The 461373-nt window shown below is 65.6% G+C and carries 393 protein-coding genes and 7 pseudogenes (2 of these 400 running past the window's edge); 168 read left to right on the top strand and 232 right to left on the bottom strand.

What is annotated here, in order from left to right; all coding sequences use genetic code 11:
* On the bottom strand, positions 1 to 369 hold the beginning of the coding sequence (locus tag HFK18_RS15550) for an amino acid permease (RefSeq protein WP_180166946.1). It extends 1107 nt beyond the left edge of the window; 369 of the gene's 1476 nt are visible here — the first part of the coding sequence; it begins with the start codon at positions 367 to 369; its stop codon lies beyond the left edge, outside the window.
* 176 nt (positions 370 to 545) lie between these two features.
* Here HFK18_RS15550 and HFK18_RS15555 point away from each other — a divergent pair, with 176 nt between their 5' ends.
* Positions 546 to 1115, top strand: a complete 570-nt coding sequence (locus tag HFK18_RS15555) for an NUDIX hydrolase (protein WP_180166947.1) — start codon at positions 546 to 548, stop codon at positions 1113 to 1115.
* 154 nt (positions 1116 to 1269) lie between these two features.
* Here HFK18_RS15555 and serA read toward each other — a convergent pair whose 3' ends face one another.
* Positions 1270 to 2511, bottom strand: a complete 1242-nt coding sequence (serA, locus tag HFK18_RS15560) for a phosphoglycerate dehydrogenase (protein WP_089240876.1) — start codon at positions 2509 to 2511, stop codon at positions 1270 to 1272.
* Positions 2512 to 2680: 169 nt separating this feature from the next.
* Here serA and HFK18_RS15565 point away from each other — a divergent pair, with 169 nt between their 5' ends.
* The 3 genes from HFK18_RS15565 (at position 2681) to HFK18_RS15575 (ending at position 6298) form a co-directional block, all read left to right on the top strand.
* Complete coding sequence (locus HFK18_RS15565) at positions 2681 to 4069, top strand: FAD-binding oxidoreductase (protein ID WP_100465227.1); 1389 nt, start codon at positions 2681 to 2683, stop codon at positions 4067 to 4069.
* Positions 4070 to 4131: 62 nt separating this feature from the next.
* Positions 4132 to 4431: a DUF2388 domain-containing protein gene (locus HFK18_RS15570; protein ID WP_180166948.1), complete on the top strand. Its 300-nt coding sequence runs from the start codon at positions 4132 to 4134 to the stop codon at positions 4429 to 4431.
* A gap of 100 nt (positions 4432 to 4531) precedes the next feature.
* Positions 4532 to 6298, top strand: coding sequence for a DUF4105 domain-containing protein (locus HFK18_RS15575; protein WP_343202968.1), 1767 nt, complete (start codon positions 4532 to 4534; stop codon positions 6296 to 6298).
* Here the strand turns inward: HFK18_RS15575 and HFK18_RS15580 are convergent.
* The gene (locus tag HFK18_RS15580) at positions 6276 to 7343 is read right to left on the bottom strand and encodes an ATP-binding protein (protein ID WP_100465229.1); all 1068 of its coding nucleotides are present in this window, start codon (positions 7341 to 7343) and stop codon (positions 6276 to 6278) included. The genes HFK18_RS15575 and HFK18_RS15580 overlap by 23 nt on opposite strands.
* Complete coding sequence (locus HFK18_RS15585) at positions 7343 to 8059, bottom strand: response regulator (protein ID WP_089240884.1); 717 nt, start codon at positions 8057 to 8059, stop codon at positions 7343 to 7345. Before HFK18_RS15585 ends, HFK18_RS15580 begins: the two co-directional genes overlap by 1 nt.
* Before the next feature lie 130 nt (positions 8060 to 8189).
* Between HFK18_RS15585 and HFK18_RS15590 the strand changes: the two genes are divergently transcribed.
* The 4 genes from HFK18_RS15590 to HFK18_RS15605 all read left to right on the top strand — a co-directional run bounded on the left by HFK18_RS15590 (position 8190) and on the right by HFK18_RS15605 (position 13679).
* Positions 8190 to 9338 (top strand): efflux RND transporter periplasmic adaptor subunit, encoded by a 1149-nt coding sequence (locus HFK18_RS15590; protein WP_180166950.1) that lies wholly within the window; start codon positions 8190 to 8192, stop codon positions 9336 to 9338.
* 21 nt (positions 9339 to 9359) lie between these two features.
* Complete coding sequence (locus HFK18_RS15595; protein ID WP_180166951.1) at positions 9360 to 12524, top strand: multidrug efflux RND transporter permease subunit; 3165 nt, start codon at positions 9360 to 9362, stop codon at positions 12522 to 12524.
* Positions 12505 to 12897, top strand: coding sequence for a nuclear transport factor 2 family protein (locus tag HFK18_RS15600; protein WP_180166952.1), 393 nt, complete (start codon positions 12505 to 12507; stop codon positions 12895 to 12897). The genes HFK18_RS15595 and HFK18_RS15600 overlap by 20 nt, the downstream gene beginning before the upstream one ends.
* Positions 12898 to 12980: 83 nt before the next feature.
* Positions 12981 to 13679, top strand: a complete 699-nt coding sequence (locus HFK18_RS15605; RefSeq protein WP_180166953.1) for an MliC family protein — start codon at positions 12981 to 12983, stop codon at positions 13677 to 13679.
* A gap of 50 nt (positions 13680 to 13729) precedes the next feature.
* Here HFK18_RS15605 and HFK18_RS15610 read toward each other — a convergent pair whose 3' ends face one another.
* The 7 genes from HFK18_RS15610 to HFK18_RS15640 all read right to left on the bottom strand — a co-directional run bounded on the left by HFK18_RS15610 (position 13730) and on the right by HFK18_RS15640 (position 20543).
* Positions 13730 to 14278 (bottom strand): hypothetical protein, encoded by a 549-nt coding sequence (locus HFK18_RS15610; protein ID WP_180166954.1) that lies wholly within the window; start codon positions 14276 to 14278, stop codon positions 13730 to 13732.
* A complete protein-coding gene (yeiP, locus tag HFK18_RS15615) occupies positions 14268 to 14834 on the bottom strand; it encodes an elongation factor P-like protein YeiP (protein ID WP_099818338.1) in 567 nt (188 codons plus the stop codon). The genes HFK18_RS15610 and yeiP overlap by 11 nt, the downstream gene beginning before the upstream one ends.
* A gap of 49 nt (positions 14835 to 14883) precedes the next feature.
* Complete coding sequence (locus HFK18_RS15620; protein WP_180166955.1) at positions 14884 to 15654, bottom strand: SDR family NAD(P)-dependent oxidoreductase; 771 nt, start codon at positions 15652 to 15654, stop codon at positions 14884 to 14886.
* Between the two features lie 79 nt (positions 15655 to 15733).
* Positions 15734 to 18307 carry an EAL domain-containing protein gene (locus HFK18_RS15625; protein ID WP_180166956.1) on the bottom strand — a complete coding sequence of 858 codons (2574 nt, stop codon included), beginning with the start codon at positions 18305 to 18307 and terminating at the stop codon, positions 15734 to 15736.
* Positions 18304 to 19197: a hydroxymethylglutaryl-CoA lyase gene (locus tag HFK18_RS15630; RefSeq protein ID WP_100552431.1), complete on the bottom strand. Its 894-nt coding sequence runs from the start codon at positions 19195 to 19197 to the stop codon at positions 18304 to 18306. Before HFK18_RS15630 ends, HFK18_RS15625 begins: the two co-directional genes overlap by 4 nt.
* Before the next feature lie 169 nt (positions 19198 to 19366).
* Entirely contained in the window at positions 19367 to 19753 is a 387-nt protein-coding gene (locus HFK18_RS15635; RefSeq protein WP_099818342.1) for a VOC family protein, read from the bottom strand.
* Position 19754: 1 nt separating this feature from the next.
* The gene (locus tag HFK18_RS15640; RefSeq protein WP_180166957.1) at positions 19755 to 20543 is read right to left on the bottom strand and encodes an enoyl-CoA hydratase-related protein; all 789 of its coding nucleotides are present in this window, start codon (positions 20541 to 20543) and stop codon (positions 19755 to 19757) included.
* Positions 20544 to 20662: 119 nt separating this feature from the next.
* Between HFK18_RS15640 and HFK18_RS15645 the strand changes: the two genes are divergently transcribed.
* From HFK18_RS15645 to HFK18_RS15655, 3 genes are read left to right on the top strand one after another with little or no spacing between them, the layout of a single operon-like run.
* On the top strand, positions 20663 to 20917 hold the full coding sequence (locus HFK18_RS15645) for a FeoA family protein (protein ID WP_089240906.1): 255 nt from the start codon (positions 20663 to 20665) through the stop codon (positions 20915 to 20917).
* Entirely contained in the window at positions 20914 to 22776 is a 1863-nt protein-coding gene (gene feoB, locus HFK18_RS15650; protein ID WP_180166958.1) for a ferrous iron transport protein B, read from the top strand. The genes HFK18_RS15645 and feoB overlap by 4 nt, the downstream gene beginning before the upstream one ends.
* Complete coding sequence (locus HFK18_RS15655) at positions 22776 to 23030, top strand: DUF6587 family protein (protein WP_180166959.1); 255 nt, start codon at positions 22776 to 22778, stop codon at positions 23028 to 23030. The genes feoB and HFK18_RS15655 overlap by 1 nt, the downstream gene beginning before the upstream one ends.
* A gap of 150 nt (positions 23031 to 23180) precedes the next feature.
* Here the strand turns inward: HFK18_RS15655 and HFK18_RS15660 are convergent, their stop codons facing one another.
* From HFK18_RS15660 to HFK18_RS15670, 3 genes are read right to left on the bottom strand one after another with little or no spacing between them, the layout of a single operon-like run.
* Positions 23181 to 23762, bottom strand: a complete 582-nt coding sequence (locus HFK18_RS15660; RefSeq protein WP_180166960.1) for an NAD(P)H-dependent oxidoreductase — start codon at positions 23760 to 23762, stop codon at positions 23181 to 23183.
* Between the two features lie 54 nt (positions 23763 to 23816).
* Positions 23817 to 24212, bottom strand: a complete 396-nt coding sequence (locus tag HFK18_RS15665) for a MerR family transcriptional regulator (protein WP_180166961.1) — start codon at positions 24210 to 24212, stop codon at positions 23817 to 23819.
* 4 nt (positions 24213 to 24216) lie between these two features.
* Entirely contained in the window at positions 24217 to 24996 is a 780-nt protein-coding gene (locus HFK18_RS15670) for a 3-oxoacyl-ACP reductase (RefSeq protein WP_180166962.1), read from the bottom strand.
* 70 nt (positions 24997 to 25066) lie between these two features.
* Between HFK18_RS15670 and dapB the strand changes: the two genes are divergently transcribed.
* The 5 genes from dapB (at position 25067) to HFK18_RS15695 (ending at position 32049) form a co-directional block, all read left to right on the top strand.
* Complete coding sequence (gene dapB / locus HFK18_RS15675) at positions 25067 to 25795, top strand: 4-hydroxy-tetrahydrodipicolinate reductase (RefSeq protein WP_180166963.1); 729 nt, start codon at positions 25067 to 25069, stop codon at positions 25793 to 25795.
* A gap of 334 nt (positions 25796 to 26129) precedes the next feature.
* Positions 26130 to 27260 carry a glutamine-hydrolyzing carbamoyl-phosphate synthase small subunit gene (gene carA / locus HFK18_RS15680; protein ID WP_180166964.1) on the top strand — a complete coding sequence of 377 codons (1131 nt, stop codon included), beginning with the start codon at positions 26130 to 26132 and terminating at the stop codon, positions 27258 to 27260.
* A gap of 149 nt (positions 27261 to 27409) precedes the next feature.
* A complete protein-coding gene (gene carB, locus HFK18_RS15685; RefSeq protein ID WP_180166965.1) occupies positions 27410 to 30652 on the top strand; it encodes a carbamoyl-phosphate synthase large subunit in 3243 nt (1080 codons plus the stop codon).
* Positions 30653 to 30660: 8 nt separating this feature from the next.
* Positions 30661 to 31125 (top strand): transcription elongation factor GreA, encoded by a 465-nt coding sequence (gene greA, locus HFK18_RS15690; RefSeq protein ID WP_176022519.1) that lies wholly within the window; start codon positions 30661 to 30663, stop codon positions 31123 to 31125.
* A 3-nt stretch (positions 31126 to 31128) separates the two neighbouring features.
* On the top strand, positions 31129 to 32049 hold the full coding sequence (locus HFK18_RS15695; RefSeq protein ID WP_180166966.1) for a phosphoglycerate mutase: 921 nt from the start codon (positions 31129 to 31131) through the stop codon (positions 32047 to 32049).
* A 38-nt stretch (positions 32050 to 32087) separates the two neighbouring features.
* On the opposite strand, the gene HFK18_RS15700 is transcribed toward HFK18_RS15695, so the two are convergent.
* Together HFK18_RS15700 and HFK18_RS15705 are read right to left on the bottom strand one after the other, a co-directional pair.
* A complete protein-coding gene (locus tag HFK18_RS15700; protein WP_180166967.1) occupies positions 32088 to 33143 on the bottom strand; it encodes a DUF1176 domain-containing protein in 1056 nt (351 codons plus the stop codon).
* Positions 33144 to 34187, bottom strand: coding sequence for a DUF1176 domain-containing protein (locus tag HFK18_RS15705; RefSeq protein ID WP_180166968.1), 1044 nt, complete (start codon positions 34185 to 34187; stop codon positions 33144 to 33146).
* Between the two features lie 122 nt (positions 34188 to 34309).
* On the opposite strand from HFK18_RS15705, the gene recJ reads away from it, so the two are divergent.
* Positions 34310 to 36067 carry a single-stranded-DNA-specific exonuclease RecJ gene (recJ, locus tag HFK18_RS15710; RefSeq protein WP_180166969.1) on the top strand — a complete coding sequence of 586 codons (1758 nt, stop codon included), beginning with the start codon at positions 34310 to 34312 and terminating at the stop codon, positions 36065 to 36067.
* A 13-nt stretch (positions 36068 to 36080) separates the two neighbouring features.
* On the opposite strand, the gene HFK18_RS15715 is transcribed toward recJ, so the two are convergent.
* Positions 36081 to 37130, bottom strand: a complete 1050-nt coding sequence (locus HFK18_RS15715) for a DUF1176 domain-containing protein (protein ID WP_180166970.1) — start codon at positions 37128 to 37130, stop codon at positions 36081 to 36083.
* Positions 37131 to 37263: 133 nt separating this feature from the next.
* On the opposite strand from HFK18_RS15715, the gene HFK18_RS15720 reads away from it, so the two are divergent.
* A complete protein-coding gene (locus tag HFK18_RS15720; protein ID WP_180166971.1) occupies positions 37264 to 40143 on the top strand; it encodes a VIT domain-containing protein in 2880 nt (959 codons plus the stop codon).
* 102 nt (positions 40144 to 40245) lie between these two features.
* Here the strand turns inward: HFK18_RS15720 and HFK18_RS15725 are convergent, their stop codons facing one another.
* Positions 40246 to 41457, bottom strand: a complete 1212-nt coding sequence (locus HFK18_RS15725; protein ID WP_180166972.1) for an acyltransferase family protein — start codon at positions 41455 to 41457, stop codon at positions 40246 to 40248.
* A 197-nt stretch (positions 41458 to 41654) separates the two neighbouring features.
* Between HFK18_RS15725 and HFK18_RS15730 the strand changes: the two genes are divergently transcribed.
* From HFK18_RS15730 to HFK18_RS15765, 8 genes are all read left to right on the top strand, one after another.
* Entirely contained in the window at positions 41655 to 42497 is an 843-nt protein-coding gene (locus HFK18_RS15730) for a LytTR family DNA-binding domain-containing protein (RefSeq protein WP_180167443.1), read from the top strand.
* A gap of 90 nt (positions 42498 to 42587) precedes the next feature.
* A protein-coding gene (prfB, locus tag HFK18_RS15735) for a peptide chain release factor 2 (protein ID WP_099818762.1) occupies positions 42588 to 43713 on the top strand; the annotation gives its coding sequence in 2 pieces (ribosomal slippage) (positions 42588 to 42662 and positions 42664 to 43713; 1125 coding nt in all).
* A 99-nt stretch (positions 43714 to 43812) separates the two neighbouring features.
* A complete protein-coding gene (locus HFK18_RS15740) occupies positions 43813 to 44595 on the top strand; it encodes a helix-turn-helix transcriptional regulator (RefSeq protein ID WP_100465254.1) in 783 nt (260 codons plus the stop codon).
* Between the two features lie 663 nt (positions 44596 to 45258).
* Positions 45259 to 46650, top strand: coding sequence for an NAD-dependent succinate-semialdehyde dehydrogenase (locus HFK18_RS15745; RefSeq protein ID WP_180166973.1), 1392 nt, complete (start codon positions 45259 to 45261; stop codon positions 46648 to 46650).
* A 75-nt stretch (positions 46651 to 46725) separates the two neighbouring features.
* Positions 46726 to 48366 carry an acetolactate synthase large subunit gene (locus HFK18_RS15750; RefSeq protein ID WP_180166974.1) on the top strand — a complete coding sequence of 547 codons (1641 nt, stop codon included), beginning with the start codon at positions 46726 to 46728 and terminating at the stop codon, positions 48364 to 48366.
* Between the two features lie 277 nt (positions 48367 to 48643).
* Positions 48644 to 50155 carry a lysine--tRNA ligase gene (lysS, locus tag HFK18_RS15755; protein ID WP_180166975.1) on the top strand — a complete coding sequence of 504 codons (1512 nt, stop codon included), beginning with the start codon at positions 48644 to 48646 and terminating at the stop codon, positions 50153 to 50155.
* Between the two features lie 203 nt (positions 50156 to 50358).
* A complete protein-coding gene (locus HFK18_RS15760) occupies positions 50359 to 51504 on the top strand; it encodes a two-component system response regulator (RefSeq protein WP_089240946.1) in 1146 nt (381 codons plus the stop codon).
* Positions 51501 to 53672: a response regulator gene (locus HFK18_RS15765; RefSeq protein ID WP_180166976.1), complete on the top strand. Its 2172-nt coding sequence runs from the start codon at positions 51501 to 51503 to the stop codon at positions 53670 to 53672. Before HFK18_RS15760 ends, HFK18_RS15765 begins: the two co-directional genes overlap by 4 nt.
* 105 nt (positions 53673 to 53777) lie before the next feature.
* Here the strand turns inward: HFK18_RS15765 and HFK18_RS15770 are convergent, their stop codons facing one another.
* The 5 genes from HFK18_RS15770 to betI all read right to left on the bottom strand — a co-directional run bounded on the left by HFK18_RS15770 (position 53778) and on the right by betI (position 60586).
* Positions 53778 to 54650 (bottom strand): crotonase/enoyl-CoA hydratase family protein, encoded by an 873-nt coding sequence (locus HFK18_RS15770; protein WP_180166977.1) that lies wholly within the window; start codon positions 54648 to 54650, stop codon positions 53778 to 53780.
* 161 nt (positions 54651 to 54811) lie between these two features.
* Positions 54812 to 56488: a long-chain fatty acid--CoA ligase gene (locus HFK18_RS15775; RefSeq protein ID WP_089240952.1), complete on the bottom strand. Its 1677-nt coding sequence runs from the start codon at positions 56486 to 56488 to the stop codon at positions 54812 to 54814.
* 209 nt (positions 56489 to 56697) lie between these two features.
* Positions 56698 to 58380 carry a choline dehydrogenase gene (gene betA / locus HFK18_RS15780; RefSeq protein ID WP_180166978.1) on the bottom strand — a complete coding sequence of 561 codons (1683 nt, stop codon included), beginning with the start codon at positions 58378 to 58380 and terminating at the stop codon, positions 56698 to 56700.
* A gap of 101 nt (positions 58381 to 58481) precedes the next feature.
* Positions 58482 to 59954 (bottom strand): betaine-aldehyde dehydrogenase, encoded by a 1473-nt coding sequence (betB, locus tag HFK18_RS15785; protein WP_180166979.1) that lies wholly within the window; start codon positions 59952 to 59954, stop codon positions 58482 to 58484.
* Positions 59955 to 59995: 41 nt separating this feature from the next.
* On the bottom strand, positions 59996 to 60586 hold the full coding sequence (gene betI, locus HFK18_RS15790; protein ID WP_100465265.1) for a transcriptional regulator BetI: 591 nt from the start codon (positions 60584 to 60586) through the stop codon (positions 59996 to 59998).
* Between the two features lie 170 nt (positions 60587 to 60756).
* Here betI and HFK18_RS15795 point away from each other — a divergent pair, with 170 nt between their 5' ends.
* Positions 60757 to 62307: a BCCT family transporter gene (locus HFK18_RS15795; protein ID WP_180166980.1), complete on the top strand. Its 1551-nt coding sequence runs from the start codon at positions 60757 to 60759 to the stop codon at positions 62305 to 62307.
* Between the two features lie 124 nt (positions 62308 to 62431).
* Here the strand turns inward: HFK18_RS15795 and acnA are convergent, their stop codons facing one another.
* Together acnA and bamE are read right to left on the bottom strand one after the other, a co-directional pair.
* Complete coding sequence (gene acnA / locus HFK18_RS15800; protein WP_180166981.1) at positions 62432 to 65185, bottom strand: aconitate hydratase AcnA; 2754 nt, start codon at positions 65183 to 65185, stop codon at positions 62432 to 62434.
* A 257-nt stretch (positions 65186 to 65442) separates the two neighbouring features.
* A complete protein-coding gene (gene bamE, locus HFK18_RS15805) occupies positions 65443 to 65823 on the bottom strand; it encodes an outer membrane protein assembly factor BamE (protein ID WP_089240964.1) in 381 nt (126 codons plus the stop codon).
* Between the two features lie 191 nt (positions 65824 to 66014).
* On the opposite strand from bamE, the gene HFK18_RS15810 reads away from it, so the two are divergent.
* From HFK18_RS15810 to HFK18_RS15825, 4 genes are all read left to right on the top strand, one after another.
* Positions 66015 to 66239, top strand: coding sequence for an AbrB/MazE/SpoVT family DNA-binding domain-containing protein (locus HFK18_RS15810; protein ID WP_025878955.1), 225 nt, complete (start codon positions 66015 to 66017; stop codon positions 66237 to 66239).
* 6 nt (positions 66240 to 66245) lie between these two features.
* Positions 66246 to 66647 (top strand): type II toxin-antitoxin system VapC family toxin, encoded by a 402-nt coding sequence (locus tag HFK18_RS15815; RefSeq protein ID WP_089240966.1) that lies wholly within the window; start codon positions 66246 to 66248, stop codon positions 66645 to 66647.
* 41 nt (positions 66648 to 66688) lie between these two features.
* The gene (gene acnB / locus HFK18_RS15820; protein ID WP_100465271.1) at positions 66689 to 69280 is read left to right on the top strand and encodes a bifunctional aconitate hydratase 2/2-methylisocitrate dehydratase; all 2592 of its coding nucleotides are present in this window, start codon (positions 66689 to 66691) and stop codon (positions 69278 to 69280) included.
* Between the two features lie 121 nt (positions 69281 to 69401).
* A complete protein-coding gene (locus HFK18_RS15825; RefSeq protein ID WP_180166982.1) occupies positions 69402 to 69893 on the top strand; it encodes an energy transducer TonB in 492 nt (163 codons plus the stop codon).
* 86 nt (positions 69894 to 69979) lie between these two features.
* Here HFK18_RS15825 and HFK18_RS15830 read toward each other — a convergent pair whose 3' ends face one another.
* The 51 genes from HFK18_RS15830 to HFK18_RS16080 all read right to left on the bottom strand — a co-directional run bounded on the left by HFK18_RS15830 (position 69980) and on the right by HFK18_RS16080 (position 125278).
* Positions 69980 to 70351, bottom strand: coding sequence for a hypothetical protein (locus HFK18_RS15830; RefSeq protein ID WP_180166983.1), 372 nt, complete (start codon positions 70349 to 70351; stop codon positions 69980 to 69982).
* 186 nt (positions 70352 to 70537) lie between these two features.
* Positions 70538 to 71611 (bottom strand): chemotaxis response regulator protein-glutamate methylesterase, encoded by a 1074-nt coding sequence (locus HFK18_RS15835; protein ID WP_180166984.1) that lies wholly within the window; start codon positions 71609 to 71611, stop codon positions 70538 to 70540.
* Positions 71608 to 72204: a chemoreceptor glutamine deamidase CheD gene (cheD, locus tag HFK18_RS15840; RefSeq protein WP_025878962.1), complete on the bottom strand. Its 597-nt coding sequence runs from the start codon at positions 72202 to 72204 to the stop codon at positions 71608 to 71610. The genes HFK18_RS15835 and cheD overlap by 4 nt, the downstream gene beginning before the upstream one ends.
* Positions 72201 to 73070 (bottom strand): CheR family methyltransferase, encoded by an 870-nt coding sequence (locus HFK18_RS15845; protein ID WP_180166985.1) that lies wholly within the window; start codon positions 73068 to 73070, stop codon positions 72201 to 72203. The genes cheD and HFK18_RS15845 overlap by 4 nt, the downstream gene beginning before the upstream one ends.
* Before the next feature lie 32 nt (positions 73071 to 73102).
* Positions 73103 to 75367, bottom strand: coding sequence for a methyl-accepting chemotaxis protein (locus tag HFK18_RS15850; protein WP_180166986.1), 2265 nt, complete (start codon positions 75365 to 75367; stop codon positions 73103 to 73105).
* Positions 75368 to 76201: 834 nt separating this feature from the next.
* Positions 76202 to 78571, bottom strand: a complete 2370-nt coding sequence (locus HFK18_RS15855) for a methyl-accepting chemotaxis protein (RefSeq protein WP_180166987.1) — start codon at positions 78569 to 78571, stop codon at positions 76202 to 76204.
* A 98-nt stretch (positions 78572 to 78669) separates the two neighbouring features.
* Positions 78670 to 79053 carry a hypothetical protein gene (locus HFK18_RS15860; RefSeq protein ID WP_025878966.1) on the bottom strand — a complete coding sequence of 128 codons (384 nt, stop codon included), beginning with the start codon at positions 79051 to 79053 and terminating at the stop codon, positions 78670 to 78672.
* A gap of 137 nt (positions 79054 to 79190) precedes the next feature.
* Positions 79191 to 79682, bottom strand: a complete 492-nt coding sequence (locus HFK18_RS15865; RefSeq protein WP_180166988.1) for a chemotaxis protein CheW — start codon at positions 79680 to 79682, stop codon at positions 79191 to 79193.
* Positions 79683 to 79896: 214 nt separating this feature from the next.
* Positions 79897 to 80670, bottom strand: coding sequence for a flagellar brake protein (locus HFK18_RS15870; protein WP_180166989.1), 774 nt, complete (start codon positions 80668 to 80670; stop codon positions 79897 to 79899).
* A 213-nt stretch (positions 80671 to 80883) separates the two neighbouring features.
* Positions 80884 to 83130: a methyl-accepting chemotaxis protein gene (locus HFK18_RS15875; RefSeq protein ID WP_180166990.1), complete on the bottom strand. Its 2247-nt coding sequence runs from the start codon at positions 83128 to 83130 to the stop codon at positions 80884 to 80886.
* A gap of 386 nt (positions 83131 to 83516) precedes the next feature.
* Positions 83517 to 85496 (bottom strand): chemotaxis protein CheA, encoded by a 1980-nt coding sequence (locus tag HFK18_RS15880; RefSeq protein WP_180166991.1) that lies wholly within the window; start codon positions 85494 to 85496, stop codon positions 83517 to 83519.
* Positions 85497 to 85541: 45 nt separating this feature from the next.
* Positions 85542 to 85907: a response regulator gene (locus tag HFK18_RS15885; RefSeq protein WP_025878971.1), complete on the bottom strand. Its 366-nt coding sequence runs from the start codon at positions 85905 to 85907 to the stop codon at positions 85542 to 85544.
* A complete protein-coding gene (locus tag HFK18_RS15890; protein ID WP_100465280.1) occupies positions 85904 to 86212 on the bottom strand; it encodes an STAS domain-containing protein in 309 nt (102 codons plus the stop codon). The genes HFK18_RS15885 and HFK18_RS15890 overlap by 4 nt, the downstream gene beginning before the upstream one ends.
* An 84-nt stretch (positions 86213 to 86296) precedes the next feature.
* Positions 86297 to 87526, bottom strand: a complete 1230-nt coding sequence (locus HFK18_RS15895) for a chemotaxis protein CheW (RefSeq protein WP_180166992.1) — start codon at positions 87524 to 87526, stop codon at positions 86297 to 86299.
* Positions 87523 to 88305 carry a ParA family protein gene (locus tag HFK18_RS15900; RefSeq protein WP_180166993.1) on the bottom strand — a complete coding sequence of 261 codons (783 nt, stop codon included), beginning with the start codon at positions 88303 to 88305 and terminating at the stop codon, positions 87523 to 87525. The genes HFK18_RS15895 and HFK18_RS15900 overlap by 4 nt, the downstream gene beginning before the upstream one ends.
* 4 nt (positions 88306 to 88309) lie before the next feature.
* A complete protein-coding gene (gene motD, locus HFK18_RS15905) occupies positions 88310 to 89323 on the bottom strand; it encodes a flagellar motor protein MotD (RefSeq protein ID WP_180166994.1) in 1014 nt (337 codons plus the stop codon).
* Position 89324: 1 nt separating this feature from the next.
* Positions 89325 to 90065 carry a flagellar motor protein gene (locus tag HFK18_RS15910; RefSeq protein ID WP_180166995.1) on the bottom strand — a complete coding sequence of 247 codons (741 nt, stop codon included), beginning with the start codon at positions 90063 to 90065 and terminating at the stop codon, positions 89325 to 89327.
* Between the two features lie 125 nt (positions 90066 to 90190).
* On the bottom strand, positions 90191 to 92035 hold the full coding sequence (locus tag HFK18_RS15915) for a chemotaxis protein CheA (protein WP_180166996.1): 1845 nt from the start codon (positions 92033 to 92035) through the stop codon (positions 90191 to 90193).
* Between the two features lie 2 nt (positions 92036 to 92037).
* Positions 92038 to 92643 (bottom strand): protein phosphatase CheZ, encoded by a 606-nt coding sequence (locus HFK18_RS15920; RefSeq protein WP_025878978.1) that lies wholly within the window; start codon positions 92641 to 92643, stop codon positions 92038 to 92040.
* Entirely contained in the window at positions 92643 to 93035 is a 393-nt protein-coding gene (cheY, locus tag HFK18_RS15925) for a chemotaxis response regulator CheY (RefSeq protein WP_006365466.1), read from the bottom strand. Before cheY ends, HFK18_RS15920 begins: the two co-directional genes overlap by 1 nt.
* A 19-nt stretch (positions 93036 to 93054) precedes the next feature.
* Positions 93055 to 93798 carry an RNA polymerase sigma factor FliA gene (locus tag HFK18_RS15930; protein ID WP_025878979.1) on the bottom strand — a complete coding sequence of 248 codons (744 nt, stop codon included), beginning with the start codon at positions 93796 to 93798 and terminating at the stop codon, positions 93055 to 93057.
* On the bottom strand, positions 93795 to 94682 hold the full coding sequence (locus HFK18_RS15935; protein WP_025878980.1) for a P-loop NTPase: 888 nt from the start codon (positions 94680 to 94682) through the stop codon (positions 93795 to 93797). Before HFK18_RS15935 ends, HFK18_RS15930 begins: the two co-directional genes overlap by 4 nt.
* On the bottom strand, positions 94669 to 96288 hold the full coding sequence (gene flhF, locus HFK18_RS15940) for a flagellar biosynthesis protein FlhF (RefSeq protein ID WP_180166997.1): 1620 nt from the start codon (positions 96286 to 96288) through the stop codon (positions 94669 to 94671). The genes HFK18_RS15935 and flhF overlap by 14 nt, the downstream gene beginning before the upstream one ends.
* A 145-nt stretch (positions 96289 to 96433) precedes the next feature.
* Positions 96434 to 98536, bottom strand: a complete 2103-nt coding sequence (flhA, locus tag HFK18_RS15945) for a flagellar biosynthesis protein FlhA (protein WP_100465286.1) — start codon at positions 98534 to 98536, stop codon at positions 96434 to 96436.
* A complete protein-coding gene (gene flhB, locus HFK18_RS15950; protein ID WP_033831035.1) occupies positions 98533 to 99663 on the bottom strand; it encodes a flagellar biosynthesis protein FlhB in 1131 nt (376 codons plus the stop codon). The genes flhA and flhB overlap by 4 nt, the downstream gene beginning before the upstream one ends.
* Before the next feature lie 85 nt (positions 99664 to 99748).
* The gene (locus HFK18_RS15955; RefSeq protein WP_180166998.1) at positions 99749 to 101875 is read right to left on the bottom strand and encodes a bifunctional diguanylate cyclase/phosphodiesterase; all 2127 of its coding nucleotides are present in this window, start codon (positions 101873 to 101875) and stop codon (positions 99749 to 99751) included.
* Positions 101876 to 102037: 162 nt separating this feature from the next.
* Positions 102038 to 102829 (bottom strand): flagellar biosynthetic protein FliR, encoded by a 792-nt coding sequence (gene fliR / locus HFK18_RS15960; protein WP_089241001.1) that lies wholly within the window; start codon positions 102827 to 102829, stop codon positions 102038 to 102040.
* Between the two features lie 16 nt (positions 102830 to 102845).
* Complete coding sequence (locus HFK18_RS15965) at positions 102846 to 103115, bottom strand: flagellar biosynthetic protein FliQ (protein WP_005413254.1); 270 nt, start codon at positions 103113 to 103115, stop codon at positions 102846 to 102848.
* Positions 103116 to 103192: 77 nt separating this feature from the next.
* On the bottom strand, positions 103193 to 103972 hold the full coding sequence (fliP, locus tag HFK18_RS15970) for a flagellar type III secretion system pore protein FliP (RefSeq protein ID WP_180166999.1): 780 nt from the start codon (positions 103970 to 103972) through the stop codon (positions 103193 to 103195).
* A gap of 1 nt (position 103973) precedes the next feature.
* Positions 103974 to 104381, bottom strand: coding sequence for a flagellar biosynthetic protein FliO (gene fliO, locus HFK18_RS15975; RefSeq protein ID WP_180167000.1), 408 nt, complete (start codon positions 104379 to 104381; stop codon positions 103974 to 103976).
* Positions 104378 to 104713 carry a flagellar motor switch protein FliN gene (fliN, locus tag HFK18_RS15980; RefSeq protein WP_089241007.1) on the bottom strand — a complete coding sequence of 112 codons (336 nt, stop codon included), beginning with the start codon at positions 104711 to 104713 and terminating at the stop codon, positions 104378 to 104380. The genes fliO and fliN overlap by 4 nt, the downstream gene beginning before the upstream one ends.
* Positions 104710 to 105714 (bottom strand): flagellar motor switch protein FliM, encoded by a 1005-nt coding sequence (gene fliM, locus HFK18_RS15985; RefSeq protein WP_025878989.1) that lies wholly within the window; start codon positions 105712 to 105714, stop codon positions 104710 to 104712. The genes fliN and fliM overlap by 4 nt, the downstream gene beginning before the upstream one ends.
* A gap of 10 nt (positions 105715 to 105724) precedes the next feature.
* Complete coding sequence (locus tag HFK18_RS15990; RefSeq protein ID WP_180167001.1) at positions 105725 to 106240, bottom strand: flagellar basal body-associated FliL family protein; 516 nt, start codon at positions 106238 to 106240, stop codon at positions 105725 to 105727.
* Positions 106241 to 106462: 222 nt separating this feature from the next.
* Positions 106463 to 107596: a flagellar hook-length control protein FliK gene (locus tag HFK18_RS15995; protein WP_180167002.1), complete on the bottom strand. Its 1134-nt coding sequence runs from the start codon at positions 107594 to 107596 to the stop codon at positions 106463 to 106465.
* Positions 107596 to 108078, bottom strand: a complete 483-nt coding sequence (gene fliJ / locus HFK18_RS16000; protein WP_089241011.1) for a flagellar export protein FliJ — start codon at positions 108076 to 108078, stop codon at positions 107596 to 107598. The genes HFK18_RS15995 and fliJ overlap by 1 nt, the downstream gene beginning before the upstream one ends.
* The gene (locus HFK18_RS16005; RefSeq protein ID WP_089241013.1) at positions 108075 to 109475 is read right to left on the bottom strand and encodes a FliI/YscN family ATPase; all 1401 of its coding nucleotides are present in this window, start codon (positions 109473 to 109475) and stop codon (positions 108075 to 108077) included. The genes fliJ and HFK18_RS16005 overlap by 4 nt, the downstream gene beginning before the upstream one ends.
* A complete protein-coding gene (locus HFK18_RS16010; RefSeq protein WP_180167444.1) occupies positions 109472 to 110080 on the bottom strand; it encodes a FliH/SctL family protein in 609 nt (202 codons plus the stop codon). The genes HFK18_RS16005 and HFK18_RS16010 overlap by 4 nt, the downstream gene beginning before the upstream one ends.
* A gap of 29 nt (positions 110081 to 110109) precedes the next feature.
* Positions 110110 to 111096, bottom strand: coding sequence for a flagellar motor switch protein FliG (gene fliG, locus HFK18_RS16015; RefSeq protein ID WP_089241304.1), 987 nt, complete (start codon positions 111094 to 111096; stop codon positions 110110 to 110112).
* Between the two features lie 10 nt (positions 111097 to 111106).
* Positions 111107 to 112753: a flagellar basal-body MS-ring/collar protein FliF gene (gene fliF / locus HFK18_RS16020; protein WP_180167003.1), complete on the bottom strand. Its 1647-nt coding sequence runs from the start codon at positions 112751 to 112753 to the stop codon at positions 111107 to 111109.
* Between the two features lie 12 nt (positions 112754 to 112765).
* Positions 112766 to 113131 (bottom strand): flagellar hook-basal body complex protein FliE, encoded by a 366-nt coding sequence (gene fliE, locus HFK18_RS16025; protein WP_025878997.1) that lies wholly within the window; start codon positions 113129 to 113131, stop codon positions 112766 to 112768.
* 800 nt (positions 113132 to 113931) lie between these two features.
* On the bottom strand, positions 113932 to 115437 hold the full coding sequence (locus tag HFK18_RS16030) for a sigma-54 dependent transcriptional regulator (RefSeq protein WP_180167004.1): 1506 nt from the start codon (positions 115435 to 115437) through the stop codon (positions 113932 to 113934).
* Positions 115434 to 115811, bottom strand: coding sequence for a response regulator transcription factor (locus HFK18_RS16035; protein ID WP_049460600.1), 378 nt, complete (start codon positions 115809 to 115811; stop codon positions 115434 to 115436). Before HFK18_RS16035 ends, HFK18_RS16030 begins: the two co-directional genes overlap by 4 nt.
* 14 nt (positions 115812 to 115825) lie before the next feature.
* Complete coding sequence (gene rpoN, locus HFK18_RS16040) at positions 115826 to 117235, bottom strand: RNA polymerase factor sigma-54 (protein ID WP_180167005.1); 1410 nt, start codon at positions 117233 to 117235, stop codon at positions 115826 to 115828.
* Between the two features lie 300 nt (positions 117236 to 117535).
* Entirely contained in the window at positions 117536 to 118168 is a 633-nt protein-coding gene (locus HFK18_RS16045; RefSeq protein WP_025879002.1) for a response regulator transcription factor, read from the bottom strand.
* A gap of 91 nt (positions 118169 to 118259) precedes the next feature.
* Positions 118260 to 118838 (bottom strand): PilZ domain-containing protein, encoded by a 579-nt coding sequence (locus tag HFK18_RS16050; protein ID WP_180167006.1) that lies wholly within the window; start codon positions 118836 to 118838, stop codon positions 118260 to 118262.
* Complete coding sequence (locus HFK18_RS16055; protein ID WP_099818402.1) at positions 118835 to 119128, bottom strand: hypothetical protein; 294 nt, start codon at positions 119126 to 119128, stop codon at positions 118835 to 118837. The genes HFK18_RS16050 and HFK18_RS16055 overlap by 4 nt, the downstream gene beginning before the upstream one ends.
* Positions 119125 to 119541 carry a flagellar export chaperone FliS gene (gene fliS / locus HFK18_RS16060; RefSeq protein WP_089241027.1) on the bottom strand — a complete coding sequence of 139 codons (417 nt, stop codon included), beginning with the start codon at positions 119539 to 119541 and terminating at the stop codon, positions 119125 to 119127. Before fliS ends, HFK18_RS16055 begins: the two co-directional genes overlap by 4 nt.
* A gap of 129 nt (positions 119542 to 119670) precedes the next feature.
* Entirely contained in the window at positions 119671 to 121089 is a 1419-nt protein-coding gene (gene fliD, locus HFK18_RS16065; RefSeq protein WP_180167007.1) for a flagellar filament capping protein FliD, read from the bottom strand.
* A gap of 443 nt (positions 121090 to 121532) precedes the next feature.
* Positions 121533 to 122711 (bottom strand): flagellin, encoded by a 1179-nt coding sequence (locus HFK18_RS16070; RefSeq protein ID WP_100552480.1) that lies wholly within the window; start codon positions 122709 to 122711, stop codon positions 121533 to 121535.
* 86 nt (positions 122712 to 122797) lie between these two features.
* Positions 122798 to 123988 (bottom strand): flagellin, encoded by a 1191-nt coding sequence (locus tag HFK18_RS16075; RefSeq protein WP_100552481.1) that lies wholly within the window; start codon positions 123986 to 123988, stop codon positions 122798 to 122800.
* 72 nt (positions 123989 to 124060) lie between these two features.
* Complete coding sequence (locus HFK18_RS16080) at positions 124061 to 125278, bottom strand: flagellin (RefSeq protein WP_100552482.1); 1218 nt, start codon at positions 125276 to 125278, stop codon at positions 124061 to 124063.
* A gap of 31 nt (positions 125279 to 125309) precedes the next feature.
* On the opposite strand from HFK18_RS16080, the gene HFK18_RS16085 reads away from it, so the two are divergent.
* Positions 125310 to 125483 (top strand): hypothetical protein, encoded by a 174-nt coding sequence (locus tag HFK18_RS16085; protein ID WP_180167008.1) that lies wholly within the window; start codon positions 125310 to 125312, stop codon positions 125481 to 125483.
* A gap of 194 nt (positions 125484 to 125677) precedes the next feature.
* Here HFK18_RS16085 and flgL read toward each other — a convergent pair whose 3' ends face one another.
* The 12 genes from flgL to HFK18_RS16145 all read right to left on the bottom strand — a co-directional run bounded on the left by flgL (position 125678) and on the right by HFK18_RS16145 (position 137353).
* Positions 125678 to 126880, bottom strand: a complete 1203-nt coding sequence (gene flgL, locus HFK18_RS16090; RefSeq protein WP_180167009.1) for a flagellar hook-associated protein FlgL — start codon at positions 126878 to 126880, stop codon at positions 125678 to 125680.
* Positions 126877 to 128757 carry a flagellar hook-associated protein FlgK gene (gene flgK, locus HFK18_RS16095; protein WP_180167010.1) on the bottom strand — a complete coding sequence of 627 codons (1881 nt, stop codon included), beginning with the start codon at positions 128755 to 128757 and terminating at the stop codon, positions 126877 to 126879. Before flgK ends, flgL begins: the two co-directional genes overlap by 4 nt.
* A gap of 8 nt (positions 128758 to 128765) precedes the next feature.
* Positions 128766 to 129959: a flagellar assembly peptidoglycan hydrolase FlgJ gene (gene flgJ, locus HFK18_RS16100; protein ID WP_100552485.1), complete on the bottom strand. Its 1194-nt coding sequence runs from the start codon at positions 129957 to 129959 to the stop codon at positions 128766 to 128768.
* 1 nt (position 129960) lies between these two features.
* Positions 129961 to 131103 carry a flagellar basal body P-ring protein FlgI gene (locus tag HFK18_RS16105; RefSeq protein WP_180167011.1) on the bottom strand — a complete coding sequence of 381 codons (1143 nt, stop codon included), beginning with the start codon at positions 131101 to 131103 and terminating at the stop codon, positions 129961 to 129963.
* Positions 131104 to 131105: 2 nt separating this feature from the next.
* Positions 131106 to 131798 carry a flagellar basal body L-ring protein FlgH gene (flgH, locus tag HFK18_RS16110; protein ID WP_025879104.1) on the bottom strand — a complete coding sequence of 231 codons (693 nt, stop codon included), beginning with the start codon at positions 131796 to 131798 and terminating at the stop codon, positions 131106 to 131108.
* 22 nt (positions 131799 to 131820) lie between these two features.
* A complete protein-coding gene (gene flgG, locus HFK18_RS16115; RefSeq protein WP_025879105.1) occupies positions 131821 to 132606 on the bottom strand; it encodes a flagellar basal-body rod protein FlgG in 786 nt (261 codons plus the stop codon).
* Between the two features lie 103 nt (positions 132607 to 132709).
* Positions 132710 to 133459 (bottom strand): flagellar basal body rod protein FlgF, encoded by a 750-nt coding sequence (locus tag HFK18_RS16120; RefSeq protein ID WP_099818408.1) that lies wholly within the window; start codon positions 133457 to 133459, stop codon positions 132710 to 132712.
* Positions 133460 to 133491: 32 nt separating this feature from the next.
* The gene (gene flgE, locus HFK18_RS16125; RefSeq protein WP_025879107.1) at positions 133492 to 134715 is read right to left on the bottom strand and encodes a flagellar hook protein FlgE; all 1224 of its coding nucleotides are present in this window, start codon (positions 134713 to 134715) and stop codon (positions 133492 to 133494) included.
* Positions 134716 to 134747: 32 nt separating this feature from the next.
* Positions 134748 to 135431 carry a flagellar hook capping FlgD N-terminal domain-containing protein gene (locus tag HFK18_RS16130; RefSeq protein ID WP_180167012.1) on the bottom strand — a complete coding sequence of 228 codons (684 nt, stop codon included), beginning with the start codon at positions 135429 to 135431 and terminating at the stop codon, positions 134748 to 134750.
* Positions 135432 to 135454: 23 nt separating this feature from the next.
* A complete protein-coding gene (flgC, locus tag HFK18_RS16135; protein ID WP_025879109.1) occupies positions 135455 to 135862 on the bottom strand; it encodes a flagellar basal body rod protein FlgC in 408 nt (135 codons plus the stop codon).
* A gap of 3 nt (positions 135863 to 135865) precedes the next feature.
* Positions 135866 to 136261, bottom strand: coding sequence for a flagellar basal body rod protein FlgB (gene flgB / locus HFK18_RS16140; RefSeq protein ID WP_025879110.1), 396 nt, complete (start codon positions 136259 to 136261; stop codon positions 135866 to 135868).
* A 147-nt stretch (positions 136262 to 136408) separates the two neighbouring features.
* Positions 136409 to 137353 (bottom strand): chemotaxis protein, encoded by a 945-nt coding sequence (locus HFK18_RS16145; RefSeq protein WP_089241055.1) that lies wholly within the window; start codon positions 137351 to 137353, stop codon positions 136409 to 136411.
* Positions 137354 to 137484: 131 nt separating this feature from the next.
* Here HFK18_RS16145 and flgA point away from each other — a divergent pair, with 131 nt between their 5' ends.
* The 4 genes from flgA to HFK18_RS16165 all read left to right on the top strand — a co-directional run bounded on the left by flgA (position 137485) and on the right by HFK18_RS16165 (position 140166).
* Positions 137485 to 138141 carry a flagellar basal body P-ring formation chaperone FlgA gene (gene flgA / locus HFK18_RS16150; protein ID WP_099818409.1) on the top strand — a complete coding sequence of 219 codons (657 nt, stop codon included), beginning with the start codon at positions 137485 to 137487 and terminating at the stop codon, positions 138139 to 138141.
* Between the two features lie 75 nt (positions 138142 to 138216).
* Entirely contained in the window at positions 138217 to 138522 is a 306-nt protein-coding gene (gene flgM / locus HFK18_RS16155; protein WP_025879113.1) for a flagellar biosynthesis anti-sigma factor FlgM, read from the top strand.
* The gene (locus HFK18_RS16160; protein ID WP_025879114.1) at positions 138519 to 138857 is read left to right on the top strand and encodes a flagella protein; all 339 of its coding nucleotides are present in this window, start codon (positions 138519 to 138521) and stop codon (positions 138855 to 138857) included. The genes flgM and HFK18_RS16160 overlap by 4 nt, the downstream gene beginning before the upstream one ends.
* A 91-nt stretch (positions 138858 to 138948) precedes the next feature.
* Positions 138949 to 140166, top strand: coding sequence for an ATP-binding protein (locus tag HFK18_RS16165; protein ID WP_099818410.1), 1218 nt, complete (start codon positions 138949 to 138951; stop codon positions 140164 to 140166).
* 95 nt (positions 140167 to 140261) lie between these two features.
* Here the strand turns inward: HFK18_RS16165 and HFK18_RS16170 are convergent, their stop codons facing one another.
* Positions 140262 to 142037 (bottom strand): EAL domain-containing protein, encoded by a 1776-nt coding sequence (locus HFK18_RS16170; RefSeq protein WP_099818411.1) that lies wholly within the window; start codon positions 142035 to 142037, stop codon positions 140262 to 140264.
* Positions 142038 to 142041: 4 nt separating this feature from the next.
* Positions 142042 to 144144, bottom strand: coding sequence for a PAS domain-containing sensor histidine kinase (locus HFK18_RS16175; protein ID WP_180167013.1), 2103 nt, complete (start codon positions 144142 to 144144; stop codon positions 142042 to 142044).
* A gap of 143 nt (positions 144145 to 144287) precedes the next feature.
* Between HFK18_RS16175 and HFK18_RS16180 the strand changes: the two genes are divergently transcribed.
* Positions 144288 to 147047, top strand: coding sequence for an EAL domain-containing protein (locus HFK18_RS16180; RefSeq protein WP_180167014.1), 2760 nt, complete (start codon positions 144288 to 144290; stop codon positions 147045 to 147047).
* Positions 147048 to 147207: 160 nt separating this feature from the next.
* Here HFK18_RS16180 and HFK18_RS16185 read toward each other — a convergent pair whose 3' ends face one another.
* The 7 genes from HFK18_RS16185 to HFK18_RS16215 form a co-directional block, all read right to left on the bottom strand.
* Positions 147208 to 147735: a hypothetical protein gene (locus HFK18_RS16185; protein ID WP_180167015.1), complete on the bottom strand. Its 528-nt coding sequence runs from the start codon at positions 147733 to 147735 to the stop codon at positions 147208 to 147210.
* A gap of 66 nt (positions 147736 to 147801) precedes the next feature.
* Entirely contained in the window at positions 147802 to 148017 is a 216-nt protein-coding gene (locus HFK18_RS16190; RefSeq protein ID WP_180167016.1) for a hypothetical protein, read from the bottom strand.
* A gap of 98 nt (positions 148018 to 148115) precedes the next feature.
* Positions 148116 to 149306 carry a methyl-accepting chemotaxis protein gene (locus HFK18_RS16195; RefSeq protein ID WP_100552494.1) on the bottom strand — a complete coding sequence of 397 codons (1191 nt, stop codon included), beginning with the start codon at positions 149304 to 149306 and terminating at the stop codon, positions 148116 to 148118.
* 163 nt (positions 149307 to 149469) lie between these two features.
* On the bottom strand, positions 149470 to 150084 hold the full coding sequence (gene hflD / locus HFK18_RS16200) for a high frequency lysogenization protein HflD (RefSeq protein WP_100552495.1): 615 nt from the start codon (positions 150082 to 150084) through the stop codon (positions 149470 to 149472).
* Positions 150081 to 151223, bottom strand: a complete 1143-nt coding sequence (mnmA, locus tag HFK18_RS16205; RefSeq protein ID WP_180167017.1) for a tRNA 2-thiouridine(34) synthase MnmA — start codon at positions 151221 to 151223, stop codon at positions 150081 to 150083. The genes hflD and mnmA overlap by 4 nt, the downstream gene beginning before the upstream one ends.
* Positions 151220 to 151681 carry an NUDIX hydrolase gene (locus HFK18_RS16210; RefSeq protein ID WP_180167018.1) on the bottom strand — a complete coding sequence of 154 codons (462 nt, stop codon included), beginning with the start codon at positions 151679 to 151681 and terminating at the stop codon, positions 151220 to 151222. Before HFK18_RS16210 ends, mnmA begins: the two co-directional genes overlap by 4 nt.
* A gap of 1 nt (position 151682) precedes the next feature.
* Entirely contained in the window at positions 151683 to 152171 is a 489-nt protein-coding gene (locus HFK18_RS16215; RefSeq protein WP_180167019.1) for a hypothetical protein, read from the bottom strand.
* A gap of 113 nt (positions 152172 to 152284) precedes the next feature.
* Between HFK18_RS16215 and clpS the strand changes: the two genes are divergently transcribed.
* The gene (gene clpS / locus HFK18_RS16220) at positions 152285 to 152611 is read left to right on the top strand and encodes an ATP-dependent Clp protease adapter ClpS (RefSeq protein ID WP_025879127.1); all 327 of its coding nucleotides are present in this window, start codon (positions 152285 to 152287) and stop codon (positions 152609 to 152611) included.
* Between the two features lie 113 nt (positions 152612 to 152724).
* Here clpS and HFK18_RS16225 read toward each other — a convergent pair whose 3' ends face one another.
* Positions 152725 to 153537 carry an APH(6) family putative aminoglycoside O-phosphotransferase gene (locus HFK18_RS16225; protein WP_180167020.1) on the bottom strand — a complete coding sequence of 271 codons (813 nt, stop codon included), beginning with the start codon at positions 153535 to 153537 and terminating at the stop codon, positions 152725 to 152727.
* 138 nt (positions 153538 to 153675) lie between these two features.
* On the opposite strand from HFK18_RS16225, the gene clpA reads away from it, so the two are divergent.
* Complete coding sequence (gene clpA, locus HFK18_RS16230; protein ID WP_049467362.1) at positions 153676 to 155958, top strand: ATP-dependent Clp protease ATP-binding subunit ClpA; 2283 nt, start codon at positions 153676 to 153678, stop codon at positions 155956 to 155958.
* A gap of 72 nt (positions 155959 to 156030) precedes the next feature.
* On the opposite strand, the gene HFK18_RS16235 is transcribed toward clpA, so the two are convergent.
* The 3 genes from HFK18_RS16235 to aat all read right to left on the bottom strand — a co-directional run bounded on the left by HFK18_RS16235 (position 156031) and on the right by aat (position 157675).
* Positions 156031 to 156420 (bottom strand): hypothetical protein, encoded by a 390-nt coding sequence (locus HFK18_RS16235; RefSeq protein ID WP_306669842.1) that lies wholly within the window; start codon positions 156418 to 156420, stop codon positions 156031 to 156033.
* Between the two features lie 209 nt (positions 156421 to 156629).
* Positions 156630 to 156848 (bottom strand): translation initiation factor IF-1, encoded by a 219-nt coding sequence (gene infA / locus HFK18_RS16240; protein WP_005409596.1) that lies wholly within the window; start codon positions 156846 to 156848, stop codon positions 156630 to 156632.
* 86 nt (positions 156849 to 156934) lie between these two features.
* Positions 156935 to 157675, bottom strand: a complete 741-nt coding sequence (gene aat / locus HFK18_RS16245) for a leucyl/phenylalanyl-tRNA--protein transferase (RefSeq protein ID WP_100465323.1) — start codon at positions 157673 to 157675, stop codon at positions 156935 to 156937.
* Between the two features lie 71 nt (positions 157676 to 157746).
* Between aat and HFK18_RS16250 the strand changes: the two genes are divergently transcribed.
* The gene (locus tag HFK18_RS16250) at positions 157747 to 159015 is read left to right on the top strand and encodes a hypothetical protein (protein ID WP_180167022.1); all 1269 of its coding nucleotides are present in this window, start codon (positions 157747 to 157749) and stop codon (positions 159013 to 159015) included.
* A 59-nt stretch (positions 159016 to 159074) separates the two neighbouring features.
* Here the strand turns inward: HFK18_RS16250 and HFK18_RS16255 are convergent, their stop codons facing one another.
* Positions 159075 to 160199, bottom strand: coding sequence for a GNAT family N-acetyltransferase (locus HFK18_RS16255; RefSeq protein ID WP_180167023.1), 1125 nt, complete (start codon positions 160197 to 160199; stop codon positions 159075 to 159077).
* A 322-nt stretch (positions 160200 to 160521) separates the two neighbouring features.
* Between HFK18_RS16255 and HFK18_RS16260 the strand changes: the two genes are divergently transcribed.
* Both HFK18_RS16260 and HFK18_RS21920 read left to right on the top strand, forming a co-directional pair.
* Positions 160522 to 161895, top strand: a complete 1374-nt coding sequence (locus HFK18_RS16260) for an N-acetylmuramoyl-L-alanine amidase (protein WP_180167024.1) — start codon at positions 160522 to 160524, stop codon at positions 161893 to 161895.
* Positions 161896 to 162510: 615 nt separating this feature from the next.
* Positions 162511 to 163128, top strand: a pseudogene (locus HFK18_RS21920) (N-acetylmuramoyl-L-alanine amidase); the annotation flags it as partial.
* A gap of 288 nt (positions 163129 to 163416) precedes the next feature.
* Here the strand turns inward: HFK18_RS21920 and HFK18_RS16270 are convergent.
* Positions 163417 to 163755: pseudogene (locus tag HFK18_RS16270) on the bottom strand (peptidogalycan biosysnthesis protein); the annotation flags it as partial.
* Positions 163756 to 163924: 169 nt separating this feature from the next.
* Here HFK18_RS16270 and HFK18_RS16275 point away from each other — a divergent pair.
* Complete coding sequence (locus HFK18_RS16275; RefSeq protein ID WP_180167025.1) at positions 163925 to 165490, top strand: N-acetylmuramoyl-L-alanine amidase; 1566 nt, start codon at positions 163925 to 163927, stop codon at positions 165488 to 165490.
* Between the two features lie 72 nt (positions 165491 to 165562).
* On the opposite strand, the gene trxB is transcribed toward HFK18_RS16275, so the two are convergent.
* Positions 165563 to 166534: a thioredoxin-disulfide reductase gene (gene trxB / locus HFK18_RS16280; RefSeq protein WP_025877237.1), complete on the bottom strand. Its 972-nt coding sequence runs from the start codon at positions 166532 to 166534 to the stop codon at positions 165563 to 165565.
* Between the two features lie 232 nt (positions 166535 to 166766).
* Between trxB and HFK18_RS16285 the strand changes: the two genes are divergently transcribed.
* The 5 genes from HFK18_RS16285 to HFK18_RS16305 all read left to right on the top strand — a co-directional run bounded on the left by HFK18_RS16285 (position 166767) and on the right by HFK18_RS16305 (position 173912).
* The gene (locus tag HFK18_RS16285) at positions 166767 to 169130 is read left to right on the top strand and encodes a DNA translocase FtsK (protein ID WP_180167026.1); all 2364 of its coding nucleotides are present in this window, start codon (positions 166767 to 166769) and stop codon (positions 169128 to 169130) included.
* 35 nt (positions 169131 to 169165) lie between these two features.
* Complete coding sequence (locus HFK18_RS16290; protein ID WP_180167027.1) at positions 169166 to 171106, top strand: DUF3857 domain-containing protein; 1941 nt, start codon at positions 169166 to 169168, stop codon at positions 171104 to 171106.
* Positions 171107 to 171216: 110 nt separating this feature from the next.
* Positions 171217 to 171855 carry an outer membrane lipoprotein chaperone LolA gene (gene lolA, locus HFK18_RS16295; protein ID WP_100552505.1) on the top strand — a complete coding sequence of 213 codons (639 nt, stop codon included), beginning with the start codon at positions 171217 to 171219 and terminating at the stop codon, positions 171853 to 171855.
* Positions 171856 to 172124: 269 nt separating this feature from the next.
* Complete coding sequence (locus HFK18_RS16300) at positions 172125 to 173423, top strand: replication-associated recombination protein A (RefSeq protein WP_223880159.1); 1299 nt, start codon at positions 172125 to 172127, stop codon at positions 173421 to 173423.
* An 87-nt stretch (positions 173424 to 173510) separates the two neighbouring features.
* Complete coding sequence (locus tag HFK18_RS16305) at positions 173511 to 173912, top strand: DUF805 domain-containing protein (protein WP_180167028.1); 402 nt, start codon at positions 173511 to 173513, stop codon at positions 173910 to 173912.
* 84 nt (positions 173913 to 173996) lie between these two features.
* On the opposite strand, the gene HFK18_RS16310 is transcribed toward HFK18_RS16305, so the two are convergent.
* The gene (locus HFK18_RS16310; protein WP_180167029.1) at positions 173997 to 174371 is read right to left on the bottom strand and encodes a hypothetical protein; all 375 of its coding nucleotides are present in this window, start codon (positions 174369 to 174371) and stop codon (positions 173997 to 173999) included.
* A gap of 254 nt (positions 174372 to 174625) precedes the next feature.
* Between HFK18_RS16310 and HFK18_RS16315 the strand changes: the two genes are divergently transcribed.
* The 9 genes from HFK18_RS16315 to HFK18_RS16355 all read left to right on the top strand — a co-directional run bounded on the left by HFK18_RS16315 (position 174626) and on the right by HFK18_RS16355 (position 184671).
* On the top strand, positions 174626 to 175654 hold the full coding sequence (locus HFK18_RS16315) for an alpha/beta hydrolase-fold protein (RefSeq protein ID WP_180167030.1): 1029 nt from the start codon (positions 174626 to 174628) through the stop codon (positions 175652 to 175654).
* 121 nt (positions 175655 to 175775) lie between these two features.
* Entirely contained in the window at positions 175776 to 177155 is a 1380-nt protein-coding gene (locus HFK18_RS16320; protein ID WP_180167031.1) for an ATP-binding protein, read from the top strand.
* Between the two features lie 50 nt (positions 177156 to 177205).
* On the top strand, positions 177206 to 178252 hold the full coding sequence (locus tag HFK18_RS16325) for an ABC transporter substrate-binding protein (RefSeq protein WP_180167032.1): 1047 nt from the start codon (positions 177206 to 177208) through the stop codon (positions 178250 to 178252).
* Positions 178249 to 179292, top strand: a complete 1044-nt coding sequence (locus tag HFK18_RS16330; RefSeq protein WP_180167033.1) for an iron ABC transporter permease — start codon at positions 178249 to 178251, stop codon at positions 179290 to 179292. The genes HFK18_RS16325 and HFK18_RS16330 overlap by 4 nt, the downstream gene beginning before the upstream one ends.
* A complete protein-coding gene (locus HFK18_RS16335; RefSeq protein WP_180167034.1) occupies positions 179289 to 180050 on the top strand; it encodes a heme ABC transporter ATP-binding protein in 762 nt (253 codons plus the stop codon). Before HFK18_RS16330 ends, HFK18_RS16335 begins: the two co-directional genes overlap by 4 nt.
* A gap of 69 nt (positions 180051 to 180119) precedes the next feature.
* Positions 180120 to 180869: a hypothetical protein gene (locus tag HFK18_RS16340; protein ID WP_257216271.1), complete on the top strand. Its 750-nt coding sequence runs from the start codon at positions 180120 to 180122 to the stop codon at positions 180867 to 180869.
* A 382-nt stretch (positions 180870 to 181251) separates the two neighbouring features.
* Positions 181252 to 183294: an elongation factor G gene (gene fusA / locus HFK18_RS16345; protein ID WP_180167036.1), complete on the top strand. Its 2043-nt coding sequence runs from the start codon at positions 181252 to 181254 to the stop codon at positions 183292 to 183294.
* 237 nt (positions 183295 to 183531) lie between these two features.
* Positions 183532 to 183804, top strand: a complete 273-nt coding sequence (locus HFK18_RS16350) for a hypothetical protein (RefSeq protein WP_025877210.1) — start codon at positions 183532 to 183534, stop codon at positions 183802 to 183804.
* 111 nt (positions 183805 to 183915) lie between these two features.
* Entirely contained in the window at positions 183916 to 184671 is a 756-nt protein-coding gene (locus HFK18_RS16355) for a SapC family protein (RefSeq protein WP_100554115.1), read from the top strand.
* 2 nt (positions 184672 to 184673) lie between these two features.
* Here the strand turns inward: HFK18_RS16355 and HFK18_RS16360 are convergent, their stop codons facing one another.
* The 3 genes from HFK18_RS16360 to HFK18_RS16370 all read right to left on the bottom strand — a co-directional run bounded on the left by HFK18_RS16360 (position 184674) and on the right by HFK18_RS16370 (position 191364).
* Positions 184674 to 187001 carry an ATP-binding protein gene (locus tag HFK18_RS16360; RefSeq protein ID WP_343202969.1) on the bottom strand — a complete coding sequence of 776 codons (2328 nt, stop codon included), beginning with the start codon at positions 186999 to 187001 and terminating at the stop codon, positions 184674 to 184676.
* Positions 186998 to 187690, bottom strand: coding sequence for a response regulator transcription factor (locus HFK18_RS16365; protein ID WP_306669843.1), 693 nt, complete (start codon positions 187688 to 187690; stop codon positions 186998 to 187000). Before HFK18_RS16365 ends, HFK18_RS16360 begins: the two co-directional genes overlap by 4 nt.
* 299 nt (positions 187691 to 187989) lie before the next feature.
* A complete protein-coding gene (locus tag HFK18_RS16370; protein WP_180167037.1) occupies positions 187990 to 191364 on the bottom strand; it encodes an autotransporter serine protease in 3375 nt (1124 codons plus the stop codon).
* 1148 nt (positions 191365 to 192512) lie between these two features.
* On the opposite strand from HFK18_RS16370, the gene HFK18_RS16375 reads away from it, so the two are divergent.
* A complete protein-coding gene (locus HFK18_RS16375; protein ID WP_257216316.1) occupies positions 192513 to 193043 on the top strand; it encodes a WYL domain-containing protein in 531 nt (176 codons plus the stop codon).
* A 566-nt stretch (positions 193044 to 193609) separates the two neighbouring features.
* On the opposite strand, the gene HFK18_RS16380 is transcribed toward HFK18_RS16375, so the two are convergent.
* Complete coding sequence (locus tag HFK18_RS16380) at positions 193610 to 195886, bottom strand: FdhF/YdeP family oxidoreductase (RefSeq protein ID WP_180167039.1); 2277 nt, start codon at positions 195884 to 195886, stop codon at positions 193610 to 193612.
* A 377-nt stretch (positions 195887 to 196263) separates the two neighbouring features.
* Here HFK18_RS16380 and clpB point away from each other — a divergent pair, with 377 nt between their 5' ends.
* Both clpB and dnaK read left to right on the top strand, forming a co-directional pair.
* Positions 196264 to 198849, top strand: coding sequence for an ATP-dependent chaperone ClpB (clpB, locus tag HFK18_RS16385; RefSeq protein WP_180167040.1), 2586 nt, complete (start codon positions 196264 to 196266; stop codon positions 198847 to 198849).
* Positions 198850 to 198932: 83 nt separating this feature from the next.
* The gene (dnaK, locus tag HFK18_RS16390) at positions 198933 to 200849 is read left to right on the top strand and encodes a molecular chaperone DnaK (RefSeq protein WP_180167041.1); all 1917 of its coding nucleotides are present in this window, start codon (positions 198933 to 198935) and stop codon (positions 200847 to 200849) included.
* A 118-nt stretch (positions 200850 to 200967) separates the two neighbouring features.
* Here dnaK and cydB read toward each other — a convergent pair whose 3' ends face one another.
* The 3 genes from cydB to fdhD (HFK18_RS16405) form a co-directional block, all read right to left on the bottom strand.
* Positions 200968 to 201981 carry a cytochrome d ubiquinol oxidase subunit II gene (cydB, locus tag HFK18_RS16395; RefSeq protein ID WP_100465344.1) on the bottom strand — a complete coding sequence of 338 codons (1014 nt, stop codon included), beginning with the start codon at positions 201979 to 201981 and terminating at the stop codon, positions 200968 to 200970.
* 11 nt (positions 201982 to 201992) lie between these two features.
* Entirely contained in the window at positions 201993 to 203381 is a 1389-nt protein-coding gene (locus HFK18_RS16400; protein ID WP_180167042.1) for a cytochrome ubiquinol oxidase subunit I, read from the bottom strand.
* A 444-nt stretch (positions 203382 to 203825) separates the two neighbouring features.
* Entirely contained in the window at positions 203826 to 204590 is a 765-nt protein-coding gene (gene fdhD, locus HFK18_RS16405) for a formate dehydrogenase accessory sulfurtransferase FdhD (protein WP_218946835.1), read from the bottom strand.
* Positions 204591 to 205167: 577 nt separating this feature from the next.
* Here fdhD (HFK18_RS16405) and HFK18_RS16410 point away from each other — a divergent pair.
* From HFK18_RS16410 to HFK18_RS16500, 19 genes and pseudogenes are all read left to right on the top strand, one after another.
* A complete protein-coding gene (locus HFK18_RS16410; protein WP_180167043.1) occupies positions 205168 to 207441 on the top strand; it encodes an FdhF/YdeP family oxidoreductase in 2274 nt (757 codons plus the stop codon).
* Between the two features lie 31 nt (positions 207442 to 207472).
* Positions 207473 to 208513, top strand: coding sequence for a GTP 3',8-cyclase MoaA (gene moaA, locus HFK18_RS16415; RefSeq protein WP_218946787.1), 1041 nt, complete (start codon positions 207473 to 207475; stop codon positions 208511 to 208513).
* Between the two features lie 8 nt (positions 208514 to 208521).
* Positions 208522 to 209562 carry a bifunctional molybdenum cofactor biosynthesis protein MoaC/MoaB gene (gene moaCB, locus HFK18_RS16420; protein WP_180167044.1) on the top strand — a complete coding sequence of 347 codons (1041 nt, stop codon included), beginning with the start codon at positions 208522 to 208524 and terminating at the stop codon, positions 209560 to 209562.
* The gene (glp, locus tag HFK18_RS16425; RefSeq protein WP_180167045.1) at positions 209559 to 210812 is read left to right on the top strand and encodes a gephyrin-like molybdotransferase Glp; all 1254 of its coding nucleotides are present in this window, start codon (positions 209559 to 209561) and stop codon (positions 210810 to 210812) included. Before moaCB ends, glp begins: the two co-directional genes overlap by 4 nt.
* Entirely contained in the window at positions 210812 to 211072 is a 261-nt protein-coding gene (locus HFK18_RS16430; protein ID WP_100465351.1) for a MoaD/ThiS family protein, read from the top strand. The genes glp and HFK18_RS16430 overlap by 1 nt, the downstream gene beginning before the upstream one ends.
* Before the next feature lie 3 nt (positions 211073 to 211075).
* Positions 211076 to 211576, top strand: coding sequence for a molybdenum cofactor biosynthesis protein MoaE (locus HFK18_RS16435; protein WP_180167046.1), 501 nt, complete (start codon positions 211076 to 211078; stop codon positions 211574 to 211576).
* Positions 211542 to 212108 (top strand): molybdenum cofactor guanylyltransferase, encoded by a 567-nt coding sequence (locus tag HFK18_RS16440; protein ID WP_180167047.1) that lies wholly within the window; start codon positions 211542 to 211544, stop codon positions 212106 to 212108. The genes HFK18_RS16435 and HFK18_RS16440 overlap by 35 nt, the downstream gene beginning before the upstream one ends.
* On the top strand, positions 212105 to 212467 hold the full coding sequence (locus HFK18_RS16445; protein ID WP_180167048.1) for a hypothetical protein: 363 nt from the start codon (positions 212105 to 212107) through the stop codon (positions 212465 to 212467). Before HFK18_RS16440 ends, HFK18_RS16445 begins: the two co-directional genes overlap by 4 nt.
* A gap of 87 nt (positions 212468 to 212554) precedes the next feature.
* Entirely contained in the window at positions 212555 to 213298 is a 744-nt protein-coding gene (gene modA, locus HFK18_RS16450; protein ID WP_180167049.1) for a molybdate ABC transporter substrate-binding protein, read from the top strand.
* Positions 213299 to 213301: 3 nt separating this feature from the next.
* Entirely contained in the window at positions 213302 to 213985 is a 684-nt protein-coding gene (modB, locus tag HFK18_RS16455; RefSeq protein WP_100465355.1) for a molybdate ABC transporter permease subunit, read from the top strand.
* Positions 213975 to 214634 (top strand): annotated as a pseudogene (locus HFK18_RS16460) (ATP-binding cassette domain-containing protein); the annotation flags it as partial. The gene modB and the pseudogene HFK18_RS16460, both read left to right, overlap by 11 nt.
* A gap of 334 nt (positions 214635 to 214968) precedes the next feature.
* Positions 214969 to 215991, top strand: coding sequence for a bestrophin family protein (locus HFK18_RS16465; protein ID WP_236512186.1), 1023 nt, complete (start codon positions 214969 to 214971; stop codon positions 215989 to 215991).
* A gap of 85 nt (positions 215992 to 216076) precedes the next feature.
* Positions 216077 to 217474, top strand: coding sequence for a sigma-54 dependent transcriptional regulator (locus HFK18_RS16470; protein WP_180167051.1), 1398 nt, complete (start codon positions 216077 to 216079; stop codon positions 217472 to 217474).
* 9 nt (positions 217475 to 217483) lie between these two features.
* The gene (locus HFK18_RS16475; protein WP_180167052.1) at positions 217484 to 219538 is read left to right on the top strand and encodes a HAMP domain-containing sensor histidine kinase; all 2055 of its coding nucleotides are present in this window, start codon (positions 217484 to 217486) and stop codon (positions 219536 to 219538) included.
* Complete coding sequence (locus tag HFK18_RS16480) at positions 219535 to 220440, top strand: DnaJ C-terminal domain-containing protein (RefSeq protein WP_180167053.1); 906 nt, start codon at positions 219535 to 219537, stop codon at positions 220438 to 220440. Before HFK18_RS16475 ends, HFK18_RS16480 begins: the two co-directional genes overlap by 4 nt.
* Positions 220437 to 220715: a chaperone modulator CbpM gene (locus tag HFK18_RS16485; RefSeq protein WP_180167054.1), complete on the top strand. Its 279-nt coding sequence runs from the start codon at positions 220437 to 220439 to the stop codon at positions 220713 to 220715. The genes HFK18_RS16480 and HFK18_RS16485 overlap by 4 nt, the downstream gene beginning before the upstream one ends.
* A gap of 19 nt (positions 220716 to 220734) precedes the next feature.
* The gene (locus HFK18_RS16490) at positions 220735 to 221685 is read left to right on the top strand and encodes a Dyp-type peroxidase (RefSeq protein ID WP_180167055.1); all 951 of its coding nucleotides are present in this window, start codon (positions 220735 to 220737) and stop codon (positions 221683 to 221685) included.
* A gap of 1 nt (position 221686) precedes the next feature.
* The gene (locus HFK18_RS16495; protein ID WP_180167056.1) at positions 221687 to 222232 is read left to right on the top strand and encodes a mechanosensitive ion channel domain-containing protein; all 546 of its coding nucleotides are present in this window, start codon (positions 221687 to 221689) and stop codon (positions 222230 to 222232) included.
* Positions 222233 to 222351: 119 nt separating this feature from the next.
* Positions 222352 to 223002, top strand: a complete 651-nt coding sequence (locus tag HFK18_RS16500) for a DUF1345 domain-containing protein (RefSeq protein WP_180167057.1) — start codon at positions 222352 to 222354, stop codon at positions 223000 to 223002.
* An 18-nt stretch (positions 223003 to 223020) separates the two neighbouring features.
* Here HFK18_RS16500 and cls read toward each other — a convergent pair whose 3' ends face one another.
* From cls to HFK18_RS16520, 4 genes are all read right to left on the bottom strand, one after another.
* Entirely contained in the window at positions 223021 to 224508 is a 1488-nt protein-coding gene (gene cls, locus HFK18_RS16505) for a cardiolipin synthase (protein WP_180167058.1), read from the bottom strand.
* A 423-nt stretch (positions 224509 to 224931) separates the two neighbouring features.
* Positions 224932 to 225468, bottom strand: a complete 537-nt coding sequence (locus tag HFK18_RS16510; protein ID WP_180167059.1) for a thioredoxin domain-containing protein — start codon at positions 225466 to 225468, stop codon at positions 224932 to 224934.
* Positions 225469 to 225496: 28 nt separating this feature from the next.
* A complete protein-coding gene (locus tag HFK18_RS16515; RefSeq protein ID WP_180167060.1) occupies positions 225497 to 225988 on the bottom strand; it encodes a redoxin domain-containing protein in 492 nt (163 codons plus the stop codon).
* Positions 225989 to 226023: 35 nt separating this feature from the next.
* Positions 226024 to 226416, bottom strand: a complete 393-nt coding sequence (locus tag HFK18_RS16520; protein ID WP_180167061.1) for a DoxX family protein — start codon at positions 226414 to 226416, stop codon at positions 226024 to 226026.
* A 287-nt stretch (positions 226417 to 226703) separates the two neighbouring features.
* On the opposite strand from HFK18_RS16520, the gene HFK18_RS16525 reads away from it, so the two are divergent.
* Positions 226704 to 227198, top strand: coding sequence for a hypothetical protein (locus HFK18_RS16525; RefSeq protein WP_180167062.1), 495 nt, complete (start codon positions 226704 to 226706; stop codon positions 227196 to 227198).
* A gap of 1029 nt (positions 227199 to 228227) precedes the next feature.
* Here the strand turns inward: HFK18_RS16525 and HFK18_RS16530 are convergent.
* The gene (locus tag HFK18_RS16530) at positions 228228 to 229364 is read right to left on the bottom strand and encodes a site-specific integrase (protein WP_180167063.1); all 1137 of its coding nucleotides are present in this window, start codon (positions 229362 to 229364) and stop codon (positions 228228 to 228230) included.
* Between the two features lie 191 nt (positions 229365 to 229555).
* On the opposite strand from HFK18_RS16530, the gene HFK18_RS16535 reads away from it, so the two are divergent.
* Positions 229556 to 229837 (top strand): hypothetical protein, encoded by a 282-nt coding sequence (locus HFK18_RS16535; RefSeq protein WP_180167064.1) that lies wholly within the window; start codon positions 229556 to 229558, stop codon positions 229835 to 229837.
* 444 nt (positions 229838 to 230281) lie between these two features.
* Entirely contained in the window at positions 230282 to 230650 is a 369-nt protein-coding gene (locus HFK18_RS16540; protein WP_343202979.1) for a DUF3653 domain-containing protein, read from the top strand.
* A gap of 41 nt (positions 230651 to 230691) precedes the next feature.
* Here HFK18_RS16540 and HFK18_RS16545 read toward each other — a convergent pair whose 3' ends face one another.
* The 3 genes and pseudogenes from HFK18_RS16545 to HFK18_RS21925 all read right to left on the bottom strand — a co-directional run bounded on the left by HFK18_RS16545 (position 230692) and on the right by HFK18_RS21925 (position 232522).
* Entirely contained in the window at positions 230692 to 231486 is a 795-nt protein-coding gene (locus HFK18_RS16545) for a hypothetical protein (protein ID WP_180167066.1), read from the bottom strand.
* Positions 231487 to 231549: 63 nt separating this feature from the next.
* Positions 231550 to 232181: pseudogene (locus HFK18_RS16550) on the bottom strand (TraX family protein).
* Complete coding sequence (locus HFK18_RS21925; protein ID WP_257216273.1) at positions 232181 to 232522, bottom strand: hypothetical protein; 342 nt, start codon at positions 232520 to 232522, stop codon at positions 232181 to 232183. The pseudogene HFK18_RS16550 and the gene HFK18_RS21925 overlap by 1 nt, the downstream one beginning before the upstream one ends.
* 567 nt (positions 232523 to 233089) lie before the next feature.
* Here HFK18_RS21925 and HFK18_RS16565 point away from each other — a divergent pair.
* Positions 233090 to 233653 (top strand): hypothetical protein, encoded by a 564-nt coding sequence (locus HFK18_RS16565; protein ID WP_180167069.1) that lies wholly within the window; start codon positions 233090 to 233092, stop codon positions 233651 to 233653.
* 243 nt (positions 233654 to 233896) lie between these two features.
* Here HFK18_RS16565 and HFK18_RS16570 read toward each other — a convergent pair whose 3' ends face one another.
* Positions 233897 to 234607 carry a hypothetical protein gene (locus HFK18_RS16570; RefSeq protein ID WP_180167070.1) on the bottom strand — a complete coding sequence of 237 codons (711 nt, stop codon included), beginning with the start codon at positions 234605 to 234607 and terminating at the stop codon, positions 233897 to 233899.
* A gap of 576 nt (positions 234608 to 235183) precedes the next feature.
* On the opposite strand from HFK18_RS16570, the gene HFK18_RS16575 reads away from it, so the two are divergent.
* Both HFK18_RS16575 and HFK18_RS21930 read left to right on the top strand, forming a co-directional pair.
* On the top strand, positions 235184 to 235540 hold the full coding sequence (locus tag HFK18_RS16575; protein WP_180167071.1) for a hypothetical protein: 357 nt from the start codon (positions 235184 to 235186) through the stop codon (positions 235538 to 235540).
* Positions 235541 to 235570: 30 nt separating this feature from the next.
* Complete coding sequence (locus HFK18_RS21930; protein WP_257216274.1) at positions 235571 to 236056, top strand: hypothetical protein; 486 nt, start codon at positions 235571 to 235573, stop codon at positions 236054 to 236056.
* Between the two features lie 90 nt (positions 236057 to 236146).
* On the opposite strand, the gene HFK18_RS16585 is transcribed toward HFK18_RS21930, so the two are convergent.
* From HFK18_RS16585 to HFK18_RS16600, 4 genes are all read right to left on the bottom strand, one after another.
* A complete protein-coding gene (locus HFK18_RS16585; RefSeq protein WP_343202970.1) occupies positions 236147 to 243412 on the bottom strand; it encodes a calcium-binding protein in 7266 nt (2421 codons plus the stop codon).
* Between the two features lie 153 nt (positions 243413 to 243565).
* A complete protein-coding gene (locus tag HFK18_RS16590) occupies positions 243566 to 244090 on the bottom strand; it encodes a transporter (protein WP_180167072.1) in 525 nt (174 codons plus the stop codon).
* Between the two features lie 77 nt (positions 244091 to 244167).
* A complete protein-coding gene (locus HFK18_RS16595) occupies positions 244168 to 245589 on the bottom strand; it encodes an HlyD family type I secretion periplasmic adaptor subunit (protein WP_180167073.1) in 1422 nt (473 codons plus the stop codon).
* On the bottom strand, positions 245586 to 247748 hold the full coding sequence (locus HFK18_RS16600; RefSeq protein ID WP_180167074.1) for a type I secretion system permease/ATPase: 2163 nt from the start codon (positions 247746 to 247748) through the stop codon (positions 245586 to 245588). Before HFK18_RS16600 ends, HFK18_RS16595 begins: the two co-directional genes overlap by 4 nt.
* Before the next feature lie 281 nt (positions 247749 to 248029).
* Between HFK18_RS16600 and HFK18_RS21935 the strand changes: the two genes are divergently transcribed.
* The gene (locus tag HFK18_RS21935) at positions 248030 to 248230 is read left to right on the top strand and encodes a hypothetical protein (protein WP_257216275.1); all 201 of its coding nucleotides are present in this window, start codon (positions 248030 to 248032) and stop codon (positions 248228 to 248230) included.
* A gap of 382 nt (positions 248231 to 248612) precedes the next feature.
* Positions 248613 to 249860 carry an arsenic transporter gene (locus HFK18_RS16610; RefSeq protein WP_180167075.1) on the top strand — a complete coding sequence of 416 codons (1248 nt, stop codon included), beginning with the start codon at positions 248613 to 248615 and terminating at the stop codon, positions 249858 to 249860.
* A gap of 24 nt (positions 249861 to 249884) precedes the next feature.
* Here the strand turns inward: HFK18_RS16610 and HFK18_RS16615 are convergent, their stop codons facing one another.
* From HFK18_RS16615 to HFK18_RS16635, 5 genes are all read right to left on the bottom strand, one after another.
* The gene (locus tag HFK18_RS16615) at positions 249885 to 251324 is read right to left on the bottom strand and encodes a porin (RefSeq protein WP_180167076.1); all 1440 of its coding nucleotides are present in this window, start codon (positions 251322 to 251324) and stop codon (positions 249885 to 249887) included.
* A 135-nt stretch (positions 251325 to 251459) separates the two neighbouring features.
* Positions 251460 to 252236: an ABC transporter permease gene (locus HFK18_RS16620; RefSeq protein WP_089235668.1), complete on the bottom strand. Its 777-nt coding sequence runs from the start codon at positions 252234 to 252236 to the stop codon at positions 251460 to 251462.
* Positions 252220 to 253053 (bottom strand): ABC transporter ATP-binding protein, encoded by an 834-nt coding sequence (locus tag HFK18_RS16625; protein WP_099818456.1) that lies wholly within the window; start codon positions 253051 to 253053, stop codon positions 252220 to 252222. The genes HFK18_RS16620 and HFK18_RS16625 overlap by 17 nt, the downstream gene beginning before the upstream one ends.
* Before the next feature lie 14 nt (positions 253054 to 253067).
* Positions 253068 to 254129 (bottom strand): ABC transporter substrate-binding protein, encoded by a 1062-nt coding sequence (locus tag HFK18_RS16630; protein ID WP_180167077.1) that lies wholly within the window; start codon positions 254127 to 254129, stop codon positions 253068 to 253070.
* Positions 254130 to 254204: 75 nt separating this feature from the next.
* The gene (locus HFK18_RS16635; protein ID WP_180167078.1) at positions 254205 to 255326 is read right to left on the bottom strand and encodes a 4-oxalomesaconate tautomerase; all 1122 of its coding nucleotides are present in this window, start codon (positions 255324 to 255326) and stop codon (positions 254205 to 254207) included.
* A gap of 109 nt (positions 255327 to 255435) precedes the next feature.
* On the opposite strand from HFK18_RS16635, the gene HFK18_RS16640 reads away from it, so the two are divergent.
* Positions 255436 to 256338 (top strand): LysR family transcriptional regulator, encoded by a 903-nt coding sequence (locus tag HFK18_RS16640; protein WP_099818458.1) that lies wholly within the window; start codon positions 255436 to 255438, stop codon positions 256336 to 256338.
* A 7-nt stretch (positions 256339 to 256345) separates the two neighbouring features.
* On the opposite strand, the gene HFK18_RS16645 is transcribed toward HFK18_RS16640, so the two are convergent.
* The 9 genes and pseudogenes from HFK18_RS16645 to HFK18_RS16680 all read right to left on the bottom strand — a co-directional run bounded on the left by HFK18_RS16645 (position 256346) and on the right by HFK18_RS16680 (position 270718).
* The gene (locus HFK18_RS16645; protein WP_180167079.1) at positions 256346 to 257695 is read right to left on the bottom strand and encodes a chloride channel protein; all 1350 of its coding nucleotides are present in this window, start codon (positions 257693 to 257695) and stop codon (positions 256346 to 256348) included.
* Between the two features lie 117 nt (positions 257696 to 257812).
* Positions 257813 to 258865 (bottom strand): sensor domain-containing diguanylate cyclase, encoded by a 1053-nt coding sequence (locus HFK18_RS16650; protein WP_180167080.1) that lies wholly within the window; start codon positions 258863 to 258865, stop codon positions 257813 to 257815.
* Between the two features lie 73 nt (positions 258866 to 258938).
* Positions 258939 to 259805: an aldose epimerase gene (locus HFK18_RS16655; RefSeq protein ID WP_180167081.1), complete on the bottom strand. Its 867-nt coding sequence runs from the start codon at positions 259803 to 259805 to the stop codon at positions 258939 to 258941.
* Positions 259795 to 260811 carry a glycoside hydrolase family 43 protein gene (locus HFK18_RS21940; protein ID WP_306669845.1) on the bottom strand — a complete coding sequence of 339 codons (1017 nt, stop codon included), beginning with the start codon at positions 260809 to 260811 and terminating at the stop codon, positions 259795 to 259797. Before HFK18_RS21940 ends, HFK18_RS16655 begins: the two co-directional genes overlap by 11 nt.
* Positions 260788 to 262257 (bottom strand): annotated as a pseudogene (locus HFK18_RS21945) (MFS transporter); the annotation flags it as partial. The pseudogene HFK18_RS21945 and the gene HFK18_RS21940, both read right to left, overlap by 24 nt.
* Positions 262258 to 262267: 10 nt before the next feature.
* Positions 262268 to 264937, bottom strand: a complete 2670-nt coding sequence (locus HFK18_RS16665; RefSeq protein WP_343202971.1) for a glycoside hydrolase family 3 C-terminal domain-containing protein — start codon at positions 264935 to 264937, stop codon at positions 262268 to 262270.
* Positions 264937 to 266628 carry a glycoside hydrolase family 43 protein gene (locus HFK18_RS16670; protein ID WP_180167084.1) on the bottom strand — a complete coding sequence of 564 codons (1692 nt, stop codon included), beginning with the start codon at positions 266626 to 266628 and terminating at the stop codon, positions 264937 to 264939. Before HFK18_RS16670 ends, HFK18_RS16665 begins: the two co-directional genes overlap by 1 nt.
* Positions 266628 to 268607 carry a sialate O-acetylesterase gene (locus tag HFK18_RS16675; protein ID WP_180167085.1) on the bottom strand — a complete coding sequence of 660 codons (1980 nt, stop codon included), beginning with the start codon at positions 268605 to 268607 and terminating at the stop codon, positions 266628 to 266630. The genes HFK18_RS16670 and HFK18_RS16675 overlap by 1 nt, the downstream gene beginning before the upstream one ends.
* Positions 268604 to 270718 (bottom strand): alpha-glucuronidase family glycosyl hydrolase, encoded by a 2115-nt coding sequence (locus tag HFK18_RS16680; protein WP_180167451.1) that lies wholly within the window; start codon positions 270716 to 270718, stop codon positions 268604 to 268606. The genes HFK18_RS16675 and HFK18_RS16680 overlap by 4 nt, the downstream gene beginning before the upstream one ends.
* A 111-nt stretch (positions 270719 to 270829) precedes the next feature.
* On the opposite strand from HFK18_RS16680, the gene HFK18_RS16685 reads away from it, so the two are divergent.
* Complete coding sequence (locus tag HFK18_RS16685) at positions 270830 to 271888, top strand: LacI family DNA-binding transcriptional regulator (RefSeq protein ID WP_180167452.1); 1059 nt, start codon at positions 270830 to 270832, stop codon at positions 271886 to 271888.
* Between the two features lie 20 nt (positions 271889 to 271908).
* Here the strand turns inward: HFK18_RS16685 and HFK18_RS16690 are convergent, their stop codons facing one another.
* The 8 genes from HFK18_RS16690 to HFK18_RS16725 all read right to left on the bottom strand — a co-directional run bounded on the left by HFK18_RS16690 (position 271909) and on the right by HFK18_RS16725 (position 285388).
* Positions 271909 to 274473 (bottom strand): exo 1,3/1,4-beta-D-glucan glucohydrolase, encoded by a 2565-nt coding sequence (locus HFK18_RS16690; RefSeq protein WP_180167086.1) that lies wholly within the window; start codon positions 274471 to 274473, stop codon positions 271909 to 271911.
* Positions 274470 to 275879, bottom strand: a complete 1410-nt coding sequence (locus HFK18_RS16695; RefSeq protein WP_257216276.1) for a sugar porter family MFS transporter — start codon at positions 275877 to 275879, stop codon at positions 274470 to 274472. Before HFK18_RS16695 ends, HFK18_RS16690 begins: the two co-directional genes overlap by 4 nt.
* Positions 275880 to 275925: 46 nt before the next feature.
* Positions 275926 to 277260 (bottom strand): xylose isomerase, encoded by a 1335-nt coding sequence (gene xylA / locus HFK18_RS16700; protein WP_180167088.1) that lies wholly within the window; start codon positions 277258 to 277260, stop codon positions 275926 to 275928.
* Between the two features lie 44 nt (positions 277261 to 277304).
* Positions 277305 to 278798 (bottom strand): xylulokinase, encoded by a 1494-nt coding sequence (xylB, locus tag HFK18_RS16705; protein WP_180167089.1) that lies wholly within the window; start codon positions 278796 to 278798, stop codon positions 277305 to 277307.
* 64 nt (positions 278799 to 278862) lie between these two features.
* Complete coding sequence (locus tag HFK18_RS16710) at positions 278863 to 280407, bottom strand: tryptophan halogenase family protein (protein WP_180167090.1); 1545 nt, start codon at positions 280405 to 280407, stop codon at positions 278863 to 278865.
* Positions 280407 to 281426: a cupin-like domain-containing protein gene (locus tag HFK18_RS16715; RefSeq protein ID WP_180167091.1), complete on the bottom strand. Its 1020-nt coding sequence runs from the start codon at positions 281424 to 281426 to the stop codon at positions 280407 to 280409. Before HFK18_RS16715 ends, HFK18_RS16710 begins: the two co-directional genes overlap by 1 nt.
* A 3-nt stretch (positions 281427 to 281429) precedes the next feature.
* A complete protein-coding gene (locus tag HFK18_RS16720; RefSeq protein WP_180167092.1) occupies positions 281430 to 282188 on the bottom strand; it encodes a SapC family protein in 759 nt (252 codons plus the stop codon).
* A gap of 68 nt (positions 282189 to 282256) precedes the next feature.
* A complete protein-coding gene (locus HFK18_RS16725) occupies positions 282257 to 285388 on the bottom strand; it encodes a TonB-dependent receptor (protein WP_180167093.1) in 3132 nt (1043 codons plus the stop codon).
* A 408-nt stretch (positions 285389 to 285796) separates the two neighbouring features.
* Between HFK18_RS16725 and HFK18_RS16730 the strand changes: the two genes are divergently transcribed.
* Positions 285797 to 286834 carry a LacI family DNA-binding transcriptional regulator gene (locus HFK18_RS16730; RefSeq protein WP_257216279.1) on the top strand — a complete coding sequence of 346 codons (1038 nt, stop codon included), beginning with the start codon at positions 285797 to 285799 and terminating at the stop codon, positions 286832 to 286834.
* A gap of 24 nt (positions 286835 to 286858) precedes the next feature.
* Here the strand turns inward: HFK18_RS16730 and arsN2 are convergent, their stop codons facing one another.
* The 3 genes from arsN2 to HFK18_RS16745 are packed head-to-tail and all read right to left on the bottom strand — an operon-like array spanning position 286859 to position 288449.
* Positions 286859 to 287329, bottom strand: a complete 471-nt coding sequence (gene arsN2 / locus HFK18_RS16735) for an arsenic resistance N-acetyltransferase ArsN2 (protein ID WP_180167095.1) — start codon at positions 287327 to 287329, stop codon at positions 286859 to 286861.
* Positions 287330 to 287333: 4 nt separating this feature from the next.
* Entirely contained in the window at positions 287334 to 287798 is a 465-nt protein-coding gene (locus HFK18_RS16740; protein ID WP_180167096.1) for a Rap1a/Tai family immunity protein, read from the bottom strand.
* The gene (locus tag HFK18_RS16745; RefSeq protein WP_180167097.1) at positions 287799 to 288449 is read right to left on the bottom strand and encodes a hypothetical protein; all 651 of its coding nucleotides are present in this window, start codon (positions 288447 to 288449) and stop codon (positions 287799 to 287801) included. It lies immediately after the preceding gene.
* Between the two features lie 141 nt (positions 288450 to 288590).
* Here HFK18_RS16745 and HFK18_RS16750 point away from each other — a divergent pair, with 141 nt between their 5' ends.
* Positions 288591 to 288869, top strand: a complete 279-nt coding sequence (locus HFK18_RS16750) for a hypothetical protein (RefSeq protein ID WP_180167098.1) — start codon at positions 288591 to 288593, stop codon at positions 288867 to 288869.
* Between the two features lie 78 nt (positions 288870 to 288947).
* Here HFK18_RS16750 and HFK18_RS16755 read toward each other — a convergent pair whose 3' ends face one another.
* Complete coding sequence (locus tag HFK18_RS16755) at positions 288948 to 289295, bottom strand: RcnB family protein (protein WP_025877128.1); 348 nt, start codon at positions 289293 to 289295, stop codon at positions 288948 to 288950.
* 141 nt (positions 289296 to 289436) lie between these two features.
* Entirely contained in the window at positions 289437 to 289976 is a 540-nt protein-coding gene (locus HFK18_RS16760; RefSeq protein WP_180167099.1) for an NADPH-dependent FMN reductase, read from the bottom strand.
* Between the two features lie 123 nt (positions 289977 to 290099).
* Here HFK18_RS16760 and HFK18_RS16765 point away from each other — a divergent pair, with 123 nt between their 5' ends.
* The 4 genes from HFK18_RS16765 (at position 290100) to HFK18_RS16780 (ending at position 294228) form a co-directional block, all read left to right on the top strand.
* Complete coding sequence (locus HFK18_RS16765) at positions 290100 to 290795, top strand: response regulator transcription factor (RefSeq protein ID WP_180167100.1); 696 nt, start codon at positions 290100 to 290102, stop codon at positions 290793 to 290795.
* Between the two features lie 9 nt (positions 290796 to 290804).
* Positions 290805 to 292040, top strand: a complete 1236-nt coding sequence (locus HFK18_RS16770) for a HAMP domain-containing sensor histidine kinase (RefSeq protein ID WP_180167101.1) — start codon at positions 290805 to 290807, stop codon at positions 292038 to 292040.
* An 81-nt stretch (positions 292041 to 292121) separates the two neighbouring features.
* Positions 292122 to 292514, top strand: coding sequence for a diacylglycerol kinase (locus HFK18_RS16775; RefSeq protein ID WP_180167102.1), 393 nt, complete (start codon positions 292122 to 292124; stop codon positions 292512 to 292514).
* Between the two features lie 118 nt (positions 292515 to 292632).
* On the top strand, positions 292633 to 294228 hold the full coding sequence (locus tag HFK18_RS16780; protein ID WP_343202980.1) for a phosphoethanolamine--lipid A transferase: 1596 nt from the start codon (positions 292633 to 292635) through the stop codon (positions 294226 to 294228).
* 12 nt (positions 294229 to 294240) lie between these two features.
* On the opposite strand, the gene HFK18_RS16785 is transcribed toward HFK18_RS16780, so the two are convergent.
* The 6 genes from HFK18_RS16785 to HFK18_RS16810 all read right to left on the bottom strand — a co-directional run bounded on the left by HFK18_RS16785 (position 294241) and on the right by HFK18_RS16810 (position 302337).
* Complete coding sequence (locus HFK18_RS16785) at positions 294241 to 295443, bottom strand: serine hydrolase domain-containing protein (RefSeq protein ID WP_343202972.1); 1203 nt, start codon at positions 295441 to 295443, stop codon at positions 294241 to 294243.
* A 71-nt stretch (positions 295444 to 295514) separates the two neighbouring features.
* The gene (locus tag HFK18_RS16790; protein ID WP_218946789.1) at positions 295515 to 296090 is read right to left on the bottom strand and encodes a TetR/AcrR family transcriptional regulator; all 576 of its coding nucleotides are present in this window, start codon (positions 296088 to 296090) and stop codon (positions 295515 to 295517) included.
* Between the two features lie 62 nt (positions 296091 to 296152).
* Complete coding sequence (gene fabF, locus HFK18_RS16795) at positions 296153 to 297430, bottom strand: beta-ketoacyl-ACP synthase II (protein ID WP_180167104.1); 1278 nt, start codon at positions 297428 to 297430, stop codon at positions 296153 to 296155.
* 40 nt (positions 297431 to 297470) lie between these two features.
* Positions 297471 to 300536: an efflux RND transporter permease subunit gene (locus HFK18_RS16800; protein ID WP_180167105.1), complete on the bottom strand. Its 3066-nt coding sequence runs from the start codon at positions 300534 to 300536 to the stop codon at positions 297471 to 297473.
* On the bottom strand, positions 300533 to 301645 hold the full coding sequence (locus tag HFK18_RS16805) for an efflux RND transporter periplasmic adaptor subunit (protein WP_180167106.1): 1113 nt from the start codon (positions 301643 to 301645) through the stop codon (positions 300533 to 300535). The genes HFK18_RS16800 and HFK18_RS16805 overlap by 4 nt, the downstream gene beginning before the upstream one ends.
* A 65-nt stretch (positions 301646 to 301710) precedes the next feature.
* A complete protein-coding gene (locus tag HFK18_RS16810; protein ID WP_180167107.1) occupies positions 301711 to 302337 on the bottom strand; it encodes a TetR/AcrR family transcriptional regulator in 627 nt (208 codons plus the stop codon).
* Positions 302338 to 302598: 261 nt separating this feature from the next.
* On the opposite strand from HFK18_RS16810, the gene HFK18_RS16815 reads away from it, so the two are divergent.
* Positions 302599 to 303918, top strand: coding sequence for an outer membrane protein transport protein (locus tag HFK18_RS16815; RefSeq protein WP_180167108.1), 1320 nt, complete (start codon positions 302599 to 302601; stop codon positions 303916 to 303918).
* 141 nt (positions 303919 to 304059) lie between these two features.
* On the opposite strand, the gene HFK18_RS16820 is transcribed toward HFK18_RS16815, so the two are convergent.
* The 3 genes from HFK18_RS16820 to HFK18_RS16830 form a co-directional block, all read right to left on the bottom strand.
* Positions 304060 to 304407, bottom strand: coding sequence for a cyclophilin-like fold protein (locus HFK18_RS16820; RefSeq protein WP_180167109.1), 348 nt, complete (start codon positions 304405 to 304407; stop codon positions 304060 to 304062).
* Between the two features lie 137 nt (positions 304408 to 304544).
* Complete coding sequence (locus tag HFK18_RS16825; protein WP_180167110.1) at positions 304545 to 305753, bottom strand: MFS transporter; 1209 nt, start codon at positions 305751 to 305753, stop codon at positions 304545 to 304547.
* Positions 305750 to 306808 (bottom strand): alpha/beta hydrolase, encoded by a 1059-nt coding sequence (locus HFK18_RS16830; RefSeq protein WP_180167111.1) that lies wholly within the window; start codon positions 306806 to 306808, stop codon positions 305750 to 305752. Before HFK18_RS16830 ends, HFK18_RS16825 begins: the two co-directional genes overlap by 4 nt.
* Before the next feature lie 109 nt (positions 306809 to 306917).
* On the opposite strand from HFK18_RS16830, the gene HFK18_RS16835 reads away from it, so the two are divergent.
* Positions 306918 to 307811, top strand: a complete 894-nt coding sequence (locus HFK18_RS16835; protein ID WP_180167112.1) for a LysR family transcriptional regulator — start codon at positions 306918 to 306920, stop codon at positions 307809 to 307811.
* A gap of 90 nt (positions 307812 to 307901) precedes the next feature.
* Here the strand turns inward: HFK18_RS16835 and HFK18_RS16840 are convergent, their stop codons facing one another.
* Positions 307902 to 308483 (bottom strand): TetR family transcriptional regulator, encoded by a 582-nt coding sequence (locus tag HFK18_RS16840; protein ID WP_180167113.1) that lies wholly within the window; start codon positions 308481 to 308483, stop codon positions 307902 to 307904.
* A gap of 134 nt (positions 308484 to 308617) precedes the next feature.
* Between HFK18_RS16840 and HFK18_RS16845 the strand changes: the two genes are divergently transcribed.
* The 3 genes from HFK18_RS16845 (at position 308618) to HFK18_RS16855 (ending at position 311590) form a co-directional block, all read left to right on the top strand.
* Complete coding sequence (locus HFK18_RS16845; RefSeq protein ID WP_180167114.1) at positions 308618 to 309715, top strand: alkene reductase; 1098 nt, start codon at positions 308618 to 308620, stop codon at positions 309713 to 309715.
* A 61-nt stretch (positions 309716 to 309776) separates the two neighbouring features.
* Positions 309777 to 310559 carry an SDR family oxidoreductase gene (locus HFK18_RS16850; protein WP_180167115.1) on the top strand — a complete coding sequence of 261 codons (783 nt, stop codon included), beginning with the start codon at positions 309777 to 309779 and terminating at the stop codon, positions 310557 to 310559.
* Positions 310556 to 311590, top strand: a complete 1035-nt coding sequence (locus HFK18_RS16855; protein WP_180167116.1) for an NADP-dependent oxidoreductase — start codon at positions 310556 to 310558, stop codon at positions 311588 to 311590. Before HFK18_RS16850 ends, HFK18_RS16855 begins: the two co-directional genes overlap by 4 nt.
* Before the next feature lie 13 nt (positions 311591 to 311603).
* On the opposite strand, the gene HFK18_RS16860 is transcribed toward HFK18_RS16855, so the two are convergent.
* From HFK18_RS16860 to HFK18_RS16875, 4 genes are all read right to left on the bottom strand, one after another.
* Positions 311604 to 311990 carry a cupin domain-containing protein gene (locus HFK18_RS16860; RefSeq protein WP_180167117.1) on the bottom strand — a complete coding sequence of 129 codons (387 nt, stop codon included), beginning with the start codon at positions 311988 to 311990 and terminating at the stop codon, positions 311604 to 311606.
* Positions 311991 to 312077: 87 nt separating this feature from the next.
* Positions 312078 to 312893 (bottom strand): AraC family transcriptional regulator, encoded by an 816-nt coding sequence (locus HFK18_RS16865; protein WP_180167118.1) that lies wholly within the window; start codon positions 312891 to 312893, stop codon positions 312078 to 312080.
* A gap of 191 nt (positions 312894 to 313084) precedes the next feature.
* Positions 313085 to 314596, bottom strand: a complete 1512-nt coding sequence (locus tag HFK18_RS16870) for a serine hydrolase domain-containing protein (protein ID WP_257216281.1) — start codon at positions 314594 to 314596, stop codon at positions 313085 to 313087.
* A gap of 90 nt (positions 314597 to 314686) precedes the next feature.
* Positions 314687 to 315622: a LysR family transcriptional regulator gene (locus HFK18_RS16875; protein ID WP_180167119.1), complete on the bottom strand. Its 936-nt coding sequence runs from the start codon at positions 315620 to 315622 to the stop codon at positions 314687 to 314689.
* A gap of 100 nt (positions 315623 to 315722) precedes the next feature.
* On the opposite strand from HFK18_RS16875, the gene HFK18_RS16880 reads away from it, so the two are divergent.
* The 3 genes from HFK18_RS16880 to HFK18_RS16890 all read left to right on the top strand — a co-directional run bounded on the left by HFK18_RS16880 (position 315723) and on the right by HFK18_RS16890 (position 317774).
* Entirely contained in the window at positions 315723 to 316052 is a 330-nt protein-coding gene (locus HFK18_RS16880; RefSeq protein ID WP_180167120.1) for a nuclear transport factor 2 family protein, read from the top strand.
* On the top strand, positions 316049 to 316831 hold the full coding sequence (locus HFK18_RS16885; RefSeq protein ID WP_180167121.1) for an SDR family oxidoreductase: 783 nt from the start codon (positions 316049 to 316051) through the stop codon (positions 316829 to 316831). The genes HFK18_RS16880 and HFK18_RS16885 overlap by 4 nt, the downstream gene beginning before the upstream one ends.
* Before the next feature lie 94 nt (positions 316832 to 316925).
* The gene (locus tag HFK18_RS16890; protein ID WP_257216282.1) at positions 316926 to 317774 is read left to right on the top strand and encodes an alpha/beta hydrolase; all 849 of its coding nucleotides are present in this window, start codon (positions 316926 to 316928) and stop codon (positions 317772 to 317774) included.
* Between the two features lie 75 nt (positions 317775 to 317849).
* On the opposite strand, the gene HFK18_RS16895 is transcribed toward HFK18_RS16890, so the two are convergent.
* Positions 317850 to 320501, bottom strand: coding sequence for an excinuclease ABC subunit UvrA (locus HFK18_RS16895; protein WP_180167122.1), 2652 nt, complete (start codon positions 320499 to 320501; stop codon positions 317850 to 317852).
* Positions 320502 to 320701: 200 nt separating this feature from the next.
* On the opposite strand from HFK18_RS16895, the gene HFK18_RS16900 reads away from it, so the two are divergent.
* The 3 genes from HFK18_RS16900 (at position 320702) to HFK18_RS16910 (ending at position 330266) form a co-directional block, all read left to right on the top strand.
* Positions 320702 to 329413, top strand: a complete 8712-nt coding sequence (locus tag HFK18_RS16900) for a glycoside hydrolase family 94 protein (protein ID WP_257216283.1) — start codon at positions 320702 to 320704, stop codon at positions 329411 to 329413.
* Positions 329410 to 329670 carry a hypothetical protein gene (locus HFK18_RS16905; RefSeq protein WP_180167123.1) on the top strand — a complete coding sequence of 87 codons (261 nt, stop codon included), beginning with the start codon at positions 329410 to 329412 and terminating at the stop codon, positions 329668 to 329670. Before HFK18_RS16900 ends, HFK18_RS16905 begins: the two co-directional genes overlap by 4 nt.
* A gap of 110 nt (positions 329671 to 329780) precedes the next feature.
* Positions 329781 to 330266, top strand: a complete 486-nt coding sequence (locus tag HFK18_RS16910) for a hypothetical protein (protein WP_257216284.1) — start codon at positions 329781 to 329783, stop codon at positions 330264 to 330266.
* Between the two features lie 45 nt (positions 330267 to 330311).
* On the opposite strand, the gene HFK18_RS16915 is transcribed toward HFK18_RS16910, so the two are convergent.
* The 7 genes from HFK18_RS16915 to HFK18_RS16940 form a co-directional block, all read right to left on the bottom strand.
* The gene (locus HFK18_RS16915) at positions 330312 to 331133 is read right to left on the bottom strand and encodes a trypsin-like serine protease (protein ID WP_180167124.1); all 822 of its coding nucleotides are present in this window, start codon (positions 331131 to 331133) and stop codon (positions 330312 to 330314) included.
* A 150-nt stretch (positions 331134 to 331283) separates the two neighbouring features.
* Positions 331284 to 332789, bottom strand: a complete 1506-nt coding sequence (locus tag HFK18_RS16920) for a serine hydrolase domain-containing protein (RefSeq protein WP_180167125.1) — start codon at positions 332787 to 332789, stop codon at positions 331284 to 331286.
* Between the two features lie 96 nt (positions 332790 to 332885).
* Positions 332886 to 333467 (bottom strand): hypothetical protein, encoded by a 582-nt coding sequence (locus HFK18_RS16925; RefSeq protein ID WP_180167126.1) that lies wholly within the window; start codon positions 333465 to 333467, stop codon positions 332886 to 332888.
* A gap of 72 nt (positions 333468 to 333539) precedes the next feature.
* Complete coding sequence (locus tag HFK18_RS16930) at positions 333540 to 334673, bottom strand: serine hydrolase domain-containing protein (RefSeq protein WP_343202973.1); 1134 nt, start codon at positions 334671 to 334673, stop codon at positions 333540 to 333542.
* A 153-nt stretch (positions 334674 to 334826) separates the two neighbouring features.
* Positions 334827 to 335579, bottom strand: coding sequence for an FtsX-like permease family protein (locus HFK18_RS22080; protein ID WP_343202974.1), 753 nt, complete (start codon positions 335577 to 335579; stop codon positions 334827 to 334829).
* Positions 335474 to 336772: an ATP-binding cassette domain-containing protein gene (locus HFK18_RS16935; RefSeq protein WP_257216285.1), complete on the bottom strand. Its 1299-nt coding sequence runs from the start codon at positions 336770 to 336772 to the stop codon at positions 335474 to 335476. The genes HFK18_RS22080 and HFK18_RS16935 overlap by 106 nt, the downstream gene beginning before the upstream one ends.
* 2 nt (positions 336773 to 336774) lie before the next feature.
* Positions 336775 to 337956, bottom strand: a complete 1182-nt coding sequence (locus tag HFK18_RS16940; RefSeq protein WP_180167128.1) for an efflux RND transporter periplasmic adaptor subunit — start codon at positions 337954 to 337956, stop codon at positions 336775 to 336777.
* A gap of 236 nt (positions 337957 to 338192) precedes the next feature.
* Here HFK18_RS16940 and HFK18_RS16945 point away from each other — a divergent pair, with 236 nt between their 5' ends.
* The 3 genes from HFK18_RS16945 to HFK18_RS16955 all read left to right on the top strand — a co-directional run bounded on the left by HFK18_RS16945 (position 338193) and on the right by HFK18_RS16955 (position 341050).
* Positions 338193 to 338909, top strand: a complete 717-nt coding sequence (locus HFK18_RS16945) for a response regulator (RefSeq protein ID WP_180167129.1) — start codon at positions 338193 to 338195, stop codon at positions 338907 to 338909.
* Between the two features lie 3 nt (positions 338910 to 338912).
* Positions 338913 to 339989, top strand: coding sequence for an ATP-binding protein (locus HFK18_RS16950; protein WP_180167130.1), 1077 nt, complete (start codon positions 338913 to 338915; stop codon positions 339987 to 339989).
* Between the two features lie 128 nt (positions 339990 to 340117).
* Positions 340118 to 341050 carry an ABC transporter six-transmembrane domain-containing protein gene (locus HFK18_RS16955; RefSeq protein ID WP_180167131.1) on the top strand — a complete coding sequence of 311 codons (933 nt, stop codon included), beginning with the start codon at positions 340118 to 340120 and terminating at the stop codon, positions 341048 to 341050.
* A gap of 15 nt (positions 341051 to 341065) precedes the next feature.
* Here the strand turns inward: HFK18_RS16955 and HFK18_RS16960 are convergent, their stop codons facing one another.
* The 4 genes from HFK18_RS16960 to HFK18_RS16975 are packed head-to-tail and all read right to left on the bottom strand — an operon-like array spanning position 341066 to position 343938.
* Positions 341066 to 341449: a nuclear transport factor 2 family protein gene (locus HFK18_RS16960; protein ID WP_180167132.1), complete on the bottom strand. Its 384-nt coding sequence runs from the start codon at positions 341447 to 341449 to the stop codon at positions 341066 to 341068.
* 41 nt (positions 341450 to 341490) lie between these two features.
* Entirely contained in the window at positions 341491 to 342177 is a 687-nt protein-coding gene (locus HFK18_RS16965) for a hypothetical protein (RefSeq protein ID WP_180167133.1), read from the bottom strand.
* Between the two features lie 43 nt (positions 342178 to 342220).
* The gene (locus tag HFK18_RS16970; RefSeq protein WP_180167134.1) at positions 342221 to 343087 is read right to left on the bottom strand and encodes an MBL fold metallo-hydrolase; all 867 of its coding nucleotides are present in this window, start codon (positions 343085 to 343087) and stop codon (positions 342221 to 342223) included.
* Entirely contained in the window at positions 343084 to 343938 is an 855-nt protein-coding gene (locus tag HFK18_RS16975) for an MBL fold metallo-hydrolase (RefSeq protein ID WP_180167135.1), read from the bottom strand. The genes HFK18_RS16970 and HFK18_RS16975 overlap by 4 nt, the downstream gene beginning before the upstream one ends.
* A gap of 99 nt (positions 343939 to 344037) precedes the next feature.
* Here HFK18_RS16975 and gcvA point away from each other — a divergent pair, with 99 nt between their 5' ends.
* Complete coding sequence (gcvA, locus tag HFK18_RS16980) at positions 344038 to 344934, top strand: transcriptional regulator GcvA (RefSeq protein ID WP_180167136.1); 897 nt, start codon at positions 344038 to 344040, stop codon at positions 344932 to 344934.
* 33 nt (positions 344935 to 344967) lie between these two features.
* On the opposite strand, the gene HFK18_RS21960 is transcribed toward gcvA, so the two are convergent.
* The 3 genes and pseudogenes from HFK18_RS21960 to HFK18_RS16990 all read right to left on the bottom strand — a co-directional run bounded on the left by HFK18_RS21960 (position 344968) and on the right by HFK18_RS16990 (position 347066).
* A complete protein-coding gene (locus tag HFK18_RS21960; RefSeq protein WP_306669847.1) occupies positions 344968 to 345294 on the bottom strand; it encodes a CPCC family cysteine-rich protein in 327 nt (108 codons plus the stop codon).
* Positions 345271 to 346152 (bottom strand): annotated as a pseudogene (locus HFK18_RS16985) (methylenetetrahydrofolate reductase); the annotation flags it as partial. The pseudogene HFK18_RS16985 and the gene HFK18_RS21960, both read right to left, overlap by 24 nt.
* Positions 346152 to 347066: a LysR family transcriptional regulator gene (locus tag HFK18_RS16990; protein WP_180167138.1), complete on the bottom strand. Its 915-nt coding sequence runs from the start codon at positions 347064 to 347066 to the stop codon at positions 346152 to 346154. The pseudogene HFK18_RS16985 and the gene HFK18_RS16990, both read right to left, overlap by 1 nt.
* 175 nt (positions 347067 to 347241) lie before the next feature.
* Here HFK18_RS16990 and msuE point away from each other — a divergent pair, with 175 nt between their 5' ends.
* The 3 genes from msuE to HFK18_RS17005 are packed head-to-tail and all read left to right on the top strand — an operon-like array spanning position 347242 to position 349939.
* On the top strand, positions 347242 to 347823 hold the full coding sequence (gene msuE, locus HFK18_RS16995; RefSeq protein ID WP_180167139.1) for an FMN reductase: 582 nt from the start codon (positions 347242 to 347244) through the stop codon (positions 347821 to 347823).
* Positions 347824 to 347880: 57 nt separating this feature from the next.
* Positions 347881 to 348858, top strand: coding sequence for a DUF1852 domain-containing protein (locus HFK18_RS17000; protein ID WP_180167140.1), 978 nt, complete (start codon positions 347881 to 347883; stop codon positions 348856 to 348858).
* 40 nt (positions 348859 to 348898) lie between these two features.
* The gene (locus tag HFK18_RS17005; RefSeq protein ID WP_180167141.1) at positions 348899 to 349939 is read left to right on the top strand and encodes a methionine synthase; all 1041 of its coding nucleotides are present in this window, start codon (positions 348899 to 348901) and stop codon (positions 349937 to 349939) included.
* A gap of 116 nt (positions 349940 to 350055) precedes the next feature.
* On the opposite strand, the gene HFK18_RS17010 is transcribed toward HFK18_RS17005, so the two are convergent.
* Positions 350056 to 351054: a PHB depolymerase family esterase gene (locus HFK18_RS17010; protein ID WP_180167142.1), complete on the bottom strand. Its 999-nt coding sequence runs from the start codon at positions 351052 to 351054 to the stop codon at positions 350056 to 350058.
* Between the two features lie 87 nt (positions 351055 to 351141).
* A complete protein-coding gene (locus HFK18_RS17015; RefSeq protein ID WP_180167143.1) occupies positions 351142 to 352545 on the bottom strand; it encodes a GntP family permease in 1404 nt (467 codons plus the stop codon).
* 170 nt (positions 352546 to 352715) lie between these two features.
* Here HFK18_RS17015 and HFK18_RS17020 point away from each other — a divergent pair, with 170 nt between their 5' ends.
* From HFK18_RS17020 to HFK18_RS17035, 4 genes are read left to right on the top strand one after another with little or no spacing between them, the layout of a single operon-like run.
* Complete coding sequence (locus HFK18_RS17020; RefSeq protein ID WP_180167459.1) at positions 352716 to 354890, top strand: TonB-dependent receptor; 2175 nt, start codon at positions 352716 to 352718, stop codon at positions 354888 to 354890.
* Between the two features lie 11 nt (positions 354891 to 354901).
* Positions 354902 to 355780 carry an alpha/beta hydrolase gene (locus HFK18_RS17025; protein WP_180167144.1) on the top strand — a complete coding sequence of 293 codons (879 nt, stop codon included), beginning with the start codon at positions 354902 to 354904 and terminating at the stop codon, positions 355778 to 355780.
* A complete protein-coding gene (locus HFK18_RS17030; RefSeq protein WP_180167145.1) occupies positions 355777 to 356262 on the top strand; it encodes a MaoC family dehydratase in 486 nt (161 codons plus the stop codon). The genes HFK18_RS17025 and HFK18_RS17030 overlap by 4 nt, the downstream gene beginning before the upstream one ends.
* Before the next feature lie 46 nt (positions 356263 to 356308).
* Positions 356309 to 359641: a PAS-domain containing protein gene (locus HFK18_RS17035; RefSeq protein ID WP_180167146.1), complete on the top strand. Its 3333-nt coding sequence runs from the start codon at positions 356309 to 356311 to the stop codon at positions 359639 to 359641.
* Positions 359642 to 359648: 7 nt separating this feature from the next.
* On the opposite strand, the gene HFK18_RS17040 is transcribed toward HFK18_RS17035, so the two are convergent.
* A complete protein-coding gene (locus tag HFK18_RS17040) occupies positions 359649 to 360323 on the bottom strand; it encodes a response regulator transcription factor (protein WP_180167147.1) in 675 nt (224 codons plus the stop codon).
* Positions 360324 to 360411: 88 nt separating this feature from the next.
* Here HFK18_RS17040 and HFK18_RS17045 point away from each other — a divergent pair, with 88 nt between their 5' ends.
* Positions 360412 to 362265, top strand: coding sequence for a 3-hydroxybutyrate oligomer hydrolase family protein (locus tag HFK18_RS17045; protein WP_180167148.1), 1854 nt, complete (start codon positions 360412 to 360414; stop codon positions 362263 to 362265).
* Between the two features lie 25 nt (positions 362266 to 362290).
* The gene (locus HFK18_RS17050) at positions 362291 to 364015 is read left to right on the top strand and encodes a fatty acid--CoA ligase (RefSeq protein WP_180167149.1); all 1725 of its coding nucleotides are present in this window, start codon (positions 362291 to 362293) and stop codon (positions 364013 to 364015) included.
* Between the two features lie 19 nt (positions 364016 to 364034).
* On the opposite strand, the pseudogene HFK18_RS21965 reads toward HFK18_RS17050, so the two are convergent.
* The 3 genes and pseudogenes from HFK18_RS21965 to HFK18_RS17060 all read right to left on the bottom strand — a co-directional run.
* Positions 364035 to 364370 (bottom strand): annotated as a pseudogene (locus HFK18_RS21965) (GFA family protein); the annotation flags it as partial.
* 82 nt (positions 364371 to 364452) lie between these two features.
* Entirely contained in the window at positions 364453 to 365499 is a 1047-nt protein-coding gene (locus tag HFK18_RS17055) for a retropepsin-like aspartic protease (protein WP_180167150.1), read from the bottom strand.
* Positions 365468 to 365626 carry a hypothetical protein gene (locus tag HFK18_RS17060; RefSeq protein ID WP_165787226.1) on the bottom strand — a complete coding sequence of 53 codons (159 nt, stop codon included), beginning with the start codon at positions 365624 to 365626 and terminating at the stop codon, positions 365468 to 365470. Before HFK18_RS17060 ends, HFK18_RS17055 begins: the two co-directional genes overlap by 32 nt.
* A 196-nt stretch (positions 365627 to 365822) precedes the next feature.
* Between HFK18_RS17060 and HFK18_RS17065 the strand changes: the two genes are divergently transcribed.
* Positions 365823 to 366227 carry a hypothetical protein gene (locus tag HFK18_RS17065; protein ID WP_180167151.1) on the top strand — a complete coding sequence of 135 codons (405 nt, stop codon included), beginning with the start codon at positions 365823 to 365825 and terminating at the stop codon, positions 366225 to 366227.
* Between the two features lie 73 nt (positions 366228 to 366300).
* On the opposite strand, the gene HFK18_RS17070 is transcribed toward HFK18_RS17065, so the two are convergent.
* From HFK18_RS17070 to HFK18_RS17090, 5 genes are all read right to left on the bottom strand, one after another.
* Positions 366301 to 367875, bottom strand: a complete 1575-nt coding sequence (locus tag HFK18_RS17070) for a CocE/NonD family hydrolase (protein WP_180167152.1) — start codon at positions 367873 to 367875, stop codon at positions 366301 to 366303.
* Between the two features lie 125 nt (positions 367876 to 368000).
* Positions 368001 to 369272, bottom strand: coding sequence for a carbohydrate porin (locus HFK18_RS17075; protein ID WP_180167153.1), 1272 nt, complete (start codon positions 369270 to 369272; stop codon positions 368001 to 368003).
* Positions 369269 to 370669 (bottom strand): cytochrome c, encoded by a 1401-nt coding sequence (locus HFK18_RS17080; protein WP_180167154.1) that lies wholly within the window; start codon positions 370667 to 370669, stop codon positions 369269 to 369271. Before HFK18_RS17080 ends, HFK18_RS17075 begins: the two co-directional genes overlap by 4 nt.
* On the bottom strand, positions 370666 to 372306 hold the full coding sequence (locus HFK18_RS17085; protein WP_100552570.1) for a GMC family oxidoreductase: 1641 nt from the start codon (positions 372304 to 372306) through the stop codon (positions 370666 to 370668). Before HFK18_RS17085 ends, HFK18_RS17080 begins: the two co-directional genes overlap by 4 nt.
* A 45-nt stretch (positions 372307 to 372351) precedes the next feature.
* Positions 372352 to 372885 (bottom strand): sugar dehydrogenase complex small subunit, encoded by a 534-nt coding sequence (locus HFK18_RS17090; RefSeq protein WP_180167155.1) that lies wholly within the window; start codon positions 372883 to 372885, stop codon positions 372352 to 372354.
* A gap of 246 nt (positions 372886 to 373131) precedes the next feature.
* On the opposite strand from HFK18_RS17090, the gene HFK18_RS17095 reads away from it, so the two are divergent.
* The 3 genes from HFK18_RS17095 to HFK18_RS17105 all read left to right on the top strand — a co-directional run bounded on the left by HFK18_RS17095 (position 373132) and on the right by HFK18_RS17105 (position 374497).
* A complete protein-coding gene (locus tag HFK18_RS17095) occupies positions 373132 to 373371 on the top strand; it encodes a hypothetical protein (RefSeq protein WP_180167156.1) in 240 nt (79 codons plus the stop codon).
* 182 nt (positions 373372 to 373553) lie between these two features.
* Entirely contained in the window at positions 373554 to 373853 is a 300-nt protein-coding gene (locus HFK18_RS17100) for a hypothetical protein (RefSeq protein ID WP_180167157.1), read from the top strand.
* A 146-nt stretch (positions 373854 to 373999) separates the two neighbouring features.
* Positions 374000 to 374497 (top strand): ferritin-like domain-containing protein, encoded by a 498-nt coding sequence (locus tag HFK18_RS17105; RefSeq protein ID WP_180167158.1) that lies wholly within the window; start codon positions 374000 to 374002, stop codon positions 374495 to 374497.
* 210 nt (positions 374498 to 374707) lie between these two features.
* On the opposite strand, the gene HFK18_RS17110 is transcribed toward HFK18_RS17105, so the two are convergent.
* From HFK18_RS17110 to HFK18_RS17120, 3 genes are all read right to left on the bottom strand, one after another.
* Complete coding sequence (locus HFK18_RS17110; RefSeq protein WP_180167159.1) at positions 374708 to 375520, bottom strand: DNA-formamidopyrimidine glycosylase family protein; 813 nt, start codon at positions 375518 to 375520, stop codon at positions 374708 to 374710.
* On the bottom strand, positions 375513 to 376277 hold the full coding sequence (locus HFK18_RS17115) for a DUF72 domain-containing protein (RefSeq protein ID WP_180167160.1): 765 nt from the start codon (positions 376275 to 376277) through the stop codon (positions 375513 to 375515). Before HFK18_RS17115 ends, HFK18_RS17110 begins: the two co-directional genes overlap by 8 nt.
* A 122-nt stretch (positions 376278 to 376399) precedes the next feature.
* Positions 376400 to 376747, bottom strand: coding sequence for a hypothetical protein (locus HFK18_RS17120; protein WP_180167161.1), 348 nt, complete (start codon positions 376745 to 376747; stop codon positions 376400 to 376402).
* A gap of 457 nt (positions 376748 to 377204) precedes the next feature.
* Here HFK18_RS17120 and HFK18_RS17125 point away from each other — a divergent pair, with 457 nt between their 5' ends.
* Positions 377205 to 377945, top strand: coding sequence for a DNA/RNA non-specific endonuclease (locus tag HFK18_RS17125; protein ID WP_180167162.1), 741 nt, complete (start codon positions 377205 to 377207; stop codon positions 377943 to 377945).
* An 83-nt stretch (positions 377946 to 378028) separates the two neighbouring features.
* Here the strand turns inward: HFK18_RS17125 and HFK18_RS17130 are convergent, their stop codons facing one another.
* The 4 genes from HFK18_RS17130 to HFK18_RS17145 are packed head-to-tail and all read right to left on the bottom strand — an operon-like array spanning position 378029 to position 380086.
* The gene (locus HFK18_RS17130) at positions 378029 to 378259 is read right to left on the bottom strand and encodes a hypothetical protein (protein WP_180167163.1); all 231 of its coding nucleotides are present in this window, start codon (positions 378257 to 378259) and stop codon (positions 378029 to 378031) included.
* On the bottom strand, positions 378256 to 378687 hold the full coding sequence (locus HFK18_RS17135) for a VOC family protein (RefSeq protein ID WP_180167164.1): 432 nt from the start codon (positions 378685 to 378687) through the stop codon (positions 378256 to 378258). The genes HFK18_RS17130 and HFK18_RS17135 overlap by 4 nt, the downstream gene beginning before the upstream one ends.
* Positions 378688 to 378698: 11 nt before the next feature.
* Positions 378699 to 379160: a helix-turn-helix transcriptional regulator gene (locus tag HFK18_RS17140; protein ID WP_180167165.1), complete on the bottom strand. Its 462-nt coding sequence runs from the start codon at positions 379158 to 379160 to the stop codon at positions 378699 to 378701.
* A complete protein-coding gene (locus HFK18_RS17145) occupies positions 379157 to 380086 on the bottom strand; it encodes a LysR substrate-binding domain-containing protein (RefSeq protein WP_180167166.1) in 930 nt (309 codons plus the stop codon). Before HFK18_RS17145 ends, HFK18_RS17140 begins: the two co-directional genes overlap by 4 nt.
* 89 nt (positions 380087 to 380175) lie before the next feature.
* Here HFK18_RS17145 and HFK18_RS17150 point away from each other — a divergent pair, with 89 nt between their 5' ends.
* From HFK18_RS17150 to HFK18_RS17165, 4 genes are all read left to right on the top strand, one after another.
* Positions 380176 to 381240, top strand: coding sequence for a hypothetical protein (locus tag HFK18_RS17150; RefSeq protein WP_180167167.1), 1065 nt, complete (start codon positions 380176 to 380178; stop codon positions 381238 to 381240).
* Complete coding sequence (locus HFK18_RS17155; protein ID WP_180167168.1) at positions 381237 to 382151, top strand: PD40 domain-containing protein; 915 nt, start codon at positions 381237 to 381239, stop codon at positions 382149 to 382151. The genes HFK18_RS17150 and HFK18_RS17155 overlap by 4 nt, the downstream gene beginning before the upstream one ends.
* 79 nt (positions 382152 to 382230) lie before the next feature.
* A complete protein-coding gene (locus HFK18_RS17160; RefSeq protein ID WP_343202981.1) occupies positions 382231 to 382716 on the top strand; it encodes a hypothetical protein in 486 nt (161 codons plus the stop codon).
* On the top strand, positions 382709 to 383701 hold the full coding sequence (locus HFK18_RS17165) for an alpha/beta hydrolase (RefSeq protein ID WP_180167169.1): 993 nt from the start codon (positions 382709 to 382711) through the stop codon (positions 383699 to 383701). Before HFK18_RS17160 ends, HFK18_RS17165 begins: the two co-directional genes overlap by 8 nt.
* Before the next feature lie 35 nt (positions 383702 to 383736).
* Here HFK18_RS17165 and HFK18_RS17170 read toward each other — a convergent pair whose 3' ends face one another.
* Positions 383737 to 385590 carry an XVIPCD domain-containing protein gene (locus tag HFK18_RS17170; RefSeq protein WP_180167170.1) on the bottom strand — a complete coding sequence of 618 codons (1854 nt, stop codon included), beginning with the start codon at positions 385588 to 385590 and terminating at the stop codon, positions 383737 to 383739.
* A gap of 120 nt (positions 385591 to 385710) precedes the next feature.
* Here HFK18_RS17170 and HFK18_RS17175 point away from each other — a divergent pair, with 120 nt between their 5' ends.
* Together HFK18_RS17175 and HFK18_RS17180 are read left to right on the top strand one after the other, a co-directional pair.
* On the top strand, positions 385711 to 387906 hold the full coding sequence (locus HFK18_RS17175; protein WP_257216287.1) for a hypothetical protein: 2196 nt from the start codon (positions 385711 to 385713) through the stop codon (positions 387904 to 387906).
* An 80-nt stretch (positions 387907 to 387986) separates the two neighbouring features.
* On the top strand, positions 387987 to 388472 hold the full coding sequence (locus tag HFK18_RS17180) for a TspO/MBR family protein (protein ID WP_180167171.1): 486 nt from the start codon (positions 387987 to 387989) through the stop codon (positions 388470 to 388472).
* Positions 388473 to 388483: 11 nt separating this feature from the next.
* Here HFK18_RS17180 and HFK18_RS17185 read toward each other — a convergent pair whose 3' ends face one another.
* The 4 genes from HFK18_RS17185 to HFK18_RS17200 form a co-directional block, all read right to left on the bottom strand.
* Entirely contained in the window at positions 388484 to 388780 is a 297-nt protein-coding gene (locus HFK18_RS17185; RefSeq protein WP_089235735.1) for a hypothetical protein, read from the bottom strand.
* Between the two features lie 71 nt (positions 388781 to 388851).
* Positions 388852 to 389535, bottom strand: a complete 684-nt coding sequence (locus HFK18_RS17190) for an NAD(P)H-binding protein (protein ID WP_180167172.1) — start codon at positions 389533 to 389535, stop codon at positions 388852 to 388854.
* Positions 389536 to 389554: 19 nt separating this feature from the next.
* A complete protein-coding gene (locus tag HFK18_RS17195) occupies positions 389555 to 390229 on the bottom strand; it encodes a ChrR family anti-sigma-E factor (RefSeq protein WP_180167173.1) in 675 nt (224 codons plus the stop codon).
* Positions 390226 to 390849 carry a sigma-70 family RNA polymerase sigma factor gene (locus tag HFK18_RS17200; protein WP_180167174.1) on the bottom strand — a complete coding sequence of 208 codons (624 nt, stop codon included), beginning with the start codon at positions 390847 to 390849 and terminating at the stop codon, positions 390226 to 390228. The genes HFK18_RS17195 and HFK18_RS17200 overlap by 4 nt, the downstream gene beginning before the upstream one ends.
* A 144-nt stretch (positions 390850 to 390993) precedes the next feature.
* Here HFK18_RS17200 and HFK18_RS17205 point away from each other — a divergent pair, with 144 nt between their 5' ends.
* From HFK18_RS17205 to HFK18_RS17290, 18 genes are all read left to right on the top strand, one after another.
* Positions 390994 to 391761: a hypothetical protein gene (locus HFK18_RS17205; protein WP_180167175.1), complete on the top strand. Its 768-nt coding sequence runs from the start codon at positions 390994 to 390996 to the stop codon at positions 391759 to 391761.
* Between the two features lie 84 nt (positions 391762 to 391845).
* A complete protein-coding gene (locus HFK18_RS17210) occupies positions 391846 to 392802 on the top strand; it encodes an acyl-CoA desaturase (protein WP_180167176.1) in 957 nt (318 codons plus the stop codon).
* A gap of 1 nt (position 392803) precedes the next feature.
* The gene (locus HFK18_RS17215) at positions 392804 to 394081 is read left to right on the top strand and encodes an FAD-dependent oxidoreductase (protein ID WP_180167177.1); all 1278 of its coding nucleotides are present in this window, start codon (positions 392804 to 392806) and stop codon (positions 394079 to 394081) included.
* Positions 394078 to 394845 carry a DUF1365 domain-containing protein gene (locus tag HFK18_RS17220; RefSeq protein ID WP_180167178.1) on the top strand — a complete coding sequence of 256 codons (768 nt, stop codon included), beginning with the start codon at positions 394078 to 394080 and terminating at the stop codon, positions 394843 to 394845. Before HFK18_RS17215 ends, HFK18_RS17220 begins: the two co-directional genes overlap by 4 nt.
* The gene (locus HFK18_RS17225; RefSeq protein WP_180167179.1) at positions 394842 to 396107 is read left to right on the top strand and encodes a cyclopropane-fatty-acyl-phospholipid synthase family protein; all 1266 of its coding nucleotides are present in this window, start codon (positions 394842 to 394844) and stop codon (positions 396105 to 396107) included. The genes HFK18_RS17220 and HFK18_RS17225 overlap by 4 nt, the downstream gene beginning before the upstream one ends.
* Position 396108: 1 nt before the next feature.
* Positions 396109 to 396651: a DUF2878 domain-containing protein gene (locus HFK18_RS17230; RefSeq protein ID WP_180167180.1), complete on the top strand. Its 543-nt coding sequence runs from the start codon at positions 396109 to 396111 to the stop codon at positions 396649 to 396651.
* The gene (locus HFK18_RS17235) at positions 396651 to 397427 is read left to right on the top strand and encodes a DUF1295 domain-containing protein (RefSeq protein ID WP_180167181.1); all 777 of its coding nucleotides are present in this window, start codon (positions 396651 to 396653) and stop codon (positions 397425 to 397427) included. Before HFK18_RS17230 ends, HFK18_RS17235 begins: the two co-directional genes overlap by 1 nt.
* A 5-nt stretch (positions 397428 to 397432) precedes the next feature.
* Entirely contained in the window at positions 397433 to 398509 is a 1077-nt protein-coding gene (locus HFK18_RS17240; protein WP_180167182.1) for a class I SAM-dependent methyltransferase, read from the top strand.
* A gap of 14 nt (positions 398510 to 398523) precedes the next feature.
* Complete coding sequence (locus tag HFK18_RS17245; protein WP_108265214.1) at positions 398524 to 399057, top strand: lipocalin family protein; 534 nt, start codon at positions 398524 to 398526, stop codon at positions 399055 to 399057.
* Between the two features lie 269 nt (positions 399058 to 399326).
* Positions 399327 to 401765 carry an aminotransferase class V-fold PLP-dependent enzyme gene (locus HFK18_RS17250; RefSeq protein WP_180167183.1) on the top strand — a complete coding sequence of 813 codons (2439 nt, stop codon included), beginning with the start codon at positions 399327 to 399329 and terminating at the stop codon, positions 401763 to 401765.
* A 305-nt stretch (positions 401766 to 402070) separates the two neighbouring features.
* Complete coding sequence (locus HFK18_RS17255) at positions 402071 to 403219, top strand: SPFH domain-containing protein (protein ID WP_180167184.1); 1149 nt, start codon at positions 402071 to 402073, stop codon at positions 403217 to 403219.
* 24 nt (positions 403220 to 403243) lie between these two features.
* On the top strand, positions 403244 to 404593 hold the full coding sequence (locus HFK18_RS17260; protein WP_180167185.1) for a TFIIB-type zinc ribbon-containing protein: 1350 nt from the start codon (positions 403244 to 403246) through the stop codon (positions 404591 to 404593).
* On the top strand, positions 404590 to 404850 hold the full coding sequence (locus HFK18_RS17265; RefSeq protein ID WP_099818559.1) for a hypothetical protein: 261 nt from the start codon (positions 404590 to 404592) through the stop codon (positions 404848 to 404850). Before HFK18_RS17260 ends, HFK18_RS17265 begins: the two co-directional genes overlap by 4 nt.
* Positions 404851 to 405070: 220 nt before the next feature.
* Positions 405071 to 406729, top strand: coding sequence for a tyrosinase family protein (locus tag HFK18_RS17270; protein ID WP_180167186.1), 1659 nt, complete (start codon positions 405071 to 405073; stop codon positions 406727 to 406729).
* A gap of 180 nt (positions 406730 to 406909) precedes the next feature.
* The gene (locus tag HFK18_RS17275) at positions 406910 to 408142 is read left to right on the top strand and encodes a hypothetical protein (protein ID WP_180167187.1); all 1233 of its coding nucleotides are present in this window, start codon (positions 406910 to 406912) and stop codon (positions 408140 to 408142) included.
* A 96-nt stretch (positions 408143 to 408238) separates the two neighbouring features.
* On the top strand, positions 408239 to 409198 hold the full coding sequence (locus HFK18_RS17280) for a cation diffusion facilitator family transporter (protein ID WP_180167188.1): 960 nt from the start codon (positions 408239 to 408241) through the stop codon (positions 409196 to 409198).
* 46 nt (positions 409199 to 409244) lie between these two features.
* Positions 409245 to 409907: a DNA-3-methyladenine glycosylase gene (locus HFK18_RS17285; protein ID WP_180167189.1), complete on the top strand. Its 663-nt coding sequence runs from the start codon at positions 409245 to 409247 to the stop codon at positions 409905 to 409907.
* A gap of 119 nt (positions 409908 to 410026) precedes the next feature.
* Positions 410027 to 411733 (top strand): PAS domain S-box protein, encoded by a 1707-nt coding sequence (locus HFK18_RS17290; RefSeq protein WP_180167190.1) that lies wholly within the window; start codon positions 410027 to 410029, stop codon positions 411731 to 411733.
* A 33-nt stretch (positions 411734 to 411766) separates the two neighbouring features.
* Here HFK18_RS17290 and HFK18_RS17295 read toward each other — a convergent pair whose 3' ends face one another.
* Together HFK18_RS17295 and HFK18_RS17300 are read right to left on the bottom strand one after the other, a co-directional pair.
* On the bottom strand, positions 411767 to 412861 hold the full coding sequence (locus HFK18_RS17295; RefSeq protein WP_180167191.1) for a crosslink repair DNA glycosylase YcaQ family protein: 1095 nt from the start codon (positions 412859 to 412861) through the stop codon (positions 411767 to 411769).
* Positions 412862 to 412961: 100 nt separating this feature from the next.
* Complete coding sequence (locus HFK18_RS17300; RefSeq protein WP_180167192.1) at positions 412962 to 413642, bottom strand: TraX family protein; 681 nt, start codon at positions 413640 to 413642, stop codon at positions 412962 to 412964.
* A 140-nt stretch (positions 413643 to 413782) separates the two neighbouring features.
* On the opposite strand from HFK18_RS17300, the gene pip reads away from it, so the two are divergent.
* The 7 genes from pip (at position 413783) to HFK18_RS17335 (ending at position 420976) form a co-directional block, all read left to right on the top strand.
* Positions 413783 to 414730: a prolyl aminopeptidase gene (gene pip / locus HFK18_RS17305; protein WP_180167193.1), complete on the top strand. Its 948-nt coding sequence runs from the start codon at positions 413783 to 413785 to the stop codon at positions 414728 to 414730.
* A 265-nt stretch (positions 414731 to 414995) separates the two neighbouring features.
* On the top strand, positions 414996 to 415295 hold the full coding sequence (locus HFK18_RS17310) for a hypothetical protein (protein ID WP_025874438.1): 300 nt from the start codon (positions 414996 to 414998) through the stop codon (positions 415293 to 415295).
* Between the two features lie 62 nt (positions 415296 to 415357).
* Positions 415358 to 418117 carry a magnesium-translocating P-type ATPase gene (gene mgtA, locus HFK18_RS17315; RefSeq protein ID WP_180167194.1) on the top strand — a complete coding sequence of 920 codons (2760 nt, stop codon included), beginning with the start codon at positions 415358 to 415360 and terminating at the stop codon, positions 418115 to 418117.
* Between the two features lie 25 nt (positions 418118 to 418142).
* Complete coding sequence (locus tag HFK18_RS17320) at positions 418143 to 418880, top strand: MgtC/SapB family protein (RefSeq protein WP_100552611.1); 738 nt, start codon at positions 418143 to 418145, stop codon at positions 418878 to 418880.
* Between the two features lie 214 nt (positions 418881 to 419094).
* Positions 419095 to 420153: an ATP-binding protein gene (locus tag HFK18_RS17325; RefSeq protein WP_180167195.1), complete on the top strand. Its 1059-nt coding sequence runs from the start codon at positions 419095 to 419097 to the stop codon at positions 420151 to 420153.
* A complete protein-coding gene (locus HFK18_RS17330; protein WP_180167196.1) occupies positions 420146 to 420787 on the top strand; it encodes a response regulator transcription factor in 642 nt (213 codons plus the stop codon). Before HFK18_RS17325 ends, HFK18_RS17330 begins: the two co-directional genes overlap by 8 nt.
* A 33-nt stretch (positions 420788 to 420820) precedes the next feature.
* The gene (locus tag HFK18_RS17335) at positions 420821 to 420976 is read left to right on the top strand and encodes a hypothetical protein (RefSeq protein ID WP_157804907.1); all 156 of its coding nucleotides are present in this window, start codon (positions 420821 to 420823) and stop codon (positions 420974 to 420976) included.
* A 23-nt stretch (positions 420977 to 420999) separates the two neighbouring features.
* Here HFK18_RS17335 and HFK18_RS17340 read toward each other — a convergent pair whose 3' ends face one another.
* Positions 421000 to 422178 carry a low temperature requirement protein A gene (locus HFK18_RS17340; RefSeq protein ID WP_180167197.1) on the bottom strand — a complete coding sequence of 393 codons (1179 nt, stop codon included), beginning with the start codon at positions 422176 to 422178 and terminating at the stop codon, positions 421000 to 421002.
* Positions 422179 to 422192: 14 nt separating this feature from the next.
* Positions 422193 to 422459, bottom strand: a complete 267-nt coding sequence (locus HFK18_RS17345) for a hypothetical protein (protein ID WP_180167198.1) — start codon at positions 422457 to 422459, stop codon at positions 422193 to 422195.
* Positions 422460 to 422667: 208 nt separating this feature from the next.
* On the opposite strand from HFK18_RS17345, the gene HFK18_RS17350 reads away from it, so the two are divergent.
* The 4 genes from HFK18_RS17350 (at position 422668) to blaL1 (ending at position 427519) form a co-directional block, all read left to right on the top strand.
* The gene (locus HFK18_RS17350) at positions 422668 to 423201 is read left to right on the top strand and encodes an RNA polymerase sigma factor (RefSeq protein ID WP_180167199.1); all 534 of its coding nucleotides are present in this window, start codon (positions 422668 to 422670) and stop codon (positions 423199 to 423201) included.
* On the top strand, positions 423198 to 424058 hold the full coding sequence (locus tag HFK18_RS17355; protein ID WP_343202975.1) for a FecR domain-containing protein: 861 nt from the start codon (positions 423198 to 423200) through the stop codon (positions 424056 to 424058). Before HFK18_RS17350 ends, HFK18_RS17355 begins: the two co-directional genes overlap by 4 nt.
* Positions 424059 to 424128: 70 nt before the next feature.
* A complete protein-coding gene (locus tag HFK18_RS17360) occupies positions 424129 to 426555 on the top strand; it encodes a TonB-dependent receptor (RefSeq protein ID WP_180167201.1) in 2427 nt (808 codons plus the stop codon).
* Between the two features lie 94 nt (positions 426556 to 426649).
* On the top strand, positions 426650 to 427519 hold the full coding sequence (gene blaL1, locus HFK18_RS17365; RefSeq protein WP_180167202.1) for a L1 family subclass B3 metallo-beta-lactamase: 870 nt from the start codon (positions 426650 to 426652) through the stop codon (positions 427517 to 427519).
* 117 nt (positions 427520 to 427636) lie between these two features.
* Here blaL1 and HFK18_RS17370 read toward each other — a convergent pair whose 3' ends face one another.
* The gene (locus HFK18_RS17370) at positions 427637 to 428179 is read right to left on the bottom strand and encodes a DUF411 domain-containing protein (protein WP_180167203.1); all 543 of its coding nucleotides are present in this window, start codon (positions 428177 to 428179) and stop codon (positions 427637 to 427639) included.
* A 121-nt stretch (positions 428180 to 428300) separates the two neighbouring features.
* A complete protein-coding gene (locus HFK18_RS17375) occupies positions 428301 to 428693 on the bottom strand; it encodes a CopL family metal-binding regulatory protein (RefSeq protein WP_180167204.1) in 393 nt (130 codons plus the stop codon).
* A 41-nt stretch (positions 428694 to 428734) separates the two neighbouring features.
* On the opposite strand from HFK18_RS17375, the gene HFK18_RS17380 reads away from it, so the two are divergent.
* Positions 428735 to 429169 (top strand): hypothetical protein, encoded by a 435-nt coding sequence (locus tag HFK18_RS17380; RefSeq protein ID WP_180167205.1) that lies wholly within the window; start codon positions 428735 to 428737, stop codon positions 429167 to 429169.
* Between the two features lie 143 nt (positions 429170 to 429312).
* Positions 429313 to 430317: a DUF4034 domain-containing protein gene (locus HFK18_RS17385; protein ID WP_257216289.1), complete on the top strand. Its 1005-nt coding sequence runs from the start codon at positions 429313 to 429315 to the stop codon at positions 430315 to 430317.
* Between the two features lie 54 nt (positions 430318 to 430371).
* Here the strand turns inward: HFK18_RS17385 and HFK18_RS17390 are convergent, their stop codons facing one another.
* Entirely contained in the window at positions 430372 to 432657 is a 2286-nt protein-coding gene (locus HFK18_RS17390) for an FdhF/YdeP family oxidoreductase (RefSeq protein WP_180167207.1), read from the bottom strand.
* Between the two features lie 212 nt (positions 432658 to 432869).
* Between HFK18_RS17390 and fdhD (HFK18_RS17395) the strand changes: the two genes are divergently transcribed.
* Positions 432870 to 433727 carry a formate dehydrogenase accessory sulfurtransferase FdhD gene (fdhD, locus tag HFK18_RS17395; protein ID WP_180167208.1) on the top strand — a complete coding sequence of 286 codons (858 nt, stop codon included), beginning with the start codon at positions 432870 to 432872 and terminating at the stop codon, positions 433725 to 433727.
* A gap of 10 nt (positions 433728 to 433737) precedes the next feature.
* Here fdhD (HFK18_RS17395) and HFK18_RS17400 read toward each other — a convergent pair whose 3' ends face one another.
* Positions 433738 to 434274 (bottom strand): peroxidase-related enzyme, encoded by a 537-nt coding sequence (locus tag HFK18_RS17400; RefSeq protein ID WP_180167209.1) that lies wholly within the window; start codon positions 434272 to 434274, stop codon positions 433738 to 433740.
* A gap of 105 nt (positions 434275 to 434379) precedes the next feature.
* On the opposite strand from HFK18_RS17400, the gene HFK18_RS17405 reads away from it, so the two are divergent.
* Entirely contained in the window at positions 434380 to 435261 is an 882-nt protein-coding gene (locus tag HFK18_RS17405) for an AraC family transcriptional regulator (protein WP_180167210.1), read from the top strand.
* Positions 435262 to 435268: 7 nt separating this feature from the next.
* Here HFK18_RS17405 and HFK18_RS17410 read toward each other — a convergent pair whose 3' ends face one another.
* The 8 genes from HFK18_RS17410 to HFK18_RS17445 all read right to left on the bottom strand — a co-directional run bounded on the left by HFK18_RS17410 (position 435269) and on the right by HFK18_RS17445 (position 441898).
* On the bottom strand, positions 435269 to 435829 hold the full coding sequence (locus HFK18_RS17410) for a TetR/AcrR family transcriptional regulator (RefSeq protein ID WP_180167211.1): 561 nt from the start codon (positions 435827 to 435829) through the stop codon (positions 435269 to 435271).
* 5 nt (positions 435830 to 435834) lie between these two features.
* Positions 435835 to 437367 (bottom strand): MFS transporter, encoded by a 1533-nt coding sequence (locus HFK18_RS17415; protein WP_180167212.1) that lies wholly within the window; start codon positions 437365 to 437367, stop codon positions 435835 to 435837.
* Between the two features lie 123 nt (positions 437368 to 437490).
* The gene (locus tag HFK18_RS17420; protein WP_180167462.1) at positions 437491 to 438213 is read right to left on the bottom strand and encodes a hypothetical protein; all 723 of its coding nucleotides are present in this window, start codon (positions 438211 to 438213) and stop codon (positions 437491 to 437493) included.
* 46 nt (positions 438214 to 438259) lie between these two features.
* Positions 438260 to 438886, bottom strand: a complete 627-nt coding sequence (locus HFK18_RS17425) for a DUF3299 domain-containing protein (RefSeq protein WP_180167213.1) — start codon at positions 438884 to 438886, stop codon at positions 438260 to 438262.
* A complete protein-coding gene (locus tag HFK18_RS17430; protein ID WP_180167214.1) occupies positions 438876 to 439430 on the bottom strand; it encodes a DUF3299 domain-containing protein in 555 nt (184 codons plus the stop codon). The genes HFK18_RS17425 and HFK18_RS17430 overlap by 11 nt, the downstream gene beginning before the upstream one ends.
* Positions 439427 to 440680 (bottom strand): ABC transporter permease, encoded by a 1254-nt coding sequence (locus HFK18_RS17435; protein ID WP_180167215.1) that lies wholly within the window; start codon positions 440678 to 440680, stop codon positions 439427 to 439429. Before HFK18_RS17435 ends, HFK18_RS17430 begins: the two co-directional genes overlap by 4 nt.
* Positions 440673 to 441368 (bottom strand): ATP-binding cassette domain-containing protein, encoded by a 696-nt coding sequence (locus HFK18_RS17440; protein ID WP_180167216.1) that lies wholly within the window; start codon positions 441366 to 441368, stop codon positions 440673 to 440675. Before HFK18_RS17440 ends, HFK18_RS17435 begins: the two co-directional genes overlap by 8 nt.
* The gene (locus HFK18_RS17445; protein WP_100552636.1) at positions 441365 to 441898 is read right to left on the bottom strand and encodes a DUF2796 domain-containing protein; all 534 of its coding nucleotides are present in this window, start codon (positions 441896 to 441898) and stop codon (positions 441365 to 441367) included. Before HFK18_RS17445 ends, HFK18_RS17440 begins: the two co-directional genes overlap by 4 nt.
* A 32-nt stretch (positions 441899 to 441930) precedes the next feature.
* Between HFK18_RS17445 and HFK18_RS17450 the strand changes: the two genes are divergently transcribed.
* Complete coding sequence (locus tag HFK18_RS17450) at positions 441931 to 442407, top strand: MerC domain-containing protein (protein WP_180167217.1); 477 nt, start codon at positions 441931 to 441933, stop codon at positions 442405 to 442407.
* Between the two features lie 7 nt (positions 442408 to 442414).
* Here the strand turns inward: HFK18_RS17450 and HFK18_RS17455 are convergent, their stop codons facing one another.
* Positions 442415 to 444604: a TonB-dependent receptor gene (locus HFK18_RS17455; protein ID WP_180167218.1), complete on the bottom strand. Its 2190-nt coding sequence runs from the start codon at positions 444602 to 444604 to the stop codon at positions 442415 to 442417.
* A gap of 123 nt (positions 444605 to 444727) precedes the next feature.
* Here HFK18_RS17455 and HFK18_RS17460 point away from each other — a divergent pair, with 123 nt between their 5' ends.
* Positions 444728 to 445570 (top strand): AraC family transcriptional regulator, encoded by an 843-nt coding sequence (locus HFK18_RS17460; RefSeq protein ID WP_180167219.1) that lies wholly within the window; start codon positions 444728 to 444730, stop codon positions 445568 to 445570.
* On the opposite strand, the gene HFK18_RS17465 is transcribed toward HFK18_RS17460, so the two are convergent.
* Positions 445559 to 446494 carry a LysR family transcriptional regulator gene (locus tag HFK18_RS17465; protein WP_180167220.1) on the bottom strand — a complete coding sequence of 312 codons (936 nt, stop codon included), beginning with the start codon at positions 446492 to 446494 and terminating at the stop codon, positions 445559 to 445561. The genes HFK18_RS17460 and HFK18_RS17465 overlap by 12 nt on opposite strands.
* A 106-nt stretch (positions 446495 to 446600) precedes the next feature.
* Here HFK18_RS17465 and HFK18_RS17470 point away from each other — a divergent pair, with 106 nt between their 5' ends.
* Complete coding sequence (locus HFK18_RS17470; RefSeq protein WP_180167221.1) at positions 446601 to 447344, top strand: SDR family oxidoreductase; 744 nt, start codon at positions 446601 to 446603, stop codon at positions 447342 to 447344.
* A gap of 74 nt (positions 447345 to 447418) precedes the next feature.
* Here the strand turns inward: HFK18_RS17470 and HFK18_RS17475 are convergent, their stop codons facing one another.
* Positions 447419 to 449770, bottom strand: a complete 2352-nt coding sequence (locus HFK18_RS17475) for a GH92 family glycosyl hydrolase (RefSeq protein ID WP_180167222.1) — start codon at positions 449768 to 449770, stop codon at positions 447419 to 447421.
* 463 nt (positions 449771 to 450233) lie between these two features.
* Between HFK18_RS17475 and HFK18_RS17480 the strand changes: the two genes are divergently transcribed.
* Entirely contained in the window at positions 450234 to 450482 is a 249-nt protein-coding gene (locus HFK18_RS17480; protein WP_089235796.1) for a hypothetical protein, read from the top strand.
* Positions 450483 to 450580: 98 nt separating this feature from the next.
* Here HFK18_RS17480 and HFK18_RS17485 read toward each other — a convergent pair whose 3' ends face one another.
* The gene (locus tag HFK18_RS17485) at positions 450581 to 450904 is read right to left on the bottom strand and encodes a thioredoxin family protein (RefSeq protein WP_180167223.1); all 324 of its coding nucleotides are present in this window, start codon (positions 450902 to 450904) and stop codon (positions 450581 to 450583) included.
* A 4-nt stretch (positions 450905 to 450908) separates the two neighbouring features.
* Positions 450909 to 451325, bottom strand: a complete 417-nt coding sequence (locus tag HFK18_RS17490; protein WP_089235798.1) for a host attachment family protein — start codon at positions 451323 to 451325, stop codon at positions 450909 to 450911.
* Positions 451326 to 451909: 584 nt separating this feature from the next.
* On the opposite strand from HFK18_RS17490, the gene proP reads away from it, so the two are divergent.
* Positions 451910 to 453397 (top strand): glycine betaine/L-proline transporter ProP, encoded by a 1488-nt coding sequence (gene proP, locus HFK18_RS17495; RefSeq protein WP_180167224.1) that lies wholly within the window; start codon positions 451910 to 451912, stop codon positions 453395 to 453397.
* 48 nt (positions 453398 to 453445) lie between these two features.
* Here proP and HFK18_RS17500 read toward each other — a convergent pair whose 3' ends face one another.
* From HFK18_RS17500 to HFK18_RS17530, 7 genes are all read right to left on the bottom strand, one after another.
* The gene (locus HFK18_RS17500; protein ID WP_180167225.1) at positions 453446 to 454081 is read right to left on the bottom strand and encodes a hypothetical protein; all 636 of its coding nucleotides are present in this window, start codon (positions 454079 to 454081) and stop codon (positions 453446 to 453448) included.
* 35 nt (positions 454082 to 454116) lie between these two features.
* Positions 454117 to 454770: a hypothetical protein gene (locus HFK18_RS17505; RefSeq protein ID WP_100552649.1), complete on the bottom strand. Its 654-nt coding sequence runs from the start codon at positions 454768 to 454770 to the stop codon at positions 454117 to 454119.
* A 3-nt stretch (positions 454771 to 454773) separates the two neighbouring features.
* Positions 454774 to 455115 (bottom strand): type II toxin-antitoxin system prevent-host-death family antitoxin, encoded by a 342-nt coding sequence (locus tag HFK18_RS17510; protein WP_180167226.1) that lies wholly within the window; start codon positions 455113 to 455115, stop codon positions 454774 to 454776.
* 96 nt (positions 455116 to 455211) lie between these two features.
* On the bottom strand, positions 455212 to 456672 hold the full coding sequence (locus HFK18_RS17515) for a porin family protein (RefSeq protein WP_180167227.1): 1461 nt from the start codon (positions 456670 to 456672) through the stop codon (positions 455212 to 455214).
* A 90-nt stretch (positions 456673 to 456762) separates the two neighbouring features.
* Complete coding sequence (locus HFK18_RS17520; protein WP_180167228.1) at positions 456763 to 457527, bottom strand: Slam-dependent surface lipoprotein; 765 nt, start codon at positions 457525 to 457527, stop codon at positions 456763 to 456765.
* 55 nt (positions 457528 to 457582) lie between these two features.
* Positions 457583 to 460693, bottom strand: coding sequence for a TonB-dependent receptor (locus HFK18_RS17525; RefSeq protein WP_180167229.1), 3111 nt, complete (start codon positions 460691 to 460693; stop codon positions 457583 to 457585).
* A 274-nt stretch (positions 460694 to 460967) separates the two neighbouring features.
* Positions 460968 to 461373: the end of a FecR domain-containing protein gene (locus HFK18_RS17530; protein WP_180167230.1), read on the bottom strand. Its footprint extends 548 nt past the window's final position; only the last 406 of its 954 coding nucleotides appear in the window; its start codon lies beyond the right edge, outside the window; its stop codon occupies positions 460968 to 460970.

The raw sequence follows: 461373 nt of genomic DNA on the forward strand, positions 1-461373 counted from the left end.
CACCAGGCACCAGCCGATGAACCAGGCCATGCCCTCGCCGAGGGTGGCGTAGGAGTAGGAGTAGGCGCTGCCGGAGACCGGCATCATCGCGGCGAACTCGGCGTAGCACAGGCCCGCCAGCGCGCAGGCAATGCCGGCGAACACGAACGACAGCATCACCGCCGGACCGGCGTGGTTGGCCGCGGCCTGGCCGGTGAGCACGAAAATACCTGCGCCGATCACCGCACCAATGCCAAGCATGATGAGGTGTTTCGCCGTGAGGGTCCGTTTCAACGTGGCTTCGCCGTCCAGGCTGCCTTCGATGGGTTCGCCGGCATCGACGTGCCCGGCCGGTTCGACCGGCTTGACCCTCAACAGAGCTTTCAGCATGCAGTACTTCCTGATGATCGGATTGGGAGGGCTGCCGGTACATTGCCGGCGGCCCGAATGGTGAAGGCCGCGCAAACGGCCCGCTGTACCTTAGCCAATGCTGAAGGCACCGCACAAGCGCAAACGCAACAATGAGCGGCGATAATGGCCGGTATTTTTCCGGGCACCCCGCATTCATGAGCGAAACCACCGAATCCCTTGCCGTGCTTGACGATCGCCTGCGCCGCCTGCTGCATGACTATGCGCGCAAAGAACCCGCCCACGACGCCTTGGCTGCCGAATTCGGCACATTGATCGACGATGCTGAGGATGCCTTCCGCCGCGAGCGGCTGGCAGGCCATTTCACCGCCAGCTGCTGGCTGGTCAGCGCCGATGGCCAGCGCCTGCTGCTGACCCACCATCGCAAGCTGCAGCGCTGGCTGCAGCTGGGCGGCCACGCCGACGGCGACCGCGACCTGGCCCGGGTGGCGCTGAAGGAGGCCGAAGAGGAGTCTGGCCTGACCGGGCTGGTGCTGGACGATCCGGCGATCTTCGACCTGGACAAGCATTGGATTCCGGAACGCAAAGACGTGCCGGGGCACTGGCACTACGACGTGCGTTTCGTGATCCGTGCGCTGGGCGGCGAGGATTTCGTGCTCAGCGAAGAGTCGCTGGAGCTGGCCTGGCGGCCGGTGGCCGAGGTCGCCCGCGATCCGCAGTCGGACGAATCAATGCAGCGCATGGCGCGCCGGTGGCTGGCACGCTGAAAAAATACATCCACGCATGGCGTGGATCTACTGGCATTGCGACCATCTGGATACGGCGTGGATCTACTGGGCGCTCGATCTCTTGGTAGATCCACGCCATGCGTGGATGGCGTGGTGCCGGATGCATTCCGCCGGGCATGGCCCGGCGCTACCATCAATACAGAATGCGCGTGCGCAACGTGCCCGGAATCGCCGCCAGTTCGTCACGCACCGCGCTGGCCTGTTCCTCGCTGGCGGTGATGTCGATCACCACGTAACCCACCTTCGGGTCGGTGCGCAGGAACTGGCCGTCGATGTTGACGTTGTGTCGCGAGAAGATCTCGTTGACCTTGGACAGCACGCCCGGCACGTTCTGGTGGATGTGCAGCAGGCGCAGGCTGTCGGCGTGCTCGGGCAGGGTCACTTCCGGGAAGTTGACCGCCGACAGGGTGCTGCCGTTGTCGCTGTAGCGCACCAGCTTGGCGGCCACTTCGATGCCGATGTTGTCCTGCGCTTCCAGCGTGCTGCCGCCGACGTGCGGGGTCAGGATTACGTTGTCGTGGCGGGTCAACGGCGATTCGAAGATATCGCCGTTGCCCTTCGGCTCGACCGGGAACACGTCCAGCGCCGCGCCACCGATGTGGCCGCTGGCCAGCGCAGCATCCAGCGCATCGATGTCGACCACGGTGCCGCGGGCAGCGTTGATCAGATGCGCGCCACGGCGCATCTTCGCCAGCTCGGTGCTGCCGATCATCCACTGCGTGGACGGCGTCTCCGGCACGTGCAGGGTGACGATGTCGGCGCGCGCCAGCAGGTCATCCAGGCTGGCCGCGGCACGGGCATTGCCCAGCGACAGCTTGGTTTCCACGTCGTGGAAGATCACCTGCATGCCCAGCGATTCGGCCAGTACGCCCACCTGGGTGCCGATATGCCCGTAGCCGATGATGCCCAGCACCTTGCCGCGCACCTCGTGGCTGCCGCTGGCCGACTTCGACCAGCCGCCGCGATGGCACTCGGCGTTCTTCTGCGGGATGCCACGGGTCAACATGATCGCTTCGGCGATCACCAGCTCGGCGACGCTGCGGGTGTTGGAGTAGGGCGCGTTGAATACCGGTATGCCGGCCAGCTCGGCCGCATCCAGGTCGACCTGGTTGGTGCCGATGCAGAAGCAGCCGACCGCGATCAGGCGCTTGGCCTCGGCCAGCACCTCGGCGCTGAGCTGGGTGCGCGAACGGATGCCGACGATGTGCGCCTCGGCAATGCGCGCCTTCAGCTCGTCCTCGGGCAGTGCCTTGGTGTGCGCTTCGATCTGGCTGTAGCCGGCGGCGCTGAACACCTCTACGGCGGTCTGGCTGACCCCCTCCAACAACAGTACGCGGATATCCTGCTTCGGGAACGAGGTCTTCTTCGGCGACATGGGGCGGCACGGCCAGTGGGACAGGGGCTGACCACTATGCCAGATCGCAACGCCCATGGTGCAGTGCGCAATTGGTTGCAACTGCAGCTATTGAAGGCGCTGCGGGGCTGGACGCTGGCCCCCGCCGCTGGCACGCTTGCCCGTTCTTCACGCCCCGCGCTGGACCGTCATGACCGATTCCCGCATCGCCTCGTTGCAGCAGGCCTGTCCCGGCCTGAAGCTGAAGACCGACCCTGCCGACCTTGAGCATTACGGGCGCGACTGGACCCGGCGCTGGACGCCGGCGCCGCTGGCGATCGCATTGCCGGCCACGGTGGAAGAAGTGCAGGCGGTGATGCGCTGGAGCGCGGCCGAAGGCGTGGCGGTGGTTCCGTCCGGTGGTCGCACCGGCCTGTCCGGCGGCGCGGTGGCGGCCCATGGCGAGCTGGTGCTGAGCCTGGAGCGGATGAACAAGGCGCTGGACTACGACGCCGTCGACCGCACCCTGGTGGTGCAGGCCGGCATGCCGCTGGAGGCGCTGCACAACGCCGCGCTGGAGCACGGCCTGATCTACCCGGTGGATTTCGCCGCGCGCGGTTCCTGTTCGATCGGCGGCAACATCGCCACCAATGCCGGTGGCATCCGGGTGATCCGTTACGGCAATACCCGCGAATGGATCGCCGGACTGAAGGTGGTCACTGCCACGGGCGAGCTGCTCGAGCTCAACAAGGGCCTGATCAAGAACTCCAGCGGCTACGACTTCCGCCAGCTGCTGATCGGCTCGGAAGGCACGCTGGGCGTGATCGTCGAGGCCACGGTGAAACTCACCGACCCGCCGCCGGCCAGCAACGTGATGCTGCTGGCGCTGCCCAGCTTCGACGTGCTGATGCAGGTGTTCGCCGCCTTCCGCGCGCGACTGCAGCTGCAGGCCTTCGAATTCTTCACCGACCGTGCGCTGGAGCACGTGCTGTCCCACGGCGCGCAGGCACCGTTCGATGAAGTACATCCCTATTACGTGGTGACCGAATTCGCTGCCGGTGATGAAGCGCAGGAAGCTGCGGCAATGGCCGCCTTCGAAGACTGCATGGGCAATGGCTGGGTCAGCGACGGGGTGATCAGTGCCAGCGATGCCCAGGCAGCGCAGCTGTGGCGCCTGCGCGAGGGCATCACCGAGGCGCTGGCGCGTTACAAGCCCTACAAGAACGATGTCTCGGTGCGGATCTCGTCGATGCCCGCGTTCCTGGCCGAGACCCAGGCGCTGATCGGCGACGCCTACCCGCATTTCGACGTGGTCTGGTTCGGCCATATCGGTGACGGCAACCTGCACATCAACGTGCTCAAGCCGGATGACACCAGCGATGCCGACTTCGTGACCCAGTGCGAGCACGTGACCAAGCTGCTGGCGCAGGTGCTGGCGCGCTTCAATGGCAGCATTTCGGCCGAGCACGGTATCGGCCTGGTCAAGAAGGGCTACCTGGACAGCACCCGTGGCCCGGCCGAGATCGGGCTGATGAAGGCGGTCAAGCGCGCGTTCGATCCCGAAGGGCGGCTGAATCCTGGCAAATTGTTCGACCTTTGACACGGGCAAAGACTTCACCCAGCCGTTACGCTCCACCCACCCAATCAACGAACTCCCTGACCATGATCCGTCCGCTTCTGCTGCTTGCCCTGTTGTCCCTGCCGCTGGCCGGCTTCGCTTCGAGCTTTGCCGGCACCTCGGCCGGGTCGGCGACGGGCGCCTCTTCGGGTTCCTCGGGCAGCAGCTCGGGCGATGACAAGGTGGTGCTGGCCGCACGCGATGATGCGGCGGCTTTTGTCGCCAGCGATGGCCAGATCCGTGGTGCACGCCTGCAGGCGGCACTGGTGCACCTGCGCGAGCACGATGCAGCTGCACAGCAACAGAGCGACCTGCAGCTGGCGCGCGCGCTTCTGGCGCGTTGATCCAGGCGGCATGACCTCCGCGTCATCGCTTTTCGTAGAGCCGAGCCATGCGCGGCTGAATCCCAAGCGCAGACGGGCGATCACAGCAGCCACGCAAGGCGTGGCTCTACTGCTGGCCGCTCACGTCGCGCATGCGGCTGAGCGCCTGCAGCTGGACCCGACCGGGCTGAGCCCGGCGCAGCAGCAGATGGCGACGCAGACACTGCGTGATGTGCAGTCGCTGCTGCCCGACGGCCTGTTGCGTGCATTGCCCGCGCAGGTGCAGGTCGGCTGGCGTGACGATCTGCCCGCGAACGTGCATGGCCGTGCCTTCGCCGGGCGCATCGCGCTGCGCCGCGACCTGCTGGATGACGATGTGGCCGGTGCCCGTCGTGCCCGCCGCAGCGCGCTGGTGCACGAACTGACCCATGTTGCTGACCGCAACAGTGCGCACTGGTCGCGCAGCGCCCGCTGGCGTGACCTTGCAGGTTGGCAGCGCAAACCCTGGCACCTGGGCCGTGGCGACAACGCATTCCGTGACCGCAGCCCGGATGCCTATGAACTGACCGACCCGGCCGAGTACCTGGCGGTGAACGCCGAACACTTCGTGCTCGATGCAGAGTTCGCGTGTCGGCGCCCGGCGCTGGCGCAATGGTATCGCGCACACTTGGGTACGCCGCCATCGTTGCCTGCGCCGCACTGCGCGGGCACCGTTCCGTTGCTGCAGGCCGACGCGGAAGAGGGCGCCGCTTCGCTGCTGGCACTGGACCCGGCCCGCGTCTACGCCGTGGACTATCTGTTCGCCGAAGGCAGTGCGCAGCCGATGAGTCGCTGGGGCCACAGCATGCTGCGGCTGGTGATCTGCCGTCCCGGCCGCGCGCCGGGACCGGACTGCAGGCTAGACCTGGAGCATCACCGGGTGTTGTCCTTCCGCGCCTTCGTCGGCGACGTGCAGATTTCCAACTGGCGCGGCCTGACCGGTGGCTATCCTTCGCGCCTGTTCGTGCTGCCGCTGCAGCAGGTGGTGGACGAATACACCAAGGTCGAACTGCGCGGACTGGCCTCGCTGCCGCTGCAGCTGGACCGCAGCGAGATCGCCAGCCTGCTCGAGCGTACTGCACAGGTGCACTGGAGCTATGACGGCCGCTATTACTTCGTCAGCAACAACTGCGCGGTGGAGACGGCGAAGCTGCTGCAGGCAGGCGTTCCGCGTCTGGGCGAAGCCGGCCTGGCCCAGCTGAGCCCGCGCGGGTTGCGGCGCCGGCTGGCACGGCTGCATGCCCTGGACGAGCAGGTGCTGGCCGATCCCGCGCAGGCCCAGGCGCAGGGTTACTACTTTGCGTCTGCGCGCGATCACTACCAGCAATTGTTCTCGGTTGCCGCAGCGCAGATGGCGTTGCCGGCGCGCGATGTGCGCGCATGGCTGGCGCTGCCGGCGCAACAGCGGGCGCCGTGGTTGCTGCGCGGTGATGTGCGTGCCAGCGCCGGCCTGCTGTTGTTGGAACAGGCGGCGCAGCGGCGCGCGGAACTACGGTCACGCGATGCACTGAAGCGACGGTTGCTGGCTGACCCGGACAGCAGCGCCACCCGTTCACTGCGCACTTTGCTGGAACAGAGCGGGCAGTGGTTGCGCCCGGGCCAGTTGCTGGCCGACGCCGGCTACGGCCTGCCGCAGGCGGAAGAACAGGCAGAGGTGGCACGCGCAGTGGCCGTCGCCAGCGCACAGGCCGTACCCGCCTGGCAGGCACTGCGCGTGCAGCTGCGCGCGCAGTTGCCGCCATCGCAGCGACATGAGCTGGATGACATCGACAACAATCTCGCTGCGTTGGGCGCGCGCGTGCGTGAACAGGCCGCCGAAGTTCCGCCTACTGGCGCGGCAGCTCGATGACGAAACGACTGCCGCCGGCCGTGCCGGGAGTGCAGTAGACCTGGCCGCCGTGCGCATCGGCGATGGCCTTGACCACAGCGAGGCCGAGGCCACTGCCACCGCCCAGGCGCGATCGTGAGCCGTCGCCGCGCATGAACGGATTGAAGATGTCCGCGTGCAGGGCCGGGTCGATACCCGGGCCTTCGTCCTCGATCGCCACCTGCACGTGGGCCACGGTGTCATGCACGGCGATGCGTACTTTGCCCGGGTTGGCATAGCGGCGCGCGTTCTCCAGCAAGGCCAGCAGCGCCTGCCGCAACCGCGTCGGGTCGCAATGGGCGGGGTGCTCTTCGCGGCTGGTTTCCAGCTCCAGCACGAAGCCGGCACTGCGGAAAGCGGGATCGACCAGGGTCATCACCGAATGCACTTCGGCCACCACATCGGTGCGGGCGCGGCGCACATCAAGGCGGGCATTGTCGGCCAGGCTCAGCACCCGCAGGTCCTCGATCAGCCGTGACAGGCCCTCGACCTGCGCCAGCAGGCTGCGGAACTGCGACTCATCGGGCTGGAACACGCCTTCGGCCAGGCCCTGCAGGCGGCCGCGCAGGATCGTCACCGGCGTGCGCAGTTCGTGGGCGATGGCCGCGTGCCACATCACCCGTTCGCTTTCCATGTGCTGCAGGCGGCGCGCCATCGCGTTGAAGTCGTCCACCAGCGCTGCGACCTCGCCGGGGGAGTTGGCCTCGGCCGTGGCGCGCGCGCCGAGATCGCCGCCCGCCAGCGCACGTACGCTGTCCACCAGTGAATTGAGCGGCGACAGGATGCGATGGGCCAGGCGGAACGAGGCGGCGATCGCCAGCGCCAGTCCGGTCAGGATCACCCCGACCATCCACGCCAGCTCGGGTCCAGTCGGCAGCCAGCCTTCCGGCTCTTCGGCGCTGGCCGGGAAGAACTCGATCAGTACCGCATACAGCAGCCACGAAGAGAGGATCACCATCACGATGACGCCGACGACCATCAGCGACATAGACACGATGATGTGCCGGCTGAGCCCGGAGCGGCGCATCAGCGGTCGGCCATCAGTCGGTAGCCGACACCGCGCACGCTGGCCGGAATCTGGGTGAGGCCCACTTCGTCCAGTTTGCGCCGCAGTTTGCTGACATGGCTGTCCACGGTGCGTTCCAGCGCTTCGCTTTCCGGCAGGCATTCGTGCATCAGCTCGCTGCGACTGAAGATCCGTGACGGCGCCAATGCCATGCAATGCAGCAGCTTGAACTCGGTCAGGGTCAGCAGCAGCTCGTGACTGTAGCCGTCGCCTTCGACATGCACCGCGTGGGTGGCGGTGTCTATCAGTAACGGGCCGACGCGCAGGGCACTGGGCGCATCCGCCCGCGAACTGCGCAGCGTACGCCGCAGTACTGCGCGAACGCGCGCCGCCACCTCGGCGGGATTGAACGGTTTGACCACATAGTCATCGGCGCCCATCCGCAGTGCGGTCAGCTTGTCCAGATCCTGGTCCAGCGCGGTCAGCATGATGACCGGCGTTTCGCCGCGCTGGCGCAGCTGGGTGAGCACGCTCCAGCCATCCAGCCGCGGCAGCTGCACGTCCAGCAGTACAAGGTCCGGGCGCATGCTGCGATGCATGTCCAGGGCAATCTGGCCATCGGCCGCACGCAGGGTACGCAGGCCCTCGCGTTCAAGGTAGGCGGCAAGGATGTCGGCGATCTCGGCTTCGTCCTCGACGATCAGGACCAGCGCCGCGAGGGCAGGGGAGGCATGCATGGCAAGGCGAGGCCGGAAGGTGCTTGCCCTCCATCGTATCTCCACAGTTCCTCCATCGAAACCCCATCATCGCCACGCACACTGCGCGCTTCATGATTCGTCAGCCGCGTCTGCGGCACTGTGCACAGCAATGAGAACCTTCAGGACTCCGGTCGCGCTGGTCGCGGCCTTCGCCTTGGCCATGACGGCCTGCTCCCGCCCCGAACCCACCGTCGAAGCGGTGCCGCGTGTCAGCGTCGTTACCGTCGGCCCGCAGGTGGTGCAGCGCGATGATGAACTGCCCGGTCGGGTGGCGGCGGTGCGCACCGCGCAGATCCGTGCGCAGGTCGGCGGCATCGTGCAGCGCCGGATGTTCGAGCAGGGTGCGGAGGTGCATGCCGGGCAGCCGCTGTTCCAGATCGACCCGGCGGCATTCCGCGCCGACGTCGATTCGGCGCTGGCGGCCCTGCAGCGCAGCGAGGCCGCCCTCGGCCGCAGCCGTGTGCAGTCACAGCGGCTGCAGGCGCTGGCCGCCGCGCAGGCGGTCAGCCAGCAGCATCGCGATGATGCCAGCGCCGAGCACGAGCAGGCCCGCGCAGCGGTCAACGAGGCACGCGCGATCCTGGCGCGACGCCAGCTCGACCTGCGCTACGCGACGGTCAGTGCACCGATCGATGGCCGCATCGACCAGGCATTGGTGACCGAAGGCGCGCTGGTCGGCGTCGCCGATGCCGAGCCGATGGCGGTGGTGCAGCAGATCGATCAGGTCTACGTGGACGTGCGCCAGCCGGCATCGCAACTGCAGTCCCTGCGGCGTGGCGCGGTGGACGGCGAGCTGCCGGTGACGATCATCGGCGCGGCGGGTTCGCCGCTGCCCGAGCGCGGCCGGTTGTTGTTCTCCGGTGTCAACGTCGATGCACGCACCGGCGATGTGATCCTGCGCATCCTGGTCGACAACCCTGAGCGGCAGCTGTTGCCGGGCATGTACGTGCGTGCCCGGGTGCCACGCGGTGCGCCGGCCAGCGCGCTGCTGCTGCCACAGCAGGCGGTGCTGCGCAGCGCCGGTGGCCAGGCCTATGCCTGGGTCATCGCCGCCGATGGCAAAGCAGTGATCCGCACGCTGGAGGTGGACGGCAGCGTCAACCGGCAATGGCTGGTGCGGCATGGCCTGAAGGCGGGCGAGAAGGTCGTGGTGGAAGGCCAGGAGCGCTTGCAGGAAGGCGTGCTGGTCGATCCGCGCGACTGGCAGGTGCCGGTCGCCAGCGCAAGCGCAACGCCGACATCCGCAAGCCAGGGCTGAGCCCTTCCAGGAACCTACGACATGGCTCGTTTCTTCATCGATCGCCCGGTATTTGCCTGGGTGCTGGCGATCTTCGTCATCCTGGCCGGCGTGCTGGCCATTCCGCGGCTGGCGGTCGAGCGCTATCCGGCGGTCGCGCCGCCCAGCGTCAGCATCTATGCCAGCTATCCCGGCGCCAGCCCGCAGACGTTGAATGACGCGGTGGTCGGCCTGATCGAGCGTGAGCTGTCCAGCGTCAAGCATCTGCTGTACTTCGAATCGTCGGTGGACACCTCCGGCGAAGCGTCGATCACCGCCACCTTCAAGCCCGGCACCGATCCCGAGCTGGCACAGGTGGACGTGCAGAACCGGATCAAGGCGATCGAGCCACGCCTGCCACGCAGCGTGCGCCAGAACGGACTGTTCGTGGAGGCTGCCGACTCGGGGTTCCTGATGCTGGTGGGCCTGCGCTCACCCGATGGCAGTGTCAGCGAAGCGGCGCTGGGCGATTTCATGGCGCGCAACATCATCGAGGAGCTGCGGCGCATCGACGGCGTCGGCCGCGTGCAGTTGTTCGGTGCCGAACAGGCGATGCGGATCTGGCTGGACCCGACCCGCCTGACCGGCTACGGCCTGACCATGGGCGATGTGGCCAGCGCGATCGAGCAGCAGAACCTGGAAATCTCGCCGGGCCGCATCGGCGATTCGCCCGGTGTTCCCGGCCAGCGCATCACCGTGCCCTTGAGTGCCGAAGGCCAGCTGTCCACGCCCGAGCAGTTTGCAGCGATCGTGCTGCGCGCCGGTGCCGATGGTTCGCGGGTGCTGCTGGGTGACGTCGCCCGGGTCGAACTGGGTGCGCAGAGCTATGCCTGGGGCACGCGCGAAGATGGCTACCCGGCGACGGCGGCCGGTGTGCAGCTGCGCCCCGGTGCGAATGCGGTGCGTACCGCCACGGCTGTGCGCGAGCGCATGGCCGACCTGCAGCCGCTGCTGCCGCAGGGCGTTGAATCCAGCATTCCGTTCGATACCGCGCCCTTCGTCAAGGTATCGATCCAGAAGGTGCTGCAGACCCTGGTCGAGGCGATGCTGTTGGTTTTCGCAGTGATGTACCTGTTCCTGCAGAACTGGCGCTACACGCTGATCCCCGCCCTGGTCGCGCCGATCGCGCTGCTGGGCACCTTCGCGGTGATGCTGGCGCTGGGTTTCTCGATCAACGTATTGACCATGTTCGGCATGGTGCTGGCGATCGGCATCATTGTTGACGACGCGATCGTGGTGGTCGAGGGCGTGGAGCGGATCATGGCCGAAGAGGGCCTGCCGCCGCGCGAGGCCACGATCAAGGCGATGCGTGAGCTGACCGGTGCGGTGATCGGCATCACCCTGGTGCTGACGGCGGTGTTCATCCCGATGGCGTTGGCCAGTGGCTCGGTGGGTGCGATCTACCGCCAGTTCAGCGTGGCGATGTCGGTGTCCATCCTGTTCTCGGCACTGCTGGCGCTTAGCCTGACCCCGGCGCTCTGCGCGACGCTGCTGCGCCAGGGCACGCGTGGCCACCATGGCCGCGGCGGCGTGTTCGGTGCGTTCAACCGTGGCTTCGAGCGGATGACCGGGCGTTACCAGCAGGGCGTGGCGGCGGTCCTTCGGCGCAGTGGCCGGGTGATGGGCCTGTTCGCTGCCTTGCTGGTGGCACTGCTGATCGGCCTGCATTGGTTGCCGGGCGCGTTCCTGCCGGAAGAGGACCAGGGCTATTTCATGACCTCCATCCAGCTGCCGGCCGAAGCAACCGCCGAACGCACGCTGGCGGTGGTCGAGGCCTACGAACTGCATGTCGCCTCGCGGCCGGCGATCGCGTCCAACCAGGCCATCCTCGGCTACAGTTTCTCCGGCTCGGGCCCGAGCGCGGCGCTGACCTACACCATGTTGAAGGACTGGGGTGAGCGCGGCGGCAGCACCGCAGCGGATGAGGTGAGGGCGGCGCAGCAGGCCGTGGCGACGGTGCCGGAAGGCGAGGTGATGAGCGTGATGCCGCCGGCCATCGACAGCCTTGGTCGTTCATCCGGCTTCTCGTTGGCACTGCAGGCGCGTACCGGCCAGGGCCAGGCCGAGCTGCGCGCCGCCCTGCAGCAGCTGCTGAAACTGGCGGAAGCCAGTCCGTTGCTGGCGGAGGTGCATGCCGATGGACTGCCTGCGGGCAGCAACGTGCGGCTGGACATCGATCGCGCCAAGGCCGAAGCGATGGGCGTTGCATTCACCGATATCAGTGCAACGCTGTCGGCGGCGATGGGCTCGCAGTACGTCAACGATTTTCCCAATCGCGGGCGCATGCAGCAGGTCATCGTTCAGGCCGATGCCCCACACCGGATGGAGCTGGAGGACGTGCTGAAGCTGTATGTCCGCAACAGCGAAGGCGGCATGGTGGCGTTGTCCGAGCTGGTCACCGCGCATTGGACCGAGGCGCCGCTGCAGCTGCAGCGTTACCTGGGGTTCCCGGCATTGAACCTGTCCGGCGCACCCGCCAGCGGGGTGTCCACCGGCCAGGCCATGATCGAGATGGAGCGCCTTGCACAGCAGCTGCCCGCGGGCTTTGCCCTGCAGTGGACCAGCCAGTCGCTGCAGGAGCGCGAGTCCGGCGCGCAGGCGCCGTGGTTGCTGCTGCTGTCGATGCTGGTGGTGTTCCTGGTGCTGGCGGCGCTGTACGAGAGCTGGTCGATTCCACTGGCGGTGATGCTGGTGGTGCCGTTGGGCCTGCTCGGCGCCGTTGCTGCAGTGCTGCTGCGCGGGATGCCCAATGATGTGTTCTTCAAGGTCGGCATGATCACGGTGATCGGGCTTTCGGCGAAGAATGCGATCCTGATCGTCGAGTTCGCCCGCCAGCTGCAACAGCAGGGACGCGGCCTGGTCGAGGCGACCATCGAAGCGGCACGCCTGCGGCTGCGGCCGATCGTCATGACCTCGCTGGCGTTCGCGCTGGGCGTGGTGCCGCTGATGCTGGCGCAGGGTGCTTCAAAGGAAACGCAACAGGCCATCGGTACCGGCGTGTTCGGCGGCATGGTCAGTGCGACCGTGCTGGCCGTGTTCTTCGTGCCGGTGTTCTATGTGGTGGTGCAGGGCGCGCAGCATTGGCTTGCGCAGCGCCTGCGCCGACGCCGGCCGACGCCGGGAGGAAGCGTGGATGGAAAGCAGGTGGATGGAAAGCAGGAGCCCTGAGGGCCTGTACGAGGCGCAGCTGCGCGTGTTGGAGCAGCAGCTGCGGGATGCGCTGCTGGACGGCGACCATGGCGCAGCCACTGCGCTGCTGTCACCGGTGCTGTTCATGATGGACGGACAGGGCGGTCGGATGCTCGACCTGCCCTGGCTGCGGGACTGGCGGCAAGGACGCCTGCAGATTCTTGCGCTGCAGGTGCATGCAGTTGAAACGTTGCTGTGTGGACGCCTGGCGTTGTTGTCCGGCGATGTTCAGCTGCATGTGCACTGGCTGGGACGCGAACACGTGCAGCGCTTTCGCCTGTTGCGCGTCTGGACAAGCGCTTCCAGTGCCAGCGGCGCGCAGCTGCTGTCGATGGCGGTGCTGACAGGCTGAACACGGTCATGCAGCTTTCAGGCCCCGTTTGCGCGCAGATGGTAGGGTCCAAGGTCTCTGTAGTTTCGACAAGGAGTCGAGCCATGCGTGTAATTCCCAGTCTGTTGGCGGCTTCCCTCGGCCTTGCGCTGAGCGCCTGCCAGCCGGCGCAGACGCCGGCCGCCGGTGGCGCAGCCGATGCGGTCGCAACGCCGGCACCGGCACCTGTGGCTGCCGCTGTTGATGGCGGCGGCAACGAAACCCTCTATCGCTGCGGCGACCTCGACGTGCGCGCGACCTTCGACGGCGAAGACGCAGCGACGGTTGTGATCGGCGAGCGCAGGTTCGCGATGTCCTCCGAACGCGCGGCCTCCGGCGCGAAGTATGCCGACGGCAAGGGCAACAGCTTCTGGACCCGCGGCAGCGATGAAGCGCTGCTCAGCCTGAAGGGCGAAGCGGATCGTGAGTGTGCAGCGGTGGAAGCGACCGAGGGCGATGGCAGTGCCGGCAACGCGGCGTTCCGTGCCACTGGCAACGAGCCGGGTTGGCTGGCCGTCGTCGATGGTGATGCACCGGGCCTGCAGGTGGACGTCGACTACGGCGAGCGCCGCTTCACCGTCGCAAAGCCGACCGAGGGCGCAGATGGCTGGGTCGGCAAGGCGGCAGATGGCACCGACATCAAGCTGAGCTTCCAGCGCACCACCTGCCAGGACGACATGAGCGGTGAGGCGTTCGAAGCCAAGGCCATGCTGACTGTAGGCCCGCGTCAGTACCACGGCTGCGGCAACTTCGGCGGCAAGTAACGCGTGGTTCCGCGGATCGGTGGCGCCGGGCCATGCCCGGCGTTGATCGGTCAGACCTCACAGGGCTTCAAGTCCAGCTCGAACACCAGGTCGTAGCGGCTGTTGATCCCGATCAGCGCCGTGCGGATCGCACAGTCACCGCGATGGCGCGCGACCAGATCGGTGAAGATCTTCTCGCGACCCTCGCAGTACGTCGCGCTGGCCTCTTCGAGTTCCCGACGGCGCTCGTCGTCGTAGGGTTCTTCGCCGGCGAAATGCTGGCAGGTGTTTTCGCGCGCGATAAACGCCTGCACGTCGTCGGGCATCTGACAGTAGATGCGTATGTCTTCGATGTCGTACACGTCGTTGGACACCGCGCAGCCAGCGGCAGCACGGGCCTGTTCCAGTTCCTCGTAACTCGAGGGCAGGCTGGCAGCGGAGGGCTCCTCGGCGGGTTCCTGCAGGGCCGCGGGCGACGCCGCTGCCGGTGCGGTGGCAGCCACCGGATCGACCGCTACGGCCTCTGGCGTGGCACCACCTGCGCCGTTGTCCGCTGCCTGCGGCGAGCACGCCGCAAGCAGGGGCAGGCAGGCGATCAGTGCCGCGCGGTTAATCGGCACGGCCGGCAAATTCGCCGGTGGCGGTGCTCACCAGCACGCGCTCGCCGTTGACGATGTACTCCGGCACCATGATCTCGATGCCGGTGTTGAGCTTGGCCGGCTTCGGGCGCTTGGTGGCGGTGCCGCCCTTCAATTCCGGCGGCGTCTCGATCACTTCCAGCACCACCGAGGCCGGCAGCTGGATGGCCACCGGCTGCTCGTCGATCACCTGCACGTAGATGCCGGTCAGGCCGTCGGTGATGTAGCCGGCGTCATCGCCGATCACGTCCGCGTCCAGGGTGTAGGGGGTGTAGTCCTCGTCATCGAGGAACACGAACGCATCGCCGTCCTTGTACGAATAGGTGGACTGGCGGCGCAGCAGTTCGACTTCGACCAGGTTGTCGTCGGCATCGAAGCTGGCATCGAGCTTGTTGCCGCCCGGCACGCTGTACATGATGAAACGGAAGCGGACGTTGCCGCCGCGACCCTGCGGCGAGCTGCGCTCGATGTCGCGGATCTGGTAGACGCCGTTGTTGAACTCGACGACGTTGCCCTTCTTGATGTCGTTGGCTTTCATGATGATGTTGGTCGTTGGGGGAGGGCGCCGTCCCGGCGCCCGGGGGGAATCACTTCGGAGCGAGCCGGGTGGCGCCGTCCAGGCGGATGGTCTCGCCGTTGATATAGGTGTTGCCGAGGATGTGGCCGACCAGGCTGGCGAAGTCTTCCGGCTTGCCCAGGCGCGACGGGAACGGAATCGATGCGGCCAGCGACTCCTGCACGGCTTCGGGCATGCCATCGACCATCGGCGTCCAGAACACGCCCGGCGCAATGGTGTTGACGCGGATGCCGAAGCGCGACAGCTCGCGGGCCATCGGCAGGGTCATTGCCACCACGCCACCTTTGGAAGCGGAGTAGGCGGCCTGGCCGATCTGGCCTTCGTAGGCGGCAACGCTGGCGGTGTTGATGATGACGCCGCGCTCGCCGTCCACCCCGACCTCGTTGTGCTGCATGCGATTGGCGGCGGCCTTGGCGACGTTGAAGCTGCCGACCAGATTGACCATCACCGTGCCCTGGAACCCGGCCAGCGGCATCGGGCCTTCCTTGCCCAGCACGCGGCCAGCGCCGAGGATGCCGGCGCAGTTCATGGCGACATTCAGGCCGCCGAGGAAATCGAAGGCCTGGTCGATGGCCGCCGACACGGACGCTTCATCACTGACGTTGACATTGAAATAGCGGGCGTTGTCCTGCCCCAGCCCGGCAACAGCGGCCGCGCCCTTGGCGTCGTTGAGGTCGAACAGGGCGACCTTGCCGCCCTGGGCAACCAGGTGCTGGGCCACGGCCAGGCCGAGGCCGGAGACGCCGCCAGTGATCACGGCACGTACGGAAGACAGCTGCATTGCACGGTCCTGCAGGTTCAAGAACCGCCGATTCTAACGGAAGCGACGGCAGCCGCCGTTGTGCACTGCGCCGCCGGCCTCAGCCCAGTTCGCGGGCGCGGCGCAGGCGACGCTCGAAGTCGGCGGCGGGCAGTCCGTGGGCGAACAGGAAGCCCTGGCCGACGGTCACCCCCAGGTCGAGCAGGCATTGCCGTTGCGGCTCGGTTTCCACACCTTCGGCGACCACGCCCAGGCCGAGGCTGCGGGCAATCGCGCACACTGCCTCGCAGACCGCCACATCCGAGCGGTTGCGGGGGATGCCCTCGACGAACAGCTGGCTCAGCTTCAGCCCATGGATGGGCAGCCGGCGCAGGTAGTTCAGCGCGCTGTAGCCTTCGCCGAAGTCGTCGATGGTCAGCATCACCCCCATCTCGCGCAGGCGGGCGAAAGTGCGCAGGGTGTCCGGCGCATCTTCGATCAGCACCCGCTCGGTGAACTCCAGCTCCAGCACGCTGCCGGGCAGGCCGAACTCGTCCAGCACCTGCCGCACCCAGCGGGCGAGATCCTCACCGACGAACTGCCGCCAGGAAACGTTGACCGCCACCCGCACCAGCCCGAGCCCGTCGTCCTGCCATTGCCGGACCTGCCGGCAGGCTTCGCGCAGCGCCCATTGACCGATGCGCACGATGTCGCCGGTGTGCTCGGCGTGGCGGATGAACAGGTCCGGCCGCATCTGCCCCAGCTGCGTGTTGTGCCAGCGCATCAACGCCTCGCAGGCGATGGTGGCGCCGCTGCGCAGGTTGACCTGTGGCTGGTAGACCAGGTGGAACTCGTCGCCATCCAGGGCCTTGTGCAGCCGGCTCTCGATCTGCAGGCGGTCATGCTGGCGCTGTGCCAGTTCCGGGGAGAACACCTGCCAGCCGTTGCGGGTGCGTCGCTTGCACTCGTACATCGCGGTGTCGGCGTTCTGGATCAGCTGCTGCGGCCGGTTACCATCGCGCGGTGCACGGGCGATGCCGATGCTGGCGGTGACCGGGAACTCGTCGCTGCCCAGCTGGAACGGCGCCGAAAAGGCCGCAGTGATGCGCTCGGCCAGCTGTTCGGCCTGGTCCGGCTGGTCGCGCAGGTCACAGATCACCAGGAACTCGTCGCCGCCAAAGCGTGCAAGCAGGCCTTCGGTGCCGATCGCGGTGGCGATGCGCCGGGTCGCTTCGATCAACAGTTCATCCCCGGCGTTGTGGCCAAGCAGGTCGTTGACCACCTTGAAGCGGTCCAGGTCGATATACAGCACCGCCACGCGGTCGTGGCCGGGGCTGTGCATGCGCACGCCGAGGTCGCTCAGCACCGCATCGCGGTTCATGATTCCGGTCAACGGGTCGGTGCGGGCCTGCACGCGCAGGGTTTCCTCGGCCTGCTTGCGCTCGGTGATGTCCTGCACGGTGCCGGTGATGCGCGCGGCATCGACATCACCGGCCGAGACCTCGCCGATCATCCGGATCCAGAACGAGTGGCCATCGCGACGCTGGCCCTGCAGCTCCAGGCCGAAGCTGCTGCGGTGCTCGATGGTGTCGGCCAGCGCCTGTTGCAGGGCGGCGCGGTCGTCGCTGCGCAGGCAGTCCAGCAGGTCCGGCATGTCCTCAAGATCGGCCGGCTGGCCGACGATGCGCCGCGCCTCATCGGTCAGGTACAGGCGCTGCAGGCCACGATCCCACTCCCAGCCGCCGATGTGGGCCAGTGACTGCGCGCGCGCGAACAGGGTGTTGTTGCGCTTCAGTTCGGTGATGTCACTGAACATCGCATAGACATGGTCGGCCTGGTCGCAGCCGTTGCCGAACACCGGCACGTTGGTGGTGGACAACCACAGCATGCGTCCGCGTGGGCGGTGGTACAGGCCGATGATGGTGCTGCGGATCATCCGCCCGGCCTGGAAGCAGCGGCTGGTCGGCCACTGTGACTGGGTCAGCGGATGGCCGTGTTCGTCGACGATGATCCAGGCTTCGGGATCGAGCATCGAATTCAAGCCCACGCCACCACCGGTGAGGCCGAGGATGCGGTGCGCTGCGGGATTGGCGGACAGAACGCGCAGATCACGGTCGAACAGGATCACGCCCTTGTCGATCGATTCCATCAACAGGCGATAGCGCGACTCGGCGCGCCAGCGCCCGCTCAGGTCGCGGGCGACGGCGACGATGCAGGGTTGGCCGCGGTCCTGGAAGCCGGCCGAGTGCACCTCCACCGGAAAGCGGCTGCCATCACCGCGCATGTTGGTCACTTCGATGACGTAGGTGTCGCCGCGGTTCAGCGCTTCCCACACCGGTTGCAGATGGTCGCTGGGCAGGTCGGGATTGAGCAGTTCAATCGGCTGGCCGACGATGTCCTCGCGCGGGCGGTCGTAGGCGACGATGCCGGCGCGGTTGACGTCCAGCACCACGCCTTCGGCGCTGAGGATGCTGACCGGGTCGGGCACGGCGTCGAACAACGCGGCATAGCGTGCCTGGGTATCCAGTTCGCGCTGCTGCGCATCGGCCAGCGCCTGCCGTGCCTGGCGCAGCAGCCTGGCCTGGGCCGGCGGCGGCGAAGCAGCCAGCGCCGCGTCCAGAGCGGCCAGCGCGACGTCGGTTGCGGCGGGTGTATCGCCGATGGCCGGACGGTCGCGCGGGCCGCTGTCGTTCATGTCGCCGCCAGCGCCTGCCCGACGCGGCTGGCGGTCGCGCGGCCGAGCAGCCCGGCCAGCCAACGGCCGGTCTCGGCCAGCGAAGGCAGGTCCACGCCGCATTCCAGGCCCAGGCCCTGCAGCAGGTACACCACGTCCTCGCTGGCCACGTTGCCGCTGGCGCCCTTGGCGTACGGGCAGCCGCCGGCACCGGACACGGCGCTGTCGACCACGCGCACGCCTTCTTCCAGGCAGGCCGCGATGTTGGCGATGGCCTGGCCGTAGGTATCGTGGAAGTGCACGGCCAATGCGCTCATCGGGATCTCGGCAGCCACCGCCTGCAGCATCGCGCGGGCCTTGCGCGGCGTACCGACGCCGATGGTGTCGCCCAGCGAGATTTCGTAACACCCCATTTGATGCAGGGCACGGGCCACACGCACAACGTCGGCCAGCGGCACCTCGCCCTGGTACGGGCAGCCGAGCACAGTGGAGACGTAGCCACGCACGCGCACACCATCAGCCGCCGCACGGCGCAGGATCGGCTCGAAACGGGCCAGCGATTCATCGATGCCGGCGTTGGTGTTGGTGCGGTTGAAGGCTTCCGATGCAGCGGTGAACACCGCGACTTCCTGCACGCCGACGGCGCGCGCACGGTCGTAGCCCTGTTCGTTCGGCACCAGTACCGGATAGGCGATGCCCGGGCGGCGCTGGATGCCGGCATAGACCTCGGCCGCGTCGGCCAGCTGCGGGACCCAGCGCGGGCTGACGAAGCTGGTCGCCTCGATGGTGCGCAGGCCGGTGGCCGACAGGCGATCGATCAGGGCGATCTTGTCGGCGGTGGCCACGGCCTGCTTTTCGTTCTGCAGCCCATCGCGGGGGCCGACTTCGACGATGCGGACGAAATCGCTCATCGCAGCACCCCTACGGCAGGCGAGGCGGGACGGGCAGGGCGGATGGGATCGACTGGGGTCACGGCGGTTCCTGGGAAACGGAGGCGGCCCGGTCTTCGCCAGGCTGCCAGATGAGATACGCAGGCGGGTCGCACGAGCGGCCACGCCTGCGCCTGTTTTGACGGAGGGCCTACCCGGGCAGGTGGCAGACCGCCTCGATGTTGTTGCCGTCCGGATCGATCACGAAGGCGGCGTAATAGTCCGGGTGGTACCACGGGCGCAGGCCGGGCGCCCCGTTGTCGCGGCCCCCTGCGGCCAGGGCGGCGGCGTGGAACGCATCAACCTGGGCCCGTTCGCCGCAGACGAAGGCCACGTGCACGCCCTGGCTGAGGGGCGCCGCATTGCCCAGCCAGAAGAACGGTTTGCCGTGTTTGCCGAAACCCACGTGGTCGTGGGCGCCGGTCTGTTCGGCACTGACCTCCATCACCAGGCCGATCTGCAGCGGCGCCAGCGCCTGCAGGAAGAAGACCTTGCTGCGCGGCAGATCGCCGGTGTTCACACCAATATGGTCCAACATGTCAGGCCTCCGTGACCCAGTGCGGTGCGCGCTTGTCGAGGAAGGCGCCCAGGCCTTCCTGGCCCTCGGCAGACACCCGCAGGCGGGCGATCAGGGCGGCATTGTCACGGTCCAGGCTGTCGCGATCATCGGCGTCGCGCACCTGCCGGACCAGCAGTTTGGCCGAGGCCGAGGCGATCGGCCCGGCCTTGTCGAGCAGGGCCAGCTGCCGCTGCACCGCTTCGTCCAGGCGCTCGGGCTCCACCAGATGGTGGATCAGGCCGATACGCAGGGCGGTGTCGGCGTCGAAGTGCTCGCCGGTCGCGAACCAGCGACGGGCCTGGCGGCTGCCGATGGCCTCGATCACATAGGGCGAGATCACTGCCGGCAACAGGCCCAGACGGCTTTCGGTCAGGCCGAAGCGGGCAGCGCTGGTGGCAATGGCGATATCGCAGCAGGCCACCAGGCCGACACCCCCACCGAAGGCGGCGCCGTGGACACGGGCCAGGGTCGGCTTGGGCAGCTCGTCCAGGGTGCGCATCAGCCGCGCCAACGCCAGGGCGTCCTCGCGGTTGTCCGCCTCGCTGGCCGTGGCCATGCCGCGCATCCACTGCATGTCGGCACCGGCGGAGAAGGAGTCGCCGTGGCCTGCCACCACCACCGTGCGCACCGTGTCATCGCGGCCGGCTGCTTCCAGGGCGGCGGTCAGCCGGGCGATCAGGCCGGCATCGAAGGCGTTGTGCAGCTCCGGCCGGTTCAGCCAGAGGGTCAGGACAGCGCCATTGCGCTCGATCTGCAAAGCATCGTTCATGGGATTCCGGGGTTGCTCCATACCTGTATGGATCATAGCGGGCCATTGGTCATGGGCCATGACGCGACGCGGGAATGTTAGAATCGAGAACCATTTACATCCAGCAGAGAACACGCTAGATGACGCTGTCCGAACTGCCCCTGCACACCTCGGCCGTGGTCGATTCCGTGCAGGACCTGCATGCCAACGATGCCATCGCCCGGCGCCTGCGCGAGCTGGGCTTCGTCAAGGGTGAGGAAGTGCGCCTGGTGGCGCGGGGTCCGGTCGGCGGCGAGCCGCTGCTGGTGCAGGTCGGGTTCACCCGTTTCGCGCTGCGTATCAGTGAGGCCCGGCGCGTGGTCATCGACCCGGCAAGCCAGGAGCGACGCGCATGAGTGCCACCGCAACCGCTGCACCGCTGCGCATCGCGCTGGTCGGCAACCCCAACAGTGGCAAGACCGCGCTGTTCAACCAGCTGACCGGCAGCCGGCAGAAGGTCGCCAACTACACCGGCGTCACCGTCGAGCGCAAGGAGGGCCGCCTGCGTGCGCCGTCCGGCCGCGAGTTCGCCGTGCTCGACCTGCCGGGCGCCTACAGCCTGCATCCGGCCAGCCTGGACGAGGCGATCACCCGCGACCTGTGCCGGGGCTTCTACCCGGGTGAGGCCGCGCCGGACGTCCTGTTGTGCGTGATCGACGCCACCAACCTGCGCCTGCACCTGCGTTTCGCCCTGGAGCTGCGCGAGCTGGGCAAGCCGATGATCATCGCCCTGAACATGGTCGACGCGGCGCAGCGCCGCGGCATCCAGATCGACGTTGCCGCGCTGGAGCGCGAGATCGGCGTGCCGGTGGTGGAAACCGTGGCGGTGCGCAAGCAGGGCGCGCGTGCGCTGGTGGAACGCCTGGACACGATGGTGCCGCATCTGGACGCGCCGTTGGCCGGTGTTGAGAGTGGCGCGGACTACCACGCGCAGGTGCGCGCGATCCTGGCCGCCGCCGTGCGCATGCCGGCGCGGACCGCGAAGATCGACGACACGCTCGACCGCTGGCTGCTGCATCCGGTGTTCGGCCTGATCACCCTGGTCGTGGTGATGTTCCTGATCTTCCAGGCGGTGTTCGCCTGGGCGACGCCGCTGATGGATGGCATCGAGGCCGGCTTCGCCTGGCTGGGTGAACTGGCCGCCAGCGTGCTGCCAGCTGGGCCGCTGACCAGTCTGTTGACCGACGGCATCATCGCCGGCCTGGGTGGCGTGGTGGTGTTCCTGCCGCAGATCCTGATCCTGTTCGCCTTCATCCTGGCACTGGAGGAGTCCGGTTACCTGCCGCGCGCCGCGTTCCTGCTGGATCGCATGATGGCGGCGGCGGGCTTGTCCGGTCGTTCGTTCATCCCGCTGCTGTCCAGCTTCGCCTGTGCCGTGCCGGGCATCATGGCCACCCGCAGCATCCAGGACCCGCGTGACCGCCTGGCCACGATCCTGGTGGCACCGCTGATGACCTGCTCGGCGCGCCTGCCGGTGTATGCGCTGCTGATCGGCGCGTTCATTCCGGCCGGCAGGATCGGCATCTTCAACCAGCAGGGCCTGGTGCTGTTCGGCCTGTACGTAGCCGGCATCCTCAGCGCGCTGGTGATGTCATGGGTGATGAAGAAGTGGCGCCGCGACAAGAGCGAGCACCCGCTGATGCTCGAGTTGCCGTCGTACCGCATTCCGCATCCGCGCGACCTCGCCGTCGGCCTGTACGAGCGCGGCATGATCTTCCTCAGGCGCGTCGGCGGCATCATCCTGGCGCTGACCATCCTGCTGTGGTTCCTGCTGTCGTTCCCGGGCGCGCCCGCCGATGCGACGATGCCGGCCATCGACTACAGCTATGCCGGTCAGATCGGCCATGCGATGACCGCGATCTTCGCGCCGCTGGGCTTCAACTGGCAGATCTGCATCGCGCTGATTCCGGGCCTTGCCGCGCGCGAAGTGGCGGTGTCCTCGCTGGCGACGGTATACGCGCTGTCGGCCGCCGATGACGATGCGGCGATCTCCGCGCTGTCGCCGGTGGTGGCTGATGGCTGGTCGCTGGCCACCGGTCTGGCCCTGCTGGTGTGGTTCATCTACGCGCCGATGTGCATCTCGACGCTGGCCACCATCAAGCGCGAGACCAACTCGTGGAAGCAGATGGGCTTTGCGGCGTTCTACCTGTTCGCCGCGGCGTACGTGGCTGCCCTGATCACCTACCAGGTGACCGTGGCGCTGGGGGGCGGCTGATGGACGCCGGCCTGCTGATCCAGTACCTGATCATCACGGTGGCCGTGCTGGTCAGCGCCTGGGTGGTGCTGAAGAAGCAGGCGCCCGGCACCGTGCGCAAGCTGCGTGGCGCGCTGGCACTGGCGCTGCTGAAGCCGGGCCGCGCGGCCTGGTTGCAGGCGCTGGGCCGGAAGATCGCGCCGCCGGCCACTGGCGGTGGCGGCGCGTGTGGGGGTTGTGACAGCTGCGGGCCGACGCCGCCGAAGCAGCACTGAGCCTGCCTTTTCCGCTTTGCTGGGTGCGAAGCTTGGTGTTTTGGTGGGTGCGAACCTTGGTTCGCACACCCTTGATCTTCCTCCACGCACGGCGTGGATCTACGTTGCGGGCCGGACGAGGCGGGCCGTTCGCCGCGACGCGTCAACGCGTCAACGCGCCTGCGCACCCAGCTCGGCTGCTTGAGCCAGCCAGCGTTCGCGCTGTTGCGGCGTGCTGCTGCGCACGGCACCCAGGCGGCTGACCTGCACCGGGCGGATGCCGCAGAATTCCAGGATGGTGCTGCGGATCTGGGTGATGCCCGGGTCGCGGTAGATCCACCGGTAGTACCAGGGCGGCGTGTCCAGGGTGGTGATGACCCGCGCGCTGCGTCCAGCCAGCAGCCGGTCCCACCACACCGAATCGCGCCGGTAGCGGAAGGCGAAGCCTGGCAGCAGCACGCGGTCGAAGAAGCCTTTCAACAGGGCAGGCATCGCGCCCCACCAGGTCGGGTAGACCAGTACAAGATGATCGCAGGCCTGGATCGCGTCGGCGGCATCCTGCAGGTCGGCTTCCAACGGCTGGATCTGGCGATAGCCGTGGCGAAGTACCGGGTCGAACTGAAGGTCGCCCAGGGCGATCAAGCGCACGCGGTGGCCGGCGTTGCCGGCGGCGGTTGCGTATCGCTGGGCGAGGGCGCCGCACAGGCTGTCGCGGTCGGGATGGCCAAGCAGGATCAGGATGGAGCGGGGCACGGCAGTCTCGGAAGCTGGAAAACCGCGACCGTGCGCTATGCCCCAGGGGCAGAGTCAAACCCCGGCGGGGCAGCCAGCGGCAGCCAGAACGCAAAGACCATCGCCCTGCTGAAGCCATTGCCGCAGCTCGTCCGCCACCTGCTGTAGTTCGACCTCGATGCGGGCAAGCCGCTCGCGCTCGGAAGCAATCGCAGCGCGCTGGCGCTCCAGCAGGACCAGCACTGCCGGCCAGTCGAGCTGGCCGTCGCTGCGCTGCAGGCGGGTGATGGCGGCCAATCCGATGCCCAGCCCCAGCGCCTGCCGGATCAGCTGCACCCACGCCACATCCTGTTCGCTGTAGTCGCGGTAGCGGTTCAGGCGCGGCACTGGCGGCAGCAGTCCGCGTGCCTCGTACAGGCGGATCGCCTTGGCGCTGGCGCCGGTGCGGCGCGCGACCTCGGAAATGCGCATGCGCTCAGTCCCGCACCAGTCCGCCATCCACCACCAGATTCTGGCCGGTGACCGCGCGCGCCCACGGGCTGGCGAAGAACAGCACGGCATCGGCGAACTCGGCCGGCGTGGTGACGCTGCGCAGCGGCGTGTTGGCGGCGATGTAGTCGAATACGGCTTCCGGCGTGGCGGCGCTGGCGTCGGTCGTGCGCAACAGGCCGCCGGAGAGCATGTTGACGGTGATGCCGTGCGGGCCGAGATCACCGGCCAGGGTGCGGGTGAGCGACAGCAGCGCGGCCTTGGCGGCGGTGTAGTCGTGGTACGGCACCACCGGGTTCTGGAACAGGTTGGTGCCGATGTTGATGACCCGGCCGAATCGCCGCGCCTGCATGCCGGGCAGGGCGGCCTGCACGGTGTTGAGGGCGCCGCGCACGCTGCCTTCGAACTGCGCCTGGAAGGCCGGCCAGGCGATGTCGGCGGCGCTGTCGCGGGCATCGCCATTGAACGAGAACGAAGCCAGTGCGTTGTTGACCACGGTGGTCACGCCCTGGCCGAAGTGCGCCAGTGCGTGCTGCAGCAGGTTGTCGACCTGGGCGCGGTCGGTGACGTCGGCCTGCAGAGCGATGGCCTGGCCGCCCAGCTCGCTGGCCAGTGTACGTGCCGCTGCTTCGCTGCGGTGATAGTTGATGACAACCCGCGCGCCCTGCGCGGCGAAGGCGCGGGCGATGTGCTGGCCGAGGCCGCGACCGGCGCCGGTGACCAGTACCAGCTGTTCGCTGATCTGCATGATGGCCAGGCAATCCATGGCAAAAGGGCAGGCAGCGTAGCAGCGACAGTGCTTGCCGGACCATGCGTGCTGCCGCTAGCCTGCGTGCATGAACCAGACTCCCCTGCGATTGCTTATTCACGGCGCCTCCGGGCGCATGGGCCAGGCCCTGTTGCGGCTGGCCGCCGAACATCCTGATTCCCTGCAGATCGTCGCTGCGGTCACCGGCCGCGCGCCGGCCCAGCGGGTGATCGATGGTGTGCCGTTCTTCGCCGCCAGCGAGTTGCCGGGGGCGCCGGTGTTCGACGTGGCGATCGATTTCAGCCTGCCGGAGGGCTTCGATGCACTGCTGGCACTGTGCGTGGAGCGCGGCGCAGGCCTGGTGTCGGGCACCACCGGCATTTCCACTGCGCAGCGACAGGCGCTGGAGTCGGCGTCGGTGAAGATCCCGCTGGTGTGGGCGTCGAACTTCAGCCTGGGCGTGGCGGTACTGGACGAGCTGGTGGAGCGCGCTGCGCAGGCGCTGGCGGGCTGGAACTGCGACATCGTCGAGTCGCACCATACGCAGAAGAAGGACGCTCCCTCGGGCACGGCGCTGACCCTGGGCGCGGCGGCACAGCGCGGTGGGGCTGAGCCGCAGTACGCCAGCCTGCGCGCCGGTGACATCGTCGGCGAGCATCTGGTGCAGTTCACCGGCCTGGGCGAGCGCATCGAGCTGGTGCACCGGGCCACCAACCGCGACATCTTCGCCCGCGGAGCGCTGTTTGCCGCTCGCCAGCTGCAGGGCCGGGCGGCGGGCAGCTACCGGGTACGCGACCTGCTGGACGGGCCCGGGTAACGGGCCCGGGTCGATGGTAGATGCCAACCTTGGTTGGCAGCCGTTGCTGAACGCGCCAACCAGGGTTGGCGCCTACCGGAGCCGGGCAGGTGGGATGGCAGCGGCCCGGTCATCGGCCTGCATACGCCCCCGGATTGAAATGAATGCGCAATCGCCTGTTCATGAATGGCGATAACCGCTGGCGCGCGCGCCCCGGCACCGCTACAATTCGCACTCGCCGAATCACGAAAGCCGGACCGGTCCCAGACCGTACGTCCGCGCTTTTTTGCAACCGGATTTCCGTGAAGCGCAGGCGTGACTTCGGCACCCCCTCGGTAGCCAAAGTGAGAATTCCGTGACCCAAGCCGCAATCCTCGTCCTCGAAGACGGCACCGTATTCGAGGGCGAATCCGTAGGCGCGCCCGGCCTGTCCGTCGGTGAGGTGGTGTTCAACACCGCCATGACCGGCTACCAGGAAGTGTTGACCGACCCGTCCTACGCCCGGCAGATGGTCACGCTGACCTATCCGCACATTGGCAACACCGGCATGACCGACCAGGACAATGAAGCGTCCAAGGTGTGGTCGGCTGGCCTGATCGTGCGCGACGTGCCGCGCCGCCCCAGCAACTGGCGCAGCCAGGTGTCGCTGCAGGACTGGCTGATCCAGCGTGGCGTGGTCGCCATAGCCGGCATCGACACCCGCAAGCTGACCCGCATCCTGCGCGAGAAGGGCGCCCAGAACGGCGCGCTGATGGCCGGCGACGGCATCGATGTGGAAAAGGCACTGGAAGCGGCCCGCAAGTTCCCCGGCCTGAAGGGCATGGATCTGGCCAAGGTCGTCACCACCGACAAGACCTACGTCTGGACCGAGGGCCAGCTGGACCTGGATGCCAATGCCTTCGTCAGCGTGCCGGCCAAGTACAAGGTCGTGGCGTACGACTTCGGCGTGAAGACCAACATCCTGCGCATGCTGGCCGAGCGCGGCTGCGAGGTCACCGTGGTGCCGGCGCAGACCCCGGCTGCTGAAGTGCTGGCGCTGAAGCCGGACGGCGTGTTCCTGTCCAACGGCCCGGGCGACCCGGAGCCGTGCGACTACGCGATCACCGCGATCAAGACCTTCATCGACGTGAAGATCCCGACCTTCGGCATCTGCCTGGGCCATCAGCTGCTGGGCCTGGCCTCGGGCGCGAAGACGATCAAGATGGGCCATGGCCACCATGGTGCTAACCATCCGGTGCAGGACCTGGACAGCGGCCGGGTGATGATCACTTCGCAGAACCACGGTTTCGCAGTGGATGAAGCGACCCTGCCGGCCACCCTGCGGGTGACCCACCGTTCGCTGTTCGACGGCACCAACCAGGGCATCGCCCGCACCGACGTGCCGGCCTTCTCGTTCCAGGGCCACCCGGAAGCGTCGCCGGGCCCGACCGACGTCGGTCCGTTGTTCGACCGTTTCGTGGCGCTGATGGACCAGGCCAAGGCGTGATCAGTACGCCGCCGGTTCGCCGGTGGCGTCGCGATGGACCGTAAGCCTCCGCATCGCGGCTGCCTCTGGCGCGGCGCTGCGGATCAAGATTCCTGATCGACAGCGTGCGATCACCCCCCTTGTCACGCTGTACTGACTTAGAGAAGAAAATGCCCAAGCGCACTGACCTCAAGACCATCCTCATCATCGGTGCCGGCCCGATCGTCATCGGCCAGGCCTGCGAGTTCGATTACTCCGGCGCCCAGGCCTGCAAGGCCCTGCGTGACGAGGGCTACCGCGTGGTGCTGGTCAACAGCAACCCGGCCACGATCATGACCGACCCGGAGATGGCCGACGCCGTCTACATCGAGCCGATCAACTGGCAGACGGTCGAGAAGATCATCGCCAAGGAAAAGCCTGACGCGCTGCTGCCGACCATGGGTGGCCAGACCGCGCTGAACTGCGCGCTGGACCTGGCCGACAACGGCGTGCTGGAGAAGTACAACGTCGAGCTGATCGGCGCCAAGCGCGAAGCCATCATGATGGCCGAGGACCGCGAGCTGTTCCGCGTGGCGATGAGCGAGATCGGCCTGGAGTGCCCGACCGCTGCCGTTGCGCACACCCTGGACGAAGCGCTGGAGATCCAGACCCGCGTCGGCTATCCGACCATCATCCGCCCCAGCTTCACCCTCGGCGGCAGTGGCGGCGGCATCGCCTACAACCGCGAAGAGCTGATCGAAATCGTCAACCGCGGCCTGGAACTGTCGCCGACCACCGAAGTGCTGGTCGAAGAATCGGTGCTGGGCTGGAAGGAGTTCGAGATGGAAGTGGTCCGCGATACCGCGGACAACTGCATCATCGTCTGCTCGATCGAGAACCTGGACCCGATGGGCGTGCACACCGGTGACTCGATCACCGTGGCCCCGGCGCAGACCCTGACCGACAAGGAATACCAGCGCCTGCGCGATGCCTCCATCGCCGTGCTGCGCAAGATCGGCGTGGATACCGGTGGTTCGAACGTGCAGTTCGGCATCAACCCGGACACCGGCCGCGTGGTGGTGATCGAGATGAACCCGCGCGTGTCGCGATCCTCGGCGCTGGCCTCCAAGGCCACCGGCTTCCCGATCGCCAAGGTCGCCGCCAAGCTGGCCGTGGGCTACACCCTGGACGAACTGAAGAACGAGATCACCGGCGGCCTGACCCCGGCCTCGTTCGAGCCGTCCATCGACTACGTCGTCACCAAGATTCCGCGCTTCGCATTCGAGAAGTTCCCGGCCGCCGATGCACGCCTGACCACCCAGATGAAGTCGGTGGGCGAGGTGATGGCGATGGGCCGCACCTTCCAGGAGTCGATGCAGAAGGCCCTGCGTGGCCTGGAAACCGGCAAGGTCGGCTTCGACCCGACCGGCCTGGACCTGACCAGTGAAGACGATCTGCAGACCCTGCGCCGCGAGCTGAAGGCGCCGGGTCCGGAGCGCCTGTTCTTCGTGGGCGATGCGTTCCGCGCCGGCATGAGCGTGGAGGACATCTTCAAGCTGTCCTACATCGATCCGTGGTTCCTGGACCAGATCGAAGAAATCATCGCCGCCGAGACCCAGGTCGCGGCCGATGGCATCGACGCACTGGATGCGGCGCGCCTGCGCAAGCTCAAGCGCGCCGGCTTCTCCGACGCCCGCCTGGCCCAGCTGACCGGCACCAACGAAGCGGCCGTGCGTGCGCTGCGTCGCGCGCACAAGGTGCGCCCGGTGTACAAGCGCGTGGACTCCTGCGCCGCCGAGTTCTCCACCGGCACCGCCTACCTGTACTCGACCTACGAGGACGAGTGCGAAGCCGCGCCGAGCAACCGCGACAAGATCATGATCCTCGGCGGTGGCCCGAACCGCATCGGCCAGGGCATCGAGTTCGACTACTGCTGCGTGCACGCGGCACTGGCGCTGCGCGAGGATGGCTATGAAACCATCATGGTCAACTGCAACCCGGAAACCGTGTCGACCGACTACGACACCTCCGACCGCCTGTACTTCGAACCGCTGACCCTGGAAGACGTGCTGGAAATCGTCGAGCTGGAGCAGCCCAAGGGCGTGATCGTGCAGTACGGCGGCCAGACCCCGCTGAAGCTGGCACGCGCGCTGGAAGCCAATGGCGTGCCGGTGATCGGCACCAGCCCTGACTCGATCGACCTGGCCGAAGACCGCGAGCGCTTCCAGCAGCTGGTGGAAAAGCTGGGCCTGAAGCAGCCGCCGAATCGCATCGCCCGCAACGACCAGGAAGCCCTGCTGCTGGCGCGCGAGATCGGCTACCCGCTGGTGGTGCGCCCGAGCTACGTGCTGGGTGGCCGCGCGATGGAAATCGTCTACGGCGAATCCGACCTGGCCCGCTACGTGCGTGACGCGGTGAAGGTGTCCAACGATTCGCCGGTGCTGCTGGACCGCTTCCTCGACAACGCCGTCGAGTGCGACGTGGACATCATCGCCGACGCCCAGGGCAACGTCCTGATCGGTGGCGTGATGGAGCACATCGAAGAGGCCGGCGTGCACTCGGGCGATTCCTCCTGCTCGCTGCCGCCGTACTCGCTGTCGGCTGAAACCCAGGCAGAGCTGCGTCGCCAGGTGGTCGAGCTGGCCAAGGCCCTGAACGTGGTGGGCCTGATGAACACCCAGTTCGCGATCCAGACCGACGAGGAAGGCAACGACACCATCTTCCTGCTGGAAGTGAACCCGCGTGCCTCGCGCACCGTGCCGTTCGTGTCCAAGGCCACCGGCATGCCGCTGGCCAAGATCGCGGCCCGCTGCATGGCGGGCAAGACCCTGGAAGAGCAGGGCGCCACCAAGGAAATCGTGCCGGACTACTACTCGGTGAAGGAAGCGATCTTCCCGTTCGCCAAGTTCCAGGGCGTCGACCCGATCCTTGGGCCGGAGATGCGCTCCACCGGTGAGGTGATGGGCGTGGGTCGCAGCTTCAACGCCGCCTTCGCGCGTGCGCAGGAAGCCGGTGGCATCAAGGCGCCGCCGGTCGGCAAGGCCTTCGTGTCGGTGCGAGACCCGGACAAGAAGCGCGTGTTGCCGGTGGCCAAGGCCCTGCTGGCACGTGGCTACAGCCTGGTCGCCACCCGCGGCACCGCAGCGTGGCTGCAGCAGCACGGCATGGATTGCGAGATCATCAACAAGGTGGTCGAGGGTCGCCCGCACATCGTCGATTCGATCAAGAACGGCGAGATCGTCTATATCGTCAACACGACCGAAGGCCGTGCCGCGATCAACGACTCGTTCTCGATCCGCCGCGAGGCGCTGCAGCACCGCGTCACCTATTCGACCACCATTGCCGGTGCCAAGGCGCTGGTGGATTCACTGGAATTCCGCGGTACCGGCCCGGTCTGGTCGCTGCAGGAACTGCACAAGGAGTTGAACGCATGAGAGCACCCATCACGATGAAGGGCGCGCAGCGACTGCGCGATGAACTGGATCACCTGAAGTCGGTCAAGCGCCCGAAGGTGATCGCCGCGATCGCCGAAGCGCGCGAGCATGGCGACCTGAAGGAGAATGCCGAGTACCACGCCGCGCGCGAGGAACAGGGCTTCATCGAAGGCCGCATCAAGCAGCTGGAAGGCGAGCTGTCGCACGCCGAGATCATCGACGTGAGCAAGCTCAATGCAGGCTCCAAGGTGGTGTTCGGCGCCAGCGTGACCCTGGCCGACGTGGAATCGGACGAAGAGAAGAAGTACCAGATCGTTGGCGATCTGGAAGCGGACATCAAACTGGGCCTGATCGCCATTTCCTCGCCGGTTGCCCGCGCGATGATCGGCAAGCTGGAAGGTGACTCGATCGTGATCGATGCGCCGGCCGGCCAGCGCGAGTACGAGATCGTCAGCGTCAGCTACCAGGACTGATCCGTGGCAACGGCGACCCTGCTGTTGCCGGCACGCAGCCGCTTTGCGGTGGCTGCATTGCCGGATGATGTGGCGCGTGCCCTGGGCCGCGCCACCACCTCGCAGGGCGACGCCGGTGAACGGGCGCAGCTGCTGCGTCACTTCACGGTCGCCGCGCCGCACTGGCCGGTGGCCGCGTTGACCCGCCAGCGTGACGTCGGCGATGCCGCCGGCGCCTGCTGGCTGCGTGCCGATCCGGCCTGCATGGTGCCGGACATGCATGGCGCGCGCATGATGGGCCACGGCGAAACGCTGCGGCCCAGCCTGGCCGATACGTTGGCCCTGTTGCCTGTGTTGCAGCCGCTGTTTGCGGATGCAGGCTTCGTGCTGGATGCCCCCGACCCTTCGCGCTGGTACCTGCGGCTGCCCATCGGTACCGAACTGCCGGAGTTCGACAGTCCGGACGAGGTGCTGGGTGATGATCTGTTCTCGCACCTGCCACTGGGCGAGGCGGGCCGCCGCTGGCGCGCATTGATGACGGAAGCGCAGGTGCTGCTGCATACCCATTCGTGGAACCAGCAGCGCGCTGCACAGGGGCAGCAGCCGATCAATTCGCTGTGGTTCTGGGGCGGTGGCGTGATGCCGGTATCGGTGGCCACGCCACATGCGCAGGTGCGCAGCCGCGATGCGCTGCTGCAGGGCCTGGCGCAGGCCGCAGGCGTCGCGGTGGATGGCGAGCAATCGGTCGATGCACTGGTCGACCTGCGCCAGCTGCGCTCGTTGCAGCAGCTGGGCAACGATGCGATCCGGCCGCTGCTGGCCGCGCTCAAGCGTGGTGAACTGCAACGGCTGGTGCTGGATTTCGAGGATGGCCTGCAGTTCCAGCTGGACAAAGGCCAGCGCTGGCAGTTCTGGAAGAAGCCCCGCCAGCTGCACGACGGTTGAAAGAATGCGGTAGCGCCGGGCCATGCCCGGCGGATGCGCTATCGAACATCGGTGACGTAGGTCGGCAACTGCCAGTGCCTGCGGCTCGGGCCGGTGCAGTAGTGACCGACGTACTCCGCACTGAGGATCAGTCGACTTCCGTCCCACGCCCAGTGCCGGTTCGTCCCGCACGCATCCTGGTCTGTCGCAAGGCCTTCTTCAAGAAACACGGCGTGCGGGTAGAGCGGAAACAGCGGGGTCGACGAGAGCAGCTTGGGTGCGAATGGTGCACGGTCGCGGATCAGCCAGGTACCCGCTGGCACGATGTGGCGGTCGGTCGCACAGCTCAACATGGCAAGGACATGGGTGGCATCCACCCGTTCGATGCGTAGCTGGCGCGACGACATCCGTTCGCAGGCGTTCCGCGCGGCGGCCACCGGCTGCAGTTGCTGCAGCAGATCTGTCCGCTCAGCCAGCTGACCATCGTCGTCATGTGCTTCGACCAGCAGGGGCGGTGCCTTCAGCGGTGGCGCGGCTACTGCAGCCGGCACCTTCGATTCCGGCTGTGCGCCCTTGCGCACCAGTGCGCCTGGGGTGTCCAGCCGACCTTGTGCCTCGTCCATCTTCAGCAGCAACGTGCGGATGCCGCGATCCGACAGTGGCCACGCGTGGCCGGAGGCGTCGCTCATCTCGATGCGCCTGTCCTCCAGCAGTGCATCGATTACTGCTGTCACGTAGTGCGCGGACAGCTGCAGGCCAATATCGAGCGCTTCGCTGTGGCCGATGGCACCGAGGTCCCTTCCGTCCACGCGCAGTCGCAACGTCCCTTCGGGTGCCACCGCCACAGGGGTACGTGGCGCGTCCTCGGCGCCCTCGGCCATTGACAGCCGTGCGGTGACCGCGGTCTGCGGCCCGCCGGCACGTTCGAGCAGCACGCTCAGCATCAGCGGTGCCAGTGGACCGTAGACTGCTAGCCGGCAGGTGCGGGTGTTGTCGCAGGCCATCACGCCGTCACCCTCGACGAACGATGTGCCAAGCGGTTCAGCGGCCGAGGCAACCGAGGCCAGAGTGAGGGAGGCCAGCAGCGGCGTGCGTAACAGTGAGGATGCACGCATTCAACGAACCTCGCTGACCAGGGTCGGCAGGTTCCAATGCCCGCCCGGCATGCCACGACACAGACCGGTACTGAACGCACTGCTTGGCTGGAATCTGCGGCCATCCCAGGTCCAGTCAGAGCCGGAAACGCAGTCGCCGATGCCGCGGCCCTTGTAGCGTGCGTACAGCGTGCGCTCGACGCGCGAGAAGCCCTCTGCCTCCAGCGTGACCACCTCCGCTGCGTACGGTGGCTGATCGTGCGCGATCCAGAAACCATTGCTGTAGTTGTACGCACCCATCTGGCACAGCGCCTGCACCAGCACATGGCTGTCGTCCAGCCGCTCGATCACCATTTCCGGGGTTCCCTTGTACTCGATCAGGCGCGGGCAGTCGTCGCTGTCGCCGAGCGTGGCAATCAACGCGTCGCGCAGCGCTTCGCTGCTGCCCAATGCGCTGTCGCCGGGGCGAGCGGCCGCCAGCACGCCGCGCACGATCACCGGTCTGGCTTGCGCAGCCGGCACGCTCGCTTCGGCACGCGTGCCACGCCGTATCAGGGCGCCGGGCGTACCCACGCGCGCTTGTGCCTCGTCCATTTTCAACAGCACCGCGGCGGCACCACGATCGGAAATCGGCCAGCGCGTGCCCCTGCTGTCGATCACCTCGATGCGGGCCTGGCCGGGCAGGGCGGCGAGCAGGGCTGCAACCTGCGTCGGTCGCAGCGTCACCGCTTCGTCGGCCCCGGTGTCCTGCACGCGACCCAGATCACGTCCGTTCACCTGCAGGCGCATCGATCCTTCAGGCATTGTGCTTTCGCCATCCTCACCGACCCGCAGCCGCGCCTTCACTGCCGTGCCGGGGCCGCCGGCACGTTCCAGCATCAGGCCCAGCAGGCTGCCTGCGTTCTCCGGGCCATAGCCGGCGGCGCGGCAGGTGCCGGTGTTGTCGCAGGCCAGGAACCAGTCGTGGCGCACGAACTCGATGCCGGGTTCCAGCGGCGTGTTTCCGGCGTGGCTGGCCAGCGGCAGCAAAAGGCTGGCAATCAGTGCGGACAGCGTGCGATGCATGGCAAATTCCGTTTCAGAAGCGAACAAGCATGGGCGATCACCCCGCCTGCGCCAAGCCCGCGCAGAGCCAGACACGCCGAGCGGGGTATCATGCGCGGGTCTTCCGTAAACCGGCGATGCCGATGTCCCTTGCCGCCGATGCTGCGCCGCTGTCCTCTGATTCGCCGATGATCCGCCGCCGCGATGCGGTTGCGCCCGGTAGCTGGCCGGACGGCACGCTGCCACTGTTGGCGCGCCTGTACGCCGCACGTGGTGCGCACACCCCGGAACTGGCGCTGCCCAAGCTGGGCAACCTGCACGCGCCGGAGCTGCTGACCGGCATCGATGCGGCCGTGGACCTGTTGGTCCAGGCCATTGCAGCGGACAAGCGGATCCTGGTGGTCGGTGATTTCGACTGCGACGGCGCCACCGCCTGCGCGGTCGGTGTACGTGGCCTGCGCATGCTCGGCGCGCAGCATGTCTTCCACGCGGTGCCCAACCGCATGGTGCACGGCTACGGCCTGTCACCGTCGCTGGTGGACGAGCTGGCTGCGCTGCAGCCGGATCTTCTGGTCACCGTCGATCACGGAATCGCCTGCCATGACGGCGTGACCGCAGCCAAAGCGCGGGGCTGGCAGGTGCTGGTGACCGATCATCATCTGCCCGGTCCGCAGCTGCCGCCGGCCGATGTCATCGTCGACCCCAATCTGGACGGCGACGCCTTCCCCAGCAAGTCGCTGGCCGGTGTCGGCGTGATCTTCTACGTGCTGATGGCGCTGCGCCGGCAGATGCGCGAAGCGGGTGTATTTGCCGATGGGAAAGGTCCGGACCTGACCACCCTGCTGGATCTGGTGGCCGTGGGTACCGTGGCCGACCTGGTGGTGCTGGATGCCAACAACCGCGCCCTGGTCAGTGCTGGTCTGCGTCGGCTGCGCAACGGCCAGGGCTGCGTTGGCCTGAAGGCGCTGATCGAAGCCAGTGGCCGCGACGCCGCGCGACTGACCGCCACCGACATCGGCTTCGGGCTCGGCCCGCGCTTGAATGCGGCCGGTCGGCTGGAAGACATGGCGCTGGGAATCGCGCTGCTGCTCACCGAAGATCCGCGGCAGGCCCGTGACATCGCGCAGACGCTGGAGCAGATCAACGCTGAGCGGCGTGCGGTGCAGCAGTCGATGACCGATGACGCCGAACAGGCGCTGTCGCGGGTGGTGCTCGATACCGCCGGGCAGCGTCCGGTGGCGGCCTGCCTGTTTGATGCGGATTGGCACCCCGGTGTGGTCGGCCTGGTCGCTTCGAAGATGAAAGATCGCCTGCATCGTCCGGTGATCGCGTTCGCGCCGGCCGAGCCGGGTGCCGACACCCTGCGCGGTTCAGCGCGTTCGATTGCCGGCCTGCATATCCGTGATGCGCTGGCCCTGGTTGATGCGCGCCATCCCGGCTTGATCGAGCGCTTCGGCGGTCACGCAATGGCTGCCGGCTTGAGCATGCGACTGGATCATCTGGCCGACTTCGAAGCCGCGTTCGTCGCTACCGTGCTGGAAATGCTCGACCCGGCGGCACTGCAGCAGCAGGTGCTCAGTGATGGCGAACTGGCAGCGGACGAACTCGATCATCGCCACGCCGATGCGCTGCGCCTGGCCGGACCGTGGGGACAAGGTTTCCCCGAGCCGCTGTTCGATGGCCACTTCGAAGTGGCCAACTGGCGCGTATTGAAGGAACGGCATCTGAAGCTGGAACTGCGCCTGCCCGGCGTACCGGGCACGATCAACGCGATCCACTTCGGTGGCTGGCACGGCAACGCACCAGGCAAGCATGTCCACCTGGCCTATCGCCTGGCCTGCGATGACTATCGCGGTGGCGCCGCGATCCAGCTGATCGTCGAGCACTGCCTGCCCGCATGAAAAAAGGGGGGCGTCAGCGAACCTCGCTTACCCGTGTCGGCAGCTCCCAGGTTCCACCAGGAACGCCGCGGCACAGACCGCCGCTGATTGCCGAGGTCGCGACGAAGCGCGTGCCATCCCAGGTCCACGTTTCATCCGACACGCAGTCGGCCAGGCCGCGGCCCTTGTGCGAGGCGACGATCTGCCCGTCGCCGTAGTCGATCGCATCACTGGTCACCCACTGCGGCTGGTAAGGCGCTTTCTCACCGATGACCCAGTAACCATCGCCGGTGTTGTAGGCCGCGCGCCAGCAGGGAACGTTGACCAGCAGATGCTTGGCGTCCAGACGCTGTATCTGCAGTGGCGAATTGCTGATCGGAAGATCCGGGTCGGCCTCTAGCAGGCCTTCGCAGCTGGGCTCTTTCAGGGTGGCGCGCAGCGCTGCACGCAGCGCCGGTGACGCGGCCAGCTTGGCGAATGCCGGGTCGTCCGGCGGCGTCGACAAGGTCGCTGCCTTGCGCACCACGGGTTTGGCAACGGCGGCAGGTACGCTGCTTTCGGCGGCAGTACCCTTGCGCATCACCGCGCCCGGCGTCCCCACGCGGCCCTGGAACTCGTCGGCCTTCAGCAACACAGCCGCTGCACCCTTGTCCGACAGCGGCCACGCATGGCCGGTGGCATCGACAACCGTGATGCCGCCATCGCGCACCAGCGCCGACAGCACTGCGGTGGTCTGCGTCGGGCTCAGCGCATAGGTGCCTGTGTCCTTGGCCGGCGCCAGCACACCGAGGTCACGCTGCTGGACGCGCAGGTGCAGTGCGCCCTTCGGCTGCGGCTGTTCGTCGATCGGCTGCAACGACACCCGGCCGTTGATGGCTTGATCGGGGCCGCCCTTCCGCGTCAGCAGCACGCTCAGGGTGCTGTCGTCGTCGCTGGCATAGCCGGCCGCGCGGCAGGTGCGGGTGTTGTCGCAGGCCACGACCCAGTCGTGATGCTGGAAATACAGCCCTGCAGGCGCATCGACGGCGCCGGCGGCCAGCGGCCAGGACAGCGCCAGCAGGGTGGGAAGCAGGGGGTAACGCATGAGCATCCTTGCGCGGGATCGGGAAGTCGCACATGGTGCGCCCAGGGGCGGCGAAGAGCCAGCATCGAATTGCGTTAACCCCATCCACCCGTTTGGTGCGTTCAAGCAATCACGATCCCACTGGAGTCCTGTCATGGTCTTCGCCCGCTGCTGCACCGTACTGCTGTTGGCCATGGCAACCTGGCCGGCAATGCCCCAGGCGTCGCGTCGTCCGGTACCGCCGATCGCCTCCACCCCGCTGCTGATCGCACCCGCGGCAGAACAGCCCGTGCAGCTGCGACAGGCGCGCATCGAAGGCGAGGTGCAGGCCGGCATCGCCCAGACCCGGATCACCCTGGAGTTCCACAACCCCAACCAGCGCGTGCTGGAGGGTGAGCTGCAGTTCCCGCTGGGCGAGGGCCAGCAGATCACCGGCTTCGCCCTGGACATCAATGGCGAGTTGCGCGAGGCCGTACCGGTGCCCAAGGACCGCGGTCGCCAGGTGTTCGAGGAGATCGCCCGTCGTGGCGTCGATCCGGGCCTGCTGGAGCAGACCGCCGGCAACCAGTTCCGGCTGCGCGTTTATCCGTTGCCGGCCGGCGGCAGCCGCCGTGTGCAGCTGGTCGTACGCGAGCCGCTGGCATACGCCGGGCAGGGCTGGCGTTGGACGCTGCCGCTGCAGTTCGTCGCCGGTGCCGCTGCCGTTGAACTGGACGTGCAGGCACCGAAGGGTGCTGATACTGGCAGTGCGCCGTTCCGCATTGATGAGGGCCGTCTGCACTGGCAAGGGCGCGGCGCACAGTTGCCGGCCCAGCTGCAATGGACGCTGCCGGCCGAGCGCAAGGCGCAGGTGCAGGTTGCCCGCTGGCAGGGCGGTCACTACCTGCTGGCCCAGCTGCCGGTGCCTACGTCGGCCGCGCCGCGCCGTGTGCCATCGGAAGTGGGGCTGCTGTGGGATGGTTCCGGCTCTGCTGGCCAGCGTGATCGCACCCGCGAGTTCGGGCTGCTTGATCGCTACTTCGCTGCGATGGGCGAAGGCAACGTCGCACTGACGGTGCTGCGTGATCGTGCCGAGCAGGTGCGTCGTTTCCGTATCCGCGGGGGCGACTGGAGTGAATTGCGCCGGGCGTTGATGTCGGTGCAGCCCGATGGTGCCAGTGCGCTGGCGCAGTGGCAGCCGCAGCCGGAGGTGAAGGAATACCTGATGGTCAGCGATGGTCTGCTGACCTACGGGCCGGAAGCACTGCCGGCGCTGGCCGCCGACCAGCGCCTGTTTGCGATCAGCAGTGCTGGTGCACGCACCGATGCCACCCGCCTGCGCGGTTGGAGCGAGGCGCATGCGGGCACTTTCGTGGCACTCGGCAGCGATATAGATGCCGCCGCTCGGGAACTGCTGTCGGTACCGCTGGATGTCCAGATCGATGCCGGCCGTGGCGTGCAGGATGTGGTGATCGACCGCCGCAGCCAGGCCCAGGGCTGGCTGTGGTTGCATGCGCGGTTGGCGGCCGAAGGTGTGCCGATGCGGGTACGCGTGGCTGGCGGCGAGTGGCAGGCACTGCCCGCGACGCAGAAGAACGAAGACGGTGATCTGCTGGCCGGCCTGTGGGCACAGGCGCGCCTGCAGCAGTTGTCGAGCGATCGACGCAGCAACCGTGAGGCGATGCAGCGGCTGTCGCAGCAGTTCAGCTTGGTGGGCCCGGATACCTCGCTGATCGTGCTGGAAACCCTGGACGACTACCTGCGCTATGCGATCCGTCCGTCGGGCAAGCTGCGCGCCGAGTACGACCAGCGCTTCGCACGCCAGGTTGCAGACCGCGAAGCGGCCGACCGCCAGCGTCTGGACAAGGTGGTGACGCAGTGGCAGCAGCGCCAACAGTGGTGGAATCGCAGTTGGCCGAAGGGCACACCGCCGCAGGCGGATTCGAAGGCGCTGGAGGTGGCGGCCGGCGCCCCGCCGGCACCGGTAGCGATGCTGGTTGCTCCAGCTCCCGCCGCAGCGGAGATGCAGTCGAATGCAGCCACTGCGCGCCAGCGTTCGGTCGCACGCCCGGCACCGGCGCCCGCGCCGATGATGGAAGCGGCCGCCGATGCGATGGTCGCTGGGCCTGCCGCTGCCAATGACGGTCAGCTGGGAATCAAGCTGGCTGCGTGGCAGCCGGATTCGCCGGTTGCCCGCCGCCTGCGCCAAGGGCCGGCGTCGCAACTGTATGACCGCTATCTGGCCGAGCGCGCGGCGAACGCCGACAGCAGCGCATTCTTCCTCGACGTGGCCGACCTGTTGATCGAACAGGGGCAGCGCGATCTTGCCCTGCGCGTGCTCTCCAACCTGGCCGAGATGGATCTGGACAACCGCCATCTGCTGCGCGTGCTCGGTTATCGGTTGCTGCAGGCCGACGCTCCGGCGCTGGCGGTGCCGGTGTTCGAGCAGGTGCTGGCGATGGGCCAGGAAGAACCGCAGAGCTTCCGCGACCTGGGCCTGGCGCTGGCCGCAGCGGGCAAGCCACAGCAGGCGCTGGCGCCGTTGTACCAGGTGGTCGTACGGCCCTGGGATGCTCGTTTCGACGGCATTGCGCTGATCGCCCTGGACGAGTTGACCAACCTGGTGGCCGCCAGCAAGCCGCGGCTGGACACCAAGAGCATCGACCCGCGCCTGCTGCAGGCGATGCCGCTGGACCTGCGCGTGGTACTGGCCTGGGATGCCGACAACAGCGACATGGACCTGTGGGTGACCGACCCGAACGGTGAGCGCGCGTACTACGGCAACCGCCTGACCTATCAGGGCGGGCAGATGTCGCAGGACTTCACCGGTGGCTATGGCCCGGAACAGTTCTCGCTGCGCAATGCCAAGCCCGGCAAGTACAAGGTGGAGGCGAACTACTTCGGCAGCCGCCAGCAGCTGGTGACTGGCGCGACGACGCTGATGCTGCGCCTGACCACCCATTGGGGTACGCCGAAGCAGAAGGACCAGATGGTGACGATGCGGCTGAAGGACCGTGCCGAGACCGTGCTGGTGGGGGAGTTCGAGGTGCGTTGATCACTGGGACGCCCGTGTAGGGTCGAGCTGGCTCGACTGCTTCGCTGTAGAGCCGAGCCTGTGCTCGGCTCATGGCACAAGCAGCCGAGCGTGGGCTCGGCTCTACAACCGTGCTGTTGCGGCGCGTGTGATCGGTGACTCTGGTGGATCGGCACGCAGCCCGAACAGCGGCCGCAGCCAGCGCACTCGGCGCACCAGCAGTTCGTGGATCACCAGGCAGCCGATGACGGTGCCGATGATCACCAGCACCGGCTCCAGCCAAGCGCCCAGCTGCAGCGGCCGCAGCCAGTACAGCAGTACGATCAGCACGGTCTGGTGCAGGATGTACCAGCTGAAGACCGCCTCGCGGCAGTAGCCCAGGCCACGCCATGGCCGCGCAAGCAGGACCTGCGCCCAGCCGAAGATGGCCAGCAGGGCGCACCAGGTGTACATCGCGCGGCCGACGCGCTCGGTCTGCGCCCATGGCAGCGACAGTACCCATTCCGGCAGATCGCCAACATCGGGCATCCGGGCAAGTGCGCGGATCCCCAGTTCGACAGTCAGCCCGATCACGGCCAATACCAGGGTCAACCGCCGGCCACGCACCAGCAGGTCCCATCCACGCTGCCAGCGCGCTGCAAGGAAGCCGCCGAGGAACAGGGGCAGCGATTCGGCGTGGACATACAGGTCATCGACCAGCGCATGGGTTGGCGGATGCGTGGGCAGGATGACCAGCAGTGCCCACGCCAGCCACAGCACCGGCAGCAGCAGGCCCAGCGTGACGATCCAACGGTCGCGAAGATACAGGCCCGGCAGGCGGTGGCGTAGCGGCCGCACTACGCTGGCCAACAGGATCGTCAGCAGCGTGTAGGGGGTCAGATAGGCCAGGTACCACAGGTGGTTCCAGGTGAAGCCATAGGCTGCACCGCTGAAGCTGGCTCCCGGCCACGGCCGGAATTGCCAGTAGCGCCACAGGAAGGCGCCGAGCCCCGGCGTGACGTCGCCCTTGTCCACCGCCTCGCAGTAGGCCTGCAGCGAGACGACCGCGACGATGCCGAACAGCAGCGGCAACAACAGGCGCCAGCTGCGCCGCAACGCAAACTGCCAACGGCCGTGCGCGGGTAGGCACAGGCCCAGTGCGATGCCGGAGATGGCGAACAGCAGCGGCATGCGCCAGCGATTCAGCGCGATCATCGGCCACTGCAGCCACCCGGCCGTGTGAGCGCTCTTGAGGTGGAAGTCCCATCCGGCCACGTACGCCATGGCCACGTGGTAGAGGATCAGCAGCCCGAAGGCGCCGATGCGCAGGGTGTCGAGGTCGTGGCGGCGGGTCATGGCGCTATCCGTGTTGGTGTCGTTGCAGGGTGGAAGACCTGCCGCGGTGTCACCATCAGGAGGGGGTAGCTGGATGTCCCGCAGGGCCCAATGGCGGGGCTGGGGGACGAATGGCGTACGTCACCGGGGCCGTGGTTGGCGATAATCCAGTGATGGACGAGCACAACCAGCAGGACCCGCAAGTGCGTGGCGAACCAATGGGCAGCAGCAGGCAAGGACGGCAGGTAGCCGTGTTCTGGGTCGTACTCTTCCTGGGGACGGCGGCGGCCAACGTGCTGGCCAAGGTGATGATGGCGGCGCGTGATGAACTGCCGCCGCATTGGATGGCGGTGACGATCGATGAATTCAGCAGCGCGCTGGTGTCGCTGCTGCTGCTGGTGTTGTTGATCCGTGCCGCTTCACGCTGGCCGCTGCATGCCGATACCTGGCGGCAGCGACTGATGCCGTACCTGCTGGGCGCCGTAGCGTGGTGGCTGCTGCACGTGAGCACGATGGTCGTGCTGCGCAAAGCGATGCACGCCCTGCTGGGCAGCCACTACACCTTCGGGGACTGGCCGACGCAATGGTTCTATGAGTTCTTCAAGGACATCCAGACTTACGCGCTGCTGGTCTCGGCGGTACATGCCGTGGCCTGGTTCGGTCGTCGCCGACAGGGCGAAGCGACCCTGCTCGCCGCCCCCGATGAGGGCCCGCCGGTCGAGCCGGTCGATCGTCCCGACCATTTCCTGGTGCGCAAGCTGGGCAAGGAGTTCCTGGTGGCCACGGCCGATGTCGAGTACGCCCAGGCCGCCGGCAACTACGTGAACCTGCGGGTGCGCGGCCATGACTACCCGCTGCGGATCACCATGGCGGTGCTGGAAGCGCGGCTGGACCCGGTCCTGTTCCTGCGCAGCCACCGCAGCTGGCTGGTCAATCGTGACCAGCTGCGCTCGATTGAGCCGCTGGATGGCGGCGAGGCCTTGCTGCACATGGCTGACGGGGCCCGGGTGCCGTGCAGCCGGCGCCAGCTGCCGCTGCTGCGGCAGGCCTTGGGCGGGTAGGGGCGTGGCAGGGCGGGACCGGCTTCTGCGCCGGTTCACCCCGGCCTGCGGTATCATTTGCAGTCATCTTTTGAATGTATGACCGCCGACATGATCGAACTGAATCCTGTCCGCCAGCGCATCGCCGATCTGACCGATCGCGTGTTGTCGCTCCGGGGGTATCTTTGACTACGACGCCAAGAAAGAGCGTCTTGAAGAAGTAACGCGGGAGCTGGAAAGCCCCGACGTCTGGAACAACGCCGAGTACGCCCAGAACCTGGGGCGAGAGCGCTCGACCCTGGAAAAGACCGTGGGCGGCATCGCCGCGGTGCTGGAAGGCCTGAGCGACGCCACCGAGCTGCTGGAGCTGGCCGAGTCCGAGCAGGACGAGGACACCGCGCTGGCCGTGGTGGCCGACCTGGACAAGCACCAGGCGCACGTGGAGAAGCTGGAGTTCCAGCGCATGTTCTCCGGCCAGATGGACACCGCCCCGGCGTTCGTCGACATCCAGGCCGGCGCCGGTGGCACCGAAGCCCAGGACTGGGCCGAGATCCTGCTGCGCATGTACCTGCGCTGGTGTGAATCGCGTGGCTGGAAGACCGAGCTGATGGAAGTGTCTGGTGGCGACGTCGCGGGCATCAAGTCGGCCACGCTGCGCGTGGAAGGTGATTACGCCTATGGCTGGCTGAAGACCGAGACCGGCGTGCACCGCCTGGTGCGCAAGTCGCCGTTCGACTCGGACAACCGCCGCCATACCAGCTTCACCTCGGTGTTCGTGTCGCCGGAAGTGGACAACAACATCGAAATCGACATCAACCCGGCCGATCTGCGTACCGACGTGTACCGCTCCTCCGGTGCGGGTGGTCAGCACGTCAACAAGACCGAGTCGGCGGTGCGTATCACCCACATCCCGACCAACACGGTCGTGGCCTGCCAGACCGGCCGCAGCCAGCACCAGAACCGCGACAACGCGATGAAGATGCTGGCCGCCAAGCTGTACGAGCTGGAAATCCAGAAGCGCAATGCCGAGCGTGATGCGGTGGAAGCCACCAAGTCCGACATCGGCTGGGGCAGCCAGATCCGCAACTACGTGCTCGACCAGAGCCGTATCAAGGACCTGCGCACCGGCATCGAGCGTTCGGATACGCAGAAGGTGCTCGATGGTGACCTGGACGAATTCGTCGAGGCCAGCCTGAAGGCCGGCCTGGCGGTTGGCTCCAAGCGCATCGATGCCTGATGCGTGCCCGGCGACAGCGGTACCGTCCGCTGCCCGGGCCCTGCGTTGCGGGACGTCTTGGGCGTCCCGCAATGCTGTTGAAACCTGCAGGGCAGGGCGATGATGCGCAGTGAAGCCGAACGCAAGGAACTGGGTGGCTTTCTCAAGGCCTGCCGCGCGCGGGTCGAGCCAGCAACACTGGGGCTGCCCGCGGGGCGCAGGCGCACGCCGGGCCTGAAGCGCGAGGAAGTCGCGCTGGCGATCGGGGTCAGCGTCAGCTGGTACACCTGGATCGAGCAGGGCCGCGAAGTGCGGGCCTCGCCCGAGGTGCTGGAGCGCCTGGCGCAGGTGCTGCGGATGAGCGATGACGAGCGCGCCTACGCGTTCGCGCTGTCCGGCTACGGGGTGCCGCTGGAGTCCCCCGACGAAACGGTGACCGACGGCCTGCGGCAACTGGTGGAGGCGATGCAGCCGATCCCCGCTTACGTGCGCAACACCCGCTTCGACATCCTGGCCTGGAACCCGGCCATCGCCGATCTGTTTGTCGACTATGGTCAATTGGCGCCGCATGAGCGCAACACGCTGCGGCTGATGTTCCTGTATCCGCCGTACCGCACGTTGATCCTCAACTGGGAAGAAATGACCCGCGGCCTGCTGGCCAGCTTCCGCGCGGCGATGGCGCAGGCGCCGGACAAGGCGCCGTTCCTGGCGCTGGCCGAGGACATCGGCACGCACAGCGAACAGTTCCGTGAGTGGTGGCCGGAGCACGATGTCCGTCGTTTCGACGAAGGTGCCAAGAAGCTGAACCATCCCACGCGCGGGCTGCTGGACCTGCAGTACGTGGCGCTGGTGCCGGAGAGCCGGCATGACCTGTCACTGGTGACCTACCTGCCGCGCAGGTAAGGGGTTGTTCGGCAGGGCTTGCAGCCCTGCACCTGCAGACGCCAGAGCCGAAGCAATAGCAACAGCAACAGCGGGCTTTCCGTGGGTTGGCGGGTCGGTGTCGGATTGCGGGGACGCCGTGAACCCATCCATGGGGGCTTGGCCGCGGCATCCATGCCGCGGACACCCCGCAATCCGACACCGCCCCACCTCTGACAGATCCCCGCGATCGGGTAGATCCACGCCATGCGTGGATGGATCTCCATCGAAATCGAATATTTCGACAATTGAACGAAGAGCATCTACGCATGGCGTGGATCTACTGTGTCGACCAAGGTCGACACCTACCAACAGCAGCGGGAAATTGTCGAAGGCGGGGTGGGTCCGGTTGCGGGAGTGTCCGCGGCATGGATGCCGCGGCCAAGCCCCCATGGATGGGTTTACGGCGTCTCCCGCCACCGGGCCCACCCCGCCATCGCACGGGGTGCCGCTGTTGCTGTTGCTTCTGCCGTTGCTGTTGCCTCTGCGGGTGCAGGGCGCAGCCCTGCCGATAACCCCACCCTATTCAGGCAGGTAAGTGCAGGTCACAGGATAAACAGACGCCTTGTTGCCTTTGCCGATCGGGTCCACATTCCTTGTCAGGAAACGGGCAGCCGCCCGTTGTCGAGACAACAGGAGACCTGCATGTCCGCTTCCCCCGCAGCCCCCGCTGCCATTTCCCGTGATCCGGCCACCGGCCAGCAGATCGCCAGCCACCCCTTCGCCACTGCCGCCGAACTGGAAGCGATCCTTGATCGCGGACAGGCCGGCTTTGCTGCCTGGAGTGCGCAGTCACTCGAGCAACGCGCGAGCGTGCTGCGTTCGATGGCAGCCGTGCTGCGTCGCGACCGCGAGCCCCTGGCCGCGCTGGCCACCGCCGAGATGGGCAAGGTCCGCGCCGAGTCGCTGGCCGAGATCGAGAAGTGCGCGGTGCTGTGTGACTGGTACGCCGACAACGGCGCGGCGTTCCTGCGCGACGAACCGACGTCAGTGGCCGACAACAAGGCCTATGTCTCCTACCTGCCGCTGGGCGTGGTGCTCGGCATCATGCCGTGGAACTTCCCGTACTGGCAGGTGATGCGCGCGGCCGTGCCGATCCTGATGGGCGGCAATGGCTTCCTGCTGAAGCCGGCCGAGAACATCGTCGGCACCGCCGCGCTGCTCGCCGCTGCGTGGCGCGATGCGGGCCTGCCGGAGGGAACCTTCATCGCCGCCAACATCAGCCGCGAGGGCACCAGTGCCGCCATCGCCGATGACCGCATCGCGGCAGTGACCCTGACCGGCAGCGTCGCCGCCGGGCGCAGCATCGCCGCGCAGGCCGGGCAGGCGCTGAAGAAGGTGGTGCTTGAACTGGGTGGCTCGGATCCGTTCATCGTGTTGGCCGACGCCGACCTGGAGGCCGCGGTCGATGCCGCCGTGGCCTCACGGTTCCAGAACACCGGGCAGGTGTGCATTGCCGGCAAGCGCATCATCGTCGAAGAAGCCGTGTATGAGCGTTTCGTGGCGCTGTTCTGCGAGCGTGTGCAGGCGCTGACCGTCGGCGATGGCCGCGAAGCCGGCAACCGGATCGGCCCGATGGCCCGGCAGGATCTGCTTGAACAGCTTGATGCGCAGGTACGCGCCTCCGTCGAGGCCGGTGCGCAGCTGCTGGTGGGCGGCAAGCAGCTTGATCGCCCCGGCAACTTCTATGCCCCCACCGTGTTGGCCGGCGTCGAGCCGGGAATGCAGGCGTTCGATACCGAGACCTTCGGGCCGGTGGCGTCGATCAGCCGTGCGCGCGATGCCGACCATGCGGTGGAGCTGGCCAACCAGAGCGAGTTCGGGCTCAGCGGCAATCTGTGGACGGGCGACCACGCCCGTGCGATGCAGCTGGCACGCCGTCTGCAGACCGGTGGCGTGTTCGTCAACGGCTTCTCGGCCTCCGATCCGCGCGTGCCGATCGGCGGCGTGAAGAAAAGTGGCTTCGGCCGCGAGCTGTCGCACTTCGGTATCCGTGAATTCGTCAACGCGCAGACGGTGTGGTTCGACCGCCGTTGACGCGGGCCATCCACGCTTGCTGTCAGCATCCCTGCAACGTTCCATCATCACGCATTGCGAGAAGGACGTCATTCCATGTCCAAGGGTTCCGATCTGCTCGTCGCCGCACTCGAAAACGAGGGCGTCGAGCGCATTTTTGGCATTCCCGGTGAAGAGAACCTCGATGTCGTCGAGTCGCTTCGCCACTCCAGCATCGAGCTGGTCATCACCCGCCACGAACAGGCTGCCGTGTTCATGGCCGCCACCTACGGCCGCCTGACCGGCAAGCCGGGCGTCTGCCTGGCCACGCTCGGCCCGGGCGCTTTGAACTTCACCACCGGTGCGGCCTATGCACTGCTCGGTGCGTGGCCGGTGATCATGATCACCGGGCAGAAGGGAATCGTTGCCAGCAAGCAGGCGCGCTTCCAGATCGTGGACATCGTAAGCACGATGAAGCCGCTGACCAAGTCCGCACGGCAGATCGTCTCGGCGCGCACCATCCCGACCATCGTCCGCGAGGCGTTCCGCACCGCCCTGGAAGAGCGCCCCGGCCCGGTGCTGCTGGAACTGCCCGAGGACATCGCGGCAATGGAGGTCGAGGACGTCGCAATGATCCCGCCACACCCGGTGGATCGGCCGATTGCCAGCCCCGAGGCATTGGATCGTGCGGCGCAGATCATCCGCGACGCCAAGCGGCCGTTGCTGGTGATCGCGTCGGCGGCCTCGCGGCCGCAGTCCAGCGAGGCGCTGTCGGCGTTCGTGCTGCGCGCCGGCATTCCGTTCGTCACCACGCAGATGGGCAAAGGCGCGGTGGCCGGCGGCTCGGGCCTGTACATGGGCACGGCGGCGCTGAGCGAGCGCGACTACGTGCACATGGCCATCGACCAGGCCGATGTGATCGTGACCATTGGCCACGAGGTGACGGAGAAGCCGCCGTTCGTGATGCGCCCGGGTGGCCGCACGGTCATCCACATCGGGTATTCGCAGGCCGCGGTAGAGCAGGTGTACTTCCCGCAGGTGGAGGTGATCGGCGATATCGGCCGCTCGCTGACCCTGCTGGCCGACCGTATCGAAGGCAAGGTCGACAACGCCGCTGCGCTGCTGCCGTTGCGCGCGACGATCCTGGAGCACATCGCCGATCGTGCCGAAGAGGCCGGCTTCACGCCGCAGCGGCTGGTGCATGACGTGCGCCAGGTGATGCCGCCGGACGGCATCGTGGCGCTGGACAACGGCATGTACAAGATCTGGTTTGCGCGCAATTACCGTACCCAGGTGGCGAACACGCTGCTGCTGGACAACGCATTGGCGACGATGGGTGCGGGCCTGCCGTCGGCGATCATGGCCTCGATCCTGTACCCGCAGCGCCGCGTGCTGGCGGTATGTGGCGATGGCGGTTTCATGATGAACAGCCAGGAGCTGGAGACGGCGCGCCGGCTGGGCCTGAACCTGGTGGTGCTGATCCTCAACGACGGTGCCTACGGGATGATCCGCTGGAAGCAGGCGGTGGACGGCTTCGCCGATTACGGCATGACCTTCGGCAATCCGGACTTCGTCAAATACGCCGAAGCCTATGGCTGCCAGGGACACGAGGTGACCGCGATCGAGCAGTTCATTCCGACGCTGGAAGCGGCGTTCACGGCGGGTGGCGTGCATCTGGTGTCGGTGCCGATTGATTATTCGGAGAACCAGCGGGTGCTGGTGGAGGAGCTGCGGCAGGCGTTCCCCGGGAACGGGTGAATCCGGGGCATGGCCCGTTAGGTGTGGACCTTGGTCGACACGGGGGCGCCAACCAAGGTTGGCGGCTACCAGGGCGTCGGTGCCGCGATATCCGGTAGGTGTCGACCTTGGTCGACACACGATGAATCGCCAACCAGGGTTGGCGGCTACCGGAGCAGGGGCGGCCCAAGGCCGGGGAGGGGCCATCCGGAGGCCGGGGCAGGGCGCTTTTGGTATGCTGGGCAACCGGCTGTGCCGGGCGCAAGACTCCCCCTCACTACACGATTCCCGCAGATCCATGAGCGAAGCTACCGATACCCCCCCCGTCGACGAAAACAAGTTGATCGCCGAGCGCCGTGAGAAACTCAAAGCGCTGCGTGGGCAGGGCATCGCGTACCCGAACGACTTCCGCCGCGAGGACTTCGCCGGCAGCCTGCAGGAAGAATTCGCCGATGCGGAACAGTGGACCGCCGAAACCCTGGAAGGCAACGGCCGCCAGGTGAAGATGGCCGGTCGCCTGATGGCCAAGCGGGTCATGGGCAAGGCCAGCTTCGCCCAGATCCAGGACGAGTCCGGTCGCATCCAGCTGTTCCTGCAGGGTAGCGTGCTGGGCGATGCCTACACCGCCTTCAAGGGCTGGGACGTGGGCGACATCATTGCGGTCGAAGGTGGACTGACCCGTACCAAGACCGGCGAGCTGTCGGTCAAGGCCGAGTCTATCCGCCTGCTGACCAAGTCGCTGCGCCCGCTGCCGGACAAGTGGCACGGCCTGGCCGACGTCGAGCAGCGCTACCGCCAGCGCTATGTCGACCTGATCGTGACGCCGGAGTCGCGCGCGGTGTTCATCAAGCGCTCGAAGATCATCCGTGCGATGCGTGCATGGCTGGACAACCGCGACTTCCTCGAAGTCGAGACGCCGATGATGCATTACATCCCCGGCGGCGCGGCGGCCAAGCCGTTCACCACCCACCACAACGCGCTGGACCTGGACCTGTACCTGCGCGTGGCGCCGGAGCTGTACCTCAAGCGCCTGACCGTCGGTGGCCTGGAGCGCGTCTACGAAATCAACCGCAACTTCCGCAACGAAGGCGTCAGCACCCGCCACAACCCGGAATTCACCATGATGGAACTGTACGAGGCGTATGCCACGTACAACGAGATCATGGACCTGACCGAAGGCGTGATCCGTGACGTGGCGCAGGCGGTCAACGGCTCCACCACGGTGGAGTGGGATGGCGCCAACATCGACCTGGGCCCGGCGTTCCGCCGCTGGCGCATGGACGAGGCGGTACGCCACCACAACCCGGAAATCTCCGCTGCCGACTGCACCGACCGTGATGCGCTGCTGCGCCATTGCGAGCGCTTGAAGATCCGCGTCAAGCCGTCCTACGGCTGGGGCAAGCTGCTGCTTGAGATCTTCGAAGCCACCGTCGAACACACCCTGATCCAGCCGACCTTCATCACCGATCACCCGGTGGAGGTCTCGCCGCTGGCCCGCGCCAACGACAACGATCCGGGCTACACCGACCGTTTCGAACTGTTCGTCAACGGCAAGGAACTGGCCAACGGCTTCTCCGAGCTGAACGACCCGGAAGATCAGGCCCAGCGTTTCCAGGCGCAGGTGGCGGCGAAGGAAGGCGGCGACGACGAGGCCATGCACTACGACGCCGACTATATCCGTGCGCTGGAGTACGGCATGGCGCCGACCGGCGGCCTCGGCATCGGCGTCGATCGCCTGGTGATGCTGCTGACCGGCAGCAGCTCGATCCGCGACGTGCTGCTGTTCCCGTACATGCGTCCGGAGCAGTAACCGGCTTTTTCGGCGTCCGTTTGTGCGCGCCGTCTCGGTTTGAGACGGCGCGATTGACGCGTCCCGCACTCGGCGTATCGTTATTGCACAACCTTGACACCGGCTATGGCTTCATGGAGTCAGGGGAGGCCGCAATGTGGAGAATCCGCTTCACATTGTGACGACGATCATGAATCGGGGAGCTTGTGACGGGAGTCGAGCCGATGCAGGGTGCCAGCGTGCACAGCGGCGGGGTATCCTCGCCCGCTGACCTTTCAGCATGGTCGAGAAAGCAGGCAGAGAACGCCTTGAACATCGTCATCGTCGATGACCAGACTTCCGCACGGACGATGCTTCGTCACGTCATCGAAGACATCGCGCCGGAACTGAGCGTGCATGACTTCGGCGATCCGTTGACCGCGTTGGCATGGTGCGAATCGTATCCGGTCGACCTGCTGCTTCTCGATTACCGCATGCCGGAGATGGACGGGCTGGAATTCGCCCGCCGCTTCCGCCGGCTGCCCAAGCATCGCGATATCCCGGTAATCCTGATCACCGTGGTCGGCGACGAGCCGATCCGGCAGGCGGCGCTCGAAGCCGGCGTGATCGATTTCCTGGTCAAGCCGATCCGCCCGCGCGAGCTGCGCGCACGCTGCTACAACCTGTTGCAGTTGCGCCAGCAGACCGAGAACGTGAAGCAGCGCGCCCTGTCACTGGAGCAGCGGCTGCTGGCCAGCATGCATGAGGTGGAGGAGCGCGAGCGCGAGACGCTTTCGCGGCTGGCACGTGCGATCGAGTTCCGTGATGCCGGCACCAGTGCCTACCTTGAACGGATGGCGCGCGTGGCGGGCCTGATTGCCGAGCAGCTGGGCCTGCCGGAAGACGACGTCAAGCTGATCGAAATGGCTGCGCCGCTGCATGACATGGGCAAGATCGCCATTCCCGATGCGGTACTGCTCAAGCAGGGCAAGCTCAATGATGAGGAGCTGGCGATCATGCGTCGGCATCCGCGCATTGGCCATGAGCTGCTCAGTGGCAGCCAGAACCGCTTCATCCAGGTCGGTGCATTGATCGCGCTGCGTCACCACGAGCGCTACGACGGCAGCGGTTATCCCGATGGCCTGGTCGGCGACGCGATCCCGCTGGAGGCGCGTATCGTCGCGGTGGCGGACGTATTCGATGCGCTGATCTCGCCACGCCCCTACAAGGAAGCGTGGACGATGGAAGCCACCATGGCCTACCTGTACGCCCAGCGTGGGCGTCTGTTCGATCCGCGTTGCGTGGATGCATTGCTGCGCGGCCGCGAGCAGCTGGAACAGATCTGCGCCGAGCACTCCATCGCCTCTGCACGGCCGGGACTGGGCGCGTGAAACGCCTGCTGTCGCGATTGCGGCTGCGCCTGTCCCAGCGACAGGACAGCGAGCACGGACAGCAGATCGTCCGCATCATCCTGATCAGCCTGATCCTGGCGTACGTGCTGCTGCCTTCGGCACGGCATGAACTGCCGCACAGCCAGTATGTCGGTGTGCTGGCGATCGTGCTGACCGGCCTGAGCCTGTCGCTGCTGTTGTTCGGCTGGCTGCTGTGGCGACCGCAGCGCTCCGATCCCCGGCGCGTGCTGGGCATGCTGGCCGACTACGGGCTGATCGCCGCCGGCATGATCCAGATGGGTGAGCCGCTGTCGTGGGTCTACATCGTGGTGATGTGGGTGACGGTGGGCAACGGCATGCGCTTCGGCAACCACTACCTGTATGTGGCCGTGGCGATGGCGATGGTCAGCTTCGGCAGCACCGCACTGTCCACCCCGTACTGGCAGCAGAACGCACGCCTGGCCATCGGCCTGTGGCTTGGCCTGGCGGCGGTTCCCCTGTATTTTTCCACGCTGCTGCGGCAGTTGACCGAAGCGATGGCCGAGGCGCGGCGCGCCAGCGAAGCCAAGAGTCGATTCCTGGCCAACATGAGCCACGAGTTTCGTACCCCACTCAATGGATTGAATGGCATGACAGAAGTATTGGCGACCACGCGCCTGGACGACGAACAGCGTGAGTGCGTGAGTACCATCCAGGCGTCATCGCGCAGCCTGCTGGCGCTGGTCGAGGAAGTGCTGGACATCTCGGCGATCGAGGCCGGCAAACTGCGCGTCGTTGCCGAGGATTTCGTTCTTTCCGAAGTGATCCAGGCCATTGGCCTAATCCTGTTGCCGCAGGCCAAGGCCAAGCGCCTGGACTATCGGGTGAAGGTGGCCGAGACCGTGCCGCCGACGTTGCGCGGCGATGTCGGGCATCTGCGGCAGATCCTGCTCAACCTGGCCGGCAACGCGGTCAAGTTCACCGATCATGGCCGGGTCGAGATCCGCGTCTGCGTTGTCCATGCAGACACGCAGGGTGGGGTGCGGCTGCGCTTCGACATTCTCGATACCGGCATCGGCGTCGCACCGGCGATGCGCCCGCGTCTGTTCGAGGCCTTCGAGCAGGCCGACGTCAGCATGGCCCGTCGTCATGAAGGTACCGGCCTGGGCACGACCATCGCCAAGGGGCTGGTCGAAGCGATGGATGGCGAGATCGGGTATCTGGACAACCCGCCGCAGGGCAGCCACTTCTGGGTGGAACTGCCGTTCGCGCCGCCGCAGCCGGTGGTCCCAGGTGCGGTGCCGACCCTTGCTGCGGGCGACGAAGCCGATGCTGGCGGAAACGTCATTGCGTTCGCCGACCCGTTCCTGCGCCATCGCGCGCGGGTGCGCAGCATGCAGATCCTGGTCGCCGACGACCACGAGGCCAACCGCATGGTGCTGCAGCGGCTTCTGCAGAAGGCCGGGCACAAGGTGCTGTGCGTCGATGGTGGCGAGGCAGTGCTCGACGCACTGGCCGAAAGCGAGTTCGATGCGGCCATCGCCGATCTGCACATGCCGGGCATGAGTGGCCTGGACATGCTGAAGGAGCTGCGGGTGATGCAGGCCGGTGGCGGCCCGCGCACGCCGGTGCTGGTGCTCAGTGCCGACGTTACTCCCGAAGCGATCCAGCGCTGTACCCAGGCCGGTGCACACGCGTTCCTGGCCAAGCCTGTGGTGGCCGTGCGCCTGCTGGACACCCTGGCCGAGATCGCCAACAACGCCCAGCTCAAGTCCAGTGCGCCGCCGATCGTGCGCACCGTCACCAACCTCGATGGCGTGCTTGATACCGGCGTGCTGGATGAACTGGCGTCGCTGGGAATGGGCGAGGGTTTCGAACGCGAGTTCATCCGCCAGTGCCTGGATGATGCCGAATCGTGCCTGCGCAAGGCCGAAGGCGATGGCGAAGCGGCACGCTGGGACGCTTTCCGCGAGCAGTCGCATGCGATCAAGGGTGTGGCCAGCAACCTCGGCCTGATACGCGCGTCCAACCGCGCCGGTGAATTGATGCGGATGGCCGATTGGCAGCTGAAAGCCGAATGGCGGCAGCGTCTTGCGGTGCTGCAGGGGGCGATCAAGGAAGGCCGGCATGCGCTCGATGCGCGCGCCGAACGCAAGGCACGTGGCGTGGCCGACGATGGCGAACGCTAGCGCCGGGCCTGCCCGACCTGTGCGGCGGGTTACCCATGCTCGCGCGCCCCATAAAAAAAGCCCGGTGGCCAGCCGGGCTTGAACCCTGCGGGGGAGGGGAACGTATCAGGCCACATCCAGATTGGCGCGTCGGGTCTGCGCCTTGATCAAACGGTCCATGGTGCGCAGCGAACGATCGCCCAGGGCCAGTGCCGAATCGACCCAGACCTTGGTGATTTCCAGCAGTTCGTCATAGCTGACCGCCTGCGCCAGGTTGCGTGCGGCATTCATTGCCAGGTACGACTGCGGCAGGCGCTGCTGCTGGCGGATCATCTCTTCGACTGCGCTGCGACCTTCACCTTTCCTGACCAGCACGTCGACCACGCCCATCGCGTGCATCTCCTCGGCGCTGTAGACACGGCCGTCGAGGATGATCTTCTCGGCCAGCTGCGGTGACACCCGGCGGCACAGGAACGAATAGGCGCCCATGCCCGGGAACAGGCCGAACAGCACTTCGGGCAGGCCCATGCCGCAGCCTTCCTCGGCCACGATGGTGTGGCAGGCCAGTGCCATTTCCAGGCCGCCACCCAATGCGTCGCCCTGGATCAGGGCGATCGAGCGGACGTCGCCGCCGAAGCCAGTGTGCAGGTGGTGCACGCCTTCCACGCAGCGTTGGGCGTAGGTCAGCAGCAGGTCGCGGTTGCCTTCCCGGATCAGCCGGGTGAACAGGTCCAAGTCGCCGCCCAGGTTGTAGGCGGCGGCGTCGGAGGCCAGCACGAAATGGCGCAGCTGGCCGCTGTGGCGCTGCGCCGGGCCGCGGGTGATGGCGCTCATGTAGCTCCACATCTCGTCCAGCATGTCCTTGCGGCAGCAGGGACGCACGCCGGTGGAGGCGTCGGCGTGCATGAACAGCCAGTGGGCGGCGCCGTCGGCGCTGTCCTGGGTGCGGATGGTGGCATAGGGCGAGCCGCTGCTGGGCAGCTTTTCGATGGTACTCATGGAAGGGTCCTCGGCGGTGCGGCCCGCAGATCAAGGTGGTGGCCGGCGGGCCGAACGGTCCACTCACGCGGCGATGCTACACCGGCCCCGGGCCCACGCACGCGAAAAGGCCCGGGTCGTTGCCGACCCGGGCCTGAGCGCGTTCAACTTTCCGCAAACCCTTACGGGGCGGGCGTATCGCGGAGTTCGCGACGCAGGATCTTGCCGACGTTGGTCTTCGGCAGCTCTTTTCGGAATTCAACGATTCTGGGGTGCTTGTAGCCGGTCAGGTTGGCCCGGGCGTGTTCCTTGACCATCTCGGCGGTCAGGTTCGGGTCCTTCTTGACGATGACCACCTTGACCACCTCGCCGGACTTCTCGTCCGGTACGCCCACTGCGGCCACTTCCAGCACGCCCGGCATCATCGCGATCACGTCTTCGACTTCATTGGGGTACACGTTGAAGCCGGACACCAGGATCATGTCCTTCTTGCGGTCGACGATGTAGAAGAAGCCGTGCTCGTCCATCTTCGCCATGTCACCGGTGTGCAGCCAGTCGTCGGCGTCGATGGCCTTGGCGGTTTCCTCCGGGCGCTGCCAGTAGCCCTTCATCACCTGCGGGCCGCGGATGCACAGTTCGCCCACTTCACCCAGCGCCAGGATGTTGCCGTTGTCGTCCTTGATGCAGGCATCGGTGGACGGAATCGGCAGGCCGATCGAGCCGTTGTACTCGGCCAGGGTAAGCGGGTTGATGCAGGCCGCCGGCGAGGTCTCGGTCAGGCCGTAGGCCTCGACCAGGGTGACGCCGGTGGTCTTCTTCCAGCGCTCGGCAACCGCACGCTGCACGGCCATGCCGCCGCCCAGGGTCACCTTCAGCGAGGAGAAATCGACGGTGTCGAAGCCGGGGGTGTTGAGCAGGCCGTTGAACAGCGTGTTGACGCCGGTGATGGCGGTGAAGCGCACCGACTTGAGCTCCTTGACGAAGCCCTTCATGTCACGCGGGTTGGTGATGAGGTGGTTGCAGCCACCGAACTTCATGAAGACCAGGCCGTTCGCCGTCAACGCGAAGATGTGGTAAAGCGGCAGGGCGGTGATGATCCATTCCTTGCCCATCTCGATGCCCGATGCGCTGATCCAGGCCGAGGCCTGCTGCATGTTGGCGATCAGGTTGCGGTTGGTCAGCATCGCGCCCTTGGCCACACCGGTGGTGCCGCCGGTGTACTGCAGGAACGCCACGTCGTCGTGGTCGATCTCGACCTTCGGCAGCGTGTGGCGGCTGCCCAGCTTGAGCGCCTGCTTGAAGCGCACCGCGCCCTTCAGATGGTAGTTGGGCACCATCTTCTTGATGTACTTGAGCACGAAGTTGACGATCACGCCCTTGGTGCCGAGCAGGTCGCCCAGGCCGGTGGTGACCACATGCTTGACCGGCGTATCGGCGATGACCTGTTCGACGGTGTCGCCGAAGTTGTCCACCACCACGATCGCGGCCACCCCGGCGTCGACCAGCTGATGCTTCAGCTCGCGCGCGGTGTACAGCGGGTTGACGTTGACCACGGTCAGGCCGGCACGCAGCACGCCGAAGGTCGCCACCGGGTACTGCAGGCAGTTGGGCATCATCAGGGCGACGCGGTCGCCCTTCTTGAGCTTCAGCTCGCCCAGCAGGTAAGCGGCGAACTGCTCGACCAGGGCATCGGTCTCACCGTAGGTGAGGGTCTTGCCGAAACTGGAGTAGGCCGGTCGGTCGCGGTACTTCGCGACGGAGGCGTCGAAGACCGAAACTACCGAATGGAACTCGTTGACGTCGATCTCGGCGGGAACGCCTTTCGGATAGCTCTGCAGCCAGGGACGATCCAGACTCATATTCCCCCTCCAGGAAACGTAATGATGGGTGCGGCGCGGACAGTATCCGCCAGAACCGCTCTCCGCAGCATACCGTCCCGTAGGGAAAACGCGAAGAGGCCTGCCGCGTGGCGGCTGGATGCGGCAAAAGACGCCGGGCATGGCCCGGCGCTACCGATTGGGGGAAGAGGTGCCGGTAGCGCCGGGCCATGCCCGGCGGAGTAGCCGCGTCAGCCGTGGCTGCGTACCGGCGCGCCGTTGGCCTTGTAGTACGCCGCAGTGCTGCGCGGCAGCGGGGTGCGGCCACGGATCACATCCGCCAGCTTCTCGGCGATCATGATGGTCGGCGCGTTGAGGTTGCCGGTGACCACCTGCGGCATGATCGAGGCATCGACGATGCGCAGGCCTTCCAGGCCATGCACGCGACCCTGGCCGTCGACCACCGCCATCGGATCATCGGCGTGGCCCATCTTGTTCGAGCAGGACGGGTGGTAGGCGGTCTCGGCATGCTCGCGCACGAACGCATCGATCTGCGCATCGGTCTGCAGCGCGCTGCCCGGCGAGATCTCGCGACCGCTGTACGGTGCCAGCGCCGGCTGCGCGAAGATCTCGCGGGTGATCCGGATCGCCGAACGGAACTCGCGCCAGTCCTGGTCGTGCGACATGTAGTTGAACAGGATGCTGGGATCTTCGCGCGGGTCCTTCGAGCGCACGTGGATGCGGCCACGGCTCGGCGAGCGCATCGAACCGACATGCATCTGGAAGCTGTGCGCCTTGATCGGGTTGGAGCCGTTGTAATTGATCGCCACCGGCAGGAAGTGGTACTGCAGGTTGGGCCAGTCGAACTCGGCATCGCTGCGGATGAAACCACCCGCCTCGAACTGGTTGCTGGCGCCGATGCCGGTGCCCAGGAACAGCCATTCGGCGCCGATCGCCGGCTGGTTGTACAGCTTCAGTGCCGGGGCCAGCGAGACCGGCTTCTTGCACTCGTACTGCAGGTACATTTCCAGATGATCCTGCAGGTTGGCGCCGACGCCGGGCAGGTGGTGCACCAGGTCGATGTCCAGGCTGCGCAGCAGGTCGGCCGGGCCGACGCCGGAGCGCTGCAGGATCTGCGGCGAGGCGATGGCGCCGCCGCACAGCAACACTTCGCGGCGCGCGGTGGCGCGCTGCGGCTGGTCGTTGTGCAGCCACTGCACGCCCACGGCGCGCTTGCCCGAGAACAGGATGCGGTCGGTCAGCGCGTGGGTGACGATGGTCAGGTTCGGGCGCGGCTTGGCCAGGTCAAGGTAGCCACGCGCGGTGCTGGAGCGACGGCCCTTCGGCGTGACCGTGCGGTCCATCGGACCGAAGCCTTCCTGCTGGTAGCCGTTGAGATCGTCGGTGCGCGGGTAACCGGCCTGCACGCCGGCCTCGACCATCGCCGCGAACAGTTCGTTGTTGCCGGCCTTGGGCGTGGTAACGCGCAGCGGGCCGTCGCCGCCGTGGTAGTCGTTGGGGCCGATGTCGCGGGTTTCGGCCTTGCGGAAGTACGGCAGGCAGTCCAGGTAGGTCCAGTCTTCCAGGCCCGGCATGCCGGCCCAGTTGTCGTAGTCCATCGCGTTGCCGCGGATGTAGCACATGCCGTTGATCAGCGACGAACCGCCCAGGCCCTTGCCACGACCGCAATCCATCCGGCGGTTGTTCATGAAGGGCTCGGGATCGGTCTTGTACGCCCAGTTGTAGCGCTTGCCCTGCAGGGGGAAGGCCAGTGCGGCGGGCATCTGGGTACGGAAGTCGAGCCGGTAGTCCGGGCCACCGGCTTCCAGCAGCAGCACGCTGACATCGGCATCTTCGGTGAGGCGGGTGGCCAGCACGTTGCCGGCCGAACCGGCGCCGATGATGATGTAGTCGTACTCGTTATGGGTGCTCATGGTTGCTCTCCTGCAGGCCGGGCGCGCTGCATGCAGGCGTCCCGGCGGAATGTCGGATCGGCGCGGTGGCCGGACGATGGGCGGTGCTCAGGGCGCGCCGGTCAGAACACGCTGGCGTAGTCGCCCAGTTCGACCTGCACCGACTTGATGCGGGTGTAGTGGCCGAGGGTGGAGATGCCGTTCTCGCGGCCGACGCCGGACTGCTTGTAACCACCCACCGGCATTTCGGCCGGCGACTCGCCCCAGGTGTTGATCCAGCAGATGCCGGCTTCCAGGCGATGGATGATGCGATGTGCGCGGCTGATGTCCTTGCTGACCACGCCTGCGGCCAGGCCGAAGGTGGTGTCGTTGGCGCGACGCACCACTTCGCCCTCGTCGTCGTAGGCGAGGATGCTCATCACCGGCCCGAAGATTTCTTCGCGGACAATGGTCATGTCGTCGCGGCAGTCGGAGAACACCGTCGGCAGCACATAGGCGCCCTCGGCCAGGGCGCCGTCGGTGGCGCGACCGCCGCCGGTCAGCAGGCGCGCGCCTTCGCTCTTGCCGCTTTCGATGAAGCGCAGCACGTTTTCCATGTGCGGGAAGCTGGTCAGCGGGCCGAAGTTGGTCTCGGCGGCCATCGGGTCGCCGATGCGGATGCGCTTGACGCGCTCGACCACGGCGGCCTCGAACGCGGCCAGCATGCTGCGCGGCACGAACACGCGGGTGCCGTTGGTACAGACCTGGCCGGAGCTGAAGAAGTTGGCCATCACCGCGATGTCGGCGGCGCGGTCCAGGTCGGCGTCGTCACAGATCACCAGCGGCGACTTGCCGCCCAGTTCCATCGTCACTTCCTTCAACGAAGACGACGCTGCGCTGGCCATGACCTTCTTGCCGGTGGCGACGCCGCCGGTGAAGGAGATCTTCTCGATCACCGGGTGCTCGGTCAGCCAGTTGCCGATCTCGCGGCCAGGGCCCTGCACGACGTTGAACACGCCGTCCGGCACGCCGGCTTCGGTGTAGATCTCGGCGAGCTTGATCGCGGTCAGCGGGGTCACTTCGGAGGGCTTGAACACCATCGCGTTGCCGGCGGCCAGGGCCGGGGCCGACTTCCACATGGCGATCTGGATCGGATAGTTCCAGGCGCCGATGCCGGCGACCACGCCCAGCGGCTCGCGGCGGGTATAGAAGAAGCTCGATTCGCGCAGCGGCAGCTGGATGCCTTCGATGGCCGTGGCCAAGCCGGCGTAGTACTCCAGTACGTCGGCGCCGGTGACGATGTCCACCGTGGTGGTTTCGGCCAGCGCCTTGCCGGTATCCAGCGTTTCCAGGTGGGCCAGCTCGTCATTGCGCTCGCGCAGGATCTCGACGGCGCGGCGCAGGATGCGCGAGCGCTCCATCGCGGTCATCGCTGCCCACACCTTCTGGCCTTCACTGGCGCTTTCAACCGCGCGCTCGACATCGGCCTGGCTGGCGACCTGCACGTCGGCCAGCACCTGGCCAGTGGCCGGGTTGATGGTCTGGAAGGTCTTGCCACTGGTGGCATCGACGCGGCGGCCGTGGATGTAGAGCTGTTGCACGGGCAGGGTGGTCATCGGCTTGCTCCTGGAAGGGGTGGGGCGGGTTGCTGGCGCGCTCAGGGCGCGTTGGCCTGCAATTGGAAATCGATGTAGCCGTAGGCGATGCGGCGTGCCTTGTCGGCGTTGAAGTCACCGCCGACCAGGCTGCCGCGCAGCCACAGGCCGTCGATCATCGCGGCCAGTCCGCGTGCGGACAGGCGTGCCTGCGCATGCGGCAGCTGGCGGTTGAACTGGTGGCAGAGGTTGGAGAACAGTCGCTGGTCGTTGGCACGCTGCAGCCGGGTCAGTTCCGGCTGGTGCATGCTCGCGGCCCAGAACGTCAGCCATACACGCATGGCGGTCCCGTTGGTCTGGCTGTCGTCGAAGTTGCCATCGACGATGGCGCGAAGCTGTGAACGTGCGTCATCCGGCGCGGCGTCGCGATAGCGGGCGACGGCGGCCTTCAGCTCGCGCAGGATCTGCCGCATCGCGGCATTGAGCAGGCCGTCCTTGTCGCCGAAGTAGTGGGCGACGATGCCGCTGGACAGGCCGGCTTTCTTTGCGATGGTGGCGACGGTGGCATCGGCCATGCCGATCTCGTCGATGGTCTGGAAAGTGGCCCGGATCAGCTGCTCGCGGCGGACCGGCTCCACGCCTTTCTTCGGCATTGTCTCTCCACGGATTGCGACCCGGGATGCCGGGCTGGTGGAGATCATACTTTTTATTGATTGAACGTTCAATCAATAAACCCTACGATGCCGGTCGCGCCCCCACGCCATGGGCCCGGTTTCCGGTCCGGCCCCGCCCATGTGCCCCCCTGGACTGATGAGACGACCCCATGTCTTCCCTGGCTCATCCCAAGCGCTCGCCCCTGCGCTTGAACCGTTTCGTGTTCTTCAGTTCGTCGGTCTCCATCGGCATCCTCGGTGCGTTGACCGTGTTCTTCCCGCAGGCCAGCGAGCACTGGCTGCAATGGGCGCAGGCCGAGGTCTCGGCGGCGTTCGGCTGGTGGTACATGCTGCTGATCGTGGCCTGCCTGGGCTTCGTGCTGTGGCTGGCGTTCTCGCCGTATGGCCGCATCCGCCTGGGCCATAACGAGGAATCGCCCGCCTTCGGCTACGTGGCCTGGGTGTCGATGCTGTTCTCGGCTGGCATCGGCATCGCGCTGCTGTACTACGGCGCCTACGAGCCGCTGGACCATTTCCTCAACCCGCCCGGGCAGCCCGGCGGAACCGTTGCGGCCGGCCGCGAAGCGATGGTGCTGACCTTCCTGCACTGGGGCCTGCACGGTTGGGCGCTGTACGCGCTGGTCGGCGTGGCGCTGGGCTACTTTGCCTATCGACGCAACCTGCCGCTGGCGCTGCGTTCGGCGCTGTACCCGATCTTCGGCGAACGCATCCATGGCCGCATCGGTGACATGGTCGATGGCTTTGGCATCCTGGCGACGCTGATCTCGATGGTCACCAACCTCGGCATCGGTGCGCTGGTGGTGCAGTCCGGCCTGGTCTACCTGTTCCACATCCCGGATACGCCGCAGGTGCTGGTGGCGATCGTGCTGGTGATGATGGTCGTGGCCACCATCGGCGTCGTTGCCGGTGTGGAGAAGGGCATCGCCTGGTTGTCCAACCTCAACGTGCGCCTGCTGTGCCTGCTGCTGCTGTTCGTGCTGGTGACCGGGCCGACCCTGCATCTGTTCGACGGCCTGGTGCAGAACACCGGCGACTATCTGGGCGCGTTCGTGCGCAAGAGCTTCGACATGTACCTCAATGACCCGAAGGGGCGTGAGTGGATGGGCTCGTGGACGCTGTTCTACTGGGCGTGGTGGATTGCCTGGGCGCCGTTCGTGGGCCTGTTCGTGGCGCGCATCTCGCGTGGCCGCACCATTCGTGAAGTGATCATGGGCGTGCTGCTGATCCCGCTCGGCTTCACCCTGGCGTGGCTGTCGATCTTCGGCAACACCGCCATCGACCTGGTGCTGAACCACGGCCAGGCGGTGCTGGGCGACGTGGCCCAGCATGATGCGGCGATGACCCTGTTCAAGCTGCTGGAGTATCTGCCCGCAGCGCCGTACATCGCCGGTGCGGCGGTGGTGATTGGTTTCGTGTTGTTCCTGACCCCGGTTGATTCGGGAACGCTGATGATCGCCAACCTGTGCACCCGGCGTGTCGATGATGGCGTGGAGGACGGGCATGACGCGCCGATCTGGCTGCGCGTGTTCTGGGCGGCGGGCATCACCGTGGCCAGCGTCGGCCTGCTGCTGGCCGGCAACTTCAGCGCGATGCAGACGGCGGTGGTGCTGTGCGGCCTGCCGTTCTCGTTCATCCTGGCGTTCTACATGTGGGGCCTGTTGAAGGCGCTGCGTACCGACCCGGATGCGCCGCGCCGGTAGGTAGCGCCGGGCAATGCCCGGCGAGCGCCAAGGAAAAGGGCCGGATCTGCGAGGATCCGGCCCTTTTGTCTTTGCGCTGACAGCAGCCAGGCATGGCCTGGCTCTACCTATGCAGTGCGATCGATCAACGTGCAGCCAACTGGCGCAGCACGTACTGCAGCAGGCCACCATGACGGAAGTACTCCACTTCCTTCGGGGTCAGCAGCATCACCGAGACTTCGAAGGTCTTCTTCGTGCCATCGGCCTTGGTCGCGGTGACCGTGGCGCGCTTGCTGGCACCATCCTGCAGGCCGGTGACATCGATCACTTCCGAACCGTCCAGGCCCAGCGACTGTGCGTTTTCACCGTTGCGGAACTGCAGCGGCAGTACGCCCATGCCGACCAGGTTGGAGCGGTGGATGCGTTCGAAGCTTTCGGCGATGACCGCCTTCACACCCAACAGCAGGGTGCCCTTGGCGGCCCAGTCGCGCGAGGAACCGGTGCCGTATTCCTTGCCGGCCAGCACCACCAGCGGCACCTTGTCGGCCTTGTACTTCATGGCGGCATCGTAGATCGCCAGCTTTTCCGGCTGGCCGCCGTTGGCCGGGTAGTACAGGGTGTTGCCGCCTTCTTCGCCACCGAACATCAGGTTCTTGATGCGGATGTTGGCGAAGGTGCCGCGGACCATCACGTCATCGTTGCCACGGCGGCTGCCGTAGCTGTTGAAGTCGGCCGGCTGCACGCCGCGTTCCTGCAGGAAGCGGCCCGCCGGCGAATCCTTCTTGATGTTGCCGGCGGGGGAGATGTGGTCGGTGGTGATCGAATCGCCGAACAGGCCCATCACCCGCGCGCCGTGCACGTCATCGATGGTGCCGACCTGCATGGTCATGCCGTCGAAGTACGGCGGGTTCTTGATGTAGGTGGAGGCGTCGCTCCATTCGTACAGATCACCGTCCGGCGAGGCGATGGTGTTCCAGCGGGTATCGCCCTTGAACACGTCGGCGTAGTTCTGCTTGAACATTTCCGGGCCGACGGTGGCGGCGATGACGTCGCCGATTTCCTTGTTGCTCGGCCAGATGTCGCGCAGGTATACCGGCTGGCCATCGCTGCCGGTGCCCAGCGGTTCGCTGGTCAGGTCGATGTCGGTGGTGCCGGCGATGGCGTAGGCCACCACCAGCGGCGGGCTGGCCAGGTAGTTCATCTTTACTTCGGGGTGCACGCGGCCCTCGAAGTTGCGGTTGCCCGACAGCACCGAGGTCACCACCAGGTCGCCACTGGCGATGCCGGCGCTGACTTCGGTCGGCAGCGGGCCGGAATTGCCGATGCAGGTGGTGCAGCCATAGCCGACCACATAGAAGCCGATCTTCTCCAGCTCGGTGAGAACGCCGGCCTTTTCCAGATAGTCGGTGACCACACGCGAGCCTGGGCCGAGCGAGGTCTTGACCCACGGCTTGCGGTCCAGGCCCTTGGCGGCCGCGTTGCGGGCCAGCAGGCCGGCGCCGATCATCACCGCCGGGTTGGAGGTGTTGGTGCACGAGGTGATGGCGGCGATGACCACCGCGCCATCCTTCAGCCGCACCTTCCTGCCGTCCATCTCGATGTCGGCGTAGCCCTTGGCCAACTGCTCGTTGCCCACTGCGGCGCCGCCGCCTTCATTGACGAAGGTGGAGACATCCTCGCTGCGCTTGTCACGGTTGGCGGTCATGCCGACCAGGGCGTCGCGGTAGTTCTTCTGCACGTCTTCCAGAAGCACGCGGTCCTGCGGGCGCTTGGGGCCGGCCAGCGAGGGCTTGACCGTGCCCATGTCCAGTTCCAGCGTGGTGCTGTACTGCGCATGCGGGCTGTTGGCGTCGTGCCACAGGCCCTGCGCCTTGGCATAGGCTTCAACCAGGGCGATCTGCTCTTCGCTGCGGCCGGACAGGCGCAGGTAGGTCAGCGATTCGTTGTCGATCGGGAAGATGCCGCAGGTGGCGCCGTATTCCGGGGCCATGTTGCCGATGGTCGCGCGATCGGCCAGTGGCAGGTGCTGCAGGCCGTCACCATAGAACTCGACGAACTTGCCGACCACGCCGAGCTTGCGCAGCATCTGGGTGACGGTCAGCACCAGGTCGGTGGCGGTGGCGCCTTCGGGCAGCTTGCCGGTCAGCTTGAAGCCGACCACCTGCGGAATCAGCATCGACGAGGGCTGGCCGAGCATGGCTGCTTCTGCCTCGATGCCGCCCACGCCCCAGCCGAGCACGCCGATGCCGTTGATCATCGTGGTATGGCTGTCGGTGCCGAACACGGTATCGGGATAGGCGATGGCCTTGCCGTCCTTGTCCGCGGTCATCACCACGCGGGCCAGGTTTTCCAGGTTGACTTGGTGGACGATGCCGGTGTTGGGCGGCACCACCTTGAAGTTGTCGAAGGCCTTCTGACCCCAGCGCAGGAAGCCGTAGCGTTCCTGGTTGCGCTGGAATTCGATCTTGCCGTTGAGGTCCAGTGCGTCGGGCTTGCCGAACACATCCACCTGCACCGAATGGTCGATGACCAGTTCGGAGGGGATCAGCGGATTGATCTGTTCGGGGCGACCGCCCAGCTTGACCACGGCATCGCGCATCGCGGCCAGGTCGACCACGCAGGGCACGCCGGTGAAGTCCTGCAGCACCACGCGTGCGGGCATGAAGGCGATTTCGGTGTCGGGCTCTGCGCTGGGCTGCCAGCGGGCGACGGCCTCGATGTGATCCTTGCCGACGGTGACGCCGCCATCCTCGTGCCGGAGCAGATTCTCCAGCAGGATCTTCATCGAGTAGGGCAGGTGGGAGATGTCGAAGCGCTGGCCCAGCTTGGGCAGGCTGAAGTAGTCGTAGGTCTTGCCGCCGACGTCCAGCTGGCTGCGGGTGGAGAACGAATCGCTCATGCGGGATGACTCCTCTTGCGGATGGCTTGCAGTGGCCCGCATGGGCGGGCCTGCTTGCGTTTGCCGGTGGCACTCCGGCCCCGGATCCTGCCCAGTATCGGCGATCCGGCGCCCGGCAATGACCCGGCAGGCTTGGAACGCAAGGTTACAGCGATGTGTGTAGCCTTCGTGTCAGCGTACCCATCGTTTTTGCGCCGGCCCGCACGCAGACGGGGCGCTCATGGGCGCCCCGTCCAGGAATGCATCGGCTGCAGCAGTTACTTGCCGTTGGCGGCATCGAGCAGCGGGTTGCCGGTCTTGGCGCCACCGGTGCCGTTGCTCTTGGACTTGGCGGTCAGCACGCCGGCCTTGTTGAATTCGAAGACGGTCGATTCATTGATGTTCTTGCCGAAGCTCTTGATCTTGGTGAAGTCGTAGTACCAGACCTGGGTGTCGCCCAGCTGCTCGCGGCGATTGGGTGCTCCAAAGGCCTCGCTGACCTGCTTCTGGGTGGTCTTGCCGATCTCCGCCGCGTCCATCTGCGCCGGAGTGATCTCGGTGCCGGTGACGTAGGCACCGAACGGGTTGAAGGCGTGGGCCGCCGGGACCGACAGGGTCAACGGGGCAGCCAGCATCAGGGCAAGAGTGAGAGCGCGCATGAAACTTCCTTATTTATGGGGCGGATAGGTGCGGTAGGAACGCCGGGGCGTCCAGCCGGGGCGCAGCTGGGCTGCCGAAGGAGTCTAACCCCGGGATGCGACGGACGCGGGATGAAGGTCACATATCGCCTGGGTTTGTCCCGGGTGCGACGGGTATGTATAATTCATGCATACTTTTTGAGGCGTACCCCATGGAAGCCACCGTTGCTGAACGCGGACAGATCACCCTGCCCAAGGCGGTGCGTGATGCGCTGGGCCTGACCAAGGGCACCTTGTTGAAGGTAGAGCTGGAAGGCAGCCGGATCATCCTGCGCAAGAGCGTGGACGATGCGATCTCCCGCGCCCGCGGCAAGTTCTCGCTGGACGGCTTCGAATCGGCCGACGCGGCCGTGCGCGACCTGCGCGACGAGGAGTAAGCGGTGATGATCGCCGTCGATTCACCGGTGCTGGTCGAACTGCTCAGCAACGGCCCGCAGGCCGATGCGGTGGAAGCCTGCCTGCGGCAGAGCCTGGTCGGCGGCCGCGTGGTGGTCTGCGGCGCCACCCTGGCCGAGATCTGCGCTGCCCTGCGCGGCGGTGCCGAGGTACTGGAAGCGCTGGAGGAAATGGGCGTGCACTTCAACGCGCTGGAGGCCAAATCGGCCCTGCGCGCCGGTGAAATGCATCGCCGCCATCGCCAGCGCGGCAGCGGTCAGCGCCGTGGCCTGGACGAATTCATGATCGGTGCGCACGCGCTGCTGCAGTGCGATGGCCTGATCACCTGGAACGACACGTTTTATCGCGACTACTTCAAGGGCCTGAAGCTGATCGTGCCGCAAGCCTGAGCCCACTTTTTATTCACCTCACGCATTACCCGGGAGTTGTCATGTTGGAAGCCTACCGCCACCACGTCGCCGAGCGCGCTGCGCTTGGCATCCCGCCCCTGCCGCTGACCGCGCAGCAGACGGCCGATGTCATCGAACTGCTGAAGAACCCGCCGCAGGGCGAGGCCGAGTTCCTGCTCGACCTGCTGACCCACCGCGTGCCGGCCGGCGTCGATGACGCTGCCAAGGTCAAGGCCTCGTACCTGGCCGCGATCGCACTGGGCAGCGAGCAGAACCCGCTGATCAGCCGCGAGCGCGCCACCGAACTGCTGGGCACCATGCTGGGCGGCTACAACGTCGCGCCGCTGGTGCAGCTGCTGGACGACGCCAGCGTCGGCGCCATCGCTGCCGACGCGCTGAAGAAGACCCTGCTGGTGTTCGACGCCTTCCACGACGTGCAGGAAAAGGCCAAGGCCGGCAACGCCAACGCCCAGTCCGTGCTGCAGAGCTGGGCCGATGCCGAGTGGTTCACCAGCAACCCGGAAGTGCCGCAGAGCCTGACCGTCACTGTGTTCAAGGTGCCGGGCGAAACCAATACCGACGACCTGTCGCCGGCACCGGACGCGACCACTCGCCCGGACATTCCGATGCACGCCCTGGCGATGCTGAAGAACAAGCGCGACGATGCGCCGTTCACCCCGGAAGAAGACGGCAAGCGCGGCCCGATCCAGCAGATCCTCGACCTGAAGGACAAGGGCCACCTGGTCGCCTATGTCGGCGACGTGGTCGGCACCGGTTCCTCGCGCAAGTCGGCCACCAACAGCGTGCTGTGGTGGACCGGCGATGACATTCCGTACATCCCGAACAAGCGCGCCGGTGGCGTCTGCCTGGGTTCGAAGATCGCCCCGATCTTCTACAACACCATGGAAGATGCCGGCGCGCTGCCGATCGAGCTGGACGTGTCGAAGATGGAGCACGGCGATGTGGTCGAGCTGCGTCCGTACGAAGGCAAGGCGCTGAAGAACGGCGAAGTGATCGCCGAGTTCCAGGTCAAGTCCGACGTGCTGTTCGACGAAGTGCGTGCCGGTGGCCGCATTCCGCTGATCATCGGCCGTGGCCTGACCGGCAAGGCGCGCGAAGCGCTGGGCCTGGCCCCGACCGACCTGTTCCGCCTGCCGGTGCAGCCGGCCGACACCGGCAAGGGCTTCTCGCTGGCACAGAAGATGGTCGGCCGCGCCTGTGGCCTGGCCGAAGGGCAGGGCATGCGCCCGGGTACCTACTGCGAACCGAAGATGACCTCGGTGGGCTCGCAGGACACCACCGGCCCGATGACCCGTGACGAGCTGAAGGACCTGGCCTGCCTGGGCTTCTCGGCCGACCTGGTGATGCAGTCGTTCTGCCACACCGCGGCCTACCCGAAGCCGGTGGACGTCAAGACCCACCACACCCTGCCGGAATTCATCTCCACCCGTGGCGGCATCTCGCTGCGTCCGGGTGACGGCGTGATCCACAGCTGGCTCAACCGCATGCTGCTGCCGGACACCGTCGGCACCGGTGGTGACTCGCACACCCGTTTCCCGGTGGGTATTTCGTTCCCGGCCGGTTCGGGCCTGGTCGCCTTCGCCGCTGCCACCGGCGTCATGCCGCTGGACATGCCGGAGTCGGTGCTGGTGCGTTTCAAGGGCAAGATGCAGCCGGGCGTGACCCTGCGTGACCTGGTCAACGCGATTCCGCTGTACGCGATCAAGTCGGGCCTGCTGACCGTGGCCAAGGCTGGCAAGAAGAACATCTTCTCCGGTCGCATCCTCGAAATCGAAGGCCTGCCGGAACTGAAGGTCGAACAGGCATTCGAACTGTCCGATGCCTCGGCCGAGCGTTCGGCTGCCGGCTGCTCGGTGCGCCTGAACAAGGAACCGATCATCGAGTACCTGACCAGCAACATCACCCTGTTGAAGTGGATGATTGCCGAGGGTTACCAGGATCCGCGTTCGCTGCAGCGTCGCATCGAGAAGATGGAAGCGTGGCTGGCCAACCCGGAGCTGCTGGAGCCGGATGCCGACGCCGAGTACGCCGCCGTCATCGAGATCGACCTGGCCGACATCCACGAGCCGATCGTGGCCTGCCCGAACGACCCGGACGACGTGAAGACCCTGTCCGAAGTCGCGGGTGCGAAGATCGATGAAGTGTTCATCGGTTCGTGCATGACCAACATCGGTCACTTCCGTGCGGCTGCGAAGCTGCTGGAAGGCAAGCGCGATCTGCCGACCCGCCTGTGGGTGGCCCCGCCGACGAAGATGGATGCTTCGGAGCTGACCAAGGAAGGCGTGTACGGCACCTTCGGCGCCACCGGCGCACGCATGGAAATGCCGGGCTGCTCGCTGTGCATGGGCAACCAGGCGCAGATCCGCGAAGGCTCCACCGCGATGTCGACCTCGACCCGCAACTTCCCGAACCGCCTGGGCCGCAACACCAACGTGTACCTGGGTTCGGCGGAACTGGCCGCGATCTGCTCGCGTCTGGGCCGCATCCCGACCAAGGAAGAGTACATGGCCGATGTGGGCGTGATCGCCGCCAGCGGCGCGGAGATCTACCGCTACATGAACTTCGACCAGATCGAGGAATACCAGGACGTGGCCAACACGGTCGCTGCCTGATCCTGCTGATCGGTTGATGGTGTAAACGAAGAACCCCCGGTGAAAGCCGGGGGTTTTTTTGTGGGCGCCAGCGGCGCCGGCTGCGCGTTAGACTTCGACCTGCTTTTTCAGGAGGACAGGGATGTTGGCGGATCGACGACACTGGGTAGCGCTGGCAGCGATGATGGCGGGCTGGGCCATGGCACCGGCTGCAATCGCGCAGCAGGATGTGCGGGCCGATGAAGCGTCTGCCGATAGGCGGATGAGCGCTGACGAACACAGGGTGTTCCTGCTGCAGGAACAGTTCCTGGAGATCGCCCGGGCCAACGCGTCAAGGTCTGAGACAGCCGAAAAGGTAGAAACCTACGCCTCGGTCGATGCCGACTCGCAGCGGCAGCATCCCGTGCAGCTTGAGAACCATCAGCCACCCGAGCGCGGAGTTGGTGCGGCCACGCTGCTGGTGGACGTAGACGAGCAGGGCCGCCCGTATGCTGTGGAGATCGCGCGCGGCAGTGGATCGGCGGAGTTGGATGCGGCGGCCATGGATGCGGCGTATCGATGGAGCTACAACGCCGCCAGCAGGGATGGCGTACCGGTGCGCGGAAAGGTGCGGATCACGGTGTCGGGACCGTAACTGCGACTGCGTGATGTGGCGGTGCCGGGCATTGCCCGGCAGGCAGTTGAAGCGGAGAACTACGGGCGCATTCCGAGGGTTGTCTGCTACTGGATGGTCCAGTCGGCAGTGCCTTGAAGGCGCTTCCCGGCAAAGAGCACATTGCCCCGGCCGCCGGAGACATCCATCTCGAACCAGGGCAGTCCATCACGGCTAAGCGGACGCACGTAGGCCTGGCGCTTTGCGCGGTCGAATTCGATGTAGTAGCGGCGATGAACGTTCGGGTACTTCGGGATCGACGCGCCTTTCCAGCTGACGCTCACCGCGCCGGGGTCTTCGCGCCCCACCAGCATCAGCATGAAGAACACATCACCCTGCTTGGCCTGGAAGTAGAACAGATCACCACTGGCGACGGCGGGTGCCAGTGGCAGTGACAGCAGTGTGGCCGCCAGCACGGCCTTCCATATCCCTGTGATCATGCGCAGCATTCCTTGTGCAATACGGCTATCAAAGCACAGATGCGGGCAGCCCGTTGAACCGAAGAACCCCGGTGAAAGCCGAAGTTTTTTGTTACGTGATGGCCTGTAGAGCCGAGCCCATGCTCGGCTTGCCGGAGCGGGACCCGAAAAGCAGCCGAGCATGGGCTCGGCTCTACAGCCGTCCCATCAGCTGCGGGACAGCGCCAGCAAACGCTCGGCAATGCGCTCCAGCGGTACCTGTTCCTCGGCCGCGCCAAGTTTGAACGCTGCACCGGGCATGCCCCAGACCACGCTGGTGGCTTCGTCCTGCACCAGCGTGGGGGCACCGGCCTGGCGCATTTCCAGCAGGCCACGTGCGCCGTCATCGCCCATGCCGGTGAGGATGGCCCCGATGGCATTGCCGCCAGCGCTCTGTGCCACCGAACGGAACAGCACGTCGACTGCCGGCTTGTGTCGGTTCACTGCCGGGCCGTCGTCGACCCGACAGCGCCAGCGCGCACCGTCGCGGATGATCCGCAGGTGCTTGCCGCCGGGTGGCAGGTAGGCATGGCCGGGCAGCACTGCTTCACCATCGCTGGCTTCGCGTACGGCCATCGCCGAATGGCGGTCCAGGCGCTCGGCGAACGCGGTGCTGAAACTGGCGGGCAGATGCTGGGTCATCACCACTGCGGGACCGTCGGCGGGCATGCCTTCCAGCACCACGCGCAGTGCTTCGGTGCCGCCGGCAGACGAGCCGATGGCGATCAGGCGGTCTGTGGTACGGAACTGCGTTGCTGCCGGACGCACGGCAGGGGCGGCATCCAGCGTGAGTTTCGGTGTTGCCACGCGCACCAGCGGACGCACCCGCGAGCGCGCAGCCATCTTCACCTTGGCGATGATTTCGTCGGCATAGGCCTGCAGGCCACGGGCCACATCGAGCTTGGGCTTGGAGACGAAGTCCACCGCGCCCAGGCCCAGCGCCTGCAGGGTGGTATCGGCGCCACGCTCGGTCAGCGACGAGATCATCACCACCGGCAGCGGGTGCAGGCGCATCAGGTTTTCCAGGAACGCCAGGCCATCCATGCGTGGCATTTCCACGTCCAGGGTGATCACGTCCGGGGCCAAGCGCTTGATTTTCTCGCGGGCCAGCAGCGGGTCGGCAGCGGTGCCGACCACGTCGATGGCCGGATCGCTGGACAGGATTTCGGTGAGCATCTGCCGCACGACGGCGGAATCGTCGACGATCAGGACCCGGCAGGGGGCGTTGCCGGTCAGGGTCATTCGAACAGCTCCACGCCACCGGTAACCGGGGCCTTCGACAGGCGTGCGCGCACGGCCGATTCGGTCGCGGCCACTTCGGCTTCGTGGGCGTGCGGCAGGCGCTGCACGACGACGCGGCCGGTATCGGCGAAGAACCAGATCTTGCGCGGGTGGATGCCGCACAGGTCCTCGGCGAGGATCGGGATATGCTCGGCCTGCAGGTACTGGCGCACGAACTCGGCGTTGCGCGTGCCTACCGGATTGCTGGTGAAGCCCTTCAGCACGTTGGCACCACCGAATACCTTCGCCTCGATGCGCTTGCGATGTGCGCCACGCTTGAGCATGTCGTTGATCAGCAGTTCCATCGCGTAGCTGCCATAGCGTGCGGGCGCGCCGTCGCCGGCGTTGCCCTCGGGCAGCAGGAAGTGGTTCATGCCGCCGATCTTCAGTACCGGGTCGCGCAGGCACGCCGCCACGCAGGAGCCGAGCGTCGTGGTCAGCGCAGTGGTGTCATCCACCACGAGGTACTGGGTCGGCAGCAGCTTGGCGGCGATGGTCTTGAAGCGTGCGTCCTGGTAGCGCATCACATCATCGGTGCGCAGCGAAGCATTCATGCGCTGGCTCCCTGCGCGCGCCGGTACAGGGTACGGCCGCAGGGCTGGATCAGATCGGCGGCGTGCAGATAGTTCTCCGAGTGGCCGGTATAGAGCAGGCCGTCGTCGGCCAGGTGGTTGACCAGGCGGCCAAGAATCGCGCGCTGGGTCGGCTTGTCGAAGTAGATCATCACGTTGCGGCAGAACAGCGCATCGAACGGACCGCCGACGTCATAGCGCGGTGCCAGCAGGTTCAACGGGCGGAACTCGATCAGCTCGCGCAGCGCCGGCAGCACGCGGCACTGGCCTTCGTTGGGGCCACTGCCGCGCTGGAAGTAGCGGCGGCGCAGGTCCGGATCGAGGCCGGCGACACGGTCGATGTTGTAGACGCCGCGCCCGGCGGTGGCCAGCACCTGGGTATCGACGTCGGTGGCGACGATGCGCACCGGCGGCTTCAGGGTGCCGAACGCTTCGCAGGCGGTGATCGCCATCGAGTAGGGCTCTTCACCGGTGGAGGCCGCGCATGACCACAGCAGCAGTGGACTGCGGGCGTTGCGCTGCTGCAGCTCTTCGCGCAGCTTGTCGAAATGGTGCGGCTCGCGGAAGAATGCGGTGAGATTGGTGGTCAGCGCATTGGTGAATGCCTGCCACTCGTCACCATCGCCCTGTTCCAGATGGTCCAGGTACTGCTGGAAGCTGCGCATGCCCAGCGTGCGCAGGCGGCGCGACAGGCGTCCGTACACCATGTCGCGCTTGGCCGGGGCGAGGGCAATGCCCACGCGCTGGTAGATCAGGTCGCAGACGCGGCGGAAATCACGGTCGGCGAACTCGAATTCGCGCGTACCGCTGACGATGGGGGTAGGGCTCTGCACGGGTGACGTGTCCATCGGCGGGGCGGCGGCCGCAGCCGCCGCGAGGATCAGAATTCCTGCCAGTCGCCGTCGTTGGAAACGACGGTGCTGGAGTGGGTACGGCGGATCGGTGCAGGCGTCGACAGCGGCCGCGACGGTGCAGCACTGGCGGCCTTCGGTGCGACCTTCGCGGTCACCGCCTTCACTGCGACGGCGACCTGGTTGTCGAGGCGGAAGATCGCCACGGCGTCGGCCAGCTGCGCGGCCTGCTCTTCCATCGCACGTGCGGCGGCGGTGGCTTCTTCCACCAGCGCGGCGTTCTGCTGGGTGGTTTCATCCATCTGCACCACGGTCTGGTTGACCTGTTCGATGCCGGCCGACTGTTCCTGCGAGGCGGCGGAGATCTCGGCCATGATGTCGGTCACGCGCTGCACCGAGGCGACGATCTCGCCCATGGTGCTGCCGGCCTGGTGGACCAGGCTGGAGCCTTCGGCAACCTTGCCGACCGAATCATCGATCAGGCCCTTGATCTCCTTGGCGGCGGCGGCCGAGCGCTGGGCGAGGGTACGCACCTCGCTGGCGACCACGGCGAAGCCACGGCCCTGTTCACCGGCACGGGCGGCTTCGACCGCGGCGTTCAGCGCCAGGATGTTGGTCTGGAAGGCGATGCCGTCGATGACCGAGATGATCTCGGCGATCTTCTTCGAGGACGCCTCGATGGCCGACATGGTGGTGACCACCTGACCAACGACGCTGCCGCCCTGCGAGGCCACGCCGTGCGCGCCGATGGCTAGTTGGTTGGCCTGGCGCGCGTGTTCGGCGTTCTGGCGCACGGTGGAGGTCAGTTCCTCCATCGACGCGGCGGTTTCTTCCAGGTTGGCGGCCTGCTGTTCGGTGCGGCGCGACAGGTCGCTGTTACCCGAGGCGATTTCGCCGGCCGACAAAGTGATGCTGGAAGCACTGAGCTGGATCTGGCCAACGATCTGGGTCAGCTGGCTGACCGTGGCGTTGGCATCGTCACGCATGCGCGCGAACACGCCCTGATAGTCACCGTGCATGCGGGCGGTCAAGTCGCCGTCGGCGATGGACGACAGCAGCTGCGAGAGCTTGCCGAGGTTGTCATCACTGACCGCCATCATGGCGTTGAGGTTTTCCAGCATGGTGCGGAAATCGTGATCGAAGCGCTGTGCGTCGCCGCGCTGGCTGAAGTCACCCGCGGCTGCGGCACTGGCCAGCTGCTTGATCTCGGCATTGATGCGGCCGAGGTTGGCCTTGACCGTGTCGACGGTGGTGGTCATCGCCGCCTTCTCGCCCGGGTAGCGGGCGATGTCGCCGCTGAGATCGCCGACGGCGTACTGCTGCACCACGTTCAGTACATCGTGCAGGGTCTGCACGTGGCTGCCGACCAGGACATTGGTTTCCTGCACCATCAGTCCGTATTCGCCGGGGAAGGCGCTGGCGTCGATGCGGTAGCTGAGTTCACCTTCATCGTGACGGCGTGCCATCTCGCGCTGGCCACTGATGACCGCGTGCAGCTGCTGCTGCATGCGTGACATCGCTTCGAGCAGGCGACCGGGTTCGTCATGCGGCTGCGGGCCGATGTGGCTGTCCAGCTTGCCGCCGGCAATGCCTTCGGCGACGGCGGTGGCCTGCTTCAGCGGTCGCGCGATGCGGTTGCCGATGACCCAGCTCAACGCCAGCACGATCAGCACCAGTACGCCGCCGGCCAGGGTCATGATGGCGGTGAAGACCAGTGCCTGCTGCTGCACGTCATCCATGTAGACGCCGCTGCTGACCACCCAGTTCCAGGGCTTGAACAGGCCGGCGTAGGCGACCTTTTCGACCTCGCCCTTCTCGCCCGGCTTGGCCCAGCGATAAGCGACAAAGCCGCCGCCGGCCTTGGCCGCTTCGATCTGGTCGTAGTAGATGCGGATGCCATCGCCGGTACGGAAATCCTTCATGTCCTTGCCCACCAGATCCTTGCGGAACGGGTGCATGAGCACGTGATAACCGGTGTCGTAGATGTTGTAGTAGTAGGTGTCGTTGTGCGCGCGCATGACCTCCAGCGCCTGCAGCGCGGCGGCCTTGGCGGCGTCTTCGCTGAGTTCACCGGTTCCGGCGAGGCGATGGTAGTGGTCGAGGATGCCGTAGCTCAGTTCGACCTGGGTCTTCAGTGAAGACTTGCGGGTATCGGTCAGGTCCAGGTACTGCATGCGGGCAGCGATCACCGAGAGCGCGATCACGCCCAGCGCGATCAGCAGCGTGAGCAGATTGAGCTTGCGCCGGACGGAGAGATTGCTGAAGTAGTGTTGCCAGCGATGCAGGAGATTCATCGAGCAGTACCCGGGTCGTGGTGGGTGGAGGCGCCGGTGCTGGTCGGGAGCAGCGGTGACATGACCGTTATCGGCCGCGGGGGCGGGGGATTGAGGCAGGCTGTTCGAACGTATTCAGGTTTTCTTGCAGCGGCGGCTGCGGCGCTGCCTGCGGCAGGCTTTTAAGGCAACAGCAACAGCAACAGCAACAGCAACAGCAACAGCAACAGCAACGGCGGTTGGTCGGCTCTGAATTGTCAGTGGGCGGCTGGGTCGGGGCGGCCAGGCGAGACACGCCGAAAACCCCCCTCCGGGGTCCGGCCCAGCCGCTGGCGGCTGTGCGCTCGGGCGCTTGCGAAGCAGTGCTTCGCAAGCAAAGCGCCCTCACCCATGGGGGCTCGATGGCGCCATCCATGGCGCCAACGGTCCCGCCAGCCCGCCCCGACCCAGCCCTCTCGGCATTTCGGTGTCTGATGGCAAGAGCGTTGGGTTTCCAAGTGAAAAGAGGGGTCGGATCCGTTTTCCTGCGGAAAACGGATCCGACCCCGGAAGCAACACGGCTGTTGCTCTTGCTCTTCTTTCTTCAATCCGGGGTGGACGCGCAAGGAAACTGTCCGTGGCCGGGAGGGTGGGCTGCGCAGGGGCGTAAGCGCCATGGATGGCGCGCCCGAGCCTACAGGGACGTATTCACGGCGTCCCCTGCGCAGCCCACCCTCCCGGCCAACCCTCAGCAGCCCAGGGCTTCTAGCGACCATCCCGAGGGGCTTCGCCGTTGGCTGGATAATCAGATACTCCGGAAACCAAAACGCCCCAGCGCAGGGCCGGGGCGTCTTCATGCTTCAGGTCGGGCAGGAATCAGAATTCCTGCCAGTCTCCGTCGGCCAGTTCGGTCACTGCCGGGCGAGCGCCGCTGACGCGTCGGGCCGGCGGTGCCATCGGTGCCGGGGCAGCCGGGGCGGCTGCACGCGGTGCCGGCGTGCGCGCGGCGACCACGACTTCGGCTTCATCGACCACGAAGATCGATACCGCCTCGCTCAGATGGCCCGCCTGTTCTTCCATCGCACGTGCGGCAGCAGTGGCTTCTTCCACCAGCGCGGCGTTCTGCTGGGTGGTTTCGTCCATCTGCACCACGGTCTGGTTGACCTGCTCGATGCCGGCGCTCTGCTCCTGCGAGGCAGCGGAGATCTCGGACATGATGTCGGTCACGCGCTGCACCGAGGCGACGATCTCGCCCATGGTGGCGCCGGCCTTGTGCACCAGCGCCGAGCCGTCGTTGACCTTGCCGACCGAGTCGTCGATCAGGCCCTTGATTTCCTTGGCCGCTGCAGCCGAACGCTGGGCGAGGGTGCGCACTTCGCTGGCGACCACGGCGAAACCACGGCCCTGTTCGCCGGCACGGGCAGCTTCCACCGCGGCGTTCAGCGCCAGGATGTTGGTCTGGAAGGCGATGCCGTCGATGACCGAGATGATCTCCGCAATCTTCTTCGACGAGGCCTGGATGGCCGACATGGTGGTGACCACCTGGCCGACCACTTCACCGCCCTGCGAAGCCACGCCGTGCGCGCCGATGGCGAGCTGGTTGGCCTGGCGTGCGTGTTCGGCGTTCTGGCGCACGGTGGAGGTCAGTTCTTCCATCGAGGCGGCAGTTTCTTCCAGGTTGGCCGCCTGCTGCTCGGTACGACGCGACAGGTCGCTGTTGCCCGAGGCGATTTCACCGGCGGCCGAGCTGATCGCGCGGCTGGACTGCTTGATGCGGGTGACGATCTCGCTCAGCTGTGCGGCGGTGGCGTTGGCATCGTCGCGCATGCGGGCGAACACGCCCTGGTAGTCACCGTGCATGCGCACGGTCAGGTCACCCTGCGACAGCGCGGCGAGCAGGCCGGAAATCTGTTCGATGCTGCCCGAGTTGGCGTCCAGCAGGCCATTGATCTGCTGGGCCAGCTGCAGGAAGAAGCCTTCCTTGTCGTTGGCATCGATGCGGCCGGACAGGTCACCGGCGGCGGCCTGGGCGATCACCCGTGCCACTTCGGCCTCGACCTGTGCTTCCTGGGTACGGTCGCGCCATTCCACCACGTAGCCGACGGTGTCGCCGTCTTCGTTGCGGATGGTCGACACGACCTGGGCGAACTGGGCATCGCCGTACTGCATCGGGCGGCGGGCAACGCCATGCTGCTTGAGGTTGGCCAGCAGCGTGTTGTCCATCTCGCCACGGTGCTCGAGCACGGTGACCGGCTTGCCGACCAGCGAGGCGTGGGCGTCGAAGTCGGGCAGGTCGCGGCGCAGCTCGTCCTGGTACTGGGCCAGGGTCTGCTGCAGGGCGCGGTTGCTGTAGACGATGGTGTTGTTGGGGTCGGTCAGGTAGACGCCGGTCGAGCTGTAATCCAGCGCGGTGCGGATGCGCAGGTTCTCGCGGGCGATGGCCTGGTCGGTTTCGGTGCGCTCGCGCAGGTCGCGCTGCATGCGCTGCATGGCCTGCATCAGTTCGCCCACTTCGTCCTGGCGGCTGACATCGATGTGACCATCGAGCTTGCCACCGGCGACGTCGTTGGCCACCGAGACGGCGCCACGCACGCTGCCGACCAGGGCGCGGGCGAACAGCCACACCAGCACCAGGCCGAGTGCGGCGCCGCCGAGCAGGGCGATGACGGTCAGCACGGCCGAGGCGGAGTAGGTGGAGGCGGCTTCGTCGCGCGAGGCGCGGGCGAGGCGGTTGTCTTCGGCGATCAGCGCTTCCAGCGCGGCGCCAGCCTTGCGGTGCTTGGTACGGGTCTCGCCGACGAAGGTATCGATCGCATCATCGGGCAGGTCCAGTTCCAGCATTTCGGTGACGCTGTCATAGGAGGCCAGCGCGTCCTTCCAGTCCTTGGCGAAGGTATCGAACAGCTTCTTCTGCTGTGCGTTGTCGACCAGCTTCGGATAGTCCTTGATCGAGGTGTCCATGCTGGTGCGCAGTTCGGCGGCCTGCTTGCGGGCGTCTGCCTTGACGTCGTCGCTGGCGCGGATCAGCTGCTGGTAGGCGCTGTTGCGATACTCGCCGAGCATGCCGCGCATCTCGCCGGCCATGCGGATGCTTTCCATGCGTGAACCGGCCAGCTCGGTGGTCACGTTGTTCAGCGAATGCAGGCCACGATAGGCGACGATGCCCTGCAGCAGCATCACCAGCAAGAGGACACCGAAGGTCAGCATGAGCTTCGGCATCAGTTTCAGGTTGTTGATCCACGGCATGGGCGTTGCGATCTCCTAAGGCAGACGCGGCCGGGCGCGGGGCCCGGTTGCAACAGCCACGCCGGCACGCTGGCCGGCGCGGTCTGACGGACAGCGGATTACTTGATGTTGGCCAGCTTCAGGCTGGACGGCGAGCTGACTTCGATTTCCGCACGCGACGCATCGCGCTGGATCTTGCCGATCACGCACACGGTCTTGCCTTCCAGGGTTTCCAGCGGGAAGGAGAACTTGCCGCGGTTCTCGCCGGCGATACGGGCCGAGAAGGTGTGGCGCGGGAAGGCGCCGCCCATGTACAGGAAGGTCGGCTGGCCTTCGGAACCTTCTGCGAAGCGGGCCTTTTCGACCTTGCCGCAGACCATGCCGTCCTTGCCGACGGCGCGCGGTGCCATCTCCGGCGGAATCATCTCGGCCGACTGCGCGAAGGCGGAGGAAGCGGTGGTGGCCAGGACGGCAGCCGAAACGAACGCAAGCAGGGACTTCATCGGGGTGATTCTCCGGGGATGGTGATGGTGGATCCGGCCTTGGCGCGTTCCTGCGCGACCGGCTTCTGTCCCCCTATCGGCGTGGATGGGGGGAACTGAAGGGCTGCGTAACAGAAACGTGAAGAAGGTCCGTTTGATCAGGCGGCAGCGTCTTCGACGACGTGGGTCTGGCCCATGTCGGCGCTGTCGAGCAGGGTTTCGATATCGAGCAGGATCAACATGCGGTCATCGTGGGTGCCGATGCCGGAGATGAAGCGGGTGTCGACGGCGGCGCCGAATTCCGGGGTCGGGCGGATCTGCTCGGCCGACAGTGGGATCACGTCGGAGACGCTGTCGACCACGATGCCGACCACGCGGTCTTCCACGTTGAGCACGATCATCACGGTGAAGGCGTCGTAGCGGGCATCTTCCAGGCGCAGCTTCAGGCGCAGGTCGATCACCGGCACGATGGTGCCGCGCAGGTTGATGACACCCTTGATGTAGTCCGGGGCATCGGGGACGCGGGTGACGGTGTCGTAGCCGCGGATTTCCTGCACCTTGAGGATGTCCACGCCGTAGTGCTCGGCACCGAGGGTGAAGCTGAGGAATTCGCCATCGGCGCCGGCGGCGGAGCTGTTCTTGTCGTTCATCGAGGGGTCCTGGTTCTGCCGGAAGTGCCGGTGTCAGGCTCGATATCGGCCCCGTAGTGGGGGACTTTAGGCATCCATCCACGCATGGCGTGGATCTACTGGGCCCGTATGAACGCATGGTGTGGATCTACTGGGGCATGCATCCACGCATGGCGTGGATCTACTGGGGAAGGGTAGTGCCGGCCGCTGGCCGGCAGATCCCGAAATGGGGATGTCAGAGTTCGCCGTTGCGGCGTGCCTTGCGCTGGCGGTCGATGCGGAAGATGTAGCGCTGGATGGCGCTGTCGCCACCGCGGGGCAGTTCGTCGAAGCGCATGCCGACGCGCTTGACCTCGGTGCCGTTGGGCAGGCGTTGCGGCAGCAGGTTGCAGACCACAAGGTCGATCTGCAGGTCCGGGCCATCGGGCATCGACAACTGGGCCCGGTAGCGCTGCTGCAGGCTGAAGATCGCGCAATCGACGGGCACGGTCACCGCCAGGCCGCCGCCGCTGATGTCCACCACCCGCATCGACAACGCTTCGGCGCGAGCCTCGCCCGGCGGCAGCAACAACTGCGGTGAATCGGTGATGGGGGTCTCCAGCCGGTACATTTCACGCCGCTGCAGGTGCACCAGCTCCTCGGGGAACGGTGCCCGGAAGGCGACGTGGCCGTCGTTGTCCACGCGCTGCAGGTCGTGCAGGCGGAAACGCACCATCACCCGTTCCAGCTGGGCGAAACAAAGCAGGTGGTCGGCCTGTTCGGCGGCGCGGTTGGAGGCTTCCTGTGGGCTGCCATCGAGCAGCAGGATGTCCTCGTCGTCGTCCAGTTCGAGCAGGGCGGTCGGGAAGGAGCGATCGCGCCCGTCGATATGGGCGTTGATCAGTGATCGCTGCTCGATCAGGGAACGCAGCAGCTGCCGCACCTGGCGCGGATTGCGGACCAGAAAGCGATCGTCGGCGGCGTCGGCCGCATGGACTTCGGGCGATGCAGTGTCGTGGCCGTCGGACATGGAATCTGTGGTCAGGGGCGGGCGCCGACGCGTGTGGGTGCGTGGCTCGAAAGAAGTATCGGCTGCGTTGCGGATTTATGTAGCACCGGACGCGTTCGACGGCTTCGTTGTGCCATGCCGGAAGCCGAAGGGCAAGCTGGACGCTGGGGCCGGGCATGATCCGGCGCCACCTGTCCGCTGTCGGGGTGGCGCAGGGCCACCCCGGTGCTGCGATCAGAACTCCTGCCAGTCACCGTCGCCGGCCAGCGCCGGCTGCGCAACGGGCTTGCGCACGCGCGATGGCGTGGCGATGGGGGCGGGTGCCGCTTTGCGCGGAGTACCGACGGCTGTGGCCATCGCTGCGCGCGGCATCGCATTGCCTGTGCTCGGTGCGGCCAGGCGGAAGCGTGCGACGGCCTCGCCCAGCTGCGCGGCCTGGTCTTCCATCGCCCGCGCTGCAGCAGTGGCTTCTTCCACCAGCGCGGCGTTCTGCTGGGTGGTTTCGTCCATCTGCACCACGGTCTGGTTGACCTGTTCGATGCCGGCCGACTGTTCCTGCGAGGCGGCGGAAATCTCGGCCATGATGTCGGTGACGCGCTGCACCGAGGCGACGATCTCGCCCATGGTGCTGCCGGCCTGATGGACCAGGCTGGAGCCTTCGGCGACCTTGCCGACCGATTCGTCGATCAGGACCTTGATCTCCTTGGCGGCGGCGGCCGAGCGCTGGGCGAGGGTACGCACCTCGCTGGCGACCACCGCGAAACCACGACCCTGTTCACCGGCACGGGCAGCTTCGACCGCCGCGTTCAGCGCCAGGATGTTGGTCTGGAAGGCGATGCCGTCGATCACCGAAATGATCTCGGCGATCTTCTTCGAGGACGCCTCGATGGCCGACATGGTGGTGACCACCTGGCCGACCACTTCGCCGCCCTGCGAGGCCACGCCATGCGCGCCGATGGCGAGCTGGTTGGCCTGGCGTGCGTGCTCGGCGTTCTGCCGCACGGTGGAGGTCAGTTCCTCCATCGACGCGGCGGTTTCTTCCAGGTTGGCGGCCTGCTGTTCGGTGCGGCGCGACAGGTCGCTGTTGCCCGAGGCGATTTCGCCTGCGGCCAGGGTGATGCTGGAGGTGCTGGCCTGGATCTGGCTGACGATCTGGGTCAGCTGGGCGACCGTGGTGTTGGCATCGTCGCGCATACGGGCAAACACGCCGTGGAACTGGCCGTCCATGCGTGCGGTCAGGTCGCCAGCGGCGATCGCCTGCAGCAGCTGCGACAGCTGGCCAAGGTTGCCGTCGGCGACCTGCATCATGCTGTTCAGCTGCTCGATCATCACGCGGAAATCGTGATCGAAGCGCTGTGCATCGCCACGCTGGCTGAAATCGCCGGCGGCAGCAGCCGACGCCAACTGCTGGATCTGCGTGTTGATCGCCAGCAGGCTGGCCTTGGCCGCATCCATCGATTCGTGCAGGATCGCGCGGCTGCCCGGCAGGCGGCGTGCATCGGGGGCGAGGTTGCCGGTGGCGTACTGGTTGAGCACGTCGATGGCATCGCGGATCGCATCGAGGTGCTCGAAGATCACCGTGTTGATGCCGCCGGCAAGCTGCCCGTAGACGCCCGGGAAGTCTTCCGGAATGCGGTGGCTGATATCGGGACCGGCATGCATCTGTGCCATCAGCTGGGTCTGCTCGGAGAAGCGACGCAGCATCGCGGTCATCTCCGCGGTGGCCGCCAGCATGCGGCCCGCTTCATCCTTGCCGGTGGCCTGGGTGGTGACGCTGAGGTCGCCGCGGGCGACGGCCTGGATGGCATGCACGGCCTTGCCCAGCGGGCCGACCACGGCGCGCGAGATGATCACGGCCAAGGCGGCGGCGACCACGACCAGCAGCACGATGGCGGCGATGATGGCCAGCATGCTGTTGCGGTGGGTCGCGTTGGCGTCTTCGATCTTGCCCTGCATCTGGGTTCCCAGCAGCGTACCCAGCGCCTTCAGGTCCTCAAAGGCCTTGCGGCGCAGCGGGCGGGACTGCTCATCGGAGATCTGCCGGGCGGCCTCGCCATCACCCGCCGTCGCCGCTTCGCGCAGCTTGGTATTGGCGGCGAAGTAGCCATCGACGTCGGCCTGCACGGCCTGGTACAGCGTGCGCTCCTTGTCGCCGGCCGGCAGCTTGGCATAGGCGGCCAGCTGCTCGCGCACGACCGCAGCGGTGTCGTTCATGCGCTTGTTGTAGTCGGCCACCTTTTCCGGCTGGTCCAGCATGCTGATCTGGGCCAGTTCATAGGTGCGGAACTCACCCAGCTGCGAGCGCACTTCACCGAGGTACTGCACCGATGGGATGTCGTTGGTCGCCATCGAGGTCAGCTTGGCATTGGCTTCGGACAGGCGGACCAGGGCAAACGCACCCAGCACGACGGTCATCAGGGTGGTCAGGGTGAATCCCACAGCCAGCTTGCGGGCGATGGGCAGATCGTGGAACCACTTCATGCAGGGTGCTCCAAGGTGGGCAGAATACCGGCGGCGGCGCCGCGGGCAAAAAAGGTCGTTGCAGGAGGGAACGGTCGTGCCGGGTGGGGGTTCGGTGACTGCCGTCAACCCGAGATAGCGGCGCAGCTGCGCCGTACTTTATGGACCGATGTCACATTCGCTGGCGTAGGGGAAGCCCACGGAAAGCAAGCACTGGCGGGGCTTTCGCAGTGACCGCGTGGTTTCAGGCGAAACCATGCGCCCGCTCAGGTTCACGGCGCAGGACGACGGAGTTCACAGTTGTGGGCGCAGCCGCGTTGCGCGTGACTACGATTGCTGCCTGCGGCCCGCGCAAACAAAAACCGCCGCCCCTGAGGGCGGCGGTCAGGCACAGCGCGTGGAGCGGCTCAGGCGGCCTGCGGTACCCGCAGCGAACGCACCAGGCCGCCGATGTCGACGATCAGGGCGACGCGGCCGTCACCCAGGATGGTGGCGCCGGAGACACCGCCGATGCGGCGATAGTTGTTCTCGATGTTCTTCACCACCACCTGCTGCTGGCCGACCAGTTCGTCCACTTCCAGCGCGATCTTCTGGCCATCGCCTTCAACCACGACCACCAGCGATTCACTGCCCGGGGCGCGCTGGCCATAGCCGTAGTACTCGCTCAGCGACAGGATCGGCAGGTATTCGCCGCGCACGCGCAGCACGCGGCCTTCGCCGGCCATGCTGCGGATGTCGTCGGGCTGCGGCTGCAGTGCTTCAAGCACGTAGGCAAGCGGCAGGATCAGGGTTTCGCCGGCCACCGCCACGGTCATGCCGTCGAGGATGGCCAGGGTCAGTGGCAGCCGGATCAGCGTACGGGTGCCGGTGCCGAGGCCACTTTCAATCTGCACTTCGCCGCCCAGCGCCTGGATGTTGCGGCGGACCACGTCCATGCCCACGCCGCGGCCGGACAGGTCGGTGACCGCATCGGCGGTGGAGAAGCCGGGCTGGAAGATCAGGTCCCAGACCTGCGAATCGGTGGGGTTGTCCGGCACGGCCAGGCCGCGTTCGTGCGCCTTGGCCAGGATCTTCTCGCGGTTCAGGCCGCGGCCGTCGTCGCTGACTTCGATGACGATGTGGCCGCCCTGGTGCGAGGCCGCCAGGGTGATCGTGCCGGTCTCGTCCTTGCCGGCATCGCGACGCACGTCCGGCATTTCCAGGCCGTGGTCGATCGAGTTGCGGACCAGATGCACCAGCGGATCGGCGATCTTCTCGATCAGGCCCTTGTCCAGCTCGGTGCCTTCGCCGATCGTGCGCAGGCGCACGTGCTTGCCGAGGCGGCCGGACAGGTCGCGGACCAGGCGCGGGAAGCGGCGGAAGACTGCGTCGACCGGCAGCATGCGCACGCCGATCACCGCTTCCTGCAGGTCGCGGGTATTGCGTTCAAGCAGCTCCAGGCCAGCGAACAGGCTCTCGGCATGGACCGGGTCCAGCGCGTGCGAGACCTGCTTGAGCATGGCCTGGGTGATGACCAGTTCGCCGACCAGGTTGATCAGCGCATCGACCTTGTCGACGCTGACGCGGATGGAGGTTTCCGCTTCCTGGCTGGCGCCGGTGCTGGCCGTCGGTGCGGCAGCGGCAGGCGCGGGGGCAGCCACTGGCGTGGGGGCCGGCGCCTGGGTGGCGAGGCTTGGCGGTGCGGCCGGACGGATGTCCAGTTCGCAGTCGTCCAGCACCCAGGCGAAGGTGTCTTCGATCTTGCTGCGCGGCACCTTGCCGACCAGGCCCAGGTCCCACGCAAGGTGGGCTTCGAGCGGGTCGAGCTGGGCAAAGCCGGGCAGGCGATCCATGCGTGCGGCCACCTGCAGCGAACCCAGGTGTTCCAGTTCGCGGATGATGCGCAGCGGGTCGTTGCCGCTCATGAACAGCGACGGCGCCGGGGCGAAGCCGATCTGCCAGGCTTCCGGCGTGTCGTCGACCTGGCTGGCGGCAGCAGGTGCGGCGGCGGCGGGTGCCTGGCCGGACAGCACCGATTCCAGGCGCGCCTTCACCGCAGCAACCGCTGCGGGATCGGCGGGCTGGCCGTGCTCGGCTTCACGCAACAGGGCACGCAGCACGTCCACCGACGACAGCATCGCATCGACGGCGTTGCCTTCCAGTGCGCGCTTGCCGGCACGCAGCTCATCCAGCAGCGTCTCCAGCACGTGGGTCAACCCGGCGATGGCATCGAAGCCGAACGTGCCGGCGCCACCCTTGATGGAGTGGGCGGCACGGAACACCGAGTTGATGATCTCCGGGTCCTGTTGTCCCGATTCCAGGGCCAGCAGGCCAGCCTCCATGGCGTCGAGGCCTTCGCGGCTCTCCTCGAAGAAAGTGGCGTGGAAGCGTTGCAGGTCCATGCTCATGGCAGTGGCGATCCGGAAGCGAAGAGGGGGAGCAGTGCGGGGCGATCAGCCCAGCACTTTCTGCACGGTGGCGACCAGCTGTTCGGGATTGAACGGCTTGACCAGCCAGCCGGTGGCACCGGCGGCCTTGCCTTCGGACTTCTTGTCCGCGGCCGATTCGGTGGTCAGCATCAGCATCGGCGTGAACTTGTAGTCCGGCAGCTGGCGCAGTTCGCGGATCAGCGCGATGCCGTCCATGTTCGGCATGTTGACGTCGGTGACCACCGCATTGAAGCGCTGGCCCTTGGCACGTCCGAGCGCGACCGCGCCGTCTTCAGCTTCTTCGACGGCAAAACCGGCCGAGGTGAGGGCGAAGGAAACCATCTGGCGCATCGACGCCGAATCGTCCACCACCAAGATACGTGCGCTCATGCAGCGTTCTCCACAGATTTCAGGTTGTCATGGGTTACGTCCAGGCCCAGGGCCTGGGTGACGCCCAACAGGCGTGCAGCGTCACGGAAGGTTGCAGTGCAACCGTGGAAGCCAGTGCCCAGGCCTGCCTCGCGGCGGGCCTGTACGAAGGCACACAGCACCTGCACGCTGGCGGTATGGATGCGACCGACCTGGCTTGCATCCAGGGTCAGCTCGCCTGCTTCCGCCACCAAGGGCGAAAGGCGGTTCTTGAGCTCGGTGCTGCTCTCGATGCCGAGATCCTCACCCAGTTCGACAGTGCTCATCGTTGCTCCGGACAAACGGTTCCAGCATTCATAACGGCACTGCGGGGCGGTTCTTTAGGGGTGTGATCGGTGCGAAGCGCCGATTCACCCCAGCAGCTGCGTGGCGTCGAGCAGGATCATCGGCCGCTGGCTGATGCGGGCCACGCCGCGGAACAGGTCATTGGAGATCTGGCAGATGCGGGCGGTATCGGGCGGTTCGATCTGCGAGTCGGTCAGGTTGGCGACGTCCTCCACGGCCGACACACGCAGGCCCAGGGTCTCGCCGTTCTCTTCGAGCACGACGATGCGGGTCTGCGCGTCATCCTCGGCGGACGCCGCGCCCAGGTGCAGGCCAAGATCCATCACCGGCACCACCTGGCCGCGCAGATTCATGATGCCGAGCATTTCCGGGGCGGTACCGCGCAATGGCAGCAGTGGCACCGGCAGCACCACTTCCTGCACCTTCAGCAGCTCCAGCGCGTAGGCCTGGGTACCGCAGCGCAGGCGCAGCCAACGTGAGGTGCGTTCGCCGGCGCGGCGGTTCTGCGGGTGCGGGCTGCTGGCGGGCTGATGCGCCTGGGCCTGCAGCTCCTGCCAGGTGCCGGGACGGTTGCTGGATGGGGTGTCCACCGCGACCCGCGGCGGCGGTGCGACGGCGGCGCGGGCCATCGACGGCATCGGCGCCGGCGCGGGGCGTACTGCGGCCTTGGCAGCGGCCGGGGCGGCGATGGCAGGAACCACCTCGCCGTCGGCGGCGGCTTCGAAAGCGGCCTGCAATCCTGGGCTGTCGGTGTGCGCGAGGCTGTCGGCGGCGTCGGTTTCGTAGATCACTTCGTCCGGCAGGTCATCCCAGGTCGGTTCCGGCATAGGCGGTGCGACGGGGGCAACGGCCACGGGCGCAGTTTCATGGATGACATCTGCCGGCAGATCGTCCCAGGTCGGCTCGCGCTCCGCGTCGGCCGCAGGCGCGGTAGCGGCGTCGAAGGCGGCCTCGAGGGAGGCGTCGTCACTGGCAGGGGTGCCCGCGACGGTGTCGGTTTCGTAGATCACCTCGGCCGGCAGATCGTCCCAGGTCGGCTCGCGCTCGGCGTCGGTTGCAGGCACGGTAGCGGCGTGGAAGGCGGCCTCGAGCGCCGCATCGTCGCTGGCCGGGGCGGCCGCGACGGTGTCGGTTTCGTAGATCACTTCGGCCGGCAGATCGTCCCAGGTCGGTTCGCGCTCGGCGTCTGCTGCTGCGCTCGTCGGGCGGGGCGCGGCGTCAGCGGCGACCGGTGCCACGGCAATGTCGCCGAGCAGTTCGTCCAGATAGTCGTCGAGCATGCCGGTGGTGTTCATGCCGCCTGCTCCAGGGCGCGTGCGTCCTCACCAAGGATCCAGTTCAGCGCGCGGCGATAGGCCGCCAGGCCACGGCCCGGGTAGTCCTCGCCGATGCTCGGCAGGGTCAGCCCGGCCGCGTTGCTGATGCGGGTGTCGATCGGAATCGCATCTTCCCAGACGCGGCTTGCGTGGCGGTCCTGCATGGCGCGCAGTGATTCATTGCCGGTGCGGGTGCGGCGGTCGAACAGTGTCGGCAGGATCGAGATCGGCAGCGGGCGGCGGCGCGAACGCTCGACCATCTCGCCGGTGCGGACCATGCCATCCAGGCCGTGCAGGGCCAGCGGCTCGGCCTGGGTGGGGATGATAAGGCGATCGGCCGCGGCCAGCGCGTTGATCATCAGCAGGCCCAGGGTCGGTGCGCAGTCCAGCAGGATGTAGTCGTGCTGTCCCTGGTGGCGGGCGAGGGCGTTCTGCAGGGCCAGGCCCAGGCCCGGCTGGTTGGCGCTGCGTCGTTCCAGCGTGGCCAGCGAGGCCTGCGCGCACACGTAATCCAGCCCGCCGATGTTGCTGGCGTGGCTGAGCGTGGACAGGTCGGCCGGTGGTGCGCCGAACAGTTCCAGCACGCCGGTCGGTGCCGGTTCGATCGGTACACCGAAAGCGCGGGTCAGCGAGGCATGCGGATCGAGATCGATCAGCAGCACGCGATGGCCGAGCGCGGCCAGGCCGCGACCGAGGGCGAGGGTGGTGGTGGTCTTGCCGACTCCGCCCTTCTGGTTGGCGACTGCCCAGATGCGCATCGGATTACTCCTTCATTGCCGGGGGAACGGCGGCGCCGACACGGCTGCCAGCCGGCACCGGTGGCAACTGCACCGGTGCGATGGGGGAACTGGAGGTGGTGGCCGGTGCTGCGGCGGCCTGTTCGCTCGCGTTGCGGGTGGCCCCGGTCGCGGCATTCAGGCGCTCGCCCAGCGGGTCCACCGAATGACTGGTGTCGGCCAGGATGATGACCATCACCCGCCGGTTGCGGTTGCGGCCCTGCGCGCTGTCGTTCTCTTCGCGTGGGCGGAACTGGCCGTAGCCCACCATCGCCAGCCGTGACGGCTGCACGCCCTGGTCGGCAAACAGATGCACGACGCTGGCCGCGCGACCGGCCGACAGTTCCCAGTTGGACGGGAAGGTGGCGGTGGCGATCGGCACATTGTCGGTGTGGCCTTCCACGCGCACGCTGTTGGGCACGTCGCGCAGCACGCCGGCCAGGCTGGCCAGGGTGTCGCGCGCATGCACGTCCAGCGCTGCGGAGCCGGTCGGGAACAGGATGTCGCTGTTGATTTCGACTTCGATCCACAGTTCGGTGCGGCGCACGCTGATCATGCCGCGGTCGATCAGCGGTGCCAGCGCTGCGGTCAGGCGGTCGGCGATGCTGTTGAGCTGACGCTCGGCACGCGCGATCTGCTCCTGGTTGTGCACCGACACCGGCATGCGCATCTGCGAGGCCATCGCCGGCAGCAGGGTGGGGTCGTGCGACGGCGCCGGAGCAGACGGCCCGATCTTGGTGCCGGACTTGATCACCGATGGGCTGTCCCAGCCACCGCCCTGCACCTGCTTGTTGCCGACCTGCACCGGATTGATGGTGCGCGGCGCACCACCGAAGGCATCGGTGAGGGCGTCGGCCATGATCCGGTACTTGCCCTCGTTGACCGAGGAGATCGCGTACATGACCACGAAGAAGGCGAGCAGCAGCGTCATCAGGTCGGCATAGGGGATGGCCCATGCTTCGTGGTTGGCGTGCTCTTCGTGGTGCTTGCGGCGGGCCATGTCAGTGCAGGAAGCCGGAAAGGTTGGTTTCGATGTTGCGCGGGTTCTCGCCCTGGGCGATCGAGATCAGGCCTTCGATGACCATTTCGCGGTCGCGCGAGTTGTGGGCGATCACGCCCTTCAGCTTGGCGGCGATGGGCAGGAACAGCAGGTTGGCCGAGGCGATGCCGTAGATGGTGGCGGTGAACGCCGCGGCGATGCCGTGGCCGAGCTTGCTCGGATCGGCGAGGTTCTTCATCACCGCGATCAGGCCGAGCACGGCGCCGATGATGCCCAGCGTAGGCGCATAGATGCCCATCGCCTCGAATACCTTGGCGCCGGCCTGATCCTGGTGTTCCTGGCTGCCGAGTTCGATTTCCAGCATGTGCCGGATCGATTCGGGTTCCACACCGTCCACCAGCAGTTGCAGGCCCTTGCGCAGGAACGGATCACGCTGCGCTTCCACCTGCGATTCCAGGCCGAGCAGGCCCTGGCGGCGGGCGATGTTGCTCCATTCCACGATCTGCTGGATCAGTTCGCGACGGTCGCTGTGCGGCGGGCGCACGACCCAGCGCACGATCTTGAACGCATGCTTGAATACCGCCGGCGCGGTATGCAGCAGGATGGCGGCGATGGTGCCGAAGATGACGATCACAAACGCCGCAGGCGACCACAACGACGCCAGGCCGGCGCCCTTGAGGATGCTGCCACCGACCAGCGAGGCCAGGGCGAGGAAAAGTCCAATGAGGCTGAGTCTATCCATGGGTCCGGTATCGGCTTGTATGAATGGGACTTGAGACACCGGGAGAATCTGGTGTAACGGAGTTCACAGTTTCCTGTGTCGCCGGGCTGGCCCGGCGCTGTTGCGTGTCGCGTTCAGGAATCGGGTCAGTCGTGTGGGCTGCGCAGTCCGTCCACGTCCAGGATCAGGGCCATGCGACCATCGCCGATCAAGGTTGCACCGGCGTAACCGCGCAGGCCGCGCAGGGCCTTGGGCAGTGGCTTGATCACCACTTCCTCGCGCCCGCGCACCTGGTCCACCACCAGCCCGAAGCGTGCTTCACCGGCCTGCAGCACGACGATGGTCAGCAGCGGCGAGGCGGCCGGCGTCACATCCAGCCATTGCCGCAGGTCGACCAGCGCCAGCGTGTGCGAGCGACGGTCCAGCACGGCGCGGCCGTCGAACCAGCCCAGCGAGGTGCGCGGCGCATGCAGCACTTCCATCACGCGGGCCAGCGGCAGTGCGTAGACGTCTTCGCCGGCCTGCACCAGCAGGGTCGGCAGGATCGCCAGGGTCAGTGGTACGCGGATCATGAAGCGGCTGCCGCGGCCCAGTTCCGACTGGATCTGGATCTGACCGCTCAGCTCGCGGATGCGCGACTGCACCACGTCCATGCCGACGCCGCGGCCGGAAATGTCGGTGACCTGCTGCTTGGTCGAGAAGCCGGGCAGGAACACCAGATGCAGGCATTCCTCGCTGCTCAGGCGGGCAGCGGCTTCCGGATCGATCAGGCCCTTCTCGCGTGCCTTGGCGCGCAGCTTTTCCGGATCGATGCCGGCACCGTCGTCCTGCACTTCGATGCTGACGTAGTCGCCTTCCTGCTGTGCCGACAGGCGCACATGGCCCATCCGTGGCTTGCCCTGCGCTTCGCGCAGTTCCGGCGTTTCCACGCCATGGTCGATGGCGTTGCGGACCAGGTGCACCAGCGGGTCGGCCAGCGCTTCGACCAGGTTGCGGTCGAGCTCGGTCTCGGCGCCGATCAGTTCCAGGTCCACTTCCTTCTTCAGCGAACGCGCAACGTCGCGCGCCACCTTCGGGAAGCGCGAGAACACCTTGCCGACCGGCTGCATGCGGGTGCGCATCACCGCCGACTGCAGGCGCGCAGTGGCGATGTCCAGCGTCGACACGGCGCGGTCCAGCTCTTCATCGCGCAGGCGTGCGCGCAGCGTCTTCAACCGGTTTCGTGACAGCACCAGTTCGCCGATCAGGTTGACGATGGCATCCAGGCGCTTGGTATCCACGCGCACGGTGTGTTCGGCTTCGGCGACGGGCTTGTTGGGCGCCGGCTTGCTGGCAGTTGGCGGGGCAGGCGAGGGCGCCGGTCGCGGTGCCGGTGCGGCGACAACCGCTGCGGTGGCGTTGCTGCCCGGGGCGGCGCCACCATGCAGCTGGTCGAGCAGCGCCTCGAACTCGTCTTCGCTGATCATGTCGTCGGCTTTCTTCACCGCCGGTGCTACGGTCGTCGGCGCCTTGCCGCCGTGCAGCTGGTCGAGCAGGGCCTCGAATTCGTCGTCGGTGATCAGGTCTCCAGCGCCCGCATTCGGCGTCGCGGCCGAAGGTGCAGCCGCGCCACCGCCATGCACATCGAACTGGGCGACCAGTTCGGGCGGGGCAAAGCCGGGCTCGGAACCCGATGACACCGCGTCAAGCATCGACTGCAGGTAGTCCAGTGACTGCTGGGCGGCATCGAAGTGATGCGCCTGCAATACGGCCTGGCCGGCACGCACGGCGCCCAGCGCTTCTTCAGCGGCGTGGCACAGTTCGACCATCGCGGTGATGCCGAGGAAACCTGCGCCGCCTTTCAGCGTGTGGTAGCCACGGAACACCGCGTTGAGCTGTTCATTGTCCTGCGGTGCCTGTTCCAGCGACACCAGCTGTTCGCCGAGGCGATCCAGGATTTCCTGGGCCTCGATGATGAAATCGGCAGTGATGTCGTCGGCTACCGCGCCCATGGTTACAGCCCCAGATCCGACAACAGGTCGTCGGCGTCGTTCTGCGAGACCGCATGGCGGTCCAGTCCCTTCAGTGCCGGCCCGGCCAGTTCCGGGTCGGTGCGATGCTGTTCCGGCGGCAGGCCGAGCGCGCCGAAGCCTTCGTGCACACGGCGGACGATGCCGACCACGCGACGGATGATCTGTCCGGTCAGGTCCTGGTAGCTCTGGGTCAGGGCGATCTCGGTGAGGTTGTGGCGGATGCGGTCGAGCTGCACGTCCTGGCCCGGCTGCAGGCCATCGGCGCGCAGCTGTTCGGTCAGGCTGCGACACTCTTCGGCCAGGTCCAGGGTGCGATGGGTGGCCTGTTCGGTCATCGCCACCACGTGATCCAGGCGCGCGCAGGCGTCGTCAAGCTCGCCGGCTTCATCGGGCACGGTCGGCAGTTCGCCCAGCGCCTGGCCCAGTTCGCGGGCCAGCCGCGAAAGGCCGCTCATCATCGGCTGGGTGCGTAGTGCGACCAAGCCGTCGATGCGCTGGCGCCAAGCCGCTTCGTCGCCGGATTCCAGCGCGTCCAGGGCTTCCTGCAGGCGCAGGGCGAGGGCACTCTTGTCGACCGTGGTATCCATCAAGCGCTGGCCGCCAGGCGTTCGAAGATCTTGCCGAGCTTCTCTTCCAGCGTCTGTGCGGTGAACGGCTTGATGATGTAGCCGTTCACGCCGCTCTGCGCTGCCTCGATGATCTGCTCGCGCTTGGCTTCGGCGGTCACCATCAGCACCGGCAGGGTCTTCAGCTTGGCATCGGCACGGATCGCCTTGAGCAGTTCGATGCCGGTCATCACCGGCATGTTCCAGTCGGTGACCACGAAGTCGAACGGCTGGCTCTGCAGCAACGACAGCGCGGCATGCCCGTCCTCGGCTTCGGCGGTGTTGGTGAAGCCCAGATCGCCCAGCAGGTTCTTGACGATACGACGCATGGTCGAAAAATCGTCGACGATCAGGATGCGCATGTTCTTGTTCAAAGCAGAGTTCCTTTGTTGATCAGCTCTCGAGGCCGGCGTCGGCCGCCTCGAAAATCTTCAGTCGGCCACGCAGGCGCAGGACCGCCTGGCCGTGGATCTGGCAGACCCGCGACTCGCTCACGCCGAGCACTGCGCCGATCTCCTTCAAATTCAGTTCCTGCTCGTAGTAGAGCGACAGCACCAGCTGTTCGCGCTCGGGCAGGTGGCCGATGGCATTGCCCAGCTCGCGGCCGAACTCGCCGCGTTCCAGTACCTGCTGCGGGGTCGGGCCGCCCTGGGCGACGGTGTCCAGCTCGCCCTGGTCTTCAATGCGCGACTCCAGGCTGAGCACCTGCCCGCGCGACGCGTCCTCCATCAGGCGCAGGTACTCGGGCAGCGGCATCTCCATCGCGGCGGCCACTTCGGTGGCGCTGGCGGCGCGGCCGGTGCTCTGCTCCAGGCGGCGGATGGTGGCAGCAGCGTCGCGGGCACGGCGGTGCACCGAACGCGGCACCCAGTCGCCACGACGGATCTCATCGATCATCGAGCCGCGGATGCGGATCGAGGCGTAGGTCTCGAACGAGGCGCCCTGGTCGGCGTCGTAGCTGCGCGACGCTTCGATCAGGCCCATCATGCCGGCCTGGATCAGGTCGTCCACTTCAACGCTGGCCGGCAGGCGCGCGGCCAGATGGTGGGCGATGCGCCGCACCAGGTCCGAGTGCTGGGCGATCACTTCATTGGCCGCCGTGCGCTGGACCTCTCTGTACTGGGCGGCGCCTTTCATGCGGCCACCCCACGCTGCTTGATGATGCGTTCGAGGAAGAACTCGACGCCACCGCGCGGCTCGGTCGGTGCCTGCCAGCGGGCGGTGCGGCGGGCGATCTCGGTGATCGCCAGCGCCGACGGGCTGGACGGATAGGCCTTCACCACCGGCTGCTGGCGCTGCACCGACAGGCGCAGCCAATCGTCCTGCGGCACGCAGCCGAGGTAGTTCAGCGAGACATCGGCGAGGAATTTCTCGCAGACGCGCGTCAGCTTCTCGTACAGCACGCGGCCTTCGTTGGGGTCGCGCACCATGTTGGCCACCACCTGGATGCGGTCCACGCCACGTTCGCGCGACAGCACCTTGATCAGGGCATAGGCGTCGGTGATCGAGGCCGGTTCATCGCAGACCACCACCACGGTGTCCTGCGCGGCCTGGCAGAAGGTCAGCACGCCATCGGTGATGCCGGCGGCGGTGTCCACCACCATGATGTCCAGCTCGCGCTCCAGTTCGGAGAACACGTTGACCAGGCCCACATGCTCGGCCGGGGCCAGCTCGGCCATGTGCCGGCGGCCGGACGCGGCCGGGACCACCAGCACGCCGTTCGGGCCTTCGATGATCACGTCATCCAGGCTGCAACGCCCAGCGACCAGGTCGGCCAGGGTATTGGTGGGGCTCAGGCCGAGGATCACGTCGATGTTGGCCAGGCCGAGGTCGGCATCCAGCAACAGGGTGCGTTTGCCCATGCCGGCAAGCGCCACGGCCAGGTTGGCCGACACGTTGGTCTTGCCGACGCCGCCCTTGCCGCCGGTCACGGCAATCGTGCGCACAGGGCCGAGCGGCTCGCTGCGGGTCGCCGTCAGCGGGAAGGTGGTGGTCAGCTTGGCGTACTCACGCGACGGCATGGTTCAACTCCGGGTTGCAGGGCATATCGGCCGCGCGGCGCAAATCTTCAAGGCGAAGTACAAGATTGGCTGCACTGGCCCGGTGCAGGTCGTCCGGGACGTCCTGGCCGTCGGTCACCCAGGTGATCGGCAGCTTGTGGTCCACCGCCACCGACAGGGCGTTGCCGAAGCGACCGGTCTCGTCCAGCTTGCTCAGCACCAGGCCCTGCAGGTTGGCCGCGCCGAAGCGGCGGACCACCTCGTCCATGTCGCCGAAGCTGGTGTTGGCCGGCAGCACCAGCAGGGTGCGGACCTGGCGGGCGGCGCGCAGCCATTGCAGCTGGGCGGCCAGTGCACGGTCGCGCGGGCCCAGGCCGGCGGTGTCGATCAGCACCAGCTTGTAGTCCTTCAGGCGCTCCAGCAGCTGGTCCAGGTCGGTACCGCTGTTGGCCTCGTGCACCGCGATGCCGAGCTGGCGGCCGTAGCCGTACAACTGTTCACGGGCGCCGATGCGCATCGTATCGGTGGTGACCAGGGCGACATCGCGGGCGGCATGGGCTTCGGCGAAGCGCGAGGCCAGCTTGGCGATGGTGGTGGTCTTGCCGGCGCCGGTCGGGCCGACCAGGGCGATCACACCGCCTTCCTCCATCGGATCGACCGGGGCGATCGGCAGCTTGCGCGAGATGAGCCCCAGCATCAGGCCGCGGCCGCGATGTGCTTCGGTTTCCAGCGGAATCTGCATGGCCACGTCGCGGGCGATGCCGGCGTCGAAGCCGTACTCGTCCATCAGGTCCAGCGCGGTTGCGCGCACCGGGCAGCCGCGCAGGCGCTCATCGGTGAAGCGGTTCATTTCGCGCTCGATCACCTGGCGCATGCCGGCCACTTCCTGGCGCAGGTGGCGGATCTCGGTGTCGTCGGCAACCAGAGTGAGAGCAGGTGCCGGGGCCAGGGTCGGCAGCGGTGCCGGCGCAACTTCCGTCGGCTGCACGGCAACCGGCGCATGGGGTGCTTCGTCTTCGGGCGCTGCGGCGGCCTGGCTGGCAACCGGCAGCGGCGGCGGCGAGACTGCCGGCAGCTGCGCGCTGTCTTCCAGCGGCGGATCGATCTGGAAGCGGGCGCGGTTCACCGCGGCAGCTGCGGCCGGCAAGGGCGCAACGATGGCGTCGGCAAACGGGGCGAAGATCTGTTCCGGCAGCGTCGATTCATTGACGGCGGCACGCGCCAGCGTAGCGGCGAAACCGGTGCTGCCACGGGTCGGCACGATTTCGTCGGCGCTGTCGAGGGTGCGGCCGGTCGCGCCGACGGCAGCGCGGGCGAGGGCGGCGACGGCGGAAGTGGTGGCTGCCACCGGCTCCGGTGCCGGGGTGTTGCTGCGACGGCGGGTGACCGCGGCGATCACCGCGTCGGCGGCGGTACGCGGCTTCGGTGCGGGCGGCGGCGCCACGTCGCGACGCGACGCTTCCAGGGCGCGCTGCACGGCGCTCTCATCGTAGTTGGCGGCTGCCACGATCTCGATGCCTTCCTCGATCCGGCGGTTGGACAGGATCACGGCGTCAGGACCATGTTCCTTGCGCACCAGGTTCATGGCCGAGCGCATGTCGGCGGCGACGAATCGTTTGATTTTCATGCTGTGGTCACGGGACGAAGTCGGCGGAGTGGCGGTCGGAGAACGCGGGTGGTCGGTGGTCTGCACGGTTCGGGTTCCCCTTGGAATCTGTCTGTTGCGAGTGTTTGAAAGTGGTGTCTGTTTTCTGGCGCTTTGCAGGGCGGCGTCAGCTGATCGTTCCGACCAGCTTCAGGCGCTTGTCCTCCGGCACCTCGCTGTAAGCCAGGACCGACAGCGACGGAACGCTGTGGCGGACCAGGCGGGCCAGCGCGGCGCGCACCGGGCCTGGTACCAGCACCACCGCGGGCTCGTTGCGGGCTTCCTGCTTGCTGACACATTCGGCCAGGCTCTGGTGCAGTCGCTCAGCGAGTCCGGGTTCCAGCGCGGCGCCGTTGCCCTGCGTGGACTCCTGCAAGACACGTTCCAATTGCGGGTTGAGGGTGAACACCGGCAGCTCCGCCGACATTCCGGCGATCTCCTGCACGATGAAGCGGCCCAGCGCGGTGCGCACAGCGGCGGTCAGCGTGGCCGGGTCCTGGCTGTGCGGCGCATGTTCGACCAGGGCTTCGGCGATCTTGCGCAGCTGGCGGATCGGAATGCGCTCGACCAGCAGGTTCTGCAGCACGCGCACCACCGCCGACAGCGGCAGCGCCTTCGGCGTCAGATCTTCGACGAGCTTGGGCGCGCTCTTGGCGAGGTTGGCCAGCAGGTGCTGCACTTCCTCGTGGCCAAGCAGTTCCGGCGCGTGCTCGCGGATCAGGTGCGAAAGATGGGTGGCCACCACCGTGGCCGGGTCGACCACGGTGTAGCCCAGAGTTTCTGCCTGGGCGCGCTGGTGCGGCTGGATCCAGGTCGCATCCAGGCCGAAGGCGGGGTCCTTGCCGGCGATGCCTTCCAACGGACCGAGCGCACTGCCGGGGTCCAGCGCCAGTTCGCGGTCGGGATGGATTTCGGCGGTGGCCACCGGCACGCCATGCACCAGCACCCGGTAGCCGTTGGCCGGCAGTTCCAGGTTGTCGCGGATGTGCACCGACGGAATCAGGAAGCCGACGTCCTGGGTGAGCTTGCGGCGCACGCCCTTGATACGCGGCATCAGTTCGCCGCCCTGGTTGCTGTCCACCAGTGAGATCAATCGATAGCCGACTTCCAGGCCCAGCGGATCGACCGGGCGCAGTTCATCCCAGCTCAGTTCCGCCGTGGGCGCGGGGGCGGCGGGGCGGCCCAGCGCGTTCAGTGCGTTGGTTTCGCCTGCCGCGGTGTCGGCCTGCGCCGGCGCCAGGCCCTTGCGGTACACCTTCCAGGCGATGAAGCCGAGGATCGCGGCCAGCGTCAGGAAAGCGACGTTGGGCATGCCCGGCACCAGGCCGACCACGCCGAGGATGCCGGCGGTGATGGCCAGTGCACGGTACTGGCCGAACACCTGGCCGGTCATTGCCTGTGCCATGTCCTGCGAACGCGAGGCACGGGTAACCAGCATCGCCACCGCACTGGAGACCAGCAGCGCCGGCAGCTGCGCCACCAGGCCGTCACCGATCGACAGCAGGGTATAGGTGGCCGCGGCCTCGCCGAACGGCATGCCATGCTGCAGCACGCCCACGGCCAGGCCGCCCAGCATGTTGATGAACAGGATCAGGATGCCGGCGATCGCATCGCCGCGGATGAACTTGCTGGCACCGTCCATTGCGCCGTAGAAGTCGGCTTCCTCGCGGACCTCTTCGCGGCGCAGCTTGGCTTCCTCGCGCGTCAGCAAACCGGCGTTGAGATCGGCGTCGATCGCCATCTGCTTGCCTGGCATGGCATCGAGGATGAAGCGCGCGGTCACTTCCGAGACGCGGCCGGCGCCCTTGGTGATGACCACGAAATTGATGATGGTCAGGATCGCGAACACCACGATGCCGACGGCGTAGTTGCCGCCGATCACGAATTCACCGAACGCGGCGATCACCTTGCCGGCCGCTTCGTGGCCGTTCTGGCCGTTGAGCAGGATCACGCGGGTGGAGGCCACGTTCAGTGCCAGCCGCAGCATGGTGGTGATCAGCAGCACGATCGGGAAGATGGTGAAGTCCAGCGGGCGCTTCACGTAGACCACCGCCAGCAGCACCATCAGCGAGATGGCGATGTTGAAGGTGAACAGGGCATCGAGCACCGGCGCGGCCAGCGGCACCACGACCATGGCCAGCAGGGCCAGCACGATCAGCGGCGCGCCGAGGCCCTGGCGGATCATTTCAAGCGCGCGGCGGGTATTGAAGCTGGAGGCCTGGGCGCTCATGGGCGGCCCCCGTTGCCGAACTCATCAACCTGGATGTGCGGCGTGGACGGCATCGGGCCGGTCCGCCAGCTGCGCAGCTGGTAGACGTAAGAGAGGACCTGGGCGACGGCTGAATACAGTCTCACGGGGATTTCCTTGCCGAGTTGGCCTTCCCGATACAAGGCGCGTGCCAAAGGCGGGGCAGAGACGATGGCGACCTTGTTGCCGTCGGCCACTTCACGGATGCGCAGAGCGGTTTCATCCACGCCCAGGGCGACCACGGTGGGCGCATTCATCGCCCCGCCTTCGTACTTCAGGGCCACCGCATAGTGGGTCGGGTTGACCACCACCACGTCGGCGGTGGGGACCGCCTCCATCATCCGGCGGTTGGCCATCTGCTGCTGCAGCTGGCGGATGCGGCCCTTCACTTCCGGGCTGCCTTCACTCTCCTTCATTTCCCGGCGCAGCTCTTCGCGGGTCATCTTCAGCTTGCGCATCCAGTTCCAGCGCTGGTACGGCGCGTCGATGGCGGCCAGTACCAGCATCGCTCCGGCGGTGGCCAGCAGCAGCCGCAGGGTAAAGCCCAGGCCGTCGCCGATGGCGGTTTCCAGTGGCTGGTGGATCAGCCCGCGCAGGGTGTTGAAACTGGTCCACACGACCATGCCGGCGGCGACGCCGACGAAGGCTACGCGCAGCAGCGACTTGATGAACTCGGCGATGGCTTCGGGGCCGTACAGGCGCTTGAGCCCGCTCATCGGGTTCATGCGGTTGATGTCGGGCATCATCGCCTTGGCCGACCAGCGCAGGCCGCCCATCACCACCGGCGCCAGGAAACTGGCCAGCAGGCAGACCAGCACCAGCGGGGCGATCACCCACATCAGCTGCAGCAGCAGGTCGCCGAAGTGGCCGAACAAGGCCTTGGGGTGCTGGCGCAGGCTCTGTTCGGGGCTGAGCGCATGGCGCATCCAGGCGCTGGCGCCGCTGGCCATCGAGCCACTCATGGCCATCACCGCGATCACCCCGGCGCCGAATACGGCGGCCGTGCCCAGTTCACGCGAGCGCGGCAGGTTGCCCTGTTCGCGGGCGTCGCGCAGGCGTTTTTCTGTGGGTTGTTCGGTTTTTTCGCCGGCGGATTCGTTCTCGGACATCACAGGCACTGCAGCAGGGGATGCCGGGGTGCGTGCAAGAATCGTTCCGTGACGGCGGCGTGGGCCCTCCACGCATGGCGTGGATCTACTGGGCGTTGCGGGGTGGGCCGCTGGCCAGCTCCACCCGTGGCCGCGGCAGGTCGTGCAGCTGCATGAAGCGGGCCGCGTCCACCGGCCGGCCCAGCAGGAAGCCCTGCAGGTAGTCGCAGCCCAGGCGCTCCAGGTAGGCGCGCTGCGCCGCGGTCTCCACGCCTTCGGCGACGATATCCATGTCCAGCGCGTGGCCCAGCGCCACGATGGCCGACACGATCACCACGTCCTCCGCGCTGTGTTCCAGGTCGCGCACGAAGGCATGGTCGATCTTGATCTCGGTGGCCGGCAGGCGCTTCAGGTACAGCAGGCTGGAGTAGCCGGTGCCGAAATCATCGATCGAAATGCCCACGCCCAGGGCGGAGAAGCTCTGCAGCAGGCGCAGGCTGGTATCGGTGTCGCGCATCACGGTGCTTTCGGTGATCTCCAGCACCAGGTTGCGCGGGGCGATCGCGTAGCGCTCGATCACCTCGCGTACGTCCTGCAGCAGATGTGGCGAACTGAACTGCACCGGTGACAGGTTCACCGACATCGTCCAGCCGTCGTGGCCGGCATCGTGCCAGTGCCGCAACTGCTGGCAGGCCTGGTCCAGCGCCCAGCGGCCGATCTCGTTGATCGCACCACTGCGCTCGGCCAGGCGGATGAAGCGGTCCGGCGGAATCAGGCCCTGTTCCGGGTGGCGCCAGCGGATCAGCGCTTCGGCGCCGGCCACCTTCTGCGTGGCCACGCGGATCTTTGGCTGGTAGTGCAGGAACAGCTGCTCGCTGCCGATTGCCCGGCGCAGGTCGGCCAGCAGGCGGAACTGCTGCTCGGCGCTGTCGTTCATCCAGTCGGCAAACAGCACGAACGCGTTGCGGCCCGACTCCTTGGCCTGGTACATCGCCGCATCGGCGAAGGCCATCAGCTGGCGTTCGCTGGCGGCGTGGTCGGGGCAGATCGCGATGCCGATGCTGGCGGTCACCTGCAGCTCGTTGTCCGGCAGCAGCGGGCCGCTGCCCACCGCCTGCAGGATGCGCCGGGCCAGTGTCGGCAGGTCCTCGTCGTGCTCGATGCGCACCACCAGCACGAATTCGTCGCCGCCCAGCCGTGCCAGCATGTCGTGCGGCCGCAACAGCTGGCGGGTACGTTCGGCCACCGCCACCAGCAGCGCATCGCCGGCCTGGTGGCCATAGGCATCGTTGACCTGCTTGAAGCCGTCCAGGTCCATGAACATCACCGCGAAGCGGCTGCCGCCCTGTTCGGCCTCGGCCAGGGCCTGCACGATGCGCCGCTGCAGCAGCAACCGGTTCGGCAGGCGGGTGAGCGGGTCGTGCAGTGCGGCCTGGGTCAGTTCCTGCTGGGCATCGGTCAACGAGGTGCTGAGCAGCGAATTGCGCAGGCGCAACAGCTGTGCCTCCACGCGCTGGTCCAGCCAGGACACCACCAGCACCACCGCCAGGATCGCCACGGTCAGCACCACCACCAGCATCGCCAGCCAGTTGTTCTGCAGGCCATCGCCCGCCGCGGCGCCGCAGACGCTGCCTTCGGGGAAACGGGCGGCGGCCATGCCGGTGTAGTGCATGCCGACGATGGCCAGGCCGAGCAGTCCGGCGGCGGCCAGGCGGTCGCCGATGCGGGTGTGCTGCGCGCGCAGGCGGAAGGCCACGTACAGCGCGGTCCACGACGCGGCCACCGCAACCAGCAGCGACAGCAGCAACCACGCCGGTTGGTAGTCGATGCCTGGCTGCATGCGCATCGCGGCCATGCCCACGTAATGCATGCTGGCGATGCCGCTGCCCATCAGCAGGGCACCACCGGCCAGGCGCGGATGGGGCAGGGTGCGCAGCGATACCAGCCACAGCGCGAACACCGACGAGCCGATCGCCAGTGCCAGCGACAGCAGGGTGATGGGCAGGTCGTAGCCCAGCGGAATGGGCAGGTCGAAGGCGAGCATGCCGATGAAGTGCATCGACCAGATGCCCAGCCCCATCGCAAAGCCGCCGCCGAGGCGCCACCACCAGGTCGCGCCCTTGCCAGGCGCGGTGACGGTGCGCCCGGCCATCGCCAGCGCGGTATAGGACGCCATCACTGCAACCAGCAATGAGGTCGCCACCAGCCACGGGTTGTACGTGCCTTCCAGCATTCGTCAGTCTCCCGGACCTGCCTGTCAACGGAAAAACTACGGTGGGGCATGCGTAAGGCGGGCGACCAGAGGCCGCCGGTTGCAGCGTCCCCCCGGTCGCTGCCCATTCACTCTAACGCGGGCACCGGGGGGGACGGCAAGCAGCAAAACGTGATGACCGCGTCAGCGGGTCACGGCACCCGCAGCCTCGAAGGCGGCATCGAACAGGCGCTGCACCGGCGGGCCCATTTCACCGACCAGCAGGGTCAGCAGGAACAGGCCCAGCAGCAGCGAGACCGGCAGGCCCAGCTGGATCGGATTCAGCGCCGGCGCCGCGCGGGCCAGTACGCCGAAGGCCAGGTTCACCGCCAGCATCGCCACGGTCAGCGGGATGGCCAGGGTCAGCGCCCCTCGCAGCACGGTCAGCAGGAAGGTCGGGGCGATGCTGAAGAAGGCGTGCGGGTCGGGCAGGGGCGCCCCGATCGGCAGGGCGCGGTAGCTGTCCACCACCAGCGAGATCAGCGCCAGATGGCCGTTGGCGGTGAAGAACAGCAGGCCGAACAGCAGATAGAACCATTGGCCGATGACACCGGAGGTGCCGCCGCGCAGCGGGTCGCTCATCTGCGCAAACGCCAGGCCGGTGCCCTGCGCGACCAGTTCGCCGGCCATCGCGCCCGCCTCGAACACCAGCCGCAGCATGAAACCGATGGCCACGCCGATCGCCAGCTCGCGCGCGATGGTCAGCACGGTGGCGGCGTCGAAGCCGGTCCAGTCCGGTACCGGCGGCAGCAGGGGCGCCAACGCAATGGCCAGGGTACCGGCCAGCATCACCCGCACCCGGCCGGGAACCGCGCGGGTACCGATCATCGGCATCGCCATGGCCACCGCGCCGATGCGCAGCATGGTCCACAGCACGGTGCCGATCATGCCGAAGGCATTCAGGCCGTCGGCAGCCATCTGGGTGGCGGCGTCCATCTGCGTGCGCGTCCGTCTAGCCGATCAGGTGCGGAATGCGCTGGAACAGCAGCGTAGTGAATTCGACCAGATGGCCGATCAGCAGGCTGCCCAGTGCGAACAACACCGCAGTGAGCGCTGCGGCCTTGGCAACGAAGGCGATGGTGGGTTCGTTGAGCTGGGTCGCGGCCTGCACCACGCCCACCACAACGCCGACCACCAGGACGGTCAGCAGCAGTGGGCCGGCTACCCATAGCACGGTGATCAGGCCGCCACGCAGTTCGGTCAAGGCAAGTTCGGGAGACATCAGGGTTCCATCGGTAGCGCCGGGCCATGCCCGGCGGTGGTCAATGCGGCGGCCGGCACTGCCCGGCGTCGCGTCTGTCAGGCCGGATTGAAGCTCGCCGCCAGCGTGCCGACGGTCAGCACCCAGCCGTCCACCAGCACGAACAGCAGGATCTTGAACGGTGCCGACACAAGCATCGGCGACAGCATCATCATGCCCATCGACATCAGCACGCTGGCCACGACCAGGTCGATGATCACGAACGGGATGAAGATCAGGAAGCCGATTTCGAAGGCGGTCTTCAGCTCACTGGTGACGAACGAAGCGACCAGCACCGGGAACGGAATCGCATCGGGGTTGGCGTAGGTGCCATGCCCGGCGATGCCGGCGAAGGTCATCAGGTCGGTCTCGCGGATCTGCGCCAGCATGAAGGCGCGCAGCGGCGTGGTGGTCAGCGTCCAGGCGGTCTGGAAGTCGATCTCGCCATTGAGATACGGCGCCATGCCGGTGCTCCAGGCCTTGTCCCAGGTCGGCAGCATGATCATCGCAGTGAGGAACAGGGCCAGCCCCAGCAGTACCTGGTTGGACGGCGTCTGGCCGGTGCCCAGCGCCTGCCGCAGCAGGCCCAGCACGATGATGATGCGGGTGAAGGAGGTCAGCACCAGCAGCATCGACGGGATCAGGGTGATCGCCGTCATCAGCAGCAGCGTCTGCAGCGGCAGGCTGACCGGCGCACCGCCGATCTTGCCGACGTTGATGTCCGGCAGCGGTGTGGTCGGTGCGCCCGGGGCGGCGAACGCCAGCGCAGGCAGCAGGCACAGGGCGATCAGGCTCAGCCACGGCAGCAGGGCGGCAAGACGGGAACGGGTCACACGCATGTCAGGGGTCCTTGCGCAGCCGCTGTTGCAGCAGCTGGGCGAAATTCGGCAGGTTCTTCAGATCGGGTACGCGCACCGGCGCAGGCGGCGGCAGTGGTTCGGGCAAGGTGTGCAGGGCGTTGATGCCGCCTGCAGTCACGCCCAGCAGCAGCTGCTGGCCATTGACCTCGACCACCACCACCCGCTCCTTGGCGCCAACATTCAGGCTCGCCACCAGCTTCATGCCTTCGGCCGGGCGGAAGCCGCTGCCGGGCAGGCGTTTGAGCAGCCAGCCCAGGCCGATGACCAGGGCCAGCACCGCCAACAGGGCCAGCACCGCACCGAACAGGCTCGGTGCGGCCGGCGCATGCTGGCCGATCTGCGGGGCCGTCTTGGCGACGGCCAGCGCGGTGGCGGCGAGCAGGCTCAACGCAGTCTCCGGATCCGCTCGCTGGGGCTGACCACATCGGTCAGGCGCACGCCGAAGCGGTCGTTGATCACCACCACTTCGCCATGGGCGATCAGCGTGCCGTTGACGAACACGTCCAGCGATTCGCCGGCACCACGCTCCAGCTCCACCACCGAACCCTGGTTGAGCTGCAGCAGGTTGCGGATCGGCAGGCGGGCGCGACCGACTTCCAGCGACAGCGTCACCGGCACATCGAGGATCACGTCCAGGTTCAAATCCGGGCCGGTCGCCTCATCGGCCTGCAGGCTGCTGAACTGGGCCGGGGTCGGTTCGAGGGCGTCGATATCGTTCATTGCGGGTCTTCCTGGATGACGGGTACGCGCGGACGGGTGCCCGGCGGATGGGTAGCGGTGATCTTTACGGCGTTCATGCCGTTGGCGACGCCGAACTCACCGGTGAACACCGGGATGTTCTCCACGCACAGCGGCACCTGCGGGCTGAGGTCGATCGGCAGGATGTCGCCGACCTTCAACCGAGTCAGGTCGCGGAGCGTCATGCGCTTGCTGGCCAGCACGCTGGACAGGGTGACTTCGGCCACGTTGAGCTGCTCGCGCAGGGTGCGGCCCCAGCTCTCGTCGCGGTCGTTGCGGTCGCTCTGGATGCCGGCGTCGAGCAGTTCGCGGATGGGCTCCAGCATCGAGTACGGCAGGGTCACGTGGATGTCACCGCCACCGCCGTCGAGTTCGACATGCAGGCGGCACACCACCACGTATTCGCGCGGCGTCACGATGTTGGCGAAGTGCGGGTTGATCTCCGAGTTGATGTACTCGAATTCCACGTCCATCACCGGCGCCCACGCTTCACGCAGGTCGGCGAAGGTCTGCTTCAGCAGCAGGTGGATCACCCGCATTTCGGTGGCGGTGAACTCGCGACCTTCGATGCGCGTGGGGTAGCGCCCGTCGCCACCGAAGAAGTTGTCGACGATGGCGAACACCAGGGTCGGCTCGAACACGATCAGGCCGGTGCCGCGCAGTGGCTTGAAGCGGATCAGGTTCAGGTTGGTCGGTACATACAGCGAGTGCATGTAATCGTTGAACTTGATCAGCTCGATGCCGCGCACGGACAGTTCGGCCGAACGCCGGATCAGGTTGAACAGGCCGATCCGCCACAGGCGCGCGAAACGCTCGTGGACCATTTCCAGGGTCGGCATGCGACCGCGGATGATGCGGTCCTGGCTGGCGAAATCGTAGGAGCGTGCTTCGCCACTGGGGGCGTCCGGCTCGGTTTCGACCGCGCCACTGTCCACGCCATGCAACAGGGCATCGATCTCATCCTGGGACAGCAGGTCATTCATCGGGGAGCCCTTACTGGGTCACGAAGCTGGTGAACAGCAGGTCGTCGGCACCGTTGCTGCCGGTCTCTGCCTTCAGCACCTTCTGCACTTCGGCCAGCGAATCGGCCTGCAGTTTCTGCTTGCCGGCGATGTCGGCGATCTGCTGCGGGCTGACCTGCGAGAACAGCATCAGCAGGCGTGCGCGGAGGGCCGGGGCATGGGTCTTGATCGCTTCCAGCGCGGCCGGATCGCGGGTCATCAGCTGCACTTCCACCTGCAGGTAGCGCGGGCCGTCGATCGAACCGTTGAGGTTGACCACGAACGCCGGTTCCAGTGCGAAGTACTGCGCCGGGGCCGGGGTGGCAGTCTTCTTCGGCGCCTGCGCGGTCTTGTCTTCGTGCTTGGACTGGGTGAAGAACCACACCCCGCCACCGGCGGCGCCGGCGGCCAGTACGGCGACCAGGGCGGTGATCAGGATCGGACTGCGCGGCTTGGCGGTCTTGTCCTTCTCGGCGGTCTTCTTGGTTTTGTCAGCGGCTGCGGCCACGGGGTGAAGCTCCTGAGGGTTGCTTCACCGGGATATGCAAGGGGTGTGCCGGAGTGACCGGCGAGGGGTGCGACGGAATTCTGTCGGGTGTTCATATCGGTAGCGCCGGGCCATGCCCGGCGGGATGTCGGGAATCCGCCGGGCATGGCCCGGCGCTACCCGTGTTCTGGTGGGTGCCAACCGTCCCGCTCTGGTAGGTGCCAACCTTGGTTGGCACGCCTGTCAGGCGTAAGCGTCCAGCAACCCGCGCTGGCGGATCAGCTGCGATGCCGACACTGTGGTGTCGCCCAGTGACGGTTCTCCGTCACCACCGCGACCGCCGCCGGCCTCGCTGCCCGGATTGCCGTCGCCGCTGTGCTGCTGGCCGACATCGGCATGGGCCAGCTGGAAGCCCTGCTCGCCGAGCAGTTCACGCAGGCGCGGCAGGCTGCTTTCCAGCGCCTGGCGTACGTCGACGTGCGGGCTGCTGAAGCTGGCATGCACCTTGTCACCGTTCATCTGCAGACGCACGTCCACCGGCCCCAGGTCTTCCGGATTGAGGCGGATGTGGGCATGACCGATCTTCTGGTCAGCCAGCCAGCCGATGCGCGCGCCGATGGCCTGGTCGAAACCATCGTCGCCCAGTACCGGCTTCGGTGTGGGTTCGCCGTTGAAGACAGCATTGCTGGCCAGTGCGGCCTTAAGGTCCTGCAGGGCGGCGGGCAGCGGGGGCTGCAGCGGCGCCGGCGGCGCGCGGTCGCCGATCTGCAGGCTGTCGCCATCCTCGGCCCGATCCAGCGCCTTGCCACCCAGCACCAGTTCGGGCAACGGCAGGCCGCTGGCCTCACCGTCGCCGGCAGCGGATGCCGATGCGCTGACCGCGGCTGGTGCCGCTGCGGCGGGAAGTGCCGGCGCAGCCAAGGGCAGTGCACCGCCGTCGGCATCGCTGGCCGTCGGCGGCGGCACAACAGGCACCGGATCGACGCCGGTGGGCACGGCCAGCACCAGACCGGCCAACCCCAGCGGCGGCCAAGGCGCGTCGTCCGTGCTGTCCGGGGAGTCCTTGTCATCGGCAGCTGCCGACGTTGCCGGTGCAGCGGGTGTCGAAGTCGCAGGGTCAGTGGCGGCGGTTTCGCCGTCGCCCGGCCGTGGCGTCGTCTTGCCCGGATTAGCATCGGAAGTCGATGGAGCGGTGGTAGGTTTCGCCGGGCTGCTGGCGGTGGCCGCAGCACCGGTAGTGCTGCTCGACGCGCTGCCACCCTGCAGCATCTGGCCGAAATCCTTGCCCGAATCACTGCTCGAAGTGCGTGCACCGCTGGCATTGCCGCTGCCGCCGGGCGTCGGTGCGCTGGCGTTGCTGCTCAGGGGGGAGGGCATCACGATCGGCCTCCCTGCTCGCCATCATCCTGGTCTTCGGTCTGCGCCAGGCGCGCGCGACGTGCGCCGATGTCATCCATCTCGCGCTGGTCGCGGCGGTCGGTCACCACCTTTTCCTGCGCGCGGTAGCTGGCGGCCAGCTGTTCCAGCACCGCCTTGTCACGGCTGGCCAGGATCAGGCGTGCGCGCTCGGCTTCGACCTTCTCGCGGTTGCCGTTGACGGTCTGCTGCTGCTGTTCCACCGCGCTGTCCAGCCGGTCCAGGAAAGCGCGCCGGTTCAACAGCTGCGCCGGGCTGGTCGCGGCCATCTGCGCGTCGGCCATCTGCTGCGAGGCATATTCCTCGGCGTAGCGACGCAGTTCGTCCAGGCGCGACAGATGGGTGTCGAGCACGGTCTGGCGCTCGGCAAGGTCGCGGGCGACCGCGTCCTCGTGTTCCTGGGCCCGCTTCAGCAGCGGATCGATGCGCTTGGACTGGATCATGTCAGCCTCTCATTCTCTTGTTCCACCAGGCGCTGCAACGCCGCCTGGCTGTGCGGTAGATCTGCGGCCTTGGCAACATCCTGGCCGAGGAATTCCATGATTTCCGGCCAGCGCTCAAGGGCTTCATCGGTCGCGGCGTCGTTGCCGCGCTGATAGGCGCCGATGGCGATCAGGTCGCGGTTGGCCGAGTAGGCCGAGACCAGCCGTTTCAGCTTGCGGATGCGCAGGCGCCACGGTTCGTCGGCGATTTCCGTGACCACGCGGCTGACCGACGATTCCACGTCGATGGCCGGGTACAGGCCGCTGTCGGCCACCCGGCGCGAGAGCAGGATGTGGCCGTCGAGAATCGCGCGTGCTGCATCGGCGATCGGATCCTGCGGATCGTCGCCCTCGGTCAGCACGGTGTAGAAGGCGGTGATCGAACCGCGGCCCTTGGCGCCATTGCCTGCGCGTTCGACCAGTGCCGGCAGCTTGGCGAACACCGATGGCGGGTAGCCGCGTGTAGTGGGGGGCTCGCCCACCGACAGACCGATCTCGCGCTGTGCCTGGGCGAAGCGGGTCAGCGAATCCATCAGCAGCAGGACGTTCAGGCCCTGGTCGCGGAACCACTCGGCGATGGCGGTGGCGCGGTAGGCGCCATGCAGGCGGGCCAGCGGCGGGCGGTCGGCCGGGCTGGCCACCACCACGGCGCGGCGCAGGCCTTCCTCGCCGAGGGTGCTTTCAACGAAATCGCGCACTTCGCGGCCACGCTCACCGATCAGGCCGACCACGATCACGTCGGCGGCGGTGTAGCGGGTCATCATGCCCAGCAGCGTCGACTTGCCGACGCCGGATCCGGCGAACAGGCCGACACGCTGGCCGCGACCAATCGGCAGCAGCGCATTGATCGCGCGCACGCCCACATCCAGGGGCTGGGTGATCGGTTCGCGTGCGAGCGGATTGATCGATACGCCGGCCATGCCGACGTGGCCTTCCGCGCGGATCGGACCCTTGCCGTCCAGCGGCACGCCATCGCTGTCGATGACGCGGCCAAGCAGGCCTTCGCCCACTTCCACGCCGCCACGGCGGGCCGATGGCACCACCCGTGCATTCGGCAGCAGGCCATGCAGTTCGGCACTGGGCATCAGGTAGGTGCGTTCGCCGGCGAAGCCAACCACTTCGGCATCGACCCAGCCGCCGTCGACCACTTCCACCTTGCAGCTGGCGCCCAGCGGTGCTTCGCAGCCGACCGCCTCAAGTGTCAGGCCGACCGCCCGGCGCAACACGCCCTCGCGGATCAGCCCGCGGCCGTGCGCGGTGTCGACCTTCAGGCCGTCGAGACGGTTGGCCAGGCGCAGGTTGCGGGGAATGGTCCAGTCGGCCGGCGGAGACGACGGCGATGCGGTGTCGGTGTTCATGCGATGGCTCCGGTCTGGCGGATCACGGCATCCAGCGCGCCGCGCAGGCGCGCTTCCAGCGTGCCGTCGATGCGCACCGCTTCGGCATGCACGCGCAGATCGCCACGGCTCAGGCTGGTGTCGGGCACAAGGCGCTGCTGCGGCGACAGGGTCAACAACGGGGCGAGGGCGGTGATGTCATCCGGATGCAGGCGCACTTCCACCTCACGGTTGCTGCCGCCAACGGCGTCAATCGCCTCGCCGACCAGTTGCCCCAACAGCGCCGGATCGGCCTCGTAGGCACGGCCGACCAGCGCACCGGCGATGCGTACCGCCAGTTCGCCGAGCGCGCCGACCACTTCATTTTCCAGGCGCGCCAGCGGCCGCCCGAAGTTGTCGAGGATGCCCTCGATCTGTGCGACCAATCGGCGCACCTCGGCCTGGCCCTGGCTGAAACCATCGGCATGGCCGTGGTCGAAACCTTCTTTCTCGGCGCTGTCCTGGATCGCCTGGATTTCTTCCAGGGTAGGCAGCTGCAGCGGCGGCTCCGGCTCATGCTCCGGGTCCGGCTCGGTGAGTTCGAAGGCATCGTCGTGGTCCAGCACCGGTTCGGGCTGGGCCAGCAGGTCCGGGGCAAGCCAGCGCACGACGTTGCTCACAACATCGCCTCCGCGCTGCCGCCGATGGTGACGGTGCCTTCATCGGCCATGCGCTTGACGATGGCCAGGATCTCGCGCTGCGCCACTTCCACGTCGGACAGGCGCACCGGGCCGCGTGCTTCCATGTCTTCCAGCAGGATCTCGGCCGCGCGCTGGGACATGTTGCGGGTGATCTTGTCGCGCACCTTGATGTCGGCGCCGCGCAGGGCCAGGCCCAGCCGCTCGCCGCTGACTTCGCGCAGCACCAGCTGCATCTCGCGGTCGTCCAGGTCCACCAGGTCGTCGAACACGAACATCAGGTCCTGGATGCGGCCACTCAGCGGCGCATCGATGCGTGCGATTTCGCCCAGGATGGCCTGGTCCTGTCCGCTGTCCATGAAGTTGAGGATGTTGGCCGCGCACTGCACGCCGCCGATGTTGGACGACTTCAGGTTCTGGTTGCCGGCGAACTGGCGTTCCATGATCTCGTTGAGTTCGTTCAGCGCATTGGGCGGAATGCCGTCGAGGGTGGCGATGCGCAGCAGCACGTCCACACGGGTGCGGTCGGGCAGCAGCTTCAGCGCATCGGCGGCCTGGTCGGTTTCCAGGTGCGCCATCACGATGGCGATGATCTGCGGGTGCTCGTTGCGCACCAGGTCGGCCACCGCACGCGGGTCCATCCACTTCAGTGCATCCAGACCGGTGGTGTTGCGGCCCAGCAGGATGCGGTCGATCAGGTTGCCGGCCTTTTCGCTGCCCAGCGCCTGCACCAGCATGTTGCGGATGTAGTCGTCCGAGCCCACGCCCAGCGAGGTCTTCGAGCCCAGCTCACTGCTGAACTGGTCCATCACCCGTTCCACCTGTTCGCGGGTGATGTCGGACATGGTGGCCATGGCGATGCCGATCTTCTGCACCTCCTTCGGTTCCATGTGGCGCAGCACTTCGGCCGCGTCCAGTTCACCCAGCGACAGCAGCAGGACGGCGGCGCGCTGCACGCCGGTCAGGGGGGCGACCTCAGTCATTGGCCACCCAGCCCTTGACCACCTGGGCCACGCGCTTGGAGTCGGTCTTCACGGCTTCACGCGCCATCCGCAGTCGTTCCTCATAAGAATCCACCGGCAGGGCCAATGCTTCCGGCCCGCCCAGGCTTGCCCGGTCGGCGCCGAGCGCCGGCAGCGGGGTGCCATCGTCATCGACCAGCTGCACGTCCGCGGTATGCGGTTCCAGCGCCAGTTCTTCGTTCCTGCGGTTCTGCCCGGTCATGCCGCGCAGTGCCGGGCGCAGCACGCCGAACAGCAGCGCCATCACCACCAGCGCACCCAGCAGCATGCGGCCGGCATCGTGCACCCACGGCAGTTCCCACCAGGCTGGGCCTTCCACCGGCGTGGTATCACGCACGAACGGGGCATTCATCACCGACACGGTGTCGCCGCGCTCGGCACTGAAGCCGACGGCCTGCTTGACCAGTGCCTCGACCCGGGTCAGTTCTGCCGCCGACAGCGGCTGCGGTGCAACCTTGCCGTTGGCGCCGGCGCGCGGCACGTTGTCCACCAGCACCGCCACCGACACGCGCTTGATGCGGCCCGCTGGCTGGCGGGTGTGCTGCAGGGTACGGTCCAGCTCGTAGTTGCGGGTCGCGTTCTTGCTGCTTTCGGTCGGTGCCTGCGCGGTGGCCGGTGCGGCGGCCTGGCCCGGCGGGCTGTTGCTGGTCGCACCCGGTACGCCCTGCGGGCCCGGCGTGCTGCTGCTGTTCTCGCTCATCTGCTCGCTGCGCAGTTTCTGCGGCTCGCCGTTGTAGAGCTCGCGCGCTTCTTCGGTCACCGAGAAGTCCATGTCGACGCTGACTTCCGGGTTGACCCGGCCGGGACCGGTCATCGGTTCCAGCAGTTCGCGGATGCGCTGGTTGAACGAGGTTTCCTGGCGGCGCACCTGTTCGAACTGAGCAGCGTTGACCGCCGCTTCGCTGTTCGGGTCACTGACGCTGAGCATGCGCCCGCTCTGGTCGACCACGGTGACGCGTTCCGGCGCCAGATCGGGAATGGCGGCAGCCACCATGTGCACGATCGCATCGACCTGGCTGCGTTCCAGCTGCTGGCCGCCGCGCAGTTCCAGGGTGACCGAGGCACTGGCCACGTCACGCTGGCGGGTGAACGCGCTGGGCTTGGGAATGGCCAGATGCACGCGCGAATCGCGCACCGGGCGCAGCGTGTTGATGGTGCGCGACAGCTCGGTTTCCAGCGCGTGCTGGTAGCGCGCGCTTTCCACGAACTGGCTGACACCGAAACCGGGGTCGCGCTCCATCAGCTCGAAGCCGAGTTTGCCGCTGTCGGTCAGGCCCGAGCCCGCCAGTTTCAGGCGGGCATCGTGCAGGTTCTTTTCCGGCACGGTGATGCCACCGGTGGCCGGGTCCAGCTGGAACGGAATCTGTGCGGCACGCAGCAGGTCGGTCGCTTCAGCGGTGGCCTTCTGGTCCAGGCCGGTGTACAGCGGCACCATGCCCGGCTTCTGCGACCAGAAGAACACGAACAGGCCTGCCGCCACGGCCACGGCGATCATCGCCATCAGTCCGAGCCGACGGGTGATCTGCAGGCTTTGCAGCCGGTCGAACCACTGGCCCGCCTTTTCGGCGTTCAGGGATTCCTTGGAGAGCGACAGGGCCATGCGGTTCTATCCTTACAGCGGCATGTTCATCACGTCCTGGTAAGCCTGGACGAGACGGTTACGGACTTCCACGGTGGCGCGAAAGGCGATCTGGGACTGCTGCGAGGCGACCATCACCTTGGCCAGGTCGGCACCGGGTTCACCCAGTTCGAAGGCTTTGGCGAGGGCGCCGGATTTCTGTTGCGCATCGTTGACGCCGGCGATGGCGCCGCGCAGGGTTTCGGTGAAGCTGGCAGGCTGGACCTGCGGCGCATCCAGCACCGTGCCCGGCAGGGCATTGCTACGCGGCGCTTCGGCCAGCGGGTTGAGCGCGGGCTGTCCCACCTGGGTCTGGTAGGAGCGGATCTGGGAAAGGATCGAAGTGACGGAGTGGGACATCTGCAACGGTTCCAGAAACAGGGATGGGGGTGTCTGCTGGAGCTAGTGCAAGTGCCGTGCCGAAATCGCTGATCGGTTCAGTGACGTGAGGGTTGGGGGGTGTTCGGCAGGGCTGCGCCCTGCACCTGCCGAATCAACGTCAACGTCAAAAACCTGCATTCCGTGGGATGGCGGGGTGGGTCCGGTTGCGGGGGACGCCGTGAATACGTCCCTGTAGGCTCGGTCGCGCCATCCATGGCGCTCACGCCCCCGCAACCGGACCCACCCCGCCTTCGACAGATCTCCGCGATGTGTCGGAGCGGCGTTCTGTGCTGCTGGTGGGTGTCGACCTGGGTCGACACAGTAAATCCACGCCATGCGTGGCTGGGGCGTTCTTGGGGATGTGTGACGCGTCATTTCACCGGCGTCGGTTTTTTGGCCTATGGCTGCAATGGGAGCGGCGCAGCCCTTCAACAGATATATGTGTCGACAGATACTCCGCGTGCTTCGCAGCCGGCTCGACGCTACGTGGCGCGAACCCTCCGTCACAAGGAAACCGTCGGAGGCGTGGGCGGGTCAGGGTGCGGGGGCGTGAGCGCCATGGATGGCGCGACCGAGCTTACATGGACGTACTTGCAGCGTCCCCCGCACCCTGACCCGCCCGCGCATCGCGCAGGAAGCCAGCTGTTGCCGTTGCTTCGGCCGTTGCTTCAGTTGTTGCCTCTGCGGGTGCCGGGCGGGAGCCCGGCAACAACACCCCACAAACACCAACGCCCGGGCAAGCCCAGGCGTTCGTGCCCCCTTCATGCTGGCAACGCGGGTCAGCTGGCCAGTTCGGCCGGCTCGCGTTCGATGCCGTACTTGCGCAGCTTTTCCACCAGGGTGGTGCGGCGCAGGCCGAGCAGCTGGGCGGCGTGGGCGACCACGCCCTGGGTGCGTTCCAGTGCTTCGTTGATCAGGCCCAGTTCGATGTTGGCCATGTGGTTGCGCAGGTCCAGGCCGTCGTCCGGCAACGCGGCGGGCGCTGCGGCGCGGTTGACCGCGATGCCGTGTTCGAGCGACGGTTGGTTGCCGCTGCCCGGGGTATGGAACGAGAAGCTGCGCAGGTCCAGGCGCTCTTCGCTGGCAACCACCGGCGGCGCTGCGGCAACTGCCACGGCGGCCAGTGCGGCATCGCCGCGATAGCGTGCCGGCAGGTCCTGCACGCGCACCGAGCCACCCGGGTGCAGCACCGCCAGGCGTTCGACCAGGTTGGTCAGCTCGCGCACGTTGCCAGGCCACTCATAGCTGGCCAGCGCCTGCAGCGCTTCCGGCGTAAAGCGCACTTCGCCGCGGCCGGTGCGCGCCAGCTGGGTGGCGATGGTTTCCACCAGCGCCGGCAGGTCTTCGCGACGCTCGCGCAGGGCCGGCACGTCGATCGGGAAGACGTTGAGGCGGTAGAAAAGATCCTCGCGGAACTTGCCATCGGCAATCCGGCTTTCCAGGTCGCGATGGGTCGCGGCGATCACCCGCACGTTGCAGCGGATGGTCTGGTTGCCGCCAACACGCTCGAAGCTGCGCTCCTGCAGCACGCGCAGCAGCTTGACCTGCATCGGCAGGCTCATGTCGCCGATCTCATCGAGCAGCAGGGTGCCGCCCTCGGCCATTTCGAAACGGCCCTTGCGCGCGGTCAGCGCGCCGGTAAAGGCGCCTTTCTCGTGACCGAACAGTTCGCTTTCCAGCAGTTCCGCCGGAATCGCGCCGCAGTTGATTGCCACGAACGGACCATCGCGGCGCGGCGAGCGCTGGTGGATGCTGCGCGATACCACTTCCTTGCCGGTGCCCGATTCGCCGAGCACCAGCACGGTGGTGTCGAACGCGGCAACCTGTTCGATCATCGTGCGCAGTGCGCTGACCGCCGGACCGTTGCCGGTCGGGCCCTGGTCCTGCACGGCACCGGCCTGGTGTTCGGCATCCAGGCGCTTGAGGCTTGCGCGACGCAGCAGGGCTTCCATCTGCGCATGGCGCAGCGGTGCCTCCAGCGGCCAGATGTTGGCTTCATGCAGGCCATGCCGGTGGGCGAACGCAGTGGCGTCACCGTCGGCCAGCAACACCGGCGGCGGCAGGCTGCTGCCACCCAGCCACGCATACAGCGCGGTGCTGGCGGCACTGTCGTCCAGGTTGCCGACGATCACCGCCATCCAGTCGTTCTGACGCTGGCGGGCCAGGTCGAAATCGGCGGCGTCGGACACCCAGCGCGGGTTGAAGTCCATGAATTCCAGCAGGGCGACGGTGCGCTCGGCACGCACCGCATCGTTGTCCAGTACCAGGATGCGCGATTCGCTCACGACCGATCCTCCCTGAGGCCTTCCAGGATCGGCATGACTTCCTGGATGTAGGACAGCTTGCTGACGAAGTTGTCGGCGCCGGCGCGCAGCGCGTGTTCGCGGTGCTCGACGTCGTCGAAGTGGCTGGCAATCACGATGTACGGTGCATCGTCCTGCGACTTGATCAGGCGGGTGGCCTGCAGGCCGCCCATTTCCGGCATTGCCAGATCCATCAACACCACCTGCGGGCGCAGGCTTTCCGAGCGTTCGATCGCTTCCAGGCCGTTGCCGGCGCTGCCGACGATCTGCAGCCAGTCGATCTTGCGGAAGTGGCGCATCGCCGCGTTGATGAAGCCCTCGTGGTCATCGACCAGCAGAACTGTGAGCTTGTTCATGTCCAACATCCTTTTCAGCCCACCCGGGCCAGCTGCGGTTGCCTGGCGTTGACCCGGCGCCGTTCGCGGGCCGGGGCGATATCCAGTTGTTCGCGGTATTTTGCGACGGTTCGTCGGGCGATGTTCACCCCCTGGCGGGACAGCAGGCCAGCGATGGCCTCGTCCGCCAACGGGCGTCCTGCCGGTTCGGCGTCGATCAGGCGGCGGACCATGGCCTTGACCGCCTGGCCGGACACGCTCGCGCCTTCCAGGCGCACGGCGAAGAAGTGCTTGAGCTCGAAGGTGCCGCGCGGGGTCTGCAGGTACTTGCCGGTGGTGATGCGCGAAACGGTGGATTCGTGCATGCCGATTTCCTCGGCCACTTCCTTCAGGGTCAGCGGTGCCATGGCTTCCTCGCCACGTACCAGGAAGGCCGCCTGGCGCTCGACGATCACCCGCGCGGTGCGCAGCAGGGTGTCATAGCGCATCGACAGGCCGCGGCTGAACCAGCGCGCCTCCTGCAGCATCTCGCGCAGCGCGGGGGCGGCCTCGCTGGTCTCGGCCAGGGCCTGTTCGTACTGGCTGTTGATCGATACCCGGCGGCTGGTGGCCGGGTTCAACGCCACCTTCCATTGTTCATCGGCGTGCCAGGCGACCACGTCGGGCACCACCACTGCATTGCGCTCGGGCAGCAGGCTGTCGCCCGGGCGCGGCTGCAGCGACAGGATCAGGCGAACGGCTTCGCGCACGTCCTCGATCTCGGCATCGTGCTGGCGGGCGAGGGCAGGGTAGTCGTGGGCGGCCAAGGCATCGAGCGCGCCGTCCAGAATGCGCGCGGCGAGATGACGTGCCGGCACCACCCCGTGCAGGCTGCACAGCTGGGCCAGCAGCGATTCGCGCAGGTCCTGCGCGGCCATGCCGGCCGGCTCGCCCTGCAGCAGGTGCTGACGGATCGCTTCAACGCCGTTGGCATCGATATCGAACTGCGCACTGGCCAGCAGTTGCAGCTGTGCCAGCGGTGCCTGCAGGTAGCCGGCATCGTCGCAGTGTTCCAGCCAGAAGGCGGCCACGGCCAGTTCGCGCTCGTCCAGGTCCAGCGCCAGGCGCTGCAGCACGCGCAGCTGCGGGTCGCTCGACTCGCCAGCGGCAATGCGCGCCATGCGGTCGTCATCGCCGTCCTGCCAGTTGGCGCCGGACACATCCCACATCGAGGATTCGGGCAGCTCGTCGAACGCAGCCGTATCGAGCGTGGTGCTGGCTGCATCGGTGGCTTCAGCGGCGGGCGCTTCGGCGTCTTCGATTTCCAGCAGCGGATTGGATTCCAGCAGGCGCTGGATTTCCTGCTCCAGGTGCAGGCCGTCGAGCTGCAGCAGCCTGATCGACTGCAGCAACTGCGGGGTGAGGTGAAGCTGTTGACCCAGCTGGGTCGAAAGTGAAGCCTTCATCGTGAGTCCCCGGCGCCGCTCCCCGACGCCTTGTGGAACACATCTTGCTTTTGATCCGGCAGGCGCGGAATCGGGGGGTTCCTGAGGGGGTTGGTGGTATTCCCGACAGCTTGTAAGGAAATTCCCTACACAAGCGCGGGAATTTGACGATTCCGGTCGCTAAATCGTTGATTCGTGGTCGATCGCCGTGCTGCTCGCCCGCGCTCCTCGTACGGAATCCCGTCGGGGCACGTGTGGGTGACGGTATTTCGTCGCCAAGCCCGTGGGCGGCACCACGGCGTTACCCGTGTCGCGAGGACGTCATTCCAGCTCGTGCTGGTGGCGCGCAGCCAGCAGCAGCAGATCGTTGGCGCGACGGCAGCCCAGTGATTCCATCATTCGCGCGCGATGGGTCTCCACCGTCTTGACGCTGATGCCAAGGTCGGCGGCGATTTCCTTGTTGCTCTCGCCCTTGCCGATGCGGCGAAGGATCTCGCGCTGGCGCGGCGACAGTGCGGCTATGCCGGTCGGCTTTTCGCGGCCGAGCATCGGTGCCAGCATCTTGGCCGAGATCTGCGGGCTCAGGAACACCTGGCCAGCATGCGCGGCACGCAGCGCCAGTTCCAGTTCCTGCGGCGCGGCATCCTTCACCACGAAACCGACGGCGCCGCGATCGAGTGCATCGCGTACGTGGGCGGCGTCATCATGCATGGTCATCATCACGATGCGCGTACCCGGTGCGCGCAGGCGGATGTCGCTCAGTGCTTCCAGGCCGGTACGGCCGGGCAGCGACAGGTCCATCAGCACCACGTCCGGTGCGTGCTGCAGGGCCATCTGCAGTGCCTGTTCGGCATTGCTGGCCTCGGCGACGAGCTGCACGTCGGCAAACCCCTGCAGCAACCGCGCCAGGCCGGCGCGAACCAGGGTGTGATCGTCGACGATGAGAACTCGCACAGGCACGCTGGAGGTTGGGGAGGGGGGTCCACCTTAACTTAGCTGAACGGGCACGCCAAGGGCTGGCCGTATGCCTGCATGGTGGCAGATTTCAGCGTGCGCGACGGGCCTCGGCCACCTGCCGCCGATGCAGCCGGAACAGATGCCGTTCCATTGCCATTTCCAGACCATCGCCGAGGTGATGGAAACGCAGCCACAGGTAGTGGCCGCCGCCGCCATCGGCTGCTTCGGCGATGACTTCCACCGGCAGGTCGATATGGTCGGGCAGCCAGTCGCTGGGTTGCAGGCGGACGACGCCGGCCTGGCCGGGCAGGCTGCCACTGCGCGGGCCCAGCTGCAGGCGGATGCCGCGGCGCGACCAGCGCACCGGGCGCAGCGTCGGTTCCTGGCCCTGCTGGCGGATCAGGCGGCCGAGCAGGACCATGGTCAGGTCCACCTTGGCTTCCAGGCGCTGCAGCTGCAGGCTGGCTTCGCTGCGTTCTTCGTGTTCGTCGATGCGACTGTCTTCGACCAGCGCCAGGCTGCGCAGCAGGCCTTCGGCACTGCTGGTCCGGCCTGTTGCACTACCGGCCTGGAACTCGGCGGGAAGGGCCAGTTCGCAGCTGAGCGTTTCGTCGAACAGCTCGCTTTCGGCCGGGTGGTGCAGGGACGTGGTCGGCAGGACGGTCATGCCAGCGATTCTGCCTGCAGGTAGGCATGCGCGGCGCGAAGGGAGCGGCGGCCGTCCTGCATCTGCACCGATACGGCATCGCGACGCTGGCGCAGCAGGCCAATCAGGCTCTGCTGGCGTTCCAGCAGCGCCGACAGCGGTGCGTGGTCGGCGCTGGTCAACGGTTGGCTCAGCAGTGCATGCAGGGTGCTGTCATGGCCGTCGAGCAGGCTGTCGGCCTGTTCGAATGCCTCTTCGTCGAGGGCCTTCTCGAAGGCATCCAGCTGCGCATTGAGTTCAAGCAGGCTCATGGCGCCACCGCCGCGGGACGGCGCTGTTCGTGCGGAATGGCATTCCAGGCACCGTCGATCTCGCCCAGCAGCTGCAGCGATTCGTCCAGTGCAGCGCGGTCGTTGTGCAGGTTGGCCTCGGTCAGGCGCTGCAGCAGATAGTCATACAGCGCCGACAGGTTGCCGGCGATCTCGCCGCCGGCTTCATGGTCCAGCGAGCCGTTGAGGTGGGCGACGATCGCGCATGCTTCGCCGATCGCCTTGCCCTTGCCGGCCTGGTCGCCCTGCTCGAGCGTGGCCTGTGCACGGCGCACGCGCTCCAGTGCGCCGGACAGCAGCAGCGCCACCAGTTTGTGCGGATCGGCATCGGCGACCGCACTGGTCACACCCACCTGGCGGTATTGCTCGGCGTACTGACGGCTGGAACCGTACATTCGTGATTCTCCCTTGCGCGGGGTGCCGGGGTGCGGTCGAAGGGACCGTTGACGCCGGCACTGCGATGATTGCTGTTGCGTCCGTTATCGGTGCGTACGGCGCCAAACTTGAGCGCCGCGCGTGTTTCCTCAGCGGTTCAACTGGGCCAGCTGCTGCTGCAGCGCGGTGTTGCTCTGCTGCAGCTTGCCCATCAGGCTGTCCAATGCCACGAACTGCTTCTTGTAACGGGCCTCGACACCGACCATGCGCGCGTCCAGGTCCTTGCGGCGCTTGTCGATGTTGTCCAGCGTGGTGTTCAGTCCCTTGGTGCGGGCGACGAACGCGCCTTCCTTGCCGACCGTGGTGCTGACGTAGCCGTCAACCAGCGAATACAGGCGGCCGGCACCGCCGGTATCGCCGGTGACCGCCTGGCGGATCTTTTCCGGCTGGGCGGCGAGGGCGGCAGCGAACTTGGTGCTGTCCAGCACCAGGGTGCCATCGGCGTTGGGGTAGCCGCGGGTCTGCAGGCCCAGCGCCTTGGCGTCCAGCTGGTCGCCTGCCAGGTCCTTGAGCACGCCGGACATCGTCGAACGCAGCTGCGCGATCGCACCACGCATCTGTGCGTCGCCGGTCAGTGCAGCCGCTTTCTTGGTCTTCGGGTCGTACTTGGTTTCGGTGTTGATCGCCGCGACGGCCGCGTTGTAGGCGGTCACGAACTCCTGCATCACCTTGGTCGCGGCAGTGGTGTCGGTGCTGATGACCACCGTGCTCTTGCCCTGTTCCTTCAGGTTCAGGGTCAGGCCTGGCACGGCATCGGCCACGGTGTTGCTGGCACTCACTACTTCCACACCATCAATGGTCAGCAGCGCATCCTTGGCGGGGCTGTTTTCCTTCAGGCTGCCGACCAGCGCGCCCAGCTTCGTATCGCTGCCGGCGTACTCCAGCTTGATGGCGCTGGCTGCACCGGTCTTTTCCTGGGCGATGGACAGGTACTGGTTGTCGCCGGAGGTGATCAGTGTCGCCTGCACGCCTTCCTTGCGGCCAGCGGCGTCGATCTTGTTGCGGACGGTGGTAAGGGTGTCGCCTTCCTCCACCTGCACGTTCATCGTCTTGGCCTTGTCGCCCACGCCGACGGTCAGCGTCAAGGTTCCGGCACCGAAGGTGTCGGTCTTGGGCACCGAGGTGTCGGCGATCAGCTTGTGCGCCGATGCCAGGTTCTTCACCTCGATCAGATGGGTGCCGTTGGACGCGGCGGCCTTGCTGGTGCCGACGTCGTACAGCGCTACCGACGCGGTCAGCACATCGTTGGCGTTGTTGGGGCCGGCTTTGCCGGTGGCGGTGACGGTGCGGGTGTCGAAGGCAGTAGTGGCCTTCAGCGCGGTCAGGGCGGTCTTCAGCTTGTCGAAGGCCGAGGTGACCGTGCCGAGCGACGACAGCTGCATCTTGGTCTTGGACTGCTGCAGGTTCAGCGCGTTGTCGGCCGGCTTGCGGTCCGCCGCGACCAGCTGGTTGACGATGCTGGAGATGTCCAGCCCTGAGCCAATGCCACCGTATCCAAAGTCTGCCACGTCGTTTCTCCTGGTATACGGGCCTGGCCATCGTGCGGCGGCCCGTCGTCAACGAAAATAGCGGCCTGCGCCGCTGGGTCTTGAGGACTTCGTTGATGCATGCGCCGTGCCACTGGCCGGAAGGGCAGTTCTGGCACGCCGGTTGCAGGAGGTCTGGGGCAGGGTGCGGGTGGGTTCACCGCGGGCTGCCGGGGGTCTGTAAAAAACCCTCCCCCAATGCAGGGGAGGGATCAGGCTACTGACAATCGGGGGGAGACGAAGCCGCCCGGTACGTACAGTCAAAATGCACAACGCTGAAAGAGAGGTCCGCAGGGGCGGGCGATGCCAAGCCGGTTCGGGACGCTTCCCGGGCCGGGCATGGCCCGCATCTGTGTACGCCGTGGCTGTCGGGTTGCCGCTACCGTCGGTTCAAGCCGACGGTAGCGGCGCCTTCTTGCCGTGGATCAGCGCAGCAGGCTGAGCACGCCCTGCGGCACCTGGTTGGCCTGGGCCAGCATGGCCGTACCGGCCTGCTGCAGGATCTGGGTGCGGGTCAGCTCGGCGGTTTCCTTGGCGAAGTCGGTGTCCTTGATGCGGCTACGCGACGAGGACAGGTTTTCCGACGAGGTCTGCAGGTTGGCTACGACCGAGGTGAAGCGGTTCTGGATCGCACCGAGGTCGGCGCGGGTGCTGTTGATCGCACCCAGGGCCTTGTCGACCACTTCCAGCGACTGCTGGGCGCCGAGCACGGTGCTCACATCCAGCTTCTGCACGTTGGCGGCGGTGTCGGTGCCGGCGGTGTAGGCGCCGGCTGCAGCCTTCGCGCCCCACACGCCAGTACCGGCGTTCAGGTCGCTGCGCTCCAGGGCGATGTCGGCGGCCACGATGGCCTTGCCTTCCTTCACCGAGCTCAGCTTCATCGTGCCGTCGGCATTGGCTTCGGCGTAGATGCCGGCCTCACCGATCTTGGCGTTGATCGCGGTCGCGACCGCCTTCGAAGCGTCTGCGGTGGTGGCGCCGGCCTTCAGTTCGACCGTACCGATGTCCACACCCATCACCTTGCCGGTGATGCGTGCGCCGTCGGTGCTGGCAACCAGGGCGTCAGTTGCGCCGTTGGCGAAGGTCGCGGTGCCCAGCGAGCCGGCCTTGGCGTCGATGGTCTTGTCGATGGCGATCGACTGGCCGGCGTTGGCGCCCACCTGGAACAGCTGGCTGGAGAACGAGCCGTCCAGCAGCTTGGTGCCGTTGAAGTCCGACTGCTTGGCGACGCGGTCGATTTCCGAAACCAGCTGGGTCACTTCGGCCTGCAGCGCCTTGCGGTCGCTGGCCGAGTTGGTGGCGTTGGAGGCCTGCACCGACAGCTCGCGGACGCGCTGCAGGTTGTTGCCGATTTCAGTCAGCGAACCTTCGGCGACCTGGGCCAGCGAAATGCCGTCGTTGGCATTGCGGATGGCGACGTCGGTGCCACGGATCTGGGTGCCGAAGCGCTCGGAGATTGCCAGACCGGCCGCATCGTCCTTGGCGCTGTTGATGCGCGAACCGGAGGACAGGCGCTGGATGGTGGTGGCCAGCGAGCTGCCACTGGTGCTCAGGTTGCGCTGAGCATTCAGGGACATGGTATTGGTGTTGATGACTTGTGCCATGGTGCTTTTCCTTTGGCGAAGGTGGAACGTGTTTCAGGATCCGGGCGCCGCGTCATGCAGCGCCCGGAGGTCGATCAGAGAGCAGATCAGCGCAGCAGGCTGAGCACGCCCTGCGGCACCTGGTTGGCCTGGGCCAGCATGGCCGTACCGGCCTGCTGCAGGATCTGGGTGCGGGTCAGCTCGGCGGTTTCCTTGGCGAAGTCGGTGTCCTTGATGCGGCTGCGCGACGAGGACAGGTTTTCCGACGAGGTCTGCAGGTTGGCCACGACCGAGGTGAAGCGGTTCTGGATCGCACCGAGGTCAGCGCGGGTGCTGTTGATCGCGCCCAGGGCCTTGTCGACGATTTCCATCGCCTGCTGGGCGCCCTTCACGGTGCTGACGTCCAGGTTGCTGGCGTACTTCGCTGCCGGGGCCGCAGCAGCGGCAGTGGCGGTGAAGGTGGCCTGCGTGTTGCCTGCCCAGGTGCCCGGAGTGGCAGTGATGGCCTTGAACGAGCCATCGGCATTGGCGCTGTCCTTGACCGAAGTCAGGGTCACGCCGGCGGTGCCGTTCACTTCGGCGTAAACGCCGGTTTCACCGATCTTGGCGTTGATGGCGGTCACCAGCGCTTCACGCGACGCCTTGCCGGTGGCAGCGGCGTCGGCGCCCTGCTTGACCGAGACATCGGCGATGGCCACACCGTTGATCGACAGGCCGGTGGTGGTGAAGTCCGCATTGGTGCCCGGGTCGGCCAGGACCAGCGCGTTGGTGTCGAACTTGGCGCCACCCAGGGCATTGGCCTTGGCATCGATGGTCTTGTCGATGGCGATGGCCTGGCCGGCGTTGGCGCCGACCTGGAACAGCTGGCTGGAGAACGAGCCGTCCAGCAGCTTGGTGCCGTTGAAGTCCGACTGCTTGGCGACGCGGTCGATTTCCGAAACCAGCTGGGTCACTTCGGCCTGCAGGGCCTTGCGGTCGCTGGCCGAGTTGGTGGCGTTGGAGGCCTGCACCGACAGCTCGCGGACGCGCTGCAGGTTGTTGCCGATTTCGGTCAGCGAACCTTCGGCGACCTGGGCCAGCGAGATGCCGTCGTTGGCATTGCGGATGGCAACGTCGGTACCGCGGATCTGCGTGCCGAAGCGCTCGGAGATGGCCAGACCGGCCGCATCGTCCTTGGCACTGTTGATGCGCGAACCGGAGGACAGGCGCTGGATGGTGGTGGCCAGCGAGCTGCCGCTGGTGCTCAGGTTACGCTGAGCATTCAACGACATCGTGTTGGTGTTGATTACTTGTGCCATGAGGAGAGGTCCTTGAGCGGTTGCACGTGAGTTGGGTTAGACGCCCCCGACGTGCCCCGGGGGCGGCTCATGTCAGCGCTGCAACAGGCTGAGCACGTTCTGCGGTACCTGGTTGGCCTGGGCCAGCATGGCCGTACCGGCCTGCTGCAGGATCTGGGTGCGGGTCAGCTCGGCGGTTTCCTTGGCGAAGTCGGTATCGCGGATGCGGCTGCGCGATGCGGACAGGTTCTCCGAGGAGGTCTGCAGGTTGGCGACCACCGAGGTGAAGCGGTTCTGGATGGCGCCGAGGTCGGCGCGCACGCTGTTGACCGATTCGAGGGCCTTGTCGACGATCGACATCGCCTTCTGTGCGCCCTCGGCCGTGGTGACGTTCAGGTCCTTGACGAAGCTGGCCGTTGCGCCGGTCAGCGTGCCGCCGTTGGTGCTTGTCTCGGTCAGGCCCAGGCCGGCGATGGTGGCGGCGGTGACGCCGGCCGGCGGGGTGGCCGCGCTGACGCCCAGGGTGAAGGTCTGGCCGTCCTTGACCGACGCCAGGCTGACCACGCCGGCGTTGACGGAGGCAACCACGCCGGTTTCGCCCAGCTTGTTGTTGATCGCAGCAGCGGTGGCCGAGGTGATCGACTCGCCTGCCTTCACGGTGAAGTCGCTGACGGTGACCGTGGTGGCGGTGCCGCCCGGCGGGGTCACCGAGATCTGCAGGCCGGAGTAGGTGGTATCGGCGGTGGCCTTGTCGACGGCCAGTGCGGTGCCGGTGTAGCCGTTGGCAAAGTTGGCCGCGCCCAGCGAATCGGCCTTGGCGTTGACCACGCTGTTGATGGCGATGGCCTGGCCGGCGTTGGCGCCCACCTGGAACAGCTGGCTGGTGAACGAACCGTCCAGCAGCTTGGTGCCGTTGAAGTCGGCCTGCTTGGCGACGCGGTCGATCTCGCTGACCAGCTGGGTCACTTCGGCCTGCAGCGCCTTGCGGTCGCTGGCCGAGTTGGTGGCGTTGGAGGCCTGCACGCCCAGTTCGCGGATGCGCTGCAGGTTGTTGCCGACTTCGTTCAGCGAACCCTCGGCGACCTGGGCCAGCGAGATGCCGTCGTTGGCGTTGCGGATGGCCACGTCCAGACCACGGATCTGGGTGGTGAAGCGCTCGCTGATGGCCAGACCGGCGGCGTCGTCCTTCGCGCTGTTGATGCGCAGGCCGGACGAGAGGCGCTGGATGGTGGTAGCGAGCGAGCTGCCGCTGGTGCTCAGGTTGCGCTGAGCGTTGAGCGACATCGTATTGGTGTTGATTACCTGTGCCATGGGGTCGTCTCCTCTTATGTGGAACCCGTTGGTGAATGAAACGAAGCGCCGCCTGATTTTTTTGTTTGGCTGTGTGCTTCGCCGTTGCCAAATGAATAACGGCGCTTTGTCAACAACCTTTAGCGGGGAATTTCGTTGCAGCCGAATTTCGTCGCTGAAAGCTGTTTTTCCGGGGATTTCCGCCGGCCCGGAAGGGGCGGGGTGAACCCTGGAAGGGGTGGCCAGTCATGCCCGCCCCACGCTGATGAAGGTATCGGCGGGGCCCGGCTGGGCTTGATGGGCGATCCCGGCACATCCGCCGGGCATGGCCCGGCGAGCGCAGCGGTACATGACCGCGGAAACGAAAAAGGCCGCGATGCAGGGCATCGCGGCCTTGGGCTCCAACGCGGGCGCGTGGAATCAGCGGATCTTGTTGAACAGCGACATCGACTGCATCTGCGAGAACAGTGTCTGTGCCGCCTGCAATGCGGTGCTTTCCAGCTGGTACTGGCTCAACGCATCGGCGTAGTCCAGGTCACGCATCTGCGACAGCGTGGTCTTCAGCGTTACGCCATTGGCCTCGCGCATCTCCGCCGCATTGTCCAGCGCCTTCAGCTGCGCGCCACCGGCAGCGCGGGAATCGATCATCCGTTCCGCAGCGCGGCCGACATCACGCAATGCGCTCTGCAGCTCGTTCTGCTGCGCGGCCATCTTCGCCGGGGTACCGGTATCGGCATCCAGCGCGGCGATCAGCTTGTCCATGGTGCCGAAGATGTCGCGGCTGCTGGCGGCCTGCACATTGAAGCTGTCACCTGTCGCTGGTGCGCCCGCGATCTGCAGGCGAACGCCGTTGATCTCCAGTTCGCTGCCGGCCTTGTAGGTGCCGGTGATGGTCACGTTGCCGGCACTGTCGAGCACTTCGTACTGGTCGGCGGCAGTGAAGCGCACACTGAATGACTGCCCGTTCCAGCTGTCGCTGCCATCGCGGGTGATGTTGGTCAGCACGCCGTTGCCGGTGTTGCCTGCCGCTGCGCTGCCATCAACGAAGCCATCGCCGGTGGGAATGCGCAGGAAGATCTCGCTGCCGGGCAGGGCGTCGCGCACGTAGGTGTCAGGGCCGACTTCCACCTGGCGCTGGGTCTGGTCGCCGCGATAGACAACTTTGCCGTCAATCTTGGCGAACGGCGGATCGCTGTCGTTGGTACCACCGAACACGTAGCGGCCGGTGCCATCGCTGCTGTTGGCCAGCGACAGCAGACCGTCGCGGATCTGGTTCAACTCGGTGATCAGGGTCTTCTTGTCAGGCGCACTCAAGGCGGGATTGCTGGCCTGGATGGTCAGATCGTTGACGCGCGCCATCAGGTCGTTGACCTGGGCGAGGGTGTTTTCCTGCACGCCCAGGCGGTTCTGCACGTTGTTGCCGTTGAGCTTCATGCGCTCCAGTGCGGCCAGGCTGCGGTCCAGGCCAACCGCGGCACCTGCGGCGACCGGATCGTCCTTGGCGCTGACGATCTTGCTGCCGGTGGCGATCTGCTGTTCCAGATGGCTGAGCTTGGCCTGCTTGGCCATCATCAGCGCCACCGACTGGCTGTACATCATTCCGGTGGAAATACGGTTGCTCATCGGCGCACGGCTCCCAGGATGGTCTGGAACATGGAGTCGGCCGTGGAAATCAGCTGCGAGGCGGCCTGGTAGGCCTGTTGCAGGCGCAGCATGTCGGCCGCTTCCTCATCGAGGTTGACGCCGGACACTTCGTCACGCGCGGCCTGCGCTTGGTCGGCGATCACCTGCTGCGCCCCCAGCGAGTATTCCGCCGAACGCGCCGCCGCGCCGACCTGGGTGGTCAGCCCGCCCAACGCGCCGCCCAGCGTTACCGTGCCGGCGTTGAACGCCTTGGCCGATTCCACCTTGGACAGTTTGGTCGCGTTGCTGTTGTCCGACGAGCCGGCCGGGGTCGGAGTGATGTTGAAGGTGTCGCCATTCTTCGGCACGCCATCGAGCACGAAGCTCCAGCCGTTGGCGCTGATGGTCTGGCCGGGCGTGTAGGTCTGCGGCGGGCCACCATCGATGGTGTAGGTGGTGGCCGAGGTGAACACGATTGCAGCAGGATTGCGCAGGTTGGCGTTGGCTGAGTCGGTCACGGTCACGCCGCTCAGCTTGCCGGTACCGGTGTTGGCCAGTGCCGCCGCACCCTTGATCGCGGCCGCCGCGGCAATGCGCGAGGGATCGGTGATCGCCATCTCCAGGCTGCCGGCCACGCCGGCTGTCGGCTGCAGCAGGAAGCGGTCGTTGGCCGCCGGGGTACCACCGACCACCAGCTTCACGCCGTTGATGAGCAACGGGTCAGCGGCGGTGCCGGTACCGGTCAGCGGAACGCTCGCACCGGTGTCGGCGCGGCTGGCGGTCCAGTTGCTGCCATCGAACTTCAGCACAATGTTCTGCGCTTCCAGTTTGCCAAGGTCGCCATAGCTGGCGCTGATCGAACCGGTGCCGGTGTTGCTGGCATTGCCGGTGACACGCGGCGTGCCGATGTTGAAGAAGTCGCCGCCCATCTTGCCGTACAGATCGACGCCCTGGCGATGGGTGCTGTTGAAGGTCTCGGCCAGGCCGACAGCCAGTTTGCCCAGTTCGGCCTGGGCCGGGGTCAGCACGGTGTCGCGGAACTCGAGCAGACCCCCGATCTGGCCGCCCACCGCCTTCGGGTCCAGGGTAATGGTGCCGCCCTGGGTCTGCAGTGCGAGCTGCAGGCGCTCGGGCTGGTACGGGTCGGCCACCGTGGTGACCTTCGATGCAGTGGTGCCTACCACCAGCGCCTGGCCGCCGGCGGTGTAGACGTTCATGATGCCGCCGTCCTGGATCACCGCCGTGCCGCCGGTGTAGCCCACCAGCTGCGAGATCAACTGGTCGCGGCGATCGAGCAGGTCAGGGGCGGCGTTGGCGATGTTGGTGCCGATCGCGCCGTTGATCTGCGCGATCTCCGACGCCAGCCGGTTGACCTCGGTGGCACCGGCCATCAACCCGTTGTTGACCTCGCCATTGAGGTTGTTCAGATGGGTGTTGAGCTGGCTGAAGCGGTTGGCCAGCGCCTTGCCACCATCCAGCATGTTCTGCCGGTCGGCGGTGCCGGCCGCGTTGGAGGACAGGCCGCTGACGGTGTCGAAGAAGTTCGACCAGACCCCGGCCACGTTGGTGGCCGCGTCGGAGAACAGCGCATTGACCCGGTCGGCCATGCCCGAAAGCTGCTTCAGGCGCGCCAGCTCACCGCTGCTGTCGAGCAGGCGCGAGATCGCCAGCTGGTCGGCCGCGCGGCGGATGTCGACGATGCGGGTGCCGTTGCCAACGTCGCCGTAGCCATAGTTCTGCGGGGTGGCGGTGGCGAAGTCGACCTTCTGCCGGCTGTAACCGGGCGTGTTGAGGTTGGCCACGTTGTGGCTGGTGGTGGCCAACGCACGCTGGAAGGCGAGCAGGGCACTGGTACCGGTGGAAAGTACGCTGGACATGGGGTTCCTCAACGACGAGTGATACCCAGCGCCGCGGTTGCGGTGCTGGCGAAGGTCTGACCGATGCGTGAGCCGGCGTCGGCCACGGCGGCCACGGCGCGCTCGATGGTCGGGCCGCCGGCGATCGCGGCGATCTTGGCCGCGTAGCGCGGGTCGGTGGCATAGCCGGCGCGTTGCAGGCCGCGCGCGAAGCCCTGCACATCGGTGCCGGCCTGCAGCGCCTGCTGGTAGCGCGGGCTGGTCTTCAGCAGGCGCACGTAGTCGGCAAAGCTCTCCGCGGGCGAGGTGTAGGCGCGGAAGCTCGCGGTCTCGTTGCGGCGCACGCCATCGACATACTCATGGGTGCCAGCGGTAGCGCTCTGGCCCTTCCAGCCGGTGGCCTTGATGCCGAACAGGTTGTGCGAGGTGCTGCCGTCGGCATGCTTGATCTGGCGCTTGCCCCAGCCGGTTTCCAGCGCTGCCTGCGCAACCAGGGCGCGGGCGTCCACGCCCAGTTCCTTGGCCGCGCTCTGCGCGTGCTGCCAGATACTGGCGACGAAGCCTTCGGGTGTGTGCGCGCCCAGCTGGGCGACGGCGGTGCGGGTGGCCAGCGCATCGGCCGGGGTGCCGCTGCTGCCGCGGTTGCTGGCGGTCGGTGCCCACTGGTCGCTGGCAGCGGCCCAATCGGCACCACCGATGGCGCCGGCATAGGGATCGTCGGTGCCCAGCGAACGGTGCATGCTGCTGCTTTCCCGGCCCGCGATCAGGTCCAGCGCCTGCTCCATCGGTGCGACCGAAGACTGCGCGCCCTCCTGCACACCGGCCGCCATCTGCTGCAGCATGCGCACGGCCTGGCCGGCATCCTGCAGCGGCAGCGACGGCGCCGCCGGCGCATTGAGCTGGTAGGCGCGGCTGGCCTTGGCCGGATCCACCCGGGTATCCAGTGCCGGGCCATCGGCCTGCGCGCCGGACAACTGGCGGGTGATCATGCTCGACAGGCCCAGACCCTTGCCGCGGGTCATCGCCTCGGCGATCTTCTGGTCGTACATCTCCCGGAACATCTTGTTCTCGCCCGGGAACAGCGAATCGCCGAAGCTGGCATCACGCATGCTCTTGACCAGCATCTGCGCGAACTGGCCTTCAAGCTGGCGCGCGACCTTGTCGATCTTGGCCGGATCGTTCTGCTGTGCGGGGCTCAATTCGAATGCGGGAGTGATGCGCATGTCAGATCACCTCGAGCTCGGCGCTCAGGGCGCCGGCCTGCTTCAGTGCTTCCAGGATCGCGATCAGGTCACCCGGTGCCGCGCCAACGGCATTCACCGCATGCACGATCTCGTCCAGGGTGGTGCCGCCATTGAACTTGAACATGCGGCTGCCATCGTTGGTGGCGGTAATGGTGGACTGCGGCGTGGCCACGGTCTGGCCACCGGCAAAGGCGTTGGGCTGGCTGACGTTGGTGTTTTCCTGGATGGTCACCGTCAGCGAACCGTGCGAGATCGCGGCAGGGCCGACCCTTACCTGCTGGCCGATGACCACGGTGCCGGTACGCGAGTTGACCACCACCTTGGCCGGCGCAGCGCCGGGGGTCAGTTCCAGGTTTTCGATGCGGGCCAGCAGGCCGATGCGCGCACCGGCATCGGTCGGCGCGCGCACGGCAACCGTGCCACCGTCCACGGCGCGGGCCGAGCCCTCGCCAAAGGCATTGTTGAGTGCACCCACCATCCGCGAGATGGTGGTGAAGTCGCTGTTGTGCAGGTTCAGGGTGATCTCGCCGCTGGCACCGAATACATCGGGCAGGGCGCGTTCAACGGTCGCACCGTTGGGAATGCGGCCGACGCTGGGCACGTTCACCGAGACGCGCGAACCGTCCTTGCCCTGCGCGCCGAAGCCGCCGACGATCAGGTTGCCCTGGGCAATCGCATAGACCTGGCCATCGGCACCGCGCAACGGCGCCATCAGCAGCGAGCCACCACGCAGCGACACGGCGTTGCCGATGGAGGAAACAGTGATGTCGATCGGCTGGCCGGGCTTGGCGAACGGCGGCAGCTCGGCATGGATCGCCACGGCGGCAACGTTCTTCAGCTGCGGGTTGACGTTGGCCGGCACGTTGACGCCGAGCTCGCCCAGCAGGTTCTTCAGGCTCTGCACGGTAAAGGGCGCCTGGCTGGTGCGGTCACCGCTGCCATCCAGGCCGACCACCAGGCCGTAGCCCACCAGCGCATTGCCACGCACGCCACCCACCTGGGCCAGGTCCTTGATGCGCTCGGCGCTGGCCGGGGCCACCACCGCGAAGATCATGAACACTGCGCAGTAGATCGACGCAGCGCGTCGCTGCCAGGAAGAAGAGAAAAAGAGTTTCATGGCCATACTCAGAACGGCGTCAGGCCGGAGTTGAAGAAGCGGCTCAGCCAACCCATCGCGTTGGACTGCGCGACAGGGCCGCGGCCGCCATAGACGATGCGCGCTTCAGCCACGCGGCTGGAGGGCACGGTGTTGTCCGCGCTGATGTCACCGGGGCGCACGATGCCCTGAACCTGCACCAGTTCGTCGCCCTGGTTCAGGCGCAGGTTCTTCTGCCCCTGCACCACCAGGTTGCCGTTGGGCAGGCGCTGCACCACGGTCACGGTCACGTTGCCCTGCAGGCGGTTGCTCTGCGCGCTGTTGCCCTTGCCGGTGAAATCACGCGCGCCCTTGGCCGTTGCACTCAGGATGTCCTTGCCGCCCAGGGTGACCGGTGCGCCGAGAATCGACGGCGTACCGAGGCTCAGGTTCGATTCCTTATTGGTGGCGGTGTTGGCGCTGGTCTGCGCGGTGGTGTTTTCCAGCAGGGTGATGGTCAGCAGGTCGCCGACATCGCGCGCACGGCGGTCCGAGTACAGCTGCAGGGTCGGGCCGGCGGCGTAGATCGCGCCTGCGGTCGGCTCGGCCTGCGGCGGCATGATCGGCTGCAACGGCGCCATCGTCGGATAGGGGCGCACGTCGCCAGCGATCACGCAGCCACCGAGCAGGGCAGCCACGGCGCAGGCGAGGGCAGTACGGGCGAAGGAAGAAAGGGGCGACATGGCAGTTTCCCGGTGAGGGCGGTCAGAGCTTGTTGCTGAGGTAGCCGAGCATCGAGTCGGTGGTCGAGATCGCCTTGGCGTTCATTTCGTAGGCGCGCTGGGTTTCGATCATCGACACCAGCTCTTCCACCACGTTGACGTTGCTGCCTTCCAGCGCCCCCTGCACCACGGTGCCGAGGCCGTTCAGGCCGGGGTTGCCGTTCTGTGCCGGGCCGGAAGCAGTGGTTTCCAGGAACAGGTTTTCACCGCGTGCCTGCAGGCCCGCCGGATTGACGAAGTCGGTCAGGGTCAACGCACCGACTTCCACCGATGCCGCACCGTCAGCCATCTTCACGCTGATGGTGCCGTCGGTACCGATGGTCACCGACTGCGCGCCTTCGGGAATCTGGATGCCCGGCTGCACCGGGTAGCCACTGTTGGTGACCAGCTCGCTGTCCTGGTTGATCTTGAACGAGCCGTCGCGCGTGTAGGCCGAGCTGCCGTCGGGCATCTGCACTTCGAAGAAGCCGCGGCCGTTGACCATCACGTCAAGCGCGCGGCCGGTCTGCTGCTGGCTGCCCTGTTCGAAGTTCTTGGCGGTGGCCACCACGCGCACGCCGGTGCCGATCTGCAGGCCGGTGGGCAGCTGGGTCTGTGCCGAAGACGAACCGCCGGGCTGGCGCACCTGCTGGTACAGCAGGTCCTCGAAGCTGGCGCGGTCCTGCTTGAAGCCGGTGGTGTTGGTGTTGGCGAGGTTGTTGGAAACCACCGACATGCGCATCTGCTGCGCATCCAGTCCGGTTTTCGCGATCCACAATGCCTGGTTCATCTTCGGAGTCCTGTCTGGGTGAAGCCGGCCGCGCGATGCGGCCCATGGGGTAGGGAGTGCAAGCGGCGTGCCAGCACCGGCGCAGGCCGGTGCCGGAATTCCGTCAGCTGCCCAGGCGCAACAGGCTGTTGGCGCTGCGCGCGTTGTCATCGCCGTGCTTGATCACCTGCACCTGCATTTCGTACTGGCGTTGCAGTTGGATCATCTGTACCAGCGCGCCGGCGGCATCGACGTTACTGCCTTCCAGCTGGCCGCTGTGCACCGCCGTGCCCTGCGCCTGGGCGAACGGCTGCAGCGGATCGGTATTGCGGAACAGGCCATCCAGGCCGCGTTCGAGGCGCTCATCCGGCGCCTGCACCACCTTGATCCGGCCGATCATCGCCATCGTCTGCGGGCCTTCGCCCTGCGGGATGATCGAGATCGTGCCGTCGTTGCCGATCTCCATAGCCTGGTAGGGCGGAATCGCGATCGGGTTGTTGTTGTCATCCAGTACCGGACGGCCGCTGGAGGTCACCAGTTGGCCGTTCGGGGTCACCGACAGCGCGGCGCCACGGGTGTAGGCCTCGCTGCCATCGGTGGACTGCACGGCCAGCCAGGTGCCGGTCTGCAATGACAGGTCCAGCGGCTTGCCGGTGATGTGCTGCGCGCCGGCGGTGCGGTTGAAGCCCGCATCGACGTGCAGCGCATCCACCCGCGAGGCAAAGCCCGGGCCACGGATCGGGAAGGCTTCGGTGTTGGCCAGCGCTTCCTTGAAGCCGGGGGTGTCCGAGTTGGCGAGGTTGTGGCTGAGCGTTCCCTGCGCCTGCAGGGAGGCGCGGGCACCGGTCATCGCCACGTAAAGGGCTTTATCCATGCGGGGAGTTCCGTGACAGGGTCAGCAGGTCATCAACGGATGTTGATGACGGTCTGGGTGATCTGGTCCTGGGTGGTGATCATCTGCGCGTTGGCCTGGAAATTACGCTGCGCGGTGATCATGTTGACCAGCTGTTCGGTCAGGTCGACGGTGGAGGATTCCAGCGAGCCAGCCTGGATCTTGCCAAGGTTGGAGGTGTCGGCGGCGCCGGTGCGCGGCGTGCCCGAATCGAAGGTCTCCACCCACAGGTTGTTGCCCTTCTGTTCCAGGCCCTGCGGATTGTTGAAGCTGGTCAGCGCCACCTGGCCCAGCGGCTTGTCGTCGCCGTTGGAATAGCGGGCGAACACCACGCCGGTTTCCGAAACGGTGATCTCGTTGAGCTTGCCGGCCGCGTAGCCATCCTGCTGGGTGTTGCGCAGGGCGAACTTCTCGCCGTACTGGGTCGAGCCGCTCACATCCAGCGTCATGTTCAGCACGCCAGCGCCGGTGGTCGGGGTGAAGGTGCCCAGGCTGATCTTGCCGTTGGCCGGTGCGGTCAGCTTGCCGGCGTTGTCGAAGGTCAGCGGGGTCGGCGTGCCGGCCGGCTGGCCATCGACGTAGTTGTGCACCGTCCAGGCGTTGGTGGCCGCTTCCTTCACGAAGTAGGACACCTGGGTGTGGCTGACGCCCAGCGAGTCATAGACGGTGATGCCGCCGCTGGAGTGGCTGTAGCTGTTGGAATTGGTCGGGTCGAAGGGGTTCACCGTCGGCTGCTTGGCATTGCCCGGCAGGGTGAAACCAACCTTGACTTCACTGGTCTGCTTGGGCGGGCTGTCGGTGGTCAGCAGCTGCAGGTCGACCAGGCGGCCGGCATCGAAGTTGGTGCCGTCGGCGTTCGGTGCGAACACCTGCAGGCGTGCGCCCTGCGGGTTGACCACGTAGCCGGCGGCGTCGGTCTGGAAGTTGCCGGCGCGCGAGTAAACGCGTGCACCGTTCATGTTCATGGTGAAGAAGCCCTCACCGGAAATGGCCATGTCCAGGCTGCGGCCGGTCTGCTCGTTGTTGCCCTGGATGAACTGCTGGGCCACGTTGGACACGCGCACGCCCGAACCGATCGCGTTCTTGGACAGGCCGTAGCTGGTGGCGGCGAACAGGTCGGCGAATTCCGCGCGCGACTGCTTGAAGCCAGTGGTGTTGACGTTGGCCACGTTGTTGGCGGTGACGCTCAGGTCCGAGTTGGCAGCGTTGATGCCGGACAGGGAAATGTTGAAGCCCATGGGATGCTCCTGTTGGATGCGGTGGGTGCGGCTCAGCTGACGCGGAGCACGTAGTCGAGAGGGGCCGTGCCCAGGCCCTTGAGATTCAGGTAGAGGCCGTCGGAACCGACGGTCACGCTTTCCACCGGCGCCTGCACGAAGGTGGACAGCTTGGTGCTCTTGCCGGTGGTGTCGACGTGGTTGGCAACGATGTTGTACTTGCCCGGCTCCATGCGCTTGCCGTTGGCATCCTTGCCGTCCCAGGTGAACGCGGTCTCGCCGGCAGCCTTGGCTTCCACGCTGATCGAGGTGACCTTGGTGCCGTTGGCGTCGGTGACGTCCACGGTGACGATGCCGGCGGCCGGTGCGGCAACCGTGCCTTCCACCGAGCCTTCCTTCTCCAGCACCAGCTTTTCCGACGGCACCAGCACCTGGTGGCCGACCAGCGCGGCGCCACGCAGCACCTGGTCGCTGGCCATCGACTCCTGGAAGCCCTTCACCGACTTGTTCAGATCGGTGATGCCCTGCACGGTCGACATCTGCGCCATCTGCGAGACCATCTGCGTGTTGTCCATCGGCTTCAGCGGATCCTGGTGCTGCAGCTGCTCGGTCATCAGGCGCAGGAAATCGGCCTGGTCCAGCGTGTTCTTCTTCTTGGTGGCGTTGCTGTTGGGGGCGTTCAGGCCGAGGGCGGCGTAGACGTCCTGGTTGCTCTGGTTGTTGACGGCAGTGGTCATGGCGGTGTCCGGTGCAGCGGGCCTCAGCGGCCCATGGTCAGGGTGGCCAGGGCCAGTTCCTTGGCGGTGGTCAACATCTCCACGCCGGCCTGGTAATTGCGCGAGGTCGAGATCAGGTTGACCATCTGCGCCACCGGATCGACGTCGGGCTGGTAGATGTAGCCATCGCCGTCGGCCAGCGGATGGCCCGGCTCGTAGCGCTTGATCGGCGCCGCGTTGCTCTGGGTGATTTCCTTGACCTGCACCGAGGTGATGTTCGGATCGGTCTTGCTGGTGACCGCCTGGAAGATCGGTTCCAGCGGCTTGTACACCGCGTCGGCGGAGCCGGCGATGCTGTCAGCGTTGGACAGGTTGGAGGCGATGGTGCTCATGCGCACCGACTGCGCCTGCAGTGCGGAACCGGCGATGTCGAAGATCGGCAGGTTGCTCATGGCTTATTGCCCCGTGATCGCGGTGAGCATGGAACGCACCTTGCTTTCGACGAAGCTCAGCGAAGCGCGGTATTCCAGTGCGGCGCGGCCATAGGCGGCGCGTTCGGCATCGGGGTCGACGGTGTTGCCGTCGATGCTGGGCTGCACGCCCTCGCGGGCCACCTGGAACGGATTGAGGCCACTACCGATTTCGTAGTGCTGCTCGTTGGTGGTGGTCATCAGGCCGTTGGCATCCAGCCCCTGGGCGTGGCGCAGGGCCGAATCGAAGTCCAGGTCCTGGGCCTTGTAGCCGGGGGTGTCGGCATTGCCGAGGTTGCTGGCGATCAGCTTCATGCGCTGTTCGCGCAACGGCATTGCCTGGGCATGGACGCCCAGGTAGTCGGTAATCAGGTTGCGCACGGTGCACTCCCACGGGAACATTGCCCGGGAAGCTGCAAGCGGTGTGCCAAAGTGGCGCGCGATCCTGTAGAGCCGAGCCATGCTCGGCTGCGTTTCGTTCAGGCCCCGTGCAAGCCGAGCATAGGTTCGGCTCTACCGGAGAGGGCCTTACGCCGCCATCGCAACCTTGCGCAGGCGGTCCAGCACGAAATCGGCCAGCTCGTGCGGCGAATACTTGGCGACGAAGGCATTGGCACCCACGCGCTCGACCATCGCATTGTTGAATACGCCCGACAGGGAGGTATGCAGCAGCACGTACAGCCCGGACAGGCCGGCATGCCGCCGGATTTCCGTCGTCAGCGTATAGCCGTCCATCGCCGGCATCTCGATGTCCGAGATCACCATGGCGTAGCGATCGGCCGGATTTTCACCCGAGGCATGGATCTGCAGCAGGTGGTCCAGCGCCTGCTTGCCGTCCGAGAGCAGGGTCGCACCCACCCCCAGCTGGTCCAGCACGCTGCGGATCTGCTGGCGCGCCACCCGCGAATCATCCACCACCAGCACCTGCAGCTGCGGGGCATCGGCGGGCATCGCCATGGCCGGGTCGAGCACCGCTTCACCGCGCACCTGGGCGATGTCGGCCAGCACGCTTTCCACGTCGATCACCTGGATCAACTCGCCCTGGAAGCGGGTCACCGCGGTCAGGTAGCTGGATTCGGCGCCCAGTTCCGGCGGCGGGTGGATGTCTTCCACCGCGATGTTGACGATGCGCTCCACGCCGCTGACCAGGAAGCCCTGGATCGAGCGGTTGAACTCGGTCACCACCAGGTAGCCGGGCGCGGTGTCCGCATCCGGCTCGCGCTCGGGGTGGCCGATGGCCAGGCCCAGGTCCAGCACCGGCACCGAGCGGCCGCGTACATCGGCCACGCCGGCAAACTGGCCGGGCAGGCCGGGCACCTGGAACAGCTCCGGGCGGCGCAGCACTTCCTGCACCTTGAAGACGTTGACGCCAAAAAGCTGACGTCCGCCGAGGCGGAACAGCAGCAGCGCCAGGCGATTGTGGCCGGCCAGTCGGGTTCGCTGGTCGATCCGGTTGAGCAGGTCATGGGACATGGCTGCTGTATCGGCGCGGGCAGGGTGGAACTTGAGGGCCTGTGCAGAGGCGGGCCGGGAAGCTGTCCGCCCTTTGCCAGTGGCACGCAGCTTGCACGCGACTGGGCCAGGTCTTACCGACAGGAGGCGCCATGCGCCGCATTGCTTCTTTCCTTGCCATTGCGCTGGCCGTGGCCGCGCCGTGGGCAACCGCAGCCGACTGGCAGCCGGTGGCCAGCATCCGCGCCGCGGCACTGTCGACCCTGGCCGCAGGTACCGAAGGTGAGGCGGTCGTCGCCGATGCGCTGCGTCTTCCCAAATGTGGCGGCGCATTGCAGGTGCAGCCCACGGCCAACACCACGGTGGAGGTGAGTTGCCCGGACGCCGGCGGCTGGCGCCTGTTCGTGCCGGTGAAGGTGCGCCGCAACCAGACCGTGCTGGTGCTGACCCGTGGCATTGGCACTGGAGAATCCATCGCCGCCGCCGATATCAGTACTGCCCAGCGTGACGCGGCACGGATTGCCGGCGCAGTGCTGGCCGATCCTGCCGCGGCGATCGGCCGCATCGCCCGTCGGCCGTTGCCGGCGGGAACCCTGTTGTCGAGCAACGATCTGGTTGCACAGCGTCTCATCAAGCGAGGAGACAGCGTGGCGCTGGTATCGCGGCGTGGTTCGGTCGAGGTCCGTATCGCCGGGCGCGCACTGGGCGATGCCGGGCAGAACGAGCGCGTCTCGGTGGAAAACCTGTCCTCGCGCCGTATCGTGCAGGGCACGGTGGACGCGGCCGGTGACGTAATCGTGGCGCGTTGAAATAATTCAGAATTCCCCTAAAGATCACGGCCCTGCGGCCGTTATCCCTTGTGTACGGCAACTCCAGGAAACCCCATGAGCCAGAAAATCGACGGCAACCTGCAGGTCCCCCAGGCACTGCGCAGCGTGACCACCCCGGCCGCCAAGCCCGGCGTGAGCACCGATTCGGCGGCACGTCCGGTCGAGGCGGCCGACAGCCTGCGCCTGACCGGCGAAGCCACCAACCTGCAGGCCATCGAGCGTGAGCTGAGCACCGCCCCGGCGATCGACGCCCAGCGTGTTGCAGCGGTGCGCGAATCGCTGCAGAACGGCACCTACAAGATCAATCCGGACGCGATCGCTTCGCGCATGCTTGAACTGGACCAGCAGCTGCAAGGATGACCGCGGCGATGAGCGAGCCGCTGCAGCGCCTTGCCCAGGCCCTGGACGTTGAACGCCAGGCCCTGGTCGAGCACGACGTGCACGCCCTGATCCGTGCCACCGGTGCGAAGCTGGAAGCGCTGCGTGCGCTGGAAGGCGCGCCACCGGTGGGCGAGGGCGAGCAACTGCAGGAACTGGCCGAGCGCAACCGCGCCAACGGCGTGCTGCTGTCGCGGCGCCGGCGCGAGGTCAACTGGGCACTGCGCCAGATGGGCCGCACCGAAGAGTCCTCGGCATACGATGCCAAGGGCCAGTCGCACACCGTCACCGCGCGGCGGCCACTCGCCGTCGCCTGACAGGCCGGCGGTCGGCTGACCGTCCGATGGCGGCTGTCGGCCGCCGCATGAACGCGTATATTGGGCGCCTGTTTGATCGCCCCGAGCCGCCGTGTCTGCTGCCAACGTTCTGGTTACCGCCCCCCTTCCGCCGCAACCGGTGCTGCAGGCCCTGCTTGAGCGCCTGCGCGAAGGCTTGCTGCTGTTCACCGAAGATGGACAGGTGGCCTTGGCCAACCCGGCCGCACAGAGCCTGCTGGGCAGCGACGAAGGCGCCTTGCCGCCGCCGCAGCGCCTGCGTGAACTGCTGCCGCCGGATGCCCTCGAACATGCGCGCCAGCACGGTCACTGGAACGGCAGCCTGCCGCTGGGCGAGGGCGTGGTCATCGCCCATCTGTACTTCCACGGTGAACCCGGTTCGGGGCACTACCTGGCGTTGTTCCGCCATATCGAAGGCCAGGAAGACTACGAGCGCGAACTGCAGCAGCGCCATGCCGAACTGCGCCAGGCGTACCTGCGCTTGAACGGCACCCAGGAAAAACTGTTGCAGTCGGAGAAGATGGCTTCCATCGGCCAGCTTGCCGCCGGCGTGGCGCATGAGATCAACAACCCGATCGGCTACGTGCATTCCAACCTGGGCAGCCTGCAGGAATATCTGCGCAGCCTGTTCACGGTGATTGAAGCCTACGAACGTGCTCTGCGCGCGCCGGACCCGAAGGCGTTGATTCCGGAAATCGACGATATCCGTGACCGCCTGGACATCGATTTCATCAGCCGCGACCTGCCGCAGCTGATGGCCGAATCACGCGAAGGCATCGAGCGGGTCACCCGCATCGTGCGCGACCTGAAGGACTTCTCCTATTCCGGCCGCGATGAGTCGTGGAAGCTGGTCGACCTGCATTCCGGCCTTGAATCGACCATCAACATCATCTGGAACGAGCTCAAGTACAAGGTGCACCTGGTCCGCGAGTTCGGCCAGCTGCCGCTGGTGGAATGCCTGCCGTCGGAGTTGAACCAGGTCTACATGAACCTGCTGCTCAACGCCGGTCACGCCATCGCCGAGCGCGGCACGATCACCGTGCGTACCGGCGTGGACGGCGACACGGTGTGGGTGGAATTTGAAGACACTGGCGGCGGCATCTCGCCGGAACTGCGCCAGCGCATCTTCGATCCGTTCTTCACCACCAAGCCAGTGGGCAGTGGTACCGGCCTGGGCCTGTCGATCTCCTACAGCATCATCAACAAGCACCACGGCCGCATCGACCTGGACAGCACGCCGGGCGTCGGCTCGCGCTTCCGCCTGGTGCTGCCGATCAAGCAGCCACGGTAAAGGCCTCTGGTAGTGCCGGCCGCTGGCCGGCAACCCGATGAAACCGGCTACCCCGCAGCTGCCGGCCAGCGGCCGGCACTACCCCGTATGCAGGGTCAGCGCAGCGGTGACCGATCCTCACCACCATCAGCCGGCTCGGCGGCAACCGGCCCACCGTTGCTGCGCCGCTGTTCCTCGTACGTACGGAACGCCTGGTGGATGTGCTTGCGCAGCTCGTCGTCATTCCACGGCTTGGTCAGGAACCGGTAGATCGCACCGCGGTTGATCGCATCGGTCACCGTGTTCAGATCGGTATAGCCGGACAACACCAGACGGATCGTGTCCGGGTACAGCATCTTCACCCGGCCCAGAAACTCGGTGCCGCTCATGTCGCTCATGCGCTGGTCGGACAGGATCACCTGCACGTCGTTGATCGCCAGCAGATCGAACGCATCGCGCACGTTGCCTGCGGCCAGGATGCGGTACCCGTCGCGGCGGAACAGGCGCACCAGCGAGCGCAGCACGTTCTCCTCGTCGTCCAGCAGCAGCAGGGTGCGGTCCGGCCGGGTTTCGGCAAACGCTTCCGGGCGCAGGTAGCGGCGACGCAGGGTCATGCCCGCGGCATCGGCCGACATCGGCTCGCCGAACAGATAACCCTGGAACACGTCGCAGTCATTGCGACGCAGGAAGCCGAGCTGCGCCTGCGATTCCACGCCGTTGGCGATCACCGTCATGCCCAGCTGGTGGCCCATCGCGATGATCGCGCGGGCGATCGCCGCTTCACGATTGCCGGCAGGCGCGCTCTTGATGAAGCTGCGGTCGATCTTCAGCTTGTCCACCGGGTAGCGCACCAGCGCACTCAGGCTGGAATCACCGGTACCGAAGTTGTCCAGGCTCAGGCTGATGCCTTCGTTGCGCAGGTTGGCCAGTGTTTCGTGGACGAAGTTGACGTTGTTGGTCAGGGCGCTTTCGTTGATCTCCAGCGTCAGCATCTGCGCCGGCACGCCAGAGGCCTGGATCACGCCCATGACCTCGGCAAAGAAGTTCGGCCGCAGCAGCTGCAGGGTGGAAACATTCACCGCGATGGTGAAGTCGTCGAAGCCCTGGTCGCGCCACAGCCGGGCCTGCTTCAACGCGCCTTCCAGCACCCATGTGCCGATCTGCACGATGATGCCCAGGCGCTCGGCGGTGCGCATGAAACGCTCCGGCACCAGCATGCCCAGGGTGGGCGACTGCCAGCGCAGCAGCGCCTCCATGCCCACCACGTGGCCATCGCGGGCGCTGACCAGCGGCTGGTACCGCAGTTTCAGTTCGCCATTGGGAATGGCATCGACGATCTGCCGCGCGATGATGCTCTCGCTGTGCGCGCTCGGCGGCGTGTCCACCGCATGGATGCGCACCGCATTGCCACCTTCGCGGGCGGCCTGGTACAGCGCGTCCTCGGCATGGTCGAGCAGGCGCGAGGCATTGCTGGCGTGCTCCGGGCACAGGCTCACGCCCAGCTTGCCGGTCATGAACAGCGTGTAGGGCAGTACCGAGAGGGGCAGCTCCATCTGCTGGCGGATCTCTTCGGCGAAATCCTCGGCCAGCGGCAGATCGGCGGTGCGCGGTACGGCAATCAGGAACTCATCGCTGCCATGCCGCCACAGCATGCCGCGTCCGCGCAGGTAGGACTGCAGGCGCTGGGCGACCAGCACCAGTGCCTGATCACCGACCTCCGCGCTCATGTTCTCGTTGACCGAGGCGAAGTGGTCGATGTCTACATGCATCAGCATCAGCGGGGTGCCTCCGGAAGCGGCTTCGGCGACCATCGCCTGCAGCTCGGGGTTGCCGGCGCCGAGGCGATCAGGCGCATCATCGATGCTGACCGGCGGCAGGTTGGGGTTCCACATGGGCTCAGTATTCCGCTGACTCGACGGCCGCGGTAACAGCGGCCTGGTAAGGAAGGTGGACATCGACGAGGGTGCCGGCGCCATGCGCCGACTCGATCCGGACATGGCCACCCACGCTCTGCGCACGCTCGCGCATCACGATAAGGCCCAGGCCGCGCGGGCCATCCGGGTCGAACCCCTCGCCATCGTCACGGATCATCAGGTGCAGCCCGCGCTGGTCGACGTCGCGCAGCTGCAGCACCACCTGGCTGGCGCGCGCGTGGCGCAGCGCGTTGGTCAGGCTTTCCTGGGCGATGCGGAAGCACGCCTGTTCGATGCTGTTGTCCGGGCGCGTGGGCAGCGATTCGATCTCAGCCTGCAGCTCGACGCTGGACGAGCGGAACAGCACGCGCGCCTGCCAGCTCAACGCCGCTTCCAGGCCCAGCGCATCCAGCTGCGGCGGCCGCAGCAGGGTGGAGATGTCGCGCAGCTTGGCGACGGTGGTATCGGCCAGGCTCACGATCTGTGCCAGGTCCTCGCCGCGCCGTTGCGCGTCGTCCTCGTCCTGCGCCGCATAGGCCGAAAGCTTGATCGCGGTGATCGCCTGGCCGATGTCATCGTGCAGGTCGCGCGAGATTGCCCGGCGCTCGTCTTCCTGCAGCGAGAACAGACGACCGGCCATCGCCTGCAGCTCGCGGTTGCTGGTCTCCAGCGCGCTGCGGGTCTGCTCCGATTCGCTCAGGTCGCGCACGATCAGCAGTTTGCAGTCACGCCCGCCGTAGCGCACGTCACCCACCGCAAGGCCGGCCTGGAAGCTGCGGCCATCGGCGCGCTGCATGGCCAGCACGCTGCTGTGGCCTGGGCTGTGCTGGGGCTGCCCAGCGCGCATCTGCGCGCGCAGCCGGGCCAGATCGCTGCCTGCCACCAAGGCTGACAGCGGCTCGCCCAGCAGCGTGTGGCTGCCGTAGCCGAACAGGCCGGCCGCCCACGCATTGGCGTACAGCACATGTTCGTCGGACAGGATCACCACGCCATCGGGCAACACCCGCACCAGCTCGCGGAACTGCTCCTCGCGTTCGCGCAGCAGGCGCCGTGACTGCTCTCGTTCGGTCACGTCCTGCAGGGTGCCCAGGATCCGGTCACGGCCGGCCTCATCCACACCGCTGGCCGCACGCAGGTGCACCATCAGCGCGCGGCCATCCATTGCCAGTACCGGCAGCAGCACATCCACCTGCACCTGCTCGCCGGAGCACAGCCCGGCCAGCACCTGATCGGTCTGTGCGGCGGTGGCCGGGTCGGCTGCCACCAGCAGTTCGTCGAAACGGTGCCAGCGTCGCGCCTCGGGCGGGCGACGGCCCAACAGGCGATAGACCTGGTTGGAGTAACGGCCCTGGCCGGTGGACGGATCCAGTTCCCATGCGCCGATCCGCGCCAGTTCGTGGGCTTCTTCCACCCGGGCCAATGCCTGGTCGCGCCGCAGCTGCGCCAGGTCTTCGGCGGTGCGGTCGATGGCGATGAGCAGGCGCGCCGTGTGCCCGTCGTAGTCGATCGCGTTCGAGCGCAGTTCCATCTGCCGCAGGCTGCCGTCGCGCAGCTGCAACTGCGCGCGCAGGATGCACAGCTGCTCGGGCGCCTCGCGGATCTCTTCCAGCTTGGTCTGCAACGCCTGGTCCTGGCCCGGCGGCCAGAGCACGTCGATGGTCTGTGCCAGTAGCGCGTCGCGGTCCCAGCCGAAGGTGCTGCAGGCGGCCGGATTGGCATCGAGGATGGCCAGCGTGTCCAGGTCATAGACCAGGATCGGGCCCGGGTTGCCTTCGAACATCTGCCGCAGGCGCAGCTCGGAAGCCTGCAGGCGGGCATGGGTGTGCAGCACGTGCTCGGCCAGCGGCCGCAGCAGCAGGTACAGCAGGCCCGCGCTGGCCAGGGCGAAGAACGCTCCCTTCATGCTCTGCCAGAGTGCCGCCTGCTGCGGGTCGGGCACCAGCGCTGTCACCGCGCCGTCTGTGGCGATCATCCAGGCCAGCGCCATCGCCAGGTAGCTCAGCACCACGCGCCGACGGTCGCGCCCCAGCGCCTGCGCCATCCGCGGGTCGGGAACAGGGGCAGTGCCGGTCGGTTCTACGGGCATGGACAGGGCAGGGAGGTGGGCAGGGAAGAGGGGTGCCGGTCATCTTACCGCGCAGGTGTGCCCTGGCCACTCAATTATCCGCCGCAGGCGCCGTTAACCACTGCGTGCCCCGCTGTCGGGCGTTTCATCCGGAGCAAGATCGCGTGGACCAAGGGATCATCGCCAGCCTGCTGCAGCATCCGCTCGCCTCGGCGCTGGTCATCGTCGACCGTAGCGGGCGCCCGCTCGCGGCCAATCCGGCCGCGCGCGAGCATGGCCTGCCGGCTACGGTGGCCGCCTACGCGCCGATGCTGGAAGACCTGCGCCTGCTGGCCGCCGACGGTGGCATCGTCGCCTGCACGCTGCCAGGCGGCCCACGCGGCCACTACGATGGCCACCTGCGCGCCGTGCATGACAACAGCGGCAACCTGCTCGCCTTCACCCTCAGCGTGCCCGAGCCGGTGCCGATCGACGGCGGTGGCCGCTGGGAACTTGCGCTGGACAGCGCCGGCCACAGCCTGTGGGACTGGGACATCCCCAGCGACCGGGTGGCCCGCACGCCCGCGCTGGGCGAGGAAACCGCCACCCAGATTCTGGCGCGCGTGCACGCCGACGACATCACCCAGGTGCGTGCCGCGCTGGATGAACACCTGCAGGGTGGCAGTGAGCAGTACAGTGCCCAGTTCCGCTTTCGCCAGGCCGATGGCCAGTGGCGATGGGTGCTGGACCGCGGCCGGGTGGTGGCCCGTACCGCCGATGGCCAGCCGCTGCGCATGGTCGGCACCCATACCGACATCGAGCAGCAGAAGCAGCTGGAAGCCATGCTGCAGGAGCAGCAGCTGCACCTGCGCGAAGCCCAGCGCATCGCCAGCATGGGCAGCTGGTCGTTCGATCCGCACAGCCGCCACTTCTGGTGGTCGCCGGAGCTGCGCTCGCTGCTGGCGCTGCAGCAAGGCAGCATCCCGGGGCAGCGACGCTGGCTCAAGCAGCTGCACCCCCGCTCACGCGGCGCACTGCGTGCCGCCTGGCGCCGCCTGTGGCGTGATGGCCGCGCCGCCAACATCGAACTGGAACTTACCCGCGGCAACGAACCCTCCCAGCACCTGCGGCTGTGGATGCAACCGCTGCTGGACATGGACGGCCAGCCCAAGCGCTTGCTGGGGCAGGTACAGAACATCACCGAACAGCACCAGACCGATGCGCTCATCCGCTGGCGCACCGAACTGCTCAATCGCGTATCCGCGCTGGGCCGCATCGGCGGCTGCGAGATCGAAGTTGCCACGCGCAACATGCAATGGACCGAGGAGTGCTATCGCATCCACGGCCTGCGCAAGGAACCGATCACCCTCGACCAGGCTCTTGCACTGTACGCCGAGGATTCGCGTGCGGCGTTCGAAGCGGCGCTGGGGCGGATTGCCGGTGGCGGCCTGCCCGAGCAGCTGGATCTGTGCTTCTACCGCCAATCCGGCCTGCGCGTATGGGTGCAGGTGTTGATCGAACTGGATCGTCGCGATGGCCTGCCGCCGCGCTTCGTGGTCCTGTTCCGTGACATCACCCGCGAGCGTGAAGCCAACGAACGCATCGAGCTGCTGGCGCACTACGATCTGCTGACCGGCCTGCCCAACCGGGTACTGCTGGGTGAACAGACGTCGGAGGCCATCGAGGAGGCGCGCGATCGCGGCACCTCGCTGGCCATGCTGTTCATCGACCTGGACGGCTTCAAGAACATCAACGACAGCTTCGGCCATGCCACCGGTGATGCGCTGCTGAAGGCCGCCGCGACCCGCCTGCACCAGAACCTGCGCAACAACGACCTGTTCGGCCGCTTCAGTGGCGACGAGTTCATCGTGGTCCTGCGCGACCTGGCCGAACCGGAAGATGCCGGGCACGTGGCGCGCAAACTGATCAATTCGCTGGCAGAGCCTCTGCGCCGTGGCGACACCACGTTGAAAGTTGGCGCCAGCGTGGGCATCGCCATGCTGGGCGAGAGCCAGACCGACTTCGATTCACTGCTGCGCGCTGCCGACGCGGCGATGTACGCGGCCAAGGAAGCCGGTCGCAACACCTACCAGTATTACAGCCAGGACGCGTTGGCGCGGATCCAGCGGCGGCTGGAGATCGAGCACGGCCTGCATGGCGCCATCGAGCGCGATGAGTTCAGCCTGGCCTATCAGCCGCTGCTGCATGCCCATCACGGCGAGCCGCCAGCCATCGAGGCGCTGCTGCGCTGGCATCGGCCGGGGATCGGCTACTGCAGCCCGGCCGAGTTCATTCCGATTGCCGAGAAGTGCGGCGAGATCGTCCGCATCGGCGACTGGGTGTTGTCCGAAGCCTGCCGTCAGGCGGCCGCGTGGGATCGTGCTGGCCTGCATTTCGAGCGCATCGCCGTGAATGTATCGGCGGTGCAGCTGCGGGATCGCGGCTTCGCCGAGCGCGTGATCGAGATCTGCCACGCCCACGGATGGCCGCCGCAGCGGCTGGAGCTGGAACTGACCGAGTCTGCCTTGATCCGTGACACCGACATCCTGCGCCACTGCTTCGATGTGCTTGAACGGCATGGCGTGCCGCTGGCGGTCGATGACTTCGGTACCGGCTTCTCCAATCTCAACTACCTCAACCGCTTCCCGGTCGGCCGCCTGAAGATCGATCGCAGCTTCGTGCAGGGCATGCTGCATGATTCCGGTACCGCCGAAGTCACCCAGGCCATCGTGCACCTCGGCCATGCGCTGGGCATGAAGGTGGTGGCCGAGGGCGTGGAAACACACCAGGAAGAAGACATGCTGCGCCGGCAGGGCTGCGACGAGATCCAGGGCTACCTGTACTCGCGCCCGCTCAGCCCGCGCGACCTGGCCCAGTGGCTGCGCCAGCAGCACCTCGCACCCGGCCGCACCGACGCCGCCAGCGAAGTGGTGCTGGTTCGCTGAGGCGCCGCGGCCTTCCTTTGGTGGGTGCCGACCGTTGGTCGGCACTGATGTCGGCACGCGCGATCATCCACGCATGGCGTAGATCTACACTGCTCTGGTAGATGCCGACCTTGGTCGGCATTGATGCCTGCACGCGCGATCATCCACGCATGGCGTGGATCTAGTGCGGCGCGGCAACCAGCCTCTGCGGAAACTCGGACCGCAGCCGTGCGCGCACCGCTTCGACCACGCCCGCATAGCGTCGTCGCTGGATGTAAAAGCCCATATAGAACAGCAGCAGGGCCACTAGCATCGGCCACGCCGCTGGCCGGGCCAGAATGATCGGCACCAGCATCAGCGTCAGGCCCAGCGCGAACCAGCTGCACAGCCCGACCACCCGCACCTCCCGGCGCCGCGCGTCGATCATCACCCGGCCGCGCATCAGCGGAAAGTAGCGACCGCCGAAGCTGGGGGCGAAGCTCTCCCGAAAGGCGATGCTGCCGTCAGGCAGTGCATGGAACACAAGGCGCAACCAGGTATCGGTCGGCAGGTCATGCTCCAGGCCGGCCAGCGAAAGCTGGGCCAACTCGGCCGGCGTAGCGGCAATGCGTTGGTTGAACAGGACGATACCGGTGCGGAAGTAAAACGGCGCCCACATCACCAGCAGCAGGACTTCGACCAGCAGCAAGGTAATCAGGGCGATGGCCATCGGTCTTCCATGAACGGGACCGGCGCATCATGCCACGGGGAAGTCGCATCCACGCATGGCGTGGATCTACTTCAACGCACTGCCATCCAGCCCCAGGTCCCACGCCAACCCCAGCAGGTCGTCGCCGGCCACAGCGGGGGCGGGGCGCGCATCAGCCAGCTGCTGCAGCTCCTGCATTTCTTCGCGGGCCACGTCTTCCAGCTGCCGCAGCTGCTCACGCACGCCCGCATTGCGCGGGCGCTCGTTCTCGTTGATCGGGGGCAGGGCGCGGATCAGGGTCATGGTGCGCTTGCAGGATGCATCCAAAGGCGGGTCACACGCAAAGGCCCCGGCAGAACCGGGGCCTTGCACGCTGCCGGAAGAGGCAGCGGACATCAGGATCAGAACAGCTCGACCGTACCGGCGCCCATGCTCTGCTGGGCAACCGGCTTGTGCGGCGGGCGTTCCCATTCGCTGCGCAGTTCGCGCAGGCGGCTGCCGGTGCGCTGCAGGGCCGAGGCGATTTCCTCGTCGAACACGCCGCCGTTGCGATGCAGCAGTTCCTGCAGGGCCACCGCTTCGCGGTTGATCGCGGTCAGGCGGTCCAGGTGGGTATGCACGCCGCCCAACGCCTGGGTGGCGATGTCCTCGAACTGCAGGGCGCGCACGGCTTCGGCCACGCTGCCGTCGATCGAACGCGCGCAGTCGGACACTTCGCGCATGCCGTCGCCCAGCGACGCATTGATCTGCGCCACGTTGTCCAGCATCGCCGCGGCTTCCTGGCGCGCTTCACGGGAGCGGTCCATATCGCGCGAGGCCATGTGCGAAACCGTCTCGCGGACCTTGGCGATGGCGTCCTTGGAGCTGTGTGCCAGCTTGCGGATCTGCTCGTTGAAGGTGGTCGAGCGCTCGGACAGGTTACGGACCTCGTCGGCGACCACGGCGAAACCACGGCCGGCTTCACCGGCACGCGCAGCTTCGATGGCGGCGTTCAGGGCCAGCAGGTTGGTCTGGTCGGCAATCGACTTGACGTCTTCCAGCAGCGCGAAGATGCCATCCAGGTGCTGCGCCATCTGGTCGATGTGCTGCACGGTGGTGCTGCTCTGGCCGCTCACCTGTTCCAGCGCTTCCACCAGCTGTTCCATGCGGTGGCTGGCGTGCTGGGCGAAGCGGGCAACGTCGAGGCCAGCGCCGCCTTCGTCACCGGCGCGGTCGACGATGCGTGACAGCGCCTGGCTCTGCTGGCGCGACTTGCGGTTCATGGCATCGAAGCTGCCGCCGAGGCTGGAGACGGCCTGGCGGATCAGGTCGCGGGCGCGTTCCACTTCGCCACGCGAACCGTCGATCTCGTTGCCGACGAAGTTGCGCAGCTCGGTCAGCAGCTGGTCCTGCTCACGCAGGACACGGGCATGTTCCGGGGAACGGTGCGCCTGGGCGCGGGCGGTCCACCACGCAAAGCCGAGCCAGCTCAGCGTCATCGTGGTCAGGATCGCCCAACGCAGGGCGACCGGCCATTCGAAACCGATGGCGAAGGGGAGCAGCAGGGTCAGAGCCAGGGGGGCGGCCAGACGGATGAAAATGCGTGAGTACATGGACGTTCTCGGGAGGTGCACGGAGGATGTATCGGCCGTACCCCCCTTCTCTTTAACGTCGATGTGCTCCGAAATGCATTCTGAATGCGCCGGTTTTCCGGCGCGCCCGGGTGGTCTGGGGTCAGGGCCCTATCCCTGCAGGAAAGGGATCCGACCCCGCACTTCAGGCCAGCTGCCGGTCCACGGCCTCGACCATCGCCTTGCGGCTGAGCAGGAAATCCCAGTAGCTGCCACCCAGCTGCCGCCACAGCACCGCGGCGCGCACGGCGGCCAGCAGCAGTGCACGGATCTCGGCCACCACGCCGGCCTGGCCCAGGTAGTGCGGGTTGCCCTGCACCATCACCCGCGGCTTGAGGTGGCTGATGGTGTCCGCATACAGGCCACCCAGGGCGGCCAGTACATCGGGATGGCCGCTGTCACCCAGCGCGGCGGCCTGCTGCTGTGCGCGCTCGATACCCGAGGCGACCTTGTTCACGGTGGCCCCGTCCTGCACGAACCGGCGCTCCAGCTGCAGCACCGACAGGGCCAGCTTGGGCAGGATCGGATCCTGGCCCTGGCTGCGGAAATGATTGTGCAGCAGGCGCAGGCCCGACTTCAGTGCGTGCCGATCACCAAACACCGCCTGCGGCGAGGACGCATCGATGCGGAACACGCTGTCTACGGCGGTGCGCACGGCAGCGGCGTCGGAATGGCCGGTATCGGCGATACGGCGTACCTGCTGCAGGGCCTGGGCAATGCCGGCCAAAGCCAGAACGCGGTCGTCGACAGTGAAACTCATGCAGCGAGTACCTCAAAAGGGGAAGGGGTGGTGCGCAGGCGCTGTTCCAGCGGCGCGTCGGTGGCGGCGATCACCGCGCCACCCAGGCAGACCTCACCGTCATACAGCACCAGGGATTGCCCGGGGGTGACTGCACGCTGCGGCCGGGCAAAGCAAACCTGCACGCTGCCGTCGTCCAGCACGTCCACCGTGCACGGCTCGTCCGGCTGGCGGTAGCGGGTCTGCGCGGTGCATTCAAAACGCCGTGCCGGCGGCGCACCGGCAATCCAGTGCGCGGTCTCCGAGCGCAGCCGGTTGGACAGCATCCACGGGCTGTCACGGTCCTGGTCCACGTACAGCACGTTGCTCGCCACGTCCTTGCCGACCACATACCAGGGGGCGGCAGGGCGGCCGCGCACGCCGCCGATGTTCAGGCCTTCGCGCTGACCCAGGGTGAAATAGAAAACGCCAGGGTGTTCAGCGATCACGCTGCCATCGCTGGGGTCGAGGATCTGCCCGGTTTTGGCCGGCAGGTAGCGTCCGAGAAACTCGCGGAAATCGCGCTCGCCGATGAAGCAGATGCCGGTCGAATCCTTCTTGGCGTGGGTCGGCAGGCTCACGTCGCGGGCAATCCGGCGCAGGTCGCTCTTTTCCAGATCACCAATCGGGAACAGCGTGGCCGCCAGTTGTTCCTGTCCCAGCTGGTGCAGGAAGTAGCTCTGGTCCTTGGAACGATCGGCGCCGCGCAGCAGCAGCCATTGATGCCCGCGCTGGGCGATGCGCGCGTAGTGGCCGGTGGCGATCCGCTCGGCGCCCAGCTCGCGGGCAGCATCCAGGAAGTGCTTGAACTTCACTTCGCGGTTGCACAGCACGTCCGGGTTGGGCGTGCGGCCGGCGGCGTACTCGGCCAAGAAGTGCTCGAACACCCCCTGCCAGTACTCGTTGGAGAAATCGCGGAAATGGAACGGGATGCCCAGCAGCCCGCACACCGCCACCGCATCGCGGCGGTCGTCCTCGGCGCGGCAGTCACCGCTGCCGTCGTCGGCCCAGTTCTGCATGAACAGACCGGCCACGGCCTCGCCCTGCTGTACCAGGCGCCAGGCGGCGACGGAAGAATCCACGCCGCCAGACACGCCAACCATCACCCGTGGGCTGCTCATGCGACCTCCCGGACCAGCGCAAGCGGGTAGCGCTGGCCGGCCAGGTAGTCGGCCAGCACCTGCCAGACCAGCGGGCTGCGCTGACGTCCGGCGGCGGCCTGCAGTTCGGCCGGGGTCATCCACAGCGCCCGATCAATGCCGGCATCCAGCGGCCGCGCCGGGTCGTGCGAGACCGGGCGCGCGGCGTAACAGAAGCGCAGGAACGGGGTGCCGTCAGCGGCGGTCCACTGGTAGCAGCCGATGAAGGCGGTCAGTTCCACTGTCCAGCCGGTTTCCTCGACGGTCTCGCGCAGGGCGGCTGCAGCCAGGCTTTCGCCCGGCTCCAGGTGCCCGGCCGGCTGGTTCAGCACCTGCCGGCCCTCAATGGTTTCTTCGACCAGCAGCACCCGGCCGCCGTCGATCACCACGGTGGCGACGGTTGCGTGCGGTGCCCAGCGCGGGTCCGGCGAGGTGTTCAACTCAGAGGTCGTCCTTCTTGGTCAGCTCCAGCTCCATCGCATCGGCGGTGCGGATGGCCGCATCGATGGCGTCGCTGAGCTGGTCGGAGGTGGCGTCGGCATCGATCTTCACCACGAACATCGCGGTCGACTCCTGCTTCACCCAGCCGCCCATCTTGGCATCCTGCGAGTCTTCCAGCAGGCGGTTGGCCACGGCCACCGGGAACTGCTTGGTCTGCGAGGTATAACCCGGCGACCAGATCTCACGGATGTTGTGGGTACCGAAGTCTTCCACCGACGAGCGCACATAGACGATCTGGGTGCGATCGCCTTCGACGTCGAACACCATCTGGTAGTCGCCGTCTTCATCCACCTCGTAGGTGTAGCCCAGCTTTTCCAGATGACGGGCAACGGCCTTGTCGGCATTCGCGCTGTCAGTGGTGGTCGCAGCGCCAGCGGTGCCAGCGGCAGCCAGGGCGATCAGCAGGGCGGAGAGAAGGGTCCTTTTCATGAAGATCCTGTGAAACCAAGAGTGTGGGAAGGTGCAATTGTGACGGCGGGCGTCCTTGCCGTCCATTCCGCGCAGGGCCGACGCAGGGCCGTCTCAGCCCTTATAATGGACCGATGCCTCGCGAGTCCGCCCCCGATTCCCACCACGAGCACGGCGTTGCCGTGGAGCCCGCGCGCCCGGAAGTAGCGCCGCCGCCGTTCTATCAGGTCATGCTGCTCAATGACGACTACTCCCCGATGGATTTCGTCGTGGACGTCCTGCAGCAGTTCTTCAACATGGACCTGGACAAGGCCACCCAGGTGATGCTGCACGTCCACACCCGTGGCCGTGGCGTCTGCGGTGTGTTCACCCGTGAAGTGGCCGAGACCAAGGTGGCCCAGGTCAACGAGTACGCGCGGATGAACCAGCATCCGTTGCTGTGCACGATGGAAAAGGCCTGACCGCCCACGATCTGTAGAGCCGAGCCGATGCTCGGCTGCTTTCTGGCCGGGCGTATCGACCCCGGATGGAGCGTGCCCGCCAGGGTGCGCACCTACCAGGGCAGGCAGAGGGTTCACGCCTCCGCCAGCGCCTGCAAAGCCATCCCGGCTACCGCCTCATCGATGTCGGCCGGGTCGCCGTCATCCCGGAACCACACCGCTGACAGCCCGGCACTGGCCGCGATCCAGCGCAGCAGCCGCGTGCGCTCGATATCAGCCAGCCGGCAGACCTGTTCCAGCCGGGCATGCAAGCGCTCTGGCCGGGTGGCCACATGGATGCCTGGCCCGCACAGGTCCGGGTTGCTGAACATCGTTGTGTAATCGAACGCGCGATCGCCCAGCAGCCGCTTCGGGTCGATCGCCAGCCAGCCCCGTGCGCCGAAATCCAGCACGTTGTCGTGGTGCAGGTCGCCATGCAGCGGCCGTATCTCCTGCTCATCCTCCAGCAGTGCCATCGCCAGCGATCTGCACTGTTCCAGCAATGGCGGCAGCGGCGCCCTTGCCTGCAGCAGATCGGCGAACCATCTACGCAGGCAGACCAGATCTTCTGGCGGTGCGCTCCGTGGCCGGTGCAGCTGCTGCAGGACCTGGCACAGGATCATGGTGCAGGCGTCGTCCTCGCCCTTGATCGAACGTTGCCGCAGCGAATCGCCGTGCGCCCGTTCGATCAGGATCGCCGGCCCCTCGTGGGCCAGCAGGCGTGCGGCACCGTCGCCGTTCCACCAGCGCAGCAGGCGATGGCCGTTCTGTTCCTCTGTCTCCGTGCTCACCTTCAACATGGCCGCCTCGCCAGAGGCGGTCAGCACCGGCCAGAGCCGGGCATGGGGGGTACGGATCGAAGGACCATCACGTCGCAATCGCCAGCGGCTCAGGTAGGGTTCGCTCATGGTGAGGGTGCTGTCCTGGAGTGAACGATGATCAAGCGGTTCGCACTGCTAACGCCATCTGAACGTCGCAATCCGCTAGGGTGATGGAAATCGCGTAGTCAGGCCGCATATTGTCCCCAACTGCCGCCGGAGTAATCCATGTTCAGCAAAGACCTCGAACACACCATCGGCCAGTGCTACAAGCGCGCCCGTGAGGCCCGACATGAGTTCATGACGGTCGAACACCTGCTGTTGGCACTGCTCGACAACCCGTCCGCTCAGGCCGTATTGAAGGCCTGTGGCGCCGACGCCGACCGCCTGCGCCAGGAGCTGGAGCAGGCCATCGAGGCCTCCGTGTCCCGCCTGGCCGAAGATGACGGCCGCGATACCCAGCCGACCCTGGGCTTCCAGCGCGTGCTGCAGCGGGCCGTGTACCACGTGCAGTCCTCCGGCAAGAAGGAGGTCACCGGCGCCAACGTGCTGGTCGCCATCTTCGGCGAAAAGGACTCCCACGCCGTCTATTACCTCAACCAGCAGGATGTCACCCGGCTGGATGTGGTCAATTACCTGTCCCACGGCATCGCCAAGCTGGGTGAGGAGGGCGAGCAGCCGTCCTCGTCCGAGGGCGAGGGCCGCATGGAAGGGGGCGAGGGCGAGCCCAAGGGCGATGCCCTTACCGAGTTCGCCAGCAACCTCAACGAGCAGGCCCGTGCCGGTCGCATCGACCCGCTGGTGGGCCGTGCCGACGAGATCGAACGCACCATCCAGGTCCTGTGCCGCCGCCGCAAGAACAACCCGCTGTACGTGGGCGAGGCCGGCGTCGGCAAGACCGCGATTGCCGAAGGCCTGGCCCGACGCATCGTTGAAGGCTCTGTGCCGGACGTGCTGGCCGATGCGGTCATCTATTCGCTCGACCTCGGCGCGCTGGTGGCCGGCACCAAATACCGTGGCGACTTCGAGAAGCGCCTGAAGGGCGTGCTGACCGCGTTGAAGAAGGTGCCCAATGCGGTGCTGTTCATCGACGAGATCCACACCATCATCGGCGCCGGTTCGGCGTCGGGCGGCACCATGGATGCCTCCAACCTGATCAAGCCGGCATTGGCATCGGGCGAGCTGCGCTGCATCGGCTCGACCACCTTCCAGGAATACCGCGGCATCTTCGAGAAGGACCGGGCGCTGGCCCGTCGCTTCCAGAAGATCGACATCGTCGAGCCGACCGTGGGCGAAACCTACGAGATCCTGCAGGGCCTGAAGTCCAAGTACGAAGCGCACCACGGCGTCACCTACGCCGATGAAGCGCTGCAGGCCGCCGTCGACCTGTCGGTCAAGCACATTGCCGATCGCCTGCTGCCGGACAAGGCCATCGACGTGATCGATGAGGCCGGTGCCCGCCAGCGCCTGTTGCCGGAAGGTCAGCGCAAGGAGCTGATCGACGTCGAAGAGGTCGAGGCCATCGTCGCCAAGATGGCGCGCATCCCGGCCAAGCAGGTCAGTGCCACCGACAAGGATGTGCTGCAGCACCTGGAGCGCAACCTGAAGATGGTGATCTTCGGCCAGGATCCGGCCATCGGCACCTTGGCGTCGGCCATCAAGCTGGCGCGCTCGGGCCTGGGCAATCCGGAAAAGCCGATCGGCAACTTCCTGTTCGCCGGCCCCACCGGTGTCGGCAAGACCGAGGTGACCAAGCAGCTGGCGCTGCAGCTGGGCATCGAGCTGGTCCGATTCGACATGTCCGAGTACATGGAGCCGCATTCGATCAGCCGCCTGATCGGTGCGCCTCCGGGCTACGTCGGCTTCGACCAGGGCGGCCTGCTGACCGAGAAGATCGTCAAGACGCCGCACTGCGTGCTGCTGCTGGATGAAATCGAGAAGGCGCACCCGGACATCTTCAATATCCTGTTGCAGGTGATGGACCGCGGCGTGCTGACCGACACCAACGGTCGCGAAGCCAACTTCAAGAACGTGGTGCTGGTGATGACCACCAATGCCGGCGCGGCGCAGGCCTCGCGGCGCTCGATCGGTTTCACCAAGCAGGACCACGCCACCGATGCGATGGAGACCATCCGTCGTGCGTTCACCCCGGAGTTCCGCAACCGCCTTGATGCGGTGGTGCAGTTCCAGCCGCTCGGCTTCGAGCACATCCTGCGCGTGGTGGACAAGTTCCTGATCGAGCTGGAGATGCTGCTGCAGGAGAAGCACGTCAGCCTGTCGGCCACGCCGACCGCGCGCGACTGGCTGGCCCACCATGGCTTCGACCCGCTGATGGGCGCCCGCCCGATGGCGCGGGTGCTGCAGGACAAGGTCAAGCGCCCGCTGGCCGACGAGCTGCTGTTCGGCAAGCTGGTCAACGGCGGCAAGGTCAGCATCGACGTGCGCAACGACGAGCTGGTTGTTGAGGCGCAGGCCGAGCCTGAGCGGCTGTTGCCGGCCACGGTGGAATAAGCGTCTGCCGGGCACTGCCCAGCGACGGAGGCAACGACAGGGCGGCTCAGGCCGCCCTTGTCGTGTCAGCCTTCAACGGCTGCGCTGGCGGGCCATGCGCTGGAAGGTGGCAGCTTCGAGGGGCTCGATCCGCTCGACCGTGCAGCTGGCGCGGTCGGTTTTCAGCACGCTGCGCGAACCGCCGCACAGCTGGTTGCTCTGGCCCTGGGTTTCAAACGCCAGCCGGCGCGAGGTCACGGCGCTGTTGCAGGAGGCGGTGAAGATGACGCGGTAGTGCTGGTCACCATTGCGCAGCAGCACATCGCGATCAGCGCCGGCGCGCACGATCTGCTGGTCCTCACTCAACGCATAGCAGCTGTCGCCGGTGGTGGCTGGCGCTGTGTCGGCGGCCTGGGCGGCGGGAGCGATCAGGGCGGCAGCGATGAGTGCGAGTGCGGCGAAGCCAGCGGGCAGGGAAGACATGTTCATGACGGGGGCAGGGGGTGGCGATCCGGACTGGATCGGGTGCCACGATGACGCCGCCGGTGCGAATGCGAATCTGCCGCAAGCATGGCTGACCGATGTCACGGTGCATTCGGTCAGGGTGCCGTCCGGCAGGGCCGGATTTCAGGCATGACAAAAGGCCAGCGTCCAGGGCTGGCCTTGTCGGGGTGGCGCAACGCGCCAGCCGCTTACTTCATTCGGTAGGTGATACGACCCTTGGTCAGGTCGTACGGGGTCATTTCAACCTTGACCCGGTCACCGGTGAGGATGCGGATGTAGTTCTTGCGCATGCGGCCGGAGATGTGGGCGATGATTTCGTGCCCATTTTCCAGACGAACGCGGAAAGTGGTGTTCGGCAGCGTCTCGCTGACGGTGCCCTCGAACTCGATGGAATCGTCTTTCGACATGTAGTCCTGTGCGGTTCAGAAAACGGCCACGTTGGGCCTAAGGCGCAGCATTTTACGCGTCAAACGCCCAGCTTGCAAAGATTGTGTTATTCCCCGGCAAAATCCGCTGCCGGCACGCGCCCGACCAGCTGGGTCCAGGCGCCTTCCCGGCCCGGCGCCTGCACCGCGCTGCGGACCTGTTGCAGAAACGGCGCGCGCGGCAGGTGCTCGGCGCCCATGCGCAGCAGGTGCGGGTTCTCCACCTGCGCATCGATCAGTGGCCAACCCCAGCCATGCAGCGTGCGCGCCAGTGCCGCCAGCGCCACCTTGGAGCCGCCGCTGGCGCCACTGAACATGCTTTCGCCGAAGAACATCGCGCCAATGGCCACGCCATAGATGCCACCGACCAGCGTCTGCCGGTCCCACACTTCGAAGGAATGCGCGAATCCCAGGTCGTGCAGCTGGCTGTAGGCATCGACCATCGCCGGGCTGATCCAGGTGCCGTCCTGGCCGGGACGGGGGGCGCTGGCGCAGGCGCGCATCACCTGGCTGAAGGCGGTATCGGCGGTCACTTCCCAGGTGCTGCCGCGCAGCTGCCGGCGGAACCTGCTGCTCAGGTGCACGCCGTCAGTGCGGAACACCATGCGCGGGTCCGGCGACCACCACAGAATCGGCTCGCCCTCACTGAACCACGGAAAGATGCCGCCGGCATAGGCGTTGAGCAGGCGCAGCGGGTGCAGGTCGCCGCCCACGGCCAGCAGGCCATCGGGTTGGCGCAGCGCGGTCTCGGCCGGCGGGAAGGGGGCATCCGGCGCATCGGCCAGGCGCCAGGGCAACTGACGGGTCATGTCGGCATTGTATTCGTCGTGGCGATACGCGATGTCTGGCACCATCACGCTTCACCGGCAAGGAGCCCTGCATGAGCGACCCCATCACCGCCATCCTCGATGCGCACGATGCGCCGCGCACACGCAATGACAGCCTGGGCATGCTGTTGACCCTGGCCAGCGAAGACCGCCCCCAGCTTGGCGCGCTGCTGCTGCAAGCGCTGGAGCGCCGCTCGCCCAGCTCCGCCTTCCTCGATACGGCGCTGGATCTGCTGCCGGATGAAGCTGTCGCGCCGGTCTGTACCGATGCCTGGCGGCGCTATCGTGACGGCGAGCGCAGTGAGCTGCTGACCAGCGTGCTGGAGTTCGCCAGCTACCAGGCGCCGCACACGCTGCAAGGCGACTGGGAGGCGCTGCTGGCGGCGGCTTCCGAAGATGGGGTGCAATTGGCCCCGCAGATCTGGCAGGCATTACCGCCGCCGCTCGCAGCGCACTGGGCGCATCGGTTGACCGAGGCCGACGACGATCGCGAACTGGAACGCGCCAAGGCAGTGCTGTTGGCCAGCCAGCCGGAAACCCATGCTGCCGCGCGTGGCTACCTGGCCGACTGGAGCGATCTGGATGCGCAGGTCTGGGCGCACTGGGCAGGCCTGGCTGATGGCCCTCGGCTGCGCCGCCTGCATGACCAGCAACCGCTGCACCTGCGCTTTGGAATCAGGCAGCACCGTGCACAGGTGGCCGAAGAGCCGGGCTGGCGCAAACGGATCTGGCGGCTGCACCCCACCTGGAATGGCGGTCAGGTGCAGCATGCGGGGCACATGGGCGGCTTGCTCGACGCTGTGTGTGGCAGTTGTCATGCACCGCTGCAGCGTCTGTTGCAGACCGACACTGCGGCGCTGGAGGAGGGAGCGGCCGGCTCGATCACCCTGGGCCTGTGCCTGGACTGCTGCGGGTGGGAAGATCCGCCCGTGCGTTTCTATCGCCACGATGCGGACGGCGTGCCCAGCTGCCACCCCAGCCAGCACCGTGAGGTGCCGATCAATCCCACCGACAGCGGCGACCTGATGCAGGCCGAGGTTGGTCTTGCTGTGATGGATAGCTCTCGCTGGCAGCAGCAGGACTGGGGCCAGTCCAATCATCGGCAGAACCTGTCGCGCGTGGGCGGCGCGCCGAGCTGGGTGCAGAGCGCGCACTATCCGGAGTGCGTCGATTGCGGCGAGCAGATGCCTTTCGTGATGCAACTCGACTCAACGTTGCCGACCACCAATGAAGGCATGTTGCTGTGGGGGAGTGGCGGCATGCTCTACAGCTTCTGGTGCGCGAAGTGCCGGGTGAGCGGGCATTTCTGGCAGTGCACCTGAGCGCAGTGCCCTGAATTGCTCTGGTAGTTGCCAACCTTGGTTGGCACGCTTCTCCGACGCTACGGTTCCGCACGAAACGGGCTGTGCCCCTGCAGCTCCTGCTGGTAGCGCCGCACATCCCGCCGCTCCTGCCGGCACCAGTCACGCAGCGCCTCGGCAAACTCCGCATCGGCCACCCAGTGCCGGCTTCGCACGATGGTCGGCAGGAAGCCACGCGCCAGTTTGTGTTCGCCCTGCGCGCCAGGCTCAAAGCGGGCCACGCCCTCGCGCAGGCAGTATTCGATGCCCTGGTAGTAGCAGGCCTCGAAGTGCAGACCGGGCAGGGTGGCGCCGCCCCAGTAGCGGCCGTACAGCGTGTCGCCACCGCGCAGGCACAACGCACCGGCAATGGGTTCGCCGTCCTGTTCGGCCAGGAACAGCACCAGCCCACGGCCCAGTGAAATTGCCAGATGGCGCAGGAATGCCTCGGTCAGCGCTGGCGCGTTGCCGTATTCCAGGAAGGTCTGCAGGTAGAAGCGGTACATGGCTTGCAGATCGGCGCGGCTCGCTTCGTCGCCATGCACCACCCGGAAGCTGATGCCCTGTCGGGTGACCTTGGCCCGCTCCTGGCGGATGTTCTTGCGGTGCTTGTGGTTCATGGCACCGAGGAACTGCTCGAACGTGCTCCAGTCGCCCGGGTTCTGCCACTGGAACTGAATGTCCTCGCGCAGCAGCCAGTCGTCGCCGAAAGCGGTCTCGTCAGCTGCCGTGTGGAAATTGATGTGTGCTGACGACACGCCGAGTGCGGGCATCTGTTCGCGCACTGCCGTCAGCAGCGCAACACGCTGCGAATCGTCACGGGCCAGCAGGCGCGGGCCGGTCACCGGCGAGTACGGCACCGCGCCGAGCCACTTCGGGTAGTAGTCGCGGCCGTGGCGCGCATAGGCGTTGGCCCAGGCATGGTCGAACACGAACTCGCCGTGTGAGTTGGTCTTCAGGTAGCCGGGAATGGCGCCAACCAGGGTGTGGCCGTCCCACAGGGTGAAATGCTGCGGCTGCCAGCCCCAGTCCTCGCGCAGGCAGCCATAGGTTTCCAGGCCGGCAAGGAAGGCGTGGCTGACGAACGGGTTGCGGCCGTCGTGCAGGGCATCCCAGTCGGTGGCGGGAACGGACTGCAGGGAGTCGAGGAAGCGGGCGGAGTGCATGGGGGGAAAGGATAGGGCAGGTGGGGTGCGAACGGTGTTGGCGGGATTGGGTTGATTTGTTTCGTTGCTTGTATGAGGAAAGTTTGAACTCTCTGGCTGTGTGCGCACGGTGGAAGAACGCCTGCGGGACGCCGGACAGGCTGTGTGGGCCGCAGGAGCGGTGCATTCATCCCACACAAGGAGTAGTCAAGATGACCCGAAGAAATCAACGAAGAACCATCCCTTTGCTGCTGGCTCTTATGGGGGGCGCACTATGGCCTGCTCATGTTCTGGCTGCCGAGCCTCCCCTGCGGCAGAGCGAGACCCGGAACTCGACGTTCTGTTGACCCAGAAGGCGCACGACATTCTGGAGCGCGTCCGTCTCGTCGATGGGCAAGCGCGTAGCCGCAGGATCGAAGTGTCAGCGGATATCGCCAACGGTGTGATGACCGTGGCCCTGGATCGGAACTTCCTTCCTGCCGATTACGGCCCGTCGTTCGAGGATCAGAGAAGTGAAATCAGCTTTGGGCTGCTGCATTGGGCCGAGCAGGCGGCTCCGTTCAGTCGTGTCATTTTTCTGTATGACGGGAAAGAGATCGAATACTACTTTCCCGAGATAAAGGCTGCGGACGATGCGGCGCGCGAGGCGGGGGAGGCGCTGCGGCGGATACGTGGAATGCCTGGTTCCGGGATGGCGTTTGTCGCAGCCGGGCATGGGTATTTCTACAGCTACAAGGACAACCGGTGGGTGACCTCGAGGGATGAATGGAATGGCGTCTCCGAGGGGTTGTTGACTCCATCGTACGCCGAGGAACTAAAGGCGGTGATCGAGCAAAGGAGCCAAATGCCTGTCGTCCGTCCACGCGTTCAAATCATGGGGGCGACTCATCCGCCTAGTGGTGAAGAGTGGTGGACCATAGCTGCGCGCTACGCAATTGCAGAGCAGTATCCGGGCGAGACAAAGATATGGAATACATACGCAGGCAGTGCGCTTTGGGATCGGGAGGAGCGTGAAGACATCAATAGTCGGCCGCTTCTCGCAAACCACCACCGGGCTGAGGTGGCGATTCATCTACACAGCAATGGAGAGCCTTCGGGGACCGCACGAGGCACTCGTGTAATCGTGCAGCCTGGGAGGCCGATGGATGCTGCCCTTGCGCAGAGTGTTCTGTGTTCGATGAAGGAGCTGATTCACTCGTTACCTGAATATGGGGCGTTCACCGTGGCCCCTGCTCCCCACGCGCTGAACAAAGGGGAGAACCGAGAGGCGCACATGCCATCGATCATTGTCGAGACGGCCTTCCACACGAATCCAGATGACGCGAAGGCGCTTCTCGACCCTGGGTTTCGTTCTGCTGCGATGAGGGGGGTGGAGAAAGGCTATCGCCTTTGGGCGACCGGGAAAGCCTGCGAGACCTTGACCCTCGACCCTCTGCCGGATGTGCAGATTCCGGTACGTTCGTCGCTCATTGTCCCGGTCGCGTTCAAGGGCAATCCCCAGTATCCCGTAGTGCTGGAGCTGGGCGTCGCCTCTTGCGTGGGGGGGAACTGTACGCCGTCGGACGAGGAGTTCATGGACCCAAGCCGGCCAGTGCAGCTGGAGTTGCTCTGCAACGGAAGTGGCGCCGGAACCGTTCGCTGGCGGACACGCCTGCGCGATGCCGATGGCGTAGTGACGGAGTATCAGGAGTTCAATCAATCCTGCGTTCTGACCTAGGCGGTTGGCAGTGTTGCATGTGCCTGGCATGGCCTGGCGCTGCTGAAAAGAAAAGGCCGGCGCTTTGGTGCCGGCCTTGGATCACCCGACACCGCTGAACCTTTCAAAGGAACTGATATGAACTTCATGCGCGCGTTCCGCCGCATTGGATTGGCGTCGATCATTGCCTGCAACTTGCAGTGTCCACAGGCGCTCACTCAGCCTTTACCGCCCGCGGCTGAGACAGATGTGGCGTTGGATCTTCTATTGACGCGGCAGGCACAGAAGATCCTGGATGACCACCAGGTGCGCAAGTCCAGATCCACGGGCATCTCAGTAGGTGCCTCGGTTGATATCCAGCAACGGAGGCTCGTCATCAGCTTCGGGGCTGGAGTCCTGCCGTCGGAGGACGATCATTCGCTCGAGGAACTGGAGCAGTACATCAGGAACACCCTGGAGGCCTACACGATGCAGGCCGGCGTAGGCGAAGTTGAAACGGTCATTCTTTACGAGGGAAAGCCCTACTGGGAACACTTTCCTCGCGACATCAGTGCGCAGCGGCAAGGCTCTGCCAGGCAGGCAGGGGGCCAGGTTCTTGTCTCGGCGAGTCACGGGCTGCTGAAAGTGCACCCCGGCATGGAGTGGGAATTCCAGCGGCCTGTACGCAATGGTGTGCAGGAGGATCTGATTACGCCCGGATATGCGGACGAACTGCAACGGCTGCTGGAGGATCGCGGGGGGGTGACCGTGCATCGTGCGCGTCGCGGCGGGGGCGGTGCGCACCCGGATTCAATGCGTCCGTGGTACGAGATGTCAGCTCGTTACCATCTCAAGGATCTTCTTCCGGATCGAACAGATATCTGGAACCACTTTGCGAACAGTACTGCGAGCGACAGGGAGGTGTCAGATGACATCCGCGCTCGACCGTACTACGCCAATCATCTCGGCGTTGCAGGGATGCTCAGCATCCACACCAATGCGGATGTCCCAGGCGTTGCCCGTGGGTCAAGGGTTTTCTACCATTCAAGCAAGCCAGCGGATCGACAGCTCGCCGATCTGACGTTGTGCTACATGCGGGAGCTCATCACCGCTCAGGAGGGTTACGCTGACTTTCCTGTTCCCCGAAGTGGCGTCGCCGCAGGGCATGGTGAAAACAACTTCGCAATCATGCCGTCCATAGTGGTCGAGGTGGCTTTTCACACAAATGCCACGGACGCCGCCGCCCTCCAGGACCCGGTGTTCCGCACTGCTTCCATGAAAGGAGTCGAGAAGGGCTACCGGCTCTTCCGCGAAGGCAAGGGCTGCGTTCCTTTGAAAGCCGAGCCCATCCAGGGAATCCAGTTGCCTCAGGGAAGCTCACAGCAGGTGGATGTCGCCTTCGAGGGCTATCCGCAGTACCCCATCGAACTGGTCACCACGAACGTCGGTTGCCCGCCGGGCTGGACCTGCAGCGACGGAAAGGTTCACATCACTGCCCCCGACGACAAACCCAGCCAGATTACCCTGCGGTGTGAGAACGCCGGGAGTGCGCCAATTCTGTGGGATACGCGGGCCGGTCACCGGCGAGTACGGTGCCGCGCCGAGCCCCTTCGGGTAGTAGTCGCGGCCATGGCGGGCATAGGCGTTGGCCCAGGCATGGTCGAACACGAACTCGCCGTGCGAGTTGGTCTTCAGGTAGCCGGGAATGGCGCCAACCAGCATGTCGCCGTCCCACAGGGTGAAGTGCTGCGGCTGCCAGCCCCAGTCCTCGCGCAGGCAGCCGTAGGTTTCCAGGCCGGACAGGAAGGCGTGGCTGACGAACGGGTTGCGGCCGTCGTGCAGGGCATCCCAGTCGGTGGCGGGAATGGACTGCAGCGTGTCGAGAAAGCGGGCGGAGGGCATGGGGAGAGGATAGGACAGGTGAGGTCCGGTTTGCTGGGTGTCGTGAACGCCTTGCGGATTCTTGCAAACTCATGGAGGCGTGAAATCCGTTTTGTTCTTCATCTCGGGTGGGTGTCACGTTGATGAAGCAGCGCATCGGCTGCAAAGACTCGAACCAGAGGACAAACACATGACACTGACCCGACTGCTTCGCTGCTCGCCGGGCACTTGCTTTGTAATCGCATCGCTTTTTGCCCCCTTTCAATCAATGGCGGATACTGGCTCGTCAGCGGCCAACGTTCAGCACAGCGACGCACAGCTTGATGCGATCCTGACCGTCAGGGCACAGGAGATTTTGGATCGAATGGGGCGCCTTGAGGGTCAGTCGAAGGACATCCGTGTGCAGGTGATTTTCGACTTCAATGCGGGGGCGATTCAAGTCCATTTCGGTCCCGGAATGCTACCGGATGACTATGGCGCCAGCTTTGAAGATCAGCATGATGCTTTCCGTCATGGGTTGACGCACGTTGCCCAGAAGGCTGCGCAGGTAAAGGAAATCACATTCCGCTACCAAGGCCGCGAGATAGAGGCGTACTTCCCGGAAGTGAGGCGGGAGGCGGAGGATGCCCAGAGGGCGCGCGAACGAAGATCTCAGGGTGGCCACGCCTTTGTATCGGCCTCCCATGGGTACTACTACCATCACGGCTGGAGAAGGTGGGCGCTACAGCGTGATCAATATCACGGAGTTCAGGAGGATTTCATTACGCCGCAGTACGCCGATGAGCTACAAAAGTGGCTTGCTCGGCGCGGATCCGGCGTAGTGACGACGCGGCCTCGATCGCTCCTCACCGAGATTCAGCACCCAGAAGCCATGCAGCCGTGGTGGCAGATGGCTGCGCGATATTCAGTCAAGGAGAGGTTCCCGGAGAATCCGAAAATCTGGAACTCAAAGGGGGATCGAATCTATCCCACTAGAGACTACGACGAGGACATCAACAGTCGTCCGCTCATGGCAAATCACGTCGGTGCAGGCGTGGCATTGCACCTTCATACAAACGGCGCTGACGATACTGCTGCTTCAGGGGCCCGTGCTGTCGTTCAGCCCGGTCGGCCGGACGATCTTCTGCTGGGGCGTAGCATCCTTTGTTACATGAAAGAACTGATACAGAGCGCCGAGGGGTATGGCGAGTTCTCCGTGGGTGGGGAGCCGTTCCAGGTAGACAAAGGAGAGAATCGTCTGTCGGAAATGCCGTCGATAATTGTGGAAATGGGCTTCCATACAAATCCCGCAGACGCCGCAGCCCTCCAGGATTCCGTCTTCCGTACAGCCTCCATGAAAGGCGTCGAGAAGGGCTACCGGCTCTTCCGCGAAGGCAAGGGCTGCCTCCCTCTCAAGGCTGAGCCCATCCCCGGCATCAATCTTTCCCAAGGTGACTCGCAACAGGTGGACGTTGTATTCGAAGGCTATCCCCAATATCCGATCGAACTGGTCACCACGAACGTCGGTTGCCCGCCGGGCTGGACCTGTACTGATGGGCGGGTGCACATCGAAGCCTTGGATGCAAAGCCCAGCCAGATCACGCTGCGTTGCGAGAACGCCGGAAGCGCGCCCATCTTCTGGGACACCCAAGTGGTGGACGATGATGGCGTGAGATCTCCGCCGGTGCGCCATTGGGTGCAGTGCACGCGCAGGCCGGGAGGTGCGGTCGCACGTCCTGCCGTTTCAACTGGGGTTGAGGCTGCGACGGCCGGATAGAGAAACGGGCGCTTTCGCGCCCGTTCTGTTGAGTCGAGCTTGGCTCGACTCTACACGTGCAGGGCCTTGGCCTCAGCTGGCCTTGCCCTGTGCATCCAGGTAACGCTCTGCATCCAGTGCGGCCATGCAGCCGAAACCGGCCGACGTGATCGCCTGGCGGTAGTGCTGGTCGGCCACGTCGCCGGCGGCGAATACGCCTTCCACCGAGGTCTGGGTGGCGTTGCCGCCCAGGCCCGAACGGATTTCCAGGTAGCCGTTGTTCATGGTCAGCTGGCCGTCGAACAGCTGGGTGTTCGGGTGGTGGCCGATGGCCACGAAGAAGCCGTGCGCATCGATGTCGCGGGTGCTGCCGTCCAGGGTCGACTTCACGCGCACGCCGGTCACGCCGGCCTCGTTGCCCAGCACTTCCTCCACCTGGTGGTGCCAGACGGTTTCGATCTTGCCGGCTTCCACCTTGGCGAACAGCTTGTCCTGCATGATCTTTTCCGCCTTCAGGGTGTCGCGGCGGTGGACCAGGTAGACCTTGCGGGCGATGTTGGACAGGTACAGCGCTTCTTCCACGGCGGTGTTGCCGCCGCCGACCACGACCACATCCTGGTCACGGTAGAAGAAGCCGTCGCAGGTGGCGCAGGCGGACACGCCGCGACCCTTGAACTCGTCTTCGGTCGGAATGCCCAGGTACTTGGCGGTCGCGCCGGTGGAGATGATCAGGGCGTCACAGGTGTACTCGTGGCTGTCGCCGATCAGCTTGAACGGGCGCTGCGACAGGTCCGCGGTGTGGATGTGGTCAAAGATGACCTCGGTCTCGAAGCGCTCGGCGTGGGCCTGCATGCGCGCCATCAGGTCCGGGCCCATCAGGCCATGGGCGTCACCCGGCCAGTTGTCCACTTCGGTGGTGGTCATCAGCTGGCCACCCTGCTGCAGGCCGGTGATGACGACCGGCTTCAGGTTGGCGCGGGCAGCGTAGACGGCAGCGGTCCAACCGGCCGGGCCGGAACCGAGGATGACAAGACGCTGGTGGCGGGAGGGCAGGCTGGTGCTCATGTAGACTCGCGAAAAGGTAGATGGGACAAGGCGCGGCGATGTTTGCACAGCATCCTTGGCTGGTCATAGAGTGGCGGCTGGGGCAGGGCGATTCAAGCCGATGAACAGAACAGCGCCATCCACGGGCGGTTTCCGGCCCTGTCCCCGCTTGTGCGGCAACGGATAACTGAAAACTGACGCCGTCTCGTTTATTATCAAACACTAACAGCGCATTCCAAAGGTATGGTCTAAGGTGGCGAAGCAGGTCCCCGAACGCTCCAAGTCCGACGACAAAAAGGCATCGCGTCGCACGGCGGCAGCGGCCACGACCGACAATCCACGCCGTCAGCGCCTGTGGCGCGACCTGGGTCTGATCGCCATCGCGCCGGCGCTGCTGTATCTGGCTGCAAGCCTTTTCACCTATTCAGCGACGGACCCGGGCTGGTCGCACACCGGCAGCGTGGTCGCGCCGGTACACAACATGGGCGGCCGCGCGGGCGCGTGGATCGCCGACGTGCTGCTGCAGCTGTTCGGCTACATCGCCTTCCTGCTGCCGGTGGTGCTGGGCGCGCTGGCCTGGATCGCGATGTTCGGCCTCAAGCGCGAGAGCAAGGGCGAGAACGATCTGGACCCCGCGTTGCGGCTGGTCGGGCTGGTCGGCTTCCTGATTGCCGGCACTGGCTTCCTGCACGTGCGCCTGTTCAGTGGCGACGTGTCCCATGCCGGCGGCATCCTTGGCAAGCTGGTCGGCAATTCGCTCAGCGTCGGCTTTGGCGCGCTCGGGGCGAACCTGTTCGTGCTGGTGCTGCTGCTGGCCTCGATCACCCTGGCGACAGGCCTGTCCTGGTTCGTGGTGATGGAGAAGATCGGTCGCGGCGTGATGTCGCTGGCACCGTTGCTGGAGCGCAAGAAGGAGCAGGCCACCGAGTGGCAGCAGACCCGCGTGATGCGCGAGGAGCGCCAGGAAGTGCGCAAGGCCGATGCCGAAGTGCGTGCCAAGCGTGAGCCGGTGAAGATCGAGCCGCGCCCCGAGCCGGTGATCGAAAAGAGCGACCGGGCCAAGCGCGACAACCAGATCCCGATGTTCCGCGGCGTCAATGGCGACGGCTCGGACCTGCCGCCGCTGGCCCTGCTGGATGATCCCAAGCCGCAGCCGGTGGGCTATGACAAGGACACCCTCGACGCGCTGTCGCGGCAGATCGAGTTCAAGCTCAAGGACTTCCGCATCGATGCCCAGGTGGTCGGCGCCAACCCCGGCCCGGTCATCACCCGCTTCGAGATCGAGCCGGCGCCGGGCATCAAGGTCAGCCAGATCAGTTCGCTGGACAAGGACATCGCCCGCGGCCTGTCGGTCAAGTCGGTGCGTGTGGTCGATGTGATCCCGGGCAAGTCGGTGATCGGCCTGGAAATCCCCAACGTCACCCGCGAGATGATCTACCTGTCCGAGTTGCTGCGCTCGAAGGAGTACGACAAGTCGGCCAGTTCGCTGACCCTCGCGCTGGGCAAGGACATCGCCGGCCGCTCGACCGTGGCCGACCTGGCGCGCATGCCGCACCTGCTGGTGGCCGGTACCACCGGCTCGGGCAAGTCGGTGGCGGTCAACGCGATGGTGCTGAGCCTGCTGTTCAAGGCGTCGCCGAAAGATCTGCGTATGCTGATGATCGACCCGAAGATGCTCGAACTGAGCGTCTACCAGGGCATCCCGCACCTGCTGGCGCCGGTGGTCACCGACATGAAGGAGGCTGCCAACGGCCTGCGCTGGTGCGTGGCCGAGATGGAGCGCCGCTACAAGCTGATGAGCGCGGTGGGCGTGCGCAACCTGGCCGGCTTCAACAAGAAGGTGAAGGACGCGCAGGACGCTGGGCAGCCGATGATGGACCCGCTGTTCAAGCCGAACCCGGAGCTGGGCGAGGCGCCGCGGCCGCTGGAGACGCTGCCGTTCATCGTCATCTTCATCGACGAATTCGCCGACATGATGATGATCGTCGGCAAGAAGGTCGAAGAGCTGATCGCGCGCCTCGCGCAGAAGGCGCGTGCGGCCGGCATCCACCTGATCCTGGCCACCCAGCGCCCGTCGGTGGATGTCATCACCGGCCTGATCAAGGCCAACATTCCTACCCGCATCGCCTTCCAGGTCAGCTCGAAGATCGATTCACGCACCATCCTCGACCAGTCCGGCGCCGAGACGCTGCTCGGTCACGGCGACATGCTTTACCTGCCGCCCGGCACGGCGATGCCCGAGCGTGTGCACGGCGCCTTCGTGTCCGATGAAGAAGTGCATCGCGTGGTCGAGCACCTCAAGGCAATGGGGCCGGCCGACTATGTCGACGGCGTGCTGGACGAAGTGCAGACGATGGGCGATGGCGTGGTGGTCGGTGCGACCGGCCTGCCGGAGACCAGTTCCGGTGGCGGCGATGAGTCCGACCCGCTTTACGACGAAGCGCTGCGCGTGGTCACCGAGACCCGTCGCGCATCGATTTCCGGGGTGCAGCGTCGCCTGAAGATCGGCTACAACCGCGCAGCGCGACTGATCGAGGCCATGGAAGCGGCCGGTGTGGTCAGTTCGCCCGAGCACAACGGCGACCGCACGGTGCTGGCACCGCCGCCGCCGAAGTAACCCTGCCGCATTCCCGACGTCCAAGGAACCGACGCATGCTTCAACCCGTTTCCTGCGCGCTGGCGCTGGCCTGCCTGCTGGCAGCCGGCCCGGCGCTGGCCGATGCCGCCGCGACAGCCGTACCCGCGGTCGCGCCGCCGTCCACCGGCAGCGATGCCGAGGCCAGCAACAACTTCAGCTTCGTCCGCTACCGCGCCGACTACCAGGTGCGTGCCGATGCCGGCAACGTACAGACCGAAACCTACGAAATCCTGCTCAAGACCAAGGCCGCGGTGGAGCAGTTCAGCCAGGTGCGGTTGAGCTACAGCGAGAAGATGGAAACGCTGGACGTGGTCAACGCCTACACGCTGACCGCCGACGGCCAGCGCCGCGAGGTGCCGGCCGACCGGATCTACACCCAGGAGAGCTATTCCAGCGCCTCGGCGGCGATGTATGCCGACCGCAAGGTGCGGGTGATCGTGTTCCCCAACCTGGCGCCGGGCACGCGGCTGTTCTACCAGGTGCGGCGCACCCAGCTGACGCCGTACTTCCCGGGCTACTTCGGCCTGTGGGAAACCTTCAATGTGTTCACCCAGTACGACGATGCCGAAGTGACCCTGAGCGCGCCGGCCAACCTGCCCATGCACGTGGACAGCCGCGGCGTGCAGGGCAGCGATCGCCCGGTGGTGAAGAACGGCCAGGCGACGTGGCGCTGGCGCTACCAGCGCCGCGAGCCGATGCAGGCGCAGAACTGGTCGGCGGCGGTGTGGGAGTTCGGGCCGAACATCATGGCCAGCACCTACCGCGACTGGGCGCAGATGGGTCGCGCCTATCAACTGAAGGCCGGTCCGGCCGCGCAGGTCACGCCGGAGATCCGGGCGCTGGCCGACGAAGTGACTGCCGGCATCAGTGACCGCCGCGCGCAGGCCGATGCGCTGTACCGCTGGGTCGCGCAGAACATCCGCTACGTGGCGGTGTACCTGGGCAATGGCGGCCTGGAGCCGAACAGTGCGCAGAGCATCCTCGACAACCACTACGGCGACTGCAAGGACCACGTAACGATTCTTGAGGCGCTGCTGGCGGCCAAGGGCATCACCAGTTCGCCGGTGCTGATCGGTGCGGGTGGCGGCCCAACGCTGCCGAAGATTCCGCTGCTGGGTCGCTTCAACCACGCCATCACCTATGTGCCCGAGTTCGATCTGTATCTGGACTCGACCAGTGCCTGGGCGCGCTTCGGCCAGCTGCCCGATGGTGATCTTGGCGCGCCGGTGCTGCACACCCGCGATGCCACCCTGGCACGCACGCCGGCCAATGATCCGCAGCGCAACGCGACGGTGATGGACGTACGCTTTACCTTCGACGCACAGGGCAATCTGCGTGGCGAGACGGTGCCGCAGCTGAGCGACAACGCCGAGATCGGCATGCGCGCACAGTTCGCCCAGCTCAATGCGCAGAACCGGGCGCGCGCTGAAGAATCGATCATGGCCGCGTCCGGTTTCGATGGCCGTGGCCAGCTGCAGCTGCAGGGTGTACCGGTCGACCTGACCCGGCCGTTCGGTTATCGCATGGCGTTCCAGGCCGAGGACTACGTGGACTTCGACGTGGCCGGCGGCATGGCCGTACCCGATCCGCCGGGTGGCGAATCGGTGCGTGGGCTGTATGCCAGTGCCTCGGCACCGGACAACGAGACGCCGTTCTACTGCAATGCCAGCCTGCGCGAGGAAACCTATCGCCTGCAGTTCCCGGCCAATGCCCCGATCATCGCGATTCCCGGCAGCCAGCGGTTTGCCAATGCGGCCGGCGAGTATCGGGTCGACTGGAGCCGGCAGGGCCAGGAAGTGACCGTGCACCACCGCCTGCAGCAGAACGCGGTGCGCGGCGCGGAGGCGCTGTGCCAGCCGCAGGACTATGCCGCGTTCCGTGCGCTGTTCCGCGAGGTGCGCCGGGGCTTTCGTGGCCAGGTGCTGTACGGCAAGCTGCCGGGCGCTGGCGGCTGAATCGCCGATCAGCGATCAGGGCGTCATAATGGCGTCCTGATCGCCCATTCATCTTTTGCCGGGCACACTGGCACCCAACTTTCCTGGCCGCGCGCCCACAGGATTCCTGCATGAACCTTCGCCTCCGTCGTTTCCTTGCCACCACCACCCTGGCCGTGGCCTGCGCCGCCGCCGGCAGCGCCTGGGCCGGCGCCCGTGATGACCTGAAGACCTTCACCACCGGCCTGAAGGGCCTGGATGGGCAGTTCAGCCAGCAGGTGTTCGACAGCCGCGGCAAGGTCAAGGAATCCACCAGCGGCCGCGTCGCCTTGTCGGCACCGCGCCTGTTCCGCTGGGAGTACGTGCGCCCGCATGAGCAGCTGATCGTGGCTGACGGCAAGAAGGTCTGGATGTTCGAGCCGGACCTGGAACAGGCGACCGTGCGCGAGCAGGGCAAGGAAGAGCAGAACAGTCCGCTGACCGCGCTGATCAACCCGGCGCTGCTGGAGCAGCAGTACGACGTAAGTGAAGAGGCCGCACAGCGCGATGGCCTGCAGTGGCTGTCGCTGTCGCCGAAGCGTGATACCGAAGCCAGCTTCCAGTACGCCGCGCTGGGCTTCAATGCGCAGGGCCTGGCGAAGATGGAGATCACCGATGCCGTGGGCCAGCGCACCGTGATCAGCTTCAGTGGCTGGAAGCGCAACCCCAGCTTCGCCGCCAACACCTTCCGCTTCACCCCGCCGGCCGGCACCGACGTCATCGGCAATTGATCGTGGCCGCCGGGCATGGCCCGGCGCTACCTGCTCTGGTGGGTGTCAACCTTCGCCCTTGGTGGGTGTCAACCTTGGTTGACACGCTTTTGATCTGCCGGCCAGCGGCCGGCACTACCGATCCTGATCCGCCTCGCAGGGCCCGGCACTACCGCCCCAGGTAGGTGCCAACCTTGGTTGGCACGCTCTCGCGGTACAATGAGCACGTGCCAAGACATCGCTCCACTTCATTCCCCGGACCCGATCTGCTGAGTGTCGATCGGGAACACATGCGCCCGCTGGCCGAGCGCATGCGCCCCCGCACCCTGGACGAAATGGTCGGGCAGAAGCGTCTGCTCGCGCCGGAGAGCGCGCTGCGCCGCGCGGTTGAATCCGGGCGCGTGCATTCGATGATCCTGTGGGGGCCGCCGGGCTGCGGCAAGACCACGCTGGCGTTGCTGCTGGCTGAATACTCCGACGCCGAATTCCGTGCCATTTCCGCAGTGCTGTCCGGCCTGCCGGAGGTGCGCCAGGTGCTGGCCGAGGCGGCGCAGCGCTTCGCCGAAGGCCGTCGTACCGTGCTGTTCGTCGACGAAGTGCATCGCTTCAACAAGGCGCAGCAGGATGCGTTCCTGCCGCATATCGAGCGCGGCACCATCCTGTTCGTTGGCGCCACCACCGAGAACCCGTCGTTCGAGTTGAACTCGGCGCTGCTTTCGCGTTGCCGCGTGCACGTGCTGGAAGGCGTCTCGCCGACCGACATCGTTGAAGCACTGGAACGTGCGTTGGGCGATCGTGAGCGTGGCCTCGGCGAGGAACATATCGAGGTTGCGCCGGAGCTGCTGCTGGAGATCGCCACTGCGGCCGATGGTGACGTGCGTCGTGCGCTGACCCTGCTGGAAATCGCCGCCGAACTGGCGGGCGGGGAGGGCGGTCGCATCACCCCGCAGACCCTCACCCAGGTGCTGGCTGACCGTACCCGCCGCTTCGACAAGGGCGGCGAGCAGTTCTACGACCAGATCTCGGCGCTGCACAAATCCGTGCGCAGCTCCAATCCCGATGCCGCGCTGTACTGGCTCACGCGCATGCTCGACGGCGGCTGTGATCCGTCGTATCTGGCACGCCGGCTGACCCGCATGGCCATCGAAGACATTGGCCTGGCCGACCCGCGCGCACAGAGCATGGCGCTGGAAGCGTGGGACATCTACGAGCGGCTGGGCAGCCCGGAGGGCGAGCTCGCCTTCGCCCAGCTGGTGCTGTACCTGGCCAGCACCGCCAAGTCGAATGCCGGCTATGCCGCCTTCAACCAAGCCAAGGCCGATGTGCGCGACAGCGGTACCGAAGAAGTGCCACTGCACCTGCGCAATGCGCCGACCAAGCTGATGAAGGAGCTGGGCTACGGCGCCGAGTACCAGTACGACCACGACGCCGAGGGTGGCATCGCGCTGGATCAGACCGGTTTCCCCGATGCGATGGGCGAGCGGGTGTACTACAACCCGGTGCCGCGCGGGCTGGAAATCAAGCTGAAGGAAAAGCTGGACCGGCTGCGTGCCGAGCGCGAGGCGGCGCGGGCGGCCAAGGGCGCGTAGCCCGCTTCGCTTCATGCAAGGTTTCTCATTGCCCCGCCCACCAGCATTTGGCAGACTGCGCGGCCCTGTTTTTCAAGGAACGATGCCGTGCAGGAAATGATTCTGCCGTTGAAGCGCTATGCCCAGTTCGAGGGTCGCGCCAATCGCCGCGAGTACTGGATGTTCCAGCTGTTTCTGTTGCTGGCGGGAACTGCGGTGGGCTTGATCGCGCTGACGGTGGCGCTTGTGGCTGGCCTCGTCCTGGACGCCGATTCCAGCTGGATGGCCGGAATCACGATCGGGGCACTGGCGCTGGTGGGTTTGCTCTGGCTGGCCACGATCGTGCCGCTTATCGCAGTGACTGTGCGCCGCCTGCATGACTGCGGCCAGTCCGGCTGGCTGTATCTGCTGGCCCTGGTGCCGGGTGGTGGCCTGGTGATCCTGATCTTTGCGCTGCTGCCAGGCACGCCGCAGGACAACCCGTACGGCCCTGTGCCTACTGGCCCCTGAGGTCGCCAACGTCGCCTCATGCAACGAAGCCGGCTTTGAGCCGGCTTCGTCGTTTCCGCGCTGCTGTCAGCGGTGCCGGACCGATTACTGCAGAACGCAGTCGCCCAACGCCAGGTAATCCGATCCCGAGCTGAACTGCAGCGTGCAGCTGGCGGTGAAGGAGACGCCTTCCTCCATCGCTGCGAGCTTGGCGTTCTGCTCGTCATCGGAAGCGGTCAGGCGGGCCAATACTTGGCCATCTTCGTCGCCCGCCTCAAGGACCGGCTCGCCCTGCAGGTTGCTGGAAGCGCCCAGACTCACCGCCGTGAACTGCACGGTCTGGTTGAGCTCTTCCAGCCCGAGAGAGGAATAGCCAGCCTCTTCATAGGCCGAATACAGCCCGGCAAGGCTTGGCGCGGCGTGGCCGGCCAGCGGAGCGAGGAGGCCAACGGCAAGTGCGATCAGTACTTTGTGCTTCAAGGTGTTCTCACAATCATGGGATCCGATCCCATGGGGGTTGTGGAGCTGATGGGGGCCAGGCAGGCACCCGCGGAGGCGGGGCGATTCCTGCGCCCCGATGGCGGGAAAAGTAGATGAACACGGACTTCCGGCGCAAGCGCTGGCGCGCGCGTGATACACAGTGTGACGTTTGATCGATGTGATAATCATTCGCGTTTAAGGTAGACTGCGGTCCCTTGTGAACCGGTGGCCGTGTGCCGCTTTCGCCGTCACTGATGAAGTCTTCCGTCCTGCCACCGCGCCGTGGCCCGCTGGTATCCGGCCTGGCCGCCTTGATGATGGGCCTGCTCCTGGCTACCCCGTACGCATACGCGCAGCAACGCAATCCGCTGCAGAAGATGGGCCAGACCGTGCTCGATGAGCCGGCGGTCAGCTACCGCTTCGAGCGTTTCGTGATCGACAGCCCCGACCAGCAACGCCGCTGGCGGGTGAATGTCGCGATCCCGGCCAAGGCCTCGAAGACCCCAGCGCCGGTGCTGTACGCGCTGGACGGCAACGCCGTGGCAATGGTGCTGGACCAGCCGTTGCTGGCCGAGCTGGCCGCACGCAAGGCGCCGCCGGTGCTGGTGCTGATCGGCTACGACAACGACCTGCGCATCGATTCGGCCGCGCGCACCCGCGACTACACCGCGTGGATCGATCGCGCCGATGATGAAAGCGGCAAGACCCAGGCCGTTGGCGGCGGCGCAGCGGCGTTCCTCGACATGATCGAGCGCCGCATCAAGCCCGAAGTCGAGCGCCGCGCGAATATCGATCACCAGCAGCAGGCGCTGTGGGGTCACTCGCTGGGCGGCCTGTTCGTGCTCAGCAGCCTGTACACCCGTCCGGCCGCCTTCCAGTACTACCTCAGCGCCAGCCCGTCGTTGTGGTGGAGCCAGGGCGCGCCGCTGGGTGATGCCGAGCAGCAGTTCGTGCAGAACGCACACGGTCAGCCCGCGAAGGTGTGGCTGATGCTCGGCGGTGCCGAGCGCGTCGGCGACCGCGGCAAGCGCGACATGAGCAATCCGCGCGTGGTCGCGCATCTGCGCCGCATTGGTGGCGCCACCCCGGATGCGGCAATGCAGCTGTCCGAACGCCTGGGCAACGTGCCGGGGCTGAGCGTGCAGTACCGCGAGTTCCCCGGCCTCGGCCACGGCCCGATGCTGCCCGCATCCTTCCACGCGGCCCTGCATGAGCTGTATGGCGTGACTGACCGCAGCGCCGGTGACGGCCAGCCAACCGGTGGTGACAACGCCGCCGAATGAATCCCTCGCACGGCAGTGCCGTGCGACCCCACTACCCAGGCGGACTGTCGACGTGCAGCGGCCAAGGCAACCGATGAATCCCGCGCCACGAGGCGCGGCCTACGTGTGCAAGGAGCCTTTCATGTCGTTCCGTCCGTCTTTCCGCCTCACTTCCCTGGCCGCCGGCCTGCTGCTGGCAGTGACCGCCACCGCACAGCCGGTGTTCGACCAGCCGGCCAGTGCCACCTTCAAGGGTCAGGTTGTCTCACGCGGTGAGAACGTGGTTCCCGGCAGCACCGCCGATGTCACCGGCCGCGGCTTCGTACCGGGCCAGCAGGTCAGCCTGCTGCGCGGCGATACCGTGCTCAACAGCCAGCCGGTGGTGGTCGATGCCGATGGCAACTTCAAGACCCAGCTGGCCATTCCGGCCGACGCGGTGCCGGGCACCCACCCGGTGGTGGTGCGCGCCAGCCAGCCGGCCGCCGCAGCCGTGCTGAAGCTGCGTGTGTCGCCGCAGTTGCCGCTGTCGGGCCAGGCGCAGTTCGCCACCCAGTCCAACAAGCTGGTGCCGGGCCTGTACCAGTCGGCCTACAGCGCCGCCAGCAACGCAGTGTTCGTGACCTCGGCCGTCGGCCGCCCGCCGGTCACCCAGTCGCAGCTGCTGAAGCTGGACCCGAAGTCGCTGAAGGTGACCAAGGCCATCACCCCGGCACAGGTGCCGGGCAGCACCAACGGCGCAGTGTTCGCGGTGTATGGCGTCGGTGTGGATGATGCCAATGGCAACGTGTGGGTCAGCAACACTCGCCAGGACACCGTGGCCGTCTATCGCCAGGCGGATCTGTCGCTGGTGCATCAGTTCCCGGTCGGCACCGTACCGCACGCTCGCGACGTCGTGGTCGACAGCACGCACGGCAAGGTGTTCGCCTCGGCCACTGGCGAAGACCATCTGTCGGTATTCGATGCGAAGACGCTGAAGGCGCTGGAGCCGATCACCCTGGCCTCAGGCGTGGACGACGAGAAGTTCGTGCCGATGAGCCTGGTGCTGGATGAGCCCAGCGGCAAGCTGTTCACGGTCAGCATCGGTACGCCGGAAGCGGCGGTGATCGATGTGGCCAGCGGCAAGGTCGACAAGGTCATCGACCTGGGCAATTCGATCAGCGCCTCGGGCGTGGCCTTCGATGCCCAGCGCAACCGCCTCTACGTGGCCTCGCAGGGCACTGACAACCTGCTGATCGTCGACGTGGCCAGCGGCAAGGTCATGCACGACGTGCCGGTCGGCGCCGGTGCACTGAACGTGGCCTTCGATGCGAAGAGCGGCCTAGCCTATGTCACCAATCGCGGCGCAGGCACGGTCACCGCGGTTGATCGTGATGGCAAGGTGGTCGGCAACCTCGATGGCGGCACCTTCCCCAATCACGTCCGCGCCGATGGCAAGGGCAATGTCTTCGCCGTGAACAAGTCGCGTGGCGCTGAGGATCCGAAGGGTGATCGCATCACCCGCATCAGCCTGCGCCAGCCGTAAGCCACAGGGCAGGGCGGCACCCCGTCGCCCTGCCAGCAAGGAGAACCTGCATGAACATCGCTTCCCGCCTGCGCCTGTGCGCGCTCCCGCTTGCCGTTTCACTGGTGCTGGCCGCCTGCGGCGACAAGGCACCGCCGTCTTCGGGCAACCCCGACACAGCAGCGCCGGCTGCCGCTACCGCCGAGGCCGGGGCACTTCCCGCAGGCTGGCAGCGGGTGGCGGGCAATGACGTGCCGACCCTGCCGGGGCAGCAGGCGGTGTTGCCGACCAAGGTCCAGTCCGACGATGGTGCCGGTGTGGAAGTGGATGACACCAGCCGGATCATTGCCGGCGGTGACGACATCATCGCGGTGATCGAGGCGCTGGGACTGGGCAAGCAGGTGTTCGCTGCGCCGACCAACACCACGACTCAGGCAGGCCTGGCCGCGCCGCACCAGTTCCTGTTCAACCGCACCACCGGTGTGGAGGGCGTGCTGAGCCTGCAGGGCTCGCTGTTCATCGGCAACAGCCTGCGTCGCCACACCGAACTGGCAAAGAAGCTGCGCGAAGTGGGCGAGCCTGCGGTAGTGATCGATGACCTGCAGCCGGCACCGGACAAGGTGCGCAAGATTGCCGCCGTGCTTGGCGTGGCCGATGCAGGGCAGACCCTGGCCACCCAGGTGCAGCGTCAGCTGGATGAGGCTGCTGCTGTCGGCAAGGGCCTGGGGCATGCGCCGCGGGTGATCCATGTGTCGGCGACGGGCGCAGGCGGTGCGCCGACCGTGGCCGGTGCCGACAGCGCGTCGGCCAAGCTGATCGCGCTGGCCGGCGGCATCAACATCGGCACCGAGGCCGGCGTGGCCAACTATTCGCAGCTGAGCAACGAAGGCGTGGTCGCGGCGGCACCGGAGGTGATCCTGGTGACCGAGCATGACCTGCAGTTGTTCGGCGGTGCCGAGGGCCTGTGGAAGGCCTACCCGACGCTGAAGCAGACCCCGGCCGGACAGGCCAACCGGGTCTGGGTGATGCCGGATGCGCAGCTGAAGTACGCCAGCATCGGTTCCGGTGCGGGCGCGTTGGCCCTAGCCAAGGCGCTGGCGGCGCTGCCGAAGGCATGAGTCCTGTGGATCGACGCCGCCGTCGCGGGCGGGCGATGTTGTTGATTGCGCTGGTCGCGCTTCTGGGTGCGGTGCTGGCGTCGTTCGCCGTGGGCCCGCTGCGGCTGCCGCCACTGGAAGTGATGCAGGCGCTGGCGGTGAAGTTGGGCCTGCTCGATCCGCAATCGGTCAGCAGTCGTGACCTGGCCGTGGTGTGGCAGCTGCGCATTCCGCGTGCGCTGCTGGGGGCCATGGTGGGCGCGGCGCTGGCGATGGCCGGCGCCAGCCTGCAGGGGCTGTTCGGCAATCCGCTGGCCGATCCGGGCATCGTCGGTGTCAGCCAGGGTGCTGCGCTGGGCGCGGTGGCGGCGATCGTGCTCGGTGCCGCGGGTGCAGCCGGCTGGCTGGTGCCGGTGGCGGCGTTCGGCGGCGGTGCCGCCGCGATCGGGCTGACCTACGCGTTGGCCCGGCCGGGCAAGGGTAGCGGCAATGCCACGTTGTTGCTGGTGGGCATTGCGATGGCCGCCTTCTGCTCGGCCCTGATCGGTTTCCTCACCTACATCGCCAACGAAAGCGAGCTGCAATCGCTGGTGTTCTGGCAGATGGGCTCGTTGGCGCGGGCGAACTGGGCTGATGTGGTGGCGGTGCTGCCGCTGTTTGCCATCGGTGCGTTCGCGCTGCAGCGCCTGGCCACGCCGCTGGACATGCTGGCGCTGGGCGAGCGCCAGGCGCAGCACCTGGGGCTGGATGTGGCACGTACACGGCGCCTGCTGGTGGCGTTCAGTGCACTGTTGGTTGGCTCTGCCGTGGCATTTGCCGGTTCGATCAGCTTCGTAGGGTTGGTGGTGCCGCACGTGGCACGCTTGCTGGTTGGCCCCGGCCATCGCTGGCTGCTGCCGTTGTCAGGCCTGCTGGGTGCGCTGCTGATCGTGGTGGCCGACACTGCTGCACGCACATTGGACCCGCCTGCCGAGATTCCGCTGGGCCTGTTCTCTGCCGCGCTGGGCGCGCCGTTCTTCCTGTGGCTGGTGCTGCAGCAGCGTCGCAAGGCAGCCGCATGAGCGCTTTTCTGCAATTGCGCGACGTGGTGGTGCGCCGCCAGCAGCGCGAGATCCTGCATGGCATCACCCTCGCATTCCAGCCCGGCACGGTGACGGCGCTGGTGGGGCCCAATGGCGCCGGCAAGTCCACCCTGCTCGGTGTGGCGGCCGGCGATCTGCGCGCCGACGGTGGCGACGTGCATCTGCACGGGCGCCCGCTGCGGGACTACAAGGCCGGGCCGCTGGCACGCGAACGTGCGGTGATGCCGCAGGAGCACGGCGTGCGCTTCGCCTTCAGCGTGGAAGAAGTCGTGGCGATGGGGCGCCTGCCGCATCCGCCGGATCCGCAGGTGGACGATGCGCAGGTGGAAAGCGCTATCGATGCTGCCGAACTGCAGGCACTGCGACTGCGCGAAGTGCAGCAGCTGTCGGGCGGTGAATCGGCGCGGACCACCTTCGCCCGCGTGCTGGCGCAGGACACGCCGTTGCTGTTGCTGGATGAACCCACGGCTGCGCTGGATCTGCGCCACCAGGAGCGCACCCTGCGCAGCGTGCGTGTCTGTGCCGAAGCGGGCGCGTGCGTGATCGTGGTGCTGCATGACCTCAACCTGGCGGCCGGCTACTCCGATCGCATCGTGCTGCTGGAGCAGGGCAGGGTGGCCGCTGACGGCACGCCTTCGGAGGTGCTGACTGAAGCCAACCTGCGGCGCGTCTACCAGCAGGACGTGGTGGTGCTGCAGCATCCGCGCCGCGGTGTGCCGTTGGTGGTGGTGACCTGATGCGGTAAAGCCGCGCAGAGCGGGGAGAAGTATCATTGGCGGTTCGTTTTTCTCAACGGAATGACCCCCATGAAATACATCCTCCCGCGCGCGACACTGCTGGCTTCGATCATTGCTGCATCATGCACGGCGCACGCCGCTCCCATCCGCACGGTTGTGCTGGACAAAGTGGCTGACCAGGCGACCTCGGTCGAAATCCGTCATGCGAAGGGTGCCGGCGCCGCCTCCGATCTGTTCACCACGCACTACTACACCGGTGGCGCGATGCTGATGGCCTGGGGCAATCAAAGCGTGCTGCTGCTCTGCAAGAAGTCGGCGTATCTGAAGCTGCCGGGCATGAAGCCTGCGGCCAGTGAACTGCCGCTGGAGAAGCGGCAGATGATCGGCTACGAAGCAATGATGGCGGGCTACGGCGGCATCGCCGCCGTGGGTGGACTGGTGGATGGCAAGATCGAAGTTGCCGATGACGGCAGTGAAGTGCGCCGCCAGGCCGAGCGGTCGTGGGCCTATGGCGTTGAACGCTACGACGTGATCAGTCAGCGCATGCCCAATGGTGCGCTGCGCGTGCGCGCACTGAAGACCGCCACGGTGAACAATGCAAAGCCGTCGAAGCCGGGTGACACCTTCAGTACCGAAGACGACCAGGCGGCCCGCCTGCGTGAGCTGGGTGCGGTGGGCAGCTGGACCGAAGTAACGATCCACGACACGCCCCGTCGCGGCGAGATCAACGCCGCCTTCCCGCTGAAGGACTGGGTGTCGGTGACGGGGGATCACGCCGCGACGGTGGGTGAGGCGCGGCGTATCAACGGCTGCGAGTGATCACTTTTGAGAGGTCGCCGCCTCATTGCGCCTCATCGTTCTATTCATGTGCGCAATATTCACTTGCGCGCCAGATTCACAGGTCTAGAATGCGCCGCATGAACCGGATGCCGCTCCTGAAGTTTTTCACCCTGACCCGCGCAAGCGCGGAACGGGCGTGTCTGCCTGGAGCCCCACGAGGCCGCTGATCGCGGCCTTCGCTGGACCATCCACAGAGCGCCCTCCGGGGCGCTCTTTTCGTTTCCGCCTTCCATCCCTCAACCCGCTCCACCGCAAGGAGAACGTGCCATGCACCAGATCGCCGAGACCGAACGTCAGCCGCACACCCTGTAGCCAACCGGGGTGTGCGGCCCCCGAAGTTGGCCCAGCAGGAACCCATCTCATGAACACCAATACCCAGACTCTGTCGCGTCTTCGCAACCTCGGCATCATTGCCCACATCGACGCTGGCAAAACCACCCTTACCGAACGCCTTCTGTGGAAGACCGGCGAGATCCACCGCGTCGGCGAAGTGCACGACGGCAACGCGACCACCGACTTCTCGGCGATCGAGCGCGAGCGTGGCATCACCATCGGCGCCGCCGCCGTGCACGCGCAATGGGCGCCGCGCGATCTGCCGCTGCATCAGCTGACCCTGATCGACACCCCCGGCCACATCGACTTCGCCATCGAAGTCGAGCGTTCGCTGCGCGTGCTCGACGGTGCCGTGGCCGTGTTCTCGGCCGTGGACGGCGTGCAGCCGCAGTCGGAAACCGTGTGGCGCCAGGCTCGCCGGCATGGCGTGCCGTTGATTGCGTTCGTCAACAAGATGGATCGCATCGGCGCCTCGTTCGAGCGCGTGCTGGAACAGCTGCAGGACAAGCTGCGGGCGCGACCGTGGGCGCTGGGTATGCCGCTGGGCAGCGAAGGTGACTTCCATGGCTGGGTCGACCTGGTCGATGGCCGCGTGCTGCACTGGCAGGACGGTGGCGCGGCGACGGTGACGGCCTGGAGCGACGCCGAGCGCGCGCAGTGGCAGCCGCAGCGCAATGCGCTGGTCGAGGCCGTGGCCGACCATGACGATGTGCTGGCAACGGCGTGGCTGGAAGGCCGTGACATCGACGCGGCGATGCTGCGCGCAGCGATCCGCCGCGCGACGTTGGCGGGTGCCGGCGTGCCGGTGCTGGCCGGTGCCGCGTTCAAGGACAAGGGCATCGAAACGCTGCTGGATGCAGTGGTCGATTACCTGCCGTCGCCGTTGGATCGTCCTGCCGTTACCGCTGAAAGCGAGGGCGGCGACGTCCTGCTGCCGCCGGACCCGGACGGCCCGTTGGCGGGCCTGCTGTTCAAGATCACCCACCAGCAGCACGGCGCCTTGAGCTTCGTGCGGCTGTACTCGGGCACCTTGAAGGTGGGCGACAACGTGGCCAGCTCGCAGCACCCGCAAGGGCGCCGCATCAGCCGGCTGGTGCGCGTGCAGGCCGACCAGACCCAGGACATCGGGCAGGCCGTGGCCGGCGACATCGTTGCGGTGCTGGGCTGGAAGGATGCGGTCAGCGGTGAAACGCTGAGCGGGCGAGGGCAGCCGTTGCGTCTGGAGAGCATCCAGGCGCAGGCCCCGGTGCTGGCATGGCGGTTGGAGCCGGCGCGTGCGGCTGATCTGATCCGTTTGGCGCAAGGTCTGGCCAGCCTGGCCCAGGAAGATCCCTCGTTCCGGGTGGAAACCGATCGCGACACCGGTGAAACCCTGGCCTGGGGCATGGGCGAGCTGCACCTGGAAGTGATGGTCGAGCGCCTGCGCAGCGAATGGAAGCTGGACATCGGCATTGGCGCGCCACGCGTGGCTTACCAGGAGACGCCGCAGCGTGCCGTTGAAGGTGTGGTTGGCCGATTGGTCAAGCAGACCGGTGGCCAGGGCCAGTTTGCACACGTGGTGCTGGATGTGGCGCCGCGCGACGACGGCGAGGTTGTGTTCAATGACCGCATCGTTGGTGGCGTGGTGCCGCGCAACTTCATCGCTGCGGTGGAGAAGGGCGTTCGTGCCGCGCTGTCGGAAGGCCCCCAGGGCCATCCGGTGGTCGGCATCGAGGTCAGCCTGGTGGATGGCCAGACCCACGCGAAGGATTCGTCGGAGATGGCGTTCCACCGGGCAGGCAGCGAGGGCATCAAGGCCGCGCTGGCGGCCAGCGGCACGCAGTTGCTGGAACCGGTGATGGCGGTGACGGTGCATTCCCCGTCCGCCTCGGTGGGTGACGTGGTGGGCGATCTGAATCGTCGCCATGGCCGCGTGGCCCGCATCGACGACCAGGACGGTCGCGCCGAAGTCAGCGGTTTCGCGCCGCTGGCGCAGCTGGTCGGTTACACGACCTCGCTGCGTTCGCTGAGCCAGGGACGGGCCAGCAGCGAATCGCATCTGCATGGCTACGAGCCGGTGCGTGCGTCGTAAGGAAGGAGCAGGGGAGCCCGTTCGCGGGCTCCCTTTTTTGCGTATTGGCGGGGGCTCATCCACGCATGGCGTGGATCTACCCAAGGAAGTAGATCCACGCCATGCGTGGATGGGTGCCCTCCGTGCGCCACGCACTTGCACTGCATTGCAACAAAACTGCAGAAAAAGCTGGATTAAAGTGATGCCTCACGATAAATTGCGCACCCCCCGTTGCTTGCCGCCGCCCGCACCCTGCCCATGCGTGATGACAATGATCCCGGAACCCTGGAGCTGACCCTGCCGCGCAAACGCGGTCGGCCGCCCAAGTTCGGGTACGCAATGAGCGACGCGCAGCGGGCCGCGCGCTATCGGGCGCGGCGCGCAGGGCAGGCCAATCACGCTGATGTGCGGCATTGCAGCGACATGGTCCTGCTGGACAAGATCCGCGCGGCGGTCAGTGCGCGCGACACCGAACTGGCCGGCTTCCTGGTCCACGTTCTGTGGCAGCGTTACCCGTTGCAGCTGAAATAAGTCGGCCGCGGGGTGGCCGTTGTCACCTGCCTTGTTGATAATGCGGGATTCAGGTTGTTCCCGCTGGCGCGCCCGGGATGGCAGGCGCGCATGATCGACATGGTTTCCACGATGACCACCACCAGCGACACCACCACCGAAGCTGCGCCGAGCAGCGCGCCCTTGTTCTACACCCGTCCGGTGCCGCTGCAGGCAGACCTGCACGCCGATCTGCGCATCCTGCCGGGCAAGCTCGAATTCGCTGCCAGCAGCAACTCGATCCCGCTGGTGCTGGGCGAATTCTCGCTGGCGCTGCACCACTTCCCGATCCTGTTCGCAGGCCCGAGCGCGGTGCCGATGGCCGCCGTGGGTGTGACCACCGACAACCTGTTCATCACCGATGGCCTGTGGGACGACGAGACCTACATCCCGGCCTACCTGCGCCGCCATCCCTTCATCTTCATCGACACCGGCGCGGACAATGACTTCCTGCTCGGCATCGATGAAGACAGCCCGCGCGTTGTCCGTGGTGGCGAAGAAGGCCAGCCGCTGTTCGTCGATGGCAAGGCTACCGACATGGTGCAGCAGGCACTCGAGTTCTGCGGCCAGTTCACCCGCGAACACGAACAGACCCAGGCGTTCTCCAAGGCGCTGGTCGACAACGGCCTGCTGGTCGAGCGCAACGCCACCGTGCGCTTGCCCGATGGTCGCGAGTTCAACCTCAACGGCTTCTTCGTGGTCGACGTGGAGAAGTTCATCGCGCTTCCGGACGCGACCGTCGTCGAATGGCACCGCAACGGCTGGCTGGCGCTGATCCACCAGCACCTGATGTCGCTGGGTCGCTTCAACGACCTGACCCGCCGCCAGGCGGGCCGCAACGCCGCCTGATTTCAGGCGGCCGGCGCGGTTCCCGCACCCCGGGAGCCGCGCCAGCGTTGCATCTCGGCCAGCACCTGGCGCGCATCGTCCCACCTGGGTGGCACGCAGTCACCCAACTCCCAGAGTTCACCGGCAAGTGCCGCCGTGCCGCCCGCGCCGAGGATCTGCAGCGCTCCCTGCAGTCGATGCGCGTGATGGCGCAACCGCACGGCATCGCAATGACCGATCGCTTCATGCAGGCATTGCAGTTCATGATCGATATCTTCTTCGTAGGCGGCCACCAGTTCCTGGGCAATGCCCTCGTTGATACTGGCGGCCACAGGCTGATCGAGCGCCTGCAGCAGCGCATCGATCTGCAGCGGCTTGACCAGCACTGCATCGATGCCGGCCGCCTGGCAGCGCAGTGCATGGTCGCCGCCGCTGAAGGCGGAAAGCGCAAGCAGCCGGGCACGAGGCGCTCCTTCTGCCTCATGCAATCGCAATTGCCGGGCCAACGCATAGCCATCCATTCCCGGCAGGCCGATATCCAGCATCACCAGCGGGCAGGGCACCTCCTTCTGCAGTGCCAATGCATCGTCGGCGTTGGCAGCCTCCTGCACCGTCGCGCCCCAGCACCGCAGCTGGGCTGCAATGACCTGTCGGTTCAGCGCGTGGTCCTCGACCAGCAGGATGCGCAAGCCGTCCAGCCGGGGCAGGGGGGGCGCTGTTGAAGCGGCCTGCGCATCATCCTGCGCCGGTTGCACGGGCAGATGCAGAATGAAGCGGCTGCCACGTCCATGCACGCTATGAACATCCAGAGTGCCGCCCATGGCTTCGGCCAGCGTGCGACAGATGGACAGGCCTAGCCCGCTGCCACCGCGCTGCTTGCCCGCATCGGCCTGCTGGAAGGGCTCGAACAGTCCAGCCATCTGCGCTGGCGTGATGCCGATGCCGCTGTCGATGACTTCCATCAGCAGTGCTGCGGGCTTTGCTGGCGCATCCAGCTGCAGGCGCAGCTCAATGCCGCCTACATCAGTGAACTTGACGGCATTGCCGAGCAGGTTGTCGAGCAGTTGCCGCAGGCAGTCCGGGTCTGTCGCCAGCGGCGGGAACGGCTTCTGCGGCACGCAGAGCTGCAGGGTCAGTGCCTTCTTCTTCGCCTGGGGCGCGATGGCCTGCAGTGCCTGCGTGCAGAGTGCGGGAACGTCGCAGGGCTCTCGCTTTGGCCGGAAAGTGCCGCTGGCCAGGCGGGAGAAATCCAGTGTGCGATTGAGCAATCCGCGCAGCGCGTGGCCCGCATTTGCAGCGGCGGCCACCAGTTCGCGCTGGCTGGCCGGCAGTGGCGCTTGCCCCAACAGGTCGATTGACGCCATGACGGCCTGGGCGGAATTGCGTACCTCATGGCTGATCATGCCTGTCATCTGTGCGTGCTTCCGATCACGGCCCTGCTGCTGGCGCAATCTGCGCACAGCCAGCAATGGAAGCGTCAGCAGCAGGGCAGCGGCTGGCAATAGCCAGAGCGTGGCACCATCGAAACCTTCGCGGGCCTTGTGGCCGAGCGTGGTTGGCAACGCCTGCTGGGCCCAGCGCTGCAGGAGCTGGGCATGTTCTTCGATGGTGATGTCATCCAGTGCTGCCTCGATGTGCTCAAGCAGTTCCTGGTCTTCGCGCCTGGCAAGCAGGTGCAGCTGGGTCGGGAAACTGGCGTCGAGCACTTGCAGGCGCAGGCTGTGGGAAAAGTAGCGCCGCGTCATCGCACGCGCGGTGGATTCAAGGCCGATCGCTGCGTCGGCAATGCCAGCATCCACCGCAGCCAATGCCGCACGCATGCTCGGCTGGGGCAGCACGGGCACTGCGGGATAGTGCTCGGCCAGCCACGCCGGATAGGGGCCTCCGTCAACGGCAGCGATCCGCAGCGTGCCGGCATCGGCAACTCGCCGCGGCAAGCGCTCACCGATGCGCCCGGCGAGCACGCTCGCGCCGCCATGAAAGCTGCGCGATGGCGCCAGGCTGGGGCAGGGCAGGTGCGCCCCGTCGCCAGCACCCTGCACCAGCACCAGATCAGCCCGTCCCTCGCAGACGGCACTCATCGCTGCCAGGGTGCTGGGGAAGGGGACTTCAACGAAGGCCAGGCCGGAATGGCGGGCAACGAGCGCAGCATAGCCATGCGCCAGCGTCTGCAGCACTTCCGTGTTGGCAGCATCTTCGGGGGCAGGGTGCAGCGTGGGCCCTGCAGCCACCCGGACCTCGCGCCCAGCCGCCCATTCTCCGTGCTGGATGTCGCCGGCGGACGTGCAGGGAAGCAGTGTGAGCAACGCCAGCAGAAGGGATTTGCGGGCGCGCTTCAACAGCGCGGTCACAGGGCCTCCAGCTGCTGCCGCATGGCGAAGATCTCCGCGTCGTTGCGCAGCCCCAGCTTGCGCAGGGCGGCAATCTTCTGCGTGCTGACGGTCTTGACGCTGCGGTGCCGGTGCAGGGCAATCTCGGAGACGGTCAGCCCGTCCAGAACCAATCGAATGACCTCGCGCTCATTCCGGCTCAGGGAATCGCAGGGCGTCAGCAACTTGCACGAGGGCGGTATCCGGCAAAGTCCTTGCGAGACGCGCACAACCGCGTCGGAGAGTTCAGCCAAAGGCTCGGATTTGCCGACAAAGCCGCTGATTCCCGCATCCAGCAGGTGGTTGATGATCGCAACCGAATTCTGCCCGGCGAAGCCAAGCAGCGTTACCCGCGGCAGCGCCTGTCGAAGATGCTGGACGAGGTCGGCGCCGCTGATATCACCCGGCGCCAGGGTGATGTCGATGATCGCCACATCCGCGCGGCACTGCTGCAGGGCCAGCACGAAGGCCTGGCTGTCACTGTGGCTGGCGACGATCTCGAAGCGGCTGTCGTTGCCGAGGTGAAAGGCCGTGCCGCGGCGGACGACGTCATGGTCATCGAGCAGCGCCAGGCGAAGCCGGCGCGGTGCAGGGAATCCGTTCATGCGCAGCAGTGTTGTCAGCGCCGAGTGGCGTGGCGCCCATTCTGGCGCTGCTGTCGCGTCGAGCATCGAAAACGTTCGATTTTTGAGACTTTTCCTAGAGCGGAGTTGGTAAAAGCTGGAGCTCTGTGTCGGGAATGGCGCTACGCGGGGCCTTCAGCGCAGCCTGTTGCGTCTTTGATCATCGCAATATTCGTGAAGCGCTCGTTGCCGTTTTCGCATGCGGCGCTCCTGAATCCGGGCGTGGCGGCGACCATTAACGTGACGCGTCACGCTCGACGGGCACGCCAACGACAGCGGATCCTCCATGAACTTAGAAAAGGGGCGGCCGCAAGGCCGCCCAATGCCACTCAATGTGCGTGCTGCAATCAGAACCGCACCGACCACCGCGCGTTCGCGCCATGGTCGCGGCTTTCACTGCCGAACTGGCCGCTGTAGCCCAGTTCCAACTGCTGGCGTGGGCTCAGCCATGCCGACACGCCCAGTTCGGCGACCACCGCGTTGTCAGCAATGGGAGCGCCGCTGACTGCAAACGCGGTGCCACCGTTGACGAAGGCGAGGTTGGCCACCTGGCTGCGGTCGCCAGTGGCCCGCCGATAGCCCACCGCGCCGCGCAGGTGTAGCCAGCTTTCCTGCTGGAACGAGGCCTTCAGTCCCTTGTCGAAACGCAGGCCGGCGGTGGCCACGGTGGTGCCGGTGTCGTCGACCTCGCCCCGCAGCGCCGCCGCACCTCCGTGCTCGTTGATGCGCTTCAGGTCCACTTCCACCCGCGCAACCTGCAGATACGGCTCCAACCCGCCCTCGGGCCCGCCAAAGCGATAACCGGCTTCAAGGAAGGCTTGACGCGTGCGGCCGTCATAGCGCGCGCTCAAGGTGTCGCTGAAGCCCGCGAATGCCACCTCGCGGGTGCTTTCCACCTCGTGCTTGCTCCAGGCCACGCCGCCGCGCAGGCCGAAGCCACCCCAGTTGTGGCTGGCGTAGGCGCCGAAGTGGGCGTTGTCGATCTTCGACTTGGCACGCCGACCATCCTGCTGCTTCACGTCGGTGCGGCCGGTGCCGGCCAGCAGGCCGACCTGCCATGCATCGAACTCACGGTCGATGCCGACCAGCAGGCCGTTGCTGTTGGCTTCGGTGCGTGCCGTTCCGGCATTGCCATCCAGCTTGCCGTTGCCGCCGATCGCCTGCACCCAGACCCCGGTGGCGTCGTTTCCACCGGCGCCTGGTGCGGCTACGCCGACGCGGCGCGACAACGCCGCATCACGCACATAGCGACTGCTTTCGACCAGCGCCAGCGGCGTCGCAGCGTGCAGTTCGCCACTCAGGCCATCCAGTACGGCCGCCACCTGCTGAGGGAACAGCTGGGTCAACGGCTTGGGAAGGCCCTGGTTGATCGCGAGGGTATCGGCAGCAGCGGCCACGGCGCGCTGGTTCGGCGTACTGGCCGCGGTTGCCAGCAGGGCGCCGCGAGCCACGTCGATGCGCGTGGTATTGGCGGCGTAGGCCACACTGAACTGCAGGAAAGGCGAGAACGCGCTGAAATCGGTCTTCGCGAACTGGCCGCTCACGCCGCCATCGGCGCGCAGCACGTTGAACTGTTCGCCCAGGTAATACACTCCCGGCTCGGGTAGTGCCAGCAAGGTTCCGCCCAGCGTCGCAGTGCCGGTGACGTGCAGCTGGTCACTGCGGCTGCCCGGTGCGAGCTCGGCCGCATAGGTGCCGGTAGCGCCCTGCACGTAGTTGCCGTTGATGGTCAGCGTGCCGATGGAATTGCCTGGCGCGATGATGCCGTCCACGCGGGTGTTGCCGAGCGTGCCGATGCCCTTCAGCAGGCCGTTGGCGCCGACCGTGGTGGTGCCGCCGGTCTGCGTGCCGTTGAAGGAGACCACGCCGCCGTTGACCACCAGATTGCTGTCCTTCAGTACGCCGCTGGCGCTGATCGTGCTGACGCCGCCGGTGGTGTTCAGTGCGGTGGAAACCAGAGTGCCGTTGAGCAGGAGCTGGCCATTCTGCACCTCGACTGCCGAGGTGAGGGCGTTGCTGCCGTTCAACTCCAGCGTGCCCTCGCGCAGTACCGCACCGTTGAAACTGTTGTCGCCGCTCAGGCGCAGCCAACCGATGCCGGACTTGGTCAGCTTGCCGGGGCCTGCGATGTCGTTGGTCCAGTCGTCCCAGGCATCACCTTCCCAGACTTTCAGGCCGCCGGCCTTCTGGTTCATTGCCACGTCGGTGTCCACGCGCAGCGAGCCATAGCCCTCGATGGCCTTGCGCAGATCGACCATGCCCCAGCCATAGACATCGTCCACCCCCGGCGCGCCGAGGTCACGCGCCGTTGTCAGCAGGACGTCACGCACCTGCGCGTTGTCCAGATAGGGGAAGCGCTCGAACAACAGGCCCAATGCGCCGGTGATGTGAGGAGCGGCCATCGAGGTTCCGCTCTTCTTGACGTAGTCGTAGTCCGGCAGCAGGCTCCGCGTGTCAATTGTGACGTTGCCAGCGCTGTCCTTGGAAAGCGTGGCGTCCAGCTTGGTTTTGGCGCCATAGGTTGTGGAAAGAATTGCCGTGCCAGGTGCTGCCAAGCACCAGTTTGCGGCCAGCCCGCAGCGCATGGAGCGATTGCTCAGCTCCAGGGCTTCATTGACGTTCACGACAGCCAGCCAATACGGCTCAACATCCTTCTGGGCGCGCGGCAGCGTGGCGTACATGCCTGCGATCGGCGCCTGTTGTGGAGATGGATTGGGCGCGTCGGTGTTGCCTGCAGCCCATACTTGAATGAGGCCGGTCCTGCGCGAAGCGGTGGCCATCACGGCCAGCCTGTCGGCGAAAACCGCATGCGACAGATAGACGTCCATCTGCTGGGCCGTGCTCGGCTCGGTAGCAAGCCCCCAGCTGTGGTTGATGGCCCGGATCTGCTGTTGTTCGAGCTGTTCGTACAACTGGCTGAAGGCCGCTGTAGGGACGCTGACGGATTTGGAGCTTCGCTCGAGCGTCATTCGTGGTGAAACACTGAGATGCGCCACACTGTTGGAAAACAGGCGGGCGACACTGAGGTCGGCACCGAAGGCTACCCCGTGCATGCCGGAGCCATCCCGATTGGCAGCGATCGTCCCGGACACATGGGTGCCATGTGTTCCATAGGTGACCCCTTCAAAATAGTTGTTTCGATTGAGCAAAGCGGCGTATCGCGGCTCAAGGGTCTGATAGGTGAGCTGGACCTGATCGCCATCGGTCCTGAAGCAACTGTTGGGGCCTTCGATCACTTCTGCCGGGCACAAGCTGCCATCGGCAAGAACGCCCGCCAGGCGGATGCTCCGATGGTTCTTGCCTGCGAACTCGGGATGCCCAAGGCCGGCGCCATCGTCGAAAACACCCAGCCGGACGCCTTTGGCGGTCAGGCCGCGAGCGTAGGCGAACTCGGCGCCCATGGCAGCCAAACCCCAGTCCGCTTTGAACTCATCGGTGCGCCAGCTTCCTGGATCACCAGCGTTGCCAAGAATGGCAGTGCTGGCGACCGCTGCCGGCGCAAGCGTCGCCGAGGCGGGGCCGGCAACGGATGAAACAGTAACGCTGCTGATCGTCGGCTGCGCCCATCCTTCCTGCAATTGGCGCTGCTGCTGCCAGGCATCCAGTGATTCGGTGGCCATCGCGGGCAGCGCCGTTGCCAGCAGCAGCGAACTGATTACGGCAATCGCCAAGGGGTTGGGCGAAGGGGAGGGCGGCGAACGGTCGTGCAGCAGTCGAGTCATCATGCAGCTTCCTTGATTGGGTGACGGGACGAGGTGAGCGATTTGCGCCAGGCTTACGGGCCAGGTGCTGGAGAGCGTGCGGAAGCGGGCGATTGGACGGGGGTTGTGGGCCGCTCCAAGTGGTAACGTCGGCAAGTGCGCATCACCCCCAGTGGCTTGCTGATGCGATGCACGCCAACCTGCTGGTGCCGCTGGCCTGTTGCGTTCGCCGGACGCGTGACCAGAATCTGGGTGCTCGGTTGCAGCCCAGGCGCGCAGATTTGATGGACGCGCCGGCGTCAGCTGAGGCTGAGCGGCTGATTGCGGCCCGGCGCGATATCTGGTGAGAAAGCGTGTGTGAGCTCGGCAGATCTATCGGGAGACGATCGCTGGGTTCAACGGCGCGGGCGTGCTGATGCAAAGTTGGCCGAAGCTAACCGTGGCAGGCCTGAGATTGGTGGCGCGCCAGGTAGACGAACCCCGGGACGTCAGCCTGGGAGACCGGCTGTTGCACGCGCCAAACTATGAATCTGTATCTCATTGATTCATCTATGGATCGATGCGGTGTTGCACCACAATCGCGCGCGCGCCAAAGCTGTGTAGTTGGACATTGCACAACGCTAGGGCATGAATTTGGTGCGGCGCCAATGCACGGCTTCTAAGTTGGGGCAAAGCCAATGGAGCGGCTGTATGCGGCGCCGCAGTTCAAACGAGCGTAATCAATGCTCTGGGGACTGGAATGCTCCTGCCCGGCAGGCCATCGATGATTGTGGTCGAGCAGATCTCGCAGGTGCCGAGGTGGCCATTAGAGGTTGCGAACCTCTTCCTTTAGGTCGGCCCTGCCACGTGGTCGAGGTCGGGCTCGGAGTAAGGCATGGTCGCGGCATCGCCTGAAATCCAGGCAACCTCGCGCCGGCCCGCTGACGCCGACTGTGCACACCCGCGCGCGCCTTCTGCAACTGTTTGATGTCCACGAAACGTTGGCTAGCCGGGACATTGCCGCATTCAGGTTGCGATATCCGAATGCCTGTGCGCCAGCAGCAAGCACTAAGGCCTACGAGCGTGAGCGTCAAATGAGGCCTGATCTGACGTCCGGTTTGTTTGATGAGTACGAGCGGCTCATTGGTGCCACGTCCAATGCGCAGGTTCTAGCTGGAGTGCCGAGCTCCATGGTTGGAGTAGGTGGGACGCGCATTAGCTATACAGATCACTCGCGCATACACGAGTCCATCCGGAGCGGTAGCGCAATCAGCATGACTTACCGGTCCATGAGTCAACCGGTTGCTCACCGTCGTACGATTCGCCCGCACACGCTGATTAAGGCAGGTGCTCGTTGGCATGTACGGGCTTGGTGCATCGCGGCCGGTCAGTTCCGTGATTTCAATCTGGGTCGGATGACTGAGGTCGAGGCAGTAGCCCTTCAGGATCTCCCTGGGAAGGATGAGGACGTCCAGTGGGCCACAAAGGCTTCCATTAGGCTCATCGCACATCCGCAACTCACTGCCGCTCAACGGGAGATGGTGTGCGAGGAGTGCATGCAGGGCACCTCAGGTCTCCGGTTTGAAGTGGAGGTCCCGCTGGTCCAGTACGTCATTCAAGCCTATCGCGCGGGGCTGGACCCTCAGCGTCATCCTGCTCCTGATTATCTACTGATGGTAGACCAGCCAGAGTCGCTGCCCGATGGCGCCATCTGGCATTGATTGGCGCATCACCATCCTGGCCTGAAGTTGCCTGGCTTGAGCCTGGATTGGATTGCTGTTGTCGGCAGATGCTACGAATGAGTGGGAGCCGCCCATTTCCAGGCGCACACAGGCGGCTTCTCCCTCTCGTCTGCTGACCGCGCTCCCTGCAAATTGCACGGGGCAGGGTGCCTAGTCGATCAGTTTGGAGGCGGTTGACCCTAGCTTCTTGCTGAAGTTTGCTTCCGGAAATTCTCTTGAGCCGTTCTGGTAGGTATGGCGATCATCCGGTAGGGCTGCTAGACAACTTCGAAAGGGCATGAACTGGATCAGGGCGCGACTGTAAGTCGCGCCATTCCACGTCGTAGCTCAGCAGAAAGTGCAGCATCTGAAAGATCGTGAGCGGATCAACTGCTTAGGCTCTTCAGATCCACAGCGGGTAGGCCCCTGAGATGGCCCAGAATGGAGCTGACGATCGTTGCTGACCATCGGAGCTGGTTGTAGCGCCACCTTACATCGAGCCAGCATCGCGCCGTGGCCGAACTCCGGAGCACACCATTGGATGCCTGAGTTAGAGGTAGCTCCCTCTACGCCAAGGTGATGTGGACCGGTACCGATTTGTACGAAGGTGTTCCACTCACCGGATCAATGTAGTTCAGCGGAATTAGGCAATTTCCCTCGGGATAGTACGTTGCCACGGAGCCGCGGGAGATCTTGTAGCTAATGGCAATGACGTTCTCCAGGACCCGGCTTTGTTCATTGTCGAGCGCAGTGGTTATGCGAATTTGATCGCCTTGCTGGATGCCGCGCTCACTCATGTCTTCTTCATTCATAAAAACAACGTCGCGCCTGCCAAACACGCCGCGGTAGCGGTCATCGAGGCTGTAGATTGTGGTGTTGTATTGGTCATGGCTCCGCAGCGTGGCGAGCTTTAGAACTGCAGAGTCAATTGGTGTCGGATCTTCGGCCAACCCTTGGAATCGGATGAACTCTGCCTTTCCCGAGGCGGTCGGCCACACCCGCTCAGTGGGAGGGAGAGGAAGGCGGAATCCACCAGGGATGCGAATTCTGGCGTTGTAATCCGAGAATTCGGGGAAGACTGCTTCAATTGCATCACGTATCACGTCGTAGTCTGCGACCATGTCTGACCAGCGCACCGTGCTGGACGGCAGGGTGGCGCTGGCAATCCCTGCAACGATTGCGGGTTCCGATCGCAATAGATCGGAGGCGGGCTTCAACTTTCCACGCGATGCGTGCACCATGGACATGGAGTCCTCGACCGTCACTGCTTGGGGACCCGTCGCCTGCAGATCCTGCTCGGTTCTGCCCAAGCACGGCAGGATGAATGTGTTCTTCCCGACCAGCAAATGGCTTCGATTCAACTTGGTCGCAATGTGCACGGACAGCTCCAACCCTCGCATGCCTGCAAAGCAAGCGTCTGAGTCCGGCAGAGCAACCGCTAGGTTGCCGCCGAGGCATATGAGAGCCCTTGAGCGGCCGTCAATGATGGCCTGCATTGCAGCAACTGCGTCGTGACCGTGATGGCTTGGGGCACGGAATCCGAATCGCTTCTCGATCCTGTCGATCATGTCTGCGCTAGGCTTTTCGGTTATCCCGACGCTGCGATCCCCTTGGACGTTTGAATGCCCCCGCAATGGGCATATGCCCGCGCCAGGCTTCCCAAAATTTCCCCTTAACAGCAGGAGGTTTGCAATCTGCTGAACATTCTCGGTTCCTGTGCTGTGCTGGGTCACACCCATCCCATAGGTAACGATGGTTGCGTTGGATTTGGCGTAGGCTGCTGCGACCTTGCGCAAGTCGTCTTCGGATAGGCCGGACTGGGTCACGATATCGCTCCAAACAGTAGAGCGCAGATCGTCAGCAAAGGCTTCAAAGCCGTGCGTGTGCCCACTTATGAACTCGCGATCGAGGATGTTGGCGGCCTCCCCGTGGATGGCATCCATCTCAAGGAGAGCCTTCATGATGCCTTTCAGCGCCGCGGCATCACCTCCGACGCGTGGCTGCAAATAGGTCGAAGCAATCTCGGTTGCACCGAAGGTCGCCATCTCCAATGCGTCCTGCGGATCGGCAAAGCGCTCAAGTGCTCTCTCGCGCAATGGATTGAATACGATGATGGGTGCGCCACGCCTGGACACTTCGTGCAGGGTACCCATCATGCGTGGATGGTTCGTGCCAGGATTGTGTCCCATGGCGATGATCAGTTCGCAGGAATCAAAATCGTCCAACGAGACGGTTCCTTTCCCAATCCCGATCGACTGAGGGAGCCCAACGCTGGTCGCCTCATGGCACATGTTGGAGCAGTCCGGGAAATTGTTGGTTCCATACTCACGCGCAAAGATCTGGTACAGGAAGGCCGCTTCATTGGAGGCGCGTCCAGATGTGTAGAACTCAACCATGTTCGGGTCTGCTTGTGACCGCAGGATCTCGCCGATTCGACTGAGTGCCTGGTCCCAATCAACTGCCTCGAAGATGTCTTTTTCCAGGTTGTAGGCCATGGGACTGGTTAGGCGGCCCTGATCTTCCAGTTGATAGTCCGTCCATTCCAACAGTGACGTAACAGTGTTGGCAGCGAAGAATTCCGGGGTCACCCGCTTCTTCGTGGCCTCCCATGTCACGGCTTTTGCACCGTTCTCGCAGAACTGGAAGGTCGATGTGTGCTTACGATCTGGCCATGCACACCCTGGGCAATCAAAGCCTTCCGGCTTGTTTGTCCGGAACAGCGTGATGGCTGCCTCAGGTGCCACCATCTGTTCACTGATTGCTTTTGCAGTTGCACGCAGTGCCCCCCAACCACCTGCCGGCGCGTCGTACTTACGGATGCCGGGAATGTCCTTCTCTGCCATAGCACCACCTCATGTGTCAGTACATCGATAGATGGGATAACGAGCGAGAACCCCAGAAGCGGGGGAGGGTCCCGGGTCGCTTGGCGCGGGGTACTTCAGGAGCCATATGGCCTCTCCGTAGCAGGAGACTGGGCGCCACAATGTTGTTTCCATGTGATGATTTTAGATCGGACAGATTGTCCGTCAGCACAGACATTTTGGCCGTTGTCTGAGCATCGGTCGTCGGGCTACGCTGTTCACGAATTCGATGCGGTTCTGGCTGGGCAGCCAGCATTGGGAAGCCTTGAATAGCCCTTGAAGTTCCCTGATGGGCTGTCGGATATCCCGTAGGCGCTACCCTCCTTGCACCTTCATTTTTCAACGATCGGGGTCGTCGAATGAGGATGGACAAGCTCACCTCGCGTTTCCAGCAGGCGCTGGCAGACGCGCAGTCGCTGGCGGTAGGCCGCGACAACAGCATCATCGAACCGGTTCACCTGTTCAGTGCCCTGCTGGACCAGCAGGGCGGCAGCACCCGGCCGTTGCTGGCCCAGGCCGGCGTCAACGTGCCGGTCCTGCGCGAACGCCTGGACGAGGCGCTTGAAGCGCTGCCGAAGGTATCCGGCCAGGCCGGCAACCTGTCGATCGGCAACGACCTCAACCGCCTGCTCAACCACACCGACAAGCTGGCCCAGCAGAACGGTGATGCCTTCATCGCCAGCGAGTGGTTCGTGCTGGCCGCGCTGGAAGACGGCGGCACGCTGGGCATGGCGATGCGCGCTGCTGGTGCCGACAAGGCGCGCCTGCAGGCCGCCATCGACAAGCTGCGTGGTGGCGAGAACGTGCAGTCGGAGAACGCCGAAGAGCAGCGGCAGGCGCTGGAGAAATACACCATCGACCTGACCGCACGCGCCGAGAGCGGCAAGCTCGACCCGGTGATCGGTCGCGACGAAGAAATCCGCCGCACCATCCAGGTGCTGCAGCGTCGCACCAAGAACAATCCGGTGCTGATTGGCGAACCCGGCGTGGGCAAGACCGCGATCGTCGAAGGCCTGGCCCAGCGCATCATCAATGACGAGGTGCCTGAGGGCCTGCGCGGCAAGCGCGTGCTGTCGCTGGACATGGGCGCGCTGATCGCCGGTGCCAAGTTCCGCGGTGAATTCGAAGAGCGTCTGAAGGGCGTGCTCAACGACCTGGCCAAGAGCGAAGGGCAGATCATCCTGTTCATCGACGAGCTGCACACCATGGTTGGCGCGGGCAAGGCCGACGGTGCGATGGATGCCGGCAACATGCTCAAGCCGGCACTCGCGCGCGGTGAACTGCACTGCGTCGGTGCGACCACGCTGGACGAGTACCGCAAGTACATCGAGAAGGATGCCGCGCTGGAGCGCCGCTTCCAGAAGGTGTTCGTGGGCGAACCGTCGGTGGAGGACACCATCGCGATCCTGCGCGGGCTGAAGGAAAAGTACGCCGTGCATCACGGCGTGGAGATCACCGACCCGGCCATCGTCGCGGCGGCCACGCTGTCCAATCGCTACATCACCGACCGCCAGCTGCCGGACAAGGCCATCGACCTGATGGACGAAGCCGCCTCGCGACTGCGCATGGAGATCGATTCCAAGCCGGAGGAGCTGGATCGCCTGGAACGCCGGGTAATCCAGCTAAAGATCCAGCGCGAGATGCTGAAGAAGGAAAAGGACGAAGCCTCGCGGCAGCGCCTGGCCGATCTCGAAAAGGACATCGATGCGCTGGAGCGCGAGTTCTCCGATCTCAATGAAATCTGGAAGTCGGAGAAGGCGGCGCTGCAGGGCGCCACCAAGATCAAGGAACAGGTCGAGCAGGCCAAGCTGGAGCTGGAAGCTGCGCAGCGCCGCCAGGATTTCGCCAAGATGAGCGAAATCCAGTACGGCCTGTTGCCGCAACTGGAAAAGCAGCTGGCCGCCGCGCAGGAAGCCGAGCACAAGGACTTCAAGCTGGTACAGGACCGCGTGACCGATGAGGAGATCGCCGAGGTCGTTTCGCGCTGGACCGGCATCCCGGTCAACAAGATGCTCGAAGGCGAGCGCGACAAGCTGCTGCGCATGGAAGAAGTGCTGCACAACCGTGTGGTCGGCCAGGAAGAGGCGATCAAGGTCGTCTCCGATGCGGTACGCCGCTCGCGTGCCGGCCTGTCCGATCCGAACCGTCCGGCCGGCTCGTTCCTGTTCCTGGGCCCGACCGGTGTCGGCAAGACCGAGCTGTGCAAGTCGCTGGCCGAGTTCCTGTTCGACAGCGCCGACGCGATGATCCGCATCGACATGAGCGAGTTCATGGAGAAGCACAGCGTCGCCCGCCTGATCGGTGCGCCCCCGGGCTACGTTGGCTACGAGGAAGGCGGCTACCTGACCGAGGCCGTGCGTCGCCGCCCGTATTCGCTGATCCTGCTGGACGAAGTGGAAAAGGCGCATCCGGATGTGTTCAACATCCTGCTGCAGGTGCTGGACGATGGCCGCCTGACCGATGGCCAGGGCCGCACCGTGGACTTCCGCAACACCGTCATCGTGATGACCTCGAACCTGGGCTCTCACCAGATCCAGGACATGAGCGCTGACGACAGCCCGGAGGCCTATACACAGATGAAGGCGGCGGTGATGGGCGTGGTGCAGGCGCACTTCCGCCCGGAGTTCATCAACCGCCTGGACGACATCGTGGTGTTCCACCCCCTGGACAAGCAGCAGATCAAGCAGATCGCGCGCATCCAGATGCGCGGGCTGGAGAAGCGCCTGGCCGAGCGCGGGCTGAAGTTGGAGGTTTCCGATGCGGCGTTCGACCTGCTCGGCAACGTCGGATTCGATCCGGTGTACGGCGCGCGCCCGCTGAAGCGTGCGATCCAGGCACAGCTGGAGAACCCGCTGGCGCAGAAGATCCTGTCTGGCGCCTTCGTCAACGGAGATACCATCGAAGTCGGCAATGAGGGTGGGCATTTGGTTTTCAGGAGTACCTGATAGAGCCGAGCGGGGTGACCATATCGACAAGGGGCCAGCACCGCTCGTGGCATTGCAGTTCCAGACAACCCAAGGTGAAGATGATGGGCAAGATCATTGGTATCGATTTGGGCACGACCAACTCATGCGTGGCGATCATCGAGGGCACAAAGGCCCGCGTGATTGAGAACTCAGAAGGCGATCGCACCACGCCGTCGATCGTTGCATACACCAAGGAAGGGGAAATCCTGGTGGGCGCACCTGCCAAGCGCCAGGCGGTCACTAACGCGAAGAACACCTTCTACGCCGTAAAGCGCCTGATTGGACGTAAGTTTGAGGATCCTGAGGTCCAGAAGGACCTCAGCCTGGTCCCATTCAGCATCATTTCCCACGACAATGGCGATGCGTGGGTGGCTACCAGCGACGGCAAGAAGATGGCGCCGCAGGAAGTCTCGGCCAAGGTGCTGGAAAAGATGAAGAAGACCGCCGAGGACTTCCTCGGTGAGAAGGTCACCGAAGCGGTCATCACCGTGCCGGCCTACTTCAACGACAGCCAGCGCCAGGCCACCAAGGACGCCGGCCGCATCGCCGGTCTGGACGTCAAGCGCATCATCAACGAGCCGACCGCGGCTGCGCTGGCCTATGGCCTGGACAAGGGTGACAACAAGGATCGCAAGATCGTGGTGTACGACCTGGGCGGCGGCACCTTCGACGTCTCGGTGATCGAGATTGCCACTGTCGACGGTGAAAAGCAGTTCGAAGTGTTGGCCACCAACGGCGACACTTTCCTGGGCGGTGAGGACTTTGACAAGCGGGTTATTGACTACCTTGTGGATGAGTTCAATAAGGAGCAGGGTATTGACCTACGCAAGGATCCGCTGGCCCTGCAGCGCCTGAAGGACGCCGCAGAACGCGCCAAGATCGAGCTGTCCAGCGCCCAGCAGACCGAAGTGAACCTGCCGTACGTCACCGCTGATGCGTCGGGTCCGAAGCACCTGAACATCAAGCTGACCCGTGCCAAGCTTGAAGCCCTGGTGGACGACCTGATCAAGAAGTCGATCGAGCCGTGCCGCGTCGCCCTGAACGATGCTGGCCTGCGTTCGAGCGATATCGACGACGTGATCCTGGTCGGTGGCCAGACCCGTATGCCGAAGGTGCAGCAGGCGGTGACTGAGTTCTTCGGCAAGGAGCCGCGCAAGGACGTCAACCCGGACGAAGCTGTGGCACTGGGTGCGGCGATCCAGGGCGGCGTGCTCGCCGGCGACGTCAAGGACGTGCTGTTGCTGGACGTGACTCCGCTGTCGCTGGGCATCGAGACCATGGGTGGGGTGTTCACCAAGATCATCGAGAAGAACACCACCATTCCGGCCAAGGCGTCACAAACCTTCTCGACCGCAGAGGATAATCAGCCATCTGTAACTGTCCACGTCCTGCAGGGCGAGCGCGAACAGGCCCGCTTCAACAAGTCGCTGGCCAAGTTTGACCTGACCGGCATCGAGCCGGCTCCGCGCGGCCTGCCGCAGGTGGAAGTGTCCTTTGATATCGATGCCAATGGCATCCTGCACGTGTCGGCGAAGGACAAGAAGACCAACAAGGAACAGAAGGTCGAGATCAAGGCCGGCTCGGGCTTGTCCGAGGAAGAGATCGCACGCATGGTCGGCGATGCAGAGAAGCATCGTGACGATGACCTGAAGTTTCAGGAATTGGTTGCTGCCCGAAACCAAGCCGATGCCTTGGTCTACACGGTGCGGAATGCGGTCCGCGAACATGGAAGCAAGGTCGGCGGCGAAGTCATCGGCGAAGTCGAAGCGGCACTGTCCAGCGTCGAGTTGGCGATGAAGGGCGAAGATAGATCCCAGATTGAGTCGAAGACGCAGGCGCTGGAGCGTGTGGCTGCTCCGCTTCTGTCAGCGGCCACGTCGCAAGAGCAGCCGCAGCCAGGAGGCAGTGGTCCTGACCACGGTGCCGGCGGCGGAGATGACGTCGTGGATGCGGACTTCACCGAAGTCAAGGACAAGTAAGAGCAATTTGACGCGTCATTCAACGCGCCAATGGCAGACAGGGCAAGGGCGCAACGGAATCCGGTTGCGCCCTTGCTGCTTTATGTCCAGCGCCTAAGATCCAAGCTGTGTTACGTGTTCAGTGATAGCTGGTCTCAGCACTAACTTTTCCGCGGAAGACACGGTAGGACCACGCGGTGTAGCCCAAGATAACGGGAAGCATGACCGCCAGACCGACCAAGCTGAAGCCAAGCGAGGATGCGGGTGCCGCAGCCTCCCAGAGCGTCAGTGTCGGCGGCAGGAGATAGGGCCACATTCCAAGCACAAGACCTAGATAGCCAAGAATGAACAGAGACAGGCTGAGCACGAAGGGTGCCAAGTGATGTGCCGGACGCTTCTCGGCCCGCCACAGGGCTACGGCGACGGCCAGAGTGAGCAGCGGGACAGGGGACAGCCACCAGAAGTTCCCGTCACTGAACCATCGGGCCATCAACCGCAGGTCGAGGAACGGGAGCCAGCTGCTGACCAGCCCCATCGCCACAATCACCGCGACCACCAGCGGGCGGGTCAAGCGCCTGGCCAAGGCGTGGGTCCGCCCTTCCGTCTTCAGGATCAGCCACGTACCGCCGAGCAGGCCATAGCCAGCCACCAGCGCGGCACCGGTGAGCATGGCAAAGGGACTGAACCACAGGAAGGGGCCCCCGACGTATGCGTCATTCACCACCGGCACGCCTTGCACCACTGTGCCCAGGATCACGCCCTGCGAGAACGCTGCCAACAGTGAGCCGAGGCCAAAGGCGACGCTCCAGAGGCGCTTCGAACGATGGGCCTTGAACCGGAACTCAAAGGCCACCCCCCGGAAAACCAGCGATACCAGAAGCAAGAGCACTGGCAGGTAAAGCGCCGAAAGCAGCACGGAGTAAGCCTTGGGGAACGCCGCCAGCAATCCAGCGCCGCCCAGCACCAGCCAGGTTTCGTTACCGTCCCAGATTGGGGCGGCGGTATTCATCATGACATCTAGCTGTTCTTCGTCCTCGGCAAACGGCGCCAGAATGCCGATACCCAACACAAAGCCATCCAGAACCACATACATCAGAACACCAAAGCTGATGACGCCGAACCAGGCAACGGGCAGCCACGTAATAGAGTCCATGTCAGCGCTCCTCAGAGGGATTGATCGGCAGCGGAGATCGGGCGCGCCGGAGTGCGGTCGCCGCCCTCGAGCGATGGACCGGCATCATGAGCACGCGGGCCGTGGCGCAGGATTTTGACCAGATACCAGATTCCCCAACCGAAGACGAATGCATAACCTGCGATGTAGACCGCCAGCGAAAGCGCGGTCATCCAGGCAGTTTGTGGCCCCACCGCATCGGCGGTACGCAAAACGCCATAGACAATCCAAGGCTGGCGTCCCATCTCAGTGACGAACCAGCCTGCGACCAGCGCGATGAAGCCGCTTGGGAGCATCCAGTTCCATACGCGCAACAGCAGTGGTGACCCGAATAGCTTCTTGCGCACCAGGGCGAGTGCTGAGAGCCAAGCCACCAGTAGCATCAGGCTGCCCAGTCCAACCATGATCCGGAATGCATAGAAGACAGGAAGCACCGGCGGCCGTTCACTGGGAGGTACTGACGTCAACGGCGCAAATGTGCCGTCCAGAGAGTGCGTAAGGATGAGGCTGCCAACCCGCGGGATGGCAATCTCCAGATCGTTCCGCTCCTGCTGTTCGTTGGGTACGGCGAAGACCACAAGCGGAACGCCCTCGCCGGGCGGGCCCTGGTGCCAATGGCCCTCAACGGCAGCAATCTTCATTGGTTGGTGCTCGAGGGTGTTGAGGCCATGCATATCGCCTACGAAGATCTGGATTGGGACGATGAGTGCGGCGAAGACAACTGCGGCTTTCAGCATTTTTTTGCCGGCCTCCGCGTGCTCCTTACGTCGCAGGTACCAAGCACCCACGCCGCCAATGACGAAGCAGGTGGTGATGAAGGAACCCAATGCCATGTGCGCCAGGCGGAACGGGAACGACGGATTGAAGACCACCTCCGCCCAGTTCACTGGATGCACGACGCCATTGACCATTTCGTATCCGGCAGGCGTATGCAGCCAGCTGTTGGATGCCAGGATCCAGAAGGTCGAGAAGAGCGTTCCAAGCGCGACCATGCAAGTGGACAGGAAGTGCAGACGCGGCGAGACCCGGCCCCAGCCAAACATCATCACCCCAAGGAAGCTGGCTTCCAGGAAGAATGCGGTCAGGACCTCGTAGGTCAGCAGTGGGCCGATCACCGTTCCCGCGACCTGGCTCAGGCGTGGCCAGTTCGTGCCGAACTGGAAGGCCATGACGATGCCGCTGACCACCCCCATTCCGAACGAGACTGCGAAGATCTTCTGCCAGAAGAAGAAGAGCTCACGCCAGACAGGGTTCCGGGTTCGTAGCCATCGCCATTCCACGAAACCCAGCCAGCTCGCCAGGCCGATGGTGAAGGCCGGAAACAGAACGTGGAAGCTGATGAGGAAGCCGAATTGGATCCGCGACAGGATAAGTGCGTCCATAGAGGTCTCGAGGGTTCGATGGAGCGGAGAAAGGAGGCAGAACTTCGCTGGAAGCATGCACTTCATCGCGAACGGTGAAATGCACAGTTCGTACAGGCTGAAGTCCTTCAGCCAACCGCAAGGGCCTACCGTGCCAAGGCATAGCGGTCATCGCTTGGCCCGGCATCTGCAAGGCCGGGCTTATCAGATCAGGCACCCAGCTCCTGGAAGACGTGCCCATTGGCTTCCAGGGTCTTCAGTACCTCGGGAGGAATTTCGTTAGACCAGATTTCACCCTCTATCGACCAGTCCGACGGATCGGCAAGGTCCGGAAGACCGGCGCCTTTACGCACGTAGAGCGCCAATGTAGGGCGGGCTGGGTTCGTGTATAGATCAAAGCACTCGGGAGGCATCGTGGCACCCTCAATCTCGGTAACGTGATCGGGAATCCTGCTGGTTAGGTGCTCATGCATGAGCGAGTGCAATGGAGTCCAGTTCCAACAGACGGTTGGGGTGGGAGTACACATTGAAGCCTTCACTGCGCGCAAAGCCAACGAGGCAGATCCCTGCTGCTTTTGCCAGGTCGATCGCCAACGCGGTCGGAGCCGAAACTGCAGCGACGATTGCCATTCCGGCAATGGCAGCCTTGCTGACCATTTCATAGCTGGCGCGACTGGATAGCACCAGGATGCCGGCCCTTGTCGATATCGAGCGTCGCGCGAGGGAGCCGATCAGCTTGTCGAGCGCATTGTGCCGGCCAACGTCTTCGCGAACCTGCAGAATGCGGCCATCTTGGTCTGCCCAAGCTGCCGCATGGGTTGAGCCTGCAGCAGCATTCATCGGCTGGCCCTGCTTCAGTGAGGCCAAAGCCAATCGCACTGAAGCCGCAGAGCAGGTTGCGGGATGGTCAAGTGGCGTTGGCCTGCGAATGACCTCCTCTAGCTGGCTGGCCCCGCAGATGCCGCAACCACTACGGCCAGGCAGGTTGCGCCCTCTACTTGTAGTGACAAGGACCGGCGCATCACTGGTCACAGTCATGGCCAGCTCCATGCCTTCCAGGCGCGGGCGGACTTCTACGCTTAGGAGCTGGGCCGGGTCAGCAATCAGTCCTTCCGTCAGCGAGAAGCCGAGGGCGAAATCTTCCAGATTCGCGGGGCTCGACATCATCACTGAGAACGCAACATCGTTGTAGAGCATGGCCACCGGGACTTCTTCAGCGACGCTGTCCATGATCGAACGGCGCACATCGCCACGCCACTGGATGGTCCGCCGGCGCACGATGCCGTCAATGTCTCCCGCGAGGACTGGGCTGGGCTCAAACATATGAAGTGGCCTGGCGAGTTGGGGGGCCGGGGCGTACGCGACAGCTGGCCCGTTGGCAGGGTAGGGGGCCACGATATCCATGTGGGGCTCCAATGCTGGAGAGACTATCCCTAGGACGCGCACGCTACTACGGCCAAAAACAGCGAATACGCGTGCATGGACAATTTGGCGCAAATGAGCGGACAGCTTGGGCCACGGCAGGCCAATGGAGTGCTGAGGCGACGGCAAGAGTGGTCGTAGGTGTCTGATATCAAAGGCGTGTTTAACGAACGTACGATGTGAACGCTTTGTGATGACTGCGCTCAACCGTCACCGACGCTCCGGAGGTTTGCGGCATCCAATATGATTTTCCGCGCCACTGCGCCGCGCCCGGCCGCCGCGAGGACGGACTGTCCGACAGGGCCGGACACACTGTCCGTAGCTGCCGAATCTGTTGCGTGCTTAACTTTGCTCACTCCCAAAACATGTGCCGCGAGTGCCTGTCATGCCAGAGCAGAAGATCCCCCGTTACAAGGCCTACGATCATCCCGCCGGCGGCTGGGGAGCCGCAGGTGCGACAGCCAAGGTTCTGATGGAGCAGAGTGTCATTACCAAGGGCTCCAAGGCCTTGCTGTCGATGAACCAGCCGGGAGGATTCAAATGCCCCAGCTGTGCGTTCCCGGATGCTGATCACACCAAGAAGCTCGAGTTCTGCGAGAACGGGGCCAAGGCATTGGCATGGGAAGCGACCAAGCATCGCGCGACTCGTGAGTTCTTCGCCCAGCACACAGTACAAGAGCTGATGGCGCAATCCGATTACTGGCTGGAGATGCAAGGCCGGCTAACCGAGCCCATGCGCTATGACGCGGCGACCGATCACTATGTTCCATGCAGCTGGGATGACGCTTTTGCGACGATCGGGCGTCACCTGCGGTCTTTGTCGAGCCCGCATGAGGCGGAGTTCTACACGTCTGGGCGCACACCCAACGAAGCTGCGTTCCTGTACTCGATCTTCGTTCGCGAGTTCGGGACCAACAACTTCCCGGACTGCTCCAACATGTGCCACGAGCCAACCAGCCGCGGTCTGCCGCCGGCAATCGGCATCGGCAAGGGCACTATCGTGCTGGACGACTTCGAGCATGCGGAGGCCATCTTCGTCATCGGGCAGAACACGGGTACGAACTCACCCCGAATGATGACCAACCTGGTGGAGGCACGAAAGCGCAAGGTTCCGATCGTTGCGGTCAACCCGATGCCAGAGCGCGCTCTCATCCGCTTTGCCGAGCCGCAGGACGTCGTGCAGATGGCGACGTTCGGTTCCACCGAGATTTCCAGTGAGTTCGTTCACATTCGGATTGGCGGTGATCTGGCCCTGATCAAGGGCATGATGAAGGCCATGTTCGAGCGGGAAGAAGCCGGGGAAACGGTGCTCGACCACCAATTCCTGGCCGAGCACACGGTCGGGCTGGATGCGTTGCGCGACGAGGTGATGGCGCAGGACTGGGACGAGATCGTGCGGGTGTCCGGGATCAAGAAGGAGCAGATCCTGCGCTGCGCCGAGATATACGTCCGCTCCCGCGCGACCATCATCTGCTATGGCATGGGCCTGACCCAGCACCAGCAGGGCTCGCGCTTACTGCAGCAGGTGGCCAACCTGTTGATGCTGCGCGGAAACTTCGGAAAGCCTGGCGCAGGTATCGCGCCCATCCGCGGGCATTCCAACGTGCAGGGCGACCGCACTGTCGGCATCGACGAGAAGCCAACGCAGCGCTATCTCGACCGGGTCCGCGAGGTATTCGGCTTTGAGCCACCACGCGAGCATGGGCACCATGTCGTGGAGTCAATCGAGGCAATGCTGGCGGGAACTGCCAAGGTCTTCATTGGCATGGGCGGCAACTTCATCCACGCCGTGCCCGATACCGAGGTGTCCTACCCGGCCATGCGGAATCTGGAACTCACTGTTGGCATTGCCACCAAGCTCAACCGTGGCCACCTGGTGCACGGGAAGGAGGCGCTGATCCTTCCCGTGGTAGCGCGGTCGGAATGGATCCATACACCATTGGGCGAGCAATTCATCACCATCGAGGACGCGATGTCGAATGTGACCGCCTCGCGGGGCGTGCTGCAGCCGGTGAGCGAGCATGTTCTGCCTGAGGTGGAGATCGTATGCCGCATGGCGATGGCAGCACTGCCCGATAGCAGGGTCGATTGGGCCGCCTGCATGTACGACTATGACCACGTCCGCGATCTGATCGCTGCGGTCTATCCCGAAATCTACACAGGCTTCAATGAGCGCATCCAAGCGAAGCATGGCTTCCACCTGGATATTCCGCCACGCCGTCGAGAATGGCCAACACCCAATGGCAAGGCCAACATCCTGGTGTTCCCCGGACTAGAAGTGAATGATGTGGTCGAGGATCCGACCATGCTGCGGTTGGCGACGGTGCGCTCCCATGACCAGTACAACACGACGATCTACAGTTATAACGATCGCTATCGTGGCGTGTACAACGACCGCATGATCCTCTTCATGAACCTGGAGGATCGTGTGGCGCGCGGGATCAGCAAGGAAGGGCAGGTCAGCCTGGAAACGATCTCCAGCGATGGGGTGCACCGCCGGGTCGATGGTCTCACTGTGCTGGACTATCCCATGCCACGGGGCGCAGTGGCGGGCTACTACCCTGAACTCAATCCGCTGCTGCCGCTGGACTACTTCGACCGTATCAGCGGAACCCCCGCAGCGAAGTCGATCCCAGTGCGAGTGGTCATTTCGCAGTAATAATTCCGACGCGCCGTCGGGAGGAGGATACATGTCAGGCCAACTCATCCGGGTACCAGAAGCGCCGGCCCCGGCCGGGTCGGGGCAGCCTGCGCGGGAACTCACCGACGGCTTTGGTCGCAGCTTTCCGTACCTGCGCTTGTCGCTCACTGAAGCCTGCAACTTCCGTTGCAGCTACTGCCTGCCCGACGGGTACCAGGCCGATGGCCACCCGCGTTTCCTGCAGGTAGATGAGATCGGCCGCCTGGTGCGGGCCTTTGCCGCGCTGGGGATGAGCAAGATCCGCCTGACCGGTGGCGAGCCCAGCCTGCGCAAGGACCTGGACGAGATCATCGCCACGGTGGCGGCCGTGCCGGGCATCCGCAAGGTGGCCATCACCACCAACGGCACGCTGCTGCCGCGCCGTTTGCTGGGCTGGCGCCGGGCCGGCCTGACCGCGCTGAACGTGAGCATGGACAGCCTGCAGCGCGAGCGCTTCAGGACCATCACCGGCCACGACCGCCTGCCGGAAATCCAGCAGGGGCTGGAGATGGCGCAGGCACTGGGCCTGCCGGCAATCAAGCTCAATGCAGTGCTGCTGCGCGGCCTGAACGACGACGAGCTGCCGCAGTGGATGGATTTCCTGCGCGATCGTCCTTTCAGCGTGCGCTTCATCGAACTGATGCGCACCGGCGACAACGAAGCCTATTTCCAGCGGCACCATCTGCGTGCCGACGTGATGATCGAGCAGTTGCTGGCCGCTGGATGGCATGAGCGCCCGCGTGCGGCCGATGCCGGCCCGGCGCGTGAATTCAGCCACCCGCAGCATCGCGGCACGGTGGGCATCATCGCCCCGTATTCGCGTGACTTCTGCAAGGGCTGCAACCGCCTGCGGGTCACCGCCAAGGGCGACCTGCGGCTGTGCCTGTTCGGCGAGTTCGGCGTGCCGCTGCGCCCGCTGCTGCAGAGCGACGATGACCATGACGCGCTGCTGGCACGCATCACCACACAGCTTGGCCTGAAAGCGGCCGGGCATGGACTGCATCAGGGCCAGACCGGGCTGATCCCGCACCTGGCCTCCATCGGAGGATGAGCAACACGATGAGTGGGGAATTGAATGCGGCCTTCCATATGGCCGATGTCCGCGACAAGCGCATTACCCGCCGCCGTGCGGTGGCGGTGGGCGAGCTGCATGCCGGTCCAGTGGCCTATCCGCTGATCGTCGAGCGCCGCCTGCCCAAGGGAGATGCGCTGGTGATGGCCGAGATTGCTGGCCTGCAGGGCGCCAAGATGGCGTCGATGCTGATGCCGCTGTGCCACCCGTTGCCGCTGGAACTGGTGCAGGTGTTCTGCGCGCCAGTGCCGGAACGGGAGGCGATCCGCGTGTGGTGCGAGTGCGCGAGCGAGGCGCGCACCGGCGTGGAGATGGAGGCACTGGCCGGCGTCAATGCGGCGCTGCTGACCCTGTATGACCTGAGCAAGCCGGTGGAACCGGCACTGCGCATCGAAGGTATCCGCCTGCTGTTCAAGGAGGGCGGCAAGCGCGGTGTCTGGCTGCACCCGGACGGCATGGACGATGCCGAGCGCGCGCGTTTCAAGCCGCGTGCGCCGAAGCGCCTGGAGGGCGCGGCCTGCGCGGTGATCACCCTGAGCGACCGCGCCAGCGAGGGCACGTATGCCGACGAGTCCGGCCCGAAGCTGGTGAGCGGACTGCAGTCGCTCGGTGGCGAGGTGGTGGCTGCCGAGGTGCTGCCCGATGGCATCGAGCCATTGGCGGGCCGCCTGCAGGCCTTGGCCGCCGAGGGCGTGCGCCTGTGCCTGTGTACCGGCGGCACCGGGCTGGGCCCGCGCGACTTGACCCCGGAGGCGCTGCGTTCGTTGAACGCGCGACCGGAGCACGGCCTGGCGCAGATGGTGCGGGCATTGAGCGCGCAGCACACGCCGATGGCCTGGCTGAGCCGCGCCGAGGTGGTGCAGTTGGACAACATGCTGGTGTTCGCGCTGCCGGGCAGCCCGAAGGCGGCGGCGCAGTGCCTGGACATCCTGGCACCGGTGCTTGGTCATGCGCTGGCGATGGTAGAGGGAGGGCGACATTTCCCTGGTCTCCAATCTGCCGATCAACGCGAGCGGGAGGGCGCATGATCAGCTATAGGGAAGCGCTGCAGTTAATGCTGGCTGCGGCCACGCCGCTGCCGGCTGAGCATCTGCCGCTGCATGAGGCCAGCGGCCGTACCCTGGCCAGCGACATCCACAGTGGGCAGTCGCTACCGCCGTTCGACAATTCGGCGATGGACGGCTTCGCGCTGCGCGCCAACGGCGCGACGTTCGAGGCCGGTACCGAATTCGGGGTACAGGGCTGGCAGGCGGCCGGCGATGCCGGTGCCGAAGGCGGCGAGGGTGCCTGGGAAATCATGACCGGCGCGCGCATGCCGGTTGGGCTGGATACGGTCGTGCCGGTCGAGAATGTGGAGATCCTCGCCAGCGAAGAAGGACGTCCGACCCGCATTGCTCTGAAGGGCACGGTGAAGCCCGGCCAGAACGTGCGCCTGCGCGGCGAGGATGTGAGCGACGGTGAGCGCGTGCTGCGGGCCGGCCAGGTGCTGGACATCAACGCGCGCACCCTGCTGCATGCCATCGGCGTGGGTGAGGTGGCGGTGGTGGCGCGGCCGAGGGCGGCAGTGATCGCCACCGGCAAGGAACTTGTGACCGAGGCAGCGCAGGCGCTGGCATCAGGGCAGATCCGTGACAGCAACCGGCCGTATCTGGTCGGCCGCCTGCAGGCCGCCGGTGCCGAGGTGGTTTGGCAGGGGACGGTGGGCGACGACGTGGCAGCATTCAATGCGGTGCTGGATGAAGCGCTGGAAGCGGGCGCGCAGCTGTTGATCAGCACCGGCGCGGTATCGGCCGGCCGTTACGATTTCGTTCCCGATGCACTGCTAGCGCGCGGAGCCATCATCATCTTCCACAAGGTGGCAATCCGCCCGGGCAAGCCGTTGCTGTTTGCGGAGCTGCCCAATGGTGCGCTGTACTTCGGTCTGCCGGGCAACCCGGTGTCAGCTGCGGTGGGCCAGCGCTTCTTCGTCGAGCCGGTACTGCGCCGCCTGCTGGGGCTGGCACCGGAGTCGGTGGTGACGTTGCCCCTGCAGGCCGACGTCCGCACGCCCCCTGGCCTTCGATTCCACGCGCGGGCGCGGGTGGAGGTGGACGCACAGGGGCGTCTGAGTGCTCGCGTGCCGGCCGGGCAGGAGTCGTTCCGTTTGATGTCCATGCTGCAGGCCAACGCCTGGGTGGTGCTGGAAAACGAGGGCGGTCTTGCCCCTGCCGGCACGCCGGTGCGTGTGCAGGGCTGGGGTCATCATGACCCGGTCCAGCTGGCGAGCCAGGAGTCATGATGAGACAGGTAAATCTGCAGTTGTTCGGCGCGTTTTCCGATCTGGATGCCAGCCGCGAAATCGCGGTGGAGGTGGCTGGCGGCACGGTGGCCGATCTGCGCCAGGCGCTGCGTGAGCTGCTGCCGCTGCGATGGCCGGGTTTCCGTGCCGGCCTGCTGGATTACTCGGCATTCGCCGACCAGCAACAGGTGCTGCGCGACCACGACGCGCTGCCAGACGATGGCCGGGTGGCGATCCTGCCACCGGTAAGTGGGGGCTGACCGATGAGCGAGAAGATCATCGCCAAGGTAGTGGACCGCGCGCAGGCGGCGATCGATCCGGCCGAGGGCATCGCGGCGGTCTCCGATCCCGGCTTCGGTGGCATCGACGTGTTCATCGGCAAGGTGCGCGACGTCAATGTGGGCCGGCGGGTGACTGGGATCACCTACGATCTTTTTGAACCGCTGGTGCTGAACGAATTCAAGCGCCTGGCCGCCGAGGTCGAAGCCACGTTCGGTCCGGAGCTGAAGCTGTATGTCGCACATGCCAAGGGCCGGTTGGGCATCGGCGATGTGGCGGTGGTGGTGGCCGCCGGTAGCCCGCACCGCGACGAGGCGTTCCGGGCCTGTCGGCAGTTGATCGAGGTGGTGAAGCACCAGTGCCCGATCTGGAAGCAGGAGCATTACGAGGACGGCGACAGTGCGTGGAGCGAGGGCTGCAGCCTGTGCCATGCCGACAGCGAACCCGGCCATGACCATGCGCACGATCACGAACATTCCCATTGATGGCATCGTGCTGGCCGGGGGCCTGTCCACCCGCATGGGACGCGACAAGGCGCTGCTGCCGTGGCACGGACGCATCCTGCTTGAGCACGTGCGCGGCCTGCTGCGGCAGGCCGGTTGCCGACGGGTATGGGTGAGTGGCAACTACCCAGCGTTCGGGGGCATTGCAGATCGCGTGGCACGCTGCGGCCCGCTGGGTGGCCTCTACAGTGTGGCCATGTGCATGCCCGAAGGCGCTACGTTGGTGCTGCCGGTGGACATGCCCAATGTGACCCCAGGGCTACTACGGCGGTTGCTTGCTGAGCCCACAGCAGCCTGCACGTTGTTCACGGACGAACCGTTGCCGATGCGGTTGCAGATTGATAGCAAGTGCCGGCGTGTGTTGCAGGAACTGATCGAGAAGTCACCAGCCCACCGTTCGCTGCGCGCCGTTCAGGAACGCCTGGGGGCGATCGAGCTGCCACTGGCAGATAACGAACGCAAGCTGCTTCTTAACTGCAATAGCCCGGCTGATCTGGAGTCCATCGCATCATGAAAGTCCAGATGCAACGGCAAGCAATTCGCCTGCGCGTTGATGAGGAGGAGCTAGCGCGATTGCTGGTTGGTGAGTCGGTGGAAAACATGACGCGGCTCGGCGGCGACTACGGTTGGGGTGTCCTGCTATCGCTGCACGCTGGGGAACAGGCTGTGGTCCTCAGTGCGGGTGAGTACTGCCGTCTGGTGCTGCCCCGCGAAGCGATTGGGACCTTGGCTGCAAGACTGCCGTGTCGAGATGGCCTGGGTTTCAGCATCGCCCTCGATGACATTTCGTTGCAAATTCAGTTCGACGTGGATGTACGAGACAGTCTGCGCCAACGAGGTCCGCATCGTCGCGCACCCTCTGTCCAAGACTGAGCTAGGAAGAGGCAGGCTACGCATAGCCTGCGATGCCAACGATTGGCGGTGAAACTGATCGCAACCCCGCTGACCAAGGATTCGATAATGAAGCGAGTGGGACTGTTGTTGCTGGGGTTGCTGGCGTCCGTGCCGGCCTGGGCGGCCGACCTGACGGTGTCGGCGGCCTCGAGCCTGACCGAGAGCTTCCGCGAACTGGGCACCGCCTATGAGAAGGCGCACCCGGGAACCAGGGTCGATTTCAACTTCGCCGCGTCCGGCGTGCTGCTGCAGCAGATCAGCCGCGGCGCACCGGTGGATGTGTTCGCGTCGGCCGATGAAGCCACGATGGACCAGGCTCAGCAGCAGGACCTGCTGGCGGCCGGCACCCGCGGGGTGTTCGCGGTGAACGCGCTGTGGGTGGTGGTGCCGCCGCAGGCCAGGGCCGCGCCGCGTAGCTTGAACGACTTGGCCGGTGCCGGCGTTCAGCGCATCGCACTGGGCAACCCGGACAGCGTGCCGGTCGGCCGCTATGCCAAGGGCGCGCTTGAAGCGGCCGGCCTTTGGCCGTCGGTGCAAGGCAGGATCATCACGACGCAGAACGTGCGTCAGTCGCTAGATTACGTGGCGCGCGGTGAAGTCGAAGCCGGCTTCGTCTATGCCACTGATGCGCAGGCGATGCCGGACCGGGTACGCCGTGCCTTCGCGGTACCGGTGTCCGGGCGCATCGCCTATCCGCTTGCGGTGACCAAGTCCAGCGCGCAGCTGGCAGAGGCCAAGCGGTTTGCCGCCTTCGTGCGTTCGCCGCAGGGCCAAGCGATCCTGGCCAGGCACGGATTCGGCAAGCCCTGACGCATGGACCTGGACTGGAGCGCGCTGGGGCTGTCGCTGAAGGTGGCCGGCTGGGCAACCGCAATTAATTTGGTGCTGGGCGTGGCGCTGGCTGCGCTGTTGGCGCGTCGGCGCTTTCCCGGCCGTGAACTGCTGGATTCGCTGCTGACCCTGCCGATGGTGCTGCCGCCAACGGTGCTGGGGTATTACCTGCTGGTGCTGATCGGTCGCAACGGCCCGATCGGCGCGTGGCTGCAGTCGTGGTTCGGCATCAACCTGGTGTTTACCTGGCAGGCGGCGGTAATGGCTGCGGCGGTGGCTTCGCTGCCGCTGGTGTTTAAGCCGGCACGCGCGGCGTTCGAGGAAGTGGACGGACAGCTGGAGCAGGCCGCGCGGACGCTCGGTGTGTCCGAAGCGGCGGTGTTCTTCCGCATCACGCTGCCGCTGGCCTGGCGCGGCATTCTTGCCGGCCTGTTGCTGGCGTTTGCGCGCGCGATGGGCGAATTCGGCGCGACGCTGATGGTGGCTGGCAGCATTCCGGGCCGAACGCAGACGCTGTCAATCGCCATCTACGAGGCGGTGCAGGCCGGTCAGGATGGCAAGGCCAATGCGCTGGTGATCCTCACCTCGGTGTTGTGCATCGTGACCCTGTTGCTGGCCGCGCGGGTGGCAGGCGGCCGTCGCCGGGAGCTGCGCGATGTGGCTTGACCTGAAGGTGCAGCGCCGACTGCAGGCGGCCGGCCAGAGTTTCGTGCTGGACGTAGCTTTGCAGTGCACGCAGCGGCAGGTGGTGCTGTTTGGGCCCTCCGGTGCGGGCAAGAGCCTGACCCTGAAGGCGGTGGCGGGACTGCTCCGGCCGGGGCAGGGGCATGTGCGCGTGCGGGGGCAGACCCTGTTCGATGCTGCCACCGGCGTGAATCTGCCGCCGCATCGCCGCCGGCTGGGCTATGTCTTCCAGGACTACGCGTTGTTCCCACACCTGAGCGTGCGCCAGAACGTGGCCTTCGGTCTGGAGAAGGGGTGGTTGAATCCGCGGATCGGCCAGCGCTTCGATGCGGTGGAGCAGTGGTTGCGCGCATTCCGCATCGATACGGTGGGTGATCTGCTGCCCTCGCAGGTCTCCGGTGGCCAGCGCCAGCGAACTGCCCTCGCGCGAGCCCTGGTGACGCAGCCGCAGGCGTTGCTGCTGGACGAGCCGTTCTCCGCGCTGGACCATGACCTGCGCCAGCACCTGCGTCATGAACTGCAGGCAGTGCTGGCCCGGACGGGCATCCCGCTGCTATTGATCAGCCACGACCCTCAGGACATCCATTTCTTCGGGCAGCAGGTAGTGCATATGGAGTCGGGCCAGGTGGTACACGGAAAGGAAGTAAGTACAGGTCCGGACAGTAATGTCCAGATAGTCCAGCCGGCAGCCCAGGCTTACCCACTCTTGCCGCCTCGCAACCTCTCGGTAGAGGCCTTTACATCCAACGCTTCCACGTGCCTCCCCGTGTCCGTAAATGCTCATACAGGGTTTGGGGAAGGGTGTCGGGACGAACAGTGAATCCAGTTCCCTCAAGTGCACCTTGATCCTGCAACTGGTGCTTCCCAAGTGGCTCAATTGACATGATCATTCCATCAACAAGCGAAAGCTCTCCCCAGGCTACCGGCCTGCAGACCTGCCTGACCATCGTAGGGGGAGTGCAGCCATGTCGCTGACCACAAGCCCTTTCAGTGGCGCGGGGCGTTACGGCAGTCCCATTGACGCGCAAGAGGTCGACATGAGGAACGTACGCCAGGACGTCGAAATGAGGATGCGGCGCCAACCGACGATGTGGGACATTGCATTTGCGGTCAAAGGCACGATCCTTCCGAGGATCGCGAGACATTTGATGTTGATCGCGTTGATCAGCATCATCGCCATTCTTGCGTCGCTTGAGCACCCGGGTATCTTCGCCCGGTTCGGCTCCGTTCCGTTCACGCTAATTGGCATCGCGCTGTCGGTGTTCATGAGCTTCCGCAACAATGCCTGCTATTCCCGATGGTGGGAGGCAAGGCATCTTTGGGGAGAACTGATCATCGCCTGTAGATCGCTAGCACGGCAGACGGCGGCCCTTGCACCTGAGGATCGAACGCAGATCATTCATGGCCTCTGTGGATTCACGGCAGGCCTGACGGCCAGGCTGCGGAGGAACAACGAGGCCGACGCAATCGGCCTTTGGTGCAATATTGGAGCCGCCGCAAAGGGTCCCAATCCAACAAATGCGGTCCTTGAAAGTGTCGGAAATCGATGCCTGCAACTCGTCAGGAGCGGCAAGATCGACTCGATCCAGTACTCGGTCCTTGACGGCCAGCTCAGCACGCTAGCTCGTATCCAAGGGGGCTGCGAGCGCATCCTCAATACCCCGGTGCCGTTCTCATACTCGTTGCTTCTGCACCGCACGGCCATCGTGTTCTGCACCATGCTGCCTTTCGCACTGGCTGGGTCACTCGGCTGGTGGACGCTATTGCCAGTATTGATAGTGGCCTACACGTTTTTTGGTCTTGACGCACTCGGGCACCAGCTGGAAGAACCCTTCAGCCTTGCACCCAACGCGCTCCCACTGTATTCGCTGCGGCAGATCGTTGAGCGCGAGATGACGTCGATCCTAGAGCTCGCCAACACCGACGCCGGCAACGGAAGCCATGGCGAAGAACTTGCCAGCGAGCGGGCAGAACGATCACTGATATGAGGCGACGGAAGTGGCGGGCGCCGTCGCACGTCTCCGACTGAAATCACACAGCGTTTAATGCAGCACATACAGAACTGAGGGAAATATGACGCCCAAGAGCGCCATTCATGCAGCCGAAGAGCACGCCGGTGGCGATGTAGCCTGGCCGGATCTTTCAGATTCGTCGATCCTGATCGTCGACGACGAGCCAGGTATGCGCAGTTTTTTGGTGCGCGCCCTGCGGCCAAAATGCAAGGCTGTGGAAGCGGCTGCAGACACTGAAGAGGCAGAGAAGCATCTGGCCGAGCGCCATTTCGACATTGTCGTTGTCGACAACGTAATGCCTGGGAAGAGTGGCATCGTCTGGCTGGAGGAGCAGCGCCGGGAGGGTACGTCGGCTGACTTCATTCTGATCACCGCCTATGCGGACCTAGACTCGGCCATCGGTGCCATCCGTGCAGGCGCAGCTGACTTCCTACTCAAGCCATTCCGAACCAGCCAACTGCTGGCGGCCCTGTCTCGCTGTCTGGAGCGCGGTCGATTGCAGCGCGAAAATGCTGTCCTACGCCACGAACTGCATGGATCCGGCGCGCCTTCACCACTGCGCGACAAGCTCACCGGCAGCTCGCGAGTGATCCAAGCCACTCGCGACCTGATCGCAAAAGTGGCGCCCTTGCCCAGCAGTGTTTTGTTCACTGGAGAGTCCGGCGTGGGCAAGGAGGTGGCGGCACGATCGTTGCATTCGCTCTCCACGCGCGCCTCCAATCCCTTTATTCCTATCAACTGCGCAGCGATCCCGGCCGAGTTGATTGACAGTGAACTGTTCGGCCATCTCAAGGGGGCGTTCAACTGGGCGCAATCATCACGCCAAGGCTTGGTGTCCTATGCTCAAGGCGGGACGCTGTTCTTCGATGAGGTCGCCGACCTACCGCTGGCGTTCCAAGGCAAGCTTCTGCGCATGCTCGAGGACAGGCGGATACGCCCGGTCGGCGCAGAGCGCGAGACTCCCATCGACGTCCGTTTCGTCTTCGCGACCAATAAGAATCTGGTAGCGGCAGTGAAGGACGGTACATTCCGGCCCGATCTCTTCTATCGGATCAATGTACTGGAGGTGCAGATACCGCGCCTGCACGATCGGGGGACGGACGTACTGGAACTAGCGGCTGGATTCATGCGCGAACTGGGGCTGCAGCTTGGTCTACATCCCATTCCGTTCGATGAACGAACCCGTGCCTATCTCCAGCACTACTCTTGGCCGGGCAATGTCCGCGAACTGCACAACTACGTGGAGCGCAGCCTGATCCTGGGCCACTTCCCGTCGCATCTTGAACGGCTCGAATCTCTGTCTGATCCGCGCAGTCGACTTCTGTCCGAGGTCGAACGTCGGCACATCCTGGCGGTACTACGGGAAACGGGTGGTGATCGCGAACAAGCAGCCGGCATTCTGGGGGTTTCGCGGAAGACCATCGACCGCAAATGTTCCAGCTGGAACGTATCAGCTTAGGGAACCCCAATGAATCGAGTGCGCTCCGTCCGCCATCGCCTGCTGCTGATCGCGATCCTTCCGATGGTCGTGATCCTGCCAATGATCGTTGGCGTGCTCATCTATAAGTGGGACAAGCGTTTCGATGAACTGCTGTCCTCCAAGGTCGGCAGTGATCTGAAGATTGCTGGGCAGTACATGAACCAGTTGCTGATCAACGACCGTGCATCACTTGCTGCCATCGCTGACTCGGAGAGCTTTCATAGCGCAGTTGGTGGTGACAGGGACGCTCTCAGCACATTGCTTGCATCGAAAGCCCGTCCAGGTGCATTGGACTTCATCGCGCTGCTTGATCGAGATGGCCATCTCCTGGCCAGCAGCGAACCGTCATCGGAGAAGGCCGTGTTGCTCAAGTGGCCAGTGATTGAGAAGGCTGTCAACGGCGTCTCCGACGTGCAGGTAGGCGTAGTGCAAGAGGATGACCTGCGAGCGCTCTCGCCCCAATTGGCGGCGCGTGCGGAGATAGTCCGCCTGCCAGAGCCGGGAGAGCAGGCGCCGCCGAGCACATATGAAAGGCGCGCACTGATGATCCAGGCTGCCACTCCAGTGAACTTGCCCGGCCAGCAGCCAGGAGTGCTGGTCGCGGGCACGCTGCTGAACCACAACGCGCACTTCATCGACCAAATCACGGACTTGATCTATCGGGGCAACGGCATGCGCTCCGGAAGTACCGGTATCGCGTCCCTGTTCCTTGGTGATACCCGCATCAGCACGAATGCCAAGCTGCCCGGCGGGCGCCCAGCGTCCGGCACAAGAGCGTCAGCGGAAGTGGCCGCAGCGGTTCTTGGTCAAGGCAGGACGTGGCTGGCAAAGGCCTTCGTGGTCAATGACTGGTATGTCTCAGGCTATATGCCGATTCGGGACAGTGAGGGCGTGCCGGTCGGCATGCTCTTCGTTGGCTTTTCGGACGAGCCATTCGCTACCGCGCGACGGAACGCCATCGGAATGATAGTCCTCGGTTGCCTGCTGGTTGCGGCAATTACCGTACCTCTGTTTCTGTATATCGCCCGTGGCGTGTTTCGGCCGCTGGAAAAGATGGACGCAGCCATTGCGCGAGTCAATGCCGGCGATCGCAACGCCCGCGCAGGCGCGCGTGGTTCCAACGACGAGATCGGGCGACTGGCATCGCAGCTGGACCAGATGCTCAACCAGCTGCAGGACAACGAGCGGCAGCTGGTGGCCTGGAACGAGGAGCTCAACACGCGGGTAGAGGAGCGGACGGCGGGACTGCTGCTTGCCAACCGTCAGTTGGAGGAAGCAACGCAGCACCTGATTGTGAAAGAGAAGTTGGCAACTATTGGCGAGATCGCCGCAGGTGTCGCACATGAGATCAACAATCCGCTCGCAGTGATGCAGGGAAATCTGGAGCTGCTGCGTGAAGCCGTGCTCCAGGATTCCGGACCAGGCGGCAAGGAGGAGTTTGACCTCATCGAGGATCAGATCCAGCGTATCAGTACGATCGTGTCCAAGCTGCTTCAGTTCTCAAAACCCAGCGAGCACGCAGCGGAATACGAACTGTTGGAGCCTTCATCCCTGCTGCTGGAAACGCTACCGCTGGTACAGCACCTGACCAAACGTCAGCCCGTCATGATCGAGAAGGAGTTTCATTCCACCCGACTCATCAAGGCCAACAGAGGGGAAATCCAGCAGATCCTCGTGAACATGATGATCAATGCACTCCATGCCATGCCGGGTGGCGGTGTCCTGGGACTAGCCACCGAGGACACGGATGACATCCACGGTGCGCCTGGAGTGGCACTGCGGATCTCCGACACCGGTAGCGGCATCCCGCAGGACATCCTGGAGCGGATCTTCGAGCCCTTCTTCACGACCAAGCACCGTCAGGGCACCGGGCTCGGCCTTTCGATCAGCCAAATGTTGGCGTCGCGGCATAGGGGAAACCTCTCTGTGGCGAGTACGGGGCCGGCGGGGACCGTCGTTGAACTGTGGATGCCAGAGGCGGCCGAGGACCGTCCCAGTGCGTTGAATTCCTCAAATGACAAGAACGAATGGAGGTTGGAGTGAGCAGTCCATACGAAACACTTGGTGTTGCCAGTGACGCCACGACGGATCAGATCAAGAAGGCGTACCGGAGGCTGGCCAGGAAGCTGCATCCCGACCTGAACCCAGGCGACAAGGCCGCGGAAGAAAAGTTCAAGGATGTCGCCAATGCTTACAGGCTGCTCATCGACCCGGAGAAGCGGGCGCTGTTTGACCAAGGGGCGATCGACGAAACGGGAGCGGAGCGCCCGCACCGCGAGTACTACCGCGACTATGCCCAGGCCGATGCCGGCTATGGCGACGGCGGCTTTGGTGGCTACGCGGACTTTGCCGAAGCCGGCGATCCGTTCGCCGAGTTCTTCCGCCGCACGTCGAATGCCCGCGCAAACCGCCGTGGCCAGGACCTCCGCTATCACCTCGAAATCAGCTTGGCGCGCGCCATCGAGGGAGGCGCCGAGCGCGTGGTCTTGGGCGATGGAGGCACCCTGGATGTGAACATTCCACCGGGCGTTACCCAGGGGCAAACACTCCGCCTTCGAGGAAAGGGCGCAAAGGGCGCTGGTACGGGTGGAGACGGCGATGCCTTCATAGAGCTGCAGATTGCACCAGACCCACGCTTCCTTGCCGAGGGTGATTCGCTCACGATTGAGGTGCCCATTTCCTTGAAGGAAGCCGTTTTGGGCGCACGCATTACCGTGCCGACACCAACCGGTCATGCCGAGGTGGGCGTGCCTGCTGGCTCAGATGGCAACACCCGGCTTCGGCTGAAAGGGCAGGGCATGCCACTGCGTTCCGGTGGCCGAGGCGATGAGTTCGTCCGATTGAAGATTGTTCTACAGAAGCCTATGGACGCGGAGCTGGCCCAGTTCGTGAAGAACTGGGAGTCGGGCGCGTCCTTCAATCCGCGGGAAGGAGGTGCAGCATGAGCGCATTGAATGAGGTTGTCAGTGTTCAGGATATCCTCGACCAGGCCGGCGTCGCTGAAGCTGTGCTGAGCCATTGGGTCCAGCTGGAGTGGATCTCTCCACAGCAGGGTGAGGATGGACTGATCTACACGCGTGTAGATCTCAGCAGAGCACTTTTGGTTCGCGACCTTATGTTTGAAATGGAGGTCAATGAGGCAGGGGTGGATGTTGCGCTTCAACTGATCGAGCAGGTGCATGGATTGAGGCGGTTGCTGCTAGCCATGCGTGATCGGTGACTCACTTCAGGAGCGTTCAATGAGCTGCGCGACGCCGCAATCCCCCGAACCGCAACCGATCGATGCACCACTGTCGATCGCTGCATCCTTCCTTGTTCTTACCATTGAGCGGGACGCCGCGTCCCTATCTACCGTGCGAACGGTCCTGGGCAGCCTGGACGATCTGATCAAGAACGTGCTCGTCAGAGATGTGACCGGCACCTTTACCTGCAACGTCGGGATTGGCGCGAACGTATGGGGCCCGCTCCTTGGCACGGCGCCACCTGCTGAACTACGTCCGTTCAGGGAGATCCGAGGCGCAGCGCATGCGGCAGTCTCCACGCCAGGCGATCTCCTGTTCCATATCCGCGCCAAGTCAATGGATCTGATTGTCGCGTTCCAGCAGATGCTCTTCGAGGGTTTGGAAGGGACAGTTGCAGCGCAGGACGAAGTCAGTGGATTCAGATACTTCGACGGTCGCGATCTGCTGGAGTTTGTCGATGGTACTGCCAATCCAGTTGGTTTGGCGCTCCCCGAGGCGACTATCGTCGGAAGCGAAGATCCCGCGCACGCGGGTGGAAGCTACGTTGTCACACAGAAGTACCTTCACGATCTCAAGGCCTGGAAGGGCCTTGGTACTGAGGTCCAAGAGCAGATCATCGGTCGCAAAAAATTTTCGAACACCGAGCTCCCAGACGCACCAGAGGCGGATCAGAAGTCGCACAAGACCCTGTGTACCATTACAAAGGAAGGGGTCGAACACGACATCCTGCGAGACAATATGCCCTTTGCAAGGCCATCAAATGCCGAGTACGGAACCTACTTCATTGGCTATTCAAGACATCTCTGGGTGGTCGAGCAGATGCTTGAGCGAATGTTCATCGGCAACCCGCCGCCGCTTCACGACCGAATTCTTGATTTCTCAAGAGCTGTGACTGGCAACGTCTTCTTTGTTCCGTCCAGAAGCGCACTCGCGGCAATGGCAGGCTGAGATGCAGACTACTGTCAGCGCTTTAGTGAATCCCTCATCTGTCGTAGGCGCAGTGGCGATTGGGGCGCTCATCGCGCTTCTCGCCACGATCAGTGCCGCACTTCTAAGGAGATCAGCTCGTCGTATCGGTGCACGGCTTACGGATGGGACCACGCTCCAGTTTGCAAGCGTACTGGGACAGTGGTTGATCTACCTGCTGGCCGTCGGCCTCTATGCGCACCTTATCCCTGAGCTCAGGACCCTCGGGTCGACGATGCTTGCGGGGGCTGGCATCCTTTCAGTTGTAGTAGGTCTAGCGGCCCAGGATACCCTCGGTAATCTGATAGCAGGATTCTCGCTTCTCATGTCAAAGGCGATGCGCGTGGGGGATACCGTCCGCGTGTATGCTCCTAATGGGGTCATCGAAGCCCGGGTAGAGGGCATCTCTCTTGGTTTCACAACCCTCCGGGATGCACAAGGGAACGAGGTCGTAATTCCAAATGGTGTTGCCATGGGCAGCGCCATTGTTCGAGTTGCCCATCCAGACTCTACGAAACAAAGTGACTGAATAACCCGCGAGTTGGTGGTCCATCCCCGCAATCGCGGTCCAATGACGCTGGAAAATGACCAGCAAGCCTCGTCGAATCTCCGCCAGGTCGCTGGCTGGACATCAAATGGAGCCAGAATGTGATCAAGCTTTCGCATGCTAGGGCAAGCTTCTACCTGGCCGCCGGAGCAGGGGTTCTCGCTTGGGGTTGGGCAGTCCACTCTGCGCCGTATCTGGCCTTGGTGGTAGGCGTGGATGTTTTCTTTGTTGCCTATCTGGCAAGGACACTGGCTTCCGTCCCCACTTACGACGCTGAACGGCTCCGACTGAACGCAAGCCACCGGGATGAGCCGCTGTGGATGGTGTTAATCATTACATTGGCAGCGGCAGCTCTGGCGGTGGGGCTGGTCATCTCGGTAAGCGGGAAGCAACACAAGCCTTTGGAACTGGGGCTGACTCTGGCGTCGCTGCCTCTCGCCTGGGCCACCATTCACGCAATGATGGCTTGGCACTACGCGCACATGTATTGGAGAAAGTCCGATAACAACTGCGAGAACGAAGGTGAGCAGGAGGGCTACCACGCGGGATTGCTTTTCCCTGGGAACAAGCCGCCTGGGGCACGCGATTTTCTGTATTTCGCGTTCATCATCGGAGTCGCTGCACAGACCGCTGATGTCTCCATCTCTTCGTCAAAGATTCGAGCCGTAAGCCTGCTGCATTCGCTCGTGGCCTTCGCCTTCAATACCGTACTACTGGCTGCAGTCGTGAATGTTGTGGTGACGCTGGCGTAGCTTGATCGCCCGGCACCTCTAGAGAACGGGCGACATCATGCCGATGGCATTCTGAAGAAGTCGCATATGGAAAGGCCAAGCCTCCACCGCCTCGAGAGCTATCTGCTCAGACACACGTACGTAGCCTTCCTGTCGATTCGTGATAGCCGACGTTGCCAGTGGATCCATGATGAGGAGGTTGTTCTCGAAGTTGAGTTGCAGGCTACGACGATCCAAATTGGCGGATCCAACCAATGAGAACTGCCCATCCGCCGTCAGTGATTTGGTGTGAAGTAGCCCAAGCGGATACTCGTAGATGGATACTCCTGCCTGAAGCAAGTCACGGTAGGTGCTGCGGCATGCGTAAGCCACAAACAGTGAGTTGTTGCGTTTCGGAAACACGATCGTGGTTCTTACACCGCTGCGCGGCGCAGCGCATAGTGCCCGTAGGAGGGCCTCATCTGGAACGAAGTAGGGCGTAGTGATCAGCAGCTCGCGCCGTGCGGCGTACACCGCGCCGACAAATGAATCCGACATGGCGTCGCCAACTGTTGATGGGCCGCAGCCATACATCTGGGCCACCGCACCTTGGGCAAAGAAGGCCGGCAAAGGGCGCTGAGACGGTAGTGACTCCAACTCCTCGCCGGTTTCGGCCATCCAGGTGCTCAGAAACAGCCACTGTGCCTGTCTCACTACAGGGCCTTCGCATCGCAGGAAGATATCTACCCAAGGAGCGTACTTTGCAAGCACCCTGAACTCAGGGTCAGCACAGTTCTGACTGCCACAGAACGCGATTGCATTGTCGATGACGACCAGCTTACGGTGATTGCGCAGGTCAAGTCGGCCTAGCGCCAGATGTCCTATACGAGGGATGTCGTCCAGCGTTGCAAGCAAGCGAACTCCGGCCTCCCGCAGCTGTTGCCAGCGTCGGCTACGGATGAATGACCGTGACCCCAAAGAATCGACGATGACCCGGCATGCCACCCCTCGGAGAGCTGCTGCGACAATGGCATCGGCAACTCTGCCGCCATTGCCATCGTCAAGCCAGATGTAGAAGCTGATATGTACGTGATCACGGGACTCAGCAATATCGGAGATCAGTCTTTCGATGGCTGCATCGGAGTCGAGCATCGGCTCGTTCGGTGAGGCGGAAGTCGAGCCCAACAACTCGATCCTGTTGCCGCCGACAGGCCCTAATCCGTTGGTGGCCGCGCAGAGATTGGACAGTAATTGAGCGGCAGGGGGCAGCACTGGAGCCTGGGGTGTCGGGATGGTTCCAAGCATCCGTTCGGCCCGATGAAGGCGCGATATCCGACCGCGGCCAATGCTGGTTTCGCCCAGGAGGAGGTAGGCGATTGTGCCCAGTGCAGGAAGGGAAAGAACGACCGCCACCCAAGCGATCCTTGAAGCTGGAGTACGGTCACGCCGGGTGATCGCGCGTGCCAGAACCGCGACCTGGAAGGTCAGCAAAAACCAGAAGATTGTGACTCCAAATGGCTGCTGAAGCCATCGCAGAGACTCTGGCATGGAGGTTCCTCAGGATTCTGACGCACTGAGTCTAAGAGCAACACCTATCGCCAGTCACGCAATGGGCGGACATGCTGTTGCCCCTCGCCGAGACGCTTTGAGCGGTCTACGGCCAAGGCTACTTCATGGCGTCTCCATCCGCTTTCTGCTGCGGGATCTGTAGAGGACAGTTTGGATCCGTCCGTAAGGCAAGGCAGCAGATGCCTTGGCGCCAGCATGGAAGCTAAGGCCGCTGCGATTTGGTACCTGCCGACATCGATGTTCCCCAACGATGATGTTCCCCAACGATGGGCCGGCCATGGCGCCGGCAGCGCAAGAAGAAACTGCATCGCCGCCGCCTACTCGATCAGCGAGCGTTGAAGCCGAGTGATCCACACATCGTCTGCGGTTCAACGCACGACATCCCATAACGTAGATAGGTGGTCAGCGATTCAATCCGTCGATCGTGTCTCGGATGACGCTAGCCAACCCCTCAATGCCACCTTGCATAGAATAGAACTGGTCGTTGATAAAAAAACTAGGAGTACCGTTCACGCCGCTACGCAAGCCACCATTGAGATCGGCATGGATACGCGTACCGAATTGCCCGGTTTCGAGGGCCTCACGCAGCTCACCAAGATCCAGATCGAGGTCACGTGCCAGTTCGGCATACAAAGCTGGGCCAAGTTGGTCTTGATTCTCGTAGAGCGCATCATGCGCTTGCCAGAACTTACCATTGGCCGCGGCATACTCTGCAAAGATCGCGGCAGGCATTGCCTGAGGGTGGACCGCACTAAGGGGGAAGTTGCGAAACACGAAGCATAGACGTTCGCCGAACTGAGCTTGCAACTCTTTGATGCCGCTGTAGGCATCGCCGCAATAGGGGCATTGATAATCGCCGTATTCAACCAAAACAACTGGCGCATCGACCGAGCCCTGCACATGATCACGCGAACCTACGGGAACATGAAGCGTCGACATAATAGACCTCCTGCTTTGGGCATGGATTTCAAGATTTTTTAAGGGACTCGAGAGCATCCAGCACACCGTCGACACCAGGATTGATTGCGACTGGAGACAGGTAGCTCCAGGCTATGCGTCCTTGTGCATCGACAACAAACAAGGCCCGTTTACAGTAGCCGTGCTCGGCGTCGTACGCGCCATACATGGTGGACACCGCACCTTTGGGGTGAAAGTCCGAAAGCAAGTCGAAGCCAAGATTGCGGGCGGCGATAAAAGCCTTGTGGCACCAAACACTGTCTACAGATATGCCAAGCGTCGTTGCGCCAGTTTCTGAGATGAGTGGAATCGCCTGATTGAAGATTGCGAGCTCATCTGAGCAAACCTCGCTCCAGTCGGCCGGGTAGAACACCAGAACTACAGGCTTTCCGCGAAATTCGTGGAGCGACAAGGTCTGATCGGGCGTGGCGTTAAGCGTGAAATCTGGTGCCTCGGCGCCCACCGACAAGATATCGTCATGGGCAATTGTCTTGACGGACATAGTCTAACTCCATAGTGAATGGGTGTCGGGTGATCTCAGCGCAGGTACGCAAAGAAGCCTGTCGGGGTCCCGCCGAACAGTGATAGCGAGCCCGGTCCCACGGCAGCGAGCAAGAAGAAGCCACCGGCCAATCCCACGTGCGCCAGTAGCTGATTGATATCACCCTTATGAGACATATAGCCCGTTAGCAAGCACCACACACCTAGTAGGCTACACACCATCAGGACTGGGTAGCCAATGCACACCGCTACACCCCCTAACAGTTCGCAGGCGCCAATCAGGAACGCCAGGACTCTGGCATCGGGCAAGCCCATCTTGGCGAGCACTGGCACCAGCTGCGCCTCGCCACCACGCAGCTTCATCATTCCCCATATGACGAATGGCAGCCCCAAGAACAAGCGGGCGACAAGCAAAGCCCCTGCGCTCATGATTGCGTTCTCCCCGTTCGACGGCGCCCTGCAGGTCGCGCCCTATGCGTGTGCTGCAGGACTCGTTATCGCTGACTCTACTCCTGTCGTCGGCAAGTGAGAGCTCATATCAAAATGCGGGTTGAGTATTGGACATTTTGGTAAATTGACCGGACATTTTGTCCCTATTCCCGGGGCGAGCATGTCCAAGTTTGAACTGGTTCCACTCACTTCAGTTCTAACGAATTCCAAGGCTCTGTATGACTTAGCCCCCGGCGGCCGCCGTGACGCAGGCCGGTAGAAGCGCTATGAACACTGTTCTTAAGCTCTCACCTACTGTCCCGAAACCACGCCGTTCTGATCGCAACCTCGCGCGCATGGTTCGTATGTCGGCGAGTCGTCAGATGCGGTTCCTGCATGATCAAAAGTATCCACGAGGTACACCGCAAGTGTTCATGCAGCCCTACTATGCCAAAGCACTTGCGGGAATCCGCGATGTGATGAAGCGAGGCCTTCCTGGCATCATCGACGCCCGCGCAAAGCTGAAGGGTATCTCCCAAGAGACGCGGCGCAACAATTCTCTGCGGGTACTGGACGCCTTCATTGCATCACCGCATGCAAGCCGCCGATTGAAGGTAGTTCCCGGACATCGCTACCAGGCACATGCGCGTAGCCTTGAGGTTCGCTTTTCACCGCACGTTGTGGAGATGGATGGTGCCGAGGTGCGCTACATCTACTTCCACGAGAAAAGTGTTCAGTGCGACCCCAAGGAAGCCCGGCTCACGCTTGAGTTCGGTCACTGAGTGTTAGGGCAGAACAATGTCGTGGTGGGGCCGGATCAGCTTGAACTGATCGACCTCTTCTCCGGAAGGCACTTCCGAGGCCGGCCTATGAGGCCGGAGACGTTGAGGATGTTAGACGACATGGCACGTCACATTGAGAGCCAGTGGCCCACGATCGAGCCATAGATCTACAACTCGCCATTCCGTCTCAGTCTCTGCGAATGAGGCGGAATGGCGTCATTCGCATCGGACAGCCAAAAACGGGCCAGCCATTGGAGTAAGGGAATTCCCTACAGACCAGGGGTCATCTCACAGACTAGGCTTGACGCCAGAGATCTTCTTCCGAGCGGGAACGCTACAAGATGCAAGAGATGTCTTACGCCGACGCACTCGATGCTGGGCTTGACCCAATCTCCTACAGGAGCGATCTACTGGAGTCGCTTGGAGAGGGGCAATTTGCCGGCCAACTCGACGCCCTTGTCTGGTCGAAGCGCAGGCCCTGCTTGATGGCACTGTTGAGCTTGGATACTGGCAGTCGCGTTCAAGTTTTGGGTTTCCAGCGCCATACACGTAAGGGTCTTCCTGAGTACATTGGACTCAGATTGCTTACACCCGGTCAGCGGGTAGTGCTCCATGTTGATCGCGGCTTGCGTGGCGGATTGAGGCCTTTGGTCATTCCGGAGCCAAGCGCCGAAGAGCAGGGTGAGTCCCAGTATGGATAGATTCGATGCATATGAGGCATTGTCAGAAATCGCCCCTACGGAGGTGATCCGCGTAGCTGCTCGCTTGAATCAGTCCGGATTTGTAAGCGACGAAGACGGACTCTGTTTAGGCTCCATGCTCATCGAGCACTGGTCCAGTAGATGCTCTGACCTGATACGCGGATATGGATATGGGGGAGGGGAACTCGCGGTACGCGGCGCCTTCTTCAGCGCAGTAGGAGCGATCTACATCCTCTATGATGAGACGCGCCATTCCGACGAGGATGCGGCAGAAGAGCTCCGTCGAGTAGCCAAACTGCAGGCCATATGAGAGCTGTTTTTAGGTTTTCTAGGATTCAGCGGCCATCGCACTCCCATCTAGTCCCAAGGCGCGGTCTGTAGTTGGCCTTACTGCGCCTTCCAACATTCGCGCCGCCGGATTGGTTTCGGCCGCGCCGGCTTGATAGTAGCCGATGACACTGACCACCGATCGGTGATCGGTCATTGCCATAATGGCGGGCAGGGCAATCCCTTGTCTGGCGCCTTCCGTTACGAAACCCGATCGTAAGCTGTGGCCGCCAAAGTTTCCTACCAACCCGGCAGCGCATGCGCGATTCTGGATGATGGTGGCTACCGACTTGGGTGACAAGCCGGCCCCAACTTTCCCGCGCGTCAGCTGGCGGAAGAGGGCGCCCTCCTGCAGTCCTGCCGCTTCGATCCAGGCGCGAAGCGCTTCGGCCGGTGGACCCAACAAGGGCTTGTCCGGCGAGCCACCGGCTTTGACCCCGTCCTGCAGCGTTTTGCCGACATCCAGGTGGTAGAGGTAACCGCCGTCGATCGGTGCAAGCTTGCTCAAGGAGGCATGGGCCGTTTCGCTCCGACGGCGCCCACCACTGGCGAAAGCGAAGTAGAGCAGGGCACGATCCCGTTTCCCAACGAGATCCTCGCCACAGGTCGCAATCATCGCCATCAATTCGGTCGCAGTGATCGCTGTCTTCTTGCTCGGCCGCTCGCCGCGCTTATGTGCGGCGCGACGGCCCTTGGCCAACAGTTGCCGCACCTCGCTGCTTTCACAGGGATTGGCCAGCTTGAGCAGTTGATGGGCGCTGGAGAGCACCGCAACGCGGTGGACGATGGTCGACAGCTTGAGCGGTCCTGGACGCTGCTTGAATTTGCCTTCCACCAGAAGCACATCCAATGCCGGTGGCAGCTCCCAGGCCAGGGCATCGCCTGAGCGCCGGGCCAGATGATCGATGATGAACTGGATCACACAAGACGCGTCCACCGGCATGGCGATGACCACGCCGTAGCGGCCTTGGTACCAGGCTGCCCAGTAGCGCAAGGCGGTGGCGTAACTGCGCGTGGTGTTGGCCGAGGCCGCTTCGGCGAAGACTTCGCGCACCGCGTCCGCCGAGGACTGCGAGAGCTGTGCCACAGTTGGATCAGCGGGCAGGGACGTCGTCAGCGCTGGCAGAAGGTCGCTCATAAGTGATTGAAAATAGTGTCAAAAAATAGCTTTGGTTCCGATAAATATATCTTATCGGAACCATTGGCACATAGGGTAGGGGACTCGTTCAACGGCCTTCCACACAAATCACTCAATCATCCATTGCGTGACATGCATCACACTTATTATGATCGCGCGGACATACTAGGTGTCAGACTCGAGGGATCGAAATGGCTGTCTATGTCGTCACCTGGAACTTGAATCGCGAAGCCAACTACGACGCAAAGCGCACAGCGTTTCTCAAGCAAGTCAACCAATATCAAAACGTTGCAGATCCCGGACTGGAGTCGGTTCGCTGGATTTCATCGAACCTAACACCCGACGCGCTAACAGATGATCTTAAGCATCCGCTCGATAAGAACGACAGACTTTTCGTAGCGCGCATAACCACCGGCAGCCACCAAGGCTGGTTGAACAAGGCCACCTGGGATTGGATCAACCAACGACTGTGACCTCACAAAGGCTTTCCGGTGGCGTCTTCCTAGGCGTCACACCATCTGGGTCGCTGTAACGGAATGCGCCGCTCTGCTCGCCAAATCTGCAGCAGAGGACCCCGAAGCTGCCCCAGAGTTCAAGCAGACGCGGCAGATTCGCGACTCACTATTGGCGATGCACCAAGATCACAGCGAGTCATTGGGAGTGCACGTAGCTCAGCGCATCAATTGCTACAAGTTGCCGCATAAGCTGCACCAAGTTCACAGCGCTCAACAGGCTGGCGAGTCTGGGCAAGAGCAAGTGGCAGCCAGGTCGGCCGGCTTAGAACATAATATACATTATGCGAAATGCTGGATTGCCCGGATCTACGGGTTCGTTAGCTCCGCTTGGCAATGGCTGCGGCTCTGGCTTGGCTCCTGTCATCCTTCGCGGCCACCCGCCAAGGATGAGCTTGCAGCATGATCGAGATCGATCCGCATGACCGTACAGATCTAACCGGCCCTTGGGCCGGTTTCGGCTTTCAGGGCGGCCACATGTTTACCCCCGAAGGTCATCAGCTGGAGCCTTGCGACATGACCTGGTGGTCCCTGACCTGCAACATTGCACGGGAATGGCGGTTGATGATGGCTGAGGAACGGACCGAGGTGGCCGCCCGATCGGCACGGCCACGACAGGCTTCTGCCACAAAGAAATCCAGCGTCATCTGCCTTGCCGAAGCGCTCAGAATTCGCCGAGAACGGCGGTTGGGCGCAGGCGTATCCGGTCCCGACGCCGAGCCATCCAACGTGGTCTACATGAGCCGTGGGCCGAGGCCTCGCCAGCGCGTGTGAGGCGCTTCCGTAGGGGCGCCGCCCCTACGCCCCGCGGATGATTAGAGGTTGCTCATAAACAGCCTAAGCCCGTCGTCTGTCAACCCGGCATGGTCTGGAATGTCAGTTTCATAGTCATGATATTCGCGGTTGACGAGGTCCATCTCCTCCAGGTCTCCGAGCAAAACCCAAACCGCCGCCTCACCCAATTCAAGAAGGCTCGCCAATGTTGAGATCGGAACCTGATTGCCGCGACGACCAAGTGCGTCTATCACGCGCCACTGAAGCTTGCTTAGAACAATCTCTTGAACTCCGTCATGCTCCTCGTCAGTTACCGGATCAGCGACCGTGACGCGCACGTCGTTCAACTGTTTGAGAGCACCGTCTCTTTCATCGACGGCTTGCTTAAGCTGCTCCTTCAGTGCGTCGATGCGACTATTGAGCCTTAGCGTCGCAGACGTGTGCTCCAGGTCCATTTCTTCGAACTGCTTTCGAAGAGCGCGCGACTCCTCATGCGTAAGGACGGTCTGGTCGTCAATCTCACGCTTCAGATCAAGCGCCTCCTTGCTGCGTCTTAGCGAATAGCTATAGACCCAATTGGACGGATACGGGAAGGCAAGAATGTAGAACGCTGCCGTTGCCAAGGGGCCAGCCGCCAGATGGACTGCGGAGTAGGCGTTGTCTTGGTAGATCAAGTGTAGCAAGTGTATTTTTCGAATCGCGGATTCACCTGACAGCACTATCAGCAGTGCCTTGTAGTTCCAGAGGCACCATGACACCGTGAGCGAAGCCCCTAAAGGGCTCATGAATCTGTCAGATACGTACTCCCTGATCCCCTTAACTATGTCGTCAAACATTGCGCCCCCCTTGGCAGTTCAGATCCGACTAATCTCGCTGCTAGGAGCTTAACTGGCTTCGTTCTAGGTTTGCCATATGCCAAGCGATCCTCCGGCCGAAATGCAGACCAGGTGCAGTACGTAGTAGCCGTAGAACGCCCACCGGCCACGAGGTAGTGGCCAGCGAACCCCGTACAGCGCCAAGACCACCGGAAGCGCCATCAAGGCCCACAGGTTGCCATTGAACAGGCATAGCGGAACGAACCCGGCCAGCACCAGCAGCGGTCGGTCCGTGCAGAACCCGAACCACGCAAGCAGCACGAACGCCACGCCCACCCAGTGGTAATCCACGAATGCCGGAAGAACCCCGCGGCGAATGCCAGGACAAACCATCGGCGCTGGCTTACCGCATAGACGGCAGCCGCACACAGCGCGAACGCCAGCAGGATGTTGAGCGGCAACCAGTACCCGAACGCCAATGCGTGCACCGGCTGGGCGATAGCGCCCCACACGGCCAACCTGCGCACAGACTTCACCATGTCGGCGCCGGGCTGGGCGAGGTTGTAGGCCATGACCGGCGCGAACAGCGGGAACGCCACCCGCCCCGCTTCGATGAGTCCAGGCACGTAGCCGCCGCAGACCATCTTGGCAACGTGATCGCCGATCATAAGGATCACGGCCAGCCATTTGAGGATTTCGCGTGCGCTGCTGGTCATCACATATCCCTTGTCGTGGGCGGTGTAACGCTGGTGCTGCTGGTATAGACGGGCGATTCCGGGAAAGAGCCGAGCGCCCTCACCTGCTTACTGATCGTTGAGCCGCTCACGGCTTCGCGCTCGTATCGCGCCTCCTGCTGGTAGTGCGCCGACTGTTGAAGGTCGTTCATGCGGCGAGCGTCAGCCTTATTCGTGTCGAGGAACGGCTCGTACTGCCCCTCACGCGCAACCAGCCTGCATTGCTCCTGATCCATGACGTAGCTGGTGCCCTGCTCGGTCTTGCAACCACACCGGCCAATCTGATGCTCGCCCATCGCGTCCAGACCATCGCCGGACGCCATGCAGTACACACGTGGCGGCTGATTGTTAGGCGCCGCAAGACCGTCATAGGCAGGCGCGGTCCACGGCTGGCCCTGAACCCGTGGGCGCATCCACGCCACGCAGTCGTTCGAACGGGAGGCCGCCGGGGGTGTGGCTTGCGACGCGGCTGCGACCGTCGCTCCCGCTCCGTTCTCCGCCCCCTGCGGCGCCAATCTCGCTGGATTTGCTGCATCCACCTGCCCCGATAGCTGGGCGTGCACACGGTGCATGCGAGCAAGGCAAGATGGCCGATGCAGTACAGGTAAAAGAACCTACCTGCCCGCTTGATCCGCCAGTCCAACTCCGCCACCATGACGACAGGTATCGCCAGCAGCGCCCAACCGTTTCCGTTGTACCAACACAGCAACACCATGCACAGTCGCAGCATGAAGGGGAATTTTGCCGCCATGGGTTCCCATAGGCCCACCAGATCGGGCGCTCGCCGTCCGTAGCCGCCGAGACGCGAGACGTATATGACTATTACTCGCAACCGAGTTGCAGCAACTAGATTTTTTGTGTGTGTCGTGGCAGCTCTTGGGTCCGGGTGTGTGGATTCGACCACTTCATATCGTGTCGATGGTGCGAAGACCGACTTTTGCGTTCCTGGCGATCTAGATGCGACGCCTTCCCGGCGGGGTCATGAGGATCCTGTGACCGGCGGCTTTACCCTGCATGGCTGTTACTCCAGCCATAGCGAGGCTTGTATCGGCCCCAATAATTTGATCTCGGTAGCGGTGGTAGCCAAATCGTACTTTCCTGGAAGAAGGTTTGGCGACCTCCCCCAAGGATCCCATCTGCGTACGAGCGCTATTGAAGGCTGGCAAGACGCGAAGATGCTGGAGAAAGGATTGCTTGCCGTTCCCGACGGCGGCGACAAGAGCCACATTTTCGTATGGCGCTCGAGTGCACGTGGCGCAACAGAACCCATGGATGACGATGAGCTAATGGCATCCTGCGACACGTTGGGCAGTGTTTCCTGCAATCGTGTGCTCCATGGCGACGACTTTGGCGTCACTTACTCCTTCTTCACAGAGAAGGAAATTCCGGGCGACTTCGGCTCATTAGACAAGCAAGTCCTGAGTGAGATTGAGCGGATGAGATGTAGAAGATAGGACTCCGGCTCGGCCAAGTCGCCAGTGATGTTGCAGCGGCAGGCCTTTCGCGTCGTTCATCTCAATCCGTGACCTGGCGCGGGAAATTAAGTGGGAATGGAATAAGACGGAACTAATGCGGGTACGACGGCACCTTCTAGCGAGGAGCGGACCTCCCCCCTACCCTCGATAAACATCCCTTATCGCCGCTCCCCGAAGAAAGAGCGCCTCAGCCCGCGCTCTGATGCTTGCCGAAACCCAGCCCTACTGGCCAGCCGAAGTTGGCATCACACCCTTTCGCACAATCTCCAACCCCCCAACATCGCCAACCGGCACAAGCACTGCAGCCTTCCGAGCCGGGTCCCACAGCGCATAGCTGTCACCAAGTCGACCAATCAGGTTCAGGCCGCCCTGCACCTTTCCACCAACAGTCACCGTTGTCACATACTTGCCGCCACCAGAGGAAATCGTCCTGGCGCGCTCGAAACCAAGCCAGCTCGAAGAAATCGAGACGTACACCAACATCACCAAGACATAGATCAGCCAAGGGGAATCTTTCACGGTGGTCGGTATCACTGGCGAGAGATGTACGGCCAGCGCACATATGATCGTCAGAAAAAGCCCTATCAGCACAGGCCACGCGTTCGACCACCAAAGCAACGCCCCTAGCCCAGTGAAGAAGATCGTTGGACCGAGCCAGGCGAACCGCTTGCTTTTGGATGCCCCGCTCGTCAGCTTTAGATCGACCCAGCCGCTAAACAGCAAGGCCACCAGCATGAGAAACAGCACCATGCCGATGCCTGCCAGGCCAGCCAGTGCCAGCTCGCTCACGGCGACAAACTGAAAGGGATCAAGGCCAAAGTGTCCCCAGTACGCCTTCAGATAGAGCGCGCCTTGAATCAAGCCAAACGTGACGACAGCCGAACCCCAGCCAGCCACATCGGCCATCGTTAGTCTTTTTTGCGTACTTTCCATGTACTCCCCCTTTCAAGCGCCCCCGACGCATCCCGGATAGTGCCATGGCGTGGAGCGCGGCGTCAGCCACACGGTGCAATCTGATTGCAGCAGACCAAGGCTGACCTGAGGGGCATTGAGGGTTCGACCCGTCCATCCATTTGTCGCGTCTGCCCTACTCGCTGCCAGAGCATGTCGGTACCGGCACAGAATATGCGGGCCAATCGGGACCGTCGACAGCCCTTGCAGGCCAAGCCTCTAGCGCCCTTCCCTGCTATGCAACGATTCTGAAAACGTCGAAAACGGTGACGGCATTGCCCTTACTGTATTGGCATCGCGCACAACCGGGCGTATTCCTTGCTATGCCACCTTGAACAGGTGGCCGGGCTTCGAAACCCCGGTTCTACGCTGAAGTAAACGCTTGCCAGCCGGCATCACCCATCAGGTGGTGCCGGCTGGCAATCCGTCGGCCGGCTATGGCGGGCGGTGCGTGGAGGCCTTGTGCCTGCCGGTTCCAGCGTAGACCGGGTTTCGAACCACGCATCGTCCGCCACCTTTATCGGTGGCGGCTTCTGCCTGCACGCAAGGAGCCCAGCCATGACCACGCCCTACTCCCCTGCCCCACAGCCCATCCATGAGGCGCCCTCCCCCGGGCCCGCCGTGGACCCCAACACCCTCATCGCGCTGCTGCACAGCATCGGCTCGGGCGTTGCCGCCAACGGCCAGCCCTGGCCAGAGCGCCATCAGCTACGTGGCCGGCAGATGGCCCTGGCGGATACCGATTGCTCACTGACAGGCCTTCGCGTGGTGCTGGAAGTGCTGCTGGCCGCAGAACGCACCCGCCAGAACGGCGAGCCGGACCAGTACGTTGGCGACCGGGTGATGGAAGGGCTGATCATGGCCGGCATGGGGCTCGCAGCCCATGCAAGCGAGCGGCTGCAACCGGAAGGCTGAAGGACTGCCTTGGTAAAGTGCACGCTGGTTGTGCGCACTCCGCTGGTGAAGGTGCACCACGGGGTGATGTGGGTGCTTTTTCTGGCACTGGTCGTTGCAGCACGGATTCATTGGCCAGAGCCTGAAGAACCAGAGATCCTCGCGTACCGGGGCGTATCCGATGAGGCGTTCTGGACGCTGCGCCGTCACGCACTCCGCTTCGCAGAGGCGCGGGCACGGGACGGTTTCGAGCTGACAGACGGGCCGAACGCAGCGTCTTCCTTCCAGATCCAGTGCAGGGGTGTGCCCGTCCTGTACGTGGAGAGGCAGGAGCCCCTTCTATTGATCAGCCTGCCACTTGGGGCCGGGCGGCGGGCGCCTGCCATCTTCTTTCTGCAGGCCACGCTGGCGTGGCCACTGCAGCCATTGAGCTATCTGGATCAGGTCCTCGAGGGTGTGCAGGAGCCAACAGTGCAGGATCGATTGCTGCTGATGGCCGCTGGCGGCGTGCCTGAGGATGAGCGCTGCGACAGGTAAGAGCTGTCGAGCCGGTGCCGAAGGACTTGGGTCTAATCGTCGATGACCATGTGCCGAGGCGCCTTCGCGGGCGCCTCGGCAGCCGTTTCCTTACGCGCTGATGCGCGCCGCGGCGCTCATGGCATGCCCTTGATCGTAAGCCGCATGACCCAGCAATGGCTCCGACACCTTGCCCTGCGCCTCACTCCAGCCGGTGCTGGCATCTCCGGCAAACCCGCCGATGGCCTCGATCAGCTGCCGCACTTCGGCACTCGTCGACGCATCTACTGTGCGGGCCGAAGCAAGTGAGGTTGCTGCTGGCAGCGGCTTGAGCTGGCCGGCGATCGCCGATGCCGAGATGGCGTTGCCTCCATCCCCAGGCTGCACGAACGCGATGGCATACTGCCCGCCCTGGAAATGCTTCAGCACCCGCATCTGCTGAGCAGAATCGCCGTCAACCCGCACGAGCAGATCATCGCCATCACGGTAGTAGCTCAAGCGGCTGCGTGCGATGCCGTCGAAGTACAGCCAGTCGGTACCGCCGCCGGTGTTATCCACGGTGTCCACACCGCCACCTGCACGGTAGAAGTAGGTGTCGTTGCCTGTACCACCGAACAACAGGTCGTTGCCGTCTTCGCCCACCAGCTGGTCGTCGCCCGCACCACCGATCAGGATGTCGTTGCCTGAACCACTGAAGCTGCCATTGCCCCCGGACAGGTAGTCGTTGCCATCGCCTCCCTCGAGCTTGTCATCCCCACCCATGCCGAACAGGGTGTCGTCGCCGCCCAGCCCCTGGATACGGTCGCGGCCATTGGTGCCCACCAGCTGCTCGCCCGCGGCAGTGCCAGCAATCTGGGACGGGTAGTCGCCATCGTTGCCGCCACCCGGGTTGCCGCCGCCGGCACCTGGCACCAGGGCGTTGATGGCGGCCGTATTCAACGCATTGCCGCCGACAGGTTGCAGGTAGTCCAGTGCCATGTCGCCACCGAGGAAGTGATTGGTGACGGTTACCTTCTGGTTGGCATTGCCGTTGACGGTGATCACCAGGTTGTCGCCGTCACGGGCGAAGGCAAGCTTGGAGAGCGAGATGTCGTTCTGGAAGATCAGCCAGTCCGTACCGCCGCCCGTGTTGTCTATGACATCGATGCCGCCGCCATAGACGTACTGATCATCACCTGCGCCGCCGATGAGTACGTTGCTGCCATCCTCACCGCGCAATGTGTCATTGCCCAGCCCGCCTTCGAGGCGATCGTCGCCTGAGCCGCTGCCGCTGCCATTGCCGCCGGACAGGTAGTCGTTTCCGTCGCCGCCGCGCAGGGTGTCATTGCCGCCCATGCCGAACAGTGTGTCGGCGCCGGCCAGGCCCTCGATGAGATCCTTGCCCGAGCTGCCCGCCAGCTGTTCGCCGGCGGCCGTTCCCTGGATGACCTGGTCGAACTGCCCGCCGGTGCCGCCACCGGCGACAATCTGGTTGATCTGCGCGGTGGTCAGGTACGAACCGCCGTCCGGTTGCACATAGTCGATCGCGGCGTCGCCGCCGAGGAAGTGGTTTGTGACGCGGACGGACGGCGTGGCGGCGTTGTCCAGGGTGATCAGCAGGTCGTTGCCGTCGCGGCTGAACGAAATCCGCTCGCGGCTGATGCCGCCGGTGAAGAACACACCGTCAAAGCCTCCCCCGGTGTTGTCCACCGTATCGGTGCCGCTGCCGGTGTCGAAGACGTACTTGTCATCGCCGCTACCGCCGACCAGCGTGTCGTTGCCGCCTCCGCCGACGATCGTATCGTTCCCCCCCAGCCCGTGGATGATGTTGGATTCCGCATTGCCGGCAAGGTAGTTGTCGAGCGCGTTGCCACTGCCATTGATGGCACCAGCACCGTTAAGGAACAGATTTTCGATATTGTCCGACAGCGCGTACGAGGCGCTCGACTGGACCTGGTCCTTGCCGGCACCGACGGCCTCGATCACCACGTCGGCACTGTCATCGACAATATAGACATCATCGCCGGCGCCGCCTTCCATGCGGTCGATACCTTCGCCGCCATCGTGGTAGTCGTTGCCGATGCCTCCGTACAGAGTGTCGCTGCCGCTGCCACCAAACAGCGAATCATTGCCATCCAGGCCGTACAGAAGATCGTCGCCATCCCAGCCGCCCAGGGTGTTGGCGCCGGCATTGCCGGTGATCACGTTGTCCAGCCCGTTGCCATTGCCGGTCTGGATGCCGACGGCCAGAATCAGATTCTCGACCTCATCGGCAAGCACCAGGTTCGTTTCATAGCGCCTCTCGATGGTATCGACACCCTCCCCGACATGCTCGACGATCCAGTCGCTGCTGCTGTCGTTGATGTAGTAGTCGTCTCCTTCGCCACCCTGCATCCGGTCGCCACCGGCGCCACCGTCGAGGCGGTTGTTGCCTGCATTGCCTGTCAGCTGGTTGTTGCTGCCGTTGCCGGTGCCATTGATGTTGCCGGTGCCGGTCAGCACCAGATCTTCCAGGGTATCGCCGAGCACATAATCGATGCTGGATTCCACCGTGTCATGGCCTTCGTCTGCGAGCTCGACTACGACATCGCCCGCCTGGTCGACGACGTAGGTGTCGTCCCCCAGGCCACCAAGCATGCGATCAGCGCCTGCCCCGCCGTCCAGGCGATTGCTGTTGCTGTTGCCCATCAGTTCGTTGTCATCAACGCTGCCAATGGCGGTGATGGCGTTGCTCCCTTCCACCAGCACCAACCGCTCGATGTTGCTCGACAGAGCGTAGTCACTGGTGGCATGCACGACATCGAGCCCCTCGCCTGCGAGTTCGACGATGCTGTCCAGCTGACTGTCCACGTAGTAGATGTCATCACCGGCACCGCCCTCCATGTGATCGTCCCCGGACTGGCCATCAAGCACGTCGTTGCCGCTGTCACCCAGCAGGCGGTCGTTTCCTTGGCCGCCGAACAGTTGGTCATCGCCGGCGCCGCCATCCAGCCGGTTGGCACCCTCGTTGCCGGTCAGGATGTTGGCAAGTTCGTTGCCGGTGCCGTCGATGTTCGAGTTTCCAGTAAGCAGGAGATCTTCCACGTTGGCCGACAACGCGTGGTTGACCGAGGCGTGCACGATGTCCCTTCCTTCTCCGGCGCCTTCGATCACGGAGTCGCCAGCATCATCCACGCCGTAGATATCATCACCTTGGCCGCCTTCCGCCCGGTCAGCACCGGCCCCACCATCGAGGAGGTCTGCGCCAGCGCCGCCGCGCAGCGTGTCGTTTCCTTCTCCGCCAAGAAGCCGGTCGTCACCATTGCCCCCCTCAAGAAGATCGTCTCCGCCTTCGCCGAGGAGCTGATCATTACCGTCGGCGCCCTGGATGGTATTGCCCAATGCGCTGCCGACGATCACATCGTCGTGGGCGGTGGCCTGCAGTACCTGCTGGTCGAGAGCGGATGCATCCATCCAACTGGGAGCCGCGTTGCCGACGATCAGGCGCAGGCCACGCGTTGCGAGTCCACTGACCGGATCGAAGATGCCCTCGACACGAATCTCATCCACCCCGTTCTGATCGATCCTGAGAACCAGGGTTGAACCATCCCGCCGCATGACCACGTTGCCCGCGGAGACACCCAAAAGCCGCAGCGTCGATACGCCCGCGTCGTCTACGATCCGGTCGCGACCATCGCCGGTGGAGAACCGGTACTCGTCGTCGCCCTCGCCGCCTTCCAGTACGTCGTTTCCGATACCGCCGGCCAGCACGTCGTTGCCGGAACCACCCAATAGTTCATCGTCACCACCGCCGCCGAGAAGCAGGTCGTCTCCCTGGTCACCTGCCATCCAGTCGCGGTCGTCCCCGCCTTCCAGGATGTCGGCCCCGGCTCCGCCATACAACGCGTCCATGCCACTGCCGCCGAAGATCTGGTCCGCGCCTTCGCCGCCACTGAGCGTGTCGTTTCCATCATCGCCACGGATCACGTCGTCCCCTGCCTCACCCTGCAGCAGGTCATCCCCTTCGCCTCCGGAGAGCTCATCCGCACCCGTGCCACCGGAGATTTCGTCATTTCCCTGCAGGCCGACCAGGACATCGTCGCCCTCATAGCCCCGCAGAACATCGTCGCCGGCCGTGGCAGCCTGGACCATCGACTTGATCATGGCCACTGACCACGAGGCACCATTGGCGAAGCGGATCTCGTCGATCCGGGAGGGGCCTGCAGCGTCTTCTCCGAAATAGTTCTGCACCGTCAGCACGTCCGCACCGTTGGCAAGCTGCAGGACCAGATCGTTGCCCACCCGCGTGGCACGCACGTCAGCAGGATCGATGCCGAGCAGGAACTCGATAGTATCCAGGCGATCGGCCGCTGCATCGTAGTTGTTGATCACATCCCGCCCGAAACCAGTGGCGAAGATGTACCGATCATTGCCGGCACCTCCCTGGAGAGTGTCATTGCCCGCACCACCGTCCAGCCGATCGTTGCCATTACCACCGTCGAGATAGTCGTCACCCTCGCTCCCCAGGATCAGGTCAGCGCCGTCCCCCCCGGACAGATGATCATTGCCTGTGCCGCCGTCGAGCGTGTCATCGCCATCATCGCCATTCAGCCGGTCGGCGCCGCCTCCGCCTGCCAGACTGTCATTGCCACCGCGGCCGCTGAGCCACTCGTTGCCGTCGCCGCCCTGGATCACATCGTCACTTTCGTAACCATAACGGTCGTCTACCCCCGGCGTTGGTATCAGCACAAGCTGCTTGACGTCCGCAATAGTCCAATGCGTGCCATCAGCAAAGCGGATCAGGTCCACGCGGTAGGCACTGTTGCCGTCATCACGGAAGTAGTTCTGGATGTCGATCCGATCATCCGTACCGCTGATCTGGATGCACAGGTAGTCGCCGCTGCGCCATACCTTCAGGTCTGAAGGGAGCACGCCGCTGGCCATTTCGAGCACGTCGAGGCGCCCTTGGGACGCATCGTGGTTGTAGATGCGGTCATGGCCGGACCCGCGGCCGAACACGTAGAGATCATTGCCGGCGCCGCCATCCAGATAATCATCACCTGCACCGCCATCGATGCGGTCATCGCCGGCACCGCCGCTCAGCGAATCAGCGCCTGCGCCACCGAAGAGCCTGTCGCGGCCGTCACCGCCGTCAAGCGAGTCGTCGCCAGCTCCGCCGTGCAGCGTATCGGCGCCCGCGCCACCGTCGAGCTGATCCTGCTGCGCGCCGCCATACAGGACGTCATCACCTGCCTCCCCGCGCACGATGTTGCGGCCCTGGCCCCCGAACACCACGTCGTCGCCAGCGCCTGCAGAGATGAATTCGGATACATCCGGCGTATCCTCGCCAAGAATCGTGTCATCGCCGGTCCCGCCAATGCCACGACGCAGTCCGACCTGTTCCAGCGACTGGATGAAGACTGAGTCTTGAGCATTCTCGGCCATCCACGCACGCAGCAGCGTCTCGCCCTGAGTCCAGGTAACCGCACCTGATACCTGCCGCGGCAATGCCCTGGCCAGCTCTACCAGATCGATGGCCGCGTTGGTGCGATCGGCGGAATAGCGGGACAACAGCACCGTGTCGACGGGCGCAAAGTCCACGTCCGTCTTTCCAGTGACGGTATCGATGGTCAGCGTTACCTTGTTGATGTAGGCCTGCAGACGGGTCTGCAGCGCAAGTTGTGCGTAGCTGCCCTCGAAGAAGGCATCGTAGACCCGCCCATAGTTGTTGAGGTTCTCTGTGCCCCAGAACACGGCGCCGACGGGTTCCATTCCAAGGATGGCTTCGACGACACGTACCTTGCGCGTATAGGCTTCGTCCATGGTGCCGGGTTCACCCAGAAACACCTGCTCGCCGGGTCGAAGCCGGATGACGTTCTCCGAGCTTTCGTCATATCGGCCGCCACTCATGTGGAGGACGATGCTCTCGTCGCTGAACCTGGGGTTCGTCCGCGCCCACTGGTAGAGCACTTCCCCCAACAGTTCACGCTGAGTACTGCGCGTGGTCGCTGCAGAGAATGCCTGGATCGCCTGGAGCAGAGCGGGCGACAGCGAGGCCGCCTCGCGCAGGTCCCTCAGCATGCCCATGCCCTGCAGATTCGCGAGTCCCGCCAGCGCCTCGGGAATCACAATACGGTCCACATAACGGCTGTGGATGGTGTCGGCGTCAAAGTTGAAATCCTGCATCAGCCGGGTCGATTCCACCCCGTTTGCATCCACGCGAGTGTAGCTGCTGGTGCCCATCAGGTTGCCGCCGGGCACGTCGTCACTGGCAGCCCCATTACCGACGAAATTCGTGGAAAGGCGAGTGATTCCAAGTTCCGTCAACGTCTTCAGTTCGCTCGATTCACTGATGCCATTGCCGTTGCCATCCTGCCAGATCTTCAGCGAGCTGAAAGCCGCGTCGGCTGCGTCGATGGATCCATCGCCATTGGAATCAAGATCGGCGAGCGCCTCCATCCCGTTGAGAGCGAGGCGACCATTGCGAAGGCGGGTACGGTCGCCGAACAGTTCACTACCATTCTCGACCGCGCCAGAGCCGTCGATATCGCGCACCAGTAGGCCATCGCGTGCGCCGACCCAACCGGTTGCCGTGCGAATGCCGTCGCCGTCATAGTCGAAAAGTGGACCGGACAGATCGCCATCAACGATTGTCGATACAACGCCGTCTCCATCCAGGTCCAAGGCGATGGGATCGTAGCGCTCGATGCGGTAGTCGTCGCCCCGGATCGCATCGCCCAGTTCACCGAGCTTGTCCTGCAGTGGTCCGTTCACTTCGTCCCACAGCATGCCACCCAGGTAGCCGCCGAGGACGGCAGCCAGACCGATGGCGATGGTCACCGGAAGGCCGACTGTGAGACCGAAGGCACCCAGCAGGGCCATCGCGCCATACCCGAAGGCCTCTGCCAGCAACAGGCTGGTACCTGCCTTGCCCAGGCCATTCCAGTCCTGGTTCAGCGCTGCTTGGCCAATCTGGTACGCGTCGAACGCCGGCCCCAGATACTCTCCGAGGGCTCTGCCGGCGGCACTGTTGCCGAATGTGCCCAGGTCACTCAGTGCCTGGGTCTTCATGTTCCCCAAGAAGCCGCTAAGCTGATCCTGGGTATGGATGCTCTGGGTTACCAGGCTGTCAGCCATCGCGTTGTAGTGATTGGCCAGGTTCTGGTAGGTCTGGGAGAAGCTGAGGTCTGGATTGTTGGCGTAGCGCTGCGCATTGAGATCTGCATAGTGCGCGTTGGCTCGGATTCCCTTTTCCAGCCCCTCGATCTGAGCGTCGAACGGCGATCGCCCCTGCGCAACGGCCAAGTCATAGCCTTTGTTGTATGCATCGTAGAAGCCACCGATGAAATTGTTCAGGTGCCCTGCGAGATCGCCAGCATTCTGCTGAATTTCTTCAAGCGTAATTACGGAAGTTGCCACGGTTCACACTCCTTGTTGAATCAGGCCAGATAGAAGGGATGACACACACTCGTGCGATGTCCCCGCGCGAGGCGGGGGCAGTACTGAGATTCTGTTTCGTACAGGCGGCGCGTCCGAATACGGGAGCGTATTTAGACGACTACCTTCCCGCGTTTATCGCGCTGGAGGACGGGGAAAGAGGAGCTTGGGGGTCCCGACCAACAACAACCACGCTGCCATGGCCGCACCGTATGCGAGCACGCCGCCCACCAGGAACGTGCCGAAGAAGCTGCCGGTGAACAGCTGATACAAGCCTTTGCCACGTCCTGCAGCGCTGTTTCCAATGGTCAGCACAATCACCGGCAGCAGCATCAGCCCGCTGCAGAGAATCAGGGAGAAGGCACCCAGCAGCCAACGCTTGGCAGGGGGATTCCATGGCACGGGATAGCCTACGAGCAGTCGTCTCATCCGGAAGAACAGCACCGGGATGGCGACCAGATACATCAATGCGACGTATAGCCATGTTCTAACATCGGCGCTGCTGCGATCGAACAGGGCCTGCGGGTAGGCCCCCGTGCGATGCAGCACATCGGCGCCCGCTACCAGCACCGCACTCATTGCCATCGCGGGCCAGAACAGGCGCGAGACCCCGCCCCATTGTGCGTTACGTTGCTGCTGCCCATCGTTCATGCCAGACATGAGAGCCTTCCTGAAAGAATGTGTCATGAGGGATCCAGAAGCGTATCCAGGTCGCCAAGGGGCGGCTGGACGGGGTGCTAGCGCTCGCGCATCGCCTCGCCTGTATGCTGCTGCAGCGGACTCAGCAGGTAATCGATGACCCGCCGTTTCCCGGTCTTGATCTCGGCACTCAGGCTCATGCCCGCCGTCATGCGCACGCTGACACCGTCGATCTGCAGGGTGGCCTTGTCCAGTTTCACCCGAACCGGGAAGATCAGGCCCAGATTCTCGTCCTGCATCGCATCGTGGGAGACACTCACCACCTTCCCTGTGAGGTAGCCGTAGCGGGTGTACGGGAAGCTCTCCACTTTCACGGTCACCGCCTGGCCGGTGCGCACAAAGCCGATGTCCTTGTTGAGAATGGTGGCTTCGACCTCCAGCGCTTCCTCGCTGGGGACCACAGCCAACAGCGGTTGCGCCGGAGTAACTACGCCGCCCACCGTGTGCACGACCAGTTGCTGCACGGTGCCATCGACCGGGGCGCGCAGGGTCATCTGGCGGTCGCGCTGTTCCGTCCGCGATACTTCCGGAGTCATCTGCCCGATCTGTTCCTGTGCCGCGCGCAGCCCGTCCAGGGCTTGTTGCCGAAAGTCGGCCACCAACACCCTCAACTCTTCTTCAGCTGCCCGCTGGGCCGACCGGATCTCCTGCACGCGATTGCGCTGTGCGGCAAGGTCACGCTCGCCTGCGATGCGTTCCTGCTCGCGCAGCAGATAGTCGTGGCGACCCACGTAGTTGCCTTGCAACAAGCTGCGGTAGTCGTCTGCGCGCAGCCGAGAGATGCGTGCAGACTCCTCCAACGGTTTCACCGAGGCCTGGGTGGTTTCCAGTTCCGCGCGCCGCTGTGCGATCAATGCCTGCAGATTGTGGCGCTTGGCCTGCAGTGCCTCGTACTGGCTGCGCGCCAGCGCCTGCTCGGCCTGCACACGGTCGGCAGGGAGGTCGTTGTCGACACGGAACACGGGAGCCGCGCCGTCCTCCAGAGCCTCGGTGAGGGCGCGCAGGCGCAGAGCGGACATGCGCGCGTTCAGCAATGCATCGTCCGCTTTGGCAACGTCGGCCGCAGTGGCAGTGGCATCGAGCTCGATCAGCACCTGCCCTGCTTTCACCGTCTGGCCGTCACGTACCAGGATCCGCCGCACCACGCCGGTTTCCGCGGGCTGCACCACCTTGGTCCGCGAGTCCACGACGGTCCTGCCGGGCGCCACTGCGACGATATCGAGCTTGCCGAGGGTAGCCCAGAGCAGCGCCACGCAGAACAACGCGATGATGATGCGCATGGTCCACCGCGCGGTGGGCGACGCAGGTGTTTCAATCAGTTCCAGGTGCGCGGGCAGGAAGGCGCGCTCCTCGGCCTCGCGCGAAGGCGGATCCATATCGTGCCGGACACGCCAAGCGCCACGGAACACTGCCAGGTAGCGCGCTGCGAAGACACGCACTCCGTCACGGATGTGCTTCATGCCGCACCCTGTTGCAGGCGATGCAGCTGAGCGTAGTGCCCGCCTGACTGCGTCAGCAGCTCATCGTGCGTTCCGCTCTCGACGATGCGGCCGCGATCCACGACCACGATCCGGTTGGCCCTGCGCACAGTGGACAGGCGGTGCGCGATGATGATGACGGTACGACCCCTGCAGATCTCGCGCATGTTGGACATCACCGCGTGCTCCGACTCGTAATCCAGTGCACTGGTGGCCTCGTCCAGGATCAGAATGCGTGGGTCGGTGATCAGTGCACGGGCAATCGCCACGCGCTGTCGCTGGCCGCCTGAAAGGCCTGCGCCTTGCTCACCTACTTTGGTGTCGTACCCTTCAGGCAGCGCCGAAATGAACTCGTGGGCGCCGGCCAGGGTTGCCGCCTTGATCACTCGCTCGAGCGGCATGCCTGGATCGCTCAGTGCGATGTTCTCGCGCACGCTGCGGTTGAACAGGAAGTTCTCCTGCAGCACGACGCCCAGCTGCCTCCGCAACCAGGCTGGATCGGCCAGGGCCAGATCGTGCCCGTCCACCAGGACCCGCCCTCGCTCAGGCGTGTACAGGCGCTGGACCAGCTTGGTCAACGTACTCTTGCCGGATCCTGAGCGCCCAACGATGCCGATCACCTGCCCGGCGGGAATATGCAGGTCGATGCCTGCAAGGATCTCGGGGGTATCTGGGCGGTAGCGGAATCCAACCTGCTCGAAAGTGACATCACCACGGATGGGAGGCAATGCCATCCGGCTGCCTGGGAGCTCGGTGCGGGTATTGAGGATGTCACCCAGTCGCTGGACCGAGATGCCCACCTGCTGGAAGTCCTGCCACAGCTGCGCAAGGCGGATGATTGGGGCGGCCACCTGCCCGGACAGCATATTGAAGGCGATCAGTTGCCCCAGTGACAGCTTGCCATCGATCACCAGCTTCGCGCCCCAGAACAGGATGGCCACGCTGACCAGCTTCTGCACCAACTGCACGCTCTGCTGGCCGACGGTGGCGATCTTGGTGACTCCAAAGCCGGCATTCACGTACCCGGCGAGCTGGTTGTCCCAAGTGCGCGTGACGCGTGGATCGACTGCATTGGCCTTCACTGTGCCGATACCGCTGATCGTTTCGACCAGGAAGGACTGGTTGTCAGCGCCTCGTGCGAACTTCTCATCCAGCCGTTTGCGCAGTACCGGTGTGATGCCCGCCGAAATGAGCGCATACAGCGGTAACGAGATCACGACGATCAGAGTCAGCCAGCCACTGTAGTGGAACATCACTGCCAGGAAGACCACGGTGAAAAGCAGGTCCAGTACCGAGGTCAATGCCTGTCCGGTCAGGAAGTTCCGGATGTTTTCCAGCTCGCGCACGCGTGCGATGGTGTCGCCCACGCGGCGGGATTCGAAATACGCCAGCGGCAATGCCAGCACATGCCGGAAGAGGCGGGCGCCGAGCTCTACGTCGATCTTGCTGGTGGTGTGGGCGAATACGTAGGTACGCAGTCCACCGAGCACGATGTCGAAGACGGCGATGGACACCAGGCCGATGGCAATCACATCCAGTGTAGTCAGGCCTCGATGCACCAGCACCTTGTCCATCACCACCTGATAGAACAGGGGTGTGACCAGTGCGAACAACTGGATGAAGAACGAAACCGCGAAGACCTCCAGCAGCATCTTCCGATACTTGACCACCGCTGGGATGAACCAGCTGAAATCAAACCGGGCCAGTTCGCCGAGAACCGAAGCCCGCGACGCCACCTGCAGCAATCGCCCACGATAGCGTTGCTGGAGCGTCGCCATGTCGATACTCTGCGGGCGCTTCTGGGCCAAGTCGTGGATCAGCACCTGATCGCCATTGATGCGGGCGATGATGAACGCATCACCATCCTCACCGAGCGCCAGTGCAGGCAGGTTGGCCAGCGCGAGGCGCGCAGGTGGCGTCGACACCATCCGCGCCTTGAAGCCCAGCTTGCGGGCCGCCAATACCAATGTTGTCTCGTCCGTGGGGGTATTGCCCAGCCCAGCGTCGTGCGCCAGCTGACTTGCGTCAGCCGCAATACCGTGGAATTGAGCAAGCAGTACCAAACCGCGCAGCGCAAGATCCTGCTGACCCTGCACATGCACTTCCCCCGGCACCGAAGGTGCCGCGTCTCCCTGTGGCATAACATCCCCTGCGCAGCTTCCATTGTGCGCAACCCCGCGCGGAGCTTGGAGCCAGTGAATAGCCCTGTCAAGTGGAGGCGGGGCTCGATACGGCTTGCCTCCTGGGCGCCGAGCACGACGACGAGAGGGACGACCAGTGGCCTTTCCTTCCCTGCCGCGGTGCCGGCCAGTTCGACATTGGCACCGGCAGTTTCAGCAAGGACGACCCGAATACGTCGTGGTTGTGCGCGAAGGCGCGCCGACGCCGGCGCCATGAGCCAACGTAATCGTGAACGCCCCGCTTGGGCACGGTCGTCAGCGAAAGTGCACCGGGCTACACGTGGTTCGAGAATGCACGCGAATTCCGCTTGACGCCTTGGCTCAATGATCCGATGGGCGATTGCCCGTCGCTTGCACCGTGCCTGCCCGATTCCTGGCCGTCACATGCTGGTGCACTGGTTGGCACAGGTGCGGCATCCGGCTCAGTTCTGGCCGCACTTTGAAAAACTGGCTGCGGAGATTCTGGACCAATGCGAGCACGCGGAAAGGGACCGGGCGCACGCGGGCATCCAGGCCATGACTCGAACGTCACGCGCTGGAGCTTCCGCCCTGGCACCAGCGTGATGACTGCCTGCCGCCGAGGAAGCCGGAAGCGTGATGAGTGGTGCTGTCGCAGCAGGGTTTCGCATCTGCAGGGCAGCCGCGCGCGACGCGATCATCACGGCGCCACTTGCATAACTCCGCAACCGGCCACCGGCCGGGAGCACCTGCCGAACTGGTGTGCAGCTGGCAGGGTATGATGCCGACTTTCTCGCACTTGCCGCGATGCAGCGCGCGCGTTGCTGTTGACTACGCGCCGGTGCAGCTGAGACCCCCACTTACTCCATGCTCGCTCCCTATTCTCCCTTCATCATCTGGGCGGCCGTGGCCGTTGCCACCGTCGGCCTGCTGTTCCGGCCGTTCCGTATTCCGGAATACGTGTGGGCGCTGGGCGCGGCCGCACTGCTTCCGCTGCTCGGGGCGGTGTCGCTCGGCACGACCTGGCATGCGGTCGCCGAAGGGCGCGATGTCTACCTGTTCCTGATCGGCATGATGGTGCTGGCCGAGCTGGCACGGCGCGAGGGTCTGTTCGACTGGCTGGCGCTGTATGCGGTGCGGCATGCCGGCGGCTCGGGCCGGCGCTTGTTCGATCTGGTGTTCCTGGTCGGCACGGTAGTGACGGTGTTCCTGTCCAACGACGCCACGGCGGTGGTGCTGACGCCCGCCGTCTATGCGGCCTGCAAGGCGGCCCGCGCCAATCCCCTGCCCTATCTGTTTGTTTGTGCGTTCATCGCCAACGCGGCCAGCTTCGTGCTGCCCATTTCCAACCCGGCCAACCTGGTGGTGTATGGCAGCCACATGCCCTCGCTGCTGCAGTGGCTGGCACAATTCGCGCTGCCTTCGCTGGCAGCGATTGGTGCCACTTATCTGGTGCTGCGCTGGGTGCATCGCCGCGAGATCGCACAGCCGTTGGCAGCGTCGCCCGAGCATCGCCCGCTTACCGAGGGTGGCCGGCTGAGTGCGTTGGGCGTGTTGTTCACCGGCACCGTGCTGCTGGTGACCTCGGCAATGAACGGCCCGCTGGGCCTGGCCACCTTCTGTGCAGGCGCGCTAAGCGTCGCGGTGGTGGCGATCCGCCAGCGCCACAGCCCGCTGCCGCTGTTGCGCCACGTGTCGTGGGGCGTGCTGCCGCTGGTGGCCGGCCTGTTCGTGCTGGTTGAAGCGGTGTCGCAGACCGGTGTCATCCAGACGGCGGCCAGCAACCTGCAGGCGCTGGCGCAGACCTCGCCGCACCAGGCGGGCTGGCTGGCTGGCGCCTCGGCCGCACTGCTCAGCAACGTGGCCAACAATCTGCCGGTGGGTCTGGCGGCGGGCTCGCTGGGGCAGATGGCCGAGCTACCGGCGCAGACGCGCGCGGCATTGCTGATCGGCGTGGACCTGGGCCCGAACCTGTCGGTGACCGGCTCGCTGGCCACCATGCTGTGGCTGGTGGCGCTGCGCCGCGAAGGCGAGCATGTCAGCGCGCTCGACTTCCTGCGGGTCGGCGCGCTGGTGATGCCGCCCGCGCTGATCGGAGCGTTGCTGCTGCTCTGATCAGGGCGCGGGCGCCATGCTTGCCTAGAACGCCACCTGCAGGCGGGTGTTGAAGGTGGTGCCTTCGTCCTTCCCTGGCCCGGTGCCGCTGCGGTTGTTCGTCTGCCAGCGGATGGCCTCGAACATCACGCGGCTGAAATCGTTGAGGTACCAGTTCGTGCCCAGCGTCCACGCATGGCCGGTACCGCCGCTGGGCAGTTCGGCGTAATCCACGTCTTCATAGCGTGCCTTCAGCTCCCACGCGCCCCTGCCGCCGCGCGTGACCGGGTCGGCCACCTTCACCCGGCCCCAGGTGCCGGCCTTGCCCGAATAGGCCGGCGTGGCGCCGGCCAGGAACCAACCGGCCGAGACGGCCCAGGCCTGGTGATCGAGGTCGTAGCGACCGCTGGCATCGGCGCCACGCAGGTTGCGGGTGCCCCATTCGCCGGTCGCCCAGGCCGGGCCGAAGAAGCCCGCCAGCTCTGCGCCATAGCCGGTGCTGCGCTCGGCGCCCAGCAGCGTGCCCGGGGTGATCTTGACCAGATCGTTGAAGTGCCCGGCGATGGCCGAGCTGCGCACCACGCTGCTGGCGCCGGCGGCGATCTCCTCGTGGAAGGCCCATGCGCCCAGATGCACCGTCGCGGTGGAGCTCTCGATGGGGTTCCAGTGCACGCGCGTGGCCCAGGTCTGGCTGTCGTTGTCGGTGCCGGCGTTGTTGAGGTCATTGCCCGCCACCGAAAGGCTGGCGTGCCAGCCCTTGCCGTACACGCGCTCGGTAAGGCCGACACCGAACAGCCCGCGCTGCGGCAGCATCAAGGTGCCCACCACGTTGCGGTCCTGGAAGGGTGTGTTGGAGGTGCCGCTGGAGCCGTCGATGCCGCGATCGTTCAGGCGGTTGCCGACGGTGAGGTCGGCAGGCAGGCCGAACAGGCGGTGATCGACGGTGGCATAGACCGATTTCCAGGCCACGTCGTTGTCGGCGAAATCGCCCTCCACGGCCCAGCCGAGGATGCCGTAACGGCCTTCGGCACCCAGGCGCACCGAACGGATTTCGGTGCCGGACAGATTGCGGTCGTTCACCGCGGAGCCGTCGGTGCTGGAGGCATCAACAAACAGGCGCCCGCGCGGCCGGAAGGTGACGTTGCCGTCGGCGCTGCTGAACTCCGGCGCGCCCTTCGACCAGGACACCTTGGGCTGTTTGGACTGGCCCGATTCCAGCGCGGCCACCCGGGTTTCCAGCGCAGCCGCGGGCGTTGCCGTTGCCGGTGGTGGGACTGCAGTGCCCTGCCCGGCCTCGACAGCGCGCAGGCGCGCCTCCAGCTGCTGGATCTGCACGGCCTGCTGCTGCACCAGTTGCGAGAGCTGGGCCTGGCTCAGTGGCGCAGGCGGTGATGACGTGGACTGGGCGCCGGCGTGGCCACTGGCCAACAGCAGGCCAAGCGCGACCGACAGCGCTGCCGGCGGCAGCACGGTGGAATGGTTCATGGTCTCTCTCTCCGGCCAGCCGGCCCCCTGGCCTGGCGCTGGCCTGTTGCGGTGGTGCGGGGGAAGATCGGGGAAGGAGGCGCGCGCCGCCGGATCCAGCCCGGCGGCGCGGCAAGCGGGCTCAGGCGGCCGCGCTCAGCTGGTGGCCTGCGTCTGCGCGTTCGGGCGCCAGGTGATCAGCTTGTTCTCGACCACATCCAGCATTGCGTCGATGACCAGCACGAAGGCGGCCAGGATGATGATGCCAGCGAACACGCCCACGGCATTGAAATTGCCCTCGGCCTGGGCGATCAGGTAGCCCAGCCCTGCCGAGGCACCGAGGTACTCGCCGATGATCGCGCCGACCACGGCGAAACCGACCGAGGTACGCAGCGAGGACAGGATCCAGCTGGCCGCCGCCGGGAAGTACACGTGGCGCAGCAGGTCGCTGCGGCCTGCGCCGAGGATGCGGGCATTGGCCAGCACCACCGGGTTCACTTCGCGCACGCCCTGCATGGCGTTGAAGAAGGTGGTGAAGAACACCAGCGTGACCGCCAGCGCCACCTTCGACCACAGCCCCAGGCCCAGCCACAACACGAAGATCGGCGCCAGCACCACGCGCGGAATCGCGTTGAAGCCCTTGATGAAGGGGTCCAGGATGCGTGCCGAACGGCGGCTCAGGCCGAGCCACACGCCACCGGCCACGCCCAGCCCGGTGCCGATGATGTAGCCCAGCGCGGTTTCGGTCAGGGTGATGTAGACGTGCTGGTAGAACGAGGTATCCGACAGCCAGGTCCAGGCCTGCTGCACGATCGCCGTTGGCGAGGGGAAGAAGAACGGATCGATCACGCCCAGCGCGATGCCGCCTTCCCAGCCGCCGAACACGGCGACCACCAGGGCCAGCTGGATGAATTTGTCAGTCTTGGCGTGCATAGCTCTTCTCCACTTCGCCGCGCAGGCAGGCCCAGATGTCGCGGTACAGGTCGGTGAATCGTTCGTCCAGCTTGATTTCGGCCACGTTGCGCGGCCGCTCCAGGTTCACGTCGAAGCTGCGCACGACGCGGCTGGCCGGGCCGGAGGACAGCACCACCACGCGGTCACCCAGTGCGATCGCCTCTTCCAGGTCATGCGTGATGAGGATCACCGAGCGGCGATCCTCCTGCCACAACCGCAGCAGTTCGTTCTGCATCAGGTGGCGGGTGTGGATGTCCAGCGCCGAGAACGGCTCGTCCATCAGGATCACCTTCGGCTCGACGATCAACGCCTGCGCCATCTGCACGCGCTTGCGCTGGCCGCCGGACAGCTGGTGCGGGTAGCGGTGCTCGAAGCCACTCAGGCCGACCTTGGCCAGCCAGGCATTGGCCTTGGCCTTGCGCTCGGCTTCAGGCACGCCACGGAAGCGCAGGCCCAGTTCGACGTTCTGGTAGGCGGTCTTCCACGGCAGCAGTGCATCCTGCTGGAACAGATAGCCGACCGATTCCTGCACGCCGCTGACCTTGCGGCCATCGATGGCGACGTCGCCGGACGACGGGGTCAGCAGGCCCGCCACGGAATTGAGGATGGTGCTCTTGCCGCAGCCGGTGGGGCCGACGATGGCGAGGAACTCGCCGTCGCCCACCTGGATGTCGACATCGCGCACGGCGGTGAATTCGCCGAAGGACATGGTCACCTTGTTGATGGCGACCATGGTCTGTGCAGGCTCCAGCTGCGGCGCGCCGTTGAGCTGGCGCACGGTGGCATTGAGGGCCATGGGGTTACCTCCGCTTAACGTTGGGCAGCCGGCGCCGCAGCGTGTGCACGCTCGACGAAGGCATTGGTGTAGGTCCTGGACAGATCGATGTTGGCCTTGGCCACGTCCGTGTTGAATTCGCGCAGCACCTTCAGCGGTGTTTCCAGATCGGCCGCGGTGAAGTGGCCGTCGGTGGTGAAGATCGCGCGGGCGTTCTCCACGGCGCGGGCATAGGTGGCGCGGTCGCCGGAGACATAGCTGTCAGGCAGGGCTGCGACGATGTCCTCGGCGCTGTTGTCGGCGATGAACTTCAGCGCCATCTGCTCGGCACGGGCGATCTTTTCGGCCGCTTCCGGGCGCTTGTCCAGGAAGCTCTGGTTGGCGTACATCACCGAGGTCGGGTACAGGCCGCCATAGACTTGGCGTGCGCCTTCATCACTGCGTGCGTCGAGGATGATCTTGCCGACCTTGCGTTCGGTGATCAGGGTGGCGGCAGGGTCGTAGTTCACCAGCAGGTCGATCTTGCCCTGCTCCAGCGCGGCGACTGCGGCGGCACCGGACCCCACGCCGATCAGCGAGATGCTGTCGACCGGGATGTCATGCTGGGCCAGGAAATGCCGCACGAAGAAGTCCGACGAGGAGCCCGGTGCGGTGATACCGACCTTCTGGCCCTTGATGGTCTGCGGGCGCGCCGGATCGAACGTGGCGTCTTCGCGGCCGGCCATCACCAGGCCGGAATTGCGCGAGAGCAGCACGAAGGCGACCACGTCCTTGCCCTTGGCCTGCATCTGGATGGTGTGGTCGTAGAAGCCGACGGCCACGTCGGTGGAGTTGGCAACCAGCGCCTGCAGTACCTTGGAGCCACCCTGGGCGAAGTTCTCGGTCTTCACGTCCAGGCCGACGTCCTTGAAATAGCCCTTGGCGTCGGCGATGAAGAACGGCAGGTTGTTGAGATTGTAGGAACCGACGCTGATGCGCACCGGGGCATTGTCGCCGCCGCGCGCGCCGCCACCGGCGGCCGTGGCGTCCGGCTTGCTGCATCCGGCTGCGGCCAGGCCGACCGCGCACAGCGCGGCCATGAAGAACTGCTTGTACATCATCCCTCCCAGGAGTGAAGCATCTACGTTGTGGTGGCGGGCAAGCACGGCTGTGCTGGCCCGACCGGTTTCAGATCATGCCGCTGACGTCCATTGGCGGGCTTGATTGGCACTGGCCCTGGCGGGCGCGGGCGACGTGGCGAACACGCGACCTTCAAACAGACGACGTGCGGTGCGCACCACGCTGGCGACCACCGGCGCGTCGTCCGAGCTGCGACTGAGGCCCACCTCCAGGGCCCCACTCGGATGTTCGAGGGTAATGCTGCCGGGCAGCGGCAGGCACCCGACCAAAGTGTGGGCCAGCGTGCCCGGCGTGACGGCGGCGGTCGCGATGCCCACCGCACCGGTGATGGCCAGCGCGGTGTGGCACTGGTGCGGCATGAAATAGCGCACCTGCAGCTGCCCGCCATGTTGTGGTGCGGACAGCAGCACCGGCTTGGGAATGACCTTGTTGCCGGCGTCGGCGATGCCCATGCGGGCACCGGCCTCGATACGCAGCGCCTCCAGCCGCGCCATGAACGCAGCATCCGCGTTCAGTTCGGCAGGTGAGGCATCGCCGCTTACGCCCAGGTCTTCGGCCTGCACCAGCATCAGCGGCATCGCGCAGTCGACCAGGCTGACCGGCACGCCGTCGATGGTTTCCCGGGCATGGCCGCTGGGCAGCAGCTTGCCGGTGCTTGCGCCGGCCGCGTCCAGGAAGGACAGCCGCACCGGCGAGGCCGAGCCCGGTGCGCCGGCAATGCGCGTATCCCCCCGGTAGACCACGTTGCCGCCCGGGGTTTCCACCGTGGCGATGATCAGCTTGCCGGTGTTGACGTTGTGCACGCGCACTTCGGTCTGCGGGTCCTGTGCCTGTACCAGCCCGCGCTCGATCGCATACGGGCCCACGGCCGCCAGCATGTTGCCGCAGTTGGGCGAGGTATCGACCACCTGCTGCTCCACCCGCACTTGGGCGAACAGATAGTCCACGTCAGCATCGGGGCGGCTGGAGCGGTCGATGATGGCCACTTTGCTGGTCAGTGCGTTGCCGCCGCCGATGCCGTCGATCTGCAGCGGGTGGCCCGAACCCATCACCTCCAGCAGCAGGCGGTCACGCTCGGCGATATCAGCCGGCAGATCGCTGGCCAGGAAGAACGGGCCCTTGGAGGTACCGCCGCGCATGAGCACGCAGGGAATGCTGAGCAGATCGTTGGACATACGTGTGATAGATTGATGCGTATAGGGGATGAATGACCCCTCTGTGATTCGATACTGGCATGACCCCAATTGATCTGTGAATTGCTGATTTTTGGATGATTGATACCTTATGAGCATCAATTGCGAAATTCTGGATCTGCGCGCGTTCCTGCTGGTGTCGGAAACCCGCAGCTTCCATCGCGCTGCCGAGATCCTGCATGTGTCCCAGCCGGCGTTGAGCCGACGCATCCAGAAGCTTGAGCAGGCGGTGGGCTCGCCGCTGCTGGAGCGCACCACGCGCAGCGTCAGCACCACGGCCGTGGGCGAGAACCTGCTGCCGCTGGTGCGGCGCATGCTGGAAGAATTCGATGGATCGCTGTTCTCACTGCGCGGCCGCGAAGACACCCGCGGCGCTACCGTGACCATCGCCTGCCTGCCTACGGCGGCGTTCTACTTCCTGCCCAGCGTGATGGCGCGTTTCCACGAGGCGCATCCGAACGTGCGCTTCCGCATCCTGGATATCCCGGCCACCGAAGGCCTGCAGGCGGTGGAGCGCGGCGAAGTCGAATTCGGTATCAACTTCATGGGCGCCAACGACCCCAACCTCGATTTCGACGTGCTGGCCGAGGATCCGTTCGTGCTGGCGTGCCGGCGCGATCATCCGCTGGCCCGCAAGCGCACGGTGGAATGGGCCGATCTGGCCGAGCACCAGCTGATCACCGTGCATCGCACCAGTGGCAATCGCACGCTGCTGGACGGCGCATTGGCGCGCGAGAACCTCAAGCTGAGCTGGCACTACGAAGTGACCCACCTGTCCACCTCGCTGGGCATGGTCGAGGCCGGCATCGGGGTATCGGTGCTGCCGAAAATGGCGACCCCCGACGGCGATCACCCGACGCTGGTGACGCGTTCAATCGGCAACCCGGTGGTGTCGCGCACCATCGGTATCGTGCGCCGTCGCGGTGCCCTGCTCTCGCCCACCGCAGAGCGGTTCCTGCAGATGCTGATGAGCCAGTGGCGCGCGCAGACCTGAGTGCGGCTTAGTCCGCAGGGCGTGTTGCAGCTGTGACTTTCTGGCCGCCATCAAGTGCGCTGCTGGCCAGCAGCTGTTCGGCCAGCCCGCGGTAGATCGGCACCCGGCAGACCATGCCGGACACGCCCCGGGCAATCAGCACGGTGGCCAGGATCGGCAGCAGCAGATCGCCGCTGTCGGTCAGCTCCAGCGAGATCACTGCCGAGGTCAGTGGCGCCTGGGTCACGCCGGTCAGGTAGGCGCACATGCCCAGCAGCACGAACGCCTTCGGGTCCACTGCCGGCATCAGTACGGCGAGGTTGTGCCCCAGCCCTGCCCCCACCGCAAGCGCTGGTGAGAACAGCCCGCCGGGGATGCCCGCCACGTAGGACGCCAGGTTGGCGAGCAGCTTCATCAGGCCGAACTCGTGACCGACGATTGCCTGGCCCTGCACCAGACTGCGCGCCTGCTCATAACCGGTACCAAACGCGCCATTGCCGAACAGCAGCGCAAGCACCACCACGATCAACCCGCAGGCCGCGGCCAGTGCCACCGGATGGTCACGCTTGAGCCTGCCCAGCCAGCGCGGATGACCGGACATGGTCAGCAGTACGACCCGCGCGAACAGTCCGCCCAGCAGGCCGGCGACCACGCCGCACAGCACAATGGCACCCCACGCCTGGCCCAGGGGCAGCAACGCCGAGACGTGGCCGAAGTAGGTGTAGTTGCCCAGCAGGCCCAGGGACACCACGCCGCCCACGATGACCGCCGTGAGCAGGGTGCCCGAGAAGCGGTGCTCGAACCGCCCGCTCAACTCTTCGATGGCGAACACGATGCCCGCCAACGGCGTATTGAAGGCCGCAGCGATGCCGGCCGCGCCCCCTGCCAGCAGGAAGTGCGACAGCTCGCGGGGATCCTTGAACCCGAACCAGCGCCCGAACAGGTACATCAGGCTGGCACCGACGTGCACGGTGGGGCCTTCGCGGCCAACCGATGCGCCGCCAAGCAGGGACAGCGAGGTCAGCAGCAGTTTGCCCGCCGAAACCGCAGGCGAGAGGTTGACCTGCCGGAATTCCGGGTCCGGCTGTTCCAGCGATGCGATGACCTGCGGAATGCCGCTGCCACGGGTGGGCCTCAACGCACCGGCGGTCAGCCAGGCCAGCAGCGCGAAGATGCCCGGCGTGAGCAGCAACGCCCACCACGGGGAATGGGCAATGACGCGCTGGAAGACATGGAAGGCAGCATCGCTGGCCTTGGCGAACACGATGGCTACCAGTGCCACGGCCACCGCGCCGCTCCACAAGGCCGCGCGCCGGCGCCATCCTTCGGTCAGCACCATCGCTGACAGGCGTGCGCGGAGATGTTGAAGATCGAACATCGGTTGATTCTGTGAGCGCCGATGGGCCCAGGGAAGTGGCGAGTGTGGCGGTTGGCGCTGCGGTATCCGGTGAAATGGGCGTCCACCTGCCCTGGCAGTGCCCCCGCGAGGTGCACATCACTCGGCGCAGCTTGCGGTGTTCTTGCCGTGCCGCTTTGCGTGATAGAGCGCCTTGTCCGCCTTCGCCAGCCAGTCCTCTGCGGTGCCGGTGCCCGCGGCTGCGGCGATACCGATGCTGACGCTGAAGTCGATGTCGGCGGCCTCGGCCGTGCCCGGTTCCTGCAGATGCTGCCTGATCTGCTCGGCCACATTCATGGCCTCCGCTGCTGTGCGCTGACCCAGCAGGACGGCGAACTCATCGCCGCCCAACCGCGCCGGCATGTCGCCCGGCTGGGCCAGCTGGCGCAGCACTGCCGCGATGCGGCGAAGCACCTCGTCGCCGGCGCGATGGCCGTACGAATCATTGATCTGCTTGAAATCATCGACATCGAGCATCAGCAGGCACGCGCCCGCGCCCTGATGCGGCCGCTTTTCCAGCACCTGCTGGGCGCGCTGGATCAGGAAGCCGCGGTTGTCCAGTTCGACCAATGGATCCATCCGGCTCAGCCGCTGCAGCTGGCGATTCTGTGATTTCACCCGCCGCGCCAGTCGCCAGCTCAGCACGCTCAGACCGATGCCATAGACGAACAGGAAAGGCAGGCTGAGGACAATCGTGCGCTGCGAGGTGACCGGCTGAAACGGCAAGCCCAGGGCGAGCCAGGCGATCACGAATCCGGCCACCAATGCCAGGGTCGCCCGCGTTGCCAGGCGGATACCGCCGGCGGCGATCTTGTCGGCCACCAGCAGCGCGGCAAACAACGCACTCGGCACGGTACTGAGGGCCATGAAGGCGATCCACGCGCCTCCGAGCAGGGAGTCGACGATCATGCAGCGGAACTGCACTGCGGCAGGCGCGCGCGCGCGGCGTGTCAGCACCAGCGCCACTGCAGGCCATGCGACGGCATTGAGCAGCAGCAGTACCCATGCCGACGCATCCGCCTGACGCTCCAGGATGATCGAGGCAATCGGAAGCGCCCCCAACCCATTTCCCACGAACCGCATCCAGCCGATGCGCCGTGCAGCGCCGACGCCCTCGACCGCGACTTCCGTTGAATCAGTGAAGAACGGCATTGCCGGCTCTCCCGATCATCTCCCCTGCCATGCGCCCAGACATCCGTTTGCCTGCGAGTCTGGCATCTGCACGTCAACAACAGGTCAATGGCCGGTGCTTGCCACCGGTGTCGATCTCCCAGCGCAACTCGAAGGTCAGCTGCAGCCGTTGTCCCGGCTGCAACCTGGTGGGGGCAAGCGTGAACCCATCCGGCGGGCCGGTCTGTGGCTCCACGCAGGTGGCGTGCGCGGCGCCGTCATAGACCACCCAGTGATCGGTGTCGGCGCGCAGTCGCAGCCGCTGGCCAGCGGAAACCAGCGTGACCTCGCGATGGTTGATGAAGCAGTCGTCCCAAGGGCCTTGCGACGGATCCACGCAGGGCAGGACAGCGATGCCCTCTCCATCGCGGGGGTACATCGCGGCTGGCGCGAACAGCAACCGGTCCGGCTTGCGGAACCACGGGTGCCAGCCGAGCACGGCCGGCATCGGCGTGTCGCCTGCCTGTACGGCCAGGCGCAGTTGCAGGCAGTCGGGCTGCACGTGGATGTGCTGCGATGCCCTGCCCCCGAAGGGCCAATGGCCATCCTCGGGAAGGTCCAACGACAGCGACGCGCCGTCCGATTCAAGGCGGTCGATGCGCCAGGGCCGTGAGAAGCCAACGCCATGGATGGCGTGCACGCCAAAGTTGACCGGCAGCTGATAGGGCCTGCCGTCGACGCTGAAGCGTCCCTGCCGGATGCGCCCGGCCCAGGGGACCATTGGATAGCACCCCCAGCCGATGGCGGCCGCGTCCTGCTGTTCGCCGATCAGCCATTCCACACCGTCGAAACGGATCCGCGCGATGCGTCCACCCGCCTCCGGTGCCACTGCCACTTCCAGCCTGCCTGCCCGCAACCAGTGCAGCGGACCGGCAGGCATCGCGGCCTGCGCATCATCCTGCGGAGATGTCTCAGGCGCCATAGGGATCGATGGTCCGGATGCTGCCGTCTGCTTCCATGTGCAGCGGCGTGCACTTGACCGAACGCAGGTGGGTGACCCCGCCAGACAACAGTGCGTCGTGGTAGAACAGGTACCACTGCCCCCGGAACGCACAGATGGAGTGATGGGTGGTCCAGCCCACCACGGGCGTGAGGATCACGCCGCGATAGGTGTACGGCCCGTACGGGCTGTCGCTGGTGGCATAGCACAGCAGGTGCGTATCGCCGGTGGAGTACGACAGGTAATACCGGCCCTGGTATCTGTGCAGCCACGGCCCTTCGAAGAATCGACGTGCGTGGTCATCGGCACGCAGCGGCTGTCCGTGCCCGTCCAGGATGACGATCTCGCGCGTGGCTTCGGCCAACCGGGTCATGCTCGCGTCCAGTCGCGCGATACGCGGGCCCAGTGCCGGCACGTCGCCGGCAGGTTCCTCGTGCGCCGGGTCGTAGCGGTTGTCCCGGTACTTCTGCAGCTGGCCACCCCAGATGCCACCGAAACAGAGGTAGTGCGTGCCGTCGTCGTCCTCGAACACGGCCGGGTCGATCGAGTACGCGCCCTCGATGGGCTCGGGCTCGGCGGTGAACGGGCCCTCCGGCCGATCCGCCGCCGCAACGCCGATGCGGAACATGCCGTCGGCATCCTTGGCCGGGAAGTACAGGTAGTAGCGGCCATCGCGGCAGGCGGCGTCCGGCGCCCACATCTGCCGGCTGGCCCATGGCACGTCGCGCACATGCAGCGCCACGCCGCAGTCGCTGGCCTCGCTGTCGGGCGTGTCCATCCGCAGCACATGGTAGTCCTGCATGCCGAAGTGCCCGCCCTCATCGTCGAAGGGCGCGCCGCTGTCGATGTCGTGCGACGGATAGATGTACAGCCGCCCCTCGAATACGTGCGCCGAAGGGTCGGCGGTGTAGATGTGCGTTACCAGTGGTTGCGAGATGGCGTGTGCTGCCAGCTTGTCCAGACTGCTGCCCTGTCGCCGCGACTGCAGGTCCTGCTCGATGCGGGTTTCCATGCGCTTGTTGATCTCGTAGAGGAAAAGCAGCGCTACTGCAGCCAGGAATGGCAGTGAGCAGTACACGCTCACCGTCAGGCGGATGCCGTCGACCACGGCTTCGGGCTGCTGCGGGGCGCCTGCCTGATAGCCATGATGGGCGAGGATGCCGGCAACCAGCGCACCACCGATGCTGAGCCCGATCTTCAGGCCACACAGCATTGCCGAGAAGACGATCGCGGTGGCACGGCGGTGGTTCTTCCACTCGGAATAGTCGGCGACGTCGGCGATCATCGCCCACAGCAGCGGGATGGTGATGCCGTAGCAGAACCCGTGCAGCATGAAGGCAGCGAAAGCCACGGCAACCGCCGTGGGCGGAAAGAAATAGAACGCCAGCAGGAACACGGTGGACACCAGCAGTGCACCACCAAAGACATCACGCTTGCCGAACCGGTCGGCCAGGCGGCGCGATACGCCGATGCCCAGGATCATGCAGACGATGCCGCAGGCGTTGAACAGGCTGAATGCCGACGTTGCCGGGTCCTTCGGCCAGGCGAACCCGGACAGGCCCATGCCGTTGAGCGCCGCGTTGACGGCAGCGATGAAGCGGTTGAACCCGGAGCTGTCGAGAAAACCCGCCAGGGCGGTTTCGCTCATGTAGTACTGGAAGTAGTAGACATAGGTGCCGCCCTTCAGGGACAGGTTGATGAAGACCAGGATGGTGAGGGCCAGCATCACCTTCCATGGTCGGTTGCGCAGCAGGTCCGACAGATCCTGCAGCACGCCGGCGGTCTGTTCCTTCGCCGGCACGATGCGCTCGCGCGTGGTGGCAAAGGTGATCAGGAAGAACACCGTTCCCACTGCCGCGAACACGGTCATGACCCGCTCGAAGCCCAGCACGCGGTCGCCGTCGCCGAGGATCAACACCAGCGGCAACAGCAGCACCTGGATGATGAACTGCGCGACCATCACCGCCACGAAGCGGTAGGCCGACAGGCTGTTGCGCTGGGCCATGCTGCCGGTGAGCACGCCGCTGAGCGCCGAATACGGCAGGTTGTTGGCCGCATACACGAGCATCAGCAGGCCGTAGGTGGTCACGGCGTAGATGATCTTGCCGCGCGGCGCCAGGTCGGGGGTGCTGAAAGCAAGCAGCGACAGCGCCCCGAATGGAAGTGCTGTCCACAGGATCCACGGCCGGAACTTGCCCCACCGGCTGGCCGTCCGGTCGGCAGCGATGCCGATCAATGGAGTGAACACGAACGCCCCGAGCACGCCGATCACGAAGATGATCGTTGCGGCCGTGGCCGGCGGCAGCCGGAACACATCGGTGTAGAAGAACGCGAGGTACGTGATCAGCGTCTGGAAGATCAGGTTCGCCGCGAGGTCGCCCAGGCTGTAGCCGAGCTTCTCCCGGATGGACAGCGTGTGCTCGGTGCTTTCCATGGGGCGTGCATCAGTCACGGTTGGCCTCCACGCGGAACCCGACCTTCGCACGGATGTCGGCGCTGGAGCTTCCCACCCTCACTTCATACGCACCCGCCGGCACCGCATAGCCGCCGCGCGCTTCGTCATACTGGCGCAGGTCCTGCTGTGCCTGCAGATCGAACGCTACGGTGCGCCGCTCGCCGGCGGCCAGGTGGACGCGTTGGAAGCCGCGCAATGTCTGGCGTGCATCGCCGGGGCCCGCCTCCAGCCGCCGTACATACAGCTGCACCACTTCGTCGCCGGCACGCTTGCCGGTGTTGGCTATCTCGACCTGTACCCTGAGCTTGCCGTCGTGGGCGATGCGCGGCGAATCAAGCTGCAGCCTGCCGTAGTTGAACCGGGTATAGGACAGCCCATGACCGAACGGATACAGCGGCGTGCCGCGGAAGTAGCGGTAGGTGCGGCCTTCCATCGTGTAGTCGTCGAACGCGGGCAATGTGTCATCCGCCCTGTAGAAGGTCACCGGCAGGCGCCCGCCGGGATTGACTTCGCCGAACAGCGCCTGGCCGACGGCGGTGCCACCGCGCTGGCCGGGATACCAGCTCATCAGGATGGCGGACAGATTCTGCTGCGCCCACTCCACCGCCATCGCCGAGCCACCAGTGAGCACCATCACCACCGGCTTGCCAGTGGCGTGCAGCGCTTCCAGCAGCGTGCGCTGTGGCGCGGGCAGGCGCAGGTCGGTACGGTCCCCGCCGGCGAAGCCCGGGTAGTTGACCTTCATTTCTTCGCCTTCGACATCGCCGGTGAGGCCGCCCACGAACACCACAACGTCTGCATTGCGGGCGGCCTCCAGCGCCGCTTCGAACGGCGGCTTGGCACCGGGCATGCGCCACCCCAGGCGGACACCAGCGTCGCGCTCGGCGTCGAAGTACTCAAGCCTCAGGTCATAGGCGCGGCCGGCCTGCAGGTCCAGGTCCACGCCATCGCCGTACAGGCGATCGCTGTTGGCCCAGTGGTCGAGCACCCGCTTGCCGTCCACGTAGAGGCGGAAGCCGTCGTCGGCGGCCGCCTCGATCCGGTAGCGCCCCGAGACGGGCGGCAGCAGCTGGCCACTCCAGCGGATGCTGAAACCATCGCTGGGGATGCCCTGCCCCGGCGCGGCTTCACCACGGGCCAGCAGGTTGTCGGTGGGAGAGCCCCGGTCCCAGCGGAATCCGATCTGGGCATCAGTGCGCACCAGCGCCGGCGTGCCGGAAAGATCAGCGGTACGGAAGTACTCGCCACGCAGGCCGCGCTCCGGGGAATCGGCCGAGGGTCGCAGGTAGGTCGCTTCGATCAAGGGCGTGGCGCTGGGATCGTCGCGCCCTTCAACCAGGTCCACGCCGCGTGCGTAGCTCACCTCGATGCCCTTGGCGGCATCGCGGATGCCCTGCAGCAGGGTGACCGGCGCGGCTGGGGTGCCGAAGTAGTTGCCCAGCAGTGCCATGGTGTCATCGGCGGTGGGGCCGATCACGGCGATGCGCTTGAGGGTGCGCGACAGCGGCAGCACGCCATCGTTCTTCAGCAATACCAGCGATTCCTGGGCGGCCTTCAGGGCCAGCGCATCATGCGCCGGGGCCTGGTTGACCGACGCGGGAATCCGCGCCCAGCGCACGCGCTCGGGCGGGTCGAACATGCCCAGCCGCATCCGCGCGGCGAACAGGCGGGTCACCGCATCGTCGATCTCCGCCTCGCTGATCAGGCCCTGCCGTACGGCGGCTGGCAGCGTGGCGTATTCCTGGCCGCACTCGAGGTCGGTGCCGTTCCTGACCGCCAACGCGGCTGCTGCTTCGCGGCTGGGAACGATCCGGTGATGCTTCCAGATGTCGACGATGGCCCAGCAGTCGGATACCACGTAGCCCTTGAAGCCCCAATCGCGGCGCAGCATATCGCGCAGAAGGAAGCGGCTGGCGCTGGCGGACTCGCCATACACCCGGTTGTAGGCCCCCATCACCGCGTCCACCTGCCCCTCCTTCACCAGCGCCTCGAACGCCGGCAGGTAGGTGTCATACAGGTCGCGCTTGCTGGGGCGGGCATCGAAGTGGTGGCGATCAGCTTCGGGGCCGCTGTGCACGGCCAGGTGCTTGGCGGTGGCGTCGAGCTTGCGGTACACCGGGTCGTCACCCTGCAGGCCGTGCACGAAGGCCACGCCCATGCGGGCGGTGAGGTACGGGTCCTCGCCGTAGGTTTCCTGGCCGCGGCCCCATCGCGGGTCTCGGAAGATGTTGATGTTCGGCGACCAGTACGTCAGCCCCTGATAGCGGCCATGCGAGCCTTCGCGGAGGAACTGGTGGTGCTTGGCACGGGCCTCGTCGCTGATGGTGCTGGCAACCTGCCCCATCAGCGGCACATCGAACGTGGCCGCCAGGCCGATGGCCTGCGGAAACACGGTGGCCTGCCCTGCCCGCGCCACGCCATGCAGGCCCTCGTTCCACCAGTCGTAGGCGGGAACGCCCAGGCGCTCGATTGCGGGCGCGGCGTTCTGCATCTGCGCTGCCTTCTCCTCCAGGGTCATCCGTGCGACCAGGGCGGCGGCGCGGGTTTCAACACTGGCCGAGGTGTCGAGCCAGGGCGCAGGCCCGGTAGCGTGACCGGTCGTTGCCAGCGCGATGGCAGCGCACAGGGCCAGCGTGCGGAAGAAGGGAGTGCGCGTCATCATTTGCTCCTCAGGGCACGCTCGTCGCGCGCGAATGGTCCCAGCAGGGCGCCGACGAAGCCGCCTGCACGATCCGTACTCAATACCGTTCCGTCCACGTCATCGGCCACTGTCTGCCAGCCACGCCCGTCGCCGCTGTCGAAGGCGAACGCATAGCGGCCTTCGTCACCGGCGATCTTCAGGCGCAGCGAGCCGGATGCCATCGCCTCACGGGTTGCCAGGGTGCGGGTAGCACCGCTGCCGTCGCGCGCTTCGAGGAAGACCGCCACGTGGTCACCGCCGACGCTGCGGACACCCAGGAAGTACCAGTGCGTCTCGTTCTGGAAAGCTGCCAGGCCGGCGGCCACGCCTGCTGCCGGGCGGGTCATATCGGTACTGGCCTCGAAGCGCAGGTGCTGCTGGCGTCGGCCGAGGAACGCGGGGTTGCGCAGTGTGTCCAGGTTCTCCGCCAGCGGATGCACGGCCAACGCCCCCGGCCGCTCGCGCAGGTCGGCCCGCGGCTGCCTGGGGATGCGCACGCGCAGCCAGCCGCTGCCGAGTGTCGGCGCATCGAATTCGTCGCGCTCGGTGAAATTGCCGGTGGACGGCGCCTGCGACGCGTCGCCCTGCATCCACGAGGGCGCTCTGGCCGCATACGGAATGGCCTGGTTGGCCGGCAGGATCACCGGCCAGCCGTCCTGCCACTGCACCGGCAGCAAATAGGTCTCGCGCCCGGTGTTGTAGTGGCGGATGTCGTAGTTGCGGCTGGCAAGGAACACCGCCCACCAGGAGCCGTCCGGACCCTCCACCAGATCGGCATGCCCGGCATTGGTGATCGGCAGTGGCCTGCCATCGGGCAGGTCGCGCTGGGTGAGAATCGGATTGCCCGCATACGGCACGTAAGGCCCCCACACCTCGCGGCTGCGCAGCACCACCTGCGAGTGCTGCGGGCCGGTGCCGCCTTCCGCATCGGAGAGGTAGTACCAGCCATCGCGCCTGTAGAGGTGCGGCCCCTCGATCCAGATCGGGTTCCTGGCCGGCTCCACCCCGCCGTCGATCAACACCCTGCGCGGTCCCACCGGGGTGAAACGCTCCAGATCGATCTGCTGCATCCAGATGGCACGGTGGCCCTCGTAGCGTGGTGGGCCGGGCGGTACATCGTTGTTGAGCAGATACACGGTGCCGTCATTGTCGAAGAACAACGACGGATCGATGCCGTCGATGCCGGGCAGCCAGTGCGGATCGGACCAGGGGCCGGCGGGATCGCGCGCGGTCGCGATGAAATTGCCGCCGCTGTCGACGGCCGTGGTGACCACGTAGAACATGCCGTCGTGGTAACTGATGGCCGGTGCGAAGATGCCACGCGACACGCCCAGGCCGTCGAAGTCCAGCTGCGACGGTCGGTCGATCACGTTGCCGATCTGCTTCCAGTGCACCAGGTCCACGCTTTCGAACACCGGGATGCCCGGGAAGTAGGTGAAGCTGGAATTGACCAGATAGAAGCGCCCGTTTGCGGCGACGACGCTGGGGTCGGCATGGAACCCTGCAAGAATGGGGTTGCGATAGTGTCCGGCCGGCAACGGCGCATCGAATGCCGCGTCGCGACCGCGGTACTCGAACCAGTCGAAGTAGACCGGCGGCGCAGGCGCCGCTGCCCACGCCTGCGGCAGGAATGAAGACAACACGAGCAGTGAGGCCAGCAGCAGGCGCATCAGGGAACCTCCGCAGGAGAAATGGAAAGCTCGAAGGGACCGGCGGGCGCGCCGCTGCTGTCGTGCAGGGTGCACACCGGGCCATCGGCCCAGCAGTAGCGCACGCGGGCGGCGGAACCGGCCTTGGCGCTGCGCAGCACGACGTCGTGACCGTCCAGCACCGCGTCGGCGTAGTGGCAGTGGCGCGCATCGGCGTCGCACAGCTCGAAGCCGATGGGACCGTTCGCGCCGGTCGTGACCAGAGCGCCGGCCACGTCATCGAACGCGATGCGTACACCGGCCCGCGTGGCCGATGCCTGGCGCGCTATCGGGCCGGACGGCGCTACGCCGCGCTCGCTGTAGACCACATGACGCGCTGCCCGCGCCAGCCGCCGGCCCAGTTCCTGCTTGTTCGGCGGGTGGATGTCGTAGGCATCGCCGATGTCGATGGCCACCGCCAGCCCGGTGCGCGGGTCTTCCACCGCAGCGAGCCGCTGCGCTTCGCGCACCTGCGCCCAGCCACTTTCAACCGGCGCCACGGCTGGCTGGCCATAGCCGGCCAGTTGCACCAGCAGCAGGGGCGTGTGCGCGCCGAACCGTCTCCGCCAGTCGTCACGCAGGCTGCGCAGGCGTGCGAGGTATGCCATTGCGTCGCCGGTATTGGATTCACCCTGGTACCACAGCACGCCACGCAGGCCATAGGCGCCCAGTGGCCAAATCATGCCGTTGTACAGCGTCGACAGTCCTGTAGCGGCATGCCACGGTGCCAGCGGCGGCGCCTGTACACCGGGCGCCATCCGATACTGCCAGCGCGCATCGAGCGCGATGCGCGTACCGTCATCCAGGCGGATGGCGTGCGCACTTGCGGGCCCTGCAAGCCCACCCTCACCGTAGGTGTCCAGGACATTGATCACCACCGTGCTGGCACCGGCCTTCAGCAACCCGGGCGGCAGCGCATACGTCCGCCGCTCACCTGCGCCGTACTGGCTGCCCACGGCGACGCCGTTCACCCAGGTCATGTCCGTCTCGTCGACGGGACCCAGCTCAAGCCAAGCGTGCTTGCCGGCCTGCGCGGCCGTCAGGGTCACCTGGGTGCGGTACCAGACCATGCCGTTGTAGCCGGCCAGCGCCGGCACACCCCAGCGCTCCCACGCGCCGAGCGTGGCCGGTGCGCGTTGCCATCCGCTGCTGTCGGTGCCGGGCTGCCAGGGCGTATCGGCGGCGGCACCTTCGCGTGTTGTCCACCAGTGTTGCCAGTGCTGGCCCCAGCGGGTGTTTGCCGCTGCGGGATCGCGGGCAGACAAGGCGAGCACGTCCAGTGCTGGCCCCATGCCGCCCTGCATGCGCAGGGCATCGGTGCTGGTCCAGGCCTCGATGCGCGAACCGCCCCACGCCGCCTGGATCAAGCCCATGGGGACATCGACCGTCTTCTGCAGTTCGCGCGCAAAGTAGAAGCACGCAGCGGAAAAGTCGCGCACCGTGTCCGGCGCCGCCGTATGCCATGCCACAGACGTCGGAAAATCACTCTGTGGTGAAACCGCCGCCGCCTTCGGTACGGTGAACAGGCGGATCTTCGGTTGCATGGCGCTGGCGATCTCGCTGTCTGCGTCCAGCGTGCGCCGCACCGGCAGTTCCATGTTCGACTGCCCGGAACACAACCAGACGTCGCCGATCTGCACGTCGTGCACGATCTGGGTTGCGTCCCCCGCACGCACCGACATTGCATGGGGGCCGCCGGCGGCCATGGACGGCAGCGTTGCCTGCCAGCGGCCGTCGGCCGCCGCGTGGGTGCTGACCGTCCGCCCTGCAACGGTCACCGAAACCGTGGCACCTGGCGCGGCCCGGCCCCATACCGGAACCGGCTGCTCACGCTGCAGCACGGCGTGATCCTGGAACAGCGGATGCAGCAGCGCCATCCCTGGTTCCTGCGCCGCTGCATTCGTGGCACAGCCGCCCATGGCGACCACCAGCATCCAGCCCACCCACGACGTCGGCTTCATCGCCCATCTCCCGGTGCGGACGGAAACTGCAACGCCTGGTACCAGGCCAGCGGATGCGGCGGCGCGGCTTCGCCTGCGGGCAACGGCCTGCCGCTCACCGACTGGAAGTACGCCACGCTGGCATCGCGCCACCACTGTGCTTCGCGCAGCTGGATACGCAGGAAGGCCGCGACCTGCGCATGCCGTTGTGCATCCACCCTGCCCTGCAGCCCTGCCCAGGTGCCCTGCATGCCCTGCACCTGCCGTACCCCTTGCGAGTAGCGCGCGACCAGCTCGTCCCACAGTGTCCGCCCCGAGGCCATGCGGTGGTCCCACGGCACGTGGTGGAACCACAGCAGCAGCGGCGCTGGAACCCGCGCCAGGTCGCCATACTGCTCAGCCACGTCGGGGGAATACTGGGCCACGGCATTGCTGCCGCCTGCGGTGCGGTCGAAGCCGATGCCGGTGTGATCCGCACGGTGGTAGTACACCGACGTCCAGTCCGCGCGTGGGCCGCCATCGACCCACGGACCCGGACCGTGGTGGTGTCCTCGCGCCATCAGATGGTGCAGGCCCAACGGGGTCATGTAGTTCACCGCGGCCTCGCGCGAGGCCATCATCATGCCGGCGATGGGCTGCACCACGCCGGGATCGGCCGAGAAGGTCAGCGCCGCCCAATCTGCCGCGATGTCCCCGGCCGATTGCCGCGGATCCCACGCAAGGCGCCCGAAGGCGTACCAGTTGGCCTGGTCGAAATGCGATCCACTCCAGGTGCGATCGGTGCCGATGTTGGCGACGCCGGCCATGCCGGCCAGGGCTTGCGCCACGGTGGAACCTTTGCCGCCTGAGCGGGTGTCGGCCCGCAGCACTTCCTCGTACAGCGGCCCCAGGTAAACCAGATGCGTGGCGAAGCCCAGGTACTCCTTGGTGATCTGCACTTCCATCATCAGTGGCGTGCGCGGCATGGCCCCGAACAGCGGATGGAACGGCTCACGCGGCTGGAAGTCGATGGGCCCGTTCTTCACCTGCAGGACCACGTTCGGGCGGAAGGCGCCGTCCAGGCCGGCAAATTCGCTGTAGGCCTGCGTGGCCCGGTCGGCGGGAACGTCGTGCGCATAGACGAAGGCGCGCCACATCACCACGCCACCGTGCGGGGCCAGTGCATCGGCCAGCAGGTTGGCGCCGTCGGCGTGCGAGCGGCCATAGTCCTGCGGGCCGGGCTGCCCTTCCGAATTGGCTTTCACCAGGAAGCCGCCGAAATCGGGAATGCGTGCGTAGATCTCGGCGGCCTTGTCCCGCCACCAGCGCTGCACGCCCGGGTCGAGCGGATCTGCGGTGTCGAGCCCGCCCAGCTCGATGGGCGCGCTGAAGCGCGCGCTCAGGTAGACGCGGATGCCGTACGGCCGGAACAGATCCGCCAGTGTTGCCGCTTTGTCGAGGTACTCCGGCGCAAGACTCTGTGCGTTTGCATTCACGTTGTTGAGCACGGTGCCGTTGATGCCTACGGACGCATTGGCGCGTGCGTAGTCGGTGTAGCGCGGGTCGCGCCACTCCGGCAGCGTCTGCCAGTCCCACAGTGACTGGCCTGCATAGCCGCGCTCCACATACCCGTCGAGGTTGTCCCAATGGTTGAGCACGCGCAGCCGAAGCCGTGGCGATTGACGCACATCGAGGGCATCGATCCTCGCGCCCGTCTGCAGCAGCCGCAGCAGATGGAACACGCCATACAGCACGCCGATATCCCGTGATGCGGCGACCAGCAGCACATCGCGCTCGCCCACCCGTGTGCGCTTGAGCAGGTAGCCCTCCTCGCCCAGTGACTGCAACTGCGCAAGCAACGGTGCGATCAACGCTGACGACTGCGGGGTACCCAGCACCAGCGCGGGACCGATGGCCGCCGTACCCGGTGCCTGCGGATCGCTGCCGAGCAGTCCGCCGAGTCCACGCTCCAGCTCATCGCGCGCGGCGCGCTGCGTGGCCGTCCGATCAGGGGCCACCACCTGCCCCAGGCGGGTGCGGTAGTGGGCAGCGAGCGTCGGCTCGAGCGGGGCGTAACGCATCCACAGCGCGTAGCCATCCTCTGCGCGCGCGTTGCCCATGCAGGCCAGCAACGCCAGCACGCTGGCGAACATCCAATGACACCGCTCGCCATCGAAACGGAACCGCAGGGTGGCCAGCAAACCTTGTAAGCTCGGCGCGTGCGCTGGATGCAGCAGCGTCACAAAGAAGAACGGGAGCGCGTATTGGACAAGCCGAAGAAATCGGTCCGCCGCAAAACCAGTGGCGTGACGATCGACGAGGTGGCAGCCCTGGCCGGAGTGTCGCCGATGACGGTGTCGCGGGCGATCAACCAGGGCAAGGTGCGCGACGTCACCCGCGAGCGCGTGATGCGCGCAGTGCGTGAACTGGGCTATACGCCCAACCTCGCCGCCAGTTCGTTGGCCGCCGCGCAGCACACGCGTATTGCACTGATCTACACCGACCCCAGCGGTGCCTACCTGCGAGAACTGCTGGTCGGCCTGCTGCGGGTAGCGTCCAACGCTGCCATCCAGCTGGTCATCGACTACTGGGACGAGCCGGGTCCCGCCGCCCAGCGCAAGGCCGCGCGCGCCCTGGCCGGGCGGGTGGACGGCGTCATCCTGCCGCCGCCGCTGTGCGAATCGAAGCCCGTGGTCACCGAGCTGGTCAGGGCCGGTATCCCGGTGGTTGCGATCGCGCCAGGTCACCTTGGCAGCGGCGTCTCCTGCGTGCGTATCGACGACTTCCACGCTGGCAGGGAACTGGCCGAACACCTGATCCAGCATGGTCACCGCCGCATCGGCTTCATCTGCGGGCGTACCGATCTCAGCGCGAGCGCGCGGCGCTATGACGGCTTTGTCAGCGCGCTGCACGACGCCGGGCTGGAGGTCGACCCCGCCCTGGTCGAACAGGGCGACTACACCTACCGCTCGGGGCTCGCCGCTGCTGAGAAGCTGCTGTGCCAGCCCCGGCCGCCCACTGCGATCTTCGCCAGCAACGACGATATGGGCGCGGCGGCAATCTCCGTTGCCCACCGCCGTGGCCTGGAGGTACCCCGCGACCTGTCGGTGGTGGGCTTCGATGACAGCTCCGCCGCCACCACGGTCTGGCCTGAGCTCACCACCATCCATCAGCCGATCGCCTCGATGGCCGATGCGGCCATCGATATCCTGCTGCGAACCATCCGCCGCCGCACAGACGGCGAGCGGGTGCTGATCGACCACGTGGTGCCGCACCAGCTGGTGGTACGCGATTCGGTCGCGCGCCCACCTAGTTCCCGATAGCGCGGAGCGTGGCGTCACGGTCACGCGCCCGCGCAGCCGATGGTGGTCTCTGCTTCGTTCAGAGCACCCAGTGCGACACGCGACACCGACAGTGTCATCGCCCCCGCCGTTCCGATCGACCACGGGCGATCCAGCTTGCCGACATCCGCACCAGCGGCCGCCAAGCACTTCAGCGGCACACCCACGCGGGTCCATTTGCCCACCGGCAGCGTTGCCAGCGTCGGCGTGAGCGCAATGCGAGCCGAGCAGCCAGCACCGCAGCCCACTGCCAACCAGGCCTCGCTGCGGGGTGCAGACTCCACCCGCAGCGTGGTCAGCAGCATCAGGTCGCCGTTGCTTTCGCGCTGCAGGTCCAGCGCTGTGTGCGACTGCAGCGTGGCAAGCGCCTCCCCCTTGCCCGACCACGCAAGACGGCGACCGTCCTCCTGCGCCAGGTGATCCACCCCGCTGATCTTGAGCAGATCGCCATCCAATGCCTCCGGCACCTTGGTGACCGTCACGCCTTGCCCCGTACCGTTCTGCAGGCGCAGGGCCATGCCCGAACCGGCATCGCCGCGCGCGAAGAACACGCCGGTGGCGCCTTCGTTGCCAGTCACGCCGGAGACTTCCGGCAGCGCTGCCAGATCGCCGTTGTCGGCGTAGGACAGACCGAAGCCGAAAGCGAACTGCGGGTCGTAATCCTGCTGACCCACGTTGTTGGCGTACTGCGTGGCCGTGCGCGGCCAGCTGAAGCTCAACCTGCCCTTGAAATCGTGCTGCACGCTGCCATCAGCCTTGCGCAGCAGAACGTCGGCAACGCCGGCACCTTCCGAGCCGGGCAGCCACGCCGCCACGAACGCATCCGCGGCGTTGATCTCGCGGTTGACCCACAGCGGGCGTCCGCTCAGGAACACGGCAACCACAGGGATGCCTTCGGCCTTCAGCCGTTTGATCAAGGCAAGATCCGAGTCGTCCCCCGGCTTGTAGGCCAGGGTCGGCAGATCGCCCTGGAACTCGGCATACGGGCTCTCGCCGAATACCACCACGGCCACGTCCGGCTTCGTCACGTATTTCCCATCGACCGCAAGCACTGCCTCGCCACCTGCGGCCGACGCCTGCTGGGCGATGCCCTCGTAGATCGTGTCCGCGTTGGGGAAGTCCCTGCGCGTGGTACCGGTGCCCTGCCAGTTCAACGTCCAGCCGCCGGCCTGCTTACCCACGTCGTTGGCACCATCACCGGCGACCAGGATGCGCTGGCGGGGGGGCAACGGCAGTACACCGCCCTGGTTCTTCAGCATTACCAGTGATTCGCGCACGGCCTGCCGCGCAAGGGCGCGATGTTCCGGTGCACCAATCAGCGCGAACTGCCCGCCGACCGCGCGCGCGGACGGCTTGCCCGCCTCGAACAGGCCCAGCCGCATCTTCACCCGCAGGATCCGGCGCACGGCTTCATCCAGCCGCTGCTGGCTGATGGTGCCGTTCTTCACTGCAGCCAGCGTGGTTTCGTAGAAGCCTTTCCAGCTGTCCGAGGCCATGGCCATGTCCAGCCCTGCATTGATGGTGGCCGGGCAATCGGTGGTCGTGCATCCCTTGACCTGACCATGTCCGTTCCAGTCGCCCACCACGAACCCACCGAAGTGCATGCGGCCCTTCAACGCATCGGTCAGGTACTGCCTGTGACCATGCATTTTTTCGCCGTTGACGCTGTTGAAGGACGCCATGACGGTCTGTGCGCCTGCCGCGATCGCCGGTGGATACCCGGCCGCGTGGATGCGCACCAGGTCTGCTTCGCTGATCCGGGTATCACCCTGGTCCTTACCGTCGGTGGTGCCGCCGTCGCCGAGGAAGTGCTTCACCGAAGCGATCACATGACGACCATCGAGGAACGCGGGCGTACCCACTTTGCCCTGCAGGCCTTCGACCATTGCACCGGCATAGCTGGCCACCACCTCGGGCGATTCGGAATAGCCCTCGTAAGTACGCCCCCAGCGGTCGTCCTGCGGTACCGCCACGGTCGGTGCGAATGCCCACTCCATGCCGGTCGCGCGGGTCTCCAGTGCGGTGACTTCGCCGATCCGACGCAGCAGATCCGGGTTGCGGGCCGCGCCCAGGCCGATGTTGTGCGGGAACAGCGTCGCGCCGATGATGTTGCTCTGCCCGTGCACGGCATCAATGCCGAACAGCACCGGAATCGCTTTGCCACCGGCGGAGGTGTCCATCGACGCTGCGTAGAACGCATCGGCCAGCGCCAGCCATTCGGCCGGCGCGGCATCGTAACGGCCACCGGGATCGGAATTGCCGCCGGCCAGGACCGAGCCCAACCGATAGCGGCGCACGTCGTCGGGCGTGATGCTGGCGATATCGCCCTGCACCAGCTGGCCGACCTTTTCCTCCACCGTCATGGTGGCCATCAGGTCGGTGATGCGCTTCTCCAGCGCGGGGTCCTCGGCCAACGGCCAGGCGACCTGCGGCCACGGATCCGCCGTCGCGGCCGCAGGTCCGGCAACCTTCTCATCCTTGCCGCAGGCCGTCAGTGCCAGCAGCAGCGTGGTCAGCAGCACGCCAGCATGGGCGCGGCCAACGTGTCGATGGGTCATTGCGTTCATCCTTGCATCTGCTCCAGTTCCTTGCCCTTGGTTTCGTGCACGTACCTGAGCACGAAGAACACCGAAATGACCGCTGCCACCAGGTAGATGCTGTACGTGGCTGCCAGCCCGGCGGCGGCCAGCAGGATGGGGAAGGTCACGGTAACGGCGAAGTTCGCGGTCCACTGCGCCGCCCCGGCCACTGCCAGGCCCGAACCGCGGATCTGGTTGGGGAACATTTCGCCCAGCATCACCCACATCACCGGTCCCCACGAGATGTTGAAGAACACGACATAGGCATTGGCCGCCACCAGCGCCAGCGTGCCCATGCCTGCAGGCAGCTGCAGGTGCGTATCGACCAGCGAGCCGCTGGCGAATGCCGCCACCAGCACCGCCAATGACACCGCCATGCCGGCCGAGCCCACCCACAGCAACGGCTTGCGCCCGATGCGATCGATCAGCAGCACGGTGACGATGCACGCGCCGATGCTGAGCGCACCGGACAGTACGTTGATCAGCAATGCGTCGTTCTCGGAGAAGCCGACGGCCTGCCAGAGCACGGCACCGTAGTAGAAGACCACGTTGATGCCGACCAGCTGCTGGAAGGTGGCCAGGCCGATACCCACCCAGACGATGGAGCGGATCCGGCCGGTGCTCTTGCTGCGCAGGTCAGACAGCCGCGGCCGATGGTGGTCGGTCGACAGCGAAGCGTCGATCTCGGCAAGCTTCGCCTGCGCCTCGGCACCGCCGTACAGCCGCGCAAGCACCTGCAGTGCCTCGTCCTTGCGGCGCTTCACCATCAGGTAGCGCGGGCTTTCCGGAATGGTCAGCAGCAATGCCAGGAACAGCAGCGAAGGCACGGCCTGCATCCAGAACATCCAGCGCCACGCCGCATGGCCGCCCCACAGCGCCTCGGTGGAGGCACCGGCGGTGGCCGCCAGCAGGTAGTTGGACAGGAACGCGACGGTCAGCCCGCTGATGATGGCGATCTGCTGGACCGTGGCGAGGCGGCCACGGTAGCGTGCCGGTGCCACTTCGGCGATGTAGGCCGGCGAGATCACGCTCGCGGCCCCCACCGCGAAGCCCCCCAACACCCGCGCGGCGACGAACATCACCGAGGACGATGCGGCGCCTGCGCCGATCGCCGACAGCAGGAAAAGCACCGCCGAGACGATCAGCACATTGCGGCGACCGAGACGGTCGGCCAGGCGGCCGGCACTGAAGGCACCGACGGCACAGCCCAGCAGCATCGAGGCGATCTCGAACCCCTGCATCCACTCGCCGGACCTGAACGCCTGATGCAGGCCATCCTGGGTGCCATTGATCACGCCGCTGTCGAACCCGAACAGGAATCCGCCAATCGTCGCCACCACGCTGATCAGTACGATCAATCGGGTGTTCTCTCCACCGTTCATTGCCTGCTGCATTGCCCTGCCCCTCCCCGGTTCGGTGTCATCGATGCGAGCCATTGGCTCAACGCAGCAGGTACTGGTTGATCAGGTTCTCGTAGCGCTCCTGCTTGCCGCTGATCTGCCTGGGCTCGCCGCCCTTGGCACCCAGCGCAGCCAGCTCTGCGAGACTGAGCGCGCCGCGCGCGAAGTCCTTGCCGGCACCACTGTCGAAGCTGGCGTAACGCTCCTGGCGCCACTGCTCCAGCGGCGAGTCGTTCAGCAGCGCATGGGCCACTTCCAGTCCGCGGGCGAACGCATCCATGCCGCCGACGTGGGCAATGAACAGATCTTCCAGGTCGGTCGATTCACGGCGCACCTTGGCATCGAAGTTCAGGCCGCCTTCCAGGCCGCCCTGCCGCAGCACCACCAGCATCGCCCCCACGGTGTCGTACAGGTCGGTGGGGAACTGGTCGGTATCCCAGCCGTTCTGCGCGTTGCCGCGGTTGGCGTCGATGCTGCCGAGCAGGCCGTGGTCCGAGGCGACCTGCAGATCGTGTTCGAAGGTGTGGCCGGACAGCGTCGCGTGGTTCGCCTCGATGTTGAGCTTGAAATCCTTGTCCAGGCCATGTTCCTTCAGGAACCCCACCACGGTGGCGCTGTCGAAGTCGTACTGGTGCTTCATCGGTTCCATCGGCTTGGGCTCGATCAGGAAGTTGCCCTTCAGGCCGATGCTGCGGCCATGGTCGCGCGCCATGGTCAGGAACCGCGCCAGGTGGTCGACTTCGCGCTTCATCTGGGTATTGGCCAGCGCGGCATAGCCTTCGCGGCCGCCCCAGAACACGTAATGTTCGCCGCCCAGTTCAACGGTGGCCTCCAGCGCCGCCTTCACCTGCACGGCGGCACGCGCCACCACCGCAAAGTCCGGGTTGGTGGACGCACCGTTCATGTAGCGCGGGTGCGAGAACAGGTTGGCCGTGCCCCACAGCAGATTCATGCCGGTGGCATCCTGGCGCGCCTTGGCCAGGCCCACCATGTGCTTCAGGTTCTTTTCGTACTGCGTGACGTCGTCGGCGTCCGGCGCCAGGTCGATATCGTGGAAGCACCAGTACGGCACGCCCAGCTTGGTGAAGAACTCGAACGCCGCGTCCACCTTCGCCTCGGCGGTCGCCATCGGCGAGCCGGCCTCCCAGGGGAAGTGGCGGGTACCCGGGCCGAACGGATCGTGCCCGGCGTTGCAGAAGGTGTGCCAGTAGCAGGCCGCGAAGCGAAGATGCTCCTGCATCGTCTTGCCACCGATGACCTTGTCGGCGTCGTAGACCTTGAAGGCGAGCGGGTTGTCCGAGCCCCGTCCTTCGAAGGGAATGCGGCCGATGCCGGGGAAGTATTCCTTGGCGCCGATGAAGGGTTGCGTGCTCATGGTGCGTCTTCCTGTCGTTGTGCGAGGTGTCGCGGAAAGAGGAATCAGCCGCGATACAGCGGCGTGATGGCGTCGAGATGTCGAAGGAACCGGGCGTAGGCCGTGGCGTAGGCTTCGCTGCGCGAGGGGTCCGGGCGCGCGGACCGCAGCGGGTCGAGCGCAACGTGCCGGTCGGTGATCGCGGCGATCGAGGTGGCGTCACCGCGCGCGTGAGCGACGGCCCACAGCGCCTGCAAGGCCGCACCGAACGCCGCGCCTTCGGGCTGGGTCGGTACGTCCACGGGCAGGCCGAACACATCGGCCACCAGTTGCCGCCACTGTCCGCTGTTGCTGCCGCCGCCGGTCAGCACGATGCGGTCGAACTGCATGCCCGCGCCGACGAATGCGTCGTAGCCAAATTTCAGCGCGTAGGTGGCCCCTTCCATGGCCGCGCGGTAGATGTGCGCCGGCGTCATGTTGGTCGTATCCAGGCCCGCCAGCACCCCTTTGCCCTGCGGCAGGTCCGGCGTGCGTTCGCCGTTGAGGAACGGCAGCATCACCAGCCCGTCGGCGCCGGGCGGCGTGGCGTGCAGGTGGCCGTCGCCATCGCGGCTGCTGAAACCGAAGGCATCGGCAACCTGCCCGGTCACCACGGTGCAGTTCATCGTGCAGATCAGTGGCAGCCAGCCGCCGGTCGACGAGCAGAACGCGGCCCACGCGCCGTTGGGATCGACCACGGGGGTGTCCGAGAACGCAAACAGCGTGCCTGACGTGCCCAGGCTCATCGCCAGGCGACCAGGCACGACGCAGCCGGTGCCGATGGCCGCCATCATGTTGTCGCCGCCGCCGACGGCCACCTTCACGGTGGGCGGAAGTCCCAATGCCACGGCGGCCTCAGGCGCAATGTCGAACACCTCATCGGGTGCAGCGATGCGCGGCAGGCAGCCGGCAAGATCGCGCTGCGGATCGGTCGCGTGCAGCAGCTCATCCGACCAGGTGCGGGTGCGCACGTCCAGCCAGCCGGTGCCGGACGCGTCGCCGTACTCGCAGAAGCGTTGGCCGGTCAACACGAAATTGAGGTAATCGTGCGGCAACAGGATGGTGGCCAGCCGGGCGTAGGCGTCGGGCCGGTGCATCTTCGTCCACGGCAGCTTGGAGGCGGTGTAACCGGCAAGCACCGGGTTGCCGGCCAGTTCGATGGTGCGTGCGGCACCGCCAACCGCGTCCATTATCTGCACGCATTCGGCCGCGGTGCTGGTGTCGCACCACAGTTTGGCCGGTGCCAGGACCTTCCCTGCCGCATCGATCGGTACGAAGCCATGCTGCTGCCCGGAGACCGCAAGCGCGGCAATGCGCGAGCGCAGCGCCGGATCGATTGCGGCAAAGCAGCCCTGCAGCGCGGCGACCCAGTCGTCTGGGCGCTGTTCCCGGCTGCCATCGGCGGCACTGGTCAGTTCCAGTGGCGCGCTGGCGCTGGCAACGAGGCTGCGTGCATCAGGATCGTAGACGACCACCTTCAGGCTCTGCGTACCGGCGTCGATTCCTGCAACCAATTCCATGTACTGCACCCCGTAATGATGTGAAGGTAGCGCTACCAATTCTGTGCAACAGCACACACTTCGGTTACGCCACGGCCCGCCCCGTTTGCCAGGCTCCGGGCGCGGCCTTGCAGTAGCGTTCGATGAAGTCCGCCTGCGACGGCATCTTCGCCACCGCTTCCTGCACCGGCTGCCGGAGTCGATGCAACAGCGTGCGCAGGTCCGCGTCGCCGATCGCGCGCGCAAGCGGATGCGGCGGTCCCGGCAGGATGCCCTGGCCCATCAGGACGCTGGTCCAGGAGTCGACCCGGAACAGCTCGCCGGGGTCCTGCCAGGCATGGGCACGTTCGCGCCACGCGCGCAGGCGGACCTGCAGTGACTCGGGAAGCGCCATCTCGCGGCACGCCTTCCACATCGGCTCGTCGCGCTGGTTGGCGTGGTAGTGCAGGATGATGAAATCGCGGACATGCTCCATCTCCTGGCGGCTGACGTCGTTGTACAGCGCCACCAGCGAAGGGGTGATGCCCTCGGACGGGAACAGCTGGATCAGGCGCACGACGGCGCTGATGGTCAGGTGGATGCTGGTCGATTCCAGCGGCTCGATGAAGCCACTGGCCAGCCCCAGCGCCACCACGTTGCGGTTCCAGGCCTGCAACCGGCGCCCGCTGCGGAACGGTACCAGCCAGGGATCGCGCAGGGGCCGTCCGTCGACATCACGCAGCAGCTTGGCCTGCGCCTCGTCATCGGACATGTGGCGGCTGGAGAACACCAGGCCGCAGCCGACCCGGTGCTGCAATGCGATATGCCAGCGCCATCCGGCCTCGTGCGCGATGGCACGGGTGTAGGGCACCGGCGGCGTAGCCGCGTCGGTCTGCACGGCAACGGCACGATCGCTGGGCAGCCACTCGTTCCAGTCTTCATAACCGGTATGCAGGGTCTGCTCGGTCAACAGGCCACGGAAGCCGGTGCAGTCGATGAACAGATCGCCTTCGATGACCTGGCCGTCCTCCAGCAGCAGCGATGCAACCGAACCGTCATCGGCATGCTGGCGGACTTCACGGATCTTGCCTTCCACCCGCCGCAGCCCGTTGGCTTCGGCCTTGCCGCGCAGGAATCGGGCGTAGAGCCCGGCGTCGAAATGGTAGGCGTAGTTGACCTGGGGCTGGGTCTGCAGCGAAAACCGGTCGGCTTGGGAAGCGACGCTTTCCAGGCAGAAGTCGCCCAGTTCCGAAGGCATGCCGCGACGCAGGCTGTCCAGCCAGAAATGATGGAACGGCGTGGCCCACGTACCCTGCCCGATCGTGCCGAAGGGATGGATGAAACGCTCACCCGGGCGACGCCAGTTCTCGAACGAGATCGAGAGCTTGAACGTGCCGGCGACCGCGCGCAGGAACTCCTGCTCATCGATCTGCAGGAAGCGGTGGAACGTGCGGATGGGCGGCACGGTGGATTCGCCCACACCCACGGTACCGATCTGCTCGGACTCTACCAGGGTGATGTCCAGCTGCTGGCGGAACTGGTGCGCCAGCGCGCAGCCGGCCAGCCAGCCGGCAGTGCCGCCACCGGCGATCACCACTCTCCGGATCCGCCCTTGTGTAGTGTCCGCAGCGTTCAATGCGATGCTCCCCATCAGCGGTTGAGTCGACCCAGCAGCTGCGCGCGCATGCGCCGCGCCTGCGTCTCGTCGAACGGTGCCAGCTCCCCCCGGGCGGCTTCGGGCAGGTGTTGCCCTGCCCGCTCGCCGGGACCAAACACGTAGTAATCGAAGATCCTTGCCCAGGCCTGTTTCTCGCGTGCCGGTAGATCACGCAGGGCCCACATCGCATGCTGCAGCGCCGGCAGGGGCGAGCCCAGGAAGGCTGGCGCGCTGCGCCACCAGTAATTCACCAGCACGTTGAACGGTTCCAGGCTGCGCACGTGGTGCCACCACAGGCCCGGGATGAAGATGGCATCCCCGGGTTCAAGCGTGGCGGTCTGCGCGCTTGCCATGGCATCACGGAAGCGCGGATGGCGGTCGACGTCCGGGCGTTCGAAGTCCACCGTGCTGACCACCTGTCCTCCCGGGGTCGGCTCCATCGGCCCCGGGTAGAGGTTGTCGATCTGCTCCGGCGGAAACAGGGTGAAGCGGCGCCGGCCCACCGCACAGCACGCCAAGTTGTCGGGGATGTCGTAATGGCAGGAGGCCGTCACCCGGTTGCCGATCCAGATGCTGGCCGAGGCATCGATGCCCTGCCCGGCCAGGCCGGCATCGTTGTGCTGCGCGAACCCGGGCAGCGCCCGTGCGATCAGCAGCGAAGCGACGTAGTAGGTGGGCGGGTTCGGCGAATCCAGATGATCGCCAATTGCGTCCAGCACCTCCGTCAGCACGCCACGCCGGACCTCGAAGTTCAAGCGGGTGAAGTCGGCGTTGTAGAACGGGCGCCCTTCGATCTCGGGGCCGCCGAAGGAATAGGGAACCGGCACGCCTGCGTCGAAGCCGCGAAGGTAGGCCATCGCCTCCTGCAGGGAACGTGCACCGGCCTGCACCAGCCCCCATCCGTTCGCGATGCCGCGCAGCACCACCGGTTCGCCGGCAGCCACCAGCGACTCCAGCGGCAGCGCCGTGGCATCGAGCCCTTCCAGGAAACGCATCGGGAGGCCGTCCAGCACCGGTCAGTTCCTGCCTGCCGCAGCAGCGGCATCCTGCGCCCGCAGTCGCCGCTGCTTCTCGGCGATGAGGCGGCGCATGTTGTGCAGTGACGCCAGCATCAGATAGGCGCCTTCCAGATAGCCGGCGCGGTTGAGCGCGGCCAGCGCGGCACCGTCCAGCTGCGCCAGCCGATCACGGTCGATCGCGTGCAGGCCGTTGACACCGATCCGATGCTCCGGATCGATCCGCACGTCCAGCGTGACCGGTTGGATCAGCCCGTTCGCATCGAGGGCGGCGAACATCTCCGCGGCAAACGCATGGCCATCGTGAATGCCGCGCAGCACGCCGGCGACGTGTTCGAGATAAGGCGAGTTCCCTCCCTGCGGCAGGAACACCGGCTCCCCCTCCATCGCGCTCACGCGCGGATGGTCCAGATCCACATGCAGCACGGCCTCGCGGGTGAGCGCGCCATCAACGTGGTTCTCCTGGAAGCCGATCAGGAATGGCCCCTTGGCCGCCGCACCGGGCAGGTACGCCGCATTCCAGCGGTCGCCCTGCAGGAACAGGTTCTCGTGCTGCTCGAAGCCCAGCAGAGCCACCGACTGCCAGCCACCGGTGTCGGCATCCCTGCGCAGGAAGATCGGGTACTCCCGCTGCAGTTCTGCAAATTCACTCGGGTACGCTGGCACCATGCCGACCGCATCGCCGAACTCCGGCCCGAAGCCGGTGGCAACGCGAAGATCGCGGTGGGCAACGTTGTTGAGCATTTCGTAACGCGGCATGGACGTGTCCCGTTCGGTCAGATGCCTTCAACCGGTGCAGCTGCCGTGGCAGCTGCACCCCCCACGGTTCAGAACTTGTAGCGCACGCCGAGCATATACCGCGGACTCTGGTCGGCCAGCTTGACGATCATCTGCGAGGTGCGCGAGCGCCAGCGGACATCCTCACCGGTCAGGTTGATCGCCTCCAGGCCAAACGACCAGTGATCATCCAGGGTGTAGTTCACGCTGAGATCCCACTGCTCATACGCCTCCACATAGTACGGATTGCGGCTGGCACCCTGGTTGGCCAGGATCAGGTACTGGTCGCGCCAGTTCCAGGCAAGGCGTACCGACCAGCCGTACTTCTCATACATCAGCACGGCGTTGGCGGTGTCGCTCAGGCCGGTGAGCGAGAACTGGTCGATGCCCGGATCGCCGGCATTGTTGAAGCCCACATCACCATCGACCAGGGTGTAGTTGGCCAGAATGCCAAAGCCGGTATCGCCGAAGAAATACTGTCCACCCAGCTCCCAGCCGTGCAGCTTGGCCTTGTTCTGGTTGATGGGACGGTTGACGTTGAACTGGTAGAGCGGATCGGCAGCCGTGCCGTAAAGATCGTAGGCTGCCTCGGTGGCCAGCACCTGGGCGTCGGTGCCGTTGTAGGCGGCCAGCCCGGCCGGATTGTTGCGCAGCAGGGCCAGGGCGGTGAACAGCGAGGTGTCATTGGCCGAGCACGCCGCCGCGTTGGCAGCGCCCACCTGGGTGACGCAGGCACCGCTGTTGAGGAATGCCAGGGCCGCCTGCGCGTCCGGACCGGAGGTAGGATCGCGCAGGCCGTACAGATTTTCCTGGACAATGGTGTTGCCAACGAAGTTGTCGACCGATTTGTTCCAGTAGGTCAGCGACAGGTAGCTCGCGTCGGCGAAGTACCACTCCAGTGCCAGGTCCAGGTTGTCCGATTCCAACGGTTTCAGCTGCGGGTTCTGTGCAGTGCCGCTGGCCCGCGAGGACGGGTCGATCAGGACCGAGCCGAACGGCTGCTGGGCAGTCGGGCCGGCATACAGGTTGCCGATCGGTGCGCGCGCGATGCTCTTGCCGAACGAGACACGTCCCTTCAGGTCCTCGCGAAGATCGATGCTGAAATCAAGGTTGGGCAGGATGTAGCTGTAGTTGCTCTTTTCGGTGAACGGCTGCTGCTCGTCGGACAACACCACTCGGAAGTCATTGTTGGACTGCCACTCGATCGCTTCCGGGATGGCGATGTTCGAGGTGGAGACAACGTCCGTCGTTTCATAGCGCACACCCAGTCGGGTATTGGTACGCATCCCGCCCAGCTCGCCATCCAGCTCAACCTGGAAGTAGGCCGACTTCGTCTTCTCTTCCACCAGGTTGTCGGCGGCGCGCTTGGGGCTCACGCCGAGGCCCACGCCATACTCGTTTGCCGCCCACTGCGCGAGGCGGCCGGCGTCGCCGCGCCATGCGGTCCAGCTGCTGGCACTGTAATCATCAAACAGACCGACGATGTTGACCGGCTGCATCAGGTCCATCAGCCCGCCGGCCGTGTCACGGTTGACGTTGGCTACGCCCCAGTCACCCAGTGTCGAATAGGCCTCTTCGGCCTGGATGCGATGGGTGGTGGACTTGCTGCTGTCCACGCCGAACTGGAAGCGACCGCTGTCGAAGATCCACTCGCCATCCACGCGGCCCTGCTTGATCTCGCTGATCTGGGTCTGCGAGTTGACGCGCAGCACCTGGCTGCCGATCTCGCCCGGCACGAAGCCCGGGTTGACCACGCCGTTGGTATTGGCGGCTGCATCGGCGGCGGACGGGAACCAGACCTGGGTGCCGATCGGCAGGCCGTTGTTGAAGTTCAGCTCCTGCACCCATGAGCCGCCGCAATGCGGGCCGGTGGTGCAGTTGTTGGTGCCGGCGATGCTCATGAAGATGGAGCCACCGCCAGTGAGCGGGTCGTTCGGGCGGCTTTCGTTCTTCGAATTGTGCGCATCGAAGGTCAGCTTGAAGCGGTCGGTCACGTTCCATGCCGCATTGAAGCCCAGCGACCCCAGTTTGTACTTCTGCATGCTGCGCTGCTGCTCAAGGCCGAAGTCCTTGGTGCCGGCGATCTCGCGGATGTAGGTTGGGGTCGCTACCGCGCCACTGGTGTCGAATTCGACGTCGGTGTAATTGCTGTTCTGCAGCCACATGCCCTGCTCGCCACGATTCTCGGTGATCTCGTTGGTCGAATAGGTGTAGTCCAGGGTCAGGGTCACCGCATCGGTCGGCGCGAACTGCAGCACCGCCTGGCCGTTGATGCGCTCACGTTCGAACTCGGAGAACGCATAGCGCAGGTCATTGGGCCGGGCGTACAGCGCGCCCACCGCCGGTGCGTTGACTACCCTCGGGTTGCCCGGCATGGTGCCGGTCCACGGCTGCACATTCCAGTAGTTCTCGGTGGCCTGCACCGAGCCGCCCTTGCGCTTCTGGTAGCTGGCGCTCACGCCCACGCCGAAGGTCTTTTCCGGATTGGTGTAGCTGAAGATGCCGGACAGCTCCGGTGTCAGGTCGTCACCGAACGGCTGGCTGCGGTCGGAGACAGCTTTCGCGCCGGCACTGGCGACGATGCCCTCATGGTCGAACGGCCGCGAGGTAAGGATGTTGATGGTGGCACCGATGCCACCGCTGGGGACATTGGCCTGGCTGGTCTTGTAGACCTCGATGCCGTTGATGGCTTCGGCAGCCAGCTGGGCGAAGTTGAAGGCGCGGGTACCGCCGTCGACACCACCGATGGCGACCTGCCCGGACGCACCGAATGCATCGGCGCCGGGCATCTGGCGCCCATTGAGCGTCACCATGTTGAACTGAGGGCCGAAGCCACGCGCCGTCACCTGTGCACCTTCACCATCACGTCGTTCGATCGAGATGCCGGTGATGCGCTGCAGGGACTCTGCCAGGTTGGTGTCGGGGAACTTGCCGATGTCCTCCGCACTGATCACATCCACCACGCCGGCCGAGTCGCGCTTGATGTCCATGGCTTGGCTGAGGCTGTTGCGGATGCCGGTGACCTGCACGGTATCCAGCTGTTTGGGACTGGGCGGGTTCTGCTGCTGGGCGACAGGCGCGGCGGGTGACGTCTCCTGTGCGAATGCGGGATTGATGACCAGGACCCCACCGACAAAGGTGAACATGGCCCTGGAGGTGAACTTCGCCAGCGTCCGGCTCATCGACGAGCCCTCCGGCCTGGGGTACGACGGAACGAAAAAGCGCTCATGACTCTCCCCTCTGACATACGATCGAATGGATGTACCGCCCCTCCTGGGGGCACGCACGGGCGATGCCCGTCTTCCACACCGAACATCGCAGTGCGCTTTGCACCCACTGCGACTCACACTCGCTTTCAGACCTGCCGGAACAGCCGCGCGGTAAAGGGGGGGGGCATCCGCTGGCCTTACACCGGCCCAGTGGTAGCGCTACCATCGCGTCAGGGCGCAGACTACTCACCCGCAATCGCGCTTGTCATCATGCAGCGCAGCAAAGGGAATCGACACTTGAAGAACGGCCACAAAGCGGTCCGCCGGAAAGCGAGCGCCATCACCATCGATGACGTCGCTGCGCATGCAGGCGTTTCCGCCATGACGGTGTCGCGCGTCATCAACGGCCATGCCGGGGTACGCGAGGGCAACCGCGAACGCGTCCTGCGCAGCGTGCACGCGCTGGACTACCGGCCCAACCTCGCCGCATCCGCACTGGCCGCCGCGCAGCGCACGTGCATCGCCTTGATCTACACCAATCCCAGCTCCAGCTACCTGCGCGAACTGCTGGTCGGCGCACTGCGCGGGTCCACGCGGTCGGCGGCGCAGCTGGTGATCGCTGCATGGGATGAACTGGGCGCCCAGGCACGTCGCGAGGCGGCACGGCAACTTTCCACCACCGTGGCAGGGGTGATTCTTCCGCCGCCCCTGTGTGAGTCAAAGGACATCGTCGATGTATTCGTCAATGCCGGCATTCCCGCGGTATCCATCGCGTCCAGCCGCTTCAGCGACAGGATTTCCTGCGTGCGCATCGACGACCGCCAGGCCAGCCATGACATGGTGGCGCATCTGGTCTCCCTTGGGCATACCCGCATCGGTTACATCAAGGGCGATCCGAACCAGACGGCCAGTGCGCATCGCTGGCAGGGCTACCGGGATGCCCTGGCCGAAGCTGGTATCGTCTACGACGACGCGCTCGTCCAACCGGGCTACTTCACCTACCGGTCTGGACTGGAGGCTGCCGAGCAGCTGCTGACGCTGCAGACGCCACCCAGCGCGATCTTCGCCAGCAACGATGACATGGCATCGGCGGTCGTTTCCGTGGCGCATCGTCGCGGCCTGCAGGTGCCGGGCGATCTTTCGGTGGTCGGGTTCGATGACACATCCGCTTCGACGATGGTGTGGCCGGAGCTGACCACGATCCATCAGCCGGTAGCGGAGATGGCCGACAACGCGATGGACATCCTGTTGCGGGCGATCCGTCACTCCGCCTCGCCGGGACGCGCGACGGTCAATCACGTACTCGCGCACCGGTTGATCACGCGCGCTTCGGTATCGACCCCGCAGCGGCCCTCTGCACTGCGGGCATCGCCGATTGCAACGCGGCAATCCGCTGACGCCGATGGGCGCGGCGGCTGAAGCACCGCCCCGGGCCCGGTTGGCCTACAGCCGCCGCATCATCAGCTGGGCTGAGCCTGGGCACAGTCCACTGAACTGCGTCGACGCGGCGACGAATCCAGGTGCTGCATCGCGCGCGACGCACTCATAGCCAAGCTGCCCGAAGAACGGCGCTGCCGTGGTCGTGAGAAGGAACACCGTCCTGCCGCCCGCCGCTCTGGCATGCCGTTCCAGTTCCACAACCAGGTGCCGCCCCAGACCCCTGCCCTGCGACATCGGCCGGATCGCCAGCGAACGCAGGAGCACCACATCCCGGCTCGATTCGTAGCCCACACAGCCGAGCAGCTCTCCATCCAACGTCGCTGCCAGAAGGGTGATTGGCCTGCCTGCACGCAGATCCTCTGTAGGCAGGCCGCTGGCCTCCAGCAGGGCCAGCACCTCGGCAGACAACGCTGTCTCCATCACGCGCATGCGGCAGCCCTCTCTTCGTTCCGGCCCGGCGTGCAGCGGCAGCAAGCGCTCATCGTGCTCTCTGCGCGGCGTGGGCGCGGTCGCTGCTGGACGCCGCGTGTTGGCAGGGAAGCGCGGTCTGAAGTGCTTCGATGACCAGAGATGCGGCATCCTGCTGCAGTCGTTCGGCAGGCAGCTGCCGGATGTGCGAAGCCACCCGGTCGACCAGTTCATGGGGAAGGATCTGCCCCTGGCCGCACCACTGCCCTCGGCCTGCGTCCGCAATACCCTGGATATAGGCGCTCGCGCGGGCGCTCGACAGGTCCCGGCACTGATCACTGCTGCAGAATCCGCTTTCGCCCTTGCCCTGCAGGAGCCTGGCCAGCTCTGCTCCGCTCACGAACCACGTGCGCGCAGCCGGTGCCGTCTCGGCCAGCGCGGACCCCGCCAACAGGCAGAGGCAGAGCACAAAGGCGGCGGGCACGCAGCGCGCTCTCCTGCCGACCGGATCCCTGCGGATGCCCGTGTCTGTCATCTAGTTCTCCTGGGCAGCATGGCCGCGCTCCTGGATACGGTCCAACTGATTGCGTGGAGTGAACTGCGGGTCGTCCGCTCCCTCCAGCATGAGCTCGACCATTGCATCGAAGGTTGCAGCGGTCTCGCCAGACTGCGCAGGCGTCATGAAGCCGGAATCGCCCTTGCCGGCGAGGTGGACCGCAGCAACCGTCTCCCGCTCGCCGTCCTCGGCCCACAGGTAGTCGTGCACCAGTGCCTCGCCGTGCTCGCCAGGCTCAAGGAAGTCGGCGGCGCCGCGTGCCATGGCCAGAAACACGACCAGGTCATGGAGGTTCTCGGAATACGTCAGTGACCCTGCAACGAAGCACGCCCCTGCCTGATCGTAGGCCGCAAGCTTGATGTTCTCCGCCTGCGCGGATTGCAGGATGGCGGCCAACGCTGCGCGGTTGTCCGCATGCCGGGCCAGCATTGCATTGCAATCGGCGAGGAATTCACCCAGCTCCACATCACTGGACGCAGCCAGATCGGCGCCGCCGGGCAGGCGCCACCGGCCGGCGATCGATCGCCAGTCCTTCCACCTCGATGCCGCAGGCACCGGCGCGGCCAACCAGCGTGCAAGACGCTCGCGTGGCAGCCGCAGCCTGAGCAGGGCCGAATAGGGTTCGGACATGGCTCGCATCCATTCTCTGATCTTCGACAGCGAGCTTGTACCAAACAACGTCAGCCAAGCCAACTGCCGCAACCGGGCACGTGCTGTTAACGCTCCCGCATTATGCTGACTGCCTCATTGGATTTCCGCGAGGCGCGCCCCTTGACCAAGCTGCATGCCCTGATGATCGCCAGCTGCCTGTGTGCCTTCAGCCCACTGGCCCTGGCTGAAACCGTAAACCTGACCAACAGCGCCGACGGTGCCAACCGCGAGGCCGGCATTGCCGCGGTCAAGAAGAAGCTGCAGGACGCCTGCACCGATCGCAAAGGTTCTCCCGACGCGGCGTCGTTCGAAGTGGTCTTTGAAAAGACCAGCGACAACCCGAACGTACCGAAGCCGTATTACGTGGACGGCAGGATGAAGTGCGAGTTGCCGGGGTAAGCGCGCAATGCCACCGTCGGCCGTGCCTGCAGTACCCCCGCGGCGGCTGCGCGCCGCCCGGGGCCCATGCCGGAATCCCTAGCGACGCAGGGCGTCGATGATCACGCCGGTGGCGATCTCCACCAGCAGGTATTCCGTATCCGACTGCCGCACCCAGCGCTGACCGCGGCCGGGGTCGCGCAGACGGTAATGCGCGTAGTCGTCCACCCAGTAGCGCCGGTCAACCTCGGCCCAAGGCAAGCGGTCACCGCGGCGCCATGCCTTTTTCTGCCAGCCCGGCGGGGGTGCGTCGCGGTTGTGCGGGCCGCCTGCATGGGGCGGCGGTCCGTTGCCCCGTGCATGATGCGGCGGATCGGCCCAGGCAGGTGCAGCAACCAGGGTCACTGCCGCCCCCAGGGCAATGCCAAGCAAACGTCCGGTTTTCATGGGGATACTCCCGGTCCAGCCGCAGTATGCGGCGTTGTGGCCCTGAATATAGAGCAGCGCCTGTGAATGAATCCGTGCGCCCGGACCGGACCCGATCGGCGTCCACAAGCCCTTGTCAGCAGACTGCACCAACGATCATGTTCAATCACCCTCTGGTCGCTGGCAGTAGCGGGAAAATTCCTGAAGAGAGGCCTCCGCCGGTCCGCGATTGACCGGCTGCCTTACGGCATCGGCAATGGCCTCCGGCTCCATCTTCATGAAGGGGAAGCGCAGGAACAGTTCTTCGTTGAAGCGGGAGCTGATTGTCGACAGCACAAGCCGCAGAGACGCGAGCATGTCGTCGCCGCGATGGGATGCGTGCACCAGCACGATGGGCTTTGCAATCACAAGGTCGCCCGATACGAGCCAATCGATGGCGTTCTTCAGGCCGCCCGGAATGCCTCGTGCGTACTCGGGGCTCGAAATCAGAATGCCATCGCAGGCTTCAATGCAGCGCTTGAAGTGCACAACGCTGTCAGGCAAGGGCAGATCTTCAAGATCGGGAGAAAAAACGGGCAGTCCGCCGAGGTCGGCGTAGGTACTCAGTGCGATATCCGGTGGCGCGAGTTCTTCCAGCGCCCTCAGCAATGCGGTGTTGGTGGACAGCCGGCGAGCGCTACCGGATAGGGCAAGGATCTTCATCCCGGCACGCTATCACAGGCACCTGCCGCCGTGTCCGGCAATGACCCGCAGCGCGCCCTTGCACGTGGCAAACTAGCGGTGGTCGTTCAACGTCCATTGATCATGCACGGATGCGCATAGCCCATGACACGTCTGCTCATCATTGAAGACAACCCCGAGCTGGTTGCAAATCTCTACGCCTTCTTCGAGCCACTGGGCTACGTGCTTGACGATGCGCGGGATGGTGCCACCGGCCTGCGCAGGGCAACGCAGAACGATTACGACGCCATTCTGCTTGACCTGATGCTGCCCCGCCTCGATGGCATGGCACTGTGCCAGGCGCTCCGTCAGGAGTTCCAGAACCCGGTGCCGATCCTGATGCTGACCGCCCGGGATCCGGTGGAGGACCGCGTGCAGGGGCTCGCGTTGGGTGCGGATGATTACCTGGTCAAGCCCTTCTCCCTGAAGGAGCTGGACGCACGCATCAAGGCGCTGGTCCGCCGCGCCCAGGGCCGGCAGGTCCAGAGTGTGTTGGACTGGGGCGATCTGCGCGTCGACACCCGCTCGCCGCAGGCGTGGCGCCAGGGCCACACCCTCAATCTGACCCCGACAGCGCACAAGCTGCTGATGTGCCTGGTGCGGGCTGCCCCCGCGGTGGTGCGCAAGCAGGAGATGGAATACCTGATCTGGGGCGACGAGCCGCCGGAGAGCGGTGCACTGCGCACGCACATCCATGAGCTGCGCCTGCAGGTGGACAGGCCGTTCAACCCTGCACTCATTGCCACGGTGCACAGCGTTGGCTGGCGGCTGGACAGGCCCGCACTGGCACCTGCCGAGTAGTTGCTGCCGATGACTACCCGCTCGCTGAAGTCGCTCTATCGAAGCCTGACACTGAGAACGCGCATCACGGTGTCGTTCGTGCTGCTGATGGCCGGTGCCATGGGCTTCATTGTGCTGGTCGAACTGGTGGACTATGACGAGGTAAGAGCCTCCGTCGTTTCGATGACCCAGGACCGCGAGGTCCATCGGCTGCAGGCCGCGCTGGCCAGTGGCGACCAACCGGAACTGACGAAGGGCAGCCAGCTGTATGACGCGCGCTCGGCTCCTCAGGTGCTGCGCAGGTACGGGCCGGGCTACCACGGTGAAGAAGGCCCGAACGAATGGCATCTGCGGGTCTTCGAAAGCAACGGACAGCGCTACTACCTGCTGCAGGATGGCGAGCACTATGCCTACCTGGAGCATCTGATCAATGCCTTTGCGGCGCTGGTCATCCTCACCTGCGTGCTTTGCGCGTTCTGGATCGGCCGCCGAACCGCGACCCATGTCATCGCGCCCATCACCCGTCTGGCCGAGGCGGTGCAGAACAAGCACAAGCCCTTCCCCTACCAGGATGCACGCGATGAGATAGGTGTGCTGGCGCGCGCTTTCGCCCAGCACAGCGACGAGCTTGAGCAGTTCCTGCAACGCGAACAGTGCTTTGCAGGCGATGCCAGTCATGAGCTGCGCACGCCCTTGGCGATCATCGGTGGCGCGGCCGAGACACTGGTGCACCAGCTGCCCGCCGACAGCCACCTGGTGGCCAGCGCCGATCGCATCATGCGCACCACCCAGGAAATGCAGCGGCAGTTGACCTGCCTGCTGCTGCTTTCGCGTGACCCCAGGACGGTGCCGCGCAGCGTCGTGCCTGTGCGGGCGCTGATCGAGGAATGCAGGGAGCGATGTGCGCCGTGGCTTTCGGGAAAGCCGGTGCGCTTGGTTCTGGATGCGCCGCAGGACCAGCAGGTGCTGACCAATGCAGAGCTGGCCCGTAGTGTGATCTGGAACCTGCTGCGCAATGCCTGCCAGTACACCGACGAGGGCGAAGTACGGGTCGAGCTGCGGGGCGACATGCTGCGCATCGCCGATACCGGCCCGGGGTTGCCGCCCAGCATCGATGCGCAGCAGTTCAAGCGTTTCATGCCCAGTGCCCGGCAGAGCGGTGAAGGCCTGGGCCTGTCCATCGTGCAGCGCGCTGTCGAACACATGGGGTGGCAGATGACGGTCGAGACTTCGGCGCAAGGCTGCCGATTCAATTTGCAAATGTAGGCGATCGAGCCCAGCACCTGACAGCTTCCTGACACCGGGCTGCACATCCTTGCCGGATCTCCAAGTGAAGGCAGGACCGAAATGCAGCCAGGGCACCCCAATGGCAACGGCAAGTACCCGCACGGAAAGACCGGCCTGCGCCGCATCTTCCATACCCTGATCCATTCGCGCGATGGCTTCATCGCCACCTTTCGGGGAGAGGCGGCCTTCCGCCAGCTGCTGTTGCTGCATGGCGCACTGGCGGTCGTGGCCTTCCTGCTGGATGTCAGCCGAAGCGAGCGCGCCCTGATGCTGGTGGTCTGCTTCATCAGCCTGATGGTGGAACTGCTCAACTCGGCCATCGAAGCTGTGGTCGACCGCATCTCGCTGGAACATCACCCGCTTTCCAAGAATGCGAAGGACATGGGCAGTGCGGCGCAGACCACGGCGCTGTTGATGGTCGCTACGGTATGGGCCGTGGTTCTGCTGGGCTGAGCACGAAAGCTGACAACTTCCTGATAAACGCATCCAGATACTGCGCGCACTTCTCGTACAACGGATTGTGCACGTGCGTCCATGCTTCAGACTTTCCCCTCATCATCCGATCGTGCTTGTGTGGTGCACCGCGTTGTTCTTCGCCACGCTGGGAAACATCGCCCTCTGGAAAACACTGTGGTCTGTCATGGACATCCATGACCTGCGCAGCACCCTGTTCTTCTTCAGCCTGCCGGCGCTGCTGTTCTGCCTGTTCAATCTGTTGTTCACGCCGATCGGCATCCTTCCCTATGTACGCAAGCCGGTACTGGCGCTCCTGGTTCTCATCAGTGCCGCGTGCAGCTACTTCATGCTTCATTACGGCGTGCTGATCGACCGCGACATGGTGCAGAACGCGCTGGAGACCAACCAGGCCGAGATGACGTCCTATCTCTCGGTCCCGCTGCTGCTGACAGTGCTGTTGCTGGGCGCCCTGCCCTCGTGCGTGATGCTGGTCATGCGCAGTGGAAACAGCGGTCGACCCTTGCGGGCGGCGCTGGTATGGCTGGGAAATGTGCTGGCGACGCTGATGGTGCTGGCGGCGGTGACGTTTGCGTTCTACAAGGAGTACTCGTCGCTGCTGCGCAACAATCGCTACATCCGTGAACAGGTGCTGCCGCTGAATGTGGTCCGCCACACCTATGGTTATCTCAGGAGCAGCTACAGCGCCAAGGCGCAGCCATTGCGGGCTGTCGGCGAGGATGCCACCCGCATCCCCGGAAAACGGCCCCGCCTGGTGGTCGTGGTGGCTGGCGAGACGGCACGAGCACAGAACTTCCAGCTCAACGGCTACCCTCGCCCGACCAATCCGTACCTGTCACGCAAAGACAACGTCATCAGCTTCGGCGACGTTTCCTCCTGCGGTACCGCAACGGCCGTGTCGCTGCCCTGCATGTTTTCGCAGATGACGCGGTCGCAGTACGACGGAGTCGCTGCGGCATCGGAAGAGAACGTGCTCGACATCCTGCAGCGGACCGGTGTCAGCGTGCTTTGGCGCGACAACAACAATGGCGGTTGCAAGGGCGTGTGCGAGCGCGTGCCCACCGATGACATGCCTCCGCTGAAAGTGCCTGGATTGTGTGTCAACCGGGATGGCACCTGCCATGACGAAATCCTGCTGCACCAGCTGGGCGCTCGCATCGAGGCGATGCCGGGTGATGGGCTGATCGTGCTGCATCAGCTGGGCAGCCATGGGCCCACGTACTTTGAACGCTATCCGGCCGATGCCAGGACATTCAGCCCCACCTGCGACAGCAACCAGATCCAGAAATGCAGCAATGAAGCGCTGGTCAACACCTACGACAATACGCTGGTCTATACCGACCGACTGCTGGGCAAGGCCATCGACCTCCTGCAGACCTATGCGGACCAGCGCGATGTAGCCCTGATCTATGTTTCCGACCATGGCGAGTCGCTTGGCGAGCACGGCCTGTATCTGCACGGGACGCCCTACTTCATCGCGCCACGGGAGCAGACCCAGGTGCCGCTGGTGATGTGGTTCTCTCCCGCCTTCGCGACCCATGCACGACTTGAGGTTGCCTGCCTGCGTCATGCTGCGGGCACCAGATCCTACAGCCACGACAATCTCTTCCACTCCCTGCTGGGGCTGTTCGATATCAGCAGCGGGGTTTACGAGCCGGGCCTGGATGTGTTCGCGGGCTGCCGCCTACCCTAGCGTGGTCGACTGTCACAGTGTCTCCGCCAAACGCAGTACGTCCATGGGAAACGCGGCGTAATCGTCGAGCGGCGCGCTGTGGCTGTCCCGCCGGTGGATCTGCCTGACCGCGACCACGCCCTTGTCGGGAACAATGACCAGGTGCTGGCCGAGATAGCCGTTGGCTGCGTATGCCGCTACAGGCCCCCGGTCGATATCGAAGATGTCGCTGAGTTTCAGTCCGCGCCCGCTGATTTCGGCAGCGTAGCGCTGTGGCCAGGCAGGTCCCAGGCGTTCGGCCAGGAAGCTGATCAGCGCTGCCTTGCTGTCGAACAGCCGGCCCTCGGTGGCCAGCAGCACCTCCTGCATCCCGGCATCCACGCTGCGGGCAGACAGGAAGGCTGCTGCCGCTGATTTCAGCCGGTAGTGCTCCCAAGCGGGGATGCGCCACCACAGCAGGCCGACATCGGGGGAGCGTGCGCTCTCGGCGGTCATCAACGCCACCGAGCGTTCGCTCAGCAACCGCTTGCCGTCCGGGGCGACGCCACCGGCCAGCATCAGTCTTCCGATCGCCGCCAGATCAGGGGCTGACAGCGATAGCCCGGCCATGCCCAAGGGCGTGCCGGCCTGATCCTTCATCCATGCATGACCGGAGATGCCGAGTGGCTTGAACAGCCGTTCGTCCAGGTAGACATCCAGCGGCTTGCCGGCAAGCCGTTCGACGATGCCCGGCAGGAGATTGGTGGCCTTGTTGTTGTAAGCGAACGTGGTGCCTGGATCGGTGGACACCTCGGCCGCCAGCGCCAGCTTCACCAGATCCGGTGCGCCCTCCAGTTCCACGCCGGCGTTGGCTACGTTCTGCAGTCCGGAGGTGTGGTCCATCAGCATCCTGATCGTGATGTCCCGCTTCCTGCCCTGCCGCCATTCCGGGTAAACAGTGCTGACCGGCTCGTCAATGGAGGCGAGCCTGCCGTCATCGAGCAGCAGCCCGATGGCCAGGGCGACGACGGACTTGGTCGCCGACATGAGGTGGATCCGTTCTTCACCGGCGGCGGGTGCGATCTGCAGCAGGACAGCGCCCTCGCGCTCAACGAAGACCGCGTCGGAATGCGCATTGCGGGCATTCTGCTCGATCGCTGCGAGGGCGTCAGGCGTGTTGGCGCCGGCCACCCAGGGGCGCAGCGCGAGGAAGAATATGCAGACGAACAAACAGGCTCTCATGGCGGGCTCCTCCACTGGACAGACACACGATGACTACATTTGTAGTCATCGTGCAGTGCATGAAGTCATGCGCCGACCGGGTGCCTTCACCCACGCTCGGGCGGCGCCTGCCAGGCATCCGACGGCCTTTGTGCATAGGCGCGTACGAAAAGCGCGACCGTGGCATGGCTTCCAGACATGGGCGTTGCCCCATTTGTCAGGCCATGCTCTGCAAGGATGAGCCTGAGAAACTTCTCACTGTCACTGGAATGCGGCGAGCATGCAGAGGCCGTCGCCATCGCCTGCGCGGCGAGATCGAAGTACGGCTGGAGCACCGCACGCCAGTGCTCCATGTAGACAGCGCGGGCATGATCCGAACGCGAGAGCGTCCTGCAGAAGGCCTGGCATGAAGGGTTTGCCGCCAACCGTCCGATGCCATCATTGATCCGCATCAGCGCATCGCCAAGATCCAACGTTCCATGCATGTGCAGCCCAGCAACCGGCAAGGATGCCAGATGGCTGTCCATGACGGCCCCGTAGAGCTGCGCCTTGTCACGATAGTGGGCATAGATCGTGACCTTGCTGACGTCACAGGCCTCAGCGATGCGCTTCATCGTCGCGTTCTCAAACCCCTCTTCCGCAAACACAGTGCCGGCTGCATCCAGTATCCAACGTCGGCTCAACGCCCGTGCACCTTCCCAGCGCAGGGCGGTTTTGCTTGGGAGGTCGCTGGAGCCAACCACGCTCACATCCGCCTGAACAATGCACTGGCATTCACGCCGCCAAAGCCAAATCCATTGGTCAACGCGAACTCGATCTCCGCTTTCCGCGGCCCGCCGGCGACGATCGAAAGCCCGTCTGCCAACGGATCCGGGCGGCCGAGGTTGAGCGTCGCCGGCGCGACCTGATCGCGCAAGGCAAGCACCGTAAAGATTGCTTCGATGCCGCCAGCCGCCCCGAGCAGGTGCCCGGTGCTGGACTTGGTGGCGGAGATGAGAAGATCTGGACGGGCGCCGAACAAGGCACGCATGGCTGCAAGCTCTGCCCGGTCCCCCACCTGGGTCGACGTCGCGTGCGCATTGATGTGGTCGACCTGCTCAGCGGAAATGCCCGCCTGCGCCAGCGCGATCTCCATCGCCCTGCGGGCGCCACTGCCGTCGTCGGGTCCCGCAGTCAAATGGTAGGCATCCGAAGTGGTGCCGTAGCCGACCAGCTCGGCCAGCGGGGTGGCACCACGCGAGCGCGCGTGATCCAGCCGCTCGATCACCAGCAGCCCCGCCCCTTCGGACATGACAAACCCGTCCCGCTGCTCGTCAAACGGGCGGGACGCTGCCTGCGGTGTGTCATTGAACGACGTGCTCAGTGCTTTGGCAGCGGCGAAGCCACCGAGGCTGACCCGGTGCATTGCTGCCTCTGCACCACCGCACAACGCGATGTCCGCCTCACCGGATCGGATGAGGCGCGCCGCGTCGCCGATCGCTTGGACACCCGCTGCGCACGCGGTGACGGGTGCACCCTGCGGGCCCTTGAATCCGTAGCGGATGGACGCCTGCCCCGCCGCCATGTTGGCCAGGAAGGTGGGTGCAGTGAAGGGCGACAGCCGGCCGGGCCCGCGACTGTCCGTGGTGTGGACCGCCGTGACGATCGATCCGAATCCGCCGATTCCCGTAGCGATCACGGTCGCTGTTCGCAGCAGCCCCTGTTCATCGGCCTCGTTCCAGCCGGCCTGTGCAAGCGCTTCATGGGCGGCGACCAGCGCGAACTCAACAAACCGGTCCATCTTCTTGAGGTCTTTCGGCGCGATGATGCCGGCGGAATCGAAGCCCGCCTCGGGATCCTGAATCCGGTCAGGCACGCGGCCGCCGACTTCGCAGCCGGTTCCCGCGGCAAGCTCGACACCCAGCGACCCGATCCCGGAGCGCCCCGCCAGCAGGCGCGACCAGACGGTTTCAACTCCACAGCCGAGTGGACTGACCACGCCCATTCCGGTCACCACAATGCGGTCTCTGTCGGCAGTACTCATGGCTCACGTCCTATTTGGAGGAGGTTCTTCGGGCCCACCATCAGGCGACGGGGGTCTTGTCCGCTCGCACCTTGAACCAGATGGCATACATCGCCGGCAGGAACACCAGCGTCATCACGGTGCCGGCAATGGTGCCGCCGATCAACGTGTAGGCAAGCGTTCCCCAGAACACCGAATGGGTCAGCGGAATGAACGCAAGCACCGCTGCCAGAGAAGTGAGGATCACTGGACGGGCGCGGTGAACTGTCGCCTCGATGATGGCGTGGAAGGTATCCATCCCCGCTTCTTCGTTCTCGTGGATCTGGCCGATAAGGATCAGCGTGTTGCGCATCAGGATGCCCGACAATGCGATCAATCCAACCAGCGCGTTGATGCCAAACGGCTGCTGGAACAGCAGCAGGGTCGGCACCACGCCGATCAGCCCCAACGGACTGGTCATGAAGACCATGATCATCGCGGAGATGGAGCGTACCTGCAGGATGATGATCAGCAGGGTCACCGCCAGCATGATTGGGAACAGCGGCAGCATCGCGCTCATCGCCTTGCCCGATTCCTCGATGGAGCCGGCCTGGGTAATCGCGTAGCCCTCGGGCAGCGAGGCAATGAGCGGTGCAAGCTGCTTGCTGATCGCGGTGGATACATCCGGTGGCTGCAGTGCATCGTCAATGTCACCGCGCACGGTGATGGTGGGCACCCGATCGCGGCGGCGCAGCACCGGCTCTTCCATCCGAACCTCGATCGAGCCGATCTGCGACAGCGGCACACGCTGGCCAGCAGCACCGACGAGAGTAAAGTCTGCGATGCGCGCAGGATCCAACCGCGTTTCCCCACCGGATCGAGCGACAACCTCGACGGTGCGGATGTCCTCACGAACGGCAGTGACCGGCACGCCGCTCAGGAAGAACTGCAACTGCTGCGAGACGGACGCCGAGGTCATGCCCATGGCCTGCAAGCGGTCCTGATCGAGCGTGAAGTGCAGCGTTGGCGTGCGCACGCCCCAATCGTTGTTGACCGTGCGCATCATCGGGCTGGCGTGCATGGTCTGCTCCACCTTGGCCGCAATGCCACGGATGACATCCGTATCCGGACCGCTGACACGGTAGGCCACCGGGTATGGCGAGTAGGGCCCGAACACCAACTGGGTCACGCGCACACGCGCCTCGGGCGCCAAGCCCTCCGCCACAGCCTGACGCAGTCGTGTTTTCAAGGCATCGCGCTGTTCCTGGCTGTCGGTACGCACCACGATCTTGGCGAATGCCGGATCCGGTAGTTCCGGCGAGATGGCAAGATAGAACCGGGGAGCGCCCTGACCAATATAGGCCGTGACGATCTTCGATTCTTCCTGCTCCGAAAGCCACTTTTCGACCTTCCTGGTAGCCAGGCTGGTCTGTTCGATGGCGGTGCCGTAGGGCATCTGCACTTCGACCAGCACTTCCGGGCGGTCGGAGATGGGGAAGAACTGCTTCTTCACCAGCCACATGCCCACCACAGCAAGCACAAACAGACCGATCACCGAACCTGCGGCAAGCCACTTGCGCGCAATCACGCGCGCCAGGATTGAACGGAAACGGTTGTAGCGCGGCGTGTCGTAGAGGCTGCTGTGCCCGCCTTCGACGGTCTTGAGTTCAGGGAGGAGCTTCACCCCGAGGTAAGGCGTGAAGAACACCGCGACCACCCACGACACGATCAGCGCAATGCCCACGATCCAGAACATGTTGCTGGTGTATTCGCCCGCAGTGGACCGGGCGAAACCGTTGGGCATGAAGCCCACCGCAGTGACCAGGGTGCCGGCCAGCATGGGCGCTGCCGTATGGCTCCACGCGTAGGCCGATGCCTTGACCCGGCTATAGCCCTCTTCCATCTTCACCACCATCATTTCGATGGCAATGATGGCGTCGTCCACCAGCAGACCGAGCGCAAGAATCAGCGAGCCGAGCGTGATGCGGTCAAAGTTCTTGCCGGTTGCAGCCATCACCATGAACACGGCAGCGAGGGTCAGCGGCACGGCCGCAGCCACCACGACACCCACCCGCCAGCCCATGCTGACAAAGCAGACCAGCATCACCACCAGCAGCGCGGCAAAGAACTTCATCATGAACTCGTCGACCGACGAGCTGATGTTCACGGCCTGATCGGTGACCTTGTCCAGCGCCATCCCGACAGGAAGCCCGTCATTGATCTTCCTGACTTCCGAGTCGAGTGAGGCGCCGAGATCCAGGCCATTCCAGCCGTCGCGCATGACGATGCCCAGCAGCATGGCTGGCTCGCCACCGTTGCGGATCATGAAGGTCGACGGGTCCTCATAGCCACGCTTGACGGTGGCGATGTCCCGTAATTTGAGGGTCCTGCCCTGTGCAACGATGGGTGTATCGCGGATCTTGTCCAGCTGATCGAGCGCGCCATCGAGGCGAATGAAGATCTGCGGGCCCTTGGCCTCGACCGAGCCTGCCGGCGTCAGGGCGTTCTGCCCGTTCAGCGCCCCGAACACGTCCTGCGGTGTCATGCCCAGGTTCGACAGGCGTTCGTGCGACAGCTCCACATAGATGCGCTCGGATTGCTCACCAATGATGTTGACCTTCTTCACGCCAGGTACGTGCAGCAATCGCTGACGCAGCGTCTCGGCATCACGCGCGAGCAGGCGGAACGGTTCACCCTTCGCTTTCAGTGCGAAGAGAGCAAACGTGACATCGGCGTATTCGTCGTTGACCATCGGGCCGATCACGCCCGTGGGCAGATTTGCGGCTTCGTCAGCCATCTTCTTGCGCGCCTGGTAGAACTCCTCCTGTACCTCCGACGGTGGCGTGCCATCCTGCAATGTCAGCGTAGTGAAGGACAGGCCAGGCCGGGTGTAGGTTTCGCTGCGGTCATACCAGCGCAGTTCCTGCAGACGCTTTTCCAGCTTCTCGGCGACCTGGTCCTGCATTTCTGTTGGCGTAGCGCCAGGCCAGGCCGTCACGATGGTCATGACCTTGACAGTGAACGCAGGGTCCTCAGCGCGGCCGAGCTGGAAGAACGAAATGATGCCGGCAACGGAGACCAGAAAGATCAGGAAAACCGTGATGGCACGCTCGCGCACCGCAAGTGCCGACAGATTGAACCCACTCACTGGTGGGCTCCGTTTGCAGCGGCGTTCCTGGCGGTCTCAGCGATGCGAACCACCTGCCCTTCGCGGAGTAGATGGGCGCCGAGGGCAGCCACGCGATCCGATGCTTTCAGGGCCCCCTCAACCACGACCCGGTCATCACCCAACTGCTTGACGGCGACCGGCGTCCAATGGGCTTTGAGCGGCTCACCACCGATCACCCAGACGCCGGGACCGGTACCAGGATCGAACAGTGCGCCCAACGGCACCTCGACGCCGGCCGACGCACCGGCGGGTGCTGCGCCTGCAAGTTCGACCGCCACCGTGGAACCCAGCGGCAGCGCCGTGCTGCCCTCTTCCAGGGTGTAGCGGGCTTCGAAGGTCCGGGTGGCGGGGTCGGCCGATTCCGAGAGCACGCGCAACCGCGCGGGGATCTTGCCGCTTGCCCCGAACGGGGACGCTGAGGCCACGGAGCCGATCTGGGGTCGCAGCGTCTCGGGCAACTGGACCACGGCCTCCCGACTGCCTGCACGGGCAAGCCGGGCGACGATCTGCCCCGCCGCCACGACCTGACCGGGCTCAGCGGAGATGGTCATGACCACTCCGTCGGCATCGGCGACGAGCGCCGTGTATTGACTGGCATTACGTGCAACCCGGGCTTGCGCGTCGGCCGCCTTGAGCTGTGCCGATGCTGCGTCCGCCGCCGCTTTGATCTGATCGTAGGCCGACCGGGAAACGACGCCCTTGGCTGCCAGATCGCGGTATCGCGCTTCGTCTGCGGTGGCTTGCGCGCTTTGCGCTCGGGCCGCGATGACGGCCTGCTGCTGGGAGGCCGCTGCCAAATTCAGATCGACGGGATCAATCCGATAGAGCACGTCGCCGCGCTTTACCGTCTGCCCCGTCTCAACCAGGCGCTCGGTGACCTTGCCACCCACCCGAAAGGCCAGATCACTCTGTACGCGTGCGGCGACGGTTCCTGTGAACGTGCGCGCGCCTCCCGCCCCCGGCTGCACTTGGGCAATCCGGACGATGGGCGGAGCGGTCCGGGGATCGACGTCATCCGACTTTCCGCAGGCCACAAGGAACAACGGAACAACACAGGAAATGGCTGGGAGTACAAAACGGCGACGCATGCGGCCTTCCGGAGTGGGGTATCCGAAGGGATTCTGTTCCTAGTGACTAATATAGTCAATGGTCACTACGGGCGTGACTCAAGGCTCCGGAGGACCAACTCCTGCAAGGCACTTGGCGCTTCTTTGTGCAGGTGCGCCACGTGCGGCAGCGTCACAGGGTTCAGATAAGGAAGCAGGACCTGGTAGACCGCACGGCTGGTGTCCTCGAGCGGTGTCGTGCACTCAAATGCGCCGGAAGCGCGTCCATCCTTGATGATGTCTTCAACAAGCTGCCTGATGCGCCCTTCATACGCCTGCGCGGAAGGCCATTGATCCGTCGCGGCCGCAACGGCAATTTCATACAGGCGCCGATCCTGCAGAAACAGGCGAAGACCGGCCTCCACAATGACGGTGAACAACAACCGCAGCCTCTCGGCAGGCGCTTGCACGCCTTGCAGGGCCTGATGAACCTCGCTTTCGATCTGACTGAGGCAATTGGCGCAGATCACCTCGCCAATGGCCTGCTTGGAGGAAAAGAACTTGTAGACGTAGGCCTTCGAGAAACCGATGGCCTTGGCGAGGTCGGACACCGTGGTCTTGTCATAGCCGTAGTGGCTGAAATGCGCGGTGGCAGCCTCGATGATCTGGGTGCGCACGTCGTGCTCGGCGGGGCCGCGTCCGGCGTCGAGTGCTGCAGAGGTTGAAGTAGACATCGGGCAAGGGTAGCGCCGCGTGCTGACCCGGGCAAATGGTGACCGATCGGGTATCGGTCCACTATTCGAGTCAAGGTGACGGTTGACGCATATGGTTACCTGTCCAATAATCGGGCCGACTCAGCTGGGCGATGACTCCGGCAACCGGGATGCGTGCTGCGCACCAGGGCCCAGCCGTCTCACGCCGTGAGGAGCACCTTCTGAATCGAGCATCTCCCCATCCGAATCGCCGCATCGACAGCTGCCTGTGGAGGGCAAGCAATGACCACAAAAACGATACTTGCGCTGGCCCTGCTTGGTGGATTGGCAGGCACGACCGGCACTGCGCAGGCTGCTGCATTCCAGTTGAAGGAGAAAAGTGCAAAGGGCCTGGGCCGCGCCTTTGCGGGGTCGATCAGTGCGCCAGGCGACGCATCGGTGATAGCGGACAATCCGGCTGCCATGCGTCTCCTCGATGGGCGGCTGTTTCAAGCCGATGCAAGTGTTGTGAACTACACCGTGGACTTCAAAGGCGAAGGCCGCGATGCCCTGGGACGTCCGCTCTCTGGAGGTGATGGCGGGGACGCGGGTGACACCAGCCCCATCCCTGCCCTCTATTTCCACACCCCATTGGGTGAGAAGGCCCACCTGGGGCTTTCATTGACGGCGCCATTTGGCTTCAAGACTGAGTACGAGAGCGACTGGGTCGGTCGCTACAACGGGATCAAGACGGAAATTAAATCGGTTGACCTGGGGATGTCGCTTTCCTACGACGTAAATCCTTATGTGTCCTTTGGCGCCTCCATTTTTGTCGAGCGCGTGGAAGCCAAGCTCTACGACGCTGTCGATTTTGGCGCCGTGCTCGCTGGCGCACGGGCGCCAGGCTTTTCTCCGGGAAGTGCAGATGGCTATACGCGCATTGACGCCAAGGATGACGCGGTTGGGTTCACGCTCGGTGGACTCTTCACGCCGGTAGAGGGAACCAAAATCGGCATCGCATATCGATCCAAGGTGGAACACAAGCTCAACGACGCAGAGGTACGCTTCGGGGTTCCAGCGACCGCCGCACCATTGTTGGCAGCGGCGCGTCCTGGCTGGTTTGTCGACACCAACGCAAGCACTGCGCTCAATCTTCCCGCCACGCTGACCGGCAGCATCAGCCACCAGGTCAATGACCGGTGGACGGTCATGGCCGATGTAACACGCACGGCGTGGTCCAAGTTCGCCGAAATCAGGCTGGACTTCCACTCTGCTCAGCCCACCCGGGCTCTGGACTTCAGCTACCGGGATACAACGTTTGCTTCCATCGGCACGGAGTATCGCTATAGCCAGAAGCTAACGCTACGCGCGGGTATCGCGACCGATCAGAGCCCTGTGACAGACGATATCCGTGATGTCCGCGTGCCAGACAGCAACCGCAAGTGGCTATCCTTGGGCGCTACGTATCGAGCCTCTGAGTCGGCTGAGTACAGCGTCGGCTACACGCATCTCTTCCTGGACAAGCCGGAAGTGGCGGTGACGTCGGCTACGGGCAGCAGCCTGCAGGGCGAGTACGACGTCGGCTCAGACATCGTGGCTTTTTCAGCTGCCTACTACTTCTAAAGCACCGGGCGGGTCCCCTCCCGCGTCCGTAGGCTGGCGGCGCAAGCCGCCAGCCGCCTTGGCAATCCCGATCACACAGGCGGGTGCCAGGCCCTGTCGCCAACAGAGAAACGGTCCGGAGTGAGCGCGGCAGCCAGACCGCTACTCGACTTCCAGGCGAACCACCAGCGGCCCCTCGGCACGAAGGGCCTGCAGACCTCCGTTGATACGTCCCAGCCGAACCAAGCCCTTCGAGTAGCCGAACGGTCTGTGGAAGATCGCCAGATTTCCCCACGGTGCGTAGAAGGCGATATCGCCCGCCACTGGCGTGATCCCTTCCGGTTCGCCGGTGATGCTGAGGCTACGCGGCAGCTGCGCGATCTTCTCCGTAGCAGCATAGTCCTCAAGCTGAAGGGTAATCGGCAACTGGGCGGCGAAGTCGCGTGCGGGAACGCTGTCCTGCAACGTGGCCGACAGTGTCTGGTCGTTGATGATCAGCCGGATCTTCATTGCAGGGACCTTCGGGTTGGGTGCGGTTTTCATGAGCGCAACGGCGTGCTGATTCTGCCCGGCAGAACATGCAGGCACCGCCGCGAATGCAAGGCAAAGCGAAAGCAGCTGCGCAATGATCCACGCCGCGCGTCCCATCAGCCTCGGGCTTCCGCAGCAACCGCCGAGCCGGACGCGGATGCAGCATCGGCGGCCGTGACATGGGCAAGCAAGGCCGCGAGCAACAGCAGGCCTGCGCCGGCCAGGAACGTACTGGCGAAACCAGCGCTGTCCAACAGCAGGCCGCCGAGGGTGGAACCCAACGCGATCGAGCACTGCACCACCGCTACCATCAGCCCGCCGCCCGCCTCAGCGTTGCGGGTGAACGTACGCGCCAGCCAGCTCCACCAGCCCACCGGCGCAGCGGTGGCCAGCAGCCCCCATACCGAAAACAGTGCGGCAGTCGGCCAAAGGTGCGAACCCAGCGGCACCAGCGTTACGGCAATCACCGCCATCAGGATCGGGACAGCCACCAGCGTGCGGTAGAGGCCGCGCCTGATGAATGCCCCGATCGCGAGTGTGCCCACAAAGCCGCTTGCACCCATGGCCAGCAGCACCAGCGGAACCGCGGATTCCCCTGCACCCGTGACCTTCTCCAGGAACGGGCGCACATAGGTGAACACGGCAAACTGCCCCATGAAGAACACGCCGCACGCCGCCATGCCCAGCATCACCACCCGCCGCCGCAACAGGGCCAGTACCCCGCCGTGGGATGGCCTTCCTTCTGCGGGCATGGAAGGAAGGCACCGCCACTGCCATGCCAGCGCGATGGCTGCCACAGGCAGAAGGCACAGGAAGGCACCACGCCATCCGATCACGCCGCCAAGGTAACTGCCCAGTGGCGCGGCCACTACCGTCGCCAGCGCGTTGCCGCCATTGAAGATCGCCAGTGCTCGCGGCACCTGCGCTGCAGGCACCAGGCGCATGGCCGTGGCCGCAGACAACGACCAGAACCCACCGATCACCACGCCGATCAGGGCCCGGCCCATCATGTAGACCGGGTAGTTGGGAGCCAACGCCACCACCACGCCCGATACCGCCATCACTGCGGTGAGCACAAGAAGCAACGTTTTCCGGTTGATGCTGCCGGCCACGCGCGAAATCGACAGGCTGGTCAACACCGCGAAGGCACCGGAGATCGCAATCCCATACCCCGCCAACCCTTCGGTCACACCGAGGTCAGCGGCCAACGGCGTGAGCAGGCTGACCGGCATGAATTCGGAGGCGATCAGTGCGAACACGCATAGTGTCATCGCGAGCACACCGCCCCAGTTGGCCCGTTCGGCCGTCGCGTCGTTACTGCTCATTTCCCAGCCAGGCCTTGCTGGAAGAACGTCGCCAACCTGGCGAAGGGAATCAGGTCGGTGCGGTCATACAGGTCTACGTGGCCGGCATCTTTCACCCAGTAGAGTTCCTTCGGCTGGGCTGCCCTGCGGTACGCATCCTCGCTGAACTCACGGGAATGTGCGTGGTCGCCCGAGATGAACAACATCGGCCGCGGCGAGATGGTCTCGATATCGTTGAAAGGATAAAAATTGACGAACTTGACCAGGCTGCTGAACAGCGGCCGGGTGGTTCGTTCGGGCTGCTCGCCTGCGGCCGCATAGGCACCGCGCGGCGTACGGTAGAAATCGAAGAACTCACGCTGCACGTCCGGCGTATCGGCGTCCAGCGTGTTCACGGTGCCCGGCACATAGGCGGCCTGCCCACCGTTGAACTCAACCAGGCGCTGCTTCGTCGCCGCTTGGATCATCGCTTTGCGCTGTTCAAGCGACTGCGTGTTGTTCAACCCCTGGCGCACAGCGGCGCCCATGTCATACATGCTGACCGTCGCGATTGCCTTGATGCGTGGATCGATCTTCGCAGCGCTGATCACGAAACTGCCACTGCCGCAGATACCCAAGCCGCCAATTCGTTCCGGGTCCACGAACGACTGCGCGCTCAGGAAGTCCACCGCCGCGCTGATGTCATCCGAATAGATCTCCGGCGACACCAGGTGCCGAGGCGTACCGGCGCTTTCACCCCAGAAGGACAGGTCGATCGCCAGCGTAACGAAGCCCTGCTCAGCCAGCTTCTGCGCGTACAACTGTGAACTCTGCTCCTTCACTGCGCCCATCGGATGACCGACTACCACGGCTGGCGCGCGGGCACCCCGCACCTGGCCCTGAGGCCGGTACAGCGTTCCGACCACCTCCATCTGGTACTGGTTGCGGAAGCTGACGCGCTCGCCTTTTACGCTGGCGCTTCTGTAGAAATTGTCGGCGCCGGCGGTTCTTGCGGCGACCGGTGCCTCGGCGGCCACGGCCGACTGCGGAACGAAATGGCTGGCAATCAGTGCCAGCAGCAGCGTGGTGGGTTTCATGTGCGGACGGCCTCAGTGGGAACTCAGGTCGCCACGATAGGCGGCGCCTGCTACCGCGATAAGCCGGCTGAAAGTTGATGCATTACTGAGTTGAGCTCACAATTGACCCATGAGCAGCGTGAAGACCAACGACCTGCAGGCCTTCCTGGTGGTGGCACAGGAGCAGAGCTTCACCAAGGCAGCTGTTCGCCTGGGGGTGACACCCTCGGCGCTCAGCCACTCCATGCGGCTGCTGGAGGAGCGCCTGGGCATCCGGCTGCTGGCCCGGACCACGCGCAACGTCTCCCCGACCGAGGCGGGCGAGCGCCTGATGCGCTCCATCGCACCGCACTTCGAGGCTATCGGCGCCAGTGTGGAGGCATTGGGGGATCTGCGCGATCGCCCGGCCGGAACCCTGCGGATCTCCTGCACGGACGATTCGATGGAGACCATCATCCGCCCTCGCCTTGCCGGATTCCTCGCCGAGTATCCGGACATCACACTGGAGTTCTACGTCGATTACGGCTTCACCAACGTGGTGGAACAGCGCTTCGACGCCGGCATCCGGCTGGGCGAGGCGCTCAGCAAGGACATGATCGCGGTCAGGGTCGGGCCGGATTGGCGGCTGGTGGTGGTGGGATCGCCCGACTACTTCCAGAAGCATGCCAAGCCAAGGAAGCCCGCCGATATCACCCAACATCGCTGCGTGCACATCCGGCATCGCCCGAATGGCGCCATCTATGCGTGGGAGTTCGAGGAGAAGGGCAAGGAGTTCACCGTGCGCGGCGACGGACCACTGGTGTTCAACAGCATGATCCACGTGATCAATGCCGCCCTGGACGGCCTGGGCCTGGCGTACGTGCCTGAGCCGATGGTGGCCGATCACATTGCCGAGGGCCGGCTGCTTGCCGTGCTCGACAAATGGTGCGTGCCTTTTCCGGGCTATCACCTGTACTACCCGAACCGCCGGCAGCCCTCGCCGGCATTTTCGGCGCTGGTGGGCTGGCTGAAGCGGGACGCTTAAGGTCCGCGATGGTGCCAGGTCGGACTGAAGCACGGCGGCCTGCATCGCGCGCGCCGGCTGAAGGCCCAGACGCACGCGCGCAGGCGCGACTCAGCGATCGGGCGCATCCGACAGGCGCGCCATGACAGCCGCCCGGCACGCATCCAGGATTTCGTCCGCCAGCGGCGAATCATCCGGACAGGACCTGGACAGCACCACCGCACCCACGGCCATGGCCATCAGGGCTATCCGGCGCGCACGCGCCTCCGGGCTGGCGTGCTCGCCCGACCGATCATCCTCATCGGCAGGGCGCCCCACCCGGGCTTCAATGCCAGCCGCAAAGGCTGCCTTGACCGTTGCCGGCTGGCGCGCGGCGTCTGCACTCAACGCGGCCATCGTGCAGCCGTGGCCGGGGTCATCCCGATGCTCCCGGGAAAGGTAGTAGCCAAGAAACCCCGCCAGATCCATGCCCGCCGCGGCGTCGGCAGACTGCGCCAGGCCGCAGGCGGAGGCTTCGGCCATGAGGTCGGTCTTGGAGGCGAAATGCTTGTAGAAACCGCCATGGGTAAACCCTGCGGCGGCCATCAGGTCCGCCACGCCCACGCCGTCGTAGCCGCGCTCCCTGAAGAGCATGGATGCGGTTTCGACGATGTGCGCCCGGTTGGCCTGCGCTTGTGCCTTGGTGACCTTCATGACCCGATGCCCCAGGGGGCTGTGCTGCGGAAGGACGCCAGTCTAGCACATATGGATTACGTTCATCATCAAACCGTTGACATCGAGGATTACGGTCATCATCATTGCGGCAACGACCACCAGCCCAACATCAGATGACGACCACGACACTCTTCCAGCCCTACCCCCTTGGCCCGCTGACGCTGGCCAACCGTATCGTGATGGCACCGCTGACGCGCAACCGCGCCGATGCCGGCCTGGTGCCCAACCGGCTGGCGGCCACCTACTACGCCCAGCGGGCCTCGGCGGGCCTGATCATCACCGAGGCTACCCAGATCTCGGCCCAGGCCCAGGGCTACCAGGACACGCCCGGGCTCTACACGCAGGATCAGATCGACGGATGGCGCCAGGTCACCGACGCCGTGCACGCACGTGGCGGGCACATCTACGTGCAGCTCTGGCACGTGGGCCGCATCTCGCACGTGGATCTGCAGCCCGGCCACGCCGCACCCGTCTCCGCTTCGGCCATCCGTGCGCAGACCAAAACGTTCGTGCACAACGGCTTTGTTGATGTGTCCGAACCGCGCGCATTGGAGATCGACGAGCTGCCCGGCATCGTCAACGACTTCCGCCAGGCCGCCGCCAATGCCATCGCCGCCGGCTTCGATGGGGTCGAAATCCACGGTGCGAACGGCTACCTGCTGGAACAGTTCATCAAGGACGGCGCCAACCAGCGCACCGATGCGTACGGCGGTTCGATCGAGAACCGCGCGCGCCTGCTGCTGGACGTCACCGCCGCCGTGGCGCAGGAGATCGGTGCCGATCGTACCGGTGTGCGCATCTCGCCGGTTTCTCCGGCCAACGCGATTTCCACCGTCAGCGACCCGCAGCCGCAGTACGACTACATCGTTGATCAGCTCAGCGCTCTGGGCATCGTGTACCTGCACGTGGTGGAAGGTGCTACCGGTGGCCCGCGCGACGTAGCGCCGTTCGACTTTGACAGCCTGCGCCGACGTTTCACCGGCACCTACCTGGCCAACAATGGCTACGACCTCGAACTGGCCAACGCACGGCTTGCCGCTGGCAAGGCAGACCTGGTCGCGTTTGGCCGTGCCTTCATCAGCAATCCCGATCTGGTCGAACGCCTGAAAACCGGCGCACCGTTGAACGCGTTGAATCCAGCGACGTTGTACGGCGGCGGTGCGGAGGGTTACACCGACTACCCCGCATTGACCGATACGGCGCCGCAGTAACCCGTTCGACAGCGCCACGCTGCACACCCCGTTCGCCCCTTCCAATTCCAAGAGACACACCATGAGCCAGCTTCCCACCGTCCTCATCACCGGCGCCTCCAGCGGCATCGGCACCGTTTACGCCGAACGCTTCGCACGCCGCGGCCACGACCTGGTGCTGGTTGCGCGCGACAGGACACGCCTGGAAACACTGGCCGCGCGCCTGCGCCAGGACACCGGGGTCACCGTAGACGTCCTGCCGGCCGACCTCACCCAGCGCAGCGATCTGGCCGCCGTGGAAGCCCGCCTGCGTGACGATGCCCGTATCGGCATCCTGATCAACAACGCAGGCATCGCCCAGTCCGGTGGCTTCACCGCGCAATCGGCCGACAGCATCGACCAACTGGTAACACTGAACACCCTCGCCCTGACGCGCCTGGCCGCTGCCATTGCACCGCGATTGGCCACCGCCGGCGAAGGCGCGATCGTCAACATCGGCTCGGTAGTCGGCCTGGCACCGGAGCTTGGCATGACCGTCTACGGCGCGACCAAAGCCTTCGTGCTGTTCCTGTCGCAGGGCCTCAGCCTGGAACTGTCGCCCAAGGGCGTCTACGTGCAGGCCGTCCTGCCGGCGGCCACCCGCACCGAGATCTGGGAGCGTGCCGGCATCGACATCAACACGCTGCCCGAAGTGATGGACGTTGGCGAACTGGTCGATGCCGCCCTGGTCGGCTTTGATCGCCGCGAACCGGTGACCATTCCGCCGCTGCATGTGGCCGAACGCTGGGACACGCTGGAGGCATCGCGCCAGGGCCTGCTCTCGGATCTCCGCCAGGCGCAGGCAGCGGAGCGCTACCGCGCATGAAAGCCTTCCTCATCGACCGGTATGGCAAGAAGGAAACGGGGCGCATCGGTGAGGTACCAACGCCACCGCTGCGCGACGGCGATGTACTCATCCGCGTGCACGCGGCCAGCGTCAACGCGCTGGACACGAAGATCCGGCGTGGCGAGTTCAAGGCGGTCCTGCCGTATCACCTGCCGCTGATCCTGGGCAACGACCTGGCCGGTACGGTGGAGCGCGTGGGCGCGGGCGTTTCCCAGTTCAAACCGGGCGATGAGGTATATGCACGTCCCGACGATGATCGCATCGGCACGTTCGCCGGGTTCATCGCGGTCAACGCGGGCTCTGTGGCGCCAAAGCCCGGCAACCTCAGCATGGTGGAGGCCGCCTCGCTGCCGCTGGTCGCACTGACCGCGTGGCAGACGCTTGTGGAAACCGCACAGCTGAAGCCAGGACAGAAGGTCTTCATCCAGGCCGGCTCCGGCGGCGTCGGCACCGTGGCCATCCAACTGGCCAAGCATCTGGGAGCCTTCGTGGCGACCACGACCAGCACGGCCAACGTCGCGTGGGTGAAGGCGCTGGGCGCGGATGTCGTCATCGATTACAGGCAGCAGGACGTCGCCTCCGAACTCCGCGACTACGATGTGGTGCTCAACAGCCTGGGTAAAGAGGAGCTGGAGCGCTCGCTGCAGATCCTCAAGCCGGGCGGACATCTCATCTCCATCTCCGGGCCACCGACGCCGGCCTTTGCCGCCGCGCGCGGGCTCGGCTGGCCGCTCAAGCAGGTCCTGCGCCTGCTCAGCCGTGGCATCCGCAGCAAGGCCAGGCAGAAAGGCGTGACCTACACCTTTGTCTTCATGCGCGCCGACGGGCAGCAGTTGCGCGGGATCACCCCGCTGGTCGAGTCCGGTGTGATCCGCCCGGTCATCGACCGGGTGTTTCCGTTCCAAGACACCCAAGGCGCGTTGGCTTATGTGGAGAGCGGGCGGGCGAAGGGCAAGGTTGTTGTCGAGTTGCCGCAGGCTTTGACCAAGGCAGGCGAATCCCGTAGCTGATGGCGACGTACTTCTAGATCCACACATCATTCCTGGCGGTTCTTTCCCCAAGCGCTTCACCCGTATTGAGAACACCTCGCGGCTCGATGAGCATCAACCTCACCTCATGCTCGGCGTAAGGTTTGTGCTCTACGCCTTTGGCCACGACGTACAGCTCACCTTGCCGCAGTCGGACGCTGCCCTCGCGAAAGTCGATTCGCAGCTCGCCCTCAACAACGAAGAACGCCTCGTCCGAATCTGCATGGGTGTGCCAGATGAAGTCTCCCTGCAAGCGAACGATCTTGAACTGGTAGTCGTTCATCTCGGCAACAACTCTGGGCGCCCACTGTTCGCTGAGGAGGCTGAACTTCTCTTCAATATTGATGGCGTTGCGGGGATTGGAGGGAGAGAGCTGCAGCATGTTGGGACCGTGTCGTGATGGGAATCCGCATGTTGAAGCGCCCTTGCCTCACCGTCTTGCACGATCGTGCAACACCCAGCTGCATGCCTACGGTGAGATCCGCATCCGCTTCAGCCACTGCGCCGGAGGTGCGCCATACGTAGAGATGAAGTGGCGCGCCATGTGGCTCTGATCAAAGAAGCCGGCCATCAGTGCTGACTGGTTGATGCTCTGTCCAGCCAACATCAACCGGCGCACCACGTCCAGACGGCGCATGGTGAGGTAGCGATAGGGGCTGGTGCCATAGAGCGCGCGAAAATCCCGACTGAGTTGCCAGCGGTCCAGACCACTGGACTCAGCCAACGCGTCAATCGTGATGGCAGAGTCCAGCGAATCATGGATATGGGCCCGGGCACGTTCCAGTGCGACGAAATCGGGGCGGCGACGGATAGGCCGTTCACCAGCGGCACCAAGCAGGGCATGCGCAAGGTCATGCAGTGCATCGTCTTCTTCCATCAGGTCGATCCGGGTAGCAACGCCTTGAAGCAGAGGGGTCAATGCTGCCTGGATGCGGGAGTCGACCGACAGCCCGCCTTCGATGAATGGCAGCGGCCTGCCCCCAAGAATCTGCTGGATCAACGAGGGTTCGATGTATGCCATCCGGTAATGGAACCCAGCCGCCGTGCCTGCCTCCCCGTCATGGAGCTCATCGGGATGCAGCACCATCACTGTGCCCGGCAGGCTATGCCGTTGGGCGCGGCGATACTGGAAACTCTGCACGCCTGCCAGAGTAAGACCAATGGCATAGGTGTCGTGTCGATGCGGACTGTAGCCATGCCCGCCAAAATAGGCCTCGATGCGCTCAATTCTTCCCGGTTGCGCAGCGTGCTGCACCCAGTCGGAAGACGCTGTCTTTCTGGTCATCCCATCCATCCCGGTGGAAACGTCATCACCCCGGCGCGGCAGCGCCCGCCCCCGTCTCGACCTGACGACGTACAGCCGCGCCTACTGTAGTCGACCAGCGGCGCAACGGGCAGCATGGACCCGCTCAAGACAATGCCTCAACCATCGTTGAGGCTGCCACCGAGCAGGGCCGGAACTGGCTGGCTTGGCAACTAATGCGCCCGCATGGCGACGTAGGTGCTGTTCCCGCGCTTCAGCGAAAAGCTGCCTGGCCTCTTGCTGCCCGCCTGCTGGAATTCGACCGTCATGTCCTGTGCGGTCATGAAGAACCGGGTCTTTGACTCCGCAAACAGCTGCATCGGCCGCTTGCTGAACAGTTCGCTCTGGAGATACAGGCGGTCTCCTTCGGCAATGATCTGCGCAGGCTTGCCCACCAGAGTGTAGTCGCCCGCATACGTCGCGTTGGCCGCTGGGTCGGCTGCCAACGCTGCTTTCTCGATGATCTGGAACTCCGGCCAGCCATACTCTGCCGCCACGCTGACAAGAATCTCATCGATCAGAGCAGCGCCGTTATCGCTATTGGTCATGACCACCACGCCCTGCCCGGTGTGGGTGTAGCCATACAGCTGCGAGCGGAACCCATCCGTACCTCCCGAGTGGGAAAAGCTGCTGCCCGCGCCAAGCTTTTCAACGTACAGCCCGAGGCCGTACTCACCCAGACCCCGGCTCAGCATTGTGGAGGTCATCGCACTGGACAGCACCTTTCCGGGCTTTCCGGACTGCGCCTGCTGGATGTCGACGACCACCTTGGCCAGATCCGCTGGAGTGCCCCAGAGCGCGGCTGCTGCCGACTGCGGATAGACGTGCCAACCGCCGGTGAGGGGCGTTCCGTTGCTGTCATGGCCCGTTGCGGCACGCGCCTGCCATGCTGGCGGCAGTGTCATGGCGAACGTACTGTCGTCCATGTCCAGCGGTCCGAGGACCAACGCCTGCATCAACTCGGGGAATGGCTTCCCCCCGGATTCGGTCATCATCAGCTGGACAACGCTGTAGCCACCCCCGGAGTACTTCCAACCGGTGCCGGGCGTGGCCTCCACACGAACCGCCTCGGAGTTCGCTGGCGCCACACCATCCAGCACCTGCAGCAGCGACGGTACCCGTTGGCCCTTTGCGTAGCCGTAAAAGCCATGGACGTTGATGCCGGCACTGTGGTTGAGCAGACCGCGTAGCGTGACGGGGCTTTGCCGGGTGAACGCGTTCTCCGGAATCTTCCAGCTGCTGAGCTGACCGTTCGCAGGAGCGTCCAGCGACAGCTTGCCCTGCTCAACCAGGCGCAGCGCGCCCAGTGCACTGACAGGCTTGCTGATTGAGCCAGCCTGAAACAGGCTTGCAGGTGTGGCCGCGCGTTGACCGGTCGTATCGAGCACGCCGTAGCTCCGCGTCCATTCGACATGCCCATCGTTGATGAGCGCAATGCTGACCGCTGGAACAGCGTGGAAGGCCATGCGTGTGGCAATCGACGCCTTTTGGCCGGTGGCGCCCTTGACGATTACGCGACTGGAAAGACCCTGCTCCACCCGGGCAATCCGGGACTGGATTGCAGGTGAAACCTCCTGCGCAGGGGCCGATGGAACCACGAACATCAGCACGATCGATGCAACGCTGAGACTGGTACGGAGCAACAGGCGCTGTCCGATCTCTGCAGGCGCGACGACATCAGGCATCGTGGTCTCCAAGGTGAAGCGTGCCCCCGCCAAGGGAGATCGCTTTGGGTCGAAAGCAGGCATCGAGGATCTGGACCTCCAGCGGGACGATCAGCCGGAAAGGCCTGGCTGGGTGGGCGCGTTGCTGCCAACGTCCTGATCAAGCAGGCAATCAATGAAAGCACGCAGTGCCGGCAGCATGTGACGCCGGCTGGAATAGTAGAGGAAGAGGCCGGGCACCGTCGGCGACCAATCGGCAAGTACGCGTTTGAGCCGTCCATCGCGCAGGGCGTCCGCTATGTCACTGTCGTTGTAGGCGTACAGGATTCCAAGTCCCTGCAGCGCGGCGGGCACGATGATGTCCTGATGGTTCGAGATCACCTTTCCATCACCGAAGAACTCGATCGCCTTGTCCTTCTTCTTGAACGGCCAGCCCGCGACCTTGCCGCTGCCCGGAAAGCGCCAGTTGATACAGGCGTGGCGGCTCAGATCCGCCGGCGTCCTGGGTGTGCCATGCCGGGCAAGATATTCGGGCGAAGCTACGGCAAGCAGCTCGAAATCTGGAGTCAGCCGGACCGCCACCATGTCATTCTGCAGCCGCCCACCTACCCGTATGCCGGCATCGAATCCCTCTCCCGCGATGTCGCTGAGGCCATCATCTATCACGATATCGAGAACGACATCGGGGTTGGCCTGCGCGAAACGTCCCAACCGTGGCGCGAGCACGCGCTTGGCGCCCATGCTCAGGGTGTTGATACGCAGGGTTCCCGCCGCACGCGCACTCGCGCCCATTGCCTGCGCCACGGCTTCGTCCATCTCGCGAAGCATGGGGGCCATGCGCTCATGCAGCCGCCGACCGGGCTCGGTCGGCGAGACGCTGCGTGTGGTGCGGTTCAACAGGCGCACGCGCAGCCGGGCTTCCAACTGGCGGATGATCTGACTGAGGGCCGACCGTGACAGGCCCAGATGATCGGCAGCCCGCGCGAAGCTGCCGCGCTCGACCACGGCCACAAAGGCCTTGAGTTCCGCAAATTCGGAGCCGCGCATTGTGCACTTATTCCTACATGGCCTGATCGGATAATAGGTGATTCTCTAACCGCAGGAAACCAATCAATCTAGCTCCGCACACCCCAAACGGAGCATTGCAATGAAAGATCTGGACCTGCCCGCGCCGATCGCAGCCTACTTCGCCGCCGACCACCAGAGCGGTCAAGCGGTAGCCTCCTGCTTCACCAGGGAGGGTGTAGTCCTTGATGAGGGCAACACCCATTCCGGCGCGGCCGCGATCGAAGCCTGGAAGAACGAGGCATCTGCCAGGTACACCTATACGACCCAACCTCACACTCTGGAAACCCAGGGGCGCTCCCACGTCGTTATCTGCCGGGTGTCGGGCAACTTTCCCGGCAGCCCGCTGGACCTGCGTTACGTCTTCGTGCTGGAGCGCGGCAAGATCGCCTCACTGGAGGTCGCGCCATGAATTTCGATCTCCAACTGGCGGGAAAGCGCATCCTGGTAACGGGCGGCACGCGCGGCGTCGGCGCGGCTGTCGTCGAACTGCTGTCCCAGCTTGATGCCCGGGTCGTCGCGACGGCACGCTCGATTCCGAAGCAGCCTGTCGAGGGCGTCCACTACGTGGCGGCCGATCTCGCGACGGCGCACGGGGTACGCGAAGCGGTCGAGGCGGCGCAGGAAAAGCTCCATGGAATCGACATCCTCATCAACGTGGTCGGTGGCTCTTCGGCGCCCGCTGGTGGCTTTGCCAGGCTGGACGATGCCGAATGGGTCACGGCGCTCGATCTGAACCTGGTGTCGGCCGTGCGGATGGATCGTGCATTGCTCCCCGCGATGATCGCGCAGGGGGACGGTGTGATCCTGCATGTGTCGTCGATCCAGCGCATGTTGCCGCTGCATGACGCCACGATCGCCTACGCCGCCGCGAAGGCGGCGTTGTCCACCTACAGCAAGGCCCTGTCCAAGGAAGTGACCCCCAAGGGCGTGCGCGTGATCCGTGTCTCGCCGGGTTGGATCGAGACGGAAGCTGCGGTCGATTTCCTCGGCGGCATCGCCGCCAATGCCGGCACCGACTACGAAGGTGCCAGGCAGATGGTCATGGATGCGCTGGGCGGGATTCCGTTGGGGCGCCCGGCCAAACCGAGCGAAGTGGCCGATCTCATCGCGTTCCTGGTCTCGCCCCGTGGGGCCTCCATTTCGGGATCGGAGCACATCATCGACGGCGGAACGGTGCCGACGGTGTAGGCAGGCTTCCGCTTGGCCGAGCGCTGATCACGTCCGGCCTTGCCCCCACGCCAATCAGTACGCTGGATCAAGTTATCAGGATTCCATGCAACCCATGATCCTGCCGCTCAGCGCAAAGTTGCCCTGCCGACCATCACCACCTGGGATAACACACATGTCCACGCTCATTTCCGCCGTGCTCGCCGCCGCCCTGGCGGCCGGCTTCAGCCCGTCCACACAGGCCGCCGATGCCGCCGCTGGCGATGCCGGCCGGGTGAAGAACGTCGTCCTGGTCCATGGCGCTTTTGCCGATGGCGCGGGCTGGCGTCCGGTCTACAACGAGCTGACCGCGCTCGGCTACCGTGTATCGATCGTGCAGAACCCGCTGACCTCGCTTGCCGATGACGTGAAGGCCACCCAGCGCGTGCTCGACCGACAGGATGGTCCCACTATCCTGGTCGGCCATTCCTGGGGCGGTACCGTGATCACCGAAGCCGGCGTGCACGGCAAGGTGGCAGGCCTGGTCTATGTATCCGCGCTGGCACCGGATGCAGGTGAGACCACCGCACAGCAGTACGAAGGGTTCGCCCCCACCCCCAGGTTCGTCATTGAAACCGGGAGCGACGGCTTCGGATTCATCAGCCAGACCGCGTTCAAGGCCGGCTTCGCACACGACACCACGGACGCTGACGCCGCATTCCTGCGCGACTCGCAGGTGCCCATCAACATGTCGGCGTTCGCCACGAAGCTGACACAGGCCGCCTGGCGGACGAAACCCAGCTGGGCCGTCATTGCCACCGAAGACCAGGCATTCGACCAGGCGATGCTCATCCACATGGCCGAGCGCATCAACGCCCGCATCACCAGGGTTTCGGCAAGCCATGCGGTCTTCATGACGCAGCCCAAGGTGGTCGCCCACACGATCGACCAAGCGGCCAAGGAAGCGATCAGCTCGACAAAGTAGGCTCCGGCAGCAGGACATCGGGCGCCGACTCCTCGGTCGCGCCCGGCGTCTTCGTCCAATGCGTCCGCCCCTCGATCAGCCGCCCTGCCCCAGCTCCCGCGCAAGGAACGGCGCCGTCCTGCTGCCTTTGGCGCGGGCCACCTGTTGCGGCGTTCCCTTCGCCACAATGGTGCCACCCGCAGCGCCGGCGCCCGGCCCGAGGTCGATCACCCAGTCCGCCTGCGCGACGGCACGCATGTCGTGCTCGATCATCACCACCGTATTTCCGGCCTCCACCAGCCGCTGCAGCTGGACCAGCAGCCTGTCCACGTCCGACGCATGCAGGCCGGTGGTGGGCTCGTCCAGCACGTAAAGCGTGCGCCCACGCTGGCTGCGCTGCAGCTCGGTGGCCAGCTTGATACGTTGTGCTTCACCGCCTGACAGTTCCGTGGCCGGCTGGCCCAGTCGCAGGTACCTCAGGCCGATGTCCTGCAGCAACTGCAGCGGACGGGCAATGGCATCCTCCTCGATGAAGAACGCATGCGCCTGCTCAACCGTCATCTGCAGGACCTCGGCGATGTTCCGGCCGTTCCACAGCACCTTCAACGTGGCCTCGTTGTAGCGGGCGCCGTGGCAGGTGGGGCAAGGCGCATAGACGCTGGGCATGAACAGCAGTTCGACGCTGACGAACCCTTCGCCCTCGCAGGTCTCGCATCTGCCCTTGGCCACGTTGAAGGAAAAGCGGCCCGCATCGAAACGACGGCGGCGCGCGGCGGGCGTCGCCGCGAACAGCTTGCGCACGTGGTCGAACAGCCCGGTATAGGTGGCCAGATTGGAGCGTGGCGTGCGGCCGATCGGCTTCTGGTCCACCTGCACTACCCGCTGGATGGCGTCTACATCACCTGCCAACTGGCCTCGCGTGGTTTCGATCACGGTCGGCCCTTCCGTGGGCGTGCCCTCCGCTCCATCGTCTGCGGGCTCATGCCCCAGGTGCAGCAGCATCAGCTCAGGCAGTGCCTGCGCCATCAGGCTGGACTTGCCGGAGCCCGAAATGCCGGTCACTGCGGTCAGCAGCCCCAGCGGCAGCTGCGCATCCACACCCTGCAGGTTGTGGCGGTGGATGCCCTTCAGTTCCAGCCAACCCCCAGCGCTGCGTTGCCGGCTGGCAGGTGCAGGCACCTGGTCGAACAGATACAGGGCCGTGCGTGAATCCTGTACGTGCCGCAGACCATCCGGCTCGCCGCTGTAGAGCACGCGCCCTCCATGCTCGCCCGCCTCAGGGCCCACATCCACCAGCCATTGGGCGCGGCGCATCAGCTCCAGATCATGTTCGACAACGAAGACCGAGTTCCCGCCGTCACGCAGCCGGTCCAGCGCGTCGTACAGCGCCTGACTGTCGGCGGGATGCAGGCCAGCCGATGGCTCGTCGAGCACGTACAACACACCAAACAGCAAGGAGCTGAGCTGGGTGGCCAGCCGCAGACGCTGTAGTTCGCCAGCCGATAGCGTTGGCGTGGCGCGATCCAGCGAGAGGTACCCCAAGCCCAGGCCTCGCAGCTGGTGTACACGCGCCATGACACCGCCTGCAAGCCGCTGTGCAGCCAGACGTTTCTCCTCCGACAGGGCAGAGGTCAGCCGTACGTCGGGGGCCGAAGCATGGACAGGACGACCGCTCGCTGCCCGCGTGATGCGGTCGCGGCGGGTGGCGCTTCTGCTGGTGCGTTCACCCCGGCTGTGTGCGCTGAAGTCGCCCTGCGCGATGGGCTCCAGCAGTTCCGCCAGTTGATCCAGCGGCAGGCGCATGAACTCGCCGATGTCCACGCCTGCGAAGGTGACCGAGAGTGCCTCCGGCTTCAGGCGCTTTCCGTGACAGGCCGGGCACAGCTTGCCTTCCATGTAGCGGGAGACCCGCTTCCTCATCAACGCGCTCTGGGTATTGGCAAACGTGTGCAGCACGTAGCGGCGGGCGCCGGTATACGTGCCCATGTAGCTTGGCTCCAGCTTGCGCTTGAGGGCGGCACGGGTTTCGGCGGGCGTGAAGCCGGCATAGACCGGCACGGTCGGCGTCTCCTCGGTGAACAGGATCCACTCCCGGTCCTTCTTCGGCAGCTTCTTCCACGGTATGTCGATGTCGTAGCCGAGCGTGACCAGGATGTCGCGCAGGTTCTGGCCATGCCATGCCGGCGGCCAGGAAGCGATGGCGCGTTCGCGGATGCTCAGCGACGGATCCGGAACCATCAGCGCTTCGGTCACCTCGTAGACGTGCCCAAGGCCGTGGCAGGTGCTGCAGGCGCCCTGTGGCGTATTCGGTGAGAAGTCCTCGGCGTACAGCATGGGCTGGTTGGCCGGGTATGCGCCTGCACGCGAGTACATCATGCGCACCAGGCTGGACAGCGTGGTGACACTGCCCACCGAGGAACGTGCATTGCTGGCGCCGCGCTGCTGCTGCAGGGCGACCGCCGGCGGCAGACCGTCGATGGCATCCACATCGGGCACGCCCGCCTGGTCGATCAGGCGGCGTGCATATGGCGCTACGGATTCGAAGTAGCGCCGCTGCGCCTCGGCGAAGACGGTACCGAAGGCCAACGATGACTTGCCGGAACCCGATACTCCAGAGAACACCACCAGTGCGTTGCGCGGAATGGAGACATCGACATTCCTGAGGTTGTGCTCGCGCGCGCCGCGCACCTCGACGCAGCCGCAGGCGGCGGCAGCACATGACGATTCGCCAAAGGGGGTGTTGGACATCTTCGCGATCCTGCAGGCAGTAAGCGGCACGCAGCAGAGCGTGCTCGGTGACACATTCTCGCTGCTGCGGGGTGAATGGAGCGAGGGAGTTCCGCCCCGGGGGCTCGACTCCGCCATCAGGGACCGGAAACCCGGCCTTCACAGCTACCACGGCACCTGCAATGCAACCATGCAGGACGCACCCTCCCCCTTGGTAGCCCATGCCCCACCTTCGTCGTCTATTTGGCCGCTGGCTGCGCCTGCGTCGTCGTGTGCGTTGGCGCTGGCGTGAACACCAGGCCTCGGTCCCCGCCATCGAGGCAACCGAGGGACCACTGCGTGCCGCGCTGTACAGCGTTGAACAGATGGAGGTGTACGGCCGCGCGCTGGCGCGCCAGCACCGCGTGCGGATGCGACCCGGCCCGGAGCGCCTGCTCGAACGCCTGCAGGCCAACGAGCGGGTGCTGGAAGACGCCAATTCGCTGCTCAGCAGCGTGGTACGCGAACAGCGGCCGGTAACCCCGGCGGGGGAATGGCTGCTCGACAACTACTACCTGGTTGAGGAACAGATCCAGACCGCGCGGCGCCACCTGCCGCGCGGCTACAGCCGGCAGCTGCCGTCGCTTGTCTCGGGCCCCTCGGCCGGCTTGCCGCGGGTGTATGAGCTGTCGATGCAGGCCATCGCGCACGGTGACGGCCGCATTGACGCGGACACGCTGGGCCGCTTCATCGCTTCGTACCAGTCGCTCGCGCCGCTGAGCCTGGGCGAGCTGTGGGCGGTTCCCATCATGCTGCGCCTGGCGCTGCTGGAGAACCTGCGGCGCATGGCGGCGCGGGTGATGCGCGATGGAACCGACCGTCGCCTCGCTTCGCAATGGGCAGACAGCCTCAATCAAGCCGCTTCCGAGACCCCGACCGATGTGGTCCTGGTGGTTGCGGACATGGCACGATCCACGCCGCCGTTGACCGGCGCGTTCATCGCCGAGCTGACGCGCTCGCTGCATGGGCGCGGCGGTGCCTGGGCCATGCCCGTCGCGTGGCTGGAACAGTGGGCAGCAGCGGCCGGGCAGCGCATCGATGAACTGGTCGCCGCCGAGGGGCAGCAGCAGGCGGCCGACCAGGTGTCGATCGGCAACAGCATCGGCAGCCTGCGCTTTCTCTCCACCATGGATTGGCGCACGTTTGTCGAAGAGATGAGTGTGGTGGAGCAGCGGCTGCGCGAAGACCCGATGGCCGTGTATGCGCAGATGGATTTCGCCACCCGCGACGCCTACCGCCACGTGGTGGAGAAGATCGCCCGCGGCAGCCGCATGGCAGAGGAGCGCGTTGCCACCATCGCGCTGGACCTGGCACGGACGGCGACACCGCCGGATGGGCCGCGTGCGCACGTGGGCTACTGGCTGGTTGGCGAGGGCCTGGACGCCACCGTGGAAGCGGTGGCCGAGGCAGCACCGCGCCACCGCAAGGCACGGCGACTGGCACATCGCGTGCCGCTTGCGCTGTACCTGCTGCCGATCGCCCTGCTGGCGGTGCTGGCCACCGCGGGCCTGCTGGCAACCGGCAGTGGTTCGGTACCGCTCTGGCTGGCCGCGCTGCTCGCACTGCTGGTGTTCAGCGAGCTGGGCATCGTGCTGGTGAACTGGACCGCAACGGTGCTGGTCGCCCCCAGGCCGCTGCCCAAGCTGGATTTCAGCGAAGGCATCCCTACCGCCTGCGCCACCGTGGTCGCGGTCCCCTCGATGTTGTCCAGCGTCGAAGGAATCGACGTGCTGGTCGAAGCGCTGGAGGTGCGGTTCCTGGCCAATCGTGATCCTCAGCTGCGCTTCGTGCTGCTGACGGACTTTCTCGACGCGGCGGAGGCCACGGCGGCGACGGACGACACCCTGCTTGCGCACGCCACGGCACGGATCGAGGAATTGAACAGGCGCTACGCGCCCGAGCGCGGCGATCGCTTCTACCTGCTGCACCGCCCCAGGCAATGGAACCCGGGTGAAGGCGTGTGGATGGGACACGAGCGCAAGCGCGGCAAGCTGGCGGCACTCAATGCCCTGCTCCGTCTGGGCGATGCGGCCGCGTTCATGCGCATCGTCGGTGACGCGGCTGCGCTGATCGGCGTCCGTTACGTCATCACCCTGGATTCGGATACACAACTTCCGCGCGATGCGGCACGCGCGTTCGTCGCCACCCTGGCGCACCCGCTCAACCGCCCGCGCTTCGATCCCACGCTGCAACGGGTGGTGGAGGGCTACGGCATCCTGCAGCCCAGCGTCGGCACCAGTCTCGGGCGGCGCCGCACTTCGCGTTTTGCCCGGATGTTCGGCAGCGAGCCGGGCATCGATCCGTATACGCGCATGGTCTCGGACGTCTACCAGGACCTGTTCGACGAAGGCTCGTTCGTGGGCAAGGGCATCTATGACGTCGAGGCCTTCGAGCATGCACTCGAGGGTCGCCTGCCCGAGAACCGCATCCTCAGCCACGACCTGCTGGAAGGTTGCTATGCACGTGCGGGCCTGGTCAGCGATGTGCGCCTGTACGAGGACTACCCCGAGCGCTACGCCGCCGACGCCAAGCGCCGTGCGCGCTGGATCCGCGGCGACTGGCAGTTGTTGCCGTGGTTGATGCCGTGGACGCCGCGCCCGGGCCCGGGATGGGAACGCAACCGGCTCAGTCTGCTGTCACGCGGCAAGTTGCTGGACAACCTGCGCCGCAGCCTGGTGCCGATCGCTGCGCTGGCCTTGTTGGTGGTGGGCTGGTTGTATGCCGTAAACCCTGCGGCATGGACGGCGTGGGTGCTGGCGCTGTGGTACGCGCCGCCGCTGATAGGCATGCTGCGCGATGCCCTGAGCGTTCCGGACGACACGCCGCTGGAAGCGCACTACATCAAGGTCGGGCGCGGCACGCTGCAATCGTTGCTGCGCGCGTCCATCCAGGTCGCGTGCCTGCCCTTCGAGGCATTGCTGGCGAGCGACGCGGTGCTGCGCACGCTCTGGCGCATGGCCGTCACGCGCCGCCACCTGCTGCAGTGGAACCCTTCAAGCGAAGTCGAGCGCCGTCTCGGCAGCGACCGCGGCGCGGAATGGCGGGTGATGGCGCCGGCCTCACTGCTGGCGATTGCTTTGGTGGTTGTGGTGGCCAGCGTGCGTCCGCAGGCGCTGCCGTTCGCCCTGCCCTTGCTGTTGGCCTGGGTCTTTGCCCCCGCGTTGATGGCGTGGCTGGGCCGGCCACCGGCCGCGAGCGTGGCGGAGCTTTCGGTAACGCAGCGGGCGTTCCTGGGCCGGCTGGCGCGTCGCACCTGGTCCTTCTTCCAGGCCTGGGTGCGCGAGCAGGATCATTGGTTGCCACCGGACAACATCCAGGAGCATCCGTCGCTGGTGGTGGCACGCCGCACCTCGCCAACCAACATCGGCCTGTCCCTGCTGGCCAATCTGTCGGCGTGGGATTTCGGCTATCTGCAGCTGGGCGCGGTCGCTGAACGTACGGCCCTCACCTTCGACACGCTGGACCAGCTGCCGCGCCATCGCGGTCACTTCCTGAACTGGTACGACACTGAAACCCTGGCGCCGCTGCCGCCGCGCTACGTTTCCACCGTGGACAGCGGCAATCTTGCCGGGCATCTGCTGACGCTGCGCCAGGGCCTGCTCGCGCTGGTGGATGCGCCGGTGCTGGCGCCGCACACCTTCGATGGCCTGGCCGATACGCTCGGCGTGCTGGAAGAGGAACGGCAGCGCCATCGCCGCGACGATGCAGCACTGGTCGAGGCGCTCAACCATCTGCGCCAGCGTCTGGCCTCAACGCGTGTCGACCGCCCTGTCGGAACGGCGGAGATTCTCGCCCGCCTGCAGGAACTGGTCGGCTTGGCCGACGTCGTGCTGGCGCAGTGGCCCGCGCCGCCATCGCCCGAGGAAGGTGAGCTGCACTGGCCGACCCTGTTCGCCGCCGAATGCCATGCCGCCCACGCGTCGCTTGCCAATCTCCCTGCCGATGCCAATGCGGACGACGAAGCACCGGTGCCCAGCCTGCGCCAGCTGGCTGCGCTGCGCGGCACCGCCGGTGCGGATGCCCGTGCGCGCATCCAGCAGTTGCAGGCCCTGGCGCACCGCGCCGGGCAGTTCTCGCTGATGGAATACGGGTTCCTGTTCTACCGCACCCGCAACCTGCTTTCGATCGGCTACAACGTCGACGACCACCGCCTCGACAACAGCTTCTACGACCTGCTGGCCTCTGAAGCGCGACTATGCGCTTTCGTCGCCATCGCCCAGGGACAGTTGTCGCAGGAGAGTTGGTTCGCGCTCGGCCGGATGCTCACTGAGGTCAACGGCACGCCGACGCTGTTGTCATGGAGTGGCTCGATGTTCGAGTACCTCATGCCGCAGCTGGTGATGCCCAGCTATCCGGATACGCTGCTGGACCAGACCGCGCGGCACGCGGTCGAGGCGCAGATCGTCTACGGGCGGACCCTGAATCTGCCGTGGGGGGTGTCAGAGTCCGGCTACAACGCCGTCGATGCCCGCCTGAACTACCAGTACCGGGCGTTCGGCGTACCGGGGTTGGGGCTGAAGCGCGGCCTGGGCCAGGATCGGGTCATCGCGCCCTATGCCAGCATGATGGCGCTGATGGTGGCGCCGGAAGCGGCGTGCCAGAACCTGCAGGTGCTGGAGGGATTGGGGTTTGCCGGGCGCTTTGGCATGTACGAGGCGATCGACTACACCCCTGCCCGGCTGCCGCCGGGGCAGGATCACGTGCTGTTGCGTTCGTTCATGGCCCACCACCAGGGCATGGGCCTGCTGTCGCTGGATTACCTGTTGCGCGACCAGCCGATGCAGCGCCGCTTCCTTGCCGATGTCGAGTTCCAGGCCACCTTGCTGTTGCTGCAGGAACGCATCCCGCGCATCGGCGTCTTCCACCCGCATGAGGTGGAAGCGCTGGGCGAGCACTCGGCCACGGCCGAGGACGAGACGGCGCTGCGCGTACTGCGGGACCCGGGCGGCCCGCGCCCGGAGGTGCAGCTGCTGTCCAACGGACGCTACCACGGCATGCTGACCCATGCCGGCGGCGGCTACAGCCGCCACGGCGATCTGTCGCTGACCCGCTGGCGCGAGGATGGCACCACCGATGCCTGGGGGTCGTTCTGCTATCTGCGCGATGTGGACAGCGGCGAGTTCTGGTCTGCCGCGTACCAGCCCACCTGCGTAGCGGTGGACAATTACGAGGCGATCTTCTCGGACGCCAAGGCGGAATTCCGTGGTACGCGCCGCGGCTGCGAGAGCCATCTACAGGTCGCCATCTCTGCCGAGGACGACATCGAGCTCAGGCGCCTGCGCCTGACCAACCGCAGCCGTCGCCAGCGCACGGTGGAAGTCACCACCTATGCCGAAGTGGTGCTGGCACCCGCCGCGGCCGACGATGCGCATCCGGCCTTCAGCAACCTCTTCGTGCAGAGCGAGATCCTGGCGGCCAAGCAGGCCGTGCTGTGCACGCGCCGGCCCCGTTCGCACGACGAGGTTCCGCCGTGGATGTTCCATCTGGTCGCCGTGCATGACGCGGAGGTGGTGTCGATCTCCTACGAAACCGACCGTGCGCGCTTCCTCGGCCGTGGCAATACACCGCGGACGCCACAGGCATTGACCACCGATACCGATCTTTCCGGCACGGATGGCTCGGTGCTCGACCCGATCGTGGCGATCCGCGTCCGCGTGGTGCTTGAGCCCGAGCAGACCGTGCAGCTGGACATGGTCTATGGCGTCGGCGCCGACCGCCCCGGTTGCGAGGTGCTGGTGGACAAATACCGTGACCGACGCCTGGCCGACCGCGTCTTCGACCTGGCGTGGACGCATAGCCAGGTGGTGCGCCGGCAGATCAACGCCAGCCAGGCAGAGGCGGCACTGTACGAGCGCTTGGCTGCCCACGTGCTGTATGCCGCTCCACTGCTGCGCGCGGCTGCCGGCGTCCTGCTGCAGAACCAGCGCGGACAATCCGGGCTGTGGAGCCATGCAATCTCGGGCGACCTGCCCATCGTGCTTCTCAAGGTCACCGACGCGGACAACGTGGAACTGGTCAGGCAACTGGTGCAGGCGCACGCCTATTGGCGCCAGAAGGGCCTCAACACCGATCTGGTCATCTGGAACGACAGCAAGGCCGGCTATCGGCAGGAACTGCAGGACCAGATCCTGGGGATGGTGGCCGCCAGTTCGGAGACGGGCCTGCTTGATCGCCCCGGCGGCATTTTCGTGCGGCCGGTGCAGAACATGACCCACGAGGATCGCGTCCTGTTGCAGGCGGTGGCACGGGCGGTGATCAGCGACGAGGACGGCACCCTCGCCGCACAGGTCGGCCGCCAACCGCCGCCTCCGCGACGGATCCCGCCCCTGGTGCCGCAGGCAGTGCAGCAGGAACTGGCACTGTCGCCGGAGGCGACGCCGGGGCTGTCCATCGTCGCAGACGGGGGCCCCGACGCCGGCTTGCCCCCGGGCGCCGGGCACGACGAGGAGATGGATGACCCGTGGCCGTTCCTTCCCTACCGCGGCGCCGGCCAGTTCGACAACGGCACCGGCTGTTTCAGCGAGGACGGCCGCGAGTATGTCGTGGTGGTGCGCGAAGACGCGCCGACGCCGGCGCCATGGGCCAACGTGATCGCGAACGCCCGCCTGGGCACGGTCGTCAGCGAAAGTGCGCCGGGCTACACCTGGTTCGAGAATGCGCACGAGTTCCGCTTGACGCCCTGGCTCAATGACCCGGTCTCGGACACGGGCGGCGAGGCGTTCTACCTGCGCGACGAGGATACCGGGCGTGTCTGGTCGCCGATGCCGCTGCCGCGCAGGGGCACCGGGGCCTACCGTACGCGGCATGGATTCGGCTACACGGTGTACGAGCATGTCGAGGACGGCATCGCCAGTGAGCTGTGGGTCTTCGTCGACGTCGCCGCGCCGCTGAAGTTCTCGGTCCTGCGCCTGCACAACCTGTCGGGCAGGACACGGCGGCTGTCGGCCATCGGCTACGTCGAGTGGGTGATGGGTGACCTGCGCGCGAAGTCGCGCATGCACGTGGTCACCGAGCGCGACCCACAGACCGGCGCGCTGTTGGCGCGCAATACCTACAGCACCGACTTCGGCGGCCGGATGGCCTTCTTCGACACCGATGCCGACGGCTGCGGCTGGACCTGTGATCGCCTGGAGTTCATCGGCCGCAACGGCAGCCTGCAGGCACCGGCGGCGCTGCGGCGCGAACGGCTGGATGGACGGATGGGCGCGGGCCTGGATCCCTGTGCGGCGATCCAGGTGCCCCTGGAGCTGGCGCCAGGCGACCGTAGTGAAACCACGTTCCGCCTCGGCGCGGGGCGCGACCGCGAGGAAACGCTTGCACTGGCACGAAGCCGCCAAGGCGCCCAGGAGGCCATCGACGCGCTGGACGCGGTGCGCATCCATTGGCGCAATGTGCTGGCCACGGTGCAGGTGCGTACGCCGGACCCGGCGCTGGACGCACTGGCCAATGGCTGGCTGGTCTACCAGACCCTGGGCTGCCGCTACCTGGCGCGCAGTGGCTACTATCAGTCAGGCGGAGCGTTCGGCTTCCGCGACCAGCTGCAGGACGCGCTCGCTCTCGTGCACGCTCGCCCGGAGCTGACCCGCGAACACCTGCTGCTGTGCGCTGCACACCAGTTCACCGACGGCGATGTGATGCACTGGTGGCACCCGCCGCAAGGTCGCGGGGTGCGCACGCGCTGCTCCGACGACTATCTGTGGCTGCCCCATGGCGCCTGCCGTTACCTGGAGGTCACCGGCGATGCCAGCGTGCTGGACGAGACGGTCGGCTTTATCGAGGGGCGCGCGGTGACCGCAGAAGAGGAAGGCTACTACGACACGCCTACCCCTTCGACGCAGCGCGACAGCCTGTATGCACATTGCGTCCTCGCGCTCGAGCGCGGTTGCCGGCTGCTCGGCGAGCGCGGCCTGCCGTTGATGGGCAGTGGTGATTGGAACGACGGCATGAACCGCGTCGGCGACCAGCAGCGCGGTGAAAGTGTGTGGCTCGGTTTCTTCCTGCACGACACGCTCCACCGCTTCATCGGGGTGGCCAACGCGCGTGGCGACACCTCCCGTGCGCAATGGTGCCAACAGCAGGCCGACAGCCTGCGCCAGAACCTGGAACTGCATGCCTGGGACGGGGAATGGTATCGCCGCGCCTGGTTCGACAACGGCACCCCGTTGGGCTCGTCACAGAACCAGGAATGTCGCATCGATTCGATCTCCCAGAGCTGGTCGGTGCTGTCAGGCGTTGCCGCGCCTGAGCGTGCCACGCAGGCGCTGGATTCGCTCTACGCGCATCTGGTGCGGAAGGACGCCCAGCTGATCCAGCTGCTCGATCCGCCGTTCGACCAGACCACGGAAGACCCCGGCTACATTCGTGGCTACGTACCAGGCGTGCGCGAGAATGGCGGCCAGTACACCCACGCGGCCGTGTGGGCGGCGATGGCATTCGCACAGCAGGGAGACGCGGTGCGTGCCTGGGAGCTGGCCGGCATGATCAATCCGCTCAATCACGCGCTGGACCCGGAAGCGGTGCAGACCTACCGCGTCGAACCGTATGTGTTGGCAGCCGATGTATACGCCGTGTCTCCTCATGTCGGGCGCGGCGGCTGGACGTGGTACACCGGCTCGGCCGGCTGGATGTATCGCCTGCTGGTGGAATCCCTGCTCGGCATACGTCGTGACGGTGATCGCCTGTCGCTTGCACCGTGCCTGCCCGATCACTGGCCGTCCTTCGAACTCAGCTACCGCTTCGGTCGCAGCTTCTACGAATTCGTGGTGACACGCACTGCGCAGGGCCAGGCAACGTTGCATGTGGATGGCATGCTGCAGCCGGACCTTACCGTCCTGCTTCGGGATGACGGGCATCACTACCGTGTTGCACTTGATCTGGGTGCGCCCCCGGGATGAACGTTCGCCCCGAAATACAGGTGCAGCTTGGTGCACTTGCCGACATGCTGGTGCACTGGTTGGCGCAGGTGCGGCATCCGGCGCAGTTCTGGCCGCAGTTTGAAACGCTGGCTGCAGAAATTCTGGACCAATGTGAGCACGCGGAAAGGGGCCACGCACACGCGTGCATCCAGGCCATGCTGAAGCGCCACGCGCTCGAGCTGCCGCTCTGGCACGAACGTGACGACAGCGTGCCATCGCGGAAGCCAGAGGAGTGAAGGTTGGTGCCATCGTCACGCTGATCCCCCTCGCTGCAGAAGCAGCTCGAGCAAAGGCCAAGACGGGCTCCCTGCGCTAGGATGTCGATCTCGAGTTTCCAGAGATACGCATGTTCGTTTTCACTCGCCTGCAACTTGCCATTGCGGCATCCCTGCTGTCTCTCTCAACGGCGGGCGCAGCACCATCCTCGCAGCCTGCCTCCACTGCCCCGGCAAGCAGCTGCAAAGCTGATGCATCCGGTTGCCCGGCGTGGATGCCATCGCAGGCCCAGATGCGAAACACCATCGCCGACTACTTCTGCGAACTGGCCGACCAGGGGCGCATCCAGCCTCGCGTAAAGCAGCTGGACCGTGCCGAATCCTCGCCACTGAACTGTGGCGCGCTGGGAGAGGCGCCCGGCTCGAACTTTGTCTGTGGCGGCGAAATACGTTTCATCGGCAAGGGCAGCGAAATCGATACCATTACCTTCAGCCCTACTCTCCGCTACGAGGAGGATGGGCGCATCGCGTTCTACGTCGGCGATGACGAGGAGGGTGAACAGGTCTGGCGGGTTCCCGCCCCACGGTCCACCTCGACAACATGCGCGATGCGCTGAGCGTCCCACCGCGACTACCCGCCAAAGATCGAGGCGAACGGAGGATCAGCGTGACGCATCATCGTTGGTGCGCATTACGCTCTCGATCCAGTCGATGTAACGCGATACACGTACGTTGTAGACAACCTGGCCATAGAAGCCCGCTTCAAGCGCGTGCTCGGGAACGGCAGTGATCCACGAACCGAGGCCCACCAGCTGCAAGATTCCGTGATTATTGATGACCAGTGGGCCGCCGCTGTCACCGTTACCCAGCACGCCTTCAAGCGGCAAACCATGCGGAGGGGCATCGAAACGGTACCAGAGATACCGATCGTTACCGCCAGTAATGGCGTTGTACGCACGCCGCAGCGTCGTGCGATGCGGCCCGCCCGGCACCAGCCCAACGGCGCCATTGCCGGTGGCGCCCTTCCCAATCAGCGCTGCGATCTGTGTGACCTCAGCGGTGCCGCGATAGAGCGGCACGGGCTGCACATCATTCACGGGTGCCTGAAGCCTGATCAGTGCGATGTCATCCGTTTCGGCCAGGAACGCGTGGATCCTGGCGGGATTTCTCGTTGCCAGTGCCTCCTTGCCCAAGGCCTCAGGCATTCTCCTGTAGCCGGAATGCAGGAACACGCGCTCCACGCCGTAGTCCGTTCCATTGATGGCGATTGTGGCTCCCATCCCTTCCATCGGAGCTGCATGCGCCGCCGTCAATACCCATCTGGGAGCGATCAGAACGCCCTGCCCCTCGCCCGGCATATCGGCCAGAGCAGGAAACTCCGTTCCGTCGATCCGGTATCGGGCATCGTCAACGTCATCGCGGATGACGATAGCCCCGGCGCACAATGGCAGCGCGGCAAGCGCCAGGAACAGCCAGCGAATCATGGATGCCTTCATCCTTCTTGTGGTCAGTTGTCGCAGACTAGCCGAACAGATCCGTCCCGGGCAGTACGTGCGCCCCCCCCAAGTCCCACACCCGTACGAGGAAGCGCCGAGGGTGTAGCCCGCAGCTCCGGCATCACGGCAGCCCTGAATTTACCGGTCTTCCAGCTCCTTCAGAATCCCGCGCAGGCGCGCATCATCGGGCGCAAGCTGGGCGGCTCTGCGGTAACTGCCTATCGCTTGATCACGCTGTCCATTGGCACGGTAGGTTTCACCGAGACTGTCGTGGACATTCGCGGATTCCGGATGCGCACTGGCATTCCATTGGAACACCGCCACGGCCTCTGCCATGTGCTTCATTCTCAACAGACGATAGCCCAGCGAGTTCAGCGCCTTCTCGGACGTGTCGTATTGCCCGGCGGTCGTGCCCAGCCCCTCGTAGGCTCGGGCCATGCCCGCCACGCCCTGTGACAGGGCCAGTGGTACCAGCAGGTCGCCCAGGTTCTTTTTGGCGAGGGCAATCGGCTTGCCGTGCAGTACTGCCATCAGGTCCTTGCCCAAGGTCGCTACCGTCTCGCCCTGCCAGTAGTTGTCCAGGATGATCACCGCAGACTGGTCCTGCTCGGCGCGGAGCCAGTAGCTCTGATAGCCGGGAACGCTGCCCGTATGCGATTCCACCTTGTAGGTGCCACCGGCCGGCAAGGGCCAGCTCTCCACTTCCCAGCCGTACCCATAGCCGGAGCGATGGTCGGTCCACATGACCCGCCGCGACGGCTCGTTCAGCAACGAATCGCCCTGCAGGGCCTGGTCCAGGCGAAGCAGATCGTCGACGGTGGAGTAAAGACCGGCTGCCGAGAACGAGACGCTCGGATCGATCGGCATGGGGCGAGCCAGGCTGAGGTCGGGCCGGGTTTGATAGCCCGTCGCCAAGCGTGGAATGAGTTCGTTGGCGCGATACAGCCCGCTGTCCTTCATGCCTGCCTTGTCCAGAACCCGGCTTCGAAGATTGGCTTCGTAGCTGGTACCCGTCACCTTCTCGATGATCAGGCCAAGCAGGAAATAGCCGTTGTTGTTGTAGCGCCACTCTGTTCCCGGAGCGCTTTGCAGCTTCGCGGGGATCCACGCCTTCGCGAAATCAACGGGTTCCAGCGGGAGCCTGGCCTGTGTCTGCCACCAGGGGTCTTCGTAGCTGCGGGGGAGATCGGCGATGCCGGAGGTGTGGTTCAGCAGTTGCGCCACGGTGACCGCGGCGGCGGGCGTACCTGCATAGAGCGCCGGCAGGTACTCACCCAGTGTCCCATCCAGCCGCAGCCTGTTCTCCTGCACCAATTGCATCACCAGGATCGCGGTGACCGGCTTGGTCAGTGAGCCGATGCGAAACACGCCCTCGCCCACATTCGGCACCTGCCATTCGCGGTTGGCCAGCCCGTAGGCGCCGCGATACAGCACCCTTCCATGCTGGGCCACAAGCACTACGCCATTGAAGTCACGGTTCGCTGCATAGCTGTCTACCAGCTGCTTCAACTCGGCGGGGTTGGCCGCTGCTCTCGCCTGTCCCGAAATGCCGATCACTATCGCCATGGCGCTTGTTGCTGCCAGCACAGTTCGCAACAGAAAGCGTCTTGCGTGTTGCGCGAACAGCAGAGTGGCGCTGGGCATCTACAGGCCTCACTTGGGAAAGGCGCAGTGTAGCTGTGCCGAGCAGTCGCAGGCTGTACCGGGAGCCATGACTGATGGCCTATGGGTGCCAGCCTTTCATCGAGTGAAGTACAGGCACCCGGCCACGGCGATCGGCACTGGGTCGGCGTCGATGCGCTGGGCCACCAGTGCCATCACTTCGATGCCATCGCCCTGCGCTTCCGGTGCTGACTGGACCACACGCATCCCTGCAGGTGTGTCCTGTGTCCCCGGTGCGTCGAGGGACAGGGCCTTGGTGAGGTCCGCAGCAATGGCTTCATCAAAGACAGCCACCACGGAACTGCGCGACAGTACCAACCGTGTGGACGGATGACCGAAGACGAGAACCGGTGCTGGAAGCTGCATTTCCGCGACAACACCGGGCATGTCGCCCAGTGCGTTGCTGTAACCCCCGTCTTCACCGGCGATTGGTTGCCAGCCAGCCGATGACTTTCCGCTGGTTGCGATGCCACGCACCTGATTGGCCAAGGTCCGGAATGCGGTGCGATCGGCCTTGCAGGACACGAGCGCCAGTGCTCGATCGATGTCTTCCTGGTTGGGAGCGGCCCTGCGGATCGATTCTGCTGCTGGCGCCGTGGGCGCCATGGCAAGTCCCAGGCATGCGAGCAACAGAACCTTGTTCAATGTACGGGTGATCAACGCGAAATGCTCCTGCCTGGGTATGTGCAAAGATCGTTCGACACTACACCGGACAGACGGAAAGCACAGCCGCTATCGGTAAGCTTCAGCATTAGCGGCGGCCTCCCGCTCAGCAATCTTCTCGACCAGCGTATCGATCGCCGTCTGCATGGCGCGCGCAGTCTGGTCGCCGCTCTGGTTGGTGATGACGAAGATGCCAAGATCGTACTTGGGCACGATGTAGATGTAGCACTGCGAACGCGGCACACCACCATGATGGGCGTAGTACACGCCCTTCAGCTGATCGCCGGCGACGATGTTCCAGAAGTAGCCGATGCTGAACTCGGAGTCGAATTTGACCAAGGGCCGATGCGATTCCTTTACCACGGGCCCGTTCGCCAGCTGGAACCTGAGGTACTTCACCATCTCCGGAACAGTCGCCTTTACGTTCCCGGAAGCGCCCCACGGCAACTGCGGCATCGGCGTGGTCGGCACCGGATTGTCGCTGTGATAGCCGACCGCAAGGCGCAGCGCCTCGTCGTCGCTCAGTGTGAGTCGTAGCCCTGTCATCGCTGCGGAATCCCCAGGGTATCCGCGCAACAGCGACGCGTAGTCGCGCTTGTAGACGGTCTCCAGGATATGCGCCGTCAGCTCCGTCCCGGCACTGGAGTACGCGTAATCCTTACCGGGCGCCCGGCCGATCTCGACAGCGTGCAGATCCTTGAAGAAGTCGGCCTTGCCGTAGTGCGCGTAGATGGCGTTGAGTTCGCCTGGCGTACGATGATCGGTGAAGTCCGCCAGCACCGTGTTCGCACGCTCCGGCAACATGTTCGGCAGGCCGCTGGTGTGCGACAACAGATGGCGGATGCGGATGGGCTCGCCCTTGTACTGCAGGTTCGGATAGTCCCCCTGCAGGTACTGTCGAACATCGTCGTCCAGACTCACCTTGTGTTCCAGGACGGCATTGGCCATCAGGGTGCCCGCCAGGGTCTTGCTCAACGAACCGATCTCGTAGAGCGTCGCATCGGTCGGCAGGCCTGGCTTGCCGGTTTCCATGTCGCCGCGATGACGGATGAATTCCTTGCCCCGGTACACGACGCCGATCGAGGTTGAATGAAGCAACGGCTGCTGGATCAGCGTTGCGGCAACGTCATCGATCTCCGTCCCCAGATCCTTCGCTGGAACCTTTTCGCTGGCGCAGCCTGCAGCCAACAGCGCGGCGGACACCAGGAGGCAGCTGAGCCATCGCCTGTTTCGGACACTCATCGAAGTCACGTGCATGCGTCGCCGCTTGAAGGGAGGTGCGGAATGGGGCCTTAAGATAGCCGACGGCCAAGGCCCACGCCTGTGCCGGTTCTCACGGCTGGGCAGGCTCGCACCCTACTCCGCCGCCAGCGCCTGGATCGGGTCCAGCTGTGCGGCACTGCGCGCCGGGAAGTAGCCGAAGCCCAGGCCTATGGCTGACGAGCACGCCAGTGCGGCCAGCACCGGCGCGGCAGTAAACAGGAACGGCACGCCCAGCGACAAAAAGCTGGACAACGCACCCGCGCTGAAGGCCAGCAGCACGCCGAGTACGCCGCCGAAGAGACAGATCAGCACCGCTTCGATCAGGAACTGGCGCAGGATGTCACCCTGCCGCGCCCCCACCGCCAGGCGCACACCAATCTCGCGCACGCGCTCCTTCACCGATACCAGCATGATGTTCATCACCCCTACCCCGCCGACAATCAAGGCTACGGCGGCGATGGCCGACACCAGTGCGGCCATGGTCTGGCTGGACTTCATCACCGCCTTGCGGATCTGGTCGGCGTTGTAGATGAAGAAGTCGCGGCGGCCATGCCGCAGCTGCAGTTCGGCGGCCAAGGAAGCTTCGGCTGCGGTGGTGGAGACATTGTCGCGCACGCGCACGATGATGCTCTCCAGCCGCTGGCTGCCCAGCAGGCGCGAGGATGCCGAGGTATACGGCACATAAACAGTGGGCGTTGCACCGCCGGCAAAGGCGCTGGCGCCGACCACGCCGATCACCTCTACCGGCATGCCGCCCAGCAGTACCGTGCTGCCGATCGGGCTGCCGCTGAACAGTGCGGCGGCGGCCTTCTGGTCGACCACGCCCACTGCGCGGTGCGCGTCCACTTCAGCATCGGTGAAGAAGCGCCCGGCCTTCTCAGGCGCAGGCCGCGTACGCGCGGCAGATCAGCGCCGACGCCCATCACCTGCGTGTTGGCGCGTCGGCTGCCCTGCAGCGCGGCCACCGAGCCGCTCAAGGACGGACTGACGCTGTCCACGTAGCTGAGTGCGGCCAGATGGTCGGCATCAGCGACCACCAGCGTTTCGATTTCCGCCGAACGCGGGTCACCGAAATCGGTGCCCGGGAAGATCTCCAGTGTGCTGGCGCCAAGCTCGTTGATCTGTGATTCCACCTGCGCCTGTGCGCCTTTGCCCAATGCCACCACGGTGACCACGGCGGCCACGCCGATGATGATGCCGAGCATGGTCAGCAACGTGCGCAGGCGATGGGCCAGCATCGAGCGCACTGCCATGTGCGCAACCTCGCGTACGCCATCCAGTCGAGCACGCCGCTCGGCACGCGACGACTGGCCGCGCTTGGGCGCGGATCTGGCCTGCACGGCCGCGCGACCGCCCGCACCGCTATCGGCCACGACGCGCCCATCGGCGATCTCGATCACCCGCGCCGCGTGGGCGGCAACCGATGCATCGTGGGTCACCAGGATGACCGTGTGGCCTTGCGCATGCAGGCGCTTCAACTCGGCCAGCACCTGTTGGCCGCTGGCATGGTCCAGCGCGCCGGTGGGCTCGTCGGCCAGCACGATGGCGCCGCCGTTCATCAACGCACGGGCGATGGACACGCGCTGCTGTTGGCCGCCGGACAGCTGGCTCGGCCGGTTGCCGGTACGTTCGCCCAGCCCCAGCGTTTCCAGCAGTACGCGTGCCCGCGCCGTGCGCGTTGAGGCATCCACGCCTGCGTAGATCGCTGGCAATGCGACGTTCTCGGTGGCGCTCAGATTCTCCATCAGGTTGTAGCGCTGGAAGATGAAGCCAAAGTGCTCGCGACGCAGGCGCGCCAGCTCGTCCGGCGACATCTGCTCGGTGGCCGCGCCGTCTACGCAGTAGCTGCCTTGGGTGGGGCGGTCCAGGCAGCCCAGGATGTTCATCAGCGTTGACTTGCCCGAGCCAGACGGGCCGATGATGGCGATGAACTCGCCGGCATCGATGCGCAGCGATACGTCCTTCAGCACCACCACTTCACCGGCGGCAGTACGGTAGGCGCGCGATACGCCATGCAGTTCAAGCAGCGCGCGGGTCATGTTCACATCCCCAGCAGGCTGCTGGCCTGTGGCTCGCCACCACTGGGGGCCTGGCCGACCACCACGTTCTCGCCAACCCGCAGGCCGGACAGGATCTGCACGGCGGTGGCAGTGCGCAGGCCGGTGGTCACCGCGCGCTCGTGGGCGCGCCCCTTGGCATCAACCACGCGCACGCTGCCGCGATTGTCGTCGCCACTGTCCGATCCGTTCAGTGCGGTCAACGGGACCTGCAGTGCGTTGCTGGCCCGGGCCAGCTGCAGCGTCACCTTCACGGTCATCGAAGGTTTCAGCTTCAGGCCAGGGTTGGCCACATCGAACAGGCCCGCGTAGTACACCGCCTTTGGTGTCTGCGCCGAGCTGCCGGTAGCGGCCGAAGCCGCGTCGGCAATCGAGGACGGCGCGGGCTCCAGCTGCTGCAGGTGGGATTCGTAGCGCCGTCCGCTCGGCCCCAGCGTCGAAAACCACAACGGCTGGCCAACTGCGATCAGTTCCACATCGGCCTCGGCGATCTCGGCACGTACGGTCATCGTGTCCATCTGTACCAGCATCACGATGGTCGGCGTGGTCTGCATGGAGTTCAGCGTCTGCCCGGCCTTGGTGACGATGGCGACGATGTAGCCGTCGCTCGGCGAAAGAATGCGGGTATAGCCCAGGTTGATCCGGGCCGTTTCCACCTGGGTCACCGCTTGGTCGATCTGCGCCTGCAATGCAGCCACCTCCGAGCGTGCCGCGTCGCGGGCCACTCGCGCGGCCTCGAAGCCCTCCTGCGAGACCAGCCGCGATGCCACCAGCTGCGACTGCCGATCCAGCATGCGGCTGGCCTGCACATGGCGGGCCTGGCTGGCGGCATGCTGCGCGCGCAGCGCGTTGGCGGATGCTTCAGCACTGCGCAGAGCGATGCGCTGCGGTTGCGAGTCGACCTCGGCGATCAGGTCACCGGCCTGCACGCGCTGGCCCAGCACTACGTGCAAGCGTTTGACCTGCCCGGACACCTGCGCGCCCACCGCCACCAGTTCCTTCGGATTGACCCGGCCCACCGCCTGCACGGTCTTCTCCAGATCAGCCACCCTTGCCGGCGCAATGATCAGGGCGCCATCATCGCCATCGGCGAACGCCCACCAGCCGACACCGCCTGCCAGGACGGCCACGGCGGCGGCGATGATCAGAGTCTTGCGGGTTTTCATCGGGATGCCCGGCTGCTTGCAGTCACCCATCGCGACCGCCAAGGCCTCAGTCTGGAAGCCTTGGTTGGAGGTTTCCTGGAGCCAGTGTGGAGATCGCATGGAGCCGGGGCCTGCGTTCAGGTGTACCACCCGCCGCTGAACCCTCCGGTACGGGTCCACACAATCTCGACACAATCTCGACCGGGCCTCCATCAAGGGGAGCTAGCCTCGCCGGGTTCTTCCACCCCCTGCCCGCGATGAAGCGCGATATCCGCACCCATCAGATGCCTTTGATCCTGATTGCCGAAGATGAAGGCGAAATCGCCGATATCCTTGGCGCTTACCTTGCGCGTTCCGGAATGCGCAGTGTCAGGGCCAGCGATGGCGAGGCGGCGCTGGCCAGCCACCACCAGCTGCGCCCCGACCTGGTGCTGCTGGATGTGCAGATGCCGAAGAAGGATGGCTGGCAGGTACTGAGCGAACTGCGCCGGCGCGGCAACACCCCGGTCATCATGCTCACCGCACTCGACCAGGACCTGGACAAGCTGACCGGCCTGCGCGTGGGCGCCGATGACTATGTAGCCAAGCCGTTCAACCCCGCCGAGATCGTCGCGCGCATCCAGGCGGTGCTGCGCCGTAGCGCCCCTTCCGGGGCCGAGGTGCCCAACGGCGTGATCCGCCAGGGGCCGTTCGAGATCGATCTGCGCAGCCACGATGTGACGGCCCATGTCGAAGGCCAAGTATATGCGTTGACTGTCACCCTCACTGAATTCCGCCTGCTGGTGCACATGGCCCGTGCGCCGCGCCAGGTACATGCACGTACCGATCTCCTGCACGCGTGCCTGCCCGAGGGCGATGCCCAGGAGCGCACGGTGGACAGCCACGTGAGCAAGCTGCGCCGCAAGCTGGAGGATGTGGGCGTGCGCGGCATTCCGGCGACCATCCGCGGCGTCGGCTACCGGCTGCTGGGCTGACGGATGACCACCAAAGGCAAAAGCATCGGCCGCCAGATCACGCTTTCGATCGTGGTGGCATCGCTGTGTTCGACGGTACTGTCGATCGCCGGCTTCTATCTGTTCTATTACCTGATGGAAGTCTTCTACCCGCGCTGGTACGACACGCCGCAGACGATGCTGCCGTCGGGGCTGGAATGGCTGTGGATCGGCCTCACTGCCACCGTGGTCATCGTATTGGCGTCGCTGATCGCTTCGCGCCTGACCTGGCGCATCATCACGCCCTTGAACTCGGTGGCCGAAAGCCTGCGCCGCGTGGCCAGCGGCGATCTGGATGCACGTGCGCGCGGCGACCACACCTCGATGACCGAAGCGGCCACGCTGGTCAGCGACTTCAATTCCATGGCCGAGCGGCTGAGCCGGATGTCGCAGAACCGGGTGTTCTGGAACGCGGCCATCGCGCACGAACTGCGTACGCCGATGACCATTCTGCGCGGACGCCTGCAGGGCATCGCCGACGGTGTGTTCGAGCCACGGCTGGAGCAGTTCACCAGCATGCTGACCCAGCTGGAAGGCCTGACCCGCATCATCGAAGACCTGCGGGTGGTGAGCCTGGCCGAAAGTGGTCATCTGGACCTGCGCCTGCAGCGCAGCGACGTCAGCGTGCAGGTGGCTGCGGTAGTGGAGGCGATGTCCGACGCCCTGGCGGTGAGTGGCTTTTCAGTGACGCTGGAGGCGCGCGCCGCGCTGGCGGACTGCGATCCGGCACGCATCCGCCAGGCGGTACTGGCCTTGCTGGAAAACGCGCGCCGGCACGCTACGCCCTGCCCGCTGCGGGTATATGTGAAGCTGGCCGAGGGGCACTGCACCGTGACCGTGGACGACGGCGGGCCCGGCGTGCCGGATGAACTGCGCGACAGCATCTTCGAGGCCTTCCAGCGCACCGATGTGTCGCGGTCGCGGCAGAGTGGTGGCTCCGGGCTCGGCCTGGCCGTGGTGCGTGCGATCGCCGTGGCCCATCACGGAACGGCACAGTGCCGGCCGAGCGAGCGTGGCGGCACTGTGTTCGAGATCCGCTGGCCGGTGCACGCCCGTCGCTGAACGCCGCCGGTTTCTCCACGCGATCTCCATCGTTCCTCCACCCCCGCTCCAAGGCGTTGCCGATACTGGGTATTGCCGGGGGTGCCTGCATCGATTCCCTGCCCCACCCTTGATCCACCCAGGTTCCCATGAAGCACCCACACGATCCGGCTGCTGCAGCCGGCAGCATCGGCCAGCAGAATGCGGCCGCCACGTTGAAAGCCATCCTGCGCACCTACCCCTGGCAGCTCACCGGCACCTTCTCGCTGGTGGCGCTTGAGAATGCGCTGCTGCTGGCCTATCCGCTGTTCGCCGGTTTCGCGGTGGATGCGATCATCCGTGGCAACGTCGGCCATGCCATTTCCTATGCCGGCGTGGTGCTGTTGTTCTGGCTGGTCGGCGCCGCCCGTCGCGCGGTGGATACGCGCACGTTCACCCGTATCTATGCCGATCTGGCAGTGAACGTGGTGCAGGCGCAGCGACGCATGGGCCAGGCCACCTCCACCTCGGCGGCGCGTGTGGTGCTGGCCCGCGAGTTCGTCGACTTCTTCGAGAAGCACGTGCCGATCATCGCTACGGCGCTGGTCTCCATGTTCGGCGCGGCAGCGATGCTGCTGGCGATCGAACCCCTGGTTGGCGCGGCCAGTCTCATTGCCCTGCTCGGCGCGCTGCTGTTGCTGCCCTCGTTCGCTCGCCGCAACGAGCAGTTGCATGGCCGCCTGAACAATCGGCTGGAGCATGAAATCCGGCTGGTCGACCGGGTCAGCCCATCGGTGCTGCGCCGTCACTACGCCACGTTGTCGCGGCTGCGCATCCTGCTGTCAGATCGCGAAGCAAGTGCCTTCGTGGTGGTCGGCGCGGCGGCCGCGGTGCTGTTCGCCTTGACCATTGGCCGCCTGGCCACAACCGATGGCGTGACCCCGGGCCACGTCTATGCGGTGATGACCTACCTGTGGACCTTTGTCGGCAGCCTAGACGATGCACCGTCGATGGTTGACCAGCTCGCCCGCCTGAAGGACATCGGTCGCCGGGTCAGCCCGGGGATGGACGATGCGGAGAGCGACGCCCGTCCTGGGCCATGAGCCGCCGTCGCCTGTCTAGGCGATTGCCTCCATTGCCGCGGGCAGAGCAACAACGGAGCCGCCCAGCACCTGCCAGACGCCGGCCGCCTTCCCCCAGAAGCGGCAGTACCTGAAGCGGCCGGAGAATGCTGCTCCGTCGATGGTGCCGGCCAGAACTGCAGTGGTGAGCGCAACAGCCGTCTGATCATGCAGGGCGATTTCCACAGATTGCCAGTCGGCCATGCTCAATTTCTGGCGACCGGAACGATGCAGTGCCAGATCGTCCTGCTTGCCAAAGACCTCGCCCGAGGGCCCCACAAAGATCAGGGCGTCCGCAATCAAGGCGTCCAGCGCTGCCACGTCGCTGCTGAGCATCGCGATACGCAGGGCTTCTTCGAGCTGTCGTATTTCAGTGTCCATGCGGGCTCCATAGCGATTGCTGTATCAATGAGGACCTACCATCACTCCCGATGGGCTTCGGGCGCCAGTGTATGGATCACACTACCCTGTGCGTCCAGGAACTCGATTGCACCGTAGCCTTCCGGCGTCACAGTCAGGCGCAGTCTGGCGCGGTCCTGTTGATCGTTCAGCGCGATCGCGGGGGTGCCATCGGCAGCCACTGCCATCTCGATGCGGGTTGGGGTCTGCACGCCGGGAATCAGGCGATTGTCCAGCCGCGGCTCGCGAATCAGCGGCGGGGCCTGGTTGATCGAGAACCGCACGTTCCCGTCAGGCGACACGCGCCAGCCAATGGCATCCATGGCCGGGTGGTCAAGCGCCAGTACGGCCATGCCGCCCTGTACGTCTGCGGTTCCGAAGCCACCACGCTCGCTCCCCTTGTGGTCGTACAGCACCATGCCCGCAACATTGAAGGCCCGCTTGTACTGGATGCCGTCGATGATGGGCGGAGGCGTCTGGCCTGAGAGCGTCATTCGGATCACGCCGTTCTCGTCGACGATGTCGATCCGGCGGGCCGTGATGCGCTCTTTGCCAGCGGCATCCACGCGGGTCTGCGGCGAGGTGCTGACGATCAGCTTCTGCAGCTGCTCGACCGAAGGGCGTTTGGGGCTGGTCGTTTCCGCTGCCCGGGAGGTCACGGAAAGGGAGGAAAGCGCGATGGCGATCGCAATGCGGCTTGCTCGATTCATGGGTTCTCCCAGGACCAGGAATGATTCATGCGCGGGTACCGCACTACGTCGGCCACGTCAGCCACGCACCCGGTTCAACGGCCTGCACGGCGACTGCGCGGTCACGGGCAGCCTTGCGAAGGCGCCCAAGCGGGTCGTCCACTTCTACATACTTGTCCATTCCGCTGATGCCATAGTGAATGGGCACCAGCGTGCGTGCGCCGAGGATCGCCGCCGCTGCCACCGCCTGCTCCGGCGTCAGTACGCCCGGCTGTCCACTTACGGGTTCGCGCCAGCCGAACGTGGCGCCATTGATGGGGAGGAAGGCCACATCGAACGGGCCGAACTGGCGCCCGATACGCCACCAATGGCCGTGCCATTGGGTGTCGCCGCCATGGAAGATGCGTCGGCCGCCCGCTTTTACCACCCAGGACACCTGCGTATCGCCGTAGCCGTCCGATGCCGGTACCGGCGTTGCAGTGAAGTCGCCCAGCAGTTGAGGCTCCCACAGCGCGCTCGGCCGCGCACGTGCGGCTGCGGGTAGCGGCAAGGGCTGCAGGCCGGCTGGATATGCGATTGTTCCCCCTTTGGTCAGCGCCGCCGCTACCGCGTCCGCATCGAAGTGGTCCGAGTGGGTGTGGGTGATCAATACATGGCTTTCGCCCAGCACATCGTTCACCGGCACCAGCCGGTCCGGCAACTCCTTGCCCCATGTTGCGGGATTCACCAGCGGATCAATCAGCAGCGTGCCTTCCGGCAACTGCAGTCGCACCCCTGCCCACGCCAATCGCTGGGCACGCAGGGTGCGCAGTGCCGCCGGTGGTGCAGCGGCGCCGACAGGGACCAGCGCCGCGGCGGCCACACCGGCGCAACTGGCAAGGAAGCGTCTGCGACTACCCAGCGCGGGCCCGCTGACCGGATCGTGCTTCATGCGGTGTGCTCCCTTGCTGCCAGCGCAGCATCCAGGGAGAAGATCGACTGCGCGACGATCGCCGTGAGATTGTGTCCATGCCACTCTCGTTCGAATGCCGTCGGCACGACCCCCGACGCGATGCATTCCTCCAGTCTGATGGTTGCTATCAGTGGCGTGGCTTCCGCTGGTGCGGCTCGCAGCCGGATGTCCACGACGATTTCCTCCATTCGCCGCAGGTAGTGGAGTGCATTGCCCAGCACCGGCGCATCGAATACACCGATATGCCCGCCGACCACCCTGCTGCGCCCGAACTGCTGAATGCGGCCGATGGCGGCGCGCTGCAGTGCCGGGTCTGATCGTGAGAGATAGACGATGTTGCCGACGATGTTGTCGCCAACGCAGACCAGATCGGCGGTCGGTACATCCACGCTCATGTGGTCCATCGTTTTGCCTGGGTTGTACAGGAAGCGCAACTGGTGGCGCCCCCAGCGCATGGCGAAGTTGTCGAACACGATATCCGGATCGCGGTAGAACGATGCCACCGGCCGGTTCTGCGAAAGAAAGGCATGCCGGTGATGGCGGTGCGCCAGGGTCAACGCCTCCGGAAAGAGCGTCATGCCGCAGATGTGGTCGCCCATGAAATGGGTGGCGGCAACCAGCCGAACCCTTTTGCCCATCTGCCCCTGCAGCACCTCCCGCAACCAGGCGGCATCCTCCTCGCTGCCCAGCGCATCCACCAGCAGCACCTGGTCACCGTTTACGAATGCGGTAGCGACCGATTCAACCTGGTCACCGACGAACATCAGCACATCTTGGGCGAGCTCCTGAATACGCACGGCGGACTTTCCCGGTGGGAGGATGTGCATCATCGCCAGCCCATGCAGCGCCCGACAAACGAGTAGTTCTGCGCTTCGCATTAGAAAAATTCATGCGCTACGATGGCAGTGCCCCTGCCCTGGAAGGCGCTCGTGAAAGCCCGCCCCACTGCTCCACTGAATGCGCTGCGCACGTTCGAAGCAGCTGCCCGCCACCTCAGCTTCAATCGGGCGGCGCGCGAGTTGTTCGTCACCCCGGCTGCGGTCAGCCACCAGGTCAAACACCTCGAGGCTTATCTGGGTGTAAGCCTGTTCCAGCGCACTAACCGCGCCGTCGCACTCACTTCGGAGGGTGCGGCGCTGGCAACAACGGTCGGCGAGTTGCTTGGGCAGTTGGACCTGGCGCTGGACCGCGCCAGGACGCGAGCACCGCACGAGCTGCGAGTGACAACCATGGAATCGTTTGCCGCGAAATGGCTGGCCGCAAGGCTGCACCTGTTTCACCATGCGCACCCCAACGTCCGGGTGCGCATCGACACCGGCAATGAACATGCTGACTTCCTGCGCGGAGGCTTCGATGTAGGCATCCGCTACGGCGCGGGCAGCTACACCGGCGTACACGCAGAACTGCTGATGAAGGCGCCAGTGTTTCCGGTGTGCTCGCCAACGCTGTTGGCTGACACTGCGCGCAGGCTGCAGCAGCCAGATGATCTGCGCCACTACACATTGCTGCACGATGAAAGTGCCACGGGCCGCCCTGGCGTGCCCGCATGGTCGCACTGGCTGATGGCTGCGGGCGCTACCAACGTCAACGCCAGCGCCGGGCCCGTTTTTCCCAGCATCTATCTTGCACAGGAAGCAGCGGTGGCGGGCCACGGCGTGGCGCTCGGCGTAGCGCCGCTGGTGGAAGATGATCTTCGACAAGGCAGGCTGGTGAAACCCTTCAGCCTGGAGCTGGAGAACCGTTACGCATTCTGGTTGATCTGCCGGGAAGTGGCTCAGGATCGCCCCGAGGTGGAGGCGTTCTGCAAATGGCTGGCAGAGGAATAATTGAGTGACCGGCCACGGCAGTGCCCACGCGTCTTACGGTAGTTCGTGGGGAAAAGGCAGGCGAACATAGGGAAGATCCTTCATCTGCGACGCGCCGAACGCTTTGTAGTTGGCGCGCCCCTGCGTCAGGCTGAGACATCCGTTTGGGCCGTCGCGTACGACGTCCGCGTCGTAGTCGTCCTGTCCATCGTCTTCCCAGAAACAGACAGCGCATATTCTGAACGTCCCGCGCTCGTCGAGTGTCCTGTGGCCGCAGCACGGACAGCGCAGCGGAAGATCCGGGGTCTGCACCAATTGCACTGACATTTGAGCCAAGCACTCATCGCCCGCACGCATCCGGTAGTGCTCCACCCATTCCATGGATTGTGCGATACCGCCGAAGGGAAACAGATGAGGGCTGACCTGCCCATGGGCTTCGGTCAACCCGTCCACCAGGCGATCCACGAACACATCCGCCCCTGCGCTTCCCAGCAGGCGGCCGAGCGAGACGCCGTAGCGGGACAACATAGAAGTGCTTGCAGACACGCCGCACATCGCCGCATAGCGTACAAGTCGCGCGATGCTGGCGGGCCCTGGAATGCCGACCAGCACCGGATGGGTGATGCCACGCGCGCGCAGTTCATTCAACCAGGTCAGCACGACGTCGGCATCGAATGCGAACTGGGTGATGACAAGCGGTGCCATGCCCCGCGCTTCGATGCGCTGGCACTTGCGTTCAAGCACGCGCCACCGATCGGCGCTGGTCATCACCGGATGACCTTGCGGATGCCCGCCCACACCCACGACCTTGATGCCGGCGCGCTCGAGGACACCGCTCTCGATGATCGATGCACTGTCGGCGAACGGTCCGGCAGGTGTGGACAGATCACCCGCAATCACCAGACAGCGCTCAACGCCGGCGTCGATGACGGCACGGTCGATGAAGTGCTCAAGCGCTGCCCGCGAGCCGATGCGGCGTGCGGACAGGTGTGGCATCGGCTCGAAACCCAGTTCGCGCACTGTGCGTGCCGCAGCCAGTCGCGCAGTGTCGTCCTCGCTCGGCAGGTAGGGAATGGAGATGGTCGCGCCCTGTGCCATGCGCGCAGCCTCGGCGCGCAGCGCAGGCATGGCCTTGGCACTCACCTCCAATGAAACGGCGCTGACGAAGGCCTGCGCCCGCTGCGCGAGGTCAGCAGGCCCGTTCGGTGGCGGCCGCAAACGGCCGATGCCACCTGACATCAGCCGGCTCCGCGCAGGTTGCCGGCGCTGGTGGAGCTGTGCCGTGCCAGCTCGACAAACGCCTGCAGGTAATCGATGCCGGTATCCGCCTCGCGCGCACCCAGATAGATCTGCTTGGGAATGCCTTTGGCGCCCAGCCGTACCGGCACCACGTCCATGCGGGCGGCGTACTCTTCCACCAGCCAGCGCGGCATGGCGGCCACGCCACGGCCACTGGCCACCATCTGCATCATGATGTCGGTGGTTTCAATGGCCTTGTGCCGCCGTGGCGTGATGCCGGCCGGCAGCAGGAACTGGTTGTAGATGTCCAGCCGCTCGAACGGCACCGGGTAGCTGATCAGCACTTCCTGGCTGAGCTGGCGGGGCTTTACGTAGTCCACCTTGGCCAGCGCGTGGCCCTTGGCCACCACCAGCACCTGTTCGTAATCGAACACGGGGACGAACTTCAGGCCTGGCTTCAACAGGGGGTCGGGCGTGACCAGCAGGTCGATTTCATAGCCGAACAGCGCGCCGATGCCGCCGAACTGGAACTTCTGCTTGACGTCCACATCCACGTCCGGCCAGGCGGCCAGATAAGGCGAGACGATCTTCAGCAGCCACTGATAGCAGGGGTGGCATTCCATGCCGATGCGCAGTGCGCCGCGCTCGCCCTGCGCAAACTGGCCCAACCGTTCCTCGGCCAGGTCCAGCTGCGGCAGCACCCGGTTGGCGACCGCAAGCAGGTATTGCCCGGCTTGGGTCAGCCGCAAGCTGCGGCCTTCGCGCAGCCAGACGTTGGTGCCCAGCTGCTGCTCCAGCTTCTTCATGCTGTGGCTCAGGGCCGACTGGGTCAGGTTGAGCACGCCTGCGGCAGCGGTCAGCGAGCCTTGCTGCTCGACCTGCTGCACGATGCTGAGATGGATCCGCTCCAACATGGCGATGAATCTCACTCATGGATTGGTGAAGTAATACCATTTTACGTCATGGGAAGGGCTGGCTAGCATCGGCTCATGCCTTCGGATGCCTGCCAGCCCGGCCCCCCGCCGGCCTGCAGCACTGCGCCCCTGCAGATCACCCCGAAGGAGCCCCTCCCCAGCTGAAAGCGAAGAGATGACCCGCCCCCTCCGTATCGTCGCCGTTTCCGGCGGGCTGCAGCGCCCCTCAAGGGCCGCGGCCCTGGCCGAGCACCTGCTGGACCTGATCGGCGAAGGCGTGCCCTGCGATCAGCACCTGATTGAACTGGGTGAACTGGCGCCGCAGTTGGCCGGTGCGCTCTGGCGCTCGCAGTTGCCCGAGACCGTGGAGCGGCAGCTGGCCGCTGTCGAGCAGGCCGATGTACTGGTGGTGGCCACGCCGGTCTACCGCGGCTCGTACACCGGCCTGTTCAAGCACTTCTTCGATTTCATCGACCAGGACGCGCTGATCGATACCCCCATCCTGCTCGCCGCCACCGGCGGCAGCGAGCGCCACGCGCTGATGATCGACCACCAGCTGCGACCGCTCTTCAGCTTCTTCCAGGCCCGCACCCTGCCCTTGGGCGTCTACGCGACCGACCGCGATTTCGCCGAAGGCCGCGTGCACGACGAAGCGCTGATCCAGCGGGCGCGCCTGGCGGTACAGCGGGCGATGCCGTTGCTCGCCCTCTCCCATCGCGCAGCACCTGCTCCCCTTGTGGCTGCTGCCGCTCTCTGAATGCCGACTGCCATCGACCTGCATTCGGATGTCACCCCGCAAACCGGAACGCCGCCCATGACGACCAGCAATTTCACCTTCAGCATCAGCCGTATTCCTTTCAACGAGGACTACCAGCCTGCTGATGGCACGCGCATCACCACCAACTTCGCCAACCTGGCGCGCGGCGAATCGCGCCAGGAGAACCTGCGCAACACGCTCGGCATGATCAACAACCGCTTCAATGATCTCGCGCACTGGGACAACCCGAGCGCGGACCGCTATGTCGTCGAGCTGGACATCATCTCGGTGGAGATGCACATCGATGGCGGCGACGGCGGCGATACGTTCCCGTTGATCGAGATGCTGCGGCCGACCATCGTCGACACCCTCACCGGTACGCGCACCGAAGGCATTGTCGGCAACAACTTCTCGTCGTATGTGCGCGACTACGATTTCAGCGTGGTACTGCCTGCCAGCAACGAGGGCAAGGCCACCTTCGGCATTCCCGACGGATTTGGCGATCTGCACGGCAAGCTGTTCCAGCACTTCCTGGAGTCAGAGGCCTATCGTGCGAACTTCAGCAAGGCGCCGGTCATCTGCATCAGCGTCTCCAGCAGCAAGACCTACCACCGCACCGAGAACCACCATCCCATCCTGGGCGTGGAGTACCGGCAAGGCGAGTTCTCCCCCACCGACCAGTACTTCGACAAGATGGGGCTGAAGGTGCGCTACTTCATGCCGCCGGGCAGCGTCGCGCCGCTGGCGATCTACTTCCAGGGCGACCTGCTGGGCGATTACTCGAACCTGGAACTGATCGGCACCATCAGCACGATGGAGGCCTTCCAGAAGATCTACCGCCCCGAGATCTACAACGCCAATTCCGTGGCCGGCAAGGTCTACCAGCCCAGCCTGAAGCACCAGGACTACTCCTCCACCCGCATCGTCTACGACCGCGAGGAGCGCAGCCAGCTCGCGGTCAAGCAGGGAAAGTTCACTGAAGAGCACTTCATCAAGCCGCACCGCGCCGTGCTTGAGCAGTGGGCCGCCCGCTGATCCATCGATTTTCCATTCGCCCCCCAGGACACAAGACGCAATGTCGACGAAGAAACTGCTCCCCACCTCCACCGCAGGCAGCCTGCCCAAGCCCTCCTGGCTGGCCGAGCCCGAGAAGCTCTGGTCGCCCTGGAAGCTGCAGGATGAAGCGCTGAATGAAGGCAAGCAGGACGCCCTGCGCCTGTCCCTGCAGGAACAGCAGCATGCCGGCATCGACATTGTCAGTGATGGCGAACAGACGCGGCAGCACTTCGTCACCACCTTCATCGAACACCTCAACGGCGTCGATTTCGGGAAGCGCGAAACCGTCCGCATCCGCAACCGTTACGACGCCAGCGTGCCCACCGTGGTGAGCGCTGTCAGCCGCCCGAAGCCGGTGTTTGTGGAAGATGCGAAGTTCCTGCGCAGGCAGACCACGCAGCCGATCAAATGGGCGCTGCCGGGCCCGATGACCATGATCGACACCCTGTATGACGCGCACTACAGGAGCCGCGAAAAGCTGGCTTGGGAGTTCGCGAAGATCCTCAACGAGGAAGCGAAGGAACTGGAGGCCGCCGGCGTGGACATCATCCAGTTCGATGAGCCCGCCTTCAATGTGTTCTTCGACGAAGTGAACGATTGGGGTGTAGCCGCCCTGGAGCGCGCGGTCGAAGGGCTCAAGTGCGAAACCGCGGTGCATATCTGCTATGGCTACGGCATCAAGGCCAACACCGACTGGAAGCAGACGCTGGGTTCGGAGTGGCGCCAGTATGAAGAATCGTTCCCGAAGCTGCAGACCTCCAGCATCGACATCATTTCGCTGGAGTGCCACAACTCGCATGTGCCGATTGACCTGATCGAGCTGGTACGCGGCAAGAAGGTGATGGTCGGTGCCATCGACGTGGCCTCCAATACGGTTGAAACGCCGGAAGATGTGGCCAACACCCTGCGCAAGGCGCTGCAGTTCGTGGACGCTGACAAGCTCTACCCCAGCACCAACTGCGGCATGGCGCCGCTGTCGCGTGAGGTGGCACGGGGCAAGCTGCGCGCGCTCAGTGCGGGCGCACAGATCATCCGCGAGGAGCTTCTGGCACAGGGCTGAGAGGGAGGGCGCATGCTGTCGAACGCGCCCGGCTTCCCCAGGAAAAGGCCGCGCGCCAGCGCGGGAGCCCTCCACTCCCGCACTGGCGCCGCCTCCCCTGCTCCTGCGCCCCACACTCAGCGTTGCTGATCCTTCAGGAACAGCCACGTAATCAACGTGGCATCCGGCCCCTTGGGATCGGTGAACGGCAGCCCGGACTGGCTGCCGCTCCAGGCATGCCCCATGCCCTGTACCACGTAATGCTGGGCCAGCGTCCTGCCACCGTAGGTGTAGGTGTCGACCGTGTAGGCGCGCCCACCCGGCACGTGGCCGTGGAAGGTGTTGGTCGGCACATACTTCACCGAGTCGTTGTCCAGGCCATCGTCGGCCAGGTCATTGGTCTGCAGGAACTGGCGCACGGCCTGCTGTCCGTTCACCGGGTTCACGGTGGCGTCGGCGGTGCCATGGAACACCAGCACCGGGATCGGTCGCGGTGACGGCGAGCCCGAGCACTGCCAGGCCAGTCGCCCGTTGCTGTCCGGTGAGTAGATGCTGCCGGCCAACAGCGCGTAGGCGCTGCCGGAGATCGTGGTCGCACCCTTGTACATGCCACCGGAATGGATCGCGCCCGCAGCGAACACATCCGAATAACAGGCCAGCATGATCGAGGTCATCGCCCCGCCAGCGGAAATGCCGGTGACGTACACGCGATGCGGATCGATGCTGTAGCCCGCTTTCACCTTGTCCACGATGCCGACCAGGATCGAGGCCTCGCCACTGTCGCGCGCCTGGTTGATCGGCAACTGCCAGTTCCAGCAGCGCGCAGGATTGGAGGTTACGTTCTGCCGCGGGTAGACCACGATGAAGCCCTCGGTGTCGGCCACCTCGTTGAAGCCGGAGGCCTCGCCCATCAGGTTCGGCCCGGTCACGCAGCCATGCAGCACCAGCAACAGGGGCAGCGGCTGCGTTTGGTCGTAGCCGGCGGGCACCCATACCTGGTACTCGCGGGCGCCGAACAGATTGCCGTACAGGCCAACATCCCAATGCCCGGGTGGGTCTGCCGCAGATGCGGTGCCCGTCGTGGCCAGCCAGGTGCACAGCAGCAGCGCCTTGATTGAATCGATTCCAGATTTCATGACCAGATCCTCATGCGTGAGTCGTGGATGAAGTGGTACCGGAAATCCTCTTGGACCGACCTTCCAGAGGGTGCTGCGACGCCGCTGTCAAACCCAGCCGGTGGCGTAATAGATGCCGATCACCACGAACACCGCGAGGGTCTTGATGATGGTTACTGCGAAAATGTCCTTGTAGGCCTGGCGATGGGTCAGCCCGGTCACCATCAGCAGGGTGATGACCGCACCGTTGTGCGGCAGGCTGTCCATGCCGCCGGATGCCATCGCCGCAACACGGTGCAGCACCTCCATCGGGATGCCGGCGGCCTGTGCGTTGGCGATGAAGGTCTCCGACATTGCCGCCAGGGCGATGCTCATGCCGCCCGATGCCGAGCCGGTGACGCCGGCCAGGCCGGTGACGGTGACCGCTTCGTGCAGCAACGGATCCTTGATGGAACCCAGCGCGTTGGCCACCACCATGAAACCCGGCAGCGCGGCGATGACCGCGCCGAAGCCATATTCCGAGGCGGTGTTCATGGCTGCCAGCACTGCGCCACCGATCGCCGCCTTGGTGCCCTCTGCAAACTGGGTGACCACCGGACGCCAGGCCAGCGCCAGCACCGACAGGATGCCAACCAGCAGCGCACCCAGCACGGCCCAGATCGCGGTGATCTTCGCCACGTCCTGTACCACGGACGCGGCGCTGCCCATGATCGACGGTACGAAGCTGTGCTCGGCGCCGTACCAGTGCGGCATGCCGAGGGTGAACAGCTTGTTGGAGACGAACACCAGCAGCAGCGGCAGCACGGCAATGCCCGCATGTGCCAGGTGGGTGCCGGCGAACGATGTGGGCTCGTTCACCAGGGTGGCCGCATCGCCGTAGCCTTCGCCGTTGCGCAGCGCAACGCGACGGCGCCACTCGAGGTAGGCCATGCCAACCGCCAGCACGAAGATGCCGCCAAGCGTGCCCAGCACGGGTGCCGCCCAGGTATCGGTGCCGAAGAACGTGGTTGGAATGATGTTCTGGATCTGCGGCGTACCCGGCAGCGCATCCATGGTGAAGCTGAAACCGCCCACCGCCAGCGTGGCCGGAATCAGGCGCTTGGGGATGTTGCTCTGGCGGAACATTTCTGCCGCGAACGGGTAGACCGCGAACACCACCACGAACAAGGACACGCCGCCATAGGTCAGCAGGCCCGACACCAGCACGATCGACAGCATTGCCCGCTGCGGTCCGAACAACCGGATCGCCGCGCCGACGATGGATCCGGAGAAGCCGGACAGCTCGATCAGCTTGCCGAATACCGCACCCAGCAGGAACACAGGAAAGTAGAGCTTGAGGAAGCCGACCATCCTGTCCATGAACAAGCCGGTGAACATCGGCGCCACCAGCGAGGGATCGGTCAGCAGCACAGCGCCCAGTGCGGCGATGGGCGCGAACAGGATCACGCTGTAACCGCGGTATGCCACCAGAATGAGGAAGGCCAGCGCTGCAAGTACGATCAGTAACGACATACGGCGCTTCCAGGTGGGGACGCACCCAGTATCCGGATCTGGCGACCGCTGCCGACTGGACCTAGGTCCACTCGCCGGGGTGCCACGGCGTCGCTAGCCTATGCAGCATGGGTGGCAATGGGCCATCTGCCTTGGGGGAGGACCGAATGAAACGGAATTGCTTGAGCCTGATGATCGGCACGCTGTTGGCCACCGGGCCGGTTCTGGCGCAGGAAGCACCGCAGGGCACGCCGGCGGCAGGCCGGACCGCTTCGGCGACCAACCTGGACAGCATCACGGTGACCGCGCGCAAGCGCGAGGAAACCCTGCAGGAGGTGCCGGTTGCCGTCACCGCTTTCACTTCCGAAGCCTTGGACAAGATGAATGTCCAGGACATCAGCGACCTGGATGGACAGGTGCCCAACCTGACCATCTATGCGGCGCGCGGAGCCAGCAGCACGGTCACGGCCTACATCCGCGGCGTCGGCCAGTCCGATCCCACCTGGGGCGCTGACCCGGGCGTGGGCATCTACCTGGACGACGTCTACATCGCCCGCCCGCAGGGTGCCTTGCTGGACGTGTTCGACGTCTCGCGCATCGAGGTGCTGCGCGGCCCGCAGGGTACGCTGTACGGCAAGAACACCATCGGCGGTGCCATCAAATACATCTCGCGCGGCCTGCCCACCCAGACCGAAGGCTTTGCCCAGATCACCGTGGGCAACTACAGCCAACTGGACGCCAAGGCGGCGATCGGCGGCCCGATCGGTGGCGCCGACAGCGGTCTGCGCGCCCGCGTGGCAGTGGCCAGCATGAATCGTGACGGCTTCGGCGAGAACACGTTCACCAACCAGCCGGTGAGTGACAAGCAGATCAATGCGGCACGCTTCAACCTGGGTGCGTATGCCGGCGATGATTTCGATGTGCAGTTCGCCCTGGACTGGATCGATGACCAGTCCGGCATGCGCGGTTCGAAGATGCTGGCGCCCAATCCATTCGTGCGCGCCTACCCGCCGATGGATGACCGCTACGACATCCGCTCGGGCATGCGCAACCTCAACAGCGTGGAGACCAAGGGTGCCTCGGCCACGGTGAACTGGCGGCCCAGCGAAGATGTCGCACTGAAGTACGTGGTGGCCAAGCGCGAATCGGACAGCGATGCGAACATCGACTTCGACAGCACGCCGGTCAAGCTGGCCGATGTGGGCGGCACCTACCACGACGACCAGGTCAGCAACGAGGTGCAGCTGAACTACGATGCCGGTGGACGCGTGCGCGGCGTGGTCGGCTTGTACCAGTTCAGTGGCGAAGCCGGCGGCCAGATCCGCAACAACTTCTTCAACCTGCAGTTCGGCGACACCCGCGGCAAGGTGCTGACCGACAGCATCGCGCTGTATGCCGATTGGACCTTCGACCTGGCCAGCAAGCTCAAGCTGGACGTCGGCGCCCGCTACACCGACGAGGACAAGCGCGCGATCGTGTTGAACCGCTTCTACTCGGATGCGACGTTCACGCGCCCGATCGCCATCGCCGCCGATTTCGACAAGAAGACCAACTTCAAGAACGTCTCGCCCAAGGTGTCGCTGGACTACCAGATCACCCCCGACATCATGGTCTACGGCCTCGCCACGCGTGGCTTCAAGTCCGGTGGCTACAACATCCGCGCCAATGCCGTGGCGGTGCCGCGCTCGGCCGAACCGTTCGATGACGAGACCGTGGACAGCTTCGAGATCGGCAGCAAGATGGCCTTCCTCGACCAGCGCCTGTTCCTGAACCTGTCGGCGTTCCACAACAAGTACAAGGACATCCAGCTGTCGGTGTTCACCGGCATCGATACCAATGGCGATGGCGTCGACGATGCCTTCTTCGGCGACTTCACCAATGCCGGCGCCGGTACCATCAACGGCCTGGAGATCGAGTACCAGTACCTGCCCAGCCAGCACTGGCTGATCTCCGGCAACCTGGCCTGGCTGGATGCCAAGTATGACGAGTACATGGATCGTGGCGTCAACGTGGCCAAGCAGATGAAGTTCACCAACGCACCGGACTTCTCGGGCGCGTTGAACGTGGAGTACCGCACCGATCTGGCCAATGGCAGCAACCTGTCCGCTCGGGTGAGCTACAGCTACCAGAGCGAAGTGTGGCCAACCACCGACCTGAGCCCGGTGATCCGCCAGGATGGCTACGGGCTGGTCAATGCCGGCGTGATCTGGAAGCTCGACGATGCCTGGACCTTCTCGCTGCAGGGCACCAACCTGGCCGACAAGGAATACCGCACCACCGGTTACAACATTCCGGCGGTCGGCACGCTGATTGGTTTCTATGGGCCGCCGCGCCAATATAGCCTCAGCGTCCGTTACGATTTCTAGGAAGCGTCTGCATGACACCGTCTTACGATGATCTGTACTGGAAAAGTGACGATGGCCTGCGCCTGCATGCACGCGATCATGCCCCAGGCGCGGGACAACCGCCCCGCGGCACGGTGGTCTGCATCCCGGGCCTGACCCGCAACGGTGCCGACTTCGATGCCCTTGCGCAGTCGCTGACCGCGGTCGGCTGGCGGGTGATCGCCGTTGACCTGCGTGGACGAGCGGGCTCGGAACGTGCGCTGGATCCGTCCAGTTACAACCCGCGCGCCTATGCCGATGACATGGTGGCGCTGCTGCGGTCACAGAACATCGACAAGGCGGTGTTCGTCGGCACCTCGCTGGGGGTGCTGGTCACCATCACCCTGGCCTCGCGTGCACCCGGGCTGATCGCCGCGGCGGTGCTGAACGATGCCGGCCCCAAGGTGCCGCGCGAAGCCCTGGCGCGGATCGGCAAGTACGCCGGCAAGCCCGTGCCACCGATGGACCTGGCACAGGCCACGAGCTATGTGGAGTCCATCGGCAAGGCTGCGTTCCCGCGCTTCACCACCGACGACTGGCGGGCGATGGCCGTGCGCACCTTCCGCCAGCGCAGCGATGGCCTGCTGGAACTGGACTACGACCCGGCGGTGATCCGCACCACGCGGCCGTGGGTGCTGTGGCTGCTGCGCCCGGTGCTATGGCGTGCGGTGCGTGGCCTGACGTCGCGGGTGCCGGTGCTGGTGGTGCGCGGGGCGTTGTCGGACATCCTGCCTGCCGATGTCGCACGGCAGATGGCAGCCACATCGCCCAACGCACGCCTCGTTGAAGTACCGGAGGTAGGCCATGCGCCGATGCTGTCCGAGCCCGAGGCGCGCGATGCGATTCTGGCCCTGCTGGAGCGCGTGCGATGAGTGCCGACATGTCGATCGATGAGCTGCCTGCAGCCCTGCGGGCACTGCGGCAATGGGCGGCAAGCGAGCGACTGAGCGGCAGCACGCACATTGCGCAGTCGCGAATCAATGCCTTCGCCGACGCCACCGGCGACCACAACTGGATCCACACCGATCCGGCCCGCGCCCAGACCGGCTTGCCGGGTGGGCAGACTATTGCGCATGGCTTCCTTCTGCTCTCGCTTACCGTCGAGGACGATGTGGCGGCCCTGGCCGGTTTCCCCGGCATCGCCCACGTACTGAACTACGGATTGAACAAGGTCCGCTTCCTGGCGCCGGTACCCAGCGCTTCCGAGGTGCGGGTGCGCTCGCAGCTGATGTCTCTGGAAGCGCGCAGGCCCGGGCAGTGGCTGTTGACCCAGCAGAAGACGGTGGAAGTGATCCCCGCTGGCGAGGTGGCCGTGGTCGCCGAACAGCTGTCGCTGATCGTGCTCGCCGACTAGCGCCGGCCGGCTGCCCGCCGGCCACGGTTCTCTCTACACTGGAGCGATGTTGACGCCCTCCATCGTCCTGTTCGCCTGCATTGCGTGGACCGTGCTGCTGTTCGGCGTCGCCCTGTGGGGGGAACGCCAGGGGCATCGGCTGTCGAAGCTCTGGCCGGCCATCTACGCGCTGTCGCTGGGCGTGCACTGCACGGCATGGACCTACTACGGGGCCGCCTCGCAGGGCGTGCAGTGGGGCTTTCCGATCCCGCCGACACTGATCGGCATGGCGCTCATTTTTGCCTTCGGCCTGCCATTCCTGGTGCGGCTGGGACGACTGGCCAAACAGCACAACAGTGCCACCATCGCCGATCTGGTGGTCGCGCGGCTGCGAGCCGACCAGGGGCTGGGCATCACCATCACCCTGGTCGCGCTGTTCGGCATCATTCCCTACATTGCGCTGCAGCTGAAAGCGGTCAGCCAGGGGCTTGCCGCCCTGCTCGGTGATCAGTTCGCGCCCGTCGGCTGGCAACTGGACATGTCGTTCTGGTTCGCGCTGACGATGGCGGCGTTCACGACGTTGTTCGGTGCGCGCAAGGCGTCGGCCACCGAACACAACCGGGGCATCGTGGTCGCGCTGGGCCTGGAATCGCTGTTGAAGCTGACCGCACTGCTGGCGATCGGCCTGTATGCCGCGCGCTCGGTGCACAAGGCCGGCGTGCCGCTGCTTGAGAAGATGGCGCACCTGCCGCCGCCGGCAGTGGTGCCGGATTACCTGACCATGGTGGCGCTCGGTGCGATGGCCGCGTTCACCCTGCCCCATCAGTTCCATGTGGGCGTGGTTGAACTGCGGCAGTCGTCGGACCTGAAGACGGCGCGCTGGCTGTTCCCGCTGTACCTGCTGTTGATCGGCCTGCCGTCGGTGCCGATGGCACTGGCTGGTGCCGCGCAGTTGCCGTCTTCGGTGTCGCCCGACCTGTATGTCCTGGCCCTGCCGCAGGAACGCGGCCACCATCTGCTGGCACTGCTGGCCTACCTGGGCAGCCTGAGCGCGGCCACCGGCATGATGATCCTGTCCGGGCTGACCCTGTCGATCATGCTCGGCAACCACGGCGTGGGTTCACGCCTGCTGAGCGGCGTCAACGGCTTCAACAGCGGCGCCGATCTGCGACCGCGAGTGCTGGCCTTCCGTCGCGCCGGCATCCTCGCCGTGTTCCTGATGTCGTGGCTGTACAGCCGCGCGATGAGCGGCACCGAGGCACTCAGCGATTTCGGCCTGATGTCGTTCACCGCGCTCTCCCAGCTGGCACCGGCAGTACTGCTGGCGGTGTACCGTCCGCGTACGCCCTCCCCGGCCATCATCGCCGGCATCGTGCTGGGCTCTCTGGTCTGGCTGTGGCTGGTGCTGCTGCCGATGGTGATCCCGGCCCCGCCACAGTCGGCCAGCCCCGACGAGCTGCACTGGCTGGCGATGTTCTCGCTGCGCATGCAGCCTGGCCATATCGCCATCAGCATGGGGGCGAGCCTGGCAGTCAACCTGGCGACCGTTGTGCTGGTGTCACGTGCGGTGCGTCCCTCGATGCCACGGCAGCGCGACGCGGTGGCCGCAGCATCCTTGCGCAAGACGGCCGGTCGCTTCCTCGGCCAGGAACGGGCACGCCAGCTGATGGACGGGCATGCCGGGCAGATGCTGGATGACGAGCGCGTCACCGCCATCGAGCGGGAACTGACTGCCGTGGTCGGTGCGGGCATGGCACGCCTGCTGGTGGAGGCTGCCCGCGATGGTGGTGCCGCACCGCTGGACGCCGTTACCCGCGCGGTCGGCGAAGCCACCCAGGTGCTGCGCTTCAACCAGCGCCTGCTGGAAGCCGCCTTGGAAAACATGAGCCAGGGCATCAGCGTGGTCGATGCGCAGCTGCAGTTGGTGGCCTGGAACAGCCGTTATGCCGCGCTGTTCAAGTTCCCGCCGGAGCTGCTGCAGGTGGGGCAACCGGTGTCGAACCTGACGGCGTGGGCGTTGGGACAGCTGAAGATCGGCGACGCCCCCGGCGACTCGCGCGACAAGGCGCTGCAACGGCGGGTGGTGCACATGCGGCGCGGTACCCCGCATCTGTCCGAGCGGATCTTCCCGGACAACACCATCGTTGAAATCCGCGGCAACCCGATGCCGGGTGGCGGCTACGTGGCCACCTTCACCGATGTCACCGCTTTCCGTCGGGCCGAGGACGCGCTGAAGCGCAGCAACGAAACCCTGGAGCGCCGGGTGCAGGACCGTACTGCCCGGCTGGAGCAGGCCGTGCATGAAGCCGAACGAGCCAACGTGGCCAAGACACGCTTCCTGACCGCTGTCGGCCACGACCTGATCCAGCCCCTGCATGCGGCGCAGCTGCTGACCGATGCCATGTCGCAGCACATCGAATCGGAGTTCCTGGACAGCTTCCTGCGCCAGATCCGTGGCGCGCTGGACTCCACCGACGATCTGCTGTCGGGCCTGCTCGATATTTCGCGGCTGGAAGCCGGCGGACTGGTCGCCGATCCGCGTCCGTTCGCGCTGTCGACCGTGCTGGATCCACTTGCACAGGAGTTCGCAGTGCTGGCGGCGGCGCGCGGCCTGCAGTTCCGCCATGTGCGGACCCGCGCGTGGGTGCACAGCGACCCGTTGCTGCTGCGTCGGGTGCTGCAGAACTTCCTGGCCAATGCCATCCGCTACACCCGCAGTGGCGGCGTGCTGCTGGGCTTGCGCCGGCATGGCCAGGCCCTGTCGATCGGCGTGCATGACAGCGGCCCCGGCATCGCACCGGAGCAACAAGCGGTAGTGTTCGAGGAATTCCATCGTGGCGACCGCAGCAACGGCCAGGGCCTCGGTCTGGGGCTGACCATCGCGAGCCGCATTGCCGACCTGCTGCACGCCCCGCTGCAACTGCAGAGCGCGCTCGATCGCGGCTCGACCTTCTCGATCACCGTGGCGCGGGCAGCGCCGCCTGCGGCCCCGCGCACTGAACCCGCCGCTGGCAACAGCAGCATCAAGGGTATCCGCGTGCTGGTGGTCGACAACGATCCGCAGGCGCTGGAGGCAATGCGACAGATGCTGCTTTCGTGGGGCTGCGATGTCATCGCGGCGCGCGATGTCAATGCGCTGGGTGCTTCAGCACAGGAAGCTGCACTATGGTTGTTCGACTACCACCTTGATGATGGCGATACCGGCGTCGCACTTTGGAAGCGCCTTGTCGCCGTCCACGGTACACGGCCGACGGTGATCCTCAGCGCCGACACCGGCAGCGACACCCGCGAGGCGGTGCGCAGCGTGGGCCTGTCACTGCTCAACAAGCCGTTCAAACCGCTGGCACTGCGCTGGGCGATCAACCATCTGCTGGCAACGGCCGCTACGGCAACGCCCTGACCAAGGGTCAGGCATCCTGCGTCTCTTCGATCTGCCGCGAGGGATCGGTCAATCCCATCTCGTGCAGCACACGGATGGCCTGCGCACGATTACGCACGCCCAGCCTGCCCATGATGCGGGTCATGTGCGCCTTGACCGTGCGCAACTGCACGCCCAGCCGGTCCGCGATCTGCTTGTTGAGCAGCCCTTCGGCCACCAGGCTCAGCACCCTGTACTGATGCGCGGACAGGCTGGACAAGCGCGCCGCAAGATCGGCGTCCTTGTTGAAGGGCGCAACCCGCGCCACTGGCTCACGCAGCAGCGCCGGAATCCAGCGCTCACCTTCCAACACGGACTGCAGCGCGGACTGCAGGTCGGTCAGCCCCGAACTCTTGGGCAGATACCCCGCTGCGCCGAGGTCGATGGCGCGGCGGATCACGTGCGGCTCTTCATTGGCCGAGACGATGATGATCGCCAGCCCCGGTTGCAGTGCACGGATGGTCGCCAGCCCGGCAAGGCCATGGTTGCCCGGCATATGCAGGTCCAGCAGCATCAGGTCGATCTGCTGGCTCTCGATCGCTTCCAGCACGCTGTGCAACGAATCGGCCTCGCTGATCTGCAGGTCAGCCACCGCCTCCTCGGCCGCACGATGCAGCGCCGCGCGGAACAAGGGGTGGTCGTCGGCGATGAGCAGGGTCGGCATGTCCAGCGGAGGTTAGCAAATCGCCTGCGGTTGGGCACGGGTACCAAGGTACGCTGGCGTGCGCCGCCCGGATCGTTAGGGTGGAGCCATGAACATCCACCGCCCCGTTACGCTGCTGTGCGCCACGCTGCCACTGCTTGTGGGCAGCATCGCCAGCGCCCATGCCACCCCGCCCCGTGCCAGCACCGCTGTTCCGGTGTTCGAGCAGTGGCGGGAAACCCTGCATCGCGGCGACGATGAACTGCTGACCGCGGGACTGGGCCTCGACGCCCTGCGCTCGGCCAGCGCGCCCCAGTTCGCCAACCCGGCCCGGCCCACCGCCGACGAGGCCCGACGCCGTGCGATCTGGAGCAGTTGGCGTGGTATCGCCGACCTGACTCCCGGCGGTGGTTTCGGCGACGTCTACGGCAGCCTGCAGGCAGTGCCCGGCCGCGAATTCTCGGCCTATGCGCGCATCGATGGCGCGCGCCAACCCCACCGCGTACTGGTGCAGGTACCCGACACCTTCGACGCCTCGCGACGCTGCCTGGTCGTCGCTGCGTCATCCGGCTCGCGTGGCATCTATGGCGCGATTGCGGTCGCCGGCAGTTGGGGCCTGGCTCACGGCTGCGCCGTCGCCTATACCGACAAGGGCGCCGGCAGCGACTACTACGACCTGGACGCCCAGACCGGCTTCCAGGCCGACGGCACGCCCGCCTCACAAGGCGCGTTGGCCTTCATTCCTGCGGGTGCGGCAACCAGGCAGGGGATAGCTTTCAAACATGCTCATTCGGGTGACAACCCGGAAGCAGACTGGGGTCGGCATCTGCTGCAGGCGCTGCACTTCGGCCTGCAGTCACTGGACCACGCCTACCCCGAATCCGCTCCATTCACGGCGGCCAACACGCGCACGCTGGGCGTGGGTGTATCCAATGGCGGTGGCGCCGTGCTGCGCGCGGCGGAGATCGAAGGCGACTGGTTCGATGCGATGGTGGCGGGCGAACCGAATGTGTCGGTGGCAGGCGCTCCGCCGCTGTACGACTTCGTCACCCAGGCCGCGTTGCTGATGCCCTGTGCCCTGCTGGCAGAGGACGATCTGCCGCAACCGCCGATGCGGGCGCAGGCCGTGCCGGTGTGGACCCAGCGATGTGCCATGCTGAAATCCGCCGGATTGGTGCAAGGTGATGACGCTACGGCACAGGCACGGTCGGCACGGCAGCAGCTGCTCGACGCTGGCTTGAGTGCCGACGCACTTCGTGCCGGCGCGTTCTCGGCCGGGTTCGATCTGTGGCGCGCCATCGCGGTCACTTATTCGTCAGCCTATGGACGCTACGGCGCCGGCGAACATCCCTGCGCGTACAGCTTCTCCGCCGCTGGGGCAGATGGCAGGCCCGGCGCGGCCACCGCCGAGGCCCGGGCAACCTGGTGGAGTGAGGGCAGCGGCATTCCGCCGGGCAACGGTGTGGTGCTGGTGGATGGCAATGCCACCGGGGCGGAAGCTGGTCCACTGCGCGGTCTGAACTGCCTGCGTGCACTCGGCAATGGCGATAGCGCCGACGCACGGCGGGTGCGCGCCGGCATCGCCGCGGCCACCGCCGAGGCGCCGCGGCGCGGTGTGCCGATCGTGGTGATCCATGGCATCGACGATGGGCTGGTGCCGATCAGCATGACCAGCGATCGCTACGTGCCACGTGCACGCAAGGCGGGGGCACAGATCGCCTATTGGCGTGTGAACAACGCACAGCATTTCGACTCGCTGCTGGCCTTCCCGGATTACCGGAAGCGCTACGTGCCGCTGCTGCCCTACATGTTCGCGGCGATGGACCAGGTATGGGATCACCTTGAGGATCCAGCGCATCCACTGCCGCAGGATGCTCTCATCCAGCCAACGCCACGCGCCGAAGCGCCCTTGCTGCGCGAGCAGCTGTCCATTCCGGCGGTCACGACCCTCTCCAACCGCTGACACGCCGCCCACCAGGAAGCCCCACATGTCGTCCGCCACCGCTACAGACACGCCCGCTGCCGAGGCCAACGCCTTTCCCCTGTTGATCAAGCAGTTGCTGCTGACGCCGCTGGCAGTGCGTCCACAGCAGGAAATCGTCTACGGCGACAAGGTCCGCTTCGACTACCGCACGCTTCAGACGCGCATCGGCCAGTTGGCCGGGTTGCTGACCTCGCTGGGGGTCAAGCGCGGCGATACGGTGGCAGTGATGGACTGGGACAGCAACCGCTACCTGGAGAGTTACTTCGCCGTGCCGATGATCGGAGCGGTGCTGATGATGGTGAACATCCGCCTGGCGCCTGAGCAGATTGCCTATACGCTCAATCACAGCGGCGCGCGGTTACTCCTGGCCAACCGCGAATTCCTGCCGGTGCTGGAAGCCATCGACGAACAGTTGCCGGATCTGCGCACGCGCATTCTGCTGGCCGATGAGGTTGGCCCGCTGCCAACGGGTTTCGTGACCGAGTATGAAGCCGGACTGCGCGAGGCCACGCCCATAACGTGCTTCCCGGACTTCGACGAGAACACCCGCGCCACGACGTTCTATACGACCGGCACCACGGGCCTGCCCAAAGGCGTGTATTTCAGCCATCGGCAACTGGTGCTGCACTCGCTTGCGGCGATGGCCGCACTCGGCAGCGCGTCCAGCCAGGGGCGCCTGCACCGCGACGACGTCTACATGCCGATCACCCCGATGTTCCATGTCCACGCCTGGGGCATGCCGTACGTGGCTACGCTGCTGGGCATCAAGCAGGTCTACCCCGGACGGTATCTACCGGCCAAGCTGCTGGCGCTGATCGCCCGCGAGAAGGTGACGTTCTCGCACTGCGTGCCGACCATCCTGCATATGCTGCTGGGCGATGCCACGGCGGCCGATACCGATCTGCGCAGCTGGAAGGTGATCATCGGTGGTGCGGCACTGCCGCGGGCACTGGCGCAGCAGGCACTGGCCCGTGGCATCGACATCTTCGGCGGCTACGGCATGTCCGAGACCTGCCCCCTGCTCACCATCGCGCAGATCGATGCGCACGCCCTGGACGACCCGGATGAGGAGCTGTCGCTGCGTACCAAGGCCGGCATCCCGGTGCCATTGGTGGATCTGCGCATCGTGGACGAAGACATGAACGACGTTGCCCACGATGGCGTCGCTACCGGCGAAGTGGTGGCCCGCACGCCCTGGCTCACCCAGGGTTATCTGCACAACCCGGACGCTTCAACGGCGTTGTGGGCGGGCGGTTACCTGCATACCGGGGACATCGGCAACATCGATGGCGGCGGCTACCTGCGCGTGGCCGACCGCATCAAGGATGTGATCAAGACCGGCGGCGAATGGATCTCCTCGCTCGCCCTGGAGGACATCATCGCCCTGCATCCTGCGGTCAACGAGGTCGCCGTGATCGGCATCAGCGATACGAAATGGGGTGAGCGACCGCTGCCGCTGGTGGTCCGGCAGCCCGGCAGCGATGTGACCGAAGCAGAGATCATCGAACTGGTCGCAGCACGCAGCCGCTCAGGCGACATCTCCCGCTACGCGATCCCCGACCGCGTCAGCTTCGTGGATTCGCTGGAACGCACCAGCGTGGGCAAGATCAACAAGAAGAAGCTGCGTGGGCTGCATGATCCGGAGGTAGCTGCTGGTGGCCCGGGCTCACATGAAGCGGACCATCCCACCCATCGAGGTACTTCGGCAGCGCATCTGCAACGTCGATGACACGCTCCCGGTAGAACAGGTGCATCGTTGGCGCAAACGCTGCACCCAGCACGCCCTCGGCAGCTCGCGCAACAAGAGCGTTGGGAACCACGCGCATGCCCAGGCGATTGGTGCCAAACAGCACCTCACCGCAGTTCAGGCAGAAGGTCTTGCAAAGCTGCTTGGCCGGGTGCTGGAAACGCGCATTCTCCGCCCCTGAAACGCTCACCGATTCGGCCGCCCATGCGGTGGCCGAAAGCATTGCAACGCCGTAGAAATCCCTGCAGGTGGCGCAGTGGCAGTTCGCCTGCGCAGCAGGACGGCCATGCAGTTCCATGGTATTTGCGCCGCACAGGCAGGTGATGCGAAGGGACATGGACGCTTCCTGAAGGGAGTGGCTGGCGAGGAGTGTGCTGTTACCGCTCGTCCTTCACAAGAGGCTGTCGGTGCTGAAGCCCCTACTTCCCGGCCGGGTCCACACCAATGTACTGGTTCCGTCGCAGATAGACCTCCCCGGTCTTCATGTCCAGCAGCATGTTGAACTGCCGGAGAACACCCGCGCCGAGCGTGCCGTCGCCAGTAGAGGCGTCATCGTCGATTGGAAACGACGCAGCGGCGTTGCCGATGGCCAACCCCTGGATGCTTGCAGACGGGACGCGCACATCCACGGCGCGAATGACATTGCCTGCGCTGCCGGTGAAACGGGACGTTCCCACTTTCTGGGTGAACACCTCCATCAGCCCATGGCGCGAGCTGTACGCATGGCTGAGATCGATGCTGCCGTTGCTTCCCGTATCCAGTGCCAGCCACGGCTTGAAGATGGCGTCGCCATTGCCGAGCGTGACTTCGATTGCGGGCGTATTGTCGATCCAGCGGACGTTGGCGCGGGTGTAGCCGGTTACATCCGGCAGGCTACGATGGACGAGCAACTGCTGCCGGTCGTAATCGATCTCGACCACCTTCCCTTCAAAGAACTTCCATCCCAGAACCGCATCAAAGGGACGGTTGCTGTAGTCGACCACTACCGCGCCCATGCGCGTGTGCAGCCCGCCGATCTCCACGTCGTTGCGCGTGCTGTAGTCCATCGTGGTGACGCCGTCTGAACCCGTGTTCTCCGTGCGATCATCGATGACCACCGATGCCTTCGGCACGATGGCGCGCGATATGGCCAATCCGTCCGCGCCGGTGTCCACCAGGAATCGCAAGGACTCGGACCTGTTGACGCTGCCGCGGACGTAGATCCGGTGGTCCTTGTCCTGCTCGAACGGGATAGCCACGGGCGTGGCATTGGCGCCGGCACTCGCGCCTGAAGTGGCACAAGCGATGGCGGCAACCAGAAGTACATGCGGGATTCCAGGCACGGGCGACTTCCCTTTCGTTTGGCGGTGGTAGCGTGGCACCTGATGGATGCCACCAATGCGGAAAGGGTTTAAATCGATGCCGATACTGCGGGTGATGCCGAACGATGGGGTGTTACTGCGGTGGCGCTGACGGAACGGGCGCATCGCGCTTTTCTGGCGACGGCACGTCGGCAGCCGCAAACTCGCGCGCCTTTACCCGAAACGGCGCAATGCAGCCAGTCAGGCTGATGCAGATGGAGAGGGAAAGTGCGATCAGGGCCAGTGTTTTCATCGAGCTGCCAGGGTGCGAAGGGTCATTCTTGGAGCGCCATGGTCAGGTGCTGGTGGCCATAAGTCCATAGCCATCTGCCGGTCTCGGCCGAAGCCACCAAGGGCCGTGCCGAGGTCGGCTTAATGGCCCATGGTAGGCTGGCGCGGCAGACCCAACGCACGCTGTCGCCGCTGCTCTCCCCTCCGGGCCGACGTCCATGAAGAAACCACGTGTAGCTGCCGCCGCGTCGTATCGTGCGATGGAGGGCCCGTCGCCCAACCTGTTCGTCGCCCTGCGGGAGCTGCTGCTTCCCTACCAGGCCGACCTTCTGGTGATACACGATGATGGCGATCACTTCTACGCCAATTGCAGGAACGTGGATGCCAAGGGCAAGGCTCAGTTCTTCGGCGCGGTGAAGGTGTCCGGTCGCAGGCATTCATTCCACTTCATGCCCATCTACACCTTCCCCGAGCTGTTGGCCGGCATCAGCCCGGCCCTGAAGAAGCATATGCAGGGGAAGTCCTGCTTCAACTTCGATGCCTGGGATCCAGCATTGCTGCACGAACTGCAGATGCTGATCGAACAGGGTGTCTCCCGCTACCGGGTGGCCGGCAAGCTCTGAGGACGCCACGCGGCATCTGCCGCCGGTGTGCCCACGGAACGGCCGCGCCCGCAACCGCGGGCGCGGCATGGATTCAATGCAACGGCACCTTCAGCACCGATGGCGCGGACGTCGGCGAACTGAAGGTCACCGCCCCGCCCAACTGGCTGATGCCTGCATAACGCAGGTCCACCGTATCGACCACCAGCGTGAGGCGACTGCCGGCGGGGATGTTCCAACTGCTCGCTTCCAACCGAAGATCGAGGGTGGTCGCCTGGCCCGGCGCAACGCCGCGCAGGGTGTACGGCTTGTGGCTGATCAGCTGGCCATTGCCCAGCACATCTTCCGCGTACAGGTAGGCATACAGCGTGGTGTTGGCGCGGCTGGGAGTGACGGTCACGCGCACTTCCGGCGCACCGTCCAGGCGGCGTGCGTTCCAGTAGATCGGCCCCTGCCAGACGCCTGCAGCGTTGCGCCCGATGAAAGGCACGTATGCACCCGGCGGAAGGTTGATCATCTGCAGCGAGCCCGACACCATCGCCACGCCGGAATTGGCGGCGGTAGGCAGGCCACTGCCGATGCGGTAATTCCAGCCATTGCTGCGCCCGTTTTCAGCCAGGCCTCCGGTGGGCAGAAGCAGGCCACCGGGTGCGGTCAACGCGTAGCTGACCGCGCCACTGTTGGTGGCCTGCCAGTTCGGGTAGGTGTTCCAGCTGCCCTTCTGTGACTTCAGCTGCACCGCCGGCTCGCGGTCGATGCCGTTGGTCACGCCCTTGAGGTAATGATCGAACCAGTCGCCCACCGAGTCATAGACCTCGTTGGGAATGCCCAGAGCGCCCAGGGCCTCGTTGAGGGCGTGGTCGCCATGGCGCAGCTGCAGCTGCTTGGGGCCTTTCAGCTGGTTGAAGAAGTCCACCAGCTGACCCGGCGGAAACAGGCTGTCGTTGAAGGCGTTTGCCAGGAATACGGCCGGCTGGTTGGCGTTGATCTCGTTGATGCTCGCAGCGGGGCTGCGGATCGCGGCCACCGGCAACAGCGATTCCACGGCGCCCTGATAGTTGCCGACCACGACGTTGCGGTTGATCGTGGCCAGTTCGGACCCGGGGCGGCCGGTGACCAGGCCGGCGGCCACCAGCAGCGCGATTCCCTGTGCACTGGGGGTGTCGTTGGAGTACAGCGACGCCTGCAGGTCGGCCCATCCGCTGAGGGCGGCCACTGCCTTGATGCGGGGATCGCGTGCCGCCGCCAGCAGGCTGGTGCCGGCGCCGTAGGAGATGCCCGAGACGCCGATCCGCGCCGGGTCGGCCCGGGTGTTGTCCAGCGCCCAGTCGATCAATGCGCTGACATCCTCGACCGTCGCGGGCCCGGCGATGTCGATGGCCCCGCCGGACTCCCAGAAGCCGCGCGAGCTGTAGCTGATGACCACGTAGCCGCGTTTGGCCAGCGACTGTGCGACCCCTACGTACTCCACGCTGGGAACGGCCCAGCTGCTGGGCATCACCAGCAGCGGGTACTTGTCGCCACCCGCGTCTTGGGGCTCGATGACAAAGACCCCGAGGGGTGTGCCATCCCAGCTGGGAACGGTGCGGTGGGTGGTCTTGACCGTGGCGGCCCAGGCGGTGGGCGCCAGTCCGGTCAGCAGGATCAACAGCAGCAATACCTTGCGCATCGTCGTCTCTCCCCGTCGTTTGTGGTGCAACGGGTTGGACCGTACCAGTGCGAATGGTGGCTGACACCTTGCGCCGCAACATGGGGCGGCGGCCCTGCCACCCCACGCCGCGGGCCTGAATGCGCCTACAGCGTCGCCTGCGCCTGCAGGGTGAATACCCAGCTGTCGGGTCGGCTGGCATAGGCGCCGGGACGTGCCACGTACTGCACCGCCGGCCGCAGTACCAGCCACGGGGCGACCTGCACGCCGTAGTTCAGTTCGACGAACTGCTCGTTGCTCTGCACATCCTTTCCGGTCAGCTGCTGGTGCCGTGCGAGCCGGTCGGAGATATCCAGCCGGTTCCAGGCTAGGCTGAGCACATCATCTTCGCGCGACGCGATCACGCCGCGCCAGCTCACGCCCGCTTCCCACGAGTAGCGCATCAGCCCTGTCTTTGCATCGGCACGGGTGGCCACGCCGAACACCGAGATGCCGCGCACCGTATCGCCCTCGGGCTTCCACACGCGCTGCGCGGCCTGCACGTACGAACCGCTGCGATGCGAGGCGCGAGGTGCGGCCGGATTACCGATGTCATCGGCGTTGGAGGTGTCCAGGTAGTAGCCGACCTTGTAGGTGCCGCCATAGTCCTCGCCGGACTTGCCATGGCTGTAGCCCACTTCCACGGGCAGGAACAGACCGGTCTTTCCCCTCGTCGAAACACGGAAGCCACTGTTGGCCTGCTTGCGCGTTGGATTGACGTCGTAGATGCCGGCCTGCGCGTACCAGCCCGCGGGATCGTTCCACTTCACCCGCAGGCCCCATTGGCCCGTGGGGTTGTCCAGCCACCCGGAACTGTAGATCGGGCCCAGCGGATGCCCGCATTGGCCGTTGTTGTTGAAGTTGCAGGTGTAGGGCAAGCCACCGAAGTCGTTGCCCATCGAGTAGAAGCCCCCTTTCAGGCTCAGCCGCTTGTCCAGCAGCAGCCGCTCGTAGGAGAGCTCGTTGAAACGCAGGTTCTGGCCCTGGCCATAGAAGGCCTGGTTCTGGATATAGGAACCGGTGGACCGCTCGTTGATGGCGTTGCCGAAGCGGTCGGAGAACACCACGCGCAGCGTACCGTCGAAGCCGAGTGCTTTGCCGGTATCGATCGTCGCGCCCAGATCGATGTGTTCGGCGGTGGACCAACCACTACCCTTGTAACCGTCGCTGTTGACGCCGCTGCCGATCACGATGCGTGCGCTGGGGGTTACACCACGGTCCTGCAGCCAGAGGCGCGCGGCCCAATCCGCACTCAGCGGCGTCTGCACGATGCTGTCGACCGGTTTGGGCTTGGCGGTGGCACTCGCTTCGGCGGCCGACACCGGGCCATTGGCCACGAGCAGGAGCAGGCCGAGGCCGTTCAAGGAGAGCAGCTTCATGCTGCGGCCCTCCTGTCCTTGCGCTTCTTCCAGGCGCGCCGCACCAGCAGCACGACGCCGACCAGCGCCAGCACGGCAACGATGAGCATCGGCAGCCACAGCCGTGCGATCTTCGCCAGCAATGGCTTCTCGCCGCCGGCGCGGGTCAGTGCGACCTGCGCCTCGGTGACCTGATCACCCGGCCCGAACTGCGTGCGCACGTAGGTCGCCACCGCTGCGATATCGGCGTCACTCAGGTCCTGTACGAACGAACCCTTCGAGAAGTGCGGCATCAACGCGTGTTCGCCCTGCACGTCGCGGTCAACGCCGCCGATGATGGTGGCGATCAGGTTCTGCGGACGGGTCATGCCGACGGTAGTGTTGTGCACCAGGGAGGGGTAGTACCCGTCCCTGCTGCCCTCGCCCCGCGATCCATGGCAGCTTGCGCACAGGCCCGAATACAGCACTCCGCCCGATGCCAATGCCGCACCCGTGCCGCGTACCGGTTGCTCGCCCGGCGTAGCGGCGGCATCGCCCCAGGCAAAGGCGGCCCGCGTGGCGTCAGGGTCGGCCACGGCCGGCACCGTGCGCAGGTAAGCAACGATCGCGGCGATATCCTCGTCCTGCAGCTTGGACAGGCTGTTGCTCACCGCTTCTGCCATGCCGCCACCGGCCTGCGCCTTGCCGGCAACGCGGCCGGTCTTCAGGTACTGCGCCAACTCGGCGTCGCTCCAACCGCCGATACCGCTGGTGGGATGGGAGGTGATGTTGGGTGCGTACCAGTCCCCCAGCGATCCGCCGGCAAAGGCCTTGCCGCCCACTTCCTGCATCATCAGCCCGCGCGGGCTGTGGCAGCTCGAGCAATGTGCCAAGCCTTCCACCAGATAGGCGCCGCGATTCCATTGCGCACTCTTGCCCGCATCGGGCTTGAACGTCTCCTTGTCCAGGAACAGCAGGTTCCACACCGCCATGGACTGGCGGATGCTGAAGGGGAACGGCAGTTCGGTCGCGTGCGCTTCCTCGTCGACCGGCGCCACGTCCTTCATGAAGTAGGTATACAGCGCGTGGATGTCCTCGTCGGTCAGCTTGGCATACGAGGTATAGGGCATCGCCGGATACAGATGAGCGCCATCCTTGCGCACGCCTTCACGTACCGCCTTGGCGAAGTCATCTTCGCTGTAGAGACCGATGCCATGGCTCTTGGAGGGCGTGATGTTGCTGGCCCAGATCTCACCCAGCGGGGACGCAATCGCGTAGCCGCCGGCGTAGGGTTTGCCCTGTTTCGGGCTGGTGTGGCACGCCACGCAGTCTGCGGCAACCGAGAGGTAGCGCCCACGTTCGGCGACCTCGTCTGCGCGCGCGGATTGGCTGGCTGCGGCCAGCATCAGCACCATCAGAGCGGAGACGAAGGTCTTCATGCCGCACGCTCGATGGCATCTGCAGCCCGCAATGCCAGTGCGGCCATGGTCAAGGTGCTGTTGACCACGCTGGCCGACACCATCGGGCCACCGCCAGGCAGCCACAGGTTCGGGTGGTCGTGCGCTCGGCAATTGCCATCGACCACCGAATCGCGCGGGTCAGCGCCCATGATGGTCGAGCCCATGATGTGGTTGTTGGCGTTGAGCGCCGTGGTGATGACGAATTCCTCGGCGTTGAACAGCGAGCCGATATGCCGCAGCTGTTTGCAGGACTCGTCATAGCCCTTGCGGGCGTAGTCGCCCAGCGAGTAGTGGATGTCCGGGCAAGCCAGGCCATGGCCATCGACCCGTGTCTTCGACAGCGTCAGCCGATTGCTCGGGTCCGGCAAGGGTTCCAGGCTGATCGAAAGATCGACGCCGAAGATCGCGCGACGGCGGATTTCTGCATCCAGCGCGTCGCCAACCAAGCCTTTCTTCAGCGCCTGGTCGGTGGCGATCGCCACGCGGCTGATGTTGTTGAGGATGATCTTGGTGGCCGAGTACTGCGAGCGGAAGGCACCGTCGCGCGGACCGACCATGCAGCTGGACTGCGCCGGTCCGCGTCCCAGCCAGATCGGGCGATCGGCGATGAACGAGCAGTGGAACCCGGAGTGATCGAGCATGTTGCGCCCGACCTGGTCGGAACTGTTGGCGATGCCGTTGGGGTTCTGCTCGTTGGCGGCAAGCAGCAGCAGTCGCGGCGTCTCCAGCGCGTTGCATGCAATCACGAAGCTGCGCCCGGTGGCCTTGTGGCTGACCTTGTTGTTGTCATACCAGTGAATGGCCGTCACCCGGTTCTGCGCATCGGTGTCGATCCTGTAGGCCACTGCTTCGGCCAGCACCTGCGCACCCAGTTTCTCGGCCGCTTCGATGGTATGGATGCCGTTGTACATCGCGCCGATCGGGCAGATCGGCTGGCAGTTGTTGTTGCCGCAGCAGGCCGGCCGATCATTCCACGGCGTGACCATGCGACCCTGCGGAATGGGCACCAGGTTGTAGCCGTGCGGATTGACCACCTCGGCAAATACCTTGTCGCCGTTGCCCCAGGGGATCATGTCGGCGAGGTAGGGCTTGGACCGTTCGGAGGGGCTCTGCTTGCCCGGGTCGTTCGGCCCGGACACACCCATCGCCTCTTCCGCGCGGCAGTAATAAGGCTCGATGTCGTCGTAGCTGATCGGCCAGTCGCGCCCTACCCCATAGGTGGACTGCATCTTGAAATCCACCGGCAGATGGCGCCAGCAGGAGGCGGCCCAGTGCCAGGTGGTGCCACCCACGGCCTTGATGAAGCCCTGGTGGAAGCTACTGGCATCGGGGCCGGTCAAACCCACGTAGTCGTTGGCCGGGAAATACAGCGGCGCGGTGGCCAGCGGCGACTGCGGATACGGCCCCTGGAAGTCGCTGCCGATGCGTCGCTCGAAGCTGACGTTGCGCCAGTTTTCGACGACGTCGGAGCGATGCAGGCGCGGGCCCGCTTCGAGGACCAGAACCGATTTTCCGGCACGAACCAACTGATGGGCGATCAATGCGCCGACGACGCCCGAGCCGACGATCACAACATCGGCATCGGCGTCGCCATCACGGAAAACCGGAGCTTTCATGAGGGGAATCCAGATCAATTACGGGAAAGAGATGAAAGCGCAGGCTCAGCCGTGCGCACGTACCGCCGCCGGCGGTTCAGCCGTCCACCATGCAGGGCCGCCTTGTGCGTAGGTCGGCGGGAACAGGCCGTCGTCCACGGGGCGCTGCATCAGCGCGTCGCGATAGGAAACGGTGATGGCCTGCGGGCCCTTGCCGACGCTGCCGGTGTACCAGGCGGTGATGATGGCCAGCGCTGCGGGCCCGGCATCGCCCGCCGCCGCCAGCAGCGCTTCAGGGCCTTGTGCCTGTTGCGCCTTGGCCGCGAGTGCCGGGAACCGGGCGTGCATCTCGGGATGCAGCTTAGCGAATGCGGCTTCGATGCGGCCGGCGGTCGCCGGATCGAGATCGGTCTTGCCCGTCAGCGCCTGCGACAACTGCAGAAAGCGCCCGTCCGCCGGCTTTGCAGGGGCGGCATTGGCAGCGGTTGCTGGCACCTTGCCGTTGCAGGCCACCAGCAACGAAGCCGAGCCGACCGCCAGCAGGAAGGTTCTGCGCGTCAGGCCTTGCCCACTCCCTTCCAATCCCTCGGGAACACTCATGATGTGGACTCCTGATGCGTCACGTCTTCGGCTGCCCCTGACCGCGACGCGGGGGGCACCTACGGGTGAAACTGTAACGCACCTGCTCGTCGTCGCGGGGTGAGCGGGAGCGGCCGCAGAACGGCGAAGTGCCCTGCTTTGCGGCATCAACGCAAGCAGATTGCCGCCGGCAAGCAGGGGCCCCGTCACGCCCGCACAACGCCCTCAGGGCTAGAAACAAGGGCTTTCCTACTCTGGAGAGTGGCCATGCGGGTACTGCTGCTGTGTGCCGTGGCGACGATGTCATTGTCGGCCTGCGATCAAAGCGAACCGACCGATAAGGCACAGCATGCCGATGCGGTTCGGCAAACCGCACCAACCGGCAGCGCGCCTGCGCGCAACGTGCCCGGTGGTGGCAGCGGGACCGCAGCCTCCCAGGACCAGTCGTCAGGAACCGGCGCCAGCAGCGGCAAGGAGGTCCCGCCGGAGTTTCCTGCAAAGCGCTGAGCCCAGAAGGGTGGCCGGCTTGGCTCGGACAGGCACGCTGGACGTCCCTGCGATGGGCCAACGCCCCTTTGCCACAACAGTGATTCCGGCGCCTCCGCTGCGACTGACCTGGACTGATTGACGCAGCCCGATGTGAAATTGGACCCCGACAGGATTCACGCCAACAACGCCTGTGCGGTGGCATGTTCAAGGTGACCCAAGAGGATTACCACATGCCTGACACCGGACTCTTCTACGTCTTTTCAGTGGATTACGCGGCCGACGCGCGCGGCGGCCTCGACCGGATCACCTCGATCACCTTCCGCTGCAATCAATGCCACCACGTGTCCCGTGCCGACGCGGACCTGAAGCGGGTGGCGGGTGGCACGCTTCTCACCTGTGGGAGATGCGGGACCCACCAGGCGGTCAGCAACGCGCGTTTTGCCGATGGCGGGCATGCCGCAGCGGCCGAGCGGCCCGCCGTCGCCGCAGGTGAGCGCTGATGCAGCGCTGCCCGTGATGGAGCACGGCGATGTGAGCAGGATGCATGCACCACACGCCCGTTGGGCATCTGCCGTTCACTGCATCTACCCCGTATCCCTACGGCCTCACGGCTACGGTGAAGTCTCCCTTCGTTCCGGAGCACACCATGGCCATCAAGACCGCTGAAGATCTGTTCATCCACGAACTTTCCGACATACACAGTGCCGAGAAGCAGCTGACCAAGGCACTGCCCCGCCTGGCGCGCGCCGCTGACAATCCTGACCTCTCCGCTGCGTTCGAGACCCATCTGGAAGAGACCCAGGGGCAGATCGAACGTATCGACCAGGTGGTCGAGCTGTTGGGGATCCGCCTGAAGCGCATCAAGTGTGCGGCAATGGAGGGGCTGGTGGAAGAAGGCAAGGAGGCCATTGACAGCATCGACAAGGGCCCCGTGCGCGATGCGGCGCTGATCGGCGGCGCACAGAAGGTGGAGCACTACGAAATCGCCTCCTACGGCACCATTGCCGCGCTGGCCATGCAGCTGGGATACAAGGACGCCGTGCCCCTGCTTCTGGAAACCCTGAAGGAAGAGAAGGCCACCGACCAGAAGCTGACCCTGCTGGCCAGTGGCGGCGGCAACGCCAAAGCCGCGAAGGCCGGGTAAGCGCAGGTCCACTGCACATCCGGCCGGCGCGTCGCTCCCCGGAGGCCGACGCGCTCTTACCGGAAGGTGTTGCATGCATCTTGATATCACGGGCATTCACTGGCAGGCACTGCCGAGGTGCCCAGCAATCGCGCGCTGATCGTCTCATTGCCGGCACCGCGCACAACGAGCAGCAGGACGGCGCGTCCGCCCGATCCTGCGCTCCGCGTTTCAGCGCACGGCCTTGCCGGCACCGCGCTGTGCTGCAGGCCTCGCCCGCGTGCGCTTCTTCGCGGCTGGCGGTAGCGGCAGTACTCGATAGTCAATCTGGCACACCGGGCAGAAGAAGGTCCGCCGATGCGTGGTACCCATATGGACCTTGCTGACCAGACCACCACAACGGGGACATGTCCGCCGGGTGTGCACCTGCCAGTGCTTTTTCAGCTCGAACCCGCGCTTCCATTCCAGGAAGTCGAAACTGTATTCGCGGGCCTGCCTGACCAGTTCGGCAAGCTTGCGCGGCGGAACATCGCCTACATGGTTGGCCGGATGGACCCGGATGCGGAACAGCACCTCGTTCTTGATGATGTTGCCCACGCCGGAGAACAGCGTCTGGTCCAGCAGGGCGTCGCAGACCAGGACAACGGGCATCGACTTCAGGCGACGACGTGCGAGCCTGGGATCCCACAGGTCGCTCATCACGTCGCTGCGCCAGTCGTATACCTCGTCCAGCGGCTGCGCGATCAGTTTTACCGAGCAGGTGTAGAAGTTCAGTTCGCCGTTGTCGAAGCGCAGCGATACCCGCGCTGGGGTCTCCTTGCGCTCGTCGATGCGCCAGCTGCCAAACATCATCAGGTGGATGCGCAGCGTAACGTGGCTGAATTCCAGCAGGAAATGCTTGCCCCAGCTGCGCACGGCCCGCACCCGGCGGCCCTGCAGGCAGGCCAGGTCGAGCGTGCTGTTGCCGCTGACCTCGCGGACCGTCTTCCCTTTGAATTTGGCGGCGGCCTCGCGCAGCAGCACGATGGAAGGACCTTCAGGCATGAAGCTGCTCCAGCAGGGCCTGCAGTTGCAGTGCATCGGGAACGGCATGGCCGTGTGCCGTGTTGTCGAGGATGACCCAGGCCCCGCCCGGCCCGGCGGCCTGCGTTGCTGCGCCGGCCAGCCTGCACAGCTCCGGCTGCTGGTACGCGCTGTAGTAGATCCGCGGCTGCCCGTGCCACCGCCAATAGCTCCAGTGCCTGGCTCCGCCCGGCTGGTCAGCCCCTGCAACCCGCGCGGGATCGGCGGCGACCCGTGCAATGTCATGGTCTTCCAGCAGCGCATCGGCCTTTGCGTCGAACCAGCTGGGGTGGCGGGGCTCGCACGCCATGGGCGTCGCGGTACGCCGACGCAAGGCCCGGAAGAACGCCGACGCGGTGCGGCCGTCGTAGGCCAGACTGGGTGGCAGCTGCAGCAACAGCGCGCCCAGCCGATCACCGAGATGCGCCACCTCGCGCAGGAAGGGGTCCAGCAACGGCGCCGCGCCGCGCAAGCGTGCGACGTGGGAGATCGCCTGCGGCATTTTCACCGAGAAGCGGAAATCGTCCGGCACGCTCGCCGCCCAGCGTGCGTAGGTGGCAGGCTGATGTGGACGGTAGAACGACGAGTTGATCTCCACGATCGGAAAGCGCGATGCGTAACGCTGCAGCGCGCTGTCGCCCGTGCCGAACATGTGCGCGACATCGGTGGGCAGCGACCACCCTGCGCAGCCGACGGCGACACGGTGCGCCGAGTGTGGGTCATGAGATTCAAGTGCCATTGCGCTACGGTGATGGCGGGACCGTAGCAGTGCGGTGAATACACGTCGGCTGCGGCGTGAAGCACGCCGCCGGGCGTGGCCGGCCTACCGAGGGGGCGCTGCCCGGCATCGACCCTTGCTGCTCAGAGGCTGGCGCTCACCATACCGCCGTTCGGCGGCTTCCGCGCTGCCAGGGAATGTCCATTGCGTGGCGCAACGCGTTCGTGGGTGGCGGCCATCACCTGGTTCACGCGATGAAGTGTGCCGCGACCACCGGGCTCGATACCGATGATGTAGACGAAGCGGCCATCGCAGCGCGACTGCGCCGATTCGAGCCCGTCGGTCTCGGAGAGAACGCGTTTCAGCGCCTTCTCCCACGCTCTGCCCGGGGCCGATGCCAGCTCCACCACCACCGCGGTTTCCCCGCAGTCCAGCGGCATCACCTCCACACGCAGGATGCGCAGTGTCTTGACGGTCTCGGCGCTACCCATTTTCGATCCTCCTCGGCAAACGACGGCGGCAGTATCCACGCCCGGCGCCAAGGCGCCGTCAAGAAGCCATGGATACCGCGTGCAGGTCGGCTGGCAGCGTTGCCGTGATGCGTCGCGGCAATCCCCGACGGGCACCTGCAGCCGCGCAATGCCCCGGTAGCGGCCACGCCATTAGCAGGTCTTCTTTTCATGCATGGGCGCCCTGGTCTGACAGGAGCCCAGTGCTTGCGCGCAGTCACATCTTCGCACTTTGCTCGTTGACCAGCTGGCGTCAACAAATGACGCTAGCGACACCGCGACAGCGTTCGTAACGCCCTGCAGCGGTCGAGATTCCAGGCAATACCGGCCACGGCCGGATCGCGTCCCCCGTCCCTGTCACCGCATCGTCCTTCACACGGAAAGGCCTGGCCTGCCGTGGTGGACGGCTGCGCCTTGCCCATACCCATGGAGATCCGCAATGCGCCTTGCCACGTTCTTCTTTGCCCTTGTTTTCAGCAGCTTTGCCGGTGCCGCACACGCCCAGGTCGTGACCCTCAACAAGGGCGGATTCGTATTGACCTATGACTGCAGCATCCACAGCGCGACCCGATACGAATACACACTGGTGGCCGACACCGGCTCGGCCGCCCGCCCGTCCAGCTTCTACAAGGACCCGGACCTGCCGGCCGGCTGCCTCGGCCAGACCAGCACCGCCTCCTATGCCAGCGTGCAGTCCGGCTATGACCGCGGCCATCTGGTGACGTCCAACCACATGGACTACGACACCACCTACATCCGTCGCGCCAACTACATGACCAACATCGTGCCGCAGGTGTCCAGCTTCAACCAGGGCATCTGGGTCAAGGCCGAGAACGTGGCGGAGTGCTATCGGGACATTGCCCCGGTCGACGTCTATGGTGGCGTCGTCTATGGCGATGCATCGAATGACTATTTCTTGTCCAGCCATGGCATTCCGACCCCGGAATTCTTCTGGAAGACGATCATCACCAAGGATCCGAACACCGGCACCGCCAAGGCCATCAGCTGGATCATTCCCAATGAAACGGGACTGGGCAGCCTGGACAGCTATCTGGTCACCATCGCGGATCTGGAGGAGTTGCTGGGCGCCAGCTACGTGGCGATCAACGCACCGGCGTCGCTGAAGAACATGCTGCCCAGCGCCAGCTGGCCACTGCCCAGCAGTTGCGATCTGAGCTGAGCACCCAACGGCCCGACGGAGTGCGCTCCGGCGGGCCCATCACGCCCGCCGGCTCAGCCTGGGTGATCCTCTGCTGGGCAGCCTCAAGGTGCCGCCTCGGCGCGCGAACCGAGAGCTGCGCGCCGGTAATACAGCGCAAACAGATACAGCCCGGTGAACAACTGCAGGAACAACGGCGGCAGCGGCGAGTACGTGATCCACGCCGGGGGCTCGCCCTGCCCCATCCCGCGCGCCACGAAGTTGGCGATCACCGCCAGGGTGAAGACGATCGAGGTCCACCGGTGCACCGGACGCGCCCAGCCACCGGCCCTCATTGCGGCGTCCTCCCGGCAGGCTTCACGGGACGCTCGATCATCTTCCAGCCATTGCCGGACGGATCACGGAACCCGGCATCCACCGCACCGTAACGCTCCACCGGCTCCTGGGTGAATTCCACGCCACGGGCCTGCAGTTGTTTGTAGCTGGCCCGGCAATCATCCACTGCCAACACCAGCGGCGGCATCGCGCCCTTGGCCACCATCTGCTGCAGGGTCAGCGCAGTGGCTGCGTCGTGCACGGGCGGCCCCGGCTTGAACAGCCCGAGCTGGAAACCGACCTCGTCGCCCGAATGCACCGTCAGCCAGCGATAGTCGCCGCTGCCCACGTCGGTGTGCACCTGGAAGCCGAGTTTGTTGACGTAGAAATCGAGCGCTGCATCCTGGTCATGCACATACAGGCCGACCACATTCACCATGCCAGTCATAGGATCCTCCCTCAGGTGGGATCTACGCTAACAAGGCCGCTGCGGCGGCGCTTCTCCAAAACTGCGATGTTCAGGTCCGGGCGCTGCGCGGCGCGCGCATGACATTCCGGTACCGGGCCCTGCACCGGAGCACGGGCGCGCTCACTGTCGCGGACGGCGCCGGGGCTGTTGCCGGTGATATCGCGGAAGATCCGGCCGAAGGTGCCCAGGCTGGTCCAGCCGGTCTGCAGTGCGATCTCAGTGATCGGCAGGTCGGTATCGCGCAGCAGAGCGACCGCGCGCTCGATGCGCCGACTGAGCAGGTAGCGGTGCGGCGGCATCCCGAAGGCGTCCTTGAAGGAACGCGCGAAATGGGCCGTGGAGACCGCACTGACCTGTGCCAGCCGTGCCACCGGCCAGTTTTCATGGCTGGCCCGGTCCATGTGGTCTTTTGCACGCAGCAGGCGGCGCAGCAGTTCCGGGGTCTGGGTCATGGCGTGGCCACCCTGCGCAGCAGGGATCGTGCAGCATGCCGGGCCGCCGCTGCCTCGGTGCACAGCCACTCACGGAAGTGCGCGACTTTCGGTGCGCTGCTGCGTGCTGCGGGGCTAACAAACCAGAAGCTGCGGCCGTCGCTGACCACGCCGGGGTGCGCCTGCACCAAGCGTCCGGCATCCAGTTCGGCCTGAAAGAGGATCGGCGAGCCGATGGCAATTCCTTGGCCGGCGATCGCTGCGGCGATATCCAGATGCTCGACGGCGAAGTTCGTGAAGAAGCTCTGTGCTGGTGGTGCCCGAGTCTGGCCAAAGGCCAGGAACCACACTGCCCACCAATCGGGACGACCTAGCAACGGCACCTCCGGCAGCCGCGCCCCGCCCAGGCCGGTGGCAGCTTCAAGCAGCGCGGGCGCGCACAGTGGCGTGAACACGCTGGGGAACAGCTCCACTGCGTGCAGCCCCGGCCAGTCGCCGTGACCGTTGCGGATGGCCGCATCGAAGCGCCCGCCTGCCAGGTCCTGCGGCTCCGCCGACAGATCAAGCTCCAGAACCTGCTGCGGATGCCGGGCCCGGAAGCCTCCCAGTCGCGGCGTCAGCCAACTGGTGCCCAGCGTGGGCAGCGTGGTCAGGCGCAGGCGGGAGGCATCCATGTCGGCGGCTCGCATGAAGCTGGCACGCAGGCCGTCGAAGGCGCGGGTAGCCTCCTTTGCGACGCTGGCACCGGCCTCGGTCAGTTCGACGTGCTGGGCGTGGCGCAGGAACAGCCGTGCACCGGTCTGCTCTTCCAGCCGCCGGACGTGATAACTGACCGATGCCGCCGTGGTGTCCAGTTCTTCCGCTGCACGCGCAAAGCTGCCCAGCCGCGCCGCGGCCTCGAAGGCGCGGATGGCAACGAGCGACGGAAGGTGGCGTTGGGCGACCATAAGTGTGGCTTAGCCTGAGCCGTGATATCCGCGTGGTCAATCCCCCCATACGGCACCGAAGATGGGGCCTCGGACAGCGGGGATCAGACATGCAGCGACGTGGATTTCTGGGCGGCCTTGCCGCGTTGTACGGTGCCGGCGCCTTAGGGCTCTGTCTGCCGCTGGGCGCTGCTCCGCCCCATGCCGGCAGAGACCATGCCAATGACTGGCGTTGGCTGCAGGGCAACTGGAACGTGCGTCACCGCCGGATGCAGGAACGCTTGGTGGCCGACACGCGCTGGGTGGATTTCACCGGCACCAGTGCGGTCTGGCTGACCCTGGGCGGGCTGGGCACCATCGATGACAACCTGATGCAGCTGCCCGGCGGCCCGTACCGCGGCCTGGGTGTACGTGCCTTCGATCCGGCCTCCGCCACCTGGGCAATCTGGTGGCTGGATGGGCGAGCTCCCACCCGCTTTGAAGCGCCGTTGCATGGCGGTTTCAGCGGCAGCGGCGGCAGTTTCCTCGGCACGGATACATTCAACGGCCAGCCCATCCAGGTATGGTTCCGCTGGCACGACATCCACGCTGCGCAGCCGTGGTGGGAGCAGGCATTCTCCGCTGACAACGGCGTGCATTGGGAAGTGAATTGGCGCAACTGGTTCACCCGTTCGGCAGCGATACCCTCGCCGTTACCTCTGCAGGCGGATGCGCCCCGCGACTTCGACTTCCTGGTCGGCCGTTGGACCGTGCAGCACCGTCGACTGCGCGAACGGCTCTCTGGCAGCAACATCTGGGACCACTTCGATGGCACGTTGCACAACTGGCCGGTGCTGGGCGGCTTCGGCAATGTTGGCGACAACGTCATGAATTTCCCCGCTGCGACCGTACGCGGCATGGGCATCCGCGCGTGGGATGCAAGCAGTGGCCAGTGGTCGAGCTGGTGGTTGGATGGCCGCGATCCGAGGCGGATCGGCGCGCCGGTCCGCGGCGGTTTCGTCGATGGTATCGGCACGTTCATGGGAGACGACCAGCTGCGAGGGCAGCCGATCAGAACGCGTGTGATCTGGTCGAACATCACCTCGCGTTCCGCACGCTGGGAACAGGCGGCATCCGCAGACGGAGGAGCGACCTGGGAGACCAACTGGATCAGCGATTTCGAGCGGCAGTCATGAACGCGCTTACCGCTCTGGTCACGGTCACGGTCGCTGGACTGCTGGGGGGTGATGTCGGCCAGGATACGCTGGCACTCGACCACCACGCAGAGCGTTTCGCACCGGGCATCGCATCGACCCGATACAGCGAAATCCGCCTGACGCTGAGCCCCGACGGGCACACGGCACTCTGGTTCAGCCGTGACCGGCCAGGGGGCGCTGGCGGATATGACATCTGGGTCTCGAGACTGCAGCGTGGGAAGTGGAGTGTCGCGCGCCCGGCGCCCTTCAATACACCCGGCCGCGATTTCGATCCGGCCTTCACGGCGGACGGCCGTTTCGTGCTGTTCTGCTCTGATCGCCCGGGTGGACTGGGCGGCGATGACCTGTACAGGGTGCCCGTGCAGGCCCTGCGATTCGGGGTCGCCGAGAATCTCGGGCCTGCCGTCAACAGTCCCGCCAACGAGTTTGCGCCGATGCTCGCGGCCGACGGTGGCACCCTGCTGTTCTCCAGCGACCGAGCAGGTGGCGCCGGTGGCCACGATCTATATGTCGCGCAGGTGGACGACGGCCAACTGCAACCTGCACGTCCGGTTGCAGGCGCGGTCAACACGGCCGCGCAGGAGTTCGACGCCACCTTCCTGGGCGATGGCCGGACCATCGTTTTCGCACGCGCACAGGATTTCGGCAGTTCGCGGGTCGAGCAGTTCGCGGCACGCGCGTTCGGTGACCGCTACGAGCCCGGCATGCGACTGCCCGCACCCGTCAACGACGGTGCGAGCGACAGCTATGGTGCCATGCTCGACTGGTCCCGCCCTGGCACGCTGACCTATTCAGCGCGTCGCGGCGATGGCGCCAGCCTGGACCTGTATCGGGTGCGCTATCGGCGGCCACCGTCCCTGTCGATTCCGAGGCCCCCGGTTCGTCGATAGAAAAAGAGCCAACGAAGAGAGCATGCACATGCCGTCCGCACAACAGGTTGCCTGCCGCTGTGGCGAAGTGAAGTTGAACGTGATCGACACACCCATCGCCTGCGTCGACTGCTGCTGCAACAGCTGCCGCGCCGCAGGCCTGCGCCTGCAGCGCCTGCCTGGCGCCCTGCGGCTGCTCGGACCGCATGGAACCACCAGGTTCGTCATGTATCGCAAGGACCGGGTGGAATTCCTGGCAGGATTCGCGCACCTCGCTGCATTCCGCCTCTTCGCCGATGCCGGCAGCCGTCGCGTGCTGGCCACCTGCTGCAACACGCCGGTATTCCTTGAACTGAACGGCGGCCACTGGCTAAGCCTGTATGGCGGGCTGTGGCCGGAGGATGCCAGGCCGCCGCTGCAGATGCGCACAATGGTCGGCGATCTACCAGATCCCTCCGTGCTGCCCGCCGATGTACCCAACCTCAAGCAACACTCGCTGCGCTTTTATGCCCGGTTGATGAAGGCCTGGATTGCGATGGGCCTGCGCAGCCCGGATATCCGCATCGAAGGAGAGGTCCATGCCTGAGCCAGACAAGATCGAGATCGAGAGCATTTCACGCAGGTCACTGCTGATCGGTGCTGGGCTTCTGCTGGCTACGGGACGGCTGCCAACCGTACGGGGCGCCAGCGCGGACGTGCCCGAACCCATGGATGCCGCGGCGTTCGCCGCCCTCCGGCGCTGGATCCGCACGCCGTTCGGGCGTATCGCCTGCGTGCAGAGAGGGGAAGGCCCGGCCGCGCTGTTCCTGCACGGCTTCCCCTTGAGCGGTTTCCAGTGGCGGCATGCGATCGCGCAGCTCTCCTCGTCCCGGCGCTGCATCGCGCCGGATTTCATGGGGCTGGGCCATAGCCGGGTGGCCGCGACGCAGGACCTGTCGCCGCAGGCGCAGAGCAACATGCTTGCTGCATTGCTTGATGCGCTGTCCGTTCCTGCGGTCGATCTGGTTGCCAATGACAGCGGCGGAACCGTGGCCCAGTTGTTCGCTGTACAGCACCCGCAGCGCGTGCGCACGATGCTGCTGACCAACTGCGATGTGCACGAGAACAGTCCGCCGCTGCAGATGAAGAACTCGCTGGCCGCTGCACGTGCTGGCACCTATCACCAGAAGATTGCCCGGCATCTGCAGGACCGTCAGTACGCGCGGTCGGCGGCCGGAATCGGTGGCTCGGCCTATGCTGTTCCGGCACATTTCAGCGACGAGGCCATCGAGTACAGCTTTCGGCCACTGGTGTCCTCGCCGCTGCGTCAGCAGCAGTTGAATCGCCATCTGGCAGCCTTCGAGCCGAATCCGCTACTGGCCATCGAAGCTGCACTGAAGCGAAGTACGTTCCCCACGCGCATGGTGTGGGGAACGGCCGATCCACTCTTTCCTGGCCGCTGGGCGGAGTGGCTGCACCAGAGCCTGCCTGCATCGCGCGGTATCCGCTGGGTGGAAGGCGGACGCCTGTTCTGGCCGGAGGAACAGCCTGCGCTGCTTGCCGAAGAGGCTCGGGCACTCTGGAGTGCCTGACCGGCTGTGCCAGCAGTTGGGCTGGCGCGCTGGAATCAGCGCGCCATGGACCTTTCAGCCTGTTCCTGGGAAATCTGCTCCCGCTCCTGCTGCTGGCTCGCCTGGTCTGACGTTGCCGCCAGGGCCTGGCCCTGCTGGAGCTCCCGCACATGCTCGCTGACCGGCGTCGCCACCGCCTGCGCGGTCTCGGTGCGCGCGATCTGTCGATCCGCGGCGTGCGGCTGGCCCTGCACCGCGAATGCATACCTGCCGTCGTCACTGAGCACGGCCTCGTCAATCCGCTGCATGCCCTTGTCCTTGGCCGCTACCAGCAGTGCCATGCCAAGGCGTTCGCTCATTTCATCCGGCTGTCGCCCCATCGCCTGCTCGAGGCTGCTGACCGCGCCCTGGCTCTGCAGCCACATGCCATGGTCCGGGCTGGCAGTGTGCCGGGGGTCCTGCCGGGGCAGCAGCGGTGACGGTGGCGCAAGTGACTGCAGGTGCTCGCCCTGCACGCCAGCGTCGATCTTCTGCAGATCCTTGCCGCCGGCCGCGGCGATGTGGAACATGCGCTCGGCCATGCCGTAGGTGGATTGCCCCTGGTTGCGTGCCAGCCCCTGGGCAAAGGCATCCACGTCCTGCTGCGGCTTGCCGCTGCCGTCCTCGGCAAGCACCTGCCACGATGGCCCCAGCATTGGGTTGTCCTTGACCATCGACTGGGTGCGCTCCATCAGCGTGCGCATCTGGGCCTCGCTGAAGCTCAGGGTGTTCAGCTCGCCGGCCTTCATCGGCCCGCGATCGCCGGCGGGGTCGCCGGACAGCGCCGCGTTGACCATCCCGGCAATCTGTTCGCCCTGCGCATTCCCGCGCAGGTCGAAGGTGAATTCGTAGCGGCGCTGCGCCGTATCCTCCTGGCCATCGGCGCCGTAAGCGCTGATCCGGGATGCAGGCAGGTTGCCGTTGTACTGCACGCTGCGCAGCTCGGTGCGGCTGCCGTCTTCGCGACTGACCTGCACCACATCACCGCTGTTGCGAGCACCCGCCAGATCCATGCCAAACGTGTCGCCGTAGCCGACCTTCAAACGCGTCTGCGAACTCATTCCCAGCCGCTCGACCGTGGCCAGATCCTGCACGCCCGCGGTCTGGCTGTTCAGCGTGCCGTTGTCGATGAACTGTTCATAGGCCTGGCGGCCTTCGGGTTGATTGATGTCGAAGGTCGCAGTGCGGACGGCCGAATGGCCGAGCGCGTCCTGGCGACCGGCGATCGCGCTGAACCTGCCTGCAGTGAATCCCGTGCCGTTGAAGGCTTCGACCGCCTCGTTCGGCCCGGTGGTGACGCGCACCCGGCCATCATCCAGGCGATCCACGCGGTAGCTGGCACCGCTCGCCTCGGTCGTCTGGGTTTGCATGGCGATGTTGCGGAAACTGCCTTCCAGTGCAGTGCCGGTGAACTGCTGGCCATCCAGGGTGACGCTGCCACCGTTGGGAATGGTCTGCGGATCGAAAGGATTGATGCGGGTGGGATCGACGTCCACCGCGTCGCTGGGCAGGCTGACCCTGTAGCGCCCGCGTACGCCGGTGCTGCTGGTGTCCTGGAAGCCGGCACTTTTCACGCTTGCACCGACCACCGACTCCATCGTCAGCAGGTAGTCCCTGCCACCATCGGCTGTCGGGCTGCCGGCCATGTTCAGCGACGTGCCCTGGAACTGCGATGCAAGACTGGACGCTGCGCGTTTCTGCTCGGCGCCCACCTTCAACGCCCCATCGCCCTCGTTCAACGTGACCGAGTAACCGCCGGCGGCAGCGCGGACCTCGCTGTTGGCCGAGGTGTAAGTCGGATCGAACGACGCCGCGGCGGCATCGCGTGGCGCATCCGGGGTTGCGCCTTCCTTGCTGGTCTGGGCATTCATGCCGTGACCTCCTTGAACAGAGACGCGCTGATTATAGGGCGCAGGGCGCGCGGCACGTTCACATCGCGCCGCAGCAGCATCCACGATAGTGATGGCCATCCCATTCCCTGCCGAGGGTCCATGCCCCGCTCCCTCGCCCGCCCGCAGCGATGGCTCCACCATGCCCGCAAGCTCCTGCCTTATCTGCTGGGCCTGTATCTGCTGTACCTGCTCGCGGGCAATGTCTTTCTCAACACGCCGCTGTTCGATCAGGTCACCAATCGCAAGCCGCACAAGTTCGTGATGACCACCGGGCCCGCGATCACGCTGCTGCCGGGCCATGTGATCGCCTGGAACGTGCAGATGCGCGGCCACGTCAATCGCACGGTGTATGTGCTGCGCGCAGACCGGGCCAGTGCGCGTCTGGCGTTGTTGCCACTGTTTCAGCGCGAGGTGCGCGTGCCGTCGCTGCACGCGACCGGCGTAGGCGCCGAGATCGCGCGGGTGGATGAGGCGATTCCCTCACCTCCGCGCGGCGATCGCGGCTGGACGTTGCGATTCGATGCCATTCACAGCGACAGCATCCGCAGCTTCCGCGCCGGCAAATTGTTGATCGTCGGCGAAGGCAGCGGCACGGTCGGCTTCGTCAAGCAGCTGCGCGGCGGGCCATCGGAGCTGCTGGACTCGGAGGTGGCTTTCGCGGATGCCGATGTGAGCATTGATGGCACCCAGCTGCTCGGCGACATGCAGTTGAAGTCGCAGTTCTCCTATCCACGGCACTACCGCGACCAGGCGCCGGGCCTGGAAAAACTGGGGCTGCTGCATGCGGTGCTGGAGGTACAGGCGCGCAGCCAGGGCTTGCGCCTGGATACGGACACGCAACGACCCGCCGTTGCCAGCGCTGCCGTACCGGGGCAGTTGCAGGCCTCGCTTACCCTGGACCAGGGCGCGCTGCAGCCAGGCAGTCATGCCGTCTGGCGGGTTCCATTGCAGGTGGGGGCCGGCGCACCGGATCGAGGAACGCTGGCGATACAGCTGGACGCCGCTCGCGATATCCGTCTGCAGGCGCGGTTGCCGCAGCGCGATGGCACAGGTGCTGCACTGGATGCGGACCTGATCATCGCCGGGCGACAGATTCCATTTGACGATCCCAGCGAGATGCTGGGGCGTACCTCTGGCACGGTCAAGGGCGAATGGACCTTCACCTCGCTCAACTGGATTCCCGCACTGTTCGTGCAGAAGCCCTGGTTCCAGCTGCAGGGCGGCGGCGTGCTGCGCGCGGACCTGCGCCTGCAGAACGGCGAGCTGGCCGCCGGCAGCAGCGTCGATATTCCCGCGGCGCGGGCGGTGGCCGAGGTCGCCGGCGTGCACATGCAGGGAACGGCCAGCGCGCATGGGCAACTGCAGGCCGGCACGCCGACGCGCGCCGTGCTGGCAGTGAAGCTTCCCACGTTCAATGCCCGTGCGGGCAACCCCAAAGGTGCCACGCTGTTCGATGGGCGCGACCTGGCGCTGACACTGACCGGTGACGGGCGCCTGCGCGAGCTGCGCAAGGGTGTGCGTGCGCAGCTGCGCTTCGACGACGCAACCATTCCCGACCTCACCGCCTACAACCGCTACCTGGGCAACGGCCAGGTGCGGCTGCTGGGAGGCGCCGGCCGGGTGAGCGGCGATGCTCAGCTTGATACCCAGGGCCGGGTCGGCAACGGCAGCGTGCGCCTGCGCAGTCAACGCGCACGGCTGCAGGTGGCGGGGCTCGACCTGCAGGGCGACGCGCGCGTGGATGGCAGGCTGCGACGCGGCGATTTCAGCCAGCGCCGGTTCGATCTGGGCGGGAGCGTGATCGAGCTGCGCAATGTGCAGGTGGGTGACCAGCAGCGACCACAACCGTGGTGGGGCCGTGTCACCATCGCCCGCGGCGACATCGATGCGCAGTCCCCCTTCCAGGTGGACGCACGTGCGGACCTTGCCATGCGCGACGCCGGCCCGTTGCTGGCGCTGTTCGCCGAGCGCAGTGATTACCCGCGCTGGGCATTGTCCCTGCTCGATTCCGGCCAGGTGGACGCGCATACCCGACTGCGCTGGCGGGCCGGGCATCTGGTGCTGGATGGGCTGCAAGCGGAAAACGAGCGTCTTTCGCTGCGTGCACGGCTGGATCTGCTGGACCAGCGCAAGCGCGGCGACCTCTACCTGCGCTGGGGCCTGCTGGGCGCCGGCATCGAACTGGATGGCCAGCGCCGGCAATGGCATCTGGCCGGCGCGCGGGAGTGGTTCGACGGTCGGCCTGCGTTGTTGCCAGCCCCTGCGCAGTCTGGCACCGGCGGCACAGCCGACTGACCGGGCGCCTGCATCCAGTCGCGACGCAACTGCGTACAACGCGCTGTCACAACCGGTGGCAGTGCAGGAGGAGATACACCATGAATGTCCGCAGGCAGGTTGTTGGTCTTCTGGGCTGGGCCGTGGTTACTTTTCTGGCTGCCGCGCTGGGTGCTCGCGCCTCTATTTCTGCGGCGGACTTCTACGCAGGCCTCACGTTGCCTTCATGGGCGCCGCCTGCCAGCGTGTTCGGTCCGGTGTGGACGGTGCTGTACGCGCTGATGGCGCTGGCCGCGTGGCTGGTCTGGCGCCAAGGCGGATGGCGCGCGGCCACGCCTGCGCTGGTCCTCTACCTGCTGCAGCTGGCGCTCAATGTGCTGTGGAGCTGGCTGTTCTTCGGTTGGAAGCAGGGGGCGCTGGCGTTTGCGGACATCCTGCTGTTGCTGGTGCTGATCGTGGCCACGGTGGTCGCCTTCCATCGCGTGCGCCCGGCAGCGGCGTGGCTGCTGCTGCCTTACCTGGCATGGGTGGCGTTCGCCAGCGCGCTCAACTTCGCCGTGTGGCAGGCCAATCCGGCCTTGCTTTAGCCGGGCAATGCTTACAGAGCGTGTGGCGCCTGCTGCCACTGGCGCAGCACGCTGCCCCTGAAAGCCTGCTCGCCGCAGCCGGTCGGACAACGCAGTACGCGTGCGGCAGAGGTGCTGACCAGTCCATCGCCTTCCTGCGCCTTGAACACCAGCTCGCAGGACAGACAGCGCGCCACCAGCGAGTAGAGATGGACGATGCGGCCGCTGCCGGGATCCTGCAGCGCGTTGACATCCAGCAGGTCGAAACGGCCGTTGTCAGGCGCTGGACGCGAAGGGCGAAGCGGAGAGGACGATGGCTGCAGGTTCACGTCGATGCGTCACAGAAGGAGGAGCCTCGACTGTAGTTGCCGCGATGTGCAGCAGATGTGCACCTCGGTCCTCAGTCTGCGGAAGCAGAACCCAGTCGATTGATCTGCGCACATTCCAGTACTGCTGGCGGGTCCGGCATCGTCACCAGCACGATCATCGCGCGGCCGATGGCCTCGTTGCTGGTCACCAGCGAAGGCAGGACGCGGCCCGCCGCCGCCATCAAAGGGCCGCCGAAGCGGTACAGCGGCTTCAATGCCGCATGACGGGTGCCGGTTCCCGCCACCGGGCGTACCCCGGCTGGACGCAGCATGACGGTGCGCACCGCGAGCTGCGCCAGCGCGGCCTCGGTCTCGCCCTTGATGCGCAGCGGCATGATCCGGCTGTGTGGATTGGCGTGGGCGCCAGAGACATACAGGAACCGGCCGTCCGGATTCGCTTCCGCCCACGCTGCAGCCACAGCCAGAGTGGCATCGAGCGTCACCTTCCGATACTCATCCTCGGCGGTGCCGACCGGTGGCGCGCCGGCGCAGTAGAAACAGGCATCGAATCCAGCCAACTGCGGGCTCACGTTGCGGGCCTGCTGGAAATCCGCGAGCACGATCTGCTCGATCCGCGCGTCCAGCCCGGCCTGGCTGCGGACCAGGGCTGCGGTCCGCGCAACCTGCGGCGAAGCGAGGCAGGCACGGGCAACGCCCTGCCCGACCAGTCCGGTTGCACCGGTCAGCAGAATCCGCAGCGGGCGTGTTTCGTGCATGCGTTGACCTTGAAGAAGACTAGAGTTTGACGAAGCGCTGGATTTTGCGGGCCAACCAACCACTGAACACCAGCGGCGCGTCCAGCGCGGAAACGCAGATGCACGGTACACCAGGTGCCGTTACCGGCTGGTGCTCGACGTCCTCGTCCAGGTCTGCAACATCGCCCGGCGCGAACAGCCCCAGCGCATCATTGTAGGAGCCTCGCAGGATCTGGGTCAGTTCGCTGCGGCCGTGGCTGTGCATCGGCAAGCATTTGCCCGGCGCGATCTTCAGCATGATCAGCGAAGGCATCTGCTCGGCGCGGATGCAATGCACACCGGGCGCCATCCAGCGCCAGTGCAGCCGACCCAGCGAATCGCCAAAGTAGGGATGCAGCGACTTCGGCAGATGGTCCGGGTCGGCCTCGGGCCGTTCCGGCGGCAGCGACCGCAGCGGGCTCGGCACGATGCCGGCATGGTCCTCACCGAGCTGCGCAAGCATTGCGTCGCGCAGCCCTGCCCGCCGCGCCTCAGCTGCCGGCGGCTGGGTCTGCTCCAGCAGTGCGGCACCGATGGCCTCCGCTTCGCGCAGGCGCTGGCGGCAGTGCGGACACTGTTCCAGATGCGTGCCGGCGACGATGCTCAAGGGCGTCGGCAGGGCACCGGCGGCGTAGCTCATCAGCGTCGACTCATGCAGATGGTGGTGCGGATTCATGGTGCACCCCCGACCTTCGACTGCAACTGCAGGAACGCTCGTCGCAGGTGCGATTTGACCGTGCCCAGCGGCATGCCCAGCGCCTGTGCGATCTCGCTGTGACTCTTGGCCTCGAAATAGGACATCCGCACCAGGCGCGCCTGTGTGGCCGGCAACTCGTTGATACGCTGGCGCAGACGGGCGTGGTCGGCGAACTGTTCGGCGCTGCTGCGTTCGCTGACATCTCCAGCGGCAGCATCCTCCACCGCCTCCTGCACCTGCATCCAGCTACGCTCACGGCGCACCCGGTCGATGTGCAGGTTGCGGCCGATGCGGTACAGCCAGGTGCTCAACGCGCCCTGCGCAGGATCGAATTCGGACGCGCGCAGCCACAGGCGCAGCAGGCACTCCTGGGCCAGCTCTTCGGCCACCGCTGCGGGCGCGCCCAAGCCGCGCAGGTAGATGCACAGGCGCGGCATGAAATGGTCGTAGATGCGCATGAAACAGTCACGGTCGCGCAGCCGGGCGACGCCGTCCATCTCGCCATTCCAGTTCGTCGGCTCGTTGCTGGGCTGCTGTGAACTGGACACGATCCGCGCGGTGTCAAAGGAAAGAGAGGGGCTGGCGGGAGGACGGTACATCGGCGGGGGCAGCCGTTGAGTGAAGAGGAGTCCTTCCCTCTACGCACAGCAGCGCCGGTTGGATGCACCCCGGATGGGCGCCAGCGTGCATCCAGCCTGCACCGACGTACGTACAGCAGGGCAATCCTCCCATGGATCGCCCCGATGCGCCTTGTCTGGTTGCTGCTTCTCACCCCCTGCGCTGCCGGCGCCGCGCCGCTGTTGCGTTCGGAAGGCGTTGCCACCCTGCCCAATGGAACCACCGCCTACCGCGAGGTGCATTGGCAGCGCGGGGCCGGTGATGGCAGCGAGCGCTGGGTGGAATACCTGTGCCCTGCTGGGCAGCCTTTCGCCCGCAAGCAGATGCCCGCCGCCGTGCGGGCCCGGGCGCGGGGCTATGTGCTGCAGGACGCCCGCAATGGTCAAGCGGCCCGCGTGGTGGTCGGCCGCGACGGTGTCCAGGTCGACTGGAAGGAAGACACGTCCGCGCCTTCACGAACGAAGCAGCTGCCTCTACCCGCGGATGCCGTGATCGATGCCGGTTTCGATGCCGCCGTGCGGGCCCACTGGCAGACGCTGTTGGGTGGTACGCCGGTCAGCCTGCCCTTTCTGGTGCCCGGGCGGCAGCGCTTCTATCCCGTGCAGGTGCAGTACCGCGGCCCGGTGCGCTGGCAAGGGCTTGCCGCCCATGCGATGGAGGTCCGCCTTGATACCTGGTTCGGGGCGGTGGCGCCGCGTCTTTCGCTGGTCTACGCCGATGCCGATCGCCGTCTGCTGGAGTTCCGCGGCACCAGCAATCTGCGCGATGCGCGCGGCGATTATCCGCAGGTGACCGTGCGCTTCTCGGCACCCGCAACGGAACAACCGGAGCAACGATGGCGCGATGAACTGCAACGACCGCTGGTATCGAGCTGCGTTGTTACAACCAAGTGAAAACACAGACGGATGCGATCCACTGCATCCAACCTGCACTGCTACACGTAGAGGTAGGCAATCGACTCCCTCGGGCTCCCGTCCATGGCATCCGCAGCGCCTCCACTCCGCAGACGTTCGCGCCTGTTGCGTACCTTCAAGCGCTGGTTCGATACCGATGCCGGAAGCGAAGCGGCGGCCGACGGTGGCCAGGGTGACCGCATCGACTGGCTGCGCGCCCTGCCCTTCGCGCTGCTGCATGTGGCCTGCCTCGGCGTGATCTGGGTAGGCGTGTCCTGGACGGCCGTCGCGGTCGCAGTGTTCCTGTACGCGATCAGGATGTTTGCCATCACTGCGTTCTATCACCGCTACTTCTCGCACCGCACCTTCGAGGCATCGCGCACCGTGCAGTTCGTGTTCGCGGTCATCGGTGCTGCCAGCGTGCAGCGTGGCCCCCTCTGGTGGGCAGCCCACCACCGCCATCACCACCGCCACGCGGATCAACCGCAGGACCCACACTCCCCGCGCCAGGGTGGATTCTGGCGCAGTCACATGGGGTGGTTTCTTACCCGCAGTGCCTTTGCCACCGACCTGCAGCGCATTCCCGATCTGGCCCGGTACCCCGAGCTGCGCTGGCTGGACCGGTTCGACACCGTGGTGCCCGTGTTGCTGGCCGCTGCGCTGTACGGCCTCGGTGCGGTACTCGAGCGCGTGGCCCCGGCCTTGCATACCTCCGGCCCGCAGCTATTGGTGTGGGGCTTCTTCATCTCCACCGTCGTGCTGTTCCATGCCACGGTCACCATCAATTCGCTGGCGCACCGCTTCGGCCGGCGCCGCTTCGAGACCCGCGATGACAGCCGCAACAACCTGTGGCTTGCCCTGCTGACCTTCGGCGAGGGCTGGCACAACAACCATCATTTCTTCCCCGGCACCGCGCGCCAGGGCTTCCACTGGTGGGAGATCGACATCAGCTGGTATGGCCTGCGCGTCATGGCCGCGCTGGGCCTGGTGAAGGGGCTCAAGCCGATCCCGGCCTGGGTGCTGGCAAAGGCGAGGCACTGACATGCGTATCGCGGTCATCGGTTCCGGCATCGCCGGTCTGGCAAGCGCGTGGTGGCTGGACGGCGAACATGACGTCACCCTGTTCGAGGCCAACGACTACCTGGGCGGCCATACCCACACCCATGAGGTGACGGTGGACGGACGCAGGATGGCGGTCGACACCGGGTTCATCGTCTTCAACCCACACCACTACCCGCTGTTGTCGGCCCTGTTCGATGAACTTGGGGTGGCCTCGCAGCCCACCACGATGAGCTTCTCGATGCACAGCGAGCGCAGCGGCGTGGAATACAACGCCACCTCGCTGGATGGCCTGTTCTGCCAGCGAAGAAACCTGGTGTCCCCGCGCTTCTGGGGCATGCTGGCCGACCTGCGGCGCTTCTATCGTGACGCCCCCCTGCTGCTCGGCGAGGAGAAGGGGCCTACGCTGGGCCAATACCTGCACAGCCAGCACTATGGCGAGGCGTTCGTGCAGGAGCATCTGCTGCCGATGGCCTCGGCACTGTGGTCATCACCGACCGCACAGGTGCTGGACTTCCCAGCGCGCTACCTGGTGCAGTTCATGGCCAACCACCAGATGCTGCAGATGACCGGGCGTGCGTCCTGGCGCGTGGTCAAGGGCGGTTCGGCCCGCTATGTGGATGCCCTTCGTGCGCGCTGGCGGGTACACGAGCGGCTGGAATGCCCAGTGCACGCGGTCGAGCGCATGCCCTGGGGCGCGCGCGTGCACACCGCGACCGGCGTTGAAGGCTTCGATGAAGTGATCCTGGCCTGCCACAGCGACCAGGCCCTGGCGCTGCTGGCCGACGCCGACCCGGTTGAGCAGGCGGTGCTCGGTGCGATCCGCTACCAGCCCAATGAGGCGGTGCTGCACACCGATGCCTCGCTGCTGCCCGCCAACCGCAAGGCCTGGGCGGCCTGGAACGCGCATGTGCCGCGCGATCCCGCAGCGCCCTGCACGGTCAGCTACTGCATGAACCTGCTGCAGGGGCTACCCGGCGACACTCCGTTGGTGGTGACCCTCAACCGCAGCGAGGCCATCGATCCGGCCAAGGTACTGCGGCGCCTGCACTACGCACATCCGGTACATGACCATGTTGCGGTACAGGCGCAGCAGCGCTGGGGCGAGGTGCAGGGACATCGCCATACCTGGTTCGCGGGTGCGTACTGGGGCTGGGGTTTCCACGAGGACGGCATCCGCAGTGCCCGCCGCGTGGTCGACGCGCTGCAGGCACGCTCATTCCGCAGCCACAGCGCGCAGCAAGCGGAGGTGCCCGCGTGAGCGCCAGCGCCATCTACTTCGGCCACGTCGAGCATCGTCGCCACCACCCGCATGCCCACGCGTTCCGCTACCCGATCGCGCAGCTGCTGCTGGATCTGGACGAGCTGGACCAGGTATTTGCCGGACGCTGGCTGTGGTCGGTCGGGCGCCGCAACCTGGCAGAGTTCCGCCGCAGCGACTACTTCGGTGATCCCGCGACCTCCCTGGCCGACGCAGTGCGTGACCATGCCGCGACGGTGCTCGGGCGGCGCCCCGACGGCCCGGTGCGGCTGCTGACCCACCTGCGCTTCGGTGGCCACGTGTTCAACCCGGTCAGCTTCTACTACTGCTACCAAGCTGACCGGGAGACCCTGGACTGCATCGTCGCCGAGATCACCAATACGCCCTGGAAGGAGCGACACGCCTACGTGCTTCCGGTCGAAACTGCGATACGGCAGGGCCGCGCCCTGCGCTGGCAGTTCGACAAGACCTTCCACGTTTCACCCTTCATGCCCATGGATTGCGCGTATGACTGGCGCTTCACCGCGCCCGCGGACGACCTGCGCGTGCACATGCAGGTATGGCGCAACGGCCAGCGCCAGTTCGATGCCACACAGAGCATGCAGCGGCGGCCCATCGATGGCCGTGGGCTTGCCCGGGTATTGGCCTGCTACCCGCTGATGAGCGCGCAGGTGGTCGCCGCCATCCACTGGCAGGCGCTGCGGCTATGGCTCAAGCGCAACCCCGTGCACGACCATCCTTCCCTAGCCGAGAAACCGCGATGAACGAAATGACCCCCTCGGCCACCCTGCCCCAGCCCGGCACCCTGGACGCGTTCCTGCGCCGACGCCTTCTGGCCCAGCTTGCGCCGCTGCACAACGGGCGTCTGTGCGTGCGTGATGCGTTTGGCGAGGTGCAGCTGGGCAACGCAGGAAGTGACCTTCAGGTCACCGTGACCATCGATGACCCGGCGTTCTACCGCAAGGTGGCGGCGAACGGCAGCGTTGGCGCCGGCGAGAGCTACATCAACGGTGATTGGCGCTGCGACGACCTGGTGGCGCTGGTGCAGCTGCTGGTACGCAACCGCGACCTGCTGGATGGCATGGAACGCGGGCCGGCGCGCATCGGCGGCTGGCTGCTGCGCGGCTGGAACCGGCTGCGGCGCAACAGCCGCGAAGGCAGCCGTCGCAACATCGCCGCCCATTATGACCTGGGCAATGATTTCTTCGCCCTGTTCCTGTCACCGGACCTGATGTACTCCTCGGCGCTGTTCACCGATGCCGGTGATTCACTGGAAAGCGCATCGCGACGCAAGCTGGATCGCATCTGCCAGCAGCTGCGACTGCAGCCGGGTGATCGCGTGGTCGAGATCGGCACCGGCTGGGGTGGCTTTGCCGTGCATGCCGCGCAGCACTACGGCTGCCATGTCACCACCACCACCATCTCTGCAGAACAGCACGCATTGGCCGCACAGCGCGTGCGCGAGGCCGGCCTGCAGGATCGCGTGACGTTGCTGATGCAGGACTACCGCGATCTGCAGGGGCAGTTCGACAAACTGGTGTCCATCGAGATGATCGAGGCCATCGGTGCCGAGTACCTGGACACCTACATGGCCACCCTGCAGCGGCTGCTCAAGCCTGATGGGCTGGCCCTGCTGCAGGCCATCACCATCGAGGACCAGCGCTACGAACAGGCGCGGCGCAGCGTGGACTACATCAAGCGCTTCGTGTTTCCGGGCAGCTTCATTCCCTCGATCAATGCCATCCTGGCCGCCAAGACCCGGGCCTGCGACCTGCAGTTGATCGCCCAGCAGGACTTCGGCCACTCCTATGCATTGACCCTGCGCGCCTGGCGGCAGCGCTTCCTCGCGCAGTTGCCTGCAGTACACGCGCAGGGCTTCGATGAGCGTTTCTGCAGGCTGTGGGAGTTCTACCTGGCCTACTGCGAAGGTGGCTTCCTGGAGCGCTCCATCGGCGTTTCCCATCTGCTGCTGGCACGCCCTGGCTACCGCCCCGAAGCGGATTCCCATGGCGAGCGGACCGGCTGACATGCGCCGCACCTGGGCCAACGTGATCGGCAACCAGCTGGTATGGCTGTGCGCCGTTGCCGGTGCCGGCCGGGGCTGGCAATGGCCGGCAATGCTGTCAGCCACTGTGTACATCGGCAGCCAGCTGCTCACCTCAGCGCAGCCCCGCCTGGATCTGCGCTTGTTGCTGCTCGCGCTGGCATGCGCATTCCTGGTGGATGGCAGCGCGGCCGCCAGTGGTGGCGTGCACTACGCCGCTGCGCCGCTGGGTTGGGTACCGCCACCGTGGATTCTCGCCCTGTGGGCTGCCTTTGCGATGACGCTGACTGCATCGATGGCGTTCCTGCAGCGGCACTGGCTGCTGCCGGTGGCTCTCGGCTTGCTGGCGCCGCTGGCGTATCTATCTGCGGCGCGCGGATTCCAGGCGGTGCATTTCACCCCCCCGGCCTGGCAGGGCGTGGCAACACTGGCGCTGGGCTGGTGCATCGCGCTGTCGCTGCTGTGCGCTGTGGCCCGCCGCCAAACGCCCGGCAACCACGACACCCCATTGATTGGAGCAACCTGATGAGCAGCGTGTGGTGGGTACTGCTGTACGCCGTGCTGATCATGGCCTGGGGCTGGGCGTGGCAGCGCAGGCACCAGAACATCGGCATCGTCGATGTGCTGTGGGCAAAGGGTGTGGCGGCAGGCGCGCTGCTGCTTGCATGGCTGGGCGATGGCGCGCTGCAGCCCCGCATCGCGCTGGCGCTGCTGGGTGGGCTGTGGGGAGGCCGGCTTGCCCTGCATCTGTGGCGGCGTGTGCGCAGCGAAGCAGAGGACGGTCGCTACCGTTATCTGCGTGAGCACTGGCACGGCCACCAGGGAAAGATCTTCGGCTTCTTCATGGCACAGGCCGCGCTGGTGGTGCTGTTTGCGCTGCCGTTCGTGGCCGTGGCCAACAACCCGCGCAGCGACATGCCTGCCTGGATCGCAGCGGCGCTCGTGGTGTGGCTGCTCAGTGTAGGTGGCGAAGCACTCGCCGACCGCCAGCTGGCTCGTTTCCGTGCCGACCCGGCCAACAAGGGCCGTACCTGCCGCGAAGGGCTGTGGCGGTATACACGCCATCCCAACTACTTCTTCGAGTGGCTGCACTGGTTCACCTATGTAGTGCTGGCAGCGGGGTCGCCGCTGTGGTGGCTGGCCTGGACCGGGCCGGTGCTGATGTACGTGTTCCTGCGCTACCTCAGCGGCGTTCCCTTCACCGAGAAACAGGCGCTGCGCAGTCGCGGTGATGACTATCGCGACTACCAGCGCAGCACTCCGATGTTCTTCCCCTGGTTTCCGCGCAGCCCCAAGGAGTGATCCCGATGAACAGCACCCCGTCCCTTGCTCCGGTTGCCGATACCGAGGGCGGACTCACCGGCTGGGCCGAGCGTGGCTGGCTGCCCGATGCGGCGCTGCGCGCGGGCATCCGTCGCCTGTGCGCACAACGCCTGGCCGAAGAGTCGGCCGGCAGCATGGAGGAGCAGTCGCAGCGCTTCAGCCGCCGCATTGCCGAACTGGCCAGCAGCCCGCTGGCCCTGCACGTGGATGCAGCCAACCGCCAGCACTACGAGGTTCCCGCCGCCTTCTTCAAGGGCTGCCTGGGGCATCGCCTGAAGTACAGCAGCTGCTACTACCGTACCGGCAGCGAGACGCTGGACCAGGCCGAGGACGCGATGCTGGAACTGTACGGGCAGCGCGCCGGGCTGGCCGACGGCCAGCACATCCTGGAACTGGGGTGCGGCTGGGGCTCGCTGACGCTGTGGATGGCCGAGCGCTACCCGAACGCACGCATCACCGCCGTGTCCAACTCGCATAGCCAGCGCGACCATATCCTGGCGCAGTGCCAGGCGCGCGGGTTCGGCAACGTCGAGGTGCTGACCCGCGACGTCAACCAGTTGGAGCTGCCTGCAGCGGCATTCGACCGCTGCGTGTCGGTCGAGATGTTCGAGCATGTGCGCAATTACGATCGCCTGCTGGGTCGCATCGCCCGCTGGTTGAAGCCGGATGGTGCGCTGTTCGTGCATATCTTCGCGCATCGCACGCTGATGTATCCGTTCGAGACCGAGGGCGACGACAACTGGATGGGCCGGCACTTCTTCACCGGTGGTTTGATGCCGGCCGCGGACACGCTGCTGCACTTCCAGCGCGAACTGGTGCTGGACCAGCGCTGGCTGCTGGATGGCACTCACTACCAGCGCACCGCCAACCATTGGCTGGCCAACCAGGATGCCGCCCGCGAGCAGCTGCTGCCGATCCTGGCGCAGACCTATGGCGACGAAGCCGCCGCACGCATCTGGTGGCAGCGCTGGCGCATGTTCTGGATGGCCTGCGCCGAGCTGTTCGGCTACGACGACGGCCAGCAATGGCTGGTCGCCCACTATCTGTTCCGCCCGCGCTGAAGGAGACCGCCACCATGCGTATCGCCCCACTGTTCACGCTGCTGGCCGTGGCCCTGTTCGGCGCAGGCTGCAGCAGCCACGACACCCGCCCGATTCCGCTGCCACCGAAGGTGGACGTGCCCCGCTTCATGGGCGACTGGTATGTCATTGCCCATATTCCTTCGCGGCCCGAGCGCGAGGCCTTCGATGCCGTGGAAAGCTATGCGCTGCAGGCTGATGGGCGCATCAAGACCACCTTCACCTATCGCAAGGGCAGCTTCCAGTCGCCACAGAAGTCGATGCACCCGGTAGGTCGGGTGGAGAAACATGGCAATGGTGCGGTCTGGGGCATGCAGTTCATCTGGCCCATCCAGGCCGAGTACCTCATTGCCTGGCTGGATGAGGGCTACACGCAGACCATCGTGGCCCGCAGCAAGCGCGACTACGTGTGGTACATGGCGCGTACGCCGCAGGTGAGCGAAGCGGAGTATCAGCAGGCGGTCGCCCGCATCAAGGCAATGGGGTACGACACCGGAAAGCTGCGCCGGGTGCCGCAATCGGTGCGCTGAGCATCCGCGAAGGACGTTCCAGAACGGAATGATGGACGCCGGCATCGATGGCGCCATAACGCTCGATCGGCTCCTGGGTGAACTTCACGCACTTGGCCTGCGATAGCGCCAATCGGGGCAGTTGGCCCATGAATAGGGGAATAGATAAACCCCCGCCCTTTCACGGATTATCAATCATGCCTTATGTGATTAATATCACTTAAAGACAATTAATCCCATGCAATAAAGGCGGCGTTGATTGACCGGCCTCCGGCCACATGGAGCGTGCCATGCAGGATGTCTCGCCGCACCAGTGCAAGGTGGTATCCGAACGAAAATGGTCTCTCAGCACCTTCATGGAGTTCTATGAGCGCGTCCTGAGCCAGCGCATTTTCGGACCCTACGGAAAGCTGCTGGCCGAGGAGATCGCTGGCGACATCCAGGCGGGCTTCAACGCGTCAGACGTCCTGGAGGTCGCCTGCGGTACCGGGGTCATCACCGCCAACCTTTACCAGCACCTGACCAGGCCCCTCGGCCTACGGTTGGTCGCCACCGATCTGTCGGCAATCGCCGTTGACGTGGCACGCAGCGTGCTGAGCGATGAGGTGCAGCGCAACGTGCCGCTCCTTGCCGATGTGGACATGGCAGAGCTGCCCTTCGCGGACGCCAGCTTCGATGTCATCGTATGCGGATTCGGCCTGATGTTCCCGCCGGACAAGGCGCGCGTCGCCCGCGAGTTCAGGCGGGTGCTCCGCCCTGGTGGACGGGTCTACGCCACGGCATTCCACTACAACCAGCTTTTCGAGCTGACCCGCGAGCAGTCACGGCAGCACTTCGGCATGCCATCCCGGCTGATGGATGCCGCCCTGAGCCTGACCGACCCGTCGCCGATCACGCGCGCGTTCGCGATCGAAGGACTTTCCCCGCGCGAGGGCGACATGGCTGAATTGCGGCCCCTTGCGTTCGCCATGGGGGACGCCGATACGCGCGAATTCCTGTTCAACGCCTGCGTCCTTCTGGAGGAGTTCAACCAGTGCGACACCCCCACCAGGGAGCGCTATCTGGACACGATGCTGGACGCGGTCCATGCAACAGTGCCAGACCGGCGTTACCACGTGGAAGCCTGGTTGCTGCGCGGCTGTGTGGATGCTGCACATACACCTGCGCGGGCCGCCATCCGGGCCCCGGATTTCTCACCACTGCTGGCGTTCCACCTGCCGCTGCAGCAGGATGCGCCCGCGATGCACGGCTTCGAAAGCGCTCGCGCACAGTTCCTCGCCGACCACCCTGGTTACCCCCATGATCAGGTCGAGGCCATGCGCCAGCAGGAATATGCGCGACTGGATGAGCAACAGGTGACCTATCTGGATCACGTGGGCGGAACATTGCCACCCGACAGCCTGCTTGAGCAGGATTACCAGGCACTCAAGCGGACGATTCTCGGCAATCCGCACAGCGGATCGAAAGCATCCCAGGACGCACTTCATAGGGCGCGTGAGGAGATCTACGCCTTCTTCGGAACCACACCGGAGGAGTACGAAATACTGTTCACCGCCAATGCCAGCAGCGCAATCCGGTTGGTGGCGGAGTCATTCCCTTTCCAGGCCGGGTCGCAGACACTGCTGACCAAGGACAATCACACCTCGGTACATGGCTTGCGCGAGTACGCCACGGCGAAGGGCGCACAGGTAAAGTACATTCCGCTGGATGACGAGCTGCTGTTGCATGAAGGGCTGATGTGGCGCGCCTTGCAGCGGCTGCAGCCCGGCGCGCCGCATCTGCTCGCCTTTCCTGCGCAATCCAATGCCACCGGCGCGCGGCACGACCTGGCCTGGATCGAGCGTGCACAGGCACACGGCGCGATGGTGCTGTGCGACGCTGCGGCCCTGGTGCCGCAATACCGGCTTGACTGCGCCCGGCATCGCCCCGATTTCGTGGTGGCCTCGTTCTACAAGATATTCGGCTACCCCACCGGCGCGGGTTGCCTGCTCGCCCGACGGGCCGCACTCGGCCTGCTGAAACCACCGTCGTTTGCCGGTGGTGGTGTGTGCTACTACTCCGGGCCGTGGTCGCCCACCGATCGCCTGCTGTACCGCGACGCGGGCCAGCGATTCGAAGTCGGCACGCCGAACTACGCGGCCTTCCCAGCCATCGCCAGAGGCTTTGAATTCGTGGCCGCGCTGGGCGGAGTGGAAGCGGTCGCGTTGCGCTCGCGTGCGTTGGCCGAGTGGCTGCAGGCGCAGCTGTCATCGCTTCGCCACCACATCGGTGGCGAGCTGCCGCTATGCCGGGTATATGGCCCGCCCGCTGCGCAGCGGGGCGCGACGCTGATGCTGAACTTCTTCGACTGCTATGGCTCCATCCTGCCGCACGCCCGCATCAAGCGGGCCGCAGACCGGTTCGGCATCACCCTGCGCAATGGCTGCTTCTGCAACCTGGGCGCCGTCCAGCAGGCGACCTACGCGACCGCGGGCGCCGAGCATTGTGAATTGGACAAGACCGGGAAGATTCTCGACTGCACGGCATTCGACGAGAAGATCTTGGAGAAGGGTGATTGCGGTGCGGTCAGGATTTCGTTCGGGCTGGGATCGAACTTCGCCGATGCCTATCGCTTCCTGTTGTTCGCCACCTGCCTGCTGGACACAGACGCTTCAGGTCTGGAATGTGTGATGGAGGAATCACCGGCACCGGCTCCGGAAACACCGGCTGCCAGCACTGTGCCGGCTTGAGTCGCTGCGGGGCCGTGCTCAGGCCGGATTGTCACCGCCTGGGGATCGCTGGATCCGGACTACACCGAAGCCCGTTTCCGCACACCTGTTCGCGCGCCGCTGGATGGCGATTTTGCCTGCCATTGCGGCGATAGGCTACGGAACTGGTGCCGCTGATCGGTCACGGCCTGATCAACTGTGCCCTGGCCTGAGACGCGAGATGAATGGGGATTCGCCCGGCTGCTAGCCGCGCGTAGCCTGCCTCCTCTATAGTCAGCCGAGCACGACAGGCGTGGTGCCTGTCCGGCAACTACAGGGAGTGGGTCATGGGTCTGGTACAAGCGGTGAAGGGTGCAGTCGGCGGCGTGCTGGCTGACCAATGGAAGGACTTCTACACCGTGCCGACCGGCCTGCCGTCCACGGCAGCCCTGTTTGCAGCGGTGCCGCAGGGCACCAATGCCGGGCGCGGCTCGAACACCAGCGGCTCCTCCAACATCATCAGCAACGGTTCGAAGATCGTCGTGCCGGAAGGCTACGGCCTGCTGCTGTTCCAGGATGGCGCGATCACCGCCTTCGTCGCCGAGCCGGGTGGCTACGAGTGGCGCTCGGACGATCTGAACTCGCAGTCGATCTTCGCCGGCGACGGCCTGGTCAGCACCTTCATCAAGCAGAGCTGGGAGCGCTTCAAGTTCGGCGGCCAGCCGGGCTCGCAGCAGGCCGCCTTCTTCGTTTCGCTGAAGGAACTGCCGGACAACCGTTTCGGCACCCAGTCGGAAATCTACTGGGACGATGGCTTCCTCAACACCCAGGTTGGCGCGGTCACGCGTGGCTCGTACACGCTGAAGATCGTCGACCCGATCCTGTTCGTGAAGAACTTCGTTCCGGCCAGCTACCTGCAGCCGGGCCAGGTATTCGACTTCACCGACCTGGACAACGCCGCTGCCAGCCAGCTGTTCAATGAAGTGGTGGGTTCGCTGGCGCCGGCGTTCAGCCTGTATACCAACGATCCAAGCAAGGGCAACCGCATCACCAAGCTGCAGCAGGATTCGCTGGGCTTTGCGCAGAGCCTGTCGGCTGCCGTCGAGCAGGGCTACCAGTGGAAGTCCGATCGCGGCCTGGCCATCGTCAAGACCGCCATCGTCTCGATCGAGTACGACGCCAACACCCGTGAGCTGCTGAAGACCGTGCAGCGCGCCGATGCCTTGTCCGGCTCGCGCGGCAATTCCAACCTGCAGGCCAGCGTTGCCCAGGGCATCCAGTCCGCAGGCGAGAACGGCGGTGCCGCCGGCCTTGTCGGCTTGGGCATGGCGTCGGGCATGTTCGGCGCGGGCAACCTGCAGCAGCCGGCAACCCCGGCCGCTCCGGCTGCCGACGACCCGGTGGCCAAGCTGAAGAAGGCCAAGGAAATGCTGGATCTGGGCCTGATCACCCAGACCGACTATGACGCGCTGAAGGCCAAGGCGCTGGGACTGTAAGCAGACGCAGGACGCGCAACCACCATGTCCGATCCCAGAAACACGCCTCCGCCGCTGCCCCGATCCGCTTCAGCACCGCCGCCCCTGCCGGCGGCGGTGCTGGACGGGCCGGGTTCGCCGCAGGACGTCCCTCCCCTGCCCGGCAGCTTCCCGCTCGATACCTCGACGCTGCCTGAGGCCATACGCAATGAGATCGAGGCGCCCGACCCGGTCGCCATCGACACCTCCGCGGCCGAACTGAAAGACGGCCTCAACCGCTGCCCGAAGTGCGGCGCTACCGATATCCGGCCCAAGCTGGGTACCGATATCCTGGTCTGCCTGTACTGCCGTCACGAATGGCATGGCGCACGGGTGGAAGAGGAATTCGGCCTGGGTGAAGCCATCGACCAGCTGCGTGGCACCGTCATCGCATCGGGCGCACGCGATATCGATGCCGACACCTCGGCACTGATGACCTTCAAGTGCACCGGTTGCGGCGCCGAAGTCACGGTCAACACCGAAAGCACGATGACGGCGCGCTGCCACTGGTGCCGGCACGTGTTCGGCGTGAACGAACAGATCGCCAACGGCGCCGTGCCTGACGCCGTGCTGCCGTTCCACATCAAGAAGGAGGATGCGGTCGCGCGCATCCGCCAGTTCGTCGACAAGCGCCGGATGTTCGCGCTCAAGGCGTTCAAGGAGCAGTTCACCCCGGAAAACGTGGTGGGTGTGTACCTGCCCTACATGATCGTCGACGGCAATGTCAGTGCGGCCGTGGCCGGCAAGGGCGAAATCAAGACGCGCGAATACACCCGTGGCAGCGAAAAGAACAAGCAGACCTACTACGACGCGGACATCTACCAGGTGGAACGCCAGGTCGATTTCACCGTGGACGACCTGCCGCTGGAATCGTCGGCCGAGCGCGGCAACCTCGACACGCGCGCCAACACCAACAACATCATCAACACGATTTTGCCGTTCGACACCAAGAATGCGGTGAAGTGGAACGCCTCCTACCTGGCGGGCTTCACTTCGGAAAAGCGCAACCTGGACGTCGAAAAGCTGCGGCCGCGACTGGAAGACCAGCTGCTGTCGATCGCCCGCGCGCAGGTGGAAGGCACGGTGCGCCGTTACGACCGTGGCGTACGCTGGGAACAGGAGCAGCTGGAGGTGCACGGCACCCGCTGGGTGGCCATGTACCTGCCGGTGTGGCTGTATTCGTACCACCAGCCCGGCAAGAACGGCGGCATGCTGCACTACATCGCGGTGAACGGTCGGACCGGTGAAACCATGGGCAGCGTGCCGGTGCAGCAGTGGAAGATGCTGCTGGCGGCGCTGACCGCCGGCACGATCATCGAAGCCCTCGCAATTGCCTTCCTGGTGGCCAGCACATGAGTGATGACAGTGGTCTTTGGTTGTTGGCTGCAGGCCCGGCCGGCGCGACCGCGCTGTACTGGGCGCTGTACCGGTTCTACCGGAACACCGACAAATCGCATTCGTTCGAACACGAAACCGAGATCGATGCCAAGCCGGTGACCGGGTCGGATCGCCGGGTGGATTCGATCTCGGGCACGCAGGAAAAGCGGATCCGCGGTGACAACGTGTATGAGTATCGAAAGCGGGTGGCGCGGGTGAAGACCGGCCCGGAATAGTAGACCCGGCCGGCCAGGGCCGGCCATGACTGTGGCGTACTGCCCAGATCCGGGCGCAATGCCGTGCCTATACTGCTGCCGCCCTGGTCCGGCGGCGCCTTCGCGCCCGTCGATCCGGGCGGCGGGGCTGGATGTCCCCGTCCGGCCCATGGCAGCAGTCACGGGCCCTTGCAGTGATTCGTAACCCGACGCGGTTGAACCAATCACCAGGGAGGACGCTATGCGTTACACACGCCGTGATTTCCTAGCAACCACTGCCACCGCCTCATTGGCATCGCTGTTCGCGCCCAGTGCCCTGGCCAGTGGCCAGAGCGCGAGCGACGGTACCGCAGTGGCGCGTTTCCACCGCTACAACGTCACCAGCCCGGAAGGCCAGCGCATGCTGGCCAGTTATGCCCGAGGCATCCAGGCAATGCTGGCGCTGCCGGCTGACGACCCGCGCAACTGGTTCCGCAATGCGTTCGTGCACCTGATGGATTGCCCGCACGGCAACTGGTGGTTTTATGTCTGGCACCGCGGCTACGTAGGCTACTTCGAACAGACCATCCGCGAGCTCAGCGGCGATCGCCAGTTCGCCATGCCGTACTGGGACTGGACTGAACTTCCGCAGATTCCGGTTGCGATGTTCGACGGTCTGTTGACCCCGACCGACAAGGCCTATACGCCCTACACCCGCAACCTGGCGGTGTTCACCCAGTTCATGAAGCCTGCGTTGCAGCGCCACTGGAACACCCTGGACAGTGGGCAGCGGCAGCAGCTGTCGCTGCGTGGCTACAACAGCGCCGAAGACGTCTGGAACGACGTCACCGGCTACAACGCCAAGGAACAGACCGGCATTTCCGGCAATGCGGCGTACGCGGTTACCTGTGGCGCCCGTTATCTATGGCGCGAGCATCCGGGCTTCGACCCGAAGACGGCCTCCGCCGTGTCCGCCGACACCATCCGTGCCGGCCTGTCACCGGTGGAGTTCAACAACCCTGACATCAGCCGCAGCTTCACCAGCTCGCGCACCACCTCGCACGTGCTGCAGCCCGATGGGGCCACCAAGTTCTCGGTGCTGGAAGGCTTCCCGCACAACAAGGTGCACAACTGCATTGGCGGTGTCGGCGCCGTCGATCCCGGCCCCTACGGCAACATGACCAACTTCCTGTCGCCGCTGGATCCGATCTTCTACCTGCACCACGCCAACATGGATCGCCTGTGGGATGTGTGGACACGCAGGCAGCAGGCCTTCGGCCGCCCGATCATGCCGACCGACGCTGCCGAACGCCGGCAGTTCATGGACGAACCGTTCCGCTTCTTCGTCAATGGCCAGGGCCGCTACGTCGGCACGCGCCCGGCCGCGGAATTCTTCTCCACCACCGCGTTCGACTATGACTACGTCTATGGCCGCGGTGTCCGTGCTGCAGAGCAGGCTGCAACGGCTCCGAACGCCGCGAAGGCTGCGCGGCTGGTGCGCGGCAAGCGGACCGACGGCGCCGTGCGTGTAGCGGTGCCCAACGAAGCGGTTCGTGCGCATCTGGCGGCCACCGGCCCGCGCATGCTGATCGCGGAGGTGACCCTCGAGCGTCCCCATGGACTGCACAACACGCGCGAGTTCGACGTGCTGATCAATGCACCGGCCGACGTCACCTCGGTCAGCGCGGACAGTCCGTACTACGCCGGCACGGTCTCATTCTTCGGGCCGAGCATGGCGGCCATGGGCCACGATCATCCAACGACGTTCGCCGTACCACTGCCGCAGACGCTGGGCGCGCTGCGCGCGGATGCTGCCGGCGGCGGTTCGACGACGCTGGAGATCCGCCTGGTCGCCTCGTCGGGCCAGGCACCGCAATCGTTCCCGGTGCTCGACGCTGCGATCCTGGTATCCCCGAACTAGCGGGCACCCATGCCGGGTGGCGTCGCGCGCGGGCGACGCCACCCAGGAGTGCCGGTCAAGGCGGACAGCACAGGAGGGCAACGCCAGCGATAAGGATCTGCATGGATCTGGATTTCGATTCAAGCGCTTTCGCGAACGGCCGATATCCGGAGGTGAAGCCCAACTCATGGACGATGCGCGATGCCGTTGCAGGACCCCCGCCCCGACACCCTTTCGCCTCCTTCAAGCTCGCCTTGGCCGGCAGCGTCCAAAATCCTGACCGACATCTACGCCCACAAGGCGTTGTTCGCGCTGGCGGGCACCCTTGCGATGATCGTCTTCTTCTGGCGGATCCACTACCTGCCAAGCCTCGCACTGACCGATATCGGTCTGGTGGCGGCGGCCATCGTCTTCTTTTCGGTCGTGATGGTCATCGTGGTCATCTTGACGCTCATGCTCCCCGCCGCTGTGCTGATCGAGTGGCAGAAATCAGGATTCATCACCGACAGAAGCAGCATCCGCACATCTCAGACGCAATGGTTGGCGTCCGCTGGCCTCAGCATGGGTATGGCCATGCTGGGAGCGGCCCTGGCAACAGGCTGGATGTACGTCTGGCTTTTCACTCCACTCGGCGACGCTGCACCCATCCTGTTCGCAGGCGCCATTCTGGTCGGTGCCGCTGGCGCCTTCGCGCCGATGGGAATGAAGCCCAAGCCCATTGATGAGCCCGTCGGCAGCGTTCTGCGGAAGAAGAAGATCTGGTGGGCACTGAGGCTGACTGCACTGTCCGCTTGCCTTTACCTGTTCACGCTCCCCTTGATCGCGATCGTGGTCTTCGGCACCCATTCCGCAGCCGCCACGATGAGCGGCTGGGAAGTGCTCCTGGTCTCGCTCGGGCTGCCGCTCCTTCACTTGGTCATCCTGAGCATCAGGACACTCCCGCTCTGGTCCCGGGTACTCGCACTTGCCTTGGTAATCGCCCCGATCCTGCTCATTGCAGGCACCCTGTTCGAATCACTCGACCGCGCTGCCAGCACGTTCCAGCTGGGGATGCTGCCCCACCAGAGTGTGGTGGTATCGAGCGAGGGCTGCAGGATGGTTCGGGCATCCGGGGTGTCAACCAACTGCCGCAGAATCGACGGCCCGGGGAAGGAGTTGTATGAGATCCGGGATGTCTTCCTGCTCAATCGCCTTGGCAGCCACACCGTCATCGCCGAACCGGGCTGGACGCCGAAGACCCGAACCCGGTCGATCCCCGTGCCCAGCAGCGAAGTGTTCACCTGGTACACGACGCCTGATGCTCCCCAAGCAACTCCCCCACCGCAGCCTCCGGAACCTCCTGCGCCAACATCCGTCGCACCGCCACCACCGGTGAAGTCCGCCACCGGCGCGGTGCGCAAATCAAGGCCGCGGCAAAGGGCTCCTGCCTGCTAGCCCAGAGGTGGGCAGAGGTGTGAAGGACCTTCCCCTGCACACGCCGGGGACAAGGTGGACGCGATCATCAGTCTTCCGCGCTACCTTGTCTCTGCCATGTCCTCGCCCTCCGGCTCACGCCTGGTCATCTACGCCGCCCTGGCCGGCAACCTTGCCATCGCCGTCGCAAAATTCATCGCGGCCGCCGTGTCCGGCAGCTCGGCCATGCTCAGCGAGGGCGTGCACTCGCTGGTCGATACCCTCAACGAAGTACTGCTGCTGTACGGTCTGCGCCGTGCCGAGAAGGCCCCCGATACCCTGCACCCGTTCGGCTACGGCCGCGAGCTGTACTTCTGGAGCTTCATCGTCGCCCTGCTGGTATTCGCCGCCGGCGCCGGCGTCTCGGCCTACGAAGGCATCCAGCATATCCGCCAGCCGGAGCCGGCCACCAATCACGCCATCAGCTACGGCGTACTGGGCATCTCCATCCTGTTCGAAGGTGCCTCATGGTGGGTGGCGCTGCGCGAATTCCGCCGCAGCAAGGGCTCACTGGGATACTTCGAGGCGTTCCGCCGCAGCAAGGATCCTTCCACCTTCACCGTGCTGCTGGAAGACAGTGCCGCCCTGCTCGGCCTTGGCTTCGCCCTGGTCGGGCTGCTGGCCGCGCAGTTGCTGGAGATGCCGGTGCTGGATGGGGTCGCCTCGCTGTGCATTGCCGGTGTGCTGGCGCTGACCGCGTTCCTGCTCGCGCGCGAGACCAAGGGCCTGCTGATCGGTGAGCCGGCCCACCCGGCGGTGGCGCAACGGATCATGGCCGTGGCCGTGACCGACCCGGATCTGCGTCGCGCCAACGGCGTGACCACCTTGCAGATGGGCCCGGAACAGGTGGTGGCGATGCTCAGTGCGGAATTCGAGGACGACCGCACCACGCCGCAGATCGAGGCCTGCATCACCCGCATCGAGTCTGCGGTGAAACAGGAGTTCCCGGAACTGGTGGCATTGTTCATCAAACCGCAGACACCGGAGGTGTTTGCCGCGCGCCGGGCCGCGCTCGATCGTCCAGCCACGGCGGACTGACACCACACTGGCGACAGCTTCACCGCGGACAGGCGATGATTGCAGCATGCCGAAGCAGACCGATCCAGATGCCACGTTCGCCGCGCTGCCCGTTGACGGAGCCCGGCTCCCGCGCGCCTTCTATCAGCGTCCTTCAACGGTGGTCGCCCCCGAGCTGCTGAACAAACTGCTGGTGCGCAACGATGGCCGCGTGGCACGCATTGTCGAGGTCGAGGCGTATGCCGGCAGCGACGATCCGGCGGCGCACTCCTGGCGCGGCATGACCGCGCGCAACGCCAGCATGTTCGGCGAAGCAGGCCATCTCTATGTCTACTTCACCTATGGCATGCACTGGGGCAGCAATGTCGTCTGCGGAGACGTCGGCGAGGGTGTTGCGGTTCTGCTGCGTGCCGCCGCGCCGGTCGCCGGGCAGGAACTGATGTACCCGCTGCGGCCTGCCGCCCGCCGCGACCACGACCTGGCCAGTGGCCCCGGCAAGCTGTCGCAGGCGTTTGGCCTAGACCGGCACTTCGACGGCGCCGATCTGGTGACTGCCAGCCACGGCATCACGATACTGGACGATGGCATGGCGCCGCCGGACGACCCGGTGGTGGGGCCGCGCATCGGCATCACCCGTGCCGTGGATTTTCCCTGGCGCTGGCACGTGCGCGATCACCGTCACGTTTCGGTACGCGCGCCCCGCGCGGCAACGCCAAAGAGACCTGCATGAAACCCATCACTGAAGAATCATTGACACCAGCCTCACTGTTCCACGCAACGGCATAACGTGCCGCGCCCTAGCGTGATCGCTGTGACCTGCCCTTCCCTGCCGGAGACGCAGTGCCTGCCATGGATGAAGCTTCCAGACTTCTCGAGATCGATCGCCTGGGTGTTCTCGATACACCGCCTGAGCCCGTGTTCGATGCCATTGTTGCCGCCGCGCTCGCTGCCACCGGCATGCCCATCGGGTTGATTTCCATCGTTGCCGCGCAGCGGCAATGGTTCAAGTCCAACATCGGGCTGGGCGACATCACTGAAACGCCCCGCTCCATCTCTTTCTGTTCGCATGCCATCGAGCAGGACGAGCTGCTGGAGATTCCAGACGCGAGGCAGGACCCACGGTTCGCCAGCAGTCCGCTGGTCACCGCAGGGCACCGGGTACGCCACTACGCTGGAATAGCACTGACCACCGCCCATGGCGCGCGCATCGGTACGCTGTGCCTGCTCGACACGCTGCCCGGGGTGCTGTCGCCGTCGCAGCGGGAATTGATGGTCCATCTTGGCCGGGTCACCACGCAGGTGCTGGAGCAACGCAGCGCATTGCTGCGACAGGTCGACCAGGCGCAGGCACTGCATCGCGATCTGAAGCGCAGCGAGGACTTTCTGCAGCGCACCAACACCGCCGCCAAGGTCGGCGGCTGGGAACTGGACCTGGACACCGGCGAGGTGCGCTGGACGCGCGAGACCAAGCAGATCCACGGTGTCCGTTCCAGCTACCAGCCCACCCTCGAATCCGCCTTGTCGTTCTACCGCCAGGACAGTCGCAGCATCATCCAGACTGCCGTGCAGCGTTGCGTGGAGGATGGCACGCCCTGGGAGGTGCAGCTGCCGATGAGCACAGCCGATGGACGCAGCATCTGGACCCGCGTGGTGGGCAACCGGCAGCAGGTGGAGGGCCATCCACGGCTGGTGGGCGCGATCCAGGACGTCACCGAAGAACGCGCGGCGCTGGACGCCCTGGAGGCGAGCGAGGTGCGCTATCGGCGTCTGTTCCACTACAGCCTGGGGCTGATCTGCACGCATACGCTGGATGGCACGCTGACCTCGGTGAACCCGGCGGCGCTGCAGTCGCTGGGCTACGAGGAACGCCAGATCATCGGCCGCAGCCTGTGCGACTACATGCCGCCCGAGCGCCGCGAGGTGTTCAATGCCTACCTGAAACGCATCGAAGCCAACCACACCGATGCCGGCGTCATCGAACTCATTGCCGCCGATGGAACGCTGCGCTACTGGGCCTACAACAACGTGCTCGACAGCGAGGGACAGCCGCCCTTCGTGCTCGGCCACGCCCAGGATGTCACCGCGCTGCGCCTGCAGGAGCAGCGCCTGCGCGAACTATCGCTGAAGGATCCACTCACCCAGTGCCACAACCGCCGCTACCTGCACCGGCTCGACGAGATGACCGCCGGAACGTGGGCGTGCCTGGTATTTGATCTGGACGATTTCAAACGGATCAATGATGCGCAGGGCCACCGCCGCGGCGACGCGATCCTGGTCGAGTTTGCCGCCTTCCTGAAGGCGCCGCTGGGCGCGGGAGAGACCGTGGTCCGTCTGGGCGGAGACGAGTTCCTGGTGGTGCTGACCGCGTCGGCGTCCGCGCGCCTTCCCCTCCTTGAGGGCTGGTATGCCGCCAACGCAGCGCAGTCGCCGACGGCGTTCTCCATGGGCGCGGCGCTCAGTGCGCCGGGTGAATCGGTAGCCGACACCATCCATCATGCCGACAGCCAGCTCTATGACGCGCGTGCACGGGTACGCACGGAGCGACGCGACGAATAGCGGCAGCGCCCGCTGTCATCCCAAGGCAACGCCTCAGCCAGCGAGAAAGCGCGTCATCCGCTCCAGCTCGTCATCCAGCGCATTGCGGAACAGAACGTCCTTCATGGGCGAGGCGCTGGCGAAACCGATATCCGGCTGCAGGGCGCCGTCCTTGGCGGTGACATTGGCCCAGCCGACCACCTGGTCGCGCCACAACAGCGGCAGCGCGTAGTAGCCGAAGCGACGCTTGGCCGCCGGTGTGTAGGCCTCGAACCTGTAGACCCAGCCCCAGAGCAGCTCGAACCGTCGCCGATCCCAGGCTACCGGATCGAAGGGTGCCAGCAGCCGCACCTGCTCATCGGCCTGGTAGCGCCGCGAACGGGGATTCTCCTCGGCCGGCCAGTACCAAGTGGTTCCGTCGATGATGCAGCCGGCCAGGCGCTCGCGTGCCAGCCGCAGTGCCTGCTGGATCTCGGCGGCCATATGTGGAGCGCCATAGCCCAGCAGCCGCGCCAGATAGGTGAGGCTGGCCGAAGGCAACGGCGCGTACTTGCGCACCACCAGATCGATCAGCGCGGTGGCGCGCTGCAGGCGCGCGGCCTTGCCGCCCTCGGCGAGTGCATGTTCTGCAACGGCATAGATGCGGGTGCCGCTGTCACGACGGGCGATGCGCAACATGCCGCGATAGTGCATGCCATCCAGCAGATGGGTGCTGGCATTGCTGGTGCCGCCCCAGTAGTTGGTCACCCGGCCATGCGCGAACGCCTGGTCGACCTCGCGCGGATGCACCGCGCCCCGCTCCTGCACGAACGCCAGTACCTCGGCCGCCTTGCGCCGCGTGCTGGCGTCCCACGGCCTGCGGGACACCCGCGGATGCATCAACGACAGGTGTTCGCGCGGCAGGAAACCGTAGTTGACCAGGAAGTCTTCCTCGATCGGCAACCGGCTGTAGCGGCGCTCCAGATCTCCAGCCTGATAGCCCTTCACCCGGTGCCGCAGGGTCAGGTCCTGGGCACGCGCAGGCGCACGGATGGGATCGGCCTGCACGAAACCCAGGCGACGGATCGCGGTCAGCAGCGTGGTGGGCGTGAACAGCGTGCGGGCTACGGCGTAGCGACGCAGATCGTCGAGGGTGGGCGTGGCAGGCATGGGCCGATTGTAGAGGCGAGCGTGCCCGGTGTGCGTTGCGCACTGGAAAGGCACCCGCGACGTGACCGGGGCAGCTCACCGCTACGATGGGTGCCGTTGCTCAGCGCAGCCACTGCGCATAGGCAGCCAGAACCGCCAGGTGCCCCACGTAGTACACGTAGAACGCCCAGCGTGAACGCGGAACCGTCCACGGCACCCTGGCCAACGCCAGCACCAGCGGGATGGCCAGCAATGCCCATCCGTTGCCATTGACCCAGCACAGCCCGCCGAATCCGAACGCCAGCAGCCAGTACGCCCGGTGGCGGAACGCGATCCAGCCCAGCACCACCAGGGCCACCCCCGCCCATTGGTAGTCCACGAAGAACGGCAGCAGGCCTCCTGCCACCAGCAGCAACAGCTGCCGGTTGCTGGTCAGCGCATGCACCGCCACCGCAGCCAGGCCGAAAGTCAACAGGATGTTCAGCGGCAGCCAGTAGCCGAAGGCCAGCATGTGCAGGGGTTGCGCGACCAGTCCCCAGGCGGACAGGCGCCGGATCGACTTGCCCAGATCGGCGCCCGGCTGCGCCAGGTTGCAGGCCATAACCAGCGCGAACAGCGGGAAGGCGATGCGCCCAAACTCGCTGACCACCGGCACATAGCCACCGAAAACCACTTTGGCGACGTGGTCACCGGTCATCGACAGCAGCGCGAGCCACTTCATCGACTCACGGGCACCACTGCTGAGGGTGCCGCGCGCCGGTGGGGCGTGTACGGTGACGTCCTGCGCGCTCAAGTCATTCATCCTCTGCGTCCTGCAGGGTCTCTATCGCCAGGAATCGCCGGCCATTGCCCCTTGAACGCAAAGAATACTTGAACCTGACGCGGATGACGCTGGCCGATACGCCCCGCTATCCTTGTGCTCCCCGCTTGTGAGGCACCACCATGCGCACGCTGTACCCGCCGATCACCCCGTACCGCGAACACACGCTACCCGTCGACGCGCTGCACACCCTGCATATCGAAGAGTGCGGCACGCCTGATGGCATTCCGGTGGTGTACCTGCATGGTGGCCCGGGCGCTGGCATCTCGCCCACCCATCGCCGCTTCTTTGACCCGGCGCGCTACCGCATCGTGCTGATCGATCAGCGCGGCAGCGGCCGCTCCACGCCGTTCGGCGAGCTGCGTGGCAACACCACGCAGGATCTGGTGGCCGACATCGAGAAAGTGCGCGAACTCCTGGGCATCGAGCGCTGGCTGGTCTACGGCGGTTCCTGGGGTTCAACCCTGTCGCTGGCCTACGCACAGGCCCATCCCGACCGTGCCACCGGGCTGATCGTGCGCGGCGTTTTCCTCGGTCGCGAGGAAGAGAACCGCTGGTTCGCCGAGCTCAACGGCGGTGCCCGCTGGATCTTCCCGGAGCGTTGGGATCGCTACGAGGCGCACATCCCGGAGGACGAGCGCGGCAACATGCTCGAAGCCTACTGGAAGCGCCTGGATCATGCCGACGAAGCCGTCCGCATCGCAGCGGCACAGGCCTGGCTGGGCTGGGAAGACAACGCCGCCACGCTGGTGCATGACGTCGACGCGGCCTCCGCTACCGATCCGCTTGATACCCTGGCCAAAGCGCGCATCGAGGCGCATTACTTCCGCCACAACACCTTCCTGGAACACGGCCAACTGCTGCGCGATATCGATCGCATCCGCCACCTGCCCGGCGTCATCGTGCAGGGGCGCTACGACATCATCTGCCCACCACGCAGTGCCTGGGACCTGGCCAAAGCCTGGCCGGAAGCCACCCTGGAGATGGTCATCGCCGGCCACAGCGCCAACGAAGCCGCCACTACCGATGCTTTGGTGCGGGCCACCGACGCTTTCGCCGACCGCAGCTGAACAAAAGGGGCCAACGGCCCCTTTTTCTATACCAAGGTATAGCCGGGCTAACCCACGGGCCTCTAGGCCTGCTGAATACGAGCGCGGACAATAGCGCCACTGGCCAGCGACTGGCCGCCCCACGCGGAGACGCAGATGGATCCCGACCCTGCCGGGCGCGACGCGCGCCCCTGCCTGCCTACTTGTTCACTGCTGGCGACTGACGGCCGGTTCCTGTCCGTGTAAACGATGGGAGCCCCGGGCAGCGCCTGCCCGGAGGAATCCCATGTCCTACAAGATTCTCTACATCACTGTCCGCCGCCTGATCGGTGAGCGCGATGTTTCCGCCCTGCGCAGCCTGCTGCTGCAGCACGGCCCTGTCCTGTTCGCCCGTTCGCTGGCCCTCGGCTCGCCCCGGGTGGTGGCCGACGCCCTGTCGCTGCTGCCGATCAGCGAGCGCATCAATGTGCTGCGCCACCTGCCCTACCCGCTGCGCGATGCGATGAAGCCGCTGTGCATCGGCGGCAGCCAACGACTGCGCATGCAGCCCTGGTCGCCATCGGTGCTGGCCATGCGCCACGCCTGACGACCCGCCCCTTCCGCTCCACGCGCAGGCTCCGCCCGGCGCCGTTCCAAGAGGATCTTCCCATGAGCCTGCTCAACGCCTGGTTCAACGCCTTCCTGCGCAGCCGCCGCGCGGGCAACCTGTTCGGTCGTCGTGCGATGCCCGAAGCCGGTTACGGCCGTGGCAGCACGCAGGCCGCACCGGCCACGCTCACCGCCGGACTGCTCGCGCTTGCACAGGGCAGCGAAGCCGATGCGCTGGCTACCCTGCAATCGCACGTCGACGGTCTCAGCCCGCACGAAGCCGAAGAGCGCTTGCTGCGCTTCGGCCCGAACGAGGTCGACCACGAGAAGCCGCTGCCGTGGTGGCGCCATCTGTGGCAGTGCTATCGCAATCCGTTCAACCTGCTGCTGACGGTGCTGGCGGCCGTGTCCTGGCTGACCGAAGATGCCAAGGCGACGGTGGTGATCGGTGCGATGGTGGTGCTGTCCACCTTGATCCGCTTCGTGCAGGAGGGTCGCTCCAATCGCGCTGCCGAACGGCTGAAGGCTCTGGTGGGCAATACCGCACGCGTGCTGCGCCGCGCTGCGGGCACCGAAGCGGCAGAAGTGGCCGACCAGTACTTCGGCGCACAGCTGCACAGCCGGCGGCCGGCACGGCTGCTGGATCTGCCGATCCGCGACCTGGTACCGGGCGACCATATCGTGCTGTCGGCCGGCGATATGATCCCGGCCGATTGCCGTGTCCTCGCGGCCAAGGACCTGTTCGTCGCACAGGCCGCGATGACCGGCGAATCGTTGCCGGTGGAGAAGTTCGTGCAGGCGGGCAACGCCGAGGCTGGCCTGATGGAACAGGCCAACCTGTTGTTCATGGGCACCAATGTGGTGTCCGGCACGGCAACAGCGCTGGTGCTGGCGACCGGCAACACCAGCTACTTCGGCACCCTCGCCCAGCGCAGCAGTGCCAGCGATCGTGCGCCGACAGCATTCCAGGCCGGTGTCAACAGCGTCAGCTGGCTGCTGATCCGCTTTGCCCTGGTGATGGTGCCGTTTGTCCTGCTGGTCAACGGCTGGACCAAGGGCGACTGGACCGAAGCGTTCCTGTTCGCGCTGTCGGTGGCGGTCGGCCTGACCCCGGAAATGCTGCCGATGATCGTCACCTCCACCCTGGCCAAGGGCGCGGTGCTGCTGTCGCGGCGCAAGGTGATCGTCAAGCGCCTGGACGCGATCCAGAACTTCGGTGCGATGGAAGTGCTGTGCACCGACAAGACCGGCACCCTCACCCAGGACAAGATCGCGCTGGAGCGGCACACCGATGTGTTCGGGCAGGATTCGGAGGATGTGCTGACCTTCGCCTACCTCAACAGCCACTTCCAGACCGGCCTGATCAACCTGCTCGATCGTGCGGTGCTGGAGCATGTGGAGCTGCAGAGCTCGCTGCGCCTGTCACAGGACTACCGCAAGGTCGATGAGATCCCGTTCGACTTCGAGCGCCGCCGCATGTCGGTAGTGGTATCCGAGCGCGAGGACCATCACGAATTGATCTGCAAGGGTGCGGTGGAGGAAATGCTGGCGGTGTGCAGCACCGTGCGCGAGAACGGCCAGGACATGCCGCTGGATGAGCAGCGCCTGGCCCGCGTGCGGCAGACCACCGAGGAGCTGAACGAACAGGGCCTGCGCGTGGTGGCCGTGGCGATGAAGGAGACCGCGGCCAGCCAGAGCGTGTACTCGCAGGCCGACGAGCGCGATCTGACCCTGGTGGGCTACGTGGCCTTCCTCGATCCGCCGAAGGAGTCGGCCGCGCAGGCGCTGCAGGCGCTGGCCGCGCACGGTGTGGAAGTAAAGGTGTTCACCGGCGACAACGAGCTGGTCACCGCCCGGGTCTGTGCCCAGGTCGGCCTGGACGCCGACACGATCGTGACCGGTCCGCAGATCGAGCGCATGGACGACGCTGCCGTGGCACGTGCACTGCAGGAACACCGCGTGTTCGCCCGCCTCACGCCGCTGCACAAGGAACGGCTGGTGCGCGAACTGCGTGCACAAGGCAAGGTGGTCGGCTTCCTCGGTGATGGCATCAACGATGCTCCCGCACTGCGCGCAGCCGATATCGGCATCAGCGTGGACAGCGCGGTGGACATCGCCAAGGAGGCCGCCGACATCATCCTGCTGGAAAAGAACCTGATGGTGCTGGAGGAAGGCGTCATCCAGGGGCGGCGCACCTTCAGCAACATGCTGAAGTACATCCGCATGACCGCCAGCTCCAATTTCGGCAACGTGTTCTCGGTGCTGGTGGCCTCGGCGTTCCTGCCGTTCCTGCCGATGCTGCCGTTGCAGCTGCTGGTGCAGAACCTGCTGTATGACATCTCGCAGATCGCCATTCCGTTCGACAACGTCGATGAGGAACTGGTGCGCAGGCCGCTGAAGTGGAACCCGGCGGACATCGGCCGCTTCATGGTGTTCTTCGGGCCGATCAGCTCGATCTTCGACCTCAGCTGCTTCGCCTTGATGTGGTACGTGTTCGATGCACGCACGCCGGCCGACCAGGGCCTGTTCCAGTCCGGCTGGTTCGTGGTCGGTCTGCTGACCCAGACCCTGATCGTGCACATGATCCGCACGCCCAAGGTGCCGTTCCTGCAGAGCATCGCCGCGCCGCCGCTGCTGCTGATGACCGGGGCGATCATGGCGATCGGCGTGATCCTGCCGATGAGCCCGTTGGCGGGCTACTTCAAGCTGCAGGCGCTGCCGGCCGGCTACTGGCCGTTCCTGGTGGCGATCCTGTTCGGCTATGCGGTGCTGACCACCGCGCTGAAGAAGCTCTACATCCGCCGTTACGGCTGGCAGTAAGCGCATCGGCGCAGGGAGAATCCTCATGGACTTCAACCCCCACCTGCCCGCGTTCAACGCCGGCGCCACCCTCAGCTCGCTGATCAGCCTGTCCGTCGCCTTCGTGCTGGGCGCGCTGATCGGCCTGGAGCGGCAGTTCCGCCAGCGCACCGCCGGCCTGCGCACCAACACGCTGGTGGCGGTGGGCGCCGCCGTCTTCGTCGACCTGGCCGTGCGCTTCCACGACCTGTACGGCGGGCCGCCGTCACCGCTGCACGTGGTGGCCTACGTGATCTCCGGTGTCGGCTTCCTCGGTGCCGGCGCGATCATGAAGGATGGCGCACAGGTATCGGGCCTGAACACCGCAGCCACCTTGTGGGGCTCGGCGGCGGTCGGCGCGTGTGCCGGCATCAAGCTGCTGCCCGAGGCGGTGCTGGCTGCGGTGTTCGTGCTGGCCGCCAACACCCTGCTGCGACCGGTGGTGAACCGCATCCAGCGGCAACCGCTGCCGGAAGCGTTCAGCGAGGCAACCTACGCGATCAACGTGGTCTGCCAGCGTGAGCAGCAGGCCGAGGTGCTGGACCGGCTTCTACTGTTGCTCGAACAGGCGCAGTACCCGGTGCGTGCGGTCGACCAGCGCCCGTTCGGCGAGCGCGATGTCGAGATCGAAGCGGTGCTGTACGCCACCACGGTCGATGGCGGCGAACTGGATGCCGTGCTGGCGACGTTGGCGGCCACGCCGGGTGTGCTGCAGGGGTTCTGGAACGCCAGCCTGGAGGAATGACGCCCGGTAGTGCCGGCTGCTGGCCGGCAACCAGCAAGAGCGTGCACACCAAGCTTCGGTAGGTGCCGACCGTTGGTCGGCACGGATCTTCAGATACCCCGGCTTCCTGCTGCTGTGCCGACCAACGGTCGGCACCTACCGCGGCACCCGCGGCCGTTCGAGGGCATGGGCTCACCTTTGCTATCCTTTCCACCCACGCCAGGGAGCCATCCCGATGCCATCGCTGTCGCCCCGCCGCCCCCTGGTCGTGCTGGCCCTGATCATCGTGATGGCGGCCATCTTCCTGGTCGATACGGTTACCGACTACGCCGTTGCCGCCGCCTGCTTCTACGCAGCCGTCATCCTCGCGGCGTCAAGACGGCTGCCCGCACGCGGCCTCATCCTGCTTGCCGCGGTCTGCATCGCGTTGACCGGCCTCAGCTTCTTCCTGACCCGCTTCGGCACCTACCGCATCGGCCTGGTCAATTCAGCGATCGGCATGCTGGTGATCGGCATCACTACCTATCTGGCATTGAAGATGGAAGCGGCCAAGGCCGCGGTGCAGGACGCACAGGCGCGCCTGCTGCGGGTTGCCCGCGCCTCCACCGTCGGCGAGCTGACCACCTCCATCGCACATGAGGTGAACCAGCCGTTGGCTGCCATCGCCAGCAGCGCCGAGGCCAGCCAGCGCTGGTTGGCCCAGGATCCACCGAACCTGGACAAGGCACGTCAGACCATCGCCCGCATCGTCGCCGACGCCCATCGTGCCAGTGACGTGATCGCCCGCATCCGCGGCCTGACCCAAGGGGCTGCACCTGAGCGCCAGGCCTTCGACCTCAACCTGGCCGTGGAGGAAATGCTGGCGTTGTCGCGCAGCGAACTGGAACAGCATGGCGTGACAGTCGCGCTGCTGCTGGGCAACGAGCTGCCCCCCGCCCATGCCGACCGCGTGCAGGTGCAGCAGGTGATCGGCAACCTCATCCTCAACGCCGTCGACGCGATGGCCGGTACGCCCACGGGCGAGCGCAGGCTGTCGCTGCTGACCGCGCATGATGGGCACGGCCACGTCAGCCTGATCGTGCGCGATCGTGGTATCGGCCTGCCGGCGGAGCAGCCCGACCGCGTGTTCGATGCATTCTGGACCACCAAGTCGAACGGCCTCGGCCTGGGCCTCAGCCTGAGCCGCTCGATGATCGAGGCCAACGGCGGCCATATCCGCGCCGAGCGCCCCGCTGGTGGTGGCGCCTGTTTCATCTTCGAGCTGCCCACGCACATGGAAGCTACCCATGCGTAAACCCACGACAATGCCTGTGGAACCGTCACCGATCGTCTACGTGATCGACGACGATGCCTCGGTGCGTGCTGCGCTGGAAGATCTGCTTGCATCGATGGGCCTGCAGGTACGTGCCTTCGCGTCGACCGGCGAATTCCTTGCCCATGCGCTGGAGGACGCCCCGGCCTGCCTGGTGCTGGACGTGCGCATGCCTGGCCAGAGCGGACTGGACTTCCATCGCACCATGGCCAGCCACGGCCTGCACCTGCCGGTGGTGTTCATCACCGGGCACGGCGACATCGCCATGGGCGTCAATGCGATCAAGGAAGGCGCCATCGAATTCCTGACCAAGCCCTTCCGTGACCAGGAACTGCTGGACGCCATCCACAAAGGCATCGAGATCGATCGCCAGCGACGCCGCGAGGGCGACCTGCTGGGCGCACTGCAGCAGCGCTGGGATACCTTGAACACCGGCGAGCGCGAGGTGGTTGCCGGCGTGGTACGGGGCCGGCTCAACAAGCAGATCGCCGCTGATCTTGGCGTCAGCGAAATCACGGTGAAGGTGCGTCGCGCGCAGTTGATGCGCAAGATGGGCGCGCGCACCCTGGTGGATCTGGTGCGCATGTATGACCGGCTGCAGGGCAGCACGCCATGACCGTATATGTAGCCTGCTGCGCGCAGTGAATGTGTGTGGTACCGGCAAGCTGCCGATGCCCAACTGTTCATCCACTACGGCGATGGCATGGCCGGTTCGCGCCTGCGCGTCCCCTTCGCCGCAAACGGAACCGGCCGCAACATCAACACCGTAAGCCGACTGGCGGCGATGGCTGCGGAGCTGCGCTGAGCTCAGGCCTGCCGGGCAGCCCCCTAACTGCGCGTCGCTGCAATGCTTCGCTTCAACCGTGTATCGGCCAGCCCCACCGCCAGCAGCACGATGCTGGTCAGCCACCCTGCGGCCAGCAGGTGCATCCATGGCAGCACGAAACCGAGCACCACCAGCGCCGCCGCCCCCGCCAGGTGCGAACGCGGCACGCGGCCGTAGACCGCCCGCTTGTACAGTGCGCTGCCCAGCAGGTAGATCAACGGTCCCGCCGCCAGCGTCGCGGCATACGGCAGGGTCACTGCCGCCTCCGGTTCGTCCATCACCAGATCATTGCCGACGGCGGTGGCGATGATGCCGGCGATCAGCAGCGCATGCACGTAGTGGAAGTAGGCGCCGATGCGACCGGGGTCGTCGGAACGGGTGATGGTGTCGGTAGCGTCCCGGCTGGAGATGCCGAAGTACAGCCACCACATCGCGATCGTACCGGCGAAGGTCGCCAGCACCGCCGAAACCACCTCTCCACTCCAGTGCTCCACCTCGCTCAGCACGCCGCCGGTTGCCAGCAGCGTCTCACCCAGTGCGACGATCACGAACAGCTGGCAGCGCTCGGCCAGGTGCCCACCTTCGATGGTCCACTCGCGGGTACGCGAGCGACCGAGGCCGGGAAACGCGAAGCCGAACATCGGCGAGATGTATTCGCAGGCGACGGCCAGCGCCCACAGCGCCAGCCGCGCATTGCCTTCGACCGCTGCGCCGGCCAGCCAGAAGCAGGCCGACACGCTGACCCAGGCCAGCATGCGCCTGAAATTGGCGGCCAGCGGGTGTGCGCGCCCAACTTCCAGCAGGACGAACAGCGTCCGCCCCACCTGCATCGTGGCGTAGGCGCCAGCGAATATCCACGCGCGTCCGGCAAAGGCTTCGGGGATGGACGAAGACATCAGCAACGCCAGCAGCATCGTGACGAACAGCAGGCCGCGGATGCGAGGCGCTTCCGGGTCGAACCAGTTGCTGACCCAGCACGCGTACTGCCAGCCGAGCCAGACCGCAAACCACAGCACAAGCGTCTGCAGCACGCCCAGCAGGCCCAGGTGGTGCAGCAGGTGGTGGCTGAGCTGGGTGACGGCGAACACGTAGACCAGATCGAAGAACAGTTCTTCGTAGGTCACCCGCGCATGATGGCCGTCGCGACGACGCAGGGCAGGAAGACGGGGTGTTGCCGGCATCGCGGATCCTCGCTTCAGCGGCCCAGCCGCCAGAAAATGACACCGGCCACCAGCGCCGGAAAGGCAAACACCAGCAGCAGGATCGGCAACTCCTCGCGCACTGTATAGCCCGCCCGACTGATCCCCACCCACAGATTGGCCACCGACACCAGCAGCCAGGTGCCGATGAAGGCCAACAGCGCCGTGGGCAGCTGCGAGCTGCCGGTGCTCCAGAGCCTGCCGAACAGGGCGAAGACGCCCAGCAGCAGGAACCCGCCGACGATCACCAGAAGCACGTGCATGGTCACTCTCCCCGATGGCTGCCCTGCAGCCTATCTGCGGCCGAGTGTGCGCGGCAGAGGGTGATCGTGGATTCACTTTCCGGCGGCCACGAACAATGTCGCCGCGGAACACCTTATAGCAAATGCGAACAGTTCCCATTACTATCGTGGCGCCGCGTAGGCCCGTCTTGCGTGGCCCCACCCCTTCCCGCCTGCGCCGCTTTTCCGGATGTCCACGCCACCGCACTCCCCACCACCTGCGCTGCCGCTGGTGTCCTCGCTGGTGCGCCACTACGAGGAACTGGTGGACTACCTGCGTCGTCGCTTTGCCTCGCCCGGGCTGGCCCGCGAGGTGGTGCACGATGTCTGCATCCGCCTGCTGGAACGCCCGGCCCCGGCCGACGTGCGGCAGCCGATGGCGCTGCTGCGGCGGATGGCCCACGACGCCGCGGTTGATCGTTGCCGTGCCGAAGACCTGCGCCGCCAGTGGGTGGAACCCCGTGCCGAACTGCCCGACGCCGCCTACGAAGGCGCCGGCCCGGTCAGGCAGGCCGTTGCCACGCAGGAACTGGAACGGCTGGTCGAGGTCATCCGTGCGATGCCCTGTCGACGTCGCCAGGTGTTCATCCTGCACAAGATCCATGACGTGCCGCAGGCGGCGGTTGCGCGGCGCATGGGGATCGGCCTGAAGGCCGTCGAGCGCCATCTGCGGTTGGCGATGGTCGAATGCCGGCAGACGCTGGATGCGGGAGCGCTGACGTGACAGCACCACGTCGCCCGCGCCCGCCGCGTCCGGACAAGACCGCCGCGCCCTCGCCTGATCGTGTGCTGGAACAACATCGGGACACGCTCAAGGCACTGTTTCCCGTGCCCGATGCGGCGCAGCTGTATCGCCCTCATCGCAGCCGTCGGATCGGCGGCGCCGTGCTCGGCCTGCTGCTGGTGGCTGGACTGGGCGGGCTTTACGCCTTCGATCCCGGCTGGCAACAGGGCGATTACCAGACGGCCATCGGCGAGCGCCGCAGCGTGCTGCTGGCCGATGGCAGCCGCATCGAACTGGATGCAGACAGCCATCTGCAGGTGCGCAGCCATCTGCGTTCGCGCAGCACGGTGCTGGTCTCCGGACGCGCCCGCTTCGACGTGGCGCCTTCGCGCTGGCGTCGGTTCCAGGTCGATGCTGGACCGGTGCAGGTGCGCAACTACGGCACCGTGTTCGATGTGGATCGACGCGGTGACCGCAGTGAAGTCCGCCTGTGGCGCGGCAAGGTCGGCGTGCGCGTGGCTGGCCGCGATGGCGAGCAGCGCCTGCACCCTGGCCAGCAGCTGCTGGCAGGGACAGGCCCGGTCCAGCAACCGCAGCCGATCGCCGCCGGCAGCGGAGAATGGACCGAGGGCCGGCTGCAGTTCGCGCAGACCCCGCTGGGCGAAGTGGTACGCAGCCTGCAGCGCTATCACCGCGGCGCGATCGTACTGGACGAACCCGGTCTGGCCACGCTGCAGGTTTCGGGCGTGTTCGATGGCGACCATGCCGCCACCGCGCTGGCGCTGCTGCCGGAGATCCTGCCGGTCGCCGTCCACCAGCGCGACGATGGCAGCGTCCACATCTCCGCACATCACTGAATTCCGCATCGAGGGTGGGTTGTGGCCCTGCTCATCCGGCTGCTGCTTGAACCCCTCTGAAGGACCCCGCATGACCCGCATTGCCCTGCCCGCCGCCCTGCGCCGCCTGACGCCTGCCCTGCTGGCCGTCAGCCTGTGCGCCGCCCTTCCGGTGGCGGCGCAGTCCACCCCCACGACGGTGGACGTCCATCTTCCGGCAGCCCCGCTGCAGCAGTCACTCAATGCGATGGCCAAGCAGAGCGGCATCCAGCTGCTGTTCGCTGCGGACAGGGTTGCCGGCCGCCAGGCGCCAGCACTGGACGGCCGCTATGCCCCGCGCGAGGCGCTGCAAAGGCTGATTGCCGGCCAAGGCCTGGACGTCGAAGAACGCTCGCCAGGCGTGTTCGTGATCCGCAGTGCGGTCGCAACCGCGACGCCGGCGGCAAAAGCAGACAGCCCGCGTACGGCAGCAACGCCGGCAGCCGCGACTTCGCTCGGCAGAGTGACCGTGTCGGCGTCCACCGCGCGCATGCCGCAGGGCGAGACCGCCATGCCCAACACCATCACCGTGCTCGCCCGTGAGGACATCCAGCAACAGCTGGCACTGGGCTCGGATGTATCGCGCGTGCTGTCCTCGCAGATCCCGGCATTCGCCCCGGCACGCGAGAAGATGTCCAACTATGGCGAAAGCATGCGCGGGCGCGGCATCCTCTACATGGTCGACGGCGTGCCACAGTCCACGCCGCTGCGCGACGGTTCGCGTGATTCACATACCATCGATCCGGCGATGATCGAACGCATCGAAGTGATCCACGGCGCCAACGCGCTGCAGGGTATCGGCGGCACCGGTGGCATCGTCAACATCATTACCCGCAGCGCGCCGAGCGAACCGGGTGCTTTCCTGCTGGATAGCAACCTCTCACTCACTGCCGCCTCGCCGGGCCGCCGCGATGATGATGGCCAGCGTGCTTCGGCACTGGTGGGTATCCGCGGCGAACAGTTCGACCTCGTTGCCGGCCTGGCCCATGAGCGGCAGGGCCTGTACTACGATGGCGACGGCCGTGCGATCGGCACCAATGCGCAGGGCGAACTGATGGATTCGACCTCGACCAACATCTTCGCCAAGCTTGGCTGGAACATCGCCGAAGGCCAGCGCCTGCAGTTGATGGCCAACCGCTACGAACTGCGCGGCCTGGACAATTACCTGCCCGTGGATGGCAACTTCCGTACCGGTCGCCCGGCCACGTCGGTGCCCGGCGATACGCCGCTCGATCCGCCGATGAACCGCTCACGCTCGCTGACCCTGGACTACAGCAATGCCGATCTGTTCGGCGGCCAGTTCCTGGCGCAGGCGTTCGCGGTTGATTTTGAAGGGCGTTACGGTGCCAGCCAGTGGGACCCGTGGGGCAACACGGGTGCCAACGCCGCCTGGGACCAGACCCAGAACGAATCGGACAAGCGCGGCTTCAAGCTGACCCAGAGCTGGCGCCGCATCGGCGACACGTCGCTGGACGTGACCCTGGGCCTGGATGGCCTGCGTGACCGCACCCACCAGGTACTGCTGGCCAGCGGCCTAAACTGGGTACCACTGACCACCTACCAGAGCCTGTCGCCGCTGTTGCAGCTGCAGTGGTGGCCCACCGACCACGTCATGCTGTCCGCTGGCCTGCGTTACGAAAAGGGCGAACTGGAAGTGGGCGACTACACCACCCTGCCCCGCTACGGCGCACGCAAGGTGGCCGGTGGCAAACCGACGATGAGCGAGACGCTGCCCAATTTCGGCGCGGTCTGGTACATCAACGATCGCCTCAACGCCTACGCGTCGTACTCGGAGGGCTACACCGTGGCCGACGTTGGCCGCGTGCTGCGCGCGATCAACCGCGATGGCCAGCGCGTGGACAACCTGGTGGACCTGTCGCCGGTGGTGTCGGACAACCGCGAGATCGGACTGGAATATGACGATGGTCGCTTCAGCGGCGATATCGCGTACTACACGTCCGAATCCAAGCTGGGTTCGGTACTGGTCTATGACGCCGGCATCGATGCCTACAACGTGCAGCGCCAGGCTACGCGGGTGGAAGGCTTCGAGACCAACCTCCGCCTGCGCCTGGGCGACAGCCGCCTTGGCCTGGGCTATGCCCGCGCCAATGGCCGCTACGACGCCAATCTGGATGGTCAACTGGAAAGCGACCTGGCGGGCGTCAACATCGCCCCGAACCGGCTGACCGCGTTCTGGGAACAGAGCTGGACCTCGCAGCTCAGCACCCGCCTGCAGGCCAGCCATGCCTTCGATCGCGACTTCGACCTGCGCGGCGTGCCGGTGGCTAGTTTCAAGGGCTACACCACGTTCGATCTGGTCGCCCGCTATGCGCTGGACAAGAGCAGTTTCACGCTGGGCGTGCAGAACCTCGCCAACAAGCAGTACATCACCTACTACTCGCAGACCACGCCATCCAACCCGAGCTATTTTGCCGGGCGCGGACGTGTGCTGACGCTGGGATGGCAGTACCGCTACTGAGAGATGGCGCCCTTATGGGTGCCATGAAATCTATGCGTGACGCGACGAAGGAGGCCCATGCTAGTTTCTGGGCCTCCTTCATCGGTGTCCTCCCATGCGCCTGCAGACCCTCGCCATCACGCTCGCTGCCCTGCTTCCCGCTGCGGCTTCTGCCGCCGAACCGCCGCTGCCGCAGCTGCGTGCCTACACCGTGGATGCCTCCTGGCTGCAGCCGATGGCGCCTCTGCAGATTGCCGACCACACCTGGCAGATCGGCACCGAAGACCTGACCGCGCTGCTGGTGCAGACGCCGCAGGGCGCGGTGCTGCTCGATGGCGGCATGCCGCAGATGGCCGACCACCTGCTGCGCAACATGAAAGCACGCGGTGTTGCGCAGCAGGATCTGCGCCTGATCCTGCTCAGCCATGCCCACGCCGACCACGCCGGCCCGGTTGCTGCGCTCAAGCGCGGCACCGGTGCGCAGATCGTGGCCAATGCAGAATCGGCGGTGCTGCTGGCGCGCGGGGGCAGCAACGACCTGCACTTCGGCGACGGCATCACCTATCCGCCGGCCAACGCCGACCGCATCATCATGGATGGCGAAGTGGTCACGGTGGGCGGCATCGACTTCACCGCGCACTTCATGCCGGGCCATACGCCGGGCAGTACCGCCTGGACCTGGACCGACACCCGCGATGGCACGCCGGTGCGCATCGCCTACGCTGACAGCCTGAGCGCACCGGGCTATCAACTGCAGGACAACCCGCGCTATCCGCACCTGATCGACGACTACCGTCGCAGCTTCGCCACGGTGCGCGCTCTGCCCTGCGACGAATTGCTGACCCCGCATCCTGGTGCCAGCAACTGGAACTACAGCGCTGGTGCCAAGGCCGGTGCCAAGGCCCTGACCTGCAAGGCCTATGCGGATGAGGCCGAGAAGAAGTTCGACGCGCAGCTGGCCAAGGAGGCGGCCGGGGCCCGCTGATCCTGTAGCCGAGCCGATGCTCGGCTTGCCGGCCGAAAGCAGCCGAGCGTGGGCTCGGCTCTACACAGGCCGCGTGGAAGGGGTGCCGGTCAGACCGACCGGCACCGCCACTGAATCTCAGCCGCCCTGCCCGTGCTGCGCGAAGGGCTGGGTGCTGCCATCAGCCAGCACCAGCTCTACGGTATACGGCTGCACATAGCCATCAGGCATTTCCATGCCCGGAGATCCGGCCGGCATGCCTGGCAGCACCAGGCCACGCGCCGTCGGTCGTTCCTTCAGCAGGCGCTTGATGTCGCTGGCCGGAATATGCCCTTCCACCACATAGCCACCGATCTCAGCGGTATGACAGGACGCCTTGCCGGCCGGCACGCCGAGGCGTTGCTTGACCGGATGCATGTCATCGGTGTCGCGTATCTCAACCGGGAAGCCGGCAGCCTTCAGGTGGTCGGCCCACACGCCACAGCAACCACAACTGGCCGTCTTGTGCACGATCGCCAGCGGCAATTGGGGATCGATCGTCGGCCCAGCCGCGACCGCGACCGCCGAGGCAGTTGCGGTGGCGGCTGCGGGCGAGGACACGGCTTCTTCGGAGGCGCGCGCGCAGGCGCTGCCCAGCAGAACGGTGGTAAGCAACAGGCTCAGGGAAAGCGTGCGGTTCATGTGTCAGGTTGTCCTTTGCAATCGCAGGCGCGAGCGCCTGCCACCCACACGACGGATGCGCGTGGGTCAGGTTGATGAGGGGGATACTGCAGGACGACAGGCATGCACTGCCTGCGCGCAATCAGGCGATCGGCGGACGGATCAGCTGCGGCAGCGCAGGCGCGGGATGACCGGGTCGCAGCGCCTCGCCGGGCACTGCACGCAGCGGCCATGCGGCAAGGCTTCGCGCCGACGGCAGCATGGCCACACTGGCTGGCAAGCATTCGCAACCCTCGCTGCTGCACGCGCCTGCGTCCCGTTCATCGCAGCAAGCAGGCGCGGCAGAGATCGCAATGTCGGCACTCTCGTGGGGTGCACCGCAATGACCATCGCTGGCCTGACCGTTGATGCCGCCCGAGGCAAGCGCCAGCGCCGGTGCATTCAGCACCAGGGTCAGGAGCAGCATCAGTCGCAGCAGCAGGCCGGATATATCCACGGGCTGATGATAGCCGACGCACGACGCGCCCGTCGCCACTGCCTGGTGTCATCATGGATGACGTTCATTGGAGCTTTTCCATGCCTGCCCGCTGCGCCTGTGCTGCCCTCCTGCTGTCTGCGTTGCTGAGCCTTCCGGCCATGGCAGGCGAACGCCAATGGACCGTGCTGTCCAGCGGCGATGCTGACGACACCCATGAGCGCTGGCAGGTGAGCGCGACGCGGTTGCATACGCTGCCCGCCTTCGACCCGGCGCGCGCCGAGCCGCCACTGTCGGTGCATCAAGCGACGGCGGCAGCGCTGGCCCACGCGCGCCAGCGTTATCCCAGCGATGACTTCGTGGTCTCCGAGGTCAGCCTGCAGCGCTTCACCGCCGGCGCGGCAGCGCATACCGAAGATGCAGCGCGCGGCTGGGTGTACCTGGTCAGCCTCGACTACAACGCCAAGGGCTGGACCCAGATGGTGCCGGTGTTGCTGGATGGCAGCATCGTGCTTAGCAACAGCGAGGAACCGTAGGGACGGTACCCGCCGGCCTGTTCGGCTGGCTGACCCGTCCCGGACTTGCGCGGTGCACCGGTCTGTGGCGATATGGCGGTCGCGCCCGTGCCCCTAGGCTCGGGCCTCCTCCAGGACACGGAATTGTCTCGATGAATGGAATCATGCGATCGCTGCTGGCGCTCGTCCTGCTCTTCGCCGCCACGTCCATCCGTGCCGACGAACTGACTGATCGCCACGCTGTTACCCGGCAGGCCACCGAACTGTTCGAGAAGCAGGATTTCGCCACGCTGGAACGACTGGGCGAACGCTACCGCACGACGGGTCAGCACTTCGGCAGTGGCGTCTGGAAACTGTCCACCTACTACGCCGGTATCTCCAGAGCGTTCAGCATCACCAACCGCGACCCCGCCTATTGGGCTGGCCGCGAGAAGATCGTGCGCACCTGGATCGAACGGCATCCGAAGTCGCCAGCGGCGCACCTGGCCATGGCCAGGATGCTGTCCAGCCACGCATGGAGCATTCGCGGCAGCGGCTATGCCAACACGGTCAAGGACCAAGACTGGGGGCCCTTCAATACCTACCAGCAACAAGCCATCGACTACCTGCAGCAGCACAAGGCCGTCGTCTCGACGGATCCATACTGGTACGAGCTGATGGAACACCTGGCCATCGAGCGCAGCTGGCCACTGGAGCAGTTCATCGCACTGCACGACGAAGGGATCAAGCGCTTCCCCGGGTATTACCCACTGTACTTCGCGGCCGTCCGCTACTTCGCGCCAAAATGGGGTGGCGATGCACAGGGCCTGGAGATCTACGCACGGCGGGTCATGGCTTTGGCGCCGCCGCGCGATCAGTACATGCTGTATGCGCGCATCTACTGGGTAGCCTCGCAGGATGAGTATGGCAAACGCCTGTTCGTCGATTCGGCCGTCGACTGGCCGAGCATGAAGCGCGGCTTCGAGGACATCCTGGCGCGCTACCCGGACGAATGGAACCAGCAGGCGTTCGCCTACTTCGCCTGCCAGGCCAATGATCGGGAAACGGCCCGCGGACTGGTGACAAAGATCCAGGAGCCCATCCTGGCGGTGTGGCGGGATACCGCCGACTACTACCGTTGTTCGTTTGCCCTGGACGAAGATACCAACCCACACCTGGGCGCCCGCTAGCGCCGAGTCTACTCGACGCCACCGGCCCCGCCGGCAAGCAGGCATGACTCTCCTCTACGCTGGCACCTCGACCTGCGCGCGCATCCGTACCGGAATGGATTTCGCCGCTGGCGTACCGCTGATCCGATCGTAGTAGTCCAGCGGCAGCAGCGGATTGAGCTCGGGGTAGTAGCCCGCCAGCGCGCCACGCGGCATCGGATAGTCAAGCACGGTCAGGCCGTCGATGCGCCGCGTCACGCCATCGTCGCTGATCGTTTCCAGGCTCACCAGGGCTTCCTTGCCGAGCCCGCGCGCCAGACGGTCCTCGATGTTCATGAACACCACCATGCGGTCGTTGTACACGCCCCGGTAGCGGTCGTTGTAGCTGTAGATGGTGGTGTTGTACTGATCGTGCGAACGCACCGTGGCCAGCCGCAGCATCTCCGGGTCATCGACCACCGTGTTCACTTCCAGACCCGGCATGACCAGGATATTGGCCTTGCCGTTCGGCGTCGGCCACACGCGCCGGCGCGGTGGAATATCCAGGTGGAAGCCGTGCAGTGCCTGGATGCGTTCGTTGAAGCCTGCGTAGATGTCCGGGTAGACGGCGGCGATCAGGTCGCGGATCGGGCCGTAATCATGCATGTACGCGGCCCAGTCAACCTTGCTGTCCGGCAACGCCGCCATCGCCATGCGGCAGACGATCTCCACCTCCGGCAGCACGTGCTCGCTGGCCGGCTCCAGCACACCACGCGATGCCGTCACGTTGGACATCGCATCTTCGATGGTGACGAACTGTTCCCCCCGCGGCGTGCGGATCCACTCCGAACGCGCCACCACCGGAAGGATCAGCGCGTCGCGGCCATGCACAAGATGACCTCGGTTGAGCTTGGTGGCGATGCCCACGGTCAGTTCCAGCTTGCGCATGGCTTCGTAGGCGCGTTCGGTATCGGGCACCGCATGGATGAAATTGCCGCCCATGCCGATGAACACCTTGGCGCTGCCATCCAGCATCGCCGCGATCGACTCGACCACGTGGTGGCCGTGTTCGCGTGGCGGATCGAAACCAAATACCTGCTGCACGCGATCCAGGTAGCGCGCCGTGGGCTTCTCATCGATGCCGACCGTGCGATCGCCCTGCACGTTGGAATGCCCGCGGATCGGGCCGATGCCCGCGCCCGGCTTGCCGAAGTTGCCGCGCAGCAACAACAGGTTGGCCAGCTGCTGCAGCAGCCGCGAACCCTGCTGGTGCTGGGTCAGGCCCATTCCATAGCAGATGACCGTCGCGCGCGAACGGATGTAGATCTCCGCGCAGCGCCGTATCTGCTCCTGCGCGATGCCCGACACCCGCACGATCTCATCCCAGTCCTGCGCCAGCACGTCTTCGCGCAGTGCCTCCAGGCCGACGGTATGCTCGGCCAGGAAGGCATGATCCAGCACCTGCTCGCCCTGCGCTTCGCGCTCGAACATCACCTTCATCATGCCCTTGATCAGCGCCAGGTCGCCGCCGATGCGCACGTGCACGAACTCGCTGGTGATCTCGGTGGAACCGAACGTGGCCATCTGCACCACATCCTGCGGTTCGGTGAAACGGATCAGGGCGCGCTCGGGCATCGGGTTGACCGCCACGATCGGCACGCCGCGTTTGCGTGCTTCCACCAGGTTGCTCATCATCCGCGGCGAGTTGGTGCCGGTGTTCTGACCCATCACGAAGATCGCCTCGGCGTGTTCGAAGTCGTCCAGCACGATGGTGCCCTTGCCCACGCCTATCACCGGCGGCAGGCCCCGGCTGGTCGGCTCGTGGCACATGTTCGAGCAGTCCGGGAAGTTGTTGGTGCCGAACTCGCGCACGAAGATCGAATACAGGAACGCTGCTTCGTTGGGCGTGCGGCCGGAGGTGTAGAACTCGGCCTGGTCGGGGTGGTCCAAAGCCTGCAGATGGCGGCCGATCAGCGCGAACGCCTCGTCCCATTCGCAGGGAACATAGTGATCGGTGGCGGCGTCGTAGCGCATCGGCTCGGTCAACCGGCCCTGCAGCTCCAGCCAATAGTCGGTCTGCGCCATCAGCTCGGTGACGGTGTGCTGGGCGAACAGCTCGCGGGTCACCCGGTGCTGGGTCGCTTCCCAGGCCAAGGCCTTGGCGCCGTTCTCGCAGAATTCCAGCTTCTTGCGGTGGTCGGCATCGGGGAACGCGCAGCTGGGGCACTTGAAGCCACCCGGCTGGTTCATCGCCAGCAGTGCCTTCGATCCTTTGCCGATCACGCTCTGCTGCAGCAGCACCTTGGCGGTCGCACCGGCGGCCCCCCAGCCGCCTGCCGGTTGGTTGTAGGGCTTGTAACGCGGCGGCTTCTGTTCGGACATGGTCGGGAACCTGCGTTGGTGGAGTGCCTGCCTGCAGTGCCGGGCCCGCGCCCGGCTGCCGTGGCCAGTCAAGCACGCCGGCAACCGCGGCGCCATAGCCCGGCTGTGGTAACGCAGGCTGCCATGGCAACGGTTACCGCCGCGTCTTCACTGGATGGCTGCGTTATTCTGCGGGCGTAGCCTGCCCTTCTGCTTTGCCCAGGATGTGCCGCATGCCAGGATCGACGCCGCCCTCCCCTCCGCCCGCCGGCACGGCACTGCGCACGTTGCAGCGCTGGCGCAGCACGGGGCAGGAGCAACAGGTGGACGTGATCGCCGAAGAAGTGCCGGTGGTGATGCGCTACAACGGTGCCGCCTTCGCGGTGATGATGGCCACGCCGTGCGACCTGGAGGATTTCGCCTTGGGTTTCTCGCTCAGCGAAGGGTTGATCGAGCGGCCCGATCAGCTGCTGTCCGCCGAGGTGCAGCCACAACTGGAAGGCATCGAGCTGAAGATGACCGTGTCCGCCAACGCCCCTGGCGCCGCACTGGACCTGGACAACGGGCGCCTGCTGCCTGGTCGCGGCGGTTGCGGGTTGTGCGGCGCGCGTCAGCTGGAAGACGTGCTGCGTCCGCTGCCGCCGGTGAAAGACCGCCGCACCTATCAGACGGCTGCCCTGCAGCGGGCGCTGGCCGGGTTGGCCCCGCACCAGCCGATGAATGCTGCCAGTGGTTCGACCCATGCAGCGGCGTGGGCCGATGCCAGCGGCCGCATCGGCTGGGTGCGCGAAGACGTGGGCCGTCACAACGCGCTGGACAAGCTGATCGGTGCGCTGCACCACAACGAGCACAGCATCGATGGTGGCCTGCTGGTGGTGTCCAGCCGTGCCAGCTACGAAATGGTCAGCAAGGCAGCGCGCGCCGGTGCCAGCGTACTGGTTGCCGTTTCGGCCCCCACCGCGCTGGCCATCGACCTGGCCCGCAGTGCTGGCCTGTGCCTGGTGGGTTTCGCCCGCGAAGGGGGCTTCAACGTGTATACCCACCCGGAGCGACTGCAGGGGGATGGCCTGCACGGCCACCCACCTGCTTGACGGCGCGGCCTCAGCGCAGCGCCACCTTCGGGAAGTCCACCGGCACGTCAAAGGCCACGTTGACGTAGTTGGTGAACAGATTGAGCGCTACATGGGCCAGAATCTCCACGATCTGCTCGTCATCGAAACCAGCCGCGCGCAGCGCCTGCACGTCAGCGTCGGCAATCTGCGCACGCTGCTCGACCACCTTCAGCGCGAAGTCCAGGGCGGCGGCGGTGGCCGGATCGCTGGACTGGCCGATCTGTGCAGCGGCCATCTGTTCGCCACTGGCGCCGGCCTTGCGCCCCAGCGCCGTGTGCGCGGCCAGGCAGTATTCGCACGCATTGCGGTTGGCGATGGCCACCGCGATCTGCTCGCCCAGCAGCGGCGACAGACGGCCGCCACCCAGCGCGCCGAATGAGCCCCACATGCTCTGCAGCGCGGCAGGCGAGTTGGCCACGGCACGGAACATCGCCGGCGTGGCGCCGAAGGCGGCGTGGACCTGGCCCAGCAGGGCCTGGCGCTCGGGCGTGGTCCAGGTCGGATCGATCAGGGGAATGCGGGACATGGGGTACTCCTTGCGATAGCGCCCGGGATTGGACGATGGGCGTATCGTAGGTAGACTCGCCGGACGAATTGAGCATTTATCTCCAGATATGTTGTCCATTCATCCATGAGCACCCTCCCGCCCCCGGCCCGGCCATCCGACGATGTGCCTGACCGGCTGTCGACCCTGCTCGAACGGTTCCGGGTACAGGCAGCGCTGTTCCATTCCGGCCCGTTGTGCGGACGGCACGTGTTCGAACCGCAGCCGGGGCGCGCCTTCCTGCACATCCTGCGCAAGGGGGAAATGGAGGTGCATCACCCCGACACGGACTGCATCACGCGCCAGCTGAAGGTCACCGCCCCCAGCCTGCTGCTGTACCCGCGGCCACTGCGGCATGTGTTCCTCAACGCGCCGCTGGACGGTCCTGATTTCACCTGCGCCACGCTGGATTTCGACGGCGGTGCACGCAATCCGGTCGTCCAGTCGCTGCCGCCGGTGATGGTGGTGCCGCTGTCAGCCATCGGTGAACTGGACGGCACCCTGCACCTGCTGTTCGCGGAAGCCGACCGCCAGCGCTGCGGCTCGCGCCTGCTGACCAACCGGCTGTTCGAGGTTGCCCTGATCCAGGTACTCCGTTGGGTGATCGATCATCCCGATGCTGCGGGGGTAAGCCACGGGTTGATGCGCGGGCTGTCCGATGCGCGCCTGGCACGCACGCTGGTAGCCCTGCACCAGTCGCCGCAGCAGGCCTGGACCCTGCCGAAGATGGCGGCCATCGCCGGGCTGTCGCGCAGCGCGTTCGCGGCGGTGTTCAAGGACGTGATGCAGACTACGCCGGCCAGCTACCTGCTGGATTGGCGCTTGAGCCTGGCCTGCACGCAGCTGCGCGCGGGAGCAGCGGCCAAGCAGGTTGCGACCGACGTCGGCTTTGCCGATACCGCCTCGCTGTCCAAGGCGTTCCGCAAGCGCCTGGGGCTCTCGCCCCGCGCGTGGCTGGCGACGCTGTAGCCCGCGGCTAGTCCTTAGGGGACTGCTCAGGAGAGAGCAGCCCGCCGATCCGCTCGGTCAACTGTGCGCGCACGTTCTCGTCCAGCTGGCCTTCGTACATGGCCTCGTAGATCCACAGGCCGTCGGCGGCCAGCCGCGCCACGAAATTGTCCAGCGCCGCAGGGTCGTCGCTGCCGGCGGCCGGTGGCGAAGGTGCCCAGCGCTGCACTACCGGTGCCCACGGCCGGTCGCTGGGGAACTCGGGGTCCACCGAGTCCAGCATGAACATCAGCTCGGCGCGGGTGGCGCTCTGTGCCGAAACGCGCACGAAGGTCTGGTAGCGCTCCAGCGCAGTGGCCTCGCCAGCCGACTTGCCCAGCAGCGCCTCCATCGATGCTTCCCAGCTCTGCACCAGGTGCTCGTCGATGCCGCGCAGCAACGCTTCGCGCGACGGGAAGTGGTACAGCAGGCCGCCACGGGTCAACTGCGCCTCGGCCGCCACCGATTCAAAGGTGACCGCACGCACGCCGTCGCGGTTGATCACGCTGACGGCGGCGTCGAGGATGCGCTCGCGCTTGCTGGTTCTCATTGCCGCTATTTTACGCGATCGGCAGCGCCGTCGCGGCCGCCAGCACGTCCACGCAGCAGGCGCGCGATGATCACCGCGCCGGCCGCCAGCACCGCGCTGATCACCAGCAGCACGATCTGGTAACCGCGATCGTAGGCCGCGGCTGCCAGGGCGAACCACTCACCCTGCCCCGCCTCACGCGCCACGTGCAATGCCTGGGTGAACCCCTCGCGCGCGGCGGCCGGAATGTCCGCCGACTCCGGCAGGAACGCGCCGTACATCGCAACGCTCAGGCTGCCCAGCAGCGCGACCGCCAGCAGGCCACCGAACTCGTAGGACACCTCCTCCACCGACGAGGCCATGCCCGCACGATGCGGCGGCACGTTGTTGAGGATGGCGGTGGACGCCACCGAGATCGCAGCACCCATGCCGAAGCCGGTGATCGCCATGCCGGCCACCACCCAGCCCAGGCCGTGCGGGAAGCCCAGCGCCACCACGCCCACGCCTACTGCACCGGCCGCAAGGCCGCCACAGATCAGCGGACGCAGGCCGACACGATGCAGCACGCTGCCGCCCAGCAACGCGCTGGGCAGGCTGCCCAGCGCCGCCACCGATACCAGCAGGCCCGCCTGCAACGGGCTGAGGCCGGCCACCAGCTGGAAACGCTGGGTGGTGAGCAGCTGCAGCCCGGCCATCGCAAACAAGGTGAACACCGCCGACAACGTGCCGGCGAGGAACGCCGGGTTACGGAAGATGGCGAAATCCAGCAGCGGATAGGGCAACTGCTGCTGACGGCGGCTGAAGGCGAAGCCGGCGATGAGCGCCAGCAGCAGCGAGACCGCGCCGACACCGTACGAGGGCGGCGTAGCGATCAGCGACTTGATCGCCAGCACCAGCCCGGACAGCGCGGCCAGTGCCAGCAACGAGGACAGCAGGTCCCACGGCCGCGTGCTGTCGCGCTGCCCTTCCGGCGCCAGCACCAGGGTCGCGATGAAGGCGACCACCACCACCGGCACGTTGATCAGGAACACCGAGCCCCACCAGAAGTGCTGCAGCAGCCAGCCACCGATGATCGGCCCCAGTGCCGCACCGACGATGGCCACCGAACCCCAGATCGCGATGGCGATGTTGCGCTCGCGCTCTTCATGGAAGCTGAGCCCGATCAAGGCCAACGTGGCCGGCATCATCGCCGCCGCACCCACGGCGAGGAAGGTACGCGCTGCAATCAGCTGCGCGGCGGTCGCAGAGAACGCGGCCGCCAACGAGGCGATGCCGAACACCACCAGGCCGATCAGGAACATCCGCCGGTGGCCGATGCGGTCACCCAGGGTGCCAGCGCCCAGCAGCAGGCCGGCCATCACCAGCGGATAGGCGTTGATGATCCACAGCGACTGCCCGGCGCTGGCCGAGAGTTCCTCGGTCAGGGTCGGCAGCGCCGTGTACAGCACCGAGTTGTCCAACGTGACCAGCAGCAGGCCGGCGGCGACGGTGAACAGCAGCGACCAGCGTCGGGCGCGCGACAGGGACGGAGCACCGTCCAAGGGCTGGGAGAGAGCCATGGGAACCTGGAGGGGAAGGAGTACGCCCATAACTATACAGGACATCCTGTATAGTTATGGATGTCCCAGCGAACGCCATTCAGCTTCCGGGAGGCGCCATGCCCGCTGCCGCAAGGCCCTGACTTACCTGCACTCCGCAGGCAATGCAGCGACCGCCTGCACTACCGGCTCCTGCATGGCCTGGCCTACTTCGGCATCCAGCTCGCCACGCAGATGGCCGTGCTGCCGCTGCATCGCGTCTTCGCACAGCGCACGCACCCGCGCACGGGCGTTGCTGCGCAGCGTGCTGCAGCGCCAATCCACCCCTCCCAGCGGCAGCACCGAATAGACCACGCTGTTGCAGGCGTTGCCGGCGCGTTCTGGCAGCGGGCGCCCGCCGAAGTCACGCGGCGCACTGCTGCGCTGCGGGTCGAAGTAGCTGTCCGGGAACGTGCGTGCGTACTGTTCGATATCCACCTCGATGCTGCCGCCATCGCCTGCCGGCAGGCGCAGTGGCTGGCCGCAGCCGGTGGCATCGGCGCGGTGCTGGATGTACTGGTAGATCGGCCGGTCCAGGCTCGCATCCTGCGTGGTCACGGTGCTCACCGCCGCCAACACCGGCAGCGACGCACGGTTGGCCATGCGTGCCAGCGCTCCCGCCTGCGCCGGTTCGCAACGGTCGCGCAGCGTCGCCACCAGCAGGAACAGCAGGTCATCACGAAAGGCCTTGTCTGCAGCCATGTGATGTTCGATGCGTGCCTGCGCTTCCGCCGCCGGTGCGGGAAATGCCACTGCCGGTGGCGAGGGTGCGTGCGTTGCGTTCCACAGCAGCGCCACGCCGGTCCCTGCCAGCAGCAGCACCACCATCAGCAGCGCGACGGTGCGTGCGCGGAGCTTCGTCATCGGGTGCTCGTCATCGGGTGATCGCGGAAAGCGTCGCCGCGGCTGCGTCATAGGACGCGCTGGCGATATCCGCCTCGAAGTGCTTCACCTGCAGGCGCCCTGACAGCCGGTAGGGATCCCACAACGCGCCCATCGTGATTGGAGTGGCCAGGGTCACATGGATGATCTGGTTCGGCGGTGGCGGCGGTACGTGGATGCACGCGCCATAGAACGGCACGAACAGCAGTTCGTCCACCTGTCCCGCGTCGTTCATCGCCAGCGGCACCACATAGCCATCCAGGTCCAGCGCCCGTCCATCCACGCCATCGACCACCGCCGACGAGCCGAACTGCTGCGCGCGCACAGGGCTGGAATGATCGATGGCCTGCCCGGGCAGCGAGCCCGACCCGGTGTCGTCGATCAATCCGCCTATCCCATCCATGCCGTTGCCACGCGACAGCCCGATCTGCGGCGGAGGACGCTGGAAGCTGTCCTCCCCGGGCATCAGCGCGTCCCAGCGGTCGATCACTACAGACGGCGCCGCTGGCGAAGCGGCAGCGTTGCTGGCCTGTGGCGGAGTCTCCACGGCGGGCCGGCCACAGCTGGTCAGCAGTACACCGGCAAGTACACCGGCAAGCACCTTCGCGCTACGGTTCATAAGGCCTCAATTCGGCGTCGGCCATGCTGTAGGCCGAGCCTGCAAGATCATCGTCCACCCGCTCGGCGCGCAACACGCCGGCCAGGAAGAACGGCGAGTACATGTCGGGCATGGCGATCGGCCGCGGCAGCACCACGTGCACGATCTGGTTCGGTGGCGGCGGTGGCACGTGGATGCACGCGCCGTAGTACGGCACGAACAGGAATTCGAGCAGTCGACCGTCTGCCGCATTGGCCAAGGGCACGACATAGCCCGGCAACCGCACCGCGCGATCCAGTACCGCGTCCACGGTACGGAAGGTACCGAACTGGGCCATGCGCCGGTTGCCGCTGTGCTGCACCTCCGGCCCCTCACCGCGCTCCAGTGCGGCCAGTTCATCGCCCGGCAGCATCTGCAACCAGTCCAGCTCCTGCTCGCTTTCGGTGCCAGCATTGCTCTGCACCGGCGAGGGAGGCAGTGCCTGCACACCGGTATCGGTCGGCCGTGTGCAGGCAGCCAGCAGCATGGCCGCAGCCAGCAGCAACCCGCGGACACCCGTGCTCATGACGCAGGCGCCAGGCCATCGGCCAGGGTGCGCCGGTAGGCCAGCAGCGCAGGCAGCAGGCCTGCGACCGCGCTGATCAGCAGCACGCCCCCCACCCAGGCCAGTTCGCGCGCGTCCGGCCAGACGTGGGTGATCGACAGACCGAAATTGGCCAGCGCCCAGCTGCGCCCAACCACGCTGGCGCAGGTCAGCACGGCCAGCGCCAGCGCGCAGGCCAGCGCTGCGGTGGCCACGGCTTCAACGACCAGCAGGCAGGCCACATAGGCCGGACGCGCACCGGTAGCGCGCAGCACCGCCATCTCTCGACGCCGCTCCTGCAGCGTCGATACCAGCAGCGCCATCAGCGAAACCATGCCCAGCAGCACCACCATTGCACTGATCAACTGCAGCGCACGCTCGGCGGTACCCAGCGACTGCCACAGCTGCTGCAGGGTCACGCCGGGCAGGATGGCCTGCAGCGCTTCGTCGGGATACTCGTTGATGCTGCGCTGCACGCCGAAGGTGGCGATGCGCGAGTTCAGGCCGAGCATGAAGGCGGTGATGCTGGTCGGGGTCAGGTCGAGCTGGCGTGCCTGTTCGGCGCTGACATGCTGGCTGCGAAGCTGCACGCCGGAGCGCCAGTCGACATGGATCGCCTCGATCACCGGCAGTGACACCAGCACGGAAGAATCCACCGGCGTGCCGGTCCGCTGCAGGATGCCGACCACACGGAACGGCTTGTCCGCATGCGTGGCCAGCGTCACCGCACCGGTGCCATGGGCCAGCACGATGTCAGCGCCCACGCCGATGTGCGCCGCCTGTGCGACTTCCGCGCCGACCACCGCGTCATACAGGTCGTCGAACGGCTTGCCCTGCGCGAATGCCAGCGGATGCCCTGCGCCATGCCGGTAATGTTCGAAGTAGCCGGCAGTGGTGCCGATCACCCGATAGCCACGCCAGGAATCGCCCAATGACAGCGGCACTGCCCATTTCACCTGCGGCAGCGCCGACAGTTCCTGGTAGGACTGCCAGGACACGTTGTTGGTCGGGTCGCCGATATGGAACACCGAGTACAGCAGCAGGTTCACCGGCCCCGAGCGCGCGCCGACGATCAGGTCAGTGCCCGACACGGTGCTGGCAAAGCCCTCGTGGGCCTGCGTGCGGATGCGTTCCACCCCCAGCAGCAGGACCACACTCAGGGTGATGACCAGCACGGTCAGGCTCACGCTCAGGGCGCGGCTGCGCAGGCTGGCCCAGGCCAACTCAAGCATGTGCGCCCCCTGCCCGGTTCAGATCACCCAGCGACAGCACCTGGTCGAACAACGGCTGCAGGCGGTCATCGTGGCTGACCACCAGCGCGGTGGTGCCGGCGGCGCGGCACTGCGCAAACATCAGCTGCAGGAAGGCCGTGGCCGCGTCGGGGTCCAGCGCCGAAGTCGGTTCGTCGGCCAGCAGTACCGCTGGGCGGCCGATCAAGGCACGGGCAGCGGCAACGCGCTGCTGCTGGCCGACGCTGAGCGTGCCCGCCGCACGCGGCATCAGTGCCGGGTCCAGCTGCAGCGCGCGCAGCAGGCGCGCGATTTCAGCATCCAGCCCACCGTCGATGCGCGCATTTCGCAACGGCGAGAAGCGCACGCCCAAGGCGATGTTGTTGCGCACGCTCAGGAACGGCAGCAGGTTGAACTGCTGGAAGATCACGCCCAGCTGATCGGCGCGGAAACGATCACGCGCGGCGGCACCGAGCGTGTTCACCGCGTGGCCGGCGACACGGATACTGCCGCGGCCCGGCAGCAGGATGCCTGCCAGCAGGCCCAGCAGCGTGCTCTTGCCCGAGCCGCTGGTGCCGCGCAGCAGCACGCTGCTGCCCGCGCTCACCTGCAGCTGTGCGATGTCCAGCACTGCCCGGTCTGCGTAGCCGAACTGCACGCCCTGCAGGTCGATGATGGCGGCCTCGTTCATGGCGCCAGCGGCACCCGCAGGCTGTCGGCGGTCACCACGCTGCGGCCTTGCCCGGTCGACGTCGCGGTATTGACGATCACCTCATGCAGACCCGGAAACAGCGTCGGCAGCGGCAATGCCAGCCCACGCAATGCCGCCGGGTTGGCGCAGTGGTAGCGCAGTGCTGCGGTGAATCCGGCATGCGTGTGCTGGCCAGGCTGGGTTGCCACTGCTACTGGCGCAAAGCCCTCCGCAGTCGCCTCGGCATGGTCCAGCCGGCACTGCGCAGCGCTCGGCAACGTGACCCAGCTGCCGCTCTGCAGGATCGATCGCGCCCGCGCCAATGCGGCCTGTTCGCGGCTGTCGGCAGGTGGTCGTTCGAAATCGAGGATGCCGATGCCCGGCGCACGCAGTGCCAGCTCCAGCGTTCCCTGGTCCACGGCCAGATCGACATCGGCCTGGCCATGGACATGCGCATCGTGATGGCGCACGTCGTGGGCGTTCGCAGAATGAGCAGCAAGCAGCAGTAGAAGAGCGGCAGAACGTTTCATGGGGGAGCTCCGTATTGTTACTATGTAACATTATGGACCATATCCCGACCTCGCCCGCAAGGGCCCGCACCCAGCCGCCAGCTTCGGCACGCTGGCATCCCCGCTTCGATCTGGCAGGCGCCTGGCTGTCGCTGGCCTGTGCCGCACACTGCGTGGCCCTGCCCTTGCTGCTGGCCTTCACGCCCGCGGCGATGATGGCGCTGCGCTCGTTCCAGCACCCTGGCCACGCGGCGATGACCGCGCTGCTGGTGATGTCGCGCTGGGAATGGCTGTTCGCGCTGCTGGCCTCGACGATCGCCGTGCTCAGCACCGCCGCCGGCCAGCGCCGCCATCAGCGCGCACTGCCGCTGTGCGTAGCCCTTGCAGGCGCGACCCTGCTGCTGTCCGCCTCGCTGTACCTGCCATTGAAGGAATCGCTGCTCTGGCATGGCGCTGCCACCGCCTGCGGAGGGGTGATGCTGGCCGTCGCACATCTGCGCAACCGGCGGGCCCTGCGGTCCGCCGGCTGATGACCCTTCAGAACCGGTAGCCGACCTCGGCACCGACAATGCGCGGGCTGTCCACCGGCCCGTAGTAGTTGCCATCGCGGCCGAAGGCCAGGTTGTCGAAGATCAGGCCGTTGATGCGGCGCTTGTCGGTCAGGTTCTGCACGAACACGCGGGTGCTCCACGGGCCTCGCTCGTAACCCAGTTGCACGCCCAGTACGGCCACGGCCGGCTGGAACGCTCGGTTACGCTCGTCCAGCGCGCTGGAACCGGTGAACTGCGATTCCACCCGGGCATAGATGCCGGAATCGAACTGATACCGCGCAGCCAGGTAGCCGGTGTAGTGCGGCGTCAGCTTGACCCGCTTGCCGTGCAGGTTCTCCTGCGGGCTGACCCACAGCTTGGTGTACGTCGCATCGACATAGCCGACATTGGCCATCACCGTGAACCCCGGCGCGACTTCAAACACCCCTTCCAGCTCTGCACCGCGCGAGCGTATCGAGGCATCCGAGCCCACGTAGTCGGAGGAGATCGGCCGGCCGTTGGCATCGGTGGCCACCTGGATTTCCTGCCAGTTGTCCGAGCTGATATGGAACAGGGCGCCGCCGATATGGCCGCGGCCGCCCGCCAGGTTCATCTTGAAGCCCACTTCATGGCTCCACATGCGTTCGGATTCGTAGCGCAGCACCTTGTCGTTGATCACATCGCTCTGCGCGGCGGCCAGGTTGAAGCCACCGGGGATGTAGCCCTTGGCCGAGGCCGCATAGAACGACAGATCATCGCTGGCGTCATAGCGCAGCGAGACGCGCGGCAACGTGGCCGAGAACGTATGCGCCAGGGCTGCGTCGCGGTAGCGCACCAGGCCCCCGGCACCCAGGTCGAGGAATCCGGCACGCTGCTCGGTGGAACGGCGGGCCTGCTCGTGGCGGATGCCGAGGCTGGCGGTCAGCTTCGGCAATGCCGGCAGCGTGTAGCTGGCGGTCGCGAACACACTGTAGTCCTCACCCTTGGAGGTCTGCCGCGGTGCCAGGTTGTAACTGTCCAGCCCGCGCAGCGCCGGGCCGACGAAGGTGCCCTGGATCGAATCCTTGTCGATGCGATAGGTCGATACACCGGCCATCCAGGTCAGCGCCTGGTCGCTGGGCGAGCTGAAGCGCGCCTCGGCATTCCATGCATTCTTCTTGTCGTAGATGTAGCCGGCCAGCGCGGAGCTGGCGGTCATGTCGAAGTCATAGCCAGCCGAGGTGGTTTCTTCGCTGCGGTACGAGGCGGCAACATCCAGGGTGCCGGACTGCAGTTGCCACTGCGCGCTGAGGCCGGCAACGGTCTCGTCCTTTTCGGTGCGCTTGGGCGCATCGTTGATGTAGGTGAAGTCACCCGCGTGACGGCCACCATTGAGGCGGTCGCCATAGGTGCGGTTGTACAGGCCGGTATCCAGCGGCAGGTACTCGTACTCGAACATGCCTGGTGCGCGCGTGCGCAGGTGATAGGCCAAGGCGTTGACGGTCACGTAATCGCTGGGCCGCCAGCGCAGCTTGCCCTGCAGGTAGCCCTCTTTCACTTCGCCGCGCGCGCCGTACGGGGTCAGGTTCTTCAGGTGGGCATCCTCATCGGACCCCATGAACGCCACCGAGCCCGACAGCGTGCCGTCCTTGCTCAGCGGGCCTGCCAGGAAGCCATCCACGGCCGTACCGTTGCCGTTGCCGAACCAGGTGCTGCGCACGTTCACCTCACCCTCGCGGGTATCGGCCGGGCCGCGCGTGCGCACCAGCACCAGCCCCGATTCGCTGTTGGCGCCGTACAGGGTGCCCTGCGGCCCCCGCAGCACCTCGACCGATTCCACCTGGTTGAGTACCGCGTTGCTCAGCTCGCGGAACGGAATGCCATCGATGTAGACCGACGCGCGGTTGACCAGGAAAGGATTGGATTCGATGCCGCGGATGGAAATGAACATGTTGCTCAGCTGGCCCATCACGTTGAACTTCACGTTGGGGGCCAGTTTGTCCAGGTCACGGAACTCGGTGACACCGGCTTCTTTCAGCGCCTGCCGATCAAGCACGGTCACCGACAGGTCACTCTTCAGGTAGGGCGTGTCGCGCTTGGAGCCGGTGACCACCACGCCATCGAGGGTGGTGGCATCGGCGGACTGCGCATGGGCGGGAAGAACAGGAACGAGCAACGACGCTGCGACGAGGGCAACGGAGGAAACGGGGGCTTTCAAGGGGAACCTCATGAGGAACGGAAACGCGCCTGGCGGGCCGGCTGGCGCAAACTGTTATCCTGTAACATTCGACGCTCGCCGCCACTCCATTGCAGTCAGCGCTGCTCCATTCCTGGACCCGCCATGCCCGCCCTCGCCGACCAGTTGCACCGGGAAGCCGCCCAGCCCATGGAGGGAACCGTGACCAGCGAGGATGGCTCGGTCGTTCTGCTGCGCCATGGCTTCCAGGCCAGCGAAGGCGCCATGGGGCACCCGCACCAGCTGCGGCTGGGCCTGCTGCTGGCCGGTGGCGGCAACCTGTACCAACGCACCTCCGCCGGGGTGCTGCAGGCGCCGTGGCATCCAGGCCAGTTCAACGTGGTACTGCCCGGCGATCATGGGCACTACGCCAGCCCTGCGGTGGAACTGCTGGGAATGGCCATCGATACCGCGCAGTGGCGCGATGCGCCTGGCGGCTTCCCGGACGTCCCCTCCCTTTCCCTGCGGCTGCATCGCGACCCGGTCATCGCCTCCGTACTGCACGCGCTATGGTCCAGCGCACAGGTTGACGCCTGCGTGCCCGGCTTCCTGCAGTACGGCGCAGAAGTGGTGGTGCGGCGATTGGCCCAGCTTGCCGGCCATCCGCCCGCCCGGCCACGCATGGCTGCACCGCTGTCATCGCGGCAGCTGCGCCAGCTGCAGGGCTTCATCGAAGAACACCGTTCGCAGCCGCTGGATGTCGCAGCACTGGCCGGCGTACTCGGCATGGAACCAACCACCTTCAGCCGCGCGCTGCGCGCCGCCACTGGCATGCCGCCGTATACCTACCTGACCCAGCGCCGCATGCAGTGGGCGCAGCAGGCACTGCAGGGCGGCCTCAGCGTGACCGAGGTGGCCATGGCCTGTGGCTACGCCAATCCCAGCAAGTTCAGCGCCGCCTTCCGCCGCGTTGTCGGCGTCTCCCCGTCAGCCTGGTCACGCCACTAGATCCACGCCATGCGTGGATGGGCCGCCGTGCGCGCGCTCCGGCTCGAACACAGCCGCCACCCAGTCGATGAACACCCGCAGCCGTGGCGATGGCGTGCGGTTGCGCGGATAGACCAGGCTGACCGGGCTCGGCGTGGGCGGCATCTCGGGCAACAGCTCCAGCAGCTGCCCGCGCGCGATGTACGGGTCCATCCGATAACGCGGCGCCTGGATGATGCCCAACCCGGCCAGCGCGGCACCGAGGAAGGCGTCGGCACCGGACACCCGCACGCGTGCCGGCAACGGCATATGGCGCACCTGGCCGCCCTGCTGGAACTCCAGCGGAATCAGCTGGCCGGTGGCGCTGGAACGGTAGCCGACCATCTGGTGTCCCGCTGCCAGCGACGCGATGCTTTCAGGCTGCCCGTGCGCCTGCACGTAGGCAGGCGACGCCACCGTGACCTCGCGCAGCAACGCCAGGCGCCGCGCGGCCAGATCGCTGTCGGCCAGGGTACCCACGCGGATGGCCGCATCCACGCCCTCGCGCAGCAGGTCGACATAGCGGTCGCCCTCGCTGACCTCCAGTTCGATGTCCGGGTAACGCTGCAGGAAATCCGGAAGGTGCGGGAACAGCAGGTGACGGCCCAGCGTACCGTGCACTTCGATGCGCAGCGGCCCGCGCGGTGGCACGTCACGGAACGCGGCTTCAGCATCGTCCATGTCCGCGATCAGGCGCAGGCAGCGGCCATAGAAGGCTTCGCCTTCCAGCGTCGGCACCACCACGCGCGTGGTCCGGTGCAGCAGGCGCACGCCCAGGCGCAGCTCCAATGCCTTGATCGCGTCTGTCACCGTGGCCCGCGGCAGCCCCAGGTCTTCGGCGGCACGGCTGAAGCTGCGGCGCTCGACGATCCGGACGAAGGCACGCAGGGCGGTGAATCGATCCATTGTTCGGTTGGCCGGATGATGTTTCCGGATTATCCATGATTATCCGCGACAGCGGAGAGACGAAGATGGCCCTGCGCCATCCCGGCGTGACCTTCTGGAATGTGCCATGACCTCCCCCGCTTCCCGCTCTGTCGCCCTGGTCACCGGCGGCTCCCGTGGCATCGGCGCTGCCATTTCGCGCCGTCTGGCCGCCGACGGCCACGCCGTGGTGATCAACTATGCCGGCCGCCGCGATGAGGCCGAGGCACTGGCGGCCGAACTGACCGCCCATGGCGGCCACGCCGTGGCCCTGCAGGCCGATGTGGCCGACCCGCAGGCCGTGCATGCCCTGTTCGACGCCATCGAGGCGCGCTTCGGTGGCATCGACGTGGTGGTCAACAGTGCCGGCGTGCTGCAGTTGGCCGCACTGGCCGACAGCGATGATGCATTGTTCGACCGCGTGATCGGCATCAACCTCAAGGGCGCATTCAATGTGCTGCGCGAGGCCGCGCGACGCGTGCGCGATGGCGGCCGCATCGTCACCCTGTCCACCAGCGTGGTCGGCATCAAGCTGGAAAACTACAGCGTGTATGCCGCCAGCAAGGCCGCGGTGGAGACGATGGGGGCGATCCTCAGCAAGGAGCTGCGTGGGCGCGGCATCACCGTAAACGCGGTGGCACCCGGGCCGACCGCCACCGATCTGTTCCTGGACGGGAAGTCGCCGGAGCTGATCGAGCGGCTGGCGAAGATGAATCCTTTGGAGCGGCTGGGTACGCCGGAAGACATCGCCGGTGCGGTGGCGTTCCTGGCCGGTGCCGATGGTGGCTGGATCAATGGCCAGGTGCTGCGCGCCAATGGTGGGATGGTGTAGATCGCATGCCAACCAAGGTTGGCATCTACCAGATCACGCCACATCGGTAGTCGCCCACCTTGGTGGGCGCTGCGTCACGGGCTCATCGAATACGGCGCCTGCGTGCCCTGCCCCGGCCAGTCCTTGTTCGGTTCGGCCTGCATGGTGAAATGCAGCTCGCCACCGGCCAGGATCTCATCGTGGCGCAGGAACGTGCGCTGCAACGGCTTGCCGTTGAGGGTCACGCTGCCGACATAGGTGTGCTTGTCGTCCAGGCCTTCGGCCACGATGGTGAAGGTCTTGCCGTTCGGCAACCGCATTGCGGTCTTCGGCAGGAACGGCCGGCCGAGGATGTACTCGCCCGAGCCCGGTGCCACCGGGTAGAAGCCCAGCGCGGTGAACACATACCACGCCGACATCTGGCCCACGTCATCGTTGCCGGCCAGACCATCGGGGCGATCGGCATACTGCGTGTCCATGATCTGCTTCAGGCGTGCCTGCGTGCGCCACGGCTGGCCGGCATACGAGTACAGGTAGGCCACGTGATGGCTGGGTTCGTTGCCATGCGCATACCAGCCGATCAGGCCGGTGATGTCTTCCATGTGTTCGAAGATGGCCGGATCGACCTTGGCGTTGAACACTTCATCCAGGCGCGCCAGCAGCTTGTCGCTGCCACCATGTGCGGCGGCCAGACCAGCCACGTCCTGCGGCACGTACCACGAGTACTGCCAGGCATTGCCCTCGGTGTAGTCGGTGCCGTAGCCGCTGGCGCTGGGGTCGAACGGGGTGCGGAAGTTGCCATCGCGCTTGCGCGCACGCATGAAGCCGGTGTCCTTGTCGAAGGCATTGCGCCAGTTGCCGGCACGCTTGTCGAAGGTTGCCGCCACATCGGCCTTGCCCATCGCCTGTGCCATGCGCGCGATGGTCCAGTCATCGAAGGCGTACTCCAGCGTCTTACTTGCGGCTTCGCCTTCTTCGTCGATCGGCACGTAGCCCAGCTCACGATACTGCGCGATGCCATCGTAAGGACCGTAGTTGGCGGTCTCCACCATCGCCTTCAGCGCCTTGTCCGCATCGAAACCGCGGATGCCCTTCACGTAGGCGTCTGCGATCACCGGCACCGCGTGGTAGCCGATCATGCACCAGTCTTCCAGGCCATGGAACGACCACACCGGCAACATGCCGTAAGGGCTGTGCTCATGATGGGCCAGCATGGAATTGACGAAATCGCTGTTGCGCTTCTCCGGCTGCACCAGGGTCAACAACGGATGCAGGGCGCGGTAGGTATCCCACAACGAGAACGTCGAATAGTTCGTATAGCCCTTGGCCTGGTGCACGGCGTTGTCGGCGCCGCGGTACTGGCCATCGGCGTCCATGAACAGCGTCGGCCCCAGCAGCGTGTGGTACAGCGCGGTGTAGGCGCTGCGACGTGCGTGCTCCGGGGCATCGATATCCAGCACCGACAACGCCTGCGTCCACTCCTGCTTTGCCTGCGCGCGCACGCGGTCGAAATCGAAGTCGGCCACTTCGGCATCAAGATTGGCGATGGCACCTGCCTCGCTGACCGGCGAGATCGCCACCTTCACCACCAGCGGCGTATCCAGCTTGCCGAAGTCGAAGGAGCCCACCAGCTGCCGCCCCTCGATCTGCGCGCGCTGTTTCGGGTCTTTCTCGCCCGGGGGCGCAAAGCCCTTGTAGACGATGTCCTGTTCGGTGTTGTGCAGTTCGTGACTGGCCAGCGGTCGCGAGAAACGCATCGCGAAATAAAGTTGGCGGCCAGCGGCCCAACCGCGGGTCTCGCGGAAGCCGGTGATGGTGCCATCGGCGCGCACGCGTACCCGCGACCACAGGATCTTGCCCGGGTAGTCATACATGCTGGTGCGCATGTCCAACAGCACCTTGGCCTCGGTGCCCTTGGGGAACGCATAGCGATGCACGCCCACGCGCGCGCTGGTGGTCAGTTCGGCGCGCACCTTGTAGTCGTCCAGGGTGACCGCGTAGTAGCCCGGCTCGGCCTTCTCGTCGTCGTGGCGGAAGCGCGAGGCGTAACCACTCTTGGGCTTCTCGGGGTCGCCGCGCTCCAGGCCTGGGTTGCCGGTGAACGGCATCAGCAGGATGTCGCCCAGGTCTGAATGGCCGGTGCCGGAGAAGTGCGTGTGCGAGAAGCCGACGATGCTGCTGTCGTCATAGCGATAGCCCGCTGCCCAGCCATAAGCCTTCTCTCGCGGCTGGATGCGCGTGTCGGGGCTGAGCTGGACCATGCCGAACGGCACCGTTGCGCCGGGGTACGTGTGCCCCTCACCGCCGGTACCGATGAACGGATCGACCGAGGCATAGGCCTTGTCGGCGGCGGTCATGGCGGGGGCGGCCACAGCCAGGCCGGAGGCGAACATCGCCGTGGCGGCGACAGCGATCAGGAGACGACGGTCCAGCGTGGGCATCGGCATTTGGATCGATTCAGGTGGTGGTCAGATCCTAGCACCGGGGTGGCGGTGTCGCATGCTGCAGTGCGGATGCCGCCTTCAACCTGTGCCTCTGCAACCAATTGAATGGATCGGCGCTGGGATTGAATGGATGCTGGCAAGGCTGGCAGGCCCATTTCGATGCGAACGCGCCAGCGGTTGTCGAAATGCGCACTCCTGAAAAAAATCAGCCCGTAAATGGAGACTTCGAGATGCAATCCCTATTGGAACAGACCGCCATTGCGTGTGCAGGATGTCCGCGCAGCGCGAACGCACGCTGCCGGGTGTGGAACCCCGAAATGAGCCTTGGGAGCTGCTTGCCGTGACTACGGCGGGCGGTGCGCGGCGGCCGCATGGCCCTCCGGCTTTTCCCAAAGCTCAGCCGAAGTTCCAACCCCGCACCGCCCGCCACCCTTGCGGTGGCCACGTCCCCTCAAGGAGCCATCGCATGTCGCATGAACCGCCCATCCTGACCCCGGAAATGGAATCCCTGTTCTTCCGCATCGAGCACGCCCTGAACACCGCCGAGGGCATGGCGATGATGATCGGCGAGAACGAGCCGGCCGACCCGCAGGCGCATCTACGTCCGGGTTACAGCGTGCAGAAGATCAGTGTTGCGATGATGGCGCTGAGCCAGCATGGTCGGCGATTGCTGCATGAACTGCGCGAGCAGCATGTGCGGGTGACGCTGCATTGAAGCGTGTAGAGCCGAGCCCATGCTCGACTCTGGTGTGATCGAGCACTACGGTTGGTGACGGAGCACGCCGAGCATGGGCTCGGCACTACAGGAGCCGGTCAATCCGGCAGCGCGCTCTGCAGTGTGGCGAGATCTGCCGCATCCACCGGCCGCACCACACGCGCCACTTCCTTGCCGTCACGCAACAGGATCACCGTCGGCCACAGCTTCACCTGGAACGAGCGGCCCAGCGGCTTGCCCTTGCCATCCTCGATCTTCCAGTGCGGCAGATCATGCGCATCCACGAAGGCCTGCAGTGCCGATTGCGCGGCCTGGCAATGGCCGCACCACGGCGCGCCGAATTCCAGCAGCAGCCAACCGGCCTGCGCATCCACCTCCGCGCGGGCCGGCTCGGCGGCAACATGATCACGCATGAAGGGCATGCCGTTACGCCTGCAGCGTGCGCTGGATGTCTTCCAGCGGCGCGTTGGTCAGATCCTTGGCGATATCGACCAGCAACCGCGCCTGCGTCTCTTTATGCAGCAACGGACGGATGCGGCCCAACGTGGTGGGATCGGCGATCAGCACCAGATGCGCGTAGCGGTTGTTGAGTGCATCTTCGTTGAGCTGCTCGGCCACCTGCTTGGCGAAGGTCGCTTCGTTGAGCTGCGAGATCGACATGTCCTTGGGCACCGCGCCGGACGGCCCCTGTCCGGACACACCCTGCTCGCTGATGTCCTGCAGCCGCAGCTCGCCTTCCTGCTTCAAGGTGAGCTTCTGCTCGCTGCCGACGTTGGTGAACACGCGGGCCGAGCCACCATCGGCGACGATAACCAGGGTGCCTTCGGGAATGCGACGGGTCATGCGTTACTCCTTGCGTTGGTTCATGACCACCGTAAAAGGCGTGGCGTGAGCGAGGTGAGCACAACATGTTCATTCGATGTGCGTGGGTCATCTGCATGAACAGGCAACATGGAACGCTGCGTTCGTGACAGCGCGATTCTCGGCACGCTCACACTGTAACCGTTATCATGAACGCATGATCGACACGACCCACTGCGCGTCAGCACCTGTTGCTGGCATGCGGGAAGCACTGCCGACCGGCGCTTCGCTTTCCATCATTGCTTCCCCCTCGCCTTTCCATCGCCTCGCGCTGGATCCCGGCGGATGACGCCTGCGGGCCCTGCCCCGCCTGTCCCCTGCGCCTGCCACCACCCCACGTGCACTGACGCGGTCTGACACGTAATCGGACCCATCCGATTGTCCCGCGTTCTGGCAGCGGGCAATGCTTGTCGCGTGCGCGGCGTTTGATCGCACACACCTTTCGCCCCGTTCCGGGCCTTCCATTCGATGCCCCTGCGCCTGCTGCGCCAGCATCGCCGTTTCCGACTTTCGGGACATCCGTACCGCCCATTCCACTCCATTTCCATTCTTCCAAGGGAGTCCCCATGCAGGACAACTCCGATGCCCATGCCCATTTCGGCTGGTTCAAACGCCGCCGCCATCTGAAGGTCGACGAGATCACCGTTGTCGACAAGCCCATGCTCAAGCGCGCCGTGGGCGCCGCTGCACTGGGCAATGCGATGGAATGGTTCGACTTCGGTGTCTATGGCTATCTCGCCGTCACCATCGGCCAGGTGTTCTTCCCCTCCAGCAACCCCACCGCGCAGGTGATCGCTGCGTTCGCCACGTTCACCGTGGCCTTCCTGGTACGCCCGCTGGGCGGCATGGTCTTCGGGCCCCTGGGCGACCGGTACGGGCGCCAGAAGGTACTGGCCTTCACCATGATCATGATGGCCCTGGGCACCTTCGCCATCGGCCTGATTCCCTCTTACGAACGCATCGGCATCTGGGCGCCGGTGATGCTGTTGCTCGCGCGCGTAGTGCAGGGCTTTTCCACCGGTGGCGAGTATGGCGGCGCGGCAACGTTCATCGCCGAGTACTCCACCGACCGCAACCGCGGCCTGATGGGCAGCTGGCTGGAGTTCGGCACGCTGGGCGGCTACATCGCCGGCGCCGGTACGGTCACCGCCCTGCACATGCTGCTGAGCAGCGAACAGATGCTGGACTGGGGCTGGCGCATTCCGTTCCTGGTGGCCGGCCCACTCGGCCTGCTGGGCCTGTACATGCGCATGCGGCTGGAGGAAACGCCGGCGTTCCGTGCCTATGCAGAGGAAGCGGAAAAGCGTGACCACGAACGTCCGGGCCTGGGTGAACTGCTGCGTGTGCATGGCCGCCAGTTGATCGTGTGCATGGGCCTGGTGCTGGTGTTCAACGTGACCGACTACATGCTGCTGACCTACATGCCCAGCTACCTGAGCGTGACCATGGGTTATGCCGAGAGCAAGGGCCTGCTGCTGATCATCATCGTGATGCTGGTGATGATGCCGTTGAACATCGTCGGTGGCCTTTTCAGCGACAAGCTGGGCCGGCGCCCGATGATCATCGGCGCCTGCATCGCGCTGCTGGTGCTGGCGGTGCCGAGCCTGCTGCTGGTGGGCAGCGGCAACGACTGGCTGATCTTCCTCGGCCTGATGCTGCTGGGCCTGGCGCTGGTGTGCTTCACCAGTTCGATGCCCTCCACGCTGCCGGCACTGTTCTATACGCCGGTGCGCTACAGCGCGCTGTCCATTGCGTTCAACGTGTCGGTGTCGCTGTTCGGTGGCACCACGCCGCTGGTGACCGCCTGGCTGGTGGAGCGCACCGGCGATCCCCTGGTGCCGGCCTACTACCTGATGGGCGCGGCGGTGATCGGCCTGATCACGATGATCTTCGTGAAGGAAACCGCCGGCCTGCCGCTGCGCGGTTCGCCGCCGGCCGTGGGCTGCAACAAGGAGGCGGCGGCGCTGCTGAAGAGCGATGCCCCGGTGACGGTGGATCGCACCCTGCCGCCGTTGCCGGACGTAGCCGAGCCGGAAGAGGTGACCCCGGCCTGAGTGCGGGAGGCAGCGCCGGGAATTGCCTGGCGCTGCCGGTAATGCGGATTACTCGGCGCGGGTCAGCTTGCCCGGGGTCCAGCGGTACACCCAGGTATGCTGCCCTTCCGGCGGGCAGGCCACCTTGCCACGCACGCACAGCTTTGAATTGCGGGTGCTGTTGAAGGTGACGCGGATACGGTCGCCCTCCATGGTGATCGCTTCCATTTCGCCGGGAATGTGCACGGCAGCGTCATCGGCGTAGCCGGACGCGCGGATCAACGCGTAGGTTTCGTCGTCATAGGCGGATTTGCCCGGTGATGCGGTCTGGCCCCGTGCATCGCCTTCGGCCAGCGGGGTCATCACCACCAGTTCGTTGAGCTGTTGCGCCGTGCCGCCGCTCTGCGTGGCGGTATACAGATAAATGATCTCCGGGCGGCCATCACCATCAAGGTCGGCATTGCCGGCCCACAGCGGGCGGTAGTCATACTGGCTGTCGGTACCCGGATGCAGGCGCAGGGAGGCCTCGGCGGTACGACGTGCCTTGTCGTAGCTCATCGGCTCGTTCTTTGGCTCGCTCTTCGCTTCATCCTTGGCGTCGGCCGGCGTTGCATCCTGGGCAAGCAGCGGCGCCGCCACCGTCAATGCCATGGCCGCCACCAGCGCGCGCAGGCCGATGGCCTGCCAGTGCTTCCGCTCGTACATCCCTGTTCCTCGATCACTGAATCTGCGGAGTCGGATCATCGCACAGGCGGGCCGGCGAGCGGCGTGCTGTCGGCATGCAGTTCCATCGCGCGCATGACGATGGGCTTGGCCCAGTCCGGGGTGTGCAGCAGTTCCACCACCGACACCGGATACTGCAGGCCCTGGCGATCCAGCGCCAGCACCGGCAAGGGGGCAACACGTCCGTAGCGATCGGCCGGCGCGCTGTTGTCATACACGTGCAGTTCGGCCAGGTGCGGCATCAATGCCAACAGGTTCTCGCGCGCGGAATCGAAGCGTGCGCGGATCTTGTCCTGCGGAATGTCGTGGCCCCCGCCAGCAACGCGGGCGGCCACGCGGGCCACATGCAGTTCGACGGTGGCCAACCCGCAGAACCAGATCGCCACGTCGTGCTGACTGCAGGCCTCGCGCAACAGACGCGGAATGGTGTTGCCCCCCAAGGTGGTTTCAAAGGCAAAATCGCTGCCGTCGGCGATCGCCTGGCGCAGCCGTCGTGCGCCCTCCTGCCACGCTTCAGCGTTGGCTTCGGCCAACGGCCAGCCCGCCTCCACCAGCCGTCGGGTGAAGCTGTCCGGGTTGTACCAGCCCAGGCCGTCGGCCTCCAGCCAGGTACCGAGCAGCGAACTCTTGCCGGCGCCGTTGACGCCGGCCAACGCCAGGATCCGCCCCATGAGTCAGAGCGGACGGCCGAGCGCGACCTTGTGGCCGCGGCGGATCGGCTTGCCCATCACCTTGCCCAGCCCCTCACCCTGCTGCAGCCCGGCCAGCGCCTGGTCGAACTCGGTACGCAGGCGCGAGAGCACGTCGCTGCGCTCTTCGCTATCGCTGCCGCTGGCCCTGGCCAGCAGCTCCTGGTAGGTCTTGATGTCCACGATCACCGCTTCGGGGTGGTTGTGGTTGGTGATGACCAGCGCCTGCTTCTCGCGCACGGTACGCATCAGGCTGGGCCAGCCACGGGTCTTGACCGAGGATGCCGGGGCCTTGTCGAGGCCGGGCAGGTCGAGCGGGAGGGTCATGGCACAGCTCCAGCGGAAGGATATGAGGCCACTATACCCAATTTGGCCAAATTGGGGATAAATGGACCCTCCCGCCCTCCGGACCGGGCCGACGGATCAGAACGCCCTTTCCCATTTCAGGCTCAGCAGGCTGCGGTCGTGGCTGTACAGCCAGTCTACGTTGCTGTCGATGCGTGCGTAACGCAGGCTCAGGCTGGGCACCAGCCCGGCTATGGCTAGGCGCTCGCTGCGCACGATGGCGATCAGGTTCTGCTCGCTGTCCTGCCGACGCGCTTCCAGCAACGGGCTCCACGCATCGTAGTCACGCTCACGCAGCGACACGAACACGGTGGCCGTGGTGCCGCTCCACTGGCGTGCTGCGCCCAGGCGCAGGCCGCGTTGCCGGTAGCCATTGGCGGGATCAGCGGCGCTGCTGTCACTCAGGTCGACCCCGGCAAATACCGTCCAGCGTGGGTTGAGCGCACGGAACCAGGTGGCATAGATCGCCGCCAGTTCACCGTCGTAGTTGCTGGCCAACCCCGGCTGTCGATAGCGCTGGCGTTTCCAGTCGGCTTCCAGCTTCAGCAGGCTGCGCGCATCGGCGGCGAACTGCCATTCGCCATGCACGCCGGCACCGCCCTGCAGCGCATGGTTGCCCAACCCCTGGTAATCGTAGCTGGGCGCCAGCAGCACGGTATGCCGTGCGCTGCGCCAGCTGTAACCGGCCTGCACGCTGGCATTGAGCTCGTTGTAGTCGCTGTGCCCGCGCCACGCCTGGCCGAACGCCAGCCCGCGCAGGTACAGCCCATGGTGGCCGGCCAACGGCAGGCGCCGTTCCAGGCTGGCGTCGTAGTCCAGGCCGAATGCTGCTTGTGCATCGGGCAACCGGCGTTCGATGAAACAGGTGGTGCCGTCACCGAACAGGCAGGTACGGCTGGCCGAACTGCGGTTGATGTTGTCGCTCCAGGCCGGGCCAGCGGCGATCCCACCCTTCCAGCGCTGGCGCGCCTGCAGGGCCTGCAGGTAGCCGTCCACCCGCGTACGCACGCCCGCTGTTGCCGGATCGTCGCCATCGATACCGGCTGCGATCGTCTCGAACAGGGCGATGGCATCGCGGTCGCGCTGGTCTTCGGCGTAGACACGTGCCAGTTCCAGCCGCGCCGGCAGGAAGTCCGGCTGCGCGGCGAGCACGGCCTCGTATTCGGCGGCGGCATTGCCGTGCTGTCCAGCCACCCGCGCCAGCGCGCCCTGCGCGTAGTGGCGCAGCAGCGGATCATGACCGGGCAGTTCGATGTACTCGGCCAGGAAGGCGGCCACGGCCTGCCATTGCTGATGCTGCAGCGAGAGATAGAGCGCCTGGCCGAGGTCGTCGACAGTGCGCTCCACGCGGTACTGCTGGCCGTCGAGGGTGATGGTCGGTCGCTCGTGCTCGGCCTGGCGCAGGCGTTCCTGGTCCTGCTGCTGATGACGCAGCTCGCTGCCCTGTTCGAGCACGCGGCGCAGGTCATCCTGCTGGGCGCGGGCATCATTGACCGGCCATGCCAGCAGCAGGACGACAAGAAAGAGAAGGTGGCGCATGTTCGATCCGGTTGAAGCACTATCGCGGGCCGAAGCAGGGACTGGCGGATCGCGGCTTGTCCCTGCCCTGCCCCGTCAGGGGCGTGGCGATCAGTTCTTGCTGCCGCCGAAGGCGGTGTCGTACTGGCTGTTGCCGGCGAAGGTGGCGATGCCGGCCAGGGTGGCGGCGTTGGCGCCGAAGAACTGGCCCTGACTGGTGCCGGCAACCGTACCGTTGGCCGTGGCCGAACCGGCGAACGACGCGTTGGCGCTGTTGATCGATGCAGCCACGGCCACGGTCAGGCCCGAGCCGGCCAGCGCGCCGTTGAGGCGGCCGGTGCCGAAGTCCGCGCGGAAGGTACCGCTGAGCAGGTTGCTGCCGTTGAACTTGTTGAGGCCTGCGACGGCGTAGGTGGCCACGCCTGCCGGCAGCGTGGTGCCCGCGCGGTCACCGGCGAAGTAGACCTGGCGGTTGTTGAAGCCGCCAGCCGCGCCATCCTTGGACCATTCGCCGAACCAGACATCGCCGCTACCGACCTTGACGAAGTTGAAGTGGCCCATGCCGGCGTGGCTGCCCGGGGTACCGGTGATCGGCATGGCGAGGGTGCGCACGGTGGTGCCGTTGATGACGGTGGGTGCCGAGTAGGCGCTCAAGCCCTGGAAGTCCACACGCGTGCCACCCGAGACGGTGCCGACGCCAATACCGGCCTTGCCTGCCGAGTGCGGGCCACCATTGACCTGCGATTCGCCGACGTTGACGTTCAACTGCGGATCGGTGACGGCGCTGGCCGCACCGACGATATCGGCAGCGTGGGCGGCACCGGCCAGGGCCAGGCTGGCGGCGACGGTAAGCAGGGAACGGGAGATCATTTTCATGGAAAAACTCCTTGGATTGAGGGAACTACAGGTACAACGCTTGCAACGGTGGAACTCAGAAGCGCGCAGTGAGCGCAAGCTTGACGGTGCGACCCGGCGCCGGCAGCGTGGAGCGCGTGGCGGGGTCGACGTAATAGCGGTTGCCGAGATTGCTGCCGACCAGTTCAACGCTGGCGTGGTCGTTGAAGCGCCAGCGCGCATAGGCATCCACGGTGGTGATGTTTCCCCAGGTGAACGGCACGTTCTGCCAGAGCAGGCTGCTGCCACCTGCCAGCAGACGATCGCGGTAGACCTGCAGGTCGGGGTTGTCGTGACGCCGGTAGTGCACGATGCGGCTGCCCAGTTCCAGCCGCTCATCGAACAGGCGCGTGCCCAGTGACAGATTCACCGACAGCTTGGGAATCGCCTGGGTCAGCAGGTAGCCGCCCACGAAACCGTCCTGTACGCAGTTCGGCACCAGCCCGCGGTTGGCGTCGAGCAGCACCGCGCTGCTCTCGTCGCACACCTCGTTTTCCAGCGTGCGCGCGATGCCCAGGTCGCTGAAAAAGCGTCGATTGTCGAAGCGCGCCTGCAGTTCGATGCCACGGATGGTCTGCTTGTCGATGTTGTCGAACAGGAAGTAGGCGTCGCGCTCGATCACATCGCGCGTCTTGTGCACGTAGTAGGCCAACTTGACGTCGGCATCGGCGGTGCCGCCGAACAGCGCGGACAGATTGTGTACATAGCCCAGCTCGTAGTTGTAGGCGTGCTCGGGCTTGAGCGCGTATAGCGGATTGAGGCTGCTGGAGAAGGCAATGGTGCTCTCGAACATGCTCGGGAAGCGCACCGCCTCGCTGTAGCGCAGGTAGATGCGCGCGGCCGGCGACAGGTTTACCGTTGCCGAGAAGGTGGGCAGCCAGGCATGGTCGCGACGGCGGGTATTGCGTCCATCCACCGGCCGCGACTGCACTGTGTTGCGGATGCTGCAGACCAGGTCGCTGCCGGGGAACAGCGGCAGCGCGCCGGGGATGGCAGCCACTTCGCCATTGAGGCACGGATTGGTGGCACGGGAGTAGTTGCCGTCGGCATCGGGCAGCCAGGCGATGGTGTGCTCCACCGGCTGTGGCGTCTGGTAACTCTGCAGCAGGCCACGGATCGCATCGTCGACGAACCAGCCCATGCCGATGCTCTCCCAGAAGGCGCGCTCGGCTTCGAGCGAATCCACCTGCGCCTGCACGCTGGCTGGGCGCTCCGGCAGCTCGTTGACCCGGTAGCTCGCCTGCTTACCGCCCACCCCGCGGGTCAGCAGTTCAGGATGCTCGCCGAGGAAGTCATCAAAGGCCCAGTAGCGGCTGTAGCGCACGCCGGCATTGAGGGTGAGGAAATCGACCGGCCGCCACTCCAGCGTGAGGTAGCCCTCGCCTTCCTGGCGACGGCCCGCGCGCGGGTACATGCGCCAGCCATCACTGACGCCGAAGTACGGGTCTCCCGACCCCAGTTTTTCATACTGCCAGTTGCCGCCCACGGTCAGGTCAAGCGTGGAATGCAGGCCGAAGCGGTTGCTCAGGGTCAGCCCGGTACGGTCGTTGCGCGCATTGGCCAGGGCGGTGTTGCGCAGGATCGGGCTGCGGCTGGAATCCCAGTCCGGGTTGCCCGAGGCAAAGTTGGGGAAGCCACCGGCGGTGTAGGTATCGCTGTTGGTTTCGGTCCGCCACAGGTTGGCACGCAGGTCGAGCCAACGACTGCCGGCCGGCTGCCAGCGGTACTCCAGGTTCCAGGCATCCGAATCGACCCGGCTGAGCGGCCACTGGATGCGCCCGTAATCCGGCGCGGACAGGATGCGCGAGGGCATGATCTCGCCGTAGTGCGAAAGCGTATGCCGCCAGGTGGCCTTGAGTTGCTGGTCATCGCTGATCTGCCAGGTGGCCTTCAGCAGCCACGACTCCTGTTCGCTGGACGTATTGGGGACTTCATCACCCGGCTTGAAGTAGCGCGCCAGCGTGGTGATGTAATCGATGCCCTGATATTCGTACTGCTCGCGCGGGTCCTGGTCGTAGTAGGCACTGCCCTTGCTGCCCGAGAAATAGTTGCCGCGCTTGCGCCACGCGTAAGCCGCCATCACATCCACCCGCTCACCGCGCCAACCCAGGGCCAGGCGCCAGGCCTGGTCATCGCCATCGAACGGGTTGTCACCGCTGCGCGATTTCACCGGCACCACCAGGGTGCGGTCAGCATAGGGCGAGTTCGGCGACTGCTGCGGGAAGCCATCCACCGTGCGGTAGTCCTCACCGGTGTGCAGCCGTGGCAGCCGCGGTGACACCGCATTGCTGCTGCCTTCGATCTTCAGCTCCCCGCCGAAGCGCTCGCCGGCCGGCACGATGTCGTCGACGTCGAGGGTCTTGATGACCATCGCTCCGCCGATACCGCTGTGTACATCACGCACCAACGCTGGCCCCTTGATGACCTGGATGCCACCAATCAGGTTGGGATCGATGTAGTTGCGGTTGCTGACGCCGTTGTAGCCCCGCCATACGGTCAGCGCCTGCTCGCCACCGTCGATGCTGACCGGCACCCGCCCCGGCCCCTGGATGCCGCGGATGTTGAGGTCCAGCGCGCCGCTGTTGCGGGCGTCGCCGCTGAACACACCGACCAGATCCTTGACCACGTCGGCCGGGTTGGCGCCGCGATAGCGCTCCACCCGGTCACGCCCGGAATAGGCCGTGCTCAGGTCGAGCGCGAACACGTCGTCGTATCCCCAACGATCACGTGTTTCGCCGCCGTCGGCCTGCAGGCGCCCGCCCACTTTCAGCGTGTCGGTGACCACCACCCCGCCGTCAGCGGCGGCGGCCTGCAGGGTCCAGGTGCCGCCCGGCTCCTGCTGCGCGCGCAGGCCACTGCCCTGCAGCAACTGGTCCAGTGCTTCGGTGGGGCTGTACTGGCCCTGCACTGCACGCGAGCGCCGCCCTTCCACCAGATCGCTGCGGAACACCACCTGCACCTGCGATTGGCGGCCGAAGCTGCGCACTGCGTCGGCCAAGGCCTGTTCGGGAATGGCATACGTGCGCACGGAGGCAGTAGCCGCCTGGGCGCGGGCGGTCGGCACCCAAGCGAAGGGAACCAGTGCCGTGGCGATGGCCAGGGCGAGGACGGTGGCGCGGCGATGACGGGCGGATGCCGGGAACGGCATGAACGGTGACTCCTCAAGGTGGCGGGACCGTGCGCACATCGGGTGCACGCGGCTCGGTTGGCTTGAGAAGAAACGCGGTTTCGCTCTGGCTATACCACTAGAGACAACGCGGGATGGGATCTGCCCACGGTTTTTCTGGTTGATCGGCAGATCATCCACGCATGGCGTGGATCTACCCGGGCTCTTGGTAAATCCAAGCCATGCGTGGATGAACCCGATTCACGCAGTAGATCCACGCCATGCGTGGATGGGCCCACCCGCCCACCCCTCGACATCACCACAGCAACAACGCGCCGCCCGGCAGGCGCTGGCTGCGCAGGCCGGCCTGCTGGGCCACGGCGGCAATCGCCGCATCCGGCTGCTGCAGGTGGAACAAGCCGCTCACCGCCACCTGCGCGCCCTGCCCGCGCAGAACCCAGACCGGCGCACGGCGATAGCGGGAAAGACGCTCGATCGCCTGTTGCGCAGGCAGATCATCAATGACGATCTCGCCGCGCCGCCACGGTGCAACGGCATCCACATCGGTCAGCTGCAGCGGCTGCAGCCAGCGGCCATCACGGAACGCGCGTGCCTGCCCGGCCTGCAGCCGCTGCGCAGCGGCATGACCCGGCCTGATCTCGACTTCGCCCTGGCTGACCTCGGTGGTCACCACGGCATCCTGCAACGCAACGCTGAATGCC

The organism is Stenotrophomonas sp. SbOxS2 (assembly GCF_013416715.1).
GTDB lineage: Bacteria > Pseudomonadota > Gammaproteobacteria > Xanthomonadales > Xanthomonadaceae > Stenotrophomonas > Stenotrophomonas lactitubi.

Coding starts and splice junctions, on each gene's coding strand:
- HFK18_RS17120 (WP_180167161.1), bottom strand. CDS start 376,747: ATGGGTAGCGCCGAGACCGTCAAGACACTGCGCATCCTGCGTGTGGAG.
- HFK18_RS16320 (WP_180167031.1), top strand. CDS start 175,776: ATGTCGTTCCGTCCGTCTTTCCGCCTCACTTCCCTGGCCGCCGGCCTG.
- mgtA (WP_180167194.1), top strand. CDS start 415,358: ATGAGCCTGCTCAACGCCTGGTTCAACGCCTTCCTGCGCAGCCGCCGC.
- HFK18_RS16315 (WP_180167030.1), top strand. CDS start 174,626: ATGAAGTCTTCCGTCCTGCCACCGCGCCGTGGCCCGCTGGTATCCGGC.
- HFK18_RS16445 (WP_180167048.1), top strand. CDS start 212,105: ATGAAAGTCCAGATGCAACGGCAAGCAATTCGCCTGCGCGTTGATGAG.
- HFK18_RS17200 (WP_180167174.1), bottom strand. CDS start 390,849: ATGTACCGTCCTCCCGCCAGCCCCTCTCTTTCCTTTGACACCGCGCGG.
- HFK18_RS16820 (WP_180167109.1), bottom strand. CDS start 304,407: ATGAAGATCCGGCTGATCATCAACGACCAGACACTGTCGGCCACGTTG.
- HFK18_RS16675 (WP_180167085.1), bottom strand. CDS start 268,607: ATGAAGCCGACGTCGTGGGTGGGCTGGATGCTGGTGGTCGCCATGGGC.
- HFK18_RS17060 (WP_165787226.1), bottom strand. CDS start 365,626: ATGAAAACACTGGCCCTGATCGCACTTTCCCTCTCCATCTGCATCAGC.
- HFK18_RS16900 (WP_257216283.1), top strand. CDS start 320,702: ATGCCCCACCTTCGTCGTCTATTTGGCCGCTGGCTGCGCCTGCGTCGT.
- HFK18_RS15995 (WP_180167002.1), bottom strand. CDS start 107,596: ATGCCCTCCCCCCTGAGCAGCAACGCCAGCGCACCGACGCCCGGCGGC.
- HFK18_RS16865 (WP_180167118.1), bottom strand. CDS start 312,893: ATGACCAGAAAGACAGCGTCTTCCGACTGGGTGCAGCACGCTGCGCAA.
- HFK18_RS16335 (WP_180167034.1), top strand. CDS start 179,289: ATGAGCGCTTTTCTGCAATTGCGCGACGTGGTGGTGCGCCGCCAGCAG.
- HFK18_RS16965 (WP_180167133.1), bottom strand. CDS start 342,177: ATGAATCGAGCAAGCCGCATTGCGATCGCCATCGCGCTTTCCTCCCTT.
- HFK18_RS16850 (WP_180167115.1), top strand. CDS start 309,777: ATGAGCCAGCTTCCCACCGTCCTCATCACCGGCGCCTCCAGCGGCATC.
- HFK18_RS16830 (WP_180167111.1), bottom strand. CDS start 306,808: ATGAAACCCACCACGCTGCTGCTGGCACTGATTGCCAGCCATTTCGTT.
- HFK18_RS17125 (WP_180167162.1), top strand. CDS start 377,205: ATGCGCCTTGCCACGTTCTTCTTTGCCCTTGTTTTCAGCAGCTTTGCC.
- recJ (WP_180166969.1), top strand. CDS start 34,310: ATGTCCCTTGCCGCCGATGCTGCGCCGCTGTCCTCTGATTCGCCGATG.
- HFK18_RS17360 (WP_180167201.1), top strand. CDS start 424,129: ATGACCCGCATTGCCCTGCCCGCCGCCCTGCGCCGCCTGACGCCTGCC.
- bamE (WP_089240964.1), bottom strand. CDS start 65,823: ATGCGCGCTCTCACTCTTGCCCTGATGCTGGCTGCCCCGTTGACCCTG.
- flgE (WP_025879107.1), bottom strand. CDS start 134,715: ATGGGCTTCAACATTTCCCTGTCCGGCATCAACGCTGCCAACTCGGAC.
- flgH (WP_025879104.1), bottom strand. CDS start 131,798: ATGTCGCCCCTTTCTTCCTTCGCCCGTACTGCCCTCGCCTGCGCCGTG.
- HFK18_RS15965 (WP_005413254.1), bottom strand. CDS start 103,115: ATGTCTCCCGAACTTGCCTTGACCGAACTGCGTGGCGGCCTGATCACC.
- HFK18_RS15635 (WP_099818342.1), bottom strand. CDS start 19,753: ATGTTGGACCATATTGGTGTGAACACCGGCGATCTGCCGCGCAGCAAG.
- HFK18_RS16840 (WP_180167113.1), bottom strand. CDS start 308,483: ATGAAGGTCACCAAGGCACAAGCGCAGGCCAACCGGGCGCACATCGTC.
- HFK18_RS16645 (WP_180167079.1), bottom strand. CDS start 257,695: ATGTTCGATCTTCAACATCTCCGCGCACGCCTGTCAGCGATGGTGCTG.
- HFK18_RS16640 (WP_099818458.1), top strand. CDS start 255,436: ATGAGCATCAATTGCGAAATTCTGGATCTGCGCGCGTTCCTGCTGGTG.
- flgM (WP_025879113.1), top strand. CDS start 138,217: ATGAGCCAGAAAATCGACGGCAACCTGCAGGTCCCCCAGGCACTGCGC.
- HFK18_RS15750 (WP_180166974.1), top strand. CDS start 46,726: ATGTCCAAGGGTTCCGATCTGCTCGTCGCCGCACTCGAAAACGAGGGC.
- HFK18_RS17240 (WP_180167182.1), top strand. CDS start 397,433: ATGAACAGCACCCCGTCCCTTGCTCCGGTTGCCGATACCGAGGGCGGA.
- clpB (WP_180167040.1), top strand. CDS start 196,264: ATGAGGATGGACAAGCTCACCTCGCGTTTCCAGCAGGCGCTGGCAGAC.
- HFK18_RS15620 (WP_180166955.1), bottom strand. CDS start 15,654: ATGCAGCTGTCTTCCGTACGTGCCGTGATCACTGGCGGCGTCTCCGGC.
- HFK18_RS17105 (WP_180167158.1), top strand. CDS start 374,000: ATGGCCATCAAGACCGCTGAAGATCTGTTCATCCACGAACTTTCCGAC.
- HFK18_RS17235 (WP_180167181.1), top strand. CDS start 396,651: ATGAGCAGCGTGTGGTGGGTACTGCTGTACGCCGTGCTGATCATGGCC.
- HFK18_RS16690 (WP_180167086.1), bottom strand. CDS start 274,473: ATGAACGCAATGACCCATCGACACGTTGGCCGCGCCCATGCTGGCGTG.
- HFK18_RS17175 (WP_257216287.1), top strand. CDS start 385,711: ATGCCCCGCTCCCTCGCCCGCCCGCAGCGATGGCTCCACCATGCCCGC.
- HFK18_RS15810 (WP_025878955.1), top strand. CDS start 66,015: ATGGAAGCCACCGTTGCTGAACGCGGACAGATCACCCTGCCCAAGGCG.
- carB (WP_180166965.1), top strand. CDS start 27,410: ATGCCCAAGCGCACTGACCTCAAGACCATCCTCATCATCGGTGCCGGC.
- HFK18_RS16170 (WP_099818411.1), bottom strand. CDS start 142,037: ATGTGGAACCCCAACCTGCCGCCGGTCAGCATCGATGATGCGCCTGAT.
- HFK18_RS15565 (WP_100465227.1), top strand. CDS start 2,681: ATGACCGATTCCCGCATCGCCTCGTTGCAGCAGGCCTGTCCCGGCCTG.
- HFK18_RS17230 (WP_180167180.1), top strand. CDS start 396,109: ATGCGCCGCACCTGGGCCAACGTGATCGGCAACCAGCTGGTATGGCTG.
- HFK18_RS17410 (WP_180167211.1), bottom strand. CDS start 435,829: ATGAGAACCAGCAAGCGCGAGCGCATCCTCGACGCCGCCGTCAGCGTG.
- HFK18_RS16665 (WP_343202971.1), bottom strand. CDS start 264,937: ATGACGCGCACTCCCTTCTTCCGCACGCTGGCCCTGTGCGCTGCCATC.
- HFK18_RS16290 (WP_180167027.1), top strand. CDS start 169,166: ATGCTTCAACCCGTTTCCTGCGCGCTGGCGCTGGCCTGCCTGCTGGCA.
- HFK18_RS17100 (WP_180167157.1), top strand. CDS start 373,554: ATGTTCAAGGTGACCCAAGAGGATTACCACATGCCTGACACCGGACTC.
- HFK18_RS16075 (WP_100552481.1), bottom strand. CDS start 123,988: ATGGCACAAGTAATCAACACCAACACGATGTCGTTGAATGCTCAGCGT.
- HFK18_RS17150 (WP_180167167.1), top strand. CDS start 380,176: ATGCAGCGACGTGGATTTCTGGGCGGCCTTGCCGCGTTGTACGGTGCC.
- HFK18_RS17425 (WP_180167213.1), bottom strand. CDS start 438,886: ATGAACCGTAGCGCGAAGGTGCTTGCCGGTGTACTTGCCGGTGTACTG.
- HFK18_RS16885 (WP_180167121.1), top strand. CDS start 316,049: ATGAATTTCGATCTCCAACTGGCGGGAAAGCGCATCCTGGTAACGGGC.
- HFK18_RS15625 (WP_180166956.1), bottom strand. CDS start 18,307: ATGAACGACAGCGGCCCGCGCGACCGTCCGGCCATCGGCGATACACCC.
- flgK (WP_180167010.1), bottom strand. CDS start 128,757: ATGTCCAGCGTACTTTCCACCGGTACCAGTGCCCTGCTCGCCTTCCAG.
- HFK18_RS15580 (WP_100465229.1), bottom strand. CDS start 7,343: ATGCGCCGCTCCGGGCTCAGCCGGCACATCATCGTGTCTATGTCGCTG.
- pip (WP_180167193.1), top strand. CDS start 413,783: ATGCGCACGCTGTACCCGCCGATCACCCCGTACCGCGAACACACGCTA.
- betI (WP_100465265.1), bottom strand. CDS start 60,586: ATGCCGAAGAAAGGCGTGGAGCCGGTCCGCCGCGAGCAGCTGATCCGG.
- HFK18_RS15600 (WP_180166952.1), top strand. CDS start 12,505: ATGGAAAGCAGGAGCCCTGAGGGCCTGTACGAGGCGCAGCTGCGCGTG.
- acnA (WP_180166981.1), bottom strand. CDS start 65,185: ATGAGCGATTCGTTCTCCACCCGCAGCCAGCTGGACGTCGGCGGCAAG.
- HFK18_RS16525 (WP_180167062.1), top strand. CDS start 226,704: ATGAACACTGTTCTTAAGCTCTCACCTACTGTCCCGAAACCACGCCGT.
- HFK18_RS16810 (WP_180167107.1), bottom strand. CDS start 302,337: ATGTCTACTTCAACCTCTGCAGCACTCGACGCCGGACGCGGCCCCGCC.
- HFK18_RS16300 (WP_223880159.1), top strand. CDS start 172,125: ATGCGCCCGCTGGCCGAGCGCATGCGCCCCCGCACCCTGGACGAAATG.
- HFK18_RS17070 (WP_180167152.1), bottom strand. CDS start 367,875: ATGCGCAAGGTATTGCTGCTGTTGATCCTGCTGACCGGACTGGCGCCC.
- HFK18_RS17340 (WP_180167197.1), bottom strand. CDS start 422,178: ATGCCGGCAACACCCCGTCTTCCTGCCCTGCGTCGTCGCGACGGCCAT.
- HFK18_RS16470 (WP_180167051.1), top strand. CDS start 216,077: ATGACGCCCAAGAGCGCCATTCATGCAGCCGAAGAGCACGCCGGTGGC.
- HFK18_RS16635 (WP_180167078.1), bottom strand. CDS start 255,326: ATGTCCAACGATCTGCTCAGCATTCCCTGCGTGCTCATGCGCGGCGGT.
- HFK18_RS15720 (WP_180166971.1), top strand. CDS start 37,264: ATGGTCTTCGCCCGCTGCTGCACCGTACTGCTGTTGGCCATGGCAACC.
- HFK18_RS16590 (WP_180167072.1), bottom strand. CDS start 244,090: ATGTCTGGCATGAACGATGGGCAGCAGCAACGTAACGCACAATGGGGC.
- HFK18_RS17035 (WP_180167146.1), top strand. CDS start 356,309: ATGTTGACGCCCTCCATCGTCCTGTTCGCCTGCATTGCGTGGACCGTG.
- HFK18_RS16475 (WP_180167052.1), top strand. CDS start 217,484: ATGAATCGAGTGCGCTCCGTCCGCCATCGCCTGCTGCTGATCGCGATC.
- HFK18_RS16625 (WP_099818456.1), bottom strand. CDS start 253,053: ATGGCCCTCAATGCCACCGTGCGCCAGCTCAACGGCGCGCCGCAGCTG.
- glp (WP_180167045.1), top strand. CDS start 209,559: ATGATCAGCTATAGGGAAGCGCTGCAGTTAATGCTGGCTGCGGCCACG.
- HFK18_RS15745 (WP_180166973.1), top strand. CDS start 45,259: ATGTCCGCTTCCCCCGCAGCCCCCGCTGCCATTTCCCGTGATCCGGCC.
- HFK18_RS16970 (WP_180167134.1), bottom strand. CDS start 343,087: ATGAAGCACGATCCGGTCAGCGGGCCCGCGCTGGGTAGTCGCAGACGC.
- HFK18_RS15570 (WP_180166948.1), top strand. CDS start 4,132: ATGATCCGTCCGCTTCTGCTGCTTGCCCTGTTGTCCCTGCCGCTGGCC.
- HFK18_RS17300 (WP_180167192.1), bottom strand. CDS start 413,642: ATGAATGACTTGAGCGCGCAGGACGTCACCGTACACGCCCCACCGGCG.
- HFK18_RS16330 (WP_180167033.1), top strand. CDS start 178,249: ATGAGTCCTGTGGATCGACGCCGCCGTCGCGGGCGGGCGATGTTGTTG.
- aat (WP_100465323.1), bottom strand. CDS start 157,675: ATGACCCGTCAGTTGCCCTGGCGCCTGGCCGATGCGCCGGATGCCCCC.
- HFK18_RS16105 (WP_180167011.1), bottom strand. CDS start 131,103: ATGGCCATGAAACTCTTTTTCTCTTCTTCCTGGCAGCGACGCGCTGCG.
- HFK18_RS15930 (WP_025878979.1), bottom strand. CDS start 93,798: ATGAAAGGCGCCGCCCAGTACAGAGAGGTCCAGCGCACGGCGGCCAAT.
- HFK18_RS15885 (WP_025878971.1), bottom strand. CDS start 85,907: ATGAGCGCACGTATCTTGGTGGTGGACGATTCGGCGTCGATGCGCCAG.
- HFK18_RS17415 (WP_180167212.1), bottom strand. CDS start 437,367: ATGGCTCTCTCCCAGCCCTTGGACGGTGCTCCGTCCCTGTCGCGCGCC.
- HFK18_RS15910 (WP_180166995.1), bottom strand. CDS start 90,065: ATGGATAGACTCAGCCTCATTGGACTTTTCCTCGCCCTGGCCTCGCTG.
- HFK18_RS17510 (WP_180167226.1), bottom strand. CDS start 455,115: ATGACCCTCCCGCTCGACCTGCCCGGCCTCGACAAGGCCCCGGCATCC.
- moaA (WP_218946787.1), top strand. CDS start 207,473: ATGTCAGGCCAACTCATCCGGGTACCAGAAGCGCCGGCCCCGGCCGGG.
- HFK18_RS16465 (WP_236512186.1), top strand. CDS start 214,969: ATGTCGCTGACCACAAGCCCTTTCAGTGGCGCGGGGCGTTACGGCAGT.
- fusA (WP_180167036.1), top strand. CDS start 181,252: ATGAACACCAATACCCAGACTCTGTCGCGTCTTCGCAACCTCGGCATC.
- modB (WP_100465355.1), top strand. CDS start 213,302: ATGGACCTGGACTGGAGCGCGCTGGGGCTGTCGCTGAAGGTGGCCGGC.
- flgA (WP_099818409.1), top strand. CDS start 137,485: ATGCGCCGCATTGCTTCTTTCCTTGCCATTGCGCTGGCCGTGGCCGCG.
- HFK18_RS16225 (WP_180167020.1), bottom strand. CDS start 153,537: ATGAGCGAACCCTACCTGAGCCGCTGGCGATTGCGACGTGATGGTCCT.
- HFK18_RS16730 (WP_257216279.1), top strand. CDS start 285,797: ATGACGGTGTCGCGCGTCATCAACGGCCATGCCGGGGTACGCGAGGGC.
- HFK18_RS15665 (WP_180166961.1), bottom strand. CDS start 24,212: ATGCGCATTTCCGAGGTCGCGCGCCGCACCGGCGCCAGCGCCAAGGCG.
- HFK18_RS17195 (WP_180167173.1), bottom strand. CDS start 390,229: ATGAATCCGCACCACCATCTGCATGAGTCGACGCTGATGAGCTACGCC.
- HFK18_RS16070 (WP_100552480.1), bottom strand. CDS start 122,711: ATGGCACAAGTCATCAACACCAATACCATGTCCCTGAATGCTCAGCGC.
- HFK18_RS15875 (WP_180166990.1), bottom strand. CDS start 83,130: ATGAAGTGGTTCCACGATCTGCCCATCGCCCGCAAGCTGGCTGTGGGA.
- HFK18_RS17310 (WP_025874438.1), top strand. CDS start 414,996: ATGTCCTACAAGATTCTCTACATCACTGTCCGCCGCCTGATCGGTGAG.
- HFK18_RS17015 (WP_180167143.1), bottom strand. CDS start 352,545: ATGTCGTTACTGATCGTACTTGCAGCGCTGGCCTTCCTCATTCTGGTG.
- HFK18_RS16080 (WP_100552482.1), bottom strand. CDS start 125,278: ATGGCACAGGTAATCAACACCAATACGATGTCGCTCAACGCTCAGCGC.
- moaCB (WP_180167044.1), top strand. CDS start 208,522: ATGAGTGGGGAATTGAATGCGGCCTTCCATATGGCCGATGTCCGCGAC.
- HFK18_RS15640 (WP_180166957.1), bottom strand. CDS start 20,543: ATGAACGATGCTTTGCAGATCGAGCGCAATGGCGCTGTCCTGACCCTC.
- HFK18_RS15590 (WP_180166950.1), top strand. CDS start 8,190: ATGAGAACCTTCAGGACTCCGGTCGCGCTGGTCGCGGCCTTCGCCTTG.
- HFK18_RS17050 (WP_180167149.1), top strand. CDS start 362,291: ATGTCGTCCGCCACCGCTACAGACACGCCCGCTGCCGAGGCCAACGCC.
- HFK18_RS17285 (WP_180167189.1), top strand. CDS start 409,245: ATGCCGAAGCAGACCGATCCAGATGCCACGTTCGCCGCGCTGCCCGTT.
- HFK18_RS15740 (WP_100465254.1), top strand. CDS start 43,813: ATGATGCGCAGTGAAGCCGAACGCAAGGAACTGGGTGGCTTTCTCAAG.
- HFK18_RS16855 (WP_180167116.1), top strand. CDS start 310,556: ATGAAAGCCTTCCTCATCGACCGGTATGGCAAGAAGGAAACGGGGCGC.
- HFK18_RS17000 (WP_180167140.1), top strand. CDS start 347,881: ATGACGACCAGCAATTTCACCTTCAGCATCAGCCGTATTCCTTTCAAC.
- HFK18_RS16600 (WP_180167074.1), bottom strand. CDS start 247,748: ATGCCACAGGGAGACGCGGCACCTTCGGTGCCGGGGGAAGTGCATGTG.
- lysS (WP_180166975.1), top strand. CDS start 48,644: ATGAGCGAAGCTACCGATACCCCCCCCGTCGACGAAAACAAGTTGATC.
- HFK18_RS16575 (WP_180167071.1), top strand. CDS start 235,184: ATGACCACGCCCTACTCCCCTGCCCCACAGCCCATCCATGAGGCGCCC.
- HFK18_RS15725 (WP_180166972.1), bottom strand. CDS start 41,457: ATGACCCGCCGCCACGACCTCGACACCCTGCGCATCGGCGCCTTCGGG.
- fliS (WP_089241027.1), bottom strand. CDS start 119,541: ATGTACGGTTCCAGCCGTCAGTACGCCGAGCAATACCGCCAGGTGGGT.
- HFK18_RS15830 (WP_180166983.1), bottom strand. CDS start 70,351: ATGATCACAGGGATATGGAAGGCCGTGCTGGCGGCCACACTGCTGTCA.
- HFK18_RS15700 (WP_180166967.1), bottom strand. CDS start 33,143: ATGCGTGCATCCTCACTGTTACGCACGCCGCTGCTGGCCTCCCTCACT.
- HFK18_RS17400 (WP_180167209.1), bottom strand. CDS start 434,274: ATGTCCCGCATTCCCCTGATCGATCCGACCTGGACCACGCCCGAGCGC.
- HFK18_RS16340 (WP_257216271.1), top strand. CDS start 180,120: ATGAAATACATCCTCCCGCGCGCGACACTGCTGGCTTCGATCATTGCT.
- HFK18_RS17290 (WP_180167190.1), top strand. CDS start 410,027: ATGGATGAAGCTTCCAGACTTCTCGAGATCGATCGCCTGGGTGTTCTC.
- HFK18_RS16875 (WP_180167119.1), bottom strand. CDS start 315,622: ATGCGCGGCTCCGAATTTGCGGAACTCAAGGCCTTTGTGGCCGTGGTC.
- fdhD (WP_218946835.1), bottom strand. CDS start 204,590: ATGGACAGCGTCGCTGAAGAAGTCCCGGTGGCCATGCTCTACAACGAT.
- serA (WP_089240876.1), bottom strand. CDS start 2,511: ATGTCGCCGAAGAAGACCTCGTTCCCGAAGCAGGATATCCGCGTACTG.
- HFK18_RS15730 (WP_180167443.1), top strand. CDS start 41,655: ATGGGCAGCAGCAGGCAAGGACGGCAGGTAGCCGTGTTCTGGGTCGTA.
- HFK18_RS15865 (WP_180166988.1), bottom strand. CDS start 79,682: ATGAACGACAAGAACAGCTCCGCCGCCGGCGCCGATGGCGAATTCCTC.
- HFK18_RS16920 (WP_180167125.1), bottom strand. CDS start 332,789: ATGCCCAGCGCCACTCTGCTGTTCGCGCAACACGCAAGACGCTTTCTG.
- betB (WP_180166979.1), bottom strand. CDS start 59,954: ATGACCACCCTGCCCGTGCAACAGCTCTACATCCACGGCCGCCGCGTC.
- HFK18_RS16535 (WP_180167064.1), top strand. CDS start 229,556: ATGGCTGTCTATGTCGTCACCTGGAACTTGAATCGCGAAGCCAACTAC.
- HFK18_RS15585 (WP_089240884.1), bottom strand. CDS start 8,059: ATGCATGCCTCCCCTGCCCTCGCGGCGCTGGTCCTGATCGTCGAGGAC.
- infA (WP_005409596.1), bottom strand. CDS start 156,848: ATGTCGAAAGACGATTCCATCGAGTTCGAGGGCACCGTCAGCGAGACG.
- HFK18_RS17075 (WP_180167153.1), bottom strand. CDS start 369,272: ATGAAGCTGCTCTCCTTGAACGGCCTCGGCCTGCTCCTGCTCGTGGCC.
- clpA (WP_049467362.1), top strand. CDS start 153,676: ATGTTCAGCAAAGACCTCGAACACACCATCGGCCAGTGCTACAAGCGC.
- HFK18_RS16375 (WP_257216316.1), top strand. CDS start 192,513: ATGGTTGGAGTAGGTGGGACGCGCATTAGCTATACAGATCACTCGCGC.
- HFK18_RS16825 (WP_180167110.1), bottom strand. CDS start 305,753: ATGAGCAGTAACGACGCGACGGCCGAACGGGCCAACTGGGGCGGTGTG.
- HFK18_RS17165 (WP_180167169.1), top strand. CDS start 382,709: ATGCCTGAGCCAGACAAGATCGAGATCGAGAGCATTTCACGCAGGTCA.
- HFK18_RS17190 (WP_180167172.1), bottom strand. CDS start 389,535: ATGCACGAAACACGCCCGCTGCGGATTCTGCTGACCGGTGCAACCGGA.
- HFK18_RS17095 (WP_180167156.1), top strand. CDS start 373,132: ATGCGGGTACTGCTGCTGTGTGCCGTGGCGACGATGTCATTGTCGGCC.
- HFK18_RS16530 (WP_180167063.1), bottom strand. CDS start 229,364: ATGAGCGACCTTCTGCCAGCGCTGACGACGTCCCTGCCCGCTGATCCA.
- modA (WP_180167049.1), top strand. CDS start 212,555: ATGAAGCGAGTGGGACTGTTGTTGCTGGGGTTGCTGGCGTCCGTGCCG.
- HFK18_RS17385 (WP_257216289.1), top strand. CDS start 429,313: ATGCGATCGCTGCTGGCGCTCGTCCTGCTCTTCGCCGCCACGTCCATC.
- fliE (WP_025878997.1), bottom strand. CDS start 113,131: ATGTCCCACTCCGTCACTTCGATCCTTTCCCAGATCCGCTCCTACCAG.
- HFK18_RS16195 (WP_100552494.1), bottom strand. CDS start 149,306: ATGTACTCACGCATTTTCATCCGTCTGGCCGCCCCCCTGGCTCTGACC.
- HFK18_RS17460 (WP_180167219.1), top strand. CDS start 444,728: ATGCCCGCCCTCGCCGACCAGTTGCACCGGGAAGCCGCCCAGCCCATG.
- HFK18_RS16835 (WP_180167112.1), top strand. CDS start 306,918: ATGAGCAGCGTGAAGACCAACGACCTGCAGGCCTTCCTGGTGGTGGCA.
- HFK18_RS15855 (WP_180166987.1), bottom strand. CDS start 78,571: ATGCCGTGGATCAACAACCTGAAACTGATGCCGAAGCTCATGCTGACC.
- HFK18_RS16860 (WP_180167117.1), bottom strand. CDS start 311,990: ATGCTGCAGCTCTCTCCCTCCAATCCCCGCAACGCCATCAATATTGAA.
- HFK18_RS16355 (WP_100554115.1), top strand. CDS start 183,916: ATGACCACCACCAGCGACACCACCACCGAAGCTGCGCCGAGCAGCGCG.
- HFK18_RS17370 (WP_180167203.1), bottom strand. CDS start 428,179: ATGAACCGCACGCTTTCCCTGAGCCTGTTGCTTACCACCGTTCTGCTG.
- betA (WP_180166978.1), bottom strand. CDS start 58,380: ATGAGCACCCATAACGAGTACGACTACATCATCATCGGCGCCGGTTCG.
- HFK18_RS16880 (WP_180167120.1), top strand. CDS start 315,723: ATGAAAGATCTGGACCTGCCCGCGCCGATCGCAGCCTACTTCGCCGCC.
- HFK18_RS17080 (WP_180167154.1), bottom strand. CDS start 370,669: ATGAAGACCTTCGTCTCCGCTCTGATGGTGCTGATGCTGGCCGCAGCC.
- HFK18_RS16950 (WP_180167130.1), top strand. CDS start 338,913: ATGACCACCAAAGGCAAAAGCATCGGCCGCCAGATCACGCTTTCGATC.
- HFK18_RS17005 (WP_180167141.1), top strand. CDS start 348,899: ATGTCGACGAAGAAACTGCTCCCCACCTCCACCGCAGGCAGCCTGCCC.
- HFK18_RS15935 (WP_025878980.1), bottom strand. CDS start 94,682: ATGCCGTCGCGTGAGTACGCCAAGCTGACCACCACCTTCCCGCTGACG.
- HFK18_RS15705 (WP_180166968.1), bottom strand. CDS start 34,187: ATGCATCGCACGCTGTCCGCACTGATTGCCAGCCTTTTGCTGCCGCTG.
- HFK18_RS17040 (WP_180167147.1), bottom strand. CDS start 360,323: ATGCCGACCCTGCTCATCGCCGACGACCACCCCTTGTTCCGCGCGGCG.
- HFK18_RS17295 (WP_180167191.1), bottom strand. CDS start 412,861: ATGCCTGCCACGCCCACCCTCGACGATCTGCGTCGCTACGCCGTAGCC.
- flgG (WP_025879105.1), bottom strand. CDS start 132,606: ATGAACCAGGCATTGTGGATCGCGAAAACCGGACTGGATGCGCAGCAG.
- HFK18_RS16380 (WP_180167039.1), bottom strand. CDS start 195,886: ATGGCAGAGAAGGACATTCCCGGCATCCGTAAGTACGACGCGCCGGCA.
- HFK18_RS16035 (WP_049460600.1), bottom strand. CDS start 115,811: ATGAACAAGCTCACAGTTCTGCTGGTCGATGACCACGAGGGCTTCATC.
- HFK18_RS16720 (WP_180167092.1), bottom strand. CDS start 282,188: ATGCCGCGTTACGAAATGCTCAACAACGTTGCCCACCGCGATCTTCGC.
- HFK18_RS15795 (WP_180166980.1), top strand. CDS start 60,757: ATGTCTTCCCTGGCTCATCCCAAGCGCTCGCCCCTGCGCTTGAACCGT.
- HFK18_RS17390 (WP_180167207.1), bottom strand. CDS start 432,657: ATGTCCGAACAGAAGCCGCCGCGTTACAAGCCCTACAACCAACCGGCA.
- HFK18_RS16740 (WP_180167096.1), bottom strand. CDS start 287,798: ATGACAGACACGGGCATCCGCAGGGATCCGGTCGGCAGGAGAGCGCGC.
- HFK18_RS21925 (WP_257216273.1), bottom strand. CDS start 232,522: ATGGCGTCCGGCGATGGTCTGGACGCGATGGGCGAGCATCAGATTGGC.
- HFK18_RS17420 (WP_180167462.1), bottom strand. CDS start 438,213: ATGGTGGTGCTGCTGCTGGCAGGGACCGGCGTGGCGCTGCTGTGGAAC.
- HFK18_RS17440 (WP_180167216.1), bottom strand. CDS start 441,368: ATGAACGAGGCCGCCATCATCGACCTGCAGGGCGTGCAGTTCGGCTAC.
- HFK18_RS15760 (WP_089240946.1), top strand. CDS start 50,359: ATGCAGGGTGCCAGCGTGCACAGCGGCGGGGTATCCTCGCCCGCTGAC.
- fdhD (WP_180167208.1), top strand. CDS start 432,870: ATGCCAGGATCGACGCCGCCCTCCCCTCCGCCCGCCGGCACGGCACTG.
- HFK18_RS15825 (WP_180166982.1), top strand. CDS start 69,402: ATGTTGGCGGATCGACGACACTGGGTAGCGCTGGCAGCGATGATGGCG.
- HFK18_RS15630 (WP_100552431.1), bottom strand. CDS start 19,197: ATGAGCGATTTCGTCCGCATCGTCGAAGTCGGCCCCCGCGATGGGCTG.
- flgJ (WP_100552485.1), bottom strand. CDS start 129,959: ATGCGCATCACTCCCGCATTCGAATTGAGCCCCGCACAGCAGAACGAT.
- fliJ (WP_089241011.1), bottom strand. CDS start 108,078: ATGATCCAGTCCAAGCGCATCGATCCGCTGCTGAAGCGGGCCCAGGAA.
- HFK18_RS17405 (WP_180167210.1), top strand. CDS start 434,380: ATGAGCACCCTCCCGCCCCCGGCCCGGCCATCCGACGATGTGCCTGAC.
- HFK18_RS16235 (WP_306669842.1), bottom strand. CDS start 156,420: ATGTCTTCCCTGCCCGCTGGCTTCGCCGCACTCGCACTCATCGCTGCC.
- clpS (WP_025879127.1), top strand. CDS start 152,285: ATGCCTCGCGAGTCCGCCCCCGATTCCCACCACGAGCACGGCGTTGCC.
- cls (WP_180167058.1), bottom strand. CDS start 224,508: ATGCCAGAGTCTCTGCGATGGCTTCAGCAGCCATTTGGAGTCACAATC.
- HFK18_RS15770 (WP_180166977.1), bottom strand. CDS start 54,650: ATGAGTACCATCGAAAAGCTGCCCAGCAGCGGCTCGCCCTATGCCACC.
- HFK18_RS17325 (WP_180167195.1), top strand. CDS start 419,095: ATGCCATCGCTGTCGCCCCGCCGCCCCCTGGTCGTGCTGGCCCTGATC.
- HFK18_RS15850 (WP_180166986.1), bottom strand. CDS start 75,367: ATGAATCTCCTGCATCGCTGGCAACACTACTTCAGCAATCTCTCCGTC.
- HFK18_RS16650 (WP_180167080.1), bottom strand. CDS start 258,865: ATGCCGTTCTTCACTGATTCAACGGAAGTCGCGGTCGAGGGCGTCGGC.
- HFK18_RS17465 (WP_180167220.1), bottom strand. CDS start 446,494: ATGGATCGATTCACCGCCCTGCGTGCCTTCGTCCGGATCGTCGAGCGC.
- HFK18_RS16620 (WP_089235668.1), bottom strand. CDS start 252,236: ATGCACGCCAAGACTGACAAATTCATCCAGCTGGCCCTGGTGGTCGCC.
- HFK18_RS17110 (WP_180167159.1), bottom strand. CDS start 375,520: ATGCCTGAAGGTCCTTCCATCGTGCTGCTGCGCGAGGCCGCCGCCAAA.
- flgC (WP_025879109.1), bottom strand. CDS start 135,862: ATGAGCAACCTGCCGATCTTCGACATCGCCGGTTCCGCACTGCAGGCG.
- HFK18_RS16655 (WP_180167081.1), bottom strand. CDS start 259,805: ATGGCGCCTGAGACATCTCCGCAGGATGATGCGCAGGCCGCGATGCCT.
- HFK18_RS15955 (WP_180166998.1), bottom strand. CDS start 101,875: ATGCTGGAAGGCACGTACAACCCGTGGCTGGTGGCGACCTCATTGCTG.
- HFK18_RS17205 (WP_180167175.1), top strand. CDS start 390,994: ATGCGCCTTGTCTGGTTGCTGCTTCTCACCCCCTGCGCTGCCGGCGCC.
- HFK18_RS21960 (WP_306669847.1), bottom strand. CDS start 345,294: ATGGAATGGGTGGAGCACTACCGGATGCGTGCGGGCGATGAGTGCTTG.
- HFK18_RS16250 (WP_180167022.1), top strand. CDS start 157,747: ATGAGCGACCCCATCACCGCCATCCTCGATGCGCACGATGCGCCGCGC.
- HFK18_RS16545 (WP_180167066.1), bottom strand. CDS start 231,486: ATGTTTGACGACATAGTTAAGGGGATCAGGGAGTACGTATCTGACAGA.
- HFK18_RS16960 (WP_180167132.1), bottom strand. CDS start 341,449: ATGGACACTGAAATACGACAGCTCGAAGAAGCCCTGCGTATCGCGATG.
- flgL (WP_180167009.1), bottom strand. CDS start 126,880: ATGAGCAACCGTATTTCCACCGGAATGATGTACAGCCAGTCGGTGGCG.
- fabF (WP_180167104.1), bottom strand. CDS start 297,430: ATGAGTACTGCCGACAGAGACCGCATTGTGGTGACCGGAATGGGCGTG.
- HFK18_RS17180 (WP_180167171.1), top strand. CDS start 387,987: ATGAATGTCCGCAGGCAGGTTGTTGGTCTTCTGGGCTGGGCCGTGGTT.
- HFK18_RS16255 (WP_180167023.1), bottom strand. CDS start 160,199: ATGCACTCCGCCCGCTTCCTCGACTCCCTGCAGTCCGTTCCCGCCACC.
- HFK18_RS16610 (WP_180167075.1), top strand. CDS start 248,613: ATGCTCGCTCCCTATTCTCCCTTCATCATCTGGGCGGCCGTGGCCGTT.
- HFK18_RS16760 (WP_180167099.1), bottom strand. CDS start 289,976: ATGAAGATCCTTGCCCTATCCGGTAGCGCTCGCCGGCTGTCCACCAAC.
- HFK18_RS15775 (WP_089240952.1), bottom strand. CDS start 56,488: ATGAGTCTGGATCGTCCCTGGCTGCAGAGCTATCCGAAAGGCGTTCCC.
- HFK18_RS16410 (WP_180167043.1), top strand. CDS start 205,168: ATGCCAGAGCAGAAGATCCCCCGTTACAAGGCCTACGATCATCCCGCC.
- HFK18_RS17215 (WP_180167177.1), top strand. CDS start 392,804: ATGCGTATCGCGGTCATCGGTTCCGGCATCGCCGGTCTGGCAAGCGCG.
- HFK18_RS16050 (WP_180167006.1), bottom strand. CDS start 118,838: ATGACCGTCCTGCCGACCACGTCCCTGCACCACCCGGCCGAAAGCGAG.
- HFK18_RS16805 (WP_180167106.1), bottom strand. CDS start 301,645: ATGCGTCGCCGTTTTGTACTCCCAGCCATTTCCTGTGTTGTTCCGTTG.
- HFK18_RS16570 (WP_180167070.1), bottom strand. CDS start 234,607: ATGGAAAGTACGCAAAAAAGACTAACGATGGCCGATGTGGCTGGCTGG.
- cheD (WP_025878962.1), bottom strand. CDS start 72,204: ATGAATGCTTCGCTGCGCACCGATGATGTGATGCGCTACCAGGACGCA.
- HFK18_RS17470 (WP_180167221.1), top strand. CDS start 446,601: ATGACCTCCCCCGCTTCCCGCTCTGTCGCCCTGGTCACCGGCGGCTCC.
- cydB (WP_100465344.1), bottom strand. CDS start 201,981: ATGGACTCTATTACGTGGCTGCCCGTTGCCTGGTTCGGCGTCATCAGC.
- HFK18_RS16175 (WP_180167013.1), bottom strand. CDS start 144,144: ATGCCCGTAGAACCGACCGGCACTGCCCCTGTTCCCGACCCGCGGATG.
- HFK18_RS17055 (WP_180167150.1), bottom strand. CDS start 365,499: ATGCGCCCGTTCCGTCAGCGCCACCGCAGTAACACCCCATCGTTCGGC.
- msuE (WP_180167139.1), top strand. CDS start 347,242: ATGACCCGCCCCCTCCGTATCGTCGCCGTTTCCGGCGGGCTGCAGCGC.
- HFK18_RS16365 (WP_306669843.1), bottom strand. CDS start 187,690: ATGCTCGACGCGACAGCAGCGCCAGAATGGGCGCCACGCCACTCGGCG.
- HFK18_RS17225 (WP_180167179.1), top strand. CDS start 394,842: ATGAACGAAATGACCCCCTCGGCCACCCTGCCCCAGCCCGGCACCCTG.
- HFK18_RS16935 (WP_257216285.1), bottom strand. CDS start 336,772: ATGACCCGCGCGCTGCTTGAACTGCATGGCGTATCGCGCGCCTACCGT.
- HFK18_RS16130 (WP_180167012.1), bottom strand. CDS start 135,431: ATGACCACTGCCGTCAACAACCAGAGCAACCAGGACGTCTACGCCGCC.
- HFK18_RS16435 (WP_180167046.1), top strand. CDS start 211,076: ATGAGCGAGAAGATCATCGCCAAGGTAGTGGACCGCGCGCAGGCGGCG.
- fliN (WP_089241007.1), bottom strand. CDS start 104,713: ATGAACGATATCGACGCCCTCGAACCGACCCCGGCCCAGTTCAGCAGC.
- HFK18_RS17515 (WP_180167227.1), bottom strand. CDS start 456,672: ATGCGCCACCTTCTCTTTCTTGTCGTCCTGCTGCTGGCATGGCCGGTC.
- HFK18_RS16895 (WP_180167122.1), bottom strand. CDS start 320,501: ATGTCCAACACCCCCTTTGGCGAATCGTCATGTGCTGCCGCCGCCTGC.
- HFK18_RS16815 (WP_180167108.1), top strand. CDS start 302,599: ATGACCACAAAAACGATACTTGCGCTGGCCCTGCTTGGTGGATTGGCA.
- HFK18_RS17135 (WP_180167164.1), bottom strand. CDS start 378,687: ATGACTGGCATGGTGAATGTGGTCGGCCTGTATGTGCATGACCAGGAT.
- HFK18_RS15645 (WP_089240906.1), top strand. CDS start 20,663: ATGACGCTGTCCGAACTGCCCCTGCACACCTCGGCCGTGGTCGATTCC.
- HFK18_RS16520 (WP_180167061.1), bottom strand. CDS start 226,416: ATGAGCGCAGGGGCTTTGCTTGTCGCCCGCTTGTTCTTGGGGCTGCCA.
- flhF (WP_180166997.1), bottom strand. CDS start 96,288: ATGAAAATCAAACGATTCGTCGCCGCCGACATGCGCTCGGCCATGAAC.
- xylB (WP_180167089.1), bottom strand. CDS start 278,798: ATGGAATTGGTTGCAGGAATCGACGCCGGTACGCAGAGCCTGAAGGTG.
- HFK18_RS17445 (WP_100552636.1), bottom strand. CDS start 441,898: ATGAAACGTTCTGCCGCTCTTCTACTGCTGCTTGCTGCTCATTCTGCG.
- dnaK (WP_180167041.1), top strand. CDS start 198,933: ATGGGCAAGATCATTGGTATCGATTTGGGCACGACCAACTCATGCGTG.
- HFK18_RS16710 (WP_180167090.1), bottom strand. CDS start 280,407: ATGGGGAGCATCGCATTGAACGCTGCGGACACTACACAAGGGCGGATC.
- HFK18_RS15890 (WP_100465280.1), bottom strand. CDS start 86,212: ATGAGCACTGTCGAACTGGGTGAGGATCTCGGCATCGAGAGCAGCACC.
- HFK18_RS16765 (WP_180167100.1), top strand. CDS start 290,100: ATGACACGTCTGCTCATCATTGAAGACAACCCCGAGCTGGTTGCAAAT.
- trxB (WP_025877237.1), bottom strand. CDS start 166,534: ATGAGCACCAGCCTGCCCTCCCGCCACCAGCGTCTTGTCATCCTCGGT.
- HFK18_RS16490 (WP_180167055.1), top strand. CDS start 220,735: ATGAGCTGCGCGACGCCGCAATCCCCCGAACCGCAACCGATCGATGCA.
- HFK18_RS15815 (WP_089240966.1), top strand. CDS start 66,246: ATGATCGCCGTCGATTCACCGGTGCTGGTCGAACTGCTCAGCAACGGC.
- HFK18_RS17525 (WP_180167229.1), bottom strand. CDS start 460,693: ATGCCGTTCCCGGCATCCGCCCGTCATCGCCGCGCCACCGTCCTCGCC.
- flhA (WP_100465286.1), bottom strand. CDS start 98,536: ATGAGCGCCCAGGCCTCCAGCTTCAATACCCGCCGCGCGCTTGAAATG.
- HFK18_RS17030 (WP_180167145.1), top strand. CDS start 355,777: ATGAGTGCCGACATGTCGATCGATGAGCTGCCTGCAGCCCTGCGGGCA.
- HFK18_RS17155 (WP_180167168.1), top strand. CDS start 381,237: ATGAACGCGCTTACCGCTCTGGTCACGGTCACGGTCGCTGGACTGCTG.
- HFK18_RS17380 (WP_180167205.1), top strand. CDS start 428,735: ATGCCTGCCCGCTGCGCCTGTGCTGCCCTCCTGCTGTCTGCGTTGCTG.
- HFK18_RS16670 (WP_180167084.1), bottom strand. CDS start 266,628: ATGCGCCTGCTGCTGGCCTCACTGCTCGTGTTGTCTTCATTCCTGCCG.
- HFK18_RS15715 (WP_180166970.1), bottom strand. CDS start 37,130: ATGCGTTACCCCCTGCTTCCCACCCTGCTGGCGCTGTCCTGGCCGCTG.
- motD (WP_180166994.1), bottom strand. CDS start 89,323: ATGGCCCGCCGCAAGCACCACGAAGAGCACGCCAACCACGAAGCATGG.
- HFK18_RS17140 (WP_180167165.1), bottom strand. CDS start 379,160: ATGACCCAGACCCCGGAACTGCTGCGCCGCCTGCTGCGTGCAAAAGAC.
- HFK18_RS17170 (WP_180167170.1), bottom strand. CDS start 385,590: ATGAATGCCCAGACCAGCAAGGAAGGCGCAACCCCGGATGCGCCACGC.
- HFK18_RS16945 (WP_180167129.1), top strand. CDS start 338,193: ATGAAGCGCGATATCCGCACCCATCAGATGCCTTTGATCCTGATTGCC.
- HFK18_RS16775 (WP_180167102.1), top strand. CDS start 292,122: ATGCAGCCAGGGCACCCCAATGGCAACGGCAAGTACCCGCACGGAAAG.
- fliP (WP_180166999.1), bottom strand. CDS start 103,972: ATGCGTGTGACCCGTTCCCGTCTTGCCGCCCTGCTGCCGTGGCTGAGC.
- HFK18_RS15880 (WP_180166991.1), bottom strand. CDS start 85,496: ATGAGCATGGACCTGCAACGCTTCCACGCCACTTTCTTCGAGGAGAGC.
- HFK18_RS17485 (WP_180167223.1), bottom strand. CDS start 450,904: ATGCCCTTCATGCGTGATCATGTTGCCGCCGAGCCGGCCCGCGCGGAG.
- HFK18_RS16215 (WP_180167019.1), bottom strand. CDS start 152,171: ATGAAAAGGACCCTTCTCTCCGCCCTGCTGATCGCCCTGGCTGCCGCT.
- HFK18_RS16495 (WP_180167056.1), top strand. CDS start 221,687: ATGCAGACTACTGTCAGCGCTTTAGTGAATCCCTCATCTGTCGTAGGC.
- HFK18_RS17430 (WP_180167214.1), bottom strand. CDS start 439,430: ATGAGCACGGGTGTCCGCGGGTTGCTGCTGGCTGCGGCCATGCTGCTG.
- HFK18_RS17520 (WP_180167228.1), bottom strand. CDS start 457,527: ATGAAAATGATCTCCCGTTCCCTGCTTACCGTCGCCGCCAGCCTGGCC.
- HFK18_RS16400 (WP_180167042.1), bottom strand. CDS start 203,381: ATGGACGCACTTATCCTGTCGCGGATCCAATTCGGCTTCCTCATCAGC.
- fliR (WP_089241001.1), bottom strand. CDS start 102,829: ATGGACGCCGCCACCCAGATGGCTGCCGACGGCCTGAATGCCTTCGGC.
- HFK18_RS17115 (WP_180167160.1), bottom strand. CDS start 376,277: ATGGCACTTGAATCTCATGACCCACACTCGGCGCACCGTGTCGCCGTC.
- HFK18_RS16190 (WP_180167016.1), bottom strand. CDS start 148,017: ATGACCCTGATCCGCGCCCTGCCCCCGATCAACGAGAACGAGCGCCCG.
- HFK18_RS15605 (WP_180166953.1), top strand. CDS start 12,981: ATGCGTGTAATTCCCAGTCTGTTGGCGGCTTCCCTCGGCCTTGCGCTG.
- HFK18_RS17250 (WP_180167183.1), top strand. CDS start 399,327: ATGCAGGATGTCTCGCCGCACCAGTGCAAGGTGGTATCCGAACGAAAA.
- HFK18_RS17270 (WP_180167186.1), top strand. CDS start 405,071: ATGCGTTACACACGCCGTGATTTCCTAGCAACCACTGCCACCGCCTCA.
- HFK18_RS15870 (WP_180166989.1), bottom strand. CDS start 80,670: ATGTCCGACGGCCACGACACTGCATCGCCCGAAGTCCATGCGGCCGAC.
- mnmA (WP_180167017.1), bottom strand. CDS start 151,223: ATGAGCAGCCCACGGGTGATGGTTGGCGTGTCTGGCGGCGTGGATTCT.
- HFK18_RS17130 (WP_180167163.1), bottom strand. CDS start 378,259: ATGAGGGCCGGTGGCTGGGCGCGTCCGGTGCACCGGTGGACCTCGATC.
- HFK18_RS15670 (WP_180166962.1), bottom strand. CDS start 24,996: ATGGATTGCCTGGCCATCATGCAGATCAGCGAACAGCTGGTACTGGTC.
- HFK18_RS15920 (WP_025878978.1), bottom strand. CDS start 92,643: ATGGATACCACGGTCGACAAGAGTGCCCTCGCCCTGCGCCTGCAGGAA.
- HFK18_RS16185 (WP_180167015.1), bottom strand. CDS start 147,735: ATGGCCATCGCCCTGATTACCTTGCTGCTGGTCGAAGTCCTGCTGCTG.
- HFK18_RS16870 (WP_257216281.1), bottom strand. CDS start 314,596: ATGCCTGATGTCGTCGCGCCTGCAGAGATCGGACAGCGCCTGTTGCTC.
- HFK18_RS17480 (WP_089235796.1), top strand. CDS start 450,234: ATGTCGCATGAACCGCCCATCCTGACCCCGGAAATGGAATCCCTGTTC.
- HFK18_RS17500 (WP_180167225.1), bottom strand. CDS start 454,081: ATGTACGAGCGGAAGCACTGGCAGGCCATCGGCCTGCGCGCGCTGGTG.
- HFK18_RS16370 (WP_180167037.1), bottom strand. CDS start 191,364: ATGACTCGACTGCTGCACGACCGTTCGCCGCCCTCCCCTTCGCCCAAC.
- HFK18_RS17010 (WP_180167142.1), bottom strand. CDS start 351,054: ATGAAATCTGGAATCGATTCAATCAAGGCGCTGCTGCTGTGCACCTGG.
- lolA (WP_100552505.1), top strand. CDS start 171,217: ATGAACCTTCGCCTCCGTCGTTTCCTTGCCACCACCACCCTGGCCGTG.
- HFK18_RS16890 (WP_257216282.1), top strand. CDS start 316,926: ATGATCCTGCCGCTCAGCGCAAAGTTGCCCTGCCGACCATCACCACCT.
- HFK18_RS17330 (WP_180167196.1), top strand. CDS start 420,146: ATGCGTAAACCCACGACAATGCCTGTGGAACCGTCACCGATCGTCTAC.
- HFK18_RS17085 (WP_100552570.1), bottom strand. CDS start 372,306: ATGAAAGCTCCGGTTTTCCGTGATGGCGACGCCGATGCCGATGTTGTG.
- HFK18_RS16615 (WP_180167076.1), bottom strand. CDS start 251,324: ATGAACCATTCCACCGTGCTGCCGCCGGCAGCGCTGTCGGTCGCGCTT.
- HFK18_RS15915 (WP_180166996.1), bottom strand. CDS start 92,035: ATGGGCGCGGTAGCCGACGACATCACTGCCGATTTCATCATCGAGGCC.
- HFK18_RS16770 (WP_180167101.1), top strand. CDS start 290,805: ATGACTACCCGCTCGCTGAAGTCGCTCTATCGAAGCCTGACACTGAGA.
- HFK18_RS16120 (WP_099818408.1), bottom strand. CDS start 133,459: ATGGATAAAGCCCTTTACGTGGCGATGACCGGTGCCCGCGCCTCCCTG.
- HFK18_RS16515 (WP_180167060.1), bottom strand. CDS start 225,988: ATGTCCGTCAAGACAATTGCCCATGACGATATCTTGTCGGTGGGCGCC.
- HFK18_RS17145 (WP_180167166.1), bottom strand. CDS start 380,086: ATGGTCGCCCAACGCCACCTTCCGTCGCTCGTTGCCATCCGCGCCTTC.
- dapB (WP_180166963.1), top strand. CDS start 25,067: ATGAACCAGACTCCCCTGCGATTGCTTATTCACGGCGCCTCCGGGCGC.
- proP (WP_180167224.1), top strand. CDS start 451,910: ATGCAGGACAACTCCGATGCCCATGCCCATTTCGGCTGGTTCAAACGC.
- HFK18_RS15900 (WP_180166993.1), bottom strand. CDS start 88,305: ATGCGCATCTGGGCAGTCGCCAACCAGAAGGGCGGAGTCGGCAAGACC.
- HFK18_RS17275 (WP_180167187.1), top strand. CDS start 406,910: ATGCCGTTGCAGGACCCCCGCCCCGACACCCTTTCGCCTCCTTCAAGC.
- HFK18_RS17090 (WP_180167155.1), bottom strand. CDS start 372,885: ATGAGTGTTCCCGAGGGATTGGAAGGGAGTGGGCAAGGCCTGACGCGC.
- HFK18_RS16905 (WP_180167123.1), top strand. CDS start 329,410: ATGAACGTTCGCCCCGAAATACAGGTGCAGCTTGGTGCACTTGCCGAC.
- HFK18_RS17020 (WP_180167459.1), top strand. CDS start 352,716: ATGATCGGCACGCTGTTGGCCACCGGGCCGGTTCTGGCGCAGGAAGCA.
- HFK18_RS15655 (WP_180166959.1), top strand. CDS start 22,776: ATGGACGCCGGCCTGCTGATCCAGTACCTGATCATCACGGTGGCCGTG.
- HFK18_RS16745 (WP_180167097.1), bottom strand. CDS start 288,449: ATGTCCGAACCCTATTCGGCCCTGCTCAGGCTGCGGCTGCCACGCGAG.
- HFK18_RS15860 (WP_025878966.1), bottom strand. CDS start 79,053: ATGAAGTCCCTGCTTGCGTTCGTTTCGGCTGCCGTCCTGGCCACCACC.
- blaL1 (WP_180167202.1), top strand. CDS start 426,650: ATGCGCCTGCAGACCCTCGCCATCACGCTCGCTGCCCTGCTTCCCGCT.
- xylA (WP_180167088.1), bottom strand. CDS start 277,260: ATGAGCACGCAACCCTTCATCGGCGCCAAGGAATACTTCCCCGGCATC.
- HFK18_RS16845 (WP_180167114.1), top strand. CDS start 308,618: ATGACGACCACGACACTCTTCCAGCCCTACCCCCTTGGCCCGCTGACG.
- HFK18_RS16440 (WP_180167047.1), top strand. CDS start 211,542: ATGACCATGCGCACGATCACGAACATTCCCATTGATGGCATCGTGCTG.
- rpoN (WP_180167005.1), bottom strand. CDS start 117,235: ATGAAGGCTTCACTTTCGACCCAGCTGGGTCAACAGCTTCACCTCACC.
- HFK18_RS17210 (WP_180167176.1), top strand. CDS start 391,846: ATGGCATCCGCAGCGCCTCCACTCCGCAGACGTTCGCGCCTGTTGCGT.
- HFK18_RS17265 (WP_099818559.1), top strand. CDS start 404,590: ATGAGTGATGACAGTGGTCTTTGGTTGTTGGCTGCAGGCCCGGCCGGC.
- HFK18_RS16055 (WP_099818402.1), bottom strand. CDS start 119,128: ATGAGCCTGCTTGAACTCAATGCGCAGCTGGATGCCTTCGAGAAGGCC.
- HFK18_RS17025 (WP_180167144.1), top strand. CDS start 354,902: ATGACACCGTCTTACGATGATCTGTACTGGAAAAGTGACGATGGCCTG.
- HFK18_RS16755 (WP_025877128.1), bottom strand. CDS start 289,295: ATGAAAACCGGACGTTTGCTTGGCATTGCCCTGGGGGCGGCAGTGACC.
- HFK18_RS16160 (WP_025879114.1), top strand. CDS start 138,519: ATGACCGCGGCGATGAGCGAGCCGCTGCAGCGCCTTGCCCAGGCCCTG.
- HFK18_RS16325 (WP_180167032.1), top strand. CDS start 177,206: ATGAACATCGCTTCCCGCCTGCGCCTGTGCGCGCTCCCGCTTGCCGTT.
- HFK18_RS15845 (WP_180166985.1), bottom strand. CDS start 73,070: ATGGACACGTCACCCGTGCAGAGCCCTACCCCCATCGTCAGCGGTACG.
- HFK18_RS16485 (WP_180167054.1), top strand. CDS start 220,437: ATGAGCGCATTGAATGAGGTTGTCAGTGTTCAGGATATCCTCGACCAG.
- HFK18_RS16275 (WP_180167025.1), top strand. CDS start 163,925: ATGACACTGACCCGACTGCTTCGCTGCTCGCCGGGCACTTGCTTTGTA.
- HFK18_RS15555 (WP_180166947.1), top strand. CDS start 546: ATGAGCGAAACCACCGAATCCCTTGCCGTGCTTGACGATCGCCTGCGC.
- HFK18_RS17450 (WP_180167217.1), top strand. CDS start 441,931: ATGGACCATATCCCGACCTCGCCCGCAAGGGCCCGCACCCAGCCGCCA.
- HFK18_RS16955 (WP_180167131.1), top strand. CDS start 340,118: ATGAAGCACCCACACGATCCGGCTGCTGCAGCCGGCAGCATCGGCCAG.
- HFK18_RS17065 (WP_180167151.1), top strand. CDS start 365,823: ATGAAGAAACCACGTGTAGCTGCCGCCGCGTCGTATCGTGCGATGGAG.
- hflD (WP_100552495.1), bottom strand. CDS start 150,084: ATGAGTTTCACTGTCGACGACCGCGTTCTGGCTTTGGCCGGCATTGCC.
- HFK18_RS17490 (WP_089235798.1), bottom strand. CDS start 451,325: ATGACCCGTCGCATTCCCGAAGGCACCCTGGTTATCGTCGCCGATGGT.
- HFK18_RS17255 (WP_180167184.1), top strand. CDS start 402,071: ATGGGTCTGGTACAAGCGGTGAAGGGTGCAGTCGGCGGCGTGCTGGCT.
- HFK18_RS17320 (WP_100552611.1), top strand. CDS start 418,143: ATGGACTTCAACCCCCACCTGCCCGCGTTCAACGCCGGCGCCACCCTC.
- HFK18_RS16350 (WP_025877210.1), top strand. CDS start 183,532: ATGCGTGATGACAATGATCCCGGAACCCTGGAGCTGACCCTGCCGCGC.
- acnB (WP_100465271.1), top strand. CDS start 66,689: ATGTTGGAAGCCTACCGCCACCACGTCGCCGAGCGCGCTGCGCTTGGC.
- HFK18_RS16725 (WP_180167093.1), bottom strand. CDS start 285,388: ATGAGCCGGACGCTGGCGAAGTTCACCTCCAGGGCCATGTTCACCTTT.
- HFK18_RS17280 (WP_180167188.1), top strand. CDS start 408,239: ATGTCCTCGCCCTCCGGCTCACGCCTGGTCATCTACGCCGCCCTGGCC.
- HFK18_RS17345 (WP_180167198.1), bottom strand. CDS start 422,459: ATGCACGTGCTTCTGGTGATCGTCGGCGGGTTCCTGCTGCTGGGCGTC.
- HFK18_RS16595 (WP_180167073.1), bottom strand. CDS start 245,589: ATGAAGCACATCCGTGACGGAGTGCGTGTCTTCGCAGCGCGCTACCTG.
- HFK18_RS16695 (WP_257216276.1), bottom strand. CDS start 275,879: ATGCAGCAGGCAATGAACGGTGGAGAGAACACCCGATTGATCGTACTG.
- HFK18_RS16510 (WP_180167059.1), bottom strand. CDS start 225,468: ATGTCGACGCTTCATGTTCCCGTAGGTTCGCGTGATCATGTGCAGGGC.
- HFK18_RS16145 (WP_089241055.1), bottom strand. CDS start 137,353: ATGTCCCATGACCTGCTCAACCGGATCGACCAGCGAACCCGACTGGCC.
- fliM (WP_025878989.1), bottom strand. CDS start 105,714: ATGAATGACCTGCTGTCCCAGGATGAGATCGATGCCCTGTTGCATGGC.
- HFK18_RS16975 (WP_180167135.1), bottom strand. CDS start 343,938: ATGATGCACATCCTCCCACCGGGAAAGTCCGCCGTGCGTATTCAGGAG.
- HFK18_RS15835 (WP_180166984.1), bottom strand. CDS start 71,611: ATGACCCTGACCGGCAACGCCCCCTGCCGGGTCCTGATCGTCGACGAT.
- HFK18_RS17475 (WP_180167222.1), bottom strand. CDS start 449,770: ATGCCGATGCCCACGCTGGACCGTCGTCTCCTGATCGCTGTCGCCGCC.
- yeiP (WP_099818338.1), bottom strand. CDS start 14,834: ATGAAAGCCAACGACATCAAGAAGGGCAACGTCGTCGAGTTCAACAAC.
- HFK18_RS17435 (WP_180167215.1), bottom strand. CDS start 440,680: ATGCTTGAGTTGGCCTGGGCCAGCCTGCGCAGCCGCGCCCTGAGCGTG.
- HFK18_RS16630 (WP_180167077.1), bottom strand. CDS start 254,129: ATGTACAAGCAGTTCTTCATGGCCGCGCTGTGCGCGGTCGGCCTGGCC.
- HFK18_RS16990 (WP_180167138.1), bottom strand. CDS start 347,066: ATGTTGGAGCGGATCCATCTCAGCATCGTGCAGCAGGTCGAGCAGCAA.
- HFK18_RS17045 (WP_180167148.1), top strand. CDS start 360,412: ATGAACATCCACCGCCCCGTTACGCTGCTGTGCGCCACGCTGCCACTG.
- HFK18_RS16005 (WP_089241013.1), bottom strand. CDS start 109,475: ATGAACACCGACACCGCATCGCCGTCGTCTCCGCCGGCCGACTGGACC.
- flhB (WP_033831035.1), bottom strand. CDS start 99,663: ATGTCCGAGAACGAATCCGCCGGCGAAAAAACCGAACAACCCACAGAA.
- HFK18_RS16940 (WP_180167128.1), bottom strand. CDS start 337,956: ATGAAAACCCGCAAGACTCTGATCATCGCCGCCGCCGTGGCCGTCCTG.
- HFK18_RS16910 (WP_257216284.1), top strand. CDS start 329,781: ATGTTCGTTTTCACTCGCCTGCAACTTGCCATTGCGGCATCCCTGCTG.
- HFK18_RS15895 (WP_180166992.1), bottom strand. CDS start 87,526: ATGAACACCACCGGCATGCTCGACGACTATCTGGACGAACTGCTCGGC.
- feoB (WP_180166958.1), top strand. CDS start 20,914: ATGAGTGCCACCGCAACCGCTGCACCGCTGCGCATCGCGCTGGTCGGC.
- HFK18_RS15595 (WP_180166951.1), top strand. CDS start 9,360: ATGGCTCGTTTCTTCATCGATCGCCCGGTATTTGCCTGGGTGCTGGCG.
- HFK18_RS16430 (WP_100465351.1), top strand. CDS start 210,812: ATGAGACAGGTAAATCTGCAGTTGTTCGGCGCGTTTTCCGATCTGGAT.
- HFK18_RS17260 (WP_180167185.1), top strand. CDS start 403,244: ATGTCCGATCCCAGAAACACGCCTCCGCCGCTGCCCCGATCCGCTTCA.
- HFK18_RS16680 (WP_180167451.1), bottom strand. CDS start 270,718: ATGTTCGCCAGCGTGCTGGCGTTGCTGGCCTGCATGGGCAACGCGCGC.
- HFK18_RS17350 (WP_180167199.1), top strand. CDS start 422,668: ATGTCCACGCCACCGCACTCCCCACCACCTGCGCTGCCGCTGGTGTCC.
- HFK18_RS17245 (WP_108265214.1), top strand. CDS start 398,524: ATGCGTATCGCCCCACTGTTCACGCTGCTGGCCGTGGCCCTGTTCGGC.
- HFK18_RS16915 (WP_180167124.1), bottom strand. CDS start 331,133: ATGATTCGCTGGCTGTTCCTGGCGCTTGCCGCGCTGCCATTGTGCGCC.
- HFK18_RS17505 (WP_100552649.1), bottom strand. CDS start 454,770: ATGGGGCGGATCCTGGCGTTGGCCGGCGTCAACGGCGCCGGCAAGAGT.
- fliF (WP_180167003.1), bottom strand. CDS start 112,753: ATGGCCCTGTCGCTCTCCAAGGAATCCCTGAACGCCGAAAAGGCGGGC.